Genomic DNA, 461,373 nt, shown 5'->3' on the forward strand with positions numbered 1-461,373 from the left:
CACATCAATTTTTTTATTTCCGAGACTCGTCAGCAAATTTGAGAAATCCATCGTTTTAAATTCAAATGTATATTGAGGCAACTCCTTATCGATGGCTTTCATCACTTCAATGTCATACCCGGTCAAATCGCCTTTTTCATTTAAAAACGCAATATTCGGAAAATCTGTTCCAGTGCCGACTATGACCGTTTGAGCTTGAGGATCTGTTTTGTTATTTGTTTGCGAACATCCCCCGCCAAGTAATGCAAACACTGACAGCAGCAAAACCAATCCTTTACGCTTATTCATAGGCTGCCTCACATCATGCCCAGCTGGGCGCACCTAAAAGCGTTGGGTTAAATCGTTCCGGAATCAGAATCTTGTGCATCATCACACCTATGTCCCCGTCCTTTTCCTGCTCAAAATACACTTCATACCCTCTCCTTCTGTACATGTCAGCAAGCCAAGGATGCTTGCGCGCCGATGTGCCGAGTGTCAGCGCAGGAGCCTTCAGCATATCCCGAAGCACTTTTTCTTCAACATACGTAAGCAGCTTACTTCCGGCGCCTTGCCCTTTATATTCCGGCAGTGTCGCAAACCACCATACAAACGGATATTTTGAAGGAGGCGTCTCACTCTCCCACGGGAACCTGATTGTAATCGTTGAAATCAGCTTCCCATCCCGCTCCAGCACAATCGCTGAATGATGTTCAATATTTTCTGATACCATTTGGATATCAGCTCTCGTGGATGGCCAATCAATATCCAGCTGCCGAATGGGCTGAAATGCGCTGTTAACCAGTTTCAACAGCTCCGGTGCATCTTCAACAGTTGCCAGTCGAAAAATATCCTCACTCATTTTTGTCACTCCTCTTCTCAAAATATATAATTCCTATTTGTTTACTAAGCTTTTATTGTTTATACTATAAAGCATACTCTGATCTTTGACTAATCAAAAAAAGTAAACCTTCACTTCAGTATTTTTAATGATGAAAAACAGGAGGGAGCACATTGGAGTTACGCTCAATCAAAACGTTTCATACGATTGTAAAATTTGGAAGCTTCTATAAAGCTGCAGAAATACTCAACTACTCGCAGCCGACGATATCGATGCGTATGAAGCAATTGGAGCAGGATTTAGGCGTACTGCTGTTTGAAAGAGGAAAAAGCCTGCAGTTGACAAAAGCAGGGAAACTTTTTTATGAACGAACAGGAGATCTTTTGATGCAATACGAGGCGCTTAAACACAACCTCTCCGACTTAAAGGAAGAAGAGGCAGGCATTATCAACATAGGGGTTTCAGAGCCAACCGCCAGTCTGATATTCCCCGAGATTTTAAAGGATTTCTTAAAGGATTACCCAAAGATAACAGTTAATATCAAGGTTGATGACGCCAATACCTGCAGTCAAAAGCTCTTAGACGGGACGATTGATTTTGCAGTCTGCGGCGAGCCGGAGCTGATTCTTGAAAATTACTACCATCCATTTTTTTATGACACATTAAATGTGATTGTATCTGATCAACATCCGCTCGCTGAGAAGAAGGCTGTCCATTTGTCTGATTTAGCAGAAGAGCGCTTCATATTTACGCCCGCCAATTGCCCCATTCGCTTACAAATTGAACAGCACTTACATAGAGAACTCGGGAATCGCTACAAAAAAATGGAGCTCACAAGCAGCATGTCACATGAATATTACGTACGTGAAAACATCGGAATTTCAATCTTTACCGGCACCGCACATTCTAAACCGTTCAACGGCACTAAAGTTATTCCAATTCTGAACCTGGATATCACCCCGCCCATAGGGCTGTTGACAAATCAAAAAGAAGTTCATTTTGACCGCGCCACGAAGGACTTGATCGCCCGGATAACCAAACGTTTTCAGCAGCACAGCAAAGAATTGGAAGGAACCTCTGATAAGACCATTACAGGATAACTGAAAAAATAAAAACCACCTCCTGATTCATCAGGAGATGGTTTCACGGTTTAAAGCTCGATCGTCTCACCGACCGACATGACTTTGCCGACTCCGCCCGGCAGGCTGTCAGCGAATGCTTCTGGGTCTTGTTCGATGACCGGGAATGTATTGTAATGCACCGGCACGACCTGTTTTGCGCGCAGCCATTCTGCGGCAAGCTTGGCGTCTTCAGGCCCCATCGTAAAGTTATCGCCAATCGGCAGGAAAGCAAGGTCGATATGATTCAATTCGCCAATGAGTTTCATATCAGAGAAAAGAGCCGTATCGCCCGCGTGGAAAATCGTTTTATCTTCTACAGTCAGCAAAATACCGGCAGGCATGCCTGTGTAAGTGATTGTTTTGTTTTCTTCATCTGTGATGGCTGATCCATGAAAGGCCTGTGTGAGCTTCACTTTTCCAAAATCGAACTGGCGGGAGCCGCCAATATGCATTGGATGAACATTCAAGCCTTTCCAGCCTAAGTACACAGCGAGCTCGTTCGGGGCTATAACTAACGCGTTATTTTGCTTGGCGATTTGTTCAGTATCACCGACATGGTCATTGTGGCCGTGCGTTAGTAAGATGACATCCGCTTTTACATCCTCCGGCTTTATATCCGTTAATGAATTCCCTGTTAAAAACGGATCAAAAATAATATGATGGTCCTTCGTTTCCACTGTAATTACAGAATGTCCGTGATATGTCACTTTCATTTCTTTCACCTCGTCACATGATTTTGATTTTTTTATTTTCCCTTTTTAAAAAGCTGAAAAACTTATGTTGTTTGATTCTTGTTAATGACATTGAGGCCTCCGGTGGCTTCAATGACAGTCCCTGTCACAAGGTCTGAGTTCTCCTCACACAAGAAAGCGATAATCCGGGCGATATCCTCGCCTGTACCGGATCTTCCTATCGGCGTTTTTTCTTTGCCGATTCGCATTCTGGCTTCCTCTATCGATGCTTCTTTCATGTCGCCGACAATGTCTCCCGGGCAAACCATGTTGGCGGTTATGCCGAATTCGGCTTCTTCAATGGCAATTGTCTTCGTCAAAGAAGCCAAGCCCACTTTCGCAGCGCCAAATGCCGATCGGTGAAGCCAGCCGGGCGCGTGAGCCGCACCTTGGAATCCGTACGTAATGATGCGTCCAAATTGCTGTTTTCTCATAATAGGAATAACCGCTTTGAATAAATGAAAGACGGCGCTTAAATTTCCTTCCAGCATGCCATACCATTCATCATCAGTATAATCGGCTAACTTTTTACGTTCAAATATGTATGGTCCCGCGTTGTTAATCAAAAAGTCGATCCTTCCGAAGCGGTTTAAGGCAGCCTCTGCAATACGCAGCAGATCTTCTTTTTTGGTGACATCACCTTTTACAAATTGCAGCCGGTCAAGACAATCGGGACAGGCTTCCTTCAGGCGGCTGACTGCCTCCTCATCCTGTCTGTAATTGACTGTTACTGAATACCCCTTTGCAAGCAACGTTTCAGTCACTTTGCGGCCTAAACCCTTCGAACCGGCAGTAATTAAAGCATGTCGCACATGAATACCTCCCAAAGCAACGTCGCCGCTTTCAATAAAGTGTTTCTTCTTCTACTTTACTATAAAAGGCTTGCAATATCACTTTTTACACTTCGGCATACAAAAAAAGCTGCCTGTACAGACAGCTTATTCTGCAGGAGATGAAGACTCCTGATCAGGCATATCGACATAACCGCTTTGATATGCTTCTGAAATGAGCCTTGTTGTCTCCTGGCTTTCTTGTTCATCATAAATATAGCGTTCCGGTTCTTTTTTCATCATTCTGCCTCCCATCATTATAGAGGTAGGTTGGCTATAATGACGGGATTTTATGAAGGAAATTTTAACAAACTCCAGCTGCCACGCAAGCTTTCGCTTTTTCAAGCGCCTGCTTTACCTGTTTGAATCCGGTGCCCCCGGCGCTCATTCTTTTTTCAACTGCGTAGTAAGGGTCTAACACAGTGTAAATATCTTCTTCGAATAGTGTGCTCGCCTGCTGAAACTCGCCAAACGGCATATCGCTTAAATAGATCCCTCTTTCGATGCATGTGTACACAAGTTTCCCGACCACTTCATGCGCTTCTCTGAACGGCATTCCTTTTTTAGCTAAATAATCGGCCAGTTCCGTCGCATTTGAAAAGTCTTGTTTTGTCGCTTGCTTCATGACGTCTTTGTTTACAGTCATTGTTTGGATCATGCCTGTGAAGATTTGCAGGCTGCCCTCCACCGTTTTCACCGTGTCAAACATGCCCTCTTTGTCTTCCTGCAGATCTTTGTTGTAAGCGAGCGGAAGTCCTTTCATGATCGTAAACAGACCCATCATATCGCCGTATACGCGCCCTGTTTTGCCGCGGATCAGCTCCGCCATATCAGGGTTTTTCTTTTGCGGCATCATGCTGCTTCCTGTTGCGTACGTATCGTCAAGCTCGATGAATTTAAACTCCTGCGAGCACCATAAAATGATTTCTTCAGAGAAACGGGAGAGGTGCATCATCAGCATACTGCTGTTGCTTAAAAACTCCAAAATGAAGTCTCTGTCGCTGACGCCGTCCAAGCTGTTTTCATAAATGGCATCAAAGCCGAGCAGTTCTGCTGAATAATCACGGTCAATTGGGAAGGTTGTTCCCGCGAGCGCGCCGCAGCCGAGCGGAGATTTGTTAATCCGCTTCATCGAATCCTGAAAACGCTCCTTGTCGCGCTCAAGCATCCAGAAATACGCAAGCAGATGGTGAGCGAATGAAATCGGCTGGGCGCGCTGCAGATGTGTGTAGCCCGGCAGAATCGTTTCAACGTTCGCTTCCGCCTTTTCAATCAGCGCACTTTGGAATGCCTCAATCAGCTCGATGATGTGGCCGACATGATTCTTCAAGTATAAATGCATGTCAGTCGCCACCTGGTCATTCCGGCTTCTGCCGGTATGCAGCTTGCCGCCAAGAGGACCGATTTCGTCAATGAGCATTTTCTCAATGTTCAAATGAATATCCTCATAATCGACTGAGAATTCCAATGCTCCCTCCTCTGCTTTTTGCAAAAGGGTATTCAGGCCCTCTCGGATTTTCAGCTCTTCTTCAGCTGTCAGAATACCGCATTTTTTCAGCATGGCAGCATGTGCGAGAGACCCTGTAATGTCTTCAGCAACTAAATTTTGGTCAAATGATATGGACGCGCCGAACTCGTCGACCCATTTTTCCGGTGTTTTTTGAAATCGGCCTCCCCAAAGCTTCTTCATGCTTTAATCTGCTCCTTCTTTTTCACGATGCTATTCACTTTTGTCGGAAGTCCCCAAAGCTCGATAAATCCGATTGCTGCATGGTGATCAAATGCATCGTCTTTTGTATATGTTGCAAGTTTTTCATCATATAGAGAGTATTCCGATTTACGTCCTTCTACAATTGCATGGCCTTTAAACAGCTTCACGCGGACAATGCCTGTGACATGCTTTTGCGTTTCTTTTAAGAAAGCGTGCAGCGCATCTTTTAACGGCGAGAACCATAAGCCGTTGTAAATGATCTCTGACATTTTTTGCTCGATGATCGGTTTAAAGTGGGCTACCTCTTTCACCAGTGTCAAATCTTCTAATTCTTTATGCGCTTTGATCAGTGTCATCGCACCAGGGCATTCGTATACTTCCCGGGATTTAATGCCGACGAGGCGGTTTTCCACGTGGTCGATACGTCCGACACCGTGCGCCCCCGCCATTTCATTCAGCTTCAAGATCAGCTCAGAAAGCGAGTAGGAAACACCATCAATGGAGACAGGCACGCCTTGTTCAAATGCAATTTCAATCACTTCCGGCGTGTCCGGCGTTTTTTCCAGCGGAGCTGTTAAATCGTATGCACCTTCTGGCGGCGCCGCCCATGGATCTTCTAAAATGCCGCACTCATTGGCGCGTCCCCAGAGGTTTTGGTCGATAGAATACGGGCTGTCAAGATTGATCGGAATCGGAATGCCGCGGCTAGCCGCATATTCAATTTCTTCTTCCCGTGACCACTGCCATTCGCGAACCGGCGCGATGACTTCTAGGTCAGGGTTTAATGATTTAATAGAGACTTCGAAACGAACCTGGTCATTTCCTTTCCCTGTGCATCCGTGGGCAATCGCCTGTGCATCTTCTTTTTCCGCAATTTCAACCAGTTTTTTCGCGATCAGCGGTCGAGATAATGCCGAAACAAGCGGGTATTTTCCTTCATACATCGTGTGGGCCTGCAAAGAGATAAGCGCGTAATCCTGTGCAAATTCTTCTTTTGCATCGATCACGTAGGAGTTTGTCGCGCCGACTTCAAGCGCTTTCTGCTGAACAAATGCCAAATCTTTGCCCTCACCGACATCCAGGCAGCAGGCGATCACATTATATCCTTGCTCCTGAAGCCATTTTATTGCGACGGAAGTATCAAGACCTCCTGAGTATGCTAATACGACTTTTTTCTGTTCTGACATGATAATAATCCCCTCTCAACCGTGTTTCTATTTTGTATAAAAATAAATTATATTTAATAAAAATACATTTTGTATGTATACACTTTAACAAGTACGTTTCGTTTTTTCAAGCCTTTTATAAAAAAAACTTCACCTAAATTTCAGGTGAAGTTTCGTAGTATTTATTCATTTACTTGTCTTTTCTGATTTCTCTGACCACATGCGCAAGTTCGGGAATAATCAGCTTATTCATTGCCAGCTTTACCGCGCCGCTTGAGCCTGGCGTTGAGAAAACAGCGGTATGCTGAATGACGCCGGCAGTTGCTCTCGACATGATTGCGGCAGAGCCGATATCCTCTGTATAACTCAGCATCCTGAATATTTCTCCAAAGCCGGGCAGTTCTTTCGAAAACAGCGGCGTTATGGCTTCAATTGTGACATCCCGATCTGCTATGCCTGTCCCTCCGTTTAAGAGTACCGCGTCTGTCTGTTCATCCATGCAGCCCGCAAGCACTGACCGCTGCAAAGCATCCTTTTCGTCTTTTACAATTTCATATGCAGCAATGTGATGACCGGCTTCTTCTAAAAACGAGATCATCAGCTTGCCGCTTTTATCGGTTTCCTCTGTCCTCGTGTCACTGACAGTAATCACTTTGCACCGAACGATATCGGGAGCTTCTTGTTTATGCTCTTGAACGCTCATTGGCCCACCTCTTTTATGTTTTCTGTCTGTCACTATCATGCATCAACAAAAAAGCACATTCAAGAGAATGTGCTTTCATGCGATTTATTTTGCTAAACGAACAACGTCGCGCGCAATCATGACTTCTTCATCAGTTGGAATGATCATGACTTTTACCGGAGAATGCGGATAGCTGATGAAAGCTTCCTCGCCGCGCACGTTATTAAGCGCAGGATCCCAGTATACGCCCATGAATTCTAAACCGCGAAGAACGCGTTCTCTGACTTCCACACTGTTTTCACCGATACCGGCAGTAAAGATGATCGCATCGACACCGCTCATTCTTGCAGCGTAAGAACCGATGTATTTGTGGATTCTGCTTGCGAATACTTCAAGAGCTGTTTCCGCGCGCTCATTTCCTTCTTTCGTTGCTTCAACGATGTCACGAAGATCGCTTGAGAAACCGGAAATGCCGAGCAGTCCGCTTTTTTTGTTTAATGTATTCAGTACTTCGTCAGCCGTTTGGCCTGTTTTCTCCATGATGTATGGGATCAGGGCAGGGTCAATGTTTCCAGAGCGTGTACCCATTGCTACACCGGCAAGCGGCGTAAAGCCCATGGATGTGTCAATTGATTTTCCGCCTTCAACAGCCGCAATACTTGCTCCGTTTCCAAGGTGGCAGGAAATCAGGCGCAAGTCTTTTAACGGACGGCCGAGAAGCTCTGCCGCACGCTCAGTTACATATTTATGTGAAGTGCCGTGGAAGCCGTATTTACGGATGCCGAATTTTTCATAGTATTCATACGGCAAGCTGTACAGGTAAGACTGCTCAGGCATTGTTTGGTGGAATGCCGTATCAAATACAGCTACCGCAGGAACATTTGGAAGCACTTCTTTGAACGCTTTAATTCCAACGATATTTGCAGGATTGTGAAGCGGTGCCAATTCAGAAATATCTTCGATTTCCTTAATGGTTTCATCCGTTAATAAAACAGAATCGCTGAATTTTTCTCCGCCGTGAACGACACGATGGCCAATTCCGTCAATTTCATTCAAGTCTTTAATAATGCCGAATTCCGTTAACTTATTCAGCAGCATTTTAACAGCTACCGCATGATCCGGAATATCAGTTACTTCTGTATTTTTTTCGCCGTTCACAGAAATTGTGAATACGCTGTCGGCGATACCGATTCGTTCAACTAACCCCTTCGTTAAAACGGTTTCTGAAGGCATTTCGAAAAGCTGAAATTTCAAAGACGAGCTTCCTGCGTTAATTGCAATAATTTTGGACATGATTGACGCTCCTTTATACTCTGTATCAACAACTTCGTTTTTCGTACTTTTTTCCCGGTGAATATCAACATCTTCTCCGAAAAATATCTGACTTTTCCATTTAAACATTGTCATGTCGGCTTTTCAAGTCAACTTGCGTATTGATAACGCTTACAATAAGAAGTCGTTATTTTCAGACACATTCCCTATAGGTTTTGTATTGATGAACGCTTACAATTTGCGGTTTTTCCCTCTGTATTTTGTGTTTCAAAGCTGGATTCAATTCGTCAAGTCCGGTCTTCAAAAGCATAAATAAAAGCAGCTTAGGCATCGACCTCATACGGCTGCCTAAGCTGCTTTTAAAACATTTACTTTTCTTTTTTAAACCATTCATCAAATTGAGCCATCATATCAAGCATCGCCTTTTGATTGGAGAAAGACGGAAGATTCGCAAGCAGAATTTGCCCCGGCGCTTTCGTATTCTCTCCTTGTTTCTGAAGCACAAGGATGCTTTTGGCATGAGCTTCGTCTTTAAAAATTGATTTTGGCAGCTGCAACAGTGCGTTGATATGAACCTTATCTTTGAAAAACTGTTTCAGCTTGCCGCTTTGGGAGCTCTCAAACAAATGATTCGGAATCATAAAAAATAAGTAGCCGCCCGGTTTGGTATGCTTGACGCTCTGTTCAATAAACAGATGATGAGCGAAGGAATGGCCTTCGTCAGCTTTGAGCTCAAACGCTTCTGCTCCTTCGTCATTCGGATAATAGCCGACTGGCAGATCACAAATGACCGTGTCAACTGGATCGATAAACAACGGCTCAAGGCTGTCCTGGTGGAAAAGCTCAAGCTCTTTTTTCAGAAGGTTCGCTTGGGCATAGGCGATCTTCAAGAGCACATCATCAATTTCAATGCCAAAGCTATTTGCCGTTTTTTCAGACAGCTGGTTCAGCACGGTAAACAGAAGGTTCCCAGTTCCCAAGGCTGGATCAAGAATGGTCAGTTCCTTTTTGTCCGCCATAAACTTATTCACCAAATAGCTGATGAAAAGCCCGATCGTATCCGGCGTCATTTGTCTGTTTGGATGGGAGATATCTTTCATTCCTTTAAGGACGGCAAGCTGAAAAGCCTTGCGTACCCACTCATGCTCATACGTGCCGAATTCCGCTTTTTCAAGCAGAGCCTGAAGTTGTTTGGTTTTCTGATCAGCAGGCAGTTTCAGCTGATCCGTTTTTTCAAGAAAATACATTTCTCCTGCTTCGGCCAGCGCCTCTATATATGAAATCTGCAATTCATTCTTTATAATAATCGCGGCTTCGTTTAACAGCTCATACACCGCACCTACATGGTCTTTTTGCATATTGTGTTCCTCCTTGCCATGAAAAAAGCTCCGGCGGCAGCCTGGAGCTTTTTTCCCTGCTTACTTCACTAATGCCTTAGCAGCCTCAATTGGCTTTTCATAGTTCGGGTGGTTTGTTGCTTCGCTTACATATTCAGCGTAAACGACTTTTCCGTTCTCATCAAGGACAAATACGGAACGCGCAAGCAGACGAAGTTCTTTAATATACACACCGAACGCTTCGCCAAATGACATATCTCTGTGGTCAGACAGTGTTTCCACTTTGTCAATTCCGTTAGCGCCGCACCAGCGCGCTTGCGCGAATGGAAGGTCTGCACTGATTGTGTAGACGTTGACATCTCCAAGCTTTGCAGCTTCTTCGTTAAAACGGCGTGTTTGTGCATCACAAACACCTGTATCAATTGAAGGGATAACAGAAATAATCGTTACCTTTCCTTTCATGTCAGCTAACGATTTTTCTTCAAGGCTGTTAGTCAGCACTGTGAAATCAGGAGCTTGATCTCCTACCTTCACTTCTTGTCCGACAAGTGTAACCGGACCGCCTTTGAATGTAATTTCAGCCATTATAATTCCTCCCTTTTGTATGTATGTCTCTATCATAGTAAAGTTTCCTGCAAACTGCAAAGTTTATGCCAAAAAAAAGTTAACTGCGGCCAGCGCAGTTAACCTTTTTTAATAATTCATATTGTTCATTTGGTTTTGATTTTGGCCCTGGCCTTGGTTTTTGTTATTTTTCTTGAACATTTGCTGGATGCGTTCGAGTGTTTGAGGGGCTGCGTCTAAAATTTTCTCTATTAAATGGGTATTTTCATCTAAATGAAGCATTCTGATGCCTGTCGATCCGACAATTAAAAACGCGATCGGCGTAATGGACACACCGCCCCCGCTTCCGCCTCCGAAAGGAAGTTTCTGTTCTCTTGTCTCATCGTCTTCCGATTTCTTTTCGGCCGGCTTTCCGCCAAACTCGCTTCCGCCTGCGGCGAATCCGAATCCAACTTTAGAAACAGTTAAAATCACACTTCCATCAGGCGTTTCTACTGGATCTCCGATGATGGTGTTAACATCAATCATTTCCTTCAAGTTTTCCATTGCGGTTTTCATTAACCCTTGGATGGGATGGTCTGCCATATACGCTTCCTCCTTAAACTGATGAATCATTCTTTGAAGTCATTCTAGCCGACGGATTCTTCTTTAATACGGATAGCTCCCGTCCGTATTTGACGAATTTGAAAGCTGCAAGCATAGCATGTCCAAAGCGAAAAAAGAATATACACTGAAAATGGGTCTTGGAAACAGGGACTTGAAACGACGGGATTACTTCATAGACAGGTTTATTCACAAAGTCCAGGTGGTCGTAGAGCATTGCTGCGATACCGCCCTTCACACCCCAAACAGCACCTGTTAACACACCTGTCACTGCCGCGTCCTGAATTCCGATTACTGTAACCCATTCTAGTTTTGTGATATGTAAATGCGCGAGAAAAGACGCGCTGATTTTCCGTAGTCTGGTGACCTGATGCAAAAGCATTTCGATTTTATTAATGCTTTGCTGCACATCGTTTTGTGTAATTTTTTTCTTTCCGCTGCTTTTTTTCATTTTAGATTCAGTTTTTTGTTTGATATCCACTGTTCCGTCTTCTTTGTTCACCTTAATCGCCGGGATTGTTTTTTTGATCCTTATAAGGCCAAACAGCGCCGTAATCTTCAAAGTCAATTTGTCATTATCAGCGGCATGAAGATACTCCAGCGCGACATGGATTTTCATTCTGAGAAGCAGTACGATCCCTATGAGAATAAGAATGGCTGTCAGTACATACACCATATTCTTCACTTCCTCTAGGAGCATTATCGCCAATTCCTAAAAAAATAAACCCGGACAGAGGTCCGGGTTATCGGTTATTTGCGGTATAATTTTTCATGCACCACGGTGGTATCCGCGATGTAATCATGGATCCCCTGTTTTGTAGGTGAAAAAGCAACAACGATATATAAAATCCAAATCTTATCAATATACCGTCCAACCACTTCACGAAAAATCACTGTACTCCATGTCAGCTTGCTATCTTGCTTCACAGAAACCACTTTGAGGCCGAACACCATTTTACCAAGCGTCTGCCTGAAGTATTTAGTCATTAGTGCGAAGTAGGCAAGATACACAATAAGCGTTGTCACACTGTAAGCCGAGAAGGTAAACATGCCGGATGTTTTCGGCAGATCCAATACGGTAAAGAGGGGAGAAACGAGCAAATGGTTTAATCCCCATATCACGAGCCAATCAAGCAGGAAAGCCCAGAAACGAACCCAAAAGCCAGCATAGGCATGTGTCAGCTGCTCCGCTTCTTGCGGGCCTTTGATGTCATTGCGCTCTAACTCTTCATATGTCGCGTCCATTATTTGTTCCCTCCTACTTCGCATAGAGATACATCATTCTCGGCGAACCGGATTGCGATAGAATTTCTCTCATATTCAAAAAATCAATTTCACTTTTAAACATTTTGTTCGCGCCCATGGAAAACAGTGAGCCTAATCCGAAGCTTTCCTCATAAGAAATGACAGAGGCGTTTTTCAAATCCTTGTGATCCTTTTTCATCGCCGTAATGGTATCGTCATAAAAACCAAGCTCATCAACGAGGTTCAGTTTTTTTGCCTGCCGTCCGTCATACACGCGGCCGTCCGCAATTTTCTTTACCTCTGCTTTCGGCATGCTGCGCCCTTTTGAAATGACATCAACAAAGCCTTCATACGAATTATCAACCATCGATTGCATGATGTTTTTTTCTTCTTTCGTCATCTCACGGGAAGGAGACATAATGTCCTTATGAGCCCCGCTCTTAATCGTTTCAAAAGAAATGCCAAGCTTATCGGCAAGCTTTGAATAATTGACGCTTTCCATAATGACGCCGAGTGACCCGGTCAGGGTTTCCGGTGTCGCAAAAATCTTATCAGCCGCTGTTGAGATGTAATAGCCTCCTGATGCTGCCATCGAACCCATTGACACGTAAATCGGTTTTTTAGTTTCTTTCTTGATTTCTTCCAGTTTCTTATGTATTTCAGCACTTTCATACACTCCGCCACCCGGAGAATTCACCTTCAGAACGATACCTTTGACCGTCTTGTCATCTTTTGCGCGCTCAAGGTTTTTTAAGAACGTTCTGTGGTTATATCCGTCTGCACCAAGCAGACTGCTTGAGTCCCCATTATCCTGAATGGTGCCGCTGACCTCTAATACGGCAATTTTACTTGAGAGACTGCCGTTTTCCAGCGTCTTTTCCTGCGATTCATCTGTCAGTGATGTGAGATCCGTTTGAGCGCCTTTGACGCTTTCAAAGAAACTCATAGAGATGCTGACGATAATAGACACGCCGAAAATCCCCAGAGCAATCACTAATGCAATCCATCTTTTTGCATTCATTTTTTCTCCTCCTTTTTCCTAAACTCTCTCATTATACGATTTAATATGAAAAATGTTTCACTTCATGAGAAAGCTCCGGCTTAACGGGCTGCCGGCAAACGTGGTACACTTATGGCCAAAGGTATTTTATCACAAATACTGGATGGCAGAAAAACTTAAATATGACAGCAAAGGGGAAATGGGATATGACCGATCAACGCCGTAATGTTTATTTTTTTCACAAACAGGATCAGGAAACGAACGAACAAGCCCACTCGTTAACACAATTGGCGGAAGAGCATGGATTTACCGTTGTGAACCAGCACTCATACGCCAATATTATCGCTAGCATTGGCGGGGACGGCACATTTTTGCAGGCAGTCAGAAAGACGAATTTTCGTGACGACTGCTTGTACGTCGGCATTACCAAAAAGGGGAAAGCTCATTTATATTGCGACTTTCATAGTGATGAGCGAGAAAAAATGGTCGATGCAATGACGTTTGAACAAATTGAAGTGAGAAAATACCCGCTGATTGAAGTGACAGTGGATCAAGCCAGTCCTTTTCACTGCTTAAACGAGGTATCCATCCGCTCAAGCATCATCAAAACCTTTGTGATGGACGTGCTGATTGACGATCTGCACTTTGAAACGTTTAGAGGTGACGGAATGATTATCTCAACGCCTACAGGGAGCACCGCCTATAACAAGTCTGTTGCAGGAGCGGTTGTTGATCCATTGCTTCCATGCATGCAGGTATCTGAGCTTGCATCCCTTAACAATAACACCTACCGGACACTCGGCTCGCCATTTGTCCTCAGCTCTGACCGAAAGCTGACCCTTCGTGTGGTGCAGGACGGCAACGAACACCCAATCATCGGCTTGGACAATGAAGCACTCAGCACGAGAAATGTGAAAACGATCGAAATCAAACTGTCTAATAAGCAAATCAAAACAGTCAAACTAAAGGACAATTCATTTTGGGAAAAAGTGAAGCGTACTTTTTTATAGAAACTAAAAGGACAGGCAGCTGCCTGTCCTTTTATGATTTCTCATATACAATCTGGCCGTTAATCACGGTTTTTTTAATATCTAAAAGATGAAGCTGTGCGGGGTCAATGGCAAACGGATCACCACTGAGAACTGTAAAATCCGCGTCATAGCCTTCCGCAATTTTTCCGCGTGACTTCTCTTTATAAATGATACCGGCGCTACCTTCTGTATAAAGCTTTATCGCTTCATATACAGGTAAACATTCACTTTCATTATAGCTTGGCCCGTTTTGCTCATGACTGCTTTTCCTGAGAACCGCGGACTGTATCCCTAGAAGCGGGTCAACAGGCTCAATCGGGGCATCTGAACCACCAGCGCATAAAATGCCTTTAGATATAAGAGTTTTCCAGGCAAATGCAGTCTTCATCCGGTCTTTTCCGAGACGGTCAATGACCCACGGAAAGTCGCTTGCAACGAAGTGCGGCTGAAGGTCAAGTGCGATCGGCATGCGTGCTGCTCTCTCGATTAATTCGTTATCAAGCACTTGGGCATGAATAAGCCGATCATGCCGGCCGTTTTTGGGTGGATGCTTTTCAATTGCGTTCAGCACTTTTTCAAAAGCAAGATCGCCGATTGCATGAACAGCAACCTCCATCCCTTTTTCTCTCGCTTTGCGAATGAGCCGGCCAAGGGTTTCGTCATCATGAACCTGAACACCATTTGTTGATGGATCATCCTGATATGGTTCCCTCAATAAAGCCGTTCTCCCGCCAAGCGCCCCGTCCGCAAAGATTTTCATCGCACCAAACTCCACATACGGGCCGGACGGTTTCTCCAGCTGCTCCCATCGATCGACCGCTTCATGATGAACGAGCAAATGGCAGCGGAACGGATACTTTCCGCCAGCGGCAGCTTTCTCATAAGCTTTCAACGGCACCGAAACATCACCATAATAGGACAAGTCTTCCGAATGGCCGCCCGTCAGGCCTTTTGTCCAGCAATCCTTTATTGCAGCCGTTAATGCCTCATCAACATAGTGCTGGGAGACTGGCGGGACAGCCTTCAGAATCAAATCCTGCGCCTTATCAAACAGGAGTCCGGTCGGCTCTCCATTTGCATCTTTTACAATGACTCCGCCGTCAGGGTCAGGGGTATTTCTTGAAATTCCCGCTGCTTGAAGAGCCGCAGAATTGACAGCTATTGCATGCCGGCATATACGCTTGAGCAAGACGGGCCTGTCAGGAAACAGGCGATCAAGATCATGCTTAGTCAAGTAGTCAGGTGTCTCAAACTGATTTTCATTCCAGCCCTCTCCAATGAGCCAATCGTTTTTAGGAAGCTGCCGCTCTCTTTCCTTCGCAGCCTGTAAAATTGCATCTTTCGACGTCAGTGCGGACAGATCGAGCTGAAGCTGTTTCTCACCGTGGCCGATCAAATGTAGATGGCTGTCAACAAAACCGGGGAACATCACTGCTCCGTTCAGGCTGATTTCTTCTGTTTCCGGCGACCCGTACTTTTCCTTCAAACGTCCATAGCTGCCGGTGCCTTTTATGACACCATCCTCAACATAAACTGCCTCAGTCCGATCACCTTCTTTGAGCATCGTATAAATGAAACCGCCGTGCCATATCGCCTTCATTCACGTTCACTCTCTTTCTTTACGCCTTTTTATTGGCATTGAGCTGTTCTTCACGTTTTCTTAATTCCACTCGTCTGATTTTTGCAGAAGCCGTTTTCGGCAGGCTTTCCACAAATTCAATTTCTCTAGGATATTTGTATGGAGCGGTAATCGTCTTCACATGGTTTTGCAGCATTTTGACAAGCTCATCACTGCGTTTTTCATGATTTTGCAGGACAACATACGCCTTTACGATGGAGCCTCTGATTTCATCAGGGCTTGCGACAACAGCACATTCTTTTACTTCCGGGTGCTTAACAAGCGCGTCTTCCACCTCGAAAGGCCCGATCGTATAGCCGGAGCTGATAATAATATCGTCATTTCGGCTTTCAAACCAGAAGTAACCTTCCTCATCTTTTCTTGCCCTGTCTCCCGTTAGGAAATAATCGCCGCGAATTTGTGTTTTCATTCTTTCCGGATCTTTAAAATACTCTTTAAAGAGCGCAGGCGTACTGAGGTGAACAGCGATATCGCCAACCTCACCAGGTTTGCAGATTTCACCGTCTTCATTTATGATCTCCACCTGATTTCCCGGTGTCGGTTTTCCCATGCTTCCCGGTTTAATAGGCGTATCTTTCAACACACCAACCAAAAGCGTGCTTTCTGTTTGGCCATATCCGTCCCGTACCTTAATGCCAAAGTGCTTTTGGAAAACATCAATGACTTCACGGTTGAGCGGCTCACCTGCGGAAACAGCGCTGTGCAGGGCAGAAAGATCAAAGCGGTCCAAGCCCTCGACCTTCGCCATTAAGCGGTATTCTGTCGGCGTACAGCAGAAAACATTGATTTTGTAGCGATTTAAAAGCTCTAGATATTTTTCTGCTTTGAATCTGCCGTGGTACACAAAACCGGTTGCTCCGCTGCCAAGCACCGCTAAAAATGGACTCCATACCCACTTTTGCCAGCCAGGGGCAGCAGTTGCCCAGACGATATCCTTTTCAGAAATATCAAGCCAAGCGCCGGCAGAAGTTTTTAAATGAGCAAATGCCCATCCATGTGTATGTACAACACCTTTCGGCTGACCTGTTGTCCCGGATGTATAAGATAAGAAAGCCATATCATCTCTTGTTGTGTCAGCTGTTTTAAATTGGCTTCCGTCCGCTTCAATTGATAAGAGGTTTTTCCAGCCGGCATCATTTTCACCAATAGACAGTGTAATCAGTTTATCAGCCGTACTGACATCCCGGAAAGCGCCAATAAATTCTGAGTAGACGATGGCGCCTTTTACCTCTGCATGTTCAATCCGGTATTCAAGATCTTTCGCGCGAAGCATTTCGGAGCACGGAATGACAACCATTCCTGATTTCAGGATAGCCAAATAAACAGCATAGGCTTCAAGCACCCGCGGAACCATTACAATCAGCTTGTCTCCCTTTTTAAATCCAAGATCAGCTAAGGCCGCTCCGATTTTATTTGTTTCTTCCATCAGCTTTTCATACGACCAAGATTCTTGCTTGCCCGACTCGTCCTCCCACAGAAGAGCGGTTTTTTGTCCAGCGGCACTGAACTTTTCCATTTCATTCACTAAATTATATTGCATAGGGGCAATTAAATCTTCACGTTTTAACACGAACAACTCCTCACTTTCTCCACCCATTATACATAAATACAGGCTCTTTCCGTAAGGATATGCCTAAAAGCAACCTCTGTAAACATAGATTTTATAGGCCGCTGGTCCTTTTTTATATATAAAAAATGAAAAGGAGTGGGGATACCCCCACTCCTAAGCCATTATGTGAAATTGTAAATTAGAATTGTCCTCCGCCCATGTTTTGTTGAGCAAAAGATACAAGACGTTTTGTGATCTCTCCTCCAACAGAACCGTTAGCGCGAGAAGTTGTGTCTGCTCCAAGGTTTACACCGAATTCAGAAGCGATTTCTAATTTCATTTGGTCGATCGCTTGAGCAGCTCCTGGTACTAAAAGGTTGTTGCTGTTACCTGAGTTATTGTTAGCCATGTGTCTCACCTCCTTGTGAGTATAGAATGTGTCAAAACACATGGCTTCATTCAGAAAAACTTTGGTAATTGTATACAGGAGCTGAAAATTGATTTAAAAGAGTTCAGCGAATTTATCGTTAGCTTCTTGTTCGCTATACAGGGTCATTGTCTCAATGTTATCTACCGCTTCTTGAATATACGGCTCGAAATCAACAAAGCTTTCAAAGTGTTCAATTTTCTCTTTTTTAGGGCGTGTTTTCGGGCTTGGCGGTGTAAAGATCGTGCAGCAGTCTTCAAACGGCTGAATGCTTGTTTCATATGTGCCAATTTCCCGTGATTTTTCGATGATTTCTGTTTTGTCCATGGCGATTAACGGACGCAAAATCGGTGTTGACGTCACCGCATTAATTGCATACATGCTTTCAAGCGTTTGGCTCGCTACCTGACCGAGGCTTTCTCCCGTAATAATGGCAAGCCCGTTTCTCTTTTCTCTGATTCTGTCGGCGATCTGAAGCATGAGGCGGCGGGTTGCCGTCATTGTGTAATTTTCAGGAATTTGTTTTTGGATGAGCTCTTGCGTTTTTGTAAATGGAACAATATGAAGTGTCATGCTTCCCCCAAAACGGGACAGACATTTCGCCAGATCCATTACCTTTTGCTTTGCGCGCTCACTCGTGTATGGCGGGCTGAAGAAATGAACAGCTTCTACCGACAATCCCCGTTTCATCGCATAAAAACCGGCCACAGGGCTGTCAAAACCGCCAGAAAGCATCAGCATCGCTTTTCCTGCTGAACCAACTGGCAGCCCGCCTGCACCTTTTTCATCACGAATTGTCAAAAATGTTGCTTCTTCCCTGATTTCGATTCTGAGCGGGATGTCTGGGTTGCGAACATCGACCGTCAATCCTTCTGTATTTCGCAAAATATGGCCGCCGATTTCAGCGTTCATCTGGTTTGTATCTAATTCAAATTGCTTATACGCTCTCTTTGTCGCGACTTTAAACGTATCACCTGGTTTATATTGATCTTTGATGGCCTTTAGTGCGGTTGCCTTAATATCATCAAGGCGGCTGTCACATTTAATTGCCAGGCTGAAGCTTTGAATCCCAAACACTTGCTTTAAATGAGGAAAAAGAGCCTCAGGATCCTCTCCATTTAATGTAATCGTCATACGATCCCTGTTGGAAAAGTATTTTAAATTCGGATAGTCTTTCAAAACGAGTCTGATGTTTTGTTTTAAGCGCTCAATAAAGCTTTTTCTGTTTTTACCTTTGGTCGAAATTTCCCCAAAACGAATTAATATATGATCGTAATTCATTTTTCTACCTCATCATTTTCCTTAATTTTTTGATGCCAGGTCGAAGCGCGTTCATAAACGGATCTGCCACATCGCTTGTCTGGCTGTAATTTAAACTGATTCTGATGCTGCTTCCGGCAATCTGCTCTCCTTTGCCCATCTCTAAGAGAACTTTACTGGGCTTATGTTCTTTTGCCGAGCAAGCCGATGTTGTGGAGACGAATATATCCTGTTCCTCAAGCATGTGTAAAAGCACTTCCGCTTTAATCCCCGGTACAGAGAAATTAATAATGTGCGGCGCGCTATTCATTTGAGGCGTGTTGATAACGACGCCCTCAATTTCACTCAGCCTTTTCATAAACAATTCCTTTGTGGCAGTCATCGTATCAAGCCGTGTGTCAAAATCAGCAGAGGCAAGATTAATGGCCTTGGCAAGCGAAACCGCACCAGCAGTATGTTCTGTTCCGGCCCGTATGCCTTTTTGCTGAGAGCCTCCCGTTATGAGCGGAATAAGGCGTGTTCCTTCTTTTACAATAAGTGCGCCTGTCCCCTTTAGGCCGTGAAATTTATGCCCCGAAATTGAACATAGATCAATGCCGGCCTTTTCAATTGCCAAGGGCACTTTATAGATGCCCTGCACATAATCGACGTGAAACAAAATGTTCGAGTGCTCTTTCAGCACTTCTCCTGCCGCTTCAATCGGCTGCACGGAACCGACTTCATTGTTCACATGCATCATGCTGACAAGCACGGTATCGGGACGGATGGCTGCTTTTAGTTCTTCAATAGAAACAAATCCGTCTTCATTCACAGAAAGATAAGTGATATCAAACCCGAACAACTCTTTCAGCTGTTCTAACGATTCCGTAACAGATGGATGTTCAATAGAAGTGGCAATGATATGTTTGCCTGTTTTTATCTTTGACAAAGCCGCTCCTTTTAAAGCCGCATTATTGGCTTCTGTGGCGCCTGACGTAAATACAATATCATATTTTTTTAGGCCTAAGGACCTTTTGATTTGATTTTTGGCTGCTTGAAGCAGCTGTTCCGTTTCGGCTCCATATCGGTGCAAAGATGAAGGATTGCCAAAGTATCGGCTGCTTGTCTGTTCATATACGTTCAAGACTTCATCGTAAGGCTTCGTCGTTGAACTATTATCTAAATATATCATCTTTTTTACTCCTTTATGAAAGCGGTACAAGGTATGATATTTATGTTACCATAACAAAATTTAATAGAAAATTACGAAAAACTAGTATTGACTTCTAATTTTTTTACCATATAATAAGATTTGTTCGTTTCGTCATATTATCTGACAATTAATTGACAGAATATTTTAACATAATTATTAGGAGGATTTTTTTCATGAAACACTCACTGCCTGTCAAAGATACCATTATTATTGGTTTCATGCTATTTGCGCTATTCTTTGGAGCAGGAAATATGATTTATCCGCCGGAACTTGGACAAGCAGCCGGACACAACGTCTGGAAGGCCATCGGCGGATTTTTACTGACAGGGGTAGGCCTGCCGCTTCTCGGCATTATCGCCATCGCATTAACCGGTAAGGACGCTAAAGGCCTTGCTGACAAAGCGCACCCTGTTTTCGGAACAATCTTTACTGTCGTGCTTTATTTATCAATCGGACCATTATTCGCCATCCCGAGAACAGGAACTGTTTCATATGAAATTGGCGCTGTTCCATTTTTGACTGGCATACCAGAAAGACTTTCTTTATTAATATTTACACTTATCTTTTTCGGCGTTACGTACTATTTAGCGTTAAACCCATCCAAGGTTGTCGATCGAGTCGGAAAAATTCTGACTCCCATCAAATTCACAATTATTTTAATCATTGTTCTCAAAGCCATCTTCACGCCGATGGGCGGATTGGGCGCCGTGACAGAAGCATATAAAGGAACACCGGTTTTTAAAGGATTTTTAGAAGGCTATAAAACAATGGACGCACTTGCTTCAATTGTATTTGGAGTTGTCGTTGTAAATGCTGTAAAAAGCAAAGGCGTTACACAGTCTAAAGCTCTTGCTGCAGCCTGCATTAAAGCAGGTGTGATTGCCGCTTTAGGGCTGACTTTCATTTATGTATCCCTTGCTTATTTAGGTGCAACAAGCACAAATGCCATCGGTCCTGTTGGTGAAGGAGCTAAAATTTTGTCTGCGTCTTCCCATTATTTATTCGGTTCATTAGGCAACATCGTACTCGGAGCAGCTATTACAGTCGCATGTTTAACAACAAGCATCGGCCTTGTCACATCTTGCGGCCAATATTTTTCAAAACTTATTCCGGCATTATCATATAAAATTGTCGTTACGATTGTCACGTTATTCAGCTTGATCATTGCGAATTTCGGACTCGCGCAAATTATCGCGTTTTCTGTTCCTATTTTATCAGCTATCTATCCGCTTGCCATTGTCATTATCGTTCTTTCCTTCATCGATAAGATCTTTAAAGAAAGACGCGAAGTGTACATCGCATGCTTGATCGGTACAGGACTTTTCAGTATTTTAGACGGCATTAAAGCAGCCGGTTTTTCACTTGGATCTTTAGATGCGTTTCTAAATGCGAATCTTCCTCTTTACAGCCTCGGCATCGGCTGGGTGCTTCCAGGAATCGTCGGAGCGGTTATCGGCTATGTGCTTACCTTATTCATCGGACCATCCAAACAGCTTAATGAAATAAGTTAATGTCACAGAACGCCTGCGTTATTGCGCAGGCGTTTTGTAATGAAAAAAAAAGAGCCTGCTCATTACACTGCGGGCTCTTTTTCATGGTCGTGATTATCTAAGCGGATATATCAGCTTTGATTTTTTCTACTGCACCTGGCGCAGCCTTTTCTACAGCGGCAGCTGCAATTTCATAAGAGTCGTCATAATCAAAAGCATAAAAACGTCTTTCCGCTTCTTTCAGCTGTTCAGATAAAATATGATTCTGGCTTCTGAACCGGTTTCCGAACTGAATGATTTTTTCAATGAGGATGACCTGCTCGACAAGTTCCTCTGATTCCCGGCTTGCCCTGTTGACGATATCTTCTGCTTGCTTCAAATGGGCTCCGGCTTCTTCCATATTTAATGGAAGTTCGTTTAGTTGATTGACCGTTTCTTGAATATGATGATGCGCGTTCTCCAGCATCTCTTGAATATGGCTCGGAATGCCTGGAATGTTGCTAGTCTTCAACAGTCTTGCTGTCTCAGAAATTGTTTTTTTCAAATTGCTGAGCGTCTCCCTCGCCTGAAGCTCTTCTTTTCTCAGCGCTTGCAGATTTTCACGATACTCGGCATGCTCTTTTTTCACTTCTTCAATTTGCTTCTCTATTGAAGCAACTTCTTCTACTAAAAGTGAGTAAGCGACATGCTCTGCATCAAGCTTATCTTTAACGGATGATAGCAGCTTCCCAATTTCATCAAGGCGCTTTTCAAAAGCCTGCTGTTTGCCGAGCTCACCGGCTGTCAGCCTGTAGCTTTCCTTCACCAGCTCAGTTTCCGCCTTCGTATGCTCTTTCTCTTCTTTAAGCTTGTCGTAAGCAATAATCAATTCAGGCATTTTGCTTAGTACGGATTGACCAGCTTCAACTTCGCCCTCCAGCTGCTGATAAACAGATTGAATATTTTCGTCAATGAGCTGCAGGATTGCGGACGCTTCATCAATATCCAGCTCAGTCATCAGGACATGTTCCGCTCGTTTCAGCTGGTTTGACAGATTTTCTAATTCCTTATCAAGCTGGATATGCTCAAGCTTGTACCCTTTTTCTTTCATCTCGGCATAGCCGTCCTTGAGCTTAGCAATCTGGCCAGGCACCGTTTGCTTACAATCAGCTAACAGCTTCGGCACGTCATCGATGTATGACTGAAGCCGCTCAAGATTGCGGTCCTGCTCAAGCAGTACTTTTCTTGCAGTAATATAGTTTCCGCCTTCTGTTTCTTCTTCAAATTGTTTGATGCCGCTCCAAATTTCGTCCAGATCCTTTTCAAGGCTGTCATAAAGCTCCCCGTAAAGGTGGCTGTAAGCCAGCAGGTTTTTTCGAGATTTCGAATAGCGCTCCCTCACCTGTTCAATCTCTTCACGGCTCTTTTCCTCACTTGTGACAAGATCGCTGATTTCCCGAAGAATCTTTTCAATGCTTGATTCAGCCGCTGTCAGCAGGTCGTCGATATGAACGAGCACTTGATTGGCCTTTTTAAACCGGTATTTGTCTGCATTTTCCTCGGCATCATAAAGGAGCTCTTCAACTTTCGGCATGTGGGCTGTGACAATCTCATCCCATTCTTCACGCCACTTCTCAAAGAACTCTTCTGTCTGACCCGTCATTTTTAAATGTTTTATTTTAGACATTTCTTCCACGATCGACCGATTCAGAATTTCAATCTTCCACGATTCCAGCCGGTCGATTTCGGCGTAGATTTTTTTCCTGAAAAAGTAGCCTGCCGCAAACAGCGCAAGCAGTACAATTAATAATCCAATGACAAACTCCATAATGAGCCCCCCTTGCTGTTTACCTTAATCTGTCAGGGTGTTTTATTTATTCAGAAAGATTTCAGGATATGTATTGAGAAAAACTGTCGTTTTCATTGTTATTATGATACCATGTAACAAACATTTTTTGACCAGAAATCAAAAACTTTTTGTGCAAAATCGGCAGGATTTGACTATTTTTTCATGGGGTGACATCAATGCAAAAGCGAGACGGACATATTCACACACCATTTTGCCCTCACGGCTCCAATGACACACTCAGACAATATGCAGAAGAAGCCTTAAAAAAAGGGTTTGAATCGATTACTTTTACCGAACACGCCCCATTGCCGCCCTCTTTTACCGATCCCACGCCGCTGAAAGACAGCGCGATGGCGCAAGCTTCTTTGGAACGCTATATCAATGAAATTTCCGGATTAAAAAAAGAATATCGCGGACAGCTTAGCATACGGACAGGGCTTGAAGTCGATTATATCGCTGAATTTGAAGACGAAATTACATTATTCCTGGACACATACGGGCCATATTTAGATGACAGCATCTTATCCGTTCATTTTTTGCGCACAGACTCTTCCTATCTATGCCTTGATTATGACGAGCATACCTTCAAAGAGCTGATTTCAGCCTGCGGAAGCATTGAAGCTGTATACGAACAATATTACCGGAGTATCTATTCTTCCATTGTAGCATCTCTCGGCGTTTATAAGCCAAAAAGAGTCGGTCACATCACACTCGTCCAAAAATTCATCAAGCTGTTTCCATACAGCATGTCCGAGCATATTCGCGGCCTCGTTTCCCTGTGCCTGAATGCCATTGAAGAAAACGGAATGGAGCTCGACTTCAATACTTCCGGCTTAAGAAAAACTTACGCTGGCGGTATTTATATCGAGGATTGGATGCTGAATAAAGCGAAGCAAAAGAAGATCCCGCTTGTGTTTGGGTCAGATGCCCATCAAGCGGGAGATGTCGGATATGCGTATAAGGCGTTTTTGGAACGGTGCTAATTGGTGAGCGCCACGTCTCCTGTCCGGAAGACGCTTCTGATCCAAATCTTGATTTCTTCAAAATACATTTTATAAAAATACGGCTCGTGCGGCTGCATGTAGAGTACTTCTGAAATATATTGAGGCTGGAGATAGGGCATCATCAAGAGAGATTTTAATTGGAGAATAAAATGAGGCAGCGGCAGCGTTAAATATTCACGCTGTTTTTCTCCTTCCTCAATGATCAGCTGAAAGATATACTTTTCCTTCATTAGATATGTCGACATAATTTCCCTGATTAATGTGGAGTCAATTGTAACTTCCCGGTAGACAAAACGAGTTAATTGACGATGATTATGCTGATAGGATAAAATATCGAAAACCAATTGAAGAAGATGTTCCTGCGTGCTTTGAGAAGAGATATTGCTTGCCGCTGTTTCAAGCGTTTTGCTGTAGCCTTCGTAAAACTCTGAAACTAAGTGTTCCATCAAGCCTCCTTTGCCTTTAAAATAGTAGGAGATGTGCGCAACATTTACATCAGCTGACTTTGCGATTTCACGGACAGACGTGCCAGAAAATCCTTTTTGGTTAAAAAGCATGACAGCAGATTCAATAATTTTGTCTTTGGTGCTTACTTTCATACGGCTCACTCCTTCCTCTTGATACTATTCAAGCAGAAAGCCGCTGTTCCTGTAAGAACTTATCGACAAATGCCGGCAGAAAAGCCGGAACTTTGTTTTATATTATAGAAAAAGTGAGGGTTTTCCATGTTCCATGTCGAAAAACAATCTGGAGATAAAGAAAAAGACTATCAGCTTCTGCTAAAACAGCTCGAAGCCATGACCGAAGACGAAACAGACCAAATAGCTAACTATGCAAATGCCTCAGCGCTGCTGTATCATTCGCTGCCTGAAGTCAACTGGGCGGGTTTCTATTTTGCCAAAGAAGAGGATGGACAGCTTGTGTTAGGTCCGTTCCAAGGCCTGCCGGCATGTGTTCGGATTCCTTTCGGCAGAGGGGTTTGCGGCACAGCGTACGCAAACGGAAAAGTGGAACGTGTTGAGGATGTAAATGCGTTTCCGGGACATATCGCCTGCGATGCAGCGTCTCAATCAGAAATTGTGCTTCCGATTCGTGTAGACGGAAAAATTGTCGGCGTCTTGGACATCGACAGCCCAGTGAAAAACCGTTTCGACGAAATTGATGAAAAATACTTAACTCAATTTGCCGAAACGCTAGAAAAAGCGTTAGCTCAGTAATATAAAAGCCCAAAACTGATATCGTTTTGGGCTTTTTTTATTTTATTGAGTCATGAATCATCAAACGGTTTTTCCCGCTCCGTTTCGCGCTGTAGAGCGCTTCATCTGCCTCATGCACAAGCTCTTTCAGCGACTTTTTTGTTTCTGTCGTCCAGCAGGATATACCGCAGGAAATGGTTACCTCGGGTTTCGTATTTTTTCTGACCGCATAAACCAGTCGCTCGGTAATCCGTTTCCCCACTGCAACCGGCACATTTGGCAAATAAATCGCCAGCTCCTCGCCTCCCCAGCGGGCACCGACATCATGCTTTCGGATGTTGCTTTTAATCACTGAAGCGACTTGAATTAAAATCTCGTCCCCAGTCTGATGGCCGTACGTATCATTTACATTCTTAAAATTATCAATATCAACAAGAATAAAAACACCCTTTTGGTGGATTTTCATGCTGTATTGAATTTTTTCATCTAAATACGCTCGTGAATACAGTTCAGTCAGCTGATCTGTTTTCACGAGATGCTCAAGGCGGTCGCGGAGCATTGAATTGGTTACAGCCAGTGTCGCGTGATGAATCAGCGCCTGAAACAGCTTGTACATTTCAAATGTAAAAGCGTACAGCTCCTGTTTCAATAAAACCGCAAAACCTAGAAGCCGGTCGTTTTGAATCATCGGAGCAGCCATCAGCGAGCCGTACCCCGCCTTCCCAAAAACAGACTGGCCATTCCCGATGAAAACCCCTTTTTCACCTTCATACAGCTTTTCTTTCAGCTCATTATAAAAATCTGACGGCTTCGCTTCTTTAAAAAATGCTGTGCTGCCTGGGAGCAATGTTAGGTTTTCAAAATGGTCTATATGAAAAAATCCCACTTCTTCTGCCTGAAACGATTCTGCCATTCTCACAGCCAGATCATTCATTGTATCAGTCAATGTCAGCCGCTGATTCAGGCGTCGTGATGTTTCATTAATCAATTCCAAATTTGCGATGCTTGCTTTGGATTGTTCGTAGAGCTGGGCATTTTCAAACGCTTTTCCCGCGGCGTTTGCTAACAGCGACATTTCATCAAGGCAGGCATCAGTAAGAAAGCTGTCACCCGTTCCTTCAGCCTTCAACACCCCGTATGTGCCCTGCTGTCCTTTGATCGGAATATAGGCGGCAGATTCATTTTTCCGCAAAATGTCTCCGGACAAATACACTTTGAGTGCAAAGGAATCGGATTTTTCCCCTTCCATATAAAGCTCTTTTGCAGGAATCCCTAAACATTGGTCTTGATCGTGCGATATAAATAAAGAAAACTCAAAAAGAGAAAATGTGCTGGTCAAGCTCTCTAAAAGCTGCTTCAGCACATCTGTCTGATCAAGCAGTGAATGGAACAGCTCCGTCATTTTGTATATCTTTTTTTGGTAGATCGTTTTGTTATAGAGTCTTTCCTGTTTCATCGACTGGTTTAAAAATGAAGCAACCACGTCCGGAAGCCCTTCAGGAATCTCTTCATCCTGCCTGCACGCAAGATGGAAACGCCTGCCGGAGCCGTCCTCAATCAGATAACATGAAGCGTTTATTTTTGAAGCGGAAAAACGCGCTTCACCATCTGCCAGTTTTGTCACAAAGTCTGATGATGACGGTCTAAGCGAAACACAAAGGGTTGAAAAATAGGTTTGAATAGCCGAAGTCAGCCATATTAAAGAGTCGGTGAATGTGACTTTTTCAGATTTGGTTAATAAAAAATCGAGCATATGATAATGAAAGGCGGATAATTGATCTTTAGTTTGTTCTACCATGTTTTTATCACCTAAAAGTTTACCACTAATTTTTGTTTATTATATCATAAACGGTGAAGCAATAATGGAGGAATGGTTGACTTCAAAACAAATAAATTATATAATGACCTTTGTGTGAAATATTGCAGCCTTTTTGTTCAGCTTCTATGTTTTCATTTTGTTCCTTATCAATAAGGTGTATCGTGTAACTCTCTGCTGCTGGAGCGAGGATACATGAAAACAAAATGTGCATGGTCGAATAGAGCAGACGGTTTTTATTTTCCACAAAAATAAAACCAAAGGAGGAGTCACATTATGGCTCGCTATACAGGTCCATCTTGGAAACTGTCTCGCCGTCTAGGAATCTCTCTTAGCGGTACAGGAAAAGAATTAGAAAAACGCCCTTACGCTCCAGGTCCACACGGCCCAGGACAACGTAAAAAATTATCAGAATACGGTTTGCAATTGCAAGAAAAGCAAAAGCTTCGTCACATGTACGGTGTAAACGAACGTCAATTCCGCACTTTGTTTGACAAAGCTGGCAAACTAGCTGGTAAACACGGTGAAAACTTCATGATTCTTTTAGATTCTCGTCTTGATAACGTTGTGTACAAGCTAGGTTTAGCACGTACTCGCCGTCAAGCTCGCCAATTGGTTAACCACGGTCACATTCTTGTAGACGGAAGCCGCGTTGATATCCCGTCTTACCTAGTGAAACCTGGTCAAACAATCGGTGTTCGCGAAAAATCAAGAAACCTTTCTATCATCAAAGAATCTGTTGAAGTGAACAACTTCGTTCCTGAATACCTTACTTTCGACGCTGAAAAGCTTGAAGGTACTTTCACTCGTCTTCCTGAGCGTTCTGAACTTGCTCCGGAAATTAACGAAGCGCTTATCGTTGAGTTCTACTCTCGTTAATCGTTTTAAAAACCCCTGCCGCTATGCGGTCGGGGTTTTTTTATCGTCTATTTTGTCTTTTGCCTCTTGCTGGCCAACACTATCCTGCGCCTGCTGCTCCCAATAATCCCGCTGCAGCCGTTCTTTTGCAATCGTACACATGAGATTCACGCTTTAGCGCTCCTTTCATTTAAAAGGTGGTGATTGGTCGTGTTTGCCCTATCTAATATACTCTTTTCCTTTCATTCCTATGCGGTAAACAAAAAGATCCTTTGCCTTCAGTGGCAAAGGATCTTTTTCTTATTTATACGTCACAAGGAAGTATTTTTTCTTCCCGCGGCGCAGAACAGTAAATTGATTTTCGATACGGTCTTCAGCTGATAGGGTATAATTTATTTCCGTCTGGCGTTCACCGTTAATGTAAACAGCTCCGTTTTGAATGTCTTCACGCGCTTGGCGTTTAGAAGGAGATAATTTAGATTGCACCAACACATCTACAAGTGAAAGCTCTTGGGTGCTGTCAGCTTCCATAGAAGGAACATCTTTAAAGCCTACTTTTACGTCTTGAGCAGAAAGCTCTTTAATATTGCCGCTGAACAGCGCTTGGGAGATGTTGATGGCTTGCTCCAGCGCCTCGCGTCCGTGAACAAGTGATGTCACTTCTTCTGCCAGGCGTTTTTGTGCTTCACGTTTTTCTGGCGCCGTTTCTGTTTTTTCAGCGTATGCTTCAATTTCTTCTTTTGAAAGGAACGTAAAGTATTTCAAGTATTTGACAACGTCACGGTCGTCTGTGTTGATCCAGAATTGATAGAATTCATATGGCGATGTTTTTTCTTTATCAAGCCAGATCGCACCGCCTTCCGTTTTTCCGAACTTCGTGCCGTCTGCTTTTGTGACAAGCGGAATCGTTAGGCCGAACGCTTTTGCTCCTTCTTCTTCTGATTTTCTGATCAGTTCAAGACCCGCTGTGATGTTGCCCCACTGATCGCTTCCGCCGATTTGCAGTTTACAGTTTTTGTCTCTGTAAAGATTTAAGAAATCATAAGATTGAAGAATCATGTAGCTGAATTCTGTGTACGAGATGCCGGATTCAATTCTTGAGCTGACCGTATCTTTTGCCAGCATGTAATTGATGCCGAAATTTTTACCAACGTCACGAAGGAAATCGATCACATTCATTTTGCCGATCCAGTCAAAGTTGTTCGCGATGACAGCTGGGTTTTCTGCTGCTTCAAAATCTAGAAATCTGGACAGCTGATTTTTGATTTTTTGGGACCATTCGGATACGATGTCAGCAGTGTTTAATGTACGCTCTGCTTTTTTTCCGCTTGGATCACCGATGAGGCCCGTCGCGCCGCCCACAAGCGCAATCGGATGATGCCCTGCAAGCTGAAAACGGCGAAGTGTTAAAATAGGCAGCAGGTGTCCGATATGCAAGCTGTCTGCTGTCGGGTCAAAGCCTGAGTACAAGCGGATTTTTTCTTCATTCAGCTGTTTATTTAACCCTTCTTCATCTGTCATTTGCTGAATCAATCCGCGGAAGGATAAGTCTTCAAGTAAGTTAGTCATAAGATAAAGCTCCTTTTTTGATTAAAATAAAAAACGCCCCTTCGTTTACACGAAGGGACGATTGATTATCGCGGTACCACCCTACTAATAAGAGAATGCAAACATTCGTCTTATCACTTTGCCTGATAACGGATCAGGTCCGTTCTTTCACTACTGAAAGCCTGGCCGGCTTTGTTTGCAAAAGCGGTTCATGAGTGTATTCGATATACCCATCTGTGCTGATTTTCACCGGCCATCAGCTCTCTGGAACGTAAGGATATTCTACTTGTCTCAATCTTTACCTTTTCATATGAAGCTATATCATTTTTAACATAAATAAAATCCTGTGTCAACGCCGCCTTTTAATCCTCCATTGTTGACAGATCTCCAGCAGGCAGATTAAGCTCCCATGCCTTCAGCACGCGCCTCATGATCTTTCCGCTTCGGGTTTTCGGAAGCTTATCTTTAAATTCGATCTCACGCGGAGCCGCATGGGCTGCAAGACCCTGCTTTACAAATAGGCGGATCTCTTCTTTCAGTTTATCAGACGGCTCAAATCCTTCCCTGAGTGCAATAAAGGCTTTAATGATTTCTCCACGCACCGGGTCAGGCTTTCCGATTACGCCTGCTTCTGCAATAGCCGGATGTTCGACAAGCTTGCTTTCCACTTCAAATGGGCCGACGCGCTCACCGGAGGTCATGATGACGTCATCAACTCTGCCTTGGAACCAAAAGTATCCCTCTTCATCCATGTAAGCAGAATCCCCAGACACATACCAGCCGCCCGGCATGAAATACGATTCATACTTTTCAGCGTTATTCCAAATGGTATGCATCATGGAAGGCCAGCCCTTTTTGATGGCGAGATTGCCCATTCGGTATGGCGGTAGCTCGTTGCCTTGATTGTCAACGATCGCTGCCTCCACTCCTGGAATCGGCTTACCCATTGAACCCGGTTTAATATCCATGCAAGGATAGTTGCAGATGAGCTGACTGCCCGTTTCGGTCATCCACCATGTATCATGAATTCGTTTGTTAAAAACTTTATGTCCCCATCTGATGACTTCCGGATTTAGCGGCTCACCGACACTGAGCACATGCCGTAGTGAAGTTAGGTCATATTTCGCAGCCATTTCATCTCCCGCTCCCATCAGCATCCGAAAAGCGGTCGGCGCGCTGTACCAGACATTGACGCCAAGCTGTTCAATCGTTCCATACCAGCTTTCCGGGCTGAAACGCCCGCCGACGATGACATTTGTCGCTCCGTTCAGCCACGGTGCAAAAATGCCGTATACCGTACCTGTCACCCAGCCTGGATCAGCCGTGCACCAATAAATGTCTTCTTCCTTTAAATCAAGGACCCACTTTCCTGTTTGATATTGCTGAATCATCGCTTCATGGACATGCAGCACGCCCTTTGGCGTACCAGTGGAACCTGATGTATAGTGAAGCAGAAAGCCGTCTTTTTTATCCATCCATTCGATATCCAGTCTTGTGCTTTCCTGTTTCGCTGCTTCATCATAATTGATGATATTCGTGCCGCTCTCAGCCTCTCCCCCGACTACGAAGACATGCTGCAAGTGAGGCAGTTTGTCTACCGGTATTCTCTCCAGCAGCTCAGGTGTTGTGACAACAACCTTTGCCTCACTGTTTTCAAGCCGGTCTTTCACCGCTCCCTCCATAAATGCTTCGAACAGCGGCCCGGCGATGGCGCCAATTTTGATTGCGCCAAGCATAATAAAATAAAGCTCGGGTGATCTCGGCATAAAAATAAAAACGCGGTCCCCTTTTTCCACATTTCCATACCGTCTCAGCACATTCCCGGCTCTGTTTGATTCTTCCTTCATTTCTTTAAATGTGTATTTTTCATCCCTTTTTGCGTCTTTATAATAAAGCGCTACTTTGTTTTTTCGAAACGATTCGGCATGGCGGTCAATCGCTTCATACGCCGCATTCAGTTTCCCTGTCTCATGCCAAGAGAAATGTTTCTCTGCCTCGGCCCAATCAAAATGCCGGTACGTTTCTTCATAGTTTTTTAAGTTATGATCCCCCTCTATTGCTGGTAACGCTTTCAAATTCATGCCCAAACATCCCCCTTTGCTGAAGTTGTCACAATTATTATAGTATATATTCATATTCTTCTCAATTTTTAAAATATAAACCATGTTGAAAACGCTTTATAATTTGGTATTCTTAAAGAAGGCATGTATTTTTATAAGAATTGATGGGACGGTGAATTAGTGGAACATCATAAAACATACCATTCAGCAAACATCAAAACAGCAACCGGCTCTTTACTGATAGAAGGGCCTGTCTCTCCAGAGGATTTGGCAGGTTATGAGTTTCATAAAGATTTAACCGCATTTCGCCCGCCTCGCGAGCAGCATGAAGCGCTAGTCGACATTGCAGGCCTTCCCGAAGGGCGCATTATTATTGCCAGAGACGGCCGAACCATTGTCGGCTATGTCACGTATTTATATCCTGACCCGCTCGAAAGATGGTCTGAAGGAAATATGGAGGATTTGATTGAGCTCGGAGCCATCGAAGTAGCGCCGGACTATCGGGGATGCGCTGTTGGAAAGACGCTCCTGACCGTCAGCATGATGGATGAACAAATGGAAAACTACATTGTGATGACGACAGAATATTACTGGCATTGGGATTTAAAAGGGATGAAAAAAGATGTGTGGGAATACAGAAAGATGATGGAAAAGATGATGAATGCAGGCGGATTGGTCTGGTTTGCAACGGATGAGCCGGAGATCAGCTCCCACCCTGCAAACTGTCTGATGGCCCGCATCGGAAAAAACGTCAGCCAAGAATCAATTGAGCAATTTGACAGGCTCCGTTTTTATCATCGTTATATGTATTAACTGACACTGGCAAAGGGGAAAAAATAATGATTGTTGAGCAAATCATGAAAAGAGATGTCATTACATTAACGAAGACGGATACGCTTGAAACAGCAATATGCAAACTGAAGGAATTCCATATCAGGCATCTGCCTGTTGTAGATGAAGAACGACACGTGATCGGCATGATTACAGACAGAGACATGAAACAGGCCAGCCCGAGTATTTTTGAAGAAAACAAACGAAGCCTATTTCTCACACGAAGCGTAGATTCAATTATGAAAAAAGATGTTGTCTGCGCCCACCCGTTAGATTTTGTCGAAGAAATATCAGCCGTGTTCTACGAGCATGGCATCGGCTGCCTTCCAGTGGTACACCATCAAAAATTAATAGGCATTTTAACAAAAACCGATTTGCTGCGGACGTTTGTCAAATTGACAGGCGCTGACCAGCCGGGATCGCAAATTGAGATAAAAGTAAACGACATCACCAAAAGCCTCGCTGAGATCAGCAGTCTTTGCCAAGACCTTCAAGTGAAAATATTAAGCGTGCTTGTTTATCCGCATGACGATCCCGGTGTAAAAGTGCTTGTCTTCCGTGTAAAAACGATGAATCCGCTGCCGTTTTTGCAGGCATTACAAAGAAATGGACACCACGTCGTATGGCCGTCAGAGCAAAGGGATCTGCTATGAGAGACAGTGTATTTATCTATTCTCCATCCTACCAAACCTATATGTTTCATCAGGAGCATCCCTTTAATCAGCAGCGGGTTCTGTTAACATATGATTTGCTTAAGACGATCAATGCCTTTGATGATGGAGACATTGTCACCCCCAGACTCGCTTCAGAAGAGGAGCTTTCCCTTGTCCACACGGACGATTACATTCAGGCCGTAAAGCTTGCGGGCGCCGGAAAGCTTCCCGCTGAAGAAGGAGAAAGCTACGGGCTCGGCACTGAAGACACACCCGTCTTTGCCGGCATGCACGAAGCGGCATCCCTCTTGGTCGGCGGCACTTTAACGGCCGCAGACTGGGTCATGTCAGGACAAGCCCTGCATGCGGCAAACCTTGGTGGAGGGCTTCATCATGGCTTTCGCGGGAGAGCATCAGGATTCTGCATATACAACGACAGCGCTGTGGCGATTCAATATATCCAGAAAAAATATAGCGCCAGAGTGCTTTATATTGATACGGACGCCCACCACGGGGACGGTGTGCAATTTACATTTTACGATAATCCTGACGTATGCACGCTGTCCATTCATGAAACAGGAAGGTATTTATTCCCTGGAACCGGTCAGATCCAAGAAAAAGGCAGCGGAAAAGGATATGGCTATTCCTTTAATATCCCGCTTGACGCTTTTACAGAGGATGATTCTTTTCTTGAGGCTTACCGGACAGCAGCTTCAGAAGTCGCCGCGTATTTCGAGCCTGATGTCATTATCAGTCAAAACGGCGCCGATGCCCATTACTACGATCCGCTGACGCATTTATCAGCAACAATCAATATATACGAAGAAATCCCCCGTCTTGCACACACTTTGGCTCATCAATATTGCGGAGGGAAATGGATTGCAGTCGGAGGCGGCGGATATGATATTTGGCGTGTCGTGCCCCGCGCCTGGGCCAGAATATGGCTTGAAATGAAGGGAATTGATCCGGGACACGAGATCCCGCCGGAATGGATTGCTAAATGGCAAAAACAATGCCCCGTGGCCCTTCCGTCGAGCTGGAGCGATCCGGCTGATTTATATCCTCCGATTCCCCGCAAGCCTGAAATTACAGAAAAAAATGCCCAAACTGTCAGCAAAGCATTATATGCGATACGTTCTGAACAGCAAAGAACAAAGTAAAAAACGACCTTTACGAAGAGGTCGTTTTTGATTTTTTGATCACTATTTCCACACGCCGATTTTCCTTCATGTGTTCATTTGTCTTGTTATCCTTCACCGGCTTTGTATCCGCATAACCGACAGCAATAAAGCGCTTGGAGGGAAGCTTCTCTTTTGACGTGAAGTATTGAATCACTCCACTTGCCCGTGCTGCTGATAGCTCCCAGTTCGACGGGTATCGGTATGTCGAAATGTTTCGGCTGTCTGTATGCCCCTCCACCTGAATGTCATTTGGAATTGTTTGAAGAAGAACGGCAATTTGGTGAAGAAGTGTTTCGGCATTTTTCAGCACCTTTGCCTCACCTGTATCAAACAGCACAGCCTCCTGAAGAACGAGCACGACACCGCGTTCATCCCGTTTGGCTGTCATTTGGGCCTTCAAATGATTGTCTTTTATATATGTATTTACTTTCTTGAGAAGCTGATCCTGCTGATCCTCTTGCTTCTTCGTATCAGGTGGGGATATATTCTTTTTTTCTATGGATGTTTGGTCCGGCTGAAGCCCGTTGCCTTCCTTCTGGATTGAGTCCACTGCCGCTTTGAATTTTTGCAGATCAATTTGGGACATCGAAAAGAGTAAAATAAAGAACACAAGGATCAAGGTGATCAAATCTGTAAAGGTTACCATCCAGCTGGATGAAGATTGACTGTTTTTTCCGCTTCCATTCCTTCTTTCAAAACGTTCTCTTCTAAGCTTCATGTACAGATCCCTTTTTTGTTTTTACTTGTTTTGGCTGCTTCTGCCATTCTTCCCGTGAGCTGAAAACGACCAGCTGGCTTTCAAGGTTGCGCGGGTTTTTTCCGGATTGAACACCGATAATCCCTTCCACCATTACCTGCTTGATGAAAATTTCACTTTCTGTTTTCTCTTCAAGCTTAGCCGCGATCGGGTTGAAGACCATATTTGCCAGTAATGAACCATATAAAGTCGTCAGAAGCGCAATGGCCATGTTTGGTCCGAGCATATGCGGGTCGTTTAAGTTTTTGAGCATCAGCACAAGCCCGACGAGTGTTCCGATCATTCCCCACGCCGGAGCGAATTCTCCCGCTTTTTCAAAAACTCGCCGCCCTTTTCGGTGCCGTTCCTCCATTGCTGCGATTTCTGAATCCATGACGAGCCGAATCGTTTCTTCATCCCAGCCGTCAATCGCTAAAAGCAGCCCTTTTTTCAAGAATGGATCTTTGATTTCCCGAGCCTGATCATCCAATGATAAAAGCCCGTGTTTTCGCGCGTGATCGGAAAGGGAGACAAAGGTTTTCACAAGATCTTTCACATTGTCTTCCTGGCGGATGAATGCCTGCTTTAACACAGAGGGCGCTTTTTTCAGCTCTCTTGGTGGAAAACTGATAAAAACAGCCGCGCAAAGTCCCCCTGTTACGATGAAGAAAGAGGTCAGATCAAGAAAAGAGCGGAAACCGCTTACTCCCGATCCCGAAATAATCCCAATAACAATAATAATCGTTCCTAACACAAATCCAACAGGTGTAAGATAATCAAAACGTTTCATCATTTCTCCCCATGAAAAAAGCAAGAATTCACCATAAAGGTGAAGCTTGCTCTTTGTTTTTCTTATGACTTGGTTGACTTTCTTAGCTCTATACGGTGCGGCAGTTCGACGATATGCTCTTCAACCGGCTCTTTATTCATGAGCTTCGTCAGCAGTCTCATCGCAACGGCGCCAATATCATATGTCGGCTGAACAACTGTTGAAAGCTGCGGGCGAACCATAAGGCTTAATCTTGTATTATCAAAACCGATAATGTCGAGATCCTCCGGAATGGATAAGCCCTGATCCTGAGCAGCATGGATAATGCCCAGTGCCATTTCATCAGTTGCAGAAAGAATGGCTGTCGGTTTTTTATCCAGGCTCATCAGATGCTGCAGTGCTTCGAGTCCGGAATCATATGTGTAATCCCCTTCAGCTACAAATTGTTCATTAAACGGAAGGTTCGCTTCTTCAAGCGCACGTTTGTAGCCTTGGAGTTTTTTCGAACGGTTGATCGGTTCTGCCATTGGTCCGGAAACGAACGCGATGTCTGTATGTCCTTTATCAACCAAAAGCTTCACGGCATCATAAATCGCCTGTTCGTAATCGATAGCGACTGACGGTGTTTCCTCCTGCTCTTCTACAGAAGCAGCAAGTACGATCGGCACTGGGGAACGCTTAAATTCCGCCACATGCTCGTCCGTAATGTTTCCGCCCATAAACACGATGCCGTCCACTTGTTTGCCGAGCATTGTGTTTAACAAGTGCAGCTCTTTCTCCATGTTTTGGTCAGAGTTGCTCAAAATAATATTGTATTTATACATTGTCGCGATATCTTCAATTCCGCGTGCAAGCTCTGAATAGAAAATGCTTGAGATATCGGGAATGATGACACCTACAGTTGTTGTTTTTTTACTTGCCAGCCCTCTTGCCACCGCGTTTGGACGGTAACCGAGACGTTCAATGGCTTCCAAGACTTTTTTCCGCGTTGTCGGTTTTACATTCGGGTTGCCGTTCACGACACGGGAAACGGTTGCCATGCTTACATTAGCTTCTCTCGCTACATCGTAGATCGTAATATTGCTCATCCTAAAACCACTCCTTTTACTGGATACACTTATCCTTATCTATAGCATAAACACTTTATGTAGAGAAATGTCATAATGTCCGAATTTATGTCGTTTATGATTTGTAAGCGTAAGTCAGTAGTGTACATTATTTTTCATTATTCATCAAATTTAATTACTTCTCATGAAATTATACACGTTTTTATAGATGATGAAAACGTATACTTGGTTTTTATAACTAAATAAACGAGAAAGCATAAAAAAAGGCCGCAGGCGCGGCCTTTTGGATTGTTCAATTAAGCGTTGACTTTCACCATTGGCTTCAGTTCATTCAGCCATTTTTCGAATTCAGGAATCGCCATTTGCTGAGCAGAGTCAGAAAGTGCGACTGACGGATCAGGGTGAACCTCAGCCATTACGCCATCTGCACCGATCGCTAAAGCGGCTTTAGCTGTCGGAAGCAAGAGGTCACGGCGGCCTGTTGAATGCGTAACATCAACAAAGACTGGCAAATGCGTTTCTTGTTTCAAAATCGGCACAGCTGAAATATCCAGCGTGTTTCTCGTTGCTGTTTCATATGTTCTGATTCCGCGCTCACAAAGGATAATTTGGTCATTTCCTTGTGACATGATGTATTCAGCAGCATTGATGAATTCAGAGATCGTTGCAGCAAGACCACGTTTCAGAAGCACTGGCTTTTTCACTGCGCCGGCCGCCTTCAGCAATTCGAAGTTTTGCATGTTGCGCGCTCCGATTTGAATGACATCAATGTAGTCCAGCGCTTCTTCGATATGAGCCGGAGTTACGATTTCACTGATAACCGCCAGATCAAATTCATCCGCTACACGTTTTAAAATTTGAAGGCCTTCAACACCAAGCCCTTGGAAATCGTATGGGCTCGTACGAGGCTTAAAGGCTCCACCGCGCAAAATTTTAATCCCTTGTTTTTTCGCAGCTGCAGCGACTTCAGCTACCTGCTCATAGCTCTCTACCGCACATGGGCCGACAATGAATCTTTGCTGGCCGTCTCCGATTTTTTCGCCTTTGATATCAACAATTGTATCTTCAGGTTTTTTCTTGCGGGAGACAAGCAGCGCTTTGCTGTGATCTTCTTCCTGAAGCTCTAAACCGGCTTTGAATATCTCTTTAAAAATGTGCTGGATGGTTGAATTTTCGAACGGCCCGTCATTGTTTTCAATGATATTGTTCAGCATTGTGCGTTCTCTGACAGGGTCAAATCGGTTGACACCCTGTGCTTCCTTCGCTTTACCGATCTCTTTTACAACATTTCCGCGTTCGTTGATTAGTTTTAAAATTTGTAGGTTTAATTCGTCTGCTTTCTGCCTTAAAAGCTCTAACTCTGTGTTGCTCATTTTTTTCATCCTTTCCCTGCACATTCATTTTTTATTTTGTAGTTATCATGCATCTTACTATAAGTAATTCCAAATGGAAATACTGAAATACAAAAAATTTTATAAAAACTCTACTTTATTACCCAAACGCTTTTAAGTGATAAAGTAATCTATGAAGCTATCCTACATGATGTGAGGGCAATGTTCAAGGGTTTTTTACAAAAAAAAAGCGCCAGATGATATCTGGACGCTTTTTTCTATGACAAATGCTGCTCAATAGCGGCTTCTGTAATTTGTGAATGTGAGGTATGCCATTTCACTTCACCGTTCTGGATGATGAATATCTGAGGGCTTTCATGCTTGACCCCATATGTTTCTGCAATGAAATTGGACAGCGGCCGGGCTTCTTGTACTTGAAGATAGTAAGCCGGCACATCCTCATGCTGATTTGCAAAGGCATCAAACTCATGAAATGCTGCCTGGCTGATCGGGCATGTGGTGCTGTGTTTAAAGAAGACGAAAACGCCTTCCTGTTCTGCAATCCGTTTAAATTCTTCCTCAGATTGAATAAGCTGTTTAGCCATGACTCAAGCTCTTCCTTCCCTGCTCAGCGATTCAACTGCTCAGCCTGTTTTTGTGCATCTTTCAGTTCGTCTTTTACATCTTCTTTCGTCTGGAGGACTTGATCTTTTGTTTCATCAGCCGCCTGCATCGCTTCTTCCCTCATATCTTGCATTGCAGTCGATGAATCCGTTTTGTCAGATTTGGAACGGTCTCTTAAATCCTTTACCTTGTTCATGATCTGCCCAGACTGATCCGCTACAAGCTGTGTGATGTTGGAAGTTTTGTCTTTTGCGATGCTGACATATTGCGTGCCTTTTTCCTTCGCATCTGCCGTCATTTTATCAGTTTTGTCCCGTAAAGCAACAGCTTGGCTGCCGAGATCGTCGCGAAGTTCTTTGCCTGATTTAGGCGCTAGAAAAAGAGCTGTAGTGGCACCGATGATTCCCCCGATTAAAGTTCCGATTAAAAAATCTTTACTATTAATTCCATCTTTGCTCATCATTATTCCTCCTCTTAGTATTTTTTTCTCTTACAGGGCTGATTTTTTCTTTTGCTTCCATTTCTCCCAAATTTCCATTGCTGCTTGACTCCATGTGACAACTTGATTGATCTTATCTTGATTTTCTCTAACTGATGCCGATACAGACCCTGCCGCTTGTTTCATGGATGTATTGAACTGCTGTACAGAAGCTCCCACTCCTTGAACAGCATGAACGACCGTATTCAGCTTTTCTGATTTTTCCTGAATATCTTCAGCCAGGCGGTTGGTCTTATGTAAAAGCTCGGCTGTTTCAGTTGTGATGCCCTTCATTTGTCCCTCCAGCCCTTCAAGAGTGGATGCGACGTTTTTTAGTGTCAGCTGCAGTGACTTCAATGTTTTAGACAAGTAGATCACTAATACGAGAAATGCAACTGCGATGAGTGCAACGCTCAAATAAAGAATAATAATCATCTCAAACCTCCTTGCTGCAGGATATACTGCTGTTTACCCGTTTTCTTCAATCATAAACATGTGTACTGGGCTGTATACATACTATTCTCCGTTATGTAAGAAAATCCTTTAATAAGCTTTCCCATCAGATAAATAAAAAGCAGTGAGATCACTGCTTTTTATTATGCCATGACGTTTTCGTAGGCTCTCATATATTTTTGGATATCTCCTGCTCCCATAAAGATGAGAACGGCTTTATCATGAGCTTTTAAAACAGATGTGTCATCTTCTTCAATCAGCTTGGCATTATGAATTTTTCCCTGGAGATCACCGATCGTCAGCTTTCCGGCATTCTCACGGGCTGAGCCGAAAATATCGCATAAATACACACAGTCAGCGCCGCTCAGGCTTTCTGCAAATTCGTCAAGAAACTGCTGCGTCCGTGTAAATGTATGAGGCTGAAATACCGCGACAATTTCCCGATCAGGATATTTCTGTCTTGCCGCCTCAATTGTCACTTTTATTTCTGTCGGATGATGAGCATAGTCATCGATCAGCACTTGATCCCCAAGCTGCTTCTCATTGAATCTGCGTTTGACGCCCCCAAAGGATTTGAGAGCATGCTTAATGATGCTGGAATCAATTTCTTCATAATGGCATAACGCAATGACCGCCAATGAGTTTAATACATTGTGGTGGCCGTACGCAGGAATATAAAACGTATCATAGAACGTATTGCGGACAAAGACATCAAAAGTTGTCCCTTCCGTGCTTTTTACGATGTTTCTGGCTTGAAAATCATTTTCTTCCCCCGTGCCGTAATACACAACCGGGACGTTCGCATGGATTTTCGGCAGATGCTCATCGTCTCCGCAGGCAATAATGCCTTTGTTGACTTGAAGAGCCATCTCTTGGAAAGCGTCAAATACATCGTCAATGCTTGAGAAGTAATCAGGGTGATCAAAATCAATATTCGTCATAATCGCGTAATCCGGCTGATAGCTTAAGAAATGGCGGCGGTATTCGCACGCTTCAAACACAAAATATTCGCTGTTTTCATTTCCCTGGCCTGTTCCGTCTCCGATTAAGAAAGACGTCGGTTTTGCGTTTTGGATCACGTGAGCCAGCAGACCCGTAGTCGACGTTTTGCCGTGTGCGCCCGTAACGGCAACACTCGTGAATTTTTTCATGTAGTCGCCTAAAAACTTATGATAACGTATCACCGGAATTCCCTCAGACATCGCTTTTTCTATTTCAGGATGCGTGTCTGGGAATGCGTTTCCGGCGATGACTGTCATGCCGGGTTTAATATTTTCCGCGCTAAAAGGAAGAATCGTAATATTTCTTTTTTCAAGCGCTGTTTGCGTAAAAATAAATTTTTCGATATCCGATCCTTGGACAGTATATCCATTATCATGAAGTATTTGGGCAAGCGGACTCATACCGGTCCCTTTTATTCCAACAAAATGATAAACAGTCATAATTGTACCTCCAACAAACGTCTATCTGTTCCCCAGTATATGACGCTCATTTCAATTTGCGACCGCGGCGGCTGAAAAGCCCCCTTAGCGGCGTATTTTATATGTTTTGTTATGTTTAGTATCAGGTTATTTCTTTCCGATTAAACCCAGATATCAAGATTTGTCTATGCACAGCTGCTGTAAAGCGGCATAGCTGTTAAATGCTCTAAACACTATCATACCATGTTTGGTGTGAAAATGAACCCATATTATTCGTTTATTAAATCACTTGCTGTGATCAGCACCTCTCGAGGCTTGCTTCCTTTTGCCTCAGAGATCATGCCTTCCGCTTCCATCATGTCGATCAGCCTTGCCGCACGATTGTAACCGATTCTGAATCTTCTTTGCAGGCTTGAAGTGCTCGCACTGTTTTGCTCTACAACAAACTCACACGCTTCGTAAAACAGTTCGTCCTCTTCTTTCAGGGCTGATCCTTGTCTTACGAGCTCTTCTTGTTCAAATAAATAGGTCGGCGGCATTTGGCTTCTGACGTGGGAAACAACGCGGTCGATTTCCCGGTCTGACACAAAGTTACCTTGCAGACGGACCGGTTTTCCCGAGCCGTTTTCCAAAAAGAGCATATCTCCTTTTCCGAGAAGCTTTTCTGCACCGGCTATGTCAATAATTGTTCGGGAATCAACCTGGCTTGAGACAGAAAAGGCGATTCTCGTTGGGATATTCGCCTTAATCAGACCTGTAATGACATCGACTGACGGACGCTGAGTTGCGACGAGAAGATGGATACCGCACGCTCTGGCTTTTTGGGCGATCCGCGCAATGCTTTCTTCCACATCGTTTGGAGCCACCATCATCAAATCTGCAAGCTCATCAATAATGACAACTAAATATGGCAGCTTTTCACCCATTTGGTGTTCAGCAGTTAATTGATTAAAGCGGTCAATGTCGCGGACACCTGAATGGGCAAAAAGCTCATAGCGGCGCTCCATTTCCTCAACGACCCATTTTAAAGCAGCGGTAGCCGCTTTGGCGTCAGTAATGACCGGGCTGACGAGGTGAGGAATTTTATTGTAAGGGGCCAGCTCTACCATTTTCGGATCAATCAGCAGCACCTTTACCTCACTCGGGTCAGCTTTATAAAGCAGGCTGACTAATATTGTATTGATGCATACGCTTTTTCCGGAGCCTGTAGCGCCGGCAATCAAGCCATGCGGCATTTTCTTCAAGTCGATAACGACAGGATTTCCCGAAATATCTAATCCCAGCGCAGCTGTGAGCGGTGACTTGCTTGTCCTAAAAGCGGAGCTGCGAATCATCTGGCGCAAATCAACCACCTTGCTCGTGCGGTTCGGCACTTCTATTCCGATCGTGTTTTTCCCCGGAATCGGCGCTTCAATCCGAATATCTCTCGCTGAGAGACTGAGTTTAATATCATCGGACAAGTTGGTGATTTTATTCACCTTTACACCTGGTTCAGGATGCACTTCAAATCTCGTGACAGACGGACCCTGGGTTACATGGACCACATTGGCGCGGACATTGAAATTTTTCAAGGTCAAATCAAGAAGCTGACGCTGTTCTTCGATCCACGCAGTATCATCTTGAACCTGCGCTGGCGGGACATCAAGCAGTGCAACATTCGGAAATACATAGCTGCCGCGGCGCTCCTCTGCTTTTTGCTGTTTATGCGTATCTCTTTTCAGCATCATCACATTAAAAGGAACGGATGGCCCTTTTTGAGAAGATGCGCTTTGTTCGGTCCTTTTCTCCTGTACACCAGGCCTTTTTTTCGGCTCTTCTGAAGCTTCGCGAGGTTTGTCTGCGCGAATTTCCTGCCGGTTTTCAAGGGTTGCAGAAAACGATTTGGAACCCTGCTCCAAGCGTTCAGTTTTCTCAGGCTCTGCATGGCTGTATGGCTGAACATCTATCTTCGTTTCCTGAGCCTCTCCCAGGATGTCATAATGATTATTTATTATGCTGTCTGACGGCTCTTCTGATTCTTTTGCCACAGTTTCTGCTTGAGCCAGAGCCTCTGATGAATACTCATGATCAGTCAATAAAGGCTCTTCCTGACGAATGTCCATTTGTTCTTCTTGAACGAACGGGGACTCAGCACCTTCTGCCGCGTTTTCATGATGATTGTATACTGGGCTGTCTGACGGCTCTTTTGCTTTTGCATCCTCAGATACTGACTCAGTCCGAGATTCAGGAGCTGTTTGCTCTTCATCAAGTTCAGCGGAGAAAACAGGCTCTTCAAGTTTCTCTGGCTGCTGCTCCCTTTGTTCTTCCTCAGCCGCTGCAGGCTCTTCGCGGCCTACTTCACTGTCTGAAAGCCCTTCAGCCACCGTATCTGTGAGCATCTCCGGCGGTGTTTGCTCTTCGGCATGTTCAGCTGGGAAGAAAGGCTCCTCTTCCGGCTGTTGAACGCCTGACTCAAATGGCACTCTGTTACCTGACGGCTCGGCTGGCCGTTTCGCCAGCGCCTCATCATGCTCCGTATCCTTTCTGTTTAAAATGCCAGAAGGCTGTTTTTCAAATTGGGTATCCGGGAAGAAAGGACTTTCTTTTTTGGAATGCGCCTGTGTGTCTGAAGCAGGATAGCCGCGTTCACGTTCGATCTCTTCTGACAGCAGTGTTACCTTCTCTTTTACCGATTTATCCGGTTCGTTCAATGTTTCAGAAGGCTTTTTCGGCACATCCCTTTTAACAGATGGTTTTTGATTGAATCCATAGACAGGCGAAGGGATATTTGTCGGTTTAAACGGTTTCTTCGCCGGCTCTGATGCTTGATATGTATGCTGCTCTTCTTCATTTCTGGGACGCTCTCTGTAAGGTGCAGCACTTGGATGAGGCGCGGATTTCGGTTCGTCCGATGGTGTGCGGCGCCTTCTCAGGTCATGATTTTTGTATCCGTCAGGCACGACTGGAAAACGGAATTTGCCTTTTGGATATTCATAATATATTTTAGGATCTTCCAATCTTTTTAATTGTCCTTCAGGATGATGTACTTCTTGTTGCTGCGGAATTTGAGCGGGTTTTGTCTCCCGTTCAGCATCCTCTTCGCTTTCGCCTAAAAACAAATCAAAAAATTTATGAAGCCAACTCATAATTTATCTCTAACTCCCTTATAGTTTTCTGGGACGGTTTTTAGTATACCACTGCTGGTCGGCCCAGAAAAGATTAAGCTATCAGCAGAAACAAAGCCGCTAAACAAGGGCTTAGCGGCTTTTCACATGATTCGTTTTTTTTGGCGGATTTATGGGAGTCTAAAACTGAAATGCGTCTCCCGCCTCATAGTCTCCTTCTAACACAAGGATGCCTTTTTCAGCAGGGGCATCCGGCAAATCAAGCTCTTTCGCTGAGCAGATCATTCCGCTTGACGGAACGCCGCGAAGCTCTGCATCCTTAATGACAAGTCCGCTAGGCATCACAGCACCGACTTTGGCAACGACAACTTTTTGGCCTTGGTCAACGTTAGGCGCGCCGCAGACGATCTGAAGCGTTTCTTCTCCTACGTTGACTTTACATACGCTTAATTTATCCGCATTCGGATGTTTTTCTTTTGATTCTACATACCCCACAACAAACTTCGGAGATAAATCAACGACTAATGTTTCTTCAACGCCGTTTCTGTTTAAAATTTCATTCACATCTTGCACGAATGTTTCTGAGAGCGCAACAGGGCCGTTTTCATCAATGGTCAAGTAAGAAGACGCGTTGAAAATGTTGAAGCCCGTTGTTTCTTTTGTTTCGTTATTGAAAATTTTGACGACGTCGCCGTGTTTTTCATAGCCTAATTGTTCGCGTGTCACATCTTGAAGAGAGATCAGGAGCGTGTCTCCCACACCTTCTTTATTAAAAAAAGCGTTCATAAGTAAAAATCCTTTCTAATCCTTTTTCGGACGGCTTTTCGCCAGGATAAACACCGGTTCCAGCTTTCCTTCATTGTACAAAAATGAAAGGGCGGTAATCGGGACGGTGCCGCCTGCAAAGAAGCTCATCGACATTTGTCCTAGAATATCATACCCCGATTCATTCCGGATGTCAGCAAGAATCAAAACGTCCTGATGAGGAACAGAGATCGCCAGCTCACCTTCTGCATGCTGCTTATACTCATTTAAGATCGCTTCGTTCAAAATCCGGCTTGCGTCGTATCCGTCGTTTGCCCTGAAGAAATAAAAGTAATTGCCGGCAACCGTATCCTCTTTGACAACCGTCGGCAGGGAACGGAGATTAAATGCGGCCGTCTCTCTGATCCGCTCTTTTGTCCAGTTTTCTTTCTCAAGCATGCGCTGGTCAATTAAACGGTAGGTTTTCCCGAGATCTAGCGCGTAATAAATTCTTGTCTCTGCGGTATGATCGTCATAAATGAGCGGAATATCTTCGCTGGACTTGTCCGGGAAGGAAGTCGAGCGGATGACCGGATAAATGCGAGTTTCTTTCCCGGTCATTTCCTGAGCCTTCCCTTCCATTGCCGTCATCGCTTCGGAGACATAGTACACGATCTCATCAATGGCTTCGTCTTTTTTCAGTTCCCATTTTGCAATAATCGGCGGCAAATCGAGCGTAATCCCTTTTTTAGTCGTTTGATCCTCAACACGGAGGGTGTCTTTTTCTCTGTCAAACAGAAAGGAGCGATTCTCGTGCTGAAGGCGCTGTTTCAGTATATCTGACAGCTTCCTTGAGGTCATTTTCAAACCGATGTCCTCCTTTACGCTTTAGCGAGAGAGTCTGTTAAAAACTGTTCAATTTCTTCTTTTGTTTTGCGGTCTTTGCTCACAAAACGATTTACTTCTTTTCCTTCATTAAACACCACAAAGCTTGGGATTCCGTAAATTTCCCACTCTGCACATGTATCAATGAATTTGTCACGGTCTACGTAGTAGTAGGTGAATTCAGGGAAATCCGCTTCCAGTTCAGGCAGGAAAGGCTCTACAAAACGGCAATCCGGGCACCAATCGGCTGAAAACATAAATACAGACCAATCATCCTTTACCGCTTTTTCCAGCTCTTGAGTTGATTCAATTTTTTTCATTTCATATCCCTCCAGTTGTTTATGTTCTTACATGTTTTTTATCGATACTCGTCCATTTGGATCATACCAAACTGCTTGAGGCAAAACCACTTATATGCAACGAATGAATATGTAAGATTGGCTTTCCCATTATCATTATCATATTTTATTTGCATTATCAAGCTCGTTTCGTTTAACATCGTGTACATGAGGGTAAAATTTACAGATGGACATACATAAGGAGGGATTTTTATATGGAGTTTATCGTCTATTTAGCAGGAGAAATCCACAGCAATTGGCGCGAGGAAATTAAAGAGAAAACAAAATCACTGAAGCTCCCGATTACGTTTGTTGGCCCGATGGAGAATCATGACCGCTCAGACAATATTGGTGAAGAAATTATGGGCGTACAGCCAAATGCCGTTTTAAAAGATGACAAAGCCTCTGACATCAACAACTTCAGAACCGCCGTCCTGATGAATAAAGCAGACTTTGTGATCGCCCTGTTTGGCGAAAAGTACAAACAGTGGAACACGGCAATGGATGCATCATATGCGATCGCAAAAGGAAAACCCCTGATTATCATCCGGCCAGAATCGCTCCACCATCCTTTAAAAGAGCTTTCCAATAAAGCGAATATTACGGTTGAAACCGTTAACCAAGCCATTAAGGCCCTTTCCTATCTATTTGAAACAGAATAAGAAAAAAGCTTGTCGATCCGGGCTTACTGCTCGTTCAACAAGCTTTTATGAAACCTACATATTTTCTTTAATCGCATCCACCGTCTGCTTATCGCAGGCTGTTACAAGTTTAATGAGCATTTCTTTAGCAGCAGCATAATCATCAATATGAATGATAGAAGCGTTTGTATGAATATAGCGGGAACATATTCCGATAACCGCTGACGGCACACCGCTGTTCGAAATATGAACCTTGCCTGCGTCTGTTCCCCCGCCGGATACAAAATATTGATATGGAATATCATGCGTTTCAGCCATATCAAGAACGAATTCCCTCATTCCGCGATGCATGACTGTCGTTCTGTCAAGAATGCGAAGCAAAAAGCCTTTTCCAAGCTGGCCGAATTCATTTTTGTCTCCGCTCATATCGTTTGCCGGGCTGGCGTCAAGGGCGAAAAACAAGTCCGGTTTAATCATATGAGAAGCTGTCTGCGCGCCCCTTAGCCCTACTTCTTCCTGAACCGTTGCACCCGCATAGAGTGTATTCGGAAGCTCTTTACCGTGTAATTCCTTCAGAAGTTCAATGCTTAAGCCGCATCCATATCTGTTATCCCATGCTTTTGATAAAATTTTCTTTTCATTCGCCATCGTCGTAAACGGACAAACAGGCACGATCTGCTGTCCCGGTTTAATGCCGATTTTGATGGCGTCTTCCTTATCATCCGCTCCAATATCGATCATCATGTTTTTGATATCCATCGGACGGTTTCGCTGTGCATCTGTCAATAAATGCGGCGGTATGCTTGAAATCACACCCGGAACCGGCCCGTTATCTGTTTGAATTTCAACCCGCTGCGCAAGCAAAACTTGGCTCCACCAGCCTCCGAGCGTCTGGAATCTGAGCAGCCCGTTGTCTGTAATGGATGTCACCATGAAGCCGACTTCGTCCATGTGCCCGGCTACCATAATTCTCGGTGCGTCCTCTGCGCCTCGTCTGACTCCGAAAACACTTCCCAGTCTGTCCTGAACGATGTCATCGGCATATTTGGCTAGCTCCTGCTTCATAAAAGCACGAACCTGATGCTCATTGCCCGGCGCGCCGGGAAGCTGCGTCAGTGTTTGGAAAAGCGCTTTCGTTTCTTGATTCATGTTTTCCCCTCATTTCTATGTAGTCCTTTTATTTTATTAGAAACAATGAAGTTTTCCAAGCACCCTGACCCAATCTGCTCGATCAGCCGCGTATTGCTTAACAGGATTTGGCTGTTTCTGTATAATGAAAAGTACGATCAACCAGGAGGTGCTTTATTTTGAAATTGCGTCATCTTCTTTTAGGAGCAGGACTTGGAATTTGTACGGCTGTCGTTGTGAAACAATATGTGATGAAGCCTTATATTTCTTCAGAAAAAGCGCTTCGAATTGTAAAATCTGCTTTTAAGCAGCGGGGCCCGATTGACGGATCATGGATTTACACCCAGCCGGAGCCTTACAATATTAACGGAGAAACGGTACAGGTATACAAAACCGGCATTACACGATCAGCTTTCGGAGAATTAGAACAGTATGAAGTCATGGTGGATGCGAAAACGGGAGAAATTGTTGATGTCATTGATACAATCGCCTCTTAACACCGGACAAGCAAAAAATAGAAGCCGCTGCCTACGCAGCGGCTCTTTTTTATTATATCGCGCGAATCGGTTTGTATACCGGATACCACATCGCATCCTGCACTGCCTGTATAATGTCTTCAGGCTCTTCCGTAGCGACGCCTTCCTTCATTGCGGTTTTTGCAACTTCAACAGCAACGGTTGCCGAAACAGTGCGCAAATCTTCAACTTTTGGAAGCATCGGCGCGCCAGGCACCCCGACATTGACCATACCTGCGATTGCCCGGGCACATGCTTCAAACATGCCGTCGGTAATTAATTTTGATTTGGTAACAATCGTTCCAAGACCGAGACCAGGGAAGACAAGCGCGTTGTTCGCCTGCCCGATATGATACGTAACTCCGTTATATTCAACTGGCGGGAACGGGCTTCCTGTCGTGATCAGCGCACGGCCTTCTGTCCATTCGATTAAATCCTCCGGCTTTGCTTCAGAAAGAGTTGTCGGATTTGACATTGGCAAAATCGCCGGCCGTTTCACATGTGACGCCATTTCTTTTACAATTTCTTCAGTGAAAGCGCCGGAAACCGTAGATGTGCCGATCAGGATCGTCGGTTTCGCCTGCCGGACCACTTCAAGAAGATCAATGCCTCCGCCGTCTCCGTTCCGCTGATAATCCTTCACTTCATCAGCCGAACGAGCATACGGCTTTTGGAAATCAAGAAGCTGATCCATATCATCTGTTAACAGCCCGTTTCTGTCTATGCACCAGAAGCGCTTGTATGATTCTTCTTCACTCAGTCCCTCGCGCACCAATGCTTCCCGCAGCTGTTCGGCTATTCCGATTCCTGCCGTTCCCGCTCCGAATATAACAACTCTGTGATCCCTCAGCGGAACTTTAGACGCTTTTGCACAGGATAAGACTGCGGCCAAAGAAACAGCGCCAGTTCCTTGGATATCATCATTGAAGGTACACACTTTATCTTTATAGCGTTTCAAAATGCTTCGCGCGTTTTTCGCCCCGAAATCCTCCCAATGCAGTAATGCATTCGGAAATGTTTCTCTCGCCAGCGCAACGTAGTCGTCAATAAATTGGTCATAGCGTTCCCCGCGCACTCTGGAATGCTGGTTGCCGACATAAAGCGGATCGTTCAAGAGGCTCTCCTGATTTGTCCCCGCATCTAAAACAACAGCCAGCACTCTGCTCGGATCAATGCCCGCAGCCGCTGTATAAACCGCCAGCTTGCCAATAGAAATCGCGATTCCTCCGACGCCCCAGTCACCGATTCCTAAAATTCCTTCTGCATCAGTTGCAACAATTAAATCGATCGTATCGCTTTGATCTTTATACTGTTTAAATGCTTCTTTCATACCGTCCGGGTCATCGATTGACAGATAGAGCCCTCGTGGTTTTCTGTATTCATGGCTGTATCTCTGAATTGCCGTTCCGACTGTCGGTGTGTAGACAATCGGGAGCATTTCTCCTAAATGGTCATTTAACAGGCGGTAAAACAGCGTTTCATTCCGATCGTGCAGCGCCGTTAAATAGACATTTTTACTCAAATCGTCAGGCTGTGCGGAATATTGTTCATACGCTCTTTTCGCCTGATCATCAATTGTTAATACCTTGGGCGGCAGAAAGCCTTTTAAACCAAGTTCTTTTCTTTCTTCCTCAGTAAAAGCAACACCTTTGTTCAAAAAAGGAACAGAGAGCACTTCAAGGCCTCTTAATGTTGTTTGAATGTCTCCTTCGTTTGTTACTCTGAATTGTTTCACCCTGCCTCTTCCTTTCTGAGCATAATTAGTACTAGGTTTGCATTATTAGCCGGAAAACATGCAGGGTAAACATAAAAATATGCTATTGCTTCATTCGCTTAACTGACTTTTTGATGCTTCCGTCCTCCTCCCATTGAAGGGCGCGATACTCGGCATCATGATAAAAAATAAACCAAGCGTCTTTTTCTGCTGCGAACGCCTGCCATTTCTGCTTTTGCGGGATAGAGGTCATCGGATAATCATCGTAAGCCAGCACCCATAGCGGATTGCGGTGGGCATGTGTCGGCATCAGATCTGCCATATGTACGGCAGTTTCACCCGCATCCTCGCATATCAGGACACTGTGTCCGTCGCTATGGCCTCCGGTGTGATGCATTGTAATACCCTCTGTGATCGTTAAGGTGTCTTCAAAGGTTTTGACTTGGCCAGCTACAGCCTCCCAATTTTCTTTCCAATACGTATTTTTCGACCTGATATTCGGATGGCGCATTTCGTCCCATTCAACAGCTGATGTATAAATCACTGCATTCGGAAAGACAGAGACGAGCCGTTCACCTTCATATTCCGTTAGACCGCATGCATGATCAAAATGAAGGTGTGTCATTGCGATCACATCTATATCGGCAACCGTTAATCCGAGTGCAGCTAATGAGGGTTTCACATTCGACTCTTGTGTCACGCCATAGTTTCGTTTTTGTTTATCAGTCAGCTTGCCGGACCCAATTCCGGCGTCAACGATGATATTGAGCCCATCCTTTTGAATCAAAATAGGGTCTGTCCTTAGTTCAATCTGGTTTTTTTCATTGACTGGATATTTTTTAGACCAAAGCGGCTTTGGAACGACGCCGAACATGGCACCTCCGTCCATATGCGTCACGCCCCCGTCAAGCCAGGTCAACGTGATATTACCAATTTTCATTGTTTCCATTTTCATCCCCCCTGTCATCATGGTAGCAAACGGTCCATAAAAAAAACAGACTCCTGTCAGAGTCTGTCTTTACGTTCTCCATTCAACCTCAGCCCGATAGATCGGCTGGCCGAGAGCAGAGAATTTTTCTTCATATTCTGTCATAATATTGCCTTCCAGATTGCTGTTATGCAAATCGAGACTGACGTATGTCAGCAGCAGGCCGTACTCAGAGAAGCTCTTCAAAGAGTACTCAAACAAACCTCGGTTGTCCGTTTTAAAATGAATCGCTCCGCCTTTGCCCATTACATCTTCATATTTTTTGAGGAAGTGGGAATATGTCAGGCGGCGTTTTTCATGCCGTTTCTTCGGCCAAGGATCAGAAAAGTTCAAGTAGACCCGTTTCACTTCCCCCGGCTCAAACACATCCGTCAGCGTGTCCGCATCTATATTCAGAAGCTTTACATTCTGCGCTTCGCTGTCTTTTACTTTTTGGACGGCTGTCACGATGACGCTTTTAAATAACTCAATACCAATATAATTGATGTCGGGATTTTGTTTGGCCATGCCAGAAATAAATTGGCCTTTTCCTGTACCAACCTCGATATGGATCGGATTGTCGTTGCCAAACACTGTGTTCCATTTCCCTTTATAATCAGCAGGATTGCTGATGGCAATATCTGCGTTTTCAGCCAAAAAGTCATCAGCCCAAGGCTTGTGGCGCATTCTCATATGATTGACACCTCTATCTATTATTTCGACTAACAACATACCATGAATTAAAAAGACCCGCAAGCTCGTTTTTCCAGTGTATCTCTCTTAAGACCGAGCGCATAAAAAAAGAGGGTCCCGTCTGCTGGAACACTCCTTTCACATGTATAAAAACGCTCTGTTTTGAACAATTTAACCCGTATGATACTGAAGGGATGTGTACCGTTATGGGTTTACATTATGAGCATCAAGTTCATTTATTGAAGGATATATTGACTGACCATCAATTGGACTGCTGCGGAACAGTCGCAGAGTACGAGCAGCTTGAGCGTGTGATTAAATCACTGATGGCAAACACCGAGCTTGATTCAAATTTCAAAAACGTGCTTGAAGATGTTTACCGCTACAGCCAATCAGGAATATCGTCCAAATCCATCGACTCACACATACAAGAGCATCAGAACAGCCTGTCTCAATGGGTAGAGCAAATGGATTCGTATTCCTGATTAATCAACAATTCGTTTCATGAGGATATGCAGCTCTTCCATTGCATCATGAAATTCCTTATCATTTCCTTTTGCTTTATGCCAGGCAATGAAAGTAATTGTTTCAGATAACACATACCAAGCCATTCGCAACCGAAGGCTTTCTGTCAGCTCTATGCCGTACATGCTCAGCCAGCTCTCCCAAGCTGGCTTTTCGACGTAGTGGTACAGCAAAGGCCCGAGGTCCATCGCCGGATCAGCGATCATGGCGCCGTCCCAGTCAATTAAATACAGCTGGTTGTCTTCAGACAATAGCCAGTTATTATGATTGACATCACAATGGCAAACGACTTTCTCACCGAAATGCACTTCATGCAGGTGTTCTTCCAAATACTTGATCCCTTCTTGAATCAGCGGCGAAGATTGCTGCACAGCAAATACAGCCTGCTTCAGCTGAGACAAAAGAGCCCCCGGGTTCAGCGGTTCTTTTCCAAGTCTCTTCAGCATGTCCAGCAAGGCTTTTGATGTGTGTATTTTACGAAGCAATTCAGCAACGGGCCGTCCGCTCATGTCTTTAGGCTTCAGCTCTCTGCCGGTCATCCAGTGCTGGGCCGTAATGACGTCCCCATTTTCCATCCGTTTTGTCCAAACCAGCTTCGGAACAATGCCTTCGGCGGATAAAACAGCTAAAAAAGGTGAGCTATTACGTTTTAAAAAAAGCTGCTGCCCGTTATGTTTCGCATAATATGCATCTCCTGTAGCTCCTCCGGCGGGGAAGATCTCCCAATCGCTACCTAGTAATTGTCCCAACCAGTTCATATCAATGTTCAACCCATCATTTCTTAAAATATTTTAGAATTAAGGCTAATCGTTTCTAGTCTATCCAGCGAATGCCTTTTTCGTACGAATCGTATAAAAATAAAAAAGACAGCTATTGAGAGTCTCATATGCTAATCAATAGCCGTCCTTTAAATTTTAGCGCTATAGCACAAACTTCGTCAAGCAAAACTCTTAAGATCTGATGCTAAATATAAGATAACCGTTCCGATGCCGTTTACTGCAACCGTTTTCTTGATTTCTGCCGGGTCTTCCTGAAATCCTGATGGATCACATAAAAGCCGATAAGGTATGTCGTTTGGCAGCCTCCACTCGACGGAGGCTGGACTCGCGTGATGGATAACAATGATATCTTTCCATTCGTCAACCTCGTCAAGATCATAAAGCCTGTATGCGATAAGGTGTTCTTTTAGCGTCAAGCATTCAAGATGGCGCTGGATGTCTGCAGCGGACCTAAGACGGAATGCAGGATGCGCTTTTCTTAGCGTGATCAGCCTGCGGATATAGTGAACATCTTCTTTGAACGTTTCACGGCGATCCCAGTCGAGCTGGTTGATGCTGTCACTGGACTGATAGCTGTTCTCCACTCCCTGCTTCGTCCGGAAAAATTCCTGGCCGCTGTGAATAAACGGCACCCCTTGGGCAAGCAAAATAATCGCAGCTGCAAGCCTTTGCCTGCTTCGCTTTCGGCTGTCATTTTCTTGAGGAAGCGCGAAGCTCATTTTATCCCAAAAGGTGTGATTGTCGTGTGATTCGATATAATTGATGGACTGGCTTGGTTCCGGAACAATCGGTGCTAATGCCTTCCATCCGGAAGACCCGGCAATTCCATGCATCACAGCTTGTGCTGATTCACCGCTGCCGAGCGCAAACCCTGCTGCCATAAGGTGAAAGGTGTTCCCTTTTACAGCGTCACGAAACATATCATTAAAAAAACCGATGCCCGGCATTCTTGGCGCGTTCGCCAAAGCAGCTTTCTGTTCATGCGGCAGCGGTGTAGCCAGATCCCACCCTTCTCCAAAAAGCAGGATTCCGGGCTTTGCCTTAGTTGCTTTCTCTTTCATATAAAGCACGGTGTCAATATCTAAAATGCCGAGGAGATCAAATCGGAAGCCGTCGACATTGTATTCTTCAAGCCAATAGACCACGCAATCTGCAATAAACTTTCTCGCCATTCTTCTTTCTGATGCAATATCATTGCCAACGCCGGTGCCGTTTGACGGCATCCCACATTCGTCGTGCCGGAAAAAGTAACCGGGCACTGTCTTTTCAAAGGGTGAATTCTCGCGATTATACACATGGTTAAAAACAACATCCAGAATGACTCGCAGACCGTGCTGATGCAGGGTATTGATCATGTGTTTCAGCTCTATTTTTCTCGTTTGAGGATCATGAGGGTTTGAGGCATAGCTTCCCTCCGGGGCAAAGAAATGAAGCGGGTTATATCCCCAATTGTATGCATCAAGCGGCTTCTCTTCATCAACTCCGGCAAAATCATTCACCGGCAGAAGCTCCACATGTGTAACACCAAGCTCTTTTACATACGCCAGTCCCGAAGAACTGCCATTTGCGGTTTGTGTTTCAGTTTCCGTCAGCGCTAAATATTTTCCCTTGTTTATCATGCCGCTGTTTTCATGGATGGAGAAGTCGCGAAGATGCGTCTCATAGATGACGGCATCCACAGGGTGTGAGAATGGTTTAAGAGGAGCAGTCCATTTCATTTGATCCTGGCGCAAGACGACGCCCTTCTCTCCATTTACTGTCACAGCCTTTGCATACGGGTCAACGGTTTCCATCCATTCTGAATTGTTGCAGATGGAAAACAAATACTCATATCCGTGAAGGTCACCTGTGACCGTAACGGCATAGACGCCTTTTTCCAACCGAGTCATTTGGAATGTGCGCCCGCTTTTATTGGGGTGTGAAAGCTTGACAGCAGCTGAGGTTGCAGCAGGCGCCCATACTTTAAATACGGTATGATCCGCGGTATAAACGGCGCCCAGCTCTCCGTCATAATAAAATTCGTCATCAAACGCAGCCGTCCGGATGACCGCGCCAATTTGGAGATCCGTTTTGTGGCCGCTGGATGCTCTGACGCAATGGATTTTTCCAAACGTCACAGGATGGTCGGATACGCAGATGTACTTGTATTTTGCTTCAAGGGAGTATTCCTCCCTGACAGTCAGAGGAAAAACTGTTGTTTCTGTCTCAAGCCGAAACGGCGGTGTCATGATTTCCTTTTGTTCAACAGGAATCAGAACAGTAATGATATTCATGTCATCGACATACGCTTCGAAGCTGCGGCGGATGCTGACCATCGGAAGCTCTCTCCTTCAAACACGTTTATGTTTTGATCCTTAGGGGTGAAGGACTAGATGCCAGACGAAACGGGGTAGTGCCCATGATTTCTCCGTCAGCATGGAACGGGATTTTGTCCTTCGTGTAAAATGTAATGTCCTTCGCTTTAAACATCGTAACGCCATCCATCTTTGTATGTTTTCCAAATGCCATGAGACATAAAAGCCAATATTTTTTCAAAAACGGCTGGTTTTCAACGATTACGATATCAAATGTCTTCTCGCGCGGGTTTGCTAGGGGCGCCGCCTTCATGCCTCCCCCGTAAAACGGATGGTTCGATACAACGGCAAACCAGACATCATGAAATTCGCGCGTCTCGTCTTCCGTCGTACAAGCTAACGTAAACGGCTTAAAGGTTGCCGAAGCGTGCAAATGAGAAAGCGGATACACAAGAAATCGAAGGCGGAGAAAAAGAAAAATCCGTCTCAACGGAAATTCCATCGCCTTTTTATTGACATATGCGTCAAACCCGATCCCGATATGATTCATAAAATAAAGAATCTGTGATTTATCCTGAAGGAAATTGACGCTCCCTAAATGAAAGGTTCTTGTTAACGGGCGCTTTACCTTCTTGATTTCCTGTATCAGATCGATTTTTTTAATAGAAAACCCTCTCGAAAAATCATTATACGCGCCCGCCGGCACAAAGCTCAGCTCAATATCGTCAACATCCTTCAGCCCGTTGACAACTTCATGCATGGTTCCGTCTCCGCCAATGACGATCAGGCGCTTCAGCTTATATTCTTGTATCGTTGAAATCTGTCTGGCGAGCACCTCGGCGTGTCCCGGATGTTCAGTTAAAAATGAACGGTGCTCAACCTTTCGTTTGATCAATTCTTTTTGAATGGACTTCCAAACACGCAGGCCGTTCCGATGTCCTGCTGTCGGATTAATAATAAAAAACCAATGGCTCATCTTTCTCACCTGCTTATGTTATGAGAAAACCGCTCAAATCGTTCTCTTTTACTCCAGCCACTCCTGTCTGCGATAGGAGTCAGACATGCAGTAAGACAATAGAGCCTTTGCAGCCTTTACCTGATGATGTTTGATCGGCGCAGTGTTTTTCTTCTGCCGCTCAATCCATTCTTCCGCGCTCCGCTTATCCGCTATTTCTAAGCCGTATGGCGGCTCTGGGTAATCGATGTACGACGTTCTGCTCAGAAGCAATTTTCGAACTGGAATCTCAGCCTGTTTTTCCTTTACGATCTTTGACACAACCGAGTCCGTACGAAACAGGCTAAGCCCTGGATTTAACACTGATGCAGTCTGAGAGGCTGTTTTCTTGTCCCAAAAACGATTTTTAGACCCTATGTAGACACTGTCTTCCTCAGCCTCTAAAAAAGAAACGCAATAAATTTCCAGAGGAGAAATAATCACAATGCTTAATTCAACCGCCGCCTGCTGAATTTTCAGCACAGGCTTATACATAATAAAATAAGAATCAGGCAGCTGCTGGGTCAGATAACGCAAAATGCGGTCCTGCTTCACCTGGTTTGAGAGTTGAGATATTTCTGAAAGAGTAGAGCTGGCCCATTTGAGCTGAAAATCATATAAATGTCTTTTATAAAAAGAAGCAAGCGCCACCCTGCTCTTCGGGAGCCTTACATGAATATCTTCTTCGTCCTCAAACCATTGGTGTCTCTCTTCTTGTATATCGGCTTTTATCTCTTCTTTTCTTCTTTTCAATGAAAATTTTTTTCGTTTCTGCACCGGTTCCGGTTCTTCAGCACTGGCTTGCCTTTCTTCATGCTGGCGCTCCGCTGCTTCTACTAGTGAAAGCCAGCGCTCTTTTTTCAGACGTACAAACTGGTTGATATAATGGTACGGATCAAGCTCATATCTCGATATATAATCATGAATTTTGATGATTTGTGCCATGTTTGTTTCTCCACTCCGCAATGAATTAAGATAATTGAAATTTGAATATTTCCTCGTATTTTGGTGATTGGTTCAAGTGTATTTGAAAGAGCGAAAATCGTTCAGCCACCATCGAAACCTCGCCGCTTTCAAACGGAACATGAGCTGGAAATCCATCTTCGCCTGTCCATTTTCTTGCCAGCGTCATATGAGGATGATACGGTCTTTTTTCCACTTGAAAGCCGGCCTGAAGTACAGCCTGCTTCGTATGTTCCCGCAGTCTATCAAGCGTTTTGTTTTTCTTTGGCTCCAGATGTAAAACGCGCGGCCTTCTGCGGTCGCCAAATACATCTATCTTGCCAAACTCAATTGAAAATGGGTCAATTTCTGAAGCAATCTCTGTTAGCGAACCTTCTAGCTTCTTTATTTGAGTCTCATCCGCCGCTCCGAGAAAAATTAACGTGATATGATAGTCAAGCGGGTGCACCCATTTTTGAAACGTCAATATCGGTTCGTTTTTCGCAGCCTGGTAGATCGGATTTGCAATTCCCTCAGGTATGGGAACGCCGATGAAATAATGAGGCCGTATATCTGGCATCCGTCTGACACTCCCTTCTTTGACAGCTATTATTTTATCAATAAAGAGGCTATGCGGATAGAGGAACAGTGTATGAAAACACTCTCGCACAAACGTTTATTATGTTAGGATATTATATGACACTTGTTTTATTCAGAAAGGAATGACAATGTTGAAAATCGTTACAAACACAGCTGATCTGATAGGAGATACACCGCTAGTGAGATTGAATCGGCTTCAGCCGGAAAATGCGGCACAAGTCTATTTAAAGCTTGAATTTTTCAATCCGAGCGGCAGTGTGAAAGACAGAGCCGCTTATCAAATGATCATAGAAGCTGAACAAAACGGTTTACTCAAGCCGGGATCAGTTATTATAGAGCCGACAAGCGGAAATACCGGAATCGGGCTCGCCATGAATGCGGCAGCACGCGGATATAAAGCAATCTTAGTTATGCCTGATACGATGACGAAGGAACGGATCAACCTACTTAAAGCTTACGGTGCAGAGGTTGTATTAACTCCCGGAGAGGAAAGAATGCCGGGCAGCATCAAAAAAGCGAAGGAGCTTGCCGAACAAATTCCGAACAGCTATATTCCAATGCAGTTCGATAACACTGCCAATCCTGATGCGCACCGGAAAACAACAGCGCCTGAAATCGCCCGGGCAATAGAGGAAATCGGAAAACCGCTCGGCGCTTTTGTCGCCTCCTCTGGAACGGGCGGAACCATTACCGGAACAGGTGAGGCGCTCAAAGAGCTTTTTCCGGATATCACGGTTCATGTTGTTGAGCCAGCGGGTTCGCCTGTATTATCCGGCGGAAAACCTGGCGCGCATAAACTTGTAGGAACGAGCCCAGGCTTTATACCGCCGATTTTAAATGAAGACGTTTATGATGAAATTATCAAAATCTCTGATGAAGACGCGTATACGACGACAAGACGGCTTGCTGCTGAAGAAGGAATTCTTGTCGGTCCTTCATCAGGCGCTGCCTGCTTCGCGGCAATCGAAACAGCGAAACGCCTCTCTCCTGACAAAGTTGTGGTCTGCATGACAGCTGATACAGGAGAACGGTACTTATCAACTGATTTATGGTCATTTATTTAAAAAAAGGACTGGCTTCAGCAGAAGCCGGCCCTTTTATTTTGCAAGCTCGTAAATTGCCTGAGCATATAACGCTGTCGATCTCAGCAGGTCATCAATTTCGATATATTCATCCTTTTGGTGTGCGCTGTCGGGGCGTCCGGGGAACAGCGGGCCGAACGCGACACCGGCTTTTAAGGATCTCGCATAAGTCCCCCCGCCAATTGAGATTAAGTCAGCTTTTTTACCCAGCTGGCCTTCATAAACCTTTTGCAGGGTTTTGACTAACGGATGATCTGCGGACACGTGATGCGGCTTGCTGTCTTTGAATTCTCCCAGCTCAAATTCAGATGCGCTTTCGAATGCATCGCGGATCGCTTTGCTTTCTGCTGTCACAGGATAGCGGATATTGATCCCGAGCTCGCCTCCTTGCCCTTCTTTATAGCGCAGTGTTCCGACATTTAATGTCAGCTCACCGCTGATTTCATCCTCACAGTCGATGTCCAGTTTTTTTCCTCTTGTATCACCTGAGAACTTATCTGTCACAACTTGCACAAACCGCTTTCCTGCATCGTCAAGCTCAGTCTGCTGGAGAAATTCGCACAATAAAATGCCGGCATTGATCCCATTGTTCGGTTCCATCGCATGGCAGGAAAGACCGTACATACGCAAAATGAGCTGTCCGTTCTCTATTGCAGCTTTCCCTTTTTGGTCCGTCGTGCGGAGCATGTCTTTAAATGAAGACAGAATCTCTTCTTTTTTCGGCCCTTCAATGACAGCTTCCGCAGCGTCAGGCACCATGTTTAAACGAAGGCCTGATTGAAACGAGACAAGCACTGCCTTTGCTTCTGCTTGATTTGGGCGGTGCGGAATAAGTAAAGAAGCATCAATGATCCCTTTTTCTGCATTAATGATCGGAAAATCGGCGTCAGGCGCAAAGCCCATTGTTGGCATTTCTTCATGCTTGAAATAATGCTCTACGCATCTCCAATCACTTTCTTCATCTGTTCCGATAATCATTCTGACTCGCTTGGACAGGGGCAAATTCATGTCTTTCACGATTTTCAGCGCGTAGAATGCCGCCATTGTCGGGCCTTTGTCATCAATGGCGCCCCTTGCATAAATCCGTCCGTTGCGGATTTCAGCTGAAAATGGATCACTCGTCCACCCATCTCCCGGCGGCACGACGTCAACATGGCAAAGTACGCCGATAATGTCATCGCCCTCCCCCCATTCAATATGACCTGCGAAGCCGTCAAGATTTTTTGTTGTAAAGCCTTCTTTTTCTCCAAGCTCCAGCAATGAAGTCAGGCTGGCATTTACCCCTTCTCCAAACGGTTTACCGGGTCCGGCGGTTGTTTCGTCCATGACACTGTTGATTCTCAAAAATTCCTGCGTATCACGAATTAAATCCTCTTTTTTTCTGATCACTTCAACTTCCCAGTTCATAATGATCCCCTTTCCGCAAGAAATGACTTGCAAAAACCAAATAAAACGAATAATATTAATGGTGTTTTGTTAAAACGTTCGTAATTGGAGGATACTATGTTTCATCTAAAAGAGCAGCAAACATCCATAAAGCAAGAAATCATAGCAGGGCTGACGACCTTTTTCACAATGGTCTATATCGTCGTGGTCAATCCGGTCATTCTGGCTAACGCCGGGGTTCCTTTCGACCAGGTGTTCACCGCAACGATTATTGCCTCCATTGTCGGAACGCTGTGGATGGCCCTGGCAGCAAATTATCCGATTGCTATTGCGCCCGGCATGGGCTTGAACGCTTATTTAGCCTTTCATGTCGTAAGCGCAAGCGATGGCGGCATCACGTACGCAACAGCTTTCAGCGCAGTATTTACAGCAGGGGTTCTCTTCATTATTCTATCGTTAACGCCTTTAAGAAAACAACTTATAGAAGCGATTCCAAACAATTTAAAATACGGGATCACAACAGGGATCGGGCTGTTTATTGCTTTTATCGGTTTGCGTCAAGCGGGAATTGTGGCAGCTGATGAGTCAAACCTGGTCACTCTCGGCAATCTGCATTCACCTGGTGTTATCTTAACGCTGGTTGGCCTTTTGATCAGCGTGGTCCTGATGGTGCTGAATGTAAGCGGCGCTTTATTTATCGGAATGGCAGCTACCGCTTTGATCGCCTTTTTCACCGGTCAGCTCCATTTTTCAAAGGGATTTATGTCGCTTCCTCATTTGCCGGAAGGATTGATGATCTCAAATCCATTTACCGCTTTTGGCGATGTCATTCATCACGGCCTGTACGCTGTCGTCTTTTCTTTTCTATTAGTCACAATTTTTGATACGACAGGCACGATGATCGGAGTTGCCGAGCAAGCCGGGCTGATGAAGAACAACAAGCTGCCGAACGTGCGAAAAGCGCTGCTTGCTGATTCAACCGCGACGACAGTAGGAGCTGTTTTCGGCACAAGTCCGACGACTGCATTTATCGAATCTTCGGCGGGTGTCGCAGCCGGGGGAAGAACGGGGCTTACGGCTTTGACTGTCGCGGTGATGTTTGCGGCTTCAATGTTTTTCAGTCCGCTTGTCAGCGCCTTGTCAGGTATAGCCGCCATCACCTCGCCTGCTTTGATTATCGTCGGCAGCCTGATGATGGGCTCAGTTTCCAATATGAACTGGAAAGAGATGGACGAGGCATTTCCTGCGTTTCTCGTCATTCTGGCCATGCCTTTGACCTCTAGCATTTCTACAGGAATCGCGCTTGGCTTTATTTCGTACCCAATAGTAAAAGCGGCGCGGGGAAAATGGAGAGAGATTCATCCGCTCGTCATCGTTTTCGCCATTCTGTTTTTCATCCAGCTGTTTATTTTATAACATAGACCAAAAAACCCAGACGGCAGCCGTTTGGGTTTTTTATGTAAACAATAAAGAGACAGCGGCCGCTAAAAAACAACAGGCGGCAAACGCATAGTGCAGGATGCTGATACAGCTTTTTCTGGCCCGATAATAATCATCACTTTCCTTGTCGGTGCCAATTAAAAAAGGGGCATCCATGACCTTGTCAAAAATAAGCGTCAGCATATAACGGCAAACACCTGTATATACCAGCAGCGCAATCACCTTCAGCCAAATCGGGGAAACAAATATGAGAACGGTGAAAGCTGACAATAGCATGTACATCTGCCTCGCATACTCGCCATTCCTCAGCATGACTTTAAAAAACAATTCCTTATAGCCTGTGCAGATCGTTCGTCTTTTAAATATCCTTTTTGAATTTCGGTATAATAACGGTTTTCTTCTCATCCTGTCTTTTACTTTTGGCATTCCCGCCTCCTGACTCATCATCATCACAAGTCCTGCAAGGGCAAGCCTGCTTTTTTTCTCTTCAGTCACCTCAGCTTCAAAAGCCGTGAACGAAGCTGTCTTTTTCAAACTGCGGATAACTGAGAAAAGCAAAAATAAAATGCCAAAAAGCGCAAGCAAGTGCCGCTCAGTAAAAACAATCAGGATCGCAGAACCAGCAAAAAGAATAGCTCTGACAAGGATATCGCCAATCCATCTCGAAATAGAGCGCGGCTTTCTGATCCTGTCTTGCTTTAAGGATAAAAAGACTATATGAAGGCCAAACAAATAACACAATAGAGCAGCGCTTTCTGCGAATGTGATGTGAACAAAATGACTGATAAGGGGAAGGACAATAAAAAAGAGAAGCAGCCATTTAGCCATCGTGACCAGAAAAGAATACAAAAGCGCGTACCGTTTGAGCTGATAGATGATTTCTTTCTTTTGCAGCAAAAACACTTTGTCCGCTTCCATTAAAAATGTACGAATCGATCCTGTAAACATGATCAGCCCACACACAGCGTACAGCCATCTCCACTCCGCCACTTCAGACCACTCATAAAGAAGGCCTCTTCCATTCATCAAATCAATATACTGATAGATGACAAAAGCAATCGCCGGCAAAACGATATAGAGAGCGACTGTCCAGTCAATGACCGCATGCAACACTTTAAACTGATACTTGTAATAGTCAAACAGCCTTCGAAAAAAGAGCGTACGCCCGTTCATGGCCGATCACCTTGAACTGCCTTATAAAAACAGTCAAGCAATGACTGCCCCTCTAATCCGGTCTTGTCCTGAATATCTTTTAACGTGCCTTGGAGAAATAATGAACCTTTCTCAATCATATAAAACCGGTCACAGATTTTTTCCGCGGTATCGAGTACATGCGTGCACATAAGAATTCCGGCTCCACGTTCTTTTTCAGCCTTAAGCATGTCCACAAAGCGTTTCGTCGATATCGGATCAAGGCCGATAAACGGTTCATCAATCACATACATATCCGGCTTAGAGAGAAAGGCCTGGATAAGCATTAGTTTTTGCTGCATGCCCTTCGAAAAGGTGACAGGCAGCTCATGTTTGACATGATCAAGCGAAAACGTCTGCAGCAGGCTTTGGGCCCGATGCGCAAATTCCCTCTCTTCGATGCCGTGGAGTGTGCTGATCAGAACCAAATGCTCCCACAGCGTCAGTTCTTCGTAGAAGGACGGATGCTCCGGAATATATGCAAATGAACAGTCGTTCCAGGCAATATGCCCTTTAAAATCTTCTGAAAGGCCGAGTATCGCCTTGATTGCGGTGCTTTTTCCGGCGCCGTTAGCTCCGATCAGTCCAACTAGTTCCCCTTTTCTGACTTCCAAAAAAACATCGGTGAGCACTTTTTTTCGGCTTGTATACCCGGCCTGTTCTATTGAAGCTTCAAGCAAACTTGTCAAAACTCACCCACCTCCAAAATTTACTACGAAACAGAATAAAAAAAGTTTCTTTAACCATAATAATATTGAGCCGAAATACATAGTAATCCAACAAGGATGGCTGCCCAACGCGAATTGGAAAAAATTAATAGGAGTTATCCCTAGATTCATCACTGCAATATCGTGTATAATGAGGGCGAATTATTATAACAATTACAGATGTCTGCCTTTGTTGCTATTTCGTACGCAGTTGATAGTCGTGAGTTGTGGTTAGTCAAGTCCATCCGATCTTATGATAGGGAGTGGTTTTTTGAAACCTTCAACAAACCGTATGCTAACTCGAATCAAATCAGTTTACATGTTTATCCAAGAAAAAGGTCTTGTGACAACACAGGAACTGGTTGACGAATTCGGCATTACACCTAGAACGATTCAAAGAGACTTAAATGTGTTGGCATATAATGATCTTGTTCATAGTCCAAGCCGTGGCAAGTGGGAGACAACGAGAAAGAAAGTAAAGATTACCTCATAAATTGAAAAATTACATAGGGCCGCCTGAGAGCGGCCCGATAGATAACAGGGCGAAGAAACTACTGAGCCTTGTTTTTGTGTGCTTATAAATAAAACCCCGCATTCGGTATGCGGGGTTTTTGTCATGCTTGCGGCTCATTGAGCAAATGAAGCTCTTCCTCTGTCAGCTCACGGTATTCTCCGGGTGCCAGAGCGGGATCTAGGGAAACGCGTCCCATCGAAAGCCGCTTCAGATAAACCACTTCATTGCCGACAGCCTTTGCCATTTGCTTGACCTGATGGTATTTTCCTTCTGTAATTGTCAGGTATATCACGCTATTGCCACTGTCGTTTGTTTTAATTTCCGCTTTCGCCGGCTTTGTTTTATAGCCGCCCTCTATGTAGACACCCGTTTCCAAATCGGAGATGTCTTCCCGAGAAATCTGTGATTTTAAATGGACTTCATACGTTTTTGGAACATGCTTTTTAGGAGAAAGGAGCCGATGTGCGAGCTGCCCGTCATTTGTGAGCAGCAAAAAGCCCTCTGTATCTTTATCAAGCCTGCCGGCTGGAAATGGCTCAAATCTCATCTCCTCCGGCGTCAGCAGATCGACCACTGTTTGCTGCCGGCTGTCCTCAGTCGCCGACAGCACACCCTGCGGTTTATTCATCATAAGATAAATGAACTCTCGATAATCAACCGGTTCCCCGTATACGGTCACCTCCTGCGTATCAGGATCAACGTGCGCCTTTACATCTTTGGCAGGTTTGCCGTCGATCATCACGGCTCCAGCCTTCACAACGGCTTTGACTTCTTTTCTCGAACCATACCCGCTGTTGGCAAGCAGCTTATCAAGTCTCATTCCCAATCTCTCCTTTATAAAAGAAAGCCCGCAGCATGCGAGCCCTCAGTTTCATCATATCTAGTTCATCAGCCTGCATGTCTGCCTTTCCTTAAGAAACCTGGCAAACGGCGGCCTAAAATTTTCTGCAAAAATCCTAATCGGTAGCCGCAATACAGGTAGACAGCTCCGCCAACAGCGGCCGCGATCACTACAACAATCGCAGCTTGCAGCTGGCCATCCTGATAGGAAATAAAGAAGCCTAATACCCACTGCACGATTTTCACGGCAATACCCATAATGGCTGATAAGACCAGCATCAAAACAGTTCGTTTAACTAGTATCTTATACGAATAGCCTGCATGGCGCTTAATCATGATAAACCCATATAAAAGGGAAGCGATATATCCAAGCGCCGTCGCTAAAATCGCTCCGTCAGCCTGCATCAGCTTGATCAGCGGAACATTCAGCACAAGCTTGATCACGACACCGATCACAAGGCTGACAACCGCAAATTTTTGCTTATTGATGCCCTGCAAAATGGCTGCGTTGACTGTAAACAAAGAGAACAGAATTGCGACTGGCGAATACCATAGCAAAATGTTTGCCCCCAGTTCAGGGTGAAGGCTCTCTGACCCGTAAAAGAACGTATACGTCGGTCCTGACAATAGAGAGATCCCGACAACAGCCGGAATAATTAAAAACAGGATCGTCTGCATCGTTTGATTAATCTGCTGATTTAACAGCTTATAGTTTCCGCTTGTAAACGATTCAGTAATCGTTGGAATTAATGTCAGTCCGAAAGCAGTTGCTAGGGAAACCGGGATCATCACGAGCTTCTGAACATACAGGGTTAGAATCGCAAGCATGTCCTGGCTGATGGCTTGATGACCGGCTTCAATCATCGCTTTGTTAAACGTATTTGTATCAATATAGTTATACAAAGGGATGGCTAGTCCGACAAAAACGTACGGAGCAGCATAGCTGAACAGCTCGAAAAACATTTTCTTGTAGCTTAGGTTTGCTGTCGGACCCGTATTCGGCATCATCGCCAGCAGGCTGCCCTTCCGTTTGTTCCAATAAATATAAAGCACGACCAGCCCTCCGAAGGCACCGATCAGCGCTGCGAAGGTTGCATAGCCCACAGCGATGACAAGGCCGCCGTTGAAAACCTTCAAAATCAAGAATGTCGCACTCAATAGAAAGATGATGCGGACAATCTGTTCAACGACTTGGGAAACAGCTGTCGGACCCATCATTTGGTGCCCTTGAAAGAATCCGCGGACAAGGCTCATAATCGGTACGACCAAAAGCGCTAAGCTGACCATGCGGATGACATAAACGACATGATCAATTGTCAGGCCGTTATTATCCTTGCCTCCCAGCGATATTTCCGCAAACATCGGAGCCGATAGATACAGAATGAAAAAGGCTATCATTCCTGTGACGAGCATAACCGACATGCCCGCCTTGAGCATTTTCCTGCTTGTCTCATAATCCCCTTTTGAATTATATTTGGAAACAAATTTAGAAACAGCGGCCGGAAAGCCCATCGTAGCAATATTCAAAAATAAAGTGTATTGGTTGTATCCGTATTGAAATAATGCACCGCCTGTCGCCCCGACCATAATGCTGAAGGGAATTAAATAGACCATCCCCAGAATCCGCGATATATATGTACCGAGCGTTAATACAAACGTGCCTCTTAACAGTTTGCTTGACATGTTTCTTCATCACCATTTTCTACGAAGATTCAACTTTTCTATTTTACCACAACTGGGCATTTAGACGGTAATAAATACAAAAGCAATCCTGTGAACATTCATGTCCGCGGCAAAAGACGTTTAAGGAGCGGCTTTCTTTCGCTATAATAGTACTGCGGACGGGGTGTCCGCACACGAAATGAAAAGAAAGTTGATGATAAAGATGAAACAATATGACGTAATCGTAATCGGCGGAGGCCCTTCAGGCTTGATGGCTGCGATTGCAGCAGGAGAACAGGGCGCTGGCGTGTTGCTGATAGATAAAGGAAATAAATTAGGACGGAAACTCGCGATTTCCGGGGGCGGCCGCTGTAATGTGACGAACCGCCTTCCTGTGGAAGAAATTATCAAGCACATCCCCGGCAACGGGCGTTTTTTATACAGCGCGTTTTCTGAATTTAATAATGAGGACATTATCAAGTTTTTTGAAAACCTCGGCATTCAATTGAAGGAAGAGGATCACGGCCGGATGTTTCCTGTTACCGACAAAGCCCAAAGTGTCGTTGACGCGCTGTTAAACAGGCTGAAGCAGCTCCGCGTAACAATCAGAACGAACGAGAAAATTAAATCTGTTTTATATGAAGATGGACAGGCAGCAGGGATTGTGACGAATAATGGCGAAATGATCCATAGCCAGGCAGTCATTATCGCTGTAGGCGGTAAAAGCGTGCCTCATACCGGAAGCACGGGAGACGGCTATGAATGGGCTGAAGCCGCGGGCCATACCATAACAGAGCTGTTTCCGACAGAGGTTCCCGTCACTTCTGGCGAACCGTTCATTAAGCAAAAAACACTTCAGGGCTTATCACTAAGAGATGTAGCCGTCAGTGTGTTAAATAAAAAAGGCAAACCGATTATCACACATAAAATGGACATGCTGTTTACCCATTTCGGCCTCTCAGGACCTGCCATTCTCAGATGCAGCCAATTTGTCGTAAAAGAGCTGAAAAAACAGCCTCAAGTGCCGATCAGAATCGACTTGTATCCGGATATCAATAAAGAAACGCTTTTCCAAAAGATGTATAAAGAACTGAAGGAAGCACCGAAAAAAACCATTAAAAACGTGCTGAAGCCTTGGATGCAGGAGCGCTATCTCCTATTCCTGCTCGAAAAAAACGGCATCTCTCCGAACGTATCGTTTTCTGAGCTGCCGAAGGATCCTTTCAGACAATTTGTAAGGGACTGCAAGCAGTTTACTGTCCTCGCAAATGGCACACTGTCGCTTGATAAGGCATTTGTCACGGGAGGCGGGGTATCTGTAAAAGAAATTGACCCGAAAAAAATGGCTTCTAAAAAAATGGAGGGGCTTTATTTTTGCGGTGAAATTCTGGATATCCACGGCTACACAGGCGGATACAATATTACCTCCGCCCTTGTCACAGGCAGGCTTGCAGGGCTAAATGCCGGGCAATACGCCCGTTCTTAATCATTACTCTTTAAATCTCTTGCCGCCAAACTCACATTTGAACATTCCCCGCATTCATGTTAGGGTGAGACTTGTTTTGTTTCACCTGATTGCGGGGTAATTTTAAGAGAGGAATGAGCTGCCATCGTACGACCATACTAAGCCTGCGAGCAAGATATAGGCGTACACAAAAAATTAGAGGGTGAGAAATGTTGAAACATATATCTAGTGTATTTTGGATTGTGATTGCAATCACAGCTGCAGCTGTATTATGGGGTGTTTTTTCTCCTGACAGCCTGCAAAATGTGTCTCAATCGGCACAAGCATTTATTACCGATTCATTTGGTTGGTATTATCTTTTAGTTGTCTCTTTGTTTGTCGGGTTTTGTCTCTTTTTGATTTTCAGCCCGATCGGAAAAATCAAACTCGGAAAGCCTGATGAAAAACCGGAATTCGGGTTACTATCATGGTTTGCCATGCTGTTCAGCGCAGGCATGGGAATCGGCTTAGTATTCTACGGTGCGGCTGAACCGATCAGCCATTACGCAATTAGCTCTCCATCAGGTGAAACAGAAACCCCCCAAGCCTTCAGAGACGCACTCCGCTATACGTTTTTCCACTGGGGTTTGCACGCTTGGGCCATTTATGCCATTGTGGCATTATGCATTGCCTATTTCCAATTCCGCAAAGGCGCGCCCGGGTTAATCAGCAGCACACTGTCACCGATTCTCGGCGATAAAGTAAACGGACCGATCGGAAAGGCCATTGACTGTATTGCAGTTTTCGCCACTGTTGTCGGGGTGTCAACAAGTCTTGGTCTTGGCGCAACCCAAATTAACGGCGGTTTGAATTATCTGTTCGGCATTCCGAATGCGTTTATCGTCCAATTGGTTTTAATCATTATTGTGACAGTGCTCTTTTTACTTTCTGCGTGGAGCGGACTCGGAAAAGGAATTAAGTATTTAAGCAACACAAACATGGTATTGGCCGGATTGTTAATGTTGTTTATGCTCGTTGTCGGGCCTACAGTGCTGATCATGAACTCATTTACAGATTCTATCGGACAATACATTCAAAATATCGTTCAAATGAGCTTCAGACTGACACCGAACGATCCTGAAAAACGCGAATGGATTAACAGCTGGACGATTTTCTATTGGGCATGGTGGATTTCCTGGTCTCCATTTGTCGGCATTTTCATCGCCCGTGTATCCAGAGGCCGGACGATCCGCGAATTTTTAATCGGTGTCTTGGTGACACCTTGTATTTTGACATTTCTATGGTTCTCCATTTTCGGCGTATCAGCCATGGATCTCCAGCAAAAAGGCACGTTCAATGTAGCCAAGCTGTCCACTGAAACGATGCTGTTCGGAACACTTGATCACTATCCGCTGACAATGGTAACATCGATCCTTGCATTGATTCTGATCGCAGTATTCTTTATCACGTCTGCAGATTCAGCTACATTCGTGCTGGGCATGCAGACGTCGTACGGTTCTTTAAATCCGGCGAATTCTGTGAAACTCAGCTGGGGTATCATTCAGTCCGCCATGGCGGCTGTGCTCCTATATTCCGGAGGGCTTGCCGCTTTGCAGAACACAGCGATTCTGGCAGCGCTGCCGTTTTCTATCGTTATCCTGCTGATGATTGCCTCTCTCTATCAATCGCTCTCAAAAGAAAGAAGAGAGATCAAAAAAGCGGAGAAACTCGATAAACCGAGAAGTCCAAGAGTGAAAAAAGCATATTAACAAAAAAGATCTTTCCGCGTCTGCGGAAAGATCTTTTTATTTGCGATATAAAATAAGGGCGGAAAAACAGTAAAGCTGCTCGCCGTCTGGGTCACACGCCGCCGAAACCGTATATTTGATATCAATCAGCTGCTCCTCCGATATCCCTTTTAAAAATGAATTGATTTCCGTCTGTAAGTCTTTTTCATGCTCTTCATCAAATACCGCTACCTTCAGCATTTTATCCGCTCTCCTTTCTCTATCAATCTATTCCGTTTGGAACAGTGTTATGATAGAGAAATGATGATTATCTCGTTTCCGGATAAAAAGCTTTCCGTATATGGGATTCCCTCTGTGGCTCGCCGCCGTGCTGCTCCACTTTCAGCAGCACGGCATAAACAATTCGCATATGACAGTAGCTGATCAGGCTGACGCTGAAAAAAGGGACAATGCCGGGCAGGTACGCAAGCAAGAAAAAGAGAGCAACAGTCAGCGCAAGCATAGTAAGCGTATATTGCAAATACGCCACACTGAGCAAGAGCGAAAATTTCACATACAGACGTTTTTTCCAGTCAAAATGGACAAGCAGCGGAAACACATAAAAAAGCATGGATACGAACAAAAAGCCAAATATCATAATGGCGAAGCGCAGGATGTGCAGAAGGAAATGACTTGGATAAATGAAGGCCAAATCAATATAAATGATCACTCCGATGAGCGCCAGTACAGCGCCGAGCAGATTTGAACGAAAAAATTCACCCTTGTATTCCTGCCAAAACGTTTTGAGCACCGGAACGTTGTCCTGCCCCTGGATCCACTTCCGCATGACAGCGAATAAAGCCGCGGTCGCGGGCATGATGCCAAACACACCGAGACCGAGCAACGTAAAAAACAGCCACAGCAAGTTTGTATACGCAAATCTCATGATCCATTCGCAAAAGCGCAGCATCCGCCCCAGTGAACCATCATGTTCCATGGCGCCCCCTCCTTTTTTGCATTATACATTCTGCATCTGAAAAAGCTCTTTCATGCCGATCGGCTTCTTTTCGGCAACCGAGCGCCACATTCCCTCACCAACCGCGATGGAGTAGGCTCCAGCTTCAGCCCCGGCTAAAATATCATAGCGGCGCAGCGGGTCTTTTCCTAAAAAAAGATCCTCAAGCAAAAGCGGATCACCTCCGCCATGCCCCCCTTCATTTTTGACTACTTGTATCGTCTGCTTTGATTCAAAAAGCGGATAGTATTCGATTGTCTGCTCAGGAAAAGCAAACGGAATTCTGGAAGGTTCGTGAAATTCATTTGATTCAATACGCCCTTTTGTGCCGTTGATCGTCAGCCGGTAGCCTTCATACGGGGCCGAAAAAATAATTGAGTAGCTTAACAGTGCGCCGCCATCATATTTGACTGCCGCCACGTACGTATCCTCGATGTCAATTTCCTCGTCAAAAATACACGCGTCAGGCCTGTATGCAGTATATAAGCTGGACTGGTCTCCTGCTTCGAGATGATCATCCTTTATAGAAGCTTTAGAGGAACGGGGATGCCACCTTGAATAGTAGTGGCATTTTTCTTTGACCCGGCACGTCCCGCAAAAACGCCCGTCTTCTTCCGGCAAGGGGTTCCACTCACTGTCCGGCCCATAGTAATTCAAGGCGCCATAAGCAAATACCTCTTCCGGATTTTGCCCGAGCCACCAATTGACGAGATCAAAGTGATGTGTTGATTTATGGACAGAAAGGCCCCCGGAAAACTGTCTAGACCTGTTCCAGCGTTTAAAATAGCTGGCGCCATGATACGTATCAATATACCAATTTAAATCAACGGAGGTGACCCTGCCTATTTTTCCGTCCAGAATCATTTCTTTTATTTTCCGATGAAACGGGCTGTAGCGATAGTTAAACGCGACGGTGACTTTTCCTTCGCTTTTGGCCTCCGCTTCAAGCACCCGATTCGCATCCTGCACTGTTGTCACCATTGGTTTTTCAGTAATTACATCTGTATCCCACTGAAGGCTTTTTACAATATATGTGACATGCGTATCGTCCCTGCCTGCCACAATGACGATATCAGGCTTTGACACGCGCATCATCTCGTCAAAAGCATCTTCGCTAAACTCGGGCACGTGGGCCAGCTCGGGAAATTTCTTCTTGCAAACGGCAAAACGTTTCGGATCGGCATCCAGCAATCCCGTAATCTCATAATGAGTTGAAAACCGCTCCAACAGCGGTTTGATAAACATACTGAATGCTCTGCTGCTCAATCCGCAAAAGACGATGTTCTTCAATATCCTCACCTCTATCGGGCTTCAGTTAGTTGAGAAATCAGCTGCAGCGCTTCCTCTGTTTTTTCAGCATACACAGGGATAAACGCCGCCATATCGCGATTCAATCGAAAAGAATAGCCGTTCAGCTGTTTTTTCCCTTTTTCGATCTGAACGGCATAGATCGTTTTTTCTCCTGTTTTTTTATTAACAGTTGTATAAGGAGATGTTTTTTTAGGAGGCAATCCGTTTAACGGCTGAAAATTTTCCGGATCATCGTAAGCTTGAAACATGTCTTCAGGCACGATGAAAACATCTCCCTCATGGGCGGTAATTTCAGTCAGCAGTTTTTCCTGAAAAGCTGGAAAGATATCGACCTTCCCGGCATTCTGCTCGGCGGCCTTTTTTATTTTTTCCTGTACGCCAGCCTGCATATCAGAAAAGAGAATGACATGCATTCCGTCCGGCCTGCTTGAGCATGATGCCAAAAAGAGCACTGAGACGATCACACACAAAGCCGTCCGTATCCTTTTTGTCATTTCCCCGCTGACCTAAAAAGAGGCTCCAGCTCTGTCATAGCCAAAATAAACGCGCCGGCTCCGTGCAGATCGTTTGTGCTTCTTTCGCGGCTGACATAATAGTCATAGAAACCGGCTGACGTTCCGACACATATGTCTTTGACGAGAAACGCGCCGTCTTCTGATGTTTCGGTTTTATGCTGAATCAAGCCTTGATACGCTTTTAGTAGTGTTGTTTCGTAAGCTCTGTCTAGATAGCCTGTATTGATTCCTTTTGCGATTGCGTACATGTACAGACAGGATCCTGAGCTTTCCAGCCAGTTATCAGACCTGTCTCCCTTATCAACGATCTGATACCATAACCCCGTCTCCTTGTCTTGATAGCGGCAGATGCTTTTAATCATGTCCTGCAGCGTGTTTTTCCACACGTGACGGTTTGGATGCTTCTTCGGCAGCTCTTCAATCATGTCAGCAAGAGACATGACGTACCAGCCGATGGAACGTGCCCAAAATTCCGGTGAACAGCCTGTCTCTTCATTGGCCCAAGGCATTTTTTTCGCTTCATCCCAGGCGTGATAAAAAAGTCCGGTTTTTGCATCCTTCGTATGCTTTCTCATTAATGACTCCTGCAGCACAACCTGATCAAACAGCTCCGGCTCCTGCTTCAGATTGGCATATTTCAGTGCGAACGGCCCCCCCATGTATAAGCCGTCGAGCCACATTTGGTAAGGATAACCGTCTTTGTGCCAAAAACCGCCCTCAGACGTCCGGTTCAGTGTTCCATATAAGCCGCGCAGCCTTTTTGCCGCTTTGACATACCGCTCATCCTTCGTCTGCTCGTATAATGGAAAAAGAATGAGACCCGCTTGAATGGCGTCCAGTTCATCTCTTCTAAATAATAGATTGCCATAATCATCGATTAAGAGATCTGCATAAGCCTTCGCATACTCAAAATACCGCTTTTCCCCGGTTGCTTCCCACAGCCGCAATACACCGCATAAGAAAACACCTTGATGGTAGTGCCAGCGGTTTGCAGGAGGCAGCTCCTCGACTGTGTACGTGTTCATAATGGTTTTTGCCAATGCCTCCGCGTACGTAAGAGGCGATTTTACAGCGATTGATTGATCCATTGATCCCATCCCTTTCTTAATAAATTCCTTCCTCGCCAAATTTCTTCGCCAAACGATTCGCAAGCATGACCAAAATCAGCCCGACCGCCGCTTTAAATACGCCGACTGCTGTACTGTAGCTGAATTGGCCCTGTTTCAGCCCTGCAGTATAAACATACGTATCAAAAATTTCCGCCACTTCCCTGTTAGTCGCATTTAACAGCAAATACACATGCTCGAAGCCAAGCTCCAGCGTGTCTCCGATTTTCAAAATCAGCAAAACGACGATAACGCTTTTAATGGCGGGCAGCGTAATATGCCACATTTGCCGCAGCCGTCCCGCTCCGTCCATTTTCGCCGCTTCATACAACTGGGGGTCAACCGCTGTAATGGCCGCCAGATAAATGATCGTCGACCATCCCGCTTCCCTCCAGATAACCTGCAGAATATACAGGGGCCGGAACCATTCTTCGTTCAGCAGAAAATTGATTTTTTCACCGCCAAAAAACACAATCAGTTCATTAATCAAGCCTCCGTCTACCGTTAAAAGCACAAACGAAAGCGATACAACAATGACCCAAGACATAAAATGCGGGATATAAATCAGCGTCTGAACAAATTTTTTAAAGAGAGCAATCCGCACTTCGTTCAATAGAAGCGCCAGCAGTATCGGCACCGGGAAAAATATGGCCAGGTTCAACGCAAATAACACGAGCGTGTTTTTTAACAAGAGAAAAAATGTAGGCTCAGTAAACAGCCTGATAAAATGCTTCAGCCCCACCCACTCACTGCCCAAAATGCCGAGGAACGGCTGATAATCCTGAAACGCAATCACAATTCCCCACATCGGGATATACTTAAAAAGCAAAAAATAAATACACCCCGGCAAAATCATCAAGTACAAATATTTTTGCTGAATCAGCTTACTTAGTAAGCGCTTTCTTTTTTCTTTTTTAAAAATGACTGCATCAACAGCCGGCGCTTGCGCTTCTGCTGTTTTCATTTTTTCCTAGCCTCCTTTCACGGGTTCTTGCATTCACTGTAGCCCAGCAGGCAAAAGTCCGTCTACAATCATATGATCACATCCTGTTTTATCCCTTTACAATCAAGGGTTCAGACGGTCCACCTGAAAAAAAGACACCGATATTAGAAAATGATTATTGACAATATCTATCAATCTTTGGATTAATTGTATTAAGGTGAAGTGGATGTTATGAAATGGGGGGTTTTATGAAAAGAAGCCAATACAAGTTTTACTACAAACTGATCACGTTTTTCTGCCTGCTCAGCACCATTCCGGTTATTTTGGTCGGATTGTTTTCGTACGAGCACTCCCAGAAAACGGCTATTTCCAACGTTTCGGAGGAAAAATTCGACACACTCCAGCAGACCCAGCAAAGCATCGAACATATATTGAAAACCGTCGATCACTCTTTAACCCACTATGTGAGTTCGCCGCCTCTCCTTCGCACATTGTCCGAGCCTTTGCACTCAGACCAATTTCAAATCTATAACCAAGTGAACCAAGAGCTCAATTATCTGCAAAGCTTTGATACCGACCTGTCCAACATGACATTAGTCAGTTATACGAAAAAATGGTACATGAACAATTCCGGTTTGTACCGTTTGAATACAGACACTCTTCATGAAGCAGCTTCAGCGTACACGAAACACAAAGCGAGCCGCTCATATTGGACGCTTGAGGAAAACAATCATTTGATTTCAACCAAAGAAGGCACAGCAGAAAACTGCCGCTACAATATCAATTTAATTAAGCAGCTTCCTTTGAACAGCACAAATACAAAGGGATTGGCCGCCGCAAGCATCCCGAGCTGTTCGCTTGTCAAAAATATGCCTGGCTACTCAAACGCCAACAACCTGTTTATCATCGATGAAAAAAGCCGCATCATCCTTCATAACAACATGTCTGACGTCGGTGAATCTCTTCATAACGATGGCTTTGTCCAAAAAGTGCTGGCGCAAACCGCCAATAGCGGACAGTTTGAAACAGTGATTGACCGGATTCATTATAAAGTTACCTATCAAAAATCTGACTATAATACATGGACTTATTTTTCTCTCGTTTCCCTGCCTGAGTTAAAAAAAGAAGCCAAATCAATCGGCTGGATCACTTTTACAGTATGCATTATTTTGTTAACGCTTTCATTATTGTTCTCTTGGCTGGGCTCCCGCCATTTTTACAAGCCGATCAGGGTGCTTTACGAATCATTCGCAAGACATGGAGCCATACAAGAGAAACAACAGCCTCCTCAAAATGAATTTGAGTTAATTGAACAGAGCTTTAAGCAGCTGAAGGACAGAAATGACGACCTTGAGGAAACGATGAAGCAGCAGGCCACTCATCTGCAGCAATATTTTATGGTCAGGCTTATGCTCGGAAAACTGACGGATGAGGAGGTTGATAACCGCTTTGAAAGCCTCGGTTTAAAGCAAAATTGGCGGCACCTTGCCCTGCTTGTGCTCCAAATTGACACACTGAATCATACGCCTTATGAGAAAAAAGATATGGATCTGCTTTTGTTTGCCGTCAACAGCCTGATTGAGCGCACCATCCCGACGGACAAACATCTTGCCCCCGCTGTAGTTGACAAACAGCAGGCGACGATTTTGATCAATCAAAGCGGGACAAAGGAAGAATTTATGGCTGAGCTGAATAAGACTGCAAGGATGATTCAGGAAAAAGCGGAAGCTGAGCTGCAGCTGTCTGTCAGCATCGGCATCAGCCAGCCGTTTGATGTGCTGACAAAAGCGAAAACAGCCTATGCGGAAGGCTCAGAAGCGTTGAAATACCGGCTTAAAGCGGAAAACAAGTCGATCATCTTTTACGAAGACCTTGACCAGAAAAAAACCTTCAAAACCCATTTTCCAAAGCAGCTTCAGCATGAGCTGTTCGATGCCGTTAAAGCAGGAGACAAGGAGAAAGCGGATAAATGCCTGCACGCGATTTTGCAAGCCATTTTCACCCAGAATACCAACCCGTATCAATTTCAAATCGCCATCGCCCGTTTTTTGAACCATGTGATTGAGCTGATGCATGTGCTCGGAATCGAATTGTTTGAGCTTGAAGAAAACAAAATGCTGTATGACCAAATTTTTGAGCTGAAAACGTTCGAGGATACCGAAAACTGGCTAAAGAATGAGTTTATTGATCCGATGACAGACAAAGTGAACGCCCGCGCGGATGCCCAGTACAAAAATATTTCCGACAACATCATTCATATCATCCATCATGAGTTTGAATCCGAATTGACACTGGACGAAATCGCGCGCAGGCTCCATTACAATCCAAATTATTTAAGCAGCATTTTCAAAAAAGAAATGGGTATTTCATTCAGCGAGTATGTCTCAAGCTACCGACACCATATGGCAAAAAGCTGGCTTGCCGAAACAGACATGGCGGTCAAGGACATTGCCGAAAAGCTGAAATATAAAAACTCGCAAAATTTCATCAGATCATTTAAGAAGCTGGAAGGGATTACACCGGGAAACTACCGCCAGCAAAAAAGAAGCATGTAAAAAACCCAAAACCGCTTGCGCGTTTTGGGTTTTTCCAATGTTATTTTGCTTGTTTAAACGCTTCTTCGTATTCCTGAATAATTTGTTTTCCTCCGCTTGACTCCCATTTTTCCACTTCTTTATCGAACTGGCTTTCTGTGATGTCTCCAATCATATATTTGTAGGTCGCGTCATCAATGATTTTCTTCAGTTCATCACCCCGTTCCGACTCCGATGCGGAATACAGGCTTTCAGCCGGGTTTGAGACGATAATCTTTTCATTGTCCTCGGTCAGCTCCTCGTACGCCGTCCGAAGCGGATCTCCAGTGTTTTTTAAGTAGGCTTTATCAATGGCAATTAAAGCGGACAGCGGCTGAATATCAGTCTGCCAGTCTTTTACCTGGCTTTCTTTGCGTGTAAACGTTTTGTCCTCACCTTTGTTGTAATGAACGCCGTCAATGCCATAAGTCATCAAGCTATAGACATCTTCTTCGGCCATTCGGTCAAAAAACGCCAAGATCCGCTTAAGCTCAGCTTCCGTTTTCACACTCGTTTTTGGGAAAGCAAACACGCCGTTATGGCCTCCTGATGCCCATACCCGCTCTTTCCCATCTGGGCCTTTTATGCGGTTGATGATCTCGAGCTTCATCGATTTATCAGAGGCATGGTCGCGCAGATTGACCGCATCTACCATATTGCCAATATAAATTCCGGCTTTTCCTTGAGAAAACAGCTCCTGCTGCTGGGTTTTGCTTGTGACGGGAAAATCCTTATTCATATACCCGTTATCACGCAGCTTCTTCATATAGTTCATCGTGTCTTTGTATTCCTGTGTCATGAAATCAGGCGTGAATTTGCCGCCTGATTCCTTCCAATCTGTAGGCATGCCTTCATATGAGCCAATCGTTTTAAACGCGCCGTAAATCAAGTCATTACGGTCTGCCAGCCCGAATGTATCATCTTTCCCATCCTTGTCCGGGTCGTCCTCCGTAAATGCTTTAGCCACTTCATAAAGCTCATCCAACGTTTTCGGGGTTTTCAGATTTAAATTGTCCAGCCAGTCCTTCCGAATGACAATCCCCTGTCTGGAAAGCGGGCGCTCTCTGTATATCCCGTAGAGCTTGCCGTCAATTGTCACATTTTTATTAATGAGTTTGTTCATTTTGTTTAAGTTGGGATAATCCTTGATATAATCGCCGATTTCCCAAAACATTCCTGACCGAAAGGCATTCATGACTGACGAATTTTTAATATCCTGGATGGTCACGATTTGCGGAAGATTGCCGGCTGCAAGCGCTGCATTCAGCCTGTCTTCTTTCACCGCGTCTGGAACCCAGGTGATGTCGAGTTCTGTATTTGTCAGCTTTTCGATTTCTTTAATCGCCCTATCTTTCGGCGGCTGCTGGTGATACAAAATCGCCATCCAAGACAGCTTTACCTTTGAATCCGGGCCAGCTTTGCCTTCAGCCGAAGACTGATCAGCCCCTTTACAGCCCGCCAGCACTCCGCCGAGTGCCAGTACAAGCACAATCAAATGCACCCTCCATTTGTTTCCCATCGTACCCCTCCATTTCATATTTCTTTTATCCTTTGACAGATCCCAGCAAAGCTCCTTTTGCAAAATGCTTTTGTATAAACGGATAGACAAGCAGAACCGGGATGGTCGCTACCACTATGACCGCCATTTTAATGGTTTGCTCAGGCGGCGGGCTGCCCGACCCCATTTCAGACATATCCCCCTGCATACCGCTTGATACAATGACGATTTGGCGCAGAAGCACCTGAATCGGCCATTTTGCTGAATCATTTAAGTACAAGATCGCTGTCATATACGTGTTCCAATACGTGACCGCATAAAATAGTGAGATCGTTGCGATCGCAGGAAGAGACAGCGGCAGCACAATTTTAAAGAATATGCCCAGATCATTGCACCCGTCAATTTTCGCGGACTCTTCCAGGCTTGACGGGATATTTTGAAAGAAGTTTTTCAGAATGATCAGGTTAAAGGCATTAATGGCTGTCGGCAAAATAAGCGCCCAGTAAGAATCGAGCAATCCAAGCGATTTGACCACAAGGAAAGTCGGAATCATGCCGCCGCTAAACAGCATCGTAAATACGACGAGAAACATGAGCGGCTGCCGGCCGATTAAATCACGGCGGGATAACCCGTAAGCCATCAGTGAAGAAAGAAACATGCTGACCGCAGTGCCTATCACTGTCACAAACACAGAAACAAGCAAACTCTTATAAATAATATCTGTTGAAAAAATGTAGCGATAAGCATCTAGCGAAAAAGTGGTCGGTATTAAAATAAATTTTTTCGACACGACTTCTTCTACTGTGGCGAAAGATGCTGCGATGACATGAATGAACGGAAGTACGCATATTAAAGCGAACATCAGCAAGAAACCATAAATCAACATATCAAACAGACGGTTTTTCAGTGAATGTGCGATAGCTCCCACCTCTCTTTGTAAGCGTTATCATATTTTTGAAAACCAAGCTCAGCATGTGACGATATCGTGTCTAAAATGTAGCAAATCTGTGATTGCCATGTCTATAATCATTTGAACAGAGTCCCCGGCCGGGCGGGGGCTGCCGCGAATTGAGACCGATAACAAAAGAAAAAGAGCATAATCTTAGAAAATGATTATGCTCCGTTCTCCTCCTCGTTCAGAAGTTCGGCCGTATTGATTTGTGGCGAAAACCCAAGTTCATTCACGGCAGATTCAATGGACCATGGCCGGCCCGGATTATCAGAGACGGCGTAATAAGTGCCGTACCGGATATTGGTTTCAATGGCGGCTTTGAAAATCGACAGCAGATCGGGGTGAGAAAGCAGTGTCTTTTTCGTCCGTTCTTTTTCATGCAGCGTATCCATTTCATCTGTGACGACTGTTCCGATTCGAAGGTTGATTACTGATAGCTTATTTTCCAAATAAAACAAATGGCCGATCTGTTCAGAGGTCAGCTTTAATACACCGTACAAGTTTTTTGACAGCGGATAATCGCTTGTTGTGATTTCCCGTCCTAAGAGCGAGCGCCCGTCTTTTTCGTATACATCTGTGACATGATTGCTGCTGGCGAACACGAGCTTTTGAATGCCGAGCTCCGCTGCCGCACGGCACAGATAATAGCTTGCCCTATAGAAAACATCCGTCATCTTTTCAAACTCAGCGATGTCCATAATATCGTATTTGATTTTAACAGCGAGTAAATTCAAGATGGCATCGGTATCTTTTGGAATCTTCTTCAACAGCTCCTCATAATTTGCCGCGTCAGCCTGAATGGAAGAGGCTTTGCCATCGAAATGATCTTTATCAAGCACTGTCACTTCATAGTCTGAAATAAGCCCTTCAGCAAGCAGTCTCCCAATCACACCATTTCCGCCGGCGATCAGCACTTTTTTCACGATGTTCACTCCCCTTTTTTATAGATTGCCCATTTTCGGCGGGGCTGACACTTTTTTGGCACTCACATTCTTAGGCTTATTCAAAAGTCACCGGCAGCTCCTCAAGCGCCCGAAATCCAAAAAGCGGCCGATACCGCCATTCAAAATCCGCGAGCGTAAGGCTGGGCATCCGCTGCAGAAGTGTGTTAATCGCAATTTGCGCTTCTAATCGTGCCAGCGAGGACCCTAAACAAACATGATGGCCATGACCAAATGAAAGGTGCGGATTAGGACTTCTCGTAATATCGAAGACATCGGGGTTCGTGAAAATGCTTGGGTCTCGATTAGCCGCCCCTAACAAAAGATAGACTTGCTCTCCTTGACGGATCGTCACCCCGCTGATGTCAATATCCTCTGACGCAACTCTGGCTGTCATTTGCGTGGGGCTTTCATAGCGTAAACATTCCTCGACTGCGGTGCCAATAAGATCTGGATTTTCTCTCAGTTTCAAAATCTGTTCTGGATGCTGCAGCAAACAAAGGACTGAATTGCTGATGAGATTAACCGTTGTCTCATGTCCGGCGATCGCCAGCAAAATGCATGTAGATGCCGCTTCCTCTTCCGTCAGCTTATCCTTTTCTTTCCCCTTCAAGAGCATGCTGATCATGTCCTGCTGCGGATGCCGTTTTCGCTTTTGAATCAGATCTTTAAAATATGCCATAGCCTGTACAGCGATATGATTGCCTTCTGTTAACGCCTTTCTTGACCGGGTAAAATCAATGGTTTGAATGAGACTTGCAGCCCATTCTTTTAATTGCTCCCTATCTTCCGCCGGTACACCTATAATGCTGGCTATGACGTAGCTCGCTAAAGGAAAAGCAAAGTCCGAAATCACCTCCATCTTTTTTTCACCTTGCACTTGATCAAGCAAGTGATGGACAGTTTCATTGATATACGGACGATAGCTCTCTGCCATTCTCGGCGTAAACGCTCCGCTGGCCAGCGTGCGTAATCGTCTATGATCAGGCTGATTCTGAAACAGCATCATCTGACTTTGCACATGTGTAAGATCCTGATATTTGATTGACGTCTCAGGAAGCGGAGGACGGACTTTGAATCTGGCATCTTTCAGGATAGCTGCCGTTTCTTCATATCCTGTGACATACCAGCCCGGGTATTTCAAGAAACTCCCTTTATAGATAGGATGAACAGCTCGCAATGTGTCGTAAAAAGAATATGGGTTTTTCAAAAACTCAGAAGATGCAGTTGACGATGCAATTGTCACGTGATTTTCTCCTTTCTGTTCAAAAATAAAAGCAATCGACATCATACCGATTGCTTTTATTGATGCTTTCAGCTTTTCGCACTTAAACTGGCCTTCATTTCTTCGACTGATTCAACTTCAAAGCCTAAATCACTCAGCATTTTATGATCCTCCGTCTCCTCTTGCCCGGCAGTTGTTAAGTAGTCTCCGACAAAAATGGAGTTTGCGGCGTAAAGCCCTAATGGCTGCAATGAGCGGAGATTGACCTCTCTTCCTCCGGATATGCGAATTTCTTTTGATGGATTGATAAAACGGAACAGCGCCAGCACTTTTAAACAATACAGCGGGTTTAATTCGTTGACGCCTTCTAACGGCGTACCATCAATTGCATGCAAAAAATTCACAGGAATGGAATCCGCGTCAAGAGCCTTCAAGCTTTTGGCGATGTCAATGACATCTTGTTTCGTCTCCTTCATCCCGATAATGGCGCCTGAACACGGAGACAGCCCCGATTCTTTTGCGATTTCAACCGTATTGACTCTGTCATCGTATGTATGTGAGGTCGTGATGTTTGAATGGTTTCTCTGTGACGTATTCAAATTATGATTATAGCGGTCTACTCCGGCATCTTTGAGCCGCTTCGCCTGCTCTGGCTTCAACAGTCCGAGACACGCACAAATCTTCAGTCCATACGTCTCTTTAATTTCCTGAACCGCATCTACGACCTGATCCACTTCTCTGTTAGACGGCCCTCTGCCGCTTGCCACGATACAATATGTGCCGATATTCAGATCGTGCGCCCGCTTCGCGCCTTCAAGCAGCGTTTCCTTATTCACCATCCGGTAAGACTCAATCGGCGCTTTCGAAATCGCAGACTGTGAACAATAGCCGCAGTTTTCCGGGCAGAGCCCGGATTTCGCATTCATAATCATATTGAGCTTTACTTTTTTTCCATAAAAGTGTTTTCTGATATGAAAAGCTCCATGCATTAATAGCAAAATATCTTCATCAGGACAATGTAATATTGAAAGCGCCTCTTCGTCAGTCACTTCTGCTCCAGCCAGCACCCGGTCTGCGAGTTCCATCCATTGATTCATTCTCATACCCCCACTTGATTCATCAGTAATGATAGATTGATATGGTCTTTTACCATATGTAGAACCGTTTCTTTCGTCACGTTGGCAAGCTTTGGCGTAATCCCTAAAATCGGTACACCGCATAAGCGCTCAATCATCTCAGGATTGGTTTTTTCATCTTCATCAGGAGAGTCACTGATTCCATTGATGATAATTCCGGCGATTGGAAGCCCCATGCTTTCTGCATATTTGACAGTTAAAAAGGTATGATTAATGGTTCCAAGGTGAGGACGTGCCACAATAATCATGGGAAGCTGCAACGCTTTTATGACATGACTGACAAAATAGTCCTCTCCCAATGGCACAGAAATACCGCCCGCACCTTCTACGATGAAGCATTCATGTTTTTCTCTAATCCGCCCCCAATGGCTTAAAACCTCTTCCATGGTGACAGTCTTTCCCTCAAGTTTCCCTGCAACGTATGGTGCAAGCGGCGCTTTGAAGGCAAAAGGCGTAATGTCTTCATGAGAAAGACCGGTCTGCGACATGTCTTTCAGCAGACTAGTATCACTATCTGGATGATGACGCGATATCCCGCTTAAAAATGGTTTATACACACCGACATCTCTATTATGTTCTTTCAATAAGGCAGCAAGACCGCTGGATATAACCGTTTTCCCCACTTCTGTATCAGTTCCCGTCACAAAAAAACCCCTCAAATGATATACAGCTCCTTTCCGATTGAATGAAATGTTTTCAGCAAATCATCAATATCACCCATACTGTGGTCAGACGTGATTGTAATTCGAATACGGCTTTCACCCGGCGCAACGGTCGGCGGCCGAATGGCAGGAGCATAAATTCCCTTGCCCTGCAGTTTTTCAGCAAATATGACCGTTTTATGGGCATCGCCAATGACTACAGGAATAATCGGTGTGTGATCTCCTTTTACCACATAACCCATATTCTTCAGACTGGTTCTGATCATGCTGATATAAGAAAATAAAAGCTGTCGTTTTTCCCTGCTGGCTTCAATGATGTTGAAAGCCTCATGAGCAGCCGCACAGCTGGCTGGCGGAATAGCGGTTTGATAGATAAATGTTCTGGCATGGTTCAGCAAAAAGTCGATGAAGACCGCTGATCCTGCCGCAAAACCTCCTTCCGCGCCAACAGCTTTGCTTAAGGTGCCAATCACAATGTCGGGACAAACACCAAAGTATTCACTCGTTCCTCGTCCCGAATCGCCCAAAACTCCTGTTGCGTGGGCATCATCAACGACCACGAAGGCATGATAGCGTTTCGCAAGTGAGATGATCTGATCAAGAGGGGCGATTGTGCCATCCATGCTGAATACCCCGTCTGTTACGATAAAACGGCGCTGATAACGCTGTGTTTCATTCAGCTTGTTTTCAAGATCATTCATATCAATATGCCGATAAACAACTGTATCAGCCTTAGAAAGTCGGCAGCCGTCGATAATACTTGCATGATTGAGCTCGTCACTTAAAATGACATCTTCCTTTTCTGGCAAGGATGAAAGGACACCGACATTGGCCAAGTAACCGCTCGAAAACAGCAGGGCCGCTTCTGACCGTTTAAAGCTGGCAATCTTCTTTTCTAGCTTTTCATGCCAGACCGAATTGCCTGTCGTTAAACGTGAACCGCTGCTTCCTGTCCCAAATTGCTGCAATGCTGTTTGGGCTGCATCGATCAAACGTCTATCGCTTGCGAGCCCTAAATAATTGTTTGAGGACCAGACCGTTTGATTTTCGCCATCAATGTTCCTCTCTGGAACCGGTGCCCCATTCATTGTCCGCAGGTTACGGTGTACGCCGTCTTCTTTCATTCTGTCTAACCGCTTGTTCAACCAGGAATCAATCTTCAAGGCTCGTAACCTCATGGATCGCTTGTTTCATAATGGCAACCATTTCCCCGAGCTCCTCAGCTGTGCTGGCAAGAGGAGGAAGAAATGCAACCACGTCCCCAAGCGGTCTTGTCAGCATTCCTAACTCTCTCATTTTTAAGGAAACTTTGTATCCGATCCGCCGATCAGCCGGGTAAGGTTCTTTGGTTTCCTTTGACCGGACAAGCTCTGCACCGCACATAAAGCCAAGCTGCCGAATATCCCCAACATGAGGAAGAGCGTGCAGATCTTGAAGAAGAAAATGGAGCTTTTTACTTTTTTCCGCTACTTGTTCCACAATGTTTTCAGATTCAAATAATGCCAGATTTTCAAGCGCAACCGCACAGCCAAGCTGATTGCCTGTATAGGAATGGCCATGGAAAAAGGTTTTTAGGTTTTCATAATCATCATAGAATGCCTTATAGATGTCTTCAGTGGCAAACGTAACGGCAATTGGCAAATAACCTCCTGTAATGCCTTTACCGGCAGCCATCAGATCAGGCTGGACATTCTCGTGCTCGCACGCAAACATTTTTCCTGTACGGCCAAAGCCTGTAGCGACTTCATCAACGATCATTAAGACATCGTATGTTGTACATAGCTCGCGCACCCCTGCCAAATATCCTTCCGGCATCACGATCATACCGGACGCGCCTTGTACCATTGATTCAATGGAAAGCGCGGCAATTTCCTCGTGATGTTCCTTAAGCAGCTGTTCAAGCTCTCGGAGGCACTCATCACGGCACTCATCAGGATCACCGCTTTCAGAGCGATACACATAAGGAATAGGAGCCTTGTAACTCTCGAACATCAACGGGCCGTATACGTGGTGAAAAAGTTCAATTGAACCGACACTGACGGCGCCAATCGTATCACCGTGATACCCGTTTTTCATTGCGATAAATTTTTGTTTCTCGGGCTTCCCGATGTTCTTCCAATACTGAAACGCCATTTTTAGGGCTATTTCCATCGCTTCTGCACCGCTGTCTGAATAAAAGACCCGCGTGAGTTTTTTTGGGCTGATATCGATTAATGTTTTGGCAAGCTGGGTTGCTGGAACGTTGGTCATGCCCAATAACGTGGAGTGCGCAATTTTTCCGAGCTGTTTTTTTATGGCATTATCTAGTTCTTTTTTGCGGTGTCCGTGGACATTAAGCCAAACTGATGAAAAACCGTCATAGTATTCCTTGCCATTTATGTCTTTGACTTTGATTCCAGTCCCGCTTTCGATGATTAAGGGGTTTTCATCATAATCTTTCATTTGGGTAAATGGCAGCCAAAGGTGCTTTTTACTTTTTTCTATCAAATCATGAGTCATGATCTTCCTCCCACTCTATTAAAATAGGCTGCTTCTCCAGATCATGTATGTACGTGTTTACATCATTGGATCCATCAATAAAAAAAACTCGGCAGCCCTCTTCAGACCCGTATTCTTTCATTGCTGTAATACGCTGATAGCCCATTTTCTTACCCGCAACATAGCCTGTTATGTAATCCGGATCGTCCGACCAGCATAATTCTGCAATGGCTGCCGGGTGCCGGCTTACCTTTGAAGCGAGCGCAAGGGCCTCTTTTATTCTTGAATGAGCTGGCACGTGACTGTGAAGCGCCCATTTTTCAAAATTAGCGTCCGGCCAATCCATTCTGGAGACCCGCACCCCTTTTTCTTTTGTTTGATCCATTCGCTTTCCTGTATGAATATCAAACAACACCGCACCCCTGACATCTGACCATTCAGGGATTTGTTCATATGCTTTTTCAATCACGTCTCGTGAAACGCCTTCTTTTTCCAATAACAATCGGGCCAGCTTTTGTCCTTCTTCCGGGCAGCTCACTTCATTCGTATGCACAGGCAATGGCTGAATGGTTTTTATCGATTCATATACCTCTTCAAATTGAATTTGCATAAAATCAGGTTTTCCTCTTGAATGGGATAACCCTTTTTCTAATAAAGCATTGACTGTATGCTTCATCTCATGGAAAGGAATAAGCCGTTCTCCGCCGGATATATGCTTTCCGCCGTCTTCATGAGATCCATTCATAGAAGCCCTCATTCTGACACTATAAAAAGTTTCTTCTTGCATCATTTCTCGCCCTTTCACTGATAACTGAAGAACGTGCAGTGCTTCTCATTTTAATTGTTAACCTATTATATTTAAAGGTTAACAATTAGAATATATTATTCTCTCCTGTTTCTGTCAATAGAAGAAAGCATCGATTTATGGCAGTTGGTTAAAAGGAAACAAAAAGACCGTTTTCACACAAACGGTCTTTTTCGATTTCTTATAACAGTCACAGCCACTTTTGCAAAAACTGGACAGCTTCATGCCTCATGACTGCTGTTTCGAAATGTCCCGAAGCAGAACGGACCACTCGGTAGCAATCAGCAGCTCCCTGTCCAGCATAGACAGCTGTCAATTCTTTTTCGATTTTGTCCACGCCCTCGGCCGGCGTTAACCGATCGTGTACACCAACAAGACTAAGGTGCGGGCGCGGTGCGATCAGGCTTTGGATCTCCGATGCGGAAAAATGCTTTGCAAGCGATGGGACGTAATAATAAAAGCCGTGCCTGTCAAGATTCTGTGTTTTGATCAGCACGTGATGATCCACCTGGCTGCACAAATCCACACACACCTTAATCCGGTCATCGAGCGCCGCTGTCCACCACGCCAGCAAACCTCCCATAGACATGCCGATGGTTCCGATCCTGTCAGGCTGAACATCAGAGCGTGACTGCATATAGTCTAACGCACTTAAACTGTCATAAATCATCATTCCCCACATCACTTTTCCGGTGAGAAGCATTTCTTTAAATATCTCGCTTTCCGCTTTTCCCCGCCGATCTCCAAATCCCCAATGATCAATCGCAAGAACGCCGTATCCGAGTGAAGTAAGCTCATCAGAAAAAGAAGGCGTTTTCAAATAATCCGCTCCCTCAATCAGCTCACTTTTCCCCCTATCATACTGGCCCCCATGCGAATGCTGAAACAATACGGCTGGGCACGGTCCTTCTGTTTTCTTCGGCTTCACAAAATAAGCGGGCACCTTTTCATGTCCATTTAAATCGAGCAGGAGCGTTTCAACAATATTTTCTTCTCTTTCTTCAATACGTAATGTCTCAACACTGATTGGCCTCCGATCAGGCAAATCACCAAGCAATCGAAACAGTTGCTTTCTTCTTTCGGCTCTCATCCCATCACCCTTCCTTATTCGCTTACTTCACATTTACGAGACAGATCTGGGTTCCCCTTTATTTTTCCAACATAAATCACATCATTTACTAAATATTTAGTAAATATAACGAAATATTCCGAAAATAATTATTGTAACCGCTTACTTTTATATGATAGTATCAATTTATCAAAAACAGGGGAGTTAATATTTTACTAAATATAGATGAGAGGGAGACCCATGGTTCGTATTAAAGATATCGCATTGAAAGCTAATGTTTCCAGCGCAACTGTGTCCAGAATTTTAAATGAAGATGAGTCGCTTTCTGTTGCGGGCGAAACGAGACAAAGAGTCGTCAACATCGCTGAAGAGCTTGGTTATCAAACCGTTGCCAAACGCCGAAAATCCCGCGGGCAAAAACAGCGGGCCCAGCCGCTGATCGGTGTGCTGAGCTGTCTGTCCCCTGATCAGGAAAGGCAGGACCCTTATTTTTCTTCCATTCGGAAAGGCATTGAAAAGGAATGCTTTGAACAGGAAATTTTTATTACAAATTCGATTCATCTCGGCTCCTTTCAGGAACATATTCTTCGGGAATTGGATGGTGTCATTGTCATCGGCCGTGTTCATGATGAAGCGGTTAAGCATATCAGCGGAAGGCTGGAGCATGCGGTATTTATCAATCATTCACCAGATCCGCAAGCATACGATTCGATTGGAATCGATTTTGAATCGGCTTCACGCCAGGCGATTGATCACCTTTTCGACTTAGGCTACAAACGGTTAGGCTACATTGGCGGACAAGAAAAAGAGCATACGCTGAAGGACGGCCAAAGCATTCGCAGAACGATTGAAGACAAACGCCTGACCGCTTTTTTGGAGTCAGCCGCCCCCCAGCCTGAGCATGTGCTGATCGGAGAATACAGCATGCGTGAGGGCTATCGCCTGATGAAGAAAGCAATCGATCAAAGCCATCTGCCGGAAGCATTCTTTATTGCCAGCGATTCTATGGCGATCGGCGCATTAAAAGCGCTGCAGGAAGCCGGACTGCAAGTGCCGCGGGATACTGCAATTGTCAGCTTTAACGGCATTGAGGAAGCTGAATTTGCCAGCACGCCTTTAACGACGGTGAAGGTATACACAGAAGAAATGGGCCGGACAGGCGTAAAACTGCTGCTTGACCGTCTCAATGGACGAACGCTTCCTCACCATGTCACCCTGCCCACAACATTAATCGTAAGACAAAGCTGCGGATGTACAACAAAGGAGGTGACATAAGCAAAGATTCATCACGATGATAAGGAGGAAAAGATGAAACACACTTTTGTTTTATTTCTCTCTCTTATTCTGCTTGTTCTGTCCGGGTGTTCAGCAGAGAAAAGCTCAGCAGATACCGCAAAAAAGACGTTAACCATTTATTCTACAATGTCAACCGACAGTGAAAGAGATACGTTCAGAAAACTGGCAGCAGCATTCGAAAAGGAACACAGTGACATTCATGTCAGCCTTCATTTCCCAGGCAATGACTATGAAAATATGATGCGTGTCAGAATGGCGGCCAATGATTTGCCTGATCTATTCGATACACATGGCTGGGGGAAAATCAGGTACGGAGAATATACAGCGGATCTCCGGGAGATGGAATGGACTCAAGATCTCGATCCTAATTTAAACAGCATCCTCAAAAATAAAAGCGGAAAGGTGTATGCCTATCCGATCAATCAGGCAAAAGACGGTCTGGCGTATAACCGCAATATTTTAGACCGTTACGGCATTGCTCCGCCGGAAACCATGGATGACTTTATCAAAGCACTGAGAACGATTAAAGAAAAGAGCAAGGGAAGCATTGTTCCCTTCTGGTTTGCCGGCTATGACAAAAGCTCATTCGCTCAATATTACGACCAATTCGCTACACCTCTTCTCATCACAGACCCTGCCCATAATGAAAAAAAACAGCTCATCAACGGTTCTTTTAAATGGAATAAATTCACTTACTTATCAAAAATCCTCAAACAAATGCAGAAAGAAAAATTGATTAACATCGACGCCGTCACGGCAAAAAAATCACAGCTCATTGAATTAATGGCCCAAAACAAAATCGCCTTTACAATGCAAGGCGGCACACTCGGCCAAGACGTTGCCCAGATCAATCCGAACGTCAAGGTCGGCATTATCCCGACACCCGCCATACATCCCGGTGATAACCCGATATGGATCGGCGGTGAACGCTACACCCTTGCAGCATGGAAAGATTCGCCTCAATTAAAAGAGGCAAAAGAATTTATCGCATTTATGGCCCGCCCGGCCAATGCCAAACAAATGGCTGAAGCCACATCGCTTCCTTCAGGGCTGACCAATGTGAAAGCTGATATTTTCTACGCAAACGATTATGAGCATTATCAAGATGTCAAAGTCGAGCCTTACTTCGACCGTTTATACTTGCCAAACGGAATGTGGGATGTCCTGGGCACGGTCGGACAGGAGCTGGCGGCTGACATTTTGGCGCCTCAAGACATTTCGCAGAAGCTGGGAAGAGAATATAAACGACTCAGGGAGCAATCGGAAACACAGGGAGCTGAAAACAATGAGTGAGATCGCAAGGGACGTTCATGTGAAACAGGTTAAGCCAAAAAAACAGTCCTCACTTTGGTGGATGTACATTCCTGCTTTGCTCTCCGTTCTGGTCTTTATGATTTATCCGTTTGTGAAAGGCACATTGATTACCTTTACAAACTGGAACGGCTTTTCACAAGTTTACCAATGGGTTGGATTCGCGCAATATGAAAGGCTGTTTTCTGATCCTGATACTTGGCATATCTTAAAAAACACTCTGCTTTACGGGCTTGGCAGCACCTTTTTTCAAAATGTGGTCGGGCTTCTGTACGCTCTGCTCTTAAATCAAAGCATTAAAACGAAAGCGGTAACAAGAACAATTGTGTATTTGCCGGTGATGATCAGCCCGCTCATTATGGGCTACATTTGGTACTTTTTCTTCTCCTATGACGGAGGCGCGCTCAACGATTTGCTCGGGGTCTTCGGCATCAGCCCTATTAATGCGCTCGCCAGTCCCTCGCTCAATCCATGGATCATTGTCATGATTAACACCTATCAATATGTCGGGATCGCTATGGTTGTCTACTTAGCCGGTCTGCAAAGCATTCCGAAAGACTACTATGAAGCGGCGCAAATGGATGGCGCGAAACAAGGCCAGCAGTTTTTTACCATCACGCTGCCGCTGTTAATGCCCTCCATTACCATTAATATGGTCATCAACATTATCGGAGGCTTAAAGCTGTTTGACGTCATCATTGCACTCACCGCAGGCGGCCCCGGAAATGCGTCACAATCCATGTCCACGTTTATGTATGATTTGTATTTCAAACGGCAGGATGCCGGCTATGCCGCAACGCAAGGCATATTTATGGCATTTGTCATTTTGATCATCAGCTTTTGCGCGCTTGCGTACTTTAAAAGAAAGGAGACGGAAATGTCATGAGAGCCGCCCGTACAAAAAGCATGCGGATCATTACGCTTCTTGCAGCCATTGTGGCCTGTGCGCATTTTATTCCTTTTTATATCCTGCTGACCACTTCATTGAAAGCAAAAGGAGACTACAGTTCGAAATGGATATTTCCAGCCGACATCTCCTTTCAAATTTTTCAGAGGCGTGGGAGCGCGCTTCGCTAGGAAACTCTTTTATAAACACCATGATCATCACAGGTTCTTCTGCCTTGTTATTAATTATATTCGGCTCACTTGCCGCCTACCCGCTTGCCCGGCGGGAAACGAAACTGAATAAAGCCGTTTTTGCCTTGCTGATCTCCATTATGATCATCCCTCCGTTAACGTCCATGGTTCCTTTGTATCGAATGGTTGTGGACGCCGGAATGGTCAATACACACGCAATCGCCATTTTCATTAATACAGCGGCTTACATGCCGTTAACCGTATTCTTGTATTCAGGCTTTATCCGATCGACCATTCCAAAAGAGCTTGAAGAAGCCGCAAGAATTGACGGCGCAGGCATGCTGAAAATCTTTTTTACGATTGTGTTTCCTCTGCTGAAGCCGATCACTGCGACCATCTGTATTATTTCTTGTGTCTTTATTTGGAACGACTATCAATTTGCCATTTTCTTTTTACAAGATCAAAAGGTTCAGACATTAACAGTAGCCATGGCAGGTTTTTTCGGAGAAAACGCAAACAACCTTCATTTAGTTGCCGCAGCGGCACTGATGGCAATGCTGCCGATGGTTGTTCTGTTTTTGGCGCTGCAAAAATACTTTATTGCCGGCCTGTCTTCCGGAGCGGTAAAGGGTTAACATTAAAGGAGGAAGCAATATGAAAAAGATTACATTTATCGGTGCAGGGAGCACGATTTTCGCCAAAAATGTTTTGGGAGACTGCCTGTTAACCGAGGCACTGAATGGATTTGAGTTCGCTCTTTACGACATTGATCCCAAACGCCTGCAGGAATCCCAGCTCATGCTCGAAAATCTAAGAGACCGTTATAACCCAAGTGTGGCCATCAACAGCTATGATGACAGAAAACTCGCCTTGCAAAACGCAGGCTATGTCATCAATGCGATTCAGGTTGGAGGATACAAACCGAGCACAGTCATCGATTTCGAGATTCCTAAACGGTATGGGCTGCGCCAGACGATCGCCGATACAGTCGGCATTGGCGGGATATTCAGATCTCTCAGAACAATCCCGGTCTTATTTGATATCGCAAAAGATATGGAGGAAATGTGCCCTGACGCATGGTTCTTAAACTATACAAATCCAATGGCCACTCTTACAGGCGCCATGCTCCGCTATACCAATATCAAAACAATCGGGCTCTGCCACAGTGTTCAAGTGTGCACTAAGGATTTATTTAAAGCTCTCGGAATGGAGCATGACGGAATTGAGGAACGCATCGCAGGCATCAATCATATGGCTTGGCTTTTGGAAGTCAAAAAAGACGGCACAGATTTATATCCAGAAATCAAAAGGAGAGCGAAAGAAAAACAAAAAACAAAGCATCATGATATGGTGCGGTTTGAATTAATGGATAAGTTCGGCTATTATGTCACGGAATCGTCCGAACATAACGCAGAGTATCACCCATACTTTATTAAACGGAATTACCCTGAACTGATCAGCGAGCTGCAAATCCCGCTCGACGAATATCCGAGAAGGTGCGTCAAGCAAATTGAAAATTGGGAGAAAATGCGGGATGATATCGTCAATAATAAAAACCTTACGCACGAACGTTCAAAGGAATATGGTTCAAGAATTATAGAGGCAATGGAAACAAACGAACCATTCACCTTCGGAGGAAACGTCTTGAATACAGGGCTGATCACCAACCTTCCTTCAAAAGCGGTTGTGGAAGTGACATGCGTCGCCGACAGAAAAAAAATTACACCGTGCTTCGCCGGAGAACTGCCTGAGCAGCTTGCAGCCTTAAACCGGACGAATATTAATACACAGCTGATGACAATCGAAGCGGCTGTCACACAAAAAAAAGAAGCGGTTTACCAAGCTGCAATGCTTGATCCGCATACAAGCGCGGAGCTTTCCATGAAAGACATCATCTCCATGTGTGACGATTTATTTGCAGCACACGGCGATTGGCTTCCGGAATACAAATAAAAACTAGGGGACTGCTCTCCCCTAGTTTTTTGGTTTTGTTTCGCCTTCCCAGGCCATCATGCCGCCTTCAACATTGACTGTTTTAAAGCCTTGCTCATCCAGGTACTTGCAGACGTTCATGCTGCGCATTCCTGAGCGGCAGATAAATACGTACTCTTTGTCTTTATCAAGGGTTTCCATTTTTTCAGGAATATCCCCCATGCGAATATGAACGGCTTGCGGGATCATGCCTTCCGCTACCTCTTCATCTTCTCTGACATCAATTAAATATAATTCTTCGTCCGCCTCAATTTTTTCTTTCAAAGCGGCTGTGCTGATTTCTTTTATTTCCAAAGAAAACACTCCTATTCACAGTGATCATGTTCAGTATATCAAAGTCAGCTGAACGATTGCTATTCTGAGACTGATGAAAAAAATCCCCTTTTGGCAAAGGGGATTTTTTCTAGGCTTAGTTTGCCACAATATTGACAAGCTTCCCAGGCACCGCGATGATTTTCCGAATCGTTTTGCCTTCAAGCTGCTCTTTGACCTTTTCATCTGCTTGAGCAAGCTGTTCCAGCTGTTCTTTCGTTGCATCGGCAGGAACCTGTAATTTCGCTTTTACTTTTCCGTTCAGCTGAACAACGATTTCAACTTCATCATCCACAAGTTTTGTTTCATCATATACAGGCCAAGCTTCGTAGGCAATTGTGCCGGAATGGCCAAGCTTCTCCCAAAGCTCTTCCGCTAAGTGTGGCGCGATAGGAGAAAGAAGCTTCACGAAGCCTTCCATATATTCTTTCGGCAGTTCTGATGCTTTATAAGCTTCATTAATAAAGACCATCAGCTGGGAAATACCCGTGTTGAAACGAAGGCCTTCATAATGGTCTGTGACTTTCATAACCGTTTCATGATAGACGCGCTCCAATGTTTCACCCGCGCCTTCAACGATTTTGCCATTAAGCTCACCGCTGTCTTCAATAAATAGGCGCCATACACGGTCAAGGAAACGGCGCGCACCGTCTAATCCTGATTCAGACCAGGCGATTGAAGCATCAAGAGGTCCCATGAACATTTCGTACAATCTCAGCGTATCAGCACCGTGAGAGGACACGATTTCGTCAGGGTTGACAACGTTCCCTTTAGATTTACTCATTTTTTCGTTATTTTCGCCGAGAATCATTCCTTGGTTGTACAGCTTTTGGAACGGTTCTTTCGTCGGCACTACGCCGATATCATAAAGGAACTTATGCCAGAAGCGGGCATACAGAAGGTGAAGCACGGCATGCTCTGCACCGCCGATATACATATCGACCGGAAGCCATTTTTCCAATTTTTCTGGTGATGCCAGCTGATCCGGATTGTGCGGATCAATATAGCGCAAGAAATACCAGCAGCTTCCCGCCCATTGCGGCATTGTATTCGTTTCTCTTCTTCCTTTTTTCCCTGTCTCAGGGTCTGTAACTTCCACCCACTCTTTAATGTTCGCAAGCGGTGATTCGCCCGTTCCGCTCGGTTTGATTTCATCCGTTTTCGGCAAAATCAGCGGCAGCTCCTCTTCAGGGACAGCTGTTGACGTTCCGTCTTCCCAATGAATGACCGGAATCGGCTCGCCCCAATAACGCTGGCGGCTGAAGAGCCAGTCACGAAGACGGTACGTCACTTTCTTCTCACCGTTTTTCGTTTCTTCCAGCCAAGCGATCACTTTCTCAATCGCTTTCTGTTTGTGAAGGCCGTTCAGGAAATCAGAGTTCACGTGCTCGCCGTCGCCAGTATAAGCTGCTTCCTCAACGTTCCCGCCTTTTACGACTTCCTTCACCGGAAGGCCAAATGTTTTGGCGAATTCAAAATCACGCTCATCGTGTCCAGGAACTGCCATGACAGCGCCTGTTCCGTATGATGCAAGAACATAATCCGCAATCCAAATCGGCAGTTTTTCTCCGTTTACAGGATTGATCGCATACGCTCCTGTGAATACGCCTGTCTTTGTTTTCGCAAGATCTGTGCGTTCTAGGTCACTCTTTGATTGAATTTCTTTGATATAAGCTTCAACAGCTTCTTTTTGCTCAGCCGTTGTGATGTTTTCCACCAATGCGTGTTCCGGGGCAAGGACAGTGTATGTAGCGCCAAACAGCGTATCTGGTCTTGTTGTAAACACCGTAAAGGAATCATCATGTCCATCTATAGCAAAATGAACGTGAGCGCCTTCCGAACGGCCGATCCAGTTGCGCTGCATATCTTTAATGCTTTCCGGCCAATCAAGCTCTTCCAAGTCCTCAAGGAGCCTGTCCGCATAAGCGGTGATTTTCAGCATCCACTGCTTCATTGGGCGTCTCTCTACCGGATGGCCGCCGCGTTCACTCTTGCCGTCAATGACTTCTTCGTTGGCAAGAACAGTACCGAGCGCAGGGCACCAGTTTACAGGCACTTCGTCAACGTAAGCAAGGCCTTTTTCGTATAGCTTTAAGAAAATCCATTGCGTCCATTTATAGTATTCAGGGTCAGTCGTATTGATTTCGCGATCCCAGTCATATGAGAAGCCAAGCGCTTGAATTTGGCGGCGGAAGTTATCAATATTCTGCTTCGTAAACACAGCGGGGTCGTTCCCTGTGTCAAGCGCGTATTGTTCAGCTGGCAGGCCGAATGCGTCCCAGCCCATTGGATGAAGGACATCATAGCCCTGCATGCGCTTCATGCGGGACAGAATATCCGTAGCTGTGTATCCTTCAGGATGGCCGACGTGCAACCCAGCTCCAGACGGATAAGGAAACATGTCCAGCGCGTAAAATTTTTGTTTTTCATTATTATCAAGAGTGGCAAATGTCTTGTTTTCAAGCCAATATGTTTGCCATTTCTTTTCTATCTCTTTGTGCTGAAAACTCAAAGTAAAAACCTCCTTCTGATTGAATACGGCGTGTATGGTTCAAGTATTGACGGGAAGGAGAGGATTATTCAGAATATTCCCAAACTAAAAAAAACTCCCTCATCCCTAAAAGGGACGAGAGACTTTCGTTTTCCCGCGGTACCACCCTCGTTAGCGCGGCATACGCCGCACTCACTTGATACTTTTAACGCAGTTATGCGTCAGCGGCTTTTCACCGCTGCAACTCTGAGGTGAGTTCGGAAACAAACTTGATTGACTTTCACCAGCCGTCAACTCTCTGCAACAATATCTGTTTCTTACTGCTCCTCTTCATTGTTCTTATCGCAACCGTAATCTAACTGTATTTTATAGAATTCTGTTCATAAGTGCAAGCAGGTTTGTATACAATGGGAATGTACCCTGAACGGGCGAAGATTGAGGACAATTATTCGGGTGGAGTTTTAGTTTGACGTTTGGACTCGGCCGGTTCGCCGCCGCTGTTCAGTTCTCTCACGAAGTCAAAACTTCTGAGAACAGCTTCACCGCCGTAGCCTGAGATAATGGATAAGATGACAAGTTGAATTCCTGAATCGGGGTCAGCGGATAATACAAGTAAAATGGAAGCTGTCATTCCGATAAACCAATCTTCCAAAAATCCAAGGTAGATAAACCGCTTCGTCATTCTGGGCTTCTCCAGTCTGCCTCTCTTTTTCACATGACCGAGAATCCCCATGATTCCTCCAATTACACAAGCAATAAGTACCTGATGCAGCATCTTCATCATCACCTTCCTAAAGCCCTTATTTCGTAAAGCGACTTCAGGCCATCCAGCCCCCTTAAACGATTCCGATGATTTTCGATATCTACATACCGGCAAATCTGTAAAAAGCTTGTTTCTTCCATTATATGTGAACACATGATCGGTAAGCTTGATGCATTGGATTCATTTTTCACCCAGTGACATTGACCTAGTCACCTATTTAGCATGTAGAAAACCTTTCCGTTCATATGTTCAAATTCTGTTCTTATTTTTAGTGTATACGAGGACAAGCCCTAATGACAAACAACAAACTGCACTTGCTTGAATCAGAACATGTGTTGTGCTACGGTTACTGTAGAATTCATTTTTAAAAAGGGGAATATCAGGCTTTCGCATAGCAAGCTGACGGCCTAAGGGGGATTTATATGGCTAGTTTTCAATCATTTGGGATACCAGGACAGCTGGAAGTCATCAAAAAAGCGCTTGATCACGTGCGAGTCGGTGTGGTAATTACAGATCCCGCACTCGAAGATAATCCTATTGTCTACGTAAATCAAGGCTTTGTTCAAATGACCGGCTACGAGACCGAGGAAATTTTAGGAAAGAACTGCCGCTTCTTACAGGGGAAACACACAGATCCTGCAGAAGTGGAGAACATCAGAACCGCTTTACAAAATAAAGAACCGGTCACCGTTCAGATCCAAAACTACAAAAAAGACGGAACGATGTTCTGGAATGAATTAAATATTGATCCAATGGAAATAGAGGATAAAACGTATTTTGTCGGAATTCAGAATGATATCACCAAGCAAAAAGAATATGAAAAGCTTCTCGAGGATTCCCTCACGGAAATTACTGCACTTTCAACTCCTATTGTCCCGATTCGCAATGGCATTTCGGCTCTTCCGCTAGTCGGAAACCTGACAGAGGAGCGATTTAATTCCATCGTTTGCACATTGACGAATATCTTATCAACATCCAAAGATGATTATTTGATCATTGATTTATCCGGATTGGCCCAAGTGAACGAACAAACGGCCGACCAAATTTTCAAGCTGAGCCATTTGCTGAAATTGACCGGAACTGAGTTAATCATTACCGGCATTAAGCCTGAATTGGCTATGAAAATGAATAAACTGGATGCCAATTTTTCGTCGCTGAAAACATATTCAAATGTAAAGGATGCCGTTAAAGTGCTTCCGATTATGTAAAAAGATCCCGCTCATCCGGCGGGATCTTTCAGATTGTTGACAAAATCCTAAAATGGTTTTCATTTTAGGATTTTGTCATCTTTTCAGCGTGATTGAAAACCCTTGAAGTCTAGGAAGGACGAGCATAGGAGCGGAGCGAATGTTCTAATTCGTGAGCACCGAAGCGCAGGCCTGACAACGAATGCGAGGGTTTGTCGACACGCTGAAAGATCCCGCTCATTCGGCGGGATCTTTTATTATGAAGAAATTGATGCCTGCTTATTTGTTTCTTTAGCTGATTTTAGCCGTTTGTCATATAGAAGCGTTGTGGCAATACTGATCAGCAGCAATACCAACAGAGATAAAACAAGGGCCTTAATGCCGTAATGATCGACAAGCACTCCTCCGAACAGGGGACCAATCATTCTGCCGCCTGTCGCCGCACTGTTGACAAAGCCTTGATAAAAGCCTTCTTTCCCTTTAGGGGCAAGCTGATTGGCAATTGTCGGCACAGCAGGCCAAACAAGCATTTCTCCGATCGTCAGGATCACCATCGCAGCGAGAAACATCGGAAATTGCTTTGCAGTCAGCAGCATGCTGAAAGACACAATAAAAATGATAAAGCCGATGACCATTTGCGCTTTTAGCGACTCGGCCCATTTTTTCACCACAAAACTGACGAGCGGCTGGCCGAGCACAATGAGAATTCCGTTAACCGTCCATAGCACGCTGTATAAGGAAAGAGATATTCCAATGCTTTGTGTGTACGAAGCAATTGTGGTTGACCATTGAGAATAAGCCAGCCATCCGAGTACATAGCCTCCGCTTAAAATGATCAGTGCGGCAAATTTTGCTTTGCTGTTCACAGCATCGTAATCAAGCACAGACGTTTGGGACGCATCTCCCGTCTGAATATTTCGAAATCCGAAATATACAATAAAGAAAAAGACCAGATACAGCGCGGCATTCGCCAAAAATACATATGAAAACGAGAAAGATGCCACGACACCGCCAAGCGCTGAACCGACGGCCACACCCGCGTTTTGCGCGACATATATCGCATTAAATGCCTTCCTTCCCCCTTCAGGCCATACCGATCCCGCCATTGCGTAGCTGGCCGGAAAAACAACACCGGAGCCAAAGCCCACAATCGTCAGCAGCACAATATAGGCTGGCCAATCATGAAAAAAGACAAGACCCATCAGGCTTGCTAACGTAATGGCTATCCCAAGCATAATCGATTTAAAACCACCGATTTTATCAAACAAAAAACCTCCGCATAAATTACCAGCCACACTTGCGCCGGAATTCAGCATCAGGACAAGTCCGGCTACTGTTAACGACTTTCCTAAATGATTATGGATATAAATCGTATTCAGCGGCCATAAAAAAGAAGCACCCGTCACATTGATAAACATTCCAATGACTAAAATTTTAAGAGCACGCGGCATACTCATCCCCCTTTCTTACCTAAAAAAGCTCATGAAAAAAACGAAACCTAAAACGGCTCCGTACGAATCCAGTTATCATAGCACATTCATTCTATCTGTCTCTCTCACATTTTTCAACTGATGAGCGTGAAAAAATCTAACAAATATTGTTTGAAAAATGTAAAATAAATAGAAAAAGGGGTCATATTATGGAAATGGTATTAGCATTCTTAGGTTTTCTGGCATGTCTCATTTCACTGGGCTATGGATTATATCACCTTGTCAGATGTACTGAAAAAGGAAAAACGTTTCTCCAAGAGACTTTTTTGGCCGCTTTTCATTGGAGGCCTTGTGCTGCTCTTTACCGGGGCAGCATTGGCAGAACCTGACACTGCCGCAGCAAATGCCGAGAAAAAATATTCAGCGCTAAACGCCGAATATAAAAACCTCACAAAAGAGCACGAAGAACTTGAGAAAGAATATAAATCTGTCAGCTCTGAAGCAAAGAAATTAAAAGACAACAAAGAAGATCACGACAAGCTTGAGAAGCTTAAAAACGAAAATAGCGATCTAAAAAAGACTCAGAAATCATTAAAAGCTGAAATTAAAGAGCTTCAAGAAAATCAAAAGCAGCTCAAAGAAGATGCAAAAACGGCAAAGGCTGAAAACGAAACACTCCGACAAGATAAAACAAAACTTGAAAATCAATTAAAAGAGACGGAAAGCCAAACCGCCAGTTCTCATGAAGACACTGGAAGTTCTTCAAACAATACGAGTAAAAGTGATGAAACCAAAACAGCTGACAAAGCAGAAGGCTGTAATATCAAAGGAAGCAAAAACGGCATCTACCACACGCCAGGCAGTACATACTATGACAGGACAACCGATCCGGCTGAAATGTTTTGCTCAGTTGAAGAAGCTGAAGCCGCCGGTTATCGGGCGCCTAAACGATAAACAAAAAGCTCCAGAATGTCTGGAGCTTTTTCTGTTTCACAACGACGATTTAATGACCTTCTTATAATAAAGAACTGACAGAAAACCAAAAATGGAGTAGAGCGCAGTATATAACACCATCACCATAATCATAGGCGCCCATACCTCTGATCCGAATAAGAACCAGCCGGATTGGACGGCAAAGTAACTGTGGAAGAGGCCGACAACAAGCGGAATGCCGAAGTTGTACATTTGTTTGATGCGTATCCCCTTTATCAGGTCGCCCTGCGTAAAACCGAGTTTTCTTAAAATCGTATAGCTCGGTTTTTCATCTTCACTTTCACCCATTTGTTTAAAATAAAGGATACAACCTGATGTAATCAGGAACGTTAACCCTAAGAAGCCGACGATGAACATCACAATACCAAACAGTGATTTTTGCGCAGCGCTTGTATCCAGTCTTGATAAATGCTCGTTTTTCTTGTTCACCTGTTGAAAAAGCTCATTTGCTTTTTCCATTTGATCGTCATGTTTCACATTGACGCCGATAAATGTAGATTGCGCCAGCTGAATGCGGGGGTCCTTATCCTTGTTCAGCTGTTTAAACAGGCTGTCATCCACAATGACAGCGGGCATGCCCCCGCTTGTAAACGTGTAGGATACAAGAAACTCTTCTCTTAATCCTTTATATTTTAATGGCTGCGTCTCATGTTTGCTTTTTACTTTAATAACACCAGAGTCCTTGAAAACCATTATTTTTTGCAGCAAGTCGGTGTATCCTGAGAAAACGGCTTCTCCAGCCGCCACATCGACTCCTTTTACATCTTTGTCGCTAACAACAGCAAGCTGCATATTGCTGGGGTCGCCCTGCATCTCTTTCGGAGTTCCATCCATAATATTTGCAATGTCAACATTTGCTTGCAGGACAGGTGTTGCCTTTTTTACAAACGAGATGTTGCTTTCCCTCAATCTGTTTTCAAATAACTTGGCATCTTTCTCATTCATGAATGAAAAATCAGCCGCTACATTTTGTTCAGCGGTCTTTTCCGATGAGTAATACGAGATGTAAGCAAGAGATAACAGCCCGATGGCGAGCGCTGAAACGGTTGTAATAATCGTCAGCAGCAGCGCATTCGATTTCATTCTGAACATGATCGATGACAGTGACAGGACCTCAGAAATATTTAAGTAGCCGCCCTTGCTTTTTCGAATGATATTCGAGATAAACGTAACTGATCCTTTATAAAACAAAAACGTCCCGATAATGACGCTCCCCAGAATGAAGCTCATCGCAACAAACAGTTCATTAATGGTCTTAAATTTTCCGCCAAACAGCTCAGAAGACACATAGTATCCTGTCAAAATCAACACGATGCCTAAAGCGCCGATCAGCATTTGGAAAAATGATATTTTCTTCACTTTGTCTTCAGTGGAGGACGTTACTTTAAACAAAGATAAAATACTCTGTTTTTTGATAAACGTATAATTCATGATCATGATCAAAAGGTAAATGCCGCAGAACACAATGACCGTTTGGACCAAGGCCTGCTCAGAAAAATGCAGTTTCGCATCCGCTTTGACATCGACAATTTTGAACAGAATCATCAAGACCAGCTTCGATATCGAAAACCCGGCCGCTACCCCGATCGCTAATGAACCGAAATACAGCATGACATTTTCTGCACTTAAGATGCGAAAAATTTTATGCTTCGTCATTCCAATTAATTGAAACAACCCGATTTCTTTACTCCGTCTCTTAATAAAAATCGTATTGGCATATAAAATGAAGATCGCCACAACAGCCACAAGCAAAATCGAAGCGGTTTTAATAGCCGCTGCTCCCTTGATCGAAGCCTTCACTTCGTTAATTGCTGGATCATACTGCAGCGTGACAAAGGCGAAATAAAGCGCCACGCTAAAGATGAGCGCAAACACATACAGATAGTAATTCCGAAGATTCCTTTTCAAATTTCGCAGGATGAGCTGATTAATGTTCATGCTGCACCCCGCCTAACACGCCTTGCGTTTTCATAATATCCTGGAAAAACGTCTGCCTGTCCTGGCCCCCTTTATTCAGCTGTGTATACATTTGCCCGTCCTTAATAAAAATGACTCTGCCGCAGTAGCTGGCAGCGACGGGATCATGGGTAACCATAATAATCGTGGCGTTTCGTTTTTGATTGAGCTGGCTCAGCTTATTTAATAGATCAGAGGCCGATTTCGAATCAAGCGCGCCGGTCGGTTCATCAGCGAAAATAATGCTCGGGTCATGAATAAACGCTCTTCCGGCGGATGTTCTCTGCTTCTGGCCGCCGGAAATTTCATTCGGGTACTTATCCCGCAATTCATATATTCCCAGTTCCTTTGCAACTTCCTCAAACTTGCGATTGGCTTCCTTTTTTGATAGTTTCGTGATCGATAAAGGCAGAAGGATATTCTCTTTCACTGTCAATGTGTCTAACAAATTGTAATCTTGAAAGATAAAGCCTAAATGCTGTTTTCTAAATTCAGCCAGCTGCTTTTCCTTCATAGCCGTCATGTCATTTCCATTAATATGAATGGTTCCGTGACTGACCTGATCGATTGAGGAAAGAACGTTGAGCAAAGTGGTTTTTCCCGACCCGGAAGCACCCATAATACTGACGAATTCGCCCTTTTCAATGTGAATATCGATGCCCTTCAGCACTTCCTGTTTATTCAGCTTGTTTCCATAACTTTTTCGAATTTTATTCGCTTCTAAAATCACCATTTATGCAGTCTCCTTTATATTGGATAATCTCATTATAAAAAGGAATGCCGGGCTTTTCCTTCGATACGGCGAACAAAAAAGAAAAGCATGTGACATTTTCGTCACACGCTTATGACATGTTCAAATTGATTCCGTATTGGAAAGGTTAATGTAAAAACTGTCCCCGCACCAAACTCCGACTCAACATCAATAAGGATCAATAACGGCGCCGCTGCTTTTTTTGCCAAGTACAGCCCCATGCCAGTTGACGCTTGATCATGGTGATCCGTTGTGGATGTAAACCCTTTATCAAAAATACGCGGTACATCTTTTGGATCAATGCCCCTGCCACAGTCTTTCACTTGGAGCTGCGTCTGTTCCCCTTTTTGAAAGCTTTTGATCTCGATTTCAGAGGCTTCGCTGTATTTCACCGCGTTTGTCAGCAGCTGCCTGATGATAAACGCCAGCCATTTTGCATCGCTCAGCACTTCTTTGGCATCGAGCTGTATGTCAAAACCGATCCCTTTTTGGATACACCACGATTGTAAATCTTTGATTTCTTTAAAGATCAAAGGCTGAAGCTGAATGAATTCTACTGACAGATCGTTTTCAATAAATGAAATGCGTTTTTGATGAAGCTGCTGATCAAGAAGCAGGTGAATACGCAGCCATTCATATGACAGCTGGGATTTCAGTGCTTTTTCTTCCATTCTATCAATGATTAAATGCATCGCTGTTAATGGGGTTTTGACCTCATGGATCCATGCCATCAGCTCATCTTTTTCATTTTCCAATGCTAAGCGATGCCGTGCTGCGGTCTGCTTCAAGTGTTCTGTTTGCCCGGCAATGCTTCTTTCAACCATTGCTTCAAACGGCGTTTCCGGTTCATTTATGGCTGTCACATCGAGATTGTTCTCCCATGTTTTCAAGCTTTTATAAAACGCTGTTTCTTTCCGATAGCGGAACCAAAGGAATATGATAAAAAACAAGATGCACAAATACACCATATAAAGTACATTCCCGAATGATATGGAAGGATCGACAAAAGCAATGAACAGCATCAAAGCCTGCTGAAACAAAAACGCGGCAATCCAGCTCCGCCTTTCGATAAGGAATGCTTTAATCATAGAACTTGTCCTCTTCCTTCGCGATGTAGCCCTGGCCCACCTTTGTCTCGATATATGCACCAAGCTGCAGGACGTCCAGTTTTTTTCGCAGGCGATTGACATTGACGGTCAGCGTATTATCACTAACAAAACGCTCATCGTTCCACAAGCTTCTGATCAGCTCTTCCCGGCTGACGATCTTGTTTTTTTGCTCTATTAATTGTTTTAGAATGAACATTTCATTTTTGGTCAGTTCAACAGATCCTTTGTCATTGCTGACGAGGTTCTGCTCCGCGTCTACAGCAGCGCCGCACCAGGTTTTAATCGTATTCGGCTCCGTATTATAATGGTGCACACGCCGGAACATCGCTTGGATTTTCGCGATCAGCACATCAAAATGAAATGGCTTTTGAATAAAGTCATCTGCCCCGAGCTGCATGGACATCACCATATCAGCAGGATGATCCCGGGAGGATAAAAAGAGAATCGGAACATTTGACCGGGAGCGGATCAGCCGGCACCAATGAAAGCCGTCAAATTTAGGCAGCTGTACATCAATAATGACACAATCAGGATTAACCGCCGCAAATTCCTGCAGCACCTGACTGAAATCCTGAATGCCGTATACATCATAGGACCATCCCGTTAAACGATCCTTGATTTCATGAAACAGCGATTCATCATCTTCAATAAGCAAAAGTTTAAACAATCGACTCACCGCACTTTTTCCTTTTTTATCAAGTGTATAGCAAAACGCCAGCATGCGCTATAGAAAAAGCCGGCTGTCTCAGCCGGCTCGTTCGCATTATAGTTCTCTTCTCAACGCTGTCAGCACGTTGGTTTTTGTTGCTTTTCTCGCCGGGTTCATTCCGGAAATGACTGCGACCCCTCCGCAAATCACAACGGCAATGATCACAAGACTCGCCGGGATGTAGGAGAATGTGTAATTCAAGTCGCCCGCATCGCTTCCGCTTGTGGCCGCAAGAATCATCGGAACGGCCAGGTTGACAAGGTAGCTCACGCCGTAAGAAATGATAATCCCAATCACACAGCCTAAAATTCCGATATACGCGCTTTCCATCAAGAACATTCGGCGAATGATTGACGGGCTCGCCCCAATCGCTTTCATAATGCCGATCTCTTGCGTTCTCTCTGTCACCGCCATCGTCATCGTGTTAAAAATGCCGATCGCTGAAATGATAACTGCGATACATCCGACAAAGATCAGTCCGATTTTGAAGACCATGAAGAAGGTATTGGCTCCCTCAAGTTCGGTAGTCACTGATGTGACATAGTACCCGTCATCTGTTAGATCATTTGTCAGCTGTTCCACATTCTCAAACTTATCAGCAAAAACACCAATGTTCGTTTCAACATTTCCGCCTTTGAAATCTAAGAATTCCGAAAAATCTTTTTTGAATTGATCACTGATAAAAATGTTTGAGTCCTCCATCCAGTCTTGAGATGGTTTTTTTGTAATACCGACAATTTTAAAGTCATATGTTTTTGTTTTTGTAACATCCCCTGTTTTAGGATCTGTCTTCGATACACTTAGTTCTATTGTTTTGTTCAGAATATCTTTCGTATAGCCCTTTGGTTCTTTTATATCTTCTGGATTTCCTTTTGCTTCTTCGATTTTTTTGTTATATTCTTCCGATTCTTTTTTCGTCAATAATCTCTTTGCGAAGTCGTATCCTACTACGATTTCATTTTCCGACTTTGCGACTCTTCCCTTTTCCAATTCCATATTGGCCTTTAATTCATCATTCATATTAGTAAAAATGAGATTTGAGCTTTCATTTGTACGATTGCCTAAAGTAGCTTTGTTTGGTTCATACACTTGCGTTCTTTCTACAACTGACCTTACGTGATCATACTTCTCTAAATCAGCTTTTTTAATAGGCTTGTCTCCTTCCTTGCCCATTACACTGACTTTCGTTACAATCTGCTGGCTCATTGTCATATCTGTAATTGTCTTTTGAATCCCAAATCCAACGGACGACAGCACAACCAAAAACGCACACGCCATTGTTGTCGCAAGAATCGTCATAAAGACGCGAAGTCTGTTTTTCTTCATATTTCTTCTGATAAAATGAACCTGATCCTTAAACCTCAACGGTAATTCCTCCTTTTAGCACACCATCATGAAGCTGAAATTTTGAATGTCCGATAGAAGCGACTTCATCATCGTGAGTAATGATCACAAATGTAATGCCACGCTCACGATTCAGCTGCTGGATCAATTCCAGCACTTCATGTTCCGTTTCTGAATCAAGGCTTCCCGTCGGCTCATCCGCTAAGATAATCGAAGGATTTAAAATCAACGCTCGAGCAATACTGACACGCTGCTGCTGGCCGCCTGACAGTTCATTCGGATAATGAGCGGCATGGTTTTCCAGACCGACGCGTTTCAGCATGTCCTGCACCTTTTGCTTCCGCTCAGAGGGCTTGATCCCTTTTAACGCCAGCGGCATTTCCACATTCTCATACGTTGTTAAGCCCGGAATGAGCTGAAAGCTTTGAAAAATAAACCCGAAATGGTCAAGCCGAAATTGCGCCCATTCCTTTTCATTAAACCCCGTAACATCAGTGCCATTAATGACAATCCGCCCTTTTGTCGGCGATATGTAGCCGGAAATCAAATTCAAAAGCGTTGATTTCCCTGAGCCGCTTCGCCCGACAATACAGGCGATCTCACCTTTCGCCACACGTAATGAAACATCCTTCAATACTGGAACTTCATTCTCACGGCCCTTTTTTCCGATCGTGAAAGAATGGTCGATATGCTGAACATCAATCATATGTTCTCTCTCCCTTACAAAAGTTTCATTTTTTTATAAATCGCAAAATAACTGATCAAGAACCCGATTACCGCACCTGTACCCATGCCAATGAGATAACCTGCAAAGCTCTCGCTTGCCGTAAATCCAAAATAGCCGAAGCCCATGATTCCTATGATAATAACGATGATCTGCACCGGGCGGTTAAGCGGCTTCCATAAGAAGAAATATCCGTTTCTTTCATTAGACAGTTTGACAAAGCTAATATAGCCGATAATGTAAAAAATGATAGTCATGATAGCCGGAATGACTAAATAATATGGTGAATTCTCAGCCCATTTCGAGTCTACATAAATTATCGGAATGAAATACTGCACCCATTTAGGTACTGGACCATGGATAAAATCTATTGATCCGCCAAAAAGGATCTCCAGGTTGATCGCAGGCAGGCTGATGAGCAAAAATGGCGAAATGGCTACGGTAAATGAGACTAGAAGCTGTGCGAAACTATTGCCTGTCAAAGCTCCTCCGGCCATAACCAAAGAATAAGCCAGCATGCTAACAATAATCATTCCCAAGCTGTAATTGTGAAAATAAACGGCCTGATCAGGCTTCAAAAACAAAATCAGTAAAACAGATAAAACATAACCTATGAGCTGCGGGATCACAATCACCATTCCGCCAGTAAAGAACTTCGCGTTAAATATCTGCCCTCGTGTATAAGGAAGGCTTAATGTAAAGTCAAAGTAGCCCTTGCTTCGTTCAATCCCTAGCTGGCTGACCGCCAAAACGACTCCCCAAATCCAAAACAATGAGATAAATGAGCTGTTTAAATAATCAACGCTGAATACGCAGGGGCCGACCCAATTTTCTTTTCCAGTGACACAGCCTTGATAGATGAGATACATATTTAAAATTGATAATGGATTACCTAATATAAAAACCAAAATGGTGATAACTAAGGCGACTTTATTCTGCCGCCACTCTTTGTAAAGCAGTCCGGAATCCGGCAACTCACTTCCCTCCAAACCTAAGGCATTTCTTACACTTTTGTTTTCTTATAAATAGAGAAGTAGCTCACAAAGAATCCAGCCACTGCCCCAATGATCATACCCAAAATATAACCAATAATGGAATGTCCGGTATAGTATCCAAATAAACCAAATCCAAGGATGCCGAAAGCCATAACCAGAATTTGCACCGGACGGTCTAATCTGTTCCATAAGAAAAAGTGTCCGTTTCGTTCACTTGGATGCTTTTTGAAGCTTATCAAACCAATCAAGTAAAATAGAATGCTCATTACGGCTGGAATCAATAAAAGATATTTACTGTTAGTCATCCATTCATTTACAACGTAACTAATCGGTACTAGGTTCGATAAATTGCTTGCCAGAGAGAAATAACTCTCAGGGGAAGGGAACATTTCCCATATACTCACACCAAAAACAACTTCAAGGTTTCCAACCGGCAATGCAATAATTAAATACGGCAATATAGCTGCAGAAAACGCCGTTAACAGCTGGGCAAAAGCATTTCCAGTTAAAGCTCCGGCGGCCATCACCAGTGAAAAAGCCATAAAACTAATCACAATTACTCCAACGCTGCTGTGCTCAAAAAAGTAGACGTGTTCAGGGTTATAGACAACAATCAGCAGCCATGCGAGTAAAAAGCCAATCAATTGCGACAGCACAATCACAAAACCGCCTAACCAAAATTTCGTCTGGAAAATTTGGCTTCTGTTATATGGAAGGCTTAGTATAAAATCCATCGTGCCTTTCGAACGTTCCATTCCTAGGAAGCAGACCGCCAAAATGACACCCGGCACCCAGTTGAGATCTATCAGATTGCTTATGGAATAATTCACAATAAAATCACAATATTGCGGGTCTTGGCGATCAAGACATCCTTGATAAGACAAATACGTATTAACGATAGAAAGCGGATTTGCCAGCACTAAAAACGCAATACTTAGCAAAATCACCACTTGATTCTGCTTCCACTCTCGATAGAGGAGACCTCGGTCTACCATCTCCGCTTCCCTCCAAACTTCGCAATGAACACTTCTTCCAAGTTGACAGGAAGCTCATTCCATACTTTTGGCTTCAGCTCTCTCAAAAAGCTCTTTTTCTCCTCATCGCTTTTCGGAATCAGCACTGTGTAAAACACGCCGGCCTGATCGAGCATCGGAATGTTTTGCTCTCTGATCGCCAGATTGACATCTGTATCGAAAGCCATTTGAATTTTAATGTATTCTTCTTTTAACTCATCAAGATCCATGACGTTGGTCAGGCTGTTATCTTCAAGAAAACCAATTCGGTTGCACATCCGCTCTATGTCTTCAAGCCGGTGGGACGTAATCAGGATGCTCGTATCACGCTCTGCCACTTCATCGACCATCAGCTGCAGCACATCATGTCTAGTTACCGCATCAATACCGTCCGTCGGTTCATCCAGGAGGATCAGCGCCGGTCTCGCCGCAAACGACAGAACGAGCGACAGCTGTTTTTTCAAGCCTGTCGACAGCTCACGGTATTTTTTCGTTTCTGGAATTTCGTATCTGTTCATCAGTTCATTCGCGTACGTGACATCAAATTTCGGATATATTCTTCTCAGGATATCGACAAGCTGCTTGTATGTATACTTGTCGTAAAAAGGATTTTGAACAGGCATGTAGATGATATTTTGTTTGACCTTCGGGTGCTTTTTGATTTCTACGCCGTCAAATAAAATCGTTCCGCTGTCAGCGAAAATGATTTGCTGGATTAAGCGAAGCATCGTTGTTTTCCCTGATCCATTGCGTCCAAGCAATCCAAAGATTTCTCCTTTTTCGATTGTTAATGAAACATCTTTTAATACTTGATTGCCGTCAATCGCTTTTGACAGCTGCCGTAGTTCAATCATTTTTTTTGCCTCCCTTCACATCAGCGCTGATTTCCTTTATCCATTCGTGCAGTTTTTCCAGCTCAACCCCTGCATAGTGTGCATCGATGATGAGCTGTTTGAGTTGCTCTTTAATCATCGTCATCTTCCCTTCAACCAGTGTCGTTTTTGCATTCTCCGATATATAGGTCCCTCTGCCCCGCAGCGTCTCAATAATCCCTTCTCGCTCAAGCTCTTTATACGCTTTGCTGACAGTGTTCGGATTCGCAATAATGATCGTTGCCAATTCTCTGACAGAAGGAAGCTTATCACCAGGCTTCATGATCCCTTTCAAACAAAGCTCTTTCATTTGCTGAATAATTTGTTCGTAAATGGGTGTTGAGCTTCTTGGATCGATTTGAATCATTTACTTCCCTACTTTCTATACGATCTGAACCTTTTATAGATAAAAATGATCAATTAGACTTTTTTGCCATTCAAAACCGATCATCACAAGAACAAGAAAAAAAGAACAAGCGATCACAGATGCCGCTATCAGCATTGGCACGTTACGTTTGTTTCGTTTTTTATGTTTCATAACTGCCTCCCTTAATGTCAATATATAAATGATTTTATATTAGTGTCTACAGTGTATTACTTCAATTAGTACACTTAATACAATAAATACTTTGACTCACAAAGTCAATCCTTTTTTTACAAAAAAACGGACCCTTTTAAAAGGGTCCGTTTCCTACACATCAAGAGGGTGCTGCAGGATCATATTATTTTGCAAAGATTGAAGCTGAAGTCTCATTCTGTACAGCTGTTCTCTCTGCTGATCATTTGACGACAGCCATAGTTTATTCAAGGCATTTACCGCATCTTCTAGCTGCATTTGTGCATCACTATATTCTTGATCGTTATAATGCTCTTGTTTAGAAGCGATTTTCAGCTGTTCTTCAGCATAATCATAGGCCTGCATACATTGCTGGAGATGTTCATCTACTGATTGTCTTGTTGCCACAGTAACCCCTCCTCTTGGTAATGGAATTCATCCATCATTCATATTGTAGCCTCATCTGACTTTGTTCAATAAAGTAATTTATGGTCGATATTCATTTGTTCTCTTGTGAAATGCGTGCTACAATTTTAGGATGCAATCGTACGCAAGGAGGCACATGAATTGTAATGCAGAACAATCCTTTTCCTTATTCAAATACGGAAAAACGCTATCATACATTGAATTATCATCTCAGAGAACATTTCGGCCATAAGGTGTTTAAAGTAGCGCTTGACGGCGGTTTTGACTGTCCAAATCGGGATGGCACCGTAGCCCACGGAGGCTGTACGTTTTGCAGCGCAGCAGGCTCCGGCGATTTTGCCGGAAACCGGGCCGATGATTTAATTACGCAATTCCACGACATCAAAAACCGCATGCACGAAAAATGGAAGGACGGCAAATACATCGCTTATTTTCAGGCTTTCACCAACACGCATGCGCCGGTTGAAGTGCTTCGCGAAAAATTCGAATCAGTGCTAGCGCTTGATGATGTGGTCGGCATTTCGATCGCCACACGCCCTGACTGTCTGCCTGATGATGTCGTTGATTACCTGGCAGAGCTGAATGAACGCACCTATTTGTGGGTGGAGCTTGGGCTTCAAACAGTTCATGAACGGACTGCACTTCTGATCAACCGCGCACATGATTTTAACTGCTATGTGGAAGGCGTCAATAAATTAAGAAAACACGGCATACGTGTCTGCTCGCATATTATCAACGGGCTGCCTTTGGAAGACCGGGACATGATGATGGAAACGGCAAAGGCCGTCGCAGATTTGGACGTCCAGGGCATTAAAATCCATCTGCTTCACCTACTGAAAGGCACGCCGATGGTCAAGCAATATGAAAAGGGAAAGCTGGAATTTCTTTCTCAAGATGATTATGTGCAGCTCGTCTGCGATCAGCTTGAGATCATTCCGCCGGAAATGATCGTCCACCGCATTACAGGTGACGGACCGATTGAGTTGATGATCGGGCCAATGTGGAGCGTCAACAAATGGGAAGTGCTTGGCGCTATTAATAAAGAGCTAGAAAATCGAGGCAGCTATCAAGGAAAGTTCTTTCAGCGGCTTGAGGAGGAATCAGCGCTATGATTTTGAAGAAAATTCTTCCTTACAGCAAAGCACTGCTGAAAATGGCCGCGGGAGAAGGAGATATTGTCGTAGATGCGACAATGGGCAACGGACACGATACGCAGTTTTTAGCGGAGCTTGTCGGTAAAAACGGCCATGTATACGCATTCGACATCCAAGAATCAGCCGTGGCCAATACAAAGGAACGGCTCGGTGACATGTATCAAGCGCGAACAACGTTATTTCACAAAAGCCATGATAAAGTTGCTGAATCCCTTCCGCCTGAAACACATGGCAAAGTGGCGGCCGCGGTATTTAACCTCGGCTATTTGCCGGGCGGGGACAAATCAATTACGACAAACGGCAGTTCTACGATCAAAGCAATTGAACAGCTTCTCAGCATCATGAAAGACGAAGGTCTGATTGTTCTCGTCGTCTATCATGGCCACCCGGAAGGCAAAGCTGAAAAAAACGACGTGCTCGAGTTTTGCCGGGACTTGGACCAACAAACAGCCCGTGTATTATCATACGGATTTATCAATCAGCAAAATGACCCGCCATTTATTGTCGCCATCGAAAAAAAAGCTCAGATCAGCAAATGATTTGAGCTTTTTTCTTTGAGTTTTTCATCCAGGACATTTTTTGAAATTTCCGGTAGGCTCTGCCGTTGATATAAAAGAAAAGGGAGGTTTTTCCGCTGGCTTTGATCAGCTTCTTTGCGAGCTGGCCCATTTCCTTTTGGCCTGCCACTTTATCATCTGACAAATAAACACCAAGCAAGCCGCGATTGATTAAACGATGGAAGTTTTCATGCGGAATGCCTTGTAAATGCTCGTCGGCTTTATGGATAAAGTGTTCAAGCCGATTCATCATCTCTTCATGAGACTGATAATACGAGCAGAAATTCAAGTCTCCTTCCAGCAAGTCCTCCTCTTGATCAATCAAATAATCAAGAAGAATATGAAGACCCTGTATGTAAGGAAAATAACTGTCGCGGATTTTTTTAGCGGTGCTTTCTGTGAAATCAGGCTGGAACGAATACGCAACCAGACAGAAAATGCCTAACGTTGAGCCTGCACAGGCTGAAAATTCATACCATTCCATCTCAGGCAGCTCTGATTCATATTGAGTAAACCACTTTTCAAGCCGCGGAACACGCTCATGCTCAATAACGTGCTTATGCACCTGCAAATCGCAATAATAGCCGCACAGTTCAAGCAGATAAGGTTTAATCATGTCATAGTGCTCAATGGAACCAAGGACACGCTGGCACGTTTTGACCAGTTCGTGCAGATATCCGCTGTCATCCTGTTCTTCCCTGAATTGATAATAATTTTGCAGTTCCGCCCCCACTGTCAGTGCGTCCTGCATTGAGGCATGGAGCATCCGAAAATCCTGCGGGTCCAGCGAGGTGCTGCGGTCACACAGATTGTCCAAATAATCACTAATCGTTTGATACGCGATGATAAACTCGACACATTTCTGCTTTTGGCTGCCTGACAATAAGGCCAGTATGCCGCCGCCTTCACAGTGAAACGTTTTGTCCCGAATACTTGCGGTTGCCTGTGCTTTCAATTCACTGTTATGAATCGATTCTGATTTTTGTTTCCATATGTCCAGCTCTTGATGAACGAGCGGAAAAATATCTCGATATACCTTTGCCATCAATCCAAAAGGATGTTCCGGTACTGTCAACACATGCACCCCCTACTAGTTCAAATATATTGATCAGTAAACGCTCTTGCTGCTTTAAAGACATCTTCTCTCTCGGGTTCATTGAAGATCTCATGGTAAAGCCCTTCCCACTCTCTGTATGCTTTATTATGAGAAGCAACACCATTAAACCACTTGATGACCATCGTTTTGTCAACAAGCTTGTCATCACCGGCTTGCATCACAAGAAGCGGAACTTTCAAAAATGCCTCTGTCGGCACCATTGCCGATTCAATTGTCTTTAAAAGCTCTCTGTACCATCTGACAGAAACTTTCCTGACGTATAACGAATCATTTTGGTCAGCCTCGATGACGTCCTCATTGCGCGTCGCCATATCAATTGATAATCCCGAATCAACCTTAAGTGACGGAGCGATGACATTCAGGCCTTTTGATGCAAGATCAAGCGCTTTATTGACTTTAATTTGCAGTCCGAGACACGGTGATGATAAAATAATTCCCGTAATCCGGGGATTTCTTTGCTGTTTAACCCATTCAATCGCGACCAGACCGCCCATGCTGTGACCTAGAAGAAAAACCGGCAGATCAAAGGTTCGCGCTTTATCTATCCAAGCATCTACTTCATCAATGTATTCTTGAAACGAGCGAATATGCCCTCTCGCTCTTGTCGTTGTTCCCTGTCCAGGCAAATCGCCCATGACTACGTGATAACCCGAAGACCGCCACATTTCAATCAGCCATTTATATCGTCCGTGATATTCACTTGCCCCGTGAATGATGACAATCACTGCAACAGGTCTGTCTGCTTTCCAGGTCCACATGCTCTTCACCTCATACGAAATTTAAATAGAGAAAGAAGGATGAAACTTATGATCTACCCTTATAAGGAACACAAGCCAGATATTCACCCAACAGCCTTTATAGCTGATAATGCAACAATTACCGGTGATGTCGTTATCGGAGAACAGTCCAGCATTTGGTTTTCTGTTGTCATAAGGGGAGATGTTGCGCCGACCAGAATCGGAAACAGAGTCAATATCCAAGATTTAAGCTGCCTCCATCAAAGCCCGAACAAGACGCTACTCATTGAAGATGACGCCACGATAGGCCATCAGGTTACACTTCATAGCGCTGTTATCCGCAAGAACGCCTTAATCGGCATGGGCTCAATCATTTTAGACGGAGCCGAAATTGGCGAAGGCGCTTTTATTGGTGCCGGCAGTCTTGTCCCGCCCGGAAAAATCATTCCGCCTGGCCATCTCGCCTTTGGCCGCCCTGCAAAAGTTATCCGCCCTTTGACGGAAGAAGACCGAAAAGATATGCAAAGAATACGGTCAGAATATGTAGAAAAGGGCCAATATTATAAATTTCTTCAACAAACATAAGACCTGCTTCGTCTTACTTTAACATTTTTCAAATTATATTTGAAAGCAATAACCATCGTTAACCCGGACGTCATAACAGTTCGGGTTTCGATTTTTCCATAAAACGTTCACATATAGCATGAAACGTATGACTTTTATCTTATCACAAAACTGTAAACAGCCTCTGCAAAAACACATACCTATTCTTTCCTGTTCTCTATTTTCTATGAGCACACAAAAAAAGAGCCCACTGGGAGCTCTTTTTGTCAGCTGATATTTCGTTCGCTGGCAGAAGCTGCATTTTTTTTATGAAACCCTTTTCCATAGTACACAGCCAGCAAGATGAGAAACCATATCGGCCCGATAATCACGGCTACTCTTGTATCAGGGCTGTAAGCCATAAGAATGACGACGAATGCTAGAAATGCCAATGACACATAAGACGTAAACGGAAATAAAGGCATTTTATACTTTAATTGTTTCTTTTCTTCCGGCTTCAAACTTTTCCTGTATTTTATTTGAGAAAGCAAAATGATTGCCCACGTCCAAATCGCTCCGAACGTCGCAATACTTGTAACCCAAGTAAATACCTTCGCAGGGACAACATAGTTTAACAGCACTCCAACTAATAAAGCCCCCGCTGAAGCCAGAACAGCTTTACCCGGGATGCCGCCTTTCGTCAGCTGACCATATGCTTGTGGCGCCTCTTTCTGTTCCGCCAAGTTAAACAGCATCCGTCCTGTGCTGAAAATACCGCTGTTGCATGAAGACAGCGCGGCAGTCAACACGACAAAGTTAATGATACCTGCTGCCGATGGAATGCCCACTTTTTGAAATGTGAGAACAAATGGACTTCCTTGAGAGCCAATTTCCTGCCACGGGTAAATAGACATAATGACAAATAAAGCGCCTACATAAAAAATCAAAATCCGCCAAAATACTGTATCGATTGCTTTGGCTAACGATTTTTGCGGGTTTTTCACTTCGCCAGCCGTCACCCCGATCATTTCAATCCCTAAATAGGCGAACATGACCATTTGAAGAGACAATAGAACCCCTTTTAATCCATGAGGGAAAAATCCTCCGTTGTTCCACAAATTGCTGATTCCGGTTGCAATGCCTCCATTGCCGACTCCTGCAATAATCATCAATAAACCGACAGCAATCATGGATAAGATCGCAACAATTTTAATCAATGCGAACCAAAATTCCAGCTCGCCGTAAGCTTTGACAGCCAGGAAATTAACACCCGTCATAATGACCAGCGCCGATAATGCCCAAATCCAGTTTGGTACGTCCGGAAACCAGAACCCCATATAGATGCCGACAGCAGTAATTTCGGCCATACAGGTGACAACCCATAAAAACCAGTAGTTCCACCCTGTTAAATAGCCTGCAAGCGGTCCCAAATAATCACGCGCATACCTGCTGAAGGAGCCTGCGACCGGTTTTTGAATGGCCATTTCCCCAAGCGCTCTCATAATAAAAAACATGACCAGGCCGCTTGCGGCATACGCTACCAAAATACCAGGCCCTGCTAATTGAATAGCTGATGCGGAGCCGAGGAACAACCCTACTCCTATAGCAGCTCCTAAAGACATTAAAGAAATATGCCTTTCTTCGAGTCCGCGGTGCAGCTCTTGTTTTTGTTTTTGCATGCTTTCTTCTCCCCTAGAAAAAAATATCATTAAATCATTTTTCTGAATATTCCGTATAGATCGGGTAAATCAATGATGATGGAGAAATAAAAGGATAACAACAAGGCTTTCGACTACTCGAAAGCCTTGTTGTCTGTTACACAAAGATGACTTCTTTAGGCTGATGGCTCAGCTCTTCAGGCATATACCGTTTTTCAATATTGATGCTGTGCCAGATCATAAAGATCAGTACAGTCCAGATTTTACGGCTGTTATCAGCCTTGTCCGCACAATGGTCTTCAAGAAGCTGAAGGACATAATCCTTATGGATATAAGCATCCGTTTGGCTTTCATGAATAATATTCCGCACCCATTCGTTCATTTCGTTTTTCAGCCAATGACGGATCGGTACAGGGAAACCAAGCTTTTTGCGGTTTAATACGTGCTCAGGCACAATTCCTTCAGCGGCTTTGCGAAGAAGATACTTCGTCGTGCCGTTCTTCGTTTTCAGCTCATCAGGAATTTTTGAAGCGACGTCGAATACGACTTTATCCAAGAACGGCACACGCAGTTCCAAAGAATTCGCCATCGTCATTTTATCCGCCTTTAACAAAATGTCGCCGCGCATCCAAGTGTGGATATCGACATACTGCATTTTGTTGATATCGCTGTACGAGCTGCTTTCTGTAAAGTAAGTCTTCGTCACATCGCGATATGAAAGGTTCGGATTATAATGCTTCAACAGCTGCTTTTTGACAGACTCTTCAAAGATTTTCGCGTTACCGATATAACGATCTTGAAGCGGAGTACAGCCGCGCTCAAGCAGGCTCTTTCCTCTCATACCTTCAGGCATAACGGCAGCAACGTGCAGAAGCATCTTTTTCAGGCCGGACGGAATCCGTTCAAACGGTTTAAGCGAAAGCGGCTCACGGTAAATGTTATATCCGCCGAAGAGCTCATCCGCTCCTTCACCTGATAAAGCAACCGTAACATGTTTTTTCGCTTCTTTTGCAACAAAGTACAACGGAATCGCTGCCGGATCAGCAAGCGGGTCATCAAAATGCCAAACGATCTTCGGAAGCTCATTCATGTATTCCTCAGGCGAAATGACTTTGCTGATATTTTCAATGCCCAGCGCCGCTGCCGTTTCTTTCGCTACATCAACCTCACTGAAGCCCTGCTGTTCAAAGCCGACAGAGAATGTTTTTAAGCTTGGATGAAATTCCTTCGCAACAGACACAATAAAGGAAGAATCAATCCCGCCAGACAGGAATGAACCGACAGGAACGTCACTTCTCATATGAACGTTTACAGAGTCATAGATCGCGTCTCGGACTTCTTTCACAAGCTTGTCTTCTTCAGTCTGAACCGGCTTGAAGTTCGCTTTGAAATACGTTTTGAATGTGATATCGCCGTCCGGGCGGATTGTGAATTGTGAACCCGGCTCTACTTTTTTCACATGGGCATCAAGCGTGCTTGGTTCAGGAACAAATTGGAAAGACATGTACTGCTGCAATGCCTCTTTATCTATTTCAATATCATTCTGAGCAACCATTAAACTTTTTCTCTCTGAGGCAAAATAAACCTGATCATTGATCGTTGTGTAGTACAACGGTTTAATGCCGAATGGATCTCTTGCCCCATAAAGCACATGATCGTTTTTATTCCAAATCAGAAAGGCAAACATACCGCGCAGTTTGGACGCCGCTTCTTCTTTATAGTGACGGTAAGTCGCAAGAAGAACCTCTGTGTCCGAATCCGTGTTGAATGTGTACCCCTTTGCTTCAAGCTCTTCTCTCAGTTCAATATAGTTATAGATTTCTCCGTTAAAGATAATCCAATATGTTTCATCTTCATATGATAAAGGCTGTCCGCCATTTTCTACATCAATAATGCTGAGCCGTCTGAATCCGAAGCCGACGTGCTCATCATGGAAATATCCATCACTGTCAGGACCGCGGTGAACGATCATTTGGTTCATTTGTTTGATTAGTTCTTCTTGATCAGCGGTTTGAGCTAACGGATGCTTGTTAAAAACCCCGACAAATCCACACATAGTATTGCCTCCATAATTAAAATTGTCATCATTGAACCCCTATTTATAGACGCTGTGAATAGTATTTGGTTTCACAGTTATGTAAAAAAATAAACATGAATACAACGATAAAAAAGGGAAAGCCGCTTAACCAGTAAGCGGCTATAAAATTATTCTCCTAACGCTTCTTTACGCAGCTGCTCCGCTTTGTCTGTGCGTTCCCAAGGAAGGTCAACATCGTGACGTCCAAAGTGGCCGTACGCAGCAGTTTGTTTGTAGATCGGACGGCGCAAATCAAGCATTTTGATAATGCCGGCAGGTCGTAAATCAAAGTTATTGCGAACAACTTCAATCAATTTTTCCTCAGAAGCTTTTCCGGAACCGAATGTGTTGATTGAGATTGACACAGGCTGTGCAACACCGATCGCGTAAGCAAGCTGTACTTCGCAAGAATCAGCAAGCTCAGCCGCAACGATGTTTTTCGCAACGTATCTTGCCGCATAAGCTGCAGAACGGTCTACCTTCGTCGCGTCCTTACCTGAGAACGCGCCTCCGCCGTGGCGTGCATAGCCGCCGTACGTATCAACGATGATTTTGCGTCCTGTAAGTCCCGCATCCCCTTGAGGCCCTCCGATTACGAAACGTCCTGTAGGGTTGATGAAATATTTTGTTTCTTCATCAATCAGCTCTTCAGGAACAACCGGATTGATTACATGTTCTTTAATGTTGCGCTGAATTTGCTCAAGTGTAATTTCAGGATGATGCTGAGTTGAAATCACAATCGCGTCAATGCGGACTGGTTTGTTATTTTCATCGTACTCAACCGTTACCTGTGTTTTGCCGTCAGGGCGAAGGTACGGAAGAATATCTTCTTTACGGACTTCACTTAGGCGGCGGGCTAATTTATGGGCAAGTGAAATTGGAAGAGGCATAAGCTCTTTCGTTTCGTTGCACGCATAACCGAACATTAATCCTTGGTCACCCGCACCAATCGCTTCAATTTCTTCGTCGCTCATTGTGCCTTCACGGGCTTCAAGCGCTTGGTCTACGCCCATCGCGATATCAGCAGACTGCTCATCAATTGATGTTAAAACCGCACAAGTTTCCGCATCAAATCCGTATTTTGCACGTGTGTATCCGATTTCTTTAATGGTTTGGCGAACCGTTTTCGGAATGTCAACATACGTAGAAGTTGTGATCTCTCCGCTTACAAGAACCAAACCTGTTGTCACAGATGTTTCACAAGCAACACGCGCGTTAGGGTCTTTCTTTAAAATTTCATCTAAAATGCTGTCAGAAATCTGGTCACAGATTTTATCCGGATGCCCCTCCGTAACAGATTCTGATGTAAATAAACGACGATTTTTACTCATGATTTGCTTCCTCCTGCACAAGGCCTCCCGAAAGACCTTGTATATATGATACGGAACTCGCTCCCTCTTATACAATGTACAGTTATATTAGAGAATGTTAATTGGCATATTTATGAAATAAAAAAACCTTTTCCATCGAGGAAAGGGTTTGGTCTTTGTGCCTTTCACTCTTATCGCTCAAGGAATCATACAACCTTGCAACAGGTTAGCACCTTGGTTGTCTCACTCAGTTGAACATAATAAATAACAGAGAAACCGGTTGCTGGGCTTCATAGGGCCTGTCCCTCCGCCAGCTCGGGATAAGAGTATCCGCTCAATGAAATATCTTATCGTAAAAGGGTTTGCAATGTCAATATGATTCAGAAGAAATAGGCACCTATATTGAGGGAAAACAATGGAAATGCACACACAAAAAATAATAAATAGTATAGACTATTTGAAAATATATGTTATACTAATTCACAATTAGCAAAACACAAAAAACGATAAAGGAAGGTTTCATATGAACTCAGTTGATTTGACCGCTGATTTACAAGCCTTATTAACATGTCCAAATGTGCGTCATAATTTATCAACAGCACAGCTAACAGAAAAAGTCCTCTCCCGAAACGAAGGCATTTTAACATCCACAGGTGCTGTTCGCGCGACAACAGGCGCTTACACAGGACGCTCACCTAAAGATAAATTCATCGTGGAGGAAGAAAGCACGAAAAATAAGATCGATTGGGGCCCGGTGAATCAGCCGATTTCAGAAGAAGCGTTTGAGCGGCTGTATACGAAAGTTGTCAGCTATTTAAAGGAGCGAGATGAACTGTTTGTTTTCGAAGGATTTGCCGGAGCAGACGAGAAATACAGGCTGCCGATCACTGTCGTAAATGAGTTCGCATGGCACAATTTATTTGCGCGGCAGCTGTTTATCCGTCCGGAAGGAAATGATAAGAAAACAGTTGAGCAGCCGTTCACCATTCTTTCTGCTCCGCATTTCAAAGCGGATCCAAAAACAGACGGCACTCATTCCGAAACGTTTATTATTGTCTCTTTCGAAAAGCGGACAATTTTAATCGGCGGAACTGAGTATGCCGGTGAAATGAAGAAGTCCATTTTCTCCATTATGAATTTCCTGCTGCCTGAAAGAGATATTTTATCTATGCACTGCTCCGCCAATGTCGGTGAAAAAGGCGATGTCGCCCTTTTCTTCGGACTGTCAGGAACAGGCAAGACCACCCTGTCAGCAGATGCTGACCGCAAGCTGATCGGTGACGATGAACATGGCTGGTCTGATACAGGCGTCTTTAATATTGAAGGCGGATGCTACGCTAAGTGCATTCATTTAAGCGAGGAAAAGGAGCCGCAAATCTTTAACGCGATCCGTTTCGGGTCTGTTCTCGAAAATGTCGTTGTTGATGAAGATACACGCGAAGCCAATTATGATGATTCCTTCTATACTGAAAACACGCGGGCAGCTTACCCGATTCATATGATTGATAACATCGTGACTCCAAGCATGGCCGGCCATCCGTCAGCCATTGTATTTTTGACGGCTGATGCCTTCGGAGTCCTGCCGCCGATCAGCAAACTGACGAAGGAGCAGGCGATGTACCATTTCTTGAGCGGTTACACGAGTAAGCTTGCCGGAACCGAACGTGGTGTAACGTCTCCTGAAACGACGTTCTCTACATGCTTCGGCTCACCGTTCCTGCCGCTTCCTGCTCACGTCTATGCTGAAATGCTCGGCAAAAAGATCGATGAACACGGGGCAGACGTTTTCTTAGTCAATACCGGCTGGACCGGGGGCGGTTACGGCACAGGCGAACGAATGAAGCTTTCTTACACTAGAGCAATGGTCAAAGCAGCGATTGAAGGTAAATTAGAGGATGCTGAAATGATAACTGACGATATTTTCGGCCTGCACATTCCGGCACATGTTCCTGGCGTTCCTGATCATATCCTTCAGCCTGAAAACACGTGGACCAACAAGGAAGAATACAAAGAAAAAGCAGTCTACCTTGCAAATGAATTCAAAGAGAACTTTAAAAAGTTCACACATACCGATGCCATCGCCCAGGCAGGCGGCCCTCTCGTATAAAAAACAAAAGCCAAGAGCAATTATGCTCTTGGCTTGTTTTAATTGACGGAATGCAAAGAAGTCAGCTTGTATGTAATGATGGTACGGCCTTCTTCCCATTGAAGCTTCTGCACTTCAGCGGTGCCTGACTTTTCGCCAAACTTTGTTTTGCGTACATCCATTGGAATCTCCATCGGATATACTCGGTATCCGTCCTTCTCTAACGTGAATATATTCTCATCTATGCGAACTTCTTTTCCTTTTGTCACAATCAGTGTATTAAATTCAACAGGCATTCCCAAAGTGAAATCCCCTTTCGTTCTCTTTTTTCTTTATCATAACATATTTCACTGTCAGCGGTTTTTCATCCATTGTGTGAGCTGCCGCACGATACGCCGGTTTTCTTTTGGCGGGAAATAATGTGTGAATGTACTGTAGTACCACGTCTCCACCGGCTTATGCAGTTGTTTTAGCTTCTCTTCTAATAAATAGGAATGCTGAATCGAAACATTTTGGTCTTTTTCTCCATGGATTAACAGCACGGGAGCCTGAATTTTGTTTACTTGGTCAAACGGTGTCCTCCATTGATATTCCTCAGGCACCTTTTTCGGTGTTCCGCCGATGACTCTTTTCATCATCCGCCGCAAATCCTGCCGCTCCTCGTATGTAAGAATCATATCACTGACGCCTCCCCAGGAAACAAATGAAGCTGCCTGCCCGCCCATTTCGATTGCAGTGAGCATTCCCATAATTCCGCCGCGGGAAAAACCGAAGATGTGGATTCTATCCTTCTTGACATTTGGGTGCTGCTGAAGCAGGCGAAAAGCAGAAAATGCATCCTCCCTGTCTTCTCCGGCAAAATCCTCATTGCCTTCTCCGCCTTGATTTCCTCTGTAAAAAGGAGCAAACACCACAAATCCTTGGGATGCAAACTGGATAATCCGGCCCGGCCGAACCATGCCTACGCTTTTAATCCCGCCGCGCAAATATAAAAATCCGTCATATTGTCCCGGTTCCGCCGGCTCAGCCAGAAGCCCCTTAACCCGTAATCCATTTGACAGATAGCAGATCGTATACAAACGCACATGCTGGCTTGGCGACGGAAATCTTCTTTTCTCTACAATCAAAACAGCCGCCTCCTTTTTTTCTATATGCTTTCCTTACCCCAAAATTACATCCGGAGAACCTGATTAGGCATTCACACATTTTTATACCCATCATACGATATGTAAAGCAAAAAAGGATATTAACTTGATGCGAAATAAGGAGGTTGTCTATGTGAACAGATGGTTAAGGCTGGGCTTCGCCTGTGTCGGCAGTATCTTTCTGATGTTCGCCCTGGCGGCTTGCAAGCAGGAAGAAACGCTCACCAAAGTCAAAGTAGCTGAAGTGACCCATTCAATTTTTTACGCACCTTTATATGTTGCTGAGTCTAAAGGTTTTTTTAAGGAAGAAGGGCTTGATGTCGATGTGAATACGACCTGGGGCGGAGACAAAACGATGACATCGCTTCTTTCCAACGGCTCCGACATCGCGCTTGTCGGGTCAGAAACATCTATTTATGTCGAAGCGCAAGGGGCTAAAGATCCCGTCATTAATTTCGCCCAGCTGACTCAGACAGACGGAACGTTTCTTGTCGCGAGAGAAGATGTTGAACACTTCAACTGGGATCAGCTGAAAGGAAAAACGTTTCTCGGCCAGCGAAAAGGCGGCATGCCGCAAATGGTCGGCGAGTATGTGCTGAACAAACATAAGATTGACCCGCATAAGGATATAGACCTCATCCAGAACATAGACTTCGCCAATATTGCCAATGCGTTTGCTTCTGGAACCGGTGAGTATGTACAGCTCTTTGAACCGCAGGCTTCTCTCTTTGAGAAAAAAGGCATCGGCCATATCGTGGCTTCATTCGGAGAAGAATCAGGAGAGGTTCCTTATACGACTTTTATGGCGAAACAAAGCTATTTGAAGAAAAATGAAGACACAGCCGTCAAGTTTACAAAAGCCATTTATAAGGCGCAGCAGTGGGTTGAAAATCATTCTGCGAAGGACATCACAGATGCCATTAAAGATGAATTTGATGATACCGACCCAGACGTCATCGAAACCTCCATTGAACGCTATAAAAAACAGCATTCATATTCGCCAGACCCTCTGCTTAACGAAAAAGAATGGGAGCTTCTCCAAACCATTATGGATCAATCGGGAGAACTGCCGAAGCACATTCCATACAATCAGCTTGTAAATAAAGAAATTGCTGAAAAAGTCACCTCGGAGAAATAGGAGGCGCCATCTATGTCTTTCTTACATGTCGACCATGTAACCCATACTTATTTTTCTATTAAAGAAAAAACAACGGCTGTGCGGGATATTCATTTCGATGCCGAAAAAGGTGATTTCATCTCATTTCTCGGCCCAAGCGGCTGCGGAAAAACAACACTGCTTTCCATTATTGCCGGTTTGATTGAGCCATCAGAAGGCAGAGTTCTGATTGAAGGCCGTGAGCCGAATCAAAAAGAACATAATATTGGCTATATGCTTCAGCAGGATTACTTATTTCCCTGGAAATCTATCGAGGAAAATGTGCTTCTCGGTTTAAAAATCGCCGACACGCTGACAGAAGAAAGCAAAGCCGCTGCACTCGGTCTATTGCCGGAGTTCGGCCTCATAGATGTGGAGAAAAAATATCCGAAAGAGCTGTCAGGCGGGATGCGCCAGCGGGCTGCGCTTGCAAGAACACTTGCGCCTAACCCTAGTCTGCTTTTGCTGGATGAGCCATTTTCCGCGCTTGATTTTCAGACAAAGCTGTCTTTGGAAAACCTGGTATTCCGCACATTAAAGGAATACCAAAAAACAGCAGTGCTTGTCACTCATGATATAGGGGAAGCGATAGCGATGAGCGATACGATCTTTTTATTTTCAAATCAGCCGGGCACCATCCATCAGATTTTTACCATTCCTAAGGAATTGGCCGCGATGTTGCCTTTTGACGCCCGTCAGGAACCTTCCTTCCAGACACTGTTTCAAACGATATGGAAGGAGCTGAATTCTCTTGAGAAACAGCAAAGAAACCATTGATCTGCTTCACGAGCAGTATCAATTCAAACAGAAAAAGGAAAAGTGGAAGGTCCATTCCTTTCAGCTTGCCATATTTATTCTCTTTTTCTCGGGCTGGGAAACCTCCAGCAGGCAGGGCTGGATCGATCCGCTGATCTTCAGCTCTCCCTCAGCTGTGTGGCGATTATTGCTGGAGAAACTTGGTGACGGTTCTTTACTGTCACACATCGGCGTCACTTTATTTGAAACGGTGCTTGGCTTTTTGCTTGGGACGTTTATGGGCACGTGTCTCGCCGCTTTGTTATGGTGGTCTAACCGACTTGCCAGAATTTTAGATCCGTATCTTGTGATTTTGAACGCAATGCCGAAAGTGGCCCTGGGCCCGATCCTGATTGTCGCGCTCGGTCCCAGTTTTATCAGCATCATTGCGATGGGAGCCATCATCAGCGTCATTATCACAACCATCGTTGTCTACACCGCCTTCCAAGAGGTCGACGAAAACTATACGAAAGTCATGAAAACATTCGGCGCAAAAAAGTGGGTTATTTTTAAAGAAGTCATACTGCCTGCATCCTCCCCCGCAATTATTTCAACACTAAAAGTGAACGTCGGTTTATCATGGGTTGGCGTCATTGTAGGGGAATTCCTCGTTTCGAAGGTCGGATTAGGATATATGATTATTTACGGATTCCAAGTCTTCAATTTTACACTCGTCTTCTTAAGCCTGCTGATCATCGCCATCTTCGCCACTCTGATGTATCAGGGCGTCGAGCTGCTGGAAAAGAAATGGACGAAGGGGAGGACATAAAAAACCCGGCATATATGCCGGGTTTTTTATTCAATCCATCCAGATTCTTTCAGTTTTTTCAAGCTGATCGGAAGTACGGAATCCTTCATAATAAAGCTGAATTTTTTATTGCGGGAAAGGTTCTCCGGAAGCTCGTGAAACAAAACCGGGCCTTTCGTTTCAAAGTAATCAGCCTGCTTTTCAAGCTTTTCTATATCTGCAAAATATATATTTTTTACAATCACTTTTTCTTTTCCGAGAACTTTATACTGTCCGAGATACTTGAGGCTTTTGACTCTCGCGCCCGTCTCTTCCTTTACTTCCCGGAGCGCAGCCTCTTCTGCGCACTCCATCGGCTCTACTTTCCCGCCTGGAAACTCATAGCCTCTGTCCTCATGTTCTGTTAAAAGCCATTTGCCGCCAAAACGGCAAATCACCCAGACATGCTTCGGGCTGTCCGAGAAAGGCTGATCGTCAAAGGAAAGCTGAACAGTATTCTGATAATAATCTTTAAACTCGTACATGTTTATCCCTCAAATCCGTTCCTAGCTATCTTCCATACATCATACCACAGTTACGTTTCTTCGGAAGCCTTTTATCAAAAAATAAGGGAAACCCAGCACGCCGTCAGGTTCTGCATGCAGACTAGCTCGTACAGTTTTTTTGCAATAGCTTTTGCCGAAAAGTGCGACCGACGCTCTGGGCTTTATTATGACCCGCGAACAGGGAAAAGTTACGGTTTGCGCTTAAATTTATTTTTTAACGTTTCTAAAAGATCGACAAGCATCTGAGGAACCGGTATGCCAAGAGAGCTGGCTGTCACAACAATTTGCACAGATTCATAAAGAATATAAAACATAATAGCCAAGTCACGAATTGATCCCTCTGTATTCAGCAGCTGATCAAAAAAGTGGCATACAGAGATCAGAGCCAGCGTGACTAATTTTTTGACAAGCCGGGCAAATACCTTTATAAATGACAGTTTATGAATAATGGTTTCCTTCAAAGTCGTACTGATAAATTCAATTGCCATAAGAGAGAGCAAAATCAGAAATGAATACTGAAAACCTCCAAAGAAAAAACCCGCTGCTGAAACGCTGACTGCTAAAAACGAAAAGATGCCAAAGTCTCTATCCATTTATCCCAACATCCTTTCACAGAAACGGCCTTACGATATTCTATGGAAAACAAGCCGAACGGATTGGATTTTTCAGAAAAATGGACTGGTTGTCGCCTATTTTTCAGATACAAAAAGAAAAGCCGGACGTCTTTTTTAAGACATCCGGCCGTTCTATTTTTGGACTTAACCTAGGTAAGCTTTTAGCATCCAGTTATGTTTTTCAATATTTTGATGGATCGCAAGAAGCATGTCCCCTGTTGTTTCGTCACCGACTTCATCAGCTAAATCCATGCCGTTTTTCAGCTCTTCCGCGATGACTGTGAAATCATCATATACGCTTTGAACCATTTGTTCAGCTGTTTCATTTCCAGCCGCTTCTTTGACAGAAGCCGTTTCTAAGGATTCCTTCATTGTTGCAATCGGTTTTCCGTTCAGCGCCAAAAGACGTTCTGCTAAGTCATCAATATAAGTTGCCGTTTCGTTGTACAGCTCCTCAAACTTTTCATGAAGCGTGAAGAAATCTTTTCCTTTCACATACCAGTGATAATTATGTAGTTTCACATACATGACCGTCCAGTTGGCTACTTGTTTGTTCACTGCTTGAATCAATTGTTCTGACATGGTATCTCCTCCTTGTTATATGACTATGTATACCCTTAATATCGTACGCTAAAACCTCTTTTTTACCCTTATCTGTCACGATTTCTACTATTATGCTACAATTGTTAAAAAACGGGAGGTGGAATGTCATGACGCTTCTCATTACGATAAGTATTTTGATTGTGCTGGCTGTTTTGCTTGTAACCATTTGGACGACTGTAAAAGCCTATAATGTAAAGCATACCATTGATCCGCCACAAGAAAATCACTCTGATTCACACAATCAATGATGATGTGAATGCTCCTCTTCTGACTGATTGCTGGCAGCATCGGCGTCTCCGACTTGGACTTTTAAGGTCGGCATGCTATGCTGTTTTTTTGCTGTGACATGGGATTGGACAGTGTATACACCATCTTCCTTAAACGTCGTTTCCAATCGGTATACGCCTTTTTCTTGTTTCGCCTTAAACATTTGGCTTGCGTCTTTTTCCCCTTCTTTCCATACTTCAAACTCTACTTCATCGGCATCCGTCACAGCTTCATCACCATATGATACGGCTGCTTCATAAGCAGCGCTTTCTCCGGGATTTACTTTTTCAGGCCCGGTCAGCTTGACATCCAAAACCTCGGGCGTCTCAGCTGTATTTGCTTTGCTTTCACCAGATCCGCATCCGTTAAGCAAAAAAGCAGAAAAAAGCAGAACAACCAACATCTTTTTCATGCCATCACCCTTTCATCGTTTACCTAAATAGTAGCAAACGCTTACAGCAAATGGTACACAAAATATGAGACGTCACAAAAAAGACCTTTTTGCTTATGCGCAAAAAGGTCCTTTTTATTTTAGCCAAATACTTTTAGCAATTCTTCTTTATCCTGTGAAAGCCAGAAACGCATTAAACGTTTAGCGCCTTCCAGATCATGAAGCTTCGCTTGGCCGCACTGCTTTTCATTCGCAGCTGGTATTTCTGTAATCTCTACCGCTTCCTTCATTGTGTCTTCAAGCAGATCAACGATTTCCGCTGATGTCGGCTCTCCGCTCACAACTAGATAATAGCCTGTCTGGCAGCCCATTGGAGAAATATCAATGATATCAAAATGATCGTATTTCTCAGCGTGAGAACGAATCGTAAACGCGAGCAAATGCTCGAGTGTGTGAATGGTGTCAGGCTTCATCGCCTGTTTATTTGGCTGGCAAAAACGAATGTCAAATTTATTTACAACGCCGTCTGTTCCTACTTTATGCACGCCGCAATGTCTTACATATGGAGCAACAACCGCATTATGATCAAGCTCAAAACTTTCTACTGAAGGCATAATGGCACTCTCCCCTTTTTTTAAAATGTAATTTCATTATAACATACTTTTCCGATAAGAATTATTGATTAACTTTTCAATCTGTGTTTTTTTTCTTATACTTGCATCAGAAAGGTTGCTGAAGAAACATGAAAACCCTATTCATCGCTCTGATCAGAGGATATCAAAAATTCATCTCGCCCCTGACACCGCCAACATGCCGCTTTTATCCGACCTGTTCCCAATATGGAATCGAAGCGATTAAAACGCATGGCGCTTTAAAAGGCGGATGGCTGACAATCAAACGGATTTTGAAATGCCACCCGTTCCATCCGGGAGGAGTCGATCCCGTTCCTGAAAAGAAACAAAAACATTAATTGTTATAACCGTTTACGATAAGATCCAGTTTTCCGGTTTTAGGATCAATGACTAAGCCATGGACCGGAACGTTTTCAGGGAACAGCGGGTGATGTTTAATAACGTCTACGCTGTCTTTCACACTCGCTTCCACTGAATCAAAACTTTTAAACCATTGATCAAAGTCTACACCGGAGTACTTTATTGTTTCGATGCGTTCTTCCGGAATCCCTCTTGCTTTGATTTTTTCAAGCATGCTTTTGCTGCTGATTTTGCTCATGCCGCAATCGTGATGCCCGATCACACACACCTCATCTGCATTCAGCTCGTACACTGCGACGAGTAAACTTCTCATGATGCTTCCGAATGGGTGTGTCACAAGCGCACCGGCACTTTTAATGATTTTCACATCACCGTTTCGCAAATTCATCGCATGCGGCAGCAGTTCAACCAGACGAGTGTCCATGCAAGAAAGAATCGCCATTTTTTTATCTGGAAATTTTGATGTTTGATACTTTTCATACTCTCTTTGTTCAGTAAATGTCTTGTTAAATTCAAGAATATCATTTAGAAGACTCATGTTCGTTGTCCCTTTCTATTCTTTTTACTCTTCAATATATCACAACCCTTGTTTATTCGTCATAATAAAAAAAGACAAACCCTCTGGTCTGCCTTATTTCCCCATGTTATAGCGTTTTTTGAACTGCTCAACTCGTCCGCCTTTTTCATTGAATTTCTGGCGGCCTGTATAAAACGGATGCGTGTCAGAACTTACCTCTACTTTAATGACAGGATATGTGTTGCCGTCTTCCCACTCTGCTGTTTCATTAGATGTTTTAGTAGAGGTGCTGAGAAAACGGTAGCCGCTGTTGACATCCTGAAATATCACTTTGTGGTTCTTCGGATGAATTCCTTCTTTCATGTGAATCTCCTTTCAATAAATCGTAATAATTACGTTTTATTTTATAACCTTACAAACGTTTTGTCAATCTTCTTATATCCTTCCCTCTGTTTTCGCATCGTAAACCTCATGGCATTTAAGAATAGGAAGAATAATCTAACCGAGGAAGCAAATAATAAACCCAAAATACATACAGAACGTCTTTTTAGAAAGGTGGTTTACGATTGTGGATGATTTAGTTTTGGCCAGAAGCCTCTTTGGCACGACAATGGGCTTTCATATCATTTTCGCAACGCTTGGAGTCGGTCTCCCGCTCATGATTTTAGTGGCGGAATTGATCTATCAAAAAACGAAAGATGACCATTATGCGATCATGGCGAAAAGATGGACGAAAGCACAAGCCGTTTTGCTGGGGGTCGCCATACCGACCGGAACGATCGCGGGCACTCAGCTCGCGCTTTTATGGCCGGGATTTATGGAAGTCATCGGCCGGGTGATGTCCCTGCCATTTCAAATTGAAATCTATGCTTTTTTTGTTGAAGCCCTTTTCATGTCGATTTATGTATACGCTGCAGACCGTTTGTCACCTGCAATGAGGATTGTTGCTGTTTTCTTTGTGTTAGTCGGGGCAGCAGCATCCGCTGTTCTGATTACGAATGTTCACGCTTTTGAAGGAACGCCCGCCGGTTTTAAAATTTTAAACGGAAAAATTACAGATGTTGACCCGTGGGCTGCGTTTTTTAATCCTAGCTTTTTTATCACTGCCGGCCATGTCGTACTGTCCGCGTTTATGACCGGTGCGTTTATCGTGGCTTCTGTTGCGGCGTATAAAATGATCCGGACGAGGAAAAAGGAAAAGGTCTATCGCTTTCACCGGAAAGCCCTTTTGCTCGCACTGACGATCGGCGGTATTTTTTCATTGCTGACCGCTTTGAACGGACACGAATCTGCACAGATGCTGTACGAATACCAGCCCGAAAAATTAGCCGGTGCGGAAGGCCTGTTTGAAACAAGATCCCATGCCCCGCTCGCTATCGGCGGTTTTACCGACCCGAATGAAGAAAAAGTAAAATGGGCAATCGAGATTCCATGGGCTTTAAGCTTTTTGGCAGCGAACCGTTTTGACACTGTTGTAAAAGGATTAAATGCATTTCCGAGAGATGAATGGCCGCCGCTTTTCATTCACACGCTGTTTAATGCGATGGTCGGTGTAGGCATGCTGCTTATTCTTTATTCCATTATCGGTGTGGTCTGGAGAAAGGTGCTCAAGAAAGACCGTTTCCCAACGTGGCTTTTGGTCATTTTCATGACAGCAGGCCCTTTTAGTCTCATCGGCATTGAATTCGGCTGGATTTTCGCATGTACGGGGAGGCAGCCTTGGGTCATCTATCATCTGCTGAAAACGTCAGATGTCGTAACAACGACTGGCTCGATCGGGGTGCTGTTCTTATTTTTCACATTTGTTTATGCCGTGTTAGGCGCAGCTGTCGTCTACGTGCTGCTGTATTATTTCCGCAAGCACCCGGTTGACGAAGATTTAAATACAGCGGAGTCGTAATGGCTCCGCAAACAGGAAACCAAATGGAAGGAAGATCGTACAAATGGAGATTTCAACTGACGCTCTGATCGCCATCTCAATTATCTGGGGCTTTGTGTTTATTTACGCCGTCATGGCGACAATGGATTTTGGAGCGGGATTTTGGTCTATGATCTATTTAAACAAGGAGCATATGAAGGCCACCGATATTGCAAATCGCTTTTTGTCCCCGACTTGGGAGGTCACAAACGTCTTTATTGTGGCCATCGTCGTGGCGCTTTTCAGTTTTTTCCCTGGCGCGACATTTGTGCTCGGCACCGTTTTATTAATTCCCGGAAGCATGATTTTGCTGCTTTTAGCGATTCGAAGCGGATTTCTCGTTTTTTCAAATACAGCAAAGGAGCGGAAAACGCTAAGATATATTTCCGGCATCTCCGGCTTTATCATTCCTGCTATTTTAATTTTGGTGCTTCCTGTGACACACGGAGGGTTTATAGAAAAAACGGATGGAATCTATAACTTAAATATGTCTAAAATCTTTTCAAGCCCAAACGCCTATTCATTTATCGGGTTTGCGATTTTAAGCACCTTATTTTTGTCCTCCCTGCTGCTTGCAGACTTTTCAAATGTGGCAGAGGAACAGGATGCGTACCGAGCCTACAGAAAAAGCGCCCTGATTACCGGCCCGATTTCACTGTTGTTTGCTGTATGCATTATGGTGACGATGCGGAATGAAGCAAACTGGCTGTACAGCGGAATGCTGAATGATTTTACTTGGATTATTGCATCGTTCATTACATTTGTCATTGCTGGAATCGCTCTTTTTCTGCCTAATAAGAGCTTTGGGCAAAACATCGGAAAACCGCGGCTTGCACTTGTTGCGATTGGGATACAGTATTTTCTCGCAAGCTACGCGTACGGGCGGGCGCATCTTCCGTATATGATTTATCCCGATGTGACAGTCATGTCAGGCTTCACAGAGCCAGCAACGTTCAGAGCGCTGTTTGCAACGTATATCGTTGCATTTATCATTCTATTTCCGGGCTTCTTTTTCTTCTGGAAAATGTTTATGCGAGATAAACGCTATATCCGCCAGGAGGAATAGAGGACAAGCCAGCCGGCTATACTAATCCAGAACCTTTATAAGGAGGGGATGGCATGGAGCAGAAAATTCTATGTGAGGTCAACAACTGTTCTTATTGGGGCAAAGGTAACAAATGCACCGCTGATGCCATTTATGTTGTCAGCCATACTGGTGAAACGGCTGAAAACAGCCGGGAAACAGACTGCAAAACGTTTAAGCCGCATGATTTATAATTAAAAGAAAGAGCTGCATCAGCCAGCTCTTTCTTTTTGCATGTTGAGTGTTCTCAGCTTTTTAGTTATGACCCCGTTTGCAGGTGAAAACAAAAAGGCGCTTGCATAACATACACCTGTCATGGCCGCCATCGCTCCTGAAATCGAAACATTAAGCCACGTTGCGAAGAAATAGCCCATGACGGCCGACAGCCCGCCAATCAACGCGCTGAGAATCAGCATATAAAGAAGCCGGTCTGTCAGCAAATGTGCCGCAGCAGGCGGAACAATCAGCATGGCCACAACCAATACGGCACCCACCGAATCAAAGGAAGCAACAGTCGTCAGGGACAGCATGCCCATTTGCACGTAATGAATGAGCAAAACCGGTATTCCCAAGGCTAAAGCCATTTGAGGATCAAACGAAGCGATTTTAAACTCCTTATAGCACACACTGATCAACACTACGTTTAAAACCAGAACAGATGCCAGCATCCAAAACGCTTTCGGCCCAATATCAACCCCGAATACCGTCACCGTATTCCACGGCACAAAAGCGATTTCTCCCATTAGCGAGTGCTCAATATCGAGATGGACATTCGCTCCATACACAGAAAGCAAAATAACCCCGATTGCAAATAAAGATGTAAACACAACGCCTATGGCAGCATCTGATTGAACCCCCTTGCTATGAAGAAGCTGAACCAAGAAAGCCGTTAATAGACCGGTTGCGGCTGCGCCGATAAACATAGAAATCCCGTCGAGACTTCCCGTCACTAGAAAAGCGCCCACAATGCCAAGCAACACTGTATGACTGATTGCGTCGGCCAGCATCGCCATGCTTCTCAGCACAAGAAATGTGCCGATCAATCCGCAGCTTACACCGACTAATACACCGGTAGCTATAATCCATGCTTCAAAACTCATTTGCGATCTGTCCCTTCTCGGCATCATGAGACGCTTTTCGACGCTCAGGCATCCGTCCATACAGCTTTAAGAGTGAATAAAGCCGCTCTCTCGTTTCTCTCGGTAAACGGTCCGGGTCAAAGTAGTCCTGATCGGATTCTATATTGGCAAGTTCCATTTCATGCATGAGATACACTTCATACATCCGCTGCTTCAAAGCTGTGTGATAGCCTTTTTCTACCCCTTTGCTTGTGATTTGCCAAATCCCATTTTCGATACGCTCAATGCACCTCTCTTGTTCCAAGTCATTTAATGCCTTAAGGCATAATGAAGGGGATAGGCGTCTTTTCTTTCTTACACTTTCAACATTTACACAAAGATTATTCTTTTCATACTGTTCATAAATTGCCAAAAGCACTTGCTCCCTGCTTGTTCTGCGACGCAGCCTCATCAGCCTTATGGCTTTAGCAGCCAATCCCCGCTTAGGCGCGCAAATCATTGAAAAAAGAAAGAGCAGCGTTGCAGATAAGATCATTAATGGCCCTGTCGCCATTCCCTTCATCGTGGTGCTAAGCAGGGTTCCGGCCACTCCGCTGACCCCGCCTGTAATCCCGGCAATGACGATCATCCCGGTTAATCGTTCGGTCCAATATCTCGCAGCTATGGCAGGTGTAATCAGCATAGCCGCCATTAATATCACACCAACAGTCTGAAGCCCAATGACGACACAACAGACAATCAGACAAGCCAAAAGCCCGTTTAAAAAACGCACCGGGATTCCTAATCCCTTTGCAAACGCCAGATCAAAAGTAATCAATGTAAATTCCTTAAAGAAAACAATACAAAGGAGCAGTAGAACAGCGGATATTCCTGCTATAAGGATGATATCCTGCCTGACCAATGAAGCAGCCTGGCCGAATAAAAAAGAATCAAGCCCGCTTTGGCTTCCCGCCCCCTGTTGCTGAATATATGTCAGCAGAATGATCCCGACGCCAAAAAACACAGAAAGAACAATCCCGATCGCCGAGTCCTCCTTTGTTTTTGAAAGCCGCGGAATCAGCTGAATACAAAACGTTCCGAGCAGTCCGGCGAGCGCCGCACCCAGTAAAAAGAAAGGCAGTGATTTTTGCCCGGTGAACAGAAAAGCGAGACACACTCCCGGCAGAGCTGAATGGGCCATCGCATCGCCGATTAAACTTTGCTTTCTCAGCAGCACAAAGCTGCCCAAAACACCGCTTGCCGTCCCGAGCAAAAGCGTACCGGCCAGCACCCACTGTGTATTCGGATGCTGGAGCTGCAGCCACAAACTTTCAAACATTGCGCTCACTCCTTATGTCCTTCTGCCAGCACTTTATCTTTTAAAAACGTAAGCCTTCCTCCATATGTTTTTTGCAGGTTTTCGATCGTAAAAACGTTTTCCGCCGGTCCGAAAGCGATTTTTCTTAAATGAAGCAGTAAGATCCAATCGAAATAATCCTCGGCGGTCTGCAGATCATGATGGACGACAAGCACGGTTTTTCCTTTTTCTTTGAGTTCTGCCAACAGCGTCATAATCGCGCGCTCCGTCGCTGCATCGACACCTGCAAACGGTTCATCCATAAAATAAATGTCAGCGTTCTGGCAGAGTGCCCGGGCAAGAAACACTCGCTGCTGCTGGCCGCCTGACAGCTGGCTGATCTGCCTCTTCGCATAATCAAGCATCCCGACTTTTGCTAATGCGGCCTTCGCCATCTCCACATCCGCTTTCTTTGGCCTCTTTAATAAACCGATTCTCCCGTATCTTCCCATTAGGACGACATCGAGCGCACTTGTGGGGAAATCCCAGTCAACCGAGCCGCGCTGCGGAACATATCCGATTCTGGTCCGCTGATCCTTATAGTCTTTGCCGTAAATAGAGATGTCTCCGGAAGCTCGGGGCACAAGACCGAGAATCGTTTTGATCAAGGTTGATTTTCCTGCGCCGTTTGGGCCGATAATGCCAATAAGTTTTCCTTCCGGCACCTGCAGCGAAATGTCCTGCAGTACAGGCTTTTTATGATAAGCAACCGTCACATTATCAAGCTCAACAGGGAACATATCCTTCACCTCTTTTCTTTATTTAAGCGCTTTACTAATCGTGTTGATATTGTGGCGGAACATTCCTTCGTATGTGCCTTCTTTTGTGCCCTTTTCACCCATGGCATCCGAATAAAGCTGACCGCCGATTGTGACTGTATGGCCTTTTTCTTTAGCGCCTTCCACCACTGCATTGATTGATTTTTCAGATACACTGCTTTCTACGAACACAGCTTTTATTTGTTTGTCTGTCAGAAGATCAACCAGCTCCTGAACATCCCTTAATCCATAGTCCGAATCTGTGCTGAGTCCCTGCAGGCCTTTTACCTTAAATCCATACTCATTCCCAAAGTACGCAAACGCATCATGAGCAGTCACAAGCACACGGCTTTTCTCCGGAATATGTGCGATCTCCTTACGCGACCACTTATCTAAATATTGCAAATCTTCTTTGTACTCTTTGGCATTTTTCCGAAAGGCATCTGCGTGCTGAGGCATTGCTTTGCTGAATTGCGCTTCAATTTCATCCACCGCATAGATCCATAACGGAATGCTGAACCAAACGTGGGGATCAAACGTCTTGCCTTCCCCCGCGGGAATAAGCTTATTTTTCGGAATGGCCTCAGCTACTGCCGCCGATTGTTTTTGTTCGCCGATTTTTTGAAGGACATCCTCCATTTTCCCTTCCAAATGCAACCCGCTGTACAGAACAACATCGGCAGACATTAATTTTTTCGTGTCACCTTGGGAAGCTTTGTAAAGGTGCGGATCAACCCCCGGTCCCATTAAAGAGGTGACTTTTACATGCTTACCTCCGATGTTTTCTGCTGCATCGGCAATTTGAGATGTTGTCGCTGTCACTTGTAATTGCTGATCAGCGCTTTTTCCGGCTGAATCCGTTCCGCATCCCGTTAAAGCAAAGGTCGCAAAAAGTACTGCTGCCATCAGCCCTCGTCTCATATTTCTCCTCCTCTTTGCCATCAATGTCCGATTGTTTTATCTTATGTTGTCAGTTCTTAGACATGTGACATTAAATTAGCCAAAAGCATGTTTTATTTACACGGGACAAAAAGTTTCCTTTGTGCAAAATTATCGCGTTTGGCCATTTTTGTCAAGCTAATTTACATAAAAAAACCGGCTGGGTCAGCAGCCGGTCCAAACGAGAAGGGATGTATTCAACGAACACTTTTACTGTAACAGCACAGTGTCATTTATTCAAAATAGCAAAATGCTTTTTTCTTAACCATGCTGTGTGAAAACATCCATTTTGGTCACATATTTTCGCATAATGTCTTGGTTTACCTCAACCCCTAAACCAGGCTGTTTTGACACAGAAATAAATCCATTATCAATACGAATATCAGGAGTTACAATATCTTCATCCCAATAGCGTGAGGATGAAGATATATCGCCAGGTATTGTGAATTGAGGCAGTGAAGCAAGCGCCACGTTCTGCGCTCTTGATATACCTGTTTCCAGCATTCCGCCGCACCAAACCTGCATATGATGCTCTTTGCATAAATCATGAATTTTTAAGGCTTCTGTTAAGCCGCCGACACGAGAAGGTTTTATATTAATAATTTTGCAGCTTCCTAGCTCAATCGCCCGTCTCGCATCATCAACTGAACAAATGCTCTCATCAAGGCAAATAGCCGTTTTCAAATGTTTCTGCAGGTGGCGGTGGTCAACGATATCGTCGGATTGAAGGGGCTGCTCAATCATCATTAAATGGTAGTCATCAAGCTCCTTTAAACGGCTGATATCCTTCAATTCGTAGGAGGAATTGGCATCGGCCATAAGCGGAATATTTGGGAATCGGCTGCGGATGGCCTTGACCAATTCCACATCCTGCCCAGGCTGAATTTTAATTTTTATTCTTTGATAACCTTCTTTTTGATAGCTCTCAATTTCCTTCAGCATATCGTCAAGAGGCGCCAGGCCGACTACCACCCCGGCAGGGATTTTATCTCTTGTTCCGCCCAATGCCTCAGCAAGGGATACGCCCTTCTTTTTGGCATAGATATCCCATACAGCCGATTCAAGTCCCGCTTTTGCCATACGGTTTCCTTTATAACGCGCCAGGCTGTCCGGCACTTCTGAAGGGTGATTGAATTCACGGCCGACGACATTTGGGATAAAAAAATCTTTTAGCATATGCAAACATGTTCCAATGGTTTCCTCGGTGTACCAAGGCGAAGAGAAAGCAGAAACCTCTCCCCAGCCTGTGACACCTGATGTATCAATGGCTTCCACGATCAGAAATTTACGCTCTTGAAGCGTTTCGATACTGTTTTTAAACGGTTTCTTTAAATTCATGCTCAAATGGTAAAGCGTGATTTTTTCTATTTCGATCATAGCAGTTCTCCTTTACGCGCATCCTTCAGCTGATTTCGCAAGAGCTTATTAGACGCATTGCGCGGCAGGCGGTCAAGCACAAAGAATTTTGCCGGAATTTTATACTTCGCCAAGCGTTCTTTGCAGTAGGCAGTCAATTCTTCTGCGCTCACAGGCTTGTGAAGGACAAGATAGGCGTGAGGCACTTTCCCCCATTTTTTGTCCTCAGCCCCTGAAACCCCGGCTTCGGCCACAGCGGGGTGTGAAAGCAGCACTGACTCCACTTCGGCCGGATAAATGTTTTCTCCGCCGGATATGATCAGATCTGAACGTCTGTCTAATACATATAAAAAGCCTTCGCTGTCCAAATAACCAAGATCACCTGTTTTCAGCCAGCCATTTTGAAAGGAGGCTTCGTTTGCGCTTTCCCGGTTAAAATAGCTTTTCATGACATTCGGGCCTTTGACCATGATTTCACCGTGTACAAACGGTTCACATACCTGTCCGTCCCGCTCTATTTTGATTTCACATGAAAACAGCGGTTTCCCCGCAGATCCGAGCTTTTCCATACTGAATTCCGGTGACAGGGTAACAATTTGTGAGCATGTTTCTGTCATTCCATATGACTGAAAGACAGGGAATCCTTTCTCACGGCATTCCTCAAGCAATGGCAGCGGTGCAGGGCCGCCGCCGAGAAGAATGCATCTGATGGATTCAGGGCAGCGGCTTGTTTCTTCCAAAAGACTGGCTAGCATTGTCTGCACCGCAGAGATCATTGTCACTTCATGCCTGTTGATAGAATCCAGCACATCACTTACGGAAAAACGCTGGTGAAGCACGACAGTCATTCCATAGATCACAGATTTGAATAATGCGGACAAGCCGCTGATATGAAAGAGCGGCAATGCGATAAGCCAGCGGTCTTGTTCTGTTATACCCAAATTAAGCGCGGACGACACCGCACTGAAATAGTGGTTTCCGAACGTTTGCTGAACTCCCTTGGGCTTTCCTGTCGTACCCGACGTATACATCAGCGTTGCCGTTGCATCCATTTGCATATAATCCTGGATCTCAATTTCCTCTGCTGCTTCTTTCATCAGTTCATCCACATCAATCGTTTGAACGATGTGTTCATACTCTTTCTTGTCAAAGCTTGAATCTGTCAGTAAAAAGCCGGATCCGGAATCCTCCAGCTGAAACAGCCTTTCATGTGTTGACAGCTTCGTATTCAAAAGCACCGCCTTAACACCAAGCAAAAAACAAGCGTGAACGGCGTATACCATTTCTGCACGGTTTTGGAGCAAAATAGCCGCAGTATCGCCTTTCCGAACCGAATGAGCGGCAAGCTGTGCCGCCATTCGGTTAGACGCGGCAAATAATTCTGCAAATGTCACGGTTTGGTCTCTATAGATGAGAGCGATTCTCTCAGGTGTCAGCTGTGCCCGCTGCATGAGCCAGTTGGGCTGTTCTGTCAGCATGTCATCATCTCCGAGGTAAAATGTCTGTATTGAAAAGAAAACAGCTTGGACCGCAAAGTCTCAAGCTGTTGGTTTACTAAGTATTGCTGATCACGGGAAACGAGGGAACTGTCCGAAATCAGGTTTGCGTTTTTCCTTAAAGGAATCACGGCCTTCTTTTGCTTCATCTGTTGTGTAGTAAAGAAGGGTAGCATCCCCTGCAAACTGCTGAATTCCAGCAAGTCCGTCTGTGTCCGCGTTAAACGCAGCTTTAAGAAAGCGCAGTGCGGTCGGGCTTTTTTCAAGCATTTCTTCACACCATTTAATCGTTTCTTCTTCAAGCTGTTCCAAAGGAACGACTGTGTTGACAAGACCCATGTCCAGTGCTTCCTGTGCGTTGTACTGTCGGCATAGGTACCAGATTTCACGTGCTTTTTTATGTCCTACAATTCGAGCCAGGTAGCCAGAACCGTAACCTGCATCGAAGCTTCCCACTTTAGGGCCTGTTTGTCCGAAAATTGCGTTGTCCGCAGCAATTGTCAAGTCACATACGATGTGAAGCACATGGCCTCCGCCGATCGCATATCCGGACACCATCGCGACAACCGGTTTCGGGATGACGCGGATTAAACGCTGAAGATCCAATACGTTAAGACGCGGGATCTGGTCGTCTCCTACATATCCACCGTGGCCCCGCACTTTTTGGTCTCCGCCAGAACAAAATGCTTTGTCCCCTGCACCGGCAAGCACGATAACCCCAACGTTTTGGTCGTCTCTTGCGTCAGCAAACGCATCAATCATTTCAGCAACCGTTTTAGGGGTAAACGCATTATGTACCTCAGGTCGGTTGATTGTTATTTTTGCAATGCCATTATACGTTTCATACAATATCTCATCGTATGTCCGTTTTGTTTTCCATTCAGCCATATGATGACCTCCTTTTATTCTCTATGTGAATGAGTCAGATGCTTGTCAAAAACTCACTCACTATTTTACCAAACAATCGCGGCTGTTCCACATGGACCGTATGTCCTGCTTTTGGAACAATCTCTATTCTACTAGAAGGAAGCATCTTATGCACCTCTTGATTGATGGTGCAAAATTTTTCGTCCCACTCCCCGCAGATAAGAAGCACAGGAACATCTATTTCCTCTACACGGCTCCACAAGGAAGGCTGTGAACCGGTGCCCATGCCGGTTAAACTGTTCGCAAGCCCAATCTTATTGTTCCGCAGACGGCCCGATCGTATCCTGTGCCGAATATCTTCAGCCAGCCTCTGCTGAGATGAAAACAAAGGGATATTCTCCCAATACGCAACAAATGCTTTGAGCCCGTCTCGTAAAATAAAATCAGCAAGCTTCCGGTCCCGCATAATTCGTTCCCGCCGTTCCCCAAGTGTTTTGAGCCCCGGCGTCGTGCTTTCAAGCACAAGTGCCGATACCCGCTCGGGATATGTCATCGCAAAAGAGTAAGCAAGCCTTCCTCCCATAGAATACCCAATCAATTTCACTTTGTGAAGTTTTAATTGATCAAAAATCTCGGCAAGGTCAGAAACTTGCCGGCTTGTGCTATATCTTTTCCCATTCAGCGGGGCATCGGTTTCCCCATGCCCTAAACAATCAATTTTGATCAAGCGGGAATCAGGCAGCATCTCATCAAGAAAAGTCCATGATTGTTTGCTGCCGGTAAACCCATGCAGGCAGACGACGGCTTCGGAAGCATTCGGTCCCTCGTCTGCCACTGCATATCGGACACCATCTGATACCGTTATGTTTACAGTTCCCATTGTTTTTTCACTTCCCGCACAGCCTCATTCAGCATATCGCGATGAAGCTGGACTCTTGATTGGCGATCCGTTTTGATTTCAATCAAATGGAGTCCGGGCTTGTCTGCCTGCGGCGCGTAAGCTGTTTTGAATTCATCCCAAGAAGCCGGGCATGAATACGTTCCGCCGTAAAGTGCAGCCGCATGCTTGAAATCGAGCCCTGTCGGTGTGCCGAACAAATCTTCAAAGTGTGTCTTCTCAGAAGCCTGCGGCAAAAAGGAGAAAATCCCTCCTCCGTCATTATTGACAAGAATCACAGTAAGAGGAATACCCAGCTTTTTGGCCGCCAGCAAGCCGTTTAAATCGTGATAAAAAGATAAATCTCCAATCACAAGGGTAACAGGCGCTTTTGTTCCTTCACATACCCCCATGGCAGAGGAGACGACACCGTCTATCCCGTTTGCTCCCCGGTTTGAATAAATCCGAAAAGGGCGGTCCTGCTTTTCAAAAAACGTATCAACATCCCTGATCGGCATGCTGTTGCCTACAAACAGCGAGCTGTTTTCAGGCACAAGATGCTGAAGGATTCGATAGAGATTGCCTTCAAACGAAACATCTTCACTGCTGATTGTTTGCAGATGCTCGCGGAACCGCCCATTGACAAACTGCCACTTTTCCAGCCACTCTGAGGATCTGGTGGCAGCAGTAAGGCCTGCCATGATCTCCTCAGCAAAAACAGACGCATTACAATGAATCATATGCGCGCTTGCCTGTGTCGGGTCTCTCCAGCCTCCATCCTCGTCAACCACGATTTGCTGAATCGCCGGATCATCTTTAAGCCATAAGAAAACCGGTTTTGAAACAGGCATCGGTCCAAACCGAATGACAACATCAGGACGAAGTTTCCGCTTCAGCTCATCATCTTTTAAAAACGAATCATACGCATCAATAACAGTGCTTTTATCATGAACACCATTCCGCAGATTAGACAGCGGATCCGCTAAAATTGGATACTGAAGCGCTTTTGACAGCGCAATAATGTTTTCCTTATCCGCATCACTATGGAGCTCTCCGCAGACAATCATTCCTTTTTCAGCCTCCGCGAGCATCTCAGCCACATCAGACAGGGACTCGCGTTCAACAGACTGCGTACCTGTTTTCACAGACACATGACGGCCTGTTCTCATTCTTCCAAACGGCTCATCTGAAAGATCCGGCATCAGCGGTTCGCGCAGCGGCACATTCACATGGACAGGCCCCATTGGGCGCTTTTGTGCTTCTCCGGCAGCGCGGCTTGCCAGCGTTCGGATGTATCTCAGCATTTGCGGAGACTCTTCAGGAAGAGCAGAGTCTGTGAAAAACTTAACAAAGTTACCGAATAAGAAGTGCTGATTAATAGCCTGCGGTGCGCCTACTTCGCGCAGCTCATGAGGCCGATCAGCAGTTAACACAATAATAGGCACCCTTGAATAATGGGCTTCAACCACAGCCGGATAAAAGTTGGCCGCGGCTGTTCCAGATGTACAGATCAATAGTACGGGACGCTGCTTCGCTTTTGCCAAACCTAAGGCAAAAAATCCGGCAGATCTTTCATCAATTTGGACATGGACGCTGATATCGGGATGCGCAGCACAAAGAACAGCCAGCGGCGTGGATCTTGAGCCCGGACAAACGACAGCGTCCGTAATTCCGGAAAGGGCGAATTCATCAATAAAACTTCCGATGTAATGAGTAATCGGGTTGACTGTCAACGCCTCTCACCTCCTAATGCAGAGATCATCGGCTTCAATTTAATCTGTGTTTCTTCATATTCCGAGATTGGTTCCGAGTCTTCCACAATACCGCACCCGGCAAACAGCCTTGCTGTGCTTCCTTCGATGAGCCCTGAACGAATGGCTACCGCGAATTCCCCGTTATCCTGGCTGTCAATCCAGCCGATAGGGGCCGCATACCAGCCGCGAGACATCGGTTCAATCTCCCTGATCACGTCAACAGCTTTTTCCTGAGGTGCTCCCCCAAGCGCCGGAGTGGGATGCAGCTTCTCAATTAAGTCAAAAATTGAAGCAGACTCGCGCAGCTGTCCGACAATCGGCGTAAACAGGTGCTGAACGCTTTTTGTTTTGTACAAAACAGGTCCATCAGGTTTTTCAACCTCTGAACAGCTTGATACAAAAGCGTTATGAATCATACCTACCACAATATCATGCTCAAGCAGGTTTTTCTCATCGTTTAATAATTCAAGGCCTATCCGGCGGTCGTCTTCTTCATTCACGCCTCGTTTAATGGAGCCTGCCAGACAGGAAGACATGACAGTGCCGCCGTCTCTTTTGATCAGTCTTTCCGGAGACGCGCCGACAAAGGTTTTGCCATCTTGTTCAATTGCAAAAACATAGCTTGTCTGCTGATCGTCCAGAAGCGTTTTAAGCACCGGTTCAATTTGGATTGGACCGTCAAACGTGAGCAGCAGCTCTCGGGCAAGAACAACCTTATCATATTGTTTCTCTTTAATTTGGCTTGTGGCCGTTTCGATTGCTTTCAGCCAATCATCCTTATCCAGCTCTTCGGCTGCTGCAATCACAGCCTGATCTTCTTGCTTGAAATCGGGAACCATAAATTCCGTTGCAAAAGCTTTTAAGCCTTCTAAAACAGCTTCTGCGTCTTCTCCTCCGCTTACCCATCTGTTAACTGTTAAGAACGGGCCTTCAGCAGTCATCGTCAGCATAAGCGCAGGCACAAAGAAATCCCCTTCCGAGAAATGGTCCCATTGTGAACCTCTTTCTTCGCAAGGGTCAAAAGAAAATCCTCCGAATAACACAGGTCCCACTGCAGAATGCTGCAGCTTTTCTTCTTCATAAATATGAAAAGCCGTCTTTTTAAAGCGCTCCCATTGTTCAAAAACCTCACGATACCGCTCGCTGTTTTTTTGATTTGTCTGGAAAACCGCTTCTTTGCCAAGACCGACTATTGTCAATTCACTTTCAGGATCTGACCAAAAAAATCGATTGCCTGTATATTTTTTTGCTCCGTAATTGAAAAATGATAGAGGGTCAAGAGACTCGATTTGTCTCGAATAGCTTATTAAGACAGCATGGTTGACTTCTTTGGCTTTATGTAATGCATGTAGAACTTCCTTTCGGAACGTACGCTGCACCGTTGTCACCATGAGACATTCCTCCATAATCCTTAAAATGCTTTTAATACCATACACCTGTGTCTCCTTTGTGTCAAACACAGATCATGCAGTCCAAATGGCCTGCCTTACCTATTATAAACCTAATTTCAGAAATGAAAAAGAAACAAAGCTTAAATTTCTTTCTCCACTGATAGCAAAGGTTGTATCCGCTTACCATAAAAGGAAAACCTCCTATATTCCTCCACCCGGCATTTATGAAAGTTCTCAGGCGATCTGTTCATACTAAAGGTATGCATCACAGAGAAACGAGGCGATCACATTGCTTACGAAAGAACAGCTTCAGCATTTAAAAAATGAACTGGAACAAACGAAAAAAGATATCTTAAACCGTTTCAAAGACAATGACCATTTTCAGCTTAACTCAGCCTTTCCTTATGATTCGTGGGGTGAGCTTTCGGCATACGACAACCATCCCGGCGATCAGGCGACAGAACTTTACGAGCGTGAGAAAGACATCGCTCTCGATTTACATGAGCGAGAGCACCTTCGGGACATTGAGCATTCATTGAAGGCGATAGAAAACGGTACGTATGGCATTTGTGAAGTCAGCGGAAAGGAAATCCCTTTCGAACGACTTGAAGCGCTTCCGACTGCCACAACCCTCGCGGAGTATTCGTCACAGGACGTGGTTTCCAAAGACCGTCCGATTGAAGAAGAAACACCGTTCGGGCAATTTGAATTTGATGATGATGAAGAAATCAGAGCGCCATATGACAGTGAGGATTCCTATCAGGATGTCGAAAAATATGGTAACTCACAAACGCCGCAGGATATGGAAAACCCTCCGCTCAGCTATGATGATATGACGATGAATGCCGAAGAGAATATCGGCAATACGGAGTCTTACGAAAATTTCATCGCTACAGATATCACTGGAAAAGAAATTACCGTTTATCAAAGCAGAGCCCATGAGCGCTATGAAGAAGAACTTGACGAAGAGGGAATCATGACCACATTCGGCGATCTCCATGCTGATTGAACCCCCGATTATTGGGGGTTCTTTTCCGTTTTCAGCATATCGTAAATCAGCTTCAGATAATCCTTTTGCAGGCCGATGTCATACCGCTCGCCCTCTAGCAATTTCCCGTATACAGTACATGCCCCGAGCGAAGCTTTTATCGCATCCGTTACCTGCACTTCTCCTCCGCTATCAGCTTCTAATGCCTCCAGCTCATTAAAAATATCAGGTGTGAAAATATAACGCCCTGCTGCGGCAAAATGAGACGGAGGGTTTTGTTTAGGCTTTTCCACAATATCCTGTATGCGATAAAGCCCTTTTTCAACAGGCTCCCCTTTTATCACGCCGTAATGATGTAAATCCTCCGTTTTTGTTTCTTTTAAGCCGATCACACTGGACTGATATTTCGTATACGCTTCAATCAGCTGCCCTAAAGCCGGCTGATTGGCGGAAAAAATCAGATCATCTGGCAAAACGACGGCAAAAGGCTCTTTGCCTGCAAATTGCTTTCCGAAAGAAATGGCGTCGCCAAGACCCTTTGCATAAGGCTGGCGCACATAGTGAATCCGTATATCCGGAATGGGATGCTCACTAAGCAAATGCAGTTTATTCTTAGAGGCCAAAAAAGCCTCAAGTGCCAAAGAGGAATCAAAATAGTCGACAATCAGATTTTTATGGCTCGATACAACCATCAAAATGTCCTCAATGCCTGACTCCTTTAATTCTTCAACAAGATAATGAATCACAGGCTTAGATCCTACCGGAAACATTTCTTTCGGAATCACCTTCGTCACCGGCAGATTTCTCGTGCCGAATCCGCCTGCAGGAATGATCGCTTTTTTTATCATGTTATTTTCCCCTCAGCTCATGTTTATTACATGATATTCCAAGAGCGCATCCCGATGTTTGTACATCTGAAATTAGGCGGGAGCAACTGGGCAGAAAGCGGAATCACGAACCAGCCCTTTTTTAATAGGATATTGATATATGACCAGTAATCTTGTAAAGGAGCTCAGGTGATGAAAATTTGTGTGGTTGGCGCCGGGTATGTCGGTTTAACCCTATCAGCGGCACTGGCATCCATCGGACATGACATGATATGCACAGACAAAGACGTCAAAAAAATCGGGCAGCTGAAAAAAGGAGTCATTCCCTTTTACGAGCCTGGGCTTTCAGATGTAATACTTCGTTGCGGCAATCTCTCGTTTTCTTCTGAAGTGAAATCGAGCATGGAGGAATGTCCCGTTATTTTTATCGCAGTCGGAACTCCGCCGCGTTCGGACGGATCAGCTGATACGAAAGCCCTGCAGTCCGTCATCGGTGATTTAAGCGAGGCGATCCGATCGTATAAAACCATTATTACGAAAAGCACTGTTCCGCCCGGGACTAATGAAAACATAGCAAAACTTCTGATTGCCTCCGGAGTGTCTAAAAACCTCTTTAATATCGTATCCAATCCGGAGTTTCTGCGGGAAGGCAATGCCTTATATGACATGCTGCATCCTGACAAAACAGTCATCGGTGTTCAGGAAGAAGATCACGTATCGGCAGCCATCGTCAAATCCATTTACAAACACATTGATACCCCTTTTATCGTTACAAGCTTAGCGGGAGCAGAGCTGATCAAATATGCCAACAATTTCTTTTTAGCGGCCAAAATTTCGTTCATTAACGAAATGGCCCGCATATGTGAAGCCTATCAATCAGATATCTCAGATATTTCCCGCGCTATCGGTCTTGACCCAAGGATCGGGGAGCACTTTTTGCAGGCAGGCATCGGATACGGAGGCTCTTGTTTTCCAAAGGATCTGCAGGCGCTGCAATTTGCTGCCCAGGAAAAAAACACGGAGACCTTCCTGCTCCGGGCTGTGCAGCACATTAATGACACCCAGCTCGGCCTGTATATCAAAAAAATACAGTCATTCTTCGAAACACTTCAAGGCAAGAAAGCGGCTGTACTCGGCATTTCCTTCAAACCGAATACCGATGACATCAGGAATTCTCAGGCTGTCAGACTGATGGAAAGGCTGGCGGAGCTGGGATGTGATGTTCATGCATATGATCCTGAAGCTGTACTTCCAGAACATTTGCGGCAACATGTAACTCAGCATTCTCAAGCTTTTGATGCGATCGAAGAGAGTGACTTTTTATTTTTGGCGACAGAATGGCCTGAGTTTTTAGCGTTTGATTGGAAAAAGGCTGCAGATATCATGAAAGGGCGTCTTGTGATTGACGGGCGCAACGTACTGAAAAAAGAACTGATCGAGGCTTGCGGCCTGATCTGTACGGGAGTTGGCCGTCCATGAAAATACTCGTCACAGGAGCAGCGGGCTTTATCGGCTCCCACCTCTGCGAAGAATTACTAAAAGATAAGAAACATAACATTATCGGAATCGATGACTTTATCGGTCCTACTCCATTTTCCTTGAAATTAAAAAACCTTAAAAACCTGCTGCCGGAAAAGCGATTTACGTTCATAAAAGAAAATCTGCTGACAGCGGATCTTGCTCCCTTACTGGAAGGAGTGGACGTCATCTTTCATTTGGCGGCCATACCGGGTGTCCGCTCAAGCTGGGGCAATCATTTTCACCCATATGCCGCACATAATATCCAAGCGCTCCAAAGGCTCCTCGAGGCGTGCCGGGAACATTCTATTCAAACGTTCGTCTTTGCATCCACCTCTTCCGTCTATGGCGAAAAACAAGGAAAAGTCAGCGAAAACACGTCGCTTTCTCCTTTATCTCCGTACGGGGTAACAAAGCTTACGGGAGAAAAGCTTTGCCATGTGTATCAACAGAGCTTTGGCATTCCAATTGTGATTCTCCGTTTTTTTACCGTATACGGGCCAAGACAGCGGCCGGATATGGCTTTTCACCGACTCATTAAACAGCACCTTCAGCAAAAGCCGCTTACCATCTTCGGTGATGGGCAGCAGTCAAGAGATTTCACTTATATCAGCGACTGTGTCAAAGGCATCACCGCTGTTCTTGGGAAACCCCACCTTATTGGTGAAACAGTAAATATCGGCGGCGCAGAGCGTGCCTCAGTCTTAAAGGTTGTCTCCCTTATTGAGGATATTTCCGGTAGAAAAGCAACACTGCACTTTTCGGACAAAATAGCAGGGGAACCGAGCAACACGTGGGCGGATATTTCAAAAGCAAAACAGCTCTTGCATTATAATCCCGCCACATCCTTAAAGGATGGCTTGACCAACGAAATCGCCTATTTATCGTCGCTGTATCAGGGGGAATAAAAATGAAGCTTGCCTTTATCTGTACAGAAAAGCTGCCGGCGCCCGCAGTACGCGGCGGCGCTATTCAAATGATGATTGACGGTGTCACGCCCTATTTCAGCAGCAGGTACGACCTGACCATTTTTTCAATAGAAGATCCATCGCTCCCAAAAAGAGAAACAAAAGACGGCGTACATTATATCCATCTGCCAAAAGAACATTACCGCGAGGCGGTAGCCGAAGAGCTGCGAGCCTCTTCCTTTGACCTCATTCATGTGTTCAATAGGCCTTTAAATGTCTCTTTATATAAAAAAGCCTCACCAAACAGCAAGATCGTTCTGAGCCTGCATAACGAAATGTTTTCTGAAAAAAAGATGACCTTTGCGCAAGGAAAAGAAGTACTCGACAATGTCTCCATGATCACAACTGTGAGCGAATTTATTAAACAAACCGTCATTGAACGTTTCCCTGAAGCCGAGGACATCACAAAAGTTGTGTATTCCGGCGTTGATTTAAACTCTTATCCGCCCGTCTGGACGATGAAAGGCTCGGCTGTCAGAAAAACATACCGGAAAAAATACGGTATTGAAGATAAAAAAGTTATTTTATTCGCCGGCCGCTTAAGCCCGACAAAAGGACCTCACCTTCTCATTCACAGCATGAGAAGGATTTTGCAGCAGCACCCTGATGCTGTACTGGTCATAGCGGGCGGGAAGTGGTTCAGCGATGACAGTGAAAACCATTATGTAACCTATCTGCGCACGCTGGCCCTGCCATACAGAGACCACATAATCTTTACAAAATTCATTCCCGCAGACGACATCCCAAACCTATTTCTGATGGCAGATGTATTTGTGTGCAGCTCTCAGTGGAACGAACCCCTCGCCCGTGTGAATTATGAAGCAATGGCGGCCGGCACGCCCTTAATTACCACAAACCGGGGCGGAAACGGAGAAGTCGTAAAAGACGAAGTCACCGGTCTTGTCATCGACAGATACAACAAACCTTCTTCATTTGCAAAAGCAATTGACAGAGCCTTTACAGATCAAGAATTAATGAACAAAATGACAAAAAACGCCCGAAAGCATGTAGAAGCTTTATTTACCTTTACCCATGCGGCCAAAAGGCTCAATACTGTTTACCAATCCGTTCTGACCCCGAAAAACAAACAATTTCCGCCGCCTTTTCTGACGCAAAATTTTGATTTATCATCTATCAATCAGCTTTTTGTGAAAGCAAAAACATAAAACCTACAGCTCGTGTTGCAAAACGGGCTGTTTTTTTGCTGCAGAAAACATAAAAAAAGGCATAAATGTGACTTTATGCCTTGCGCTTTACGGTTTGAGAAAACCATGGAGCTGGTTTAGATTCACTTGGAAGAATGATGATTTCCACTTTAGCTTCTTCCGCTAAGTCTGGTTCTTCATCTTCATCCTCTTCTTCATATGGGGGCACTGAGCGTTTCGAATCATGCTCCTCCTCAGGCTCTAGAGTGGTTTCGAATTTTGTTTCTTCTTCATCATAGACGATTTTGTGATCTGTTTCCTTTTCCTTCGTTTCTTCTTGATATTCTTTCGGTGCATTGATGTGAGGGAGCTCTCGAATGCTGCCCACATCTAAATGCTTCTCCTCTTCTTCCTTCTCAGCTGAGATTGAGTCATGAGCCTGCCATCCCATTGGTCCAGGCGGTGTAAATACGAATTGGTCGAGATCCAGTTTAGAAATAGAGGCTTTTTGTCTCGATGACCTCATGTCAATTCGCCTCCCGATACGCTTTTATCTTTTTATACAGTTCCGGCAGTTTATCCAAAAACGAATCTTTAGATTCTTCAACAGAAATCATGTTTTGCAGCGCCCAGTTATACTTCTCATCTGACCACGTTTTCTTTTGCTTCAAATAATATTTGTGCCCGATTGCACAAAACAAATGCGGAAACGCGAGATCAATCCAAAGTACCTCGTACTGTTTTTCTGTGAGCGGATACACTGCGTCGTAGGACGCGAGCAGTGCAACCATGAAATCAGTATCCCATACAGAAAGCTTAACCATCACTTTATTCAGCAGAATACGAAGGTCTCTTGACGGCAAATCGTAGGTAATCGAGTGAAGCTCCTTTAAAAAAGGCTCCCCTTCGATCTCTGTCAAACGTGCCAATGTAAAATCCTGAAAACAGAATCCGCCATGCTCGAGCGTTTCTTTTGTCCAGGTTTCGTATTCTGAGTCATCAAGCGCTCTGAGAGCTTCTTTTCCTCTTGCCAGCATTTTATCAGCATGTTTTAAGAAAGTTTGCGAAAATACGTCATCAGGATAGGATGCTGCGATCTGCATATTCCCCTCCAGTTCCTGCAGCTTCCAACGGTACAATTTATGCCATTTTCCCAACCGGCTTCTCTTCTTGCTTTCATCTGTGCAAACATATCCTTTTGAGGCATGATGAAAATGGCCGGCAAATGACATGACTTTTTTCATTTGCTCTGCATCATAGTAAATCATTTCTTTTCCTGTCACTTTGTCATATAAGCTGTAAGAAACCTGATCCGTGCCCAAGCAGCTACCGCCATTTTTTGTTTGATGAATCGGCGCTATCGGCAGCCCTTTCTCTTGTAAATGGGCGTGTGCCTGAGTGATAAAAAGCATCCGCTCCGGTTTCATTTGCGCTTCTTTTAGCAGCTTTGGGCCATGATCAGTTTGTATTTCCCAGATTTTGCGCCCGCTTTTGTTCGATTTCAGCGCCACATTGTCAATATGAAAAGGATAATAGCTGAGAATTTCGGACACAATCTGTTCTTCATGCTCTTTTTGGTACACTCTGTTCACCCCTTCTATCTGTTCTTTTCATAGACGCTGAGCAGATTTTCAGCCACCCTCTGCCAGCCAAAATTGCTTTCTGCCTCACGGCGGCTGTATTTCCCAAGCCGTTCCCGCTTTTCCGAGCTGCTCAGCAAATCATTGATATGTTCGGCATATTGTTTAGGATTTTCAAAGTCATGAATGATGTAGCCGTTTTTCCCTTCCTCTATGACCTCTGGATTGCCTCCCCGATTGCTTGTAATAATAGGAAGTCCCGCAGCCATCGCTTCATAATGCACCCTTGCTAAAGGCTCCTGCCATTGCGAAGAGCATACAAATACATCTGACATGGTATAAAGGCGCGGAATGTCCTTTGGCTTCACAAATTGAATAAATGTGACATGATCCTTTTGCATCGCACCAAGGGTATGAAGATGTTTGACATAGTTATTTAATTCATTATCTCCGAACCATTTTGACCCGATAAACACCATCATGACATCGGGGTGCTCCTCAATGATGTCCGGCAAAGCCTGCAATAATATGTGCGGGCCTTTGACTTTGCTAAGCCGGCCAACAAACAAGACGATTTTTTTGCCGTGAAGCCCCAGCTCGCTTCGCATCTCTTCGCGAGCCCGCTGCCCTTCATTCGTCCAGCGGGGGTGGTACGCTTTTAAATCCACACCGGAATACACCGTTTTTGTTTTTGATCGTGCTGATGGAAAACGGCTTGTGATCGTCTGTCCGATATAATCGCTGACCGTAACAATCTGCGCTACGGAGTCGATGCAAATCTCGCCTTCCGCCTGGCTGATTTTATCGTAAGCGAACATTTCATTGTGAACGCTTAAAATAAAAACAGCATCCGGCGCCTGTTTCTTCAATTTCGGAACCCAGCTTGGGCGATTACAAACATGCACAAGATCAAAACGGCTCTTTTTCAGCTCTGCTCCAACGGCTTCTTCATAACGGTCTTCATCCAAATGCACATAATGGACACCGTCTACCTTCTCTCTATCAGCGAGATTCGGATCTTTAATAGAAAACACAGTCACCTCATGTTTTTTGGCAATTAAAGGGGCAACCGCTTCGAGGTAGATTTGAATGGCGCCTCCTCGAACCGATGGGACAGGAAGCTTCTCTGTGGCGATCAGTGCTATTTTCATACATAGCCTCCATTCCTGCATGATTTTTAACTAGTTAGAATCATGATACGGCTGAACAACCAACTTGTGCGGAATGGGACTGCCCTAAAAACAAAACGGGTAAACAACCAGATTCATCTATTAAATATAGTCAAATAACTCAATCATTTTTTCCTTTTGATTCATAAGGTAGGAGTAAAACAGGTAAGGATGTGTCCTTTAATGGCAGAAAACCATGAAGTCATTGAGGAGGGGAATTCATCAGAGCTTCCTTTATCAGCAGAAGATGCAAAAAAATTAACGGAGCTGGCTGAAAATGTGCTTCAAGGATGGGATGTGCAGACTGAAAAAATAGACGTCATTCAGGGAAACCAGATGGCGCTTGTCTGGAAGGTCCACACAGACTCCGGCGCAGTTTGTCTAAAACGAATACACAGGCCAGAAAAGAAAGCGTTGTTTTCCATTTTCGCGCAGGACTATTTGGCGAAAAAAGGCATGAATGTTCCTGGCATACTCCCAAACAAAAAAGGCAGCCTATATTCCAAGCACGGCTCATTTCTATTTGTCGTATATGACTGGATCGAAGGAAGACCGTTTGAGCTGACTGTAAAGCAGGACTTGGAGTTTATCATGAAAGGCCTTGCTGATTTTCATACAGCGTCCGTCGGATATCAGCCGCCAAATGGCGTTCCCGTATTTACCAAATTAGGTCGCTGGCCGAACCACTATACGAAACGGTGCAAACAGATGGAAACGTGGAAGCTGATGGCGGAGGCGGAAAAAGAAGATCCTTTCTCACAGCTTTATCTTCAGGAGATAGATGGCTTTATTGAAGACGGGCTGCGCATCAAAGACCGGCTTTTGCAGTCGACCTATGTTCCATGGACTGAACAGCTGAAAAAAAGCCCTAACCTTTGCCACCAGGATTACGGAACCGGAAATACACTCTTAGGGGAAAATGAACAGATTTGGGTCATTGACTTAGATACCGTTTCATTTGATCTGCCTATTCGCGATTTGCGCAAAATGATTATTCCGCTTTTGGATACGACGGGCGTATGGGATGAAGAAACATTTCATGTCATGCTGAACGCATACGAATCCAGAGCCCCATTAACTGAAGAACAAAAACAAGTCATGTTTATTGATATGCTGTTTCCTTACGAGCTTTACGATGTCATTCGCGAAAAATACGTCCGCAAGTCTGCTTTACCGAAGGAAGAATTAGAATCAGCTTTTGAATATGAACGCATTAAAGCAAACGCATTGCAGCAGCTTATTTAAGACCATCATTTCCCCCGCATATCGGGGGTTTGATCTTTATAAGATAAAGGGTAAATAAATACATGCGGAGGTTGCAAATATGAAAAAGATTGTCGGCGCTTTAGCCGTTTTTGTGATTACATATGCGCTGTTTTCAGCCGCAGGCTACCTGTTTCCTGTGGACCAAGAATGGTACAATTCATTGAAAAAACCGGACTGGACACCAAGCGGAACTGCGATCGGCATCATTTGGGCCATCCTGTTTGCCCTGATCTCCCTTTCAGCAGCCATTGTATATGCTGCGTTTTCATTTAAAGGTGCGAAAAGCTTTTGGTTTACACTTTTGATAAATTACGTGCTCAATCAAGCATTCAGCTATTTCCAGTTTACGCAAAAAAATCTGCTGGCTGCATCGCTTGACTGCCTGCTTGTCGCCATCACAGCAATCGTATTACTGATCATTGCCAAAAAATACAGCAGAGCCGCAAGCTATCTTCTTTTGCCTTATTTTTTATGGAGTGCATTTGCGACGTTCTTATCCTTTACAATCAATTCAATGAATCTGTGAACAAAAAAAGCCGCTTATACAGCGGCTTTTTCACATCATCGGCTTGATGCCCCAAATGTCCTTCGCATATTCCCGGATCGTGCGGTCGCTGGAGAAATATCCAGAATGAGCAATGTTTACAATCGAACGCTCAGACCATTTCCTTCGCTCTCGATAATCAGCTTGAATTCGCTCCTGCGCATCTGCATATGAGCTGAAATCCTTCAGCACAAAATACTCATCATTATGCGGAAGCAGCGAGTCAAAGATCGATTCAAATTCATCTGCTTCTCCTTCAAAAAAACCATTGATCAGCTGATCCGCTACCTGCCTGATTCTCCTGTCATGCTGATAATATTCCCTCGATCTATAGCCGCCGTTTTCCTGATACGATAGAACCTCATCCGCCTTTAAGCCGAACGTGTAAATACAGTCAGGGCCCACCCGCTCAAGGATCTCGATATTTGCGCCGTCATGCGTGCCGATCGTCAAAGCCCCGTTCATCATAAACTTCATATTCCCTGTACCAGACGCTTCCTTGCTTGCGGTTGAAATTTGCTCACTTACGTCTGATGCCGGAAAAATTCGCTCAGCCATAGAAACTCTATAATTTTCTAAAAAAACAACTTTGATCAGCTGTTTGACCGCCGGATCATAATTGACTTTTTCTGCGACAGAATGGATCAGCTTAATGATTTTCTTGGCATAATAATAGCTTGGTGAAGCCTTTGCCCCGAAAATAAAGGTTTGCGGGTAGATTGAAAACCCAGCGTCCTCCTTGAGGCGGTTATACAAATACATAATGTGAAGAACATTCAGCAGCTGCCGTTTATATGCATGAAGCCGTTTCACCTGTACGTCGAATATGCTGTCAGGGTTCACAACCACCCCGGCCGTGCAAAAAATCAAATCGGCAAGCTCTTGTTTTTTCTTGCTTTTGTTGTTTTGAAACTGTTCAATAAATGCAGGATCAGAGGCGTACGGTTCTAAACGGATCAGTGATTCCGGCTGTTTGACCCATTCATCGCCGATCGCCTCTGTAATGATGGCAGACAAGCCTGGATTCGCTTTTAACAGCCAGCGCCTGTGGGCAATTCCATTCGTCTTATTGTTAAAACGATTCGGGAACAGCAAGTGAAAGTCGCGCATCTCCCTTTCCTTTAATATATCGGAATGAATTTTTGCAACGCCATTTACACTGTAGCTGCCTACTATGGCCAGATGAGCCATTTTGACAACACCATGCGCTGTAATCGCCATGTCCTCTATCCTTTTCCAGTCTCCCGGATACTTTTCCCAAACTGCACGGCAAAACCTCTCATTGATCTCTTCAATAATCATGTACATTCGCGGGAGCAGCGGCTTAAACAAATGAATCGGCCATTTCTCGAGCGCTTCTGACAATGTTGTATGATTTGTATAAGAAATCGTATGTACAGTGATATGCCAAGCTTCTTCCCAGCTCATGTTCTCTTCATCGAGCAAAATCCGCATCAGCTCGGGCACCGCAAGCGCAGGGTGAGTGTCATTAATATGAATGCTCACTTTTTTATGCAGGCCGGATAAAGATTTATGTGTTTTACGGTAATTGTTCACAATGCTTTTTAAGCTTGCGCATACTAAAAAATACTGCTGCTTCAACCGTAAAATTTTCCCCTCATCATGGGTGTCGTCGGGATATAAGAATTCAGAAACCGCTTCTGTTTCCCGCTTATAAGACAAAATATTACCGCCGTGATAATGCGCATAGGGCTCGGCGTTCCAAAGCCTTAACGTATTGACAGTGCCCGTTTCATAGCCGATGATCGGGATATCATAAGGAACAGCGGTAACGATTGTGGCTTGTTCGTGGCGAAAATGCAGGCGCCCGCTTTTTTCTGTCATATGGACTTCGCCCCAAAACGGCACGTCCACTGCTTGATCCGCATTCCTTACTTCCCATACGTTCCCGTTTTTCAGCCATTGCTCAGGCAGCTCCACCTGATGCCCGTCTACAATTTTTTGCTCAAACAAACCATGCTTATAGCGTATGCCCATCCCATGCCCAGGCAGGTTCAACGAAGCAAGAGAATCTAAAAAGCAAGCGGCCAAGCGGCCAAGCCCGCCGTTGCCGAGACCTGCATCGTTCTCTATCTGAAGGATTTCCTCTAAATTGATGCCGATTTCCTTTAAACCAGCTTCTACAACATCACGAACACCAAGATTCATTAAGTTTTGCTCAAGGAGCTGACCGAGCAGAAATTCGATTGATAAATAATATGTCTGCTTCCCGGAATTTGATCTGCTTTTTTCATTCGTCTCGATCCAATCAGCGCTGATATACTCTCTGACCATATTGCCCAACGTTTTATATTGATCCAGCTTGGCAGAATCTTTAAAGCTTTTTCCGCACGTCATTTCCAGACGCTTTAAAAATAAGTCTGCAAAGCGTTCTTTACTCGAGAACATCCCGTCCACTCCTTGTCACCTGCTCGAAAATACGCTGATACTCTTTAGCCGACTTCCCCCAGCTGTAATCTGCATTCATTGCGGTCTTCACGATGCTCTTCCATACATCCTGTTGGCGATAAAACGACAGCGCTCGTTCAATCGTAAATTTCAGATCATGCGCATTAAAGGCGGAAAACGTAAAGCCATTGCCCGTTCCCTCTTCCTCCTGATAGGCACGAACAGTGTCGTAAAGACCGCCCGTTTCCCTGACAATCGGAATGGCGCCATATTGAAGAGCAATGAGCTGCCCCAAACCGCACGGCTCAAATTTCGACGGCATTAAAAACATATCAGAGCCCGCATAAATTTGATGAGCTAGCGGCTCATCAAACCCGATATAAGCCCGGCACTTCTCATGAAAAGCAAATTCTGCATACCGGAAATAATCTTCAAATTCACGTTCTCCTGTGCCCAGCACAACCAGCTGTATGTCTTGCTCCTCAAGAAGTTCGTGCATAATTCTGCGGACAAGATCAAGCCCCTTTTGTTTAGTGAGCCTTGTCACCATACTGATCAGCGGAATATCGTTTTTCTCTGGAAGCCCCATCCGCCGCTGAAGCTTCGTTTTGTTTTCCAACTTGCATGCAAGATCCCCTGAATCGTATTGCGCCTCTATATAAGGATCACTTTTCGGCTGATAGAACGTATCATCAATGCCATTTAATATGCCGGTTACATCATTTTCCCTATATTGCAAAACCTGTTCCAACTGCTCACCATAATACGGAGTCAATATTTCATTTCTGTAAGTGGGGCTCACAGTTGTCACATGATCAGCCGCAATGATGCCCGCCTTCATAAAATTAACAAATCCGTTGCATTCTAACCTTTCATAATGAAAATGATCCATCTCAAGACCCAGCAAGTCATGTGTGACATCAGGAGGGAATATGCCTTGAAACTGCAGGTTGTGGATCGTGAACACGCTTTTCATCCGTTCATAAAAAGGATGTTTTCTGTACTCCTCTTTCAGCAAATAATTGACCATCGCTGTATGCCAATCGTGAGTATGAACAATATCGGCTGGAACATTCACAACTTTGGCAGCCTCCAGCACAGCTCTTGAAAAAAAGGCAAACCGCTCACCGTCATCATAATGCCCGTACAACGAATCCCTGTTGAAATAGTACTCATTGTCGATGAAGTAATAATTCACATCATCTTTGGCCATATGTTCAATTCCGCAATATTGCTGACGCCAGCCGACAGCTACCGTACACTCAGCCTTTTTTTTCATACGCTTTTTCCACGGTTCAGGTATTTGGCTGTACTTCGGCAGCATCACAGCTACTTCATTGCCTAATCGTGCAAGTGCCTTTGGCAGAGCACCTGCTACATCGGCAAGACCTCCTGATTTAACAAATGGGGTGCATTCTGACACAGCAAATAATATCTTCAAGAATTCATCAGCTCTCCTTGCACCAAACCTTTTCTTAATACAAGCGGCTGCTCAGCTGTTCCTGCAGCTTCCGTCGCCTTGCCGATTTTAACGTCCTTATCCGAAATGACCTGCTCAAGAAGACAATCCTCGCCAATCTGCGTTTTTTGCATAATAATACAGTTTTTCAGCTTCGTACCCTTTCCGACATGGACCGCCCTAAACAAAATGCAGTTTTCAACCTCTCCTTCAAGCACACAGCCGTTTGCCACCAAAGAGTTTTTGACAGTGCTGTGCTTTCCGTATTTCGTAGGCGGCTCATCCTTCACTTTTGTATAGATCGGCTGCTGCGGCAAAAACACCTGCTGCCAAAAACGAGGCTGAATGAGCTCCATACTGTGGGTATAATATTTTTCCACCGAATCAATGACAGCGGCATAACCTGAATATTCATATGGGCAAATGGTCAGGGCGGAAGATTCCTTTTCAACAGCCTCCTGAATGGTTTTATAGCCTTTTTCGCTATGTCCGTAGATCAGATCCTTTAAAAGCGTTGTTGACATGATATAGATTTGCAGCGACTGGCCGTCCTGAAATACCTCGGTGACGTCGCAGCCAACCTCCTGATGGCGTTTCAGCACATATTGAAATTGAATGTTGCATACGGTATGGCTGTTGGAGATAACAGCATATTGCTGCGTGCTTCTGTGGAAGTAATCTAGATGGTCCGAAAACTGGCGAAAGGACCCGAATTCATCGTATTCGTGATGAAGATGGGGAGACGGGAAAAAAAAGAGGCCGTCCTTTTTCCGGTGCAAATCCCATTCCTTACCCGCTCCAAGGTGATCCATGAGCGAACGGTAACGATACTTCGGAAAAATTGCAACACTCCTAATATCCGCATTCACCATGTTGGAAAGCATAAAATCAATCAGACGGTACCTGCCGGCAAAAGGGATCGCCCCGAGCGACCGCTGTGCTGTTAAATCCTGAAGAGAATGCTTATATGTGGTTTCATCTATAACACCTAACATTTGATTATTGAACACTGACTCTGCCCCCTCTTCAGTAATTAAATCAATTCTTTTTCTACAAATTCCTCTGAAACGAGCAGCACCTCTTCAATGTCTTTTTCGGAGCGAATCACTGCGCCATCCGGCAGCACCATCCCATTAGGAACGATGGCATTTTCAATGACTACATGCTCCCCAATCGTCACATCCGGCATTATGACGGATGATGTAACAGTCGTATGCTTACCGACAGTCACACCTTGAAAAAGAACGGAGTGAGACACATTTCCATATACAACACAACCTTCGTTCACAAGCGAATCTTGAACCTGCGCATCAGATGAAATAAATTGCGGAGGCTGATTTGGATTGACGGAGTAAATTTTCCATTTGCGTTCAAACAGCTTCAGCTCCGAGTCCTCTTTTAACAAATCCATATTGGCTTCCCACAAGCTCTGCACTGTTCCAACATCCTTCCAATATCCCTTGAACGGATAAGCAGAAAGCTTCTTTTTCTCCTCCAAAAGCAGAGGAATAATGTCTTTGCCGAAGTCGTGGCTAGAATAAGGGTTTTGATCGTCCATCTCAAGATACTGTTTCAAAAGCGGCCAATTGAATATATAAATCCCCATTGAGGCAAGATTGCTCTTAGGGAATTTGGGCTTTTCATCAAAATGTGTGATCGTCCCATCTGGATTGGCCTTCATGATGCCGAACCGGCTTGCTTCCTCCCAGCCCACTTCGATGACAGAGATGGTCACATCTGCTTTCTTTTCAATGTGATAATCAAGCATTTTGCCGTAGTCCATTTTGTATATGTGATCTCCTGATAAAATCAGTACATACTCAGGATCATACTGATTCAAATAATTGAGATTTTCATAAATGGCGCTTGCCGTCCCTTTATACCATTTGACTTCTGATGACTCGGCATAAGGGGGTAAAACCGTCACGCCGCCATTATATCTATCCAGGTCCCATGCACTGCCGATCCCAATATAGGAATTCAGCTCAAGCGGCTGATATTGCGTTAAAATCCCGACTGTGTCTATGCCTGAATTAGAACAGTTGCTTAGGGTAAAATCAATAATCCTGTATTTTCCCCCGAAAGATACAGCCGGTTTGGCCATATTTTTTGTTAATCCGCTGAGACGGCTGCCCTTCCCGCCGGCAAGGAGCATGGCTACACATTGTTTTTTCATCTTTTTATCTCTCCTCTTTTTTTAACCGCCCGTAAAATCGAGATGCCGTAAGGGGGGATGGTCATCGTGATATAACACGGTTTATGATGAAGTGCTCCCTTTTTAGCCGATAACGGCTTTTTGTTGATTTGCCCTGAGCCTCCATATGTTTCACTGTCACTGTTAAGCACTTCAATGTATTGAGTAAAAAAAGGAACTCCAACATCATATTGATGATAGACCACGGGTGTAAAATTACAAATGATGACAAGCGCCTCACCGTGCTTTTTGCCATAACGAATAAAAGAAAAGATTGATTGTTCGTCATTATGGACATCAATCCATTCAAACGATTGTGCACGATGGTCATGCTCATAAAGGATTTTGCTTTTTTGGTAAAAGCGGAGAAGATCTTGCGTAAAAACGCTGGCTTTCTGATGCATGGGGAAGGAGTCCAAAAACCAATCAAGCTGTTCTGTATCTTTCCATTCATCAAATTGGGCAAACTCTGATCCCATAAAGATCAATTTCTTTCCGGGATGCACTGTCATATAGCCCAGCAAAAGCCGATACTGGGCAAATTTCTGCCAGTAGTCGCCAGGCATTTTATTAAGAAGTGATTTTTTTCCGTATACGACTTCATCATGAGAAAACGGCAATACAAAATGCTCACTAAACGCATATAGTAATGAAAAAGAGATAAGCTGATGACAATGCCGCCTTTCTTCGGGCGGCGTCTCCATGTATTTCAGTACGTCATTCATCCATCCCATATTCCATTTATAATGAAAACCAAGCCCCCCTTCCTCAACGGCACCTGTCACTTGAGGCCATTCTGTAGAATCTTCCGCAATCATCATCACATGGGGATATGCCTCTCTCATGGTTTGATTGAGTTTTTTTAAAAAATCAACAGCATATGGATTCGTGTGGCGTTCATCCTGATTTGGCCAATACAGGATATTAGCCACTGCATCAACCCTAAATCCATCTATATGATAGAATTCCGCCCAGTACAACGCATTCGAAATTAAAAAACTATGAACTTCCGGTTTTCCGAGGTCAAAGTTTGCCGTGCCCCATAACCAGTTCTCCCGATCATGTTCTTCTTTGTATTCATAAAGCGGTTCTCCATCAAACATATAAAGGCCATGTACATCTTTACAAAAATGTCCGGGGACCCAATCCAAAATGACTCCGATATTTTGTTGATGACATTCATCAACAAACTTCATCAGATCATGCGGCGTGCCAAACCTGCTTGTCGGGCTGTAATACCCCGTTCCTTGGTACCCCCATGAACGATCATATGGATGCTCATACACCGGTAGCAGTTCAATATGGGTAAACCCATGCTCCTTGATATAAGGGATAAGCGTCTGACTTAATTCTTTATAGGAATAATGCCTGCCATCAGAATGCTTCTTCCAAGATCCAAGATGCAGTTCATAAATGAAAACAGGTTTTTCATACAGCGTCTTAGCCTTCTGTTTCTTTTGCCATTTTTGATCTTGCCAGCTGTACCCTTCCAAATCGTAAGTAAGTGACGCTGTGTTTGGTCTGACTTCTGAATAAATAGCGTATGGATCTGCCTTCAGCCTGATCTCACCGTTATTCGTCACGATTTCATATTTATATCGTTCCTTTTCTCCTATACCTGGAATAAATAACGTCCAAATGCCATTATCATTCACTCTGTGCATCACATGCTCTTCTCCAGACCAGCTGTTAAAATCTCCAGCCACTCGTACTTCCGACGCATGAGGCGCCCACACACAGAATTCATATCCGCTTTTGCCATTCAGCTCGCGGTAATGCGAGCCAAACAGCTGATAGCTTTTAAACAGACTGCCTTCGTGAAAAAGATAAACATCATGTGCTGTCGGGCTGGCAGCGGCCATGTAATCATCCTTTCTGACATCATAGTTTTCATTTATAGTATTTATTCGAAGAAATAAAAAAAAGCCCTTTCCTGAAAGCGCTTATACTTATAGACAATTAACTTCATTTTCTGAAGAAAAACGAAATATATGGAGATTTTTGTAGTCTGTTTTTAAAATAAAGAACAAAATCTAAGACATATCATGATTTATAAAACAAAAAAACCTTGCAGGATATGCAAGGCTTCTGGATGACCCGTACGGGATTCGAACCCGTGTTACCGCCGTGAAAGGGCGGTGTCTTAACCGCTTGACCAACGGGCCGATAATTATTATATCTGTAATCATATGGCGGAGAAGGAGGGATTTGAACCCTCGCGCCGCTTACACGACCTACACCCTTAGCAGGGGCGCCTCTTCAGCCACTTGAGTACTTCTCCATTTGGCTCCACAGGCAGGATTCGAACCTGCGACCGATCGGTTAACAGCCGATAGCTCTACCACTGAGCTACTGTGGAATACAAAAGTCATGGTGGGCCTGAATGGACTCGAACCATCGACCTCACGCTTATCAGGCGTGCGCTCTAACCAGCTGAGCTACAGGCCCATGACGATATAGAAATGGAGCGGGTGATGGGAATCGAACCCACGACATCAGCTTGGAAGGCTGAGGTTTTACCACTAAACTACACCCGCAATTTTTATTTGGGGCGATTGATGGGAATCGAACCCACGAATGCCAGAGCCACAATCTGGTGCGTTAACCACTTCGCCACAACCGCCAAAATATAATGATAAATGGTGGCTCGGGACGGAATCGAACCGCCGACACACGGATTTTCAGTCCGTTGCTCTACCAACTGAGCTACCGAGCCTAAGTATTTAAATGGCGGTCCGGACGGGACTCGAACCCGCGACCTCCTGCGTGACAGGCAGGCATTCTAACCAACTGAACTACCGGACCATTTTAAAATTTGGTTGCGGGGGCAGGATTTGAACCTGCGACCTTCGGGTTATGAGCCCGACGAGCTACCGAACTGCTCCACCCCGCGATGATTAGGAATATGTATGGCGGAGGAAGAGGGATTCGAACCCCCGCGGGCTTTGACACCCCTGTCGGTTTTCAAGACCGATCCCTTCAGCCAGACTTGGGTATTCCTCCGTATAGTGGTGGACCTTGTAGGACTCGAACCTACGACCGGACGGTTATGAGCCGTCTGCTCTAACCAACTGAGCTAAAGGTCCATTGGTAGCGGCGGAGGGGATCGAACCCCCGACCTCACGGGTATGAACCGTACGCTCTAGCCAGCTGAGCTACACCGCCAAATATTTTTTGAAATCAAGTGGAGCCTAGCGGGATCGAACCGCTGACCTCCTGCGTGCAAAGCAGGCGCTCTCCCAGCTGAGCTAAGGCCCCAAGAATGGTCGGGAAGACAGGATTCGAACCTGCGACCCCATGGTCCCAAACCATGTGCTCTACCAAGCTGAGCTACTTCCCGATTTCATATAGATCATGGCGCGCCCGAGAGGAGTCGAACCCCTAACCTTTTGATCCGTAGTCAAACGCTCTATCCAATTGAGCTACGGGCGCAAAACTTAATGCCGAGGGCCGGACTTGAACCGGCACGGTAGTCACCTACCGCAGGATTTTAAGTCCTGTGTGTCTGCCAATTCCACCACCCCGGCGTGGATGGTATAGTTGGAGCGGAAGACGGGATTCGAACCCGCGACCCCCACCTTGGCAAGGTGGTGTTCTACCACTGAACTACTTCCGCAGAAATGGTGCGGATGAAGGGACTTGAACCCCCACGTCTGTAAAGACACTAGAGCCTGATTCTAGCGCGTCTGCCAATTCCGCCACATCCGCAACATGTAAATGGTGAGCCATGAAGGACTCGAACCTTCGACCCTCTGATTAAAAGTCAGATGCTCTACCAACTGAGCTAATGGCTCTTCTTACAAGAGACTTGAATATTATATCATATAAAAGTGGTGCCGGCAAGAGGACTTGAACCCCCAACCTACTGATTACAAGTCAGTTGCTCTACCAATTGAGCTACACCGGCATATATGTATAACCGATATGTATAATGAAAAATGGTGGAGGATGACGGGCTCGAACCGCCGACCCTCTGCTTGTAAGGCAGATGCTCTCCCAGCTGAGCTAATCCTCCATACTTGCACTAACGTGCAATTGCTTGGCGGCGTCCTACTCTCACAGGGGGAAACCCCCGACTACCATCGGCGCTGAAGAGCTTAACTTCCGTGTTCGGTATGGGAACGGGTGTGACCTCTTCGCTATCGCCACCAAACAAATGCCTTCAGGATGAAGGTACTGGGCGTTTCTCACAGGATGTGAGAGCCCTTAGCGGAGTTTCCTTACCTTTTCCGCCTTTAGAGAGGTGTTCTCTCAAAACTAGATAACAGGTGTGACATCATTCAAAAATATGGTTAAGTCCTCGATCGATTAGTATCTGTCAGCTCCATGTGTCGCCACACTTCCACCTCAGACCTATCAACCTGATCATCTTTCAGGGATCTTACTTCCTTGCGGAATGGGAAATCTCATCTTGAGGGGGGCTTCATGCTTAGATGCTTTCAGCACTTATCCCGTCCGCACATAGCTACCCAGCGATGCCCTTGGCAGAACAACTGGTACACCAGCGGTGCGTCCATCCCGGTCCTCTCGTACTAAGGACAGCTCCTCTCAAATTTCCTGCGCCCGCGACGGATAGGGACCGAACTGTCTCACGACGTTCTGAACCCAGCTCGCGTACCGCTTTAATGGGCGAACAGCCCAACCCTTGGGACCGACTACAGCCCCAGGATGCGATGAGCCGACATCGAGGTGCCAAACCTCCCCGTCGATGTGGACTCTTGGGGGAGATAAGCCTGTTATCCCCGGGGTAGCTTTTATCCGTTGAGCGATGGCCCTTCCATGCGGAACCACCGGATCACTAAGCCCGACTTTCGTCCCTGCTCGACTTGTAGGTCTCGCAGTCAAGCTCCCTTGTGCCTTTACACTCTGCGAATGATTTCCAACCATTCTGAGGGAACCTTTGGGCGCCTCCGTTACCTTTTAGGAGGCGACCGCCCCAGTCAAACTGCCCACCTGACACTGTCTCCCCGCCCGATAAGGGCGGCGGGTTAGAAGGTCAATACAGCCAGGGTAGTATCCCACCGATGCCTCCACCGAAGCTGGCGCTCCGGTTTCCAAGGCTCCTACCTATCCTGTACAAGCTGTACCAACATTCAATATCAGGCTGCAGTAAAGCTCCACGGGGTCTTTCCGTCCTGTCGCGGGTAACCTGCATCTTCACAGGTACTATAATTTCACCGAGTCTCTCGTTGAGACAGTGCCCAGATCGTTGCGCCTTTCGTGCGGGTCGGAACTTACCCGACAAGGAATTTCGCTACCTTAGGACCGTTATAGTTACGGCCGCCGTTTACTGGGGCTTCAATTCGCACCTTCGCTTACGCTAAGCGCTCCTCTTAACCTTCCAGCACCGGGCAGGCGTCAGCCCCTATACTTCGCCTTACGGCTTCGCAGAGACCTGTGTTTTTGCTAAACAGTCGCCTGGGCCTATTCACTGCGGCTCTCTCGGGCTTGCACCCTAACAGAGCACCCCTTCTCCCGAAGTTACGGGGTCATTTTGCCGAGTTCCTTAACGAGAGTTCTCTCGATCACCTTAGGATTCTCTCCTCGCCTACCTGTGTCGGTTTGCGGTACGGGCACCTCTCACCTCGCTAGAGGCTTTTCTTGGCAGTGTGGAATCAGGAACTTCGCTACTATATTTCGCTCGCCATCACAGCTCAGCCTTATGGGAAACGGATTTGCCTATTTCCCAGCCTAACTGCTTGGACGCGGATATCCAATACCGCGCTTACCCTATCCTCCTGCGTCCCCCCATTGCTCAAATGGTGAGGAGGTGGTACAGGAATATCAACCTGTTGTCCATCGCCTACGCCTTTCGGCCTCGGCTTAGGTCCCGACTAACCCTGAGCGGACGAGCCTTCCTCAGGAAACCTTAGGCATTCGGTGGAGGGGATTCTCACCCCTCTTTCGCTACTCATACCGGCATTCTCACTTCTAAGCGCTCCACCAGTCCTTCCGGTCTGGCTTCACAGCCCTTAGAACGCTCTCCTACCACTGTTCGAAGAACAGTCCGCAGCTTCGGTGATACGTTTAGCCCCGGTACATTTTCGGCGCAGAGTCACTCGACCAGTGAGCTATTACGCACTCTTTAAATGGTGGCTGCTTCTAAGCCAACATCCTGGTTGTCTAAGCAACTCCACATCCTTTTCCACTTAACGTATACTTTGGGACCTTAGCTGGCGGTCTGGGCTGTTTCCCTTTCGACTACGGATCTTATCACTCGCAGTCTGACTCCCAAGGATAAGTCATTGGCATTCGGAGTTTGACTGAATTCGGTAACCCGGTAGGGGCCCCTAGTCCAATCAGTGCTCTACCTCCAAGACTCTTACCTTGAGGCTAGCCCTAAAGCTATTTCGGAGAGAACCAGCTATCTCCAGGTTCGATTGGCATTTCACCCCTACCCACACCTCATCCCCGCACTTTTCAACGTGCGTGGGTTCGGGCCTCCATTCAGTGTTACCTGAACTTCACCCTGGACATGGGTAGATCACCTGGTTTCGGGTCTACGACCACGTACTCATGCGCCCTATTCAGACTCGCTTTCGCTGCGGCTCCGCATCTTCTGCTTAACCTTGCACGGGATCGTAACTCGCCGGTTCATTCTACAAAAGGCACGCCATCACCCGTTAACGGGCTCTGACTACTTGTAGGCACACGGTTTCAGGATCTCTTTCACTCCCCTTCCGGGGTGCTTTTCACCTTTCCCTCACGGTACTGGTTCACTATCGGTCACTAGGGAGTATTTAGCCTTGGGAGATGGTCCTCCCGGATTCCGACGGAATTTCACGTGTTCCGCCGTACTCAGGATCCACTCAGGAGAGAACGAAGTTTTGACTACAGGGCTGTTACCTCCTATGGCGGGCCTTTCCAGACCTCTTCATCTACCTCGTTCTTTTGTAACTCCGTACAGAGTGTCCTACAACCCCAAGAGGCAAGCCTCTTGGTTTGGGCTGATCCCGTTTCGCTCGCCGCTACTCAGGGAATCGCATTTGCTTTCTCTTCCTCCGGGTACTTAGATGTTTCAGTTCCCCGGGTCTGCCTTCTCATATCCTATGAATTCAGATATGGATACCACTCCATTACGAGTGGTGGGTTTCCCCATTCGGAAATCTCCGGATCAAAGCTTGCTTACAGCTCCCCGAAGCATATCGGTGTTCGTCCCGTCCTTCATCGGCTCCTAGTGCCAAGGCATCCACCGTGCGCCCTTTCTAACTTAACCGTTAAAAAGAATCACTATGTGATATCTTGTGTTACTAATTGAATGTGATGTCTACTGTTATCTAGTTTTCAAAGAACACGTTTCGAAGGAATGATCCTTCAAAACTAAACAAGACAGGGAACGTTCTGTTTATAAGACCCAAGGTCTTATATTCCGTATAATATCCTTAGAAAGGAGGTGATCCAGCCGCACCTTCCGATACGGCTACCTTGTTACGACTTCACCCCAATCATCTGTCCCACCTTCGGCGGCTGGCTCCTAAAAGGTTACCTCACCGACTTCGGGTGTTACAAACTCTCGTGGTGTGACGGGCGGTGTGTACAAGGCCCGGGAACGTATTCACCGCGGCATGCTGATCCGCGATTACTAGCGATTCCAGCTTCACGCAGTCGAGTTGCAGACTGCGATCCGAACTGAGAACAGATTTGTGGGATTGGCTTAACCTCGCGGTTTCGCTGCCCTTTGTTCTGTCCATTGTAGCACGTGTGTAGCCCAGGTCATAAGGGGCATGATGATTTGACGTCATCCCCACCTTCCTCCGGTTTGTCACCGGCAGTCACCTTAGAGTGCCCAACTGAATGCTGGCAACTAAGATCAAGGGTTGCGCTCGTTGCGGGACTTAACCCAACATCTCACGACACGAGCTGACGACAACCATGCACCACCTGTCACTCTGCCCCCGAAGGGGACGTCCTATCTCTAGGATTGTCAGAGGATGTCAAGACCTGGTAAGGTTCTTCGCGTTGCTTCGAATTAAACCACATGCTCCACCGCTTGTGCGGGCCCCCGTCAATTCCTTTGAGTTTCAGTCTTGCGACCGTACTCCCCAGGCGGAGTGCTTAATGCGTTAGCTGCAGCACTAAGGGGCGGAAACCCCCTAACACTTAGCACTCATCGTTTACGGCGTGGACTACCAGGGTATCTAATCCTGTTCGCTCCCCACGCTTTCGCTCCTCAGCGTCAGTTACAGACCAGAGAGTCGCCTTCGCCACTGGTGTTCCTCCACATCTCTACGCATTTCACCGCTACACGTGGAATTCCACTCTCCTCTTCTGCACTCAAGTTCCCCAGTTTCCAATGACCCTCCCCGGTTGAGCCGGGGGCTTTCACATCAGACTTAAGAAACCGCCTGCGAGCCCTTTACGCCCAATAATTCCGGACAACGCTTGCCACCTACGTATTACCGCGGCTGCTGGCACGTAGTTAGCCGTGGCTTTCTGGTTAGGTACCGTCAAGGTACCGCCCTATTCGAACGGTACTTGTTCTTCCCTAACAACAGAGCTTTACGATCCGAAAACCTTCATCACTCACGCGGCGTTGCTCCGTCAGACTTTCGTCCATTGCGGAAGATTCCCTACTGCTGCCTCCCGTAGGAGTCTGGGCCGTGTCTCAGTCCCAGTGTGGCCGATCACCCTCTCAGGTCGGCTACGCATCGTTGCCTTGGTGAGCCATTACCTCACCAACTAGCTAATGCGCCGCGGGTCCATCTGTAAGTGGTAGCCGAAGCCACCTTTTATGTTTGAACCATGCGGTTCAAACAACCATCCGGTATTAGCCCCGGTTTCCCGGAGTTATCCCAGTCTTACAGGCAGGTTACCCACGTGTTACTCACCCGTCCGCCGCTAACATCAGGGAGCAAGCTCCCATCTGTCCGCTCGACTTGCATGTATTAGGCACGCCGCCAGCGTTCGTCCTGAGCCAGGATCAAACTCTCCGATAAATGGATCACAGGTTAAGTTCACCGCATCCTGCGGCGACACCTGTGTGACCTGCGTCGTGCAGGCCCTAGTTTGACTGACTACGCACATCGCTGTGCGATTTATAAAAATGAATTAACAGGTACGTTTTGTCTTGTTTAGTTTTCAAAGATCATCTTGTTACTTCTCAATGAAGCAGCTTTACTAATATAACATTCAGCTTCTTTTTTGTCAATAACTTTTTTCAAGTTGTTTTGAAGCATCTAGTTTGTGTCCGCTGTGCATCAGCGACGTTTAATAATATAACACCTGTATTTATTTATTGCAATAGTTTTTTTAAAAAAATCTATAAAACAAATAAACTATAATCCTCGCCATGATTTCTAAAGCGTGTGTATCATATAACTTTCTTAAAAGAACATATACATCAGTCATGTGATCTTGTTGTTTTTTTTGTTTTCTTGTATAGTAGAAACGAACTAAATACTGATGACCACAAGGGGAGCATTAAAGCTGAGAGTGAGCGGTTTCGTTCTGACCCTTTGAACCTGTTAGTTAACGCTGGCGTAGGGATGTGGCAAAGTCAAATGAATTGCGATCGTAAAGCAGTGCGTGGAACTTTTCTCATCCTTCCGCGTGCTGCTTTTTTGTTGTCCTTTTGGTTGTCTGTCAATGGAAGGAGATAGATATGAATCAATCTAAGCAACTGGTTCGCCTTATTGAAATTGCCATTATGACAGCGGCAGCCGTTATTTTAGACATTGTCTCAGGAATGTTTCTTAGCATGCCTCAAGGAGGCTCGGTCTCCATCATGATGATTCCGATCTTTTTAATTTCGTTTCGCTGGGGTGTCAAAGCAGGTCTTACTACAGGTTTGTTGGCAGGTCTAGTACAAATAGCAATCGGAAACTTGTTTGCTCAACATCCTGTACAGCTATTGTTAGATTACATTGTCGCTTTCGCAGTAATCGGCATAAGCGGCTGTTTCGCTTCTTCTGTCCGTAAAGCCGCTGTATCAAAAACAAAAGGGAAATTGATTGTTTCAGTGGTCAGCGCAGTTTTCGTCGGCAGTTTGCTGCGCTATGCCGCGCATGTCATTTCAGGAGCTGTGTTTTTCGGCAGCTTTGCTCCAAAAGGAACGCCGGTATGGATTTATTCTTTAACTTATAATGCGACTTACATGGTTCCTTCATTCATTATTTGTGCAATTGTCCTATGTTTATTATTTATGACAGCACCCCGTTTGCTTAAAAGTGACAAAGCGTAAAAGTGACAATCCCCCAGCGAATTCCGCTGGGGGATTGTTTGTTATCTGTTAAGAAGTGTTTTTAAAGCAGATAGATCCGGCCAGCCAAGACCTACTTCTTTCAGCCTTACTCCGGCAATTTCAAAATTGTCCTCCGCTACTCTTTCAGGTGAATAGGCCTGATAAAATATAATCGAGGGATTCTGCTCAATAACCCAAACAAACATACTTGAAAAGCCATGTTGAAGCAAAAACTCCGCTCCTTTTGCTAAGAGCGCCCTGCCTGCACCTTGCCGCTAGCGCTCTTCCACAAGATAAATAGCGTATAACTCGCCGTCATAGCCTTCTTGTTCAGATCGAATAGGTCCAAATGAAGCAAAGCCGAATACTGAACCCATTTCGTCCTGAGCAACAAATACTCCCTTTAACGAGCGACTTTTCCATTTGTCTTCAAATTCCTTATAGTTCAGGCTGTTTAAATAATCAATCGGGATAATTTCGTGGTATGTTGTCCTCCAGCTGTCTACATGCACTTTTGCAATGTCCTTTATATCCTCTAACTTCGCTTCACGTACAGTTACCATACGGTTCTGCCCTTTCCTTACTCTGATTTTTGGATCGTTTTGGCTTCTTTGATTTCATTTGTTAATTCATTAATGCTTTGTTTTACGTTTCCTTTTCCTGAAAAGTTCTCAAGCATTTCTTTTACATCAATTCCTGAGGATGCTTTTAAACTTTCTTGCAGACTTGACATTAAGTTCGTCGCATAGCTGGTTACTTTGTTTGCTCCGCTTGATTCACCGCTTCCTCCTGTATCGACAACGGTGATTTTATCAATATTTGAAAGAGGTGCCGCTGCTTGTTTCGCGTATTCCGGAAGCATTTTGACAATCATATCGAAAATCGCCGCCTGCCCGTACTGTTCAAAGGCAGCCGCAATTTTCTCTTTTGCTTCCGCTTCTGCAAGACCTTTCAGGCGGATAACCTCTGCCTCTGTCTCTCCTTTCGCTTTTTCCGCTTCTGCTTTTGCTAGCCCGTCAATTCTTACTTTTTCCGCCTCAGCCTTTGCCATTGCTTCAATACTGTACTTCTTGGCATCGGCTTCCGCGAGCTGTTTGGCTTTCTCTGCTGCTGCGGACTGCTCAACAGAATAACGGTCTGCATCGGCTTTTTTCTTTACCTCTGAGTCGTATTGACGTTCACGGCGAAGAATTTCTTTTTCTTCTAGTTCTATTTGTTTTTGGCGTTCGATAATTTTAACCTGCATTTCCTGCTCTGTGACTTGCTGGCGCGCTCTGGCAGTCTCTAAATCATATGCTTGGTCGGCATTCGCTTTTGCCGTATCTTGTTCTCTGCGGAATTCAGCCATTTTGAGCTGATTGAGTTTTTCAGCTTCAGCGATTTCCGTCGCCCGTTCAAGTTCTGATTTTTTTGCGTCTTTATCGGCTTCTGCCCGCTTAATTCGTGTTTCTTTATCAGCCTCTGCTGTTGCGATATCAGCATCGCGTTTTACTTGGGCAATTCTCGGTTTCCCTAATGATTCAAGATAACCGTTTTTATCACGAACATCTTTAATGGTAAACGAGACGATTACAAGCCCCATTTTCGCGAGATCCTGTGAAGCGACACGCTGCACCTCTTGAGAGAATTTTTCTCTGTTTTTATAGATTTCTTCTACTGTCATTGAGCCGAGAATGGAACGAAGGTGGCCTTCTAAAACCTCCCGCGCTTCCTGCTCACGGTCGTCTTTTGATTTCCCTAAAAATTGTTCGGCCGCTGTAGCGATTTCTCCTATAGAACCGCCGATTTTAATAATCGCAGTTCCATCGGCCATTACTGGCACTCCTTGTTCTGTATAGACTTCAGGTGTCGAAACATCGAGTTTGCTTGATAATAAGCTTAGCGGCTCTGCCTGCTGGAAGACGGGAAGGACAAAGGTTCCTCCGCCGCGGACGATTTTAATACGGTTGCCGCCTTCATCGACATGAACATTTTTATTCCCCAGATAGCTCCCTGTTACAATTAACGCTTCATCAGGCCCTGCTGTACGATACTTCGTAATAAACACAGCTATTAGTGCAATTAATAAAAAGAATACAACTCCGATGATCATTATAATCGGCATTGTCATATCAAATTCCTCCTTTTATGTTAAATGGGTTCATGCGGAGTAACCGAAAGAACTCCGTTGTTAATATCTACGACTAACACCGTTGTCCCGTAACTGATCTGCTGATTATCAAAACTGACCGCTGACTTTGAAATGGTGCCTCCTATCCCTTCTATGACCACTTCACCAAACCCGTCAACCGGAACAGCTGTAATCACTTTACCGAGTCTTCCTCTGAGATCATCTTCTCTATATGCCAATGATTCTTCTGCAGATGATAATGGTACCAGTACAAAGATGTGAAGCAATACCACCAGCATGATTGAAAGGATGCAAGATAAAAGCGCAATCAGCAAGCTTGACAGAGGCAATACGAGTTCACCTATATATCCGCCCGCTGAAAAACATGTGAAAAATGAGAGCACTAATGTCGGATTAAGAAACGGAATGCCTTCCGGCAGCCCTGCAAATACATCTCCGAAAAACAGAAATAACAGCGTAAGGCTGCCCGCAATAATAAGCGTATAAAGATAAATTGTTTGTATAGGTACTCCAAATAACTCCAATTTCCTCATCCTTTCTTCATCAATGCATTGATGAACGGCTGCCGTTACCATTTATACGAGACACCACGGGAAAAGTTTCAAAATTTTAAGACAAATAACCCATTTGAAGTGCTTTATAAATGATAATTGCTTATATATATGGTAATGTCATTTTAGGAGGAGATATGATGAGTATCTTTAATGAAGCCAGATTAGAAACGTGGAACGAATTGAAAGGACTTTCTGACGAAAAGCTGAACCAAAAGCCTTCTGCTGAAGAATGGAGCATACGGGAAGTTCTTGACCATTTGAAAAAAATCGATATGACCGCACAAAAAATGTTGAAGGAACGTGTAAAGGACGCTCCGATTAAAGAAATTGAAGAAAAACCGCTTGAGGTAGCACAGGACAGAAATAATAAACGGAAAGCCCCGAGTCATCTTGAGCCTGCGCATGATTTTATTTCAGGCAGCCAAATGAAACGTGAGCTTGATGTGGTAAGAGAGCAGCTGACTGCTGCGATTGCCTCTCTGACAGAAGAAGATTTTGAAAGAGTGCTTCCGCATCCTGTGTTTCAAGAGCTGACTGTCAGACAGTGGATCGATTTTATCGGCCATCATGAAAAACGGCATCTCAGCCAAATAAAAGAAATTAAAGAAAAGATAGAAAGGGCCTGATTTCATCAGACCCTTTCTGCTTTTCGTTTGACTTTTCGCTGATAGGAATGAACTTCTATTTCATCACCTGTGTAAACAGCACCAGGTCTCTCCACAATACAGACAATCCCTCTAATGCCCAGTGCGTGGCGGACGAAAGCCGGCGCCAGCTTCGGTTGGTCCGGATAATAAGACTGAATCACTTCTCCCGGCTGGATACACGGATCATTTTCGCCCTCACACAGCAGAGCCGCTCCACTCGGAAAAATAATCCGGCTTCCTTCTTTTAATGAAGTAAGATCTGGCATACCGCTGACTGCCACATTCGCCCCGAGCCATTCCGGCAAAATCCTCGGCACTCCCATTTTTAAAGCGATTTCGTTGCATTCCTCTATTGAAACAATTGAAATTTGTCTGCGGTTGAAAATTTCAGTCCCTCTTGAAAACATTGGTTCTCTGGCTCCCGCTTTTTTGGTCAGGCCAAAATGCAAGTCGCCGGGGATGCCGCCATAATCAAAATCAAGCTTGTCCATTTGCTTTGTTACGAAGCTTTCTGTATCTGCGATATATAAGCCTTCCGCTTTTGCAGTCATACGCTTCCACATCAGCTGGCACCTTCCTTCTTATCTAAAATTTCCACCTATGCTTCATTATCCCAAAAAATCCCGCTCTGTAAAGGAGCGGGATTTTGATTATACCGTTTTAGGCGTAAGGTTAAAGCAGCGCTTGTAGATCCAGTTGTATGCTTTTTCATTTAAATCTCTAGGGTTTCCGAAGGTTTGCGGATCTTTCATTGCTTCTTTAGACAAGCGTTCGATCATATTAGGTGATACTCCCTGCTCTTCTAAAGTCGGCACTTCTAAATCTTTGACCAGATCATACATCCAATTGACAGATGCTTTCGCAGCTTCTTCTGTTGTCATCTTGCTTGTACCAATACCGAACGCTTTCGCAATACGCGCAAACTTCTCAGGATAGCCCTTCCAGTTGTATTCCATGACAGGGCCCATCATCGCCGCTACACATTGGCCGTGAGCGACTGGGATAATACCGCCAAGCGTTTGGCTCATCGCATGAGCAGCGCCCGCTGATTCACTTCCGTAAGAAAGACCGGCAAGCATCGCAGCCTGCGCCATTCCGTACCTTGCTTCCAGATCCTCTCCGTCAGCAAATGCCCTCTTAATGTAATGAGCGGCATACTCAATCGCCATTAAGGCAACTGCATCCGTGATTGGCTGTGCAAATTTCATTGTATAGCATTCAATAGCATGGGCGAGCGCATCAATTCCCGTCATAGCTGTTACATGAGGAGGCATTGAAACATGAAGCTCAGGATCAATGATGGTCAAGTGCGCTGCAATCAGAGGACCGCCCGTGTTGAATTTGAATTCTCTTTCTTCATCTGTGATAACCGCCCATTGGGTTACTTCTGATCCTGTTCCAGCTGTAGTGGGAATTGTCGTCAGCGGAGGAATGCGGTTTTCCAGCGGTTTTTTCCCATCTGCCGCTTCATAATCAAGCACGCTTCCTTCGTGAGTCGCTTCTACTCCGATTGCTTTTGCTGTATCCATGGAGCTTCCGCCTCCGACTGCCACCAAACCATTACAGTTCTCTTTTTTGTAAAGCTCAGATCCTTCATTCACCAGACGGACAGGCGGGTTTGGCTCAACTTTATTAAAGAGCACCACTTCAATGCCTGCTTCTTTAAGTGATTCGATTACAGGATCAGCAACACCGGCTTTATAAATTCCTGGGTCTGTGACAAGGAGCGCTTTTGAAACGCCCAGTGCAGCTACTTCCTCACCCGTATGCTTGATGGCTCCGATTCCATGCTTAATCACAGTCGGAATTTCAAATGTGTGGAATTTCTGCATGCTTTCTACCTTCATATTTAATGTCATCATCAATCTTCCCCTCTTATGAATTGAACCAGTTAACCGCTGCCGGTTTTGTATTGCGGTATACATGTTTGACTTCTGTGTATTCTTCAAGGCCTATTTTTCCAAGCTCGCGTCCGAACCCGGATTGCTTATATCCGCCCCATGGCGCTTGTGCAAAGTACGGATGAAAATCGTTGATCCAAACGGTTCCCATTCTCAAGCGGGCTGCTACCCGTTCGCACTTTTCAATATCTTTTGACCATACCGCTCCAGCCAAGCCATAGATGGTATCATTCGCAAGCTCGATTACCTCTTCTTCAGAGCTGAAGGTTTCGACTGTCAATACAGGACCGAAAACCTCTTCCTGAACGATTCTCATGTCAGAATTACAGTTTGAGAAAATAGTAGGTTCATAGAAAAAGCCGTTTTGAAGCGCAGGATCTTCCGGGCGTTTGCCTCCTGTCTCCAGCTTCGCGCCTTCCTCTATTCCGATCTCTACATATTTTTCTACCTTTGCCCTGTGCTCCGCCGAAATAAGCGGACCGCTTTCTGTCTCAGCATGAAAACCGTTTCCGAGTTTTATGCGTTTTGCCCGTTTGACCAGCTCCGCCAAAAATTGATCATGAATGGCGTCCTCAACAAGCAAGCGGGAACCTGCAGAGCATACTTGGCCGGCGTGGAAAAATACAGCGTTTAAGGCTTGATCAACCGCAACTTCTAAATCCGCGTCCTTGAAAACAATATTTGGGTTTTTCCCGCCAAGTTCAAGGGCGATTTTTTTGACGTTTCCGCTTGCCGCCCGCATGATTTTTTTGCCTGTTTCAATTCCGCCCGTAAACGAAATCAAATCGACGTCTTTGTTTACGGCAAGCTCGTCGCCCACTGTGGCTCCCGGTCCAAGAACAAGATTTGCGACACCTTTTGGAACACAGGCTTCTTCCATCAGCTTAAAGACTTTGATTGTCGTCAGCGGCGTAATCTCACTCGGCTTCATGACGATTGTGTTTCCTGCAGCCAGTGCAGGGGCGATTTTCCAGCTTGCTTGAAGGAGCGGATAATTCCATGGAGTGATCTGGCCGCAAACCCCGATTGGCTCCCTAATAATTTTGCTTTCTGAATCAGGAATCGGAGATGAAATGATCTCTCCGCCATCTTTGTCTGCCAAGCCGGCGTAATATTGAAAAACATTGGCGATATCGTCCATATCGGCCTTGCTTTCTTCGAGTGTTTTTCCTGTATCAAGAGATTCAAGCTCAGCCAGCTCCTCAAGATCGCGTCTGATTAATTCCGCAATTTTCAGAACAATTTTCCCGCGTTCAAGCCCGGATAGCGATGACCATTCTCCTTTGTCAAATGCTCTGCGTGCGGCTGCGATTGCTTTGATGGCGTCCTCTCGCCCTCCCTCGCTTACAGTTGCAATTTCTTCTTGATTAAATGGGTTGATAATACTGCGGATCTGTTCTTTTTCGGCACTGATCCATTCTCCGTCAATGAATAATGTTTGACTCATATAAGCCTCCTTGACGTAAATAAAGTTTGTTAAATAAAAATTTAATGTTTTTAACAACCTTAATCTAACATATGGTTTTTAAACTGTCAAAGTCCCATTTCGATTTTTCTTTTTGACTTTTCCTCATGTTTCGTTAAGATAAAGAACATAAAGAAATAACTTAACGAATTTAATTTTCTAAAGGAAAAGAGGGTCAGTATGGATGAAAATCCAGAATTTGCAGCTATAGAACAGGCTCGGGATCTTGTTATTGACTCCATTGCTGAAACGATGGATCTTTACGGAATTACCCGCAGTGTCGGGATTTTATATGGGACGATGTATATGAGGGATGAGATGACGCTTGACGAAATGCGTGAGGAGTTGCAAATGAGCAAACCAAGCATGAGCACAGGCGTCAAAAAGCTTCAAGACTTAAATGTAGTGAAAAAAACATTTCACCGGGGAATCCGCAAGCATACATTTGTGGCTGAAAAGGATTTCTTTAAATTTTTCACAAATTTCTTTCCACCTAAATGGGAGCGGGAGGTTCAAGTGAATGTAGCAGCGATCGAGGAAGCTCAAGCTGATTTACAAAAGGTTTTAAGCAAGGAAGATCTCGATGAGGATATCAAAAATGAGGCACTGCAGTTATACGATCAGCTGGAAAGCTCTAAAGCTTACTATGACTGGCTGAAACGGCTTGCTGAATCGGTGCAGACCGGAGAAATTTTTAAATTTATACCGATCGAAACAAAGTAAAGCAGAAAACGTCTGGGAAACCAGGCGTTTTTTTGATGTAACTACTACAAATTTGAAAAATACGGGAAAAACACCCCATTTACTTCCAAAATATTTGATGGTAATTTTATGTAGGTAAAATTTGTATTTGGCCTTCAGAGGAGGTGAAAAGCGGGCAGGCCTGTTTAATTTATAATTTTTTTAGGGGGAATTTTGTTATGAAACGCAAATTATTATCTTCTTTGGCAATTAGTGCATTAAGTCTCGGGTTACTCGTTTCTGCACCTACAGCTTCTTTCGCGGCTGAATCTACATCAACTAAAGCTCATACTGAATCTACTATGAGAACACAGTCTACAGCTTCATTGTTCGCAACAATCACTGGCGCCAGCAAAACGGAATGGTCTTTCTCAGATATCGAATTGACTTACCGTCCAAACACGCTTCTCAGCCTTGGCGTTATGGAGTTTACATTGCCAAGCGGATTTACTGCAAACACGAAAGACACATTGAACGGAAATGCCTTGCGTACAACACAGATCCTCAATAACGGGAAAACAGTAAGAGTTCCTTTGGCACTTGATTTGTTAGGAGCTGGCGAATTCAAATTAAAACTGAATAACAAAACACTTCCTGCCGCTGGTACATATACTTTCCGTGCGGAGAATAAATCATTAAGCATCGGAAATAAATTTTACGCAGAAGCCAGCATTGACGTGGCTAAGCGCAGCACTCCTCCGACTCAGCCTTGCGGTTGCAACTAATGTAAAAGACCGGTTAACGCCGGTCTTTTTTGCGTTTTACCCTCCCCTTTTTCTCTAATCCCCGTTATCTTTTTTCTGGTTTAAAATTTAAATTGACAAACACTAGAAACAGGAGTAAATTCTTGAGTGTTCAATTTCATACAGTCTCTTTTACCGCTTAATCAAACACGAACGGGGGAACCAACGATTGGCTGTTTTATTAACAGCCTTGGGGTGAATCTTACTAAGTAAGAGGGGGTACTCTGAATCCCTAATCCGACAGCTAACCTCGTAGGCGTATACAGAGAGGAGGTCTATTATCGGCCATTCTTTGCAATGGTCTTTTTTGCTTCAAAAACGTTAATTCACTAAGGGAGATATGAACATTGGGAAGAATTAAAAATAAGCAATTTGCCGTGATCGGGCTGGGCCGGTTTGGCGGCAGCATTTGTAAAGAACTTCATAGAATGGGGCATGAGGTTCTTGCGGTTGATATCAACGAAGAAAAGGTCAATGCATATGCTTCTTACGCCACTCATGCGGTAATTGCCAACGCCACCGAAGAAAACGAATTGCTTTCATTAGGAATACGCAATTTTGAATATGTGATTGTTGCCATCGGAGCAAATATTCAAGCGAGTACGCTGACCACCCTATTATTAAAGGAGCTTGATATTCCAAATATTTGGGTAAAGGCTCAAAACTATTATCATCACAAGGTGCTTGAAAAAATCGGCGCTGACCGCATTATTCATCCTGAAAAAGATATGGGGGTTAAAATCGCACAAAGCCTTTCAGATGAAAATGTTTTGAATTTCATTGATCTATCTGATGAATACAGTATTGTCGAGCTGCTGGCTACGCGCAAGCTTGATTCAAAATCGATTATTGACCTGAATGTAAGAGCAAAGTACGGCTGCACGATCCTGGCCATTAAACATCATGGAGATATCTGTCTTACCCCCGCGCCTGAAGACATCATTCACGAGCAAGATTGCCTGGTGATCATGGGCCACAAAAAGGATATTAAACGTTTTGAAAACGAAGGGATGTAGACAAAGGTGACACTTCAAAAGGATAAAGTGATCAAATGGGTTCGGTTTACACCGCCTCAAGTGCTTGCCATTGGTTTTTTCCTTACCATTATCATCGGGGCTGTCCTATTAATGCTTCCGATTTCCACTACGAAGCCATTGTCATGGATAGATGCCCTTTTTACTGCGGCTTCCGCTACAACTGTTACAGGGCTTGCTGTTGTCGATACCGGTACTCAATTTACGGTATTCGGGCAAACAGTAATTATGGGGCTGATTCAGATTGGCGGGCTTGGATTTATGACATTTGCGGTCTTGATCGTCATGATATTAGGAAAAAAAATCGGCTTAAAAGAACGAATGCTCGTCCAGGAAGCCTTAAACCAGCCGACAATCGGCGGTGTCATTGGCCTTGTCAAAGTCCTGTTTCTGTTTTCGATCAGTATTGAATTGATAGCAGCACTCATTTTATCCATCCGGCTTGTACCTCAGTACGGCTGGTCATCCGGCTTGTTTGCCAGTTTGTTTCACGCAATATCTGCTTTTAACAATGCCGGGTTTTCGTTGTGGCCTGATAATTTGATGAGCTACGTTGGCGATCCTACAGTAAACCTCGTGATTACTTTCTTATTTATTACAGGAGGGATCGGATTTACGGTTCTGTTTGATATTATGAAAAATCGGCGTTTTAAAGCTTTTTCTTTACATACAAAGCTCATGCTTACAGGAACGCTGATGTTGAATGCGATTGCTATGCTTGCGATCTTTATTTTAGAATACAGCAACCCTGGCACGCTCGGCCACCTGCATATAGTGGATAAACTGTGGGCTTCCTATTTTCAGGCAGTGACGCCGAGAACCGCAGGCTTCAATTCTCTAGATTTTGGAAGCGTGAGAGAAGGAACAATTGTATTTACTTTATTATTGATGTTTATCGGAGCAGGAAGCGCATCAACAGCGAGTGGCATTAAGCTTACTACGTTCATCGTGATTTTAACATCTGTTATTGCTTACTTGAGAGGTAAAAAAGAAACGGTTATTTTCCGCCGTTCCATCAAATATCCGATTATCATTAAAGCTTTAGCTGTGAGCGTCACCAGTTTGTTCATCGTGTTTTTAGGGATTTTCGCCCTGACGATCACAGAACAAGCGCCATTTCTTCAAATTGTGTTTGAAACCTTTTCCGCATTCGGAACTGTCGGCCTTACGATGGGGCTTACTCCTGAACTGACAACAGCTGGCAAGTGTATCATTATTGTCATCATGTTTATCGGAAGAATTGGTCCTTTAACGTTCGTGTTTTCATTCGCAAAAACAGAGCAATCAAATATCCGTTATCCTGATGGCGAAGTGTTTACAGGGTGATATCAAAAAAATCCGGCGTGCAGTCGCCGGATTTTTTTATGATTCGATATGAGATTGATTTTGTCTTTTTTCCTGTTCCGCGATGATTTCATTATCCTCCGCGTTATCACGGGTTACTTTTTGTGTAAGAATCGCACCAACTGCTACAAGTATCATAACAGCGATGTAATAACCTTTTTCATTGAGTTCCAGGTTATCAGCATTATAGAGTCCGATACTAAACAAAAATACTCCCGCAAAAAAAGTGAAATAAGCTAATACTGTAAAGGCAACCGTGTTTCTGCGTCTATATTTCTGCATCTTTGTTCCCTCCCGAAAGCATAGTTAAAAAGTGATAACTTCCGTGGAATATTATACCTCAAATTCCCCAGAATGGAACAAAGAATTAAAAATACCAGTAAAAAGGGCTTAGGTTGCCTCCTTTATTTCAACAGCTGAATCATCAATCCAGCCGATAAGTTTATCATTGATTTGGAATTGGTACCATACAGACTGGCCTTTCTGTTTTTTAGACACAACCTTTATGTCTTTGCCGACGTAAGATTGGGCAGAGGTAAGCCTTATGGACCGATCATCAGTAGAAGGCTTGGACCATACATCTTGAACGGCACTGTCTTTAATAGAGGCGTTTAAATCCACAGATTTGAGGGATGGATTTACCTCATCGTACTCATCTAAATCGTATTTTTCCACAATAGCGCTGATTTTGTCAGCGTAGTCAGGGTCTGTAGCATATCCTGATGTTTGCAGGGCGGTTGCCGCTTCCTTATAATTCCCTGCCTCAAGCACCGGTTTATACTTCTTTTTATTCCACGATGTGCCACGGACGAACAATTGGGCGTGATCATCCATAGATTCAAAAAACGTGCTGTATTTTCGAAACTTCGCGCGAATGGTTTTTCTTTTCCCTTTTTCAACTTCGTCCGTTTCCATCGTGACATGATGGCCTTTATAATTCCCTTTTACGCCAAAAAGGTTGTTGGCCTTAGCAGCCAGTTCACTGTTCCCCCAGTCCGATTCGAGAATGGCCTGAGCAATTGTGATGCTGGGGAGAACATGGTATTTTTCATACAAAATTTGGGCATGTCCGGACAGACTGTCTATAAATACCTGCTGTTCATCGATTTCTTCAGTTTCTTTGGATATTTCAATCGGTTTTGATAAAGTTGTCGCTAAAACAAACAGAGCTAGCGGAATCGATACAAGGAAAAATAGTGAAATCAAGAGTTTACGTTTTTTAAGTTTTTTACGGGCCATGAAAACCTTCCTTCGAATTAAAAGATTACGAATGTAAAAGAATCTACCTTTTAGAATTTTACTTGCACTTCTAATATTTTTCAATTCTTTAGGGATAAAGTTGGGAAAAGATTGCAAAATAAAAACCTTTTCGCTCAATGAAAAGGTTTTTACCATGTTTCTATTTTTGTAAATTTCTGAGTGCATTCCGATATTCCGTATCATTTATTACTTTATATGAATTGACGGTTGCCTTCGACAAACCTTGTGCTGAGACGGCCGGTTTTTCCGGAGCTGTTTTCGCTTTATCATGTGGTTTATGTGCCAGCTTGTGCCCCATTCCAGTGGCATTCATACAAAATGACAGGCAGACGAGCAGCACGCTAAGGATAAAAGAAATGAAGAAGAGATCATGATAAGCAGTCATCATAGAATCCTGTACCGAACCGCTTTGTCTGGCAGCATCTTTTTTCGTGAAAAAGCCGATGAGAATGGGAACTCCCATATAGACAAACAATCTTATAAACTGAACAGCTGTCATTCTCTTGACCAAATCAGGCAGCGGGCCTCCCATGGCAGCTCCCATCAGCCCTGCGGCGACTGTCAGGCCTGTTCCCGCTGCAAGCATGATAAACAGTGCTGCGAACATATAAAGAGATGATCGATCCTGTATATGCAGCCATTGAAAATTCACAAAAACGAGAATAAGTCCGCCAATAATACCGAGCATCCCTGGTCCGACTTTATCATATAACAGAGCGCTCAAAATGGCCGCGATCGCCACTCCGATTAAAAGAGTCAAGTTTAAAAAAATGAGATGCTCCTGAGAAATATCATACATTTGACGGAGCAAGCCTTGAAAAGCAGACAGGCTGACAGCTACCGTTATCGTCCCTGCAGCTATGATCAATAAGCCAAGCACCGGTTTTGGCAGCAGCATCAGTTTAATAGATATGAAGGGGTTTTTCACTTTATATTCCACAATCAATAGACCAATGAGCAAACATAACGTCACCCCGAAACCAATCCATACATAACCCGATGACAGCCCCCATTTTTGCAGAAAAATGAATGAAACCGCTGAGGCTGCGGCAAGGAAAACAGATAAAAGAATTCCCGCACGATCAAGCGGCTGTTCTTGATCCGCCGCTCCGTGATGCTCGTCATGAAGAAAGAAATAGCTCACCGCGACACCGATCAGGGACAAGGTGCCAAAGATGAAAAACAGCCATCTCCAATGCCCGCAGCTTGTTGCAATGGTTCCCAGGATGGTGCCGATGATAACAGAACCATAGAATCCCCCGATCAGCACAAGCAGTGCATAGTTCCTGCGTTCAATCGGGAATGACAGTACAAGCATTGGAATCATAATCATCAGCATGACGCCTGTTGCCGCCCCCTGTAAAAAGCGTCCTGCCGCCATCCATGCAATATCGCCTGAACATGCGATGAGCAGTGAGCCTAGTATAAAGACAGGTAATGAAGCCAGATAGACGGGACGAGCACCGAATTTTTTCCTCAGCAGCGGTCCTGCCGGAACTAACAAGGCAAAGGCCATATTGCCGATCAATATTGGATTTACTGATGTGAAGCCACTTGTTCCAACCGCTTTCTGAACAAGGCCTTGAACTGACGACAATGCCGTGTTAGACATCAATCCCGGCCCGACCGCTAAGACGGCGAGCAAAGAAATCACCCAATAGTGTTTTGTCTTCATGTTGTCATTCCTTCCTATATGAATACATGCGAAACACATCATTTTTTGAAAACAAAAGAAGCTAATAGATTTTGCATACCATTAGCTTTCATTCTAATATTCTCCCTTTCAGGGGAAATGATATTATTTTATTATAATTATGTGAATGAATGAGCATATAATCAAATATTATTCCAAATCGATTGTGTTTTGTCAATGGAGTAAATTTCAAGCACAACCTAGAAAGTCTGAAAGCTTTTCCCCGATATTGTGTTTTGGAGCCAATGGGCCTAGAACTGCACTTATGAGTCCCTGCTCGTTTCCTCAAGCGAATTAAAGCAGGCCGTTTTAATCCTTTCAATCCACTATTCCAACTAATAAACTCGAATAAGTTGGTGATAAGACAACATTTTGGCCGCACATTTTTTTGTGTTCACTGGGCGTTTGCCGCCTCTAAATTGTATATGGGTAAATACCATGAATTAACCTATGAAATACCAATGTAAGGAAATTTTAAATATTCTGGGAGGCAAAAACGAATGGAACTGTATGAGTGTATCCAAGACATTTTTAGCGGCTTAAAAAATCCATCGGTTAAAGATTTAGCAACATCTTTAAAACAAATTCCAAACGCAGCAAAATTGAGTCAACCGTATATTAAGGAACCAGACCAGTACGCTTACGGCCGAAATGCCATCTATCGAAATAATGAATTGGAAATTATCGTGATTAACATTCCGCCAAACAAGGAGACAACAGTACACGATCATGGTCAATCCATTGGTTGTGCAATGGTGTTAGAAGGAAAGCTTCTTAATTCTATTTATCGCTCAGCCGGCGAACACGCAGAACTCTCCAATTCATACTTTGTCCACGAAGGCGAATGCCTTATTTCAACCAAAGGTTTAATTCACAAAATGTCCAATCCAACATCCGAACGAATGGTGTCTCTTCATGTCTACTCCCCTCCTTTGGAAGACATGACGGTCTTTGAGGAACAAAAGGAGGTATTGGAAAATTCATGATTGACAGATAAACTGCTTACTTTGACTTCGCTCAACTGGAGGATTCAGAGAATGAAACCTTTTCCTCAAAACAAAAAACCCTTATAGAATAAGGGTTTAAAGGTATGGAGCCAAGGGGGCTCGAACCCCTGACCTCTACGCTGCCAGCGTAGCGCTCTCCCAGCTGAGCTATGGCCCCGTATGTAACGTCATGTTTATTATAGATGATTTTTTTTTGAAAAACAAGCTGTTTCCTCTTGAATTGACAGAAAAAATAAGGCTCGGAAAAGAGCCTTATTTTTCGACTTACATCATGATCAAAAGTAAAATCACACCGAGGATAATTCGATAGATTGCAAATGGGACAAGTTTGATTTTGTTAATCAGCCTTAAGAAGAAACGGACGACAAACAGTGCGACCACAAAGGCACAGATAAAGCCGACGATGAAAAATGGCATCAGATCCGAGCTTAAGCTGTCCCAATGCTTCACGAGGCTTAGAAAGCTGGCTCCCATCATGATCGGCATCGCCATAATAAACGTAAAGTCGGCTGCCGCTCGGTGGTTTAATCCGAGAATAACACCGCCGGAAATGGTTGAACCCGAGCGCGAGAAACCCGGCCAAAGGGCAAGACATTGGAATAAGCCGACTGCTATCGCCTGTTTATAGGAAATGCGGTCGAGAGTGTCTGTCGCTGTTTTCCGCTTATTGACCCAGTCAGCAAAAAGCATCAGGATTGCCCCGGCAATTAAACCGATGGCCACAGTTTTAACGGAAAATAAATATTCATCAATGTAATCCTCAAACAAAAAGCCGAGAACAGCTGCAGGCACGAGTCCGACGGCAATTTGGGCAATGCTTAATTTATGTCCCTGCTCCTGGTCGCTTGTGATATTTTTTTTCAAGCCGAGTAAGTTTAAAATTCGGTCTTTAAACACGATAGCTACTGCTAAAATGGAGCCTAGCTGAATAACCACCTTGAATGAGTTAGCGGCTTCTTCTGACATCAGATTACTTGATTTAAGCCAGATGTCGTCTACTATAATCATATGTCCTGTCGAAGAAACCGGCGCGTACTCTGTTAATCCTTCTACGATTCCTAAAATGGCGGCTACAAACAATTCCCATAGAGTCATGATTTTGATTCTCCCCATTAGACATTTATTTTTTTACATAACGGGAGCTTTCCATAAATGGAAAGCCCGTCTTATATAACTATAAACGAAAATCACACTTTATGACCCGGCGTATTTTCATTTTTTTCTTCGTCGTATAAATGTGACCGCATTTTAAACCAGTCAAATAAATGTGTCGTAATGACTTTAGCAACTGCATAGCCCGGAATGGCAAGAATGATTCCAACAACGCCAAACAGTTTGCCAGCTGTTAACAGCAGAAAAATAATTGTGATAGGGTGGATGTGAAGATTTTTTCCCATAATTTGCGGAGAGATCAGCTTCCCTTCAATCAGCTGAACAATGGTCCAAACGATCACCAATTTAAGCAGCATGAGCGGCGATGTCACTATGGCAATGATAATCGCAGGCGTAATGGCAATCGTTGGCCCTAAATATGGAACGATGCTAGTACAAGCCGCAATGACGGCTAGCAATGAAGCATAATCCAGCCCGATAATCAAATAACCGATAAACAGCAAAAACCCGATACAGAAGCTGACAATGATCTGGCCTCTGATATAAGAGCTTAACCGATGATTCATTTCGCTTAAGACTGTGTATGTCTGTTCTTTCAATTGCGTCGGAACAAACTTCAGTATGTAGACCGGCAATTTTTTTCCGTCCTTTAACAAATAGAAAAGGATAAACGGAACCGTAACGATTGAAATGATAATCTCAGTCAGGGCGCCGATAAAATTCCCAACGCCGGTAAAGGTACTGTTCACAATTGTCGCTGCCTGATCTGAAACCTTTGTTGCGAGATCAGATATATTGATGTTCGTCGTTTGCTGGGCCTGATTGACGAAGTTGCTGCCGATCAGCTGTTTCGTCTGATTTTCAACGATATCCACATATCTTGGGATGTTGTCGATTAAACTCATAATTTGTTCTTTTAAAAAGGGAATGATGGACACGATTGTGATCGTGATCAGCCCGATAATCAATAGATACAACAGTAAAATAGAATAGATTCTTCTTATTCTTCTTCTCTCAAGGAAATCGACGACCGGGTTTAACAGATAAAAAACAATGCCTGTCAAAATAATCGGAAGTGATATCGTTTTGAGCAAAACAATAATCGGGGTGAAAATAAATGATGTTTTTGTAAATACTAGAATATTTAAACCAATCAGCAGCAGCACAAGCAAAAATAAAACAAACTTATTGTCCAAGAAGAATCGCTTGAATCTGCCGCTCCATGTTTGCAACGTCTCCACTATCGTTCCTCCGTCATACATAGTTTAATTAAATTGTACACTATCGTCCCTATAATGAAAAATAAAAACCGTTAATTGCTGGAAAAGCTTTCACGGTTTTAACATTCTATTTATATCTATCATGTGATTTTGTTCTTTTTAAGCTATAATTTAGCTATATCATACAAAAGGAGCGATACGAGTGATACGTTTTGCAATAATAGGAACCAACTGGATTACAGACCGCTTTCTTGAGTCAGCAGCAGATATCGAAGATTTTCAGCTGACTGCTGTTTATTCAAGATCGGCTGAACGCGCTGGCGAGTTTGCTGCTAAACACAACGCTGCGCATGCCTTCTCAGACCTTCAGGAAATGGCGGCGAACGATTGCTTTGATGCCGTATACATAGCGAGCCCGAACGCTCTTCACAAGGAACAAGCCGTTCTCTTTATGAACCATGGCAAGCATGTGCTTTGTGAGAAGCCGTTTGCTTCGAATACAAAAGAAACAGAAGAGATGATCTCAGCGGCTAAGGCAAACGGCGTTGTTCTCATGGAAGCAATGAAGACCACTTTCCTGCCGAATTTCAAAGAGCTGAAAAAACACCTGCATAAAATCGGCACTGTCCGCAGATTTACCGCAAGCTACTGCCAGTATTCCTCACGGTATGACGCGTTCAGAAACGGAACTGTTTTGAATGCGTTTCAGCCTGAGCTTTCCAATGGGTCATTAATGGATATTGGCGTCTATTGTATTTATCCGGCTGTTGTGTTGTTTGGCGAGCCAAAGGATGTAAAAGCAAACGGATATGCTTTATCTTCAGGAGTGGATGGAGAAGGAACTGTCATTCTGTCTTACGACGGGTTCGAAGCTGTTCTGATGCATTCTAAAATCTCTACTTCCTATGCCCCGGCGGAAATCCAGGGTGAAGACGGGACGATTGTAATCGATACGATTCATCGGCCTGAACGTGTTGAAATCCGCTACCGGGACGGCCGCCTAGAAAACATCTCGATTCCTGATCCTAAACCGGCGATGTTCTATGAAGCAGAAGAATTTGTCACGCTCATAAAAGAGAATAAGCAAGAATCTGAAGAGAATACATTTGAACGGTCTTTGACCACCGCAAAAATTATGGAAGAAGCAAGAAAGCAAATGGGGATTATATACCCTGCTGATCAAGCTTAAAAAAATCCGCACGCGCGCAAATGCGCGGCGGATTTTTTATTAGACAATCGGAGAAGATGCCTTCCTTTTTAAAAGCACCTGTTGCTCATATTCTTTGATGTCATGAAGCCATGCCTCTTTTACCGGAACGCCCATTTGCTCACAGTAGGAATCCCAGATGGCTCCGAAAGGATATGTTTTGAATTCCTCCATCAGGGCCAGCCTTTCTGTATAGCGGCCCTCTTCCTGCAATTGTTTTAAATAGCCGTTCGGGAGAAGCAAGGCATACAATAAAGCTTTGATCATATTTCTCGTTCCGATGGTCCAGGCGGCTACACGGTTAATGCTGGCATCGAAAAAATCCAGACCGATGGCGACCTTCTCAAGAGCCTGATTTCGTACAATTTCAAGAGCGATTTCTCTCAATTCATCATCCAAAACCACTACATGGTCGCTATCCCAACGAACAGGCCGAGATACGTGCAAGGCAAGCTTGTCTGTGTACAGCAGCATGGACGAGATCTTGTTTGATACCGTCTCAGTCGGATGGAAATGGCCTGTATCAAGTAAACAAAGCTTATGATTCGTCAAAGCATAAGCTAAATAAAATTCATGAGATCCGACAACATATGATTCGGAGCCAAGCCCGAACAGCTTGCTCTCGATTGAATCAAGATTGTGTTGTTCACTGATCTCCTCTGCGAAGATCCGATCCAGTGATTCTTTTAGTCTTTTACGCGGTGTCAGCCTATCACTCGGGATATCCTTATAGCCGTCGGGAATCCAAATATTCGTCAAGCAAGGTGTTCCTAATTCTTTCCCGAAGTATTCCCCGATACGGCGGCACGCGATGCAATGCCTGATCCAAAATTCTCTGATGTCCGGATCAGGGTGTGAAAGGGTGAGTCCGTCAGCCGCTTTCTCATGCGAAAACAAGGTTGGATTAAAATCTAAACCGAGACCAAGTTTTTTTGCCCATTTCACCCAGTTTTCAAAATGCTGCGGCTTCAATTCGTTACGTTCTACCGCTTCCCTGTTTGTTTCTGCGTATATCGCATGCAGGTTCACACGGTGTTTTCCAGGAATGAGAGAAAGAGCCTTCTCCAAATCTCTTCTTAATTCTTCAGGAGTTTGCGCTTTTCCGGGATAATTGCCGGTCACGTCAATTCCGCCTGAAAGCTCGCCCTTATTTACTTCAAAGCCTTCAATATCGTCACCCTGCCAGCAGTGGATCGAAATGGGCACTTGCTCTAATTGCCGAAGCGCCTCTTCAACATCAATTCCCCATTTTTCATATGCCTGTTTTGCACTGTCATAATTGGTTTTTATGGTCATACGGCTCTCTCCCTTTATCAGTTTTTTAATCCAAATAAAAAACTTCCTTTAGATCTACCGAAACAGGACTGAAATCCGAATTTGTTTTCATTAATGGCGACATCGATTTCCACCATCTTTGGCAAACTTCTGTGTCCGCCATCTTTCTCCATTTCTCTTCATCCTCTATTTCTAAATATGCAAAAAGCCTGCCTGTTTCCTCGTCTAGAAAAATGGAATAATGGTGTGCTCCATGAGCTTTGAGTGCTTCGGCCATCTCAGGCCAAATGTCATCATGCCGCTGTTTGTATTCTTCGTACTTGTCTTGATGGACAAACATGATACTGGCTTTTCTTTTCAAACCTTTTCACCTCTTCATCATTGAGATAGCGCTTTCAAAACAGTTTGCTGAAAGGACTGAATGATCGTGCTTCTGTCAATGTCTTTAGGTGTAAACACTTTGATCGGAAAGGAATTTCTGACGACTTGCCGGGCTTCTTTTATGTCTTTGACTTCTTTGGCAGCAATCATTTGCATCAAAAGATTTCCGGTGGCAGTTGCCTCTATCGGCCCTGCATATACCGCTTTTCCACTCATGTCTGCCGTTAATTGATTTAAGAAGTCATTTCGGGCTCCGCCGCCGATGATATGAAGCTGCTGAATCTGTTTTTCTGTGATCGTTTCCAGCTCTTTGATGGCAATCGCATAGATGATGGCTAAATTGCTGTAGATGCAGCAGGCAAGTTCGCCTGCAGTGCGAGGAGTCTTTTGGCGGGTTTGTCTGCAATAATGTTGTATTTCCTTTATCATGTTTTCTGGATTCAGGAATCGTTTATCATTTAAGTTTATAAATTGCTGGAATGGTTCTGTTTTTTCGGCTTCTTCTGCAAGCTGCTGAAAAGAATAATCTGCTTGTAACTGCTGTCTGACTTCTTGTATCACCCACATGCCGATAATGTTTTTGAGAAAGCGAATGGTGTTGTTTGCGCCGCGTTCATTTGTATAGTTGTTTTCTAAAGCAAGATCAGTTATTATTGGTGTTTTGTTTTCAATCCCGATTAACGACCATGTTCCGCTGCTGATATACGCCCAGCCATCATGTACGCCTGGCGCCGCAATGACGGCCGAGGCCGTATCATGTGTTGCGACTGTCATCACCTTGCACGCCGGGAGATCATAATCCGGGAACCACTCATTTCTTAGCTTCCCGAGCTCACACCCCGGTTCAGTCAGCGGCGCAAATTGCTGTTCCTGAACGGACACGGCTTCAAGCAATTCAGGATCAAGATTTCCCGTTGAGGCGTTTAAAAGCTGTGTTGTGGACGCGTTTGTGATTTCCGTTACAGCTTTTCCGGTTAAACAATAGCCTAAATAATCAGGAACCATCATAATTTTGTCTGTCTTTTTCAGCAGCTCACGGTCTTCTTCATACAATTGATAGATCGTGTTGAAAGGCTGAAATTGTATTCCTGTTTTTTGATAAATTGCGGCTTTTGAGAGGGTATGTTCCAGTTTGTCTATTGTGTGATCTGTTCTTCTATCACGGTAGGAGATTGCTTCCCGCAACCGATCGCCTTTTTCGTCCAGTAAGACATAATCAACTGCCCATGTATCAATGCCTACGGTGCAGTGTTCATACCCAAGCGTCTTTACTTTTTGCAGTCCTTGCAGGATTTGTTTTAGCAAATGATCAATATCCCAAAAACAATGCCCGTCTCTTTGACTGAAACCGTTAGCGAACCTGTGAATCTCTTGTATGTCAAGCTTCCCTTCATTCAGTTCACCTACCATGATTCTCCCGCTTGATGCGCCTATATCAATGGCAGTATAAATCATTCTTTCACCCTCTCTTCGAAAGAGGAACAGCTGTCACCTTCACCTTTTTGTCCTCAAGAGCTTTTACCGATGCCGGATCAAGTCCAGAATCCGTAATTAGGCGGCTGACATCTTGCAGCGAGGCTATATGTGAAAACTCGCGGTTCCCCCATTTGCTTGAATCGGCCATCAAAATGGTCTGGTCCGACCTTTCGATCATCCGTTTTTTGAGCAGCGCCTGCCACTCATTTGAATCACTCATCCCGTTGTGTACGTCAAATCCCTTACATGACAGAAAGGTTTTATTGACATGATAGGTCTCAAGTGAACGCTCTGCTAACGGGCCGGCAAACGATAATGATTTTTCCAGCAAAATGCCGCCTGTTGAAATGACTGATATGTTTTCTTTATTGCTGAGTTCAATAGCTGCTTTCATTGAGTTTGTAATCACGGTGAGCTCAATGTCAGGGAGTATTTTCGCCATGTACCAGGCAGTTGTGCTTGCATCGAGAATAATTCGGTCTCCGCTTTTTACATATTTGGCCGCTTCGTGAGCGATGGCTTTTTTTTCGATGACATTCGTGATTTCCCTTTCAGAAAAATGAATTTCTGATTCCTTCTGCTGAATACTGACCGCTCCTCCGTGGCTCCGGCTCAGTTTATGTTCTTTTTCAAGCTTTTCAAGATCACGCCGAATGGTTTCCTCTGTGACTGAAAATATGTCACTTAATTCAGAAACGCGGATGCTTGAACGCGTATTCACTATTTCCAGTATTTTTTGCTGCCGTTCTGCTACTAGCATCAGTAACGCCCTTCCTCGTATCGTAGTCCATCTTATATTTTTTATCATAGCATATTTCTAACGCGTAAAAGCAGCAGGGACGCCGCCGTCTACCGTGATCATGCAGCCCGTTGTTTTTTCGGCTTTGGAAGAAGCGAAGAATGCAATGGCTTCAGCAATATCCTCCGGGTAAATATTGACGAGCAATGCTGTCCGTTTCCGGTAATGTTCCTCCAGCTGATCTGGTTCAATCCCGTACGCCGCGGCTCGTTCCTCCCGCCAGCTTGAACCCCAGATTGCCGATCCTTGAAGAACTGCATCAGGCAAAATGGAGTTGACCCTAATGCCGAATTCTCCGCCTTCTGCTGCGATGCATCTTGCTAAATGGGTTTCAAGCGCCTTAACCGAGCTGTAGGCAGAGGCGTTTTTGCCCGCATAAACCGAATTTTTCGATCCGACAAATACCATGCTTCCGCCTCTATTTTGGTGTTTCATCTGTTTAAATGCTTCACGGGCTACAAGGAAATAGCCTGTTCCTAAAACATTCATATTAAGATTCCATTCTTTTAAACTTGTTTCGTCAAATGGGCTTGATGTGGCCAGCCCGGCATTATTGACGACGATATCAATGCCGCCATAAGCAAGCGCCGCTCGTTCAAAAGCTGACTGTACGTCTTCCTCCTTTGTCACATCCATTTTGACAGCCATTGACCGTCCTTCTCCGTATGCATCGTTTATTTCCCCGGCAATTTTCTGTGCACCTTCTATATTCAGATCAGCTACGATCACGTGCCCTCCCTCAGCTGCAAATCGGCGGCATGCTGCACTGCCGATTCCGCCGGCTCCTCCAGTTATAAACGCGACTTTTCGGGAAAATTCTGCTTCCGGCGGGGCCAGCGTGAGTTTATATAGTTCGAGCGGCCAATATTCGACATGGTAGGATTCATTTTCATTTAAAGAAACAAATTGCCCCAGAGCGGTTGCTCCTTTCATCACGGCGATGGCCCTCCGATATAAAGCCCCGCTTACTTTAGACATGGCATAACTTTTTCCTGTATTCACCATTCCAATTCCAGGAATCAATATCACCCGCGGGGCGGATTCAAAGATTTGATCCCCATCCTGCTGATTGCGTGTAAAGTAAGCCTGATACTCTGATGTAAAGCGCTCGACTCCTGACTTGATCAGATCCGCAAGCTTGTGCACATCTTGAGTTTCCGGATTCCAATCAATGTACAGCGGAACCCGTTTTGTGTGAACAAGGTGATCCGGGCATGCCGCACCGATTTGCGAAAGTGCTGGCGCTTGGACACTGTTTACAAATTCCAAGACGTCGTCATGATCATCATAGGAAAGGATCATTTTCTTTTCTTCACTTACTGCTCCTCTGATCACAGGCATGATGCCTGCCAAGATTTGTTTTCTTTTATCCTCCGGCAGCGGCTGATACCTTTTGCCTCCGAATACCTCATGCTGATTGATACGATCGTTAATATACTGCTCGGCTTCTTGAATGATAGATATCGTTTTTTGATAACATGTTTCAGACGTCTCTCCCCAAGTGACTAAGCCGTGTTTCTCCATTAATACAAGCTCGGCGTGGGGATTGTTTGCTACGCCTTCAGCGATCATTTTAGACAAAGTAAATCCAGGACGGACGTATGGCACCCATACAAACCGGTTTCCATAAATGTCTTCAGCGATTTGTTTTCCATTATCTGCACAGCATATGCTGATAATCACATCTGGATGGGTATGATCAACATGTTTGTATGGCAGAAAAGCGTGTAATAGCGTTTCAATTGAAGGGCGGGGATGTTTGCTGTCTATCATACAATGAGACAGGTAATCTACCATTTCTTCATCTGGCATTTGGTCCCTTTTAATCAGCGGGCGGATATCATCTAATTTCAAACCGGTAAAGTTATGCGCTTTCATTGTTGCCAAATCCGAACCGCTTCCTTTTACCCACATGACTTCTATTTCACGGCCTCTAAAATCCTTTTCCGTTGTTTTCATAGATGTATTCCCCCCGCCCCAGTTGCAAACAGTGCGGTCTGACCCGATCAGATTGGACCTGTACACCAATTCCTCTACACCTTTAGGCAGCTTTGCAGCTCGGTCTGAATCCCATATATGCTTCACCATATTTGATATTCCTCCATACCCTTTTATTTGTATCCGTTTTCATTATATATGATTTCCGTTTGTTTTTGAATTGTTTTTGTTTATTTTTGTTTTCAACAAAAAAGAAAGCAGCAGATATGCCGCTTTCTTGTTTTATTAAGATTCAATTTTAAATTTCTTCGTAATGTCCTGAAGTTCTTCCGCCATGTTTGCCAACGTTTCCGCTGAAGAGCTGATTTCTTCCATAGACGCAAGCTGTTCTTCAGCCGAAGCTGCGATATCCTGAATGCCTGCTGAGCTTTCTTTCGCCACTGCAGAAATATCTTCAACGGCACTTGACACTTCCTGTGATCCGGCTGACAGTTGTTCAACCGTCGCGTTCAAGTTTTGCAATTCGCCGGAAATTTGGGTTGTCATCTCATAGATTTGTTTAAAGCTTTCCGCTGTTTGATCCGTAATCTGCAAGCCTTCTTTCACTTCATGATTCACGGATTGGAACATTGAAAGTGAGGTGCTGATTTCCCTGACAATCTCTTGAATTAATCCTTCAATTTCCTTGGCGGAGTCTGCTGATTGTACAGCAAGTTTTCTAACCTCTTCCGCAACTACTGAGAAACCTCTTCCGTATTCTCCCGCTCTTGCCGCCTCAATCGCAGCATTTAATGCAAGCAGGTTGGTTTGATCAGCAATGCCATTAATCACATTCAAGATGCTTGTGATGTCTTGTGATTTTGTTTCAAGGCCCTTTACAACCGCTTCCGCTTTTTGAACGGATTGGTCAATTGTTTTCATCTGGCCGACTGTATGCTCCACCAGCTTTTCTCCGCTGCCCGCTGCCTCAGAGGACTGAATCGATGATTTCGTAATGGTTGAAGAGGCCTGAGCCACTTTTGAAATCCCCTCGTTCATTTGAGAAAGATGATTTGAGCTTGTTTCCAGTTTCTCGCTTTGTGCCTCGTTGCCATCTGAGAACTGTTCGATGGCAAGTGTAATATGTTCAGTTGCCTTGCTTGTTTGGGCTGCGCTTGCCGTCAGCTCCTCAGAAGATGAAGCAACGTTTTCTACAGACGTTTGAATAACGCCGATTACAGAACGCAATGATGCAGACATTTCATTAAAGCTTTCACCAAGCTGGCCAAACTCGTTTTTCGAGTGAATGTCAATGACTTCTGTGAGATCTCCGCTGCTGATTTTTGCAGACGTTGAGACAAGTTTTCTTAACGGCTTGGTGATGGCACGGATAATATAGAGTATGAGTATGCCGCCGATTACAATTGACACGCATAGAATGATAACCGCAGTGTTCAGCACCGGGCTTGAAGCATCTTGCAATTCACTGACAAAATATGTGCCCGCGATTTTCCAGCCAGTCAGTTTATTTGTCGTAAAGGCCATTTTCTTTTCTTTGCCTTCGAATGTATATTCAAATGAGCCTTCTTTTTTGGAATATACTTGGTTTGTCCAATCGCCGGAACCGGTTGTCCCCGGCTTAATGGTCGGATGGGCGATATATTTTTTGTTGCCTGTCGTAATAAATGCAAAGCCTTCTTTACCGATTTTGATTCTTTTTGATGCAGTAAGCACTTCATCCAGGTTTAAATCCAGCGCTATAACCCCTGAACCGTCTTTTAATTGTTTTGAAATTGTGACAACGATATCTCCTGTCGCTTCATCGGTATACGGTTCTGAGAAAACAGCTTGTCCTTTTTCCGCAACCGCCTGTTTGTACCAATCACGTCCTGTCGGATCGAAGCCTTTCGGAACACCGCTATCCGGATATTTATAAAGCTTCTTATCTTCTGAAGCAGCATAGATTGCGCCTACATCGTCGTTAAGTATCGTGTACTGCTTAAATTTCTCTTTCAGTAATGTTTTGTTTTTGCCTAGCAATATGTCTTTATCGACAGTCTCACTATAATAATCTATTGCTTTTACTTTATCTTCTAATTTATTTTGCAGCGTACTGTTTAGTTCTTCAACATTTCCCTTCGCACTGCTTATGAGCTCTCTGTCTAACGCATTCCAAGCTGATTGATAACTGAAATATGCTAAAACCCCAACCGGCAAAATAAGCACTGCCAGAAACGCAGCGATTAGCGGTTTGCTGATCGATGGCTGTTTGATCCATTGTATGAATTTTCCCATTCTCGTTGACTCCTCCTTTAAGATAAATCTAATATCGTCAAACTAGGATAAAAGGTTTAATAAAAAAACTAAAAAAACACCCAAGCGCAACAAGCTTGGGTGTTAAGGCTTATTATTCGATTTTGAATCGTTTGGTCATATCGCGAAGCTCTTCCGCCATAGAGGAAAGGGTTTCTGCTGACGAGCTGATTTCTTCCATGGAAGCAAGCTGCTCTTCGGCTGACGCCGCGATATCTTGTATATGCGCTGAGCTTTCTTTTGAAATCGATGCAATGTGCTCGGATGCTCCCGAAACTTCCTCAGAGCTCGCAGAAAGCTGCTGAACCGTCGCACTCATATTTTGCAGTTCGCCGGCGATTTGGTTCGTCATTTCAGAAATGCGTTTGAAGCTCATTTCTGTTTTATCTGTGATGTCAAGACCTGTCTGCACCTCTTGATTGACAGATTGGAACATGCCGAGAGATGTATTGATTTCCTTCACAATTTCGATGATTAATCCTTCAATCTCTTTTGCTGAATCTGCTGACTGTACTGCCAGTTTTCTTACTTCTTCCGCTACAACGGAGAAGCCGCGGCCGTACTCGCCTGCGCGCGCTGCTTCAATTGCTGCGTTTAAGGCAAGCAGGTTCGTCTGGTCTGCGATGCCGTTGATCACACGCAAAATGTTTGTAATATCTTTCGATTTCGTTTCCAATCCGCGTACGACTTGCTCCGCTTCTTTAACGGACTTGTCAATGACATTCATTTGGCCGACGGTTTGATGAACAAGCTTACCGCCTTCACTTGCAATTTCTGTCGATTGAACAGATGAATCAGTGATCACTTCAGAAGCTTGAGCCATATTCGTCAATCCGTCATTCATTTGATAAATGTGCTCTGCTGCCGTTTCAATGTTTTCGTTTTGTTTTTCATTGCCGTTAGAAAATTGTTCAATCGCCAATGTAATGTGCTCTGTTGCCTTGCTCGTTTGCGCAGCTGATGCAGTGAGCTCCTCAGAGGAAGCGGCAACATTATCTACCGAATCCTGGATGGCGTGTATGAGAGAACGAAGTGACGACGCCATATTGTTAAAGCTTTTGCCGAGCTCGCCTAATTCATCTTTTGAACGGATATCAATGGTTTCCGTCAAATCTCCCTCGCTGATCCGCTTAGAGGAACCGACAAGCTGTTTCAGCGGTGTTGTAATCGACCGAATGATCAAAGTCATGACGATAATCCCTATGATAATAGCTGCGGCCAAGACAATTAAAGCAAGGTGAAGGACAGGCTGGGCTGCTTCATGGATTTCATCCAAATACATGGTGCCGCCGATCTTCCATCCCGTCAACTTGTTTGTGTCAAAGGCCATTTTTTTCTTATCGCCATCCATGGTGTATTGAAAATCGCCTTTATCAGCACTCAGCATCTTATCTAGCCAGTCGCCTTTTAATTCTGTTCCTGATTTTTCATTCGGGTGAGCGACAACTTTTTTGTCCTTCGTCATGATAAATGCGTAGCCTTGTGTGCCGATGTTGACTTTTTTGGTTATTTTCAGCAGATTTTCAATCGTCATGTTGATTGCGATAACGCCTGAACCATCTTTTGTCTGCTGGGCGATTGTCACAACCATCGTATTTGTCGACGCGGTTTTATAAGGGTCTGTGATCACGACTTTCCCTTTATTTGCAACCGCTTTTTTGTACCAGTCGCGTTCAACCGGATTATAGCCGCTTGGCATCGGAAGATCCGGATAGCGGGTAAAGTGTCCTTTTGTGTCGCTTGTATAAATGGATTCTACATCCTTGTTAAGGCTGATATATTGTGAGAATTTCTCTGCAATGCTTGCATTGCTTTTTGCATTGTATTTCTCTTTTGTCAGCCATTCGCTGAAATAATCAGCACTGTTTTCTTTTTCGCCGATGCTGGTGTTAATGATTTCGTTTAATTGCTGTACATTTTCCAATGCGCTCCCCATCATCTGTCTGTCGAGTGAGCTGCTAGCCGATTGATACGCAAAGATCGCCAATATGACAACCGGTATGATGAGGATCGACAGAAAGGAAACGAGAAGCTTCCGTGTAATTGATCTTTGTTTTATGAGTTGGAGTATTTTTTTCATCATTCATTTCTCCTTTTTTATGCTACCCTTCATATCGGCTGGAAATGGGTAAATATATACAGCAAAAAAGAAGAAATTTAACAAAAGTAACTAATTTCCCATAAATAAATAGTATTTTAGACCTATTATTTATCTACTTTAAATTGTTTTGTCAGATCACGGAGTTCTTCAGACATTCTTTCAAGCGTCAGTGCAGATGAACTAATCTCCTCCATGGATGCCAGCTGTTCCTCAGCTGAAGCGGCGATATCTTGGATGCCATCCGAGCTTTCCTTAGAAATGGCTGTGATATCATTTGAAGCTGCGGAAATTTCTTGAGCTCCCGCTGACAGCTCCTCAACCGTCGCATTCATGTTTTGCAGCTCGGAAGCAATTTGATTGGTCATTTGCGATATATGTTTGAAGCTCTGTTTAGTTTCATCCGTCATGACAAGCCCTGTTTCAACTTCTTTGTTTACGGACTGAAGCACGTTCAGTGATGTGTGAATTTCTTTTACTATTTCACTGATCAGCGATTCAATTTCTTTTGCCGAGTCAGCCGACTGTACCGCGAGCTTTCTCACTTCCTCAGCGACGACTGAAAAGCCCCGTCCGTATTCACCCGCTCGGGCCGCTTCAATGGCGGCATTTAAAGCCAATAGATTGGTTTGATCCGCAATGCCGTTGATGACACGCAAAATATTTGTGATATCCTTTGATTTGATCTCCAGCCCTTTCACCACATGTTCCGCTGCTTTAACGGAATGGTCAATTGTGTTCATTTGGCCTGCTGTTTTCTGGACGAGTGTCTCCCCTTTACTTGACACTTCTGTTGAATCTGCGGATGTTTCTGTAATCACTGCTGCAGCCCGCGCCAGCTCTGCTAATCCGTCATTCATTTCATTAATTTGTTCGGTTGTCGTTTCTATTTTCTCGCTTTGGCTTTCACTGCCGTTTGAAAATTGCTCGATAGCCATCGTAATGTGCTCAGTGGCTCTGCTTGTCTGGTCTGCCGATGCAGTCAGCTCTTCAGACGATGAGGCAACGTGTTCTACTGAGTCTTTGATCCCGTGAATGAGCGAGCGAAGCGAGTGTGCCATATGATTGAAGCTCTCGCTCAGAACACCGAGTTCATCTTTTGAATTGATTTCAATCGTTTCGGTTAGATCGCCTTCACTAATTTTTTCAGCGGATGCGACAATGCGTCTCAATGGCTTTGTGATGGACCGAATCACAAAATAAATCGCCGTCATTCCAGCTGCGATGGCAATCGCCAGAACGATTGAAGCCATGATCAGAACCTTGCTTGCAGCATCGTGAATCTCGTTTGCATACATCGTGCCGCTGATTTTCCAGCCTGTTGTTTCGCTTGTTGCAAATGCCATTTTTTTCTTTTTGCCTTTGTACGTATATTCAAAGTCTCCGCTTTTATCCTTGTAGAGCTTATCAACCCAGTCCCCTTTTAGCTCTGTTCCTGCTTTTTCTCCGGAGTAGGCGATGACTTTCTTGTTTTGGCTCAAGATAAAAGCATAGCCTTCTTTTCCGATATGGATTCCTTTCGCGGTAGTGACTAAGTCATCAATTTTCATATCAATGGCGACAACGCCTGATCCATCCACCGTTTGACGGGCGATGGTGACGACCATTTTTCCTGATGAAATCGATTCATAAGGCTCAGTGACAATTGTTTTGCCTTTATTGGCCATTGCTTCTTTGTACCAATCTCGATCCAAAGCATTAAAGTCACTTGGCATGTCAGCGTACGGATAACGGGTGAATTCCCCGTCTTTACCGCTTGAAAATACCGCAGCGACATTATCATTCATTTGGATAAATTGTTTAAATTCCTGTTTCAGCTCTGTTTTCTTTTTATCCTGAAATTTTTCTTCTGTAGCCCAATCGCTGAAATATGCGAGGCTTTTTTCAGTCGTGCTGATTTTATCATCAATGATGTGATCTAATATCTGGACATTTTCCTTTGCGCTTTGCGTCATCTGTACATCAAGTGAGGCAACTGCTGATTGATAAGCGCTAACCGAAAGGGCGGTTATCGGAACAATTAAGATCAACAGGAAAGAAATAATAAGTCTCCTTGCAATTGATGATCTGCGAATAGTGGTGAGTGTTTTTTTCATTTCCTTTTGAACCTTCTTTCAATAATTTACAAATTATATCGGCGGATCTTCCTTTAAATTACATTGAAAATGGAGGAAAAAATGAAAAATAGTTCTAAATTCACCTGTTAAACTAGGACTTTATTATCGTTTACCATATAAAAAAAACAGCGCTTTGATGCGCTGTTTTTCGGCTTTTACTCGATTTTAAATTGTTTCGTCAGATCACGAAGCTCTTCTGCCATCTGCGCAAGAGTGGTCGCTGAGGAACTGATTTCTTCCATGGAAGCAAGCTGTTCTTCAGCTGATGCGGCAATGTCCTGGATGCTTGCCGAGCTTTCTTTCGACACGTCTGCAATGCCGCTGACTGCTGCTGAAACATGCTGTGAACGGTCTGACAGCTTCTCGACGGTGGAATTCATCGTCTGCAGCTTGCCCGCGATTTCGTTTGTCATGCTGAAAATGCTCTGGAAGCTTTCTTTTGTATTGTCTGTGACAACAAGTCCGGACTGTACTTCCTGATTGACCTCTTTAAACATGTGAAGAGAGGTTTCGATTTCTGCGACGATTTCTTGGATCAGCTTTTCGATTTCTTTTGCTGAATCGGCTGATTGGACAGCCAGCTTGCGCACTTCCTCCGCTACAACAGAGAAGCCGCGTCCTGACTCTCCGGCACGCGCCGCTTCAATGGCTGCGTTTAGTGCAAGCAGATTTGTTTGGTCAGCGATTCCGTTGATGACTCTCAAAATGCTTGTGATGTCTTTTGATTTTCCTTCTAAGCCTTTGACAACAGCTTCAGCCTGCTGAACAGATTGATTAATCGAGTTCATTTGTCCGACTGTCTGCTGCACAAACTTCTCACCCGTTCCGGCAATTTCCGTTGATTGGATAGATGCCTTTGTAATATCTGACGATGTTTGTGAGACTTGCTGAAGTCCTTCATTCATTAAGTTCAGCTGATGAGAGCTGGATTCAACCTTTTCGCTTTGCTCCTCGTTTCCGTTTGAAAACTGCTCAATCGCCATCGTAATATGCTCGGTGGCTTTACTCGTCTGCCCGGCAGATGCGGTAAGCTGTTCGGAAGATGCGGCCACATTGTTCACCGAGTCCTGAATAGCGCTGATCAGAGAGCGGAGAGATTGTCCCATTTCATTGAAGCTTTCCCCAAGCTCCCCAAGCTCATCCTTTGAATGGATTTCGATCGTTTCGGTCAGATCCCCCCTGCTGATCGTTTTCGATGATTGGACAAGACGTTTTAACGGTTTTGTAATCGAACGAACGATAAACAGAATTAAAATTCCGCCTGCCACAATCGAAGCAATCAGCACGATCATTCCTGTTGTCAGCACAGACTTTGAGGCATCCTTAATTTCATCCATATACATTGTGCCGGCTATTTTCCAACCAGTCAGTTCGTTTGTAGTATAGGTCATCTTTTTATCTTCGTTATTAAGAGTATACTGGAGTTCACCGCTGTCATTCGCATACATTTTGGCTACCCAGTCGCCTGAAAGCTTTTCTCCAGCCTTATGGTTCTTGTGGGCGACATAGGTTTTGTTTTTTGTTGCAATGAAAGCATAACCTTCTTTTCCGACCTTGATTTGTTTCATTTGTTCTAACAATTTATCAATGGTAATATCCATGGCGACAACGCCAGATCCGTCCTTCAGCTCCTGTGCAATGGTAATGACCATGCTTCCGTCACTCGCAGCCACGTAAGGATCTGTCACGACAATTTCACCGCCGGCCTTCATCGCATCCTGGTACCAAGGACGTTGTCTCGGGTCGTATCCTTCCGGCAATTTTTCTTTTGGCGCTTGTACGTAAGTGCCGTTATCTGCGCCCCCATAAATTCTGGCTACTCCTTGATTAATAGATACATATTGTGAAAATTTAGCTTTGATCTCTTCTTGATTTGATTTCCCTTTGAATGCGGATCTTTTAAGAGATTCACTGAAAAAGGTGACTGCTTTCGCTTTTTCTCCCAGATTATTTGTAACAGTTGTATTAAATGTATCGACACTGTTTTTCGCATTTCCCATAATTTCCTGATCCAGCTTTCCGCTGGCGCTTCGGTAAGAGCTAAATTCTAATATAAGAATAGGGATAATGAGAATCGCAATAAATGAGACGATTAATTTCTTTGAAATAGACGGTTTCTTCAGCCAATTGATAAAAGTCTTCATGTCACTTGCTCCTTCAGGTTTGATACAGTATATATCGGCTGCTTAAAAAAGTTTTAAAATAAAAAATGGAAGAAGTTCTTTTTGGCTGTCTTCTGCCTTTTTAACTTTCATTGCCCAAGCCCTTTGCATATCTTATAAAAAACAAGGGGGGCTAAACATGATTATTGTATCAGGACAATTGCTCCGTCCCCAGGATATTGAAAATTGGCAGATTGATCAAAATCTGAATCCGCTGTTAAAAGAGATGATTGAGACGCCTGTTCAGTTTGATTATCATTCAATTGCTGAACTGATGTTTGAGCTTAAACTGCGGATGAATATTGTAGCAGCGGCAAAGACGCTGCACAAAAGCGGGGCGAAGTTTGCCACTTTTTTAAAAACATACGGGAATACAACGTATTGGAGGGTTTCACCGGAGGGCGCCTTGGAGCTGAAATACAGAATGCCGCCTTCAAAAGCGATTCGGGACATTGCAGAGAACGGCCCGTTTTATGCGTTTGAATGCGCAACCGCAATCGTTATCATTTATTACTTGGCCTTAATCGATACAATCGGAGAAGATAAATTCAATGCCAGCTTTGACAGAATTATTTTATATGACTGGCATTATGAGAAATTGCCGATATATACGGAAACAGGACACCACTTTTTCCTTGGAGATTGTTTGTATTTTAAGAATCCTGAATTTGATCCGCAAAAGGCGCAATGGAGAGGCGAAAATGTGATTTTACTGGGGGAAGATAAATATTTTGCCCATGGTCTTGGAATCTTAAACGGACAGCAAATTATTGATAAGCTGAATTCTTTTAGGAAAAAAGGAGCCTTACAGTCAGCCTACCTTCTGTCTCAGGCGACCAGACTGGATGTTCCGTCTCTTTTCCGCATCGTCCGCTAAAAAGCCCCATCGCCTATTTTCCGGACGATGGGGTTTCAAATGCCTTTCGTTTTCGATAGAAGGGGGCTGTGCCGAAATATTGGTTCGCAGCCCACTCCATTTTTTCAAGGTCATTTCTTGTCACGATTGGATCCTGGCTGCTCCATTTGATAAAGCGGACAAAATAGTAGCCTTTGATAGGAACCATTGTAACTTTTGAGTGAGGCCAGCCTTCAAATACAAACTCAATTTTCCCTCTTTTTTTATAAGAATATTGAAGAATGTTCATATCTGTCACCTCAGTTTATCAAGTTACGTTCGGCAAAGCTCGGTACGTTTACATCCATTGATTGACTATCCCTCATGCAGGCTTTCCTGAAAACAAAGGATGAGGCGCGTGTCTCTTTCCCGCGCTTTTTATTTTGCATATGGATTAGCTTTTCGAGCATGTCGTGACTGAGATAGCCGAATGCCAAGCGCGCCTTCATTCGATAAAGCGGCAGCCGAGGCGGGTGTGACAAGCCCTCCGGCTATCGGCGCTTGTTCAGCGATCATGCTTTTGTCACTATTATCCCATCATTTTGATATAGCATGTCCGGGTGCGAGGGCCGTCAAATTCGCAGAAATAAATGCCCTGCCACGTTCCAAGAATGAGCCGGCCGTTTTCCACAATGACATGCTGTGAAGCTCCGACCGTACTCGACTTCATGTGTGCAGCTGTATTGCCCTCCATATGGCGGTCCAGCTCATGTTCCCACGGATATACCTCATCAAACCTTCTGAGCATATCTTTTTTGACGTCCGGATCGGCATTTTCATTAATTGTAATACCCGCAGTCGTATGCGGACAGTAAATCAGCGCTGCGCCGCTCGTTATACCTGTTTCTTGAAGAAACGCTTCCACCTCCCGGGTGATATCAATCATTTCATCTCGTTTTGTCGTTTTGATTTGCAGTGTTTTCAGCATTTGTTTCTCCTTTCTTTTGTCCGCTCTATTAATTCGTCCTGTGTTCTTTTTTTCCTGTTAAACCGCTCTCATAAACCTGATACAACAAAAAAACTCCAGTCTAAGGCTGGAGATTAGCGCCATAGATATATTCTTGCTTCATACGGCTTTAAGAGTACTGATGTCATATGCTTGTGCGGCTCTGTTTCAATATTTGACAAGACGAGTGCATCTGATGACAATGGCAATCCAGAGTGCTTGAACAACGCCGGTGTTCCTGTCAGATTGGCCGCAATCAGTGCAGTATGGCTCTCGTTTTTCCGAAGATATGCAAAGATTTGCTGATCTTCCGGTAAAATGAGCTCGTATGTCCCGTTAATAAAAACATCATATGTTTGGCGCAGCTTGATCAAGCTTTTGTAAAAATGGTAAACGGATGATTTATCGTTTTTTTGCGCCTCGGCATTCAGCCATTTGTAATTCTCATTGATTCGGATCCACGGTTTGGCCTCAGAAAATCCGGCGTATGGACCAGCATTCCATTGCATCGGCGTTCGTGAATTGTCTCTTCCCTTTTTCCAGACAATCTTCATCACATCCTCGTGTGATGTGCCTTTCGCTGTTTTTGTTTCATACAGGCGTTTCATTGCGACATCATCATAGTCCTCAATAGATGGAAAAGCCACGTTCGTCATCCCGAGTTCCTGTCCCTGATAAATAAACGGTGTGCCTTTCATGAGAAAATAAACAGCGGAAAGCGCTTTTGCACTTTCTTTCAGGTACACTCCGTCGTCTCCCCACACAGAAACTGAACGGGGCTGGTCGTGATTCTCCATAAACAAAGCATTCCAGCCGATCCCTTCCAGACTGTCCTGCCAGTCAGTTAAAATTCGTTTAAAAGAGGCGATATCAATACTTTCATTAATCTCTACATCCCACAGGCCGAGATGCTCAAATTGAAAAATCATGCTGAATATGCCGTTTTTTTCTCCAGCCCAATCAGCTGCTTCCTTTGCAGCGACGCCGTTTGCTTCACCAACTGTCATAATCGGATAGCGGGAAAATGTGTTTTCCTTCAGTTCTGTTAACAAATCCATAATGCCGTCAGCATTCATATGATAAGGAAAGGAAGGGACATAGTCCAGCCCCTTTGGATTCGGCATGTCGGGAAACCCTTCTTTTTTCTTAATATGCGTAATGGCATCCACCCGAAATCCGTCAATTCCTTTATCAAGCCACCAATTGATCATGTCATAAACGGCATTCCTCACCTTTTCATTTTCCCAATTCAAATCAGGCTGTTTTTTATCAAAAAGGTGAAGATAATACTGGCTTGTCTTTTGATCATACTCCCAAGCCGCCCCGCCGAAAATGCTTTCCCAATTGTTAGGCGCTTTTCCGTTTTTGCCGTCTTTCCAAATATACCAGTCGCGCTTTTCCGAGTGTATAGATGAACGGGATTCTATGAACCATGGATGTTCGTCGCTTGTGTGGTTCACAACGAGATCCATAATCAGCTTCATATCCAGATCATGAATGTCACCAAGCAGCTCGTCAAAATCTTCCATGGTGCCAAACTCGCTTAATATGTTTTGATAATCCCTGATATCATAGCCATTATCGGCATTCGGTGAATCATACAGCGGGCAAATCCATATGACGTCAGCGCCCAGCTCTTTTATGTAAGAAAGCTTGGATCTGATTCCTTGAATATCCCCGATTCCGTCGCCATTTAAATCTTTAAAACTGCGGGGGTAAATTTGGTAAACAACGGCTTCCTTCCACCAAGCCTTTTTCATACAGCCACTCCTTCCCAGTGTACCGGTCTTATATATCCTATGTAGAAAAAAGGCTTCACAGCATTGCTTTTTAAGAAATGACTTGATGACACAAAAAACAGCCGTTCGTTCCCCGGCTGTTTTTTATCAAAAATCGGTTTTTTTTATTTCTACAAAACGGATGTGATGATCTTCGGCGTCGAGGATTTTAAATTCACAGCCCTCCGCGTGTATCACATCTCCTGCTTTCAGCTCCATTTTTTGCGTTAGAAGCCAGCCTGCAATCGTATCAATTTCTTCATTTTCAATCGCAATGTCGAGCAGGTCATTCACTTCGTCTATTAGCGCTTTTCCATCCATCACATAATGGTGCTCGCCCTTTTTCAGGATGTGCGGTGTTTCATCCTGATCATACTCATCGCGGATTTCCCCGACGATTTCCTCGATAATATCCTCTACAGTAACAAGCCCCGCCGTTCCCCCGTATTCATCTACGAGAATCGCCATGTGAATCCGCTCCTTCTGCATGCGGATTAAAAGCTGCTGAACAGGAATGCTTTCAATGACTCTGATAACAGGCCTCATGATTTGATTCAGCTTTATCGGCTGGCCGAGAAAATAAGCTTTAAACATGTCTTTGCTGTTGATGATCCCTAAAATATGATCCTTGTCATCTTTGATGACAGGGTAGCGTGTATACCGTTCATTAATGATAAGATGAATTGCCTCTTCAAGCGACTGCTCCAGAGAGATAACCGCAATTTCTGTCCGCGGAATCATAATCTCTCTCGCTACCCGGTTGTCAAATTCAAAAATCTTATTTACATAGCGGAATTCAGACTGATTGATTTCTCCCTTTTCATAGCTTTCTGAAAGGATCAGCCTCAGTTCCTCCTCGCTGATGACAACCTCATGCTCCTTCACTGAATGAAAGCCAAACAATTTCACAAGAAAACTTGCAGAGCCGTTTAATGCTTTAATAAACGGGTACGTGATTTTATAAAACCAGATCAGCGGCTTTGCAATCCATAAGCTTACAGCTTCAGCTTTTTGAATAGAAACCGTTTTCGGGGCAAGCTCCCCCATCACCACATGCAAAAAAGTGACGATGATAAATGCAACTACAAATGTGACAATGTGGTTAAACGGTTCCGGCATGCCTGTCATTGTAAATAAGGGATGAAGAAAACGTTCAAATGTAGGTTCACCAAGCCATCCAAGGCCGAGGGCAGTAATCGTAATCCCGAGCTGGCAGGCTGATAAATACTCGTCAAGATTGGAGATGATTTTATGTGCGGCTAGCGCTCGGCTGTCACCGCTTTCGATGAGCTGATTGATTTTTGAACCTCTGATTTTGACGATCGCAAATTCCGCTGCAACGAAAACAGCCGTAATGCCAATCAAAACAAAAATGGCGATCAGTTGTAAAATAAGCAAAAAAAGCCCTTACCATAAATGGTAAGGGGCCACCTCCTTAACGTTAATTCTCATCACGACCGTTTAAGAAAATCATCACAAAACGAAGTAGTTCAAACAGGGAAACCAGGGCGGCGGCCACATACGTTAAGGCAGCAGCGCTCAGCACTTTATTTACCCCATTTTCTTCATTGTTTCGGATGAATCCTTCTGACACAATAATCTGCTTCGCACGTGAACTTGCATTGAATTCGACAGGCAATGTAATCAGCTGGAAAAAGACAGCCGCTGAAAACAGTATGATGCCAAGCCCGATCAGATTCAGGCTGCCGAGAAGCATGCCTCCTAAGAAAAGCAAAGGAGCTACACCGGATGCAAAATTTACGACTGGGAAGATTTTATGTCTCAGCACAAGCGCACCATATGACTCCTGATGCTGCAAGGCATGTCCGACTTCATGGGAAGCTACGGATATGGCGGAAATTGAGCGGCCGTAATAGACCGGCTCAGATAAACGCACCACCCGTCTTGTCGGGTCGTAATGGTCTGTTAAAGTGCCTCTTACCGGTTCGACCGGCACGTCGTAAAGACCGTTTATATCTAAAATCCGTCTTGCGGTTTCTGCCCCTGTACGTCCGCTTGAGGCTTCCACTTTTGAATATTTTTCAAAGTTGCTCTTTACTTTAAATTGTGCCCAAAACGACAATCCCAATGCGGCTATTGTTAAAAATATAAACAGCATTTTTTCATCATCCTTTTTCCATGATCATTTCTCTATTACGATTATTTTAATGAGTTTTCTTTCCCGTGTACAGAAATGCGCTTTTTCTTCCGGCTTGGAGCACACAATCCAATCAGCAAAAAGAACAGGCCTGCTGAAAACAAATAAAAGGCGAAACTGCCGGCCAGTTCTTTCAGAAAATGAAGCCAGGAGAAGCTGCCGGAAAAGTGATTATATGAATTCAAATCGAAAATAAACAAAATCACCGCGGATGCCGCCAGCTGCGTACCGATCAAAACCACGATCGTTCTTTGAAAGATCGTCATCTTTTTCATCCTTTTTGTTTTAGTTTATGGAGAAATCCGGTTTTATATGTTTTGTACATTTTTTGAAAAACATCACCGGAAGTGGGACATACTGTTAGAAAAAAGCACGGGTGTGATGGAAGCTATGAAAGTGACGAGTGAGGAAAGGGAACAGCTGAGCACAGCAATCGACCGAATGAATGAAGGACTGGACGCGTTTATCCAGCTTTATAATGAATCGGAAATTGATGAACCGCTTATTCAGCTTGATGATGATACAGCCGAGTTAATGAAGCAGGCCCGAGATAAGTACGGCCAGGAAAAGCTAAATGAGAAATTAAATACAATTATTAAACAGATTTTATCCATCTCAGTATCTGAAGAAGGAGAAAAAGAATGAAATCAAATCGGATATTTATTTCATGGCTCAGGTGGCCGTTATTTATCCGAATCGGGGTTATTATTTTATGTCTGATTCTTTTGTTCGGCCAAATCATTTATATACTTGAGCCTAAGCAGTTCACTTCGGTATTCGAAGGCATTTGGTGGGCTGTCGTAACGGTTTCGACAGTCGGTTATGGAGACTATGTGCCGCACACGCCGCTGGGACAGGCAGCCGGAATACTGCTGATTTTGAGCGGAGCCAGCTTTGTCACAGCATATTTCGCTACGTTATCAGCGGCCGCATTCAGCAGACAGCATCGCTACATCGAAGGAAAAGTTGCTTACAAAGGCCGGGACCACATCATTCTGATCGGGTGGAATGAAAAAACAAACCGGCTTTTGAAGGACCTTCAGCTTGCCGCCCCTTCCAAAACAGTCGTACTAATCGATGAATCCTTAACAGAAGGCCCGCTTATTGAAAACGTTCATTTCATACGCGGGCACGCTGCCGATGATGGGACACTGAAACGGGCCAATATTACTGAAGCGGAATCAGTGATGATTACTGCCGATCAGTATAAAAGTGAAACTGATGCTGATATGCTGTCAGTGCTGACTCTTTTATCTGTTAAAGGGCTTAATCCCCTTGCTTACTGTATCGTCGAGATTTTGACTGACCGTTTTGTCACCAATGCGGAGCGGGCAGGTGCAAACCAAATCATCGGAACTTCAGAATTTATCAGCCGGGCGATGCTGCAGCATTACCAAGTCAAGTTACGGCCGTCTAAACAGCAGAACGGAATCAAGCTGACACTTGATCATCAGCATGTGGAGCTTCTTGCTGTTCCTGACGAACTAAAGGGAGCGGCTTACAAAACCTGTGTTCTCTATTTCCTTGATCACAACACAACAATTATAGGCGTACAAAAAGAGGAGGGGCCGATGATTTCCCCTCCTCTTACATACAAGGTGCTCGAAACAGACCAATTCCTTGCCATCTAGTGTAACAGAACATCCTCCAATTCTTTCACGAGAGAGGCGCCGATATCCAAAAATGCCGGATCAATTTCCGCGTCCCGCCTTTCCGGTTCGGAAAATTGATTAAACAGTGATTGGAAAGGCCCTCCCTCGGCGTGATCGTCAACATCCGCCTGAAACACCTGTCTCAGCATAAATGGCGTTCCGATCCGGACGGCCGCCCCTCGTTCATCGAGACTGCCCTGTACCGCATTGACGGGAACTCTTAAAAATAAATAGCCGTCTCTATCATCAATTTTATAATCAAAGTAGCCATGATCGTATTCCCAGCCGCCGTTTATCACATAACCGAGCGGCTTCATCACTTGTTCCAGTTCTTGAAGCAGAAAAGACTGCCCATCTATCGCGGAAGGTATTGGTATCATCAGAATGCCCCTTTTTTCACTTATCCTGTCCCGCCGAACAAGACTTCATTCAGAGGCGCACTACATGGAAATCGTTGTTTCTTTCGCGCGTCCAACAGAAAAGAAAGCGCATTCAATTAAGAAGTAAACAGCCATTGCTGCTGCAAGCCATGCAGCTGAATCCCAAGACACATAAACAACCGTTGCATAGAGTCCTAATTTAGTGAAAAGAGTATGGGTTCGTTTTAAATGCAAAATCCGATGTACCGCATCGGTAAAAAGGGCAAGCGGCAAACCAATGAGAAGAAAGGCGTCGATGAAAACATGTGACAGCGTGCCGCCAAAGCTTGAAGAAAACTCTGTATACACGGCATCAAAGGAGATAAGGAAACTTAAAATAGCTGCAGAAAAACCGGCAATGATGAGATGTTTAACCAATTGTTTCATGAACATCAGCACCTTTCGGATTTTATAAAAAGCCGACCGGCAAATGCCAGTCAGCTTTCTCACATTAATCTTCCAGACGTTTTTCAAGCTCTGCTTTTTTCTCTTCAAAGCCAGGTTTGCCGAGTAACGCAAACATATTGACTTTATACGCTTCTACACCAGGCTGGTCAAACGGATTGACGCCAAGGAGGTAACCGCTCATCGCGCAGGCTTTTTCGAAGAAATATACAAGGTATCCAAAAGTATATGCATTCAGCTCAGGAATGTTAACGATTAAGTTCGGAACATTTCCGTCTGTATGGGCAAGCATTGTACCTTGGAATGCTTTTTTGTTAACGAAATCAACAGTTTTACCGGCTAAATAGTTCAAGCCGTCAAGATCGTTATCCGCTTCCTCAATTGTCAGTTCATGTTTAGGTTTCTCTACGTTCAGGACCGTTTCGAATAAATCTCTGCGGCCTTCTTGTACATACTGGCCTAAAGAATGAAGGTCTGTAGAATAGTTCGCTGAAGAAGGATAAATGCCCTTCTCATCTTTCCCTTCGCTTTCTCCGAACAGCTGCTTCCACCATTCCGCAAAGTATTGAAGCGCCGGTTCGTAGTTGATGAGCATTTCAATTGTCTTGCCCTTATTATAAAGGACATTGCGAACAACCGCATATTGGTATGCTGGGTTATCTTCCAGTTCAGATGTTGCAAAATCTTTGCTCGCATCCAGGGCGCCTTTCATCATGTCATCAATGTTGACGCCGCTGACAGCAATCGGCAAGAGACCTACAGCTGTTAAAACTGAATAACGGCCGCCGACATCGTCAGGAATAACGAATGATTCGAAGCCTTCTTCGTTAGAAAGCGTTTTTAATGCGCCGCGCTCTTTATCAGTTGTTGCATAAATCCGCGCTTTCGCTTCTTCTTTACCGTATTTCTCTTCAAGAAGCTTGCGGAAAATACGGAAAGCGATTGCAGGTTCAGTTGTCGTACCTGATTTAGAAATCACATTAATAGAGAAGTCAACATCTTCAAGAAGATCCATGACGTCTCTCATATAAGATGAACTGATGTTGTTCCCGATAAAAATGACTTGCGGATTGCCGCGTTTTGCTTTTGGCAAAGTGTTATAAAACGCGTGATTCAGCGCTTCAATCGCTGCCCGCGCTCCAAGATAAGAACCGCCAATGCCGACAACAAGCAAGACATCAGAGTCAGATTTGATTTTTTCCGCGCTTTTTTTGATGCGCGCGAATTCTTCTTTATCATAATGTTCAGGGAGGTCCACCCAGCCTAGAAAATCGCTGCCCGCGCCTGTTTTTTCATGGATATTATGGTGTGCTGTTTTTACAAAGTCCCGCAGATATGTAAGTTCATGTTCGTTGAAGAAAGTCAACGCTTTTGAGTAGTCAAAGCGTACATGCGTCATTGCTTGTCCCTCCATAACGGTATAATGTTTTCATCTTTCACTTTATATGAACTTATCTGTGAAATCAAGTCAAGAAGAAAGGGCGGAATGACTGGATTCCGCCCTTTGAGTTTATAGAGACGCGCGAAGGATGGCAAGCACGTCATCTTTGTTCAGTTTTTGGAAGTTGCCGAAGCCGCCGTGTTCCATTTCCTTGGCTGCGATATCAGCAATCAGCTCAAGCTTTTCTTCTCCAATATTGTAATCAGCAAGACGGGAAGGCGCACCGAGGCTTGTCCAGAACGCAGACAGTTTATCGATTCCTTCAAGCGCAATTTCTTTATCTGTTTTGCCTTCAGTATCAATGTCAAACATGTTGAGCATAAGGTTTTTAAAACGGCCTACATTTGTATCAAGCGTGTATCTCATCCAGTTTGGGAACAGTATTGCCAAACCGCCCGCGTGCGGAATATCATATACAGCTGAAACAGCATGTTCCATTGTATGAGAAGCCCAGTCACCGAAGTATCCCATTTGGAGCGTGCCGTTTAAAGCAATAGTACCAGCATACAAAATCGTTTCACGAAGTTCGTAGTTTTCCAGATCTTCAAGAAGCTTAGGAGCTGTTTCGATGACCGTCTGCAAAACAGCAAAGCACATTCTATCCTGAAGCGGCGTGTTTTCAACATTATGGAAGTATTGTTCGAATACGTGGCTCATCATGTCAACCATCCCGTATACTGTTTGATTTTCTGGAACGGTGAACGTATTTTCAGGGTCTAAAATAGAGAAACGCGGATGAGTGACATTGCTGCCCCATACAAATTTCTCGTTTGTTTCCCAGTTTGTAATCACGGAATCAGGGTTCATTTCAGACCCTGTTGCAGCAAGCGTTAAAACAGTGCCAAACGGCAGCGCATCCTCCGCTGTTACTTTTTTGCTGAAAATATCCCAAGCGTCGCCATCGTATTTGACGCCAGCTGCGATTGCCTTTGTACAGTCAATCACACTGCCTCCGCCGACAGCAAGCAGAAAATCAATGTCATGCTCTCTGCAAAGTCCTATGCCTTTTTCCACTGTTGCAAGACGCGGGTTCGGCTCTACACCTGACAGCTCATGAACAACAGCGCCCTCTTCTTTTAAAATGCCTGTGACTTGATCATAAAGGCCGTTGCGTTTAATGCTGCCGCCCCCGTAAACAAGCAGTACATTCTTGCCGTATCGTTTGAATTCTTTTCTTAATTGTTCAAGCTGACCTTTTCCAAAAATCAGCTTTGTCGGATTATAATAAGTGAAATTTTCCATAGTAAAACCTCCAAATGATGCTGGTAAAAAACAGATTTTCCATTGTAACATACGTTGACAAAAAGAAAAAGGGAAGCAGCCAAACGGCTATTTCCCCTTTTTTTATAGAGATGCTTTCAAAATTGACAGCACATCTTCTTTGTTGAGTGCTTTAAATTGGCCGAATGTACCGTTAGCCATTGCCTTGTCAGCAATTGTGTCAAGCTGCTCATCATTAATATCATAATCAGCAAGACGGTTCGGAGCGCCAAGGCTTGTCCAGAATGCGGACAGCTTATCGATACCTTCAAGTGCGATTTCTTCATCTGTTTTACCTGCTTCTTCAACATCAAACACGCGAACTGCAAGCTGTTTCATGCGGGCAGGGTTTTCAGACAATGTGTGTCTCATCCAGTTCGGGAACAAAATTGCCAGTCCGCCGGCATGCGGAATATCATAAACGGCTGATACTGCATGTTCAATATTATGAGTAGCCCAATCCCCTCTTGCCCCCATAGAAAGCATGCCGTTTAATGCGATTGTTCCTGTGTACAGGATTGTCTCACGCAATTCGTAATTTTCGAGATCATTAATCAGCTTAGGCGCTGTTTCAATGACTGTACGCAGAAGTGATTCACACATGCGGTCCTGATACGGCGTGTTTGATACATGATGGAAGTATTGTTCGAATACGTGGCTCATCATGTCAACCATCCCGTAGATCGTGTGGTTTTTAGGTACGGTGAATGTATTCACCGGATCAAGAATCGAGAATTTAGGGAATACGAGCGGGCTGCCCCAGCCGTATTTTTCTTTTGTTTCCCAGTTTGTAATAACTGATCCTGAGTTCATTTCTGAACCAGTCGCAGCGAGAGTCAATACTGTTCCGAATGGTAAAGCATCTTTTGGCTGATGTTTTTTCGTAACGATATCCCACGCATCACCATCATACTTTGCTCCTGCGGCAATCGCTTTTGTACAGTCGATTACGCTTCCGCCTCCGACAGCCAGCAAGAAATCAATGTTTTGTTCTTTACAGATGGCAACACCTTTATTAACAGTCGACACACGCGGATTCGGTTCCACACCTGCTAATTCATGCACGGTCGCTCCGGCTTTATTCAGCTGTTCAATCACTTGATCATATAGGCCGCTGCGTTTAATGCTGCCGCCTCCGTACACAAGCAATACGTTTTTTCCGTAAGGTTTGAGTTCCTCCGGAAGTCTTTCCACTTCGCCGCGCCCGAAAATTAATTTGGTCGGATTCCAGTATGTAAAGTTTTGCATGACATCTCCTCCTTAGATTTTTTATTATGCAGAATGTCCTCACCACATGTAAAGCAATCAGCTCTCACCAGTCAGCATACCAGATGGTTTTATTTTGCAGGATGCTGGGAAAGAAGCTGATATAAGCGAGGGCAGGCCAGCTTCCCTCATATGGAGAATGCATGTATAGATTCTCCAATATGTCACAATCTATAACTGTTTTAATAATTCATGGAGGAGGTTGCAAAACATGAGTACCATTCAAAGAATTTGTCTTGTATTAACCATCATTGGCGCCATTAACTGGGGACTGATCGGATTTTTCCAATTTGACTTAGTAGCGGCTATCTTCGGCGGCCAAGGGTCAGCTCTTTCCCGAATCATTTACGGACTTGTCGGAATCGCCGGCTTAATCAACCTCGGTCTGCTATTTAAGCCAAACGAGGAAAGATCACGTGAAGAAGCAGCAAATCCTGAAATGCGATAGGATATCTATCACGCTGAAATAGGATTTTGCATGAAATCAAAAGCACCGAACATTCCTGTCCGGTGCTTTTTTCATGCTTATTTTTTGATAAGGTCTTTGCGGTTGGACATTTCGATCCACTCTTCAAGCTTATCTTTTAATGTGTTGAAACCTTGTGGTGTAGAAGCTTCTTCGCTTACGTGAGCAGCTTTAGGTTTTCTTGATTTGCTTTCTTTTTTCTCAGGCGCAGCTTGTGTCGCACGAATTGAAAGGCTGATTTTGCCTTTTTCTTCATCAACAGCAAGTACCTTTACTTGTACTTCGTCGCCAACTGAAAGGTGCTCGTTGATATCTTTTACGAAACCGTGAGTCACTTCAGAAATGTGTACTAAACCTTGAGTTTCTTCATCTAATGCAACAAACGCACCATACGCTTGTAATCCTGTAACTTTACCAGTGTAAACACTGCCCACTTCAAATTTTGCTGCCATTCATAACAACTCCTAAGTTAAATTATATATCTGTTTATACGCAATTTAAAATTATATCATACATGTCTTATTTCCGCAAAGAAAACTTTTTTATAAAAAATCAGGTTTATGCACAGCAAAAAGGGGGTAAACTGAAAATACCAAAGGCTTTCTAGTATTCCCCCCTTTTATTGGATGCGAACAAAAGGTTCGTATCTTTTTTTATGTTGTTTTGTGCAGGAAGCGTTTCATTCTGACTAACGCTTCTTGAAGCTGTTCAATCGAGGTTGCGTATGAACAACGGATATATCCCTCACCGCTCGGACCAAACACACTTCCAGGAACAACTGCCACTTTTTCCTGCGTAAGTAGCTCCTCAGCAAACTGTTCTGAACTCATTCCCGTGCTTTTAATAGATGGAAAAGCATAGAAAGCGCCGCCCGGATGATGACAGCTGAGACCGATTTCATTGAGCGATTCTACAAACAGATTCCGTCTTCTTCGATAGCTTTTTTTCATTTTTTCTACGTCTTCCATGCCGTTCTTCAGGCCTTCAAGGGCGGCAAACTGCGCCATTGCGGGCGCGCACATCATCGCATACTGATGAATTTTAAGCATTGCATCCCGAAGCAAGGATGGTGCCGCAGCAAAACCGAGCCTCCAGCCCGTCATTGCAAATGCTTTTGAAAAGCCTGAGATGACTACCGTCCGTTCCTTCATTCCCGGTAATGCCGCTATACTTGTAAATTCCTCATCATATGTCAGCTCTGCGTAGATCTCGTCGGCTAAAACGATGACATCATGTTTTTTGGCAAACTCAGCAATCTCATTCAGCTCTTCCTTCGAATAAACCGAACCTGTCGGATTCGATGGTGAGCAGATGAGAATGGCCTTTGTTTTTTCAGTGACTGCCGCTTCAAAATCAGCAGCCGTTGCTTTAAATCCTTTGTCTGCCGTTGTATGAACGTGAACCGGGATACCGCCTGCCAAAGAAACAAGCGCATCGTACGCCACAAAACACGGCTCAGGAATGATGACCTCCTCACCTGGATTCACAATGGCGCGGATCGCAATATCCAAAGCCTGACTTGCCCCCACTGTCACAATCAGCTCATTATCTGGCGAGTAGCTAAGGTCAAACCTGTTGCTCAAATAACGGCTGATTTCCTCCCGCAATGAGTATAAACCCGCATTGGCCGTGTATGACGTATATCCTTGTTCAAGAGAGAGAATGCTTGCTTCGCGGACATTCCACGCGGTAACAAAATCAGGCTCGCCGACGCCTAAAGAAATGACGCCTTCCATCGTTGCCGCCAAATCAAAGAATTTGCGGATGCCGGACGGCTTTATTTGTTGTACATAGTCAGATAAATACGAAGTCATTTACGGGGACACCACGATTCTTTTGTCGTCGTCTCCTGTTTCAAACACTTTGCCGTCATGCTTGTATTTTTTCAGGATAAAATGAGTTGTCGTAGATACAACTGAATCAAGTGTGGACAGTTTATCCGAAACAAAACGCGCTACGTCAGACATCGAATTGCCGCGAATCACGACAGACAAATCGTATACGCCTGACATCAGGTAAACTGATTCAACCTCTTGGAATCGGTAAATCCGTTCCGCCACTTCATCAAAACCGACGCCCCGCTTCGGTGTTACTTTGACGTCGATCATGGCCGTAACGCCCTCATGTCCGTCTACTTTTCGCCAATCAATCATAGCGGAATAATCGATAATAACCTTTTCTTTCTCCAGTTTGTCAATAATTGTTTTTACTTCATTTACAGGGATGCCCGCCATCTTTGCGATTGTTTCTAAATCGGCGCGGCTGTTTTCGTCTAAAATTTCTAATATTTCTGTTTCTTTTTCTGTCAATTTCATTTGATTCACACCTTTGCAATGTCAAGAAATCTCATGACATTATATCACGTTTTTTGACGAATGCTAAGAAAAAACGAGGAGAAACTTCCGCTAGAATTGACAATTTCAGGGCATAATACAACCATCAAAAAAAGGGAGTGACACAGAATGGAGGCGGTTTCACCAATAAGGCGGTTTACGGTCGATGGAGTCAACGTATACTACGAACATTATCAAAATCCCGGCAGACAAACGCTGGTCTGCGTACACGGTTTTTTATCATCTGCATTCAGCTTCAGAAAAGTAATTCCTCTCCTTCGGGACAAGTACGACATCATCGCGCTTGATTTGCCTCCTTTCGGCCAATCTGAAAAATCAAGAACGTTTATCTATACCTATCAAAACCTTGCTAAGCTTGTCATTGGGATTTTGGAGCACTTGCAAGTGAAACAGGCTGTGCTTGTCGGGCATTCTATGGGCGGGCAGATATCGCTGTCTGCTGCTCTCCAAAAGCCTGAGCTTTTTTCAAAGATTGTGCTGCTTTGCAGTTCAGGGTATTTAAAACGTTCACACCCGACGATCATTTTCGGGACCCATATCCCGTATTTTCATCTTTACATCAAACGCTGGCTCTCGAAAGAAGGCGTGATGAAAAATTTATTAAATGTGGTGCATGACAAATCGCTGATTGATGAGGAGATGATTGACGGCTATGGCAGACCGTTTCAGGACGAGCAGATTTTCAAAGCCATGACAAGGTTTATCCGCCACAGAGAAGGAGATTTAGAACCCGAGCAATTGAAGAAAATGAACAAGCCTGCTCTATTGATTTGGGGCGAGGAGGATCGAATTGTCCCAATGGAGATCGGTAAACGGCTGCACGCAGATTTGCCTAATTCCGTGCTGTACTCACTTGGCCAGACCGGACATCTGGTGCCTGAAGAACGGCCTGAACTTATTTCTGAACACATTGCTGATTTTATCAAATAACAAAAAAACCGGTGCTGAACCGGTTTTTTTAAGGCGTGCAGGAGCTGCTGTTTTTAATGAATAAAAGCTGGCCAGCCACTTCCCGGCAGCTGTCGATCGGCAGCGTTTGTTCAAAAGAAGTTTCAAATATTTGCTGAATGCTTTTCGCCAGCACGTCAGGATCGTCTTCATCATAGACTGCCTGCACGACATCAACAGCCTCCGTTTCGTAAAACTCTTCTCCATATTTAAACGGGTCCCATTTGGCAATGATCTTAATCATTTCCCTGACCGCTTGACTTTCTTCCATATTCATCACCGCTTATAATAAAATTTGCAGTTCTATCTTATCATAGTGAAGCTTAGAAGAATAAACATACATGAGGGGGTAACAGAATGAACTTTGATAAACGAGAAGAACGCCTTGGCACCCAATCTGTCAAATGGGACAAAACAGGCGAATTATTTGGCGTGACAGACGCACTCCCGATGTGGGTGGCGGATATGGATTTTCGCGCCCCGGAAGCGATAACTGAAGCGTTAAAAGAGCGTCTTGACCACGGTATTTTTGGTTATACAACTCCAGATCAAAAAACGAGGGATGCTGTGTGCGGATGGATGCAAAACAGGCACGGCTGGAAGGTGAATCCGGAAAGCATCACATTCAGCCCCGGCGTTGTAACGGCTTTGAGCATGGCGGTACAAGCTTTTACGGAGCCTGGCGATCAAGTAGTTGTTCAGCCTCCAGTTTATACGCCTTTTTACCATATGGTGGAGAAAAACGGCCGGCACATTTTACATAATCCGCTGCTAGAAAAAGACGGCGCATATGCAATGGATTTTGAAGATTTGGAGACGAAGCTTAGTGACCCAAGCGTTACATTGTTTATTTTATGCAATCCTCATAACCCTTCTGGGCGTTCATGGAGCCGGGAAGATTTATGGAAGCTAGGTGAATTGTGCCTTGAGCATGGCGTCACAGTTGTATCGGATGAAATCCATTCCGATTTAATGCTGTACGGACACAAACACACGCCGTTCGCTTCGCTCTCTGACGATTTCGCTGATATTTCCGTGACATGTGCTGCTCCAAGCAAAACATTTAATATCGCCGGATTGCAGGCTTCAGCAATCATCATTCCAGATCGCCTGAAGCGCGCCAAGTTTTCCGCAAGCCTTCAGCGAAATGGTTTAGGCGGACTGAACGCATTTGCCGTCACTGCAATCGAAGCCGCGTATTCAAAAGGCGGACCGTGGCTTGATGAATTGATCTCTTACATTGAGAAAAACATGAACGAAGCGGAAGCTTTTTTGAGCACCGAGCTGCCAAAGGTCAAAATGATGAAGCCGGATGCATCATACTTGATTTGGCTCGACTTCAGCGCTTACGGCTTGTCCGATACAGAGCTTCAGCAAAGAATACTGAAAAAAGGAAAAGTTATTTTAGAGCCCGGGACGAAATACGGGCCTGGCGGAGAAGGATTTATGCGCCTGAACGCGGGATGCTCTCTTGCAACCCTGCAGGACGGCCTGCGCCGCATCAAAGCCGCATTATCGTAAATATAGCTGTTAAACGCCTTTACGTCTTCATTTGTAAAGGCGTTCTTAATAAAGGAATTTTATATTTTACTTCTAATATTTAGTGTTATAATAGATTCATATTTTATACGAAAGGATTTCACACGAATGGAAATTCTAAAAGACTATCTTCTGCACATCTGCTTTATTTTGTTTCCTATTCTTCTTTACCAAGTGTTTTGGCTTGGAAAACCTGCGATTCTTGTGCCAAAAATAAACAGCGGTTTGGTCACGCTCTTCGCCTGCGGCGCCTCCGTTTTATGCATTATTTTCCCGATTCATGAAATGGACTACATACAATACGGCCTTCAGATGATTCCCGTTATCATTTGTTTATTTTACATTAGTACCGCTTCCGGACTTACGGTCGCCGCATCTGTCCTATGTTTTGAACTGCTTTTTTACGAACCTTCCGCAATGTTTGTTTTCACTTTGCTGCCTTTTCTTATCATTATCCCAATCTTATTTCAGAAAAAATGGCCATTCATGTCCAAAGCGAAAAAATTGCTGCTGTCTTTATTGATCAGCTGCGTGGAGATTTTCCTATTTTTCGCCTCAAGCTGGATTCTTTCTGCCTTGAATATTTTAAATTTTCAAAAATCAGGAAATTTCATTTGCGAGGCGGCAGTCTCAGGGCTTTTCCGCTCCAGTGTTCTTCTATTAAGCATCTATATTATCGAAAGCATCGCCGAAAATATCGCCCTGCGTTCACAGCTTATCCACTCTGAAAAAATGACGATTGTGAGTGAACTGGCAGCGAGCGTCGCTCATGAAGTCAGGAATCCGCTGACAGTTGTCCGCGGGTTTGTCCAGCTGCTTTTTAATGACGAAACCCTACAAAACAAGTCGAGTGCGGATTACAAAAAGCTTGTACTGTCAGAGCTTGACCGGGCGCAAGGCATTATTACAAACTATCTCGATATGGCCAAACAGCAATTATACGAAAAAGAAGTTTTTGACCTATCTGGCCTTATTAAAGAGACAAGCTCCCTTATGGTGTCGTACGCCAATTACAAGTCAGTAACCGTCGAGGCTGAAACAGAACCGGACCTTTTGATATACGGAGACGCAACAAAGCTGAAGCAGGCTGTCATCAACCTGATGAAAAACAGTATTGAAGCGGTTCCTCACGGGAAGGGAATGATCCACATATCAGCCAAAAGAAACGGCCATACAATCATGATTAACATCACAGACAATGGGGTCGGGATGACAGACCATCAAATGCAAAAACTCGGCGAACCTTATTATTCCTTAAAAACGAACGGAACGGGACTCGGCCTCACCGTAACCTTTTCCATTATTGAACATCATCACGGGACCATTTCATTTAACAGCAGCTTCCAAAAAGGCACTACGGTGACCATTAAGCTTCCCGCTGATCTTCCTCACTAGCAAATCGATTGGAACTTTAATAGAATAAATGCGAGGTGATGACAGATGAGCACGTTTGAGACAGGCTCTATCGTTAAAGGATTTTACAAAACAGGTGTATACATAGGAGAAATCACGGCTTGCAGGCCGCAGCACTATTTAGTGAAAGTGAAAGCGGTTCTTACCCATCCCGCTCAAGGAGACCTTCATCATCCAAAACAGGCGGATGTGCCATTTTTTCATGAGAGAAAAGCGCTCGCATATGGTGAACAGACCAACATCCCCCACCATATGGTGAAGCCTTATGACGGTGAAGTGCCGGATTATACCGAATCTCTGCGGGAGGCGACAGCACAGCTGAGAGCCAAATTGAATGAGGATGGTTCGGAGTGGGCAAAACGCTCCCTTCATAATCTGGACATCTTAGAAAAAGAATATTTTAACCGGCCATAACCCAGTCTGACAAAAGATTGGGTTTTTTACGTCGCGCGCTTCAACAGTTCGGTTAAATCGATTCTTTCGCCGATTGTGGGCGGTTTTGGCTTTTCGAGATACTGCTTATCCTGCTCAACAAGCTTAAAAAGTTTATGTGCTGTGAGGGCATCATCAAGCGCTTTATGATGGGTGCCGGTTCCGGAATCTCCATACTCTTCGGCAGCTTTCCATAAACCCGTCAATGTCCGGTCTCCAAAAAAGTTTTTGTATTCAAGCGATAAATCTCTCATTTCTCCCTTAAACGGGAAAGGGATATGGTTAAACATACAGTTTTGCTTCAGCACTTTCATATCCATGTTTCCCCACGTAATAATTGTGCTGTTTTTCTCAGGATCCAGCTCGTTTAGTTTACGGATGAGATCCTCGAATCTCATTCCTTCGTCTACCTGTTTTTGGGTTATTTTTAAAAATGATTTGCAGCGTTTCGTAAGCTTCGGGAACTTTTTCGGTCTAACATAGCTAGAAAACGTCTCAACCACTTCATCATCAATCGACTTTACAATTCCGGCTTCAATGATTTCCGGGAAGAAGTTTTGAGGACTGTACTTTCCATCGGGCATTGTAAATTCGAAATCAATAATGAGTAAGCTGTTTGTCGTCACCTTTTTACACCTGCCTTTCCTCCGATCAGAAAATGCTATCTTTATAGTATATCAATTCCCCTTCTCGACATTTCTTCATTTTCTAAAAATAATGAATTTTCCCAGCCGCTTCGTTTCTTTTAAATTGTGAATCGTTTCTTTATAATTAGTAAGGAACCCGAAATAATAAGAAGGTGATGTTATTTCTATCCGTAAGAAAAACTTTGTCATTGTGTGGCTGGCGAACTTTTTTGTCTCCGCTAGCACAACGATGATCGTTCCTTTTCTCTCCTTATACATTGAGACGCTCAGCTCTTTTTCAAACGGCTTTGTGCAAAGGTGGAGCGGCTATGTGTTCGGCATTACATTTCTCATGGCGTTTTTGGTATCCCCGTTTTGGGGACGGTTCGGAGACAAACGCGGGTATAAGAAAATCCTTATGGCAACCGGAACGGGCATTGCCCTCAGCATTTTCTTAATGGGCTTTGTTACATCGGTGTACCAATTGTTTTTTCTGCGTATGGCAATGGGCCTTGTAACCGGATTCATCCCGACATCTCTTGCGATGATTTCGGCACAGACTCCGAAGAGCTCAGCCGGCAAAACACTTGGCACGCTGCAAATGGGGCAAGTGTCCGGAAGCTTGTTCGGCCCGCTTTTGGGAGGCATGCTTGCTGATCGTTTCGGCTTTACGTATACCTTTTTTATCACATCCTTTGTGATTTTCTCGTCTGTTCTTCTCGTGTTATTTGGTGTCAAAGAAAAGCCTCTTGCAGAGAAAACAGCCAAACGTACGTCATACTCGAGAAAAGAAGTGCTCTCCTATATTTTTCACCATCCGGCGCTGTGGGTCATGATGCTGTTAACCATGCTGATTCAAACAGGCAATTTCAGTATTCAGCCCCTGCTCGCTTTATATGTAAATGAGCTGCACGGACCTGTCAATCTTGCCTTTTTCTCCGGCATGGCATTTTCAGCAACGGGGCTCGGAAGTTTGCTGCTGGCTAGAAAATGGGGTGATCTGGGCGACCGCTACGGCCACCGCCGCATTTTAATCGGACTTTTGCTCGCCGCCTCTTTCTTTTTTATTCCGCAGGCGCTCGCGTCCTCACTCAGCGTGCTCCTTGTTTTCAGATTTTTATTCGGAATGGCGATGGGCGGTTTGCTGCCATGCATTACGGCAGCGATCCGCGTTCAGGCTCCAGGCAGCATTCAAGGTGAAGTTCTCGGCTACAATGTCAGCTTTCGCTTTTTAGGAAACGTGCTCGGGCCTCTGCTCGGCGGAATCATATCGAGCCATTTTGCCATTTCAGCCACCTTTTACGTCACGGCGTTTCTCTTTTTCGCCGGCGCCTGCATGCTTTGGATCATGCAGAAACTTCGGAAAGATTCTTATGCCAAAGCAAGCTGATTCCGAGAAAAAACTGAGGAATCTTCTAAATTTAACCTTCTCGTAATCTCAAAAGAATGGTACGATATGGCTAGAATTTAGGAGAAAAGAGAGTGACCATGTTACGAAAAATAATCGGATGGATTTTGCTCCTTTGCATAATCCCATTGTTTGCATTTACAGTTATCGCTTCCGGAAAAGAAGTAAAACAAATGAAGTCCCTGGATCAGGTGCTTGATAAAAATATTGATCTGAAAGATATCAGCCTTGTTCAGAACAGCTACATGTATGACAGGGACGGCTCCCTTGTCTCGGAAATCGTCAGCGACCACGAAAACCGTGTGCTCGTTCCATTTAACAAGATTCCCGAGGAAGTCAAACAGATTTTCTTAACATCTGAGGACCGTCATTTTTACGAGCATAAAGGCTTTGACTTTATGGGAATGGTGCGGGCTACTGCTTCTAACGTAAAAGACAAGAAAATTGACCAGGGCGCCAGCACCATCACACAGCAGCTTTCAAGAAACTTGTATTTGAGCCACGAACGCTCCTTCAGCCGCAAGCTGACAGAGCTCGCGTATTCCTATCAGCTGGAGAAAAAATATACGAAAAATGAAATTCTTGAAGCTTACTTAAATACCATTTATTTTAACAATGGTGTTTATGGCGTCGGTTCAGCGGCTGAATTCTATTTCAGCAAACCGCTGAAATCTCTCACAGTGGGAGAAATGGCTTTTATCTGTGCTATACCTAATAACCCTACATTATATGATCCTCTCAAGCATTTTGACTACACGAAAAGCCGTCAAGAACGTTTGCTTAAAGGGCTAAAAGATGCCGGGGTCATTACGGACAAAGAGCTGAAAAAAGCCGTAAAACAAAAAATCAAACTGGATGTTGAAAAAAGAGAAGACAAATATCCTGACTACGTTTCCTACGTCAATGATGAATTCACTCAGCTGGTGTCTGAATCAGAAGGCTTTGATAAACGCCTTCAAAAAGCATCAGGAAAACAAAAAGAAAAGATCGAGAACGAGCTGTCCGCAAGAGTCAGCACGCTGATGAAAGACGGCGTGAAAATTTATACTGCACTTGATCCGTACATGCAAAATCAAGTTGTGGCACAAATGAATTCCAAGCTCCCGTATGCGGACGTACAGGGCGGAGCGGCTGTGATTAATCACCAGACGCATCAAATCATCGCTCTATCCGGCGGGAAAAACTATCAAAAATATGACTTTAACCGCGCCTACCAGGCGTACAGGCAGCCGGGGTCATCCATTAAGCCGCTTCTTGATTACGGCCCTTATATTGAACAGACCGGCGCGACAACAAGCAGCACCATTGATGCCAGCAAGTTTTGCAGCAAAGACTACTGTCCGCAAAACTACAATAACCGCACTTACGGCACAGTGACGCTTGATACGGCATTTAAAAATTCATATAATACCCCGGCTATTAGAATGCTCGATCGCGTCGGCATCCAAAAGGCATTCAGTTATATTGAGCCGTATCATTTTGCCAAACTTGTCGACAGTGACTATCTTCTTCCGGCAGCGCTTGGCGGATTTACAAACGGCATGACGCCTCTTGAGATGACAAAGGCTTATACGACATTCGGAAACAGCGGAAGCTATACGCCGAGCCATGCGATTACAAAGGTGACAGACCTTAAAGGAAAAACGCTTTATAAATGGAATGATAAAGCGACTCAAATATTCAGCGTCCGCACGAACATGCAGCTGAAAAAACTGATGTCTTCCGTTGTGAAAAGCGGAACAGGGAAAAAAGCATATTTCCATGCGCCTTACATTGGCGGTAAAACCGGAACATCAAATGATTATCACGATATGTGGTTTGTCGGCCTGACTGATACGTATACAATGGGTGTCTGGGTCGGAAAGGATACACCGACCAGCGTTGAATATCTTCACAGCATCAGCCCTCAGCTTTCCATCTGGAAAGGAACGCTGCAAGCGGCTTATTAAAGGATCGGAGGGGATATGGGGTGACTTCAGAACAAATACCAAATCGCGTTTTGCTGTTTGATGGTGTCTGCAATTTATGCAATGGCGCCGTGCAGTTTATCATTAAACGTGATCCGGACGGATTGATTTCTTTCACATCGCTGCAGTCGGAAACAGGACAGAGCCTGCTGAAAAAAAGCGGGCTTCCGACTGATCGGTTTGACAGCTTTGTCTTTATTGAAGACGGCCAAGTGTACACAAAGTCAACTGCAGCCATTAAGGTTTTCAGGCATCTGCGAGGCCCATGGCGGCTCTTCGTCCTGTTTTTCGCAGTGCCGAAGCCTGTCAGAGATATGGTCTATTCTTTCATTGCCAACAACCGCTATAAGTGGTTTGGCAAAAAAAATGAATGTATGCTCCCCTCCCCTTCTATTAAAAAAAGATTTTTACCGTAAATAAAAAATGGCTAGGAAGCTAGCCATCACAGATTGTTGACAAAATCCTAAAACGGCTTCGTTTTAGGATTTTGTCATCTTTTCAGCGTGATTGAAAACTTTTGAAGTCGATGAAGAGCGAGCATTGGATGTGAAACGGCGGAAACCTGAGAATCTAGCCGCCGTTTCATTGCGTATAGAGCACGAAGCGCAAATCTGACCACCAAACGCTGAAATGGCTAGCTTACACAGGTAAGCTAGCCATTATGCTATTATAAAGCTTGATAAATATGAACAGAATACCGATAACAAAGGTAAACCAAAACAGCAGTTCCAATAGAATGAATCCAACTAATGACATGAGAGAAAGCGTCGAATAAATCCGGTATACGGTAAACACAAAGTAAGCGAGCGTGACGACCGCAAACCAGATCACAATCCAAATGACATTTTGCAAGAGCACAAATGATAAAATCCCGCCGCCCAAATAAATCATGGAACCCATTCTGAGTTTTTTCAGGTTGTTCCCTTCCGGATCATTAGCAAAAAACAGCAATGACAGCTCGGTCACGGTATTTGCAATTAATTTCAGAGCGGACAGAACCATAAAATATAAAAGTGCAAAGGCAGCAAATAACGCAAGCCTGATTCCTTTCTCTGAAAAATAATCGAGCATTCCATCATACATTCCAAATGAAGACAGCATCTTCAACGCATAAAGTGAAGTTGAGATGGATAAGGACGAACTAAAAAGCAGGATCGCAATCAGCGGAAAATATCCTGTCAAATAAGTATTTTTCATATAAAAAAGTCCCTTTCTATAATCTACCTCATTTATTATGGAGGACTTAAAACACATTGACAAGATAAATTATTCCATTTTTTCTCCTTTTTACGAATTACGGTCCCAAATCTTCACAAAGCAGCATTTTGAGAGTAAAGTAGTACGCAGGAATCATAAAACGTAAGGAAGTTTTATATGAAAAAAACATTAAAACTGCAAACCAGACTCACCATATTTGTTTGTATCGTTGTATTAATCGCATTGCTCATTACGTTTTTTACAGTCGGTGCCCAAACCACCAAACGAATTAGAGATCAGGAAAAGGCCACTGCGCTGCAGACTGCTGAAATGGTAGCTGAGGCGCCGATGACAGCCGCTGCTTTAGAAAGCGGAAAAAAACAAAAGGAACTGCAGAGCTACACAAAGCGGGTTCAGAAAATTACCGGCACGGAATTTGTTGTCGTCATGGATATGAACGGTATCCGCAAAACTCATCCTGACCCGAGCAAAATCGGAAAAAAATTCAGAGGCGGTGATGAGTCCGAGGTATTAAAAGGGCATGTCCATATCAGCACAGCCTCTGGCACGCTCGGGAAATCGCAGAGAGCGTTCGTCCCTGTCTACGCGGAGAATGGAAAACAAGTCGGTGCAGTCGCGGTCGGCATCACCGTAAATGAAATTGATGAAGTGATCAGCCATAGCTTACGGCCGCTTTACTTTATTATTTGCGTCAGCATCTTCGTCGGTGTGATCGGAGCCGTTATCGTCGCCCGTACAGTGAAAAATATCATGTACGGACTTGAACCTTATGAAATTGCGACTCTGCTTGAAGAACGGAGCGCGATGCTGGAATCGACGAAGGAAGGAATACTCGCTGTCGATGAACATGGCAAAATTAAACTTGCCAACGCGGAAGCAAAACGCCTATTCGTCAAAATGGGCATCAACACAAATCCCATTGATCAGGATGTAGATGACATCTTGCCGAAAAGCCGCTTGAAAAAGGTCATTGAGACCAAAAAACCTCTTCAAGACAGAGACGTCCGCATTAACGGGCTGGAGCTTGTGTTTAATGAAGTTCCTATCCAGCTGAAAGGACAAACTGTCGGAGCGATTGCAACATTCCGCGACAAGACCGAGGTAAAACATTTAGCTGAACAGCTTTCCGGTGTTAAAATGTATGCAAACGCACTGAGAGCGCAGTCTCATGAATTTATGAACAAACTGCATGTGATATTAGGTCTCGTCCAGCTGAAAGAGTATGATGATCTTGGAGATTATATTAAAGATATAGCCATACAGCAAAAATCAGAAACAAGTGAAATTATAAATGATGTCAAAAGCTCCGTATTGGCCGGTTTTCTGCTCGGAAAGCAAAGCTTTATACGTGAGCAGGGCGCAAATCTTGATATTGAATGCAACGGTGTCATCCCGAACGCGGCAGACCCTTCTGTCATCCATGAGCTCATTACAATCATCGGAAATCTCATCAACAATGGCTTAGACGCCGTTGCCGATATGCCGAAAAAACAAATCACCATGTCCATGCGCTTCCATGACAGCATACTGGATATTGAAATTACCGATACTGGAGCAGGCATGTCTGAAGAAGACCAAGCCAAAGTATTTGAACAAGGCTATTCAACAAAGGGCAAAAACCGGGGATTCGGCCTTTATTTCACACAGCAAAGCATCGAAAATTTAAAAGGCCAAATGATCCTCACAAGCGAAAAGAATGAAGGAACGACATTCAGTATTCGCATCCCGTACGAACCGAAGGAGGAAAATCATGATTAATGTACTAATAGTTGAAGATGACCCCATGGTGGGTGAATTAAATAAACGATACTTAAGCCAAATAGATGGCTTTCAGCTGAAAGGCATCGCTTCTTCCTTTCAAAGCGCTCTGCATATTTTAGGCGAGCATCATATCGACCTCATTTTGCTTGATATTTATATGCCGGGAAAAAACGGGCTGGAACTGCTGACGGAATTGAGAGCCCAAAATGAAGCGGTTGACGTGATTGTTATCTCAGCGGCCAGCGAGCTTGACGTGATCAAGAAAACACTTCGGTACGGAGCTGTTGATTATTTAATCAAACCATTTGAATTTGAACGATTCCAAACGGCTCTGTCTGATTACAGACGAAAACAAAAGGTGTATTCAACCCATCGCAACATGAGCCAAAAAGAACTGGACGCCGAGCTTTTTCAAAAGAAAGAAGCAACAGAAAAAGTGCAGCTTCCTAAAGGCCTGACAAAAAGCACGCTGAAGCTGATCTGGTCCAGTATCCAGTCATTTGAAAATGAATCTTTTACGACAGAAGACTTGGCAAAGCACACAGAAATCTCTCAAGTATCCATACGAAAATACTTAAAGTTTCTTGAAGATATACAGGTTCTGAATGTAGAAATGGCGTACGGAACGATCGGTAGACCTGTGTTTCAGTACAACGTCAACAACAGTAACCTTAACGGAATAAAGCAATATCTATAAGAAAACGCACTGCTTGTTTTGAGCAGTGCGTTTTTCCTGTCATATCTCTTGCCAAGATGCTTGATTCTATTGTTGTTAAGTTATACAAGAATAACAAAGGGTCTTTCAACATTTTTAAGCAAACAATTCTAAAAATAGATACTTTTTAAAAAATTATGCGAAATTCTATTTATTTCTTATTAGTTAAATGATAAATTATGATTGGTAAGTTGATCCCGAAAAACTAAGTCATAAGTCTTACTTCAGAAAACGATGTCACGGTTTTCCGCCCGGAACGCCTTCCGCATCCTTCTCTTCCCCGCCTTTCGAAGGAAATACTCACACCACGCTTATTCAGGGAAGAATAGAACTGTCTCAGCACATTCCATTTGTTATTATCAGAAAATTTTATCGATTATAAGAAATTGTTCAGGACAGCCCATCACATGACTGGCCGGATCAGCTTTGAACCAAATTTTTCTGGGGGGTTATATCTTGAATAAACGAAAAATCGGATTGGCGATGTCACTTGTGATCGCAGCAGGCACCATATTAGGAGCATGCGGAAACAGCGAAAAAAGCAGCGGCTCAGGCGAAGGCAAAAACAAATTCAGTGTGGCGATGGTTACTGACGTAGGCGGAGTGGATGACAAATCCTTCAACCAATCAGCCTGGGAAGGCATCCAAGCCTTCGGGAAAGAGAATGGGCTGAAAAAAGGCAAAAACGGTTACGACTATCTTCAATCCAAATCAGATGCAGACTATACAACGAACTTAAATAAATTGGCGCGTGAGAATTTTGACTTAATTTACGGCGTCGGCTACTTAATGGAGGATTCAATCAGCGAAATTGCTGACCAGCGCAAAAATACAAACTTTGCGATTATAGATGCTGTTGTCGATAAAGACAACGTCGCAAGTATTACGTTTAAAGAGCAGGAAGGCTCATTTCTCGTCGGAGTGGCCGCAGCCCTATCAAGCAAATCAGGAAAAATCGGCTTTGTAGGCGGCATGGAATCAGAGTTAATCAAAAAATTCGAGGTCGGCTTCCGTGCCGGCGTGCAAGCAGTTAACCCTAAAGCCGTTGTAGAAGTGAAATACGCAGGGGGGTTCGATAAAGCCGATGTCGGTAAAGCAACCGCCGAAAGCATGTATAAATCAGGCGTAGATGTTATTTATCACTCTGCGGGCGCCACCGGCACAGGTGTCTTTACAGAAGCCAAGAACCTGAAAAAAGAAGATCCAAAACGCGATGTCTGGGTCATCGGTGTCGATAAAGACCAATACGCAGAAGGCCAGGTAGAAGGAACAGATGATAACGTCACCCTCACTTCCATGGTGAAAAAAGTAGATACAGTCGTTGAAGATGTAACGAAAAAAGCGAGCGACGGAAAGTTCCCGGGCGGCGAAACACTTACCTACGGGCTTGATCAAGACGGAGTCGGCATTTCTCCATCTAAACAAAATCTATCGGATGATGTGATCAAAGCGGTCGATAAATGGAAGAAAAAAATCATCGACGGATTGGAAGTCCCGGCAACCGAGAAAGAGCTGAAAACCTTCAAAGCTGAATAAGAATCGCAGGGATAAGGAGGTCGAGCCCTTATCCCTTGTTTTTCTTTTATTTTGAAAAAAGGAGCGGTCAATCAATGGAATATGTCATTGAAATGCTCAATATCCGTAAAGAGTTTCCTGGTATCGTCGCCAATGATAATATCAATCTTCAAGTCAAAAAAGGCGAAATACACGCGTTGCTCGGTGAAAACGGGGCGGGGAAATCAACGTTGATGAATGTCCTTTTCGGACTGTATCAGCCGGAGCGGGGTGAAATTCGGGTGCGCGGCGAGAAGGTGCACATCAACAGCCCGAACAAAGCGAATGACCTTGGAATTGGAATGGTACACCAGCACTTTATGCTTGTTGACACCTTTACAGTTGCTGAAAATATTATTCTCGGGAAAGAGCCAAAGAAGTTTGGCAGAATTGACCGGAAGCGTGCTGGCCAAGAGGTGCAGGACATTTCCGATCGATACGGCCTGCAGATCCATCCTGAAGCAAAAGCAGCTGACATATCAGTCGGAATGCAGCAGCGCGCAGAAATATTAAAAACCCTCTACCGCGGTGCCGACATTCTGATTTTTGATGAACCGACGGCTGTTTTGACGCCTCATGAAATTAATGAACTGATGCAAATTATGAAGAACCTGGTCAAAGAAGGGAAGTCCATCATCTTAATCACCCATAAGCTGAAAGAGATTATGGAGATTTGTGACCGCGTTACGGTTATCCGTAAAGGAAAAGGCATCAAAACCCTTGATGTCCGTGATACAAACCAAGACGAACTCGCCAGTCTAATGGTCGGCCGTGAGGTATCGTTCAAAACCGAAAAGAGAGCTGCTCAGCCGGGAGCGGAAGTGCTTGCGATTGACGGCATAACTGTAAAGGATACCCGCGGAATAGAGACAGTCAGAGATTTGTCTCTTTCTGTCAAAGCGGGAGAAATAGTCGGCATAGCAGGCGTCGACGGAAACGGGCAATCAGAGCTGATCGAAGCGGTGACAGGACTCCGCAAAACAGATTCAGGAACAATCACCTTAAACGGAAAACAGATCCAAAACCTGACGCCAAGAAAAATCACTGAATCCGGGATCGGGCATATTCCTCAGGATCGCCATAAACACGGTCTCGTCCTTGATTTTCCAATCGGAGAGAATATCCTGCTGCAAAGCTATTACAAAAAGCCGTATTCAGCATTGGGCGTTTTACATAAAGGCGAAATGTACAAAAAAGCATGCAGGCTGATCACTGAGTACGACGTCAGAACGCCGGATGAATATACACACGCGCGGGCATTGTCAGGCGGAAACCAGCAAAAAGCGATTATCGGGCGGGAAGTAGACCGAAATCCTGATTTATTAATCGCCGCCCAACCGACTCGCGGCCTTGATGTCGGAGCCATTGAATTTGTCCATAAAAAGCTCATTGAGCAGCGTGATGCCGGGAAGGCCGTTCTTCTCCTCTCGTTTGAGCTTGAAGAAATTATGAATCTCAGTGACAGAATCGCCGTTATTTTTGAAGGACGCATTATCGCCATTTTTAATCCGCAGGACACCACTGAACAGGAGCTTGGTCTCTTGATGGCCGGAAGCACACAAAAGGAAGCGGGGAAAGCAAATGGTTAAACGACTCTCTCATTTACTCGTGCCGCTCATCGCAATCATACTTGGTCTTGCGGCCGGCGCGTTGATTATGCTTGTGAGCGGCTACAGTGTGGCCAGCGGATATTCGGCTTTGTGGAATGGGATATTCGGAGAAATCTATTATGTCGGAGAAACAATCCGGCAAATTACGCCTTATATTTTATCCGGATTGGCTGTCGCCTTTGCATTCCGAACCGGACTCTTTAATATCGGCGTCGAGGGCCAGCTGCTCGTCGGCTGGACAGCAGCGGTTTGGGTCGGTACGGCGTTTGACGGACCGGCATATATTCACTTGCCGCTCGCATTGATTACAGCGGCAGCTGCAGGAGGATTATGGGGGTTAATTCCCGGCATTTTGAAAGCGCGATTTTACGTTCATGAAGTCATTGTCACCATTATGATGAATTATATCGCGCTGCACATGACCAATTACATCATTTCAAACGTTTTGACAGATCATCAGGACAAGACGGGGAAAATTCACGAATCCGCCTCCCTCCGCTCTCCTTTTCTTGAACAGATCACCGATTACTCACGGCTGCATTTGGGAATCATCGTTGCCCTTCTCGGAGCAGTTATCATGTGGTTTATCATCAACAAAACTACAAAAGGATTTGAGCTCCGGGCGGTCGGATTTAACCAGTACGCTTCCCAGTATGCCGGCATGAGCGTGCGGAAGAATATCATGACCTCCATGCTTATCTCCGGCGCTTTTGCAGGCCTTGCAGGAGCCATGGAGGGCCTAGGAACATTTGAATACGCAGCAGTGAAAGGCGCATTTACCGGCGTAGGCTTTGACGGTATCGCTGTCGCTCTTCTCGGGGGAAACACAGCCGTCGGCATTGTACTGGCAGCATGCCTGCTTGGCGGGCTGAAAATCGGCGCATTAAATATGCCGATTGAATCAGGCGTTCCATCAGAGGTCGTTGATATTGTGATTGCCATTATTATTCTGTTTGTGGCTTCAAGCTATGCGATTCGTTTCGTCATGGGCAAATTGAAGAAAAAGGGGGCGAACTAAGTGGACATTGTGCAGATTTTATCTATCATTGTCCCTGCCACACTCGTCTATGCGGCCCCGCTTATTTTAACTGCTCTCGGCGGCGTGTTTTCCGAGAGATCAGGTGTGGTAAATATCGGTCTAGAAGGCCTCATGATTATCGGGGCGTTCACCAGCGTGTTATTTAATTTATTTTTTGGTCCGGAATTAGGTGCCGCCGCACCTTGGCTTTCGCTCCTTGCCGCCATGGCAGCAGGCGCCCTGTTTTCACTGATTCACGCGGCAGCGGCGATTTCGTTTCGCGCCGACCAGACAGTCAGCGGTGTCGCCATTAACATGCTGGCGCTTGGGGCAACTTTATTTATCGTCAAACTGATCTACGGCAAAGCGCAGACAGACAAAATTCCAGAGCCTTTTTATAAGACGAAAATCCCCGGTTTGGGCGATATTCCCGTCTTGGGAAAGATCTTCTTTTCGGATGTCTATTATACGTCTATTCTTGCAATAGCACTTGCCTTTATTTCCTGGTTTATCTTGTTCAAAACGCCGTTCGGCCTTCGTATCCGTTCTGTCGGAGAGCATCCGATGGCGGCCGATACGATGGGAATCAACGTATATAAAATGCGCTACATCGGCGTGATGATCAGCGGATTGTTCGGCGGTCTCGGCGGCGGCGTATATGCCTCCACAATTGCGCTTGATTTCACGCACTCTACCATCTCCGGGCAAGGCTTTATCGCCCTGGCAGCGCTTGTATTCGGAAAATGGCATCCGATCGGAGCACTGGGGGCCGCCCTGTTTTTCGGATTCGCCCAAAGCTTAAGCATCATTGGATCGCTGCTCCCTCTTTTTAAAGACATACCAAATGTGTATATGCTGATGGCTCCTTATGTCTTAACGATTCTCGCTTTAACGGGCTTTATCGGGCGGGCAGATGCGCCAAAAGCCAATGGCGTGCCTTATATTAAAGGAAAAAGATAAAACATTCTCCCCTGGGAAGACGATTCTCAGGGATTTTTTTCTAATCCAAAAGACCCCCTTATTTTAATTGTTTATTAGTTTTTTAACTTAAAAAAATATGAAGTGTTAACGCTTTCTTGTAGACTGTAACAAACAATACATGGGGGTGTATGACATGGGAGCAATTCCAAAAACGGGGACAATTTCACCTGAGCAAAAAGACTCACAGGGGAAAAACCTGTTTCAAAAAATCTGGTCTTGGGAAATCGGTGTGATTCCTCTGCCATTATACACAGTATTAGCTGTTATTATTATTCTTGCAGCCTATTACAATGAGCTGCCGGCAAATATGCTTGGCGGGTTTGCCATCATTATGATTCTTGGTGTGTTTCTCGGAGACATAGGCCAACGCATACCGATATTGAAGGATATTGGCGGCCCTGCTATTTTATCTTTGTTTGTTCCTTCATTTTTAGTCTTTTACAATGTACTGAATTCAACATCTTTAGACGCTGTAACCAACTTGATGAAAACGTCTAACTTCCTTTATTTCTATATCGCTTGCCTTGTTGTGGGAAGTATCCTCGGTATGAACAGAATTGTTTTAATACAGGGGTTTATCAGAATGTTCGTTCCACTGGTTGCAGGAACGATCGCGGCCGTTACAGCCGGCATCCTTGTCGGATTTATTTTTGGCTATAGTGCCTATGATTCCTTTTTCTTTGTTGTTGTCCCAATTATTGCCGGGGGAATAGGTGAAGGAATTTTGCCGCTTTCAATCGCCTATTCACAAATACTGGGCTCATCCGCTGATGTATTTGTGTCTCAGCTGGTTCCAGCCGCAATTATAGGAAACGTTTTTGCTATCATATGTGCAGCCTTAATGAAAAAGCTTGGCGATAAGCGTCCAGATCTAAATGGGAACGGACGTCTCGTAAAATCTAAAAAAGCAAATGAGATTTTCAATCAAAAAGAAGCCGAAGCAAAAATTGATTTTAAACTAATGGGAGCAGGAGTTTTGCTCGCGTGTACATTTTTTATTTTTGGCGGGTTATTAGAGAAATTCATCTTCATCCCGGGCGCGATCTTAATGATTATTTCAGCTGCGGCTGTCAAGTATGCAAATATTCTTCCGAAAAAAATGGAAGAAGGCGCTTACCAGCTTTATAAGTTTATTTCTTCAAGCTTTACATGGCCGCTGATGGTCGGTCTCGGCATCCTCTTTATTCCGTTGGATGACGTAGCGTCTGTGATTTCTATTCCGTTTGTTATCATCTGTATTTCAGTTGTTATCGCGATGATTGGTTCTGGATATTTTGTAGGCAAGCTGATGAACATGTATCCGGTTGAATCCGCAATCGTTACCTGCTGCCACAGCGGCCTCGGCGGAACGGGTGATGTTGCCATTTTATCGGCATCAGGAAGAATGGGCCTTATGCCGTTTGCCCAAATTTCAACCCGTCTCGGCGGTGCAGGCACAGTTATTTGCGCGACAGTGCTGCTTCGTTTTTTCACTTCATAAACAGAAAGAGTTCCGTTTTATGCGGAACTCTTTTTTTATTTATTCACAATCCGAATATACTCTCGGGGACCAAACGGCAGATCCTTTGATTCCGTCTCACTCATTCTGGCTGACAGGTGGTGCTCCAGTAAATACAGCTCCCACTCATCACTAGCCGCCACACCGCTGCGGCCGTCATATTGATTCAACATGAATGCCCCTGCAAATACTGAGCAGAATAAACCTGAGCACATCACGACTTTTCTTTTCACATGACCAGCTCCTTACCTTCAGCTTGATCAGGATTGATTTTAAATATACAAATAACCTCTTTTTTGTTAGACTTATTTTGAGGTCAAAAGAACTCATAAAAACCCATTACAGCAGTTCGAAGCGTGGCAGCTTGCAGAAAAGTGCGATATAATTTGGACTAGGTCGTTTGACCGTATATTTCATACATAGCGCATTTTTCAATTGAGAACGAGAAAAGGAGGTCTTATCTTTGCAGCTCTTACATCTTGCTATTTTATCGCCTTTTTTATTTGCTTTTATCATTCCCTTCTTGGCAAAATACGCAAAAAGAGTGCATACGGGCTGGTTTGTGTTGATCCTGCCCGTCTTGCTGTTTATATACTTTCTCCCAATGATCAGGATGACACAATCTGGAGAAACACTTCGATCGGTATTAGAGTGGATTCCGTCACTCGGCATTAACTTTACCGTTTATGTAGACGGCCTCGGGTTATTATTCGCCTTACTGATCACAGGCATTGGCTCTTTAGTCACTCTTTACAGCATTTTTTATTTATCGAAAGAAAAAGAACAGCTTGGGCCCTTTTATGTCTACTTATTGATGTTCATGGGCGCCATGCTCGGCGTCGTTCTAGTAGACAATGTCATGGTTCTCTACATGTTCTGGGAGCTTACAAGCCTTTCATCCTTTTTGCTGATCGGCTATTGGTATAAGCGGGAAAAGTCGCGCTATGGCGCAGCCAAATCACTTTTGATTACGGTCAGCGGCGGGCTGTGCATGCTCGGCGGATTTATTCTCCTTTATTTGATAACGGATTCCTTCAGTATTAGAGAGATGGTTCATCAGGTTCAATTAATTGCCGGCCACGAATTGTTTATCCCGGCTATGATTCTCATTTTATTAGGGGCTTTTACGAAATCAGCGCAATTTCCTTTTTACATCTGGCTCCCTGACGCGATGGAAGCTCCGACGCCTGTCAGCGCTTATCTCCATTCAGCCACTATGGTAAAAGCCGGCATTTATGTGATTGCGAGATTCAGTCCTATTTTCGCCTTTTCAGCCCAATGGTTTTGGATCGTATCCCTCGTCGGGCTCTTTACGATGGTTTGGGGCTCATTCCATGCCGTGAGACAAACTGATTTAAAATCGATTTTGGCGTTTTCAACCGTCAGCCAGCTCGGCATGATTATCTCCATGCTCGGAGTCAGTGCTGCAGCCCTTCATTACGGCCATACAGAATATTATACAGTTGCCGCTATGGCTGCCATTTTCCATTTAATCAACCACGCAACCTTTAAAGGAAGCTTGTTTATGGCAGTCGGGATTATCGATCACGAAACAGGCACACGGGATATCCGGAAGCTAGGCGGCCTGATGGCGATTATGCCGATTACATTTACCATTTCCTTAATCGGGACATTTTCAATGGCCGGCCTACCGCCGTTTAACGGATTTTTGAGTAAAGAAATGTTTTTCACAAGCATGCTTCGCGTGACACATTTCGACCTGTTCAACGTGCAGACATGGGGCGTTCTGTTCCCTGTTCTCGCCTGGATCGGAAGTGTATTTACGTTTATCTACAGCATGAAATTGCTGTTTAAAACATTCAGAGGAAGTTACCAGCCTGAACAGCTTGAAAAACAGGCTCACGAAGCGCCTGTCGGCATGCTCGTACCACCGGTCATTCTTGTCGCTTTGGCTGTCAGTCTCTTCTTTTTCCCGAATATATTGTCGTACAGCCTGATAGAGCCTGCGATGAACTCAATCTATCCGACACTGCTGGACGGCCATGAGAAATTCCACGTTCACATTTCACAGTGGCATGGGGTTACAACGGAATTGCTCATGACTGCGGGTATTGTTGTGATCGGAACAATTGGTTATTTGTCGCTGAATAAGTGGAAGGGAATCTATAAACTGTTTCCTTCGAAACTCACACTCAACCGGTTATACGATAAGCTTTTGACTCTGATGGAGAAAGGCTCTTACCGGGTCACAAAACAATATATGACCGGGTTTTTAAGAGATTATTTGCTGTATATCTTCGCTGGTTTCATCATTCTGATAGGCGGAGCTTTTGCCATTAAAGGCGGATTTTCATTTAAAACGGAAGGCATGGCTAAAATCGGCGTATACGAAATCATTTTGACGCTTGTCATGATCAGCGCCACAGTGGCGACTGTTTTTGCTAGGTCAAGACTAACGGCGATCATTGCACTCGGTGTTGTCGGTTATACACTTGCATTGTTTTTTGTCATTTTCAGAGCGCCGGACTTGGCATTGACTCAGCTCGTCATTGAAACGATTTCTGTGGCACTGTTTCTGCTTTGCTTCTACCATTTGCCGAAACTGAGGCTGAAAACAAAAACGAGAACGTTCCGGATGACGAATTTTATCATTTCTTTAGGCGTCGGTATTATCGTTACTCTGCTCGGTATCGCATCCTCAAGCCAGCGGACAAAAGACAGCATTGCGTCCTTCTTTGTCAAACACAGCCACGATCTCGGCGGAGGAGATAATGTCGTCAATGTCATTCTTGTTGATTTCAGGGGATTTGATACAATGTTTGAAATTACGGTATTAACGATAGCCGCTCTCGGCATTTACAGCATGATTAAAACAAAAGTAAAAGAGGAGGGGAAAAGCGGTGAATGAACAAAAAACAAATGACTTGATTCTTCAAACCGCGACAAAGCTTGTATCCTTTATCATTTTGCTTTTCTCTTTCTATTTATTTTTATCAGGGCATAACGCGCCCGGAGGAGGCTTTGTCGGCGGACTGATCACGTCCTCTTCCATCGTTCTCTTGCTTCTGGCATATGATTTAAAAACCGTGCGTTCCCTTTTGCCGGTCAATTTCATTTATGTCGCGGGAGCCGGCCTTCTGCTCGCTGTATTAACAGGCGTTGGCTCCTTTGTCTTCGGAGCTCCTTTTTTAACCCACACATTCGGATACTTTCAGCTGCCGATCCTTGGGAAAACGGAGCTCGCCACAGCGACGATATTTGATTTAGGCGTTTATCTTGTTGTCGTAGGCATAACGATGACCATTATTCAAACGATTGGAGAGGAAGAATAATGGAAATCTTAATGGCTGTATTAGCCGGTATTATTTTTATGGCTGCTACGTATTTGCTGCTGTCTAAAAGCCTGCTTCGCGTCATTATCGGAACAGCACTGTTAAGCCATGGCGTTCATTTAATGCTTTTGACTATGGGAGGATTAAAGAAAGGCGCCGCTCCGATTTTGAGCGAGCATGCCAAATCATTTGTCGATCCGCTTCCGCAAGCCCTGATTTTGACCGCAATTGTCATTTCTTTTGGCGTTACATCATTCATCCTCGTCATGGCCTTTCGCGCTTATCAGGAATTGAAATCGGATGATATGGATCAAATGAGGGGAAATGATCAACATGAATAATTTTGTTATTTTGCCAATCCTGATCCCGCTTTTGTCGGCTATTCTTCTGATTTTCATGACGAAGAATCTTATGCTCATGAGAATCTTCAGCACGGCGGCATCGGCCATCGGGATTGTGATTAGCGGCATACTTGTACAGACTGTCTTCACAAAAGGTATCCAGACACTCAGCTTAGGCGGATGGAAAGCGCCGTACGGCATTGTGCTTGCCGCAGACCAATTCGCCAGCCTTCTTGTTCTCACAACAGCGGTCATCGGTTTATTGGTTGGGCTTTATTCTTTCCGTTCTATCGGTGAAAAACGGGAGCGCTCCTTTTACTACTCCGGCGTTCAGTTCTTGCTTGCCGGCGTCAGCGGAGCGTTTTTAACAGGCGATTTATTTAATATGTACGTATTTTTTGAGCTTCTGCTTATTGCTTCCTATATGCTGATTGTATTAGGCGGCACAAAAATTCAGCTGCGGGAATCCCTTAAATATATTGTGTTTAATATCGTATCGTCTGCCCTGTTTGTCATAGGGGTCGGCTTTTTATACGCTGTAACCGGTACGTTAAATATGGCGGATCTTAGCGTGAAAATCAGCGAATCAGGACAAACCGGGCTGATCACTGTGATTGGTGTCCTGCTGCTTTTGGTATTTGGCATGAAGGGCGGAATCTTCCCCCTCTACTTTTGGCTTCCAGGCTCTTATTACGCGCCACCGGCAGCAATCTCCGCGTTGTTCGGCGCTTTGCTGACAAAAGTCGGGTTATATGCGATTGCGAGGGTTTTCACATTGATTTTTATTCACGATACAGCCTTTACCCATCAGCTGATGATTTGGCTGGCGGCGCTGACTGTGATTTTTGGTGTGATCGGTTCACTCGCTTATTCGAATGTCATGAAAATTGTGATCTATAACATTATTACCGCTGTCGGCGTGATTTTGTTCGGTGTGGCAGTACACACACCCGCATCCATTCAGGGCGCGATCTACTATCTGATTCACGATATGCTGATTAAAGGCGCTTTGTTTATGCTGGCGGGTACGCTGATCGCATTGACTGGAACTGCGAACCTGCATAAAATGGGCGGGCTGATCAAACGCTATCCTGTTCTTGGATGGATGTTTTTCATTTCTGCTATTTCTCTTGCAGGCATTCCGCCACTGAGCGGATTTGTCGGCAAATTTAAAATTGCAGAGGGCGGCTTCGCAGAAGGTGAATTTACGATATCCATGCTGATTCTGCTTTCGAGTCTGCTCGTACTGTACTCTGTGCTGAGGATCTTTATACATGCGTTTTGGGGCGAAGAAAAAGAAACGCCAAAACCAAATCATCGAACAGCTAAAGGACTTCTTTATCCGGCAGCTATTTTTCTCTTGCTGTCTCTTCTCTTCGGGTTGGGTACAGAATGGGTGTCGCCTTACGTTGATCAAGCGGCCGAGACGCTGCTGAATCCGGAAAAATATATCGAAGCTGTTCTGAAGGAGTAGATCGCATGGCATTTCAAATTTTATTAAATGTGTTTCTCGCTTTTTGCTGGATGTTCTTAAGCAACAGTCCAAGCGCCGCAGGATTCATTACAGGCTATATTCTGGGAATGCTCTCTCTCTTTTTCTTCCGGCGCTTTTTCACTCGCCAGTTTTATCTATGGAAATTGATTTCTATTATCAAGCTCTGTTTCATTTTTATAAAGGAACTGTACCTTGCCAATGTCAGTGTGATGAAATCAGTCTTATCTCCAAAACTGAATATCAGACCAGGTATTTTTGCTTTTAAAACTGAACTGACGAAGGACTGGGAAATCACCCTGCTTTCTCTGCTCATTACATTAACGCCGGGAACCTTGGTGATGGATATTTCAGATGACAGAACAATACTTTATATTCATGCAATGGATATCGAGGATGCGGAAAAAGCGATTTTTGATATTCGGGAGTCATTTGAAAAAGCCATACAGGAGGTGAGCCGGTGATGTTTACGCTGATCCTGCAAATCGCGCTCGGCATTATGGCAGTGTCTACCTTTTTGTATGTCATTCGTGTCATTAAAGGGCCGACTGTGCCTGACCGGGTCGTGGCTCTGGATGCAATCGGCATCAATCTAATCGCAATCACGGCGCTTGTCTCCATTTTGCTGAAAACAAGTGCGTTTTTGGATATTATTTTGCTGCTGGGGATTTTATCGTTTATCGGAACGATCGCATTTTCTAAGTTCCTGGAGAAAGGAGAGATTATCGAAAATGATCGAAACCGCTAAAGTCGTTGTGGCTGTATTCATATTGCTGGGCGCTCTTGTATGCCTCATTGCTTCATTTGGCGTACTTCGCCTTCCCGATGTGTTTACACGCGCTCATGCTGCTTCTAAAGGCTCAACATTAGGTGTCAATATGATTCTGCTCGGTGTCTTCTTCTATTTGTGGTTTGTGACGGGGGAGCTCTCCGCTAAAATCCTGCTTGGGATTCTCTTTATCTTTATTACGTCGCCTATCGGCGGGCACTTGATCTGCCGTGCTGCGTATAACTCCGGCGTCAAGCTTGATGAGAGAAGCGTACAGGATGACTATAACGGAATCAGAAACTTTGTGATTAAACGAAAAGAGGATTCTTATTTATAAAAATAAGCAGCCGGACAGGCAGAGTTCCGGCTGTTTTTTTATTTCTTGATGACAGCCAGTGTGCATCTGGATATACAGATCAGCCTCTCTTGCTCGTCATATATGTGAATGTGATAGACAATCGTCGTTCTGCCGATATGAACGGGCTCGGCTACCGCCTTTACCGTTCCTTCCTTTACAGATTTTAAATGGTTGGCGTTAATCTCCAAACCGACACAAGCTTGTGTTGAATGATCAATCAGGTTCTGTGCACCTGCGCTCGCCGCGGTTTCTGCTAGGGCCACTGAAGCGCCCCCATGCAAATATCCGAACGGCTGCACCGTCCGATGATCCACCGGCATAACCGCAATGCATCGTTCCGCTGTGTTTTCAACAATCTCAATACCAAGCGCTTCAAGCAATGTGTGTTTCGTATCCATCATTACACCCCCCTAATTTAAAGTACACCGTCTGATTTCGCAATCAAAACCGCTTCCGTCCGGGAACCGACATTCAGCTTATTGAAAATCGATGTCAAGCTGTATTCAATGGACCGCTTGCTTAAATGAAGGGCATCTGCGATTTCTTGGTTTGTAAATCCCTTTTCAACTTCTTGAAGAATCAGGCATTCTCTAGGTGTGAGCACATCTTGTTCTTTTTGAGAGGAAGGAGCCGGCTTTGTTTTTTGCTGAGTCATCAGCTGTTTAAAGTAAGCAAAATCGACTAAAATTTCTCCGTTGAGTACGTGGTATATGTATTGGGTGATCTTTTCTTTAGATTCCGTTTTGCTGATGGCACCGTGCAGACCCGCACGAATCGCTTCCTCGAAATAATCCTCGACTTCATAACCGGTATACACGATAATTTTACAATGAGGATTCTCTTGTAAAATCTGTTTAGAAAGCTCCATCCCATTGACCTCGCCGCCTAAATTCAGATCCATTAAAATGAGATCATATGACGAGAAATCATGCTGCTTGATAAACTGTTCGCTCGGTTCAGGACTGAGACAATCAACAGACAGATTCGAATCCGTTTCCAAAATTGTCTTGGTGCCTTCCATGACAGCCGGATGGTCATCAATCACTAGTATCTTTTTCATGTTTTCCTCCCTTTTACTCACTCTTTTCCATTTTATAAAAAAGACTTGGCCTGTGCCAAGTCGTTTCCGTTATAAATCCATTACAATTCGATTTCAATATCAGCCTTAAAGCCCTTTCCTTCACTTGTTTCAATCCGAAGGCGCCCATCTAAAGCCCTGACTCTCTCCTTAATGCCAGAAAGCCCCATGCTCATAGAATGCTCAGTATTTTTATCTTGATCAAACCCTACGCCATCGTCCTCATAATGAAGAACGATTTTGTTTTGAATACTGATGAGCATAATCAGCACATCCGTCGCCTGAGAGTGCTTAACCGCATTAGACAGAAACTCTTGAATGATCCGGTACAAATTCAGCTGCGAATCCAGATCAAGGGAAGCCGTAAATCTCCCAGTATTTAAACGGATATGAAACGGAACCCGCTCCTGCTGCTGCGCCACCAGCTTCGACAGCGCCTTCACCAATCCAAGATCATACAGAAGCTGCGGCCGCAGCTCATGACACGTCTCCCTCGTCATCGAAATCACATCAGACATCTGCTCATTCATCTGTACAAGCTTGTCCTGCACCTCTTCACGGCACGGATTATCACCCTTCTTAAAATCACCCAAAAACAGCTCACACTGGCGTTTTAAGGAGATCAAATCCTGAAGAACCGAATCGTGGAGATCGCGGGCGAGTCCTGAACGCTGTTTTTCTTCGATTGCAAACATTAGCTTTTTCAGCCAGATGGGGTTGGTTCCCTCTTGTTTTAAGTCCTTCAAATGTTCCATGAGCTCCTCAATATGCATGACATTTTCCATGGACACACTTGTATAGAAAGACAGTGTTTTCAACCATGATATCTCATCCCGTGTTAGCCGAGGAGTGTTAATATTAGATAAACAAAGCAGAACATAAGAACTTCCGCCTCGTTCACCAACTTTCATAAGAAAACCCTGATTGACTTCAATAATTTTCCCGATTTCTGAAGTTACGTTTCCAAATTCCTCTTGATAAAAATTCCAGTCCGGTCCAATTTCATGTTTATCTAAAAATATCACTTTGTGATCAGGAGTAACCTCAAAGGTATAAGCTTTGCTTACAAGCAAAACATCCAGTATAGTATTTTTCAGTTCTTTAAAAACTTGTTGAAGAGAAGTTACCCCCCTCATTAGCTGAGTATATTTAAAAATACTGTCCTGATAGTTGAATTTTTCGGAGAAACGTTTTAAACGAAATTTAAAATCCATGACCTCTTTAAAATAAAAGACAGCGAACATGACAACGAAAAAAAATACAGTTTGACGCACAGGGTTCATCTGAATTTTCATTACATCTAACCAAACTAATGCTCCAACTATAAATAGAGTTGGTATCATAGCAAGGAGAGCGTAATATCTCATTCTTCCTAAAATAAACTCTATATCAAACATTTTATTCGCTACAAATTGATACACTAAACCAAACGGAATAAGTACCAGTAATGATGCAGAGACTAATGCAGGGAAAACATAATTACCAGTAAATATTATTGGAAGAACATAAAATATCAAAAATGGAGCAAATGATAGAGTGTTTGTTAAAATTAATAATTTAAGAATAAACGAATGCTCAGCATATTTATATTTATTAAGATGAAAGTATATCGACGAAAAAGCAAATAGAGTCAATATTGCAAAAGAAACCAAGTTAACAGTCGCTAAAAAATCAATATCAACTTGTAAATAGGCTCGGAAAAACTCAATTCCAACATTAAATATTGGTATGATATAAAGAAAATAGATTCTATTCAAAAAAGCTTTTCCTATTTCTTTAAGATATCCTTGGATAAATTGAAGATAAAGAATAGGAGAAGATATAAAAGTAAACAAGTTAATATACCGATTGATTCTATGTCCTCTAAATGGTCCGCCTGCACTTATATAAGCAATAGAAATGTCTAATAACAATAGAATAAGAATATAACCAGCAAATGATCTTCTTATTTTATTTACCTTAAGTATATAAAAAATACATATTATGCTTAAAAAATAAAAAACCAAAGGAAGTACGAACAGAAAAAAACTATAAGGTCTATTTAGAGTAACTAAATCAAAATCTTTGAGATGAATCTTTTTTCCACTTCTCAAAATATCCAGACTGTTAATATGACTCAAATATCCCCATTTCAAATGTTTGTCTGAAGGTTTTTCTTCATTAATTTTTAATATGATATCTCCCTGTCTCAAACCAACAAATTGTCCATATGAAGACTCTGATATTTCTTCTATCACAAATTGACTTTTATCATTTTTAAGAACCTTAGTCCCAATAATAATTCCATTCATAGTTATATAAGTTATATAGAATATATAGAGGATGCTCAACACAATTACAGCTAATGTGAATTTTTTTATTAAGTTCTTCAATGTAAATCCACCTATTAACCATCCCATTCACGGGTTATTGGGCCAGACAAATAATAATCATTATAAGCTTTAATTATTGTTTCAGTTTCTTGCACATCAAAACCTATAAGGCAGGCTTCTTTATTTTTCAATTTTTTTAAAACCTCAGGATAATTTAAAAAGTAGTTAATTAGGTCTTGCATCTTTATCCCCCTTTTTATAACTCAATAAGCCTTCCTTTATTAACTCTTTTTTTTCTTTTTCTAAATTTAATTGTTCTATAGCAGAAAAACATTTCTGTATGTATATCTGCAATAATACCGAAATGTATTGAGTAACTCCTGCCTTAATTAATTTTTCTTCGAATTTATCTTTTTCTAATAATGCTTTATAATATAAATCTTTATGTGAAAATAAGTATAATAATTCTTCCGAAGCATTATTAAATAATCGCTTAAGATATAAGTAAATCAGTGTTTGTTTCTTTTTTTCAATATCACTGCGTTTTCCGGATAAAAGAACATGATAATCTCCAGAAATTTGAGCTATAATCCCTTTATAGTAGGAATATCTTTCAACTGTTTCATTATATTCTCCTGTAGCCAATAAAACACCTGCTACATTTGCTAGTGCAATCAGACTTCCACATTTTAATCTAATTACTTCTAAACTTTCATCTTCAGTTTTAGATTTATTAGTGATATCGTCATGTTGACCTTGCATGGCCTCGTTTACGTATTTTAAAACATATTTAAAAATTAGAGGATTGTTATTTAATGAATAAATACTTCTTAATCCTACTGTATACAAGGAAAGTGCTGCATTTAACGACTCTGAACGATTAATTTTCATCCATAATGCATGGTGATTATCTTCATCTTCAAGATCATCCATAATATCTGATGAAAGAATGAGAATTTCTATTCCCGCGCCAAGCCTTGTTGCAACATCTAAATTCTCCCCTCCAAAAACAACATAATGTAAGATTGCGGATTCAGCAAAGGAGAATGTTTCTTTAGCATCAATAAATGAGTAAAGAAGTTGTGACAAATCTTCGTTAAATATGTTTTGCTTAACAATCTCCTTCATTTTCTCCTTGATCCGGACAGAATCTAAACATATCTGCTCAATAACGACTTCCCCCCTCCCATTCCATTTTACTAAATGGGACATTTAAAGGACAGCAGGTTTTTCGTTTTTTAACAATCATATAATACTTTATCCATTTATTGTATCGGTAGAACGAAAAAAAAGACTTGTTTCCAAGTCTTTTTCACGAAATTTTCATTGCATAATTGTATTTATCGAGTTGATCAATGCTTTTGTTAATGTTTCGTAATGAATCTGTCGTTTCTTTAATATCAAGTTCGAGTCGGAATAACAATTGTTTTACTTCTTCAAGTTTCTTTTCCATCGTTTCCACACTCCTTTTTTTGAAAGATCAATGAATTGTGTATGGTGAACGAGTCCTAGGTATTTGATCTGTTACTAATAGTGTATCTGCTTTCGGCTCATTTTTCACCGAAAAGTATACAAAAAAGTCCTGCGTGACACCGCAAATCTCAATAGGTCCTTATACTCAAAGGAATCACAACAAGAACGGGACTATCTCTCTATGCGAAAGAGCGTTTATTTCTGCTCAAATTGAGAAAGATTCTTAATTCCCTTGATTTTAACGTGTTTCGCATTTTCACTAAGCAAGACTATAGTCCTTCATACCGTATTTTCAAAATTGAATATGCGATTCTTGGCGTTTCCTGACCGACAAACACCGAAAAAGACCGCAACGCTAAAGTTGTGGCCTTTTCGCTTTGTCATATTCGGCAATTAGGGATCTATACATATAGAAACATCCCTTTTGTGTGAGGTGCTCCCATGAGATATCGTTATCCCTGGTTTTACGTGTATCCGTATGAGGTACGCCGTCCGCCCGCTCCTGCCAACAATATTGATACCTTTATCCGTTCAGCGAAGCAGGCCGCGGGGATATTTGCGGATGCCCAGCTCGTTCTCGGCCGCATTGCGGGCTCGCGGGAGCTCTCGCGCCGCATTCTGACCGCAGCCGAGCAGTCCGATAAACAAACCATAAGGCGCCTGATCAAACAAATGGGCGTCCGGCATGAAGTGGATACGGTCTTTAATCCCGACGGCATCTACATCAGCCTTATCGGAACGCAAAGCCGAATGATTCTTGCTTTGCGGTGGTCAGAGGACCGCAATCATTTTGCGTCCATAAGATTATGACACCATTCCAGAGCCTCAAGATAACATTCATACGCTTCTTCTTTGTCGAGTTGATTGCCTAATTCCGAGCAAGTGTCCCAGTTGTTGCTTTCAATTAATTTCACAAGCTCAAGCATTTGGTAGTAGTCGTTTTGATGGCCTAATAATGCTTGCCCGACTTCATCTTTTAAAGGCAACTCTTGAACAATTTCCTCTATTTCTCTATGCAGGAGGGTGTCTATGAGAGAAAACATTCCGATCAGCATATAAGAAGCAGGCTGCGGCCGGGATGTCTTTCTCGCCAGCAGTTCGCAAAGCTTTGCTCTTATCAAAGAAATCTTAATGATTTCGTGCTTGCTGGAATGCCCTTTCCTGCTTAAATCCTTAAAGGAAAGAATATATATCCACCGTTTGATTTCATTAAATCCCAGCAGCATAATGGCCTGTTGAATGCTTTCAATTTTCTGGCTCAAACGGCTGTGGGATGAGTTTAAAAATTTTAAAATTTGATAGGACAGTGATAAATCCCGCTCTATGTACTCTGTCACACGCTTTATGTTAGGCTGCTCTTTGCTCAGTTCGTTAAGCAGTTCATAGTAAGAATAGAAATGAGTCGATAGGTCATGCCCGCTGATGATGCGCGGCTCGCTGAAAAAGTAGCCTTGGAATAATTGAAAGCCGTCTTGGACCGCCTGTTTATATTCTTTTCGGGTCTCTACTTTTTCCGCTAAAAAAATCAGGCCGCGGCAGCCGTAGGTTTGCAAAATTGTTCTGCGTTCCATTCGTGTTGTTTTGAGAAAATCAATTTTCAATATATCAATATAGCTCATGAGTTTTTCCAGTAAGTCCTCATCTTGCGGGTTTATTGCATAAAAATCATCAAGCGCCAGCATATACCCCATTTTTTTCAATTCTTTGCATCTAGAAATGAGGGCCGGCGTGATCGGTATATCTTCAAGGATTTCAATGACAAGCTGTTTCGGATTGAAGGAGGTGGGAAGATTCGAAAACATCAGGCTTTCCGTAAAATTAACAAAACAGCGTTTCCCTTCCGTCAGCTTCTCAATTCCGATGTTTAAAAAGCTGTTGATCACCAAATCTGTTGTTGCCTGATCGCCGTCTTTAGCGCTATACACGTTCTCTTCGCTTTCTCTATACAGCAGTTCATAAGCAACAACCTGTTCTTTTCTATTAAAAATAGGCTGTCTTGCAACAAACACCCTCATTGATTTATCCCCCTTACAATACGCGCGGCTTTCACCCCTAAGTATATCAAATAATTTGACGAAAATTGTCTAAACATGAAAAATAATATATACATAAAGAAAACTGGCCCTTCGCGAACGAAAGGCCAGTTTTTCTTTATTCTTCCTCAAGCTCTTCTTCAATTCTGCTTTTCACTTCGTGGATCCGCTGCATTTTATTGCTCCAGCAGTCCTCGCTTAAATCAACCGGGTATTCCTCCGGCTTGCTGATTCTCTTATATTCCTCCCAAAGCAGGCTGAGGTTATCCTGCACATACTGCTGTATGTCTGAAATCTCAGGGTTTTGGTAGCAAAGAATACCCTTCTCAAAAATCAGCTCATGAAGATCCTTCGCATAAAAATTCGTGACAAATTTGCTGATGAATGTATGAACCGGGTGAAACATTCTGAGCCGCTTCTGATCATTCACCTGCTCATCATAAAGCGCAATATAGTCGCCTTCAGAATGATGGTTGGACTGATTAATAATGCGGTAGACTTTCTTTCTGCCCGGCGTCGTCACTTTTTCAGGATTGGACGAAATTTTGATCGTGTCGACCATTTTCCCGTCTTCTTCAATGGCAACGAGTTTATAAACTGCGCCGAGAGCCGGCTGGTCATAGGCTGTGATCAGCTTCGTACCGACACCCCAGACATCAATGCGCGCTCCCTGAGCCTTTAAATTCATAATAGTGTGCTCATCCAAATCGCTTGAAGCAATCACCTTCGCATCTGTAAATCCGGCTTCATCAAGCATTTTCCGGGCTTTTTTTGACAGGTACGCCAAATCGCCGCTGTCCAGACGGATGCCAATGAAATTAATGCGGTCGCCGAATTCCTTGGCAACCCTAATCGCGTTAGGCATGCCTGAACGAAGCGTGTCATACGTGTCAACTAAGAAAACGCAATCCTTATGTGTTTCCGCGTATTTTTTGAAAGCTGTATATTCATCGCGGTAAGCCTGCACAAGCGCATGCGCATGTGTGCCGGAAACCGGGATATTAAAGCGCTTTCCGGCTCTTACATTGCTTGTCGCGCTAAAGCCGCCGATTAAGGCTGCTCTCGCTCCCCACATGGCCGCATCCATTTCGTGCGCCCGTCTTGTTCCGAATTCAAGCGCAACTTCATCACCGATGACGCCTTTAATCCGGGCAGCCTTTGTTGCGATTAATGTTTGATAGTTCACAATGTTGAGCAAAGCCGTTTCAATCAGCTGAGCTTCTACCAGGGGTGCCTCCACCCTCATAATCGGCTCATTGTTAAAAACGAGTTCTCCTTCTTTCATGGAGTAAAGTGAACCTGTAAAAGATAAGCCGCGCAAATATTCAATAAAATCTTCATGATACCCGAGTTCATCCTGTAAATAACTCAAATCGCTATCCGTAAACTTGAAATTTTCCAAGTATTCAATGGCTTTTTCCAAGCCCGCAAATACGGCATAGCCATTTTCAAACGGAAGCCTTCTGAAAAACAGCTCAAAAATCGCTTTCTTTTCATGAATGCCGTCTCTCCAGTACGTTTCCGCCATATTGATCTGATAAAGGTCTGTATGTAATGACAGGCTGTCATCTTTAAATCCGTACTCTAACACTGTTTTTCCCCTTCCTTACTCTGCCACTTGCGCTCCGATGCTGTTTGCAAAATGGGAAAGAGCCCATGCGTGCCCCTCCTGATTAAAGCTGGCAACAGCTTGTTTATGCACAACAATCCGAAAACCTTTGTTGTATGCGTCAACAGCTGTATGCAACACACAAATATCTGTGCAGACACCGGCAAGGTGCAGTTCGCCAATCTGCCGCTCTCTGAGTTTGAGCTCTAAATCAGTTCCCGCAAAAGCAGAATATCTCGTTTTTTCCATGTAGTAAACATTAGGTTCATGTTCATGTTTCTGATATAGAGGCAAAAGCTTTCCGTACAGATCTTTTCCTTCCGTGCCTTTTATATTATGCGGAGGAAAAAGACGCTTTTCAGGGTGATATTGATCCCCTTCATCATGAGAATCTACTGCTAATACGACGTAATCACCGTTTGTGATGAATTCTTCAGTTAAATTGACGATCGCCTCTTCAATCATTCTGCCGGGCTCCCCGCAGGTCAATTTTCCGTCACTCGCCACAAAATCATTCGTATAATCAATACAAATAAGTGCTTTTTTCATAGCCGGCCTCCCCGCCATCAGTATGAGAACATTATATCTTATCTCCAGTTGTAAGTGAATTGCCATGAACAAAAAGACAAACGGTCCGTTTGTCTCTTAAGATTTCAGCACTGACCGATTATAAATGTCGTCCTGAATATATATCAATTCACGATTCACAGCGATGTCAGCCGCAATGACGATGCCTAAAGGCGTATGAAACTGAAGATCAGATACAATCTTGAAGGGCACTCCGTACCTGTTCGCCATTTGGATATAAGGAGAGTAAGACTGATACTGAAGCTCTCCATTAATCAAAAGGGTGACGTTATGGCTGTTTTTCAGCTCGTGCTCTGCCTCTTTATACGGTTTGCTTCTAAGCACCTGTCCTTTCGTCAGTGCCAAAACGACTCTTTCTCTTAAAGAGCCTAAAAACAAATGGCGCTCGTCAGGCTTTGTCTCCAAAGGCCCATACATTCCTTGCTGCAAATAGAGATCCATTTTATCTTCACTCAAAAGCCTGTCCTCCCGTCTTGTTTGTCTTCATTATCACCTGATCAGGCAGGAGCTAAACTTTCAAGCGCCGTTTACATTTCTGTTACCCAATGAATGATTTTTTTGGCCAGCTCACCAGCAGGGGTTTCCTCTGTATGCCGGCGCAACGACGCTTCCAGCCGTTCAGGCAGAGTTGCTTTATCTTCTTCATAGGAAATGATCGTGCTCCACTCCAGCTGCGGTACCGCTACAAGCGTGCGCAGTTCTTTTCTGTTTTCATGCAGATACACGTCCGTGATCATTCCGGTTTGCGTATTGATATTTGCTTTTCTGATTTTCATAACATGACCTCTCTATTCAAAGACTACCCATATTATACAATAAAAAAGCAACAGCCTCTTGTGAAAAGGCTGTTACCCGTTAAACGAAACTGTTTCATCAGTGATATCGGCATCTTTGAAGAGAGTTTTACTCGTTTGGTTGTTAATCTTCACAAAATCACCAAGCTGAAATGCGCCTGACCCCGCCCCTGAATGAGCGACGCTTTTGGGCGAAATCGCAAATACGTCTCCAAAGCTTGCCGCGGCATTACCCGTAACTGACATGATATAAATCGGCCCCACAATTGCAGGCATTTCCCCACCTCCGCATTGATTTACAGCATCATATGCAAAGAGCCGATAATGGTGCCCGCCTATTCAGCTGGCTTTGCGTTTTCCTCGAGTCGAGACCGCTGGCGCAGCTTGATCAAGCGGACAATATTCAGGAAGAATGCCTTCACTACCGCATAAACCGGCACCGCTAAAATCATGCCGAGAATTCCGCCGAAGCTTCCCGCACCGATTAACAGCAAAATAATCGTAAGCGGATGGGTATTCAGCCGCTTTCCGATCACAAGAGGAGACAGCAAGTTTCCGTCCAGCTGCTGAACGATGACGACCACAATAATCGCAAACAGCGCTTTGGCCGGCGAGTCCATAAAACCGACAATGACAGCCGGCGCAGCACCGAGAAAAGGCCCGACATAGGGAATGATATTGGTAATCGCCATGACAATCCCGAGAATCAGGGCATACGGCAGTCCGGCAATTAAATAGCCGATAAAACACGCTGTCCCGACAAAAAGACAGATTAACAGCTGACCCTGGAAGTATGCCGCAAGCGTATCGGATAAATCCTTAAAAATCTTTAAGCCTTCTGTCCGATAAGAAGCCGGAAGAATTTTTACTGCCAAATGCGGAAAGCGGTGTCCGTCTTTCAGCATGTAAAAAAGGATAAATGGAACAGTAATAATAACAAGCGTGATGTTTGTCACGACGCCAAACACCGCAGATAAACTGGACGTGATATTTTGCGGCAGGTTTTGGAGAAAACTTGTCAATGACTGTTCAATTTTTGATATCGATACATAATCCTGGTTCATCATCCAGGTAAACCATTGAGAATGGGACAAATCCTTTGTCAGCGCCTGAATCTGTTTTACATAATCAGGAAGGTTGTTAAACAGCCCTGTCACCTGTGAGGTGATGATAGGTCCGACTGACGCTGAAATAAAGGCAAGCAAACCGATAAACAGTAAATAGATCAATAGAATGGATAATGTCCGCGGAATTTTTTTCTCAAGCAGGCGGACAACCGGATTAAATATGAAATACAAAATTCCCGCAATCAGCATCGGGAAAAACAATGTCGAGATAAAAACAATAAACGGCTGAAATACAAATGAAACTTTTGTTGCTACATAAATAATCAGCAAAACAAATAAAATCTGCAATGTCCAAAAATGGACTTTTGATTTCAACAAGCTTTGTTCCTCCTAGTTTTTCTTTGTCTGTCAGATAAAAGAACTTATACCCCATCATTGTAACAAAAATGAACTCATATCAGAACTCTTAATATAATGAAAGGAGTGTTGGTGATGAAGGCCGTGACATACGATACAGATTCAGAACTGGCTTATATCTATGTTCATCCTCCGGAAAAGAACAGGAATATGCGGTCTGAGGAGCTTAAGGTCAATGATTGTATCCTGCTGGATATCGACCAAGACGGCAAAATTGCCGGATTCGAATGTTTTGGTAAGGCAGCACACCTCTGTGCCCCATTTACCGGGAAATCCCGGCTTTATGTAAAAGATTCAGACGGTTATCATTTTCGTGTCCGACAGCATGCTTCAATCCGTTCCTGCTATACAGTGTACGGCGTCACTTTCTGTTTTTCAGATGGTAACTATCAGGAATTTGCCGGTTTTGACCTTGACGGAACAATGTATCATAGTACATTTTTACAGCGCTTAACTGAAAAATAGGACGTCCTGTTGTACGCCTATTTTTCATGCGCAAGCACTGTTAGACCCGCTCACTGTAATCTGGGGTGACGGAAATCATGTGCTGGATTCTGATCAAACAAACAGAATTTCGGGCTCCTTCAATTGTGATATGGTCAGGTTTTACATCGATCAGTCTGCCTCTGACCGTATCTCGTACTGTCTGTATAACGAACCTTGAGCCGATGAGCTTTTTAATGGTCTGATAGACATAAGGATCGACTAAAGAGACCAGTTGCGGACTACCTTGGTTGACCATACTTTTATCCCCTTTGTGTGTTTTATCTCAGCTTATGCCGCGCTTATGGATAATGACACAGGCTTACCTGATAAAACAAAGGGGTGCGGAGATTTTAGGAGAATACGTTTGGAAGCGGGTGTAAAGGAAGTATCGATGAAGCGGAGACAGCGAAGAAAGCTGGCGCTGTTCCGTACTTATACAGGCTTTATCACGGATGCCTGGGCTTGGTCGATTAATTGGTCCAGCTTTTCTATTTTTTTTCGTGCGGTTGAAGGATCAATTTGGCGGTAATGATGGTGGCCGCCCGGCTCTTCATCCAGTTCGTCCGCTTTTTTGACAATCTGCTGCAGCGTGTTTTTATCTAATTCGCCTTCAGGCAAATAGGAATCTGTATGAAGCAAAATAGCTAGTGCAATCTCTTTTGCCGCTTTCGGTTCCTCGCCAAGCCGAATCAGAAGCTTATGCGCCCGTTCCGCCCCTTTAATGGCATGAATGTCATTTCTTTTATATTTCTCATAATCCCACTTTCCGTCTGTATACCATTCATAATGGCCGATGTCATGAAGCAGTGCCGCTTTTGCTGCTAAATCAGGATTAATGTCAGCCTTCACAGACAGCCTGTATGCATGATAAGCGCAGGCAATCGCATGTGCCACGCCGGAACGCTGAAGATATTTTTGTGCAATTGGATGGGTGAAAACATCCATTAATGTAACCTTTCTCATGGAAACCCCTCCTTTAGATATTTTTAGAATCCTAACATAATTTGCAGAGAAACTCAATTCTTATGTCACATCATTTTGATCTTCTTATCATCATTGTTATACCCTAAAAGCAGCGTTTCAGTCAGTATATGCGGCTGTTCAATAAAATGCGCTGGCTGTAGCCTTTTGTATAAAAAAAGAGCAGAAAATATCTGCTCTACAAAAACTCTTTAATATCATAAATGCGGCCGTTTTCCGTCCCTTTTTCTAGTAAAGAAAGCAGCGTGCCGGCAATAAAGTCCGGACTGCGAAGGCTTCCTGTTTCATTTAATTTCCGGAATCGTTCAATGTGGTGGAAATCCTTTTTCGATGAAGAACGGATGACGGCCTGCATCTCAGTGTCCATCACTCCAGGTGAGAACGAAATCATGTTCACCGGCAGCTCTTCATCCTCCTGTTCAAATCCGAATGTCCTCGTAAACATGTCGAGCCCGGCTTTTGAACTGCAATACGCGCTCCATCCCTTATATGGATTTTTGGCGGCTCCTGAAGTAATGTTGACAACCGTCTTTTTGCCGCTGTATGAAGCAAACCGTTTTGTAAACAGCTGACTCAAAAGCACGGGCGAAGTCAGGTTCAGCTGATAATGGCGCTGAAGCTCGTCAAGAGACGCTTCGCCGGCACGTTTGATCGGCGTTACCATTCCGGCGTTATTAATAAGGGTAATACCAGAATAACGATCTGGATCGATGGATGAGAGCAATGTTTCAAATTGCTGTTCAGCTTCTTCAAGATTGATGAGGTCTATTTGATGCTGCGTTAGTTTTTTGTGAGAGACATCCGTTTTCGTTCTGGATAAGGCGTGGACTTCATGCCCCTTTTCTAAAGCCTGTAATGCAATGGCTTGACCCAGCCCTTTTGACGCTCCGGTGATGATATAAAGTTCCATTGGAAACCTCCTTTTCCGTTATTATTGTACGGCACCGCTTTTACACAACACAAGCACGCGGCCTACGCCTTCTTGTTTTCCTGCGCTGTGACTTTTGGGATGAGGAACACGATGCCTGCAATTCCGAGCAGGATCAGTACGACATAGATCATCGGCAGCAGCAATGATGATGTTTCTTGTTCATCTTCTGTTTCCGTTGATGATGTCTTTGTCATTGGTTTTTCAGCAAAAGTAATTCCAAGCTGTTTCGACTGGGCCGCAATCGTGTTGGAATCCTCGGCATTTGTTGATGTAAACAAATCTTTTATCAGCTCGGCGTCCTTGTCCTTCGGTTTATCAAAAGTGATATCCTTCTGTTCCTCAGGCAGTTCTGTTTTTTCTTCATAGTAGGTATCTTCATGTAAATAATTCGTATCGATTTCGATGTCTTTTTTCTCATACTGGTTTGGCGCGACATCTGTATTTTCTTCAGTTTGGGCAGCAGCTGCAGAGGGTATGAAAAGGGAAAAGGAGAGCATACAAATCATGATCCCCTTTTCCATGCTGCGATTACGCTTCATACGTTTCATCGCTTTCTGCTGTGTGTTCAGCCATCAGCCGGATAATCAGCGGCAGAGCCGCGGCAATCACCGTAATGATCAGCAGAACTGTTATTCCCATTGTAAACAAGTGCCCAGTACCGTACTGGATGTCGATATATACTTTCGAAACCGGATCTTCAAATGTAAAGTTCGGCATGATCAAATCAATAAGCGGTGCGACATAGAATAGAATCATTGCCGCTGAAGCAACCCAGCCAGGGATTGATCCGAATCTGAATGCCGTCCGGATGAAGGCAGAGCTTGCGACCAGCAATAGAATCGTAAACACCGACCACTTAATCGTCTGATCGTCCGGCAGTGAATAAATATTCAAACCGAACAAGCTGATCATAAGTCCGACAAGGATATTCAGAATTCCGAATAAAGCTCCTTTGACGAGAAGCGGTGCATTTTGGTAATACGAGCTGAAATAGCCGATTAACAGACTGCTGATCAACACAATGACAAGGATGACAACCGGAGGTACCGTCTGAGTTTTTTCTTCCGGAACCTCTCCGCTGATTTTAAGCGGATTCGCCAAGTAATCATATACATAGCCATTGTTTTGCCCATCTACTAATGTGTTTCCGAGTATGCCGTATACGTCATTGCGCACGAGTTTCGTGGAAGCGACATTTTTCCCCCAGTTGTTGTTTAAGGTGTCGGCTTTCGCTTGAACATCATTGACGCTTTGCTGCATGTTGGTTGTGTAATCAATGATGCCTGACTGGCGATCAGACAATGAACCCATCATGTCTGACATTTGCAGCACTTCCTGGCCGACTGTATCTTGGACACTCAGTGCCATGGTGCCAGACAGCCCATCGTTGCTGAACGTCGCAGATTCCTGTGTTGCGCCCGTTACAAGCTGTTCTGACGCTTTTGCGGCACTTTCAGAAATTTTCGTCAGTTCGTCGAGAACACCTGCTTGAGAGTCACGGATATAGCCGCTGTAGTCGTCCGCAAATTTGGTCATGCCGTCGATGAAGCTGTTAATATCTTCATCAGTTTGCATCGTGTTGTTTTTGAGAGCTTCCCAGCTGGCTGATTCTTCAGGTGAGAGAGCCAGGACTGATTTGACGTTTCCTTGCTGGCCGTCAATAGCGCCGGCTTTTGCAGCACTGTCAATCGTACCGGATAATACAGAGTCATAAACTGATAGAAATTTATAGTATCTCATTGCTTTATCTATATTTTCTTTACTTATATAGATTGCTGTGGTAAATGTGAGCTGATCTTTATTTTCAAGCTCTTGAATGGCATTATACATATCACTATAAATGCCTTCAAGATCCCGCTTCCGCTTCGCTTCGAGCTTTTTCACTTTGTCCTTCAGGTCCTCAATTTCATCATCTAGACCGTCCATTTGCTCTTTTAGTTCCTCTAACTTCTTTTTCAACTCTTTATTATGGGCAGTTTCTTTTTCTTTGAGTTCTTCTTCAATTTGCTTGATTCGCTCAGACGCTTTGCTGAGCTGTTCTTTTGCTTTGGCGATATCAGAAATGTCATCGTTTCCTGGTTGATCTTGGTCCCCAGGCTCCGTCGTATCTCCGCCGCTCCCGGTATCTCCTGAATCTCCGGTTCCGCCTTCATTTGCCAGCTTGATAAATTGAAGGGCTGAATCAGAAGATGCAGTCTGTTCGGCAGATGTGCCCGTTTCGATTTGTCCGCTGTCTGACGCACCATTAGAGGCATCGCCGTTCTGCTCCTGACCGTCTGTTCCCTTCTGCTGGTCTTGATCCTGAGTACTGCCTTCCGTTTGTCCGTCATTACGTGTATCACTGCTGTTATTGTCGTTCCCTGTGTCGCCCTGTGTATCATCAGGATTTGTACTGCCCCCGTCATCAGGTTTTTCTGGATTATCAGTGGACGGATCGTCTGGTTCAGTACCCGGGCCCTCCGGTGTTGGGTCCTCTTTTTCAGGCTCCTTCAGATTGTCTGAAATGTCTTGAATGTCAGCGGCGATATTTTTCAATTCTTCACGCTGTTTTTCCAGATCGATTTTCAGTTCTTCAGGATTTTCTTTCGGGTCTTTATCTTGATCATTGTCAGAGCCATTATCTTCCCCTGGGGTTGGATTCCCTATGAGTTCCTTACGAGCTTCGACAAGCTCAACATACAATTGTTTTAATGTTGTCTGTCTTGATGTGGCTTGATATTGATTGATCAGATCACTTTGAATCTTCGCCATCCCCATTTCTTGCAATGGCACTTGATCTTGCCTTGACTTTTCAGCGTTATCAAGAGCAAGGCTTGTCAAACCTATTTGTGTCTTCGCTTGGCTGATCCCAGTTGCCAATCCGCTCATGCGTTCGCTGAACTGATTCGCCTTTTGCTGTGCTTGGATGGCATCCAGACCTGTCCGGATTTGCTGCTGTGTTGAATCCTGGGCTGCCAAAAGCAGCTTTTTCTGATTTTCTTGATATTCCTTGTATCTTTCAACTGTATCAATGAATTCTTTCAGCGTGTTTTTAGCTTCCTCCGCTGTAGAAGCTTTTTCTTTTGTCGTGCCTTGCGCTTCATTCATTGATTTCTTCAGCTCATCGATTAAGTCTTTTTGCTGTTTGATTTCACCTGCTAAATCATTAGAGCTTGGTTTGTAAAAGTTGTACATGACATTCTGGAATTCAGATTCTTTATTGACGATCTTGTCAAATTCTCCTCTGATGTTGTCCACTTTTTGCGAAACAAAGTTCCAGTATAAGGCCGACATTTTTTTGTTCATTGTCTTTTGGGCATCCTCAAGCTCACGCTGAACTTTTTCTTTGTTAACCGCATTCAGGTTATCTTGAATGCTGAATTCGAGCGTTGCTTTTTGAGGATGGTCTTTGTCATAGCTCAAAATGTTTTTTGAGAAGTCTGAGGGAATGTAGACGATCGCATCGTATTTCTTTGAAGCGAGACCGGTCTCGGCCGCGCTTCGGTTTACGACCGTCCACGAATAATCAGGACGTTCACCCAGAACGGCCGCTACTTCCTTGCCGAACTGGGCGGATTTGTCCTCTTCATCAGACTTTACCTCATCACTCAATACGCCTGTGTCTTCATTCACCACCGCGATTTGCCGGGTGGAATTGACTGCTTTTTTCGTTGGGTCGTCTCCGATAAATCGGAAAAACAACACCGGCAGCAGCAAAATGATGATGACGGCGGATATTAACTTGATCAAGCTTTTTCGTTGTTCTGTCATCTAGCACTCTCCCTTTCAGCAGAACATAAAGGAATTTGAACTTTTTGCTCCTTCCCGTTTTCCACAACATATCCGAAGCCCGGCTGAATCTCAGGCTCCTGTCTTTGGTACGGGAGAGGAATGACATTTTGCTCAGATTTTTTCATCAGCAGAATCGCGTGGCGGATTTGCTTCATCTCAGTCGTCAAGGAGTCATAGCCTTTTGAGAATTCGCTGTGATTTCCGCCCGGGATAAAGCTGAACCCAAGATGAGCGTATGATTTCATGAAGTTAGCGAGACGGTCTTGTATTCTCGTATCAATCGTCTGCTGGAATCTCGTTATCCCGTCAATCATCAGCACCACTTGTGAGAATCGCAGATTTTGCGCGTCTCCTTGGCGGACGGCTTCTACATACATGGCCTCTCTTGTTTTGAAAATGTCTTCTGCTGTTTCAATCCACTGCTCAATATCTTCTTTCGTTTCCAAATATGAAACATCTGATTCCTTCGCATAATGAGATAAGCCGCGGTCAATCGAGTCAAACAGGCCGATCATTTCAGTTTCATCATCAATCAGATGTTCGAGCATTACTTTTAAGACGTTTGTTTTCCCGCGCTGAGTCTGGCCTAAAATCAGGCAGTGCTTATGCTTGCCTAAATCAAAATAGACTGGGCTGACTGTTTCTTCATGAAGCCCGATCGGTACAGATAAAGGCTTGCGTTCCAGCTTGAAGCGGATAGACAATTCTCTCGTAGACAAGCTCTCAGGCAGCATCGGAATCGGTGCCGGCTGCTCCATTGAAGCAAATCGCCCTTGAAGTTTCTGTACGTCTGATTTCAGCTCGTTGAACATGCCGATATCATCATCGGCATCAACAGGCAGGAACATTTGCGCGAAATAAAGCTCTTCCTTTTGAATGATGACGCGTCCCGGAATCGGCTCAAGATTGAATTTCGGACGGCCGTAAATGGAATATCCTTCTGATTGATCCATGAGATAATGGACAACCTTTGTTTTCAAGTTATTTAACAATGACTGGCGGACAGCATTCACCCTCGTTGCTGTCAGCATAAAGTAGATACCCAAGCTTTGTCCGTCTCTGGAAAGCTGGACAAATTCCGATTCAAGCTCATGCATCTCATCCTTGACAATGTCAAAGTTGTCAATGGTGATAAAAATGAACGGAAGCTCTTCTTCGCTCAGCGCATTGTACATTTTGATGTGGCTGATTTCTTTTTCCCGGAACAAACGTTTACGGCGGTCAATTTCTTCTTTGATGCGAATCATGAACTTTTCAATTTTTCTTGACTGGTCCATCAGGAAGTAATCCGCGGTATGCGGGAGCTTCGCTAATGGCAGCAGCGTTCCGTTTCCGAAATCAAAGATATAGACATGAAGCTCTTCAGGTGTGTATACGTCCGCAAAGCTCATCAGGAACGTTGCGGCTGTAATCGATTTTCCGTAGCCCGAAGAGCCGAAGATGCCGATATTTCCATCTTCCATCATCTTATAAGCAATTGGCGCCTGTCTTTGCAGATCAGGTTCATCGACATACGCAAAGTGGAAATGGTCTTTTTCGTCTGAAGGGAAAAGAGTGCGCGGAATACGTTCCGCAAGCGGCGGCAGCCAAGGGCTTGGCAGCTTCTCGATTCCCATTTCATCTTGGATGCGTTCAATTTCGTCAACTACAGCTTCGATTTCGGTTTGAACGTCTTTTTTCGCGTTATCTTCGGTATCAACCTCAGAAAGCGGGATCAGACCCGTATCTGTAACAATCGCGATTTCATCCTCGGTACCGTAGACTTCCTCTAAGTAAGGCGCCCCGCTCCATGCAGATTGGAACAGCTCATACACTTCATTGTTTCCGACCTGCAAATAGCCGCGGCCTGTTACGGTAATGTTTGCGGCATCGCTGTTTTTCAAAATTTCTTTACTGTCGGTGGCATCCTGGACCTTGAGCGCTACTTTAAAGCGCGAGTTACTCCAGATCTGGTCGTCGATGATGCCGCCTGGCTTCTGTGTCGCCAAAATCAAATGAACGCCGAGGCTTCGTCCGATACGCGCGGCACTGACAAGCTCCCTGATAAAATCAGGCTCCTCGCTTTTCAGCTCGGCAAACTCATCAGAAATTAAGAACAAGTGAGGCATCGCCACTTCTGCTTTCCCCTGCTTGTACAGCTTTGTATAGTCATTGATGTGATTGACTTGATACTGGTCAAACAGGCGCTGCCTTTTTTTCAGCTCGCTTTTAATGGAAGCAAGCGCACGCATACTGAAGTTTTTGCTTCCTTCAATATTTGTGATCGTGCCGAGGAGGTGGGGAATGTTGCGGAACGGCTGCGCCATTCCTCCGCCTTTATAGTCAATTAATAAGAAAGCCGCTTCGTGCGGATGAAAATGCACGGCAAGTGACAAGATGTAAGTCTGGAGAAATTCACTTTTCCCTGATCCCGTTGTCCCCGCAAGCAAGCCGTGCGGACCGTGTGCTTTTTCGTGAAGGTTCAGATACACAATGTCATCTTTCCCTTTATAGCCGATCGGCACTGACAGCGACTTCGACGATTCACTTGTCAGCCACCTTTGCTGAATGTCGATTTCTTTTACTTCCTTTGCATGAAAAAGCTCCAGGAACGATACCGTTTCCGGAATGGAATTCGTAATGCCGACCTGGTGGTTCAGCGTCCGCAGCGTGCGTGAGAACCGTTCGTTGTCCTCACGCTGATGATGATCGAGACGGAACGGAATTCTTACCGCTTTTTTCTTTTGTATTAAAATGTCGCCTTCATGCTCATTGATGTAGCGGACAAGAGTTGTAATGTTTTCCGACAAGCTTTCCTTTGTTTCCGCTGCGACAATTGTCGAGATGCCCAGATGCTCATGCTGTCCTTCTAAATATTCGAGAATGACATGCTCAGAGATCAGCTGCTGATTCGTGATGACAAATACAAAATGCGGTTTGAACTGCAGTTTTTCTTTGTCATCTTCGAGATCACGCTCTCTGATCAATTCGTAAAGTGAAGACAGGAGCTGATCTCGCGTTTGCTCATTATAAATAAATCCTTTTGCATAAATATGGGGCATTTGAAATTGCGGAAGCCACTTCATCCACTCCCAGTCTTTATACTCTTCTTCATGAAAAATAAATACAAAACGCAAATCGTGATAGCTGTTAAAGAACGAAAGCTGTCCGATCAACTGGTGAATCTCATTTTTCACAATTTGCGATTTACCGACAAGCCCCATCGGACCTTCTGCCAAATCGACCGTCACCGGCGCATTGCGGATATCTTTATAGACGCGCTGCATGTGCTGCGATTTCTCCATGAGGTCATCGATATCACGATTCGCCAAGTCTCCGCCGCTCATATTGATTTCATAGCTTGAAGGGACTGTTCCCGTCCCAAGCCGCAGCTGGAGATAATCCTTGCTTTCAAGTGATTTTTCCCAGATCCGGTCACTGATTTCACTTGTTAAGTATTTCATTTGTTCAAATGAAGGAAAGTGAAATTCAAGAACCTGCTTTTGCTTTTCAGCAAGTGCCTGAAGCTCTTTCCGCTTATTGTCTAAGTAAAGCTTATATACACGCTCCCGTTTTTCCTCGCGTTTTTTCCGCTGGTTTTTATCCCGGAAATATTGCACTGTCGAGGTAATGAGAGTCATCATAAACATCGCCAAAGAAACGAGTATAAATATACCGCGCGGCTGGATGATGGCAACTACGCCCATCACGATCAGCATCACAAGCGGAGGCAGGATGACGAGCCACAGCCCTCTGTTGGTTTGATCGCTCTCCTGAGAGGGGAAACTGAAAGAAACGCGGTCATCCGGCAGATCGTATACCATCCGCGGCGTTCTTCTGTACTGCGGATATTTTTTCTGCATCTCTGTACTCGGTTTGACCGTTTCTGTTAACGCTGTTTCAAAATGGGCATAATGAACAATTTCTAAAAGGTCTTGTTCCGTCACCCTCATTTGCGTGAAGTTCCAGAATATTTCATCCCCCGGCTTGAGCGGCGTATTGGCGTTGATTTTCTCTCCGTTCAAGAAGATCGTTCCGCTTTCAGGGCGGACCGACCAGCTGCCGCCTGCACGAAGCAAAGAAAACGTGCTTTGTTCTGCAAATGCAAAATCTTGCGGATTCAGATAAATATCTGCATTCGTTTTTTCTGAGGAACATACAATTTCATCCCGATTTCCCGTAAAATAAACGGATTTCTCAGGTTCACTGCCTGTCAATATCAAGCGTATATCCTGCTGATCCGTTTGGAGAGTAAATGATATATCCGTTTCAATCGTGCCGAGACAATCATTTCCCAGGAAAACTTCGTATTGGCCGCCGGATTCCTTTCTTTTAAGAGAAATCACTCCGCTATTAAATGGAATGGAGCTGATCGTAACAGAATCCTTCACATCAGGCCCTATGGTCACCGGATGAGACGACGGGAGGTTAGACAGATTTAATTTTTGAACGTTATTTTGGTAAAAAACCCATAATAGACTCAAATGGCGAACCCCCTTACGGCCGAATGGCAGCATGCGATGACCTGTGCTTCATGTCTCACGTTATTTGTCATCTTTTTTCTCATCTTTCTTTTCTGTTTCTTTTTTCTCGTCTTCTTTTTTCTTCTGTTCTTCTTTTTTCGCTTTTTCCTCGGCTGCGGCTTTTTCTTCTGCCGCTTTCTCTTCTGCTTGTTTTTCTTCGTCTGTTTGTGTCTGTTCTTCGCTTGTATCGACTAACGATGTTTCAGAATTAGACTGTTTATTTTCTTGACGTTCTTTTTGGGCTTTTTCAAGCTCACTATTTACTGAGTCAAGTTCTTTTTGTATGTCTTCATCATTTGTATCCTCAGATAAAAGCTGCTGTTTATATTTAGCTAGGGCAAAGTAAATATAATCATTGTATTCAAGCTTACGGCCGATACTGATCGCTTCTTTGTATTCTCCTCGACCATAATCAATCCAATACAAGAAATGCTGAGGGTCTGATTGAAGGGTGACTAAGTTATTTTCTATATTTTTGGTTTTTGCACTCCCCAGGTTTTCGACCTCAACATAGGACGTCGCCAGCTGATACTGCACCGATTCAGGCAGGCTTTCCGCATCATACTTGGACAGTGTGCTGATGACTTCACTGTACTGCTTGTTTAAGAACGCACGGTTGCTGTCCACTATCGCCTGGTGCTTTGGCTGCGCGAAAAATAAGGCGTACATCGAATAAATAAGTGCCGGTACAAGCAAAACAATGAGCCCCAGGCCGATATATCGCTGGATGTTCCACTTCTTTCTCGGGATATGTATGTATGTTTTTGCTTTGGCTTCAAGCTCATCAATATGGGTTTGAATCAGCTCGAGTAAATCATCATAGGATTCCGCATCTAATATCGCCTTTGCCTCTGCGGAGAACGTCAGCGTTTCATTGAATTTCAGGTAGTCTTCAAACGCAAAAGCGCCGTCAACTGCCAAAGCCGCTGCCGCTTTCAGCTCCTGCCATACTCTTTCCTCATCACGCTCGTAAGGAGGAATGCTTTCTTTTACTCCATAATGGAGAAAATAAGGCGTAAGCCCTTTATCGAATACAATGTTTTCAGGAGCGACAATCAAATTCAGCCTCGACAGATTGTGCTGCTGTACGGCTTGAACAAGCTGATAGGCAAACTGCCATTTACTTTTTTTATCCTTAGCTTTCATGAAGCGGAATGCTTTATAGGAGGAGGGAGGTTGGATTGTGATGATTACTTCATCATCCGTCACATCGATTTCTTTATAAAAAAATGGATTTATATCTTTGATCACGTTAGCTTCAAGACCGTCGAGAAGCTTTATTTTTTCCCGTTGAAAGGTAAATGTATAGCCGGCATCTGTTTTCTCGGCAACAGCTTCTAATTGGTTTTCTAAATATGATTTTTGTTTACCTGACATTCAACCAGATCCTTTCATAATATTTCAAGCCGGTCTCCGTTTGTAATGCCGCAATCAGACAGCTTGCATTCTCCGGAAAACACCTTATCCTTGTTCACCACTCTGATCCAGTGCCCTTCGCGCGGAGGCATAGATACGCTTTGGGCCTGCCAAGCAATATCAATTACTTTTTTCACCGGGTGGTAATCTGACAATCTGAGATCAAAGACACTGCCGTTATAATGTTTCAAATCTATTGTAATATCAATATACATTTAGGATCACCCTTACATAGAAAGAGCGCCGTCTTCTTTTGAATCAGGCGCTCCTTCCCTTTCATACTGTTATCCGCGGATTTGATTTGCGATGTCTTGGTCAGTAGACTCAAGTGTATTTGCTGTTTGATCAAGCTGCTGATTCACATCTTGAAGCAAATCTGACATTTTGATAAATGAAGGTTTGAGCTGCTCGTATTGATCTGCGAACGCTTCGCTTGAAGCACCTTCCCACATGCTTTTCAAATCAGAGATCATTCGGTTTAAACGATCAACCTGATTTAATACTTCTTGGCTTTCAACGCCATATTGCTTCGCCATCGCTCTTAGCTCTTCGGGTGTGACACGAATTAATCCTGCCATATTCCTCATTACCTCCTGTGCCATCAGCCTAAATATGGGCTAATTCACTTATTTTTAGAACGTCATTATTATAAAAACAGTTTTTCGGCATAGTCAAACAAATATGTTTTAATTTTACAAAATGAGTCCAATGGTTTACCCCGAATCACTTAAAAATGACATATAATGTAAAGTAAATAGGTTTATTTTCTTAATCTTCTCTTCATTCTCCGAATAATCCAAAAGACCCAAATAACTCCCCAACTCCCAAAAAAAACCTTTCAGAAAATTTGATGCTACAGCACCATTTCTGAAAGGTTCAATTTTTTCTTTCCTTAATTAGTCTCGCCTCCGATGACTTTCTTAGAAGATTAATAGGATAAGCTGTCGTAATATATGAGGCATACAACTGTCATGCAAAGAGGCGATTACACCGCCAAATGTATAGAACGTTTCTCTCATGAAATTGTTTTTTTGCTTCTGTTCTTTGTTGTTGATTTTCACAAACAATAACAATCATAATAAAAGGAAGGGGATGAGATGTCAAAGAGAAATCAAGCACGAAAAGTAGGGAGATTTATGACCATGCCGAATGATCCGTTTAAATATAGTTTTGACAGACTTGAAGATGTGGCTGATCATATCAGCGACGTTCTGCGGTGCCCGATCACCATAGAGGATGTTAACCACAAGCTGCTTGCCTACAGTACACACAGCGACTGCACAGACCCTGCCCGGACGTCTACCATTATTGGCAGAAGGGTACCGGAGAAGGTGATTAACAAGTTGTGGAAAGACGGGACAATTCCAGCTCTCTTAAAAACGGACCAGCCGATCAGAGTCAAGCAAATTGATGAAGTCGGGCTGAGCAATCGCGTCGCTATTTCGATTTGGAAAAACAAGCAAGTGCTTGGCTTCATATGGGCGCTTGAGATCCAAAAAACATTGTCCGATGAAGATCTGCTGACATTGCAAATGGCAGCAAAAGCAGTGAGAAATAAGCTTCTCAAACTTCAAATCAGAAAAACGAAAAATGAAGAACGCAGCCAAGAATTTTTCTGGAAAATGCTGACCGGACACATCCATCAGGAGGATGATATGGCGGATGGGTTCCATAAGCTTGGAATGGCCGCTCCTTCAGAGTTTTCCGTTATAATCATCCGCATAAATGGCGAGCTGACTGAAAAAATCGAACAGCAGCTGCAATATTTACAGGAAACGACCCAGCAGGTTTACGTGCTGCTGGCGACCGTAGATTCCAATGAACTTATTATATTAACCTCACCCAAAACAGATCATCCTTTTCAAGATTTAAAACAGTTTGCTTTCAGTACGCAAAAACAGCTGAAGGAGCGGTATAAAATAGAAGACGTTTCTATCGCTTTTGGCGGAATATACAACTCTATTTCTTTTGTCTCCCGCTCCTATCAGGAAGCATTGTCCGTCTTAAAAACGAAGGAACGTTTCGCTGAAGAGACCAAACATCTTTTCAGCTTTTCCGAGTTAGGCATTTATCAATACTTAGATGTCTTAAATGAAAAACGGAAACAGGCGGGCCATTATAATTACTCGCTTTCCAAGCTGGAACAATATGACCGGGATCACCAGTCAAATATGGTAGAAACACTAGAGCGCTTTATTGAAGCAGACAGCAACGTGAATACCGCTTCTAAGCTGTTAAATATACACGTTAATACGTTGAATTACCGCCTTAAGCGGATCAGCCAGATCGCTGAAATTGATTTGAAAAATGTGAATCAAAAATTCACCATCTATTTAGATATCAAACTTCGGCACATGGATTTGTGAAATTTCACAAATCCATGTTTTTTTATTTTCTTAATCAAACAAAGAATTTTCCAAAATATCAAGCTACACTAAAAATATCACAGATACAGGAGGAGACAGATATGATCATAGGGGTTCCTAAAGAGATAAAAAACAATGAAAACCGTGTCGCATTAACACCCGGGGGCGTTTCTCAGCTCATTTCAAACGGCCACCGGGTGCTGGTTGAGACAGGCGCGGGCCTTGGAAGCGGATTTGAAAATGAAGCCTATGAGTCAGCAGGAGCGGAAATCATTGCTGATCCGAAACAGGTCTGGGACGCCGAAATGGTCATGAAGGTAAAAGAACCGCTGCCGGAAGAATATGTTTATTTCCGCAAAGGACTTGTGCTGTTTACGTACCTTCATTTAGCAGCTGAGCCTGAGCTTGCACAGGCCTTGAAGGATAAAGGAGTAACTGCCATCGCATATGAAACGGTCAGTGAAGGCCGGACATTGCCTCTTCTGACGCCAATGTCAGAGGTTGCGGGCAGAATGGCAGCGCAAATCGGCGCTCAATTCTTAGAAAAGCCTAAAGGCGGAAAAGGCATTCTGCTTGCCGGAGTGCCGGGCGTTTCTCGCGGAAAAGTAACGATTATCGGCGGCGGCGTTGTCGGGACAAACGCGGCGAAAATGGCTGTCGGCCTCGGTGCAGATGTGACGATCATTGACTTAAACGCAGACCGCTTGCGCCAGCTTGATGACATCTTCGGCCATCAGATTAAAACGTTAATTTCTAATCCGGTCAATATTGCTGATGCTGTGGCTGAAGCGGATCTCCTCATTTGCGCGGTATTAATTCCGGGTGCTAAAGCTCCGACTCTTGTCACTGAGGAAATGGTAAAACAAATGAAACCTGGTTCAGTTATTGTTGATGTAGCGATCGACCAAGGCGGCATCGTCGAAACTGTCGACCATATCACAACACATGATCAGCCAACATATGAAAAACACGGGGTTGTGCATTATGCTGTAGCGAACATGCCGGGCGCAGTCCCTCGTACGTCAACAATCGCCCTGACTAATGTTACTGTTCCATACGCGCTGCAAATCGCGAACAAAGGGGCAGTAAAAGCGCTCGCAGACAATGCGGCACTGAGAGCGGGTTTAAACACCGCAAACGGACACGTGACCTATGAAGCTGTAGCAAGAGATCTAGGCTATGAGTATGTTCCTGCCGAGAAAGCTTTACAGGATGAATCATCTGTGGCGGGTGCTTAATTCACAATGAGCTTGCAGAAAGATTTCTGCAGGCTTTTTTATTTTTTAAAAGGAAAAAAGAGACCATTTCACGAATTATGACTATGAAGTTGATCATAAAGGAGGATTCATATGGCTGTTCAGCAATATGGCGTGTTAAAAGGCATAGTCTTAGACATGAAGCGGGAAACAGATGATGACAGTCCTCATTTCCAAGTCAAAATGCTCGGTGAAGAGAATACGTATTACAGGTGCGCCATCAATGTGATGTCCAGTTCTGAGGAATCTGAAGTTTTGTATTTGGCTGACGATCAGTTTGATTCGGGCTCAATTGCCATCCTTCCGAACATGCCGTATGGATATACAAGGATCAATGAAGCAAACCGTGAAGTGGCACTGGATTATGTGCGGGGCAATTTGTTTGACCCGCGGGAAATGAAGCCTTTGCCTCATGAAATCACGGGACCTGATAATGATTTAAATGATTTTATTGAAACCTATATGAAGAAAGCACAAGATGAGAAAGCGCCGGTTTATATATTCGGTTCAAAATTCGGACCTGAACAGGCTGCAGATAAAATATTCGGCTTTACCCCGACCAACGGAATGCACAATATCCATATGAATCAAGGGAATGCAATGGATACCCGCTGGAAAAAAGACAACGGCTCTTGGCATGACGGGGGTATTCTGATTCAGTTTGCAGATCAGTGGGCCGCTGTGTTTTTAGCGTTTTTATCCCAATCTTGGTGTACCGATGAAAACGGAAACCCGGTCAGGGATTGTGATCATACCCAAACGTCTGCGTAAGATAGAAAAAGAGACTGCAGCGAGCAGTCTCTTCGGAAGATTGTTGACAAAATCCTAAAGCGTTTTTAGGATTTTGTCATGTTTTCAGCGTGATTGAAAACCCTTGAACTCTAGGAAAGATGAGCATTGGAGCGGAGCGAATGTTCTAATTCGTGAGCACCAACGCGCAGACTTGACAACGAATGCGAGGTTTTATCGACACGCTGAAGAGACTGCGGCTAGCAGTCTCTTTTTGATACGATTACACATTTTCAACAGTCTTTAGGCTGTTTGGCCTCATATCACTCCAATGCGATTGGATATAGTCCAAACAAGCTTCACGCCCTTTTTCCTCATGAACGACTGTCCAGCCGCTCGGCACATCTATAAAACCGGGCCATAGGGAATATTGGCCTTCTTCATTGACCAGCACCAAATATGTGCCATCCGCATTTTCAAAAGGATTTGCCATTCTATTTCTCCTCCCTTATTTATTCAACTCTTCCAATTTGACAGCGAGAACCTTGCCGATTTGAGCCAGAGGTTCCGGCTGACATAAATCTTTATGACGGCAGTCGATGTCGATTTGTTCAATCTGTCCGTTAATATAAGGCTTCCACGAGTCAGGTTCAATCGGATCAAACCATTCAGGAATGATTGTTGATCTGAAAAACAAAACATTTCCACGGAAGGTTTTCGGCTTATAGGAGCCTAAAATGCCGACAGAATTGACATACGTATTCTTCAAATTTAAAATGACCGTTTCATCCAAGCTCGCAAGCGCACTGCCGTCTCGGCGAAGAATCTCAATCGCCGCTTCAAAATCTAGCGGTTTGTCCCCTAAGCTGTCTGGATCGTACCCGCCTAACGCCAGAAGGGCAATAAGCGCTTCCTCATCATCCGGTGCCTCTTTTATAGGAAGGAAGTGGTTCGGATAGGCATCCAGCATCACCAATAGGGAAACTTCTTCTCCTTGATTTTGCAGCTGGGTGGCCATCGCTTGAACGACATTCCCGCCCAGGGACCAGCCCAGCAGATGGTACGGGCCTTTTGGCTGGACCGTTCGGATTTGTTTAATGTAATCGGCAGCCATGTCATCAAGTGTTTTCGGAAGCTCCTCACGCTGCCCGATTCCCCGTGCCTGCAAGCCATAGATCGGATAATCCGTTCCTATATTCGTCATCAAACCGGCATAACACCAGCTGAGACCCCCTGCCGGATGAACACAGAATAAAGGAGGCTTGTCTCCGCTTGTTCGGAGCGGCAGCAGAACGTCAAGAGCGCTTTGGCTTGATCCCATTTCAAGTCTTTCAGCGAGCCCGGCTACAGTAGGTGCTTCGAACAAGTTGCCGATGCTGAGTTCAACGCCGAGCGCTTCACGAATGCGGCTCATGAGCTGTACAGCAAGCAAGGAATGTCCGCCTAAATCAAAGAAACGGTCATCAATGCCGACACGCGGCAAGTGAAGCACCTCCATAAAGAGGTCACAGAGAATTTCTTCCTGCGGCGTTCTCGGTCCTCGTCCTGTCACTGCCGCTGCGAAATCCGGAGCGGGCAGTGCTTTACGATCAAGCTTTCCATTCGGTGTCAGCGGCAATTCTTTCATCGTCACAAAGGCAGCAGGCACCATGTAATCCGGCAGTCTCTCCGCAGCATATTTGCGCAGTTCCGCCGTATCAAATGTTTCTTCCGAAGGGATGACATAAGCTGCCAACCGTTTATCTCCCGGCTGATCCTCACGAACCATCACTGCCGCATCTTCAAGCTGCGGATGCTGAACGAGTGCGGCTTCAATTTCTCCTAATTCAATCCGGAATCCCCGAATTTTCACTTGATGGTCTGCACGGCCGACATAGTCGAGAGAACCGTCAGCGCGGAGGCGGGCCACATCCCCAGTGCGGTACATCCGGGTGCCTGGAGGACCGAACGGATCAGCTATGAAGCGTTCAGATGTTAAACCAGGCCGGCCTAGATAACCTCGTGCTAACCCCGCTCCTGATACATACAGCTCTCCGGCAACACCCGGTGGGACCGGCTGCAGGCGTTCATCCAGCACGTATACACCAAGATCGGGAATGCCGCAGCCGATCAAGCTGTTTGCCCGTAAAGCTGCCATGCTTCGGTCTAATTCGATATAGCTCACATGCACCGTCGTTTCTGTAATACCATACATATTGATAAGCTGCGGTCTATTTTCAGGGTGGCGGTTGTACCAATCCTCTAAACGGCTGAGTTCAAGCGCTTCTCCGCCAAAAATGACATAGCGCAGACTGAGTGCCTGTCCGAGATCCGGCTGTTCCCGTTCCGCCTGCATAAACTGATAGAAAGCAGATGGTGTCTGGTTCAGAACGGTCACACCCTCTTTGACAAGCATGCGCAGAAACGCTTCTGGCGATCTGCTGACGTGGTGAGGCACGATTACAAGACGTCCGCCATGCAGCAGAGGACCCCAGATCTCCCACACCGAAAAATCAAACGCATAGGAATGGAACATGGTCCAGATATCGTCTGAGCTGAAACGGAACCAGTGCTCGGTCGCTGCAAATAAACGTGTTACATTTTGGTGAGGAATCATCACACCTTTTGGAACACCAGTTGAGCCGGATGTATAAATGACATATGCCGTATTCAAAGGCGAAAGCGGCTGAGTCCTATCCTTATTTTTTGGATTCTCTGCAGGGTACGTGTTTAGTTTCTCTGCCAGCTCGGGATCATCCAGCACGATTTTCGGCACGTTTTCAACTGGCGGAATGTGATTTGCAGCTTTAGTGTTCGTCATGATAAACGCAGGCTGTGCATCTTTTAGCATAAAAGCAATTCGATCAGCCGGATAATCCGGATCAAGAGGGAGATAAGCTGCCCCGGCTTTTAGCACCGCCAATAGGCCGACAGCCATTTCCAACGATCGGGGCAGTGCCAATGCCACAAATTGCTCCGGCCCGACACCTTCACTAATCAGCATTCGGGCAAGCCGGTTTGCTCTTTCATTCAGCTCTGCATAGCTCAGTGCCTGATCTTCATATACAACGGCAATAGCATCAGGACGTAAAGCAGCCTGCTTCTCAAACTGCTCTGGCAAACTTGCGTGCGGAATCTTTTCAGATACACTTTGCCAATCTGTCACCATGCTGCTGCGTTCCTCTGGCGCAAGAATATCCAGATTTCCGATTTGCTCGTTAGGATCAGACTCGGCAGCCTCCAACAGGCGCATCAATCGGTCAGCAAGAGCCTGAGCAGTTTCCCGCTTGAAAAGATCAGTGCTGTATTCAAGCAGTCCTTCCATTCCGTTTGGTGTCCCGTCAGCAAGGCGATCTTCACTGATTTCCAGCGTCAAATCAAACTTGGCAGAACCGACACTGTTGATTCGCAGGCTGCTCTCCATATCAGGAAGATGCAGTTCAGCGTCCGGTGTGTTTTGGAACGCAAGCATGATTTGGAATAAAGGATGCGTCGCACGCGAACGAGCCGGATTGAGTACCTCTACTAGTCTCTCAAACGGCAGATCCTGATTGTCATAGGCGGCCAGATTCACTTCCCGTACTCTGTCTAGAAGCTCGCGAAAGCTTGGGTCACCGGACGTATCAGTTCTGAGCACCAATGTATTAATGAACAGCCCTACAAGATCGCCCAGCGCATCATCATTCCGTCCCGCGATCGGACTGCCGATCGGAATGTCGGTGCCCGCCCCGAGCCTTGTCAATAAAGCGGCGAGACCGGATTGAAGCACCATAAACAGGCTCACCCTATTTGCGCGAGCTAGCTCCTGCAATCGCTTGTGAAGCTCGGGCTCAATACGAAAATGAATCGTATCTCCATCATGACTCGGCTCAGCCGGACGTGAATAATCGGTTGGCAGTTCAAGCTGATCAGGCAGGTTTTTCAAGGTTTCTTTCCAGAAAGCAAGCTGTCCGGCAATCAAGCTATTTGGATCATCCTCGTTTCCAAGCAGTTCTTGCTGCCAAAGCGCATAGTCTGCATACTGCACAGCAAGAGGCGCCCATTCGGGAGATCGTCCGTGGCAGCGAGCTGCATAAGCCGTCCCAAGGTCTCGGGTCAGCGGTGTTAAGGACCAGCCGTCCCCGACAATATGATGGACGAGAAGAAGCAGCACATACTCGTCAGGACCGATCACAAAAAGCTCGGCACGAAAAGCAGGTTCAGCTGCAAGATCAAAGCTGTAGCGTACAGCTTCGGCAAGCCGATCAGAAAGCTCCTTCTCAGCAATTTCAGTAACATGTAACTCAGGATGGGCTTGATCGACATCTAAAATATGCTGATAGGATGTCCCCTGTGATTCAGGGAAGATCGTCCGAAGGCTTTCATGACGGCAGACGAGGTCATAAAGTGCCGCTTTCAGCAATCCTTGATCCAACTCACCCGACAAACGGACAGCAACCGGAATATTATAAGTAGGACTCGGTCCTTCCAGACAATGCAGGAACCATAGCCGGCGCTGGGCAAATGATAGCGGGATCTTTTCAGGCCGCTCAGCTCTCTGCAAAGCGGGACGTGCACTCTGCGCCAGATCAAGATGGGCAGCGAGTCCGGCTACTGTCGGTTCGTCAAAGAGCTTGGCGATACCAAGTTCGGCTCCCATTACCTCGCGAACGCGGCTCATCAGACGGGCTGCAAGAAGAGAATGGCCCCCAAGCTCGAAGAAACTGTCATCGATACCGACGCGTGCCAAACCGAGAACCTCTGCAAACAAGTCACACAATATCTCTTCCTGAGGAGTCCGCGGGGCCCGATCACTGACAGATGTGCTGAAGTCTGGTGCCGGCAGTGCTTTCCGGTCAAGCTTGCCATTAGGTGTTAACGGCAGCTCGTCCATCTCCACAAACGCCGCCGGTACCATATAATCAGGAAGACCAGCCCCCATATAACGACGAAGCTCTGCAGTATCAATAGCAGCATCAGCGACTACATAAGCCGCCAATCGTTTGTCTCCCGGCTGATCTTCCCGTACAACAACCGCGGCCTGTTCAATGTGCGGATGATTGGCAAGCACGGCATCAATTTCTCCAAGTTCAATTCGGAATCCGCGAATTTTGATTTGATGATCCGCCCGCCCGATATAATCCAAAGACCCATCGGCGCGCCAGCGGGCCTGGTCTCCGGTCCGATACATCCGAGTTCCCGGCGGTCCGTATGGATCTGCAACGAAGCGCTCCGCCGTTAAATCAGGGCGATGGAAATAACCTCTGGCCAAGCCGGTGCCTGCAATATAAAGCTCTCCGACAACTCCCGGCGGCACCGGCTGCAATCCATTATCAAGCACATACACCTGCGTGTTCCAAATCGGTTTCCCAATCGGAGGAACGCCCTTCAGCCCTTCTTCAAGAAAAGCTGCTGCAGACCAAATCGTTGTTTCAGTGGGACCGTATAAGTTCGTGACTGAACAATGAAGGTCTTGAAGCGCCTGCAAAAGACCGCTCGGCAGCGCCTCGCCTCCTACAAGCACTCTAAGCCCCCGAAGTTTCTCAGGTTCACTCGTTACCAAAGCGTGCCACAGTGTCGGTGTCGCCTGCATGATGTTAATATCGAAATTTTCAATCATTTGACCTAATACCTGCGGCTCACGGATCGTTTCTTTCTTTGCGATCACGATTTGCGCTCCGCTAATCAGCGGAAGATATAACTCCAATGCTGAAATATCAAAAGCGACAGTCGTCACAGCCAACAGCCTGTCTTCTTCTCCTAGAGAAAATGCCTCCTGCATGGACAGCAGAAAATTGCTTAAGCTTTTCTGTGTCACAACGACTCCCTTCGGTCTTCCTGTTGATCCTGAGGTATAGATGATATACGCAGGATGGTCAAGAGAAACCGATACATCCGGATTTTCCGGCGAATAGCGTTTTATAATCTCCTGTGTAACAGCCTGATCAAGCACAAGCTCCGGTACAGCCAGGTTATCAGGCAGACTGGCTGCTATTTCCTCAGTCGTTATGATGCATGAAGGTTTCGCATCCTCCAGCATGTAAGAAATACGGTCGGCTGGAAACTCCGGATCAAGGGGGAGATACGCCGCACCAGCCTTGAGCACACCAAGCATTGAGGCCACCATCTCAGGGGAACGCGGCAGCGCCAAAGCGACAAATTGCTCCGGACCAATCCCTTTTTCGATCAACAGACGCGCGAGGCGGTTTGCCTCTTCATTGAGCTTATGATAGTTGACTTGAATGTCATCACACATGAGAGCGATACGTTCTGGCGTAAGAACTGCCTGCTTTTCGAACATGTCCTGAAGGCTGACCAGCTTCTCGGATTTTGCCGTCTCATTCCATTTAGAAATGACTTTTTCTTTCTCCTCTGGCAACAGAAGCTCCATGTGCCCAATCAGCATGTCCTCTCCGGCAGAAGCCGTTTGCAGCAGCTGCAGGATACGCCGCTGATGAAGCTTAATATCAGACTCACTGTATACCTCGGGATTCGCATCAACATCAATTCGCAGCCCGCTGCCGTCTGTTCTGTCATATACATTGATTGATAGATCATCAACAGGACCGGCTGAAAGATTATGCGTTGTGCCCCGGGCGCCGGCAAAGTCGAGACCGTAATCAAACGGCATAAGATTGATTTGAGGGCCAAATAATCGATGATTTTCTCCTATCAATTTCAGATCGCGCCGAAGCTCTTCATGGCGATACTTATGATGTCGCCGAATACTGCGGATTTCCCGGGAAATTTGCTGAATCAGTTCAGAAAAGCTCATCGAAGAGCTTACCGTCAGCCGGAGCGGGAGAAGGTTCATCACCATAGCCGGTACATTCAGTGATGCAGACCCTATCCGACCCATCATGGGCAGGCCGAGCACAACATCCTCAGAGCCGGTCATACGGTGCACATAAACAGCTGACACCGCAATCATGACTTCATGCCAGCTTCCTGAGAAATAGCGCGCCGCTTCTTTTAACGCGTTTACATCAGACGGAGGCAGATATGCCGTATGACGAAGAAAACTGTTAGATGTTCTTGGCGCCCGATCAGCCAAGCTCACAACTTCAGGTGCATCTGCAAAACGGTCCAGCCAGAATTGACGATCCTTCTCATACTGCTCTGATCCGCGATAATCTGTATCCTCCTCCAAAATGGCCTGGAGAGACCTAAAGGAACGGCCTTTAGCTGTTTGTCCTTTTATAAGCGCAGTATATGTACTTGCCACACGCTGGGCTATCAGGGAAAAACCGAAGCCGTCGATCGCTATATGGTGAATGCGCTGATACCAAAAGAAACGATCAGGCCCGGCAATAAACAGAGCTTCATTAAACAAAGGGTCATGCCCTAAATCAACCGGCTTTGCTAAATCAGCTTTCATCCAGTTTAATGCTGTTTTTTCCGGATCAGGCACAGAGCTGACGTCAATGACGTGCAGCTGTACATCCGGAGACGGGTTTATCATCTGCCAAGGCCCGTCCATATTTTCACCGAAGCGGACATGCAGCGATTCCGCTTCCTTGATCACGTGCCGCAAAGCTTCTTCAAAAAGAGCAATATTGATTGGGCCATTGATTTCTATATATTCCGCAGTATTGTAAATTGGATTGTCCGGATCAAGCTGCTGAGCAAACCATATGCCAGTTTGCGCCCCGGTCAAAGAATATTGAAGATCTTTTGTATCAGGCATCCGTTTGTTTACCCTCCTTTTATAAATAATCCGCGTTTGGCAGCACTTGCTGGCTCCGGGTTGTGAGCAATTTCTGCCATTCTTCGATCGTTGGGCGTTCAGCCAATTCTACGAAAGTCACCTCTGCCCCTTCACGGCGCCATTGTTCCACCAATGTCATGATCCTTACCGAATCAAGACCGCGATCGAGCAAATCCTCTTGATCTGTGATGTCTTCCGGTGTTTCTTGTAGAAGCTCAGCAATTTGTTTACGGATATTCTCACATGTAAACACGTTCTTTTTGCCAGTGTTTGCTGACGTTTTTTGAACGTCTGCCGGCGCATTCTGCAGCTGATCAAGAAGACTGTCAGTCATCACGGTAAACGCACAGCGTCCAGCCGCATAGTCCAGCGCCATTTGATGTTTTTCTAATGAAAAATCAGCAACTGCATCTCCCACAAAAAAGGCTTTAATATCCTCCATAAATGCTTCACATGCTGTAACTAGACAGCCGATATGGGCGTAAATTCCTGTAATGATCAGCTGATCGCGTCCCTCTTTGCGCATCATTTCAAGCAGATTCGTTCTCTTAAACGCGCTGTATCTCCATTTTGTCAGCACAAGATCATCATCCTCTGGTGCCAGCTCGGTTATAATTTTCTCCTCATAAGGACCGCTGTTTAATCCCGGGCCCCAAAAGTCTGTCAGCAGCGCACGGTCAGCCGGATTTTGGCTTCCCGGCTGTGCGGTATAGACAACAGGAATCCCAAGCTGAACACATTGATTCTTCAGCTTTTGTATATTCGTTGAAAGCTCTATTACCGGAGACGCTCCCGCTGTGAAAGCATCGACAAAATAGTTTTGCATATCGTGTATTAACAAGACAGCCCGATTCGGATCAGGCACCCATGATACTTTGTTTTGCGGCATATCAGATGCTGTCGGCATTTGATACGGCTGAATGGCAGGTATAGCCATTTGAACACTTCCTCTCAAATTGTTGTTTTATTTTTTTGACCCTGCAAGAAGTTTCTCGGAAATGGCTTCACGAAGAGCCTTTTTGCTTACCTTTCCTACCCCTGTCTGCGGAAAGGATTCGACAAATTCAACTCGGTCAGGGATTTTATATGCCGCCAGTCCGCGCTCTCTCAAAAATGCTTTGAGCTCTGCGGCTTTTGGGGCTTCATCCCTGGGAATAATGAACACACAAGATCTCTCACCAAGAAACTGGTCAGGCATGGAGACCATTGCCGCATCATGGACAGCCGGATGCGCCAGCAGATGATTTTCTACCTCTTCAGCCGCAACCTTTTCTCCTCCACGGTTAATTTGATCCTTCGCCCGGCCTTCAACGACAATATAGCCGTCTCGTGTCAGCCTGACGATATCACCCGTACGGTAAAAACCGTCCTCAGTAAATGAAGCGGCGTTATGCTCTTCTGCCTTATAGTAACCTCGAATTGTATACGGTCCCCGCGTCAGCAGATGGCCTGTTTCACCAGGTTTTACGTCGCGATCATGATCATCCCAAACACGCACTTCATCATATGGGGACATCGGTCTTCCTTGAGTGTTGACAATGATCTCCTCAGGATCATCCAATCTCGTATAATTGACGAGACCCTCTGCCATTCCGAACACCTGCTGCAGCGTGCAGCCGAAAACAGCTTTTACCCTGCGCGCGGCTTCAGCACTAAACTTGGCACCGCCGACCTGCAGCACTTGAAGGCTGGACAAATCATCACGGCGTGAGGATGCCGCATCCATCCATACCATGGCAAGAGGCGGAACAAGAGCGGTTATCGTGACCTTTTCGCGTGCAATCAAAGGAAATGCGTCATCTGGACTTGGAGAAGGAGATAATACCACTCTTCCTCCAGCGTATAATACGCCGAGAACGCCAGGTGAGCTCAGCGGATAATTGTGTGCCATCGGCAGCGCGGCCAAGTACACCGTGCTGTGGTCGAGCCAGCAGACCTCCACACTCCGCTTCAGGCTGTATATGTAGTCATCGTGGGTCCTCGGAATCAGTTTCGATAGCCCGGTGCTCCCGCCGGAAAGCTGGAGGAACGCCACATCCGAAGATTTGACTTCAGGCAGTTTTACAGGTTCTGTATGCAAATCCTCGAGCGGCAAAAATTCCTCTGCCTCACCTGCGACAATGATGTTTTTCAAAGTCGGCAGCTTGCTTTGAACCTGTCTGGCAAGCGAACGGTAGTCAAAACCGGAATATGCGTCGGGAATGATATATGCAGCAGCTTCAGCAAACTCGCAAAAATATGTAATTTCACTGCTTCGATGAGAAGGCAGTGCGAAGACTGGAAGCGCCCCCAGACGGAAAAGCGCGAAAATGACTTCAAAAAACTCTTTGATATTTGGCAGCTGCACCACAACACGATCCATCTGTTGAATGCCGAGCTTCTGAAATCCGGCAGCCAGGCGATCAGCCCTTGTGTCAAGCTCTCGATAGCTCCAATGGGTGTTTCCGCATGTAATGGCAATGCGATCACCATATTTGGCTGCCCGGTCCCTTAACAAATCTCCAAACGTTTCACCGGCCCAGCAGCCGTTCTTTCGATAGGTCTCAGCTAACTCATCAGGCCAAGGCGTAAATCCTTTCAGCATGTTGTATCCCTCCAGCAATTCATTCTGTTCATATGTGATCCACGCCCATTGCCCGCAGCATTGTCTGAAACTTTGCGGACGTCTCCTGAAGCTCGTCCTCGGGCTTTGAACCGGCCACAACACCAGCTCCAGCATACAGGCGGAGTGAGCATTCTTCTGCCTCTGCACAACGGATGGTCACGATCCATTCTCCGTCACCGGCATCGTCACACCAGCCGACCATGCCGGTAAAGAAACCGCGGTCAAATGGTTCAATGCTGAGAATCGCTTCTCTTGCAAGATCAGTCGGTGTTCCGCAGACTGCTGGCGTCGGGTGGAGCGCCGCCGCCAATTCAAGTGCAGTTACAGACGGATCGGAAAGCTCTCCCTTAATCACGCTGGACAGGTGCCACATCGTTTCCGTTTTGATCAGTGAAGGCTTCTCCGGAACCTCCAGCGTCCGGCAGAAAGGTCTCAGCGCTGCCGCAACCGCGTCAGCGACAACCGCGTGCTCATGAAGATCCTTTGCGGAAGAAAGCAATTCAGCTGCCCGGCGCTGGTCTTCAACAGGATCATTACTGCGCGGCCTTGAGCCGGCTAATGGATTGGAAACGACCTGTGTTCCCATCCTTGAAACGAGAAGCTCCGGACTTGCTCCGAGCAATGTTCGGCGGGGAGACGTTTCCTCCTGGCTGGACACGTCTGCGGCAAACGTGTAGCCATGCGTGTTATGCTGAGCCAGATGGCGAAGCAATTCATCCGTCTGAATCGGTTCAGGCGATGTCAAATGCAGCGATCTGGATAGGACGATTTTGCTGAGTGTTCCATCGGCAATGCGTGTCAGCCCTTGTTCAACACCATTTTTATAATCCTCAGGTTCAGGAACAGGCTTTATGTGGTATGTATGCCCAGCCTGCTGTTCCTTTTCCTCATGATCAAATTGAAGCGGTCCTGACCAGCGCACTTCCTCAGGTACAACGAGCCGCGCTGCTTTTACTTGATCAAAAGGAACGGCCCCGACAACAAGCGGCCGGCTTTGCCCTGATTGTTTTGCCTGACGCAACGTCTCTGCAATTCGGCCAGAAAGGGTTTCTATTTGGTTTTGCCCGTCTGCCTCCGGTACGATTTCACATATGCCTTTCGCTAACAGTACACGATGAGGAGACGCTAAGAAAAAGGCGCCCGGCTGATATTCATGAAGCAAATGCTCCGCTTTTGTTTCTGTTATAACGTTTTGATCCAACATTCTCATGAACCTCCTTTAAATTCAGTTACACGCCTAAGGTCGCGCCGCCATCTACGACTAAATTATGCATCGTAATATGCCCTGCCTGGCCAGAAACCAAAAAGAGCACCGCATCCGCAATATCCGAAGGCTTGGCTAGTTTTTTGAGCGGGATCCCTGTTTTAAATGTCTCAAGTGATCCTTTTATGACTTGCTCCGCTCCATTCTCGTCGGCCCATAATGACCACTGCATGTCTGTTTCCGTTGATCCGGGAGATACAATGTTGCAGCGAATATTGTATTCTGCAAGCTCAAGGCCAAGGCATTTCGTAAACATCACAGCCGCAGCCTTTGAAGACGCATATGCCGCCATAGATGTTCTTGGTACACCGGCAGCATTCGATCCAACTGTTACAATCGAACCTGATCTTCGGTCCATCATATATTTGCTGACTGAACGCGAGGCGTTAAATACGCCAGTCGAATTCACTGAGAACGTCGCCTCCCATTCCTCATCGCTAAGTGAATGGATCAGTCCCGGGCGAAGGACACCCGCTACATTCACTAAAATATCAATCGGCCCCATTTCACGTTCAATGCGCGCCGTGATCTCGTCAATCGCCGCGCTGTCTCTCACATCCGCAGGAAAAGCTTCTGCATGGCGGCCTTCTGCTTTGAGGCTGTTCACAACCTTATCCAGCTTTTCAGGATTATAATCAACTGCCGCAATATGTGCGCCTTGACTGGCAAGCGTCCGCGCAACAGCTTCGCCTATTCCTTGGGCAGCCCCTGTTATAAAAGCAATTTTTCCCTCTATACCCTTTGCATTCATATCATCAATTCCTTTCTTCGCTCTAAATGCCGAACAGACATCCAGCGAAAAAGACTGCTGCGCCTTGAAAAACGCAATCTATTGATAATGATTATCATTATCAATTATAAAAATAATCATATCCAAATGTCATGTGACAGTCAAATATAATTTCAGTGACAAATATTTTTTAAAGGCAAGGCTGAGTATGTCTCAGCCCATTGATAGATGCGGTCCGTCAGGGTGAAGCGCAAAACGCAGCGCCCGGCTGACCAAAACTGGAAGAACTGAAATATGTCCTTCTCCTGAAAACTCGCAAAATTCTGCCCGTATGCCTTGTTCAGATAAAACGGCCAGCCGCTCATAAAGCTCCCTTGCATTATCATTCATCCGGCTTTTATGATGCTGCTCCAATTCTCCTGCGGCAAGAAGGATATTGATAGGCTGATTGTTTTTCTTGGTGAGAGAGACGAAATCGTCCGTTTTCTCGAGAATAAACGGTTTATTCCAATGAATGGACGGACTTCCCGCGATATACGTTTGAAACGCATCGGGCTTTGTTAGCAGCACCTGCAGCACGAAAAGCCCTCCGAGCGAATGGCCAAAGATTGTTTGTCTTTTTTTATCAATCTGGTAATCTCGTTCTATCTCCGGTTTTAAATCCTCTTCAATAAATCTGAAAAAGCCCTCCGCTCCGCCATGCTCCGGCCATTCTCTGCCGTCGGGCCTTTCCGGCAGCTTCGATTGGGCTGTTGGCATTGTAAAATCCCGGTGGCGCGCTGAGGAGAACGGCTCCGCTGTCTCATAGCCAATGCCGACGATCACTGCAGGGATCACCCCGGTTTTTTCGGGTCGGCGTCCCTGTATTCGAACGGCTTCCGTTATCGTTCCGAAGACAGAATTGGCATCCAGCAGATAAATCACAGGATAACCAGCGGGTGGCGGCGGCGTACTAGGTTTCGAGATAAAAATGTGATAGGTACGGTTTTCATTGCGTGACGACATCATACGCACTTCCGTACCAGGAATCGTAAATGCGTTTGGTGTCCCGCCATTTGTCCGGTCTGTTGTTTGCTCTTTCATGCAGTACGACATTCCTCTCCTTAAACTAAACCGCAATGTATGATAATGATTTTCACTATCAACTAGACACCTCAAATAATAGGTTTTCTTCCAAAGAAAGTCAACTTTTTCCCGAATAAAAAAGGCACCTTGATCAAATAAGGTACCTGCAGACTATCAATATGGAAGTAAAAATCCAATAAAGATGTGGATTGTCCTATTTGAAATAGAACCTTAATCCCATGTAAACCTTTGATTTTGCCAAGGATCGCCTCTCATGTGATAGCCATTCCGCTCCCAAAAGCCAGGGTGATTTTCTTTCGTAAATTGGATGCCGCGCAGCCACTTGGCGCTTTTCCAAAAATACAGATGCGGAAATACACCCCGCAGCGGAAAGCCGTGTTCAGGGGTTAAAGGTTCGCCATTATGCGCATAAGCCAGAAGGGAAGTTTCCGCTAAGAAATCATCAAGCGGCAGATTGGTCGTCCAGCCCTCTTCAGCATGTAAAATGACGTAGCCCGCTTCTTCTTTTACACCCGCTTTTTCCGCTATATCACAAGCCCGCACGCCTTGCCACACATTATCAAGCCTTGACCATCCCGTGACGCAATGAATGTCATTTTTCGATTCATACCGTGGAAAGGCTTTGACATCTTCAAAGCTTAGCAGCATCGGATGGTCAACCAAACCGTATACTTGAAGATTCCATTTCGTCATATCTTCGTAATATGGGACATCTCCGGTATGAAGCACAGGAAATGAAGTGGTGACGTTTTGATTTGGCGGCACTCTTCCAGATTGATCGGACTGTCTTGTTTTTCCGAAATACATATGGAGCCCTCCTTTTTGTTAACCTAATTCAAAGTAATGTTGACAATCTTTTTGTTCTTTATTACTCTATGATTGTGTATGTCAACCTAAGGGGGAACAACGATGAAACAACGTAAACTTCGTGCGGGAGATATGGCGCTAATTGGCATGTTCGCCGCACTTATGGCTGTCGGGGCCAACATTACATCAGTAGCACCCTTTTTACAAGTAGCCGGCATTCCGCTTTCGATGCAGCCGTTTTTCTGTCTCTTGGCAGCTTTGCTTCTTGGCAGCAAACGAGCAGCGATTGCCATGATTGTATATGCACTTGTGGGATTGGCCGGAGCGCCTGTGTTTGCTCAATTTTCAGCAGGCTTCGCACCGTTTGCAGGGAAAAGCGGCGGGTTTATTATCTCATACATCCCGGCAGCATTTGCAGCGGGATGGTTTTTAGAACGAAACATTCAGCCAAGTAAAATTCGATTTCTCATTGCTTCACTTATCGGAACGGCGATCATGTATCTCATCGGCACTACCTATATGTATCTTGCACTGAAGCTGTGGATTCATACGCCAGTGAGCTACGGCACGGCTTGGGGCTTTATGATTTGGTTTATGGTAAAAGATACAGCGCTGGCTGTGATACTGTCGTTTATCGCACCAGCAATCTACCGCTCTATTCATAAAGCAACCGGCTTTAACAGAAATCACATATCGTCCATGTAAAACCGTTCTATTGGACGGTTTTTTTATCATAACGAGAAAAGGCTCCCCAGTAAAGGGGAGCCTTTTTCCTATAAAACAAGCGCTGCAATCCAGCCAAAGATGACAAGCGGAATATTATAAAATATAAATGTCGGCACACAAGTATCCCAAATGTGGTGATGCTGGCCGTCCGCACTCAAACCTGAAGTCGGCCCAAGCGTACTGTCACTGGCAGGTGAACCGGCATCGCCGAGGGCAGCAGCAGCTCCGATAATCGCAATCGTTGCCATCGGGCTGAATCCAAGCTGCATGCATAGAGGCACGAAAATGGTTGTGATAACAGGAATCGTCGCAAAAGAAGATCCGATCCCCATTGTAATTAATAAGCCGACAATGAGCATCAGCAATGCACCTAATGACTGACTGTGTCCGATAAAACCAGCTGACGTTTTGACCAGTGACTCGACATCTCCGGTTTTCGTCAACACGTTTGAAAACCCGGCTGCAACAAGCATGACAAAGCCGATAAAGGCCATTAAAACCATTCCATCAGTAATCAGTGAGTCCGCTTCATCACGCTTCATCACACCGCTGACAAACAGAACAATCAGACCAGCGAGCGCCCCCATAATCATTCCTTCTACTCCCAAAGTCTGAGATAAGTAAAGCTGGACGCCGAGTGACACGACAATGGCTAGAACCGCGATACCAATGCTTTTTCTCGTATATGGCGATGCTTCTGCACCTGAAATGTCTTTTGTTTCATATTGTTTCGGTTTACGGTATACGATCACTGATAAAATAAGGCCGACAACCATACCTGCAACTGGAATAATCAGTGCGTACGGAATATCAGCAAGCGGAACGTTTAACCCCGCATCCGCCATATTGTCCTTCAGCATTCCCTGGAAGATTTGGCCGAAACCGACCGGAAGCAAAATATAAGGAGCCGTTAAGCCAAATGTAATTACACACGCGATCAGACGGCGGTCCATTTCAAGTTCATTAAAGATTTTCAAAAGCGGCGGAATCAGCACCGGGATAAACGCGATGTGAACCGGAACGACGTTTTGCGAAAAACAAGATACAATTAAAATAATCAGCACAATCAGCACCTTAGAAAGTGCTTTTTTTCGAGAATCTTCTTTATTTCCGATTAATTTAACGGAGGCTTCCACCATTGCGTCCGGAAGACCCGTTTTCGTCAAAGCGGCGGCAAACGCGCCAAGCATAGCGTAGCTGACTGCAACGGTGGCATTTCCGCCGAGACCGTCTGTGAAAGCTTTAACCGTTTCGCCAAGACCGAGCCCGCCTGTTAACCCGCCGGCCAAGGCGCCTATAATTAATGCGATAACAATATTGACACGCAGCAGGCTTAATACAAGCATAAGCAGGACTGCGATGACGACTGCATTCATGATGATACCCCTCCAAAAATCCTTTAGTTTGCTAATGTAGTAGATAAATAAAGTACGAACGTATCGTATCATAACCGATCCACTTTAGTCAACTAAAGATTCCGGAAGAAAAAAATCCCTGCCGCATCGTACAGCAGGGATTTTTGATTACTCGTTTTTATCTTCTTCCAATGTAAATCGCTCCGCAAGTGTAGCCAGTGTTCTTGCCATAACGCCAGTAGCCCCGGCCGGCCCGAAGCAGGTTGCTTTATTGGCAGTCGCTGTGCCTGCAATATCAAGGTGAACCCAAGGTGTTGACTCAGCGAATTCACCAAGAAACGTTCCTGCCATAATCGCATGTCCCTCGCGTCCCGGTGAATTGTTGAGATCCGCCATTTGGCTGCTTTTCACGCGTTTTTTATCCTTCTCTGTTATCGGCAGCTGCCAGATCGCCTCTCCGCACTCTTGTGCAGCATCAGCTACCTGCTGGTAAAAGCTTTGATCATTTGTCATTGCACCGGTTGTTTCTGTTCCTAATGCCACAACGACGCCGCCGGTAAGCGTAGCTACATCGACAAGAACTGACGCGCCATGCTGTTTCGCGTATGTAATGCCATCTGCAAGCACTAGCCTTCCTTCAGCATCCGTATTAAGGATTTCTATTGTTTTTCCGCTTAAAGATACGATCACGTCATCCGGCTTCATGGCCCCGCCGGAGATCATATTATCGGTTGATGGAATAACGCACAGCACGTTTTGCTCAGGACGAAGCTCTCCGATCGTTTCCATAGCCCCGAGAACCGCAGCTGCTCCTCCCATATCTGATTTCATGCCGACAATTCCAGATTTCGTTTTAATGGAGTAGCCGCCTGTGTCAAAGGTAATTCCTTTCCCGACTAGTCCGACGACGTCTTCCCATTCCTTTTTGCCCTGATATTTCAACACAATCATTTTCGGCGGTTCGGTGGATCCTTGGTTTACCGCAAGTATTCCGCCCATACCGAGCTCTTCCATCTCTGATTTCTCCAGTATCTCACACTCAAAATCATATTTCGCCGCAAGCTCCTCAGCATACGAAGCGAGGTCAGTCGCTGTCAGCATGTTTCCCGGCATATTCACAAGCGTTCTAGCCGAATTTGTCCCTTGTCCGTATGCCTGGCCGACGCGAAGCCCCGCCTGCACTTCCTGTGTATCTTCATCTGTTACAACATACACGGCTTCAATTTGTTTGTCAGGCTCATTTGATTTGTGCTTATAATCCTGCACCTCATAGGAAGCAAGCAGGCAGCTCTCTGCTAAAGCATGAGCGGCATCGGCTGGAGGCACGTCTTCCGAAATAAACGTATCAAGCAGAACAGCAGTTTCTTGTTTTCGATCTTTATGAATGGCTTGAAAAACATGAGCAAAACGTTCCTTCGCCTGTTCAAACGAATAATTTGCTTCTCTCCCCAGACCAACGAAATAAATCCGTTTCATACCCGCAGAAGATGGAGGGAATACTTTTGATACTTGATTCGGTTTCGCAGAGACATCACCCTCTTTTAAAAGCTGTGTCAGATGGCCTTCGAGCATTTCATCAATTTCCAACGCTTTTCCTGTCAGCTGGCTTTTTTGAAAAAGCCCGACCACAAGGGTTTCTGTATGCTCTGATTGTTGAACCGCATAAAACATGAGGCTTACACTCCTAACGTAATGGGTATTTGTAATGAACAATGGTATAATAGGAAAAACATTCTTTCCACTATACTTATTTTAACAAACAACAGTCTAAGACTTGCTTTTTTCTTTTGAAACACGAAGGATTTTTCAAATAGAAAGGATGTCGCCGATGGAACTTTTAACGAATTTTCCTTTATTATCAAGCCTGGCCGCAATTATTTTTGCTCAGGTCATCAAAGTGCCCATACAGTTTATCGTGTCCAGAAAACTGGACTGGTCGCTGGTCACAAGCACAGGCGGCATGCCGAGCTCTCACTCCGCAGCGGTCACTGCGCTTTCAACAGGCATAGCCTTGGAGCATGGATTAGACTCCTCACTCTTTGCGGTTTCCGCCATTTTCGCCGTCATCACCATGTTTGACGCAACTGGCGTCAGACGTCACGCCGGTGAGCAGGCAACAGTCATTAATAAGCTTGTCATTGATTTTAACCGTTTCGTAAATGAAGCGAAGGACTTCCCTAAGGCTGCAGAGAAAGAAAAGCAAAAAAAGCTGAAAGAGCTTCTCGGACATCAGCCGATCGAAGTCTTTTTCGGAGGCCTCACAGGTATTTTACTGACATTGGCACTCGCTTACTTTTTCATGTAAAAAAACGCTCCTGCTTTCGCTGGAGCGTTTTATTCTTTCACAGTTTTATATTGATTTCTGAACACTTGCAAAGATTTTGTTTCATTGAGCTTCTCAAGCTCATCCTCGGTAATCTTTCCCGTTCCCTTTTTAATCACATATACATCAAGGGTTTTTTTGCCCCATTCATTGTATACATCTTTGACTGTCTCATAGTACAGATCAAGGCGGTTTCCCTTAATAGCTGATCCTGTGTCGGCCACAACTCCGAGACCGTAGTTCGGAATGAATAAAATTGTTCCGATCGGGAAAACGGACGGGTCAGCAGCAACCGTGGAATATAAATCCCGTTTCACTTTCACACCTGAATATGTAAGCCCGTATAATGGATCACCGGGATTTTTGCCCGTCGACTCAGCTCCTGCTGTGTAGCCTGTTGCTGTTACTCTTTGGACTGGATATTCATCCCAATCAAATGCCTCTTCTAACGGTTTTGTTTTATCCTCAGCCGCGGACGTGGTTTGTGTTTGTTTCTGCTGCAATGCTTTTAATGTCAGTCCTGCATGCTTCAAGTGCTTTTCCTGATGTTCCTGCACCCATTTTGACAAGTCCTTCGCTTCAATTCCTGACACTGATAAAAATGTCGTGCCAAATGCAAGCAGAAATAAACAGGTCATCAGCAAACGTCTGATCATATTCAACATCATTCACCTCTCCTCCGAATCATTGTTCCCAAGTGGAGAGAGCATTATTCAAAATGATGAATGAGTTGAACACATAAAAAAAGCTTTCTTTAGAAGAAAGCGGCATTTAAAACATTTGATATCCTCTTTTTCTGAGCATGTTGATCGCTATACCGGACACGATGGCGCCGGCCAAACCGCTGGCTAAAATCAGCACATCGGCAGCCGCTAATGATAAGACACGATGAAACAGGCTGGCAAAGGATTCTCCCGGCGACTGGACATAGCTGATCAGCTTTTCTTTGCTGATAATGAAAAGGCATACAATCGGATAAATCACAGCCATAATCCAAGACATTCTCAGCAGCATGTTTAATAAGAAACCGATTCCAAAAAACAAGACAAAAAACAAAACAATTGAGATGATTACGACTGGCAGACTAATCAACCTATTCCACCCCCCTGCGTTGTTTTTAGTGTAACGCGGGGGCTGAAATAAAGTCAACGGCTGGAAAAAGAATGACTGTCTTTTCCTGTCCCCTGGCAAGACGGACAAGTCTCTGAACCGCCGAGAATCAATTGAAAATATCCTTTCCCTGAACAAAATGGGCATGCATGTGAAGCGGTTGTCGTTGCAGTTTTCATCTAATCATCACCCTTTTTCTTAATTTTCTGATAATATACCATATCAAGCTGTCAACAATAAAGTCAGATCATGTGACAAATCTTTTGATGTAAGCGGAAACATACTTATTTTCCTCTCATTCTCTTTTTATTTTGGCGTTTTTTAATAAAGAAAACCCGCTTCCGCGGGTTTTTAGAAAAACTTGAACTTGCCTTTTTTCAGTGTCAGTCCGAGTCCGCCAATCATAAACAGCGAGCGGTTATCAATGACTTTTTTCATAAACGAAGCCGGCGTGCCTTTCAGCTTTCTGCCATAAACAACCCCAACCGCGTTATGCTCGCCAAGAGAAGCCACTGTTCCCTTAATGTCCGGCTTGAATTCCTCAAGCTCTCCGCCTTTAATTAGCCTGCCAAGGTTTTTAGCAACCGTTATGCCCTGCTGCATTGCAATTTGCGCAGTCGGCGGATACGGACGCTCTGTATCTTCATTCATAAACAGCGAGCTGTCGCCGAGAATAAAGACATTGTCATGTCCTGGGGCGCGAAGATCAGGGTTGACTTTCACCCGGCCGCGCATATTTTCAAAACCGGCTTCCTCTACAATCGGATGGCCGCGGACACCTGCTGCCCATACAACGGTTTGCGATTTGATCTGCTCTGGTTCCTCATCTTTTTTGCCGACTCTGACTCCTTCCGGGGTACATTCTTGTACAGCTGTGCCGATCTTGAACTCAACTCCGTTTTCCTCAAGGAAATGTACGGCGTAATCAACAAGTTCCGGATCAAAGCCCGGCAAAACGGTCGGCGCTGCTTCCACACAAATGATGCGGACAAGACTTCTGTCAACGTCATACTCCTTACAGAGCTCCGGCACGCGAGCCGCCAGTTCGCCAAGGAATTCAATGCCCGTAAATCCGGCGCCGCCAACAACGATCGTTAACCTGTCCGGCCGTTTTTCCGCTTCCGTATTGTAAGTCGCAAACTGCAGCTCAATATGTTCCCGCAGCAGGCGCGACGTGTTGATGTTGGCAATCGGAAACGCATATTCTTTTAAGCCTTTAATGCCGAACGTTTCAGGCACGGCGCCGAGCCCGATGACTAAATAATCGTACTGCAATTCTCCATTCGCAAGCACAACTTTTTTCTCTTCAATTTTGATTGCCTTTACGGTATCCTGTACAAAATTCACCCGTGACTGGTTGATTACATCTTTTATCTGATAACGGCAGCGGTCATGATGGAGCGTACCCGCGCTCGCTTCATGCATCCATGTCGTTTCATAATGATAATTGTGTTTATTTACAAGCGTAATTTCAGCATCATTCGGACCGACATATTTCGTCAGCCTCGTCACCGTCATCAATCCGCCATATCCTGCACCTAAAATCACGATTTTGGGCTTATTCAATGCCATCACATCCACCTTCTCTTTTTTTGCTTTTGTTAGACCCATAATAAAATCATCATTTGTGTTAGCTTCAGCTTATTGGCGGGATTTTATGAAATATATTGAAAAGTTTTTTGTGAAGTCCTTACCCATAGCACTATTATCATGTTTATCCGGCTGGCCCAAGAAACATTCAGAAAAAGATCATTTCATTTGGTTATTATCGTAGCGGCCTGCGGAAATATTTTCAAGAACGGATGGGCACGTTAGATCCTTACGATTTTTTCTGCTGACTCGTCAATTTGAACGGCAATATGGTATAATTAATAACAATTTTCATTTAGGAGGCAATTTTCGTATGCGAGAGGATACAAAGGTTTATGATATTACAATTATAGGCGGGGGACCGGTCGGCTTATTCACCGCTTTTTACGGCGGAATGAGACAGGCAAGCGTCAAAATTATCGAAAGCCTGCCTCAGCTCGGCGGACAGCTTAGCGCCCTATACCCTGAGAAGTATATATATGATGTAGCGGGATTCCCGAAAATCCGCGCGCAAGAGCTTATCAATAACCTAAAAGAGCAAATGGCGAAATTCGACCAAACCATTTGTCTGGAGCAAGCGGTTGAATCTGTTGAGAAACAAGCGGATGGCGTGTTTAAGCTTGTAACAAATGAAGAAACCCACTACTCTAAAACGGTCATCATCACTGCAGGAAACGGCGCATTCAAACCGAGAAAGCTGGAACTTGAAAATGCCGAGCAGTATGAAGGCAAAAACCTCCATTACTTCGTTGATGATCTGCAAAAATTCGCCGGCAGACGCGTTGCGATCCTAGGCGGTGGAGATTCCGCGGTTGACTGGGCGCTTATGCTTGAGCCGATCGCAAAAGAAGTATCGATCATTCACCGCCGTGACAAGTTCCGTGCGCACGAGCACAGTGTGGAAAACCTTCATGCGTCGAAGGTTAATGTCCTGACACCATTCGTCCCTGCGGAGCTGATCGGCGAAGACAAAATCGAACAGCTTGTGCTTGAAGAAGTGAAAGGCGACCGCAAAGAGATTTTAGAAATTGATGACTTAATCGTCAACTACGGTTTCGTTTCATCTCTTGGACCGATCAAAAACTGGGGCCTGGACATCGAGAAAAATTCCATTGTCGTGAAATCAACAATGGAAACAAATATCGAAGGCTTCTTTGCAGCAGGTGACATTTGTACATACGAAGGAAAAGTCAACCTGATTGCCAGCGGCTTCGGTGAGGCACCTACAGCAGTGAACAACGCCAAGGCTTACATGGACCCGAAAGCCCGCGTACAGCCTCTTCACTCAACAAGCCTTTTTGAAAATAAATAATAAAAAAGGGAGCTTGTGTCTGCGACACAGCTCCTTTTTTATTTGAAGATATTGATATAATTCAATGCAGTTCCTACAACCAGCGCAATCACAAGGGCTGCGACTACCCAGATCATTGCCATAATAATGCGGTCCTGAATCTTTTGGGACTTCGGTGTTTTTTCTTCGTTTTGGGCCATTTTATTCGCTCCTTTCCCATGTCCATGCCATAAAGAAAGCCTGGTGCTGAACGACCAAGCTTTGCTGAACGTATATCATTCGCGTTTTGATCCGCTCTCTAAGACCATTCGTTAAAACTATGATACCTAAACTCACCCTGCATGACAAGCTTCGGCACTTGCACCATACCTGCCAGGAAATCATAATGTTTGACATCCTAAATAAAACAGAGTACATTATAGAAGGCGAACATTTCATATAATATCATTTTAAATATTCGTTTTTAGGAGTGAAAAACATGGAAAACGTATTTGATTACGAAGATATTCAGCTAATTCCTGCAAAATGCATTGTAAATAGCCGTTCAGAATGTGATACATCCGTACGTTTAGGCGGACGTACATTTAAATTACCCGTCGTCCCTGCCAATATGCAGACGATTATAGATGAAAAACTAGCGATTTCATTAGCCGAAAATGGCTACTTTTATGTGATGCACAGATTTGAGCCTGAGACACGAATTAATTTTATTAAAGATATGAACGCACGCGGCTTATTCTCTTCTATCAGCGTGGGCGTCAAAGAGGAGGAATATGAATTTGTCCGCCAGCTGGCAGAAGAAAATCTGACTCCTGAATACGTGACAATTGACATTGCTCACGGGCACTCAAATGCTGTCATTGAAATGATCCAGCACCTTAAAAAACATTTGCCGGACAGCTTTGTTATTGCTGGCAATGTCGGAACGCCGGAAGCGGTCAGAGAACTTGAAAATGCGGGAGCGGATGCCACTAAAGTCGGCATCGGACCGGGAAAAGTATGTATTACGAAAATCAAAACCGGCTTCGGCACAGGCGGCTGGCAATTAGCGGCGCTGCGCTGGTGTGCCAAAGCAGCCAGCAAACCGATTATCGCCGATGGCGGCATCCGCACCCATGGCGACATCGCAAAATCAATCCGATTCGGCGCAACGATGGTCATGATCGGTTCACTATTTGCCGGACACGAAGAATCGCCAGGCCAAACGATCGAAAAAGACGGAAAGCTTTACAAAGAGTACTTCGGCTCAGCCTCTGAATTCCAAAAAGGCGAAAAGAAAAATGTCGAAGGCAAAAAAATGCACGTGGCGCATAAAGGCTCAATCAAGGATACACTGATTGAAATGGAGCAGGATCTTCAATCTTCTATTTCTTATGCAGGCGGAACAAAGCTTGACGCCATCCGCAATGTGGATTATGTGATTGTGAAGAATTCCATTTTTAATGGGGATAAATATTAATCATAAAAAAACGCCAAGTCAGCGGTTCTCCGCTTGAGTTGGCGTTTTCTGCTACTTCTTCAGCAAAGTAAGCTTATATTTGCTTTTTGAATTTATTTTCCATCAGTTCTGCCATTTGTTTTGCATTTGGATTTTCTTCATTTTGCAACTGTTCAATGATGTTCATATAATCCGTTTCATTTCGGTTCTGGCTTAATTTATATGCCGCTTGAATGTCTTCCACCTTAATCTTAAATCCAACGATACCTTTCAATTCACTTTCTAAGAGTTTTGGAGAAAGCTTATCCCATAAAACAGGATTGTCACGATGTTTTTCGTATTTCTCCAGCATGATTGTTAATTCTTCTGCTAATTCATCTTTCTCTAACATACTTGCTTTTCCATACATGTGGACAGCCTGATAATTCCACGTCGGAACATTTTCGCGTGAATACCAGGAAGAAGAAATATAAGCGTGCGGTCCCTGAAACATCACAAGCACATCTTCACAGGCTTCAAACGTTCTCCACTGAGGATTTCCATAAGCGAAATGCCCCGTAATATAGTAATGATCGTCTTTTTTATTGAATCCTAACGGCAAATGTGTGGCAATTGGTTTTCCTTGTTCTGTTGTGACAATCGTACCAAAGGAGTTTTCTTGAACAAAATTCCAAATTTCTTCAGCATTTGTGACTTTAAAATATTTTGGAATATACATCATCATCCACCCTTCGAAAAATATTATATGAGTGTTTTAGCCATGATTAAATCCGTTTGTTCTTCATCACCCATATAAAAAGAGTGGGCGCCGGTCTGAACAAACCCCATTTTCTTATAAAAGGCAATGGCATTTTCATTTTTTTCCCACACACCTAGCCAAATGTTCTTTTTATTACGTTCCAGCGCAATTTCTATAGCTTTATTCAACAGATGTTTGCCAAGCCCATGTTTTTGAAAGCTGTTCTTTATATAAATTCTCTCGATTTCAAGTGATTCAGCACCCAATTCTTCAGACTGAGCATCATCGATATTGACCTTTACATATCCAGCGATTTCATGATCAAAGTAAACAAAAAAGAATTGCGAAGACATATTGGATAACTCTTTTTCCAGTTGCTCAGTGTTAAATGCGCTTTCTAAATAGGATTTCATATTTTCAGGTGAGTTCTGTTCTTTAAAAGTGTCATTGAATGTTTCAATACTCAATTGTTGGAGTGTTTGTAAATCTTCCCGGCTGCATTTTTTCATTTTTACACTCATTGTTCGGATTCAGCCCCTTTATTAAAAATTCAATTGTCTTGCGTCCCTTTTTAATATATTTAAACACGGAAAAGTTACTGACCTTGTTACCATTCCAAAAATCTTCTTCATCATCAACTCCCTAACGTTTTTTGTTGTAAATGCAATAAAATATACTCCACATTAAATATAGCGTAATTTTGCTGTATTTACAACAAAAATCAAACAGCAATGCGGATTTTCTCTTGCCGAAGTTCCCGGAACTCTCTGCATCATTTCCCCATAATAAAAACGCCTCCCTTAACGATGATTTATCGCTAAGAAAAGCGTCAGTAATAGTTGCTATCCGTTTTTAGTGCTTAGCACTCTTCAGGCTTGCCTGCATTCGTTGCTGTTCTGAACGAAGAACCGCAGCCGCATGAAGCGATGGCGTTTGGATTGTCGATGGTGAAGCCGCCGCCGAGCATGGATTGTTTATAATCAATCACGGTGCCGTTCATGATGTCAAGGCTTTCTTTGTCAACTAGAACAGTGATGCCGTGCTGATCAAACACACTGTCTGATTCACTCTTTTCATGCTCAAAGCCCATGCCGTAAGAAAGTCCGCTGCAGCCGCCGCCTTTGACGCCTACACGCAGAAATGCGTTTTCTTCTTCATGCTCTTTCATCATATCTTTTATATGCAAAGCTGCTGCTTCTGTAATTGTTACCGGGTTGCTCATCATTGTGAACCTCCTTTTAAAAACCGGTTGCTGTCTTTTATTATAAACATGATCGTCCCAATTCTCAAACAAGGTGTTTTACAAGAAATAGACACCCTCACAAACGGTTTCAGCCGGCCCTGTCATCATTACATGGCCGTTATCTTTCCAGTTTATCACCAAATCCCCGCCTGCTAAATGTACCGTGATGTCTTGATTTCGCTTTGATACACCGTTTAATACAGATGCGACGGCCGCTGCACATGCTCCTGTCCCGCATGCCTGAGTAATTCCTGATCCCCGTTCCCAGACGCGGAAATGCAATTCTTGTTCATTCACGATTTCAACGAATTCCACATTGATGCCTTCCGGAAATCTCGGATCTTTCTCAATCACCGGCCCCAGTGTCGTTAAGGGTGCCTGTTCAATGTCTGCGATCGGAAAAACGATATGCGGATTTCCCATTGAAACGGCAGTGCCTGTTAGTTCTACTTCACCAAATGCCATCGTTTCATTGATTGTGCGCTCTTCCCCGCCGTCAAGCATCGGGAGCTCGGATTTTGTCAAGCGCGGTTCGCCCATATCGACAGTGACCACATTCACTTTTCCGTTTTCGACTTGAACCTCCGCTTTCACAAGCCCGGAGAGAGTTTCAATCAGAAAAGATGTTTCCTCAACCAGCTTATGCTCATATGCGTATTTTGCGACGCAGCGCAGGCCGTTGCCGCAGTTTTTCCCTTCAGACCCGTCATTATTAAAAATCCGCATTTTAACAGGCGCTTGGTCTGATGGGCATATCAGGATCATTCCGTCGGATCCGATCCCTGTATAAACAGAAGAAACCTGAATTGCAATCTCTGACAGTTTTTCTTCTGGAAGCTGTTCTTCAAATTGATTCACATAAATATAGCTGTTTCCCAGGCCGTGCATTTTGGTAAATCGAAATGAGTTCATAGGTGCCTCCAACTTTTTTTCTTTTTCTTAGTATAAAAGCTATTATAAGCGGACACAATACAATTATCCCCCGTTTTTCATACATAAAAGCTCCTTGCACTGACGCAAGGAGCTTTTATCGTTTATATAAACATGCCGGCAATGGCTGCGCTGAGCAGATTGGCTAATGTTCCTGCAAGAACAGCCTTCAGGCCGAGACGTGCGATATCTGAACGGCGGCTGGGTGCTAAACCGCCAAGCGTACCAAGCATAATCGCAATTGATGAAAAATTGGCGAATCCGCATAACGCGAAACTGATAATGGTAGCAGTTTTCTTAGAAAACTCGCCGATGTGCGGACCGAAGTTAGAATAAGCGACAAACTCATTCAGCACCAATTTCTGGCCGATATAGCTTCCCGCCTGCAATGCTTCATGCCAGGGCACGCCAATCAAAAAGGCGATAGGAGAAAACACATAGCCGAGAATGGATTCTAATGTTACGCCTTTTAAACCGAACAAGCCGAAAGCCCCGCCGAGAATACCGTTTACTACAGCGATTAACGCAACAAACGCAAGCAGCATCGCCCCAACGTTTAACGCAATTTGCAGTCCTGTTGACGCTCCCTTTGCAGCTGCGTCAATGACATTGGCTGCGCCTTCACCTTCATCCATTTTGAAATCGCTTTTTACGGTTTGCGTTTTTTCCGTTTCGGGTATAATCAATTTACCAAAGACTAGTCCAGCTGGAGCAGCCATAAAGCTGGCCGCCAGCAAGTATTCAATCGGAATACCGAGTAGCGCGTACCCAAACAAGGTAGATCCCGCAACTGCCGATAGACCGCTCGTCATAATCGTAAACAACTCAGAGCGCGTCAGCCCAGCAATCAGAGGTTTGATCACTAACGGAGATTCTGATTGTCCTACAAAAATATTGGCAGCAGCCGCCAGAGATTCCGTTTTGCTTGTTCCAAGGAGCTTCGACAATCCGCCGCCAATGACACGGAAAACGAGCTGCATGATTTTCAAATGATATAAAACTGCAATCAGTGCTGAGAAGAAAATGATAACGGGCAGTACACTTAATGCAAATGCCGGACTGTCTCCGACCTTTAGAAGCGGTCCAAAAATAAAACTGATGCCTTCATTCGCATAGTCAATCAGAAGCTGTACACGGCTTGAAAACCATAAAAAAACAGCGCGTCCCGCTTCCCATTTCAACACGATGTATCCAAACGCCACCTGTGTGCATAAACCAACGATGACGGTTCTTATCTTAATATTGCTTTTCTTTTCTGAAAATAAAAACGCGATAGCAATGATCGCAACTGCGCCCAGCAGCCCCCACAGAACATTCATGAATACTCGTACACCTCTTAAATTTTATTTAAAAAAATATCTTTTATACGATAACAATAATATTTTTTGATGTCTACACATTTTTTTAGTTCTTTTGTACGGCAAAATAAAAAAAGGGCCTGTCCAGGCCCTTTTCTTTAAAACATTGGATTTTCTTCAATAAAGGTATATATATTCTCAACAAGCTCGGCAGGCGTTTCACCCATGACGACTTCTCCGTTTACCAGAGCGAAAAGCGATTCCATGCATGTCCCGCAGTAGCTTAAGCAGCCATATTCAAGGACATCAAGGTTGGGATCCTTCTCCAAAATCGCCCGGGCTTCCTGAGAGCCGTGAGCCAGATTGCTGACACAAAATTCAATCATTGGATTCATGCGGTTTCACCTCACATATGTCCATTATCGCGAATTTTTTACTATTCGTCAAAGACAACGGATGATTCAAAATTTATTATCGTAACATATTATTTCTCAAATAACGTTTTACTAATTTGTGTTTTCAGGCTAAATTGTAGGTTATTTTGAAACTATTATTGTGATTTTAGATCAAATTCGATATAATTCTAGATGTTATTTTACATAGTTCGTATTTTCTTCAATGTGTCTATCATACTCTTCGGATTAAAGGGGAATTCAAATGAAAAAATTGGTCTTGATCGGCGGAGGTTACGGGAACATGCGTGTTCTTCATCGCTTATTGCCAAACCAGCTGCCTGATGATGTTTCAATCACGTTAATTGACAGAAATCCTTATCACTGCTTGAAAACAGAATATTATGCCCTTGCCGCAGGCACAATTTCTGACCATCATATCAGAGTGTCATTCCCAGAGCACCCTCGCCTGGATGTCCAATACGGTGATATCACATCAATTGATATTGTACAAAAACAAGTGCTGTTCCAAGATCGTGAACCGATTTCTTACGATGACGCCGTAATCGGGCTCGGCTGTGAGGATAAATATCACAACGTGCCGGGAGCGCCTGAATTCACCTACAGTATTCAAACCATCGATCAGTCCCGCGAAACCTACCAAAAGCTGAATAATCTGAGCGCTAATGCCACCGTCGCCATTGTCGGAGCGGGCTTAAGCGGCGTTGAGCTTGCAAGTGAATTGAGAGAAAGCCGTGATGACCTGAACATTATTTTGTTCGACCGCGGTAATCTCATTTTATCAAGCTTTCCCGAGCGTTTAAGCAAATATGTGCAAAAATGGTTCGAAGAGCACGGTGTCCGCATTATTAACAGGGCAAATATCACAAAAGTAGAAGAAGGCGTTGTGTATAACCACGATGATCCGATTTCTGCAGACGCCATCGTGTGGACAGCCGGCATCCAGCCAAACAAAGTCGTCAGAGACTTAGATGTGGAGAAGGACGCACAAGGGCGTATTGTATTAACGCCTCATCACAATCTTCCAGGTGATGAACATCTGTACGTTGTCGGCGATTGCGCCAGCCTTCCTCATGCACCGAGCGCCCAACTGGCAGAGGCTCAAGCAGAGCAGATTGTCCAAATCTTGCAAAAACGCTGGAATGGAGAAGCCCTGCCTGAATCAATGCCTCAGTTTAAGCTGAAAGGCGTCCTCGGTTCACTCGGAAAAAAAGCCGGCTTCGGGCTTGTTGCTGACCGTCCGCTGATCGGCCGTGTTCCGCGTATGCTGAAATCCGGCTTGCTGTGGATGTATAAACACCATAACGGTTAATGATAGAGAAGAACCGCTGATCAAGTCAGCGGTTTTCTGTATACCCATGCTTCTCCATTTCCTCATAAACGTCTTTTAATTTTGGATTGCCTTCACCGACAATTTTGTCTTCTACGAGCACAAGCGGATAAAAATACTCGTCATTTCTGATTTTTTCCGCAAGCTCTTTCGCATGTTCATTGTCAGGCGGCTCATGAATATCGATGTACTGCATCTCAAAAGGCTGATTTGGATATTTTCTTTTCAGCGCAGCCTCAAGCCACTCGTATGTATCCTTGGCTGTCGGCATATTTACACAGCTCGCACAAACGGTTTCTGCCCCGTATACGCTGAGCATGACTGGTTTCATCACTTGTAAACGCCCCCTTCTCCTATGTAAGTCTTTTCTTTTAAGTATACAGAGCCAAAGGACGTTTTTATAGAAAAAAACCGTTTTTGTGTTGAAGTCTGAATGTGCTATAATAGGGAGAGCAACTTTGCAAACCAAACAATAGATTTTTATTGTTACACTGAATATAATGGTTTTATGACGACGAAAGGAGCGAATGTCATGACTGAAGTTGAAATGAAAGAACAGGTGCAGGAAGTACTGGACAAACTTCGTCCGTTTTTACTTCGTGACGGCGGTGACTGTGAGCTTGTAGACGTAGATGAAGGTATCGTTAAGCTTCGTCTTCTAGGCGCATGCGGCAGCTGCCCAAGTTCAACAATTACGCTGAAAGCCGGAATTGAGCGCGCTCTTCTAGAAGAAGTGCCGGGTGTCGTTGAAGTAGAACAAGTTTTTTAATAAAGCAGCCAGGCTGATATTTGATCAGCCTGGCTTTTTTATTAGAGATGTTGATCAAACCATGAGCTGATATAATTCAGGCGCTTGATCCGCTGTCTTGGGTGTCCGGTGCGTGATAAATTGTGCGATGCATTCGGAAAACGGACAAGCATGGTTTCCTTGCCCATTTTTTTCAGAGCGATAAACAGCTGCTCCGCCTGCTCGATCGGGCAGCGGTCATCCCGCTCGCCATGCAGAATCAAAAGCGGTGTCTCCACGTTTGCTGCGTATTTTAAAGGAGACCGGTCCCAGAGCTTTTCTGTGTCCTCAAACATGTCATGCCCAAGCTGCCAGTCTGTAAAGAAAAAGCCGATATCACTGACGCCGTGAAAGCTGATCCAATTTGATATCGAGCGCTGGGTGACGGCAGCTTTAAAGCGGTTCGTCTGCCCGACGATCCAGTTGGTCATAAAACCTCCGTAGCTTCCGCCTGTGACACCGAGCCGCTTAGGATCAATATGCGGATCTCGTTTGATAGCCTCATCCACAGCTTGCATCACATCGTCATAATCCTTTCCTCCATAATCTCCTCTGACCGCATTCACAAATTCCTGTCCGTAGCCGTGGCTTCCTCTCGGATTGATATAAACGACCGCGTATCCTTTCGCCGCCAGCACCTGAAACTCATGAAAATATGTATGCCCGTACATCATATGCGGACCGCCGTGTATGTTGAGAATAAGTGGATATGTTGTCTGACCTTCCATTTGTGCAGGCTTCATCAGCCAGCCGTTCACCGTCACGCCGTCTTCTGTAGCATATTGGATCTCTTCAGGTATTGATATCGTATGCTCACTGACAAACTTGTCATTCGCGCCAGTCAGCTGTTTCTCTTCCTGTCCAAGCGGGATACTGTAGAGCTCACTCGGTCTGTCCGGCTTTGTCACACTGGCAATAAAGTGCTGTTCATCAGGTGAAAGAGAAAAGCTATTGATGTACTCTTTTTCCAGACGAATCGGATACACAAGGCCTTCAATCGAAATATAATAGATGCCCGTACTGCCTTGATCTGTGCCGATGACATAAAACCCTTGGCTGTCCTTTGTCCAAACCGGGCGCTGTTCGGCACCACCGATCAATGAATCACCAATCAGTGCATCCGCTAAGTGTACGTCTAGCATTTCAGTCAGACATGTGAGGCGGTCATGTTCAATATCATAAAGCCATGCCTTTTCGAGCGTTGCATTCTGATATTCCTTTTCATTTCCAAGCAAAGCAAGATACCTTCCGTCTGGTGAAAATGAGCTTGATCCGAATGAGCCGCGATGAGGTGTAACCTGCTTAAGATCTCCAGACTCCAGTGACATCATGTAAACATCATGCGGCTTGCTGGCATCATCTGTTTCAGTTAAATTAGCTGAGAAAACAAGCCATTTGCCGTCAGGAGAAAAAGCAGGATCACCATGATCAGCTTTGTGACTTGTCAGCTCCTTCATCTCACCCGACTTTACGCTGACAAGCACAAGCTGGGCATACGCACCTCTCGTCAGCCCTTTGCCGTCCCGTTTGTAGGAGAGGCTTTGCACTTCAACAGGTTCATAGCTGTCCTGCTCCGTTTTTTCTCGGTCATCAATGCTTTCTCCCTCTCCCAAACTGACAGTGACCAGAATCGATTCGCCATCCGGGGACCATATTGGCTTTGACACGCCATACGGGATATCAGTCAGTTTTCTCGCTTCTCCGCCTTCAGCGCTCATCATATACAGCTGTGCCGCATCGCCTTCTCGATCAGAAATAAAGGCAAGCGTGCGCCCGTCTGGAGACCATCTTGGGTCGGTGCTTCGCTTTTCTCCATGTGTCCAAGGAACAGACCCGCCCGTTTTCGTTTCATAGATCCATATATTTGATGTATACGAATCTTTCTCTTGATTCACTTGTGATTTTACATATGCGACACGGGTGCCGTCTGGGGCGTATTGAGGATCGGTCACAGAGACAATCGCAGTGATGTCGTCTGCGGTTATCAGCTTTTTCATATTCATCTCCTCCTTTTTACATGTATTTCGTTTTTCTAAATAAAAACTCCTTTATCTTCAGCAAAAAAAAGCGCCCTCGGCTGACGCTGAGGAACGCTTGGCATGATTTATACACTTTTTACTTGATATAAAGGATTTCGCTCTATTATACTTCCCTCTTTCGGAACGGTCAAAGCGTCTACTTCACAATGAGGGAAATGAAGCGCGAGCTGTTCTTTTAGCTCTTCTCCCTTTCCTTTTTCGGTCATGACGAGAATCGTCGGGCCTGCTCCGCTGAGAGCCGTTCCATATGCGCCCTTCATCTCGGCGACGTGCTCTACTTTTGACAGCTCAGGCACAAGCATCGCCCGGTACGGCTGATGGAACATATCCTTCTTCATGATTTTCCCGACAAGCGGCCAGTCCTTGGACATGATCGCAGCAATGAGGATATTGCTGACAGCACTTGCTTTTACGGCATCGGCATATGGAAACTCCTTCGGAAGCACGTCTCTCGCGTCTCTTGTCAGCACTTCGTAAAAAGGAATGACAACGACTACGTCAATGTCAGCATTCGGGACGCGGATCATTTGGGTCTCGTCATCCTCATGCAGGCCGATCACAAGTCCGCCGACGAGAGAAGCGCCAGCATTGTCCGGGTGTCCTTCTTCTAGACTGGCTAAATGCAGCTTGTCCGCTTCAGACAGCTTTAAGCCGCATAATTCATCAGCCAGTTCAATGGCCGCTACAATCGCCGCGGCGCTGCTGCCAAGGCCGCGTGCAAGCGGGATGTCGCTCCACACCTTCACATGGACAGGAGGCATTTCTTTTCCGTACAAATCTGCGGTCCGTTTAGCCACTTGATAGATCAGATTATCTGTACCCGCCGGAATTCCGGCGACTGTTTCTGTTTCAGCCTCAAAAGACCATTTGTCGCTTTCAAAGACGGTCAGCTTCAAATATCTGCTGAGCGCCATTCCGACTGAATCAAAGCCGGGGCCTAGGTTAGCTGTGCTTCCGGGAACAGTGACAGAGAACAGCATGTCGGCTTCGTTCATACACGGGCCGCTCCTTTTACATATTCAAGGATGCTGTCTTCATCAGTCGGCAAAGTGACAGGCTTGATTTCTGAAATGTCGACCGCTGTGTTCGGATCTTTCAGTCCGTTTCCTGTTAACACAGCTACGACCTTGCTGCCTTTCGGAATTTCTCCGGATTTCACCTGTTTCAGCACTCCTGCGATAGACGCGCAAGAACCTGGTTCTGCAAACACGCCTTCTACACGGGCGATCAGCTGATATGCGTGAAGGATTTCATCATCAGTGACTTCGTCAATTTTCCCATTGGATTCCTCGGCTGCTTTTACAGCTTTGTCCCAGCTTGCCGGGTTTCCGATACGAATGGCTGTCGCTATTGTTTCAGGATTTTCAATCACTTCATTGCGCACGATTGCCGCCGCACCCTCAGCTTCAAAGCCGCGCATTTTCGGAAGGCCTGTGCCGTTTTTCTCATGATATTCCTTGAAGCCCTTCCAGTACGCAGTGATGTTTCCCGCGTTTCCGACCGGGATCGCTAAAACATCAGGCGCTTCCCCCAGCTGTTCGCACACTTCGAAGGCAGCAGTTTTTTGGCCTTCAATGCGGTAAGGGTTGACTGAGTTGACAAGGGCAATCGGTGATTTCTCACAGATGGAACGGACAATTTTAAGCGCATCGTCAAAGTTTCCGTCAATTGCGATAATCTCGGCTCCGTACATGACAGCTTGAGCGAGTTTTCCAAATGCAATTTTTCCGTTCGGGATGATGACAATGCATTTCATGTTAGCACGGGCTGCATATGCTGCCGCAGCAGCGGAAGTGTTACCTGTTGACGCGCACATAATCGTGTCATTGCCTTCTTCTTTTGCCTTTGCCACAGCCATAACCATTCCGCGATCTTTAAATGATCCCGTAGGATTGACGCCTTCCGTTTTGACATGAAGCTCAATTCCGAGCTGCTCAGACAGCTTCGGCAGGTGAATAAGTGGTGTGTTTCCTTCATGTAAAGTCAGCGCCGGTGTTTGATCTGTTACAGGTAAAAATTCTTTATATTGATGGATAAGTCCTTTCCACATTAGCTCCAACCGTTCCCTTCTACACGATATGTGCTTTTGACTTCTTGAACGACTTCCAAATCATTTAGGTTTTGCAGAATATCACTGAAATCAGCTTCTGATGTATGATGTGTGACAATTACGATTTCAGCTAACTCATCATGGCCTTTAATTGGCAGCTGAAGGATTTTTTCAAAGCTCACGCCCCGCTCTGAGAACACAGATGTAATTTTCGAGAATGAACCAACCTCATCTTTTACATGAATTCTTAAAAACTGCTGTGCATAAATGTCAGACGGCGATTTCATGTTTTTCTCATATTGCGGTCCGACAAAGCTGTTGCCTGTTACACCAAGGCGCATATTTTTCATGACAGCGACGAGGTCAGAAACAACGGATGTCGCTGTCGGCATGCTTCCGGCTCCCGGCCCGTAGAACATCGTCTCACCGACAGCCTCGCCGTATACATAAACGGCGTTAAACTCATTATGAACAGCAGAAAGCGGATGGTGGTCAGGAAGCAGTGTCGGCTGTACGCTGACCTCGATTTTGCTGCCGTCACGCTGAGCAATCCCGATCAGCTTCATTGTATAGCCGAGGCGTTTGCTGAAGCTGATGTCCTCGTCTGTAATTTGGGAGATCCCCTTTACTTTGACGTCTTCCAGATCCACGTTCATCGAGAAGCCGAGGCGCGCCAATATCGCCATTTTCCGTGCGGCGTCAAGCCCTTCCACGTCAGAAGTCGGATCAGCTTCGGCAAAACCGAGATCCTGCGCTTCCTTGAGCACTTCCTCGTATGGGCTTTTCTCTTTGATCATTTTTGTTAAGATAAAGTTTGTTGTGCCGTTCACAATTCCCATCATTTTTGTAATTCGATCTGATGAGAGGCCTTCCTCTAACGTGCGCAGAATCGGAATCCCGCCGGCAACACTGGCTTCAAAGTAGATATCGCATCCATTTTCCTTCGCTTCGGCAAGCAGTTCGGAGCCGTACACAGCCATTAAGTCCTTGTTTGCTGTGACAACATGCTTTTTCGATCTCAGCGCGTCGACCAAATATTGTTTTGTCTGTTCAACGCCGCCGATCACCTCGATGACGACATCAACATCTGGATCATCAATGACATCATACACTTCTGTCGTGAGCACTTCCTTCGGCAAATCTACTTCTCTCTTTTTCTCTATATCTTTTACAAGCACTTTTTTTATCGTAACCGGACAGCCGACCTGATGCATAAGCTTATCCTGATGGTCTTGAATAATTTTAACGACACCGCTTCCGACGGTACCTAAACCTAAAAGCCCTACACGAATCGCTTTCAAAAAAACTCCACCTTTCTTTTGATTGTCCTCTCGAAAAAGACAATTGTTAACTCAACACAGACATATAAGTTACAAACATTATATAAGCCCGCTCCTGTTTTGACAAGACAGCGTTAGGCTGAATTTTGTGAATGTAAACGCTTAACACATTGATATGACAAGATTCTTTATTTTCTAATTATTTTTGTCAGATTTTCTCCTCACCCTGAGCTGCCTTTGCCAAGCCAGCTGACGCGTGGAACAAACAGCTTCTGCGCCCGCATATTCATGAATTCCTGCGCTGTATTGAGAAATTGTTCATAACGCCCACAGTCATTAAGAATGAAGTCAAGCTGTTCTTCAAAATAATGCTTTTCTGATTCTGATGACATGTAATAGCTTTCTACGATTTCAAAATAATGAAGCGGGAAAAGCAGACGGCTGTATAAAAGGCGTTTCGAAAACGAAGACAGCGGTGTGACTTGCTCGTATTCCTGTAAAAAGAGAAAGCCCTGCTGATTAAAATCTTGTCTGTGATGCAAAAACGTATGCCTCATATATTCAGCCAAATCACGGGAAGCGTGGTCAAACACCCAATCCGCCGGAATCCTGATCAATGATTCCGGTGACCATGTATGCCTTTCCATCCGCTGATGGCATATCGTTCCTGAATCAGCGGCTTGGGGCTTGTCATCCAGCTCAGTGTCCACTAAATATTGTATCGCGTTTTCTGACAGTCCTAAATAATATGGAAATGATTCGATCATTTTTTTATCGAATGGCTCATGCGGAGGGGTCTGAACCTTTCTCTGCCAAAATGCTTCCAACTGATCAATTCGTTTTCCCCACAGATCCTTCCACTGGCCGATTCTTCCGGCTGCCTTCACCTCATACGGATATCCTCGGCCTTTTCGGTGAAATTCCGCCAGCTCCGCTCCAATGGAGAACGCCCTGTTTGAATAAGGGGGGGCCGCCTTCAGCAGAGCGTACGTTTTTCCCTCATGTTCAAATGTCAGCTCACCTTCTTTTGTAAAGATAAAAACCGAGACGTATGGGTCACTTTGTTCTTGTAAATACTGACTCATGTAATAAAGCTCCGCCAGCTCTGTTTCTGAGAATTGGGAAACGGGAACAATCAGAAAGTATGAATTAGGCGTCTGAAAGCATTGATATGTGTGCTGGTACATGGAAAGCTGCCTGATGTGAATGCCGTATTTTTCTTTTATTGTACCTTTCACCATGATCACCTGCCTGTTGAATTAGGGCTCATCACATCGTAGTCATACACAGCCGGAATTATGAATACATATTTTAATCCGAAGAAGGCGCAAGAAAAAGTCGTAAACTTCTCAAGCATTTTGTATAAACTAGTAAAAAAGATTGGGTGAAGCTGATGTCAGAAAACGAACAATTCAGTCAGATGGAAGCTAAAGCAAGAGCACGGATGAAGGAGCGCGGCGTTGAGGTATCAGACATTGCCGAGCTTGTCTTTTTTCTGCAGAAAAAATATCATCCGGATTTAACCATTGATGAATGCACGCTGAACGTCAATCGTGTTCTCGCAAAACGCGAGGTGCAAAACGCGATTTTAACGGGCATTGAATTGGATGTTCTTGCTGAGCAGAAAAAACTGTCTGAACCGCTGCAAACGATGCTGGAAATAGATGAAAGCCTATATGGAGTAGATGAAGTTCTGGCATTTTCCATTGTGAACATTTACGGATCGATCGGGTTTACGAACTACGGTTACATCGACAAAGAAAAACCCGGAATCCTTAAACGATTGAATGATAAATCAACCGGTGAATGCCATACCTTTTTAGATGACATCGTCGGAGCGATTTCCGCCGCGGCTTCAAGCAGACTTGCACACCGCGCGCGGCATACAGAATAAGGGCACCCTTTTAGGGTGCCCTTTCAGCGTGTCGACAAACCCTCGCATTCGTTGTCAGGCCTGCGCTTCGGTGCTCACGAATTTCAACATTCGCTGTGCTCCGGTGCTCGGCCTTCCTAGACTTCAAAGGTTTTCAATCACGCTGAAAAGATGACAAAATCCTAAAACGAAAACGTTTTAGGATTTTGTCATCAATCTGTAAGGGTACCTTTTTTGGGTGCCCTTTTTTCAAATGTATGGAATCCATTCAGTCAGAGAGTCAATGGCGTGAGTCGGTTTTTCCATATCGTCTGTCATATGTTCTCTTTTCGTTACGCCTGTGTGAACGAGCAGCGTATCCATACCCGCGTTAATGCCGGCCATAATATCAGTGGCGTAGTTGTCGCCAACCATGAGTGTTTCAGACACATCTGTGCCGAGAACGCGCATCGCCTGCTCCATAATAATTGATTCCGGCTTGCCGATAAATACAGGCTGTACACCTGTAGATACGGTTAACACCGATGTCAGTGAGCCGTTTCCCGGCAGAAGCCCTCTTTCAGTCGGAATCGCAATATCTCCATTAGTGGAAATAAAGCGGGCACCATTTCTGATTGCCAGGCAGCCGACAGCAAATTTTTCGTATGTAATGGAACGGTCGATGCCAACAACGACAAAGTCCGCGTTTTCTCCGCCAAATGTCAGGCCGTTTTCTTCAATCGCCTGGCGGATTCCTTCCTCCCCAATCACATACACAGACGCGTCTTTTTTCTGCTGTGCAATGTGCTGGGCAGTTGCCATGCTGGTCGTGAAGACCTGCTCTTCTGTTGCCGGAATATCAAAAGACACGAGCTTGTCCGCTACCTGCTTCGGTGTGCGCGAAGAGTTGTTTGTCACGAAAAGATAAGGAACGCCGCGATCTTTCAGCGTTCTGACAAATCCACACGCTTCCTCGATTTTTTCCGTGCCATTGTACATCGTTCCGTCTAAATCAATTAAATACCCTTTATATGTTTTCATATCCAACACTCCTGTGGCTTTCCAGTTGTTATTTAAACGCGGAAACAGGTCCTAGCTCTGTTTCCAAATAGCTTCTGATCCGTTTCGGGAAGTCCTGAAGAGCTGTTTGATGCGCCTTGATCAGCCTGTAAAGCTCGCCGCTGTCAGCGAGCAGATACTGTTGAACCAACGTTTTGCGGTAGGCGATCAATTTTTTGAGCTCAGCACCCTCTTTTTCCGTGACAACTTTCTCATCAACAAGTATATCCATAATGTCGTCATAGCTGCCCGGGTCCCGCATAATAAAGCCGTCAATCATGTCATTGCCTGTATCCAAAATGCATTCGATTAACAGATGGCCTATACGCTGAAGTGCCAATCCCCCGATTTCAGACTGCCAGTCTGTTTGTGAGTCAAATAGCGCCAGCTGGTGCTCGAAGAATCCTAGTGTTTTCTCGATTTTGCTTCTGTCAACAAAATACATGACAGCATCCCCTTTGTGTATATTTATTTTCTGATCCGTTTCAAGACAAAATACGCACAGCCGAAATTGCAGTATTCGTAAATATATTCATCTAATGTGCTGATTTTCGTTTCGAAGGTTGCCTTTTGATTCTGGTCGTCAAAGAAGCCCTTGAGCCTTAACTGACCGTATCCCCAGTCTCCCACAATATAATCGTATTTATTTAATATATCGGAGTAGCGGGCTTTAAAAGCCTCTTCGTTGAAGCCGTCTTTGAAATTGTGCACCAATTCAAATTCGGCATTTTGAATAAGAATCATGAATCTCACCTCTTTTTCACTCATTCCTATCATAATTCATTGCCCCGTCCCCATCAATTGCTAAAGAATAAATCATGCGATTTGGCTACCCTACACATGAGGAGGGATTTATAAATGAAACGAACCGCTGTCAGCCTCTGCCTGCTGACCGGACTTTTATCCGGGTGCGGAGGCGCAGGATTGGATAATGCCCAAAATGTCCGGAATCAGACGCAGAATCAAACCAAACCCATTCATGTGTCGGACCGCAACGAGGCTTTTAACAGGCATAATGAGAACGAACAATTTGGCTATGTCCGCTATCAAAAAGAACAATTTGACGGAGACCAGCAGAAAACGCCGGTGATGAACCGGGAAGAAACCGCTCACATGATATCAAGTTTAACGGTTCAGCTCCCTCATATTCAAGATGCTGCGACATTGGTGACTGACCGAGAAGCGCTTGTCGTATACAAAACCGATTCTAAAAACCGGGAGCTGACCGCCGATCAGGTGAAAAAAACAGCGGCTTCCGTGATACCGCGATACTATCATGTGTATATTTCCGATAATCCAAACCATATGCAGTCCGTCGAAAATTACAGCAATCTCGGCTCTGGTTCAAGAGATATCAGAGAGATCATGTCAGGGACGATTCAAGAAATGAAAACCTCCCCGCAAGGAAGCCCTGTCTCAGAGAATGAAAATGCCAATGGAGAAACGCGTCAGGACATGAAAATCGATAGGAATGACAAAAACGCCAGATGATCTGGCGTTTTGGCATTATGCTTGTGCTTGACGCTTTTTAGATGCTTCGTTTACTTGTTCATCCGCATGGTAAGAGGAACGGACAAGCGGACCGGCTTCACAATGGCTGAAGCCTTTTTGCATCGCGATTTCTTTTAATTCTGCAAATTCATCAGGATGGTAGTATTTTTGGACTTTCAAGTGTTTCTTCGTCGGCTGCAGATATTGGCCGATTGCCATAATATCCACGTTGTTCGCCAAGAGGTCGTCCATTACTTCAATAATCTCTTCTTTTGTTTCGCCGAGTCCGATCATGATACTTGATTTTGTCGGAATGTCAGGCTGCATTTCCTTCGCACGGCGCAAAAATTCCAATGAACGGTCGTACGTCGCACGCGCGCGGACTCTTGGCGTCAGGCGGCGAACCGTTTCGATATTGTGATTCAGGATGTCTGGGCGTGTATCCATTAAGGTTTTTAGGTTATCGTAGTTTCCGCCCATATCAGACGGCAGCACCTCAATTGTTGTGAAAGGGCTTTTTCTGCGGATCGCACGGACCGTTTCCGCGAAAATGCCTGCCCCGCCATCTTTCTGATCGTCACGCGCAACAGCCGTAATAACCGCGTGCTTCAGATTCATAAGCGCGACTGAATCCGCTACGCGTTCCGGCTCTTGCAGGTCAAGCTCAGTTGGAAGGCCTGTTTTGACAGCACAGAAACGGCATGCTCTTGTACAAACAGAACCTAAAATCATAAATGTCGCTGTACGTCTGACCGCCCAGCATTCATGAATATTCGGACATTTTGCTTCTTCGCATACGGTATGAAGGTTGTTTTCCCGCATGAGCTTTTTGAGCCCTGTATAGTTTTCATTTGTATTTAATTTAATTTTAAGCCATTCGGGCTTTCTGAGGTGTTCGTCTTTCTTTGCCAATTCCCATCATCTCCAATATCCAATATACTCAATTTCTGACACGAAACATTCTGAAAACGAGAAAGGTGCAGGTTTTAGTTCTGCAACAAAAATAATGTTTTTCTAACTAAAGAAAGTCTTTTCTTTAGACACTTTAACATAGGAAAAATTTCTCGACAAGGGAAGATGATTACTGACATTTTTAAGCCGGGTTGCCGCAAACTATGTGTATTCAATATGAAAGGAGATTATTTTGTGAAAGTTTTGTTATCCGCTCTTCTTCTCCTTTTGTTTGCATTTGAGCCTTCTGCGTCTGGAACAAAGCTTTCAGATCCAGTGCTGTCGAAACGGATGGAATTATATCATAAAATCGAAGCTGTGACGCAGATCCCTTGGTATGCGCTCGCCGCTGTTGATCAGTACGAAGAAAACGTGCGGAGCAACCGGAAAGATCTGCCTGACAAGGCGGGAATCATCAGCATCTATATACCCGATGACATCTGGAGCGGGCCTGAAAACCCGAATCCGAAAGATGATGCGCCGTTAAGCATTAAAGTGTTTGACGGAATCGGAATGGATGGCGATGGAGACGGGAAAGCCGAGGTCAGCAACGATGAAGATATTTTGTATACGTTCAGCCAATACTTACTGTCGTATGGCACAGATGAAGACAACATCCGGATCGGGCTTTGGAATTATTACCGGCGTGATCAGACAGTGGGGATCATATCTGAATTCATGAAGCTGTTTAAAGCCTACGGCCATATTGATCTGGGCGAGCATGCATTCCCGCTTCCGATCAGAACCGATTACAGCTATCGAAGCACGTGGGGAGATGCCCGCGGCTTCGGAGGAAGGCGGATTCATGAAGGTACGGATATCTTTGCCCATTACGGCCTTCCTGTCAAATCCACATGTTACGGTGTAGTTGAAATGAAGGGCTGGAACCGCTTCGGAGGATGGAGAATCGGCATCAGGGACATTAACAATACGTATCATTATTTTGCCCATCTCAATGGGTTTGCCAAAGGGATTAAAACAGGACAAATCGTTGAGCCTGGCCAAGTGATCGGATCAGTCGGCAGCTCCGGATACGGCCCGCCGGGAACCGCCGGGAAGTTCCCGCCGCATCTGCACTATGGCATGTACAAAGATAACGGAAGAACCGAATGGTCATTTGATCCATACCCGCATTTGAGGGCGTGGGAGCGATATGAATACCAAAAAAAGAAGTAACAAAAAGCCGCCTCTTCGACAGGCGGCTTATTTGCTGCTTTTTTCTTTTTTTGAATCAGCACCGTCTTCTTCTTTGCTGCTCGGGAGCTGGACAGAAGGCGTGACACCCGAGCCGCCGCTTCCATTATAAAACTGCGGCACTTCGCCCTGCACTGCTTTAATCGATACAGGAACATTATTTGTGACGACAGCGGTTTTGCTGGCAAATGGAATGATGACCTTCACTTTAATTTCGACAAAGATGCTGATATCAATAAGTGCGTTATTTATGCCATACGGCTTGATCTTAGTTTTGACATCTGTAAAAGCGTCACCGATTAAATTGAACCGGACCGGGATTTTCGGCCCGAGGTTTCCAAGAAGGCTGTTGCCGGTTACCTGTCCCAGCGGAATGTTGATCATAATGTTTTCACTGGCGCCGCTGTGTCCGGTATGGGTTTCCATCTCTTTCAAATGAGCCTGAAGCTGCTTTGTCACTTTTGTTTTCACACTGTTTACAACCTGTGTATTAAAATCGATTGTCGTTAAGTTTCCGTTTTCATCAGAATTCATTTGAAACATATCTTTCATATTTTCACTGTCAGACATATAGTCCTCAATCGAATCCTGGATCACCTCTGTCGCTATACGCTTCGTTTCCATCTCGCCGATGTCCATTAAAACAGGTTTGATCGAGCCATTGATCATCCAAAGGCTGACCGTTGTTGACAGGATAAAAAAGACAACTGACAGGAGCATCACGTAACGGAAAGGCAAAGGTCCTCTCTTGCGAAAAGGGCCGCGATATCTTGGCAAGAAAATCCCCCCTTACATATCACAATGTATGCTTGTAAGAGGGGACATAGTAATAGCCGGGGCCAATTTATTTTATTTCACCATTTTTAAAAGCGCTTCTCTGCCGCTCATGCCGACTTTGATGCCAAGATCTTCTGCGGCGTACGTGATGGATTCTAAAGGTGCGTCTAACAGCTGGTCAATGGTGCGGACACCAACTGCGCGACCCGCCACAATGCCGCGCTCCTTTAATTTTTCATTCAGCAGCGCCACATCTAGCGCGCCGCACATAATGTATCCGTGATCATTGGTGACGGCCATAAAATTCGTTTTTGGAAGTTTCACTGTCACAGCTGTAAAAGGCTGTCCTTCTATCATGATCGGTGTCAGATTTACCACGTCAACCACTCCCTTCATTCATCACTTTATGATGAAGGGCACAGCTTGTTGTGGGCTGACTGCCTTATTGCGCAAGCTTCCAAGCAAGCAGATCCCGCAAAAATTCCGGCATAAAATATTCTTTTTCTGCAGCGTCGCGAATCAACGGAAACAGTTTGCCGAGCGTAAACATATCAAGCACCGCAACGGAGTATTGTTTATGTTTTTCAATATCTTCCCCGTTCAGTGTGATCCGGGTGACGTGGGTGATCCCGTCATCGAGCCGTTTCGTTTCTACCTCAACGCCGGCATACACCATTTTCCCCATCACTTCTCCGCGGAAGCCGAGTCCTTTGATCCGGAGCTGCTCCACTTGTTCGGAAGCGGCATGGACAATGGTTTCCTTCAATTCTTCTCCCGTCAGGCGGACAGCCACCGGGTTGATCGGATGCGGACAGATGCGGTGCAGATCCAGCTTTGTCACAGGACCTGCTTTTAGCGGACCGAGAATGACACCTGAATTGACCATACTGATGTCCGTCTCGCACCATTCCTTTAAGGCGTACGCCAAAAGCAAAGGCAGCTCTGATTCTTCAAACCACTTCACCTCAGCATCTTGTGCAAGCTCTGCAACGGCATCGGACAGCTTCGCCTCGGCTTCACGTTCTTTTTCATTGAGAAACGCTTTTGTTTCTGCGGATTCTCCTGTCCATTCCGCCATGTTCTGCACAGAAGCCGTTTTGCTGATGATGCTTCGCTGTACGCTGTCCACCGTGATTTCTACACAGCCGACATAATGCCCGTATTTCTCGGCGCTGGCCAGCAGTACCCCATTCACCACTTGTCCATCTTCAAGCAAATGATGGGTATGTGATTCGAGGATTACATCAATCTCAGGCACCACTTCAGCCACTGCTTGATCATCAAGAATGCCTAAATGTGACAGCAGAACGATAATATCAGCCTGCCCTTTCACTTCCTGAATGGTTTCCTTTATGCTTTCAAGAGCATCCGTTACTGTCCATCCCAGCTTGTCATATACAGGATAATACGGCACAGTTACACCTAAGAAAGCAATGGACATACCGTTTTTCAATGATTTGATATGGTAAGGCACCGCCCAGGACGGACGGTTTCCATTTTTATCAAACAGGTTAGAGACGATGACAGGAAATTCAGCATGATCATATAAGGCAGCAAGCTCTTCATGCGGAAGCGTAATCCCTTCGTTATTTCCGATCGCCGCTCCATCAATGTGAAGGCGGTTTAAGAGATCGACATTCGCTTTTCCGAATGTCGCCTCTGTCACGAATTGAAAACGATCAAGATGATCGCCAATATCAAAAACGAGCGTCTCTTCGCCATCTGACTGATGCTCTTTTCTTTTCTGCTCTATATAATCTACAATTTTCGGCCAGTTTTCAAAATGGCTGTGCAAATCATTTGTATGATATAAGCGGAGCTTCTCCTTCATAATATCTCTCCCTAATCGTTCAGCTGAAAATGCCTTCAAAAATGAGCTGGCAGCCGATCAAAATCAATACGATCCGCATGATCATAACGATCGTTTTCGTCTGCATTTTTCTGTTGATGGCGGCGCCAAGCTTTCCGCCGAACCAAGCGCCGGGCACAAGCGCGAGGGCGTACAGCCAATTGACGTGCCCGGAAATCATATGTGAAACAGACCCTGTCATAGAAGACAGGAAAATAATAAACATGGACGTTGCCACCGCAACCTTCGGCGGAAACAGAAATAACAGCATCATCGCCGGAACCATCAGTGATCCGCCGCCTATACCGAAAAGTCCGCCTAAAAAACCGACAACAAAGGCAATGGCAATACCGACAGAGGCCTGATATGAGTACGTATAAGGCTCACCGGCATCATCCTGAAATGTCCGGATAATTCCTTTGTGCGCTTTATTGACCGGCCGGGCTTTCGCTTTCAGCATTAAGGATAATGAAATCAGAATCATAAAAATGCCAAACCAAACGGAAAACGAGTTTGAATTGAACAGCTTTGACACGTAAGCCCCGATCATGCTGCCGGGACCCGAACCGATAAAGAAAATGAGCCCGCTCTTATAATCAACGGTTTTATATTTAATATAAGCCAAAGTTGAAGAAAGGCCCGTAAAAATAATGACCAAAAGCGAAGTTCCAATCGCAACCTGCGGCGTCACATCCTGAAACAGCTGCGTCACTGTGCTTAAAAACATCAGAGACGGCACAATGACAATTCCGCCGCCAAGCCCGATCAGACTTCCTACCGTACCTGCGATTAATCCCAGTACGACCAAAATCACAAACGACATCAATAAAAACCTCTTTTCTAAAATAAATCGAGCTGTCTCGGAGCAAGTCCGCTGTACTCGATATCAAGCAGTTCAAGCATTTGCTTGCCATTATCCGCGGCGTCACCGCCGGAATTGTTGTTGAACAGGACAAAAACATCCTTACATTGCTGCTGCAATTCATTCAGGTGCTTTTTCCAATCCTCCAGCTCCTGTTGGTTGTAGCGGTATAAGTACCTGACCTCACGCCAGTTTTTCCCGCCATCAGGCTTCATCCAGCCCTGCTTGTTGCGTCCGTGAAACCTGACGAGCGTTTTGTTTTCATCGGTCGCGCGCAACACAGTCGGAACGCTGCCTTCTCCGATTTGCGGTTCATCACAGACACTGTGAATCCAGCCTTCCGCTTTCATAAATGAAAGCGTCTGCTCATAAAATGGCGGCGAGAACCAGGAACGGTTTCTGAATTCAAGCGCACAAGGAATATCTCCCATTTGGTGCTTGCACCATCTCAAATAGGCGACATTCTCCTTCTTGCAGTCAAACCACGGCGGAAATTGAAACAGCACCATGGCGAGCTTATTGCTATGTAAATATGGCGTTAAAGACACCTTAAACGCATCAAACATCTCCTCTTTTGAGTGAAAGGGAATTTCGCCGCGCTGATGCCCTGTCATGCCTTGATATGCTTTCACGATAAATTGGAAGGTTTCGGGCGTTTCCTTCACCCACTTTTCATTATTGCGCGCCGGCTGAATCGCGTAAAAGCTCGCGTCTAATTCCACGATCGGAAAATGGGAGGAATAGGCCTGCAATTTTTTCTGGCTGGCCGTTTTCGGCGGATAGATGCTGTCATGATCCCCCCACCCCGTCAGTCCGATATAAATCACACTCATTCACCTCTCTTCCAGTTTATCACACGTGTTTTCAGGTTTCCTCGGAAATGCTGTACATATGGCGGGAAAATGCAGAACGAAGATGCTGATATTGTTCCTCATTCGTATCTAAAAACGCCTCTTCTCTTGAGGAAGGAATATGCTGATATTCAATAGGCGCCTGAAACTGCTCACTCGTAAAATCGTACATCACACCCATGATGCTGTTATAAAAATGCCAGCTCTCACCGACTTTTGTTTTGAAAATCGTGCCGCCGAAATGGTCTTGAATCACCAATGCCGTCACGCCGCATTGGCCGCATGCCGGGCATTCTTTCGTCCATTTAGAGCTCGTATGGCGCGACCAAGATTGCTTAAGTATGTATTTAACATGTTCCATTGCCTCCGCCTCCTTTTAAAAAAGATACCACGTTGATGAGATTTTAAAAACTAGAACGGCGGAAATCAAAAAACCCGGCGGTAAAATCCGCCGGGCTTACGAAGGAACGACCAGAGCTCCGTCAATTTCAGTGACTTTTTCCCCGTCATTGTACACGCACCGGCCTTTGCTGTAAGTGGCCGAAATGCTGCAGGGAAATGTATGTCCTTCGTAAATGCTTTTTTTATGCTTTGCAAACATCGATTCTCTTGTAACAGTGTACGGCTCCATGCTGACGAGCACGAAATCTGCATCACACCCCGCCTCAAGCCGCCCTTTTTTCTGAAGGCCGAATCGTTTTGCAGGGGCCGCCGCTGTCCATTCTGCGATGGTTTCAAACGGAATATGATGCTCAAGCGCCAGTTCCAGCATTCCTAATAAAGTGAACTGCCCGCCGCTGATTCCGCCCCATGATAAAAACATGTTATCCTCCCGCTTCAAGGATGGACGGCAGGGGGAATGGTCTGAGGAAACCATGTCAATGTCCCCGGCAATGAGCGTCTCGATCAGCGTCTCTTTTGATTGCCGTGACCGGAGCGGAGGCGCGCATTTTGCGACAGAGCCCCTTTGCCGTAAATCGTCATGGCTGAACAAGACATAATGCGGACATGTTTCAACCGAAACATCAAGACCTTCCTGTTTCGCCTCTCTGATCAGCCGGACCGCTTTCGCCGTGCTGATATGGACAAAATGAACCGGACAGCCTGTCACCTTCGCATACTGAATCGTGCGATACACCGCTTCAACTTCTGCTTCCTCCGGGCGGGAGGCGGCGTACGCATCCGCGTCCACCTTTCCTTTATTGGCCAAAACCATCTGCAAGTAGCTTGTGATCGCGTCACTTTCCGCGTGGAGAGCGAGGATTTTTCCTGCAGCCGCGATTTCTGCCATGCCTTTGAGCAATGTCCGTTCATCAACAGAGCGGAACTCATCAGTGCCTGACTTTGATAAAAACGCTTTAAACCCGATCGCTCCCGCTTCAGCCATCGGACGGATGTCCTCGATATGGCCTGGCACAAGGCCGCCCCATAGCGCAAAATCCACGGCAGATTTTTGCCTGCCTAGCTCAGCTTTTGCGAGAAGATGCTCTGCCGTCACGGTTGATGGAATACAGTTGAGCGGCATATCAAAATAGGTGGTGCAACCGCCTGCGGCCATCATTTGAGAACCTGTTTCAAACCCCTCCCAATCCTCCCTGCCCGGTTCATTAAAATGAACATGGCAGTCTATCACACCAGGAAACACGTATTTCCCGTCTGCCTGGATGATTTCCGTCCCGCTTGCTTCAATGTCAGAACCTATCTCGGCAATGACACCGTTTTGAACTGCAATCTCAGCTTCTATAACGCCATCTGGCGTAACTGCCTTCGCACCTTTTATCACCATATCGTAAGCCATATTGATCCCCCCATATAAGGATAATGATTTTTCATGTCAGTTTATGTCACACAATCAGTTCTATTTTCCACAGTTTACTGCTACTATGATCGTATTACATCAGCAAAACCGCTAGAATTCCTATTGAAAATTATTCACCTTAACCAATGTTTTTATAGAAAAGGAGAATGCGCTATGAATATTTTTGATGTGATGAAAATACCGGCTTTTGAAAACGCCAATTTAATCGCTGGAAAAGCAGGAGGGGATAGAGAGGTTCAGCATGTCAATATGATGGACGCTCCGGATATCGCAGACTTTTTGCATAAGAATGAATTGCTCGTCACCACCGCCTATCACCTGAAGGATCACCCGCATCAATTATCTGAACTGATTCGGCAAATGGCAAAACGCGGCTGCGCGGGCCTCGGCATTAAAACAAAGCGCTATCTGGAAGATATCCCGAAGGAAATCATCGAACTGGCCGATTCATATGCGTTTCCAATCATTGAGCTTCCGGAACACATCCGACTCGGCGATATTGTGAATGCCACACTCAGCCATATTCTCGATATGCGTTCTAACGAGCTGCAGCAAGCCATTTACGCGCACAAAAAATTCACAAACCACATTATGAGCGGCAAGGGGCTGCAATCCCTCCTCAAAAAGGTGTCAGACCTCCTTCAGCTTCCCGTGCTGCTGCTTGACCAGCATGCCAAAATGCTGTCTGCGTCTCATCAGATTTCAGTTGAGACCGAAAAGCTGAAAGGCACTCTGAATACCGTATCCGGGCCATTTTTCACTTGTTTCTCTACAATCTCAGATCAGAAAACATATTCTGTCCTGCCTATTTATAATCACGAAAAAAACTGCGGCTACCTGCTGATACCGGACATGGTGCAGGCCGGCGATAAAGGATTGATCCTCACTATTGAACAAGCGGCCAACGTCATTTCCTTTGAATTGCTGAAGGAAAATGCGCTGAAACAGTTCAGCCGGCGGGCCCGAAATGAGTTTTTCAACAATTTTATTGAGCGGTCCTTTTCTTCAGATGACGAAATCAAAAACCGGGCGAAAGAATTCAAGCTGCGCTGGGATCAAAAATACATGTGCATTGCCGGCAAACTCGATCGGAATGATGAATCAATCAGCTTTACAGAAAATCAGCTCGCTTCCGACAGCGTATTCGAATTTCTTGAAGGTGAACTATCAGCCTTCCCGTTTCCGCCTCACTTCTTTATGAAAGGAAATGTCGGCATTATTCTAATCGAGGCGACAGACAGCTGGAGTGAAATGCATGCCTCGGTGATCAGCTTTTTAGAACAGTTCCAAACACAGGTCAGCGCTCAATTTAAACGAACCGTGTCGTTTGGCATCAGCAATATCTGCCAAAAGCTCATTGATGTTCCCGACGCTTTCACAGAAGCTTCTGATGCTCTGCAATCTGGGCATTTGTCAAGAAGCACCGCATTTATCCAGGTGTATCACGCCAAAGATGTGCCTGAGCTTCTGCGCTTGCTCCCAGTTGAGGATTTGAAGAAATTTTACAACTCCACGCTTCAGAGCCTCGCTGAAAAACAGCAGGAGGATCAAAGCCTGCTTCATACGCTTTCCGTCTATTTAGAGACACACTGCCAAATTTCAGAGACGGCAAAGCGTCTGTACGTTCATCGCAATACGGTCATCTACCGTCTTGAAAAATGCGAAGAGCTGCTGGGGAAAAGCTTAAAAGATCCTGAAACAACGATGCGTTTGCGGCTTGCCTTACGTATGCAGCGGCTGATCAGCTAACGTTTGTCACATTTTCCTACAAAATGAATCATTTTTCGTCACTTTCAGCAATCACATCTGTCTTTTTCGGCTACTGTATCCAATGACACCCCTCTTTCGGCACGATATCATGTTACTAAAGTTCACATACAAGGAGGGACTATAGTGAAAAAAAGATCGTTTGCGGTGTTTACGCTTGGCCTGCAGCATGTGCTCGCCATGTATGCAGGTGCGATTTTGGTGCCCCTGCTTGTCGGCAGGGCCCTGAATGTAACAACTGAACAGCTGTCCTACCTATTGGCGATTGACCTGTTAACGTGCGGCGTCGCGACGCTTTTGCAAACCTTGCGCGGAGCATACATCGGCATCGGGCTTCCCGTCATGCTTGGCAGTTCATTTGTGGCCGTCACCCCGATGATTGCAATCGGCAGCAATTACGGCATTCACGCGATTTACGGTTCCATCATCGCGGCCGGTGTATTCATCTTTTTGTTTGCGCGTTTTTTCGGCAAGCTGACTGTGTTATTTCCTCCTGTCGTAACAGGTACCGTTGTGACCTTGATCGGCCTTTCACTTGTTCCGACAGGTGTGAAAAATATGGCTGGCGGCGAAAAAATAAACGGCAGCCCCAACCCCGAATACGGTTCACTCGAAAACCTTCTTCTTTCTGTCGGTGTTCTTGTTCTGATTTTAGTCCTCAACCGCTTTCTCAAAGGATTTGCCCGAACACTGTCCGTTCTGATCGGCATCGCCGCCGGAACAGCGGCAGCAGCGATCATGGGCAAAGTCAGCTTTTCTTCTGTTACAGAAGCACCGTTCTTCCAAATCCCGAAGCCTTTTTACTTCGGAGCCCCTACGTTTGAAATCGGTCCGATCTTAACGATGCTGATCGTCGGAATCGTCATAATTGTGGAATCAACCGGCGTTTTTTACGCAATCGGAAAGATATGCGGCAGATCTTTAACTGAAAAAGACCTCGTCAAAGGCTATCGAGCGGAGGGAATCGCCATTCTCATCGGCGGGCTGTTCAATGCCTTTCCTTATAATACCTTTGCGCAAAACGCCGGCTTATTGCAGCTGACCAAAGTGAAAACAAGAAACATCGTCGTTACCGCAGGCTGTATCCTTGTCTGTCTCGGACTGATTCCGAAGATTGCCGCCCTTGCTTCTGCCGTTCCTGCTGCTGTACTTGGCGGCGCGACCGTCGTCATGTTCGGCATGGTGATTGCCTCCGGCGTCAAAATGCTCAGCACAGCGGATCTCAAAAATCAATACCACCTCCTGACCATCGCATGCTCAATTGCACTCGGCATCGGCGCCAGCACGGTCCCCGGGATTTTTGCTGAATTCCCCGCTCCGATCCGGATTCTGGTCAGTGACGGCACCATCACCGGAAGCCTAACCGCCATCTTTTTGAATCTATTTTTCAGCTTGCGCGACAAAAAAGAATTAACAGCACAGCAAACAGAACTTCCGGTATTAGAACATACACTCGCATTAGAAAAAGAGGTGTAAAAAAGATGAAGGAACAGCACAATGCCTTACAGCTGATGATGCTGGGGCTTCAGCACATGCTTGCCATGTATGCGGGAGCCATTCTCGTTCCGCTGATCGTCGGAGCGGCGATCGGGCTGAATGCGGGACAGCTGACGTATTTAATCGCGATTGATTTGTTTATGTGCGGGGCGGCAACTCTTTTGCAGCTCTGGAGAAACCGATATTTCGGCATCGGCCTTCCCGTTGTGCTCGGATGCACGTTTACCGCAGTCGGCCCGATGATTTCCATCGGCAGCACTTACGGTGTCCCAGCGATATACGGTGCCATTATCGCCGCAGGACTGATTGTCGCCTTAGCCGCGGGCTTCTTCGGGAAGCTTGTCCGTTTTTTTCCGCCTGTTGTAACCGGATCAGTCGTCATGATCATCGGCATCAGCCTGATTCCAACGGCAATGAATAACCTGGCCGGAGGTGAAGGAAGCAAAGAATTCGGCTCACTGGACAACGTGCTCCTCGGGTTTGGCGTCACAGCTTTTATCTTATTGCTGTTTTATTTCTTTAAAGGCTTTATCCGCTCCATAGCGATTTTACTCGGTCTTATCGCAGGAACAGCGGCTGCATATTTCATGGGAAAGGTCGATTTTTCTGAGGTCTTGGAGGCGTCTTGGCTTCATGTTCCGTCTCTGTTTTATTTCGGACCGCCAACCTTTGAGCTGCCGGCTGTTGTCACGATGCTTCTCGTTGCGATTGTCAGCCTCGTTGAATCGACAGGCGTTTATTTTGCGCTTGCCGATATCACAAACCGCAGGCTGTCGGAGAAAGATCTGGAAAAGGGCTACCGGGCAGAAGGCCTTGCGATTTTGCTGGGCGGCTTATTTAACGCGTTTCCCTATACAGCTTTCTCGCAGAATGTCGGCATCGTTCAGCTCTCAAAGATGAAAAGTGTCAACGTCATCGCCATCACAGGAATCATACTGGTCGCGATCGGCCTGGTTCCAAAAGCAGCGGCCCTGACAACAGTGATCCCCACCCCAGTTCTCGGCGGCGCAATGATCGTCATGTTCGGTATGGTCATTTCTTACGGGATCAAAATGCTATCCAGCGTTGACCTTGATTCGCAAGGCAACCTGCTGATTATCGCCTCTTCCGTCAGCTTGGGGCTTGGCGCTACAACAGTTCCCGCGTTGTTTTCATCTCTTCCGGGCGCGGCCTCTGTCTTGGCAGGAAGCGGAATTGTGATCGGCAGTTTGACGGCCATTGCACTGCACGCTTTTTTTCAAATCAAACAGCCGAATGGCGCAGACATAAAAACGTAAAGGAAGATGCCAATGTTCACAATGGATGACCTGAACCAAATGGACACACAAACACTGACAGGCACACTTGGTTCTATTTTTGAACACTCTTCATGGATTGCGGAGAGATCCGCAGCACTACGGCCGTTTTCGTCCCTTTCTGATCTTCACCGCAAAATGACTGGCATTGTAAAAGCCGCGGATCGCGAGACACAGCTTGATTTAATCAAAAAGCATCCCCGGCTCGGAACAAAGAAAACAATGAGCGATGACTCGGTACGAGAGCAGCAGAACGCGGGGCTCAGCAAATTAGAACAGCAGGAATACGAGGAGTTTCTCATGCTGAATGAACACTATTATGATCGCTTCGGCTTTCCTTTTATTTTAGCGGTGAAGGGAAAGACGAAACAGGACATTCACCAAGCCCTGCTGGCAAGGCTTGAGAGCGAACGAGAAACGGAGTTCCAGCAGGCCCTTATAGAAATTTACCGAATCGCCCGCTTTCGTCTGGCTGACATCATCACTGAAAAAGGAGAGACGCAAATGAAAAGAACTATGTCTTATGGCAAAGGAAATGTATTTGCATACCGAACGTTTTTAAAACCGCTCACTGGAGTGAAGCAAATCCCAGAATCATCTTTTGCCGGGAGAAGCAATACCGTTGTCGGTGTTGATGTGACATGCGAAATTGGCGGAGAAGCCTTCCTGCCATCATTTACAGACGGAGACAATACTCTCGTCGTGGCGACGGATTCAATGAAAAACTTTATCCAGCGCCATCTCGCATCCTATGAAGGAACGACAACCGAGGGGTTCCTACACTATGTAGCTCACCGATTTTTAGATACCTATTCTCATATGGACAAGATCACTCTGACTGGCGAAGACATTCCGTTTGAAGCAATGCCTGCATACGAGGAGAAAGAGCTCAGCACAAGCCGCCTCGTCTTCAGAAGATCGCGTAATGAACGAAGCCGCTCTGTGCTGAAAGCAGAACGAAGCGGGAATACCATAACGATTACAGAGCAATACAGCGAAGTCATGGATCTTCAGCTCGTCAAGGTGAGCGGCAACTCCTTCGTCGGCTTCATCCGGGACGAATATACGACTCTTCCCGAAGACGGCAACCGCCCGCTGTTTGTCTATTTAAACATCAGCTGGCAATATGAAAATACAAATGACGCATACGCTTCTGATCCAGCCCGCTACGTCGCGGCTGAACAAGTCCGCGACTTGGCAAGCACCGTTTTTCACGAGCTCGAAACCCCTTCAATCCAAAACTTAATCTATCATATCGGCTGCAGAATATTAGCAAGGTTCCCGCAGCTCACTGATGTCAGCTTCCAATCTCAAAATCACACGTGGGATACGGTTGTCGAAGAAATCTCGGGCTCACAAGGAAAAGTCTACACCGAACCGCGCCCGCCATACGGTTTCCAACATTTTAACGTGACAAGAGAAGACGCCGAGAAAGAAAAACAGAAAGCCGCTGAAAAATGTCGGAGCCTGAAAGCCTGATGGGAAAACTGACAACCCATATTTTAGATTTAACCTGCGGCAAACCAGCGGCGAACGTAAAAATTGAATTGAAGCGGCTGGGCGAAAGTATTATGAAAGAGGTATACACTAACAATGACGGCAGAGTCAATGTCCCTCTGCTGGCTGGTGAAGAGCTGGTTTCCGGAGAGTATGTGATGGAATTTCATGCAGGAGACTATTTTGCGAATAAAAACGTGAATACGGTCGACCAGCCGTTTTTAACCATAGTCACCGTCCGTTTTCAGCTTGCAGATCCAGATGCACATTATCATATCCCGCTCTTGCTGTCGCCGTTTGGTTATCAGGTGTATAGGGGGAGTTAAGAATTCCGCCGGTGAGGCGGGCTTCTATTTGCACTTCAATAAACTTTTGATCCTAGGACAGTACTTGATCCCACACTTAGTGAAACAACAGCTTGAATAAAAATTCACCTATATTTTTCAGGATAATTGCCTACGAGAAAAATATCCTGTAGTCCTTTCATTTATAAATATTGAGGTTTCAAACTAATAAGTCAGCTCTTAGCAGCCGAGCTCCCTTTTCTAAACCTATAACGAAAAAATACTTTGAAGACAATTGATGCTGTTTTAATAGTTTTGATAATGGGTTCTCTCTTACACTTTTAGACAAAATATTCATTTTTTCTTTTTTAGACTTAAATCTATGTCGAAAATAATCGTTTGGCATATCTTATACTATCTCCACTAAAGGAGGTGACATTATGGGATTCTACAATTCTGGTGGATACAGTGGCAACTCTGGCTACTCAAACGGTTTAGGGAGCTCCTTCGCTTTGATCGTGGTGCTATTCATTTTGTTGATCATTGTTGGAGCAGCTATCTTTAATTACTAAGTTTAACTTTCCTTGCCTCCGCCGTATCCAACACCTCCCTGTCCGACAGACGCCATAAGAAGTTTTTATGGCGTCTTTGCTATGGATTCACTAATCATTTTCTAATCCAGAAGCTGTCAAGTTCTACGAGATTTATCGTGATGTTTTCCCACAACGCTTCTGCGTCTTGATCGCGCTGTCTGACTGAGGCTAAAAAAGTCCGGCTCTTAAAAGCCGGACTCCCGTCTACCCCCGTTCAACTCTCTTCTAATCCTGCAAGCTGACCGCATAATCCCGCCATACCCGGTACACCGGCACAAATTCCCCGCCAGCCCTTCTTCTATATCTTCGTCAGAAGGTTGAGGGGTTTCCCGAAACAGTGCTTTAAGCGCAATTATCATTCCTGGGGTACAGTATCCGCATTGAAAGCCGCCTTCTTCCAGAAAAGCGGTTTGGCAGATATCCAGTTCCTCTTTTTGTACGCCCTCGATTGTTGTAATGGAGTGGCCGTCCACTTGGTAAGCCATGGTCATACACGCATTGGCCAGTTTTCCGTCGATTAAAATAGAGCAGGCTCCGCAGCGGCCGATTCCGCAGGACACCTTTGTCCCGGTCAGCTGAAATTCCTTTCTAAGCAGGTCACTCAGATGTGTCGTAGGAACGGCAGCAACCTCCCGCTCCTGTCCATTCACGGTCATTCGGAACTGTTCCTTTTTTACAGGAAATGGCCCGGCCTCTTTTACGTCCATTGCTTCAGCCCCTTTCTGTCTATCGCTTCAAGCAGCTCTTCTCTTGAAATCGGCAGCTTATTAATCCAACATCCGACTGCATCATGTACTGCCTTTACAATCGCCGGAGTGATGGCGATCGTTCCGATTTCGCCAACACCGCGCGGTCCATATGCATCACCCTTCATTAGTTCTTCTATTGCGATCACCTTCATGTTAGGAACGTCTTTGACTCCGGGGGTCAAATAGTGATCTAGATTTTCCGCAGCATAACGGCCGTCCGTCATTTTGGCTTCCTCCATCAGCGTATAGCCGAGCGCCATGGCAGCGCCGCCTTCAATTTGACCTCGATAACCCTGGGGACTGACAACCGGACCTGCCGCAATAGCATGCTCACAATCTATCACTTTGACATCGCCTGTTAACAGATCTACCTCCACCTCAACGGCTGCTGCACCGAAAGAATACAAGAAATGACTGCCTGGTGCTACTACAGGATCAGGCGTTGTTGGAAAGTCAAAGGCCGTTTCCTCTGCCAAAGGGCCTTTTTCAGCCAGCTCCTTATACGTCACCACGAGCGACTTTGTGTTTTTGTCACGCAAGCCTGCAGCGCCGGGAATAAGGTTTTCCGCTGAACAGCCGTTCCATTCTGCCGCCCGTTTTTTCAACTGAGCTAGAAACGGCTTCTTCAAACGCTGGATCGCGTGCCACACCATGCTTGTGCCGCGGGATGCTGTGGAGGAGCCTGACTTCGGCACTTTTGCGGTATCCCCAATAACAATGGAAATATCCTCTGCGGCACAACCCAGCTCCTCCATGACAATATGTTCAATCGCTGCTAGAATCCCCTGTCCGCATTCTTCAAATCCGAACGATGCTGTGATTTTGCCTTCACTCGAAAGGGACAAACGGCCTCCTGCCGCATCCATTCGGCCATACCCCAGCCCGCCGCCGTGCATTGTAATTGCCGCTCCCGTGCCTCTTTGCAGATACCCGCAGTTCCGGCTTGTTCTTGTAAGAATGGGAGATTTAGATATGGCATTCAACACCTGCGCCGCTCCGTCAGTTGGTGCAATTCGATGCTCAAGCGGTCCCAAGTCATGCGGTTTTCTGATATTTTTTCTTCTCAGCTCCAGCGGGTCGATGCCGAGCATGCCGCTGAGACGATCGAGATGGGTTTCGAGTGCAAATGTGATTTGATTGCCGCCAAAGCCTCGGAATTCCCCCGCCACCCCGTTGTTCGTAAATACTGATATTCCTTCAGTCCGGATATTCGGAATACGGTACGGCCCCGCGGCATGCTCGACAGAAAAATCAAGAACAGCCGGTCCGAGCGTAGCATATGCGCCTGTGTCCGCCACAATTTTCACGTCATGCGCCAATAGATTTCCCGAATGATCCGCACCCGTTTTTATCGTAATCTTCATCGGATGGCGCTTAATGCCAGAACGTACAGATTCCTTTCGTGTCTGATGGATTTTGACAGGACGTCCGCTTTTCAGTGACAAAAGCGCGGCATACGGCTGAATATTCAGCTCATCCTTCCCTCCGAACGAGCCGCCCATCGGACTTGACACAATCCTTATCTTCTCTTCAGGAATGTCAAAAATACGGGCAAGCTGGAAACGGTCTTTATAGCCGTGCTGGGTTCCTGCATACATCGTAAAACCCCCGTCGTCTTCCGGAACTGCTACGCCTCCCTCCGTTTCCATATACGTATGCATCTGCCGCGGCAGCTCATAGGTTTCTTCAAGGACTGTGTCAGATGCTTGAAACCCTTCTTCCACATCGCCGTTCGAAAAAAATGCGTGGTGCAGGATATTCCCGTCCTCATGCAGTCTTTGCGCATTCGGCCGAAGCGCTTTTTCTGGTGAATCCATGACTTCCAGCTCTTTATATTCAACGTGAATCAGCTCCAGCGCCGCTTCCGCGATTTCCTCCGATTCTGCAGCAACTGCGGCGATCGCATCCCCGACATATCGCACCCTGTCCTCACATAAAACCGGCTGATCAGGAATGACAATGCCAAATCGGTTTAACCCGGGAACGTCTTTATGTGTGACAACGGCCTGCACGCCTTCCATTTTCTCAGCTTTTATGGTGCAAACCGACACAATCTCTGCATGAGGATAAGCACTTCTCAGCACCTTGCCATATAGCATACCTGGAAAGCTGAGATCGGTCATATATTTCAATTCCCCTGTGACCTTACCCCTTCCATCCGGCCTGACTTTTGACGGTTTGTTGATGATCATTTATTCCCCTCCCTCAGCCATCAGCTCTGCCATGATGACGTTGGCAGCGGCTTTTTTTCTGTATGCCGCTGACATAAAAGCATCTGAGGAAAACGGCAGCTCATGGATAAGTATTTTGTACAGCTCATGCGAGTCCCCCCCTGGTGCCATCCATTTCGCTTCACTGTCCAATAATCTCCTAGGAGTGATATCGGCATGGCCAGCGGCGAGGCGAATGCCGCCGTCTTTCAAAAAACGTCCAGCTGCAACAGCAGCCGCTCCTGTAAAAGCCTGGCGCCTTCCAAGCTTGTGATAAAATACACGCTCTCCCTCCGCCCGCGGGATGATGACACGCGTGACGATAGCCGTTCTAAAGTCTTCCTCACTGAGCCAAGCGCCAAGCGGCATCCTGATTAGCTCCTTTTGATATACGATAAGCTCAGCACCAAGCACAAGCAGAAGCGGAATGAAATCACCTATTTTACTCGCTATGTTGCCGCCAATCGTGGCACGGCTGCGAATCCCCGGTGCAGCGACAGCGGAAGCAGCGTCACTGAAACAGCCAAGCGCGCTCTTGATCAAAGGGTTCTTTCTGCATTCATTCAGTGATGTGAGCGCCCCGATAGACACGTGGGTGTCACTGGCGCTGATCCCTCGCATCTCGTCAATCCCTTCAAGGCTGACAAGGTGCTGTTTCGGTAGAGTTCCTTTGTCCCACTGAAGCTGAAGCAGCGTGCTTCCCGATGCGGCACACACATCCGGAGCAAGCTTCTCTAAAAGCGAATAGGCCTCATCAAGCGCTGTCGGCCTCCATAATTGAATATTCATCCTTGCTTTTGTCACTTGGCCGTTCAAACCATCGCCCTCCTTACCATGTCATATTCCTCGGGTGTATCAATATCGTCCAACTCGCCGCTATCCTTTGCCTCCAAAACCGCTCCTGCTCCAAGCTGTCCGCTTTTCAGGAGCCTGCGAGCCCCTTCATCTCCCGTTAACCCCTTTACATAAGGAAAACAAGCCGACGAGAAGTAGATTGGCGGGGTGAACGCCCCTAAAAACGATGACACGGCAAATGACTCAGGAGCCAGTGCCATAAGGGCATTGAGATGATCGACGGAAAGCTGAGGCTGGTCGGCTAACAAAATGACAACGCCGTCCGCCCCCATGCTTTCTGCTTTTCTCACCCCGCTGCTGACTGAATGCCCCTGACCCTTTTCTGCGTCTTGGCAAACGTGCAGGCTCCAGCGTTTTTGAAAAGGCGGAGCGTGATACGGCGCTCCTATCCACTCAAGGGAAGCATGTTCTGTCCGCTCGACGACCAGCACGTGATCAAGGCGGGACGACAGAGCAGTTTTCAAAGAAAGTGAGCCGATGTTTTCTCCTTTTAGCGGCAAAGCTAGCTTGTTTTGACCCATTCTTCTGCTTTTGCCGGCAGCGAGAAACACGCCGATCAGATAGGGGTTTCTCATACAACCGCCAGCCGTTTTCTTGTTTGAATAATTTCTGCAACTACACTTACCGCAATTTCCTCGGGACCTTCCGCACCGATTTTCAGCCCGACCGGACTGTAAAAGTGAGACGGAGGATGTTTTCCGTTCAGTAGCCGTTTCGTGCGGTTTGCCGAACCCAAGAGTCCAATATAATGGAGGTTTTGAGAAAATAAGAAGTTGATGATCGTTTGATCGTGCTCATAATGATGGGTTGCCACAACAGCTGCATCATGCGGAAAAAATTGAAATTCGCTAAGCATTTGTTCCGGAAAAGCGATGATCAGCTGATCCGCTTTTGGAAAAAGAGAGGATGTACAATAAGCGGGCCGCCAATCCGTCACGATAACAGAAAACCCTGTGTCAGCCGCCAAATTGGCCAGCGGTACAGTATCCGGTCCCGCTCCAAACAGAATGAGACGCGGCTTCGGTTCAATTCGCTGAATAAACATGTTAGTGGGTGGATCGAAATGCGGTAAATGAAGCGTTGAAACAGCACGTTGAATATCTTGCAGAGGCGCGTCCGGCCAGTTCCCAAAATGCCCGTTCTCCGTCAGAAATAAATAATGGGAGGATCCAATCTTTATAACGGAAGTGACAGCTTTGCCTGAATGAAGGCAGTCCCTCACTTTCTCATAGTGCCGCCTTTTTTCCAGAGTGATTCGCTCTTCATGAACATGAATAATGCCATTGCACCCGGCTCCCATGCCCCAAGAAAGATCGTCCTCCGACCGCATGTCGTAGGGAATCAGCGCTGATGTGAGCTGTTCGCCCAGCGCACTGATTCTTTGGAATACATCTTCTTCCACACACCCGCCGCTCAGCAAGCCAATCCGCTTGCCATTTTTCCTAAAGAGCATAGAAGCACCTGCTTTTCGATATGCGGAGCCTTCAACCTGAACAATGGTCGCCAGCACAGCCCCCTCCTGGTCTTCCAGAAGCGCGTCTAACACCGTGTGAAAATTTCCCAATGCTGCATCCTCCTCTCGAAAAAAACAACTAATTCAGCGTTTTATGGGTAACTTGTATAAAGAATAGACGATGGAAGAAAAAATGCCTCATGATTTGTCAGAAAATAAAACACATAGAAAGAGGATTTGTAAAAAGAGTCAAACGAAGAAAATCAGATTGGAGAAAACACGAAATCATATCTAAAAAGCTTGCGGAGTTCCGCAAGCTTTTCTTTACACCGCCGCCTGGCGGCCAGCGTTTTCATACACATCCAGCGCTGCTTGGAGCGCTTTTCCTGCTTCGATTCCTGCGTTATGTCTGAGAAGCACAGCCTCTAACCCGGCAAGCACGAATAGCACGTTTTCTTTTCTGCAGCTGTACCCCATCGTGCCGATTCTCCAGATCTTCCCTGCAAGCGGGCCGAATGAGCTGGCGATTTCAATGCCGAATTGTGCCAGCAGCATGCCACGGACAGACTCGCCGTCAATGCCGCCGGGAATTTCGACACAGGTGACAACAGGCATTTTGCAGCTGTCATCTCCAAACAAGCTTAGCCCCATTGCCTTTATCCCTGCTGCTAATGCAGCTTCATGGTGCCGATGCCGCTCGAAACGCGTCTCAAGACCTTCTTCAAGCACCAGTCTGACTCCCTCACGTAAGGCGTACAGCATCGTCGTCGCTTCTGTATGATGATTGAGCCGTCTTTCGCTCCAATAATCCTCAAGCTGGCTCAAATCAAAGTAGTTGCTTGTGATCGGCCGATTTCCCAAAAGCGCTTCCCTGTCAGCTTGTGTCGCAATCCCCCGCTCCACCTTTTTGCGGGCTGCAATCACGTCCGCCACCCGCTCATTATATGTAATCGGCGCCATTCCTGAAGGCACAGATAAACATTTTTGCGTTCCGCCGATGGCAGCGTCAATCTTCCATTCATCGACTTTAACCTCGCAGCCCCCAATCGTTGCGACTGCATCGACGATAAACAATGCATCCTCGGTGCGGCAGGCTTCGCCGATGGCTTTCAGCGGGTGAATCCGTCCTGTCGATGTTTCTCCATGCACCATTGCCACAATTTTCGGCTTCACTTTTTTTATCTCCCGTATGATGTCCTCCGGGTCAAAAACCGTTCCCCATTCGCACTCAAGCATATGAACATTTGCCCCATATCGTTCGGCGATTTCAGTCAGCAAATAACCGAAACGGCCGTAAATGGGAATGAGCACATCATCTTCCGGCTCTATCACGCTAGCCAGCACTGCTTCAATTCCCGCCCGTGAAGTGCCGTCAATCGGGTATGCCCAGCGGTTTTTTGTTTGGAACAGCTCCCGAAGCATCTCCATCGTTTCATTCATAATACCTGTAAACGCCGGATCAAATTGGCCGACAACCGGGGTGCTCATTACTCTTAATACACGCGGATCAACCTCAACAGGCCCCGGCGTCATAATCGTTCTTAACGGGGTGCATAATTCTCTTCTGCCTGACACAGCCATTCCTCCTTCAGTAAGCCAGTTTGTATAATAAATCAGTCAGTGCGCGGACGCCGATCTCAAGCTGTCTGGCTGACGTATATTCCTTCGGTGAGTGGCTGACGCCGCCTCGGCTTGGCACAAACAGCATACAAGCAGGATAGCGCCTTCCGATCATTTGCGCGTCATGCCCTGCTCCGCTCACCATTTCCTCACAGCTGAAGCTGTTTTCTAATGCTGTTTCAAAAGCCGCAGCCTTCAGCCTTTCGTCCATCGGCACAGGCTCTATCCGCATATATTCATCAATCACGGCGTGAATTCCTTTTTGAAGGCAAATGCCGTTGATCAAAACAACCATGTCTTGATGAAACTGCTCCAGCACATGCTGATGCTGATGGCGAATATCGATTGAAAACTGGACGCGGCCCGGTATGACATTGGCTACATTGGGCTCTGCCGTTATTTTTCCGCATGTCAGACGGAGCTCCTCCGGCAGCTCCTCCGACCGCAGCAGCAGCTCATGAATGATACGGCTGCTGGCTGCGAGCGGGTCCTTGCGCCATTTCATGGAGGTGGTTCCCGCATGATTGCATTCCCCCTCCAGCGTGACGAGATATCGCCTCTGCCCCGCAATGCTTGTCACAATCCCGAGATCCCGTCCTGACATTTCCAATGTCTGTCCCTGTTCAATATGGAGCTCAACAAAAGCGCTGATATCTGTCCGATATGCTGCCTGAAACACACCTTTGCCAAAACCGTTCTCATGCATCGCATGTTGCAGCGAGACTCCTGATTCGTCTCTTGGCTCTGCTCCATCCTGTAATGAAAAAACACCCGTCATATTCCCTGATCCCCAGTAGGTCATTGGAAAACGGCTGCCCTCCTCCTCACATAAGGATACCGCTTCGAGTGTTTTTTTCGGCGATCCATATGTCTCTTTGAGCCGCTTTATCGCAAGCATTGCCGCCAGAACACCATAGGCGCCGTCGTATTTTCCCCCATTGATGACAGTATCGATATGTGAACCGGTTACAATGACTTCATCCGGAGACTGGGTGCCCGAAAGCCTTCCAAACACATTGCCGACATCGTCGAATCTTGTGTCAAGCCCGAAAGAAGACATTTCCGTTTTCACAGCAAGCTGTGCGTCCATCCACTCTTTTGTGTATAAAAGCCTCGTTACGCCGCCATCCGCAGACGCACCGTATTGGGCGAGCCATTCAATATAATCTGTGATGCTGTTTTTTACTGAAAGCTTCTGCTTTTCCATGTACTCCCCCCTCTGGCCGCTATGGTGACTTCATTATAGAAGGAGGAACATGATAGTTCATTGACAGATTAACCAAAAAAACGTTTATTTTTTAGTCACAGTATCTATCCAGCAACCAGATTCACCCTACATGTCACAACTATTTTGATGTAAAGGTCAAAAGAAAACACGGTTAGGAAGAGAGCCAGCAAGAGCGAAAGAGAGGGTCAAAATGCCTTTCATATGAACAAGCTCAGCTTGCCGGAGAGGCGATGTTTGCGGTACGGATGAAAACGGAAATGCCGGCAGCTCGCAAAAACAGGACCTAAAGATATGGGAACAGGAGATTTCCGCCTCCTCCAAAGGGACTAATTTACAATTTTAATGAAAAATATACAAAATGACACTTCTATCCTTTATTTCAATTTTAGATAATAGACATGATCTGATAAAAGGAGGGCAAGTGATGACAAAAAAAGCATGGTTTCTGCCGCTCGTCTGTGTATTACTGATTTCCGGATGGCTTGCGCCGGCAGCTTCAGCAAGCGCGCAAACCGCATTAAGCCTTAATGACCGATTGGCGTCTTCCCCTTCAGGAACAGGAAGCCTTCTCTCATTAGCCGCCCCCGCTGCACCCTATGCTGACACAGATACCTATTATGAAGGGGCTGAAGGTAAAACAGGAGACTCGCTAAAAAGCACCCTGCACCGTATTATCAGCGGACACACGATGCTGTCCTACAGCGAAGTGTGGAACGCGCTGAAAGAAACGGATGAAGACCCGAGAAATCCGAATAACGTCATCCTGCTCTATACGAATGAATCGCGGTCCAAAAACCTGAACGGCGGCAATGTCGGCGATTGGAACCGCGAGCACGTCTGGGCGAAATCCCATGGCGATTTTGGTACGAGCAAGGGACCTGGTACTGATATTCATCATTTGCGCCCGGCTGATGTTCAAGTGAACAGCGCCAGAGGAAATATGGATTTTGACAATGGCGGCACTGAATATGCGAAGGCACCCGGAAATTATTATGACGGCGATTCATGGGAGCCCCGCGATGATGTGAAAGGCGATGTTGCCCGCATGCTGTTTTACATGGCTGTCCGTTACGAGGGTGATGACGGCTATCCTGATCTTGAGCTTAATGATAAGACAGGCAACGGCTCAGCTCCTTATCATGGCAAACAATCTGTCCTGCTCGAATGGAATAAGCAGGATCCGGTTGACGACCGCGAGCGGAAAAGAAATGAAATCATTTATGAAAAATATCAGCACAACCGCAATCCATTTATCGACCACCCTGAATGGGCGGATGAAATTTGGCCGTAAGAAAAAGGTGCTCCTTTTAAGGAGCACCTTTTTCTAATACACAGCCTCTTCCGTTTCCGCATCGAAAAAGACGACGTGGTCCATTTTCACTGAGAGCTGGATTGAATCGCCTGCATCGATTCGCGTGTTTCCGTCCAGGCGGACCTTGAGCCGCTCGTCCCCAGCCATGACATGCACTATGAGTTCCGAGCCCAGATTTTCATTCACCTCCACCTTCGCTTGAAACACTGAATCAAACAACTGGTCATTTCCTGTCATTTGTGTGATGTGCTCCGGCCGTACACCGGCAATCATCTGTTCTCCGGCATATCCCTTTTCCTTCAGCCGCTTTGCTTTTTCTTCAGGAATATGAAGCCGGATCGAAGAATTTGTGAAAAACAGCTCGCCATGCTGCTGTTCTATGATGCCTTTCAAAAAGTTCATTCCGGGAGAGCCAATGAAGCTTGCGACAAACAAATTGGCCGGGTAATGATAAATGTCATGAGGTTTCGCCACTTGCTGAATTTCCCCTTCATTCATGACGACAATCCGATCTCCCATTGTCATTGCTTCGGTCTGGTCATGCGTGACATAAATGATCGTTGCCTCTAATCGCTGGTGCAGCTTGCTGATTTCTGTCCGCATCGTCACTCTTAGTTTTGCATCCAGATTAGAAAGCGGCTCGTCCATTAAAAAGACCTTCGGCTCCCTCACAATCGATCTGCCAAGCGCCACCCTTTGCCGCTGCCCGCCGGAGAGCGCCTTTGGTTTTCTCTTCAGCAAATGTTCAATTTCTAAAATTCTGGCTGCCGCATGAACCCGCTCGGCAATTTCCTGTTTCGCCATCTTTCTGAGCTTTAATCCAAACGCCATATTATCAAAAACCGTCATATGCGGATAAAGCGCATAGTTCTGGAATACCATCGCAATATCACGTTCTTTCGGCGGAAGATCATTGACCCGCTCCCCATCAATAAGAAGATTTCCTTCAGAAATGCTTTCTAATCCAGCCACCATCCGCAGCGTTGTTGATTTTCCGCATCCTGACGGCCCCACCAGCACCAAAAGCTCCTTATCCTTTACATCTAAATCAAAGTCCTTCACGGTTAATTGTGAGTGATATGATTTTTTGACGTGTTCAAATGTTAATGAAGCCATCAGAAAAGTCCCCCTATCTTTTGACCCGTTATTTCGTCACTGGAAACAACTTGGTCTTTCTGTTATTTTTAGAGTAATCGATTCCCATTTTTGCTATATCTCTAAAATAAAAAATGTAAATTTGTATTATAACGTCATAATACATTATAATATAAATAATAGGTTAAAAGGAGGCTACCCTTTGTTAAACAACGGAAGTTCTACACCTTTATACATTCAGCTAAAACAAATCATCACTGATGACATCAAAAAGGGCGTGTATTCCCCAACCGCCAAGCTGCCTACCGAAAACGAGCTTTGCACCAAGTATAACGTCAGCCGCATCACCGTCAGGAAAGCCATTCTCGATTTAGTCGAAGAAGGCTATCTGATCAGGCAGCAGGGAAAGGGAACGTTCGTTAAAAGCCCTAAATTAAAACGAGAGCTGATCGCTGTAAACGGCTACTCGGAATTTATGGAATCAACCGGCAAAAAACCGAAGCATCATGTGCTGTCCCATGACATCATTCCAGCGTCAAAACCCATCGCTGAAAAGCTTCAAATCCATCCCGAGAGCCCTGTCGTTGAATTAAAACGGATTTTATATAATGATGATCAGCCTCTCACCTTTGAAGTGACGCATTATCCGCTTGATTTGTTTCCCGGCATTGATACCTTTATTGCTGACGGCGTCTCCATGCATGATATTTTGAAACAGCAGTACAAAGTTGTACCCACGCACAATACGAAGCTATTAAACGTTGTATATGCCCAACAGGAGGAAAGCAAATACCTGGATTGTGATATCGGGGATGCGCTGTTTGAAATTGATAAAACGGCTTTTACATCAAACGACCAGCCAATCTATTGCTCATTGTTTTTGATGCACACAAACCGTGTCACTTTTACCATCAACAGCCCCTACACATAACAGGCATAAAAAACGAGACACTGCTTATAGTATTCTCGTTTTTTCACTGCTTCCCCCGTCCTCCAAGCGATAAGGATAGCCATAGCCGAAAGCACCGTACACACCGCATGTTTTCGCAGCCGTTTCGGCGGCTTGGCGCAAAGCGTACGTTATATCCTGCTTCACGCAAAAGGCAGTCAAAAAGCCTGCTATAAAAGAATCTCCCGCTCCAAGTGTATCTATTATATCAGTTTCCACAATCGGCTGATGATAGACTCGCTCACCCGCAGACAGGATTGCTCCTTGGCCCCCCCGGGTCATACAAACCATTTTGGCTCCGTACCCATGAGCTGTTTTGGCAAGCTCACCGCATTCCGACTCACTCAAATCGCTTCCTGAAAAAAACGCATACGTCACATAAGGACAGACCCTCCTCAAATAATCATCCTCCCGATTGGTTGAAAAATCAAATGAGACAGGGACAAGCCCGCACAGCTGCGGAAGATCGTTCTCAAGCCTGCTGTACACGCTCGTATGCAGCAGATCATGCCCGCTGATAAAAGATACATCTTTCTCCTGAAACGCGAGGCGAAGCCGAGACTGAATGCCGCCTTTATTTGATCTGACAAAAATGCGGTCCCCCTGTTCATCAAGGGTGACAATCGCCATCCCGTTTTCTCCGTGCGCCTGGCGAATATAATCTGCATTAACCTGCTCCAGCTTGAGAACGTTCAACAGATGCGCCGCGGCTTCGTCATTGCCGACGATTCCGATATAGGAAGACTCATGCCCGAGCCGCTTGGCAAGCACAGCAACGTTTAAGGCATTTCCTCCCGGGTAAAATGTTTCTTGATCCTGGTAGTAATCTACAACATTATCTCCAACCGCAATCAATTTCATAGCGCTTCCTCCTTTATCCTTTTACACTGCCGCTTGCAATCCCGCGGACAAAATATTTCTGCATCAATAAAAATAGAATAATAATCGGCGCGGCTGAAATCGTTAACCCCGCCAGCAGGACGCCCCAGTCTGTCTGCAGCGCGTCTCTGAACTGCATCAGCCCGGCTGGAATGGTCCGCAAATTCTCATCATCTATGAAAATAATCGCAAACATAAACTCATTCCATGTATGGTAAGCCGTCAAAATGCCCGATGTCACCAAAATCGGCACGCTCATTGGTAAGAAAATTCTGAAAAATACTCCAAAACTTGTACACCCATCCAAATAGGCCGCCTCCTCCAATTCTTTGGAAATAGAAAGAAAATAAGAGCGGATCAAAATGATGGTGAATGGGATCCGATAAGCCGCATACGGCAGGATTAACGCCCAATACGTATTGTACAGGCCAAGCGACTGAATAATAGAATAAAGCGGCACAAGACTGACCTGCGGCGTCAGCATCAATCCGCCAAGACATAGCACCAAGAAGAATCCTTTTCCTTTAAACTCAAACCGGGAAAGGCCATACGCTGCCCATGCACTGATAAAGACAGTGATCACACACGTCAGCGCCGTAACGATGACACTGTTCATAAAATAAGAAGAAATCCCCTGGTTCCAGGCGGAAACAAAATTTTCCGGATGCCACGAAGACGGCAGCGACCAGCTGTGCTCAAAAATATCGTCAGAGTTTTTAAAGGCGCTCAACACCATCCAGAGAAGCGGATAGGCAATCGCAATCAGATAAAGAAACAGAAAAACCCACACAGACGTTTCTCCGATATACCATTTTCGTCTAGGCTTTCTTTTCACCTCAATGTGCTGGTCAGGCACAGGCTCCAACCTGAACGAATCTGTCTTCTTCTGAGGCAGCATCAGTTACTCCTCCTTTCCGGTTTTAAAGAACTTCATTTGCATGAGCGATAATGCAAGCGTAATGATTAACACGACAGTGGCAATCGCTGAGGCGTAGCCCATCATGTCCTTTGTAAAGGCGCTTTTATATAAAAACGTGCTCAAGACTTCTGACGCGTTTCCCGGCCCGCCGCCTGTCAAAATGTACGGCTCATTAAAGACCGTAAAGGCCCCGGTCAGCGTCATGACCACCGCAACAAAAGACATCTCTTTCGTCTGGGGAACAGTAATATGAAAAAACTGCTGAATTTTACCCGCGCCGTCAAGCCGGGCCGCTTCATACAGTTCATCCGGTATTTTTTGAATCGACACGATGTACAGCATCGCAATATAACCGACAGATTGCCACTGGGACACAAAAATGACAGAAAGCATAGCTGTGCTGTCATCCCCGAGCCAGGCCCTCGTCAGCTGATCAAGACCGATGGCCTGAAGCAGCTGATTCAAAAGCCCTGTCTCCGGATTGTAAATAAAATCAAACAAAAGCGCGATCACAGTCATTGAGATGACAACCGGCAAAAAGAAAACGGTACGAAAAAACGGCGACCATTTTCTGACCAGCTTATCCTCAAGCACCGCCGCCAAAATCAAACCGCCAAATACCTGGCATACAATTGAGATCACTGCATAAAGCACATTATTGGTAAGTGCCTGATAAAAGACAGGATCATGAAATAATTCAACATAGTTTTTTAAGCCGATAAATGTTTTTTCCGGAGAAAATGAGCTCCACTGAAACAGGCTGAGGAATACATTCTCAAAAATCGGGATATAAACGAAAAGTAAAAAAACGAGAGCGGGCACCAAAAACAAATAGGGGATTATTTTATTCTGATTGACCAAGGGTATCTCATCTCCTTTATAAAAAGAAAAGGTGCGAAGCTTCACCTTTTCTTTGATTTATTCAGCTGACGCCCTCACCTGCTTTGCTGCCTTTTGAACGGCTTTCATCACCTGCTGCGGTGTCATGTCGCCGCCAAGCATTTGCTGGACGCCCGTTAGGTACGCATCTGCGACTTCAACATCGACATCCATATCAAACCATGGAACCATTGATTTGGCATCAACAATATGCTGAACGGCTTCACGCTGTATGGCTGTTGCATTTTCTTCAGTAGCAGTACCTTGCACTGCACTGTATTTCCCGACATCTTTCACGAGCTTTTCGCCCATTTTTTTCGACGTCAAGAACTGCAAAAATTCCATCGCTTCCTTCGGATGTTTTGTTCTTGAGGAAATCATGAATCCTTCCGGCGCTCCCGTTAACGCTTCTGAAGATCCTTTCTGCCCGCTGATTTCAGGAAATGGGAACATCCCGAGATTAACCGGTTCAACCAGCTTGATTTCCGCTGTTTCCGCATATATCATCGCCGACTTTCCGCTTTTAAATTGCTGTCTCACATATTCGTGATCGACGGAGTTTACATGTTTATTAAAGTAAGGCATCAGCTCTTGAAGCTTTTCAAGTGCTTTTACGTAGCCTTCATCAGTAAATTCACCCGTTTTGGCGTTATAGTCCTTTTCCCGTGTTTTTTCATCGACCATCCGCTGATTAAGCGTGCCGATATAGTGCGAGATTGTCCAAGTCGCCTTTGTTCCGAAGCTGATCGGTGTGTAGCCATGTTCTTTCAGCTTTTTTGACACATCGATTAATTCATCCCACGTCTTCGGTGAATCAAGATTCAGCTTTTGGAAAATGTCTTTATTATAGAAGAATGATTTAGCGTCCATTTGCCACGGCACGCCATATTGCTTGTTTTCATAAGTAAATGGTGTAATTTGCGATTGAACGAGCTGTGATGACCAATCGGTGTCATTTTTGTAGTAGGACGAGAGATCAAGTGCTTTATTGCCTCTGATAAATTTAAAAGCAAACTCATCGCTCCAAGAGAAGTAAATGTCAGGAGGGCTGGCGGTTCCCAGCATGACCTTAATTTTATCTTTATAGGAGTCATTTAAAACGGCTTCAATTTGAATATCGATATCTGGGTGTTCTTTTTCAAATTCCTTAACAGCCTCTTCAAAATAACTTTTTTCCGGCTCCTTTGGCCATCTGTGGAAAAATTTCAATGTCACCTTTCCGTCCGCTGAACTGCTTTGGCTCGAACAGCCTGCAATGGTGAACATACTGACAGCTGCAATGATCAAGAACAACAACATTTTCTTCAAAGGGTTGGCCTCCTCTGGACATTAGACTATAATGTTATATAACATTATAGTCTAATGCATAATGGTTCCTCATTTTCAGATCAATACTCAACTTTCCACATGTATCTTCTATGAGATAAAGGATGATTTCTCGCCTCTGCCAGCTCGTCTGCATAGCTTCTCAGCACACGATTGAGAACGAGCGGAGCAAGATAGCCTTTAACTGAATCGTCAATTGCAGTGAAGTCGTAAGATGCAGCATCAAGCACAGTGAGCTTTTTGCCATACTTTTTCGAGAAGGTAAGCGCCCGCTCTTCAAGAGGTCTTGTTTCATCTAAACCGAGCAGGATGATAAACGGCACGGATTCATCAATAATTTCAAACGGTCCGTGAAAATATTCTCCGGCATGAATGGCGTGGGAATGAATCCATTGCATTTCCATGAGAATGCAGATGCTGTAGGAGTAAGCGACACCGTAGTTTGCACCGCTTGCCATGGTATAAATAATGCTTTCTTTTTCATGGGCTTTTGCAAATTGCTTGGCGTTGTCAGCTTCCTGCTTAAGGGCTTTTTCATATACAGCCTGCAATTGATCTAAGCCTTCAATTGCTTGTTGGAATTTCGTATTGTTTTCTAATACTTGCAGGGTGCCAAAAACGATTTGATACAAAACGCCATAGTTTGTATTGATCGCAAGCGCCTCATCACCCCAATCGTACTGGGCAACATATTGCGCTTCCTGCGCTAAAGGAGACTCCGGTTTAAACGTCATCGCAATCGTAAGTGCGCCCTTGCCCCTTGCAAACGCAGCAGCTTTGACTGTCTCCGGGGTATTTCCCGAATGCGAGCACAAAATAACAAGAGACTTTTCACCAAGCTGAACAGGGTTGCGCTGAATAAATTCGTTGGCGCTGTAGAGGTCGGAGTTTATTGATTTTGACTCTCTGTCAAACACATACTTACTCGGATACATAATGGCAGAAGACCCTCCGCATGCGACAAAGAATACATGATCAATGGTTTTCCCTTTCAAATCCTGCAAGAAAGCTTGAACCTCACGATTTACTTTTGCTGTGGCCTGACTCAAATCCTTCACTCCCCGTTTTTATTATATAACGTTATATAACATTATATATTGTTATATTAAAGTCCGCGGGTAGGATTGTCAACATTATTTTCTGAAATTTCTCAATAATTTATTCGAATGATAGACAAAGGGTCTATAAGCGAAAAAATGCCCAAATCAAAAGCCAGAACTTGACTTAAGCTCTGGCTTCGCTGTTCAATCCGCAGACTGACGTCTTATTTAAAAAATACCTTGTCTATATTGTACTTCGATTGCTGTGTATTGATGATATATGTTTCGTAAATCTCTCTTTCCATTGGATCATCAACTACACATACCTCAATTTTATATACTTCATCTCTGTGATGTTTGATCGGTGAAACAGTGTCTTCGAAATGCTTCTTAATTCTCTGTCTTAACTTTCTAGCTTTACCGACAAACAGCAGCTCGTCATGAATGTTGTAAAACATAAAAATGCCGCCTTTGTCCCTTGGGATCTGGTGAAAGTCAATGAAGCCGTAAATCGCCTTTATTTTCGGCTCGTTATCATTAGCTGACTGCTGTCGTTCAGTGATGGTGACATTCGGTGCGGGTATATCAATTTTTATCAAAATCAGTTCACGTCCTCTTTTTCATTAAAGATAAATGCTAACACATACAGAAAAGAAAAGCTAGAACAGCTTTATTATATTTGTTTGTTATGCTCTTACTTATTATGCAAGTGCTCCGGCTGGATTATAAGGACTAAGGTCTAATTCTGTCTGCTTTCCGAGAACTAGCTTTGCGAGCTCTGCACCCAAGAACGGCCCCATCGTCAGTCCAGAAGCACCCAAACCGTTTGCAGCGTACAGGCCTTGAACATTCGGCACGGCCCCTACGACCGGCAGAAATCCCGGTGTAAACGGCCTGAAGCCCACTCTTGTTTCAACAGCAGCCGCATCAGCAAGACCCGGTGCAACGGCTAACGCTTTACTCAATACTTCGTGCTGGCCTCCGGCTGTCACACGAAGATCATCAAGACCGGCATCGTTTTCGTGTGTGGCGCCAGCTACAATTCTGCCGTTATCAAACGAAAGAATGTACTGATCACTCGGCGGCATTACAACCGGCCACGATCCTGTATCTGCATCTGTCATTTCAAAATGCATAATCTGCGCTTTTTGAAATGACACTTGAAAATGAATGCCAAGAGACTTCAATATCTCATTGGCCCATGCTCCCGCCGTCACAATGACCGCGTCAGCCGCAAACTGCTTTGCATCAGTTTGCACGCCGGTGACTGTTCCGTTTTCAAAAAGCAAAGACGCATTTCCTTTGATGACTGTTGCGCCGCGTTTCTCTGCAGCGCTTAAAAGCGACCGGCACAGCGCTCTTCCGTTCACACGGGCGGCACCGCTGATGTGAACCGATTCATAGCCGTCAGCTAAAATCGGAAACAGCTTTTTCGTTTCACTTGCAGACAAGCGGGTAATGTCGCCGATTTCCGGCGCATCCTCCCGTCTCTTATATGCCCTTTCCTCCATTTTATCGAGTTTAGACGCATCAGTATGAATGCTGATGGCACCGACACGTTTGTATCCTGTATCCGTTTCACCGTCTTTTTCCAATTGATGGATTAAATCCTTATAGTACCGTGCTCCCCCCTTAGCAAGCTGGTACCAATCCTGATTACGGCGTTGCGAGAGCCAAGGACAGACGATCCCCGCCGCCGCATCAGTGGCTTGTCCCGGCTCTTTCCGATTAATGACAGTAACGCGAGCGCCTGATTTTGCGAGATGATAAGCCGTCGACGCGCCCAGAATCCCTGCGCCGACGATGATATACGATTTCATATGCAAACACCTTTTCTATTATAATGTCTATTCATTTTACCAAATCAAATGCTTTCCTTCGACCTTTTGCCCTAATGTGGAAAAACCGCGAAGTTCGTCCAATCTCTTTACTCTCCTATCGAATATCCTGTCACTATCAATAGAGAAAGGATGATACCATGAGCGAAAATCGTCATGAAAATGAAGAAAACAGACGCGATGCGGCAGTCGCAAAAGTCCAAAACAGCGGTAATGCAAAAGTCGTGGTCAGCGTGAACACAGATCAGGATCAGGCACAGGCGCAGTCACAAGACGGAGAAGACTAATGAACGAAAACATCATTCCTCTTAACAGACATACTCAAGAGATACCCACTACTGAATCTGTTATCAAAAACAGCGGCAACTCAGAGGTCCATATCGACATTCACATTGATACAATGCCAATTGCTTTTGCTATATTATGCTCCGCATTAGCCGCAAAGCAGATGACAAAAGAGGAATTCGATATGGCTTATACTCAATTGCGAGAGATGAACAGAGAAAATAACAGCAGATCATCTGTAAAGCAAATTATCAATCAGGAGACAGAAGAAGAGTAAAAAACCGCGGGCCTTGTGGCCAGCGGTTTTTCTTCTCAATACAAAAAGGACGCGACTGAATCGGTTACTTCTGTACAATTTGAATAAGGTTACCACATGTATCGTCGAAGACAGCTATTGTGACTTCGCCCATTTTTGTCGGTTCCATCGTAAACGTCACGCCTTTTTCCTTTAATCGGTTGTACTCTTTTTGAATATCTGCAACGCCAAACATTGTGGCCGGGAAGCCTTCGGAGAATATCTTCTTTTGATACTCCTTAGCGGCAGGATGTTCATTCGGTTCGAGTAAAAGCTCGGTTCCGTCTTGATCATCTGGAGAAACAAGCGTTATCCACCTGAATTTCCCCATGGGAACATCCTCCTTTTTTACAAACCCCAGTTTTTCTGTATAGAACTTCAGTGCCTTGTCTTGATCTTGCACGAATATACTAGTCACAATGATTTTCATATTGTTGTTGCCTCCTTTGATATTTATGGTGCATGGTACTGTGCAAACAATCGGCTTCAAACAAAACAAACCAACATTTGTCAGAAACTCAGTACTGGTTTTATAAAATTACTCTATCCATCCTTTCAGCAAATTTTTAAGCGGTTCGTTGTTGAATATAAGTACTCGATATTTTCCCTTTCGTTTTGATGTTACGAGTCCTGCATCCTCCAGTACAGAAAGGTGTTTAGCTATCGCCTGTCGCGTAATAGAAAGGTCGTACTTTGTAATAAGACGTATCGTAAGTTCATACAACGTCAGCTCGTTGCGTTCAGATAATTCGTCTAATATAAGCCGCCGAGTCGAATCGCCGAGTGCTTTGAATATAGCGTCTTTGTTCCAATTCATAAATTGAGTATAAGCAACTCATTAGTTGCATGTCAAGTATAAGCAACTGTATGGTTGCGTGATATAGGAACTGAACCTATCCGGCGCAGGTCTGAAATATTCTAATCGATAAGGAATTAAAACCATTAAAATAACAGTGGATATGTCTCTGAAAAATAAAAGAAGACGAACTTCAAAAGTTCGTCTTCTACAATCAAATTCGGCACGCCGGCCATTTTAAAATTGATAACTATCTCTAAACTCCTTGATAAACAAAGGGGTTTTCATCATTAACCGATAGAACCTTCCATTTCGAACTTAATCAAACGGTTCATTTCAACTGCGTATTCCATTGGAAGCTCTTTTGTGAATGGCTCGATGAAGCCCATTACGATCATTTCAGTTGCTTCTTCTTCAGAAATACCGCGGCTCATCAAGTAGAAGAGCTGCTCTTCAGATACTTTAGACACTTTCGCTTCGTGCTCCAATGAAATGTTATCATTTAAGATTTCATTGTAAGGAATTGTGTCTGAAGTTGATTTGTTATCCATAATGAGCGTATCGCACTCGATGTTAGAGCGGGCGCCTTCCGCTTTGCGTCCGAAGTGGACGATTCCGCGGTACGTTACTTTTCCGCCCTGTTTTGAAATCGATTTTGATACGATTGTAGATGATGTGTTTGGTGCAAGGTGAATCATTTTCGCACCTGCATCCTGATGCTGGCCTTTACCCGCAAGAGCGATAGAAAGCGTCATACCGCGCGCGCCTTCGCCTTTTAGGATACAAGCCGGATATTTCATTGTCAGCTTAGAACCGATGTTGCCGTCGATCCATTCCATTGTTGCGTTTTCTTCACAGACTGTACGCTTTGTTACAAGGTTGTAAACGTTGTTCGCCCAGTTTTGGATCGTTGTATAACGGCAGTAGCCGCCTTTTTTCACGATGATCTCAACGACCGCACTGTGAAGTGAGTTTGTTGTGTAAACAGGCGCAGTACAGCCTTCAACATAATGAACACTTGCTTCTTCGTCAACAATGATCAGTGTACGTTCGAACTGACCCATGTTCTCAGAGTTGATACGGAAGTAAGCTTGAAGCGGTGTTTCAACCTTCACGCCTTTAGGCACGTAGATGAAAGATCCGCCGGACCAAACAGCTGAGTTAAGCGCCGCAAACTTGTTATCAGTCGGCGGGATTACTTTTGCCCAGTGCTCACGGAAAATATCTTCATTCTCTTTCAGCGCGCTGTCAGTGTCTTTAAAGACGATGCCTTGCGCTTCAAGATCTTCTTTCATGTTGTGGTATACAACCTCAGATTCGTACTGAGCAGAAACACCCGCAAGGTATTTTTGTTCAGCTTCAGGAATACCGAGCTTGTCGAATGTTTGTTTAATTTCTTCAGGAACTTCATCCCAAGAACGCTCTGAACGCTCAGACGGTTTTACGTAGTACGTAATTTCGTCAAAATTCAGTGAGTTTAAATCTCCGCCCCATTGAGGCATCGGCATGTTGTAGAAATGCTCAAGTGATTTCAAGCGGAAGTCAAGCATCCATTGAGGCTCTTCTTTCATGCGAGAAATTTCTTCTACGATTTCTTTTGTCAATCCGCGCTCTGAACGGAAAATGGAAACGTCCTTGTCGTGAAAACCATACTTGTATTCACCAATATCAGGCATTTTTTTAGCCATCCATTTTCACTCCAATCCTTTTAATTGCCGCCTTCTTCTTTCGCGACTCCTTTTTCAAGTGCTTTCCATGACAGGGTTGCACATTTGATACGGGCCGGGAATTTTGAAACACCTTGAAGGGCTTCAATATCCCCGAGATCTATAGAATCATCATACTCTTTCCCTTGCATCATATCCGAGAAAATCTTAGACATGGAAAGGGCAGTTTCAATATCTTTCCCTTTAATCGCCTGAGTCATCATCGAAGCGGATGCCATTGAAATGGAACAGCCTTCCCCTTCAAACTTCGCATCTTCCACGATGTCTCCGTCAAGCTTCATTGTCAGTCTGATGCGGTCGCCGCATGTCGGATTGTTCATATCCACGACAATGCTGTCATTCAAAACCCCTTTATTTCGCGGGTTTTTGTAATGATCCATAATCACCTGTCTGTACAATGTATCTAAGTTTGCATTAAAAGACATTTGTAAAATACTCCTTTGTCTTTTGAAGAGCTTCCACAAGCTTATCAATCTCTTCCTCTGTATTATACAGATAAAAGCTTGCTCTTGCAGTAGCAGTTACATCCAGCCATTTCATCAGCGGCTGCGCACAATGGTGGCCGGCTCTGACTGCGATTCCCTCCGCATCAAGCACAGTCGCCACATCGTGCGGATGAACATCATCAAGGTTAAATGTGACAAGCCCGGCACGCTCTTCCGGCCCGTAAACCGTTACGCCGTCAAGCTGGCGGAAGCGTTCAAGCGCATAAGCTGCAAGCTTGTGCTCATGGCGGGAAATCTCATCAAGACCGATTTCTTCGAGAAAATCAATGGCGGCACCAAGGCCGATTGCTCCTGCAATAATCGGCGTACCCGCTTCGAATTTCCACGGAAGCTCTTTCCAAGTTGATTCATAAAGCCCGACAAAGTCGATCATTTCACCGCCGAATTCGGCAGGCTCCATGTTTTCCAGCAGGGCTTTCTTTCCGTACAGCACACCAACACCGGTAGGTCCGCACATTTTATGGGAAGAAAGCGCAAAGAAGTCGCAATCGAGATCCTGCACGTCAATTTTCATGTGAGGCGTGCTTTGTGCTCCGTCCACCACAATGACAGCCCCATTGTCATGAGCGATTTTCGCCATTTCTTTAATCGGGTTGACCGTGCCGAGGACATTAGATACATGAGACACCGCAACAATTTTTGTGTTGCTTGTGACCGTTTCTCTGACGTCTTCTAAAGAAATCGTTCCGTCTTCCTGCAGCGGAATATATTTTAATGTGGCGCCAGTTGCTTTTACAGCCTGCTGCCACGGAATGATATTCGCATGATGCTCCATGTAGGTGATGACCACTTCATCACCAGGTTTCAGGTTGGCGCGCGCATAGCTTAACGCCACCATATTCAGTGATGTGGTCGTGCCTTTTGTGAAAATAATCTCAGCCATTGACTTCGCGTTAATAAACTTGCGGACTTTTTCACGCGCTCCTTCATAACCATCTGTCGCTCTGGTTCCAAGTGTATGGACGCCCCGGTGAACATTGGAATTGTATTGGTTATAATACTTATCCAGTGTTTCAATGACAGCACGCGGCTTCTGGGAAGTCGCCGCGCTGTCGAGATAAACGAGATCATGTCCGTTCACTTGCTGATGAAGGATCGGGAACTGTTCACGAATATCTGTGATATTCATTACTTCACTTTCCTTTCGATAACAGAAACTAATTGTTTCTTAACGCCTTCAATCGGAAGTTCATTTACTACCGGTGCAAGGAATCCGTAAATGACTAAGCGTTCTGCTTCTTCTTTCGGAATTCCGCGGCTCATCAGGTAGTAAAGCTGAATAGGGTCCACACGGCCGACAGATGCCGCATGTCCTGCAGTTACATCGTCTTCGTCAATTAAAAGAATAGGGTTTGCGTCTCCGCGTGCTTTTTCGCTGAGCATCAGCACGCGTGATTCTTGCTCCGCATTCGCTTTAGAAGCGCCATGTTCGATTTTGCCGATTCCGTTAAAGATAGAAGAAGCGGAATCCTTCATCACACCGTGCTTCAAGATATAGCCTTCAGAAGCTTTACCGAAATGGATGATTTGTGTTGTGAAGTTTTCTGTTTGCTCTCCTCTTCCGACAACAACCGTTTTCGTATCGCCGTATGTGCCGTCACCGTAAAGATTTGTTGTGTTTTCGGAAATCGTGTCGCCGTCGTTCATCAGGCCAAGAGCCCACTCGATTTTGCTGTCGCGTCCGCGCGCAGCACCGCGGCGGTTCACATAAGTTGTCACACCGCTTGACAGATTATCCACCGCACCGTATGTCACGCTGGCATTATCACCTGTGATGACCTCACTGATAATATTGAAGACAGCGTCTTTCGGGTTTACAGTGCTGATGTAGTTTTCTACATATGTTACAGAGCTGTGGTCTTCAGCCACAATCAGCACGTGGTTGAATAGAGCTGTATCATTGCTTTCGTGGACATAAACAGCCTGAACCGGCGTCTCCACCTGAACATTTTTCGGAACATAAAGGAATGCTCCTCCGTTAACAAGAGCCGCGTGAAGTGCAGTTAACTTATGTTCGTCAACCTTCACGCCGTCCTTCATAAAGTATTTCTCCACCAAGTCGCTGTGCTCACGTGCAGCAGTCAGAATATCAGTGAAGATGACGCCTTTGTCTTTCAATTCTTGAGAAAGAGAAAGATATGCCGGCGTCTGGTCACGCTGTACGTATAATGTTTTATCTTCGTTTTCAACGTCGATCAGCGCTTTCACTTCATCAGTCAAATCTTCTAATGAAGAAAGCGGTTCGTTATCAACTGTATGCTTCGCGAAATTCGTGAAGTTCCAGTTTGTGATTTTTGTTTTGTCAGGTTTCGGCATCGGCAGATCCTCAGCTTGTTCAAGAGCCTGTAAGCGCAGGTTCTTCAGCCAGGCAGGTTCTTGGTGCTTTTCGGAAAAGCTTTTGAGATACTCCTGATCTACGGATAGTTTTGTACCTAGTGTCATATTAATCCCCCTAACGCTTACGCTTCTTGGCCAACAGTTTCGTCTTCAATGCCAAGTTCTTGTTTGATCCAGTCATAACCTTCTGCTTCAAGACGCTGTGCAAGCTCTGCACCGCCGGATTTTACAACGCGGCCTTGCATCATAACGTGAACAACATCCGGAGTGATGTAGTTTAACAGGCGCTGATAGTGAGTGATCATCAGGCAGCCGAAGTTTTCGCTGCGCATTTTGTTGATTCCTTTAGATACAACTTTCAAAGCGTCAATATCAAGACCTGAGTCGATTTCATCAAGGATGGCGATTTTCGGTTCAATCATCATTAATTGAAGGATTTCGTTGCGTTTTTTCTCCCCGCCTGAGAAGCCTTCGTTAAGATAGCGCTGAGCCATTTCAGGGTCCATTTCAAGGAACTCCATGTTTTCGTCCATTTTGCGGATGAATTTCATAAGAGAAATTTCATCGCCTTCTTCTCTGCGCGCGTTGATTGCTGAGCGAAGGAAGTCGGCATTTGTCACACCGCTGATTTCACTTGGGTACTGCATCGCAAGGAATAAGCCTGCCTGCGCACGCTCGTCCACTTCCATCTCCAGTACATCTTTGCCGTCAAGCGTGATGCTGCCTTTTGTTACTTCATATTTAGGATGCCCCATAATAGCAGCTGATAAAGTGGATTTACCAGTTCCGTTCGGGCCCATTACTGCGTGGAATTCTCCACCTTTTATTTCAAGGTTTACACCCTTTAAGATCTCTTTTCCTTCGATTTCAACGTGAAGATCTTTGATCGTTAATGTTGAAGCAGCCATATCTATACCTCCAAAAATATATAATCATTATTCTCATTTTATTCTCATTCTAATTTTATAACAAATGAAAAGTAAATACAACTTTTTATCGTGCCTCGCACATTCCTCAAGTTTAACAAAGATCGGCACTTTATTAAAGCCATTGAAAAAGAAAAAGAGTGGATTCCCACCCTTTTTTAAAAGATTGATTTTCTCAATAAGCGCCCGCAGAAATCCGCTTACTTTTTTGATAATCAAGCTCTCTCTGCCGCTCTACTTTCATTCTTGTTTCCAGCCGGCGTCCGTATTCCTCGTATCCAATTCCGTGTGACAGCTGCATCGCTTTTTCCATTTCTGACGTATAATCGAGGTTCAGTCTGTCCTGGCTGCTGCAAATAATGAATCAATCCCTTCATATATTTGCTTTCTATTGTATCAGTGCTTCGTTGGATGCCGCAAAAAGGATATGGCTTGAAATAGCGGCAGATGAGACGAAAGCATCCACTCAGTTCAAATGAGAATGGTTTTTCGGAATATTCCTTCTCTTAATGCGTGGTGTTTCCGAATTCCTCAATGCACTGTTGAACGACTGTCACGCCTTGGCTGAAAGCTGCGCCGCCTCCAAATGCCGCTGCCACACTGACGGCTTCGAGAATGTTTTCTTCTGTCGCTCCCTGATCGAGACAGCCTTTTGTATGATAGATCATGCAATATTCGTCCTGAGCATTGATGGCAATTCCGAGGGCGATCAGCTGTTTTTCTCTTTCAGTCAGAGAATTCCCGGCAAAGCACTGTTCAGTAAATTCGTTAAATTTTCGTCCCATCAGCGGCATCTTTTGTTCAAATGTGCCTAAACCATGTTTATATTGTTTTAACTCGTCCTGCATGCTTCCTCTGTCTTGATTCAAAGAAAATCCCTCCATCTGTTTAACATTCCTTTTTATTATGAACAGCTTTTAGGAAAATACGCGAAAAAAACCCCGGAATTCTCATCCGGGGTTTCACCGTGTCAGCAAACCCTCGCATTCGTTGTCAGACCTGCGCGTTGGTGCTCACGAATTACAACATTCGCTCTGCTCCAATGCTCGGCCTTCCTAGACTTCAAGGGTTTTCAATCACGCTGAAAAGATGACAAAGCCCTAAAACGAATATCGTTTTAGGGCTTTGTCAATAATTGAACCCCGGATTTCTCATCCGGGGTTTCTGTCTTATTCAGATACAGGAAGCACAGCTCCGTCGTATTTTTTCTCGATGAAGTCTTTGATCTTTTTAGAGTGAAGAACTTCCATCAGCGCTTTGATTTTTGCAGAATCTTCTTCGCCTTTTCTTACTGCGATGATGTTAGCGTATGGGTTGTTTTTCGTTGATTCTACTTCAATTGCATCTTTTTTAGGATTTAATTTATTTTGGATCGCATAGTTTACATTGATGAAGGCCGCGTCTCCTTCTTTGTTTTCATATGCTTTTGCCGTTAATTCAGGCGCTACTTTTTTGAATTCAAGGTTTTTCGGGTTTTTCTTAATGTCTTTCAATGTTGCGTCAACTGTTTCTACCTTAGAATCAAGAGTGATTAATCCAGCGTTTTCTAGCATTGCAAGCATACGTCCTTGTTCAGCAACGTTGTTTGTCAGAATGATTGTCGCACCGTCTGGAAGGTCTTTCAGCGATTTGTATGTTTTAGAGTAAATACCGAATGGCTCTAAGTGAACAGCGCCGGCATTCACAAGTTTGTAATCTGTGTTTTCTTTCATTTCTTGCTCAAGGTAAGGAATGTGCTGGAAGTAGTTCGCGTCCACTTCTTTATCAGCTAAAGCTTTGTTGTACATTTTATAATCACTAAGCACTTTCACTTTCAGCGTATAGCCTTTTTCTTTCAGCAATGGTTCAGCTTCTTTTAAAATTTCCGCATGCGGTGTTTTCGTTGCCGCAACGACAATTTCTTTCTTGCCGGATTCAGCGCCGTTATTCGAACCGCAGGCAGCCATAACTCCTGCAAATACAAGCAGTAATGCACCCAAAAATAGCTTTTTCAATGTAAATCCTCCCTTATCGTTTGTCTATAATATTTGTTATTAGATCACCGATGATTTGAATAATAAACACGATGATTAAAATAAACACAGTAGCAACGAAGGTAACATCAGCGTTATTAGACTGATATCCTTCTACGTACGCAAGGTTTCCAAGGCCTCCTGAACCAATGGCTCCGGCAATTGCCGTTGAGCCGATCAAAGCGATGGCAGTAACCGTAATGCCAGAAATAAGAGCAGGCATTGATTCCGGAATCAGCACTTTGAAAATAATCGTAGACGTTTTCGCGCCCATTGATTTAGCGGCTTCAATCACACCTTTATCCACCTCACGCAGCGCGATTTCAACAAGGCGCGCGTAAAATGGTGCCGAGCCGATTACCAGCGCCGGCAATGCGGCGTTTGGCCCTAAGATCGTGCCGACTAAAAATTTCGTAAAACCTAATAGTAAAATAATTAAAATAAGGAACGGAATCGATCTGAATATGTTAACAACGGCCGAAATCACAGAGTTGACCGCTTTATTCTGCCAGAGGCTTCCTTTGCTCGTCAGAAAGAGCAGCAAGCCGAGGATGACCCCGATGACAAAAGCAAACAGTAAAGAAATCAGCGTCATATAAAGTGTTTCATATGTCGCGTTCCATAATTCAGTTAAATCAACGTTCGGGAAGTATTTTTCAAACATTCGTGATCACCTCTGCTTTCACCTGTTTGTCATTAATGAATCGGATCACGTTTTGCACTTCTTCCTCGTCTCCGTCAATGTGGATGAACAGTGAACCGTAAGCCCCATCCTTCGTCTGCGAAATTTTCCCTTGCAGAATATTGACGCTGACATTGAAGTTTCTGATCATCTCTGTAATCAGAGGCTGTTCAGCTGACTCACCGACAAATGTGAGCTGAACCATTTTTCCTGATGCTGTATCATCAAGAAGATGCTGAAGCGTCTCTTTCGTTTCATCCGGCTCTGTCACCTGTTGAACAAATCGTTTTGTCATTTGTTCCTTTGGATTTTTAAAGACATCGAGAACCTCGCCTTCTTCGACCACCTTGCCGTTTTCCATGACGGCGACTCTGTTGCAGATTTTACGGATGACATGCATTTCGTGCGTAATCAGCACAATCGTCAAACCGAGTCTTTCATTAATATCGGACAATAGATCCAGAATTGAATCTGTCGTTTGCGGATCTAATGCTGATGTCGCTTCGTCACAAAGGAGAACCTTCGGATTGTTTGCAAGCGCTCTGGCAATTCCGACACGCTGCTTCTGACCGCCGCTCAGCTGGGACGGATATGATTTTTCTTTTCCTTCTAAACCTACCAGTTTAATCAGTTCATTGGCGCGCTTGATCCGCTCGCTCTTTTTCACCCCGGCAATTTCTAAAGGAAACATGATATTATCTCTGACAGTCCGCGACCAAAGCAAATTGAAATGCTGGAAAATCATACTGATCTCATGGCGTGCTTTTCTTAAACCGCGTCCATTTACTTCATTAATCTTGGTTCCCGCCACTTCCACGGTTCCTGAGGTTGGTTTCTCAAGGCCGTTCAGCAGACGGATTAAGGAACTCTTACCAGCTCCGCTATATCCTATAATTCCAAAAATCTCACCTTTTTTAATGGAAAGCGAGACATTTTGGACAGCATTGACATCTCCATGTTTCGATTTGTAAACTTTTGAAACATCCTGAAGATTGATCAAAGCAATCACCTGCCTTAACACTATTCTAAGAAATCTTCCGGTTTTTTCTGCAAAAGAAAAGCCTTTCTGCACACTTGAGCAGAAAGGCTTATATAAAATGCCTTTCTCTCATCTTTCAAAGCTGAACGCTTCGTGTGAATTGGCACCATTTCAACAGCGTTGATGGTTGCCGGGCTTCATAGGGCACTTCCCTCCACCTCTCTTGATAAGAGAAATATATAGTCTTTTTCGTCCGGAAATTCTTAATGTAGAATAGCACGGCGAATGATTAAATGTCAATAAAATAAATGATGTCAACTTTTACTATTATAATAATTTATTATTTTTTAATTTTTTAAAATCCTCTGAAAAAATCCATTTGTCAGCCAGAGAATGGCTTCCAGTTTTAACAGGGCCCTGAATGACCCCTTTACTTTGAGGCTTCCGCTCTGAATCAGGTGCTGAAGGGAAATGTCTCCGTGCAATAAATCAATAATTTCCGTTTGGTTTCCGTAAAAGGTCAGGTTGGACGTTTGGGGCGGGGAAACTTTTTTCATTTCTCCCTGTTCGTTTATTGAGACGGTTAAGGCTTCTGCTTCTCCTTGGAAGGTAATGAGCAATGTTGAGGCATTCAAAAGGGGTTTTAAAAACAGATGCTGATACTCATCTTCTAAAACTTCCGCTTTCTCCATATGTACAACCTCCTATTTGTTGGTCATACATACACATTTCTCTCTTTGTCGCAAGAACCCCTTTATAAAACGAACGACAATTTCATTGGATATGCTGAGAAATATGTCATAAATGGGATGCGGAAGATGATTTTTGTTTGATCAGCTCATATAAATAAGAAACGGAATGAAATGCATATCCTCTTTCGACCATCTTTCCGCCTTTAAACAGCAGAAAACAAGGGACGCTTTCAATTTGATACGCTTTTGCGAATGTCGGAGAGTAATTGACATTGTTTTGATAGAAGGCGACATCAGGCAGCATTTCTTTCACCACTGTCAGCATTTTGCTTGCAAGCTGGCAGGTGCCGCAAAACGGAGTATATAAATATAGAAGGTACACATCATCTTCAATGTGGTCAAGTTCATGTTCTTGGAGTTCTTTCATGCTATACACCTCGGGACTTTCTTTCAAGAAAAATAGTATGGACATTCAGATTCGCACGCAGCAATACAGAGGCGACATGGTGCCTGGGCGCAGCCGCTACTTCCTTATAGGCTCTGTCGATATGGAGATGGCAGGCTTCATTAAATTCACGCTTCAGCTGTTTTCTCAATTTCTCACCTGATTCATCAGCATCAACTAATATATAGACGTCTTTATCATAAAGCTCGTCAGCCAATTCCTCAAGCCTCAGCTGGCTGATTGTTCCGTTTGTGCAGATAATGCGCACCGGCTCATTCAGGACGCTTTCGATTTTCTCTTTATCTGATTTCCCCTCGACAATCATAACCTTTTCCAGCTCATCCATCTTCATCTTGTTCACCTGCCGCGTCAAATTTGAAACGTTCAGATTGTAAAAGAAGGCAGTGAAATTCACCGCCAACATTAACACCAGCCGTTTTCGTAGTCACAATCTACATATTTTGCGTCGTCTCCAGAGACCACATCGGCTGTCTTATAAAATTTCTCATTTTCAAAGGAATAACCGGACTTAAGCTCATATTCATTCATGCTTGTCATTTGGCCGATCATCTCATTATCATGATATAACGAGAGCCGGCCATTTTGAAAGCGGCCTGTCACGTCATTGGTGACATCGAGCTTTTGTTTGTCGAAAGCCATATTGGACACCTCCCATAACGTTAGCGTGTCCAATTGCTTTTACGGCTATCCTGTTTTAGTCTTCTTGTGTCATCTCTTCGTATTGCTCTGCTGTCATCAGTTTTTCAATTTCAGAAGCGTCAGATGGCTCAACGACGATCATCCATGCTTTTTCGTACGGAGATTCGTTGACGAATTCCGGACTGTCATCAAGATCTTCGTTTACTTCCACAACCGTTCCGTTAATCGGTGCATAAAGCTCAGATACCGTTTTAACGGATTCAACACTGCCGAATGGCTCGTCCGCTTTGATTTCAGCGCCCACTTCAGGAAGTTCGACAAACACGATGTCGCCTAGTTCGGACTGGGCAAAATGCGTAATTCCGATTCTGGCTTTTTCTCCTTCAACTTTTACCCACTCGTGTTCTCCTGAGTAACGCAAATCTTTTGGTATGCTCAATTGAATCCCTCCATTTTTTACAGCACTACAATAAGAAGATACCACACTTTTCAAAAAAAATTTACATTAAGCCCAGTTTTCTTCAAATTGGTCTTCTTTAAATCCGACAGTCACTTTTTCGCCGTCTGTTGTAAGCGGGCGTTTGATCAGCATACCATCTGAAGCCAGCAGCTCGAGCTGTTCGTCCTCTGACATGTGATACAGCTTTTCCTTGAGATTGAGTTCGCGGTATTTCATGCCGCTCGTGTTGAAAAATTTCTTGAGATCCAGCCCGCTTTTTTCATAAAGCGCTTTTAATTCTTCTTTGCTTGGCGGCTGCTCAGCAATATGTATTTCGTTTATTTCTTTCCCATGCTCTTCAAGCCACTTCTTTGCTTTGCGGCACGTTCCGCATTTAGGGTACCAGTAAAAAGTTAACGACATCTTCTTCCCCCTCAATAAAATAATCGAGGTTATTTTAACACAGTTTGTTTTAAAAACCTAAAACAGTGCTTCTTAAAAAAGAGCTCCGCGCATGCGGAGCTCATGGCCAATCAGACAATATATTTCTCAGCCTCAAAAATGCCTGCCGCCGCCTCGCGTTTTTTCTGAATCACGTTTTTAGGCGTTACGCGTGTCAGCTTGCGCAGAGCGGAAAGCATCATGCGGAGTGAATCTCCTTCTTCCATTGCGATAAGGGATTCCTTCGCATGCGCTTCAATTTCGTTAAAGGCCTCTTGAACGAAAATTTCTGTGTACAGCATCTTTTGCGCTGCTTTTTCAGCGCCTTGTGCGGCAATGGCCTTTTCCGTTCTGAGCAAGGCTGATTCCATTCCGTATACATTGCTGACGATATCCGCTACGTTCACGAGAATTTCTTGCTCACGATCGATCGCTTTTCCGTATTTTTGCGCGGCTAAGCCGGCAGCAAACAACGCAATTTTTTTGGCTTGCTTGACGATATATTTCTCCTGCTCTAAGACGCCGCTTCCAGGCTCTTCAGGCATAAGCATCATGAGTTCTTCCTGCAGCGACTGCGCTTTTTCGAATAAAGGCAGCTCGCCTTTAAGCGCTTTTTTCAGGAAGGTGCTTGGCACGATTAACCGGTTGATTTCGTTTGTGCCTTCAAAAATTCGATTGATCCTTGAATCTCTATAGGCCCTTTCTACTTCGTATTCCTGCATAAAGCCGTAGCCTCCATGAATCTGCACGCCTTCATCAACGATATAATCAAGCGTTTCAGAGCCGAATACCTTATTCAGAGAGCATTCGATGGCGTATTCCGCAATCGATTTGGCAATTTGCCGGCCGTCCTTGAGATCTTCAGCCGTGAACTGGCTCATATTATCTTCAAACAGCCCGACGGTTCTGTATACAGAGCTTTCCATCGCATACAGCCTTGAGGCCATTGTCCCGATTTTTTCCTGTGTCAATGAAAAACCAGCAATCGGCGTTTTAAATTGGCGGCGCTGATTTGCGTATGCCGCAGACAGCTCGATGACGCGTTTAGATGCGCCGATTGTGCCAACCGCCAGTTTGTAACGGCCGATGTTTAAAATATTAAAGGCGATGACATGCCCTTTGCCGATTTCTCCGAGCAGGTTTTCCTTTGGCACTTCAGCTTGATCCAGAATGAGGGTTCTTGTCGATGATCCCTTGATTCCCATTTTCTTTTCTTCCGGTCCCGTCGAGACACCCGGGAACTCTTTTTCTACAATAAAGGCTGAAAACTTGTCGCCGTCTACCTTGGCGTAAACCACAAATACATCGGCAAAGGCAGAGTTGGTAATCCACTGTTTTTCCCCTGTTAATACATAATGGGTTCCTGCTTCATTCAGCACAGCTGTTGTTTTTGCTCCAAGTGCATCAGACCCAGAGCCAGGCTCAGTCAGAGCATAAGCGGCGATCTTTTCGCCTGAAGCGAGTCCAGGCAAATATTTTTTCTTTTGTTCTTCTGATCCGAAAAAGACGATCGGCAAGGAACCGATACCGACATGCGCGCCATAAGAAAGAGAAAAGCTTCCCGCACGCGAAAATTTCTCAGTGATGAGTGCCGAGCTGATTTTATCAAGGCCGAGCCCTCCGTATTCTTCCGGCACATCGGCGCCAAGCAGCCCTAGTTCGCCCGCTTTCTTCAACAGTCTGACAGAATGCTCGAATTGATGGTTTTCGATATCATCTATATGAGGAAGAACATCTTGCTCGATGTAATCCTCTGTTGTTTTCGCAATCATTTTATGCTCGTCAGTGAAATCCTCCGGTGTATACATTTGATCGTATGTGACATCCTCGATTAAAAATCCGCCGCCTTTTTGTACTTCAGCCGCTTTTTTTGCCATTTGTTTTTCCCCCTTTAGCATAATTCAAATACACCGGCCGCTCCCATCCCGCCGCCGATACACATGGTCACGACTCCAAATTGCTCGTTTCTCCGTTTCATTTCATGGATGAGTGAGAGTGTAAGCTTTGTGCCCGTACAGCCAAGCGGGTGTCCAAGCGCGATTGCGCCCCCGTTGACATTCACTTTTTCTTCATCAATTCCCAATTCTCTGATTACTTGAATGGCCTGTGAGGCAAAAGCTTCATTCAATTCAAACAAACCGATGTCCTGCAGCTGAAGTCCGGCAAGCTTCAAAGCGCGCGGAATCGCTTCCACCGGTCCGATTCCCATCACTTCCGGCGGCACGCCGCCTACCGCAAAGGAGCGGAATTTCACAAGCGGCGCCAGGCCAAGAGCATCGGCTTTTTCCCGGTCCATCAGCATGACAGCCGCCGCTCCGTCACTCGTCTGCGAGGAATTGCCCGCAGTCACCGTCCCGTCAACGGAAAAGGCCGGGCGCAATGTCGATAAGATGTCTGCAGTCGTTTGCGGGCGAACACCTTCATCCTGAGAAAACACAAACTGTTTTTCCATAGGCTTATGGTTTTCTCCGATTTCTGTCACCGTCACTTCGACAGGTACAATCTCATCTTTAAATTTCCCTTCTGCAAGGGCTTTAGCGGCGTTTTGGTGGCTGCGAACGGCAAACGCGTCTTGATCCTCACGGGAGACGCCGTATTTTTTCGCGACTTGCTCGGCTGTGTGTCCCATGCTCATATAATATTCCGGTGCCTTTTCTGCCAAAGCAAGGTTCGGACGGGTAACATGCCCCATCATCGGAACTTGCGACATGGATTCTGCTCCGCCGGCGATCGCTGTATCGTAGGCGCCAAGCATAATTTTTTCTGCTGCATATGCAATAGACTGAAGGCCTGAAGAGCAATAACGGTTAACTGTAATCGCTGGAACCGTGTACGGCAGGCCCGCGAGCGCACCGATATTTCTCGCCATATTAAGCCCCTGCTCCGCTTCAGGCGTTGCACAGCCAATAATCAAATCGTCAATATTGCCTTCGTAGCCGCCTGCCCGTTTCAGTGTCTCTTTTACACAAATCGCTCCCAAATCATCCGGGCGAACGGTGGCCAACGATCCTTTTTTTGCTTTTCCAACCGGTGTTCTTGCACCTGACACAATGACTGCCTCTTTCATAAGCTCCCTCCTAATTCCGTAAAGGTTTACCTTTCACAAGCATATGCTGCATTCTCGCTTGAGATTTTGCCTCTCCTGCCAAACTCAAAAACGCTTCTCTTTCGATCTCCAATAAATACTCTTCATCAACCTCTGTACCGAACGGCACTTTTCCGCCCGCAATGACATAAGCGAGTTTTTTCGCGATCTTGAAATCATGCTCAGATATATAGCCGGACAGCTTCATCTGCTCAGCGCCAAGCAAGAGTGCCGCATAACCGGTTTCTCCCGGCACCTTGACCTTTTCTTTTACAGGCGGCCGCCAGCCGGTATCGTATAAAGATGCGGCCAGCTGCTTCGCATCGTATAACAGGTGGTCTTGATTCACGCTGATCTGATCCGTTTCTTTTAAGATGTTCATCTCACGAGCCTCTTGAGCGGAAGCGGACACTTTCGCCATCGCAATCGTTTCAAATGTTTTCATTGCCGCATTCATCGGATCAAGGTCGCGGCGAAGATGGTTGATGTACAGCTCTTTGTTACCCCCTCCGCCAGGGATGAGGCCGACACCGGATTCCACAAGTCCCATATAGGCTTCGCTTGCCGCTTGAATGCGCGCCGCCGGCAGGCATACTTCCGTTCCTCCGCCGAGCGTCATGCCAAATGGCGCGGCGATAACCGGTTTCGCACTGTATTTGATCTTCATCATCGTCTCCTGAAAACGGCGTATCACGAAATCAACTTCCAAAAAGTTGTCGTCTTGGACTTCCATTAAGATCATGGCAAGATTCGCGCCGACGCAGAAATTTTTCCCTTGATTGCCGATGACAAGCCCCTTATAATTCCGCTCTGTTTCCTCTAATCCTTTGTGGATCATTTGAATGATATCGAGGCCGATCGCATTGCTTTTCGAATGAAATTCAAGAAGGGCCACATCATCTCCAAGGTCAATTAAGCTTGCTCCGCTGTTTTTCGCAATCACGCCTTTTGTTTCTTTAAGTGCTTGTAAATGAATTCGTTTTTTGTTTTCTTTCACGGCTCTGTATTCGCCGCGGTCATAATAAAATACCGTTCCGTTCTCTTTGATGTAGAAGGTTTCATTTCCTTTATCCAGCATCTCTTTTATCCAGCCAGGCATATCTGCTCCAAGCTGCTCAAGCTTTTCCGCTGACTGCTTGAGGCCGATGGCGTCCCACATTTCAAAAGGGCCCAGTTCCCAGCCGAATCCCCACTTCATGGCTTGGTCAATCGCATGAATATCATCGGCAATCTCGCCAAGCAGCTCGGCTGAGTAAAGCAGGGTTTGAGAAGTGATATTCCACAGCAATCTGCCCGCTCTGTCATCCGTATAAATAAGCGCTTTCATTTTGGCTTTTGTCCCTTTTGCCTGTTTTGCCGCTTCAAGTGCCGGTGATTTCATTTTTGTCCGCTCGCCGTAAGTAAGCGTCACTGGGTCAAGCTCATAAATCGTTTTTCCTTCTTTTTTATAAAAGCCTTGGCCGGCCTTACTTCCGATCCACCCTTTTTCCAGCATATCGTTCATGAAGCTTGGAAGGCGAAACACTTCTTTTTCATCGCCATCAGCTTTGTCATACACATTTCGGGCCACATGGGCGAATGTATCGAGGCCGACCACATCAAGCGTTCTAAAGGTGGCGCTTTTCGGCCTGCCGATCAGCGGTCCTGTGATCGAATCAACCTCCCCGACCTGATAGCCGCCTTTCAGCATTTCTTGGACTGTCACGAGAAGCCCGTACGTCCCGATGCGGTTTGCGATAAAGTTCGGTGTGTCCTTTGCTGTAACAACGCCTTTCCCGAGGACATTTTCTCCGAAAGCTGTCATAAACTTTAAAATATCAGGATCGGTTTCCTTAATTGGGATGATCTCCAGCAGCTTTAAATAGCGTGCGGGATTAAAAAAATGCGTTCCGAGAAAATGGGCTTTAAAATCATCCGACCGGCCTTCAGCCATTTCCTGCACTGATATGCCGGATGTGTTGCTTGAAACGATGCTTCCAGTCTTTCGATGTTCATCCACAAGAGCGAAAATTTTCTTTTTGACTTCAAGGTTTTCGACAACGACCTCAATAATCCAATCTGCTTCTTTCAGTTTTTCTGCATCATCCTCCAGATTGCCCGGTGTAATATAGGAGGTATTTTTCGCTGATGTGAGGGGAGCGGGCTTTTGTTTCAGCAGTTTTTTCACCGCCTGCCGGCTCAGCCTGCTGCGCACCTCCGGACTGTCCTTCGTCAGCCCCTTTTTTTCCTCTTCCTTTGTCAAATCGTTCGGCACAATATCTAGCAGCAGGACAGGAATTCCGATGTTAGCCAAATGCGCCGCAATCCCGGAACCCATTACTCCCGATCCTAAAACGGCTGCCTTCCGAATGTGTTTGTGCATGAGATATCCCCCTTGAACATTGAATGAATAGTCATTCATTTTTTGACCAAAAAAAATGAAACCCGTTTCTTCTTTCATCTTAAAAGATTTCCGGTTCGACTTCAATAGCTAATTTGTTATTTTTTTGTATGAAGCCTATAAAAGTCGGGCAACTTAAGCCCGGAGGTGAAGGGAATGGTACGAGAGAAAAAAAATCCGTCTTCAGCGGCAGTCAGCGCGGCGAGCGTAAAAGGAGATGCCGGTCCGACTCAGCATTACGGCGGCGGAAAACGGACAAGTCAAAATCAGCAGTATAAAAAACATAACATGGAACAATCATAATGCAGCTGCTTCCCGCGGCTGCTTTCACTTTTTCAAAATTCCTTTTAACACAAACGCTGCATTGGCAGGCCGTTCGGCAATTCTTCTCATAAAGTAGCTGAACCAGTCCGTTCCATATGGGACATACACACGCATTCTGTAGCCTTCCTTGGCGAGTTCCTTCTGACGCTCCGGCCTGATGCCGTATAGCATTTGAAACTCAAATTGCGACGCGGGGATTTGATGTTCGGCGACGAGCTGTTTCGTAAATACAATGATGTCATCGTCATGTGTGGCGACTGCCGTGTAGTTCCCGCTTAACAACTGCAGCTTTATTAAGCTCTGAAAATGAAGGTCCGTTCCTCTTTTGTCAGGAAACGCTACAGCCGCAGATTCTTTATAAGCGCCTTTTACAAGTCTGAGATTCGGCTTTAAGTCCCGCATCTTTCTGATATCTTCTGCCGCCCGGTACAGATACGCCTGAATGACCGTGCCGAGCTTCTCAAATTCCTGTTTGCATTGCCTGTAAATAAAAAGTGTCTGTTCATAATGCGAATAGTCTTCCATATCAATGGTCACAGCAACATCATATTGCTTCGCAACGGAAAGAATGGCGCGCAAATGAGTAAGAGCAAGTTCTTCTGAAAGATCGAGCCCGATTGAGGTCAGCTTAAGTGAAAGCTCTGAATCCAATTGATGTTCGGCAATGGCTTGAATGGCTTTCTTGCATTCCTCTGCGACTTGGTTCGCTTCTTTTTCCGAAGCTGCATACTCGCCTAAATAATCAATTGTTGCACACAAACCGGATCTGTTTAGCCTTTTGACGGTCTTAACCGCCGATTCAATCGTATCCCCTGCGACAAACCTTCGTGCTCCAAGCCGCGTTCCGTATGCTTTTGCGAACTTGGTAAGTGTTTTATTTTGAGATAAGAATAAAAACACATGTCTCAACATCCGACTCCCTCCCGCCGTCATCTTCAAAACACCTGTATATAACTCCCAGTCTGAAGGAAACTATAAAATGAACAGAAACCAAAGGAGGATCACAATGGATAATCAGCAGCAATCTCAAATGCCGCCTTCCGTTATTTCGACAAAGGATCATTTGTATCTCAATGACATGCTGAACTGGAATTTGCTCGCGATGAAAAAAGCGCATTTCATGGCGCAGCAGTGCCAGGATCAAACGTTAAAGCAAGAACTCGACCGCGTCGGACACATGCATCATGATCACTATCAAAGAATATTAAAGCACCTGCAGCCAGGCCAGCAGCAGTCCGGCTACATCCAATAAGGAGGCGCCAGAATGAATCAGCAAAATCAAAAAATCAGCAACCCGCAGACACCTGTACCGACAACATCGGAAATGAATGACAGAGATTTCGTCAACGAACTGCTGACAACCGAAAAATACATGACAACAGCTTATTGCACTGCCTTGCACGAATTCAGCCACGAGTCTCTTTATCAGGATATTCAATCCATTTTTGATGAGTCACAAAAAGCGCAAAGAAAACTGTATGACCTCATGTTCCAATATGGATGGTATTCTGTTGAAGCGGAGGATGCACAAAAGCTGCAGCAGTCCTATCAAAAATTCCAGCAGACCATTCAGCAGCAGTCTCCTTATCAGCAATAACAATATCAGTAAAAGGATACGATGTTCTTTCGGGCATCTATCCTTTTTTTTTGTGTAAAACCAGTTGACTTTTCATTTACGCTTATTTATATTTAATAAGCATTAACTATTTTGTCATCAAAATATATATACAGTGTATGTAACAGAGGGGAATTGAATATGAAGAGTGCGGATCAGTTAATGTCCGATATCCAATTATCGCTTCAGGCGCTCTTTCAAAAGATACAGCCTGAAATGCTGGAAAGCATGGAGAAACAAGGTGTCACCCCAGCGCAGCTGTTTGTGCTGGCCAGCCTAAAGAAACACGGCAGCCTCAAAATTTCTGAAATTGCCGAGCGTATGGAGGTGAAGCCAAGCGCGGTGACGCTGATGGCAGATCGCCTTGAACAAAAAAATCTTATCGCCAGAACACACAACACAAAAGACAGGCGAGTGATTGATCTCAGTCTTACTGACGAAGGAGACAGAAAGTTCGAGGAGATTTTGGCAGGCAGAAATGCCATTATGGCGCGCTATCTTTCCTTTTTGACGGAGGAGGAGATGCTGCAGGCGGCGCATATTACAGCAAAGCTCGCACAAGCAGCAGAAACGGATGAAAAGCAAAACATGAAAAGAGGAAATGGATGAAAATGAGTAAAGAAGGCAAACAATCAAAACGAACGTTATTAATAACAGGCTTAATTATTGCCATGTTTTTTTCAGCCCTTGACGGTACCATTGTCGGAACGGCCATGCCGAAAATTGTCGGTGATCTGGGCGGTTTAAGCATGATGACCTGGCTGACAACTGCATATTTGTTAACATCAACAACCATTGTTCCAATTGCCGGTAAACTGGCTGATTTATTGGGACGCCGCATTGTCTATGTATCAGGTTTAATTATTTTCATGGCCGCTTCTGCTTTGTGCGGAATGGCCAACAACATGACAGAATTGATAATCTTCCGTGGACTGCAGGGAATCGGCGGAGGCATCATGATGCCGATGGCGATGATTGTCATCGGTGACTTGTTCACAGGAAAACAGCGTGCTAAATTCCAAGGTGTCTTTGGCGCAATTTACGGGCTGGCTTCAGTGATTGGGCCGCAAATCGGCGGCTGGATTGTAGACTCGTTAAACTGGAAATGGGTTTTCTATATTAACCTGCCAGTCGGAATTATTGCGGTTATTTTTATTGCCAGAGGATTACAGGGACGCCAGCAGACTGGTCCGATCAACTTCGACATCGCTGGTATTTTCACAATGATTGTCGGTGTGGTCAGCCTCCTGCTCGCCTTAAGCTTTGGCGGAAAAGATTATGCATGGGATTCATGGCAGATTCTTGGGTTGTTCGCTCTCGCACTGATCGGCATTGTCAGCTTTATCATCGTAGAATCAAAAGCAAAAGAGCCAATCCTGCCAATGTATTTATTTAAAAACAGAACATTTACATTTCTAAACTTGATCGGCTTCTTTATGAGTATCGGTATGTTTGGCGCCATTACGTTCGTTCCTTTCTTTATGCAGGGAATTGTCGGTGTAAGTGCGTCTGAATCGGGTACAATTATGACACCGATGATGATTTCTATGATTATCACAAGTATCATCGGCGGACAGCTTGTTTATAAAATTGGGATTAAACCGCAAATCATTACAGGCATGCTGGTTATGGCCGGCGGATTCCTGCTGTTAACGACATTGGATCTCGATACAAGCAAGCTTGTCGCTACATCTTTTATGGCGATTATTGGTCTGGGAATGGGTCTTGTTATGCCGATTCTGACATTGGCTTTACAGGAAAGCTTTTCGAAGGAGGAGCTTGGAGTTGTCACTTCATCCAGCCAATTCTTCCGTTCTATCGGCGGAACATTCGGCATTACCATGCTGGGAGCCGTAATGAATGCGAGATCAGGAAATCTATTAACAGATAAATTGGTGCCATATTTAGACTCTCTTCCGGCACAGGCAAGCTCGTTTGCCGCCCAGCTAAAGGGTATGATTGATACAAATCCGCAAGGACTGCTGCAATCACTGTTCAGTCCGGACGCAGTCAAACAAATCCCTGCGGCTTTCTCATCCCATATTGTGCCGATTTTAAAAACATCGTTGATGGATTCGCTCCACAGCGTGTTTTATACGGGCCTGATCTTTATCGCAGTCGGAGCCGTATTCACCTTGTTCTTAAAACCTATCAAGCTATCAAATAAGAAAACGGAAGACCAACAAGAAAAAGAGAAAGCGGCAAAAGCCGTTGAATCACCTTCCCATTAATAGAGCACCCCGCGGGTATCAATCCGCGGGGGTTTTTATTCAATCATCTGGGCTCTTCCATTTCCGAAAGACCAATCCTCAGCCTGATTTCCGGCCAGCATGATAAACACATCTTCTTTTCTGACACCAAGCTCGGAATGAATCCGACTCGCGATTGAGCGGTAAAGTGCTTTTTTCTGTTCAGTTGTTCTTGACTGTTTCAGTGTAAAATGAATGTATATCAGTTCATCAGTACGCTCGACTTGGAGATAAAATGGATCATAAAAAAATTCGCTTTTTTCATATTGTCTGATGACTTGGAAATAGTCATCTTCCGGCACATTGATTTCTTCAATCATCGATTGGTGGATAGTCCTGCTCAGTTTTTGAAGCCACGCTTCGCTTCTTCCCGACCGTAAATGAATCTGTACAAATGGCATCTCCCTGCATCCCTTTCTTTACAGCGTCTGTCCGCTGTCAATTGTGATAATTTGGCCTGTGAGTGATTCCTGTTCAATTAGTGAACAAATCAATTTGGCAACATCATCTGGTTCAGCAATACACTGCAGCGGCAAAGAGCCAATCATGCTTTTCATTTTTTCTTCCCGGCCGGCCCACCATCTCGTTGCCACAGCTCCTGGTGCTACACCGCTTACTCTGATTTCAGGCGCTAAGGCGTGGGCCAATGATTTCGTTAAACCGTGCACCGCTGATTTTGATACTGCGTAAGGCATAGATGAGCCGGCACCAGTTACCCCTGCGATGCTGCCGACGTTTACAATCGCCCCGGCCTTGCTTTTCTTCATGAACGGAACCACTGACCGCGCGCAGAAAAACATCCCTTTCACATTGACGGCATACAGCTCATCCCATATGTCTTCTGTCGCAGCCTCAAGATCATCCATTGGAATATGCCATGTAATGCTGGCATTGTTGACTAAAATATCAACCGTGCCGTGTGTGTTCACGATTGCTTGAATCATTTCCTGCACGCCGCTGTTTTTGGATACATCTGCTTGGATGGCGAAGGCTTGCCCGCCAGCTTTTTGAATCATTTCCACTGTTTCCTCCGCTTCTGATTGCGAGCGTGAATAATTCACCGCCACAATCGCCCCGCGCTTTGCCAATTCCATACTGGCTGCTTTTCCGATTCCTGTGCCACCCCCCGTTACGAGAGCTATTTTGTTCAAGACATTCATTGCCGCCACTCCTTGCTGTTGACTAAAGTATATTTCTGATTCCATTGTAATCCAGCTTTGATGTTACGTATAATGATTGTTAAAGATACTAGATATCACTCAGATTGATAGCAAACGAACGGGGGAGTTCAAAATGGAAAGCGGAGATTTACGTGTGTTTCAAATGGTAGCCCTTGAAGGGACCATTACGAAAGCAGCCCTGCAGCTTGGCTATGTGCAATCGAATGTCACGGCCAGAATTCAGCAATTGGAAGCTGAGCTGGGTACCACACTGTTTTTGCGTCATAATCGGGGCATGACACTTTCTGCAAGCGGAAAATTGCTGCTGGACTACGCAAATAAAATTATTGGCCTTCTTGATGAAGCGTCTAAAGCGCTCTCATCCTCCGCAGAACCAAGCGGGCCGCTTATGATCGGCTCCACTCAGACAACAGCCGCGGTAAGGCTACCAAAGCTACTGGCATCTTATTATGAAGAACATCCAAACGTCCAGTTGTCTTTAACAACAGGACATACGCAATTTCTCCTTGATAAAGTTCTTCGTTATGAATTGGACGGCGCGTTTATCGGATGCGAATGCCATCATCCTGAGCTCGAATCCTATCCTGCATTTGAGGAAGAACCAGTAGTTGTTTCGGCTGCCTCCGTGCCCGATGTTGAGGAAGCCATCACAAAGCCGATTCTCGTATACAGCACAGGCTGCTCGTATCGAGAAACACTTGAAAAATGGCTGCGTTCCGTCGGTGTCACACAGCCGGTCATTATGGAATTTGGGACGCTTGAAGCAATTATCGGCGGGGTTACAGCAGGTCTTGGCATCTCGTTGCTGCCAAGAACGGTTGTGCAGAAACATGAAGCAGAAGGATCAATTCGATTGTACCCGCTGCCTGAAGCTCTCAGCCAGATGAAAACAGAATTTATTGTTCGAAAAGATTCGTTTATCAGCAGCGCGCTGAGAACCTTTATGGATTCCTTTACGCCAGATAAAACGGCTGAATCACAAAAAAGCAGTCTGCTATAATGAACAGACTGCTTTTTGGCTATTGTTTGTTTCGATGCGCTTCATTTAATTCCTTAATATGCTGAATGATCTCTTTAATGCCCTGCTTTGCATCAGGGTATGTCGCATTCCAATGCTTAGCGAGCGGAGGCATGCTTTTGGCTATATGGGTGTACAAAATCCATTGCTTCACTTCTTCTTTTAGCTCATCGTTTGTTTCACCAAGCAGAAGCTCAGTATACTTCTCCAGCAATCCATCCAGCTGCTCCTGAAGTTTTTGTTCCATTTTCCATCTTCCTTTCGAAAAAACAGCAAGGAGCTTTCTCAATTGAAAGCTCCTTCGCAGCGTTATTTATCCATGTGATGTGAAAGCCGCTTCCTGGACAATGCATCTGCCCCTGCCATGAGGAATGCAAAGAGGCGTTCCGAAGAGCGGGTCCTGTGTAACCTGACAGTTCATAGAAAACACATTTTGCACAAGATCACAAGTGATGACCTCTTCCGGACGGCCTTCTGCATAAATCCGTTTATCTTTTATGGCCACAAGATGATGCGCATAGCGGCACGCCAAGTTTAAGTCATGGAGAACCATAACAATCGTCCGGTCTTCCTTTTCATTCAGCTCAAACAGCAAATCAAGAATTTCAATTTGATGCGTCATGTCTAAATACGTCGTCGGCTCGTCAAGAAGGATGATATCCGTTTCCTGGGCAAGCGTCATCGCAATCCAAGCCCGCTGGCGCTGTCCGCCTGACAAAGAATCAACGGCACGATCAGCCATGTCCTCAAGCTTTGTTGCTTTAAGCGCTCTTTCAACTGCTTCCTCATCCTCTTTTGACCACTGCTTCAGCCAGTTTTGGTAAGGATATCTTCCTTGCTTCACCAGCTGATGCACCGTCAGCCCCTCTGGAGCCGAAGGCCCTTGGGGCAGGATTGCGAGCTCTTTTGCGACTTCCTTCGTCGGAAGCTTGGCAATCGCTCTTCCTTCCAGCAGCACTGAACCGCCTCTCGGCTTCATCAGGCGCGCTAATGAACGTAAAAGTGTCGATTTTCCGCAGCCATTGCTGCCAATAAATACGGTAATTTCACCTTTGGGAATTGTTAAATTCAACTCATCAATAATAACGGCATCCCCGTATCCTAAGCTCAGCGTTTCTGTAGAAATTGCACTCATACCCATAACCGCTCCTTTTTGCTGGCTTTTTAGCAGCACTATGTATTGCACGTTTTCTATATACATGCTTTTAAGTCAATTGTCATCAATGCAAGTGATTCCGATATTCAGCCATTTGATATGGTCATATATCCCTCATTGTAGCAGAAAACACTGACTTTGAAAATCATTTTCAATTAGTTTTATGGACATAATTGACGTTTATGGGTTTTTTATCACAAGATTACTTCTTGATTTCTCTGATGGAGCCGTCCTTCAGCTTCAATTTTAAATCGATATGATCATAATGACTGTCCAGATTAAATGCTGCCAGCACACTTTGTATCACTTCTGTTTCAGCCATTTGGTCTGTCACGGAAAGCTCGCTCAAAATCATTTTCATCTCATCCAATGCTTCTTCTCCCTCCTGATTGACACCAGAGAGCTTATCCTGTATTTCCGCTTTTTCCTGAGTCCCGTTCTTTGTATAGATTCCTTCATAACGGTTATGCTCACCATCCCCGTAGCTCACACGAAGCGAAAAATTGCTGTAGGGAACGGATTTCAGCTGGGTGACGGCTGTATTTTCTCCTTCTGCCTGCTGCTGGTCTTCATTGAGACGGCAGCCCGCAATCAGAACCACTGCGAGACATACAGCCCCGGCTGCTCTGACCAAATGCATATGTTTCCCCCCTGTAGGATTCCATTTATTTTAGGTATATCCAGAGAATGAAATCCTCATTCAGAGAAGAATTGAAAAAGCCGGGGCATATAACGCCACGGCTTTTCTTTAAGATTCGGTCATTTGCAAAAAGGTTTCGGCGTCACGCACAGCCAGCTTGATGGCATTCTCCCAGAAATCGCGCTTCGTGATGTCAGCCCCCAAATGCTTCATGGCCAAATCCTCCACTGTCATAGAAGCCGTATCTCGCAATAGCGCCATATACTTCTCTTCGAATGCGTTTTTTTCTTCAAGCGCCAGCGCGTAAATGCCAAGAGAAAACAGGTAGCCGAATGTATAAGGGAAATTGTAAAACGGCACCCTCGTGATGTGAAAGTGAAGTTTTGATGCCCAAAAAAGCGGATGATATTCTTCTAACGCATTGCAGTATGCCTCTCTTTGCGCCTCTTCCATCAGCTCATTCAAGCGGCTGGCCGGTACCACTCCCCGCTTTCGTTCCTCGTAGAATCTCGTTTCGAATAGAAATCTTGCGTGAATGTTCATGAAGAACGCAACACTTCTTTGCACTTTATCCTCCAGAAGAACAATCTTTTCTTCCCTGGTCTCGGCTTGCTGGACAGTCGCGTCCGCCACTATCATCTCTGCAAACGTTGAAGCTGTTTCTGCAACGTTCATGGCGTAGGAACGGTTTAACGGCCTGACGTCGAGCATTGCTTCCTGATGGAACGCGTGCCCGAGTTCATGCGCAAGAGTAGAGACATTTGAGGCGCTGCCCGAAAATGTCATAAAAATCCGGGATTCCCCACTGTCTGGAAAGCTCGTGCAAAAGCCGCCGACTCTTTTTCCACTCCTGTCTTCCGCCTCAATCCAGCCGTCCCGAAACGCTTTTTCAGTGAATGAGGACAGCTTTTTGCCAAACGTTGAAAACTGGCTGGTAATGATATTTGCGGCTTCATCATATGAATAGACCTTTCCGTCAGAACCGATCGGTGCCTCGACATCGTACCAACTGAGTTTTTCAAGGCCGAGCATGGATGCTTTCCGGTTCAAAAACTGAACGAACGGCTTCTTGTTTTCAGTGATGACCTGCCACATCGTATCAAGTGTTTCTTTTTTCATCCTGTTAATTTGCAGCGGTTCCTTCAGGACATTCTCCCAGCCGCGCGCTTTATAGGTTTCAAGCCGGAATCCCGCCAAATGATTCAGCGTGCTGCTGAAAAGATCCTGCTTGCTCTCCCAAGCTTGGCGGAAACGTTCATATACTGTTTTTCTGACAGCACGGTCTTGATGGTCCATCATATTCTCCGCCTGACCGACAGACAATTGCTTGTTTTCACCGTTTTCCTCATACGGGATCGTCATTTTCCCGACAACCATATTGTATAAGTCACTCCAAGCGTGATATCCGTCCACCGCAAGGTTTCCGATCAGTTTTTCTTTACCGGGGCTAAGCTTTTCGGCAACCCTCTGTCTTCTTTCATTTAATATGTAAGATACATCGCGCAATCCCGGTTTTGTTAACAATTCATTCCACACGTCTTGATTAATGTCCACAAGTTTATGATCTAATGTAACGAGCGACGATTGAAAATCTGCGGAAAGCCGGTTCATGAGTGCCTGATGCTCTATAGCCTTTTGATCATTGATATTCTGGGCCTGGAGGCAAGCAACAAAAGCGCCGGCCTGCTGAAGCTTGACGGATGTCTGTTCGAATAAATCAAGCAACGCGGTCAGCCCTTCAGCCTCTTCAGGCGATTCAGGCACCTGAAACGCATCAGTCCTGTCTTGAAATGCACTCAGACTTTGTGACAGCTTCTCAATATATCCTTTGAATTCTTCTGATTGGCTCCCGCCCTTAAAAAATGAATCAAGATCCCATCTTTGGCCTACCCCTTGCAGCGCCATATCACAAAACCCCTTTCCTTCTTTCGTTCTATTATAGAACAATTCTGAATTGTTGTATAAAAATTTCTTTTACAGACGTCATTTCCTGTTCAGGATTGTACAATAGCTGTAGCAGTTTAATAGGAGGGTTAGGATGAATAAAAAAATAGCAATCGTAACGGGAGCGTCCAGCGGCTTCGGTCTGCTGGCAGCTGTAAAGCTTGCCCGATCATTTTTCGTGATAGCCACATCAAGACAGCCTGAAAAAGCGGAACAGCTTCGGGAATTGGCTGCAGCACACAATGTGTCTGATTCTATTCACATTACAGCTCTCGATGTCACCGATGAACAATCTATAGTCTCATTCGGAAAAGCCGTTAGTGCTTACGCCCCGATCGACTTACTCGTTAACAATGCCGGAACGGCTTATGGAGGATTTATCGAGGATGTGCCGATGGAACATTTCAGACAACAATTTGAAACGAATGTCTTCGGTGTGATCCATGTGACAAAAACCGTTCTGCCTTACATAAGAAAGCATGGCGGCGCAAAGATTATAAACGTGAGCAGCATCAGCGGACTGACCGGATTCCCAGCGCTGTCACCATATGTTTCTTCCAAGCATGCATTGGAAGGTTTTTCTGAAAGCCTTCGTATCGAGCTGCTTCCGTTCGGTATCGAAACCGCTTTGATCGAGCCGGGCTCATACAAGACATCGATCTGGACAACGTCATTATCAAATTTTATGTCGGTGCCTGCTGACGATTCAGCCTATCATCAATACTATAAAAAGATCCTTTCCTACGTTCAAAAAAACGGAGAAGAAAGCGGAGATCCCCAAGAGGTTGCCGACCTCATTTACCAATTGGCAACAAAACAGCACATAAAGAAATTGCGATACCCGATCGGAAAGGGCATCAGGCTCACCCTGCTATTCCGATCGCTTTTTCCTTGGTCTGCGTGGGAGTCTATCCTGAAGAAAAAGCTATTCAGATGACCTAAATTATAATAATTATAATTTAGTATTGATTTTTATTTAGTATATGATATAATTAAAACATCAGATCACAAGGAGGACGTTATCTTATGAAAACTGAAAACGCAAAAACAAATCAAACATTAGTTGAGAATTCAATGAACACACAATTATCAAACTGGTTTCTTTTATACTCTAAGCTCCACCGTTTCCATTGGTATGTGAAAGGGCCTCATTTCTTTACATTGCACGAGAAATTTGAAGAACTTTATGACCATGCGGCTGAAACAGTCGATACCATCGCTGAGCGCCTGCTGGCGATTGGCGGACAGCCTGTTGCCACAGTGAAAGAATACACTGAGCATGCATCTATCACAGACGGCGGAAACGAAACATCAGCTTCAGAAATGGTACAAGCATTGGTAAACGACTACAAACAAATCAGCAGCGAATCTAAATTCGTGATCGGCCTGGCTGAAGAAAATCAAGACAATGCGACAGCGGACTTGTTTGTCGGATTAATTGAAGAAGTTGAAAAACAAGTGTGGATGCTTTCCTCTTACTTAGGATAAAAAAAGCTGAACCCTATTTGGGTTCAGCTTTTTGTTTTTTTCTTAGCTTGAACGGCTTTCTGTCTGCTTGGTCAGTGCCGCGTTCAACGTTTTCGTTTTTCCCTTTCGCAGCACTTGGATTGTTGTTTTATCTCCGACTTTTAAGTCTTTGTAAAGGATCTGACGGATATCCGCACTGCTTTCCACGTCTTTACCGTTTAGTTTGACAATGACATCCTCAGATTTAATACCTGCTTTTTCTGCCGGTGAATTTGCTTGAACTTCTTTTACATAAACACCTTTGCCCAATTGATCTCCAAACAGGCCGAGCGTATTTTCCTGATAAGTTTCAGGAACTTGTGACATGTCAATCATCTGCACGCCTAAAAACGGACGGTCCACCTTCCCGTTTTGCAGCAGCTGGTCAACAATCGGCTCGACATCATTGCTTGGGATCGCAAATCCAAGTGATTCCACGCCGCTTTCGCTCACCTTCAAGCTGTTGATGCCGATGACCTGGCCGCTTGCATTGATTAATGGGCCTCCGCTGTTCCCCGGGTTGATCGCTGCATCAGTTTGCAGCACGTTCATTTCCACCGTCCCTTGTGTTGTATCCACATCAATTGTCCGGTTCAATCCGCTAATGATGCCTTGTGTCACCGTACCGGAAAACTGCTGTCCGAGCGGGTTACCGATAGCGATTACCTTTTCGCCCGTGCGCAGCTGTGAAGAATCACCAAAGCTCGCCACTTTTTTGACGTTCTTGCTGCTGATTTCCAAAACTGCCAAATCAGTAATGGTATCGCTGCCGACAAGCTTGGCAGTTTCCGTTTCTCCGTTGTATAGCGTAACAGTCAGCTTGTTCGCGCCTTCAACGACATGGTTGTTTGTAATGATATACGCTTTATTGCTGTCTTTTTTGAAAATAACACCTGACCCGGTTCCGCTTTCACTTTCTGAGCTAGAGCCTCCTCCCGTGCCGAATGTGTTATTTTGAGAGGTTTGGATATTTGAGATTCCGACAATCGTAGGCTCTAAATCCTCTACCATATCAGCGATGTTTGATGCGTTCGTTATCGGCGCCGTTGTAAAATTATCAGACTGCACCTGTTTATTTGCGGAAGCGGTCTCGGTCGCCTGATTTTGGTCTGACGGCAGATAAGGCGCGATGCCAAGCATGAGGCCCCCGCCGATAATACCGCCTAAAATCGGGCTCAGCCATGCGGCTCTCCGTTTCTTTTCTTTTTTCACAGCCGTTTCTTGCTTTTCCATTTCTAAAGCAGAAGCCGTTTCCTGCCGTCCCGCTTCATACGACACAGGCGCGTCAAGCAATTCTTGTTCAGAATGTCCTATCAGTTTCTGGTTTTCTGTATTCTGCTGTTCTGTATGTGAAGGTTCAGTTTGATGTTGATCGTTTTGGCCATCACGTCGATAATCCATGTTCTTCCACTCCTTTAACGGTTATTCATTTATCGTTACATATTCATCGCATGTACAAGTTCAATTGTCCCAATAATGAGGAGAAAAGCAAAGCACCAAAATAGAATATGTTTGATCATCCTACATCTTCCTCGCTCTTTTTCTCTTCCTTTCTTCCCTTATACATATCATAAACAAACATTGTGGGATAAAAATGAAAAGAATATGTGAAATTATGAAAATTGCCTGCCGTATGTTAAAACTAGTTTATAATGACGTTGAAAGGATGTGAAGAGCCTTGTCATACACCATTTATCTAGTTGAAGATGAGGATAACCTGAATGAACTGCTGACGAAGTATTTAGAGAATGAGGGCTGGAACATTACATCTTTTACGAAAGGTGAAGACGCCAGAAAGAACATGACACCGTCTCCCCACCTATGGATTCTCGATATCATGCTGCCGGATACCGACGGCTATACATTAATAAAAGAAATCAAGGCGAAAGATCCTGACGTGCCGGTCATTTTTATTTCCGCCCGAGATGCGGATATTGACAGAGTGCTTGGCTTAGAGCTTGGCAGCAATGACTACATTTCAAAGCCGTTTCTGCCGCGGGAGCTGATTATCCGTGTGCAAAAGCTGCTGCAGCTCGTATATAAGGAAGCTCCTCCTGTACAAAAAAATGAAATTGCCGTCTCCTCGTATCGGGTCGCTGAAGACGCCCGCGAGGTCTATGACGAAAACGGGAATATCATCAATTTGACGTCAAAGGAATTTGATCTGCTGCTATTATTTATCCATCATAAAGGGCATCCGTACTCTCGTGAGGATATCCTCCTAAAAGTGTGGGGGCATGACTACTTCGGAACAGACCGGGTCGTTGATGATCTCGTCCGGAGACTGCGCAGAAAGATGCCTGAATTGAAGGTGGAGACGATTTACGGTTTCGGCTACAGGATGATGTCATCATGAAAAACAAGCCGCTCGCGTTTCAGATATGGGTTGTCATATCCGGCATCCTGTTAGCGATATCGATTTTACTGCTTGTGTTATTTTCAAACACGCTGCGAGATTTTTTCACTAATGAAACGTATACGACGATCGAAAATGAGCAGCATGTTCTGACAGAGTACCGCCTGCCAGGTTCGATTGAAAGACGCTATTACAGTGAGGAAGCGACGGCGCCGACAACTGTCCGCTCCGTACAGCACGTGCTCCTTCCTGAAAATGAAGAGGCTTCTTCAGACAAGGATTTAAGCATTCTGTCATCTTCGTTTATCCACAAGGTGTACAAGCTGGCTGATAAGCAGGAAGCTAAAAAGAAACGTTACAGTGCCGACGTTAATGGAGAGAAAGTGTTTTTTGTCATTAAAAAGGGACTTTCCGTCAATGGGCAATCAGCGATGATGCTCTCTTACGCGCTTGATTCTTATCGGGACGATTTGGCCTATACCTTGTTCAAACAGCTTCTGTTTATTATAGCTGTCGTCATTTTATTAAGCTGGATTCCGGCTATTTGGCTTGCAAAGTATTTATCAAGGCCTCTTGTATCATTTGAAAAACACGTCAAACGGATTTCTGAACAGGATTGGGATGACCCAGTAAAAGTGGATCGGAAAGATGAAATCGGCAAATTGGGCCATACGATCGAAGAGATGCGCCAAAAGCTTGTGCAAAAGGATGAAACAGAAAGAACTCTATTGCAAAATATCTCTCATGATTTAAAAACGCCGGTCATGGTCATCAGAGGCTATACACAATCAATTAAAGACGGGATTTTTCCTAAAGGAGACCTTGAAAACACTGTAGATGTTATTGAATGCGAAGCTCTTAAGCTGGAGAAAAAAATAAAGGATTTATTATATTTAACGAAGCTGGATTATTTAGCGAAGCAAAAAGTGCAGCACGACATGTTCAGTATTGTGGAAGTGACAGAAGAAGTCATCGAACGATTGAAGTGGGCGCGGAAAGAACTATCGTGGGAAATTGATGTTGAAGAGGATATTTTGATGCCGGGCGATCCGGAGCAATGGAACAAACTCCTCGAAAACATTCTGGAAAATCAAATCCGCTATGCTGAGACAAAAATAGAAATCAGCATGAAACAAGATGATCGAAATATCGTGATCACCATTAAAAATGACGGTCCGCATATTGAAGATGAGATGCTCTCCAGCCTCTATGAGCCTTTTAATAAAGGGAAGAAAGGCGAATTCGGCATTGGTCTAAGCATCGTAAAACGAATTTTAACTCTTCATAAGGCATCTATCTCAATTGAAAATGACAAAACGGGTGTAACATACCGCATAGCAGTGCCAAAATAGACTGTAGATGTTTTGCAGTCTATTTTTTTATGTGAAAGAATAGCCGTTAAAATCTCTGTAATTTGTTTTGAGCGGCTGTTTGCATTGATGAACCCATTTTTTCTCTGACAAGGTCTGCTTCGGATATTTGACTTTCTCCACTTTGATTCCTCTGTTTCGCAAGCGGCTGATCATTTCGTCCAATTCTCTCATTCTAGATTCACCCTTTCGCTTGAGCTTTGACCATTCGGTCATCTCAATTTATAATATAAATAATACATGATAAAAAAACAAGTTACAATAAGGTTAATTTTATAACAGACGGTGTGACTATATGGTCATATCCTAGCAGGCCTCCGGGCTCCGAAAGGGTGGAACCATTGAAGGAAAAAGAAAAACTGATTATTGAAACAGCCTTAAAACTATTTGCCCAAAAAGGATACAACTCAACATCAGTTCAGGAAATCGCAAAAGAATGCAAAATATCTAAAGGCGCTTTTTATATTTATTTTCCTTCGAAAGAAGCGCTTCTTCTCTCTATGCTGAACTACTATTATGATAAAACGTTTACCCGAATTTTAAATATTAAAACGAAGGGCGACAGCCCCAGAACGGCTTACCGTAAACAGCTGACCGTCCTCTATGAAAACATTCTTGAACACAAAGATTTTATCAGCATGCAGTTGAAGGAGGGTTCTCTGCCTTACACAGAAGAAGTGGAGCAATGCGCAAAAAAAATCCGCCAGTCCTCACTTCAATTTCATATCGACAGCCTGCTGAACATCTATGGAAAAAAAGCGGAACCGTACACTGCAGAGCTTTGTTTTTTAATAGAGGGCATCAGCCAGATTTACCTGGAATGCATGATTTTGCTAGGGTACACTGTGAAGCCGTCTCAATTAGCTGATATCATTATGAATCGAATTGATGATATGGTAAAAGGCATGTCTGAACGAAACGATAAGCCTTTCATCACATTGGAAGAGGCGAGCTCTTTATTCGGGCCTCTTACGCACGGACGGCCTGACCCGCTGACTGAATCGATTGTGAAAAGCCTACGTGACAAAATTAACAGCTTAAACACAAACTCCTCTCTTGAATTATCGGAGAGCTTGGACATACTTGAAGCAGAAATGAAGAAAAAAACACCGAAGCTGGCGATCATAAAAGGAATGATTCATAATCTGACGGAGTCTGAAGCTCTCGCCAAAGATGCGGAGCAGCTTAAATATTTATTAAAAAAGCAACATATTTAGAAGAACGGCTGCTTAAAAAGCAGCCGTTTTTTCTTTCTATTACGCCTTTGGTTTTACCATGTCTTCCGGCTTAACCATTTCGTTAAATTGCTCCTCTGTCAGCAATTCAAGCTTCAAAGCTGCTTCTTTGAGCGTCAATCCCTCTTTATGGGCAAGCTTGGCGATTTTCGCCGCGTTTTCATAACCGATATGCGGGTTCAGCGCCGTAACAAGCATTAATGAATTTGACAGGTTTTCCTGAATGGTTTCTTTATTAGGCTCAATACCGACAGCACATTTATCATGGAATGAATTCATGCCGTCACTGAGCAGCTGCACAGATTGCAGGAAGTTGTAAATAATAACAGGCTTAAACACGTTCAGTTCAAAGTTCCCCTGACTCGCCGCAAAGCCGATTGTCGCATCGTTACCCATGATTTGCGCTGCGATCATTGTTAACGCTTCGCTTTGTGTCGGGTTGACTTTACCAGGCATAATGGAGCTTCCCGGCTCATTTTCAGGAATGACGATCTCCCCGATGCCGCAGCGAGGTCCGCTGGCGAGCCATCTGACATCGTTCGCGATTTTCATCAAGTCAGCCGCAAGCGCTTTTAATGCGCCATGCGCATAAGTGATTTCGTCATGGCTTGTCAGCGCGTGGAATTTATTCGGCGAACTGCTGAACGTTTGGCCGGTCAGCTTAGTGATCTCTTCTGAGACAAGCTCTCCAAACTCTGGGTGGGCGTTGATACCCGTTCCGACAGCCGTTCCACCAATTGCAAGCGCACGCATTTTATCTGTCGCTTCCAAAATCATTTCCTTCGAACGGTCCAGCATGTGAACCCATCCGCTGATTTCCTGTCCGAGGGTCAGTGGCGTAGCATCCTGAAGATGCGTGCGTCCGATTTTGACAATATCATTGTATGCTTTTGCTTTTTCATCCAGTGTATTGCGAAGCTGATCAAGCGCAGGCACAAGCTGCTCGTAAACAGCCAAAACAGCGGCAACATGCATCGCAGTCGGGAATGTGTCGTTTGAGCTTTGGCTTCGGTTCACGTCATCATTTGGATGAATCGTTTGATCAGAGTTCTTCTCTTTTAATAAAGCAGTCGCACGGTTGGCTACCACTTCGTTCATGTTCATATTGCTTTGTGTGCCGCTTCCGGTCTGCCATACGACAAGCGGGAAGTTATCATCATACTTGCCTTTGAGCACATCATCACAAACCGCTGCAATCGCTTCTGCTTTTTCAGCATCCAGATTGCCGAGGCGTTTATTAGCTAGAGCAGTGCTTCGTTTCAAGATTGCAAACGCCTTCACAACACGCATCGGCATTTTTTCAGAACCGATCTTAAAGTTCTCCTTGCTTCGCTGTGTTTGGGCGCCCCAAAATTTATCAGCAGGAACTTTTACTTCTCCCATGGTGTCTCGTTCAATTCTGTATTCCATTTATGTATCCCTCCATAACGGTTGCTTCAATAGATCATAATTCGCCAATGACACAAAAAATCCTTTTTATTTTTCGATCTTGGCAGATTTTAATTTTAATTCAAGATATACGCGGGAATCCTTTGAATATTTGTATTTTGGATTCGTCCTTCCGTACTCCTTTGATGTATAAGAGACATCATAATGCTTTTCAAATGATCTAATGAGCTGTTCAATTTCTTCTTGTTTTCCAGCTAGCCTTACCTGTGCCACTTCGTATCCTCCGCTTTCATAAAAAAACTTACTCCATGAAATACTCTAACACAGTATATCATTTTTTTAACAGGAAAAGATAACCTCTACTAAGGTTTTGGATAAGAGGTGACCTCATTGGAACAAACAGAGTTTAAGGAATATATACACGATAATTTAGCATTGGTGCTGCCAAAATTAAAAGAAAACGATGATCTGGTGAAAAACAAAAAAATGCTTGCGAACGGACTGGTTTTTTACTATCTCTATTTCAGTGAACTGACTGATGAGAATAAGGTGTCAGAAGCCATTAAAACTTTGATTAAAGATGAGGAGACCTTAACGCTTGACCAGGTCAAAAAACGCCTTGACCAGCTTGACGCAAGACCTATTGAAACCGCAAAAAAAACGATTGAATCGATTCTCAACGGCAATTGTGCTGTGTTTATCAACGGATTGGATAAAGCCTATATTCTGACCACAGGAAAGAAAAAAACAAGAAGCCTGACAGAGCCGACAACTGAAAAAGTGGTACGCGGCCCAAAAGTTGCGTTTGTAGAGGATATTGATACAAATCTCGCTCTGATCAGACAAAGAACCTCTCATCCCAAATTGATCACCAAAAAAATCATGATCGGCGAAAACAAGTTGAAGCCTGCAGCCATTATGTACATTGAAGGCAAAGCAAAAAAGTCCGTCATAAAAGAAGTGAAGGCGCGGCTTAAAAATATCCAGCTGGAAGATATCCAGGACAGCGGAACGCTCGAGGAGCTCATTGAAGATAATAAATATTCACCATTTCCGCAGATTCAAAATACGGAAAGACCTGACAAAGTATCTTCAGCCCTGTTTAACGGCCGTGTGGCAATTTTAGTCGACAGTTCACCATTTGTGCTGCTGGTGCCGGTTTCTCTCGGCATCCTGATGCAGTCCCCGGATGACTACTATGAACGCTGGATTTCAGCATCTCTTATCCGGTCGCTGCGCTTTGCTTCTATCTTTATCACCTTGTTTTTGTCATCGATTTATATTGCACTTGTTTCCTTCCATCAAGGGCTGCTGCCAACCGCGCTCGCCGTCACGATTTCGGCAAACAGGGAAAACGTGCCGTTCCCTCCGATATTTGAAGCCCTGCTGATGGAAGTAACCATCGAGCTGCTGAGGGAAGCCGGGCTGCGTCTCCCCAATCCGCTCGGACAGACGATCGGTCTCGTCGGGGGCGTAGTCATCGGACAGGCGGCTGTAGAAGCGAATCTCGTCAGTTCGATTATGGTCATTGTCGTCAGTGTCATTGCCCTGGCATCCTTTACCGTTCCTCAATACGGAATGGGTCTATCTTTCCGGGTGCTGCGTTTTATTTCGATGTTTTCCGCCGCTATTTTAGGGCTGTACGGCATTATTTTATTTATGCTTGTCGTTTATACGCACTTAACGAGACAAACGAGCTTTGGGTCTCCGTATTTTTCGCCGAATGGATTCTTCAGCCTGAAAAATACGAGTGACTCCATTATCCGTCTCCCCATTAAAAACAAACCAAAAGAGGCGAATAATCCAAATGAGCCAAAAACAGACTCCACTGAAACTTAATACCTTTCAAGGTATTTCTATTGTTGCAAATACAATGCTTGGGGCCGGACTTTTAACATTGCCGCGAGCGCTGACCACTAAGGCTAATACGCCTGACGGCTGGATCACGCTGATATTAGAAGGTTTCATTTTTATTTTCTTCATTTATTTAAACACGCTCATTCAGAAAAAACATCAATACCCTTCACTCTTTGAGTATTTGCAGGAAGGGCTTGGGAAATGGATCGGCAGCATCATTGGCCTTTTGATCTGCGGCTATTTCCTCGGCGTAGCCAGCTTCGAGACCCGGGCAATGGCTGAAATGGTGAAGTTTTTCCTGCTGGAGAGAACCCCAATTCAAGTCATTATTTTAACGTTTATTTGCTGCGGTATTTATTTAATAATTGGAGGTTTAAGTGATGTGTCGCGGCTGTTTCCCTTTTATTTAACGGTAACCATTATTATTTTGCTGGTTGTATTCGGAATCAGTTTTAAAATTTTTGATATCAATAATTTGCGTCCTGTTTTAGGCCAAGGCCTTGGCCCCATTGCAAACTCCCTTACTGTCGTTTCCATCTCTTTTTTAGGAATGGAAGTGATGCTGTTTCTCCCTGAACATATGAAGAAAAAGAAATACACGTTCAGATATGCGTCTCTAGGATTTTTGATTCCGATTATCTTATATATCCTGACGTATATTATCGTTGTCGGAGCTTTGACCGCTCCCGAGGTGAAAACGCTGATTTGGCCGACTATTTCTCTCTTTCAGTCCTTTGAGCTTAAAGGCATATTCATTGAACGGTTTGAATCGTTTTTACTGGTGGTCTGGATCATCCAGTTTTTCACCACATTTGTCATTTACGGATACTTTGCCGCTAACGGGCTAAAGAAGACATTCGGATTATCGACTAAAACAAGCATGGTGATTATCGGCATAACGGTCTTTTATTTTTCTCTCTGGCCGGATGACGCCAATCAAGTCATGATGTATAGCGATTATCTTGGCTATATTTTTGTCTCCCTGTTTCTGCTTCCCTTCATTCTCTTTTTCATTGTAGCTCTCAAGAGGAGGATTACAGCAAAATGAAAATCCGGATTTTATGTATGTTTATATGCACCCTATTGCTGTCCGGATGCTGGGACAGTGAGAATATCGAGGAATTAAGCTTAGTGATCGGAGTAGGGCTAGACAAGCCTGACGATGACAATTTAGAGCTGACACAGCAAATTCTCGTGCCGAAAAAAATCAGCTCCAAGGAGGGCACTTCTTCTGACCCGACACAGCTTTCTATCACAAAGGGTGAAACTGTCCATCAAATGATGAGAACATCTGCATTAAAGCATAACCCTACGTTTTCACAGCATTTGCGTCTCATTCTGCTTTCCAAGAGCGTGATTGCGGATGAGATTGGAATGGATGCGATCATTAACCAGTTTGTCAGAGACAACGGAACAAGGAGGAGTTCGTACGTCTTTATCACCGACGGCCGAACTAAGGATATATTTAAAAAGAATGATGAAGGCGAGCCCGCATCCAATGTGATTTATGATCTGACAGAGAATAATAAGGTTACGATCAGAATGATGGAGCCTGTTACATTGGGGGAGATTTCAGAACACTTAACCTCTGACGATTCATTCCTCATCCCTCATGTCGGTGAGGAAAACGGTAAGCTCGCAATAAACGGAGCCACTATTATAAAAAATAAATTATGGCACCGGGATCTCACCCCGATTGAGGTTCAAAATATCAACTTATTTTCAGGCACTGTCGAGGGAGGCGTCATTGACTTGAAGCGCGATGGCCATCTCTTTTCTTATGAAGTATATTCGAGCAATCGGAAGATCAAGACGGCCTATAAGGACGGAAAGTTCAAATTCACTGTCACTCGCAATATTGAAGGGCGTCTATCTGAAGACTGGAATCCCAATGAAGATTCGTTTAAGGATTCATATATCAAAAATATTGAAAAGACAGTTGAAAAACGGGTACACGATACAGTAACAGCATTTATTACAGGGAAACTCCAGAAAGAGATCAAAGCGGACGTCACCGGGCTGGGAAACGAGGTCAGAATTCATTATCCTCAAAAGTGGAAAAAGATTTCAAGAAAATGGGATGATGATTATTTCAGCAATGCGGAAATAGACTACCGGGTCAATGTGATTGTCAGAGACTTCGGAACGAAAGGCGCAAACAAATAGCAACCGCCTAATTTACGAGATGATTTCGGTGTGCGTACACCGCCGCCTGCGTCCGGTCACTGACATCCAGCTTTGATAAAATATTGGTAATATGTGTTTTGACTGTTTTAATCGTAATAAACAGTTCCTCGCCTATTTCTTTGTTTGTCTTTCCTTCTGCGATCAGGCAGAGTATTTCGAGCTCCCGTTTCGTAAGTGATTCATGCGGGAGCGCGTTTTCACCTGAGTGGCGCAGCCTGGATAATACTTTTCCCGCCACTTTTGACTCCAGCTTCGGCTCTCCTTTGCTTGCGGCGCGGATGGCATCGGCGATTTCTGCCGCTTTTGAGGTTTTCAACAGATAGCTGAGCGCGCCAGCTTCAATAACCGGGTACACTTTGTCATCATCAATGAAGCTAGTGAGCACAATAATTTTCGGATCGGAAAGCTCCCGGCAAATTTGCTTTGTAGCTTCAATGCCATCCATGCCCTCCATGACAAGATCCATTAAAATGACATCAGGCGACAGTTCCGCAGCAAGCCGAACACCTTCGCTGCCGTCCGATGCTTCGCCGATGACTTCAATATCGGGCTGCGCCTCCAAAAAAGCCGCGAGCCCCATTCTGACCATTTCATGATCATCAATCAATAATACTCGAATCACGTTCGTTCTCTCCTTTTTCTTCCGGGAAAATCGGGACCTTCACTTCGATTTGGGTGCCTTTTCCTTCTACTGAAATCACTTCGGCGACCCCGCCGATTTCACTTGCACGTTCCTTCATAGAATTCAAGCCGTATGAGGATGCTTTCACCTGGTCCATTTTAAAGCCTTTTCCATTATCAATCACCTTCAGACGGAGCTGGCTGTTCTTTATGCCCAGAATCACGGTTACTTTTGACGCTTTTGAATGTCTAAATACGTTTGAAAGAGCCTCCTGCACGATTCTGAACAAATGGTCTTCAACACCCTTGGATATCGCTGTGTCCTGTATATCCCACTCGATATCAATCGGCTGCTTTTTTCGGAACTCGTCCAAAAGCTCCGTAAGACCCTCCTTCAGCCCTTTTCCTTCAAGAGTAACAGGCCGTAAATGGAGCAGCAGCGCCCTCATCTCATTTTGGGCTTCGCCTGCCATATGCTCGACCATCCTGATCCGCTTGACTGTTTTATCATCAGCACCCTTGACATGTTCCAGCACGGCTGATGTCATCATCGATATTGCAAAGAGCTGCTGGCTGACCGCATCGTGAAGATCTCTGGCCAATCGCTGGCGTTCTTCTGAGATAACCGACTTCTTCATTTGCGCCTGCCATTCCGCACGTTCATTGGAAAGTTTCTGCAGGGATGCGACTTGAAGCTCCACGCGCTTCGCCATTTCATTCAGCTGATCGGCGGCCAGGCCGATTTCATCATCACCGAGCGGCGGTATCCGATAAGCGAAATTGCCGTTTTCAAAGGTTAAAATGGATTCAATTAATGTATCAATCCTTGTCTTCAACCGATTGCCGTACATATACCCTGAGGCGAAACCGACCGTCACGCTGATCAGCAGCAAAATCAGGATAAATGGAATTCCGAACCAGCTCGATGACAGCAAAACAAGCGGATCGAGCCGATAGTAAAACATCATAAAGGAAATCAGGCAGGCAAAAAGGAGCAGGCTGATTCCCGTTGTCATGCGGATGGCGCGCCATTGGAGGCTGGCAAGCATTTTTTTTCTCATACGTACTTCACATCCACATCACCGATAAATAAGGAAACGGACACTTTGACCCGGCGCTTTGACTCGCTGAAATCGGTTGACGCGGCATATACCTTCGTGCTTAATCCGCTTTTCTTCGAGCCGATCAGATTGATGTCTCCTATAAAAACAGCCGAGCTGACAGCCACTTCAAGGTCCGATGGTACATAAATATCAACGTTTCCAATGACTCCGCTAATGACGATTGTACTTTCTCCCTCAGGAATCATCGCTTTAGACAAATCGATTTTGATATCACCGATAAAACCAGAGACATTTAAATCATTCAGGTCAAACGGCTGCTTCATCATTTGCAGCTCTCCGATAAAAAAGCTGCGCATGTCGGGATGTTTTACATCTTTTGGCGTCTCATGATGTTCTTTTTTATTGAGATTGACCTGTTTCTCATTCGGTTCAAATATCGGCTTCCCTTTGATAAGCCTGTAGCCGGCGTAAATCAGAAATGCGGCAAACGCATAGCCGAATAAATTAAAGGTGATGCTGAAGAGGTTTTTCAAAAATAGAAACGCGGCAAAGATATACATGACGGAGCCAAGCCAATCACGGGAATATTTTTTAAGGAAATAGCCGGCAATCAGAAAAAAGAGCGGCCAAAACAGCAGATCGCCTATTCCGATAATTTGCAAAAACATACTGATGCCGAATAAAGCAATGATCAATCCGAGAAGCTGTTTTTTTGTCATTCCTGGTGTCCGCCTCCTTTCTTCTGCCTGGTGCTACCGTATCGCTAGATCCCCGCTGTCCGTTTTGATGTCGATTGGATGCCGGCCGCTTCCTTGCGTGCCTGTGATGTGATGCTGTTCTTTATGTGCTTTATCAGCAAATGAATACGGCGAACTGACGTCACCGCTTGCTGATAAAGCATTGACTGCAAAGCTGCCGTTTTGGGGAAGGCTTAAATTAGCATCACCGCTTGTCAGCGTGACAGATACGGGACCGGTTACCTTTTTCAATACAGCATTAAAATCTCCTGAAGTCATTTTCACATCAAGAGAGCCTGATACATGAACCAGATTTGCGTCCCCTGAAGCTAAATCAATGCCGGTTGTTTTGGAGACGGTATTTGAAATGGAAACATCCCCCGATGATGCCTTCACTTTCAGGTCTTGAAGGCGGACGTCCGTCACGCTCGTATTTCCGCTCGCGGATACTGCGTTCAGCCCGGAAAGCGCAAGATGGTCATTCCCGGCCACAGACACGTCGCCGCTTGAGGTTCGTACTGCCAGATCACCTTTATAATCATACGGAAGCCTGACGATAAGAGTTGAACGGTTAAACCCATTCAAAAATTGAAATTCTTTTTCCTTTACGGTCAGCTCCAGTTTTCTTTTGTTTTCAGTAACAAATAACTTTCCTGAGTCTCCTGAAATGCCTGCCGATATGTCACTTCGTTCTTCCGCTATAATCCGGACATCCTTGCTATCCGACTCAATGACCATGCTGTCAATGTCCCGCGGCGATGCGCTGGCTGAATCGGCTTCTGTGCCATTTATGAAACCTAGGCCTGCAGCAAACACATCTTTTACGACAACGGCGAAAAAAACCAGAATACCGGCAGTGATCAACAGTTTGCCAAGCATTTTTTTCATTCGGTTTCATCCTTCTCATTCATTCTATTATAAAGGAAAAGCTTGCGAATTGATACGTGCGGAAGGGAAGGACTTGACCGCAAATCCTTCCCCGTTCCGCTTATTCATTTGCCGCTTGTGTCTGGTCTGATTTTTGCAGTGAAAGTGTCCGCATTTTTTCAATCTCCGCTTCCACATCGTCTGCGAATTCTTTACGTGTAAGTTCTGTGCCGGCTTCCGCTGACTTTGAATAATTCGCGCGGATTTCCATTTCTTCAATACGATTTTCAATACGTAAAAATTCACGATACGCGCTTTCACTGTCAATTTTGTCAAATGTCGTATTCATATGCTCTTTAGCTTTCGCCGCATTTGCCCGCGCAATCAGCGCCTGTTTTTTATCCTTTACGTCCTGAAGCTTTGTTTCAAGTGCAGCCAGCTGCTCTTTCAGATCAGCCAGCTGACTGTTTGCCTGTTCATAGGAAGCTTTATGCTCAGCCGCCTTCCCTTCTAAATACTTCATTTCAGTCAGCGCCTTTTTCGCCAGTTCTTCTTCACCCGCGTCAAATGCGAGCTGTGCCTGATTTTTCCGTTTGCCAGCCACTTCAGCGGCTTCTTCATATTTTTTCTTAAATTGATAGGCAATCGTGTGCTGTTTCACAATTGTTTGCTTTGCTTTTGCGATGTCGCTTTCCATATCGCGTACATATTGATTCAGCATCACCTTTGGATTCTCCATTTTATCAAGTCCTTCATGAACTGACGCAACAAACATGTCTCTGATTCTTTTTAATACCATACCTAATTCCTCCTAATATATTGATATTATTTTTTCTTCAAAAATTCTTCCCATTCGTCATCAAAGTGAGATTGGTAGGCAGCAGAAGCCGGTTCAGGATCAAAAGATGATACACCGTTATCAGCTGATCCGTTTTTCATCAGCTTCCAGCCGTAATACACCATAGCGGCTGCCAATGCGATTCCGACGACAAACGGAAGTGAGCAGATGAGCATAATGGCTCCGATACCGCCCACGATGATTCCCGTGATGGTTTTTCCCGCGGCAAACCTTTTGATTCCTGCGTATGTCATTAAGCTCCCGATGGCGAGCGGGATGATAAAGCCGAAGCTTCCTCCTCCAAAAAAGACAGAGATCCCAAATACAATTAATAAGAATCCGCCTATTGTTTTCTTGTTTATCTTCATGCAGATCCTCCTTTCGTTTTCCTTGTCTTCATCTTATACAAGTTGGAAGATATGCAAAACGAATCAGAGATTGATTTTTATATAAGACCGGAGTCGTATCTGGCACCGGACCCATCGGCACAAAAAAACGCCATGCACGAGGCATGGCGTTTCAAAACCCTTTATAGATGAACACTTGCTTCCCTTTCTTTAATCAGGTCGGACCTTTCTGCTTTGGCCAGTTTTGTAAACAGCAAGATTCCGATACCCGCAATAATTTCTACAATCCCGCCGACAGCGATCACTTTACCTGAGCCGAAAGCATTAGCGGCATACCCGCAAATGACAGCTCCGGCAGGAATCGAAATATTTGAGATCATATGTATAACGGCGTAAACCTGCGGCTGATCCTCACTATCCACAGACGTCTGGATAATCGTGTACTCAGGAACATTAACAGCACTGACTGCGGCGCCAAAGGTAAAAGCAGCGAAAAAGACGAGCGGCAAAAAGGTATTCATCCCGGTAATAAAGAAAGCAAATCCTTCAATAATGCCGGCAGTGACGAATAACAAGCCGTACCTGTTTACCTTGACTTTCGCCAGCACAAACCCTAATAAAAACGCGCCCGCGGCGGTGGTGGCCTTTAAAAGCGAGTATACGATCGGCTGGCCGTTTAAATCTTCCGCAACGTATACGGCAGAGAGCGCTTCCCATGGGGCAGCCGCGAAATTCATAAAGATACAGTAAATGGCGAGCGGATATAAAATCTGGTGTTTTCTGACGAGCCTAAAGCCGCGTTTCAGTCTTCCGATATATGTGCCTCTCTGTGTAACAACCGCAGACTCTGATTGAGATTCAACCGCAGTGTACTTAATAAAAAGAACGAGAAAACCTGACACCAAATAGAGCACAAGTGCGATAAGCATGGTATAAGAAGGACTGATAAATGTAAGAAAAGCGCCGCATAATGTGACAGCCCCAAGCCGGACAATTTGAGCGGAGGATTGCAGCACAGCGTTTGCTTTTTGAATGCCCTGTTCATTGACGATTTGAGGAATCAAAGCGATAGAGGCGGGATTGTAGGCAGCTCCAGTGGCTGAATGCACAATCATAAGCGTCATGACAAACCACAGCGGAGAGAAGCCCGCAAAATGACATAGAGGGATAATCAAAACAATCGCCGCCCTTGTCAGATCTGAAAAGTACATCCAAAATTTCAGCGTGGTCTGTTTCATAAAAGGCCCCGTCACAGGCGCCAGAACGGCTTCCGGCAAAAAAGTGACCGCAATCAATAAAGCAGTGCCGATCGCACCTTTGCCGTCATAAATTAAAAACCATAATATTGAATTAAATGCGAACATATCGCCGGATATCTTGACTATTCTTGAGAAAAACAGATAATTGAAATTTCTCTTCCAGATGCTATCACTTTCAATTAAATTCACCATCCATCAGAGCCCCCCACTGCCTATTTTTTACATCTATTTATTACAATATCTCATTTTTCCATTTTTCAGTCAATAATTCATAAGGTTCATTTTTTGTCGTATAATGGGAAATTGACAGAGTGAAAAACAAAAAAGCCGGCATGTATTTGAACACGCCGGCTTTCGTTTTCACTTTTTATGATTCACTGCTGTCTCGGTCCCGAAACACAATGGCACTTCTTTCATATTCTACATCGCCAATACCGCTTCTTGCATTCACAACCCGGGCGGCGGCAAAGAAATAATCGGACAGACGATTGAGATAACGCAGCACTGTTTCATGAATCTCCTCCGATTTCATCAGCGCCACCACTCTTCGCTCTGCCCGCCTTGTAATGGTGCGGGCGATATGGAGAAGCGAAGCACCCTTTGATCCGCCTGGAAGAATAAATTTCTTCAGTTCCGGCGCTTCTGCTGTATAGGCATCAATGCGCGTTTCTAAAAAAGAAACAGATTCTTCCGTTAGTTTATAGTCTTTTCTTTCTGTGACGATTGCCAGATCGCCTCCGCAGTCAAACAGCTCATGCTGGATGGTCAGCAGCTCGGCTGTCAGATCTTCAAAGCCGGGCTGCCCGGAAAGCTCTGCCAAAGCAAGCCCGATAAAGCTGTTAAGCTCGTCAATCGTGCCGTAGCTTTCGACGCGTAGGCTGTCCTTGTCCGTTCTGCCCCCGACTAAGCCCGTTTGTCCCTTATCGCCTGTTTTTGTATATAGTTTCATACCCTGAATCTCCTTTACAGACTTATTCAAACAACTCAGCAGCCTCTTTTACACATTCAGCTGTCCCTTTCTTTATCAATTGATTCAGTCGCTGTTCTATGTTTTCGGATTGCTGAGTTTGAGTCGCGGCGATGAGAATATCACCTGTGCCTCTTCCGTCTCCCAGCACTTTCGTCCGTTCTGCTTCGGCAGCCATAAGAGCCTTGATGAAGAATTGATCTGCCGCATAGCCGTTAATCAAAATCCAAATCGAAAAGCCGGTCTGAACGCATATGAAAACGGATAACTCTCCGTCTTCATATGTTCGATACACGAAACGGTCAAGTCTTTCTGGAGAAGCCATCGCACACGTCTCCTGCAGTTGAAAACCGCTTTCTGAAAGACAGGCCGTAAGTCCTTCTATCGGATCTGGCTGATCTGGCAGCCGTTTATGGATCAGCGTCCTGCTCCACGAAAACCCTGCACCGATAGGCGTCGAGGACAATGTTCGAAGCGGGATTTCCGTTTGCAGAAGAATGTCATCACGCCCCGCTTGGAGCAATGCTTCAAATGGGATAGACTGCCGCTTCACGCTATCTTTTTCAGGCTGAATCACAATCATCGGTTTAGGTGAGCTTTGATGAACCAAGGCGGTGACATCTGTATCGTACACCGCCTTTATGCTTTGTTCTGTGACAGCATATTCCGGTTTTTGCTTAGGCCCGGCGGTACCGTTTTTCATAAACATGAGCTCATCACAGTACAGGCTTGCGGTGTTCAGATCATGAAAAACGCTGACAGCTGCCAATCCGCTTTCTCTCGTCAGGCGTTTGATCAGATCCAGCAGGTCTTTTTGAAAAGCCAGATCGAGAAAATTAGTCGGCTCGTCCAAAAATAAAATACGCGGCTGCTGCGCCAAAGCTTGTGCCAAATACACCCGCTGCTGTTCCCCTCCGCTTAGTTCGCGAATCGGCCTTTGCGCAAAATTGGCCACTCCTGTTTGCTCCATTGCTTCCTGTACAATGGCTTCATCCTTTTCAGTCTGCTGTCTGAACAGCCCCGTTTGGAATGGATATCTGCCAAAGGCTACAGTTTCTTCGACGGTAAAGGTGAAGGCTTGATCCGTTTTTTGCGGCAGGACGGCCATGATTTGCGCCAGTTCCTTCGGTTTATAGTCCGCCAGCAGTTTTCCGGCCAGATAAACGCTGCCTTCCTTGGCCGGCAGCGTACCTGTCAGCAAGTGCAAAAGCGTGGTTTTTCCGCTTCCATTAGGGCCGAGAATTCCGAGAAATTCTCCCTTCTCCACTGTTAAGCTGACATTGTTAATTAGGCGGCTGTCGCCGTATCCTCCCGACAGCCCTTCTGCCTTCATCATAAGTTTCTCCCCCCGCGGTGCTGCCGAATTAAAATAAGAGCGAACACAGGCGCTCCCGCCAAGGACGTAATGATCCCGATCGGCAGTTCAATCGGCTCAATGATGGTTCTGGAAAGCAGATCGGCTAAAACGAGAAACCCTGCCCCAAGCAAGGCGGACAGCGGCAGTAAATGCCGATGGTCCGTTCCCCACAAAAGCCTTGTGATATGCGGAATCACAAGGCCGACAAAGCCAATCGTACCCGATACTGCCACAGCGCTCCCCGTCAAAAGAGATCCGGCTATTAGAATCATCATCTTCCTCTGCTGAACGCTGACTCCAAGAAGCTTTGCTTTATCTTCTCCATATGTCATCACGTTCAGTTCCCTTCCATTTATAATCAATAAAATGATTCCCAAAAGAAAAAACGGGAGAAACAAAATAACATAGCTCCAGCCCCTCATTGAGACGCTGCCAAGCAGCCAATGCACAATCGGAAGCAGGTTGTCTCCTGTCAAGGCGATGATAAGAGAAATAAATGCGCCCAAAAAAGAGTTAGTGATGACACCGGTCAAAATGAGGGTGGAAACAGACATTGAAGCATGAACGAGGCGGCTGAAGAAAAGGACTGCCGCCATCGTGGCAAGTGCCGCGGCTACACTCACAACCGGGAGTGTAAACCCTCCGATGACAGGAAGGTGCAGACCTAAGAACAGAGTTACAACAGCTCCGACTGAAGCACCGGATGACACACCTAGCGTATAGGGATCAGCAAGTGGATTTTTCAATAATCCTTGAAAAGCGGCCCCTGCAATAGAAAGAGCCGCCCCCACAAGGGCGGCCAGCACAACTCTCGGCAGTCTAATATTCATCATAATATTAGTGTACATCGGATCATCAGAACCGATAGAGCCGCCGAAACCTTGATGCCAAAAGACACGAAAAACAGTGGGAATAGGAATATGCAGGCTGCCGCAAGAAATTCCTAAGATGATGCTCACGGCTAAAAATGAGAAACCAATGATATATGCGGCATAACGATTATTCCTTAAACGTATCCGGGTAAATGCTTTCCGCAAGTTCTTCGACCCCTTCGATCAGACGGGGACCGGAACGTGTCACAAGATCAGGGTCCACATCATATACATGATGATGTTTCACAGCATTGATTTCGCTCCAGCCATCGCGTTTTTCCACAGCTTTCGCTTTCACACCGTCCGTTGTAACAATTGCATCAGGATTGAGTTTTACGATCGCCTCATCTGTCATTTGCACCCATCCTGTCTGATCCGCAGCTGCGTTTTTAGCATGGATGACATTCAGCATTTCATTCATAAACGTATCTTTTCCGGTTGTATAAATGTCAGGATCAGGAGAAACCTCGATAAATACGCTTTTCTCCTCGTCTTTTGAAATGGTTTTCGCTTTTTCTTGAATATCCTTTATATCTGATTTCATGCTTTTCACGAGCTGATCGGCTTTTTTCTCCGCCCCGGCAGCTTCTCCGATCATTTCGATTGATTTGTACACCTCGGAGAATGATTGTGCATCATTGACAGTCAGCACTGTAATGCCCGCGTCCTTCAGCTGTTTGATGGCATCCGCTGATGCTGACATGGAAGACTCATGGGCCAGAACGAGATCTGGTTTTAAAGAAATGACTTTTTCAACGTTTACATTCATATCTCCGACTTTCTCAACCTTTTTGACTTCCTTTGGATAGGTATCGTTTGTGGTGACACCGACCACTTTGTCACCAAGGCCGAGTGCGTATGTAATTTCTGTGTTGCTCGGCATTAATGAAACAATCTTTTTTGGCTCTTTTTTGATGGTTACATCTTGGTTTGACGCGTCATCAATGGTGACAGGGAACGCTTCTGTTTTTTGTTTTGCCTTTGAATCCTTCTGATCCGCAGGATTGCCGCAGCCTGCCAGCATAACAGCAGCCAACAGGAGCGCAGTCCATATCCCGGCTCGTTTTTTCATAAACCTTTCCTCCTAAACGAATTAAAAAAAGCATCTCTACGACGGTAAAGATGCTGTAAACAACACAAAAAAGCCTATTGTTTACACATCATCTGTCCTCGCAGACTTCGTGCTGATCAAACAGGCAGGTATCCTGGCTCTTGGCGCTTGGCCAATTACAGTGGCGGGACCGCACCGGCTTTTACCGGTTTCCCTATTAAGCCGGCTGTTGTTCACGTACCGGCACCTATTTGACATTCGTATCCTTTTTTCGGAGTAATTATACTATATGACTGACAGGCTTGTATATGCGTCCTGAATGACTTTTCCCCGTATTATGTATGGGAGCAAAATCCTCGTAAACACTAAATTTGATCTTGTATACTTAATACCATCATCTATCAAAAGGAATGATTCTTATGGATTTACAGCTAAAAGACAAACTCGTCTTAATCACCGGCTCGACGTCCGGCATCGGGAAAGCCGCCGCAAAAAGCTTTCTGCAAGAGGGTGCGGCAGTCATTGTCAACGGACGCAAACAGGAGACTGTCGATCGTACGATTGAAGAGCTTTCTGGCTATGGAACAGTGCACGGTGCTGCTGCCGATTTGTCAAAAACAGATGAAGCAGCGGCTTTTATCGAAAAAGTAAATGAAATCGGTGATATCGATATCCTTGTCAACAACCTTGGTTTCTTCGAGGTAAAAGACTTTGCAGATGTGACAGATGAAGAGTGGAATCAATATTTCGAAGTGAACGTGATGAGCGCTGTTCGGACAAGCCGTCACTTCCTTCCAAAAATGCTTGCCAAAAACAGCGGCCGTATTTTAAATATTGCAAGTGAAGCAGGCGTCAAACCGCTGCCAACGATGATTCCATACTCAATGACAAAAACGGCACTGATCAGCCTTTCAAGAGGAATGGCTGAAATGACAAAAGGCACTAATGTGACGGTCAACTCAGTGCTCCCGGGACCTACTTGGACAGAGGGCGTGGCATCCTATATGGAAGGTGCCGCACAAGCAGCCGGGCAGGATACAGATACATTTATCAAAGACTATTTCAAGGTCAATGAGCCAACCTCTCTTATTCAGAGATACGCGACAGCAGAAGAAGTCGCCAACACAATCGTATTCCTCGCGTCTGACGCCGCATCCGCCATTAATGGCACTGCACAGCGTGTGGAAGGCGGCATTATCCGTTCTCTATAACATGCAAAAACGCATCCGTCTATCGGATGCGTTTTTTTATACGTCTCCAGCAAATGGTACCGTCTGATATCCGCCTGTTTCCAGTTGTGCTGAAAACAACCCTCCAGCGTGAGGCTGCTCGTATCTCTCTTTTTCTGTCATTTGTTCTGTTGCCGTTGTAATGTAAAGAGTTTTTAAGTCTCTGCCGCCGAACGCGCAGCACGTGACATATTTAGCCGGCACGCTGATTGAATTGATTTCTTTTTTCTGAAACGGGTCAATGTGAACAACGCGGCTGCCGCCAAACAGCGCCACCCACAGCATGCCATTTTGGTCAATTGTCATGCCGTCCGGCAATCCGTCTGACTGATCAAAACGATAGACAGGTTCTGGATTCGAAACATCTCCGCTTTGAGGATCATAGCTGTAACGCACAATCTCCTGCGTCGGCGTGTCGATGTAATACATCAAATTCCGCTCGCGGTCCCAATCCAAACCGTTTGAGGTGGAGACTTGATCCTTGATTTTGACAAGACTGCCGTCTAGATTCAAACGGTACAGCGACGCCTGTTTTTGCTCGCCTTCCATGCTCGTCGTCCCCGCCCAAAGCCTTCCGTACGGGTCACATTTAGCATCATTAAATCTCAGGCTCTCATGCATGTCCTTCGGCTGTTTAATTTTTTCCAAGCTGTCATCCCGAAGATGATACAGGTAAAACCCGTCCTTCATCGTCATAATCAGTTCATCCTTTGAATATTTCGCAAGCGCCGTCACAAAGGATTTGAATTTGATCGATCGGTTGATTTTTTCTTCAGGGTCAAAGATGTGGAGCTCGCTCCCCAGGATATCAACCCAATATAAGCGGCCGTTTTCTTCATCCCATAACGGGCCTTCTCCAATCACTGCCCGAGTGTCTGCTTCCAATACTGCATCCATGTGTTACACCTCTTTAGCTTCAGTCTATATATTGTTATTCCCGGCAAAGAGGTGTCCAAACCACTTGATGTTTATTGTTTTTTAAAAAGGATGGTAATGACTGTTCCAATGTTCATTCTGCTGTTCACATGTATCGTTCCGTTATGCAGATGAACAAGCTCCTTGGCAATCGCGAGCCCGAGACCCGTTCCGGCAGTTGAATCTTTTGTGTTCGTCCCTCTGTAGTAACGGTTAAACAAATGGGTGATCGTTTCTTCATCCATTCCTTTCCCATTGTCCTTCACCTTTAAAGAAATATGATTTTTTGTTTGCTCCAGAATGACTTGAATCTCTGTTCCTTTGCCGTTGTGCTTCACGGCATTCCCAAGGAGGTTTTCTAATATGCGCCTGAACCACGCTTCATCAAGGGCAAATTCAATATGCTCTTCTTTGGATACAAACGAGATATCATAGCCTTCAGAAAACGGATTTTTCTTAAAGTCCTCAATGACATTTTTAAAAAACGGGATAAGGCTAGTGAGCTTTCTCTCAATAGGAAGAGCATCATTTTTCAGCCGATACGTTAAATTTAAATCTTCAATCAGCTTGGACATGTATTCAGATTTTTCTCTGACAACCTGCCCCATTTCTTTCACTTCTTCCGGCGACCAGTCATACTGCTTCGACTCGAGCATCATGCTGTAGCCGTAAATGCTGCTGAGCGGTGTTTTTAAGTCATGTGACAAACCGGCAATCCATTCTTCCCTTGTCGCCTGGATTTTTTCTCTGTTTCTTTTATCCCTTCTCAGCGTTTCAGTCAGCTGATCCATTGATTCAAATATCTCACCGAAGAAGCGGTACGGCTGTTTGATTTTTCCCTTTTTATTTTTGCTGACAGGACGGCCTTCCCGGTTTCTGGGCTCCTCAAGCTTCCCTTTTGACAGATTGACCAGCCATCTAATCGTGTGAAAAATCGGCAGCCCGAATCGGAACATATACCAAACGGTCATCCAAATGATATACATGAACAAAACGGCCATCACGAGAAACATCGCTTTTAATACAACCTTCAGGAATGATTTGTTAAACTCCTGATCGGTTACATAGACTGGGTTCGGCACCGTAGCGACCATCCATCTGTCTTTATTGAGGATCTTAACGGAAATTTCCCGCTTATAATTCCAAGGCTTAGAGCTGTATTTAAGCAGCTCCAGCTGGTTCATCGTTTTTCTTTCGCTTTTTGTGCTGTTGATGCTGTCGAGAATGTTTCCATTGCTGTCTAACAGGTAAATGGCGCCTTTTTTCCGTTTAATATAGTCGATGGTACTGGACTTATAGTGCGCTAGTGAGTCTATCTTTTGTTCGCGCTTTTCAACGGAAGTCAGGAGCTGTTCACTTTTTGATTTCCAGCCGGACAATAGAAGATACGACTTATCTTCAATATTGATGGCCCAATAATTCAGTTTATAGTTATGAAGCTTTTTGGTTTTATAAATAGACAAAAGCTCTTTCTTGGTATAGGTGCCCGGCACGTCTTTTGGCACGCCGTAGGAATAATCAGTGTTTCCTTCCGAATCAATGATTTGCATCCAGCCGTGCTGTTTATCAACAGATTTCTTCAGGAAATTATCCACTTCCCATGTCCCGTCTTCGTTTACATCGAGATACGCCTCAAGTGTGTCGGTCGTTGCCTTCGTCAGCCCTGAATTGGATTCCGCATCGCTAAAACGAGCGTCTAAATAGAAAAACGACGCAACAAGCATAACCGTAAGCAGCAGGATCACAATCAGCATCTGGCCGAAAAAGTGAAACAAAAACTTCCATCTTAACCTCATGACCGCTTGCCTTCAGGATTTGGGATAAAACGATAGCCGAGACCTCGAACGGTTACAATATACTCCGGATTGCTCGGATCGCGCTCAATCTTCTCCCTAAGCTTGCGAATATGAACCATGACGGTGTTGTTGTCACCGTAGGAAGGATAGCCCCATACTTTTTCATATATTTGATCTTTGGAAAGCACCACGTTAGGGTGTTCACAAAAATACTGCAAAAGCTGCAGAAGCTGGGCTGAACAGGCAACGGCTTCCCCGCCTACGATCAGCTCGGCATTTTGCGGAGAAAAAGTAAAATAATCATATGTGTAGGTTTGATTTGAACTCGTTTCTTTCGATTGATATGTACGCTTGAGATGCGCTCTGATCCGCGCCGCTAATTCCAGCGGATTAAATGGTTTTGTGATATAGTCATCAGCTCCAACCGCAAAGCCCGATAATTTGTCCGCGTCGGATGATCTTGCCGTCAGGAAAAAAATCGGAGCGTCTGAATACTCTCTGATCAATGTGCAGGCTTCAAAACCGGACATTCCGCCCATCATGACATCCAGCACAATCAAGTCAACCTTATTGGCCTTCACAACGGGAATCGCTTCTTCTGCGCTTGCCGCATCCAGTATATTTCGATAACCTTCTTTTTCGAGAACGCGTTTGATCATGTCCACAATCGCTTTCTCATCGTCTACGATTAAAATTGACGCATTTTCCACTTTTATGTTCCTTTCTGTCACTGTTTTTTTCATCTTATCATTATATCGTTTATTTATGGTACATTTTTGAATACATTGGAGCTTGGCAAATCAAAACAGCAAAAAAGGAGCAAACACGCGCTCCCTTTCATATGAAAAATATTATGAGTTCTCATCTACCATGTACAAAATAAACTCCCAAAACCCCGGTACATCCTGACACAAAAGCATATCAGCCTTTTCAAACATTTTGATCTTCAGCTCTTGCTCTAAATCTTCTCTATCTTGATAGGACGTATTGCTGAGTTTTTTTCTGATCATCGGTGAAAAGCATGCAATCAGGTGCTCAATGTCATAAGTCTCGTCTTTTTGTCTCTTTTTTTGTTCAAACTGGCCGTCCACAGCTTACTTTTCCCCCTTTGTTTGCGCCGCTAGCTGCTTTCTGATATTCTCTAGCCCCTTTTTATGAATGTTGGAGATGTTTTGTCGGGACTCCCCTAATGAATCTGCAATCTCCTGCATCGTGGCACCGTGAAGATACACTTTCGTCAGCACACTTTTTTGTTTGTCAGTCAGATTCTGAATCGCTTGGTAGAGCTGATAATCCTGAACATGCTGACTCAAATCATCCTGCCTTTCTAAAAATTCTTTAAATGCATCGCTTCCTGTTTCGGAAGGAAGCCGATCTACTGCCTCCGGATGATCAACCGTCAGCGGATACCGTTTTTGATTTTTGCGAACCCGCTTATCAAAATCAATAGAAAAGATGCGAATCATTGAATTCATATACTTGACGATGCGGATTTCTTTATAAAACTGCTTAAATAGCTCGTCCAATGATTTTGCATCTTTTTCGTTAGGGCTTTCCATTACGTTTTTGAACAAGCGGTAATGCTGAGGATTGCTCAAAAAATGCTTCACGATGGGATGCTTCATTATCTCCTTACATTTTGACCGTAAAAGACTTTGATAGTCCATCAAACCGCCTCCCTACTAAATTAAATGAAGGAAAGCAAAAAAAAGTAAACTACTACTTTCCGACTAGTGTCTTCCAAAATACTTTGCAGCAGTTTACGTTTTATCGGATTTCCTTCACTTACATACATGACTGCAGAAAAAGAAGGGAGGTATTTTCCTATGGATCAGGTTTTTATAGAGGAAGTCGTAAAACAGATCGGCAATTTGGGGTTTCCCGCGCTGATTGCAATGTATCTGCTGACCCGATTCGAAAAGAAGTTTGATCAACTAATAGAACTAATGACAGAACTGAAAGATCATGCAAAAAAATAATTTTTCAATCGAGTTGACTTTTCACTGGTTTTTTTCACTTAACAAAACAGAAGGGAAAACGAAAGGCCTTTCACCTTCTCTTTCTGCTATCACATTTACATTTAAGGAGGAAACATTTCATGAAAAAACAAAATGACATTCCGCAGCCAATTAGAGGAGACAAGGGAGCAACGGTAAAAATCCCGCGCAATATTGAAAGAGACCGGCAAAACCCTGATATGCTCGTTCCTCCTGAAACCGATCATGGCACCGTCAGCAATATGAAGTTTTCGTTCTCTGATACTCATAACCGATTAGAAAAAGGCGGATATGCCCGTGAAGTGACAGTACGTGAATTGCCGATTTCAGAAAACCTTGCATCCGTAAATATGCGGCTGAAGCCAGGCGCGATTCGCGAGCTTCACTGGCATAAAGAAGCAGAATGGGCTTACATGATTTACGGAAGTGCAAGAGTCACAATTGTAGATGAAAAAGGGCGCAGCTTTATTGACGATGTAGGTGAAGGAGATCTTTGGTACTTCCCGTCAGGCCTTCCGCACTCCATCCAAGCGCTGGATGAGGGAGCTGAGTTCCTGCTCGTGTTTGACGATGGATCATTCTCTGAAAACAGCACGTTCCAGCTGACAGATTGGCTTGCCCACACTCCAAAAGAAGTCATTGCTGCGAACTTTGGCGTGACAAAAGAAGAGATTGCGAATTTGCCAGGCAAAGAAAAATATATATTTGAAAACCAACTTCCTGGCAGTTTAAAAGATGATATTGTGGAAGGGCCGAACGGCGAAGTGCCTTATCCATTTACTTACCGCCTTCTTGAACAAGAGCCGATCGAATCTGAGGGAGGAAAAGTATACATTGCAGATTCGACAAACTTCAAAGTGTCTAAAACCATCGCATCAGCGCTCGTAACAGTAGAACCCGGCGCCATGAGAGAACTGCACTGGCATCCGAATACCCACGAATGGCAATACTACATCTCCGGTAAAGCTAGAATGACCGTTTTTGCATCTGACGGCCATGCCAGAACATTTAATTACCAAGCCGGTGATGTCGGGTATGTACCATTTGCAATGGGTCATTACGTTGAAAATATTGGGGATGAACCGCTTGTCTTTTTAGAAATCTTCAAAGACGACCATTATGCTGATGTATCTTTAAACCAATGGCTTGCCATGCTTCCTGAAAAATTTGTTCAAGCGCACCTTGACTTGGGCAAAGACTTTACTGATGTGCTTTCAAAAGAAAAGCACCCAGTAGTGAAAAAGAAATGCAATAAATAAAAGACTTGCGGCTTGCAGAGAGCACTCGTTCTCTGCAAGCCTTCATAAGGAGCTGAACCAGTGAAACATCAAAACCCTTCAAAACGCTTATTGCGGCTCTCCATAAAGTACTTGCTGGCCGCAGCAGCAGTGGTGTTGACCTATTTTGCTGTCATCTATATATTGTTTTCTTTAGCGGGAACGAGCTACCGCTCAGCAGCTCATGTCCTGCTTTTTGCCGTGGTATTCCTTGTTCTCGGATTATGCTTTGAACCATTTGAACGGCTGATGATACATAGCTTTACATTTTTCAAGACAGGAAAACGTCTATTCATTCTCCTTGCCGGCATTGTACAGCTGCTGTTTTTGTGGATGACTGCTCATACAACAGACCAATTGATCAGCAACATCTGGCTGTCCACCACAGAAGAAATGATTGTTGCAGCCGCTTTTTTGATTTTAGACAAATGCAACTCAGCTCTTCCCAGCTAAAAAAAGAACGCATTCCAATTGGATGCGTTCTTTTTATTCATAGCGAAGCGCGTCTACAGGCTGAAGCTTCGATGCCTTGATGGACGGAAGCAAGCCGAAGATAATGCCGACTGCCATTGAAAAGATGAGTGCTCCGACAACAGCTGGAATAGAGACGATAAAAGGCATCGGAAAAATGACCGTCAGCAGCTTGGCGATGCCGAAGCCCGCCAGCACACCGAGTATTCCGCCAATGCTTGTCAGCACGACAGCCTCGGTTAAAAATTGAAATAAAATCACACGCCGCTTAGCACCGAGCGCTTTCTTAATCCCGATTTCTCTCGTGCGCTCCGTTACGGAAACGAGCATAATGTTCATGACGCCGATACCGCCCACCAAAAGTGAAATACTGGCGATTCCGCCAAGCAGCAATGCAAATGACTGATTAAAGGACTCTACTTCCTGCGCGATCTCCTGAAGATCCATTACACTGTACTCTGCTTTTTCCAGCTCAGCTTCTGACAGCCCTTGGTTTAAAAGATCCGCAGCCATTACACCGGCTTCTTGGATATGCTCAGAAGAATCAGCCTGCACGGCAATCTGCGTTGGTGCGTCAAACCCTTCAATAAGCGGCCACACTTTTTTTGGCACGTACAAAACAGGGTTCGCATAGTCGCCTTCAAACATGCTTTCCTGTTGATTTTTTTCTTTAAAAACACCGACGACCTTAAACGGCACACCATTCATCTCAATGTTTTTATGCAGAGCTTCTCCGTCTGGAAACAGTTCATCTCTGACAGCTTCATTGATCATCACTACTTGGTGTGTGCTGTTTAAATCGTTTTCCGTCAGCTTTCTCCCTTCGGTTATTCGGATTGGAAACATGTCGAAGTAATCATCGTCCACTCCATACACTTGGGGATACGAAACGTTTGTTAAATGAAAAACGCTCGCGCCTTCTGACAAGTAATATAAGGATAATCCTTTGACCATCGGATCTGATTTGATCGCCTTTACTGTTTCTTCCGCTACAGGCGGCGCGGACGCATACGACACCTGAGGGCCGCCGCTCTCCTCTTCTCCGCCAGACGGCTGGTAGACAACGTTGATGGCGTTGTTTCCCATGCCGATCATACTTTGCTTTAATTGCTCACTTTGGCCCTTCAGCATTGAAACAATCGCGATGATTGCCGCTATGCCGATAATCACGCCAAGCATTGTCAGAATCGATCTTAATTTATGAGAAAAAATGGATTGAAAGGAGATTCGAATATGTTCAAGCATGGCTGATATCCCCTCTCTCATCTAATACCAGCTCTCCGTCTCTGATAAAAACGGTTCTGTCAGCTTTTTTGGCGACGTCCGGGTCGTGGGTTATCATAATAATGGTCTTGCCTTCCCGATGCAATTCAGAAAACAGTGACAAAATTTGTTCACTTGATTTGGTATCAAGCGCCCCGGTCGGTTCATCAGCTAAAATAAACCTCGGCTGATTGACAAGGGCCCTCGCTATCGCCACCCGCTGCTTTTGGCCGCCGGACAGCTTAGGCGGTTTGTAGGAGACCCTGTCTTTTAATCCGACCTTTTCCAGCGCTTCATATGCCCGTTGCCTTCTCTCTTTTTTCTTCACTTTATTGTAGATCATCGGCAGCTCGACATTTTGCAGCGCGGTGAGACGCGGCAGCAAATGGAAAGTTTGAAACACAAACCCGATTGATTCATTGCGAATTTCGGCTAAAGCTCCGTCTTTCCCTTTCAATATATCGATCTGGTCAAGCGTATAGGTTCCTGAGGTTGGCCTGTCCAAACAGCCGATAATATTCATTAACGTTGACTTTCCAGAACCGGAAGGCCCCATAATAGCTAAAAACTCCCCCGCCTGAACAGTCAGATTGATATGTTTCAAGATTGGAACTTCTTCTTTTCCCAGCTTGTACGACTTCGAAATATTATTCAGTGTCAGCATTGACTGTAACCTGCTTTCCTTCCTTGACCGCGGGATCAGGATAGATCACATAATCTTCCAGCGTCAGGCCGCTCCTAATTTCCACCATGTCATTTTCATCAGTCTCTCCGATTTCAACAGGCTGCTTAACCGCTTTCTGATTCTCATCAGCTTTCCACACGTACGGTTCGCCGTCATCCTGAATGACCATGTCGGACGGCAGCTTGATCGTATCCGCATCAGCATTATCACTCATCACTTCGATGTTGACATGATAGCCGACTTCAAGACCTTTATGGCTGTCTAATAAAATGGTGAAAGGATAGTTAGAGGATTGGGGATTCATTTCTTCATCAGCAAAGCTTTCTGATTCTTCACCCTCGCCTGCTCCCGCTGGAAGCTTGCCGATCGAGGTGACCTTTCCTTTCCACTCGCCCTCACCGCCTGTTTTCAGCGTGACCCTGACTTTGCTGCCTTTTTTGATCGTGTCCATTAACAGCTCATTGATTTGGCTTTTGACCAGATATTTGCCCGTCGAAACAATCTGGATATACGGGCCCGTTGCCTGGTCACCTGTTGCACCGTCAGCGATATCCTGATTGACGCTTTGAACGATTCCGTCATGCTTGCTTGTAATGACATTGGAACCTTTGTTTTTCGTCAGGCCAGCCAGTTCTTTTTGATGCTGCTTCAGTTCAAGCTGGCTTGTTTTCAAATCGAAATGGGCCTGATCAAGTTCATCTTGAAGCTGGGTTTTCTCTTCTTTTCCTGCCGCTTTCAGCTTCTTTTCCGTTTCCGTTATTGATTTTTGCAAACGGTTGATTTGCAGATTTGTCATTTCAATTTGCAAATTGGCTTGCTCCACTTCATCAGAATGATCCTCGCCCTCATACTCAAAAAGCTTATCGCCCTTTTTAACCTGATCGCCTTCTTTGACGTATGTTTTTTTAATGCTGCCTTTTTCTGAATCTATGTATACTTTCTGCTGTTTCTCAGGTTCAACCTTTCCAGAAAACGTTTGGCCTGATTCTGAATCTCCTCCCATGTATACCGCTACCGATTCAGCATAGGGCTCCGATGATACGGCAACTTGGTTCATGTGAGTAAAAAAGTAAAAACCGCCAGCGCCGATCCCAGCCAATATAAGCACACCGGCACATATCGCACCGCCAATAAGCCATTTTTTCTTCTTGGACACAACGATCTCCTCTTTCTGTAAACTATGTAATATTTTCGAAACATTCTAACCAATATTATCTATTAATTCAAAAAGACTTGCAATCTTTTTATTGAAATGACGGAATCAAATAGAAAAATTGTATTTTCAAAACCAAATAAAAAAATCCCGGCTTCAAACCGGGATTTTTTCATACAGTAACTAGCTCTTTTTCATTTTTAATCAAGTCATATGTCAAGCATACAGGTTTATTTGTACGGGGATCAGTCACAATTTCGGCATCAATCTGAAATACCTGCTTCAAAATGTCCGGTGTCATGACCTCCAGTGCAGTTCCTTCCTTGATGACCGTGCCTTTTTTGAGCGCGATCATATAATGAGAAAAACGAGCTGCATGGTTAAGATCATGAATGACCATTAAAATCGTCCGTCCTTGCTCTTTGTTGAGTCTGTCAAGCAGCTGCAGAATTTCAAGCTGATGTGCAAGATCAAGATACGTTGTAGGTTCATCCAGCAGAAGCAGTTCCGTCCCTTGCGCAAGCGCCATGGCAATCCACACGCGTTGACGCTGTCCGCCTGACAATGCCTCAATCGGCCGTTCAGCATATTCAGCCATGCCTGTTTCTTCAAGCGCCCATTTGATAATCCGGCGGTCTTCGTCATTTAATCTGCCGAATCCTGATTGATGCGGAAACCTGCCGTACGACACCAATTCGTGCACTGTTAGGCCGCTCGGCGCTTCAGGTGTCTGTGGAAGAATTGCCATATCTTTTGCAATGTCCTTTGTAGACATTTTATGAATCGCTTTGCCGTTTAAATAGACGGCACCTGCATGTGAACGCATAATTCTGGACATTGTTTTTAAAATCGTTGATTTCCCGCAGCCGTTCGGGCCAATTAAGGTGGTAATTTTCCCTTTAGGAATCGATATATTTAAATCCTCTACAATCACCCTGTCGCCATAACCGATTCCAAGCTGTTCCGTTGATAATGAATTCATATTCGGCCCCCTCCTCTAATTCGCTTTCATCAATAAATAAATAAAGTAAGGCGCACCTAGCACGGAAATGACAAGTCCAACCGGAATTTCTGATGGTGCCAATACATTTCTCGCCAGCGTATCAGCAAGCAAAAACAGGAATGAGCCGATGAAGGCGGAGACCGGTATCAGCGTCTGGTGACGTGGACCGGTCAGCCTTCTAGCCACATGCGGCGCGATCAATCCGAGAAACGCAATGCCCCCCGCAGCTGCCACGCATGAAGCGGCAAGAGTGACCGCTGCCAGAAGAAGAATCCGTCTTTCCCTTTCAACAGCGGTGCCCAGCCCGGTCGCCAATTGGTCTCCGAGCTGCATAATGTTCAAATAGCGCGCCTTATATAAAGTAAACAGAAGCAAGATCACAATCCAAGGGAGAATCGCCCAGATCATATTCCAATTCGCCCCCCATATTGAGCCGGATATCCAAACCGCGGCTTGCATAAAATCATGAGGGTCCATCTTGAGCTGAAAAATCAGCAACAGGGCGTTGAATCCGGCATTCACCCCTATGCCGACTAAAATCAGCCGAATCGGTGTCACGCCTTTTTTCCATGCCAGAATATAAATGAGAAACGCAGCGAGGATTGCTCCTGCCAAAGCACTGAACGGCAGCATAAATGTTCCGAAAAAGCTGAGATCTGAAGCTGACCCTTGAAAAAAGTATATAAAAAGCACTACAGCAAGTGAACCGCCGGCGTTAATTCCGAGAATACCAGGCTCGGCAAGTTCATTTTGAGACACGCTTTGCAAAATGGCTCCAGCTACGGAGATCCCTGCTCCAACAAGCAAAGAAAGGATGATCCTGGGCAGCCTGAACTCAAATAAGACAAGTTCATCACGCGCCGTTCCTTGGCCGAAAAAGACCTGAAGCGTTTTAAGCGGTGCAATTTTGATAACGCCCAAATTGAGACTGACAAAAAAGACCACCACGATAAGCAAAAAGGTCACAGCCATTACAACGAGCGGTTTGTTTGTTTTTGTTTTCATTACAGCCCTCTCCTTTCACGACGTGCCAAATAAAAGAAAAAGGGAACGCCGATAAGAGAAGTCAGCGCGCCGACAGGCGTTTCAAAGGGCGCATTTACGAGTCTGGCCGCTATGTCAGCAAAAACAAGCAAAACAGCACCGAGCACCGCCGAGCAAGGAATGATCCACCGATAATCCACACCGACCAAAAATCGGGTAATATGCGGAATGATCAGCCCGATAAATGCGATGGTGCCGGCTATGGAAACCGCAGCTCCTGTCAAAATCACTACAATAAGCATGCCAATCAGTTTCACCGCTGATGTATATTGTCCAAGCCCTTTTGCCAGATCGTCACCGAGACTTAACACTGTCACAGACCGGGCGATGAAAAACGCGAGCGTTAAACCGACAGCCCCTGCAATAAGCAAAAGCTGGACCCCTGACCATTTCACACCCGCTACCCCGCCTGCGTACCAAAAGCTGATATCCTGAGCGACATCAAAGCGGATTGCAATGGCAGTTGAAATGCCGGTAAAGAAATAAGTAACTGCCGTACCCGCCAGAGCAAGCTTTACAGGCGTAAGTCCGCCCCTTGAAAACATGCCGATGCCCATTACCGTCGATGCACCCAGCCCCGCTCCCGCAAAGGACCATAGCACAAGCCCCATTGCAGAAAGTCCGGGAAAAAAGGCAAACGCAATCGAAACAGCAAACGCAGAGCCTGATGTCACACCCATAATCGAAGGCTCTGCCAATGGGTTTCTCGTCATCCCCTGCATGATTGCTCCCGACACTGCCAACAATGCGCCTACAAGCGCGGCAGCCGCCGTTCTCGGCAGCCGAAGATCATGTATAATTTGGTGAGATGTCTTTGTCGGCTGATAATGAAAAATGGCGTCCCATACAGTGCGCAAATGAATATCCGCTGCACCGAGGGATATGGATAAAAATGCGCCAAGGCAAAGCAGGCATAGACCTGCAATAAGGACGATGACCGCGCCATATGTCCTTGACGTCCATTGGATTTCTTCTGATGCAGTCTGTATATTTTTATGTTGACTCAACTGCCGTACTTCCTTTCTGTTACTGATAATGATTATCAATTGCTGTTTCAGTATATCACTTTTTTCAGCTGATTTAATAGAGTGTTTTGAACAAAAATGAAAATGCATTTGCAAAAATATCGTGTCAACCGGCACTTGCAGTGGTATAATCACAGATGATAATGATTCTCTTTTTCATTTATTTTTTAGAAAGAAGGTATGAGATATGACACATATATACAAGAAACTCGGAGCCGCGTTTTTTGCCCTGTTATTGATTGCAGCGCTGGCAGCCTGCGGGAATAACTCAGAAAGCAAAGGTTCTGCCTCTGATTCAAAAGGCGCAGAAACCTTTACATACAAGGCTGAAAACGGAAATGTAAAAATCCCAAAGCATCCTAAACGGGTGGTTGTCATGGCAGACGGCTATTACGGCTACTTCAAAACACTCGGCATCAACGTTGTCGGTGCGCCTGAGAATGTATTTAAAAACCCTTACTACAAAGGAAAAACCGACGGCGTCGAAAACATCGGAGACGGCACTTCGGTTGAAAAGGTCATTGATTTGAACCCTGACCTGATTATCGTCTGGACAACACAGGGCGCTGATATTAAAAAGCTTGAAAAAATTGCGCCGACTGTCGCAGTAAAATACGATAAGCTCGACAACATCGAACAGCTGAAAGAATTTGCAAAAATGACAGGAACTGAAGATAAAGCTGAAAAATGGCTGGCTGAGTGGGATAAAAAAGTTGCGGCAGCTAAAACAAAAATCAAAAAAGCGGTCGGTGACAAAACCATTTCCATTATGCAAACGAACGGAAAAGACATTTACGTATTCGGTAAAGACTTTGGAAGAGGCGGAAGCATTATTTACAAAGACCTCGGCCTGCAGGCTACAAAGCTGACAAAAGAAAAAGCCATTGACCAGGGGCCAGGTTATACAAGTATTTCACTAGAGAAGCTCCCTGACTTCGCCGGGGATTACATTTTCGCGGGTCCATGGCAATCAGGCGGTGATGATGGCGGCGTATTTGACAGCTCCATTTGGAAGAACCTGAACGCCGTTAAAAATGGCCATGTCTACAAGATGGATCCGATTGGCTTCTACTTCACAGACCCGATTTCATTAGAAGGCCAACTGAAGTTTATTACGGAAAGCTTGACTAAATAAACAAAAGAGCCGCCTGCCCGCGGCTCTTTTACTGATTTATAAGGAACAGCTCAATTTGAATCATATCAGATATTTTCTTTGAGCCATTCATATTAAGCTGCATCCTCACCGCGATCAGTTTTTTTATCGGGCTTTATGCTGGACAGGCTGAAAAAACGTTTTTCGCATATTCGATTGCCCTTAAGATTTTTCTTTCGATTTCAGCTTTCCTGTCAGCTAGGTTAACGAACGGATTCCTAACAGGAGAAATTGTGATTTTATAAAAAAGACACCTGAGCAAATCAGGTGTCTTTTCATTATGCTTGTTTTTCTTTCTGGAACTTTTTACTCACAAATGGATAAACGATCAAGCCGACAAAGAATAAACCGATGCCGAGGATAAATGTCGTTAAATCTGCTGTGCCTGTTACGATAACAAACACGGAGTATGCACACGCCAGTATCGCGATCAATCCGTCTCTTACACGGGAGCCTTTCAGCTGGTCATACGTTTCACCTTTGATGACTACCTTCAAGCTGTAGATTGCAGATACCAGATACGGAATTAAATATGCAAGTGTAGCCGCTGTCGTTAAAAATGTAAATGCGTCACTTATTGTCCGGGAAATAACCGAGAAAATGAAGACCTGTGACATGACGTTTGTAATAATGAGTGCAATGACCGGACTTCCCTTTTTATTCGTTTTTGCAAAAAATGCCGGGAAATCTCCTGCTTTAGCGGCTTGGTATGGCACCTCAGAGCCGAGCAAAATCCAGCCAAGCATCGTTCCGAATAAACAAAGGATAGCCAAAAGCGCCATAATCACGCTTCCCGCGTTTCCAACAATCGCATAGAGTACATCAACAAATGGTTTTTCAGAGCCGACAAGCTTATCATGCGGCAGAACACCCATCGTAATTAAAGTCACAATAATATATATGCTCAAGGCAATCAGCAAGCCGGTAATTGTCGCACGTTTCACATCACGCTGAGAGCGCGCACGGCCGGACAGGATCACCGCGGATTCAATTCCGACAAACGCCCACAGTGTAGAAATCGCGGCGTTATGAACCTGGCCGCCAATTCCAATGCTTGTGCCGTTTTCTCCTTGAACCGGGAAATAAAAATGACCGAATAATGTCGTTTGAAACACAAACAAACCGGCAACGATAAAGAAGACAAAACCTAATACTTTAGAAAGCGTTGTGACAAAGTTTAATTTACTTGCGCCGTTAATGCTGGCAACAAGAATCGCGTGCGTTCCCCATAACAAGATCGTACATACGGCAAACGTCAGTAATTGGCCGAGTGTCACCTCTTGCCCGCCGATCGAAAACATCTCACGTTTATCAACCAAGATCGGGAAGAACGAAGTCAAGTAACCGGCGAGACTTGTGATGATTGCCACGTTACTGATCCAGCTCGCCACCCAGTAGCCCCACACCATTGTGAAACCTGCAGCGTTGCCTTTTTTCGGGTCAGAAAACAGCGCTCTTGCATAACTTTGCGGTCCCGCTGTCAGTTCAGGCTTGCGAATGGACAAGTGTCCGAACACAAGTGCAATCATCAGCACGCCGGCACCTGTCAAAAGCCAGGCGGACGTAGCTCCAAACGGACTCGCAATTGAAGCAAGCGAGCTCGGCAAGGAGAAAATTCCTGATCCAACCATATTTCCAACGACAAACGCCGTTAATAACCAAAAACCCCATTTTTTTGTCTGTTCCATTCCAGTACCTCCATGATTCTTTGTACGGACCAGACCCCGAGATCATATAAACGCAAAAAAAGCCTGAACAAAAGTCCATGCTTAAAGAAACACACACCCTTGATCTCCGGATAGCCCTCCGCGAAAAAGCACGCGGCAGTCCTGCACTTATTCAGATACAGTCCCAGCATAGAGAAGGATCGGCTTTCTCCACACTTCGGCGCTGATGCCTTTTACACATGTTTAACAGCCCCTGTCAGCCTGGCATGTGTGACTCATCATCCGCGCAACCTCTACCTCACTGAGAAAGAGTGAGGATTTAATTATTCAGTTACTCCCAGAAGGTTATCAAAGAAAGGATGATCTGTCAAAGGGAACAGATGGAAAATACGGATAGAGCCAAGCCCTATCCGCATGTGGTTATCGATTATTTTTCTTTTTTTGCACAGCTTCTTGAAGCGGATCATCTTTTAGAGCTGAACCAGCATCTTCAAGAGCTCCTTGGATTACGTTTTTTTCTTTTTCGGAACGTTTTCCTTTATCTTTATTAAAGAAACCCATTCGTATCACCTCTTTTAAAAAATAGGTACATGTTTAAGATGCCTCTTTCCTGAAAAATTATGCGGGATATTTTTTATCGTCCAAAGTCCTGTTGATCAAACATACATTCTCTTGATATATTTGTAATTCAGAGATTTTTTGCAAAAGATAAAAGGAGAAGCGGCAAATGACAGGAAAAACACACATCATGGGAGGCATCGCTTCTTGTACGGCAGCGGCTTATTATTATGGATTTGATCCAGTGCTTATGGCTGCGTCAGGCGCGGTTGGAGCATTAATACCCGATATCTGCCACACACAAAGCAAAATCGGGAGAAAATTTCCTATTTTATCGAAAGTGGTCAGCTCCGTTTTTGGCCATCGTACCTTTACACACAGCTTACTGTTTATGCTCATCATGTTTTTTATCACTTCTACATACATTCCAGATAAAAACATATCAGCCGGCCTGATGATCGGAATGGCGAGCCACTTGATTCTTGACGCTTGGACGGTGAACGGAATCAAATTATTATTCCCTTCAACGATCCGCGTTCGGCTTCCATTATATATGAAGACAGGCAGTTTTTCTGAGCAGCTCGTGCTAGCCGGCCTGACCCTTGCTTCATGTTACTACTTTTATATGCTGTTTCATGGGCGCATGTTTTAAACATGAGTGCTGAGACTTGTCTGAACCGGCTGTTTTTAGTAGGTTTTACTTAAGAAGCATTTCATGCAGATGATCAAGAAAACGTGAGGAGTCATATTGATGAAAGGAACCTTTTTTCACAATCAGCGGTTTTTATGTTTTTCGATCTTATTTATGTGGATCAAAACGTATGTGATATATAAACTCGGCTTTGATTTGCAAATCGATACTCTGTTGGAGGAGCTAATGCTGCTGGTCAACCCGCTCAGCTTTATTCTTCCTTTATTCGGGATCGGCCTGCTTCTGAAAGGAAACAAGCAGCGGGCCTTTTTGCTGATTGCCAATCTGGTTCTGACTGTCATCTTGATCTCCAATACGATTTTTTACGGCTTTTATATCGATTTTATTACCATTCCGGTTTTATTTCAGGCCAGCAACATGAGCGATATGGGCAGCAGTGTAAAAGAACTGTTCCATCCTCTGTTTATCGCCCTGTTTGTGGACTTGGTTTTTCTGCTGCTGTTCGCCAGAAAAACCAAACACCCACAGACAAAAGCCGCTCCCCGCACGATCAAACGGTACTATGCAGCTTCCTGCGGCATGCTTTTATGCACACTGGCACTTGCAGAAGTACAGCAGCCGAAGCTTTTGGCACATTCTTTTGACCGGGAAATGCTAGTCAAAAGCATCGGTCTGTTTCAGTTCCATATTTACGATACAATTTCTCAGACTGTTAATATCAGCGCGAAAGCTTTTGCCGATGAAGACAGTATAACTGCCATTAAAAACTACACAGAGGCTGATTACAGCAAGCCTGATCAAAGCAAATTCGGTCTTGCAAAGGGGCGTAATGTCATCTTTGTAACACTTGAGTCGACCCAAAGCTTTGTTCTGAATGAAAAAGTAAATGGAAAAGAAATTACCCCATTTATGAATGATCTCATTAAAAAAAGCTATTCCTTTGATCATTTCTATCAGCAAACAGAACAAGGCAAAACATCAGATTCAGAATTTATCGTTGCTAACTCACTGTATCCTTCCCTTAGCGGCGCCGTCTTTTTCACGAAAAGCGACCATCAATTTCATACGATGTATAAATCGCTGAAACAGCACGATTATTATTCAGCCGTCTTTCATGCTAACCATAAAACATTTTGGAACAGAGATGTCATGTACGATACGTTTGGCATTGACCGCTTTTTTGATGTTGATGATTTTCATGTCACTCCCGGGACATCGACAAGCTGGGGCTTAAAAGACAAAGAATTTTTAGAGCAGTCCGCCGAAAAGCTGAAAAGCCTGCCGCAGCCGTTCTACAGCAGTTTTATCACGTTAACGAATCATTTTCCGTTTGAGATTGATGAAAAGGATCAGCTGATAGATGAATTCGATTCAAGCAGTGATCTGTTAAACCGCTATGTGACCACGGTTCGCTATGAGGATGAAGCATTGAAGCATTTTATCCAAAAACTGAAAGACGAAGGCTTATACGAAAATTCGATGATCGTATTTATGGGAGATCATTACGGCATTTCTGAAGCCCATAACGAGGCAATGGCTGAGTTTTTAGGGAAAGACGAAATCACACCGTATGACAACGTTCAGCTCCAGCGGGTGCCGTTTATCATACATATCCCGGGAATCACCGATCAAAAGCCGGAAACCATCCCTGATGCCGGGGGACAGGTCGACGTCAGGCCGACGTTGATGCATTTGCTCGGCGTTGAGACAAAAGGCGATATCCAATTCGGCAATGATTTGCTGTCCAGCGACCGCACCCCATTCGCCGTTCTGCGAAACGGCAGCTTTATTACGAACGATTATATATACACAAAGAACACGTGCTATAGCCAAAAAACAGGTGAAGTGCTGGAAGATCAGGATGCGTGTCTCCCTTATAAGGAGAAAGCAAACGAAGAACTTTCTCTCTCTGATAAAATTATAAATGGTGACCTGCTCAGGTTTTCCGAATGAAAAAATCCCTCTATCAAGAGGGATTTTTTACGTTTCCAACATCACCTTGCCAGTCAGCTTCGTTTCATAGCCGTTTAATTGAGACAAATTCGCCTTGTAGTCCTCAGAATTCAAAATCTCCTTCACGGCCTTCAGCAGCTGCTCATGTTTTTTCAAAACGACGATATCATATTGTTCGTCGATGAGCGGGATAAAATCAACACTGCCCATATGTGCCGCGTGCTGTGCCCCGATTCCCGCGTCAGCCTGTCCGCTTGAAACTTGTGAAGCGGCAGCGTAATGATCAGTCACGATATCGCCATATCCCCCTACATCAGCCGGATTCACACCAAGCAAGCCAAGCTGTTCATCAAGGAGCACCCTTGCGCCAGAACCCTTTTCCCTGTTGATGATCCGGATATCGGCTCTTTTCAAGTCTTTCCAGCCTTGAATGTTTTTCGGATTCCCTTTTTGCACATACAGTCCTGCTTTGCGGAGAACGACATTGATGAGACAAAACGGTTCACCTGTCAAAATCCGCTTCACATAAGGCGCGTTATACTGACCCGTTTCTGCATCGTACAAATGGAGGCTGACAATGTCACACTTGCCTTGATACATATCAATCAGGCTGTTTAAGCTTCCTTTGTATTTACGGAGCGGCGTCTCCTGAATGGCACTCTCCAAATGCTTGCTGAGGAGATCCATCGAAATGTCCTGTCCGCTGATCATGACATTCGGTCTGCCGTCCGGCTCAGCCTCCTGCACCTGTTTCGGCGCTTCTGTTGCAGCGATGGGCTGAGACATTCTCATATTCGTTTTATATTGCTTTAAATCTTCTTCATCCACACGCATCTGCCTTCCGACACGGTAAGCAGGCAGCACGCCTTTTTTAATCAAATCATAAACGGTCAGCTTTGATACCTTCAGCAGACCTGCAACTTCTTCTATCGTATAGGAAGAGGTTTCATTCATCATCATCACTCTCCTATTTTATTATACCTTTTCGTCGAATGTAAAAAAACCCACATAAACCAAACATAATCAGTTATAATTAGTTATATCTAATGATAAGAGGTGCAATCATGTTTAAGAAGTATTCTATTTTCATCGCAGCCTTAACCGCTTTTCTGCTTGCAGCAGGCTGTTCTTCAAACCAGTCTTCAACTGACAGCGAGAAAAAAGTAACGTTAACCATCTCAGCTGCGGCCAGCGCGCAGGATGCACTTGAGGAAATCCAAAAAAATTATGAAAAAGATCATCAAAATATTACCATCCAAGATAACTATGGCTCATCCGGCGCCTTGCAAAAACAGATTTCTCAAGGAGCAGGAGCAGATCTGTTCTTCTCAGCTGCTGAGGATAAATTTAAAAAGCTGATAGATGATGGAGATATCGCAAAAAAAGACAGCACTGAATTAGTCGGTAATGAAATTGTGCTGGTCGTACCGAAAAACGGAGATTCACCTGTGACAAGCTTCAGCAATCTGGCTGGATCAGAAAAAATTGCCCTTGGCACTCCGGAATCCGTACCGGCAGGAGCTTATGGGAAAGAATCACTGACAAAGCTGTCTTTATGGGACAAAGTGAAGGATAAAATTGTGTATGGAAAAGACGTTCGCCAAGTTCTTTCTTATGTTGAAACCGGCAATGTAGACGCAGGTATTGTTTATAAAACAGATGCCCTGGTCTCGAAAAAGGTCAACATTATTGACGAGGCAAAAGCAGATACTCACAGCCCAATTGTCTATCCGTTAGGAATCGTAAAAGATACAAAACACCGTAAGGAAGCGAAGGAATTTTACGAATACCTGCAATCTGATGAAGCAATGAAAGTATTTGAGAAATATGGCTTTACTGCCGAGTAGCATAAGCGCTTCAGAATTTTTCACACCCGTTGTGCTTTCCTTTCAGGTGGCGGCAGTTGCCGGAATTGTTGTCATTATTCTCGGAACACTTGCTGGAGCATGGATGTCACGGGCATCATTTTTCGGAAAAACGGCACTCGAAACATGTTTTATGCTTCCGCTTGTTCTTCCGCCTACTGTTGTCGGTTTTATTTTGATCGTCATTTTCGGAAAGCACAGCTTCATCGGACAAGCCATCGAGTGGATCTTCCGGCAGCCTGTCATTTTCACCTGGTGGGCCGCTGTGATCGCCTCGGCTGTTGTAGCCTTTCCGCTCATGTATCAATCAGCCAAAACCGGATTTGCTGACATTGACCCCGATATACAAGGTGCGGCAATGGTAGACGGCGCAAGCAGATGGAAAGTGTTTATCCATATCTCCGTCCCGCTTGCCTATCCTTCATTGCTGACCGGAAGCATCCTCAGCCTTGCGCGGGCGCTCGGAGAATTTGGCGCAACACTCATGTTTGCAGGGAACATCCCCGGTGTTACGCAAACACTGCCGACGGCGATATATGTCGCATTGGATTCCGGCAACAATACCCTTGCCTGGGCGTGGGTCGTCTGTATTGTTGTCATTTCCTTTTTGATGCTATTTTTCATTCAACAGAAAAAAACGCACTAAAAAAACTCCCCGCAACGGGGAGTTTTTTGATTAAAACAGAAGCTCATCAGGATTTGGACCGACACGCTCATCTTTATTTAATGCGTCAATTTTGTCCATGTCTTCTTGAGACAATTCGAAATCAAAAATATCAGCGTTTTCGATGATACGGTGTTCTTTAATGGATTTTGGAATGGTTACAACTTCATGCTGCAGATCCCAGCGCAAAATCACTTGAGCCACAGATTTATTGTGTTTTTCAGCAATCTGTGTCAGTACTTCGTTATCCAAAAGCTGTCCCTGCATGAGCGGAGACCACGCTTCCAGCTGAATGCCTTGCGCTTTGCAGTAATCTCTTAATTCTTTTTGCGTCAAGCGAGGGTGAAATTCAACTTGGTTCACCATCGGTTTGATTTCAGCATCTTTCAACAGCTCTTCTAAATGATGTACTTGGAAGTTGCTGACGCCGATCGCGCGGATTTTGCCGTCCTTGTACAGCTTTTCAAGCGCACGCCATGTATCTTTATATTTATCTTTGCCAGGCCAATGGATCAAATATAAATCTAAGTAATCAAGCTGCAATCTTTCCAGGCTTTTTTCAAAGGCAGCAAGCGTTGTTTCGTAGCCTTGATCTTCATTCCACACTTTTGATGTGATGAAGAGCTCTTCTCTTGCCACACCGGATTCTTTAATCCCGATGCCAACGCCTTCTTCATTTTTGTAGATCGCTGCTGTATCAATACTGCGATAGCCATTTTTAATTGCCGCTTTCACTGATTCAGTCGCTTCATTACCATTTTCTACTTTAAAAACACCCAGACCGAACCAAGGCATTTCAACTCCGTTATGTAACTTTACAGTATCTTTTAAACTTGTTGGCACTTGAACATCCACCCTTTCACTGAAATGTAAGCGTCTATATTATCTCACATTCCTCTCAGCCGATACCAATAATACGCTTAAGACCCTCTTTTTGCTTCTTTTTTCACAGCACAGGCAAATTCAAACACTATTTTTTTCCTATTTTAACAATATTGAGATTACAAATACATTGAGCAGGGTATGCGTGTAGTGTAACCAAATGAAAACAAAGGAGGAAACAACTTGAAACGTATTCGTATCCCAATGACACTTGCTCTTGGTGCCGCTTTGACAATTGCCCCTTTGTCCTTTGCTTCCGCTGAAGAAAATCCTGCTCCGAAGATGTCGCAGACAACTACTGCTGGAACAACTGCCGCTGATGTAGGTTTAAACGTCAACCTGGATGTACTTGGAATTGCCAACCAAATCGCTGATGCTATCAAATCCGCACAGAACAGGGATGGGTTTGTGAAAAACCTCATGGAGTCTTCCTTCTACGCATCCGGCCAAAAATATAATGTCATGGTTTTTAATTTAAGCCAGGAATATGAAGATCATTTGAACGGTGTGCAATTTTACGGCTCAGCCGTTTACGACGGCATTACGTATGGCATTTGGGTATTTGAAGACGGAACCTTTACAAACAAAGGCGATGGCGGCTGGATCAACTGGGCCTTCAGAGGCTGGTTCGACCGGGATGGCAGCACTGTCGCATTTCATCGCCCTTAATATAAAAAAAGCTGGCGCTCTAACGCACCAGCTTTTTTGCTGCATTTATTCGCCGCCTTCAAGCATGGCGGCTTCGACATCATTAATGTATTGGCGAAGCTCATGGGAAATGTCCCGGGAAATTTCCCTCTCCTCAAAGAGCGTTTGAATTTCATTTCTGATCGCCTGCACAGCCTTCAGCTTCACTTCCAGCTTCTGATTTTCAAAATGGGCACTTGATTTTAACTCATGATGGCTGTGCTCCAGCCTGAAAATTAACTGCTTATAGAATGTAATGACAGATAAAAACACTTCTTTATGCTCTTCCGTCTTATGTTTTTCCAGATATTCTATCGCTGCTTTTGCCGTTTTCACTCTTGTTGCCCGTATCAATCCCGCTTCATTTAAAATCGACATCTCCGGCTTTTTATGTTCACCGAAGAAAATCCAATACATCAGCCTTTTGAGCCTTGTTTTTGATAATCCGACTTTAAACGGGTTGGCATACAAAATTTCCAACTCGTTAAATCGTTCTTGCAGCACATTTGCTGTTTCTTCCGGGATGTCTCCCCGCTCCAGCATTTTCATCAGCGCCTCTTGCTCAGCCTTAACCCCCTGCGCACGGACTTTTCGCTCGTGCTTCTTAATGCGATTAGATGATGTATACTGCTGAAAACGAAGATTTTTCATTTTCTCATTGTATTCAGCTATCACCGCAAGAGAGGCCGTTTTGTTTGTCTCATTCATGTCCTCTTTAATCGTTTGAAGGGCTGTTTTGATCAATTTGCGTCTCGCCGTCAGCAGCTTCTTGTTTCGTTCCTCGTCCTCTTCTTCTTTTTCAGTCAGAATCGGCAGCACAACGGTAGCAATGACAAGCGTGCATAAAATGACGCCGGCTGCTAAAAAGAGAATCAGATTTCTTTCCGGAAACGGCGTACCGTCCTCCAGGAAATACGGAATGGAAAAAGAACCTGCAAGCGTTACTGCTCCACGCACACCGGAAATCGAAATTAACAGCGTCGAACGAAGACCCGGTTTATAGATGTTCTGATCTTTATTAAAGAACCATTTGCCGTTCCAGAAGAACAGCACCCACAGGAATCTCAGGAGCATTAACGTAAATGTGATGACTAGGATATAGCCGATCACCTTCATGTTGCTGATGGCAGTGTCGTTAAAGATAACAGAAATAACATCAGGGATTTGCGTGCCGAGAATAACGAAGACCAGGCCGTTCAAAATAAATAAAATAATGTTCCACGTACTTGAGGAGACGATTTGCAGCTTGATCATCGTAGATTCCAGACGATCCTGTTCAACCGCATGGGTAATACCGCCAGCCACAACAGCTAAAATGCCGGAAACGCCGATTTCTTCAGCTGCCAAATAAATCACAAACGGCGTCAGAATTTGAATCAGCATATGCATCGTGACATCCTGCATGCCAAGGCGGCGCAGAAATAGGCGAAAACGAATAATCAAAAATGAAATGACAACCCCGCACAGCAAGCCTCCGAGAGAAATAAAGACAAAGCTGACAGCCGCTTGTGCTAATGAAAATGCACCAGTCACTGCCGCTGCAATCGCAAACTTAAAGGCCACCAGACCTGATGCATCATTCATCAGCCCCTCACCTTCCAGCAGGCGAAGAATCCCTTTTGGCATTTTCACTCTTCCTGATAATGCGCTGACAGCGACGACATCAGTCGGTGAAAGAATGGCCGCAAGTCCAAAGGCCGCTGCCAGCGGAATAGCAGGAATCATCCAGTGAATCGTGTAGCCGCCTACAATCACAGTCGCAAATACAAGGCCGAGTGCAAGCAATAAAATCGGAGCCCTTAAATTCCAAAGCTCTGCCCGCGGTGTCCTCTTTCCATCATTAAATAGCAGAGGCGCGATAAACAGAACAAAAAACAATTCGGTATTTAATTCAAAATGAAGACCCTGTGGAAATGAGGCGGCAAGAATCCCAAGAGCCACTTGAATCAGTGGCACCGGAATAAACGGAATAAACCGGTTCACGATATTAGAAATCGCAATAATCGTTAATAATACGAGCACAACTAAAAATATGTCCAAATGCATGACCTCCTTCGTCTGTTGTGTGTCGGCATGATGAGCCAAAAAATCTGTTTGTCTAAAAGCCCTTGAGCTAGTCTGGCCTTGCATCCGCTATGTGGTTTCGCAGGAGTTCCCTCCACACTTGTCTTCTTTTATAGTACCCTTTTTAGGGTATTTTTTCTCATGATATGCTCACAGTGAACTTTTTTGCAGCAGAGCAAATTACAGAAAAAAGAGACAGGAAGCTATTCCCTGTCTCTCTTCTTAGTTTTCTCAATCATGAAAATTCGTACCGTCAGTTGTTGCTTTAATAATGCCCGCACGGATGACAAAGTCACCGAAATGCTCGCCTTCCTCGCGTTCTTTCGCATAGCGGGAAAGAAGGACGCGCAGCTCGCTTAAAATGTCTGCTTCACCGATGTTTTCACGATACATTTTGCTTAAACGGCTTCCGTCAAACGCAGCGCCAAGATACATATTATATTTGCCCGGCGCCTTTCCGATAAATCCGATCTCACCGAGCGCATGACGTGCGCAGCCGTTCGGGCATCCTGTCATGCGAATGGTGATTTCCTGATCACGAAGGCCATTTTCGTCAATAATCTCTTCAACCTTATCTAACAGGGTCGGCAAATAACGTTCTGCTTCAGCCATTGCCAATCCGCAGGTCGGAAGAGCGACGCATGCCATCGAGCTGCGGCGAAGCGCTGAATAATGCTTGCCGTCAGTTAGTCCGTACTGTTCAATTAAAGCACTGATTTCTTCTTTTTTATCGCTTGAAACGTTCGCAATCATTAAGTTCTGATTGGCCGTCAGCCGGAACTCGCCTGTATGAACTTTGGCGATTTCCCGCAAGCCCGTCATCAGTTTATAGTCATCGTAATCTGTTACACGGCCGCCTTCGACAAACAGCGTAAAATGCCATTTATCCTCAATGCCTTCCACCCAGCCATAGCGGTCGCCGTTATGATCGAAATGATACGGCTTCGCTTCTTCCAGGCTCCAGCCGAGACGGTTTTCCAATTCTTCTTTTACGTTTTCTAAACCGAGGCGGTCAACTGTGTATTTGAACCGCGCATTTTTACGGACAGAACGGTTGCCGTAATCACGCTGAATCGTAATCGTTTTTTCAGCAACGTCATACATTTGCTCAGGCCGGCAGAATCCGATCACCTTGGCTAATTGCGGATATGTCGCAGTATCGCCATGCGTCATTCCCATACCGCCGCCGATTGCCACGTTAAAACCGATCAGCTTGCCATCCTCGACAATCGCAATGAATCCCAGATCTTGAGAAAAGACGTCAATATCATTAGACGGCGGAACGGCAATACCGATTTTAAACTTCCGCGGCAGATAGAGCGGTCCGTACATTGGCTCGACTTCTTCCTCCGGCGTGCCGGCAACTCTTTCCTCATCAAGCCAAATTTCATGATAGGCTCTCGTCCGCGGCAACAGATCATCACTTAACTTTTTAGACCACTCGTATACCTCTGAGTGGATTTCAGATTGATAAGGGTTTGATGCACACATGACGTTACGGTTTACGTCTCCGCAGGCTGCGATCGTATCCAAAAGTGCTGAGTGGATCGTCTGAATGGTTTTCTTCATGTTCCATTTCAGAATTCCGTGCATTTGGAATGTTTCACGTGTCGTCAATTTTAATGTGCCGTTCCCGTATTTCTGGGACAGGTCATCCATGACAAGCCATTGTTCAGGCGTCGAGACGCCCCCTGGCATACGCACGCGCAGCATGAACTGATATGCGGGCTCAAGCTTCTGCTTTTGGCGTTCATTTCGAAGGTCGCGGTCATCCTGCAAATAACTGCCGTGGTGTTTCATCAGGCGGTTGTCATCATCCGGAATTCCGGCACTGATTCGATCGAGCATCACTTCTTTCAGCGTGCCGCGCAAATAATCACTTTCTTTTTTAATGCGTTCAACATCACTTGGAGAGCCGTCCGGTGCTTTTAGAATTTTGGTCACCATGTTGAAAAACTCCTTTCAAGTCAAATCAATATACATCACGCTGATAGCGTTTTTGCTGCTGCATATCGGCAAGATAAGCCTCCGCTTCTTCGCGGCTCATATTGCCTTCTTTTTCGATAATTTCAAGTAATGTGTGATGGACGTCATGCGCCATATGCTTTTCATCTCCGCAAATGTAAACAGCCGCTCCTTCTTGAAGCCAATCAAACAATTCTGCGCTATGTTCAAGCATGCGGTGCTGCACATATACTTTTTCTTCTGTATCACGTGAGAACGCCACATCCATTTTTGTCAGCACACCGTCTTTGAGCCAATTCTGCCACTCTGTCTGGTAAAGGAAATCCGTGACAAAGTGCTGATCGCCAAAGAACATCCATGCCTTTCCTTCCGCTCCCGTCTCCTCACGCTCCTGCATAAAGGAACGGAAAGGTGCGACGCCTGTCCCAGGGCCCACCATGATAATCGGTGTTTCAGGGTCTTTCGGAAGCTTAAAGTTTTGATTGTGCTGTACATAAACCGGCAGTGTGTCACCCGGCTGCAGACGTTCCGCGCACAAAATCGAGCAGACGCCTTTTCGTTCACGGCCGTGCGCATCGTAGCGGACTGCGCCGATTGTTAAATGCACTTCATCCGGATTTGCGGATAAACTGCTTGCAATCGAATAAAGGCGGGCAGGCATTTTTCGCAAAATCGAGACAAACTCCTGCGCAGATACACTAAATGGGCCATAGTCACGGACGAGATCAAGCAAATCGCGCCCTTCAATATAGGCTTTTACATTCTCCTCATTTCCCGGGGCTAAAAGCTCTCTAAGCTCATCGTTCCCTGTCAGCTGGGCTGCCTGTTCAAGAAGCGGTTTTGTGAGAACGGTAATCTCATAGTGAGAAATCAGCGCTTCTTTCAGCGGACGGACATCACCTTGCTTATTAAGCGTCACAATTTCTTCCGGGTCCCAATTCATTTCCTTAAGGAGCAGCTCGACAAGTTCCGGATCGTTTTCCGGATAGACGCCGAGGCTGTCACCAGGCTCGTAAGTCAGGCCAGATCCTTCAAGAGACAGCTCCACATGGCGTGTTTCTTTATTTGATCCTCTGCCGTTTAAATTTAAATTTTCTAACACTTCAGCCCGAAACGGGTTTGTTCTGGAATACGAAGACTCACCGGTTTGAGACACAGCCGCCGGCGCAGGCGCGGCGCTTCCGCCCCCAGCTTCATTTAATCCCTTCAATACACCCTCAAGCCATTCGGCTGCCGGTTCATCATAGTCAAGATCGCAATCAACGCGCGGAGAAATCCGTTTTCCGCCGAGTTCTTCTAAGCGCTGATCAAATTCTTTTCCTGTCTGGCAGAAAAATTCGTACGAACTGTCACCAAGCGCCAAAACGGAAAAGTGCAGATCTTCAAGCTTAGGCGCCCGTCTTCCGTGCAGAAATTCGTGAAACGACAGCGCGTTATCAGGCGGCTCACCTTCTCCATGCGTACTGACGACGATTAAAAGATTGTTTACCTTCTTCAGCTGATTCGGCTTAAAATCGCTCATGGATGAGACGGTCACTTGAAAACCGCTCTGTTCAAGCTGCTTGCCGGCATTTTCTGCAAGCCCCTGTGCGTTTCCCGTCTGTGAACCATAAAGAACGGTCACTTCTTTTGAAACAGCCGGTGCCGCCGCTTCCGCAGACACAGCTGCCGCCGGCGCACCCGCAGTTTCTTGGGCGGAAACAGATTGAGCGGATAAATATCCGCTCAGCCAGATTTTCTGGGATTCGGTCAAGGTCGGCAGAAGGCGGTTAAGGAGCTCTGCCTGCTCCTGATTAAACGGACTGTTCATTACCTGAAGTTGCAACATATCCACCTCACAAAGTTATAAACTGATCGAAAATTGCATCTAATTGAACTTTACCGGAATACTAGGCTTAAGTAAAATATATTTACATGATGATAACTATTAAGAATCCTAATGATAAAACGGCTATGCTTCATATAAATAAAAAAAAGAGAAGGACTCCCTTCTCTTCATTCAGCCATCTGATATAAGTGAGGCGGCACAGCGGTTACAAACGGACTGGCTTCACCTGTATAAAATACCGCCAGCATGTGCATCGCACGGGTGCACGCAGTATATAAAAGCCTGCGGTCGTGCTCTGTATGATAGTGTTCTTCAGATGCATCATAGACAAGCACTGCGTCAAATTCAATTCCCTTCGCTAAATACACCGGAATCACGCAAACACCCTTTTGAAATGGTTGATTTTCTTTATGAATCAGGCGAACATCTGTATATTCACTCATGTGGGCGTGCGCCTGTATGCATTGCTGCGCAGTCTTGCAGATGACGGCTATTGTTTCGTGCCCTTTTTTCTTGAGCCGGCCAATTTCTTGCGCGAGCTTTTGGCAAAGGCTCTCATGTCCTTCAGTTTTGACAACGAGCGGCATTTCCCCGCTTCTATTAAACGGCTCAATATCCACTCCATCTTGAAGCATCGCTTTGGTAAACTCGACAATCTGCCTTGTTGATCTGTATGTTCTCTTTAAACGAACATACTCAGCAGGCTCATCCTCAAAGCACGCATCCATACGCTGATCCCCGTTTATGGTATGCGCGTAGATGGACTGATTGATATCACCGAGCACTGTCATGCTGGCAGCCGGAAAAATGCTTCTCATGTAAGCCATCTGAAACGGTGAATAGTCCTGGGCTTCGTCAATAAATAGATGTTTGATCTTCGTATTTTTCTTTCTGCCCTCAATCAGATCCTGCATATAAAGAAACGGTGCCGAGTCCTCATAGAGCAATTTATTATCCGTAAATGCCGAACGGGTCAGCTCACCTATCGCGGCCATCTTTTCATGCTGAAATTTCCCTCCCAAGCCAGAAAACAATTGCAAATACAGCTGTGAAACATCAAGAAATGCAAGGAGCCTGACTGCCTGCTTGAGCGGTTTGAAAGCTTTTTTCACAATGATGGCGGCAAGCAGCTGCTGCTCTCTTTGATAATCGTTAAACGTACTCTCGCTGAACCGTTTCCTTTCCTGCAGTTTTTTGTACACGTCCAAGTAGTCCTCTTTGTCAAGCAGCTCAGCTTCATGAACAACCCAATCCTTTCGCCGTTCCTTTTTCTCAAGCTTGTTAAGCTCACTGAGCAGCCACTTCGCGGTTTGCTCCATCCGATTCGGAATGGAGTGATTTTGATCCAATGAGTAAAAATAGGATTGAATTTGCTCCTTTGTGATCAGCTTGTGTCCGCGGAAGATGATATTTTTAAAAATCATCCCTTCAGAGGAAAGCCGTGTGACGTATTCATCAATGAATTGCTGAAAGGATAAACCCGCCTTCCATGTGATTCCCGCAAGCCTTGTTGGAAAATCGCCTCCCTTTGTTTCGGTCAGGCAATATTCGAGCTGATCAAAGGGGCTTTCACATTTGAACTTGCGGCCAAGACGATGCTCGATATATTCCTGAAACGTCGCCTGCTCCATATTCTCTTCTCCTAGCTCAGGCAAAACCGAGGAGACATAGCTGTTAAATAAGAAGTTGGGAGAAAACAAAACGATTTGTCCGGCATCAATGACGCCGCGGTGCCTGTATAACAAATAAGCGACACGCTGAAGCGCAGCCGATGTTTTCCCGCTGCCAGCCGCTCCCTGCACGATCAGGACCTTGCTTTTTTCATTACGGATAATCTGATTTTGTTCTTTCTGAATCGTAGACACGATGTTTTTCATTTGGGTATCGGAGTGATGACTTAATACCTCTTGCAGCATTTCATCACCAATCGTCATATCGGTATTAAACATCGCCTTGAGATCGCCGTTTTTGATTATAAACTGGCGTTTCAGCACCATTTCCCCTTCTATCGTTTCACCGGGCACCTCGTACTCCGCTTTTCCTGGGGAATAATTGTAGTACAAACTTGATATCGGCGCCCTCCAGTCATAAATCAGAAAGTGTTCCTCCTTCTCATCCAAACAGGAAGCTAAACCGATATAAATTCGCTCTGCCTGCTCCTCGCCGTTTTCAATAAAATCAATCCGGCCGAAATAAGGCGATTTTTTTAATTGATGAATTCGTTTGAGCTGCTGATCCATGCGCCGATGATTGTGTTCCCGATCAGACAGCAGCTCTGCCTGCTGCTTAATGCTTGCCATCGTTTCAATCGCTTCATGGGCATCATCAAAATTAACCTTAACATCCTCCCAAAAGCTTTTTCTTAATCCGATGATATCATGCTTCAACCCGCCCGCAGACGTTTCCAGAAACCGCTCTTTTTTTTCGAGCTCCTGCAGCACCTCATCTATTCTCGACTGCTCTTCCTTCCATTCCTTATCCTGCTGATTCATGAACGGCACCTCCAGAAAATAGTTGACAAACATAGATGAAATACTGTAAAATATAATTGGATACATATATTAAACATATAATGAAAACTGGCAAATACAATTTATAATAGCACATTCACCCAACATCGTTCAAGGTTTGGGTTATTTATATGCAGAAAAAACCGATTTCACATCGAAATCGGTTTTTTTGCTATTAATTATCTAAGCGAAAAGAACGGTTTGGCAGCTTCCAATTAAACATATAGGAACAAACCCGGCAAACGACGAGCACGAAAAACAGAACGTACAAGCCGAACGAGTTCCCCAGCCAGCCCAAGCCGACGATTAAACCGCCGAGAGCCGCCCAGACTGCATAAATTTCTGCCTTCAGCACAAGCGGTTTGCGCCCGGCAAGAAGGTCACGGATGATTCCGCCCCCGCTTCCCGTCAGCACAGCAGCCACGATCACGGCACTAAGCGGATGGCCCATTTTGACGGCATACAGTGCGCCTTGGATAGCAAAGGCAGCGAGGCCGATCGCATCTGATAAATTGCCCCACTTATTCCAATGCTTCAGCAGCAGCTTCGGAAACAGAAACACAATTGTAATAGATAAAAGCGCGATTTGAAAGTACGCTCCCTGCTCCCATAGCGCTGACACCGGAACGCCGATCAGCAAGTTGCGGATCGCTCCTCCTCCAAAAGCGGTGACAATCCCTAATATATAAACTCCTAAAATATCATATTCCTCTTCCATCGCAACAATTGCGCCGCTGACTGCAAACGCAATGATGCCAATCACACTGAGCAGCTCCCAAGCCATTCTGATGACTCCCTTTTATGTTTGTTAAATTTTCTGATGACCTCTAGATTTTATAATCGCTCAAGGGTAAAATCAATAACATTTTTATGAGAAAAAAAGATAAATTTAGAGGGAATACGGCTATTGCTGATGGACATGAGTTTGCGAAATTAAAAAAGCGCCCGGCATACGCGGGCGCTTTTTTTGTTATTCAGATTTTTCGCCTTTCAGCAGGCACATAAAAATGATAATCAGGATAAAAGCAATCAGGGCCAGGAATGGAATCGTAATAAAACCAAACCAGTTAATATATTGGCCCGAGCACGGCACGCCGCTTACACACGGCTTAATGCCGCTAAAGCCGGGCACTTTTTGCTCTAAGTAATGCATGGTCGAAATGAATGCCCCTATAATCGCCATCGGGAGCACATATTTTTTCACTCGTGTGTCCCCTTGAAAGGTGGCGATGCCTAAAATCAGGACGAGCGGATACATGAGAATACGCTGGTACCAGCACAGTTCACATGGAATAAACTTTCTGATTTCACTGAAATACAGGCTGCCCAGCATAGCGATAAGAGCTACAACCCAGGAAGCATATAAAAATACGATTCTATTTTTCATATCGTTACTTCCCTTTCAGCTCTTTTTCTATTGTCTCTTTAATTTCATCATAATCCGCAAAATTTTTGATCACTTTATCATTGACGTAAATCGTCGGTGTTGCCTGTATGTTCATTTTTTGATTAAGGTCAGAATCCTTTTCCACTTGAGAAGCGAATGTTTCCTTATCAAGATTTTCCTTGAGTGTCTCAGGTTTTATCTTTGTGGTGCTTTTTGCAAGATCACCGAGGAGGCCTGGGGTTACCCATTCCTGTTCCGTATCCGGCTGTTTTTCGAACAGCTTTTCATGGAAATCCCAGAAAGAGTCAGGGTCTTCCTTCCATACTTCTTCAGATGCAAGAGCCGCTAATCTTGAACCTTTTCCATGGAACATGACGTTCACGAAAGAAAATTTCACATCGCCCTTATCAATAAAGTCTTTTTGTATTTTTGGAAAGATGTCACTGTTAAACACCTTGCAAGACGGACATTTGTAATCTCCGAATTCTACTACAGTTACCGGTGCATCGTCCTTGCCAAGCACAGGCTGCCCTTTGATAGACGGCTGTCCGGAAACCGCATCATTGCCTTGTTCCGTTTTGTTATTAATGATGACAATGGCTGCTAGCAATACAACAACCACAACCGTAAGGATGACCGCGAATTTCGCAGAAGACTGCTGTTTCTTTTTCACTCCGACACCTCATCGTTTTAAAATTAAAAAAGAAGCGGATCGCAATTGACCCACTTCTTTATTTTAACAAGACAAGCGCCTATAAGAAAACCCCGAAAAAATGAATTCTCTCCGACAATTTATCTGTTTTCGAGACGCATGACGCGCATCGCGTTTGCCACAGCGAGCAGTGTAACACCGACATCTGAGAAAACCGCTTCCCACATGGTTGCAATTCCAAATGCTCCAAGAATGAGAAAGATCGCTTTCACACCTAAAGCAAAGCCGATGTTTTGCCACACGATTCGCCGTGTCCGTTTCGCAATCCGAATCGCTTCTGCTATTTTTGACGGCTGATCTGTCATCAGCACGATGTCTGCGGCTTCTACCGCGGCGTCTGAGCCAAGGCCTCCCATCGCAACCCCTATATCTGCGCGTGCAAGCACCGGCGTATCATTGATGCCGTCACCGACAAAAATGAGTTTTTCACTAGGCAAAAGCTTAGATTCTAATGCTTCGACCTGCGCGACTTTATCTTGCGGCAGCAGCTCTGCATATACCTCACCAATCCCAAGCTGTTTTCCGACGGCTTCTCCCGTTTGTTTCGAATCACCCGTCAGCATAGCTGTCTGTTTGATCCCAAGCGACTTCAGATCAGCAACCGCCTGTGCTGCGTCTTCCTTTACTTCATCCGCTATGATGATTGCTCCGGCATAGCGTTGATCAACAGCAACGTGTACGATTGTTCCAGCATTTTCATCCGGGACATCCTCAATTTGTTCTCTTTCCATGAGCTTTTTATTCCCAGCAAGGATCTCAGTTCCATTTACCTTTGCAAAAATGCCGTGGCCGGAGATTTCTTCGTATGACTCTATCTCATCGGAGGAAAGCATTTTCCCGTAAGCTTTACGCACAGATTCAGCAATCGGATGCTGTGAATGAAGCTCAGCGTATGCCGCCGCTTCAAGTAATCTATCCTTTGTAAAACCTTCCGCGGGTTTGATTTCCGTCACTTCAAAGCTGCCTTTTGTTAGTGTTCCCGTTTTATCAAACACCGCAAATTTGACTTGATTCAAGGCTTCTAAATAATTGCTTCCCTTTACAAGCACTCCGGCCTTTGAGGCCGCTCCGATTCCGCCGAAGAAACCGAGCGGAATAGAGACAACAAGCGCACAAGGACAAGAAATCACTAAAAAGATAAGCGCGCGGTACACCCAATCAGAAAGCGCGGCGCCAGAAAGAACAAGCGGCGGAACAAAGGCCAGCAATACCGCAATGATCACCACAGCAGGTGTATAATACTTGGCAAACTTCGTGATAAAGTTTTCTGTCCGGGCTTTACGGCTGCTCGCATTCTGAACCAAGTCTAATATTTTTGATACTGCTGATTCCTGATAGCCCTTTGTGACTTCAATATGCAGAACGCCGTTTTGATTGATAAAGCCTGACATTACATCTTGTCCTTCCGCAGCTTTTCTCGGAACGGACTCACCTGTTAAAGCAGATGTATCAACCATCGCTGACCCTTGCACGACTTTACCGTCCAGGGGTATGCTTTCTCCCGGATTAACCACAATGATGTCTCCTGTCTGAACGTCCTCCGGGGAAACCTGTTCGATGCCGTTCTTTGTTTTGAGATTGGCGTAATCAGGCCGTATGTCCATTAACGCACTAATTGATTTTCTGGAACGGCTGACCGCGGCTCCTTGAAAAAGCTCACCGATTTGATAAAACAGCATAACGGCGACCCCCTCAGGGTATTGCTGAATCAGAAAGGCGCCGATTGTGGCAAGAGCCATTAAGAAATGCTCATCAAACACCTGACCGCGGATGATGTTTTTGACTGCGCGGATCATAATATCACCGCCGATAATCAAATAAGCACCGAGGAAAAGGAAAAATTCAATGGTTCCCGAATGAACCAAATATGCCGCTGCGCCGAGAATGACAGCCGCCGCCATTCTGATCAGCATATTGACCATTCGATTACGATAGCCATCACCAGCTGATTTCTTTATATGCTTTTGGCGAACCGTTACATGCGGATCAATTGATTTCACTTTTTTCTCTACTTTGTTCGTAACCCATTGCTCTTCTTTCCCATCGGCTGAGACAGTTAAGGTGCTTGCCGCAAAATTTACCGCGCATCCGTCAATGCCTTTTATGCCTTTGACTCCATTTTCGATTTTTTGGGCACAATTGCTGCAATCCAAACCGTCCAGAACGTATTCCTGTTTCACTAGTCTCACCTTACCTTCCGATTTAGGGTTCCCTCTTCAAAGCGTATCAATGAGTATTGCATTCATTTTAATATATATGAGCATATACTCATATATAAGTTATACCTATTATATGTTGTTTTCCAAGAAAGTGTCAATAAAAAACAAAAACCGGCATATGGCCGGTTTTTTATTTTACTTTCTGAAGACGAAGAGCATTCAGAACAACGGAGACGGAGCTGAATGCCATTGCTGCTCCTGCTATCCACGGTGCTAAAAATCCAAGTGCTGCGACTGGGATGCCGAGGCTGTTATAGCCAAGCGCCCAGAATAAATTTTGTTTAATGTTTTTCATTGTCAATCTGCTCATGCGGATTGCGTCGGCAATGCTGTTTAGATCGCCGCGAATAAGTGTAATGTCTGCTGTTTCCATGGCAATGTCCGTGCCAGTTCCAATCGCCATGCCGATGTCAGCTGTGGCAAGCGCCGGCGCATCGTTAATTCCGTCGCCTACCATTGCCGTCTGGCGGCCTTCCTTTTGCAAGCGGGCGATTTCCGCCGCCTTTTGTTCAGGAAGAACTTCCGCAATGATATTCGCAATTCCCGCTTCCTTCGCGATGGCTTCTGCGGTTCTGCGATTGTCTCCTGTCATCATGATGACATCAAGGCCCAACTCTTTCAGACGGGCAACAGCCTTCCGCGACGTGTCCTTAATCGTATCTGCAACCGCTACTAGCCCAGCTGCTTCTCCATCAATGGATACAAGCATAACTGTTTTCCCTTCTGCCTCTAGCCCTTCCATTTTGGCGAGAAGAGCCCCATGCTCGACCTGTTCGCTCTCCATTAATTTTCTTGTGCCGACGAGAATGCTTTTTCCTCCGGCTTCAGCCAAAATGCCTGCGCCGACTTTTGCTTCAAAGCGGGTAAGCTTCGGTATCTCAAGCCCTTTATCTTTCACGCCAGCAATAATCGCTTCGCCAAGCGGATGCTCTGATCCCGTTTCGGCTGCCGCTGCAAATTGAAGCAAATCTGTTTCTTCAAAACGGCCGAATGGAATGGCATCCGTCAGACGCGGCTTCCCGTTTGTCACGGTTCCGGTTTTATCAAGAACAATGGTATCGAGACGATGTGTTTTTTCTAAATGCTCGCCGCCTTTAAATAAAATCCCGAATTCAGCAGCGCGTCCAGATCCAGCCATTATGCTCGTCGGAGTGGCAAGACCGAGGGCGCAAGGACAGGCAATGACAAGAACCGCAATGAACTTGCTGATCGCATCAGCAAAATCGCCAGGAGCCGCCCAAAGGTACCAAATGAGAAAAGTGAGAACGGCAATCCCCAATACAATTGGCACAAAAATGCCTGAAATCTGGTCAGCGAGACGCTGGATCGGCGCTTTTGACCCTTGTGCTTCCTCAACAATTTTGATGATATGAGAAAGCGCAGTATCCTTTCCGACGTTGACAGCTTTAATTTTCAGGAAACCGTTTGCGTTAACGGTTGAACCTGTCACGCTGTCACCAGGATTTTTGTCAACAGGAAGACTTTCTCCTGTAATCATCGATTCGTCAACCGCTGAGCGGCCTTCAACCACTTCTCCGTCGACAGGAATTCGTTCGCCTGGTTTGACGTAAACAATGTCATTAACAAGCACTTCGTCGATCGGGATGATTTGCTCCTGTCCGTCTCTTACAACAGTCGCTGTTTTCGCTTGAAGCTTCATCAGCTTTTTAATCGCATCCGAGGAACGGCCTTTTGCTTTTGTTTCAAACAACTTGCCTAATAAAATCAGCGTCAGCAAAATCGCGCTTGTTTCATAGTAAAGGCCGTCTGTATGCCCGTGAGAGCCAAGGCTTTGAAAAGTAAGATAAAGACTATAAGCGTAAGCAGCCGTCGTACCGAGGGCGACCAATACATCCATATTGGCGCTTTTATTTCTGAGCGCCTTATACGCACCCACATAAAACGGCCAGCCGATCAGAAACTGGACTGGTGTCGCCAGCGCAAATTGCATCCACGGATTGAGAAATATATCCGGTACCCAAATGAATGATGTAAATGTAAAATGGCTCACCATCGCCCAAAGCAATGGAAATGACAGGACAGCTGAAAAAATCAGTCTCGCCGTTTGCTTCCGTTCTTCTTTCTTTTTAGTAGCAGCAGCCTCACTGTCCTGTTCACCCTTCAACTTTAGCTTATATCCAAGCTTATCTACCGCTTCTTTCAAATCGCCGACAGACGCTTCTTTTGGATTGTATTCGACCGTAACTGTTTCTAAAGCGAAGTTTACTGGAGCGTTTGCGACGCCTTCTATTTTGTTAAGCCGCTTTTCAATCCGATTGGCGCAAGCTGCACAGGTCATGCCTTCAATATCGAATTCAGCTTTTTCTGTAACGACGTGATAGCCCAGCTTCTCTATTTTTTCTTGAATCGCTGCAGTCCCTGTTTCAGCAGGATCGTAGATTACATTTGATGTTTCCGTTGCCAGATTAACATTTGCATCCGTGACACCGGGCATCCGCTTCAGGCCTTTTTCAATTCTGGCAGCACATGCCGCACAGGTCATACCAGAGACCTGCATCGCGATTTCCTTTTGTTCACTCAACATACTCACTCCTTTATATACACCTGGGGGGTATATAAAAATGAAAGAAATATCGCGCCTCCCTAAAGGCGCGATACCTTGAATCACTTGGCTACATCATAGCCCTGATCTTCTATCGCATCCGCAATATCTTTGACTGATACTTTGTCAGCATCAAACGAAACATCGACTTTACCCGCTTCCAGATTGACATGAACGGCACTGACGCCGTCCAGTTCTCCTACGCTTGTTTCTACTGCTTTGACGCAGTGCTGACAAGACATTCCTTCAACTTGCAATGTTTTTTGTTCCATATCAATTCCTCCTGTTTATTCTTTCTATTTTCATCCTACCATACCCCCGTAGGGTATTACAATAAAAAAACGCTTTATGATTTTGTGAACTTTTTAAATACGTCCAAAAGCTCAGAAATGGCCTGTTCCCCGTCTCCGCTTTTGATGGCATCTGTTACACAATGATGGGCATGATCCTCAAGCAAATGAAGCGCCACATTTTTCATTGCCGCCTGAACAGCTGAAATTTGCACAAGAATATCTACACAATATCTGTCGTTTTCCACCATGTTTTGAATGCCTCTGACCTGGCCCTCAATCCGCTTAAGCCGGTTTGTAATCTGATCTTTTTCTTTCGAGCTTTTATGGTTTAATGTTTTATGTTCGTTATGCTTTTCCATGCGTACACCTCTGTTTAATGATATTAATTCCCATTATACTGATTGTCCAAACGGTTGTCTAAGCATGCCGACGCAAAAAATGAATCAGTTTGGTTTTACCATTTGATCAGGAGGGTATATACTTCTGATGAAAACGCTTTTAAAGGGGAGAAGAAAAGTGGATACAATAAAGGTTGGGATATTAGGATACGGATTGTCCGGTTCTGTTTTTCACGGGCCGCTGCTGGATGTTCTGGATGAATATCAAATCAGCAAAATCATGACATCACGGACAGAAGAAGTGAAACGGGACTTTCCAGATGCTGAGGTTGTACATGAGCTTGAGGAAATCACAAATGACCCTGCCATTGAGCTTGTCATTGTCACCACCCCGAGCGGCCTTCATTATGAGCATGCTATGGCATGCATACAGGCCGGAAAACATGTTGTGATGGAAAAACCAATGACAGCAACGGCCGAAGAGGGGGAAACATTAAAAAGGGCTGCCGATGAAAAAGGCGTATTATTAAGCGTATATCATAACCGACGCTGGGATAACGATTTTTTAACGATTAAAAAGCTGATCTCTGAGGGATCCCTTGAAGATATCAATACATATCAAGTATCCTATGACCGCTACAGACCTGAAATTCAAGCGCGGTGGCGGGAAAAAGAAGGCACTGCCACTGGTACGCTATATGATCTCGGCTCCCACATCATAGACCAAACCCTGCATTTATTTGGGATGCCTAAAGCCGTGACTGCAAACGTGATGGCTCAGCGGGAAAATGCCGAAACGGTTGACTATTTTCATTTAACCCTGGATTATGGCAAGCTTCAAGCCATTCTATACGGAGGATCAATCGTTCCGGCAAACGGACCTCGTTATCAAATCCATGGAAAAGATTCCAGCTTTATTAAATACGGAATTGATGGACAGGAAGACGCACTCAGAGCGGGAAGAAAACCAGAGGATGACAGCTGGGGTGCGGATGATCCGAAGTTTTACGGACAGCTTACAACCATTCATGGCTCCGACAAAAAAACAGAAACGATCCCATCAGTAAATGGCTCCTACCTTACCTATTACCGTAAAATAGCGGAAAGCATACGAGAAGGTGCTGCGCTGCCAGTCACTGCTGAGGAAGGTATTGATGTCATCCGCATCATTGAAGCCGCAATGAAAAGCAGTAAAGAGAAACGAACCATTATGCTGGAGCAATAAACTAAAGCCTCCCCAAATAAGGGAGGCTTTTTCATTAGAATGTTTTTCCTGCTTCTTTCGCACGCGCAATCGCGTCTTCTTTGATTTGCTGTGCTTTATCGGGCTCCGCATTATGTCCCTCTACGAAAATGCCATCGAATGATGGTACGCCGAAGAAGTTCATCATGATGCCGATGTAGCGGTGCCCCATTTCCATCTCAGCCGCAGGGCCTTCTGAATAGTAGCCGCCGCGCGCTTGGATATGAATTGCTTTTTTATCAGTTAACAAGCCGACAGGACCTTGTTCTGTGTATTTGAATGATTTTCCTGCAACAGCAACAGAATCGAGATACGCTTTCATCACTGGCGGGAATGAGAAGTTCCATAAAGGAGTAACAAATACGTACTTATCAGCTGATGCAAATTGATCGCTAAGCTCTCCCAAACGGCCTACTTTCGCTTTTTCGCTTTCAGAAAGCTCTTCAAAGCCTGTACCTGACTGAAGCTTTCCCCATCCGCTAAATACATCTGCGTCAATGTGCGGGATGTTTTCTTTGTACAAATCGATATGTACAACTTCATCATTTGGATTCGCTTCTTTGTAAGATTCGATAAATGCTTTACCTGTTGCCATACTGTACGAAGTTGCTTCGTCATGCGGATGAGCAGTGATATATAATACTTTTGCCATTTTTACCAGCCCTTTCGTTTTTAAAAATCACACATCAATTATTATCATACAGATGCATAATGATTATTCTGTCTCTCTTAGACTTTATTATAGAGACAAAGAAATTTACTTTCAAGTAAAACATCTCGAATTAGAGATTATTTAACTTTCCAAACAGCTTACTTTTCAAAAGCTGTTCTCAAGCCGGAATACAGCGCGGACAGTTCTTTACTGATTCGAGGATAATGAGGGACATGCGGCACTTGAATATCCGCAGGCAGCCTTTTCATGATAAAGGATTGCTCAGCCAGTTCAAAAAACGCCCGCAGCTGGTTGATCTCTTCATCAGAAAACGGAGCAGGCGGACGGCGGTGAGCTTGCGCCGAGAGCAAATAGTACCCTAAGTGCTGAGCACCCGAAATGGCAGGCCAGAGCGCATCCGCATTCGCATGAGGAAACTCTCCAAGCGCCTTGTCATACGCATCCCGAAGCCTGACAAGACTCACCCTTAACTTGTGTTCGTCGGCATTCTGCCCGGTTAACAGTTTCTCCATAAACTGCCCTTCCAACCGGATGACATTCCGCACAAGTTCAGGCAGCCGCTTGGTTGAAAACCGCCGCCACAAAAGCATTGTTCCCAACAACCCGATCACGCTGCCGACAGCTACATCAGTCAGCCTCGCTATCATAAAATAACCGGCACCCGCGCCGCCATGCATACTTTCTGTGATAACAAGCGCATTTGCGGTTAAAAAGGGAACAGCCAGCGCATAATTGCGGACGATCAGCATCTCAAGAAGACATTGCAGCGCTGCAATACATAACGCAATATAAACACCGCCCGGCTTAAAAAACAAGATTGCGCCTGCCAGCATAACACCTATCACCGTTCCGGCCGAACGCTGAATAGCCCTGTGAAGCGTAAAAACCACAGTAGTGCCAAGCATGACCGCTGCTGCCGAAAGCGGAATCCAATAGGAACGTGCAAAGCCGAATGCGAGGGCAAACATATCGGCGGCAAACAGAACAATTCCGTACTTTAACGCTCTAATCAAAACTGGAGACTTCCAGTCAAAAGCATTTCTCAAAAAGTAAAAAGAGGATGGCAGGCGGCTCGGCTCCCCGTCAAGCTGCTTATCAAAACGTCCTGAAGCGATATGCAAAACCTCATTGATTTCTTCAAACAGCTTCCGCCTAGGCTCAGATTCGTTCTCATTAATCTGAAACGTACCGGAAACCCGTGCATGCGCAAGCATATCTCCGGTTTGGCGAAGTGCCTTTTCAATCTGCACAGTCTCTCTGTCCGGCGTTTCAGCTGAAAAATGAATAATGGCAATGAATATGTCGTCAGCTTTTTCAAGGAGGCGGAAAAACCGTTCATCATGCCGCGATTTTTTCCGTCTGTTCCCTTTCCCAAGAACCGTTTGGCGGGCTGTTCTAAGCATGAGCACGGTCTGATGCTGTGCGTTATGAAAACCTGGCGTTCCGACGGCTGAAAGACATGCAGCCAGCTGATGATATGTTTTTTGCAGCACCGCTCCCTCCGGTCCATGTTTGTTCCATAACCAGCCGATTAAAGCGATACCCATGGCGAAAATGCCGCCGAGAAACGTCAGTCCCGCTCTGAACAGCGCTTGTGAAGGATCGGCCGGCAGCCCGGAACTGACTAAAAAGGCAAGGACAAAAAACATCGGCGCAGGGCCTTGAATGCCGAGAGCGCTAAAAATAAACATCGCCGCTGCACCGATCAGCCCCAAAACAGCCGCCATCATCCAAAGCATCCCGGACAAAAGCGTCCCTAAACCAAATGAGAGGGCGATCCCAATAGAAACCAAGAGCAGCTTCAAGGCGCGCTTTTTGTACGATTCACCGCCCGCATATAAATAAACAAAGCCTCCGATACTTGCAATTAATCCGTAATCCGTGTGACCTGCCAATGCACCGACCAGCACAGGAACCCCTGAAGCGAAACCTGATCCGATAGCCTTTTTCCAAGGAAATGGATTTGCATGAATGCGAAAGGCATCCTTCACAATAGGCATGATTCTTTGATTGTTCGCAGCAGTTTTGTTCATTTGACAAAATCCTTTTCAATGAATGTGTAGAACTTTTCCCGTTTCTTCGCTTTAGTATGCCCAAAAACGCGGTTAGCTTCTCAATTGGTGCGCCCGATAAAAAAACAGAGACTTATACCGTCTCTGCTTCATTACATCAGTTTATTATCATAAAAGCGGCACCTGTCAGGACTGTTTTGTCCTTCTGCCTTCCTTCAAGAGCAGGTGAATAAAAAATAAAGGATAAATCAATAGATACCCATTAAACAGCCACCACACAAGATCAAAGTCCCTGCTGAATGTCCAGAATGATAGCGCCTGCAGACCTGAACAACAGGTCAGCACAAGAGAAATCAGCGCCATCAGCTTCCAATCAGCACGATTCACCCGCTGTAAGTACAAGCTGTACAAACCTGTGACAGAAATCAGGATATCCAGCGGAAAAAAAGACCAGTTCCAAGCGATCATAAACGGATGGTCATGATGTTTAAAAGCCCAGTTTTCCGGTATGAGCGAAAACCCGGCTGACAGCCAGTACAAGATAAAACCGATATCAGTCACGAGAAAAAACAGCTTCATATATCTCATTTGTACGGCCCGCTTTTATGTACCGGCTCAGACACCCTAGCATGCTCGATCAGGTTTAAAGACACAACACCGGCAATAATCAATCCAATTGAAATGACTTTCATGACACTAACATGTTCTTGAAAAAACAAAAAACCAACGACTGTAATCAGGACAATTCCCATCCCTGACCATACAGCATAAGCAACTGATACATCAATGGATTTAAGCGTAAGCGTCAGAAAGAAAAGACTCCCTCCATAAAAGAAAATCAACAGCAAACTGGGAATAAGCTTTGTAAAACCGGACGATAGCTTCATGCTGACCGTTCCCGCAACTTCAAACAAAATCGCCAAGCATAGAAACACCCAATTCACGTCGCATCAGCCTCCTCATCAGCTGTTATACCGTTAAACAAAACATCTACAATTGATTCAAGAACCTCTCCTGTCGTGAACTGATGTTTCAGCGGATATTCAGGGTCATACACTTGGTTGATGCTCCCTATATACATGTGAACAAACAGGTCCGGATTGATGTTTCTGATTCTCTTTTGCTGTTTGCACTCGTTTAATAATGCCAGGACAATCGCCCATTCTTCCTTAATAAACGCGTCTAATGTAAGCCACGCATCGTAATGGTATTTCTTTAGTTCATTTAATAATCCCATGTTCAGCAGTTCCATCCCCTGCGGAAGGCTGATCAGCATTTTTTTCACCTTTTGGAGCACATTTAAACTTTCATTTTCATAGATGTCTCTTTCTATTTGCTTCATTTCAGCTATAAATTGTTCGACAACCGCCTCAACAAGCTGATCTTTAGATGAATAATATGCATAGAGCGTCCGCTTGCTCGTTCCCAGCGCTGCCGCCAAATCATTCATCGTTAATGAAAATCCTTTCTGCTTGATCAGCCGGATGGTTTCCGCCATAATTCTTTTTTCCACATTAATCCCCCGCTTTCGGTACCAATAAAACTATTTCAGTACCAATATTATACGGAAGAAATTTATGGAAATCAACAATATATAAAAAACCTCTCCTATTGGGAGAGGTTTAAAAGACACTGCGGACCAAACCGCCGTCCGCCCGAAGTGCCGCGCCATTGATCGCAGAGGAAAGCGGGCTGCTTAAAAATGTAACGAAGTGGGCGATTTCTTCCGGACGGATCAGTCTTTGAATAATAGATGTCGGCCGGTTTTCTTTCATAAAACGTGCCTCAGCTTCTTGAACAGTCAGGCCTTCACCAGGATACAGCGAGTTCAGCATGGTTTCCACACCCTCTGTTAAGGTAGAGCCCGGCATGACGGTGTTGACTGTGACATTCGTGCCGGTTGCCAGCTCCGCCAAACTGCGGGAAATGGACAACTGCATCGTTTTTGTCGCACTGTAATGCGCCATTTCCTGTGACGGCATAATCGCCGCTTCACTGGCAATGAAAATCACACGCCCTTCTTTTTTCTCTATCATGTTATGCAAATACCTGCGTGTCAGCCTTACACCGCTCATAATATTCACTTCAAAAAAACGAAACCATTCATCATCGGGAATATCAAAGTACTCCGCCGGTTCAAAAATCCCTAAATTGTTGACCAAAATATCAACGTGCGGAAATGCCTGAAACAGCTCATTACAGCCTTCTTCTGTTCCCAAATCAAATGCAGCTGGATAAAGAACCGCTTCAGCATGCTGTGTTTTCAGTTCATCTATCGTCTGATTCACTTTCTCTTCCCGCCGTCCATTAATGATCACTGCCGCACCTTCTTCAGCTAACGAAGAGGCAATAGCTTTTCCGATCCCTGATGTCGAACCGGTCACCAGTGCGGTTTTTCCTTGTAAATTCAGCTTCATTATTCATCCCTCCGTTTTTGATTCCTCTTATTTATTGACAGAAATCTGAAACATCTGCTCTGCAATCAGTATGAAACAGCTGGGATTGAAATGGAAGTACGCACTTTTTGGTACCTGTGGTTTGGAGAAAAAATAAAGCAGAACCTCTTAAGAGGTTCTGCTTTATTGTCAGTATGTATGGAGACGGTGGGAGTCGAACCCACGTCCAGAAACATCGATTACTTAAGCGTCTACGAGCGTAGCCTGCATATTTATGGTTTCACTCATCTTCTTGCCTGCGGGCGGGCCTTCCGAGAGCTAGTCTGTTCATCTCTTCTTACGTTCTCAGACGGGAACGCAAGCGTAGCCTACTTGGATGTGCTCTTCACAGACACATAGGCAATGTCAGGAAGAGCTCGCTGCGCTTATTAGGCAGCTAATGCTACGTTTTGGTTAAAACTGTTAGTTTTGCCAGTTATATTTAAGTGCGTGTTTACGAGATCGCCTCTCGGCTCGCAGCTCAAGCTCGATCCATCCCTGTCGAATCCGTAACGTCCCCTTGGTATAAGGGAAATACGGGAGAAAATATCAAGCTCTCACTCAAACTGGCTATAGTCTTATTATAACATGATCACGGCTCTTTTCAATTGTCAAATCCTTCAAATGAATGGCGTCGTGATCTGATCGTGAACACAGTATAGCACAGGCCTGATTTTCGAATCAAGCACTATGCCTTTAGAAGCCTTTTTGACTGTCTCTGAACGCTCTTTCGATTTCCCGCTTCGCGTCCTTGCGCTTCAGGTCTTCCCGTTTGTCATAGTTTTTCTTCCCTTTTCCAAGGCCGAGAAGCACTTTGGCAAAGCCATTTTTTAAATACAGCTTCAGCGGAACGAGAGAATAGCCTTTTTCCTTTGTTAACCCGATCAGCTTATTAATCTCCTTGCGGTGCATTAACAGCTTTCTTGTCCGTAGCGGATCGTGGTTATAGCGGTTTCCCTGCTCATATGGGCTGACGTGCATATTGTGGAGAAACACTTCTCCCCGTTCGATTTTGGCGAAGGAATCCTTAAGGTTTACGCGGCCGGCGCGAATCGATTTGATTTCTGTTCCTTGCAGAACGATGCCTGTTTCATAGGTTTCTTCTATAAAATAATCGTGGTTGGCTTTCTTATTTTGAGATAATACTTTTCCTGACCCTTTTGGCATGCCAGAACCTCCTCTCTCTAAGGAAAAACTGTCCACCTTTTGCGATACGCTCTATTTTACCAAATGTCACGTACTGCTACAATGAAAAGCTGTTTCCGAAAGAAAGCAAATAGAGCGCTGCGGCCCTATTTGCTGGTTGAGCTGCTATTTCTTCTTTTTCCGTTTCTGTTTCGGAGCATTCTGGAAGCCGCGTTTTTTCTTTTTCTTCTTCGGCTTAGTGAACCACTCCCCTTTTTCCTCAGACGGAGCTGGAGAAACAGGTGTATTGGTGCTTTGAACACGTTTTCTGGCAGGCTTTCCGCGTTTTCTGCTCCGGCTGCTGTCCAATTCTCTCGGACGCCGCGGAGTGCCCTTCATGCCGACAATTTCAAAGTCGATATTGCGCTCATCTTTATTGACATCGACAACCTTGACTGTGATTTCATCCCCGATGCGGAAGACGTTGCCTGTCCGCTCGCCAATCATTGCGAAATGCTGTTCGTCAAAGCGGTAGTAGTCATCTGTCATAAAGCTGACATGGACGAGTCCTTCAATTGTATTCGGCAGCTCGACGAACATTCCGAAGTTTGTCACAGAGCTGATCATGCCGTCAAACTCTTCACCGATTTTATCAAGCATGTATTCCGCTTTTTTCAGATCATCCGTCTCACGCTCGGCGTCAACTGCACGGCGCTCCATAGATGATGTATGTTCGGCGATATCCGGCAGGCGTTCAGCCCACTTTTCCTGTGTCGCTTCATCGACTTTGCCGTTGATCAAATACGTTCTGATCAGACGGTGAACGATTAAGTCCGGGTAACGGCGGATCGGCGATGTGAAATGCGTATAGAATTCCGTTGACAGACCGAAGTGCCCCAAGCTTTGCGGGTCGTATTTCGCCTGTTTCATCGAACGGAGCATAACAGTAGATATAACCGTTTCCTCTGGTCTGTCACGCACAGCGTCCAGAATGCTTTGCAGCGCGCGCGGATGAATATTCCCCGCCGTTCCTTTCACCACATAGCCAAAAGTCGTCACAAATTCTAAAAACTTTTGCAGCTTTTCAGCATTCGGCTCTTCGTGAATCCGGTATATAAACGGGACATTCATCCAATGGAAATGCTCCGCCACTGTTTCGTTTGCCACAAGCATAAATTCTTCAATCAGCTTCTCGGCGACAGAGCGTTCTCTGATCACAACGTCTTTAACCGCTCCTTCGTCATCAACAAGCACCTTTGCTTCTTTAAAATCAAAGTCAACGGCGCCGCGGTCCATCCGCTTATCGCGAAGAATTTGAGCCAGGCGCTCCATGTCTTTGAACATCGGAACAAGAGGCTCGTATTTTTGCTTCAGCTCTTCATCATCGTCAACAAGAATTTTATTCACATCTGAATATGTCATTCTTTCCGTTGTTTTGATGACACTTTGGAAGATCTCGTGCTCTGTCACCTGTCCCTGACTGTTAATTGTCATTTCACAAGAAAGCGTCAGGCGGTCAACCTTTGGATTTAAGGAGCAGATGCCGTTTGACAATCTGTGCGGAATCATCGGGATGACACGGTCAACCAGATACACACTTGTCCCTCTTTCAAGCGCTTCTTTGTCAATCGGCGAGTTTTCGGTTACGTAATGGCTGACATCAGCTATGTGAACGCCAAGCTTGTAGCTTCCATCATCAAGCTTCGTCACGGTAACTGCATCATCCAAATCCTTCGCATCCGCACCATCAATGGTGACAATCACCTGGTCACGGAGATCACGGCGGTCTTTCAGATCTTTTTCATCGATAGTGTCAGGCGTACTTGATGCCTGTTCCATCGCGTCAGCTGGAAATTCTCCCGGCAGGCCGTGCTTATGAATGACCGATAAAATATCAATGCCCGGGTCGTTTTTGTGGCCGAGAATGGTTTCAACCTCACCCTCTGCGTTCATGCGGCCTTCAGGATAGCTCGTCAGCTTGACAACAACCTTATGCCCTTCCGCAGCTCCATTTTTCCCATTTTTCGGAATGAAGATGTCACTCGTGATTTTTTTGTCGTCCGGAATGACAAAGCCGAAGTTTCTCGTTTCTGTATACGTGCCGACAACCCGCTGAATCGCTCTTTCTAAAATCCGTATGACGGTTCCTTCCTGCCTGGAGCCGCTTGACTGTGAGTTCAGACGCACCATGACGATATCGCCGTTCATTGCCGTATTCAGCTCATTAGGCGGAATAAACACATCACTTAACGACGTATCCTCAGGCAGCAAAAAGGCGAATCCTTTCGCATGGGCTGAAATCTTTCCTTTTATTAAATTCATCTTCTCCGGAATGCCGTAGCGGTCGCTTCTCGTCCGTACGATAAGCCCTTTTTCTTCCAAGGCGACTAACGCTTTGACGAGCTCTTTAAACTCCTCGGCTTCCGTAATATTTAACATCTCCTCAAGTTCCTGAACGGTCAGAGGTTTGTACGCCTCTTCCTTCATAAACGAGAGAAGCTTTTCCATAAATGCTTCTTTTTCCATTATCCGACCTCCTGTAGATTACCAATCGAGCTTCTCTAAAAATTCATACACATCCTGATGGACGAGGTCACGTTCTTTGTCGAGTGTAATGACATGCCCTGATTCCTCGTACCATTTCAGCTGTTTATCATCAGTTTCCACTTCGTTGTAAATAATATTGGCGCTTTCGGTATTAATCATGTGGTCATGACGGGCCTGCACCACAAATGTCGGTGAATAAATCATATCGACATTATTCCGCACATCAGCAATTAAGTCTTGCAGCGCCTTGAGGGTATTCATCGGCGTTTTTTCGAATTCTTTCATTTCCTCTTCAATTTGCTCAGGGCTTTTCCCCTCAAACTTTTTGTAATTGCGAGCGTATGAAAGAACGCCTTGATACATGACCTCTTCACTCTTAATATGCATCGGTGCGCACATTGGGACAATTCCCTTTATGGGTACAGTGTAACCCAATTTCAGCGAAAAAACCCCGCCAAGCGACAGTCCGCAGGCAGCAATGCTCTCATAGCCTTCAGATTTTAAGTATTCATAGCCATCCATTACGTTTTTCCACCAGTCTTCGGGCCCCGTATGTACAAGTTCTTCAGGCGGGACGCCATGTCCTTCATATTGAGGCGCGTGGCACGTATAGCCGCGTTCATTCAAATATCGTCCCAGCATCCTTACATCCGCTGTATTTCCTGTAAAGCCATGCAGCAAAAGCACCGCTTTGTCTCCGCCTTTAAATGTAAATGGTTTTGGTGTCACAACTTTCATGCTCATGTCTCCCTTTCTATCTGCACGATCATTTTAGTTTTCCACAGTTTAATCAGAAAAAAACGTTTTGAATATCATCAAGAAACGTGAAAAAGGCCTGACTTCACATCAGACCTTATACAAACATTGCCCTATAGGATATAAGCAAGCGCAATCGTTAACACGAAAAACAAGACTGCCAGCACTACCGTAATGCGGTGCAAAATTAAATCAAGACCTCTTGCTTTTTGTTTCCCGAAGAGCTGCTCCGCTCCGCCTGAAATCGCACCAGATAATCCGGCGCTTTTACTGGATTGAAGCAAAACGACAATAATAAGTGCAATGCTGACGATAACCAATAAGGTAATCAAAACTGCGTGCATCCCATACACCTCCAGACTCACTGGCTACATTACTTCTATTTTACATGAAAAGGGTTGGCATGTCACGCTGTATCAGACGCCAAAAGGCCGGATAAGACGTTTTATCTTGGTTACCCTATTTATATGAAAAGGTCAAAGGAGAAAAGCGATGCCGCTTATCAGCATAGACAGCAGGAAACATCTTTTTTATGAAGAATATGGACAGGGAATCCCTATCATTTTTATCCACCCGCCGGGCATGGGACGCAAGGTTTTTTATTATCAGCGCCTTCTATCCAAGCATTTCAGGGTGATTTTTCCCGATTTAAGCGGCCACGGTGATAGTGATCACATCGATCAGCCAGCGTCTATTTCCTATTACGCAAACGAGATCGTGCAATTCATGGACGCTTTGCACATTGATAAAGCTGTGTTATTCGGGTATTCTGCCGGAGGCTTAATCGCGCAGCATATCGGCTTCACCCGCCCGGACAAAGTGTCACACCTTATTCTGTCCGGCGCCTACCCCGCTGTTCATAACGTAATCGGCCAGAAGCTGCACAAACTGGGAATATATCTGCTTGAAAAAAACCCCGGTTTGCTCATGAAAATCCTCGCTGGCAGCCACACAAAAGACAGACAGCTTCGCAGCATATTAACAGACCATATGAAAAAAGCAGATCAGGCACATTGGCATCAGTATTATCTGGATTCACTTGGCTACAACTGCATTGAACAGCTGCCCCGCCTAAACATGCCAATGCTGTTTATGTATGGCGGCCTGCGGGACTGGACCTTTACAAACGCAGGCTATTACCGAAGAGCGTGCAGACATGCCGAATTTTTCAGATTGGAATATCAGGGACATCAATTGCCGACAAAACAATGGAAAACGTGCAATGAGCTGGTGACAGGGTTTGTGCTGACACATCATTCAAGATAGAAAACGCTTGGATCTCCTTGCGTTTTCTCTATCTCATTGACTTTTGTCAACAAAATCATAGTAAAAAAGATCCTCAAATTTCAAATTAAAATAGTGAAGCATTTTACCAATCACAAGCTGCCCCGGCCTTCTTTCTCCATTCAGCACGCGGCTCAGTGTGGCGGGTGAGACTCCGATTTCCAGCGCAAGCTGATTAAGGGAATAATCGTTATTAACCATATACTGCAAGACATAATCACGTCTAATCTGTATCTTTTCTACTGGCACTTTCCTCACCTTCCATTCCTGAATAACTTTTTTCTATACTTTTACATTACGGCTTATGTTAACTTTTGTCAATACATTTCCAGTCTTCCTATTCCCTTTAGTCAATAAACATACTAAAATATGAGTAACAGTGAGGGACGGGGTGAGATATATGGAAAGCTTTGGCGAACAATTACGGGCATTGCGTGAAGAGAGAAAGTTAACAGTCAACCAGCTGGCGACTTATTCAGGCGTAAGCGCAGCCGGCATCTCCAGAATCGAAAACGGAAAACGGGGCGTTCCCAAACCTGCTACCATCAAAAAACTGGCAGAGGCCTTAAAAATTCCTTATGAGGGGCTTATGTACAAGGCTGGTTACATCGAAGAAGTGCATGAAGCCAGGGCCCCTTATGAAACGAAGTGCAAGCTGCTTGAAAAAGCGGAGGCCTATGACCTGAAAAACCTTGCGCTTCTTGAGAACGAAAAGTGGCAATATCTCAATAAAGAAGATTTGCTCATGCTGGATCATTATTTTTCGTTTATTTCAGACGAAGCCAAAAAACGGTCTGCTGATGACTGACTCTTGATAGAAATGTGAGGCGATAGACCATGTCACCGTTCGGACAGCAATTACGGGAGCTGCGCCGCGCCCGCAAACTGACAGTGAATCAGCTTGCGGTGTACTCAGGCATCAGCTCGGCCACCATTTCAAAAATTGAAAACGGCAAACGAGGGACGCCAAAACCCGCCACGATTAAAAAACTGGCAGCCGTCCTGAAAGTGCCGTACGAAAACCTCATGGCCGCCGCAGGTCATATTCAGGCCTTTCCTGAAGAAATCCGCGAAGCATCTGAAAGCTATCAATCCGTTTATGACATTTACCAGACGGCTGTCACTCGCGGAGCGGAGCACCTCTCGATTTTCAATAGTCAAAAATGGGAACATCTCTCAAAGCAGGATATTGAAAATCTCAGCAAATACTTCGATTTTTTGTCTTCAGAAGCAAAAAAACGCGACTCTTCCTCATAATCCCATGTTTCTCTTTCTATATTTTATCAATCACGCTTGCATACCCTCCCTCGTTATTTGCGTTATAATAGTGACAGACGAGGTGAAAAGTATGAACCAATCAGAAATGTGTCCTAGATTTGAAAAAGCAGTCGACATCTTAAGTAAACGCTGGGTCGCTTTAATCGTATTTCAGCTCTTGAACGGGTCTCAGCGATTTAGCGAAATTGAAGCAGCACTTCCAAATCTAAGCGGCAGAGTTCTGTCAGAACGGCTGAAAGAACTTGAGCTTGAAGGAGTAGTGAAGCGGGATGTCATCCCTGAAACTCCGGTACGCATCGAATATTCATTGACTGATAAAGGAAAGGCGCTAGCACCCATTTTAGGTGAGATTTCTAAATGGGCGACTGAATGGATTGACCCTTCCTTTCTTGACTAATTGCTAAAACGGTTCTGATCTCAAAGACGAGAAAAGAGCCGTTTTTTATTTTTTTCCCAGGTGAAAAAACGATTTCTCAGCCGATATATAGTACATCCACACATTACGTTTTTAAAGGAGACCACTTATATGCGACTGACGATTTCCCGCAAATTCAGCCTGGTATTTTTGACACTGATCCTGATCAATTTACTTGTAGGCGGAATAGGCGCTTTTAATATGCAGCATATCATTCAAAAAACAGATGAAATCAACACGAAATGGATTGACGGCATCAAAGAAATCACATCGATTAATTATGTAACCGAGCACCTGTCTTCAAAAGAAAAGGACTTTCTGATTTACACAGACAAAAGCAAAATGGATACACTTGATCAAGAAATGAATCAGATCATTGAAGACATTAACCAAAAGCTCGATAACTACGAAAAAACGATCTCCAATGATAAAGAGCAGAAACTGTTCGAGCAGCTTCAAACTGAAGTGAACACCTATATGGATATTCATGCGCAAATTATCGAAAGCGGCCGCACAAATGACATGGACAAAGCAAGAGGTTTATTGGTTCAGACTGAGGCCAGCTTTGAGGATATGAAAAAAACAATCACTCAGCTTGTTGACTTAAATCAAGAAGGCAGCAACACAGCGGTAAAAGAAACGAAGGCCGTCTATCATAAAGGGCTCATTTACACTGCTTTGCTTGTGGCAGCATCGATCCTCATCAGCATTTTCATCTGGCTTTATATCACGCGAAACATTGTAAAGCCTATCATTCGCATGAAGGAATCTGCCAATCATATTGCCGAAGGCGATCTGTCGAACGATATGGAGCCGCTCAACTCAAAAGACGAGCTGGGTGATCTGAATGAAGCGCTGCAAAAAATGGTAGGGAATCTGAGAGATATTGTCGCATATTCTAAAGAAATATCAAGCCGGGTTCTTTCTTCTTCACAGGTGCTTGCAACCGCAACGAATGAAACAAGATCCGGCAGCAAACATATTACCGAGACGATGAACGAAATGGCTGAGGGCTCTGAACAGCAGGCCCAAGACGCCGTGACGATTGCCGAATCGATGAATGAGTTTACCGAAAGCATTGATAAAGCCTATAATCACGGCATCACCATCAGCGATACGTCTCAAAACGTTCTCGAGCTCGCGGTAAGCGGAAACAAAAATATGGATACGTCAGTACAGCAAATGAAAACCATCCATCATATTGTTCAAGAAGCCGTGCATAAAGTGAGATCACTGGAACAGCATTCTCAGGATATCAACAAGCTCGTTCAGGTCATCAACGGAATTGCCGAGCAAACGAATTTGCTGTCCCTTAACGCCGCGATTGAAGCTGCCCGCGCAGGAGAAAGCGGTAAAGGCTTCGCCGTTGTGGCAGATGAGGTCAGAAAGCTGGCTGACGGCGTTTCTGATTCCGTTCAGGATATTACCCGGATTGTAGGCGGCACACAGCAGGATATCCACACTGTCATTACGTACTTGGAAAGCAGCTTTACCGAAGTCGAAAAAGGAACGGAAAACCTGACAGACACCGGGCAGGCTATGCAGCATATCAAACAATCCGTCACTCACGTTGCAGACAGCATTAAGGAAGTAACGGATGGCCTGAAGCAGTTAACAAACCAATCGATTACCATCAATCAATCGATTGAAAATATCGCTTCTGTATCCGAAGAGTCGGCTGCCGGCATTGAAGAAACATTTTCAATAACCGAGCAATCCGCCCATTCGATGGATCAAGTGCTTCAAAATGCTGAAGAGCTTGAGCAGCTGGCGAAGGAGCTTAATGAGAAGATGGGTCAGTTTACGATTTAAATAGAAAAAAGAGGCTGGAGTCCAGCCTCTTTTTCTATTCTATGCAGCTGATTGAACGTGTTTCGCCCCGGTTCTTTTTTTCTTCACCGGACTTAATGCCCGCTCCAGCCAGGCCATGAGCAAATCCGCCCCTACCGCCATTACCGCAGTTGGTATCGCTCCGGCTAGAATAATCGCAGTTCCGTTTGTTGCGTTTGAGCCGCGGACAATCATGTCCCCAAGGCCTCCGGCACCAACAAATGTGCCAATCGCTGTAATTCCGATGGCAATGACGAGAGCCGTGCGAAGGCCCGCCATAATGACAGAAAGTGCGAGCGGGAGCTCAACCATTCTGAGCACTTGGAATTTCGTCATACCCATTGCTTTTCCCGATTCTAAGTAGGCATGCTCAATACTGATAATGCCTGTGTACGTGTTTCGAATAATCGGCAGCAGGGAATACAGAAATAATGATAGAATCACGGTATTTGCGCCGAGCCCCATAACAAGCATTAAGACGGCCAGCATAGCGAGTGCCGGGATTGTTTGAATAACGTTTGTTACTGCAAACACCCAGGCTGACAAACGGCGAAAATGCGCGATGAGGATTCCGACCGGAACCCCGACGACAGCGGCAAACAATACGCCGTAAGCCGACATGAGAAAGTGGCGGCCGAATTCATCCATGACGTAACTGCCATTCTGCGTGTAATACATCATTAACTGTTCAAACACGTTCATTGACCTCTTCCCCCTTTCACGATTCGAAGTAGTGATGTTTTTCTAAATATTCCTTGGCAACGACAGACGGTTCTTTGAGATTGCCGTCGACTTCATAGTTAAGCTCCTGCATCGTGGCTGTGTCGATTTTTCCGAGCATTTTCTTGATGATGCCTTCAAGCTCAGGATGTTCTTTGAGCACCTTTTCCGGAACAACAGGAGAGCAGTCGTACGGCGGGAAAAATTGTTTATCATCCTTTAGCATTTTGAGACCATAGGACTTGATTCTTCCATCGGTTGAATACGCAAGCACAATGTCCATTTTTCCGCTTTTCACCGCGTCGTACACAAGGCCGATCTGCATTGGATACGTGCCGCCGAATGTCATGCCGTAGGTTTTCGTAAAATCCTGATAGCCGTTTCCTTTGAGCTTCATCCAATAGTTATCAACGCCCAGCTTTAATTGCGGCGCCCATTTTTTAACGTCTGATACGGTCTCTAAATGGTATTGGTCGGCCAGCTCCTTGCTGACTGTAAAGGCATATGTATTATCAAACCCGTAGGAGTCATACCACTTTAAATCATATCTTTTTTTAAACTCCCGCTGAGTAAGCGCCAGCGCTTTGTCCGGATCTTTTTCAGGTTGCATTCTCAGCGTGCCTGTCAGCGCGTCTCCCGTATATCTTGTGGCCGCAATGTCGATTTCACCATTCATTAAAGCCTGCTGCTGCACCGCGTTGGAGCCAAGATTTTTAATCGTTGTTGTTTTGAGATCAGTATGGTGTTCGATCAACTGGCCAAGCATGCTGGCGATGATTTCTGATTCGCTCATGCTTTGCGCGCCGATTTTAATGGTCTGGTCTGCAGCAGCGCTGAGACCAGGAAGCGAACAGCCGCTCAGCGTCAGCGTTGCCGCAAGTGCTAAACCTATCATTAATTTGAGATATTTTCTTTTCATGAGCCGCCTCCTTATGACAATTCCTTCAATCTCTGCATGCCGGCAGGTGTCAGTTTTCGTTCAGCAACTGCCAGCACATAATCAATCACAATTGCCAATAACGTGACAGGTACCGCGCCCCCGATGATATATTCTGGCTGATATAAATTCAGTCCGATAAAAATGTAATCCCCCAATCCGCCGCCTCCGATAAAGGAAGCAAGCGTGGCCCAGCCGATTAAGTAAATCGTCGATGTCCTGATTCCCGCCATGATCACTGGCGCGGCAAGCGGCAGCTCCACCAAGCGGACTTGTTCAGCCGGCGTCATTCCGATTCCTTTACCAGACTCGAGCAGATTTTTGTTGACGCCGCGAATGCCGGTATACGTGTTGCGAAGAATCGGCAATACGGAATAGAAAAACAAAGCCACAATGGCCGGAACCTTTCCTACACCAAGGAGCGGGATAAAAAAAGCGAGGATGGCCAGACTCGGCAGCGTCTGAATGATATTGACAATGCCGATAATGGTGCCGGCTCCTTTTTTCATTCTGGTAAGCACAACCCCGAGGGGGACGGCAACCAGCACGCCTAAGATCACAGCAATGAGCGATATCGTAATATGCTCGTATGTTTTATAAAGAAGCTCGCCCCCATTGGTTTGCAAAAATTGAACAATATGATGCATGACTTATCGCCCCTCCCTATGACAATGCTGCGAGCTGCTTTTCTTCTCCCCAGAGGGAGTCATACACGATGTCGACCAGACTTGCCCTCGTCACAATTCCGATCAGGCGTCGGTCTTCATCCACAACGGGAACATATTTGACACCCCGTTTTAAAATTTTGCGGACCGTGTCGCGCAGCAGTGTGCCGCCCAGTACTGTGTATATATCTTCATGTAAAACCTCACCTATGAGATTGGCCTTTTTCCGGCATTGATCAATGATTTCAACATCGACATAGCCTTGCAGAACGTGCTCGTCATCGACGACCAGCAATGAATCGACCCGTTCCTGCCTCATCAGCTGAATGGCCTCAGAAAGCGTTTTATCCGCGGTGATCGTTACAGGCTGTGTGTTCATAATCTGGTCAACCCGTTCAACATCCGGGCTGGATGATTGAATCAGCCGCTCCTTGCCGATAAATTCCTCAACAAATTCGTCTGCCGGATTTCTTAAAATGTCATCGGGCGTTCCAACTTGAACGATTTCTCCCGCTTTTAAAATCACAATCCGGTCTGCCAGCTTAATCGCTTCATCCATATCGTGGGTAACAAATACGATGGTTTTATGTAAGGTTTTTTGCAGTTTTTTAAATTCTTCCTGGAGGGAATCCCTCGTAATCGGGTCGAGTGCCCCAAACGGTTCATCCATTAAGATAAGCGGCGGCTCCGCGGCAAGTGCCCGTAATACACCAATTCGCTGCTGCTGTCCCCCGCTTAATTCATGAGGGTAACGGTCTACATATTCTGGCCCCATATCGACCAATTTTAAAAGCTCACGCGCCCGCTCTTTCCGCTGCTGCTCCGGCCATTTCAGCAGTTTTGGGACGAGTGAGATATTCTGCTGAATGGTCATATGGGGAAACAGGCCGATCTGCTGAATCACATAGCCAATTTTGCGCCTGAGCTCTACAGGATCCTGGTCCATGATGTTTTCGCCGTCAATGAAAATCTTCCCGGCGGAAGGCTCAATTAATCGGTTAATCATTTTCATTGTTGTCGTTTTTCCGCAGCCGCTCGGCCCGATAAAGCAGATAAATTCGCCTTTTGCAATCTTAAGATTTACGTTGTTCACGGCTTTTTTGCCGCCCTTGTATGTTTTCGAGACATTTTCTAATGTCAGCAAACATCGCACCTCCAAAATTAAGTTTATTCAATTTGTTCAGTTTAAATTTAATTTTTCAGACAATTGAATGCTTCCCATTATAGAATAAAGTTTATAAAATAAAAAGTTTACAATTTGTTCATATTATTTATAAAGTATGTGTAAACGCTGATTTACCCGCATTGACGTGTGTTGATCTCCTTATTGCTCCAATTTCCTGCCAAATTCTCTTTTGACAGCATTTTCGCCGTATCAAAAATGTGGTATATTGACATCGGAATTGTTAGCTGAAAGGATGAAACCGTTGGAGAAAGATCCGTTAACGATCATTGAACAAGCCGAGGACCATTTTATAGAAAGAATCGCGGAAAACATGCATGCATTTGGAATGCCCTCTACCGTCGGACGAGTGCTGGGCATTATTTATATGAATCGAAAACCGATGACGCTTACGGAATTATCTGAGGCCACCGGCATGAGCAAAACACGCATGAGCCAGGTAGTGCGGGAAATGCTTGATGCCAACATTGCCGAGAAGGTGTTCGAAAAAGGCGTGCGAAAAGATTTATATGAGGTTGAGCAGGACTACTATCAAACATTTATCACGCTGTTTTCAGCCACCTGGAGCAAAGTCGTCAGCAAAAACAAAATGATGCATAAAAAACTCAATCGGGAGCTGCTCAGCGTCCTGGATGAGGAGCTTTCCCCCGAAGCGGAAGAAAAAGTGAATGAACTGCTGAAGGAATTAAAGGAATGGCTCGATTATTATAATTGGCTCGCGCGATTGATTGAGTTTTTTGAGAGTGAAGAGATTTTTAAATATGTGCCGAAGCCATAAAAAACGCCCTGTCATTACAAGGCGTTTTTTCTTATGCGGCACCTGCCAGGTTTTTCTTCTTTCTCTTTTTAATCGGGCTTAACGCTCGTTCAAGCCAACCCATGACCAAATCGGCAATCACCGCCATCAGAGCTGTGGGGATCGCTCCCGCTAATATAATTGCGGTTCCGTTTGTGGCGTTTGATCCCCTGACGATGATATCCCCGAGACCGCCAGCACCGACAAATGTCCCGATGGCCGTAATGCCGATGGCAATGACAAGCGCGGTGCGCAGGCCGGCCATTATGACCGAAAGCGCAAGCGGAAGCTCGACCATCCGCAGCACTTGAAATTTTGTCATCCCCATTGCTTTTCCGGATTCAAGATAGGCGTGCTCAATACTGATAATCCCAGTATACGTATTTCTGATAATCGGCAGAAGAGAATACAGAAATAATGACAATATCACCGTATTAGCGCCCAGCCCCATGACAAGCATCAGCACGGCGAGCATGGCGAGAGCCGGGATGGTCTGAATGACGTTCGTGACCGCAAAAACCCATCCGCTTAATCTTCTGTATCTGGCTATCAGGATGCCGAGCGGAATTCCAACAATGGCGGCAAATAAAACGCCGTACACCGACATCAGAAAATGGCGGCAAAACTCCTGCAGCACATAACCGCCGTTTTGCGAATAGTATGTGCCAAGCTGCTGTAGTACTTCCATATGATCCACCTCTTTTCTTAGTCAAAATAATGATGTTTCTCTAAAAATTCCTTTGCTACGACAGACGGCTCCTTCAGCTTGCCATCCACTTCATAATTAAGTTCCTGCATCGTTTCCGTGTCGATTTGCCCAATCAGCTTATTGATCACACCCTCAAGCTCCGGATGCGCCTTAAGCACCTTTTCCGGAATCACCGGTGAACAGTCATACGGCGGAAAGAAACGCTTATCATCTTTTAAGATTTTCAAGTCATAGGCTTTAATCCGTCCATCCGTTGAATAAGCCAGAACAGCGTCCATTTTCCCGTTTTTGACTGCGTCATAGACAAGCCCGATCTGCATTGGATAAGTTGTGCCGAATTCAAAGCCATATGTGCTGACAAAGCCTTTGTACCCGTCGCCTTTTCGTTTCAGCCAAGCATTGTCGACGCCTAATTTATATTGGGAGGCATTTTTTTTCAGGTCGGACACGGTGTTAATATGCTCCTTTTCCGCAAATTTTTTTGTTACGGTGAAGGCATATGTGTTATCAAAGCCGTAGGAATCAAACCATTTATAGGAAAAACGCTTTTGAAACTCATTCTGCACAATGTTCAGCGCTTTTTTCGGATCTTTCTCCGCTTCCTTGCCGAGGGTGCTCGTTAAATCCGTTCCGGAATAGCGCGTGGCAGAAATATCAATGTCACCGCCCAGCATCGCTTGGTGCTGAACATAGTTTGAGCCGAGGTTTTTCACTAAAGCGGTATTCAAATCTGTATCGTGTTCAATAAGCTGCGCGATCATATTCGCTACAATTTCTGATTCTGTCATGCTCTGCGCCCCGATTTTGATCGTATCGTCAGAAGCGCCGCCTAGACCCGGCAGAGAGCAGCCGCCTAGCAGCATGACAAAGACGAGAGCAAACGCGCCAAGCCATTTGATTTTTGTCATTTTCAACAGAGCCAACTCCTTACGAAACTTCCTTCATCCCTTGTAAGCCTTTCGGCGTCACCTTTCGTTCTGTCACGGCCAGGACATAATCAATAATAATTGCCAGAATTGTGACAGGCACGGCACCGCCAATGATATATTCAGGCTGGTATAGGTTCAGGCCGATAAAAATATAGTCCCCGAGGCCGCCTCCCCCGATAAACGACGCAAGTGTCGCCCAGCCAATTAGGTAGATCGTTGATGTGCGGATCCCCGCCATGATGATGGGAATCGCCAGCGGGATTTCAACGAGCCGAATCTGCTCCCAGCCGGTCATGCCAATCCCTTTCCCCGATTCCAGCAGGTTTTTATTTACACCTTTAATGCCGGTATACGTATTGCGCAGGATCGGCAGCACCGAATAGAAAAATAAAGCGACAATCGCAGGCACTTTTCCTACACCGAGAAGCGGAATAAAAAAGGCTAAAATCGCCAGACTCGGGAGGGTTTGCACAATGTTTACGAAACCGATTACCGCACCTGCGCCTTTTTTCATTCTGGTAAGAGCAACGCCGAGCGGCACTGCAACGATAATGCCCAATACAACGGCTATGAGTGAAATATATAAATGCTCTCCTGTTTTATACAACAGCTCTCCGCCGTTCGTTTGCAAAAAAGTCATCATTTGATTCATCTTAAAAGAGCTCCTCCCCTGGTCAGATCGTCATGAGCTGGTTTTCCTCGTCGCCCCAAATGGAATCGTATACGATATCAACGAGGCTCGCTCTTGTCACAATCCCTGCTAAATGGTTCTGTTCATCGACCACCGGAACATACTTGATCCCCTGCTTCAAAATTTTTCGGACTGTATCGCGAAGAAGCGCCCCTTTTTGAACGGTATATATATCTGAACGGTATACATCGCCAACGATGCTCGCTTTTTTGCGGTTTTGATCAATCATTTCCACATCAACATAGCCCTTCAGCACGTTTTGCCGGTCCACAACGAGCAGCGAGTCAACACGTTTTTCTCTCATCAGCTGAATCGCCTGAGAAAGCGTTTTGTCCGCAGATACCGTCACCGGCGTTCTGTTCATCATTTGCTCTACCCGCTCGATATCCGGTCTTGACTGAATCAGGCGCTCTTTCCCGATAAATTCTTCAACAAACTCATTTGCCGGGTTTCGAAGAATCTCATCAGGTGTGCCGACTTGAACGATTTCTCCCGCTTTTAATATCACAATCCTGTCAGCAAGCTTAATCGCTTCATCCATATCGTGGGTTACAAACACAATCGTTTTGTTTAAGGTTCTCTGCAGTTTTTTGAATTCTTCCTGAAGGGAATCACGCGTAATCGGATCAAGCGCTCCGAACGGTTCATCCATTAAAATGAGAGGGGGTTCCGCTGCCAGGGCGCGCAGCACGCCGATTCTCTGCTGCTGTCCGCCGCTGAGCTCATGCGGATAACGGTCTAAATACTCTGGGCCCATATCCACAAGCTTTAACAGCTCGCGCGCCCGTTCTTTCCGTTTTTCCTCAGGCCATTTCAGCAGCTTTGGTACGAGTGAGATGTTCTGCTGGATGGTCATATGGGGGAACAAACCAATCTGCTGAATCACATAGCCGATTTTTCTTCTCAGCTCAACCGGGTCCTGTTCCATAATATTTTCTCCGTCGATAAAAATCCTTCCAGACGATGGTTCTATCAGTCTGTTGATCATCTTCATCGTCGTCGTTTTTCCACAGCCGCTCGGGCCGATAAAACAGATAAATTCACCTTTGGCAATATCTAAATCAATGCTGTTCACAGCTTTTTTGCCGCCTTTATATACTTTTGACACTTGTTCCAATTTCAGCAATCCGTGCACCTCCGCAGGTTTCCTTTAAATTTTCTGAAAAGTATAATCCTTATTATAGTTTGAATTTTGTAAAATAAAAAGTTTACAATGTGTTGAAATTATATGTTATTTATAGATTATTTATTGTTATGACCGAGACGGAAAGGGTGTTCTTACAATTACGCCGGATACCTCCCACTCCCTCAGCATTCAGCTATTTTCAACACCAGGAAGAAATATGATATATTGACACCATCAATTTCCATTTGAAGGGATGATCAGCTGTGAAAAAAACCGCTCTCGACATCATTGAACATGCTGAAGAGCATCTCATTGAGAAGATTGCCGAAAATATGCATACGTTTGGAATGCCTTCAACTGTCGGACGTGTGCTCGGAATTATTTATATGAATCGAAAACCAATGACCTTAAGCGAGCTCTCTGAGGCAACGGGCATGAGCAAAACACGGATGAGCCAGGTTGTCCGGGAAATGATCGATGCCAATATCGCCGAAAAGGTGTTTGAAAAAGGCGTACGAAAAGACCTTTATGACGTCGAGCAGGATTATTATCAAACCTTCATTTCTTTATTCGCGGCGAATTGGACAAAGGTCGTGAGCAAAAACAAAGTGCTGTATAAAAAATTAAACCGGGAGCTGAGTGATCTTTTACAAAGGGACGGGCTTACCCCGGAAGCGGAAGAGAAAGTCAATCAGCTGCTGAATGAATTAAAAGAATGGCTTCATTACTATGATTGGCTGAGCAGGTTGATTGAATTTTTTGAGAGTGAGGAAGTCTTTCGGTATGTGCCGAAAACAAAAGAAAGCAGCTCTCTAAAATAAGAGAGCTGCTTTTTGCATCATGAGGTTAAGAGCGGAAACATGCCTTTCAGCCCGGCACCAATCATCCCGACCGCAACCACGGCTAAAATTAATCCCATCAGTCTGGTAATCACATTCATCTCGGTTTTTCCGAGTTTGCTGCTGATAAAAGCAGAATAGTGGAAAAAGAGAAAGGTCAGGG

At 44.9% G+C, this 461,373-nt stretch carries 452 protein-coding genes, 22 tRNA genes, 3 rRNA genes, 1 other RNA gene, 5 pseudogenes, 6 riboswitches and 2 other annotated features (2 of these 491 cut by a window edge); of the genes and pseudogenes, 134 read left to right on the forward strand and 349 right to left on the reverse strand.

The genetic code is table 11. The features are described 5' to 3' along the window. A protein-coding gene (gene tcyJ / locus MHH79_RS14970) for a sulfur-containing amino acid ABC transporter substrate-binding protein TcyJ (protein WP_123372914.1) crosses the window boundary here: on the reverse strand, positions 1–288 show its 5' portion. 522 nt of this gene lie to the left of the window's left edge; the window shows 288 of its 810 coding nt (coding positions 1–288); the start codon lies at positions 286–288; its stop codon lies off the left edge, out of view. Between the two features lie 13 nt (positions 289–301). Continuing rightward, entirely contained in the window at positions 302–838 is a 537-nt protein-coding gene (snaA, locus tag MHH79_RS14975) for an N-acetyltransferase SnaA (protein ID WP_123372913.1), read from the reverse strand. Positions 839–990: 152 nt separating this feature from the next. Here snaA and ytlI point away from each other — a divergent pair, with 152 nt between their 5' ends. After that, entirely contained in the window at positions 991–1,917 is a 927-nt protein-coding gene (gene ytlI, locus MHH79_RS14980; protein ID WP_340034694.1) for a LysR family transcriptional regulator YtlI, read from the forward strand. Positions 1,918–1,967: 50 nt separating this feature from the next. Here ytlI and MHH79_RS14985 read toward each other — a convergent pair whose 3' ends face one another. From MHH79_RS14985 to sppA, 14 genes are all read right to left on the reverse strand, one after another. After that, the gene (locus tag MHH79_RS14985) at positions 1,968–2,651 is read right to left on the reverse strand and encodes a metal-dependent hydrolase (RefSeq protein ID WP_003245964.1); all 684 of its coding nucleotides are present in this window, start codon (positions 2,649–2,651) and stop codon (positions 1,968–1,970) included. A 62-nt stretch (positions 2,652–2,713) separates the two neighbouring features. Continuing rightward, a complete protein-coding gene (locus MHH79_RS14990; RefSeq protein WP_004398521.1) occupies positions 2,714–3,481 on the reverse strand; it encodes an SDR family oxidoreductase in 768 nt (255 codons plus the stop codon). Between the two features lie 126 nt (positions 3,482–3,607). Continuing rightward, positions 3,608–3,742, reverse strand: coding sequence for a hypothetical protein (locus MHH79_RS14995; protein WP_004399018.1), 135 nt, complete (start codon positions 3,740–3,742; stop codon positions 3,608–3,610). A gap of 61 nt (positions 3,743–3,803) precedes the next feature. Then, positions 3,804–5,189 carry an argininosuccinate lyase gene (gene argH, locus MHH79_RS15000; RefSeq protein WP_017695740.1) on the reverse strand — a complete coding sequence of 462 codons (1,386 nt, stop codon included), beginning with the start codon at positions 5,187–5,189 and terminating at the stop codon, positions 3,804–3,806. Further along, positions 5,186–6,397, reverse strand: a complete 1,212-nt coding sequence (locus MHH79_RS15005; RefSeq protein WP_003229357.1) for an argininosuccinate synthase — start codon at positions 6,395–6,397, stop codon at positions 5,186–5,188. The genes argH and MHH79_RS15005 overlap by 4 nt, the downstream gene beginning before the upstream one ends. Positions 6,398–6,566: 169 nt before the next feature. Then, on the reverse strand, positions 6,567–7,079 hold the full coding sequence (locus tag MHH79_RS15010) for a molybdenum cofactor biosynthesis protein B (RefSeq protein WP_003229354.1): 513 nt from the start codon (positions 7,077–7,079) through the stop codon (positions 6,567–6,569). Between the two features lie 84 nt (positions 7,080–7,163). Continuing rightward, positions 7,164–8,351 carry an acetate kinase gene (locus tag MHH79_RS15015; protein WP_003223511.1) on the reverse strand — a complete coding sequence of 396 codons (1,188 nt, stop codon included), beginning with the start codon at positions 8,349–8,351 and terminating at the stop codon, positions 7,164–7,166. Positions 8,352–8,523: 172 nt separating this feature from the next. Next, positions 8,524–8,727, reverse strand: coding sequence for a hypothetical protein (locus tag MHH79_RS15020; protein WP_123372909.1), 204 nt, complete (start codon positions 8,725–8,727; stop codon positions 8,524–8,526). After that, a complete protein-coding gene (locus MHH79_RS15025; RefSeq protein ID WP_216999927.1) occupies positions 8,699–9,688 on the reverse strand; it encodes a class I SAM-dependent methyltransferase in 990 nt (329 codons plus the stop codon). Before MHH79_RS15025 ends, MHH79_RS15020 begins: the two co-directional genes overlap by 29 nt. 60 nt (positions 9,689–9,748) lie before the next feature. Beyond that, positions 9,749–10,252 carry a thiol peroxidase gene (gene tpx, locus MHH79_RS15030; protein WP_003223506.1) on the reverse strand — a complete coding sequence of 168 codons (504 nt, stop codon included), beginning with the start codon at positions 10,250–10,252 and terminating at the stop codon, positions 9,749–9,751. Between the two features lie 108 nt (positions 10,253–10,360). Then, complete coding sequence (gene ytfJ / locus MHH79_RS15035; protein ID WP_003223504.1) at positions 10,361–10,816, reverse strand: GerW family sporulation protein; 456 nt, start codon at positions 10,814–10,816, stop codon at positions 10,361–10,363. A gap of 13 nt (positions 10,817–10,829) precedes the next feature. After that, the gene (locus MHH79_RS15040; protein WP_015483561.1) at positions 10,830–11,510 is read right to left on the reverse strand and encodes a DUF2953 domain-containing protein; all 681 of its coding nucleotides are present in this window, start codon (positions 11,508–11,510) and stop codon (positions 10,830–10,832) included. A 74-nt stretch (positions 11,511–11,584) separates the two neighbouring features. Then, the gene (locus MHH79_RS15045; protein ID WP_014477652.1) at positions 11,585–12,079 is read right to left on the reverse strand and encodes an RDD family protein; all 495 of its coding nucleotides are present in this window, start codon (positions 12,077–12,079) and stop codon (positions 11,585–11,587) included. A 13-nt stretch (positions 12,080–12,092) separates the two neighbouring features. After that, on the reverse strand, positions 12,093–13,100 hold the full coding sequence (sppA, locus tag MHH79_RS15050) for a signal peptide peptidase SppA (RefSeq protein ID WP_021480310.1): 1,008 nt from the start codon (positions 13,098–13,100) through the stop codon (positions 12,093–12,095). A 185-nt stretch (positions 13,101–13,285) separates the two neighbouring features. Here sppA and MHH79_RS15055 point away from each other — a divergent pair, with 185 nt between their 5' ends. After that, a complete protein-coding gene (locus tag MHH79_RS15055; protein WP_340034695.1) occupies positions 13,286–14,089 on the forward strand; it encodes an NAD kinase in 804 nt (267 codons plus the stop codon). 31 nt (positions 14,090–14,120) lie between these two features. On the opposite strand, the gene MHH79_RS15060 is transcribed toward MHH79_RS15055, so the two are convergent. The 5 genes from MHH79_RS15060 to MHH79_RS15080 form a co-directional block, all read right to left on the reverse strand. After that, positions 14,121–15,710: an amidohydrolase gene (locus tag MHH79_RS15060; protein WP_340034696.1), complete on the reverse strand. Its 1,590-nt coding sequence runs from the start codon at positions 15,708–15,710 to the stop codon at positions 14,121–14,123. A 19-nt stretch (positions 15,711–15,729) separates the two neighbouring features. After that, positions 15,730–17,319 carry an acyl--CoA ligase gene (locus tag MHH79_RS15065; RefSeq protein WP_063335798.1) on the reverse strand — a complete coding sequence of 530 codons (1,590 nt, stop codon included), beginning with the start codon at positions 17,317–17,319 and terminating at the stop codon, positions 15,730–15,732. Between the two features lie 178 nt (positions 17,320–17,497). Beyond that, a complete protein-coding gene (gene sspA / locus MHH79_RS15070; RefSeq protein ID WP_003223491.1) occupies positions 17,498–17,707 on the reverse strand; it encodes an alpha type acid-soluble spore protein SspA in 210 nt (69 codons plus the stop codon). Between the two features lie 93 nt (positions 17,708–17,800). After that, a complete protein-coding gene (gene thiI, locus MHH79_RS15075) occupies positions 17,801–19,006 on the reverse strand; it encodes a tRNA uracil 4-sulfurtransferase ThiI (protein ID WP_003229326.1) in 1,206 nt (401 codons plus the stop codon). A 4-nt stretch (positions 19,007–19,010) separates the two neighbouring features. Then, positions 19,011–20,156, reverse strand: a complete 1,146-nt coding sequence (locus MHH79_RS15080; RefSeq protein ID WP_015483565.1) for a cysteine desulfurase family protein — start codon at positions 20,154–20,156, stop codon at positions 19,011–19,013. A 194-nt stretch (positions 20,157–20,350) separates the two neighbouring features. On the opposite strand from MHH79_RS15080, the gene brnQ reads away from it, so the two are divergent. Further along, entirely contained in the window at positions 20,351–21,688 is a 1,338-nt protein-coding gene (brnQ, locus tag MHH79_RS15085; RefSeq protein ID WP_063335797.1) for a branched-chain amino acid transport system II carrier protein, read from the forward strand. 97 nt (positions 21,689–21,785) lie between these two features. On the opposite strand, the gene ezrA is transcribed toward brnQ, so the two are convergent. After that, a complete protein-coding gene (ezrA, locus tag MHH79_RS15090) occupies positions 21,786–23,474 on the reverse strand; it encodes a septation ring formation regulator EzrA (protein ID WP_063335796.1) in 1,689 nt (562 codons plus the stop codon). 197 nt (positions 23,475–23,671) lie between these two features. On the opposite strand from ezrA, the gene hisJ reads away from it, so the two are divergent. Beyond that, positions 23,672–24,478, forward strand: coding sequence for a histidinol-phosphatase HisJ (hisJ, locus tag MHH79_RS15095; protein WP_063335795.1), 807 nt, complete (start codon positions 23,672–23,674; stop codon positions 24,476–24,478). Here the strand turns inward: hisJ and refZ are convergent. Then, positions 24,475–25,098, reverse strand: a complete 624-nt coding sequence (refZ, locus tag MHH79_RS15100; protein WP_015384381.1) for a transcriptional regulator RefZ — start codon at positions 25,096–25,098, stop codon at positions 24,475–24,477. The genes hisJ and refZ overlap by 4 nt on opposite strands. A 126-nt stretch (positions 25,099–25,224) precedes the next feature. Between refZ and MHH79_RS15105 the strand changes: the two genes are divergently transcribed. Continuing rightward, positions 25,225–25,716: a GAF domain-containing protein gene (locus MHH79_RS15105; RefSeq protein WP_014477664.1), complete on the forward strand. Its 492-nt coding sequence runs from the start codon at positions 25,225–25,227 to the stop codon at positions 25,714–25,716. A gap of 37 nt (positions 25,717–25,753) precedes the next feature. Here the strand turns inward: MHH79_RS15105 and MHH79_RS15110 are convergent, their stop codons facing one another. Next, positions 25,754–27,493: a diguanylate cyclase gene (locus MHH79_RS15110; protein WP_340034697.1), complete on the reverse strand. Its 1,740-nt coding sequence runs from the start codon at positions 27,491–27,493 to the stop codon at positions 25,754–25,756. 294 nt (positions 27,494–27,787) lie between these two features. Here MHH79_RS15110 and rpsD point away from each other — a divergent pair, with 294 nt between their 5' ends. After that, positions 27,788–28,390, forward strand: a complete 603-nt coding sequence (gene rpsD, locus MHH79_RS15115; protein WP_003229304.1) for a 30S ribosomal protein S4 — start codon at positions 27,788–27,790, stop codon at positions 28,388–28,390. A gap of 21 nt (positions 28,391–28,411) precedes the next feature. On the opposite strand, the gene MHH79_RS15120 is transcribed toward rpsD, so the two are convergent. From MHH79_RS15120 to acsA, 3 genes are all read right to left on the reverse strand, one after another. Then, a complete protein-coding gene (locus MHH79_RS15120; protein WP_015483566.1) occupies positions 28,412–28,540 on the reverse strand; it encodes a hypothetical protein in 129 nt (42 codons plus the stop codon). A 129-nt stretch (positions 28,541–28,669) separates the two neighbouring features. Further along, on the reverse strand, positions 28,670–29,938 hold the full coding sequence (gene tyrS, locus MHH79_RS15125; RefSeq protein ID WP_015384385.1) for a tyrosine--tRNA ligase: 1,269 nt from the start codon (positions 29,936–29,938) through the stop codon (positions 28,670–28,672). Positions 29,939–29,988: 50 nt separating this feature from the next. Beyond that, positions 29,989–30,225: a binding site (T-box leader), on the reverse strand. Between the two features lie 54 nt (positions 30,226–30,279). Continuing rightward, positions 30,280–31,998: an acetate--CoA ligase gene (acsA, locus tag MHH79_RS15130; RefSeq protein WP_047183033.1), complete on the reverse strand. Its 1,719-nt coding sequence runs from the start codon at positions 31,996–31,998 to the stop codon at positions 30,280–30,282. A 159-nt stretch (positions 31,999–32,157) separates the two neighbouring features. Here acsA and acuA point away from each other — a divergent pair, with 159 nt between their 5' ends. From acuA to MHH79_RS15145, 3 genes are read left to right on the forward strand one after another with little or no spacing between them, the layout of a single operon-like run. Then, a complete protein-coding gene (gene acuA, locus MHH79_RS15135; RefSeq protein WP_063335792.1) occupies positions 32,158–32,790 on the forward strand; it encodes an acetoin utilization protein acetyltransferase AcuA in 633 nt (210 codons plus the stop codon). Between the two features lie 26 nt (positions 32,791–32,816). Further along, the gene (locus MHH79_RS15140) at positions 32,817–33,461 is read left to right on the forward strand and encodes an acetoin utilization AcuB family protein (protein ID WP_003229294.1); all 645 of its coding nucleotides are present in this window, start codon (positions 32,817–32,819) and stop codon (positions 33,459–33,461) included. After that, positions 33,458–34,621: an acetoin utilization protein AcuC gene (locus MHH79_RS15145; protein WP_015251447.1), complete on the forward strand. Its 1,164-nt coding sequence runs from the start codon at positions 33,458–33,460 to the stop codon at positions 34,619–34,621. Before MHH79_RS15140 ends, MHH79_RS15145 begins: the two co-directional genes overlap by 4 nt. A gap of 10 nt (positions 34,622–34,631) precedes the next feature. On the opposite strand, the gene motS is transcribed toward MHH79_RS15145, so the two are convergent. The 13 genes from motS to MHH79_RS15210 all read right to left on the reverse strand — a co-directional run bounded on the left by motS (position 34,632) and on the right by MHH79_RS15210 (position 46,729). Beyond that, positions 34,632–35,360: a flagellar motor protein MotS gene (motS, locus tag MHH79_RS15150; RefSeq protein WP_063335791.1), complete on the reverse strand. Its 729-nt coding sequence runs from the start codon at positions 35,358–35,360 to the stop codon at positions 34,632–34,634. Continuing rightward, complete coding sequence (gene motP / locus MHH79_RS15155; protein WP_014477672.1) at positions 35,350–36,168, reverse strand: flagellar motor protein MotP; 819 nt, start codon at positions 36,166–36,168, stop codon at positions 35,350–35,352. Before motP ends, motS begins: the two co-directional genes overlap by 11 nt. A gap of 62 nt (positions 36,169–36,230) precedes the next feature. Continuing rightward, a complete protein-coding gene (gene ccpA, locus MHH79_RS15160; RefSeq protein ID WP_003229285.1) occupies positions 36,231–37,235 on the reverse strand; it encodes a catabolite control protein A in 1,005 nt (334 codons plus the stop codon). Between the two features lie 275 nt (positions 37,236–37,510). Continuing rightward, positions 37,511–38,587 carry a bifunctional 3-deoxy-7-phosphoheptulonate synthase/chorismate mutase gene (locus MHH79_RS15165; RefSeq protein ID WP_003223454.1) on the reverse strand — a complete coding sequence of 359 codons (1,077 nt, stop codon included), beginning with the start codon at positions 38,585–38,587 and terminating at the stop codon, positions 37,511–37,513. Between the two features lie 236 nt (positions 38,588–38,823). Beyond that, positions 38,824–39,150, reverse strand: a complete 327-nt coding sequence (gene ytxJ / locus MHH79_RS15170; protein ID WP_015251445.1) for a bacillithiol system redox-active protein YtxJ — start codon at positions 39,148–39,150, stop codon at positions 38,824–38,826. Positions 39,151–39,173: 23 nt separating this feature from the next. Then, positions 39,174–39,629, reverse strand: a complete 456-nt coding sequence (locus tag MHH79_RS15175; protein WP_004398549.1) for a YtxH domain-containing protein — start codon at positions 39,627–39,629, stop codon at positions 39,174–39,176. Positions 39,630–39,659: 30 nt separating this feature from the next. Beyond that, positions 39,660–40,082, reverse strand: coding sequence for a DUF948 domain-containing protein (locus tag MHH79_RS15180; RefSeq protein ID WP_003229276.1), 423 nt, complete (start codon positions 40,080–40,082; stop codon positions 39,660–39,662). A gap of 161 nt (positions 40,083–40,243) precedes the next feature. Continuing rightward, on the reverse strand, positions 40,244–41,542 hold the full coding sequence (gene murC, locus MHH79_RS15185; protein ID WP_003229274.1) for a UDP-N-acetylmuramate--L-alanine ligase: 1,299 nt from the start codon (positions 41,540–41,542) through the stop codon (positions 40,244–40,246). A gap of 248 nt (positions 41,543–41,790) precedes the next feature. After that, a complete protein-coding gene (sftA, locus tag MHH79_RS15190) occupies positions 41,791–44,646 on the reverse strand; it encodes a DNA translocase SftA (protein WP_340034699.1) in 2,856 nt (951 codons plus the stop codon). Between the two features lie 159 nt (positions 44,647–44,805). Beyond that, positions 44,806–45,411, reverse strand: coding sequence for a YtpR family tRNA-binding protein (ytpR, locus tag MHH79_RS15195; RefSeq protein ID WP_309530162.1), 606 nt, complete (start codon positions 45,409–45,411; stop codon positions 44,806–44,808). Positions 45,412–45,426: 15 nt separating this feature from the next. Next, complete coding sequence (locus MHH79_RS15200; RefSeq protein ID WP_009967991.1) at positions 45,427–46,236, reverse strand: DUF1444 domain-containing protein; 810 nt, start codon at positions 46,234–46,236, stop codon at positions 45,427–45,429. A gap of 14 nt (positions 46,237–46,250) precedes the next feature. Beyond that, positions 46,251–46,574 carry a thioredoxin family protein gene (locus MHH79_RS15205; RefSeq protein WP_063335789.1) on the reverse strand — a complete coding sequence of 108 codons (324 nt, stop codon included), beginning with the start codon at positions 46,572–46,574 and terminating at the stop codon, positions 46,251–46,253. 38 nt (positions 46,575–46,612) lie between these two features. Beyond that, positions 46,613–46,729 (reverse strand): hypothetical protein, encoded by a 117-nt coding sequence (locus MHH79_RS15210; RefSeq protein WP_004399150.1) that lies wholly within the window; start codon positions 46,727–46,729, stop codon positions 46,613–46,615. A gap of 78 nt (positions 46,730–46,807) precedes the next feature. Between MHH79_RS15210 and MHH79_RS15215 the strand changes: the two genes are divergently transcribed. Further along, positions 46,808–47,254 carry a YtoQ family protein gene (locus tag MHH79_RS15215; RefSeq protein ID WP_003229263.1) on the forward strand — a complete coding sequence of 149 codons (447 nt, stop codon included), beginning with the start codon at positions 46,808–46,810 and terminating at the stop codon, positions 47,252–47,254. A 54-nt stretch (positions 47,255–47,308) separates the two neighbouring features. Here the strand turns inward: MHH79_RS15215 and MHH79_RS15220 are convergent, their stop codons facing one another. Continuing rightward, a complete protein-coding gene (locus tag MHH79_RS15220; protein ID WP_014480574.1) occupies positions 47,309–48,382 on the reverse strand; it encodes a M42 family metallopeptidase in 1,074 nt (357 codons plus the stop codon). A 158-nt stretch (positions 48,383–48,540) separates the two neighbouring features. Here MHH79_RS15220 and MHH79_RS15225 point away from each other — a divergent pair, with 158 nt between their 5' ends. After that, on the forward strand, positions 48,541–48,858 hold the full coding sequence (locus MHH79_RS15225; protein ID WP_014477682.1) for a PepSY domain-containing protein: 318 nt from the start codon (positions 48,541–48,543) through the stop codon (positions 48,856–48,858). Positions 48,859–48,910: 52 nt separating this feature from the next. Here MHH79_RS15225 and MHH79_RS15230 read toward each other — a convergent pair whose 3' ends face one another. The 3 genes from MHH79_RS15230 to trmB form a co-directional block, all read right to left on the reverse strand. Further along, positions 48,911–50,611 carry an NAD-dependent malic enzyme gene (locus MHH79_RS15230; RefSeq protein ID WP_003229258.1) on the reverse strand — a complete coding sequence of 567 codons (1,701 nt, stop codon included), beginning with the start codon at positions 50,609–50,611 and terminating at the stop codon, positions 48,911–48,913. 82 nt (positions 50,612–50,693) lie between these two features. Continuing rightward, positions 50,694–51,539, reverse strand: coding sequence for an MBL fold metallo-hydrolase (locus tag MHH79_RS15235; RefSeq protein WP_014477683.1), 846 nt, complete (start codon positions 51,537–51,539; stop codon positions 50,694–50,696). A 69-nt stretch (positions 51,540–51,608) separates the two neighbouring features. Beyond that, the gene (trmB, locus tag MHH79_RS15240; RefSeq protein ID WP_014477684.1) at positions 51,609–52,250 is read right to left on the reverse strand and encodes a tRNA (guanosine(46)-N7)-methyltransferase TrmB; all 642 of its coding nucleotides are present in this window, start codon (positions 52,248–52,250) and stop codon (positions 51,609–51,611) included. A gap of 206 nt (positions 52,251–52,456) precedes the next feature. Here trmB and MHH79_RS15245 point away from each other — a divergent pair, with 206 nt between their 5' ends. Then, positions 52,457–52,735 (forward strand): YtzH-like family protein, encoded by a 279-nt coding sequence (locus tag MHH79_RS15245; protein WP_003237926.1) that lies wholly within the window; start codon positions 52,457–52,459, stop codon positions 52,733–52,735. Here MHH79_RS15245 and MHH79_RS15250 read toward each other — a convergent pair whose 3' ends face one another. The 5 genes from MHH79_RS15250 to thpR all read right to left on the reverse strand — a co-directional run bounded on the left by MHH79_RS15250 (position 52,736) and on the right by thpR (position 58,364). Further along, positions 52,736–53,533, reverse strand: a complete 798-nt coding sequence (locus MHH79_RS15250; RefSeq protein ID WP_009967993.1) for a phosphotransferase family protein — start codon at positions 53,531–53,533, stop codon at positions 52,736–52,738. A gap of 179 nt (positions 53,534–53,712) precedes the next feature. After that, the gene (gene pulA / locus MHH79_RS15255) at positions 53,713–55,869 is read right to left on the reverse strand and encodes a type I pullulanase (RefSeq protein WP_340034701.1); all 2,157 of its coding nucleotides are present in this window, start codon (positions 55,867–55,869) and stop codon (positions 53,713–53,715) included. A gap of 25 nt (positions 55,870–55,894) precedes the next feature. Next, a complete protein-coding gene (locus tag MHH79_RS15260; protein ID WP_063335786.1) occupies positions 55,895–56,824 on the reverse strand; it encodes a YegS/Rv2252/BmrU family lipid kinase in 930 nt (309 codons plus the stop codon). Positions 56,825–56,872: 48 nt separating this feature from the next. After that, positions 56,873–57,787, reverse strand: coding sequence for a hypothetical protein (locus MHH79_RS15265; protein ID WP_003229241.1), 915 nt, complete (start codon positions 57,785–57,787; stop codon positions 56,873–56,875). Positions 57,788–57,812: 25 nt separating this feature from the next. Continuing rightward, positions 57,813–58,364: an RNA 2',3'-cyclic phosphodiesterase gene (gene thpR, locus MHH79_RS15270; protein WP_063335785.1), complete on the reverse strand. Its 552-nt coding sequence runs from the start codon at positions 58,362–58,364 to the stop codon at positions 57,813–57,815. A gap of 148 nt (positions 58,365–58,512) precedes the next feature. On the opposite strand from thpR, the gene cysK reads away from it, so the two are divergent. After that, positions 58,513–59,448, forward strand: a complete 936-nt coding sequence (gene cysK / locus MHH79_RS15275; RefSeq protein ID WP_015384397.1) for a cysteine synthase A — start codon at positions 58,513–58,515, stop codon at positions 59,446–59,448. 33 nt (positions 59,449–59,481) lie between these two features. Here the strand turns inward: cysK and pepV are convergent, their stop codons facing one another. Beyond that, entirely contained in the window at positions 59,482–60,873 is a 1,392-nt protein-coding gene (gene pepV, locus MHH79_RS15280; protein ID WP_063335784.1) for a dipeptidase PepV, read from the reverse strand. Between the two features lie 96 nt (positions 60,874–60,969). Between pepV and pbuO the strand changes: the two genes are divergently transcribed. Beyond that, positions 60,970–62,268 carry a hypoxanthine/guanine permease PbuO gene (gene pbuO, locus MHH79_RS15285; RefSeq protein ID WP_003229234.1) on the forward strand — a complete coding sequence of 433 codons (1,299 nt, stop codon included), beginning with the start codon at positions 60,970–60,972 and terminating at the stop codon, positions 62,266–62,268. A gap of 39 nt (positions 62,269–62,307) precedes the next feature. On the opposite strand, the gene MHH79_RS15290 is transcribed toward pbuO, so the two are convergent. Together MHH79_RS15290 and MHH79_RS15295 are read right to left on the reverse strand one after the other, a co-directional pair. After that, positions 62,308–63,465 (reverse strand): ABC transporter permease, encoded by a 1,158-nt coding sequence (locus MHH79_RS15290; RefSeq protein WP_063335783.1) that lies wholly within the window; start codon positions 63,463–63,465, stop codon positions 62,308–62,310. Next, entirely contained in the window at positions 63,462–64,172 is a 711-nt protein-coding gene (locus MHH79_RS15295; protein WP_340034703.1) for an ABC transporter ATP-binding protein, read from the reverse strand. Before MHH79_RS15295 ends, MHH79_RS15290 begins: the two co-directional genes overlap by 4 nt. Positions 64,173–64,461: 289 nt before the next feature. Here MHH79_RS15295 and MHH79_RS15300 point away from each other — a divergent pair, with 289 nt between their 5' ends. After that, positions 64,462–64,683, forward strand: a complete 222-nt coding sequence (locus tag MHH79_RS15300; RefSeq protein ID WP_003152337.1) for a DeoR family transcriptional regulator — start codon at positions 64,462–64,464, stop codon at positions 64,681–64,683. A gap of 121 nt (positions 64,684–64,804) precedes the next feature. Here the strand turns inward: MHH79_RS15300 and MHH79_RS15305 are convergent, their stop codons facing one another. Next, on the reverse strand, positions 64,805–65,524 hold the full coding sequence (locus tag MHH79_RS15305; RefSeq protein WP_063335782.1) for a pseudouridine synthase: 720 nt from the start codon (positions 65,522–65,524) through the stop codon (positions 64,805–64,807). 68 nt (positions 65,525–65,592) lie between these two features. Further along, positions 65,593–67,227 (reverse strand): lipid II flippase MurJ, encoded by a 1,635-nt coding sequence (murJ, locus tag MHH79_RS15310; RefSeq protein WP_014480588.1) that lies wholly within the window; start codon positions 67,225–67,227, stop codon positions 65,593–65,595. Between the two features lie 202 nt (positions 67,228–67,429). On the opposite strand from murJ, the gene MHH79_RS15315 reads away from it, so the two are divergent. Both MHH79_RS15315 and opuD read left to right on the forward strand, forming a co-directional pair. After that, complete coding sequence (locus tag MHH79_RS15315; RefSeq protein WP_309530311.1) at positions 67,430–68,692, forward strand: NAD(P)/FAD-dependent oxidoreductase; 1,263 nt, start codon at positions 67,430–67,432, stop codon at positions 68,690–68,692. A 188-nt stretch (positions 68,693–68,880) separates the two neighbouring features. Beyond that, complete coding sequence (opuD, locus tag MHH79_RS15320; RefSeq protein ID WP_063335779.1) at positions 68,881–70,419, forward strand: glycine betaine transporter OpuD; 1,539 nt, start codon at positions 68,881–68,883, stop codon at positions 70,417–70,419. 36 nt (positions 70,420–70,455) lie between these two features. Here opuD and MHH79_RS15325 read toward each other — a convergent pair whose 3' ends face one another. The 6 genes from MHH79_RS15325 to rmgP all read right to left on the reverse strand — a co-directional run bounded on the left by MHH79_RS15325 (position 70,456) and on the right by rmgP (position 75,288). Beyond that, entirely contained in the window at positions 70,456–70,638 is a 183-nt protein-coding gene (locus MHH79_RS15325; RefSeq protein WP_003223398.1) for a sporulation protein Cse60, read from the reverse strand. A 67-nt stretch (positions 70,639–70,705) separates the two neighbouring features. Then, a complete protein-coding gene (locus MHH79_RS15330; protein WP_063335778.1) occupies positions 70,706–71,374 on the reverse strand; it encodes a YesL family protein in 669 nt (222 codons plus the stop codon). Between the two features lie 21 nt (positions 71,375–71,395). Continuing rightward, a complete protein-coding gene (locus tag MHH79_RS15335; RefSeq protein WP_015483575.1) occupies positions 71,396–72,682 on the reverse strand; it encodes a Gfo/Idh/MocA family oxidoreductase in 1,287 nt (428 codons plus the stop codon). Positions 72,683–72,693: 11 nt separating this feature from the next. Then, positions 72,694–73,197, reverse strand: coding sequence for a rhamnogalaturonan transport/degradation protein RmgS (gene rmgS, locus MHH79_RS15340; RefSeq protein WP_251218106.1), 504 nt, complete (start codon positions 73,195–73,197; stop codon positions 72,694–72,696). Then, on the reverse strand, positions 73,194–74,315 hold the full coding sequence (rmgQ, locus tag MHH79_RS15345; protein ID WP_157799634.1) for an unsaturated rhamnogalacturonyl hydrolase: 1,122 nt from the start codon (positions 74,313–74,315) through the stop codon (positions 73,194–73,196). Before rmgQ ends, rmgS begins: the two co-directional genes overlap by 4 nt. A gap of 7 nt (positions 74,316–74,322) precedes the next feature. Further along, positions 74,323–75,288: a polygalacturonan/rhamnogalacturonan ABC transporter permease gene (gene rmgP, locus MHH79_RS15350; protein WP_015384408.1), complete on the reverse strand. Its 966-nt coding sequence runs from the start codon at positions 75,286–75,288 to the stop codon at positions 74,323–74,325. A gap of 215 nt (positions 75,289–75,503) precedes the next feature. Between rmgP and MHH79_RS15355 the strand changes: the two genes are divergently transcribed. Next, positions 75,504–77,822: a helix-turn-helix domain-containing protein gene (locus MHH79_RS15355; protein WP_309530160.1), complete on the forward strand. Its 2,319-nt coding sequence runs from the start codon at positions 75,504–75,506 to the stop codon at positions 77,820–77,822. 40 nt (positions 77,823–77,862) lie between these two features. On the opposite strand, the gene MHH79_RS15360 is transcribed toward MHH79_RS15355, so the two are convergent. The 10 genes from MHH79_RS15360 to MHH79_RS15405 all read right to left on the reverse strand — a co-directional run bounded on the left by MHH79_RS15360 (position 77,863) and on the right by MHH79_RS15405 (position 88,627). After that, positions 77,863–79,359, reverse strand: coding sequence for an extracellular solute-binding protein (locus MHH79_RS15360; protein ID WP_309530159.1), 1,497 nt, complete (start codon positions 79,357–79,359; stop codon positions 77,863–77,865). A gap of 25 nt (positions 79,360–79,384) precedes the next feature. After that, complete coding sequence (locus tag MHH79_RS15365; RefSeq protein WP_010886597.1) at positions 79,385–80,245, reverse strand: carbohydrate ABC transporter permease; 861 nt, start codon at positions 80,243–80,245, stop codon at positions 79,385–79,387. A 206-nt stretch (positions 80,246–80,451) separates the two neighbouring features. Beyond that, positions 80,452–81,213, reverse strand: coding sequence for an NAD(P)-dependent oxidoreductase (locus tag MHH79_RS15370; protein ID WP_003245974.1), 762 nt, complete (start codon positions 81,211–81,213; stop codon positions 80,452–80,454). 76 nt (positions 81,214–81,289) lie between these two features. Next, positions 81,290–82,477: a biotin biosynthesis cytochrome P450 gene (gene bioI / locus MHH79_RS15375; protein WP_100506539.1), complete on the reverse strand. Its 1,188-nt coding sequence runs from the start codon at positions 82,475–82,477 to the stop codon at positions 81,290–81,292. Between the two features lie 68 nt (positions 82,478–82,545). Next, positions 82,546–83,553, reverse strand: a complete 1,008-nt coding sequence (gene bioB / locus MHH79_RS15380; protein WP_017695470.1) for a biotin synthase BioB — start codon at positions 83,551–83,553, stop codon at positions 82,546–82,548. A gap of 2 nt (positions 83,554–83,555) precedes the next feature. Continuing rightward, positions 83,556–84,251, reverse strand: coding sequence for a dethiobiotin synthase (gene bioD / locus MHH79_RS15385; RefSeq protein ID WP_340034704.1), 696 nt, complete (start codon positions 84,249–84,251; stop codon positions 83,556–83,558). Then, entirely contained in the window at positions 84,248–85,417 is a 1,170-nt protein-coding gene (gene bioF, locus MHH79_RS15390) for an 8-amino-7-oxononanoate synthase (protein WP_047183052.1), read from the reverse strand. The genes bioD and bioF overlap by 4 nt, the downstream gene beginning before the upstream one ends. Then, on the reverse strand, positions 85,407–86,753 hold the full coding sequence (gene bioA / locus MHH79_RS15395) for an adenosylmethionine--8-amino-7-oxononanoate transaminase (protein ID WP_063335767.1): 1,347 nt from the start codon (positions 86,751–86,753) through the stop codon (positions 85,407–85,409). Before bioA ends, bioF begins: the two co-directional genes overlap by 11 nt. Next, entirely contained in the window at positions 86,743–87,519 is a 777-nt protein-coding gene (bioW, locus tag MHH79_RS15400; protein ID WP_047183054.1) for a 6-carboxyhexanoate--CoA ligase, read from the reverse strand. The genes bioA and bioW overlap by 11 nt, the downstream gene beginning before the upstream one ends. 208 nt (positions 87,520–87,727) lie before the next feature. Beyond that, positions 87,728–88,627 (reverse strand): alpha/beta hydrolase, encoded by a 900-nt coding sequence (locus tag MHH79_RS15405; RefSeq protein WP_015483583.1) that lies wholly within the window; start codon positions 88,625–88,627, stop codon positions 87,728–87,730. A gap of 219 nt (positions 88,628–88,846) precedes the next feature. On the opposite strand from MHH79_RS15405, the gene MHH79_RS15410 reads away from it, so the two are divergent. From MHH79_RS15410 to melA, 5 genes and pseudogenes are all read left to right on the forward strand, one after another. Continuing rightward, positions 88,847–89,881 (forward strand): LacI family DNA-binding transcriptional regulator, encoded by a 1,035-nt coding sequence (locus MHH79_RS15410; RefSeq protein ID WP_309530155.1) that lies wholly within the window; start codon positions 88,847–88,849, stop codon positions 89,879–89,881. Positions 89,882–89,914: 33 nt separating this feature from the next. Next, positions 89,915–91,195 carry an ABC transporter substrate-binding protein gene (locus MHH79_RS15415; protein ID WP_100506428.1) on the forward strand — a complete coding sequence of 427 codons (1,281 nt, stop codon included), beginning with the start codon at positions 89,915–89,917 and terminating at the stop codon, positions 91,193–91,195. Continuing rightward, positions 91,188–92,099, forward strand: a complete 912-nt coding sequence (locus MHH79_RS15420; protein ID WP_015251409.1) for a sugar ABC transporter permease — start codon at positions 91,188–91,190, stop codon at positions 92,097–92,099. The genes MHH79_RS15415 and MHH79_RS15420 overlap by 8 nt, the downstream gene beginning before the upstream one ends. Beyond that, a pseudogene (locus MHH79_RS15425) lies at positions 92,096–92,925 on the forward strand (carbohydrate ABC transporter permease). The gene MHH79_RS15420 and the pseudogene MHH79_RS15425 overlap by 4 nt, the downstream one beginning before the upstream one ends. Before the next feature lie 19 nt (positions 92,926–92,944). After that, positions 92,945–94,243: an alpha-galactosidase MelA gene (gene melA, locus MHH79_RS15430; RefSeq protein ID WP_015384421.1), complete on the forward strand. Its 1,299-nt coding sequence runs from the start codon at positions 92,945–92,947 to the stop codon at positions 94,241–94,243. 21 nt (positions 94,244–94,264) lie between these two features. Here the strand turns inward: melA and MHH79_RS15435 are convergent, their stop codons facing one another. The 3 genes from MHH79_RS15435 to MHH79_RS15445 all read right to left on the reverse strand — a co-directional run bounded on the left by MHH79_RS15435 (position 94,265) and on the right by MHH79_RS15445 (position 97,866). After that, on the reverse strand, positions 94,265–94,576 hold the full coding sequence (locus MHH79_RS15435) for a rhodanese-like domain-containing protein (RefSeq protein WP_004398993.1): 312 nt from the start codon (positions 94,574–94,576) through the stop codon (positions 94,265–94,267). 115 nt (positions 94,577–94,691) lie between these two features. Beyond that, a complete protein-coding gene (gene leuS, locus MHH79_RS15440) occupies positions 94,692–97,106 on the reverse strand; it encodes a leucine--tRNA ligase (RefSeq protein WP_340034705.1) in 2,415 nt (804 codons plus the stop codon). A 107-nt stretch (positions 97,107–97,213) separates the two neighbouring features. After that, positions 97,214–97,428, reverse strand: a binding site (T-box leader). 102 nt (positions 97,429–97,530) lie between these two features. Continuing rightward, positions 97,531–97,866 (reverse strand): DUF4257 domain-containing protein, encoded by a 336-nt coding sequence (locus tag MHH79_RS15445; protein ID WP_003246114.1) that lies wholly within the window; start codon positions 97,864–97,866, stop codon positions 97,531–97,533. Between the two features lie 404 nt (positions 97,867–98,270). Between MHH79_RS15445 and MHH79_RS15450 the strand changes: the two genes are divergently transcribed. Next, entirely contained in the window at positions 98,271–99,056 is a 786-nt protein-coding gene (locus tag MHH79_RS15450; RefSeq protein ID WP_340034706.1) for a blue-light photoreceptor, read from the forward strand. Positions 99,057–99,292: 236 nt separating this feature from the next. Here the strand turns inward: MHH79_RS15450 and MHH79_RS15455 are convergent, their stop codons facing one another. Further along, positions 99,293–100,486 (reverse strand): MFS transporter, encoded by a 1,194-nt coding sequence (locus tag MHH79_RS15455; protein ID WP_042977570.1) that lies wholly within the window; start codon positions 100,484–100,486, stop codon positions 99,293–99,295. A gap of 188 nt (positions 100,487–100,674) precedes the next feature. On the opposite strand from MHH79_RS15455, the pseudogene MHH79_RS15460 reads away from it, so the two are divergent. Further along, positions 100,675–101,419, forward strand: a pseudogene (locus MHH79_RS15460) (LMBR1 domain-containing protein). Between the two features lie 36 nt (positions 101,420–101,455). Here MHH79_RS15460 and bceB read toward each other — a convergent pair. From bceB to MHH79_RS15520, 12 genes are all read right to left on the reverse strand, one after another. Then, positions 101,456–103,396 (reverse strand): bacitracin ABC transporter permease BceB, encoded by a 1,941-nt coding sequence (gene bceB, locus MHH79_RS15465; RefSeq protein ID WP_340034707.1) that lies wholly within the window; start codon positions 103,394–103,396, stop codon positions 101,456–101,458. Continuing rightward, the gene (gene bceA / locus MHH79_RS15470; protein ID WP_003229137.1) at positions 103,386–104,147 is read right to left on the reverse strand and encodes a bacitracin ABC transporter ATP-binding protein BceA; all 762 of its coding nucleotides are present in this window, start codon (positions 104,145–104,147) and stop codon (positions 103,386–103,388) included. Before bceA ends, bceB begins: the two co-directional genes overlap by 11 nt. Before the next feature lie 101 nt (positions 104,148–104,248). Continuing rightward, the gene (bceS, locus tag MHH79_RS15475; RefSeq protein ID WP_015384427.1) at positions 104,249–105,253 is read right to left on the reverse strand and encodes a two-component sensor histidine kinase BceS; all 1,005 of its coding nucleotides are present in this window, start codon (positions 105,251–105,253) and stop codon (positions 104,249–104,251) included. Continuing rightward, positions 105,246–105,941: a two-component response regulator BceR gene (gene bceR, locus MHH79_RS15480; RefSeq protein WP_015483587.1), complete on the reverse strand. Its 696-nt coding sequence runs from the start codon at positions 105,939–105,941 to the stop codon at positions 105,246–105,248. Before bceR ends, bceS begins: the two co-directional genes overlap by 8 nt. Before the next feature lie 96 nt (positions 105,942–106,037). Beyond that, positions 106,038–107,348: an ABC transporter permease YtrF gene (gene ytrF / locus MHH79_RS15485; RefSeq protein WP_015251399.1), complete on the reverse strand. Its 1,311-nt coding sequence runs from the start codon at positions 107,346–107,348 to the stop codon at positions 106,038–106,040. Then, a complete protein-coding gene (gene ytrE / locus MHH79_RS15490; RefSeq protein ID WP_014477726.1) occupies positions 107,338–108,033 on the reverse strand; it encodes an ABC transporter ATP-binding protein YtrE in 696 nt (231 codons plus the stop codon). Before ytrE ends, ytrF begins: the two co-directional genes overlap by 11 nt. Before the next feature lie 14 nt (positions 108,034–108,047). Next, on the reverse strand, positions 108,048–109,025 hold the full coding sequence (gene ytrD / locus MHH79_RS15495; protein ID WP_063335759.1) for an ABC transporter permease YtrD: 978 nt from the start codon (positions 109,023–109,025) through the stop codon (positions 108,048–108,050). Positions 109,026–109,054: 29 nt separating this feature from the next. Beyond that, positions 109,055–110,041 (reverse strand): ABC transporter permease YtrC, encoded by a 987-nt coding sequence (ytrC, locus tag MHH79_RS15500; RefSeq protein ID WP_015483589.1) that lies wholly within the window; start codon positions 110,039–110,041, stop codon positions 109,055–109,057. Then, on the reverse strand, positions 110,035–110,913 hold the full coding sequence (gene ytrB / locus MHH79_RS15505; protein ID WP_004398506.1) for an ABC transporter ATP-binding protein YtrB: 879 nt from the start codon (positions 110,911–110,913) through the stop codon (positions 110,035–110,037). The genes ytrC and ytrB overlap by 7 nt, the downstream gene beginning before the upstream one ends. Continuing rightward, positions 110,906–111,298 (reverse strand): GntR family transcriptional regulator YtrA, encoded by a 393-nt coding sequence (gene ytrA, locus MHH79_RS15510; RefSeq protein WP_003229121.1) that lies wholly within the window; start codon positions 111,296–111,298, stop codon positions 110,906–110,908. Before ytrA ends, ytrB begins: the two co-directional genes overlap by 8 nt. A gap of 33 nt (positions 111,299–111,331) precedes the next feature. Next, on the reverse strand, positions 111,332–111,469 hold the full coding sequence (locus MHH79_RS15515; RefSeq protein WP_047183067.1) for a hypothetical protein: 138 nt from the start codon (positions 111,467–111,469) through the stop codon (positions 111,332–111,334). 153 nt (positions 111,470–111,622) lie between these two features. After that, positions 111,623–111,895 (reverse strand): YtzC family protein, encoded by a 273-nt coding sequence (locus MHH79_RS15520; protein ID WP_003229117.1) that lies wholly within the window; start codon positions 111,893–111,895, stop codon positions 111,623–111,625. 164 nt (positions 111,896–112,059) lie between these two features. Between MHH79_RS15520 and MHH79_RS15525 the strand changes: the two genes are divergently transcribed. Further along, entirely contained in the window at positions 112,060–113,025 is a 966-nt protein-coding gene (locus MHH79_RS15525; RefSeq protein ID WP_015251396.1) for a TIGR01212 family radical SAM protein, read from the forward strand. Then, on the forward strand, positions 113,022–113,606 hold the full coding sequence (locus MHH79_RS15530; protein WP_063335758.1) for a class I SAM-dependent methyltransferase: 585 nt from the start codon (positions 113,022–113,024) through the stop codon (positions 113,604–113,606). The genes MHH79_RS15525 and MHH79_RS15530 overlap by 4 nt, the downstream gene beginning before the upstream one ends. Here the strand turns inward: MHH79_RS15530 and tbcS are convergent. Together tbcS and ytpA are read right to left on the reverse strand one after the other, a co-directional pair. Then, on the reverse strand, positions 113,596–114,699 hold the full coding sequence (gene tbcS / locus MHH79_RS15535) for a tetraprenyl-beta-curcumene synthase (RefSeq protein WP_100506419.1): 1,104 nt from the start codon (positions 114,697–114,699) through the stop codon (positions 113,596–113,598). The two genes, MHH79_RS15530 and tbcS, sit on opposite strands and share 11 nt — an antisense overlap. A gap of 20 nt (positions 114,700–114,719) precedes the next feature. Further along, positions 114,720–115,499: a phospholipase YtpA gene (ytpA, locus tag MHH79_RS15540; protein WP_004398545.1), complete on the reverse strand. Its 780-nt coding sequence runs from the start codon at positions 115,497–115,499 to the stop codon at positions 114,720–114,722. A gap of 48 nt (positions 115,500–115,547) precedes the next feature. Here ytpA and MHH79_RS15545 point away from each other — a divergent pair, with 48 nt between their 5' ends. Further along, complete coding sequence (locus tag MHH79_RS15545; RefSeq protein WP_004399093.1) at positions 115,548–116,063, forward strand: gamma carbonic anhydrase family protein; 516 nt, start codon at positions 115,548–115,550, stop codon at positions 116,061–116,063. Positions 116,064–116,308: 245 nt separating this feature from the next. On the opposite strand, the gene alaP is transcribed toward MHH79_RS15545, so the two are convergent. The 3 genes from alaP to metK form a co-directional block, all read right to left on the reverse strand. Continuing rightward, entirely contained in the window at positions 116,309–117,700 is a 1,392-nt protein-coding gene (gene alaP / locus MHH79_RS15550; RefSeq protein WP_063335756.1) for an alanine permease AlaP, read from the reverse strand. 136 nt (positions 117,701–117,836) lie between these two features. After that, positions 117,837–119,735: an asparagine synthase (glutamine-hydrolyzing) gene (gene asnB / locus MHH79_RS15555; RefSeq protein WP_063335755.1), complete on the reverse strand. Its 1,899-nt coding sequence runs from the start codon at positions 119,733–119,735 to the stop codon at positions 117,837–117,839. Between the two features lie 149 nt (positions 119,736–119,884). After that, positions 119,885–121,087: a methionine adenosyltransferase gene (gene metK, locus MHH79_RS15560; protein ID WP_003229102.1), complete on the reverse strand. Its 1,203-nt coding sequence runs from the start codon at positions 121,085–121,087 to the stop codon at positions 119,885–119,887. A gap of 167 nt (positions 121,088–121,254) precedes the next feature. Further along, positions 121,255–121,393, reverse strand: a riboswitch (SAM riboswitch). Between the two features lie 196 nt (positions 121,394–121,589). On the opposite strand from metK, the gene pckA reads away from it, so the two are divergent. Then, positions 121,590–123,173 (forward strand): phosphoenolpyruvate carboxykinase (ATP), encoded by a 1,584-nt coding sequence (pckA, locus tag MHH79_RS15565; RefSeq protein ID WP_063335754.1) that lies wholly within the window; start codon positions 121,590–121,592, stop codon positions 123,171–123,173. A gap of 38 nt (positions 123,174–123,211) precedes the next feature. Here the strand turns inward: pckA and MHH79_RS15570 are convergent, their stop codons facing one another. Continuing rightward, positions 123,212–123,454 (reverse strand): DUF2584 domain-containing protein, encoded by a 243-nt coding sequence (locus MHH79_RS15570; protein WP_004398611.1) that lies wholly within the window; start codon positions 123,452–123,454, stop codon positions 123,212–123,214. Between the two features lie 51 nt (positions 123,455–123,505). Beyond that, positions 123,506–124,279, reverse strand: coding sequence for a prolyl oligopeptidase family serine peptidase (locus MHH79_RS15575; protein ID WP_003246204.1), 774 nt, complete (start codon positions 124,277–124,279; stop codon positions 123,506–123,508). 151 nt (positions 124,280–124,430) lie between these two features. On the opposite strand from MHH79_RS15575, the gene MHH79_RS15580 reads away from it, so the two are divergent. From MHH79_RS15580 to MHH79_RS15590, 3 genes are read left to right on the forward strand one after another with little or no spacing between them, the layout of a single operon-like run. Beyond that, positions 124,431–125,435 carry an ABC transporter substrate-binding protein gene (locus MHH79_RS15580; RefSeq protein ID WP_100506417.1) on the forward strand — a complete coding sequence of 335 codons (1,005 nt, stop codon included), beginning with the start codon at positions 124,431–124,433 and terminating at the stop codon, positions 125,433–125,435. A 12-nt stretch (positions 125,436–125,447) separates the two neighbouring features. Beyond that, a complete protein-coding gene (locus tag MHH79_RS15585) occupies positions 125,448–126,230 on the forward strand; it encodes an ABC transporter ATP-binding protein (protein ID WP_003229092.1) in 783 nt (260 codons plus the stop codon). Beyond that, complete coding sequence (locus MHH79_RS15590) at positions 126,205–127,017, forward strand: ABC transporter permease (RefSeq protein ID WP_014477740.1); 813 nt, start codon at positions 126,205–126,207, stop codon at positions 127,015–127,017. The genes MHH79_RS15585 and MHH79_RS15590 overlap by 26 nt, the downstream gene beginning before the upstream one ends. Positions 127,018–127,043: 26 nt before the next feature. On the opposite strand, the gene ytkD is transcribed toward MHH79_RS15590, so the two are convergent. The 3 genes from ytkD to MHH79_RS15605 all read right to left on the reverse strand — a co-directional run bounded on the left by ytkD (position 127,044) and on the right by MHH79_RS15605 (position 128,737). After that, positions 127,044–127,520, reverse strand: coding sequence for an RNA deprotection pyrophosphohydrolase (gene ytkD / locus MHH79_RS15595; RefSeq protein ID WP_003229087.1), 477 nt, complete (start codon positions 127,518–127,520; stop codon positions 127,044–127,046). A 209-nt stretch (positions 127,521–127,729) separates the two neighbouring features. Then, the gene (locus tag MHH79_RS15600; protein WP_014477741.1) at positions 127,730–128,134 is read right to left on the reverse strand and encodes a holin family protein; all 405 of its coding nucleotides are present in this window, start codon (positions 128,132–128,134) and stop codon (positions 127,730–127,732) included. 165 nt (positions 128,135–128,299) lie between these two features. Further along, complete coding sequence (locus MHH79_RS15605) at positions 128,300–128,737, reverse strand: Dps family protein (RefSeq protein ID WP_003229083.1); 438 nt, start codon at positions 128,735–128,737, stop codon at positions 128,300–128,302. Positions 128,738–128,865: 128 nt separating this feature from the next. Here MHH79_RS15605 and ytzI point away from each other — a divergent pair, with 128 nt between their 5' ends. After that, the gene (gene ytzI / locus MHH79_RS15610; RefSeq protein ID WP_003229081.1) at positions 128,866–129,006 is read left to right on the forward strand and encodes a YtzI protein; all 141 of its coding nucleotides are present in this window, start codon (positions 128,866–128,868) and stop codon (positions 129,004–129,006) included. Here ytzI and MHH79_RS15615 read toward each other — a convergent pair. Both MHH79_RS15615 and MHH79_RS15620 read right to left on the reverse strand, forming a co-directional pair. Further along, positions 129,000–129,437, reverse strand: a complete 438-nt coding sequence (locus MHH79_RS15615; RefSeq protein WP_014480629.1) for a FixH family protein — start codon at positions 129,435–129,437, stop codon at positions 129,000–129,002. The two genes, ytzI and MHH79_RS15615, sit on opposite strands and share 7 nt — an antisense overlap. A gap of 119 nt (positions 129,438–129,556) precedes the next feature. Then, positions 129,557–130,030 (reverse strand): S-ribosylhomocysteine lyase, encoded by a 474-nt coding sequence (locus tag MHH79_RS15620; protein ID WP_003219361.1) that lies wholly within the window; start codon positions 130,028–130,030, stop codon positions 129,557–129,559. A 128-nt stretch (positions 130,031–130,158) separates the two neighbouring features. Here MHH79_RS15620 and yidD point away from each other — a divergent pair, with 128 nt between their 5' ends. Next, a complete protein-coding gene (gene yidD / locus MHH79_RS15625; RefSeq protein WP_003229076.1) occupies positions 130,159–130,386 on the forward strand; it encodes a membrane protein insertion efficiency factor YidD in 228 nt (75 codons plus the stop codon). Here yidD and MHH79_RS15630 read toward each other — a convergent pair. Both MHH79_RS15630 and MHH79_RS15635 read right to left on the reverse strand, forming a co-directional pair. Continuing rightward, the gene (locus MHH79_RS15630) at positions 130,383–130,946 is read right to left on the reverse strand and encodes a carbonic anhydrase (RefSeq protein WP_014477744.1); all 564 of its coding nucleotides are present in this window, start codon (positions 130,944–130,946) and stop codon (positions 130,383–130,385) included. The two genes, yidD and MHH79_RS15630, sit on opposite strands and share 4 nt — an antisense overlap. 93 nt (positions 130,947–131,039) lie before the next feature. Beyond that, on the reverse strand, positions 131,040–131,288 hold the full coding sequence (locus MHH79_RS15635; RefSeq protein WP_003219346.1) for a type B 50S ribosomal protein L31: 249 nt from the start codon (positions 131,286–131,288) through the stop codon (positions 131,040–131,042). Positions 131,289–131,493: 205 nt separating this feature from the next. Here MHH79_RS15635 and MHH79_RS15640 point away from each other — a divergent pair, with 205 nt between their 5' ends. Genes MHH79_RS15640 through MHH79_RS15650 form a run of 3 tightly spaced genes read left to right on the forward strand, consistent with a single transcriptional unit; the run spans position 131,494 to position 134,121 of the window. After that, positions 131,494–132,825: a cytochrome ubiquinol oxidase subunit I gene (locus MHH79_RS15640; RefSeq protein ID WP_003229073.1), complete on the forward strand. Its 1,332-nt coding sequence runs from the start codon at positions 131,494–131,496 to the stop codon at positions 132,823–132,825. 43 nt (positions 132,826–132,868) lie between these two features. After that, on the forward strand, positions 132,869–133,909 hold the full coding sequence (locus MHH79_RS15645; protein WP_038427858.1) for a cytochrome d ubiquinol oxidase subunit II: 1,041 nt from the start codon (positions 132,869–132,871) through the stop codon (positions 133,907–133,909). 53 nt (positions 133,910–133,962) lie between these two features. Next, positions 133,963–134,121 (forward strand): DUF1540 domain-containing protein, encoded by a 159-nt coding sequence (locus tag MHH79_RS15650; RefSeq protein ID WP_003229069.1) that lies wholly within the window; start codon positions 133,963–133,965, stop codon positions 134,119–134,121. Between the two features lie 18 nt (positions 134,122–134,139). Here the strand turns inward: MHH79_RS15650 and mntD are convergent, their stop codons facing one another. The 10 genes from mntD to MHH79_RS15700 form a co-directional block, all read right to left on the reverse strand. Continuing rightward, the gene (gene mntD, locus MHH79_RS15655) at positions 134,140–135,027 is read right to left on the reverse strand and encodes a manganese ABC transporter permease MntD (RefSeq protein ID WP_033884531.1); all 888 of its coding nucleotides are present in this window, start codon (positions 135,025–135,027) and stop codon (positions 134,140–134,142) included. Beyond that, complete coding sequence (gene mntC, locus MHH79_RS15660) at positions 135,017–136,324, reverse strand: manganese ABC transporter permease MntC (RefSeq protein ID WP_015384446.1); 1,308 nt, start codon at positions 136,322–136,324, stop codon at positions 135,017–135,019. Before mntC ends, mntD begins: the two co-directional genes overlap by 11 nt. A 5-nt stretch (positions 136,325–136,329) precedes the next feature. Continuing rightward, complete coding sequence (mntB, locus tag MHH79_RS15665; RefSeq protein WP_014480635.1) at positions 136,330–137,082, reverse strand: manganese ABC transporter ATP-binding protein MntB; 753 nt, start codon at positions 137,080–137,082, stop codon at positions 136,330–136,332. Positions 137,083–137,100: 18 nt separating this feature from the next. Next, positions 137,101–138,021, reverse strand: coding sequence for a manganese ABC transporter substrate-binding protein/adhesin MntA (mntA, locus tag MHH79_RS15670; RefSeq protein ID WP_087614674.1), 921 nt, complete (start codon positions 138,019–138,021; stop codon positions 137,101–137,103). Between the two features lie 279 nt (positions 138,022–138,300). Beyond that, on the reverse strand, positions 138,301–139,416 hold the full coding sequence (gene menC / locus MHH79_RS15675; protein WP_063335749.1) for an o-succinylbenzoate synthase: 1,116 nt from the start codon (positions 139,414–139,416) through the stop codon (positions 138,301–138,303). Continuing rightward, entirely contained in the window at positions 139,413–140,873 is a 1,461-nt protein-coding gene (locus tag MHH79_RS15680; protein ID WP_309530146.1) for an o-succinylbenzoate--CoA ligase, read from the reverse strand. Before MHH79_RS15680 ends, menC begins: the two co-directional genes overlap by 4 nt. Before the next feature lie 90 nt (positions 140,874–140,963). After that, a complete protein-coding gene (gene menB, locus MHH79_RS15685; RefSeq protein WP_003229054.1) occupies positions 140,964–141,779 on the reverse strand; it encodes a 1,4-dihydroxy-2-naphthoyl-CoA synthase in 816 nt (271 codons plus the stop codon). Between the two features lie 34 nt (positions 141,780–141,813). Then, positions 141,814–142,638, reverse strand: coding sequence for a 2-succinyl-6-hydroxy-2,4-cyclohexadiene-1-carboxylate synthase (gene menH, locus MHH79_RS15690; RefSeq protein WP_100506413.1), 825 nt, complete (start codon positions 142,636–142,638; stop codon positions 141,814–141,816). Further along, complete coding sequence (gene menD / locus MHH79_RS15695) at positions 142,626–144,368, reverse strand: 2-succinyl-5-enolpyruvyl-6-hydroxy-3-cyclohexene-1-carboxylic-acid synthase (protein WP_063335746.1); 1,743 nt, start codon at positions 144,366–144,368, stop codon at positions 142,626–142,628. Before menD ends, menH begins: the two co-directional genes overlap by 13 nt. Beyond that, the gene (locus MHH79_RS15700; protein ID WP_100506412.1) at positions 144,365–145,780 is read right to left on the reverse strand and encodes an isochorismate synthase MenF; all 1,416 of its coding nucleotides are present in this window, start codon (positions 145,778–145,780) and stop codon (positions 144,365–144,367) included. Before MHH79_RS15700 ends, menD begins: the two co-directional genes overlap by 4 nt. 289 nt (positions 145,781–146,069) lie before the next feature. Between MHH79_RS15700 and MHH79_RS15705 the strand changes: the two genes are divergently transcribed. Then, positions 146,070–146,789, forward strand: a complete 720-nt coding sequence (locus MHH79_RS15705) for a yteA family sporulation protein (RefSeq protein ID WP_003229046.1) — start codon at positions 146,070–146,072, stop codon at positions 146,787–146,789. 8 nt (positions 146,790–146,797) lie between these two features. Here MHH79_RS15705 and MHH79_RS15710 read toward each other — a convergent pair whose 3' ends face one another. Beyond that, positions 146,798–147,616 (reverse strand): UTP--glucose-1-phosphate uridylyltransferase, encoded by an 819-nt coding sequence (locus MHH79_RS15710; RefSeq protein ID WP_015714578.1) that lies wholly within the window; start codon positions 147,614–147,616, stop codon positions 146,798–146,800. Positions 147,617–147,787: 171 nt separating this feature from the next. On the opposite strand from MHH79_RS15710, the gene MHH79_RS15715 reads away from it, so the two are divergent. From MHH79_RS15715 to MHH79_RS15725, 3 genes are read left to right on the forward strand one after another with little or no spacing between them, the layout of a single operon-like run. Beyond that, entirely contained in the window at positions 147,788–149,074 is a 1,287-nt protein-coding gene (locus MHH79_RS15715) for a UDP-glucose/GDP-mannose dehydrogenase family protein (RefSeq protein WP_100506411.1), read from the forward strand. After that, a complete protein-coding gene (locus MHH79_RS15720; RefSeq protein WP_063335742.1) occupies positions 149,071–150,021 on the forward strand; it encodes an NAD-dependent epimerase/dehydratase family protein in 951 nt (316 codons plus the stop codon). Before MHH79_RS15715 ends, MHH79_RS15720 begins: the two co-directional genes overlap by 4 nt. 2 nt (positions 150,022–150,023) lie before the next feature. Next, entirely contained in the window at positions 150,024–151,247 is a 1,224-nt protein-coding gene (locus MHH79_RS15725; RefSeq protein WP_015384456.1) for a glycosyltransferase family 4 protein, read from the forward strand. Between the two features lie 73 nt (positions 151,248–151,320). On the opposite strand, the gene MHH79_RS15730 is transcribed toward MHH79_RS15725, so the two are convergent. From MHH79_RS15730 to cotSA, 3 genes are read right to left on the reverse strand one after another with little or no spacing between them, the layout of a single operon-like run. Next, complete coding sequence (locus MHH79_RS15730; protein WP_309530142.1) at positions 151,321–151,752, reverse strand: hypothetical protein; 432 nt, start codon at positions 151,750–151,752, stop codon at positions 151,321–151,323. A gap of 1 nt (position 151,753) precedes the next feature. Then, complete coding sequence (gene cotS, locus MHH79_RS15735) at positions 151,754–152,809, reverse strand: spore coat putative kinase CotS (RefSeq protein ID WP_309530141.1); 1,056 nt, start codon at positions 152,807–152,809, stop codon at positions 151,754–151,756. A 14-nt stretch (positions 152,810–152,823) separates the two neighbouring features. Further along, complete coding sequence (cotSA, locus tag MHH79_RS15740) at positions 152,824–153,957, reverse strand: spore coat protein CotSA (protein ID WP_181217370.1); 1,134 nt, start codon at positions 153,955–153,957, stop codon at positions 152,824–152,826. Positions 153,958–154,146: 189 nt separating this feature from the next. Here cotSA and cotI point away from each other — a divergent pair, with 189 nt between their 5' ends. Then, complete coding sequence (gene cotI, locus MHH79_RS15745; protein ID WP_080030688.1) at positions 154,147–155,220, forward strand: spore coat kinase CotI; 1,074 nt, start codon at positions 154,147–154,149, stop codon at positions 155,218–155,220. Between the two features lie 79 nt (positions 155,221–155,299). Continuing rightward, positions 155,300–155,767 carry a TspO/MBR family protein gene (locus tag MHH79_RS15750; RefSeq protein WP_003229024.1) on the forward strand — a complete coding sequence of 156 codons (468 nt, stop codon included), beginning with the start codon at positions 155,300–155,302 and terminating at the stop codon, positions 155,765–155,767. Between the two features lie 30 nt (positions 155,768–155,797). Here MHH79_RS15750 and glgP read toward each other — a convergent pair whose 3' ends face one another. The 29 genes from glgP to MHH79_RS15895 all read right to left on the reverse strand — a co-directional run bounded on the left by glgP (position 155,798) and on the right by MHH79_RS15895 (position 170,783). Beyond that, positions 155,798–158,194 (reverse strand): glycogen phosphorylase GlgP, encoded by a 2,397-nt coding sequence (gene glgP / locus MHH79_RS15755; RefSeq protein WP_251218085.1) that lies wholly within the window; start codon positions 158,192–158,194, stop codon positions 155,798–155,800. Continuing rightward, entirely contained in the window at positions 158,181–159,635 is a 1,455-nt protein-coding gene (gene glgA, locus MHH79_RS15760; RefSeq protein ID WP_063335737.1) for a glycogen synthase GlgA, read from the reverse strand. The genes glgP and glgA overlap by 14 nt, the downstream gene beginning before the upstream one ends. Continuing rightward, positions 159,632–160,663 (reverse strand): glucose-1-phosphate adenylyltransferase subunit GlgD, encoded by a 1,032-nt coding sequence (gene glgD, locus MHH79_RS15765; protein ID WP_004398841.1) that lies wholly within the window; start codon positions 160,661–160,663, stop codon positions 159,632–159,634. Before glgD ends, glgA begins: the two co-directional genes overlap by 4 nt. Before the next feature lie 23 nt (positions 160,664–160,686). Then, entirely contained in the window at positions 160,687–161,829 is a 1,143-nt protein-coding gene (locus tag MHH79_RS15770) for a glucose-1-phosphate adenylyltransferase (RefSeq protein WP_003229018.1), read from the reverse strand. Next, on the reverse strand, positions 161,826–163,709 hold the full coding sequence (glgB, locus tag MHH79_RS15775; RefSeq protein WP_100506407.1) for a 1,4-alpha-glucan branching enzyme: 1,884 nt from the start codon (positions 163,707–163,709) through the stop codon (positions 161,826–161,828). Before glgB ends, MHH79_RS15770 begins: the two co-directional genes overlap by 4 nt. A 231-nt stretch (positions 163,710–163,940) precedes the next feature. Beyond that, a tRNA-Glu gene (locus MHH79_RS15780) sits at positions 163,941–164,012 on the reverse strand. A gap of 25 nt (positions 164,013–164,037) precedes the next feature. Then, positions 164,038–164,128 (reverse strand) — tRNA-Ser (locus MHH79_RS15785). Positions 164,129–164,131: 3 nt separating this feature from the next. After that, positions 164,132–164,206 (reverse strand) — tRNA-Asn (locus tag MHH79_RS15790). Positions 164,207–164,218: 12 nt separating this feature from the next. Further along, positions 164,219–164,295, reverse strand: a tRNA-Ile gene (locus MHH79_RS15795). Between the two features lie 15 nt (positions 164,296–164,310). Next, positions 164,311–164,384: transfer RNA gene (locus MHH79_RS15800), tRNA-Gly, on the reverse strand. Positions 164,385–164,394: 10 nt separating this feature from the next. Continuing rightward, positions 164,395–164,470: transfer RNA gene (locus MHH79_RS15805), tRNA-His, on the reverse strand. A gap of 17 nt (positions 164,471–164,487) precedes the next feature. After that, a tRNA-Phe gene (locus MHH79_RS15810) sits at positions 164,488–164,563 on the reverse strand. 12 nt (positions 164,564–164,575) lie between these two features. Next, positions 164,576–164,652: transfer RNA gene (locus tag MHH79_RS15815), tRNA-Asp, on the reverse strand. Between the two features lie 11 nt (positions 164,653–164,663). Beyond that, positions 164,664–164,740, reverse strand: a tRNA-Met gene (locus tag MHH79_RS15820). Positions 164,741–164,757: 17 nt separating this feature from the next. Further along, positions 164,758–164,850, reverse strand: a tRNA-Ser gene (locus MHH79_RS15825). Positions 164,851–164,856: 6 nt separating this feature from the next. After that, a tRNA-Ile gene (locus MHH79_RS15830) sits at positions 164,857–164,933 on the reverse strand. Between the two features lie 2 nt (positions 164,934–164,935). Further along, a tRNA-Met gene (locus MHH79_RS15835) sits at positions 164,936–165,012 on the reverse strand. Positions 165,013–165,032: 20 nt separating this feature from the next. Next, positions 165,033–165,105: transfer RNA gene (locus MHH79_RS15840), tRNA-Ala, on the reverse strand. Positions 165,106–165,110: 5 nt separating this feature from the next. Further along, positions 165,111–165,187: transfer RNA gene (locus tag MHH79_RS15845), tRNA-Pro, on the reverse strand. Positions 165,188–165,202: 15 nt separating this feature from the next. Further along, positions 165,203–165,279: transfer RNA gene (locus MHH79_RS15850), tRNA-Arg, on the reverse strand. 9 nt (positions 165,280–165,288) lie between these two features. Next, positions 165,289–165,374, reverse strand: a tRNA-Leu gene (locus tag MHH79_RS15855). Positions 165,375–165,388: 14 nt separating this feature from the next. Further along, a tRNA-Gly gene (locus MHH79_RS15860) sits at positions 165,389–165,463 on the reverse strand. Positions 165,464–165,468: 5 nt separating this feature from the next. Then, positions 165,469–165,555, reverse strand: a tRNA-Leu gene (locus tag MHH79_RS15865). Between the two features lie 10 nt (positions 165,556–165,565). Further along, positions 165,566–165,641 (reverse strand) — tRNA-Lys (locus tag MHH79_RS15870). Positions 165,642–165,678: 37 nt separating this feature from the next. Beyond that, a tRNA-Thr gene (locus MHH79_RS15875) sits at positions 165,679–165,754 on the reverse strand. A gap of 32 nt (positions 165,755–165,786) precedes the next feature. Further along, positions 165,787–165,862: transfer RNA gene (locus MHH79_RS15880), tRNA-Val, on the reverse strand. A gap of 22 nt (positions 165,863–165,884) precedes the next feature. Continuing rightward, positions 165,885–166,000, reverse strand: a 5S ribosomal RNA gene (rrf, locus tag MHH79_RS15885). Between the two features lie 135 nt (positions 166,001–166,135). Then, positions 166,136–169,063, reverse strand: a 23S ribosomal RNA gene (locus MHH79_RS15890). A gap of 170 nt (positions 169,064–169,233) precedes the next feature. Then, positions 169,234–170,783 (reverse strand): 16S ribosomal RNA (locus MHH79_RS15895). Together the 16S, 23S and 5S rRNA genes with 21 tRNA genes alongside form the textbook arrangement of a ribosomal RNA operon. A gap of 465 nt (positions 170,784–171,248) precedes the next feature. Beyond that, positions 171,249–171,350, forward strand: a riboswitch (TPP riboswitch). A 98-nt stretch (positions 171,351–171,448) separates the two neighbouring features. Between MHH79_RS15895 and thiT the strand changes: the two genes are divergently transcribed. Then, positions 171,449–172,027 (forward strand): energy-coupled thiamine transporter ThiT, encoded by a 579-nt coding sequence (thiT, locus tag MHH79_RS15900; RefSeq protein WP_251217633.1) that lies wholly within the window; start codon positions 171,449–171,451, stop codon positions 172,025–172,027. Positions 172,028–172,068: 41 nt separating this feature from the next. Here the strand turns inward: thiT and MHH79_RS15905 are convergent. The 3 genes and pseudogenes from MHH79_RS15905 to MHH79_RS15915 all read right to left on the reverse strand — a co-directional run bounded on the left by MHH79_RS15905 (position 172,069) and on the right by MHH79_RS15915 (position 174,682). Next, a pseudogene (locus MHH79_RS15905) lies at positions 172,069–172,590 on the reverse strand (GNAT family N-acetyltransferase). A 17-nt stretch (positions 172,591–172,607) separates the two neighbouring features. Further along, the gene (floT, locus tag MHH79_RS15910) at positions 172,608–174,137 is read right to left on the reverse strand and encodes a flotillin lipid rafts scaffold protein FloT (protein ID WP_015384468.1); all 1,530 of its coding nucleotides are present in this window, start codon (positions 174,135–174,137) and stop codon (positions 172,608–172,610) included. Between the two features lie 20 nt (positions 174,138–174,157). Continuing rightward, entirely contained in the window at positions 174,158–174,682 is a 525-nt protein-coding gene (locus MHH79_RS15915) for an NfeD family protein (protein WP_015251368.1), read from the reverse strand. Between the two features lie 167 nt (positions 174,683–174,849). On the opposite strand from MHH79_RS15915, the gene MHH79_RS15920 reads away from it, so the two are divergent. Then, positions 174,850–175,338: a DinB family protein gene (locus tag MHH79_RS15920; RefSeq protein ID WP_100505743.1), complete on the forward strand. Its 489-nt coding sequence runs from the start codon at positions 174,850–174,852 to the stop codon at positions 175,336–175,338. A gap of 5 nt (positions 175,339–175,343) precedes the next feature. Here MHH79_RS15920 and MHH79_RS15925 read toward each other — a convergent pair whose 3' ends face one another. The 3 genes from MHH79_RS15925 to betB all read right to left on the reverse strand — a co-directional run bounded on the left by MHH79_RS15925 (position 175,344) and on the right by betB (position 178,707). After that, positions 175,344–175,922, reverse strand: a complete 579-nt coding sequence (locus MHH79_RS15925) for an MOSC domain-containing protein (protein ID WP_014477775.1) — start codon at positions 175,920–175,922, stop codon at positions 175,344–175,346. 87 nt (positions 175,923–176,009) lie between these two features. Continuing rightward, positions 176,010–177,218, reverse strand: a complete 1,209-nt coding sequence (gene gbsB / locus MHH79_RS15930) for a choline dehydrogenase (RefSeq protein ID WP_340035167.1) — start codon at positions 177,216–177,218, stop codon at positions 176,010–176,012. Positions 177,219–177,234: 16 nt separating this feature from the next. Beyond that, positions 177,235–178,707 (reverse strand): betaine-aldehyde dehydrogenase, encoded by a 1,473-nt coding sequence (gene betB / locus MHH79_RS15935; protein ID WP_100505745.1) that lies wholly within the window; start codon positions 178,705–178,707, stop codon positions 177,235–177,237. 198 nt (positions 178,708–178,905) lie between these two features. On the opposite strand from betB, the gene gbsR reads away from it, so the two are divergent. The 4 genes from gbsR to ktrB all read left to right on the forward strand — a co-directional run bounded on the left by gbsR (position 178,906) and on the right by ktrB (position 182,569). Beyond that, complete coding sequence (gene gbsR, locus MHH79_RS15940) at positions 178,906–179,448, forward strand: transcriptional regulator GbsR (RefSeq protein ID WP_014477778.1); 543 nt, start codon at positions 178,906–178,908, stop codon at positions 179,446–179,448. A 197-nt stretch (positions 179,449–179,645) separates the two neighbouring features. Beyond that, complete coding sequence (gene bslA / locus MHH79_RS15945) at positions 179,646–180,191, forward strand: biofilm surface layer hydrophobin BslA (RefSeq protein ID WP_003243556.1); 546 nt, start codon at positions 179,646–179,648, stop codon at positions 180,189–180,191. 144 nt (positions 180,192–180,335) lie between these two features. Next, a riboswitch (cyclic di-AMP (ydaO/yuaA leader) is annotated at positions 180,336–180,484 on the forward strand. 72 nt (positions 180,485–180,556) lie between these two features. Continuing rightward, positions 180,557–181,225: a potassium uptake protein KtrA gene (ktrA, locus tag MHH79_RS15950; protein WP_251217630.1), complete on the forward strand. Its 669-nt coding sequence runs from the start codon at positions 180,557–180,559 to the stop codon at positions 181,223–181,225. A 6-nt stretch (positions 181,226–181,231) separates the two neighbouring features. Further along, on the forward strand, positions 181,232–182,569 hold the full coding sequence (gene ktrB, locus MHH79_RS15955) for a Ktr system potassium transporter KtrB (RefSeq protein WP_340034709.1): 1,338 nt from the start codon (positions 181,232–181,234) through the stop codon (positions 182,567–182,569). Positions 182,570–182,605: 36 nt separating this feature from the next. Here ktrB and MHH79_RS15960 read toward each other — a convergent pair whose 3' ends face one another. The 3 genes from MHH79_RS15960 to MHH79_RS15970 all read right to left on the reverse strand — a co-directional run bounded on the left by MHH79_RS15960 (position 182,606) and on the right by MHH79_RS15970 (position 185,522). Next, the gene (locus MHH79_RS15960) at positions 182,606–182,869 is read right to left on the reverse strand and encodes a YiaA/YiaB family protein (protein WP_003222348.1); all 264 of its coding nucleotides are present in this window, start codon (positions 182,867–182,869) and stop codon (positions 182,606–182,608) included. A gap of 108 nt (positions 182,870–182,977) precedes the next feature. Continuing rightward, positions 182,978–183,826 carry an exo-glucosaminidase LytG gene (lytG, locus tag MHH79_RS15965; protein WP_003228938.1) on the reverse strand — a complete coding sequence of 283 codons (849 nt, stop codon included), beginning with the start codon at positions 183,824–183,826 and terminating at the stop codon, positions 182,978–182,980. A gap of 160 nt (positions 183,827–183,986) precedes the next feature. Next, positions 183,987–185,522 carry an MFS transporter gene (locus MHH79_RS15970; RefSeq protein WP_340034710.1) on the reverse strand — a complete coding sequence of 512 codons (1,536 nt, stop codon included), beginning with the start codon at positions 185,520–185,522 and terminating at the stop codon, positions 183,987–183,989. 518 nt (positions 185,523–186,040) lie between these two features. Between MHH79_RS15970 and cdoA the strand changes: the two genes are divergently transcribed. After that, a complete protein-coding gene (cdoA, locus tag MHH79_RS15975) occupies positions 186,041–186,526 on the forward strand; it encodes a cysteine dioxygenase (RefSeq protein ID WP_021480465.1) in 486 nt (161 codons plus the stop codon). A 105-nt stretch (positions 186,527–186,631) separates the two neighbouring features. On the opposite strand, the gene MHH79_RS15980 is transcribed toward cdoA, so the two are convergent. The 3 genes from MHH79_RS15980 to MHH79_RS15990 form a co-directional block, all read right to left on the reverse strand. Next, positions 186,632–186,704 (reverse strand) — tRNA-Ala (locus MHH79_RS15980). Positions 186,705–186,811: 107 nt separating this feature from the next. Next, the gene (locus tag MHH79_RS15985) at positions 186,812–187,642 is read right to left on the reverse strand and encodes an undecaprenyl-diphosphate phosphatase (RefSeq protein ID WP_014477785.1); all 831 of its coding nucleotides are present in this window, start codon (positions 187,640–187,642) and stop codon (positions 186,812–186,814) included. A gap of 92 nt (positions 187,643–187,734) precedes the next feature. Further along, positions 187,735–188,901, reverse strand: a complete 1,167-nt coding sequence (locus MHH79_RS15990) for an AI-2E family transporter (RefSeq protein WP_024571881.1) — start codon at positions 188,899–188,901, stop codon at positions 187,735–187,737. 181 nt (positions 188,902–189,082) lie between these two features. Here MHH79_RS15990 and iolU point away from each other — a divergent pair, with 181 nt between their 5' ends. Next, the gene (iolU, locus tag MHH79_RS15995; RefSeq protein ID WP_251217627.1) at positions 189,083–190,069 is read left to right on the forward strand and encodes a scyllo-inositol 2-dehydrogenase; all 987 of its coding nucleotides are present in this window, start codon (positions 189,083–189,085) and stop codon (positions 190,067–190,069) included. A gap of 39 nt (positions 190,070–190,108) precedes the next feature. On the opposite strand, the gene rhaA is transcribed toward iolU, so the two are convergent. The 9 genes from rhaA to mcpB form a co-directional block, all read right to left on the reverse strand. Next, a complete protein-coding gene (gene rhaA / locus MHH79_RS16000) occupies positions 190,109–191,383 on the reverse strand; it encodes an L-rhamnose isomerase (RefSeq protein ID WP_251217626.1) in 1,275 nt (424 codons plus the stop codon). A 25-nt stretch (positions 191,384–191,408) separates the two neighbouring features. Continuing rightward, entirely contained in the window at positions 191,409–191,723 is a 315-nt protein-coding gene (gene rhaM / locus MHH79_RS16005) for an L-rhamnose mutarotase (RefSeq protein ID WP_015384478.1), read from the reverse strand. Positions 191,724–191,740: 17 nt separating this feature from the next. Next, positions 191,741–193,198, reverse strand: coding sequence for a rhamnulokinase (rhaB, locus tag MHH79_RS16010; protein WP_100505748.1), 1,458 nt, complete (start codon positions 193,196–193,198; stop codon positions 191,741–191,743). Positions 193,199–193,202: 4 nt separating this feature from the next. Beyond that, on the reverse strand, positions 193,203–193,979 hold the full coding sequence (gene rhaR, locus MHH79_RS16015; protein ID WP_063334569.1) for a rhamnose catabolism operon transcriptional regulator RhaR: 777 nt from the start codon (positions 193,977–193,979) through the stop codon (positions 193,203–193,205). A 57-nt stretch (positions 193,980–194,036) separates the two neighbouring features. Beyond that, positions 194,037–196,106 (reverse strand): bifunctional aldolase/short-chain dehydrogenase, encoded by a 2,070-nt coding sequence (locus MHH79_RS16020; RefSeq protein ID WP_340034711.1) that lies wholly within the window; start codon positions 196,104–196,106, stop codon positions 194,037–194,039. 135 nt (positions 196,107–196,241) lie between these two features. Beyond that, entirely contained in the window at positions 196,242–198,230 is a 1,989-nt protein-coding gene (gene tlpB / locus MHH79_RS16025; RefSeq protein ID WP_340034712.1) for a methyl-accepting chemotaxis protein TlpB, read from the reverse strand. Between the two features lie 112 nt (positions 198,231–198,342). Beyond that, positions 198,343–200,328: a methyl-accepting chemotaxis protein gene (gene mcpA, locus MHH79_RS16030; protein ID WP_340035168.1), complete on the reverse strand. Its 1,986-nt coding sequence runs from the start codon at positions 200,326–200,328 to the stop codon at positions 198,343–198,345. Positions 200,329–200,453: 125 nt separating this feature from the next. Next, positions 200,454–202,442 (reverse strand): methyl-accepting chemotaxis protein TlpA, encoded by a 1,989-nt coding sequence (tlpA, locus tag MHH79_RS16035; RefSeq protein ID WP_251217623.1) that lies wholly within the window; start codon positions 202,440–202,442, stop codon positions 200,454–200,456. A 176-nt stretch (positions 202,443–202,618) separates the two neighbouring features. After that, positions 202,619–204,607, reverse strand: a complete 1,989-nt coding sequence (gene mcpB / locus MHH79_RS16040; RefSeq protein ID WP_251217622.1) for a methyl-accepting chemotaxis protein McpB — start codon at positions 204,605–204,607, stop codon at positions 202,619–202,621. Positions 204,608–204,764: 157 nt separating this feature from the next. On the opposite strand from mcpB, the gene MHH79_RS16045 reads away from it, so the two are divergent. Next, the gene (locus tag MHH79_RS16045; protein ID WP_015384485.1) at positions 204,765–205,502 is read left to right on the forward strand and encodes a protein-glutamine gamma-glutamyltransferase; all 738 of its coding nucleotides are present in this window, start codon (positions 204,765–204,767) and stop codon (positions 205,500–205,502) included. Between the two features lie 13 nt (positions 205,503–205,515). On the opposite strand, the gene MHH79_RS16050 is transcribed toward MHH79_RS16045, so the two are convergent. From MHH79_RS16050 to MHH79_RS16080, 7 genes and pseudogenes are all read right to left on the reverse strand, one after another. Further along, on the reverse strand, positions 205,516–205,770 hold the full coding sequence (locus tag MHH79_RS16050; protein ID WP_003244393.1) for a hypothetical protein: 255 nt from the start codon (positions 205,768–205,770) through the stop codon (positions 205,516–205,518). 142 nt (positions 205,771–205,912) lie between these two features. Beyond that, positions 205,913–206,036: pseudogene (locus MHH79_RS16055) on the reverse strand (nitronate monooxygenase); the annotation flags it as partial. A 13-nt stretch (positions 206,037–206,049) separates the two neighbouring features. Beyond that, a complete protein-coding gene (locus MHH79_RS16060; protein ID WP_003243483.1) occupies positions 206,050–206,448 on the reverse strand; it encodes a secondary thiamine-phosphate synthase enzyme YjbQ in 399 nt (132 codons plus the stop codon). Positions 206,449–206,561: 113 nt separating this feature from the next. Next, positions 206,562–208,226: an alpha-glucosidase gene (locus MHH79_RS16065; protein ID WP_340034713.1), complete on the reverse strand. Its 1,665-nt coding sequence runs from the start codon at positions 208,224–208,226 to the stop codon at positions 206,562–206,564. A gap of 126 nt (positions 208,227–208,352) precedes the next feature. Next, on the reverse strand, positions 208,353–209,642 hold the full coding sequence (locus MHH79_RS16070) for a hemolysin family protein (RefSeq protein ID WP_063334575.1): 1,290 nt from the start codon (positions 209,640–209,642) through the stop codon (positions 208,353–208,355). A 43-nt stretch (positions 209,643–209,685) separates the two neighbouring features. Beyond that, entirely contained in the window at positions 209,686–210,363 is a 678-nt protein-coding gene (locus MHH79_RS16075; protein ID WP_003228889.1) for a zinc metallopeptidase, read from the reverse strand. Between the two features lie 41 nt (positions 210,364–210,404). Further along, complete coding sequence (locus MHH79_RS16080; protein WP_015483620.1) at positions 210,405–210,668, reverse strand: membrane protein; 264 nt, start codon at positions 210,666–210,668, stop codon at positions 210,405–210,407. 46 nt (positions 210,669–210,714) lie between these two features. Between MHH79_RS16080 and mstX the strand changes: the two genes are divergently transcribed. Together mstX and kbfO are read left to right on the forward strand one after the other, a co-directional pair. Next, complete coding sequence (gene mstX, locus MHH79_RS16085; RefSeq protein WP_015384492.1) at positions 210,715–211,047, forward strand: biofilm formation protein MstX; 333 nt, start codon at positions 210,715–210,717, stop codon at positions 211,045–211,047. Beyond that, positions 211,044–212,033: a potassium channel protein KbfO gene (gene kbfO / locus MHH79_RS16090; protein WP_063334578.1), complete on the forward strand. Its 990-nt coding sequence runs from the start codon at positions 211,044–211,046 to the stop codon at positions 212,031–212,033. Before mstX ends, kbfO begins: the two co-directional genes overlap by 4 nt. Here kbfO and MHH79_RS16095 read toward each other — a convergent pair. From MHH79_RS16095 to MHH79_RS16115, 5 genes are all read right to left on the reverse strand, one after another. Continuing rightward, positions 212,030–212,434 (reverse strand): YugN-like family protein, encoded by a 405-nt coding sequence (locus MHH79_RS16095; RefSeq protein WP_063334579.1) that lies wholly within the window; start codon positions 212,432–212,434, stop codon positions 212,030–212,032. The two genes, kbfO and MHH79_RS16095, sit on opposite strands and share 4 nt — an antisense overlap. 60 nt (positions 212,435–212,494) lie before the next feature. Beyond that, entirely contained in the window at positions 212,495–212,866 is a 372-nt protein-coding gene (locus tag MHH79_RS16100; protein ID WP_080030745.1) for a hypothetical protein, read from the reverse strand. Between the two features lie 58 nt (positions 212,867–212,924). Beyond that, the gene (locus MHH79_RS16105; RefSeq protein ID WP_003243401.1) at positions 212,925–214,277 is read right to left on the reverse strand and encodes a glucose-6-phosphate isomerase; all 1,353 of its coding nucleotides are present in this window, start codon (positions 214,275–214,277) and stop codon (positions 212,925–212,927) included. Between the two features lie 111 nt (positions 214,278–214,388). Next, positions 214,389–215,561 carry an iron-containing alcohol dehydrogenase gene (locus MHH79_RS16110; RefSeq protein ID WP_003228872.1) on the reverse strand — a complete coding sequence of 391 codons (1,173 nt, stop codon included), beginning with the start codon at positions 215,559–215,561 and terminating at the stop codon, positions 214,389–214,391. 102 nt (positions 215,562–215,663) lie between these two features. After that, on the reverse strand, positions 215,664–216,827 hold the full coding sequence (locus MHH79_RS16115) for an iron-containing alcohol dehydrogenase (RefSeq protein ID WP_063334581.1): 1,164 nt from the start codon (positions 216,825–216,827) through the stop codon (positions 215,664–215,666). Between the two features lie 229 nt (positions 216,828–217,056). On the opposite strand from MHH79_RS16115, the gene MHH79_RS16120 reads away from it, so the two are divergent. After that, positions 217,057–217,293 (forward strand): DUF378 domain-containing protein, encoded by a 237-nt coding sequence (locus MHH79_RS16120; RefSeq protein ID WP_003220771.1) that lies wholly within the window; start codon positions 217,057–217,059, stop codon positions 217,291–217,293. Positions 217,294–217,370: 77 nt separating this feature from the next. Here MHH79_RS16120 and yugI read toward each other — a convergent pair whose 3' ends face one another. The 3 genes from yugI to MHH79_RS16135 all read right to left on the reverse strand — a co-directional run bounded on the left by yugI (position 217,371) and on the right by MHH79_RS16135 (position 219,626). Beyond that, positions 217,371–217,763: a S1 domain-containing post-transcriptional regulator GSP13 gene (gene yugI / locus MHH79_RS16125; protein WP_340034714.1), complete on the reverse strand. Its 393-nt coding sequence runs from the start codon at positions 217,761–217,763 to the stop codon at positions 217,371–217,373. Positions 217,764–217,964: 201 nt separating this feature from the next. Continuing rightward, complete coding sequence (locus MHH79_RS16130) at positions 217,965–219,125, reverse strand: aminotransferase (RefSeq protein ID WP_003228862.1); 1,161 nt, start codon at positions 219,123–219,125, stop codon at positions 217,965–217,967. Next, a complete protein-coding gene (locus MHH79_RS16135) occupies positions 219,126–219,626 on the reverse strand; it encodes an Lrp/AsnC family transcriptional regulator (protein WP_009968070.1) in 501 nt (166 codons plus the stop codon). It lies immediately after the preceding gene. Between the two features lie 147 nt (positions 219,627–219,773). On the opposite strand from MHH79_RS16135, the gene MHH79_RS16140 reads away from it, so the two are divergent. Next, positions 219,774–220,595, forward strand: coding sequence for an alpha/beta hydrolase (locus tag MHH79_RS16140; RefSeq protein WP_015384498.1), 822 nt, complete (start codon positions 219,774–219,776; stop codon positions 220,593–220,595). Between the two features lie 28 nt (positions 220,596–220,623). Here MHH79_RS16140 and MHH79_RS16145 read toward each other — a convergent pair whose 3' ends face one another. Then, positions 220,624–220,884 carry a YugE family protein gene (locus MHH79_RS16145; protein ID WP_014480684.1) on the reverse strand — a complete coding sequence of 87 codons (261 nt, stop codon included), beginning with the start codon at positions 220,882–220,884 and terminating at the stop codon, positions 220,624–220,626. Positions 220,885–220,970: 86 nt separating this feature from the next. Here MHH79_RS16145 and patB point away from each other — a divergent pair, with 86 nt between their 5' ends. From patB to kapB, 3 genes are all read left to right on the forward strand, one after another. After that, positions 220,971–222,134: a cystathionine beta-lyase PatB gene (gene patB / locus MHH79_RS16150; RefSeq protein ID WP_340034716.1), complete on the forward strand. Its 1,164-nt coding sequence runs from the start codon at positions 220,971–220,973 to the stop codon at positions 222,132–222,134. A gap of 126 nt (positions 222,135–222,260) precedes the next feature. Next, entirely contained in the window at positions 222,261–223,547 is a 1,287-nt protein-coding gene (gene kinB, locus MHH79_RS16155; RefSeq protein ID WP_340034717.1) for a sporulation sensor histidine kinase KinB, read from the forward strand. A 45-nt stretch (positions 223,548–223,592) separates the two neighbouring features. Beyond that, positions 223,593–223,979, forward strand: coding sequence for a kinase-associated lipoprotein KapB (kapB, locus tag MHH79_RS16160; protein WP_015384502.1), 387 nt, complete (start codon positions 223,593–223,595; stop codon positions 223,977–223,979). A 26-nt stretch (positions 223,980–224,005) separates the two neighbouring features. On the opposite strand, the gene kapD is transcribed toward kapB, so the two are convergent. Both kapD and MHH79_RS16170 read right to left on the reverse strand, forming a co-directional pair. Beyond that, positions 224,006–224,623, reverse strand: coding sequence for a 3'-5' exonuclease KapD (kapD, locus tag MHH79_RS16165; protein WP_100505756.1), 618 nt, complete (start codon positions 224,621–224,623; stop codon positions 224,006–224,008). Between the two features lie 75 nt (positions 224,624–224,698). After that, on the reverse strand, positions 224,699–224,902 hold the full coding sequence (locus MHH79_RS16170; RefSeq protein ID WP_003243502.1) for a hypothetical protein: 204 nt from the start codon (positions 224,900–224,902) through the stop codon (positions 224,699–224,701). Here MHH79_RS16170 and MHH79_RS16175 point away from each other — a divergent pair. From MHH79_RS16175 to MHH79_RS16185, 3 genes are all read left to right on the forward strand, one after another. Beyond that, positions 224,835–226,013 carry a multidrug efflux MFS transporter gene (locus MHH79_RS16175; protein WP_309530132.1) on the forward strand — a complete coding sequence of 393 codons (1,179 nt, stop codon included), beginning with the start codon at positions 224,835–224,837 and terminating at the stop codon, positions 226,011–226,013. The two genes, MHH79_RS16170 and MHH79_RS16175, sit on opposite strands and share 68 nt — an antisense overlap. Before the next feature lie 92 nt (positions 226,014–226,105). Further along, positions 226,106–227,980 (forward strand): transglycosylase domain-containing protein, encoded by a 1,875-nt coding sequence (locus MHH79_RS16180; protein ID WP_100505758.1) that lies wholly within the window; start codon positions 226,106–226,108, stop codon positions 227,978–227,980. 20 nt (positions 227,981–228,000) lie between these two features. Next, complete coding sequence (locus MHH79_RS16185; protein ID WP_015384506.1) at positions 228,001–228,414, forward strand: thiol-disulfide oxidoreductase DCC family protein; 414 nt, start codon at positions 228,001–228,003, stop codon at positions 228,412–228,414. Between the two features lie 223 nt (positions 228,415–228,637). On the opposite strand, the gene MHH79_RS16190 is transcribed toward MHH79_RS16185, so the two are convergent. Next, complete coding sequence (locus tag MHH79_RS16190) at positions 228,638–229,195, reverse strand: YufK family protein (RefSeq protein ID WP_003228837.1); 558 nt, start codon at positions 229,193–229,195, stop codon at positions 228,638–228,640. 177 nt (positions 229,196–229,372) lie between these two features. On the opposite strand from MHH79_RS16190, the gene maeL reads away from it, so the two are divergent. The 7 genes from maeL (at position 229,373) to maeN (ending at position 238,335) form a co-directional block, all read left to right on the forward strand. Next, the gene (gene maeL, locus MHH79_RS16195; protein ID WP_015384507.1) at positions 229,373–230,974 is read left to right on the forward strand and encodes a two-component system sensor histidine kinase MaeL; all 1,602 of its coding nucleotides are present in this window, start codon (positions 229,373–229,375) and stop codon (positions 230,972–230,974) included. Then, on the forward strand, positions 230,967–231,674 hold the full coding sequence (gene maeM, locus MHH79_RS16200; protein ID WP_014477821.1) for a two-component system response regulator MaeM: 708 nt from the start codon (positions 230,967–230,969) through the stop codon (positions 231,672–231,674). Before maeL ends, maeM begins: the two co-directional genes overlap by 8 nt. Before the next feature lie 474 nt (positions 231,675–232,148). Further along, positions 232,149–233,228 carry a guanosine ABC transporter substrate-binding protein NupN gene (gene nupN, locus MHH79_RS16205; protein WP_015384509.1) on the forward strand — a complete coding sequence of 360 codons (1,080 nt, stop codon included), beginning with the start codon at positions 232,149–232,151 and terminating at the stop codon, positions 233,226–233,228. 74 nt (positions 233,229–233,302) lie between these two features. Next, on the forward strand, positions 233,303–234,835 hold the full coding sequence (gene nupO / locus MHH79_RS16210) for a guanosine ABC transporter ATP-binding protein NupO (protein ID WP_340034718.1): 1,533 nt from the start codon (positions 233,303–233,305) through the stop codon (positions 234,833–234,835). Next, positions 234,828–235,874, forward strand: coding sequence for a guanosine ABC transporter permease NupP (gene nupP, locus MHH79_RS16215; RefSeq protein ID WP_340034719.1), 1,047 nt, complete (start codon positions 234,828–234,830; stop codon positions 235,872–235,874). Before nupO ends, nupP begins: the two co-directional genes overlap by 8 nt. After that, a complete protein-coding gene (gene nupQ / locus MHH79_RS16220; protein WP_014480697.1) occupies positions 235,875–236,834 on the forward strand; it encodes a guanosine ABC transporter permease NupQ in 960 nt (319 codons plus the stop codon). Positions 236,835–236,988: 154 nt separating this feature from the next. Then, entirely contained in the window at positions 236,989–238,335 is a 1,347-nt protein-coding gene (gene maeN / locus MHH79_RS16225; protein ID WP_015483629.1) for a sodium/malate symporter MaeN, read from the forward strand. 35 nt (positions 238,336–238,370) lie between these two features. Here maeN and MHH79_RS16230 read toward each other — a convergent pair whose 3' ends face one another. After that, positions 238,371–238,586, reverse strand: a complete 216-nt coding sequence (locus tag MHH79_RS16230; RefSeq protein WP_015483630.1) for a hypothetical protein — start codon at positions 238,584–238,586, stop codon at positions 238,371–238,373. 230 nt (positions 238,587–238,816) lie between these two features. Between MHH79_RS16230 and MHH79_RS16235 the strand changes: the two genes are divergently transcribed. Genes MHH79_RS16235 through mnhG form a run of 7 tightly spaced genes read left to right on the forward strand, consistent with a single transcriptional unit; the run spans position 238,817 to position 244,585 of the window. Continuing rightward, entirely contained in the window at positions 238,817–241,222 is a 2,406-nt protein-coding gene (locus MHH79_RS16235; RefSeq protein ID WP_340034720.1) for a Na+/H+ antiporter subunit A, read from the forward strand. Continuing rightward, positions 241,215–241,646, forward strand: coding sequence for a Na(+)/H(+) antiporter subunit B (locus tag MHH79_RS16240; RefSeq protein WP_003228819.1), 432 nt, complete (start codon positions 241,215–241,217; stop codon positions 241,644–241,646). The genes MHH79_RS16235 and MHH79_RS16240 overlap by 8 nt, the downstream gene beginning before the upstream one ends. Further along, positions 241,646–241,987 (forward strand): Na(+)/H(+) antiporter subunit C, encoded by a 342-nt coding sequence (locus tag MHH79_RS16245; protein WP_003220730.1) that lies wholly within the window; start codon positions 241,646–241,648, stop codon positions 241,985–241,987. Before MHH79_RS16240 ends, MHH79_RS16245 begins: the two co-directional genes overlap by 1 nt. Continuing rightward, entirely contained in the window at positions 241,980–243,461 is a 1,482-nt protein-coding gene (locus MHH79_RS16250; protein WP_100505760.1) for a Na+/H+ antiporter subunit D, read from the forward strand. Before MHH79_RS16245 ends, MHH79_RS16250 begins: the two co-directional genes overlap by 8 nt. Before the next feature lie 5 nt (positions 243,462–243,466). Beyond that, positions 243,467–243,943: a Na+/H+ antiporter subunit E gene (locus tag MHH79_RS16255; RefSeq protein ID WP_003228815.1), complete on the forward strand. Its 477-nt coding sequence runs from the start codon at positions 243,467–243,469 to the stop codon at positions 243,941–243,943. Then, positions 243,943–244,227: a Na(+)/H(+) antiporter subunit F1 gene (locus MHH79_RS16260; protein ID WP_003228814.1), complete on the forward strand. Its 285-nt coding sequence runs from the start codon at positions 243,943–243,945 to the stop codon at positions 244,225–244,227. The genes MHH79_RS16255 and MHH79_RS16260 overlap by 1 nt, the downstream gene beginning before the upstream one ends. Continuing rightward, positions 244,211–244,585, forward strand: a complete 375-nt coding sequence (gene mnhG, locus MHH79_RS16265; RefSeq protein ID WP_014477830.1) for a monovalent cation/H(+) antiporter subunit G — start codon at positions 244,211–244,213, stop codon at positions 244,583–244,585. Before MHH79_RS16260 ends, mnhG begins: the two co-directional genes overlap by 17 nt. A 38-nt stretch (positions 244,586–244,623) precedes the next feature. On the opposite strand, the gene MHH79_RS16270 is transcribed toward mnhG, so the two are convergent. The 6 genes from MHH79_RS16270 to degQ all read right to left on the reverse strand — a co-directional run bounded on the left by MHH79_RS16270 (position 244,624) and on the right by degQ (position 249,449). Continuing rightward, complete coding sequence (locus MHH79_RS16270) at positions 244,624–245,004, reverse strand: hotdog fold thioesterase (RefSeq protein WP_015483631.1); 381 nt, start codon at positions 245,002–245,004, stop codon at positions 244,624–244,626. A gap of 17 nt (positions 245,005–245,021) precedes the next feature. Beyond that, entirely contained in the window at positions 245,022–245,666 is a 645-nt protein-coding gene (comA, locus tag MHH79_RS16275; RefSeq protein ID WP_003220716.1) for a two-component system response regulator ComA, read from the reverse strand. A gap of 80 nt (positions 245,667–245,746) precedes the next feature. Further along, positions 245,747–248,056, reverse strand: coding sequence for a two-component system sensor histidine kinase ComP (gene comP, locus MHH79_RS16280; RefSeq protein ID WP_340034721.1), 2,310 nt, complete (start codon positions 248,054–248,056; stop codon positions 245,747–245,749). A gap of 14 nt (positions 248,057–248,070) precedes the next feature. Further along, positions 248,071–248,238 (reverse strand): competence pheromone ComX, encoded by a 168-nt coding sequence (gene comX, locus MHH79_RS16285; RefSeq protein ID WP_100505762.1) that lies wholly within the window; start codon positions 248,236–248,238, stop codon positions 248,071–248,073. Next, positions 248,222–249,124: a polyprenyl synthetase family protein gene (locus MHH79_RS16290; protein WP_100505763.1), complete on the reverse strand. Its 903-nt coding sequence runs from the start codon at positions 249,122–249,124 to the stop codon at positions 248,222–248,224. Before MHH79_RS16290 ends, comX begins: the two co-directional genes overlap by 17 nt. A 184-nt stretch (positions 249,125–249,308) precedes the next feature. Beyond that, positions 249,309–249,449 (reverse strand): degradation enzyme regulation protein DegQ, encoded by a 141-nt coding sequence (gene degQ / locus MHH79_RS16295; RefSeq protein WP_003220708.1) that lies wholly within the window; start codon positions 249,447–249,449, stop codon positions 249,309–249,311. Positions 249,450–249,670: 221 nt separating this feature from the next. Between degQ and MHH79_RS16300 the strand changes: the two genes are divergently transcribed. Next, positions 249,671–249,796: a hypothetical protein gene (locus MHH79_RS16300; protein WP_154796978.1), complete on the forward strand. Its 126-nt coding sequence runs from the start codon at positions 249,671–249,673 to the stop codon at positions 249,794–249,796. Between the two features lie 114 nt (positions 249,797–249,910). Further along, complete coding sequence (locus MHH79_RS16305; protein ID WP_015483634.1) at positions 249,911–250,279, forward strand: hypothetical protein; 369 nt, start codon at positions 249,911–249,913, stop codon at positions 250,277–250,279. On the opposite strand, the gene pdeH is transcribed toward MHH79_RS16305, so the two are convergent. From pdeH to MHH79_RS16340, 7 genes are all read right to left on the reverse strand, one after another. After that, positions 250,255–251,484 carry a cyclic di-GMP phosphodiesterase gene (pdeH, locus tag MHH79_RS16310; protein ID WP_003243525.1) on the reverse strand — a complete coding sequence of 410 codons (1,230 nt, stop codon included), beginning with the start codon at positions 251,482–251,484 and terminating at the stop codon, positions 250,255–250,257. The two genes, MHH79_RS16305 and pdeH, sit on opposite strands and share 25 nt — an antisense overlap. A gap of 136 nt (positions 251,485–251,620) precedes the next feature. After that, a complete protein-coding gene (locus tag MHH79_RS16315) occupies positions 251,621–253,093 on the reverse strand; it encodes a nicotinate phosphoribosyltransferase (RefSeq protein WP_003228788.1) in 1,473 nt (490 codons plus the stop codon). Between the two features lie 15 nt (positions 253,094–253,108). Beyond that, a complete protein-coding gene (locus MHH79_RS16320) occupies positions 253,109–253,660 on the reverse strand; it encodes an isochorismatase family cysteine hydrolase (protein WP_251217615.1) in 552 nt (183 codons plus the stop codon). Between the two features lie 96 nt (positions 253,661–253,756). Continuing rightward, the gene (locus MHH79_RS16325; protein WP_015251331.1) at positions 253,757–254,155 is read right to left on the reverse strand and encodes a YueI family protein; all 399 of its coding nucleotides are present in this window, start codon (positions 254,153–254,155) and stop codon (positions 253,757–253,759) included. A gap of 71 nt (positions 254,156–254,226) precedes the next feature. After that, positions 254,227–254,475: a YueH family protein gene (locus MHH79_RS16330; RefSeq protein ID WP_003228783.1), complete on the reverse strand. Its 249-nt coding sequence runs from the start codon at positions 254,473–254,475 to the stop codon at positions 254,227–254,229. A gap of 72 nt (positions 254,476–254,547) precedes the next feature. Further along, complete coding sequence (locus MHH79_RS16335; RefSeq protein WP_015384524.1) at positions 254,548–254,769, reverse strand: spore germination protein; 222 nt, start codon at positions 254,767–254,769, stop codon at positions 254,548–254,550. A 59-nt stretch (positions 254,770–254,828) separates the two neighbouring features. Beyond that, complete coding sequence (locus tag MHH79_RS16340) at positions 254,829–255,938, reverse strand: AI-2E family transporter (protein WP_174616588.1); 1,110 nt, start codon at positions 255,936–255,938, stop codon at positions 254,829–254,831. A gap of 114 nt (positions 255,939–256,052) precedes the next feature. On the opposite strand from MHH79_RS16340, the gene MHH79_RS16345 reads away from it, so the two are divergent. Further along, positions 256,053–256,442, forward strand: coding sequence for a DUF2283 domain-containing protein (locus MHH79_RS16345; RefSeq protein ID WP_015483637.1), 390 nt, complete (start codon positions 256,053–256,055; stop codon positions 256,440–256,442). A 40-nt stretch (positions 256,443–256,482) separates the two neighbouring features. Here MHH79_RS16345 and MHH79_RS16350 read toward each other — a convergent pair whose 3' ends face one another. The 9 genes from MHH79_RS16350 to MHH79_RS16390 all read right to left on the reverse strand — a co-directional run bounded on the left by MHH79_RS16350 (position 256,483) and on the right by MHH79_RS16390 (position 268,642). Continuing rightward, on the reverse strand, positions 256,483–256,719 hold the full coding sequence (locus MHH79_RS16350) for a YuzF family protein (RefSeq protein ID WP_003220677.1): 237 nt from the start codon (positions 256,717–256,719) through the stop codon (positions 256,483–256,485). Between the two features lie 176 nt (positions 256,720–256,895). After that, positions 256,896–257,426, reverse strand: coding sequence for an HD domain-containing protein (locus MHH79_RS16355; RefSeq protein ID WP_003244444.1), 531 nt, complete (start codon positions 257,424–257,426; stop codon positions 256,896–256,898). Between the two features lie 196 nt (positions 257,427–257,622). Further along, a complete protein-coding gene (locus MHH79_RS16360; RefSeq protein WP_340034723.1) occupies positions 257,623–258,354 on the reverse strand; it encodes a (S)-benzoin forming benzil reductase in 732 nt (243 codons plus the stop codon). A gap of 62 nt (positions 258,355–258,416) precedes the next feature. Then, positions 258,417–258,872 carry a type VII secretion protein EssA gene (gene essA / locus MHH79_RS16365; protein ID WP_010886603.1) on the reverse strand — a complete coding sequence of 152 codons (456 nt, stop codon included), beginning with the start codon at positions 258,870–258,872 and terminating at the stop codon, positions 258,417–258,419. A 31-nt stretch (positions 258,873–258,903) separates the two neighbouring features. Then, on the reverse strand, positions 258,904–262,125 hold the full coding sequence (gene esaA, locus MHH79_RS16370; protein WP_063334595.1) for a type VII secretion protein EsaA: 3,222 nt from the start codon (positions 262,123–262,125) through the stop codon (positions 258,904–258,906). Beyond that, positions 262,122–266,609 (reverse strand): type VII secretion protein EssC, encoded by a 4,488-nt coding sequence (essC, locus tag MHH79_RS16375; protein WP_340034724.1) that lies wholly within the window; start codon positions 266,607–266,609, stop codon positions 262,122–262,124. Before essC ends, esaA begins: the two co-directional genes overlap by 4 nt. A gap of 60 nt (positions 266,610–266,669) precedes the next feature. Beyond that, positions 266,670–268,025 (reverse strand): type VII secretion protein EssB, encoded by a 1,356-nt coding sequence (gene essB / locus MHH79_RS16380; protein ID WP_100505769.1) that lies wholly within the window; start codon positions 268,023–268,025, stop codon positions 266,670–266,672. 14 nt (positions 268,026–268,039) lie between these two features. Beyond that, complete coding sequence (gene yukD, locus MHH79_RS16385; protein ID WP_003228763.1) at positions 268,040–268,279, reverse strand: ESX secretion system protein YukD; 240 nt, start codon at positions 268,277–268,279, stop codon at positions 268,040–268,042. 69 nt (positions 268,280–268,348) lie between these two features. After that, positions 268,349–268,642: a WXG100 family type VII secretion target gene (locus tag MHH79_RS16390; RefSeq protein ID WP_003220661.1), complete on the reverse strand. Its 294-nt coding sequence runs from the start codon at positions 268,640–268,642 to the stop codon at positions 268,349–268,351. 519 nt (positions 268,643–269,161) lie between these two features. Between MHH79_RS16390 and adeR the strand changes: the two genes are divergently transcribed. The 3 genes from adeR (at position 269,162) to MHH79_RS16405 (ending at position 272,457) form a co-directional block, all read left to right on the forward strand. Continuing rightward, positions 269,162–270,430, forward strand: a complete 1,269-nt coding sequence (gene adeR / locus MHH79_RS16395; RefSeq protein WP_100505770.1) for a sporulation transcriptional activator AdeR — start codon at positions 269,162–269,164, stop codon at positions 270,428–270,430. 101 nt (positions 270,431–270,531) lie between these two features. Then, positions 270,532–271,668 (forward strand): alanine dehydrogenase, encoded by a 1,137-nt coding sequence (gene ald, locus MHH79_RS16400; RefSeq protein ID WP_014480718.1) that lies wholly within the window; start codon positions 270,532–270,534, stop codon positions 271,666–271,668. A 111-nt stretch (positions 271,669–271,779) separates the two neighbouring features. Then, positions 271,780–272,457: a YukJ family protein gene (locus MHH79_RS16405; RefSeq protein ID WP_251217611.1), complete on the forward strand. Its 678-nt coding sequence runs from the start codon at positions 271,780–271,782 to the stop codon at positions 272,455–272,457. Between the two features lie 241 nt (positions 272,458–272,698). On the opposite strand, the gene MHH79_RS16410 is transcribed toward MHH79_RS16405, so the two are convergent. The 8 genes from MHH79_RS16410 to MHH79_RS16445 form a co-directional block, all read right to left on the reverse strand. Next, on the reverse strand, positions 272,699–272,908 hold the full coding sequence (locus MHH79_RS16410; protein ID WP_029725880.1) for an MbtH family protein: 210 nt from the start codon (positions 272,906–272,908) through the stop codon (positions 272,699–272,701). Between the two features lie 15 nt (positions 272,909–272,923). Then, positions 272,924–280,060: a non-ribosomal peptide synthetase DhbF gene (dhbF, locus tag MHH79_RS16415; protein ID WP_340034725.1), complete on the reverse strand. Its 7,137-nt coding sequence runs from the start codon at positions 280,058–280,060 to the stop codon at positions 272,924–272,926. 19 nt (positions 280,061–280,079) lie between these two features. After that, positions 280,080–281,018, reverse strand: a complete 939-nt coding sequence (locus MHH79_RS16420) for an isochorismatase (RefSeq protein ID WP_063334600.1) — start codon at positions 281,016–281,018, stop codon at positions 280,080–280,082. A 27-nt stretch (positions 281,019–281,045) separates the two neighbouring features. After that, entirely contained in the window at positions 281,046–282,665 is a 1,620-nt protein-coding gene (locus tag MHH79_RS16425; RefSeq protein WP_181220090.1) for a (2,3-dihydroxybenzoyl)adenylate synthase, read from the reverse strand. 28 nt (positions 282,666–282,693) lie between these two features. Further along, positions 282,694–283,890 (reverse strand): isochorismate synthase DhbC, encoded by a 1,197-nt coding sequence (gene dhbC / locus MHH79_RS16430; protein ID WP_251217609.1) that lies wholly within the window; start codon positions 283,888–283,890, stop codon positions 282,694–282,696. A 25-nt stretch (positions 283,891–283,915) separates the two neighbouring features. After that, the gene (locus MHH79_RS16435) at positions 283,916–284,701 is read right to left on the reverse strand and encodes a 2,3-dihydro-2,3-dihydroxybenzoate dehydrogenase (protein ID WP_047183123.1); all 786 of its coding nucleotides are present in this window, start codon (positions 284,699–284,701) and stop codon (positions 283,916–283,918) included. A 192-nt stretch (positions 284,702–284,893) separates the two neighbouring features. Continuing rightward, the gene (gene besA / locus MHH79_RS16440; protein WP_309530118.1) at positions 284,894–285,763 is read right to left on the reverse strand and encodes a ferri-bacillibactin esterase BesA; all 870 of its coding nucleotides are present in this window, start codon (positions 285,761–285,763) and stop codon (positions 284,894–284,896) included. 213 nt (positions 285,764–285,976) lie between these two features. Next, positions 285,977–286,573: a sulfite oxidase-like oxidoreductase gene (locus tag MHH79_RS16445; protein WP_003228739.1), complete on the reverse strand. Its 597-nt coding sequence runs from the start codon at positions 286,571–286,573 to the stop codon at positions 285,977–285,979. Positions 286,574–286,675: 102 nt separating this feature from the next. On the opposite strand from MHH79_RS16445, the gene MHH79_RS16450 reads away from it, so the two are divergent. Continuing rightward, positions 286,676–287,278, forward strand: coding sequence for a biotin transporter BioY (locus tag MHH79_RS16450; RefSeq protein WP_029318475.1), 603 nt, complete (start codon positions 286,676–286,678; stop codon positions 287,276–287,278). 68 nt (positions 287,279–287,346) lie between these two features. Here MHH79_RS16450 and MHH79_RS16455 read toward each other — a convergent pair whose 3' ends face one another. Beyond that, positions 287,347–288,675 (reverse strand): Na+/H+ antiporter family protein, encoded by a 1,329-nt coding sequence (locus tag MHH79_RS16455; protein WP_003228736.1) that lies wholly within the window; start codon positions 288,673–288,675, stop codon positions 287,347–287,349. 147 nt (positions 288,676–288,822) lie between these two features. Further along, on the reverse strand, positions 288,823–290,325 hold the full coding sequence (locus tag MHH79_RS16460; protein WP_015251314.1) for a leucyl aminopeptidase: 1,503 nt from the start codon (positions 290,323–290,325) through the stop codon (positions 288,823–288,825). 157 nt (positions 290,326–290,482) lie between these two features. Between MHH79_RS16460 and MHH79_RS16465 the strand changes: the two genes are divergently transcribed. Continuing rightward, on the forward strand, positions 290,483–290,959 hold the full coding sequence (locus MHH79_RS16465; protein ID WP_100505776.1) for a divergent PAP2 family protein: 477 nt from the start codon (positions 290,483–290,485) through the stop codon (positions 290,957–290,959). A 29-nt stretch (positions 290,960–290,988) separates the two neighbouring features. Here MHH79_RS16465 and spsC read toward each other — a convergent pair whose 3' ends face one another. The 4 genes from spsC to MHH79_RS16485 form a co-directional block, all read right to left on the reverse strand. Continuing rightward, positions 290,989–291,645 carry a stationary phase survival protein SpsC gene (gene spsC, locus MHH79_RS16470; RefSeq protein ID WP_080286255.1) on the reverse strand — a complete coding sequence of 219 codons (657 nt, stop codon included), beginning with the start codon at positions 291,643–291,645 and terminating at the stop codon, positions 290,989–290,991. Between the two features lie 103 nt (positions 291,646–291,748). After that, entirely contained in the window at positions 291,749–292,069 is a 321-nt protein-coding gene (locus MHH79_RS16475; RefSeq protein ID WP_003228728.1) for a YuiB family protein, read from the reverse strand. 53 nt (positions 292,070–292,122) lie between these two features. Continuing rightward, positions 292,123–292,266: a YuiA family protein gene (locus MHH79_RS16480; protein ID WP_003243733.1), complete on the reverse strand. Its 144-nt coding sequence runs from the start codon at positions 292,264–292,266 to the stop codon at positions 292,123–292,125. Between the two features lie 172 nt (positions 292,267–292,438). Further along, positions 292,439–293,659: an NAD(P)/FAD-dependent oxidoreductase gene (locus MHH79_RS16485; protein ID WP_340034727.1), complete on the reverse strand. Its 1,221-nt coding sequence runs from the start codon at positions 293,657–293,659 to the stop codon at positions 292,439–292,441. 331 nt (positions 293,660–293,990) lie between these two features. Here MHH79_RS16485 and yumC point away from each other — a divergent pair, with 331 nt between their 5' ends. Further along, a complete protein-coding gene (gene yumC / locus MHH79_RS16490; protein WP_003220618.1) occupies positions 293,991–294,989 on the forward strand; it encodes a ferredoxin--NADP reductase 2 in 999 nt (332 codons plus the stop codon). 38 nt (positions 294,990–295,027) lie between these two features. Here the strand turns inward: yumC and MHH79_RS16495 are convergent, their stop codons facing one another. Further along, the gene (locus MHH79_RS16495; RefSeq protein WP_003228723.1) at positions 295,028–295,168 is read right to left on the reverse strand and encodes a hypothetical protein; all 141 of its coding nucleotides are present in this window, start codon (positions 295,166–295,168) and stop codon (positions 295,028–295,030) included. A 278-nt stretch (positions 295,169–295,446) separates the two neighbouring features. Here MHH79_RS16495 and guaC point away from each other — a divergent pair, with 278 nt between their 5' ends. Continuing rightward, the gene (guaC, locus tag MHH79_RS16500) at positions 295,447–296,427 is read left to right on the forward strand and encodes a GMP reductase (RefSeq protein ID WP_015483645.1); all 981 of its coding nucleotides are present in this window, start codon (positions 295,447–295,449) and stop codon (positions 296,425–296,427) included. Between the two features lie 73 nt (positions 296,428–296,500). Here the strand turns inward: guaC and paiB are convergent, their stop codons facing one another. The 6 genes from paiB to MHH79_RS16530 all read right to left on the reverse strand — a co-directional run bounded on the left by paiB (position 296,501) and on the right by MHH79_RS16530 (position 301,011). Continuing rightward, positions 296,501–297,124: a protease synthase/sporulation negative transcriptional regulator PaiB gene (gene paiB / locus MHH79_RS16505; RefSeq protein ID WP_063334604.1), complete on the reverse strand. Its 624-nt coding sequence runs from the start codon at positions 297,122–297,124 to the stop codon at positions 296,501–296,503. A 23-nt stretch (positions 297,125–297,147) separates the two neighbouring features. Further along, positions 297,148–297,666: a spermidine/spermine N(1)-acetyltransferase gene (gene paiA, locus MHH79_RS16510; protein ID WP_063334605.1), complete on the reverse strand. Its 519-nt coding sequence runs from the start codon at positions 297,664–297,666 to the stop codon at positions 297,148–297,150. Between the two features lie 338 nt (positions 297,667–298,004). After that, the gene (locus MHH79_RS16515) at positions 298,005–298,367 is read right to left on the reverse strand and encodes an iron-sulfur cluster assembly accessory protein (protein ID WP_003244166.1); all 363 of its coding nucleotides are present in this window, start codon (positions 298,365–298,367) and stop codon (positions 298,005–298,007) included. Positions 298,368–298,445: 78 nt separating this feature from the next. After that, positions 298,446–299,300 (reverse strand): diaminopimelate epimerase, encoded by an 855-nt coding sequence (dapF, locus tag MHH79_RS16520; RefSeq protein WP_063334606.1) that lies wholly within the window; start codon positions 299,298–299,300, stop codon positions 298,446–298,448. A 122-nt stretch (positions 299,301–299,422) separates the two neighbouring features. Beyond that, positions 299,423–300,637 carry a NupC/NupG family nucleoside CNT transporter gene (locus tag MHH79_RS16525; protein WP_003228710.1) on the reverse strand — a complete coding sequence of 405 codons (1,215 nt, stop codon included), beginning with the start codon at positions 300,635–300,637 and terminating at the stop codon, positions 299,423–299,425. A 137-nt stretch (positions 300,638–300,774) separates the two neighbouring features. Continuing rightward, complete coding sequence (locus MHH79_RS16530; RefSeq protein ID WP_003222913.1) at positions 300,775–301,011, reverse strand: YuzB family protein; 237 nt, start codon at positions 301,009–301,011, stop codon at positions 300,775–300,777. A gap of 262 nt (positions 301,012–301,273) precedes the next feature. Between MHH79_RS16530 and MHH79_RS16535 the strand changes: the two genes are divergently transcribed. Continuing rightward, positions 301,274–302,341 (forward strand): NAD(P)/FAD-dependent oxidoreductase, encoded by a 1,068-nt coding sequence (locus tag MHH79_RS16535; RefSeq protein ID WP_003228707.1) that lies wholly within the window; start codon positions 301,274–301,276, stop codon positions 302,339–302,341. A 25-nt stretch (positions 302,342–302,366) separates the two neighbouring features. Here MHH79_RS16535 and MHH79_RS16540 read toward each other — a convergent pair whose 3' ends face one another. After that, the gene (locus MHH79_RS16540) at positions 302,367–302,693 is read right to left on the reverse strand and encodes a YuzD family protein (protein ID WP_021480530.1); all 327 of its coding nucleotides are present in this window, start codon (positions 302,691–302,693) and stop codon (positions 302,367–302,369) included. 99 nt (positions 302,694–302,792) lie between these two features. Here MHH79_RS16540 and MHH79_RS16545 point away from each other — a divergent pair, with 99 nt between their 5' ends. Beyond that, the gene (locus tag MHH79_RS16545) at positions 302,793–303,128 is read left to right on the forward strand and encodes a NifU family protein (protein WP_010886606.1); all 336 of its coding nucleotides are present in this window, start codon (positions 302,793–302,795) and stop codon (positions 303,126–303,128) included. A 41-nt stretch (positions 303,129–303,169) separates the two neighbouring features. Here the strand turns inward: MHH79_RS16545 and MHH79_RS16550 are convergent, their stop codons facing one another. The 5 genes from MHH79_RS16550 to cotNH form a co-directional block, all read right to left on the reverse strand. Further along, a complete protein-coding gene (locus tag MHH79_RS16550) occupies positions 303,170–305,143 on the reverse strand; it encodes a S9 family peptidase (protein WP_340034730.1) in 1,974 nt (657 codons plus the stop codon). Positions 305,144–305,250: 107 nt separating this feature from the next. After that, positions 305,251–306,180 (reverse strand): homoserine kinase, encoded by a 930-nt coding sequence (gene thrB / locus MHH79_RS16555; RefSeq protein ID WP_003228699.1) that lies wholly within the window; start codon positions 306,178–306,180, stop codon positions 305,251–305,253. Then, positions 306,177–307,235 (reverse strand): threonine synthase, encoded by a 1,059-nt coding sequence (gene thrC / locus MHH79_RS16560; protein ID WP_003228697.1) that lies wholly within the window; start codon positions 307,233–307,235, stop codon positions 306,177–306,179. Before thrC ends, thrB begins: the two co-directional genes overlap by 4 nt. Then, positions 307,235–308,536 carry a homoserine dehydrogenase gene (locus MHH79_RS16565; RefSeq protein ID WP_014477878.1) on the reverse strand — a complete coding sequence of 434 codons (1,302 nt, stop codon included), beginning with the start codon at positions 308,534–308,536 and terminating at the stop codon, positions 307,235–307,237. Before MHH79_RS16565 ends, thrC begins: the two co-directional genes overlap by 1 nt. Before the next feature lie 200 nt (positions 308,537–308,736). Further along, entirely contained in the window at positions 308,737–309,756 is a 1,020-nt protein-coding gene (gene cotNH / locus MHH79_RS16570; RefSeq protein WP_029318468.1) for a spore coat-associated protein CotNH, read from the reverse strand. Between the two features lie 152 nt (positions 309,757–309,908). Here cotNH and MHH79_RS16575 point away from each other — a divergent pair, with 152 nt between their 5' ends. After that, on the forward strand, positions 309,909–310,409 hold the full coding sequence (locus MHH79_RS16575; protein ID WP_003243814.1) for a phosphatidylglycerophosphatase A: 501 nt from the start codon (positions 309,909–309,911) through the stop codon (positions 310,407–310,409). A 228-nt stretch (positions 310,410–310,637) separates the two neighbouring features. Here the strand turns inward: MHH79_RS16575 and nucF are convergent, their stop codons facing one another. Genes nucF through MHH79_RS16590 form a run of 3 tightly spaced genes read right to left on the reverse strand, consistent with a single transcriptional unit; the run spans position 310,638 to position 312,170 of the window. After that, positions 310,638–311,408: a 5' nucleotidase NucF gene (gene nucF / locus MHH79_RS16580; RefSeq protein WP_100505778.1), complete on the reverse strand. Its 771-nt coding sequence runs from the start codon at positions 311,406–311,408 to the stop codon at positions 310,638–310,640. A 28-nt stretch (positions 311,409–311,436) separates the two neighbouring features. Beyond that, positions 311,437–311,871, reverse strand: coding sequence for a DUF86 domain-containing protein (locus MHH79_RS16585; protein WP_015384552.1), 435 nt, complete (start codon positions 311,869–311,871; stop codon positions 311,437–311,439). A gap of 23 nt (positions 311,872–311,894) precedes the next feature. Next, positions 311,895–312,170 (reverse strand): YutD family protein, encoded by a 276-nt coding sequence (locus MHH79_RS16590; RefSeq protein WP_003228682.1) that lies wholly within the window; start codon positions 312,168–312,170, stop codon positions 311,895–311,897. Positions 312,171–312,284: 114 nt separating this feature from the next. Here MHH79_RS16590 and MHH79_RS16595 point away from each other — a divergent pair, with 114 nt between their 5' ends. Further along, positions 312,285–312,917: a YhcN/YlaJ family sporulation lipoprotein gene (locus MHH79_RS16595; protein WP_021480537.1), complete on the forward strand. Its 633-nt coding sequence runs from the start codon at positions 312,285–312,287 to the stop codon at positions 312,915–312,917. A gap of 15 nt (positions 312,918–312,932) precedes the next feature. On the opposite strand, the gene lipA is transcribed toward MHH79_RS16595, so the two are convergent. After that, positions 312,933–313,829, reverse strand: coding sequence for a lipoyl synthase (gene lipA / locus MHH79_RS16600; protein WP_003222888.1), 897 nt, complete (start codon positions 313,827–313,829; stop codon positions 312,933–312,935). A gap of 234 nt (positions 313,830–314,063) precedes the next feature. Between lipA and lytH the strand changes: the two genes are divergently transcribed. Continuing rightward, positions 314,064–315,044 carry an L-Ala--D-Glu endopeptidase gene (lytH, locus tag MHH79_RS16605; RefSeq protein WP_015483651.1) on the forward strand — a complete coding sequence of 327 codons (981 nt, stop codon included), beginning with the start codon at positions 314,064–314,066 and terminating at the stop codon, positions 315,042–315,044. 27 nt (positions 315,045–315,071) lie between these two features. On the opposite strand, the gene yunB is transcribed toward lytH, so the two are convergent. The 7 genes from yunB to MHH79_RS16640 all read right to left on the reverse strand — a co-directional run bounded on the left by yunB (position 315,072) and on the right by MHH79_RS16640 (position 321,199). Continuing rightward, the gene (yunB, locus tag MHH79_RS16610; protein ID WP_015483652.1) at positions 315,072–315,839 is read right to left on the reverse strand and encodes a sporulation protein YunB; all 768 of its coding nucleotides are present in this window, start codon (positions 315,837–315,839) and stop codon (positions 315,072–315,074) included. Positions 315,840–315,911: 72 nt separating this feature from the next. Continuing rightward, positions 315,912–316,217, reverse strand: coding sequence for a YunC family protein (locus tag MHH79_RS16615; RefSeq protein WP_014477885.1), 306 nt, complete (start codon positions 316,215–316,217; stop codon positions 315,912–315,914). A 64-nt stretch (positions 316,218–316,281) separates the two neighbouring features. Next, entirely contained in the window at positions 316,282–317,670 is a 1,389-nt protein-coding gene (locus tag MHH79_RS16620) for a bifunctional UDP-sugar hydrolase/5'-nucleotidase (protein ID WP_100505779.1), read from the reverse strand. Positions 317,671–317,689: 19 nt separating this feature from the next. Then, positions 317,690–318,511 (reverse strand): sulfite exporter TauE/SafE family protein, encoded by an 822-nt coding sequence (locus tag MHH79_RS16625; RefSeq protein WP_100505780.1) that lies wholly within the window; start codon positions 318,509–318,511, stop codon positions 317,690–317,692. A gap of 17 nt (positions 318,512–318,528) precedes the next feature. After that, on the reverse strand, positions 318,529–319,377 hold the full coding sequence (locus tag MHH79_RS16630; RefSeq protein ID WP_100506064.1) for a DUF72 domain-containing protein: 849 nt from the start codon (positions 319,375–319,377) through the stop codon (positions 318,529–318,531). 37 nt (positions 319,378–319,414) lie between these two features. Then, entirely contained in the window at positions 319,415–319,762 is a 348-nt protein-coding gene (locus MHH79_RS16635) for a hypothetical protein (RefSeq protein ID WP_100505781.1), read from the reverse strand. Between the two features lie 96 nt (positions 319,763–319,858). Beyond that, positions 319,859–321,199 (reverse strand): allantoinase, encoded by a 1,341-nt coding sequence (locus MHH79_RS16640; RefSeq protein ID WP_251217601.1) that lies wholly within the window; start codon positions 321,197–321,199, stop codon positions 319,859–319,861. A 174-nt stretch (positions 321,200–321,373) separates the two neighbouring features. Between MHH79_RS16640 and pucR the strand changes: the two genes are divergently transcribed. The 6 genes from pucR (at position 321,374) to yuzJ (ending at position 328,132) form a co-directional block, all read left to right on the forward strand. Continuing rightward, entirely contained in the window at positions 321,374–322,969 is a 1,596-nt protein-coding gene (gene pucR, locus MHH79_RS16645) for a purine catabolism transcriptional regulator PucR (RefSeq protein ID WP_100505783.1), read from the forward strand. Positions 322,970–323,113: 144 nt separating this feature from the next. Continuing rightward, positions 323,114–324,463 carry a uric acid permease PucJ gene (gene pucJ, locus MHH79_RS16650; RefSeq protein WP_340034732.1) on the forward strand — a complete coding sequence of 450 codons (1,350 nt, stop codon included), beginning with the start codon at positions 323,114–323,116 and terminating at the stop codon, positions 324,461–324,463. 5 nt (positions 324,464–324,468) lie between these two features. Next, positions 324,469–325,761, forward strand: a complete 1,293-nt coding sequence (pucK, locus tag MHH79_RS16655; protein ID WP_340034733.1) for a uric acid permease PucK — start codon at positions 324,469–324,471, stop codon at positions 325,759–325,761. A gap of 12 nt (positions 325,762–325,773) precedes the next feature. Continuing rightward, entirely contained in the window at positions 325,774–327,258 is a 1,485-nt protein-coding gene (pucL, locus tag MHH79_RS16660; RefSeq protein ID WP_340034735.1) for a factor-independent urate hydroxylase, read from the forward strand. Beyond that, positions 327,258–327,602, forward strand: a complete 345-nt coding sequence (gene uraH, locus MHH79_RS16665) for a hydroxyisourate hydrolase (protein WP_063334617.1) — start codon at positions 327,258–327,260, stop codon at positions 327,600–327,602. Before pucL ends, uraH begins: the two co-directional genes overlap by 1 nt. Before the next feature lie 398 nt (positions 327,603–328,000). After that, entirely contained in the window at positions 328,001–328,132 is a 132-nt protein-coding gene (gene yuzJ, locus MHH79_RS16670; protein WP_063334618.1) for a YhzE/YjcZ family sporulation protein YuzJ, read from the forward strand. 206 nt (positions 328,133–328,338) lie between these two features. On the opposite strand, the gene pucE is transcribed toward yuzJ, so the two are convergent. The 7 genes from pucE to allC form a co-directional block, all read right to left on the reverse strand. Further along, on the reverse strand, positions 328,339–328,860 hold the full coding sequence (gene pucE / locus MHH79_RS16675) for a xanthine dehydrogenase subunit E (RefSeq protein WP_015483659.1): 522 nt from the start codon (positions 328,858–328,860) through the stop codon (positions 328,339–328,341). Next, positions 328,851–331,094: a xanthine dehydrogenase subunit D gene (pucD, locus tag MHH79_RS16680; RefSeq protein ID WP_100505785.1), complete on the reverse strand. Its 2,244-nt coding sequence runs from the start codon at positions 331,092–331,094 to the stop codon at positions 328,851–328,853. Before pucD ends, pucE begins: the two co-directional genes overlap by 10 nt. Then, on the reverse strand, positions 331,095–331,928 hold the full coding sequence (gene pucC, locus MHH79_RS16685) for a xanthine dehydrogenase subunit C (protein ID WP_063334620.1): 834 nt from the start codon (positions 331,926–331,928) through the stop codon (positions 331,095–331,097). Continuing rightward, positions 331,925–332,542: a xanthine dehydrogenase accessory protein PucB gene (gene pucB / locus MHH79_RS16690; RefSeq protein ID WP_251217596.1), complete on the reverse strand. Its 618-nt coding sequence runs from the start codon at positions 332,540–332,542 to the stop codon at positions 331,925–331,927. Before pucB ends, pucC begins: the two co-directional genes overlap by 4 nt. Next, positions 332,539–333,531 (reverse strand): XdhC family protein, encoded by a 993-nt coding sequence (locus tag MHH79_RS16695; RefSeq protein ID WP_340034736.1) that lies wholly within the window; start codon positions 333,529–333,531, stop codon positions 332,539–332,541. The genes pucB and MHH79_RS16695 overlap by 4 nt, the downstream gene beginning before the upstream one ends. Positions 333,532–333,744: 213 nt before the next feature. Then, complete coding sequence (pucG, locus tag MHH79_RS16700) at positions 333,745–334,995, reverse strand: (S)-ureidoglycine--glyoxylate transaminase (protein ID WP_251217595.1); 1,251 nt, start codon at positions 334,993–334,995, stop codon at positions 333,745–333,747. A gap of 13 nt (positions 334,996–335,008) precedes the next feature. Then, positions 335,009–336,247, reverse strand: coding sequence for an allantoate deiminase (gene allC / locus MHH79_RS16705; protein WP_063334624.1), 1,239 nt, complete (start codon positions 336,245–336,247; stop codon positions 335,009–335,011). 244 nt (positions 336,248–336,491) lie between these two features. On the opposite strand from allC, the pseudogene MHH79_RS16710 reads away from it, so the two are divergent. Further along, a pseudogene (locus MHH79_RS16710) lies at positions 336,492–336,611 on the forward strand (hypothetical protein); the annotation flags it as partial. An 81-nt stretch (positions 336,612–336,692) separates the two neighbouring features. Next, the gene (locus MHH79_RS16715; protein WP_014480775.1) at positions 336,693–337,559 is read left to right on the forward strand and encodes an endonuclease I family protein; all 867 of its coding nucleotides are present in this window, start codon (positions 336,693–336,695) and stop codon (positions 337,557–337,559) included. Positions 337,560–337,592: 33 nt separating this feature from the next. On the opposite strand, the gene ugpC is transcribed toward MHH79_RS16715, so the two are convergent. Beyond that, on the reverse strand, positions 337,593–338,696 hold the full coding sequence (gene ugpC / locus MHH79_RS16720; RefSeq protein ID WP_144453018.1) for a sn-glycerol-3-phosphate ABC transporter ATP-binding protein UgpC: 1,104 nt from the start codon (positions 338,694–338,696) through the stop codon (positions 337,593–337,595). Between the two features lie 181 nt (positions 338,697–338,877). On the opposite strand from ugpC, the gene frlR reads away from it, so the two are divergent. Continuing rightward, positions 338,878–339,606: a transcriptional regulator FrlR gene (gene frlR / locus MHH79_RS16725; RefSeq protein WP_014480777.1), complete on the forward strand. Its 729-nt coding sequence runs from the start codon at positions 338,878–338,880 to the stop codon at positions 339,604–339,606. A 24-nt stretch (positions 339,607–339,630) separates the two neighbouring features. Here the strand turns inward: frlR and frlD are convergent, their stop codons facing one another. The 7 genes from frlD to MHH79_RS16760 form a co-directional block, all read right to left on the reverse strand. Beyond that, complete coding sequence (frlD, locus tag MHH79_RS16730) at positions 339,631–340,485, reverse strand: fructosamine kinase FrlD (RefSeq protein ID WP_015384577.1); 855 nt, start codon at positions 340,483–340,485, stop codon at positions 339,631–339,633. 13 nt (positions 340,486–340,498) lie between these two features. After that, positions 340,499–341,401 carry a carbohydrate ABC transporter permease gene (locus MHH79_RS16735; protein WP_015384578.1) on the reverse strand — a complete coding sequence of 301 codons (903 nt, stop codon included), beginning with the start codon at positions 341,399–341,401 and terminating at the stop codon, positions 340,499–340,501. A gap of 3 nt (positions 341,402–341,404) precedes the next feature. Next, a complete protein-coding gene (locus tag MHH79_RS16740) occupies positions 341,405–342,283 on the reverse strand; it encodes a sugar ABC transporter permease (RefSeq protein WP_014477910.1) in 879 nt (292 codons plus the stop codon). A gap of 57 nt (positions 342,284–342,340) precedes the next feature. Beyond that, on the reverse strand, positions 342,341–343,609 hold the full coding sequence (locus MHH79_RS16745; RefSeq protein WP_340034738.1) for an ABC transporter substrate-binding protein: 1,269 nt from the start codon (positions 343,607–343,609) through the stop codon (positions 342,341–342,343). Between the two features lie 80 nt (positions 343,610–343,689). Continuing rightward, the gene (gene frlB / locus MHH79_RS16750; RefSeq protein WP_015251278.1) at positions 343,690–344,676 is read right to left on the reverse strand and encodes a fructosamine deglycase FrlB; all 987 of its coding nucleotides are present in this window, start codon (positions 344,674–344,676) and stop codon (positions 343,690–343,692) included. Positions 344,677–344,891: 215 nt separating this feature from the next. Further along, on the reverse strand, positions 344,892–345,266 hold the full coding sequence (locus MHH79_RS16755) for a nucleotide excision repair endonuclease (protein ID WP_015384582.1): 375 nt from the start codon (positions 345,264–345,266) through the stop codon (positions 344,892–344,894). 102 nt (positions 345,267–345,368) lie between these two features. Then, the gene (locus MHH79_RS16760) at positions 345,369–346,487 is read right to left on the reverse strand and encodes an FAD-binding oxidoreductase (RefSeq protein ID WP_340034739.1); all 1,119 of its coding nucleotides are present in this window, start codon (positions 346,485–346,487) and stop codon (positions 345,369–345,371) included. A gap of 158 nt (positions 346,488–346,645) precedes the next feature. Here MHH79_RS16760 and sspG point away from each other — a divergent pair, with 158 nt between their 5' ends. Together sspG and MHH79_RS16770 are read left to right on the forward strand one after the other, a co-directional pair. After that, a complete protein-coding gene (sspG, locus tag MHH79_RS16765) occupies positions 346,646–346,792 on the forward strand; it encodes an acid-soluble spore protein SspG (RefSeq protein WP_003228613.1) in 147 nt (48 codons plus the stop codon). Further along, a complete protein-coding gene (locus MHH79_RS16770) occupies positions 346,792–347,067 on the forward strand; it encodes a hypothetical protein (protein ID WP_003243521.1) in 276 nt (91 codons plus the stop codon). The genes sspG and MHH79_RS16770 overlap by 1 nt, the downstream gene beginning before the upstream one ends. Positions 347,068–347,131: 64 nt before the next feature. On the opposite strand, the gene glxB is transcribed toward MHH79_RS16770, so the two are convergent. The 21 genes from glxB to MHH79_RS16875 form a co-directional block, all read right to left on the reverse strand. Beyond that, positions 347,132–347,515, reverse strand: coding sequence for a methylglyoxalase (gene glxB / locus MHH79_RS16775; RefSeq protein WP_003240869.1), 384 nt, complete (start codon positions 347,513–347,515; stop codon positions 347,132–347,134). A 108-nt stretch (positions 347,516–347,623) separates the two neighbouring features. Beyond that, positions 347,624–347,902 (reverse strand): metalloregulator ArsR/SmtB family transcription factor, encoded by a 279-nt coding sequence (locus tag MHH79_RS16780; RefSeq protein WP_015251274.1) that lies wholly within the window; start codon positions 347,900–347,902, stop codon positions 347,624–347,626. A 269-nt stretch (positions 347,903–348,171) separates the two neighbouring features. Further along, on the reverse strand, positions 348,172–349,569 hold the full coding sequence (sufB, locus tag MHH79_RS16785; protein WP_003228608.1) for a Fe-S cluster assembly protein SufB: 1,398 nt from the start codon (positions 349,567–349,569) through the stop codon (positions 348,172–348,174). Between the two features lie 20 nt (positions 349,570–349,589). Continuing rightward, entirely contained in the window at positions 349,590–350,033 is a 444-nt protein-coding gene (sufU, locus tag MHH79_RS16790) for a Fe-S cluster assembly sulfur transfer protein SufU (RefSeq protein WP_003222809.1), read from the reverse strand. Further along, complete coding sequence (gene sufS / locus MHH79_RS16795; RefSeq protein WP_003228604.1) at positions 350,023–351,243, reverse strand: cysteine desulfurase SufS; 1,221 nt, start codon at positions 351,241–351,243, stop codon at positions 350,023–350,025. Before sufS ends, sufU begins: the two co-directional genes overlap by 11 nt. Further along, entirely contained in the window at positions 351,243–352,556 is a 1,314-nt protein-coding gene (gene sufD, locus MHH79_RS16800; protein ID WP_014480787.1) for a Fe-S cluster assembly protein SufD, read from the reverse strand. The genes sufS and sufD overlap by 1 nt, the downstream gene beginning before the upstream one ends. A 17-nt stretch (positions 352,557–352,573) precedes the next feature. Continuing rightward, positions 352,574–353,359, reverse strand: a complete 786-nt coding sequence (gene sufC / locus MHH79_RS16805; protein ID WP_003151872.1) for a Fe-S cluster assembly ATPase SufC — start codon at positions 353,357–353,359, stop codon at positions 352,574–352,576. A gap of 193 nt (positions 353,360–353,552) precedes the next feature. Further along, positions 353,553–353,690: a hypothetical protein gene (locus tag MHH79_RS16810; protein ID WP_014665305.1), complete on the reverse strand. Its 138-nt coding sequence runs from the start codon at positions 353,688–353,690 to the stop codon at positions 353,553–353,555. Between the two features lie 193 nt (positions 353,691–353,883). Further along, the gene (locus MHH79_RS16815; RefSeq protein ID WP_340034740.1) at positions 353,884–354,261 is read right to left on the reverse strand and encodes a carboxymuconolactone decarboxylase family protein; all 378 of its coding nucleotides are present in this window, start codon (positions 354,259–354,261) and stop codon (positions 353,884–353,886) included. 285 nt (positions 354,262–354,546) lie between these two features. Next, entirely contained in the window at positions 354,547–355,371 is an 825-nt protein-coding gene (gene metQ, locus MHH79_RS16820) for a methionine ABC transporter substrate-binding lipoprotein MetQ (RefSeq protein WP_032722486.1), read from the reverse strand. 13 nt (positions 355,372–355,384) lie between these two features. Further along, positions 355,385–356,053, reverse strand: a complete 669-nt coding sequence (gene metP / locus MHH79_RS16825; protein ID WP_047183148.1) for a methionine ABC transporter permease MetP — start codon at positions 356,051–356,053, stop codon at positions 355,385–355,387. Further along, positions 356,046–357,071, reverse strand: a complete 1,026-nt coding sequence (metN, locus tag MHH79_RS16830) for a methionine ABC transporter ATP-binding protein MetN (RefSeq protein ID WP_309530103.1) — start codon at positions 357,069–357,071, stop codon at positions 356,046–356,048. Before metN ends, metP begins: the two co-directional genes overlap by 8 nt. Positions 357,072–357,176: 105 nt before the next feature. Continuing rightward, positions 357,177–357,283: riboswitch (SAM riboswitch) on the reverse strand. A 114-nt stretch (positions 357,284–357,397) separates the two neighbouring features. Further along, complete coding sequence (locus MHH79_RS16835; protein WP_003228587.1) at positions 357,398–357,742, reverse strand: SCP2 sterol-binding domain-containing protein; 345 nt, start codon at positions 357,740–357,742, stop codon at positions 357,398–357,400. A gap of 106 nt (positions 357,743–357,848) precedes the next feature. Further along, positions 357,849–358,169 carry a thioredoxin family protein gene (locus tag MHH79_RS16840; RefSeq protein ID WP_003228585.1) on the reverse strand — a complete coding sequence of 107 codons (321 nt, stop codon included), beginning with the start codon at positions 358,167–358,169 and terminating at the stop codon, positions 357,849–357,851. Position 358,170: 1 nt separating this feature from the next. After that, on the reverse strand, positions 358,171–358,533 hold the full coding sequence (locus tag MHH79_RS16845; protein WP_015483668.1) for a toprim domain-containing protein: 363 nt from the start codon (positions 358,531–358,533) through the stop codon (positions 358,171–358,173). 77 nt (positions 358,534–358,610) lie between these two features. Further along, a complete protein-coding gene (locus tag MHH79_RS16850; RefSeq protein WP_003228581.1) occupies positions 358,611–358,847 on the reverse strand; it encodes a YusG family protein in 237 nt (78 codons plus the stop codon). 55 nt (positions 358,848–358,902) lie between these two features. Continuing rightward, positions 358,903–359,286, reverse strand: a complete 384-nt coding sequence (gene gcvH, locus MHH79_RS16855; protein ID WP_003222781.1) for a glycine cleavage system protein GcvH — start codon at positions 359,284–359,286, stop codon at positions 358,903–358,905. A gap of 66 nt (positions 359,287–359,352) precedes the next feature. Beyond that, positions 359,353–359,709: an arsenate reductase family protein gene (locus MHH79_RS16860; RefSeq protein WP_003222779.1), complete on the reverse strand. Its 357-nt coding sequence runs from the start codon at positions 359,707–359,709 to the stop codon at positions 359,353–359,355. Between the two features lie 110 nt (positions 359,710–359,819). Continuing rightward, on the reverse strand, positions 359,820–361,604 hold the full coding sequence (gene fadE / locus MHH79_RS16865; protein WP_309530102.1) for an acyl-CoA dehydrogenase FadE: 1,785 nt from the start codon (positions 361,602–361,604) through the stop codon (positions 359,820–359,822). Between the two features lie 14 nt (positions 361,605–361,618). Then, a complete protein-coding gene (locus tag MHH79_RS16870) occupies positions 361,619–362,794 on the reverse strand; it encodes an acetyl-CoA C-acetyltransferase (protein WP_063334634.1) in 1,176 nt (391 codons plus the stop codon). A 10-nt stretch (positions 362,795–362,804) separates the two neighbouring features. Further along, on the reverse strand, positions 362,805–365,174 hold the full coding sequence (locus MHH79_RS16875) for a 3-hydroxyacyl-CoA dehydrogenase NAD-binding domain-containing protein (RefSeq protein ID WP_309530101.1): 2,370 nt from the start codon (positions 365,172–365,174) through the stop codon (positions 362,805–362,807). A gap of 174 nt (positions 365,175–365,348) precedes the next feature. On the opposite strand from MHH79_RS16875, the gene MHH79_RS16880 reads away from it, so the two are divergent. Beyond that, positions 365,349–365,495, forward strand: a complete 147-nt coding sequence (locus MHH79_RS16880) for a YuzL family protein (RefSeq protein WP_003240817.1) — start codon at positions 365,349–365,351, stop codon at positions 365,493–365,495. 24 nt (positions 365,496–365,519) lie between these two features. Here MHH79_RS16880 and MHH79_RS16885 read toward each other — a convergent pair whose 3' ends face one another. After that, entirely contained in the window at positions 365,520–366,428 is a 909-nt protein-coding gene (locus MHH79_RS16885) for a proline dehydrogenase (RefSeq protein WP_047183150.1), read from the reverse strand. 94 nt (positions 366,429–366,522) lie between these two features. Here MHH79_RS16885 and MHH79_RS16890 point away from each other — a divergent pair, with 94 nt between their 5' ends. The 4 genes from MHH79_RS16890 (at position 366,523) to mdtP (ending at position 369,362) form a co-directional block, all read left to right on the forward strand. Further along, positions 366,523–366,768, forward strand: coding sequence for a hypothetical protein (locus MHH79_RS16890; protein WP_003228567.1), 246 nt, complete (start codon positions 366,523–366,525; stop codon positions 366,766–366,768). A 12-nt stretch (positions 366,769–366,780) separates the two neighbouring features. Then, on the forward strand, positions 366,781–367,113 hold the full coding sequence (locus tag MHH79_RS16895) for a spore coat protein (protein ID WP_003222766.1): 333 nt from the start codon (positions 366,781–366,783) through the stop codon (positions 367,111–367,113). 159 nt (positions 367,114–367,272) lie between these two features. Then, complete coding sequence (gene mdtR, locus MHH79_RS16900; RefSeq protein ID WP_340034745.1) at positions 367,273–367,740, forward strand: MarR family transcriptional regulator MdtR; 468 nt, start codon at positions 367,273–367,275, stop codon at positions 367,738–367,740. Next, a complete protein-coding gene (gene mdtP, locus MHH79_RS16905; RefSeq protein WP_015384597.1) occupies positions 367,737–369,362 on the forward strand; it encodes a multidrug efflux MFS transporter MdtP in 1,626 nt (541 codons plus the stop codon). The genes mdtR and mdtP overlap by 4 nt, the downstream gene beginning before the upstream one ends. A gap of 35 nt (positions 369,363–369,397) precedes the next feature. On the opposite strand, the gene MHH79_RS16910 is transcribed toward mdtP, so the two are convergent. Together MHH79_RS16910 and MHH79_RS16915 are read right to left on the reverse strand one after the other, a co-directional pair. Continuing rightward, positions 369,398–369,781 (reverse strand): tautomerase family protein, encoded by a 384-nt coding sequence (locus MHH79_RS16910; RefSeq protein ID WP_015483672.1) that lies wholly within the window; start codon positions 369,779–369,781, stop codon positions 369,398–369,400. Positions 369,782–369,799: 18 nt separating this feature from the next. Beyond that, entirely contained in the window at positions 369,800–370,540 is a 741-nt protein-coding gene (locus MHH79_RS16915; RefSeq protein ID WP_309530100.1) for an SDR family NAD(P)-dependent oxidoreductase, read from the reverse strand. Positions 370,541–370,673: 133 nt separating this feature from the next. On the opposite strand from MHH79_RS16915, the gene MHH79_RS16920 reads away from it, so the two are divergent. Beyond that, positions 370,674–371,561 (forward strand): LysR family transcriptional regulator, encoded by an 888-nt coding sequence (locus MHH79_RS16920; protein ID WP_047183152.1) that lies wholly within the window; start codon positions 370,674–370,676, stop codon positions 371,559–371,561. Positions 371,562–371,580: 19 nt separating this feature from the next. Here MHH79_RS16920 and MHH79_RS16925 read toward each other — a convergent pair whose 3' ends face one another. The 4 genes from MHH79_RS16925 to MHH79_RS16940 form a co-directional block, all read right to left on the reverse strand. Then, on the reverse strand, positions 371,581–371,868 hold the full coding sequence (locus tag MHH79_RS16925) for a YusU family protein (protein ID WP_003228549.1): 288 nt from the start codon (positions 371,866–371,868) through the stop codon (positions 371,581–371,583). Positions 371,869–371,892: 24 nt separating this feature from the next. Beyond that, positions 371,893–372,720: an ABC transporter ATP-binding protein gene (locus MHH79_RS16930; RefSeq protein WP_010886609.1), complete on the reverse strand. Its 828-nt coding sequence runs from the start codon at positions 372,718–372,720 to the stop codon at positions 371,893–371,895. Between the two features lie 217 nt (positions 372,721–372,937). Further along, a complete protein-coding gene (locus tag MHH79_RS16935; RefSeq protein ID WP_015384600.1) occupies positions 372,938–373,375 on the reverse strand; it encodes a YusW family protein in 438 nt (145 codons plus the stop codon). Between the two features lie 108 nt (positions 373,376–373,483). Then, positions 373,484–375,280 (reverse strand): M3 family oligoendopeptidase, encoded by a 1,797-nt coding sequence (locus tag MHH79_RS16940; protein ID WP_309530098.1) that lies wholly within the window; start codon positions 375,278–375,280, stop codon positions 373,484–373,486. Positions 375,281–375,413: 133 nt separating this feature from the next. On the opposite strand from MHH79_RS16940, the gene MHH79_RS16945 reads away from it, so the two are divergent. Together MHH79_RS16945 and mrgA are read left to right on the forward strand one after the other, a co-directional pair. Then, positions 375,414–376,256, forward strand: coding sequence for an oxidoreductase (locus MHH79_RS16945; RefSeq protein WP_015384602.1), 843 nt, complete (start codon positions 375,414–375,416; stop codon positions 376,254–376,256). 89 nt (positions 376,257–376,345) lie between these two features. Then, on the forward strand, positions 376,346–376,807 hold the full coding sequence (mrgA, locus tag MHH79_RS16950; protein ID WP_014477938.1) for a metalloregulation DNA-binding stress protein MgrA: 462 nt from the start codon (positions 376,346–376,348) through the stop codon (positions 376,805–376,807). 42 nt (positions 376,808–376,849) lie between these two features. On the opposite strand, the gene htrB is transcribed toward mrgA, so the two are convergent. Continuing rightward, positions 376,850–378,226 carry a serine protease Do-like protein HtrB gene (gene htrB / locus MHH79_RS16955; protein ID WP_063334637.1) on the reverse strand — a complete coding sequence of 459 codons (1,377 nt, stop codon included), beginning with the start codon at positions 378,224–378,226 and terminating at the stop codon, positions 376,850–376,852. A gap of 277 nt (positions 378,227–378,503) precedes the next feature. Between htrB and cssR the strand changes: the two genes are divergently transcribed. Further along, a complete protein-coding gene (gene cssR / locus MHH79_RS16960; protein WP_015384604.1) occupies positions 378,504–379,181 on the forward strand; it encodes a secretion stress-responsive two-component system response regulator CssR in 678 nt (225 codons plus the stop codon). Continuing rightward, positions 379,178–380,533, forward strand: a complete 1,356-nt coding sequence (gene cssS, locus MHH79_RS16965; protein ID WP_003228527.1) for a secretion stress-responsive two-component system sensor histidine kinase CssS — start codon at positions 379,178–379,180, stop codon at positions 380,531–380,533. Before cssR ends, cssS begins: the two co-directional genes overlap by 4 nt. A gap of 27 nt (positions 380,534–380,560) precedes the next feature. On the opposite strand, the gene spxO is transcribed toward cssS, so the two are convergent. After that, positions 380,561–380,725, reverse strand: a complete 165-nt coding sequence (gene spxO, locus MHH79_RS16970) for an anti-adapter protein SpxO (protein ID WP_003221681.1) — start codon at positions 380,723–380,725, stop codon at positions 380,561–380,563. Between the two features lie 167 nt (positions 380,726–380,892). Here spxO and MHH79_RS16975 point away from each other — a divergent pair, with 167 nt between their 5' ends. Continuing rightward, complete coding sequence (locus MHH79_RS16975) at positions 380,893–381,768, forward strand: TetR/AcrR family transcriptional regulator (RefSeq protein WP_340034747.1); 876 nt, start codon at positions 380,893–380,895, stop codon at positions 381,766–381,768. Between the two features lie 39 nt (positions 381,769–381,807). Here MHH79_RS16975 and fumC read toward each other — a convergent pair whose 3' ends face one another. Together fumC and MHH79_RS16985 are read right to left on the reverse strand one after the other, a co-directional pair. After that, the gene (gene fumC / locus MHH79_RS16980; protein ID WP_003228523.1) at positions 381,808–383,196 is read right to left on the reverse strand and encodes a class II fumarate hydratase; all 1,389 of its coding nucleotides are present in this window, start codon (positions 383,194–383,196) and stop codon (positions 381,808–381,810) included. A gap of 66 nt (positions 383,197–383,262) precedes the next feature. Continuing rightward, complete coding sequence (locus MHH79_RS16985) at positions 383,263–383,448, reverse strand: YvzF family protein (protein WP_003221676.1); 186 nt, start codon at positions 383,446–383,448, stop codon at positions 383,263–383,265. 117 nt (positions 383,449–383,565) lie between these two features. Between MHH79_RS16985 and gerAA the strand changes: the two genes are divergently transcribed. From gerAA to gerAC, 3 genes are read left to right on the forward strand one after another with little or no spacing between them, the layout of a single operon-like run. Beyond that, on the forward strand, positions 383,566–385,014 hold the full coding sequence (gene gerAA / locus MHH79_RS16990; RefSeq protein ID WP_015483677.1) for a spore germination receptor protein GerAA: 1,449 nt from the start codon (positions 383,566–383,568) through the stop codon (positions 385,012–385,014). Beyond that, positions 384,983–386,080 carry a spore germination receptor protein GerAB gene (gene gerAB, locus MHH79_RS16995; protein ID WP_047183155.1) on the forward strand — a complete coding sequence of 366 codons (1,098 nt, stop codon included), beginning with the start codon at positions 384,983–384,985 and terminating at the stop codon, positions 386,078–386,080. The genes gerAA and gerAB overlap by 32 nt, the downstream gene beginning before the upstream one ends. Beyond that, the gene (gene gerAC, locus MHH79_RS17000) at positions 386,077–387,198 is read left to right on the forward strand and encodes a spore germination receptor protein GerAC (RefSeq protein WP_015384607.1); all 1,122 of its coding nucleotides are present in this window, start codon (positions 386,077–386,079) and stop codon (positions 387,196–387,198) included. The genes gerAB and gerAC overlap by 4 nt, the downstream gene beginning before the upstream one ends. A 7-nt stretch (positions 387,199–387,205) precedes the next feature. Here the strand turns inward: gerAC and liaR are convergent, their stop codons facing one another. From liaR to MHH79_RS17055, 11 genes are all read right to left on the reverse strand, one after another. Then, positions 387,206–387,841 (reverse strand): two-component system response regulator LiaR, encoded by a 636-nt coding sequence (gene liaR, locus MHH79_RS17005; RefSeq protein WP_015384608.1) that lies wholly within the window; start codon positions 387,839–387,841, stop codon positions 387,206–387,208. Next, complete coding sequence (gene liaS / locus MHH79_RS17010) at positions 387,819–388,901, reverse strand: two-component system sensor histidine kinase LiaS (protein WP_063334640.1); 1,083 nt, start codon at positions 388,899–388,901, stop codon at positions 387,819–387,821. The genes liaR and liaS overlap by 23 nt, the downstream gene beginning before the upstream one ends. Further along, on the reverse strand, positions 388,898–389,623 hold the full coding sequence (gene liaF / locus MHH79_RS17015) for a LiaRS two-component regulatory system accessory protein LiaF (RefSeq protein WP_100505807.1): 726 nt from the start codon (positions 389,621–389,623) through the stop codon (positions 388,898–388,900). Before liaF ends, liaS begins: the two co-directional genes overlap by 4 nt. Positions 389,624–389,656: 33 nt before the next feature. Continuing rightward, entirely contained in the window at positions 389,657–390,529 is an 873-nt protein-coding gene (locus MHH79_RS17020; protein ID WP_063334641.1) for a DUF4097 domain-containing protein, read from the reverse strand. Positions 390,530–390,629: 100 nt separating this feature from the next. Then, complete coding sequence (locus MHH79_RS17025; RefSeq protein WP_003228506.1) at positions 390,630–391,307, reverse strand: PspA/IM30 family protein; 678 nt, start codon at positions 391,305–391,307, stop codon at positions 390,630–390,632. A gap of 26 nt (positions 391,308–391,333) precedes the next feature. Then, on the reverse strand, positions 391,334–391,714 hold the full coding sequence (gene liaI / locus MHH79_RS17030; protein WP_003243447.1) for a cell envelope stress-induced membrane anchor protein LiaI: 381 nt from the start codon (positions 391,712–391,714) through the stop codon (positions 391,334–391,336). A gap of 161 nt (positions 391,715–391,875) precedes the next feature. After that, positions 391,876–393,144 carry an MFS transporter gene (locus MHH79_RS17035; RefSeq protein WP_003244338.1) on the reverse strand — a complete coding sequence of 423 codons (1,269 nt, stop codon included), beginning with the start codon at positions 393,142–393,144 and terminating at the stop codon, positions 391,876–391,878. A gap of 175 nt (positions 393,145–393,319) precedes the next feature. Beyond that, the gene (locus MHH79_RS17040) at positions 393,320–393,901 is read right to left on the reverse strand and encodes a cob(I)yrinic acid a,c-diamide adenosyltransferase (RefSeq protein WP_024573172.1); all 582 of its coding nucleotides are present in this window, start codon (positions 393,899–393,901) and stop codon (positions 393,320–393,322) included. Positions 393,902–393,923: 22 nt separating this feature from the next. After that, on the reverse strand, positions 393,924–395,252 hold the full coding sequence (locus tag MHH79_RS17045) for an ATP-binding cassette domain-containing protein (protein ID WP_080467268.1): 1,329 nt from the start codon (positions 395,250–395,252) through the stop codon (positions 393,924–393,926). Further along, complete coding sequence (locus MHH79_RS17050) at positions 395,252–396,313, reverse strand: iron ABC transporter permease (RefSeq protein ID WP_309530096.1); 1,062 nt, start codon at positions 396,311–396,313, stop codon at positions 395,252–395,254. Before MHH79_RS17050 ends, MHH79_RS17045 begins: the two co-directional genes overlap by 1 nt. Next, on the reverse strand, positions 396,276–397,220 hold the full coding sequence (locus tag MHH79_RS17055; RefSeq protein ID WP_309530095.1) for an ABC transporter substrate-binding protein: 945 nt from the start codon (positions 397,218–397,220) through the stop codon (positions 396,276–396,278). Before MHH79_RS17055 ends, MHH79_RS17050 begins: the two co-directional genes overlap by 38 nt. 105 nt (positions 397,221–397,325) lie before the next feature. Next, a riboswitch (cobalamin riboswitch) is annotated at positions 397,326–397,465 on the reverse strand. 153 nt (positions 397,466–397,618) lie between these two features. On the opposite strand from MHH79_RS17055, the gene MHH79_RS17060 reads away from it, so the two are divergent. Then, positions 397,619–398,410 (forward strand): SDR family oxidoreductase, encoded by a 792-nt coding sequence (locus tag MHH79_RS17060; RefSeq protein WP_015384617.1) that lies wholly within the window; start codon positions 397,619–397,621, stop codon positions 398,408–398,410. A gap of 36 nt (positions 398,411–398,446) precedes the next feature. Here MHH79_RS17060 and MHH79_RS17065 read toward each other — a convergent pair whose 3' ends face one another. From MHH79_RS17065 to sigO, 5 genes are all read right to left on the reverse strand, one after another. Further along, on the reverse strand, positions 398,447–399,325 hold the full coding sequence (locus MHH79_RS17065; RefSeq protein WP_014477954.1) for an SMP-30/gluconolactonase/LRE family protein: 879 nt from the start codon (positions 399,323–399,325) through the stop codon (positions 398,447–398,449). A 71-nt stretch (positions 399,326–399,396) separates the two neighbouring features. Next, the gene (gene yvrG, locus MHH79_RS17070) at positions 399,397–401,139 is read right to left on the reverse strand and encodes a two-component system sensor histidine kinase YvrG (protein ID WP_181220121.1); all 1,743 of its coding nucleotides are present in this window, start codon (positions 401,137–401,139) and stop codon (positions 399,397–399,399) included. Beyond that, positions 401,136–401,849, reverse strand: coding sequence for a two-component system response regulator YvrH (gene yvrH, locus MHH79_RS17075; protein ID WP_003243545.1), 714 nt, complete (start codon positions 401,847–401,849; stop codon positions 401,136–401,138). The genes yvrG and yvrH overlap by 4 nt, the downstream gene beginning before the upstream one ends. Positions 401,850–401,990: 141 nt before the next feature. Further along, complete coding sequence (gene rsoA / locus MHH79_RS17080) at positions 401,991–402,230, reverse strand: sigma-O factor regulator RsoA (RefSeq protein ID WP_309530094.1); 240 nt, start codon at positions 402,228–402,230, stop codon at positions 401,991–401,993. Positions 402,231–402,233: 3 nt separating this feature from the next. Further along, complete coding sequence (gene sigO, locus MHH79_RS17085; protein ID WP_309530093.1) at positions 402,234–402,764, reverse strand: RNA polymerase sigma factor SigO; 531 nt, start codon at positions 402,762–402,764, stop codon at positions 402,234–402,236. 201 nt (positions 402,765–402,965) lie between these two features. Here sigO and MHH79_RS17090 point away from each other — a divergent pair, with 201 nt between their 5' ends. From MHH79_RS17090 to rsiO, 3 genes are all read left to right on the forward strand, one after another. Next, the gene (locus MHH79_RS17090) at positions 402,966–403,118 is read left to right on the forward strand and encodes a YvrJ family protein (RefSeq protein ID WP_003244090.1); all 153 of its coding nucleotides are present in this window, start codon (positions 402,966–402,968) and stop codon (positions 403,116–403,118) included. Between the two features lie 119 nt (positions 403,119–403,237). Continuing rightward, a complete protein-coding gene (gene oxdC, locus MHH79_RS17095; protein ID WP_309530092.1) occupies positions 403,238–404,395 on the forward strand; it encodes an oxalate decarboxylase in 1,158 nt (385 codons plus the stop codon). A 60-nt stretch (positions 404,396–404,455) separates the two neighbouring features. Beyond that, positions 404,456–404,866: an acid stress-sensitive anti sigma factor RsiO gene (gene rsiO / locus MHH79_RS17100; protein ID WP_309530091.1), complete on the forward strand. Its 411-nt coding sequence runs from the start codon at positions 404,456–404,458 to the stop codon at positions 404,864–404,866. A gap of 33 nt (positions 404,867–404,899) precedes the next feature. On the opposite strand, the gene MHH79_RS17105 is transcribed toward rsiO, so the two are convergent. The 6 genes from MHH79_RS17105 to MHH79_RS17130 all read right to left on the reverse strand — a co-directional run bounded on the left by MHH79_RS17105 (position 404,900) and on the right by MHH79_RS17130 (position 411,039). Beyond that, positions 404,900–406,129: an ABC transporter permease gene (locus MHH79_RS17105; protein ID WP_014480847.1), complete on the reverse strand. Its 1,230-nt coding sequence runs from the start codon at positions 406,127–406,129 to the stop codon at positions 404,900–404,902. Beyond that, positions 406,122–406,811 carry an ABC transporter ATP-binding protein gene (locus MHH79_RS17110; RefSeq protein ID WP_014480848.1) on the reverse strand — a complete coding sequence of 230 codons (690 nt, stop codon included), beginning with the start codon at positions 406,809–406,811 and terminating at the stop codon, positions 406,122–406,124. The genes MHH79_RS17105 and MHH79_RS17110 overlap by 8 nt, the downstream gene beginning before the upstream one ends. Next, positions 406,795–407,988, reverse strand: coding sequence for an efflux RND transporter periplasmic adaptor subunit (locus MHH79_RS17115; protein ID WP_063334647.1), 1,194 nt, complete (start codon positions 407,986–407,988; stop codon positions 406,795–406,797). Before MHH79_RS17115 ends, MHH79_RS17110 begins: the two co-directional genes overlap by 17 nt. Positions 407,989–408,157: 169 nt before the next feature. Next, positions 408,158–408,967: an ABC transporter ATP-binding protein gene (locus tag MHH79_RS17120; RefSeq protein WP_003243882.1), complete on the reverse strand. Its 810-nt coding sequence runs from the start codon at positions 408,965–408,967 to the stop codon at positions 408,158–408,160. Positions 408,968–408,982: 15 nt separating this feature from the next. Continuing rightward, positions 408,983–409,993 carry an iron ABC transporter permease gene (locus MHH79_RS17125; protein ID WP_063334648.1) on the reverse strand — a complete coding sequence of 337 codons (1,011 nt, stop codon included), beginning with the start codon at positions 409,991–409,993 and terminating at the stop codon, positions 408,983–408,985. After that, on the reverse strand, positions 409,993–411,039 hold the full coding sequence (locus MHH79_RS17130) for an iron ABC transporter permease (RefSeq protein ID WP_041520063.1): 1,047 nt from the start codon (positions 411,037–411,039) through the stop codon (positions 409,993–409,995). Before MHH79_RS17130 ends, MHH79_RS17125 begins: the two co-directional genes overlap by 1 nt. Before the next feature lie 205 nt (positions 411,040–411,244). On the opposite strand from MHH79_RS17130, the gene MHH79_RS17135 reads away from it, so the two are divergent. After that, positions 411,245–412,192, forward strand: coding sequence for an iron-hydroxamate ABC transporter substrate-binding protein (locus MHH79_RS17135; protein ID WP_063334649.1), 948 nt, complete (start codon positions 411,245–411,247; stop codon positions 412,190–412,192). A 296-nt stretch (positions 412,193–412,488) separates the two neighbouring features. Here the strand turns inward: MHH79_RS17135 and MHH79_RS17140 are convergent, their stop codons facing one another. Together MHH79_RS17140 and sspJ are read right to left on the reverse strand one after the other, a co-directional pair. Then, positions 412,489–413,898, reverse strand: a complete 1,410-nt coding sequence (locus MHH79_RS17140; RefSeq protein ID WP_021480593.1) for an amino acid permease — start codon at positions 413,896–413,898, stop codon at positions 412,489–412,491. 103 nt (positions 413,899–414,001) lie between these two features. After that, positions 414,002–414,181: riboswitch (Lysine riboswitch) on the reverse strand. A gap of 116 nt (positions 414,182–414,297) precedes the next feature. Next, positions 414,298–414,438 (reverse strand): small acid-soluble spore protein SspJ, encoded by a 141-nt coding sequence (gene sspJ, locus MHH79_RS17145; RefSeq protein WP_003221612.1) that lies wholly within the window; start codon positions 414,436–414,438, stop codon positions 414,298–414,300. Positions 414,439–414,604: 166 nt separating this feature from the next. Between sspJ and MHH79_RS17150 the strand changes: the two genes are divergently transcribed. Further along, the gene (locus MHH79_RS17150; RefSeq protein ID WP_003228444.1) at positions 414,605–415,087 is read left to right on the forward strand and encodes a metal-dependent hydrolase; all 483 of its coding nucleotides are present in this window, start codon (positions 414,605–414,607) and stop codon (positions 415,085–415,087) included. A gap of 99 nt (positions 415,088–415,186) precedes the next feature. Continuing rightward, positions 415,187–417,040, forward strand: a complete 1,854-nt coding sequence (locus tag MHH79_RS17155) for an LTA synthase family protein (RefSeq protein WP_063334650.1) — start codon at positions 415,187–415,189, stop codon at positions 417,038–417,040. 27 nt (positions 417,041–417,067) lie between these two features. On the opposite strand, the gene MHH79_RS17160 is transcribed toward MHH79_RS17155, so the two are convergent. Continuing rightward, complete coding sequence (locus MHH79_RS17160) at positions 417,068–417,994, reverse strand: substrate-binding domain-containing protein (RefSeq protein ID WP_309530308.1); 927 nt, start codon at positions 417,992–417,994, stop codon at positions 417,068–417,070. Between the two features lie 110 nt (positions 417,995–418,104). Here MHH79_RS17160 and modA point away from each other — a divergent pair, with 110 nt between their 5' ends. Next, positions 418,105–418,887 carry a molybdate ABC transporter substrate-binding protein gene (modA, locus tag MHH79_RS17165; RefSeq protein WP_047183173.1) on the forward strand — a complete coding sequence of 261 codons (783 nt, stop codon included), beginning with the start codon at positions 418,105–418,107 and terminating at the stop codon, positions 418,885–418,887. After that, positions 418,859–419,551 carry a molybdate ABC transporter permease subunit gene (gene modB / locus MHH79_RS17170; protein ID WP_129134058.1) on the forward strand — a complete coding sequence of 231 codons (693 nt, stop codon included), beginning with the start codon at positions 418,859–418,861 and terminating at the stop codon, positions 419,549–419,551. Before modA ends, modB begins: the two co-directional genes overlap by 29 nt. 30 nt (positions 419,552–419,581) lie before the next feature. On the opposite strand, the gene pgoN is transcribed toward modB, so the two are convergent. After that, positions 419,582–420,412, reverse strand: a complete 831-nt coding sequence (gene pgoN / locus MHH79_RS17175) for a glyoxal/methylglyoxal reductase (protein ID WP_015483687.1) — start codon at positions 420,410–420,412, stop codon at positions 419,582–419,584. Between the two features lie 222 nt (positions 420,413–420,634). On the opposite strand from pgoN, the gene yvgO reads away from it, so the two are divergent. Continuing rightward, on the forward strand, positions 420,635–421,120 hold the full coding sequence (gene yvgO / locus MHH79_RS17180; protein WP_003243913.1) for a stress response protein YvgO: 486 nt from the start codon (positions 420,635–420,637) through the stop codon (positions 421,118–421,120). Positions 421,121–421,165: 45 nt separating this feature from the next. Here the strand turns inward: yvgO and MHH79_RS17185 are convergent, their stop codons facing one another. From MHH79_RS17185 to csoR, 11 genes are all read right to left on the reverse strand, one after another. Further along, positions 421,166–423,178, reverse strand: a complete 2,013-nt coding sequence (locus MHH79_RS17185) for a Na+/H+ antiporter (protein WP_015714699.1) — start codon at positions 423,176–423,178, stop codon at positions 421,166–421,168. Positions 423,179–423,433: 255 nt separating this feature from the next. After that, positions 423,434–425,149 (reverse strand): assimilatory sulfite reductase (NADPH) hemoprotein subunit, encoded by a 1,716-nt coding sequence (gene cysI / locus MHH79_RS17190; RefSeq protein WP_038829347.1) that lies wholly within the window; start codon positions 425,147–425,149, stop codon positions 423,434–423,436. A 25-nt stretch (positions 425,150–425,174) separates the two neighbouring features. Next, the gene (locus MHH79_RS17195) at positions 425,175–426,992 is read right to left on the reverse strand and encodes an assimilatory sulfite reductase (NADPH) flavoprotein subunit (protein ID WP_340035171.1); all 1,818 of its coding nucleotides are present in this window, start codon (positions 426,990–426,992) and stop codon (positions 425,175–425,177) included. A 170-nt stretch (positions 426,993–427,162) separates the two neighbouring features. After that, positions 427,163–429,487: a DNA helicase IV gene (helD, locus tag MHH79_RS17200; RefSeq protein ID WP_309530089.1), complete on the reverse strand. Its 2,325-nt coding sequence runs from the start codon at positions 429,485–429,487 to the stop codon at positions 427,163–427,165. Positions 429,488–429,680: 193 nt separating this feature from the next. Beyond that, positions 429,681–430,289 (reverse strand): trimeric intracellular cation channel family protein, encoded by a 609-nt coding sequence (locus MHH79_RS17205; protein WP_003219999.1) that lies wholly within the window; start codon positions 430,287–430,289, stop codon positions 429,681–429,683. Positions 430,290–430,475: 186 nt separating this feature from the next. Continuing rightward, a complete protein-coding gene (locus MHH79_RS17210) occupies positions 430,476–430,892 on the reverse strand; it encodes a disulfide oxidoreductase (RefSeq protein ID WP_015384637.1) in 417 nt (138 codons plus the stop codon). A gap of 4 nt (positions 430,893–430,896) precedes the next feature. Then, positions 430,897–431,565, reverse strand: coding sequence for a disulfide bond formation protein BdbD (gene bdbD / locus MHH79_RS17215; RefSeq protein WP_003228414.1), 669 nt, complete (start codon positions 431,563–431,565; stop codon positions 430,897–430,899). 119 nt (positions 431,566–431,684) lie between these two features. Then, positions 431,685–433,793 (reverse strand): heavy metal translocating P-type ATPase, encoded by a 2,109-nt coding sequence (locus MHH79_RS17220; protein ID WP_340034754.1) that lies wholly within the window; start codon positions 433,791–433,793, stop codon positions 431,685–431,687. Between the two features lie 160 nt (positions 433,794–433,953). After that, the gene (copA, locus tag MHH79_RS17225) at positions 433,954–436,365 is read right to left on the reverse strand and encodes a copper-exporting P-type ATPase CopA (protein WP_340035172.1); all 2,412 of its coding nucleotides are present in this window, start codon (positions 436,363–436,365) and stop codon (positions 433,954–433,956) included. 83 nt (positions 436,366–436,448) lie between these two features. Further along, positions 436,449–436,658 (reverse strand): copper chaperone CopZ, encoded by a 210-nt coding sequence (gene copZ / locus MHH79_RS17230; protein ID WP_003244260.1) that lies wholly within the window; start codon positions 436,656–436,658, stop codon positions 436,449–436,451. Between the two features lie 74 nt (positions 436,659–436,732). Next, positions 436,733–437,038, reverse strand: a complete 306-nt coding sequence (csoR, locus tag MHH79_RS17235; RefSeq protein ID WP_340034755.1) for a copper-sensing transcriptional repressor CsoR — start codon at positions 437,036–437,038, stop codon at positions 436,733–436,735. Between the two features lie 127 nt (positions 437,039–437,165). On the opposite strand from csoR, the gene iolW reads away from it, so the two are divergent. Next, on the forward strand, positions 437,166–438,242 hold the full coding sequence (gene iolW, locus MHH79_RS17240) for a scyllo-inositol 2-dehydrogenase (protein WP_340034756.1): 1,077 nt from the start codon (positions 437,166–437,168) through the stop codon (positions 438,240–438,242). A 34-nt stretch (positions 438,243–438,276) separates the two neighbouring features. Here the strand turns inward: iolW and azoRB are convergent, their stop codons facing one another. The 11 genes from azoRB to secG all read right to left on the reverse strand — a co-directional run bounded on the left by azoRB (position 438,277) and on the right by secG (position 448,152). Continuing rightward, positions 438,277–438,912, reverse strand: a complete 636-nt coding sequence (azoRB, locus tag MHH79_RS17245; RefSeq protein ID WP_003243587.1) for an FMN-dependent NADH-azoreductase AzoRB — start codon at positions 438,910–438,912, stop codon at positions 438,277–438,279. A 158-nt stretch (positions 438,913–439,070) separates the two neighbouring features. Continuing rightward, complete coding sequence (locus MHH79_RS17250) at positions 439,071–440,966, reverse strand: FUSC family protein (protein ID WP_340034757.1); 1,896 nt, start codon at positions 440,964–440,966, stop codon at positions 439,071–439,073. A 165-nt stretch (positions 440,967–441,131) separates the two neighbouring features. Then, complete coding sequence (locus MHH79_RS17255) at positions 441,132–441,533, reverse strand: YvaD family protein (protein WP_047183182.1); 402 nt, start codon at positions 441,531–441,533, stop codon at positions 441,132–441,134. Next, on the reverse strand, positions 441,530–441,889 hold the full coding sequence (locus MHH79_RS17260; RefSeq protein WP_322839852.1) for a multidrug efflux SMR transporter: 360 nt from the start codon (positions 441,887–441,889) through the stop codon (positions 441,530–441,532). Before MHH79_RS17260 ends, MHH79_RS17255 begins: the two co-directional genes overlap by 4 nt. After that, positions 441,886–442,458, reverse strand: coding sequence for a TetR/AcrR family transcriptional regulator (locus MHH79_RS17265; protein WP_015384644.1), 573 nt, complete (start codon positions 442,456–442,458; stop codon positions 441,886–441,888). Before MHH79_RS17265 ends, MHH79_RS17260 begins: the two co-directional genes overlap by 4 nt. A gap of 109 nt (positions 442,459–442,567) precedes the next feature. Further along, positions 442,568–443,362 carry an SDR family oxidoreductase gene (locus MHH79_RS17270; RefSeq protein WP_063334660.1) on the reverse strand — a complete coding sequence of 265 codons (795 nt, stop codon included), beginning with the start codon at positions 443,360–443,362 and terminating at the stop codon, positions 442,568–442,570. 175 nt (positions 443,363–443,537) lie between these two features. After that, positions 443,538–443,900, reverse strand: a transfer-messenger RNA (tmRNA) gene (gene ssrA / locus MHH79_RS17275). Positions 443,901–444,076: 176 nt separating this feature from the next. After that, complete coding sequence (smpB, locus tag MHH79_RS17280; RefSeq protein WP_003220025.1) at positions 444,077–444,547, reverse strand: SsrA-binding protein; 471 nt, start codon at positions 444,545–444,547, stop codon at positions 444,077–444,079. A 144-nt stretch (positions 444,548–444,691) separates the two neighbouring features. Next, on the reverse strand, positions 444,692–447,031 hold the full coding sequence (gene rnr, locus MHH79_RS17285; protein ID WP_003228386.1) for a ribonuclease R: 2,340 nt from the start codon (positions 447,029–447,031) through the stop codon (positions 444,692–444,694). Between the two features lie 18 nt (positions 447,032–447,049). Further along, on the reverse strand, positions 447,050–447,790 hold the full coding sequence (locus tag MHH79_RS17290) for a carboxylesterase (RefSeq protein WP_003242610.1): 741 nt from the start codon (positions 447,788–447,790) through the stop codon (positions 447,050–447,052). 131 nt (positions 447,791–447,921) lie between these two features. Then, a complete protein-coding gene (gene secG, locus MHH79_RS17295; protein WP_003220028.1) occupies positions 447,922–448,152 on the reverse strand; it encodes a preprotein translocase subunit SecG in 231 nt (76 codons plus the stop codon). 148 nt (positions 448,153–448,300) lie between these two features. Between secG and MHH79_RS17300 the strand changes: the two genes are divergently transcribed. Beyond that, entirely contained in the window at positions 448,301–449,074 is a 774-nt protein-coding gene (locus MHH79_RS17300; protein ID WP_015384645.1) for an alpha/beta hydrolase, read from the forward strand. 33 nt (positions 449,075–449,107) lie between these two features. Here MHH79_RS17300 and MHH79_RS17305 read toward each other — a convergent pair whose 3' ends face one another. Then, positions 449,108–449,341, reverse strand: coding sequence for a helix-turn-helix transcriptional regulator (locus MHH79_RS17305; protein ID WP_009968172.1), 234 nt, complete (start codon positions 449,339–449,341; stop codon positions 449,108–449,110). A 151-nt stretch (positions 449,342–449,492) separates the two neighbouring features. On the opposite strand from MHH79_RS17305, the gene rghR reads away from it, so the two are divergent. The 4 genes from rghR to MHH79_RS17325 all read left to right on the forward strand — a co-directional run bounded on the left by rghR (position 449,493) and on the right by MHH79_RS17325 (position 452,597). After that, positions 449,493–449,900 (forward strand): transcriptional repressor RghR, encoded by a 408-nt coding sequence (gene rghR, locus MHH79_RS17310; RefSeq protein ID WP_003220034.1) that lies wholly within the window; start codon positions 449,493–449,495, stop codon positions 449,898–449,900. Positions 449,901–449,929: 29 nt separating this feature from the next. Continuing rightward, positions 449,930–450,349 (forward strand): helix-turn-helix transcriptional regulator, encoded by a 420-nt coding sequence (locus MHH79_RS17315; RefSeq protein WP_046340265.1) that lies wholly within the window; start codon positions 449,930–449,932, stop codon positions 450,347–450,349. A 91-nt stretch (positions 450,350–450,440) separates the two neighbouring features. Beyond that, positions 450,441–450,767, forward strand: coding sequence for a catDE operon transcriptional regulator CatR (gene catR / locus MHH79_RS17320; RefSeq protein ID WP_003242888.1), 327 nt, complete (start codon positions 450,441–450,443; stop codon positions 450,765–450,767). Between the two features lie 129 nt (positions 450,768–450,896). Continuing rightward, positions 450,897–452,597: a methyl-accepting chemotaxis protein gene (locus MHH79_RS17325; protein ID WP_063334662.1), complete on the forward strand. Its 1,701-nt coding sequence runs from the start codon at positions 450,897–450,899 to the stop codon at positions 452,595–452,597. A gap of 39 nt (positions 452,598–452,636) precedes the next feature. Here the strand turns inward: MHH79_RS17325 and opuBD are convergent, their stop codons facing one another. Genes opuBD through opuBA form a run of 4 tightly spaced genes read right to left on the reverse strand, consistent with a single transcriptional unit; the run spans position 452,637 to position 456,081 of the window. Beyond that, positions 452,637–453,317: a choline ABC transporter permease OpuBD gene (gene opuBD, locus MHH79_RS17330; RefSeq protein WP_047183186.1), complete on the reverse strand. Its 681-nt coding sequence runs from the start codon at positions 453,315–453,317 to the stop codon at positions 452,637–452,639. 16 nt (positions 453,318–453,333) lie between these two features. Beyond that, positions 453,334–454,254 carry a choline ABC transporter substrate-binding lipoprotein OpuBC gene (gene opuBC / locus MHH79_RS17335; protein WP_100505825.1) on the reverse strand — a complete coding sequence of 307 codons (921 nt, stop codon included), beginning with the start codon at positions 454,252–454,254 and terminating at the stop codon, positions 453,334–453,336. A gap of 11 nt (positions 454,255–454,265) precedes the next feature. Continuing rightward, positions 454,266–454,919, reverse strand: a complete 654-nt coding sequence (gene opuBB, locus MHH79_RS17340; RefSeq protein ID WP_063334664.1) for a choline ABC transporter permease OpuBB — start codon at positions 454,917–454,919, stop codon at positions 454,266–454,268. Between the two features lie 16 nt (positions 454,920–454,935). After that, complete coding sequence (gene opuBA, locus MHH79_RS17345) at positions 454,936–456,081, reverse strand: choline ABC transporter ATP-binding protein OpuBA (protein ID WP_014480909.1); 1,146 nt, start codon at positions 456,079–456,081, stop codon at positions 454,936–454,938. Between the two features lie 283 nt (positions 456,082–456,364). On the opposite strand from opuBA, the gene MHH79_RS17350 reads away from it, so the two are divergent. Beyond that, a complete protein-coding gene (locus MHH79_RS17350; protein WP_063334666.1) occupies positions 456,365–456,898 on the forward strand; it encodes a GbsR/MarR family transcriptional regulator in 534 nt (177 codons plus the stop codon). Between the two features lie 31 nt (positions 456,899–456,929). On the opposite strand, the gene opuCD is transcribed toward MHH79_RS17350, so the two are convergent. From opuCD to opuCA, 4 genes are read right to left on the reverse strand one after another with little or no spacing between them, the layout of a single operon-like run. Beyond that, positions 456,930–457,604: a glycine betaine/carnitine/choline/choline sulfate ABC transporter permease OpuCD gene (opuCD, locus tag MHH79_RS17355; protein ID WP_015483698.1), complete on the reverse strand. Its 675-nt coding sequence runs from the start codon at positions 457,602–457,604 to the stop codon at positions 456,930–456,932. A gap of 17 nt (positions 457,605–457,621) precedes the next feature. Next, on the reverse strand, positions 457,622–458,533 hold the full coding sequence (gene opuCC, locus MHH79_RS17360; protein ID WP_015384655.1) for an osmoprotectant ABC transporter substrate-binding lipoprotein OpuCC: 912 nt from the start codon (positions 458,531–458,533) through the stop codon (positions 457,622–457,624). 19 nt (positions 458,534–458,552) lie between these two features. Next, positions 458,553–459,206 carry a glycine betaine/carnitine/choline/choline sulfate ABC transporter permease OpuCB gene (gene opuCB / locus MHH79_RS17365; protein ID WP_003228349.1) on the reverse strand — a complete coding sequence of 218 codons (654 nt, stop codon included), beginning with the start codon at positions 459,204–459,206 and terminating at the stop codon, positions 458,553–458,555. 22 nt (positions 459,207–459,228) lie between these two features. Next, a complete protein-coding gene (gene opuCA, locus MHH79_RS17370) occupies positions 459,229–460,371 on the reverse strand; it encodes an osmoprotectant ABC transporter ATP-binding protein OpuCA (RefSeq protein ID WP_003243370.1) in 1,143 nt (380 codons plus the stop codon). Positions 460,372–460,634: 263 nt separating this feature from the next. Between opuCA and opcR the strand changes: the two genes are divergently transcribed. After that, positions 460,635–461,192, forward strand: a complete 558-nt coding sequence (gene opcR / locus MHH79_RS17375; RefSeq protein ID WP_003228345.1) for an opuC operon transcriptional regulator OpcR — start codon at positions 460,635–460,637, stop codon at positions 461,190–461,192. Positions 461,193–461,209: 17 nt separating this feature from the next. On the opposite strand, the gene MHH79_RS17380 is transcribed toward opcR, so the two are convergent. Then, positions 461,210–461,373 carry the 3' portion of an NAAT family transporter gene (locus MHH79_RS17380; protein WP_340034759.1) on the reverse strand. It continues 472 nt past the right edge of the window, so 164 of the gene's 636 nt are visible here — the last part of the coding sequence; the start codon falls outside the window, past its right edge; the stop codon is at positions 461,210–461,212.

The organism is Bacillus sp. FSL K6-0993 (genome assembly GCF_037977205.1).
Taxonomy (GTDB): domain Bacteria; phylum Bacillota; class Bacilli; order Bacillales; family Bacillaceae; genus Bacillus; species Bacillus subtilis.

Coding starts and splice junctions, on each gene's coding strand:
- snaA (WP_123372913.1), bottom strand. CDS start 838: ATGAGTGAGGATATTTTTCGACTGGCAACTGTTGAAGATGCACCGGAG.
- MHH79_RS14985 (WP_003245964.1), bottom strand. CDS start 2,651: ATGAAAGTGACATATCACGGACATTCTGTAATTACAGTGGAAACGAAG.
- MHH79_RS14995 (WP_004399018.1), bottom strand. CDS start 3,742: ATGATGAAAAAAGAACCGGAACGCTATATTTATGATGAACAAGAAAGC.
- argH (WP_017695740.1), bottom strand. CDS start 5,189: ATGAAGAAGCTTTGGGGAGGCCGATTTCAAAAAACACCGGAAAAATGG.
- MHH79_RS15005 (WP_003229357.1), bottom strand. CDS start 6,397: ATGTCAGAACAGAAAAAAGTCGTATTAGCATACTCAGGAGGTCTTGAT.
- MHH79_RS15010 (WP_003229354.1), bottom strand. CDS start 7,079: ATGAGCGTTCAAGAGCATAAACAAGAAGCTCCCGATATCGTTCGGTGC.
- MHH79_RS15015 (WP_003223511.1), bottom strand. CDS start 8,351: ATGTCCAAAATTATTGCAATTAACGCAGGAAGCTCGTCTTTGAAATTT.
- MHH79_RS15025 (WP_216999927.1), bottom strand. CDS start 9,688: ATGCAAAAAGACCATGTAGGTGCGGTGTATGAGCTGTTAAACGAAGCC.
- tpx (WP_003223506.1), bottom strand. CDS start 10,252: ATGGCTGAAATTACATTCAAAGGCGGTCCGGTTACACTTGTCGGACAA.
- ytfJ (WP_003223504.1), bottom strand. CDS start 10,816: ATGGCAGACCATCCCATCCAAGGGTTAATGAAAACCGCAATGGAAAAC.
- MHH79_RS15040 (WP_015483561.1), bottom strand. CDS start 11,510: ATGGTGTATGTACTGACAGCCATTCTTATTCTCATAGGGATCGTACTG.
- MHH79_RS15045 (WP_014477652.1), bottom strand. CDS start 12,079: ATGGACGCGACATATGAAGAGTTAGAGCGCAATGACATCAAAGGCCCG.
- sppA (WP_021480310.1), bottom strand. CDS start 13,100: ATGAATGCAAAAAGATGGATTGCATTAGTGATTGCTCTGGGGATTTTC.
- MHH79_RS15055 (WP_340034695.1), top strand. CDS start 13,286: ATGACCGATCAACGCCGTAATGTTTATTTTTTTCACAAACAGGATCAG.
- MHH79_RS15060 (WP_340034696.1), bottom strand. CDS start 15,710: ATGAAGGCGATATGGCACGGCGGTTTCATTTATACGATGCTCAAAGAA.
- sspA (WP_003223491.1), bottom strand. CDS start 17,707: ATGGCTAACAATAACTCAGGTAACAGCAACAACCTTTTAGTACCAGGA.
- thiI (WP_003229326.1), bottom strand. CDS start 19,006: ATGAATTACGATCATATATTAATTCGTTTTGGGGAAATTTCGACCAAA.
- MHH79_RS15080 (WP_015483565.1), bottom strand. CDS start 20,156: ATGATATATTTAGATAATAGTTCAACGACGAAGCCTTACGATGAAGTC.
- brnQ (WP_063335797.1), top strand. CDS start 20,351: ATGAAACACTCACTGCCTGTCAAAGATACCATTATTATTGGTTTCATG.
- ezrA (WP_063335796.1), bottom strand. CDS start 23,474: ATGGAGTTTGTCATTGGATTATTAATTGTACTGCTTGCGCTGTTTGCG.
- hisJ (WP_063335795.1), top strand. CDS start 23,672: ATGCAAAAGCGAGACGGACATATTCACACACCATTTTGCCCTCACGGC.
- refZ (WP_015384381.1), bottom strand. CDS start 25,098: ATGAAAGTAAGCACCAAAGACAAAATTATTGAATCTGCTGTCATGCTT.
- MHH79_RS15105 (WP_014477664.1), top strand. CDS start 25,225: ATGTTCCATGTCGAAAAACAATCTGGAGATAAAGAAAAAGACTATCAG.
- MHH79_RS15110 (WP_340034697.1), bottom strand. CDS start 27,493: ATGGTAGAACAAACTAAAGATCAATTATCCGCCTTTCATTATCATATG.
- rpsD (WP_003229304.1), top strand. CDS start 27,788: ATGGCTCGCTATACAGGTCCATCTTGGAAACTGTCTCGCCGTCTAGGA.
- tyrS (WP_015384385.1), bottom strand. CDS start 29,938: ATGACTAACTTACTTGAAGACTTATCCTTCCGCGGATTGATTCAGCAA.
- acsA (WP_047183033.1), bottom strand. CDS start 31,998: ATGAATTTGAAAGCGTTACCAGCAATAGAGGGGGATCATAACTTAAAA.
- MHH79_RS15140 (WP_003229294.1), top strand. CDS start 32,817: ATGATTGTTGAGCAAATCATGAAAAGAGATGTCATTACATTAACGAAG.
- MHH79_RS15145 (WP_015251447.1), top strand. CDS start 33,458: ATGAGAGACAGTGTATTTATCTATTCTCCATCCTACCAAACCTATATG.
- motS (WP_063335791.1), bottom strand. CDS start 35,360: ATGAAGCTTAGAAGAGAACGTTTTGAAAGAAGGAATGGAAGCGGAAAA.
- motP (WP_014477672.1), bottom strand. CDS start 36,168: ATGAAACGTTTTGATTATCTTACACCTGTTGGATTTGTGTTAGGAACG.
- ccpA (WP_003229285.1), bottom strand. CDS start 37,235: ATGAGCAATATTACGATCTACGATGTAGCGAGAGAAGCTAATGTAAGC.
- MHH79_RS15165 (WP_003223454.1), bottom strand. CDS start 38,587: ATGAGCAACACAGAGTTAGAGCTTTTAAGGCAGAAAGCAGACGAATTA.
- ytxJ (WP_015251445.1), bottom strand. CDS start 39,150: ATGGCTAAACAGCTTATTCAATCTGAGGAAGAATTTAAACGGATTGCA.
- MHH79_RS15175 (WP_004398549.1), bottom strand. CDS start 39,629: ATGAGCAAAGATGGAATTAATAGTAAAGATTTTTTAATCGGAACTTTA.
- MHH79_RS15180 (WP_003229276.1), bottom strand. CDS start 40,082: ATGATTATTATTCTTTATTTGAGCGTTGCACTCATCGCAGTTGCATTT.
- murC (WP_003229274.1), bottom strand. CDS start 41,542: ATGACTGTTTATCATTTTGTTGGAATAAAAGGGACCGGTATGAGTCCG.
- sftA (WP_340034699.1), bottom strand. CDS start 44,646: ATGAGTTGGCTTCATAAATTTTTTGATTTGTTTTTAGGCGAAAGCGAA.
- ytpR (WP_309530162.1), bottom strand. CDS start 45,411: ATGAACGCTTTTTTTAATAAAGAAGGTGTGGGAGACACGCTCCTGATC.
- MHH79_RS15205 (WP_063335789.1), bottom strand. CDS start 46,574: ATGAAAAAAATTGAATCAACTCAAGAGCTGGAAAAAGCGGTAAAGGAT.
- MHH79_RS15210 (WP_004399150.1), bottom strand. CDS start 46,729: ATGCAAATAAAATATGATAATGATAATGGGAAAGCCAATCTTACATAT.
- MHH79_RS15215 (WP_003229263.1), top strand. CDS start 46,808: ATGGAGTTTATCGTCTATTTAGCAGGAGAAATCCACAGCAATTGGCGC.
- MHH79_RS15220 (WP_014480574.1), bottom strand. CDS start 48,382: ATGAATCAAGAAACGAAAGCGCTTTTCCAAACACTGACGCAGCTTCCC.
- MHH79_RS15235 (WP_014477683.1), bottom strand. CDS start 51,539: ATGGAAACAATGAAAATTGGTAATATCACGTTGACCTGGCTTGACGGG.
- trmB (WP_014477684.1), bottom strand. CDS start 52,250: ATGAGAATGCGCCACAAGCCTTGGGCTGATGACTTTTTGGCTGAAAAC.
- MHH79_RS15245 (WP_003237926.1), top strand. CDS start 52,457: ATGGGTTTACATTATGAGCATCAAGTTCATTTATTGAAGGATATATTG.
- MHH79_RS15250 (WP_009967993.1), bottom strand. CDS start 53,533: ATGAACTGGTTGGGACAATTACTAGGTAGCGATTGGGAGATCTTCCCC.
- pulA (WP_340034701.1), bottom strand. CDS start 55,869: ATGGTCAGCATCCGCCGCAGCTTCGAAGCGTATGTCGATGACATGAAT.
- MHH79_RS15260 (WP_063335786.1), bottom strand. CDS start 56,824: ATGAGCCATTGGTTTTTTATTATTAATCCGACAGCAGGACATCGGAAC.
- MHH79_RS15265 (WP_003229241.1), bottom strand. CDS start 57,787: ATGGCACAAATCATCAAAATTCATGATTATATATCGAGATATGAGCTT.
- thpR (WP_063335785.1), bottom strand. CDS start 58,364: ATGCCAGATATACGGCCTCATTATTTCATCGGCGTTCCCATACCTGAG.
- cysK (WP_015384397.1), top strand. CDS start 58,513: ATGTTGAAAATCGTTACAAACACAGCTGATCTGATAGGAGATACACCG.
- pepV (WP_063335784.1), bottom strand. CDS start 60,873: ATGAACTGGGAAGTTGAAGTGATCAGAAAAAAAGAGGATTTAATTCGT.
- pbuO (WP_003229234.1), top strand. CDS start 60,970: ATGTTTCATCTAAAAGAGCAGCAAACATCCATAAAGCAAGAAATCATA.
- MHH79_RS15290 (WP_063335783.1), bottom strand. CDS start 63,465: ATGAACGGGCGTACGCTCTTTTTTCGAAGGCTGTTTGACTATTACAAG.
- MHH79_RS15305 (WP_063335782.1), bottom strand. CDS start 65,524: ATGAGACTTGATAAGCTGCTTGCCAACAGCGGGTATGGTTCGAGAAAA.
- murJ (WP_014480588.1), bottom strand. CDS start 67,227: ATGTCAAGCAAACTGTTAAGAGGCACGTTTGTATTAACGCTCGGTACA.
- MHH79_RS15315 (WP_309530311.1), top strand. CDS start 67,430: ATGAAACAATATGACGTAATCGTAATCGGCGGAGGCCCTTCAGGCTTG.
- opuD (WP_063335779.1), top strand. CDS start 68,881: ATGTTGAAACATATATCTAGTGTATTTTGGATTGTGATTGCAATCACA.
- MHH79_RS15325 (WP_003223398.1), bottom strand. CDS start 70,638: ATGCTGAAGGTAGCGGTATTTGATGAAGAGCATGAAAAAGACTTACAG.
- MHH79_RS15330 (WP_063335778.1), bottom strand. CDS start 71,374: ATGGAACATGATGGTTCACTGGGGCGGATGCTGCGCTTTTGCGAATGG.
- rmgS (WP_251218106.1), bottom strand. CDS start 73,197: ATGACAAAAAGGATACGGACGGCTTTGTGTGTGATCGTCTCAGTGCTC.
- rmgQ (WP_157799634.1), bottom strand. CDS start 74,315: ATGGGATCAATGGATCAATCAATCGCTGTAAAATCGCCTCTTACGTAC.
- rmgP (WP_015384408.1), bottom strand. CDS start 75,288: ATGAAAACAGCAGAAGCGCAAGCGCCGGCTGTTGATGCAGTCATTTTT.
- MHH79_RS15355 (WP_309530160.1), top strand. CDS start 75,504: ATGGGGGGTTTTATGAAAAGAAGCCAATACAAGTTTTACTACAAACTG.
- MHH79_RS15360 (WP_309530159.1), bottom strand. CDS start 79,359: ATGGGAAACAAATGGAGGGTGCATTTGATTGTGCTTGTACTGGCACTC.
- bioB (WP_017695470.1), bottom strand. CDS start 83,553: ATGAATCAATGGATGGAACTCGCAGACCGGGTGCTGGCTGGAGCAGAA.
- bioA (WP_063335767.1), bottom strand. CDS start 86,753: ATGACTCATGATTTGATAGAAAAAAGTAAAAAGCACCTTTGGCTGCCA.
- bioW (WP_047183054.1), bottom strand. CDS start 87,519: ATGCAAGAAGAAACTTTTTATAGTGTCAGAATGAGGGCTTCTATGAAT.
- MHH79_RS15405 (WP_015483583.1), bottom strand. CDS start 88,627: ATGAGAGCCGAAAGAAGAAAGCAACTGTTTCGATTGCTTGGTGATTTG.
- MHH79_RS15410 (WP_309530155.1), top strand. CDS start 88,847: ATGGTTCGTATTAAAGATATCGCATTGAAAGCTAATGTTTCCAGCGCA.
- MHH79_RS15415 (WP_100506428.1), top strand. CDS start 89,915: ATGAAACACACTTTTGTTTTATTTCTCTCTCTTATTCTGCTTGTTCTG.
- MHH79_RS15420 (WP_015251409.1), top strand. CDS start 91,188: ATGAGTGAGATCGCAAGGGACGTTCATGTGAAACAGGTTAAGCCAAAA.
- melA (WP_015384421.1), top strand. CDS start 92,945: ATGAAAAAGATTACATTTATCGGTGCAGGGAGCACGATTTTCGCCAAA.
- MHH79_RS15445 (WP_003246114.1), bottom strand. CDS start 97,866: ATGAAGATGCTGCATCAGGTACTTATTGCTTGTGTAATTGGAGGAATC.
- MHH79_RS15450 (WP_340034706.1), top strand. CDS start 98,271: ATGGCTAGTTTTCAATCATTTGGGATACCAGGACAGCTGGAAGTCATC.
- MHH79_RS15455 (WP_042977570.1), bottom strand. CDS start 100,486: ATGCCGCGTGCTCTTAAAATTTTAGTCATTGGAATGTTTATCAATGTG.
- bceB (WP_340034707.1), bottom strand. CDS start 103,396: ATGAACATTAATCAGCTCATCCTGCGAAATTTGAAAAGGAATCTTCGG.
- bceA (WP_003229137.1), bottom strand. CDS start 104,147: ATGGTGATTTTAGAAGCGAATAAAATTCGAAAAAGTTATGGAAACAAG.
- bceS (WP_015384427.1), bottom strand. CDS start 105,253: ATGATTAAAGCATTCCTTATCGAAAGGCGGAGCTGGATTGCCGCGTTT.
- ytrE (WP_014477726.1), bottom strand. CDS start 108,033: ATGATTGATGTTCAGCATATCGACCATTCTTTCACGATCGGAAAAAAG.
- ytrC (WP_015483589.1), bottom strand. CDS start 110,041: ATGGTAGACCGAGGTCTCCTCTATCGAGAGTGGAAGCAGAATCAAGTG.
- ytrB (WP_004398506.1), bottom strand. CDS start 110,913: ATGATTGAACTACGGCAGCTGTCAAAAGCGATTGACGGCAATCAAGTA.
- ytrA (WP_003229121.1), bottom strand. CDS start 111,298: ATGATTCAAATCGATCCAAGAAGCTCAACACCCATTTACGAACAAATT.
- MHH79_RS15515 (WP_047183067.1), bottom strand. CDS start 111,469: ATGAAACATAAAAAACGAAACAAACGTAACGTGCCAATGCTGATAGCG.
- MHH79_RS15525 (WP_015251396.1), top strand. CDS start 112,060: ATGCAGAACAATCCTTTTCCTTATTCAAATACGGAAAAACGCTATCAT.
- MHH79_RS15530 (WP_063335758.1), top strand. CDS start 113,022: ATGATTTTGAAGAAAATTCTTCCTTACAGCAAAGCACTGCTGAAAATG.
- ytpA (WP_004398545.1), bottom strand. CDS start 115,499: ATGTGGACCTGGAAAGCAGACAGACCTGTTGCAGTGATTGTCATCATT.
- MHH79_RS15545 (WP_004399093.1), top strand. CDS start 115,548: ATGATCTACCCTTATAAGGAACACAAGCCAGATATTCACCCAACAGCC.
- alaP (WP_063335756.1), bottom strand. CDS start 117,700: ATGCAAAAACAAAAACAAGAGCTGCACCGCGGACTCGAAGAAAGGCAT.
- asnB (WP_063335755.1), bottom strand. CDS start 119,735: ATGTGTGGATTTGTCGGGGTTTTTAACAAGCATCCGTTAGCTCAAACC.
- metK (WP_003229102.1), bottom strand. CDS start 121,087: ATGAGTAAAAATCGTCGTTTATTTACATCAGAATCTGTTACGGAGGGG.
- pckA (WP_063335754.1), top strand. CDS start 121,590: ATGAACTCAGTTGATTTGACCGCTGATTTACAAGCCTTATTAACATGT.
- MHH79_RS15585 (WP_003229092.1), top strand. CDS start 125,448: ATGTCTTTCTTACATGTCGACCATGTAACCCATACTTATTTTTCTATT.
- ytkD (WP_003229087.1), bottom strand. CDS start 127,520: ATGTACGAGTTTAAAGATTATTATCAGAATACTGTTCAGCTTTCCTTT.
- MHH79_RS15600 (WP_014477741.1), bottom strand. CDS start 128,134: ATGGATAGAGACTTTGGCATCTTTTCGTTTTTAGCAGTCAGCGTTTCA.
- MHH79_RS15605 (WP_003229083.1), bottom strand. CDS start 128,737: ATGTCAGAACAATTGATTCAAGCAGTGAACAAACAAGTAGCCAACTGG.
- ytzI (WP_003229081.1), top strand. CDS start 128,866: ATGACGCTTCTCATTACGATAAGTATTTTGATTGTGCTGGCTGTTTTG.
- MHH79_RS15615 (WP_014480629.1), bottom strand. CDS start 129,437: ATGAAAAAGATGTTGGTTGTTCTGCTTTTTTCTGCTTTTTTGCTTAAC.
- MHH79_RS15620 (WP_003219361.1), bottom strand. CDS start 130,030: ATGCCTTCAGTAGAAAGTTTTGAGCTTGATCATAATGCGGTTGTTGCT.
- yidD (WP_003229076.1), top strand. CDS start 130,159: ATGAAAACCCTATTCATCGCTCTGATCAGAGGATATCAAAAATTCATC.
- MHH79_RS15630 (WP_014477744.1), bottom strand. CDS start 130,946: ATGAGTCTTCTAAATGATATTCTTGAATTTAACAAGACATTTACTGAA.
- MHH79_RS15635 (WP_003219346.1), bottom strand. CDS start 131,288: ATGAAAGAAGGAATTCATCCGAAGAACCACAAAGTGATATTTCAGGAT.
- MHH79_RS15645 (WP_038427858.1), top strand. CDS start 132,869: ATGGAGATTTCAACTGACGCTCTGATCGCCATCTCAATTATCTGGGGC.
- MHH79_RS15650 (WP_003229069.1), top strand. CDS start 133,963: ATGGAGCAGAAAATTCTATGTGAGGTCAACAACTGTTCTTATTGGGGC.
- mntD (WP_033884531.1), bottom strand. CDS start 135,027: ATGAGTTTTGAAGCATGGATTATAGCTACCGGTGTATTAGTCGGTGTA.
- mntC (WP_015384446.1), bottom strand. CDS start 136,324: ATGTTTGAAAGTTTGTGGCTGCAGCTCCAGCATCCGAATACACAGTGG.
- mntB (WP_014480635.1), bottom strand. CDS start 137,082: ATGTTCCCTGTTGAGCTTGATAATGTGACGGTTGCTTATCATAAAAAG.
- mntA (WP_087614674.1), bottom strand. CDS start 138,021: ATGAGACGAGGGCTGATGGCAGCAGTACTTTTTGCGACCTTTGCTTTA.
- menC (WP_063335749.1), bottom strand. CDS start 139,416: ATGATCGAAATAGAAAAAATCACGCTTTACCATTTGAGCATGAATTTA.
- MHH79_RS15680 (WP_309530146.1), bottom strand. CDS start 140,873: ATGCTGACAGAACAGCCCAACTGGCTCATGCAGCGGGCACAGCTGACA.
- menB (WP_003229054.1), bottom strand. CDS start 141,779: ATGGCTGAATGGAAAACAAAACGGACATACGATGAGATATTGTATGAA.
- menH (WP_100506413.1), bottom strand. CDS start 142,638: ATGGGAACTGTAAACATAACGGTATCAGATGGTGTCCGATATGCAGTG.
- MHH79_RS15700 (WP_100506412.1), bottom strand. CDS start 145,780: ATGGTGACAACGGTGCAGCGTACGTTCCGAAAGGAAGTTCTACATGCA.
- MHH79_RS15710 (WP_015714578.1), bottom strand. CDS start 147,616: ATGATAAAAAAAGCGATCATTCCTGCAGGCGGATTCGGCACGAGAAAT.
- MHH79_RS15715 (WP_100506411.1), top strand. CDS start 147,788: ATGAAAATTTGTGTGGTTGGCGCCGGGTATGTCGGTTTAACCCTATCA.
- MHH79_RS15720 (WP_063335742.1), top strand. CDS start 149,071: ATGAAAATACTCGTCACAGGAGCAGCGGGCTTTATCGGCTCCCACCTC.
- MHH79_RS15725 (WP_015384456.1), top strand. CDS start 150,024: ATGAAGCTTGCCTTTATCTGTACAGAAAAGCTGCCGGCGCCCGCAGTA.
- MHH79_RS15730 (WP_309530142.1), bottom strand. CDS start 151,752: ATGAGGTCATCGAGACAAAAAGCCTCTATTTCTAAACTGGATCTCGAC.
- cotSA (WP_181217370.1), bottom strand. CDS start 153,957: ATGAAAATAGCACTGATCGCCACAGAGAAGCTTCCTGTCCCATCGGTT.
- cotI (WP_080030688.1), top strand. CDS start 154,147: ATGTGTCCTTTAATGGCAGAAAACCATGAAGTCATTGAGGAGGGGAAT.
- MHH79_RS15750 (WP_003229024.1), top strand. CDS start 155,300: ATGAAAAAGATTGTCGGCGCTTTAGCCGTTTTTGTGATTACATATGCG.
- glgP (WP_251218085.1), bottom strand. CDS start 158,194: ATGTTCTCGAGTAAAGAACGCTTTGCAGACTTATTTTTAAAGCGTCTG.
- MHH79_RS15770 (WP_003229018.1), bottom strand. CDS start 161,829: ATGAAAAAACAATGTGTAGCCATGCTCCTTGCCGGCGGGAAGGGCAGC.
- glgB (WP_100506407.1), bottom strand. CDS start 163,709: ATGGCCGCTGCCAGCCCGACAGCACATGATGTTTATCTTTTTCACGAA.
- thiT (WP_251217633.1), top strand. CDS start 171,449: ATGAATCAATCTAAGCAACTGGTTCGCCTTATTGAAATTGCCATTATG.
- floT (WP_015384468.1), bottom strand. CDS start 174,137: ATGACAATGCCGATTATAATGATCATCGGAGTTGTATTCTTTTTATTA.
- MHH79_RS15920 (WP_100505743.1), top strand. CDS start 174,850: ATGAGTATCTTTAATGAAGCCAGATTAGAAACGTGGAACGAATTGAAA.
- MHH79_RS15925 (WP_014477775.1), bottom strand. CDS start 175,922: ATGTGGAAGCGTATGACTGCAAAAGCGGAAGGCTTATATATCGCAGAT.
- gbsB (WP_340035167.1), bottom strand. CDS start 177,218: ATGACATTAAATATGAAGGTAGAAAGCATGCAGAAATTCCACACATTT.
- betB (WP_100505745.1), bottom strand. CDS start 178,707: ATGAGTCAAACATTATTCATTGACGGAGAATGGATCAGTGCCGAAAAA.
- gbsR (WP_014477778.1), top strand. CDS start 178,906: ATGGATGAAAATCCAGAATTTGCAGCTATAGAACAGGCTCGGGATCTT.
- bslA (WP_003243556.1), top strand. CDS start 179,646: ATGAAACGCAAATTATTATCTTCTTTGGCAATTAGTGCATTAAGTCTC.
- MHH79_RS15960 (WP_003222348.1), bottom strand. CDS start 182,869: ATGCAGAAATATAGACGCAGAAACACGGTTGCCTTTACAGTATTAGCT.
- lytG (WP_003228938.1), bottom strand. CDS start 183,826: ATGGCCCGTAAAAAACTTAAAAAACGTAAACTCTTGATTTCACTATTT.
- MHH79_RS15970 (WP_340034710.1), bottom strand. CDS start 185,522: ATGAAGACAAAACACTATTGGGTGATTTCTTTGCTCGCCGTCTTAGCG.
- cdoA (WP_021480465.1), top strand. CDS start 186,041: ATGGAACTGTATGAGTGTATCCAAGACATTTTTAGCGGCTTAAAAAAT.
- MHH79_RS15985 (WP_014477785.1), bottom strand. CDS start 187,642: ATGACTCTATGGGAATTGTTTGTAGCCGCCATTTTAGGAATCGTAGAA.
- rhaA (WP_251217626.1), bottom strand. CDS start 191,383: ATGACCATAAAAACCAATTATGACAGTGCAAAACAGGCATATGAAAAA.
- rhaB (WP_100505748.1), bottom strand. CDS start 193,198: ATGATTTATACTGCCATTGATATAGGCGCATCAAGCGGGAGAATCATG.
- rhaR (WP_063334569.1), bottom strand. CDS start 193,979: ATGCTAGTAGCAGAACGGCAGCAAAAAATACTGGAAATAGTGAATACG.
- MHH79_RS16020 (WP_340034711.1), bottom strand. CDS start 196,106: ATGGTGAAGCATATATGGGATTCAGACCGAGCTGCAAAGCTGCCTAAA.
- tlpB (WP_340034712.1), bottom strand. CDS start 198,230: ATGGGAAAATTCATACAATGGATCAAACAGCCATCGATCAGCAAACCG.
- mcpA (WP_340035168.1), bottom strand. CDS start 200,328: ATGAAAAAAATACTCCAACTCATAAAACAAAGATCAATTACACGGAAG.
- tlpA (WP_251217623.1), bottom strand. CDS start 202,442: ATGAAAAAAACACTCACCACTATTCGCAGATCATCAATTGCAAGGAGA.
- mcpB (WP_251217622.1), bottom strand. CDS start 204,607: ATGAAGACTTTTATCAATTGGCTGAAGAAACCGTCTATTTCAAAGAAA.
- MHH79_RS16045 (WP_015384485.1), top strand. CDS start 204,765: ATGATTATTGTATCAGGACAATTGCTCCGTCCCCAGGATATTGAAAAT.
- MHH79_RS16050 (WP_003244393.1), bottom strand. CDS start 205,770: ATGAACATTCTTCAATATTCTTATAAAAAAAGAGGGAAAATTGAGTTT.
- MHH79_RS16060 (WP_003243483.1), bottom strand. CDS start 206,448: ATGCTGAAAACACTGCAAATCAAAACGACAAAACGAGATGAAATGATT.
- MHH79_RS16065 (WP_340034713.1), bottom strand. CDS start 208,226: ATGAAAAAGGCTTGGTGGAAGGAAGCCGTTGTTTACCAAATTTACCCC.
- MHH79_RS16075 (WP_003228889.1), bottom strand. CDS start 210,363: ATGCTGTTTATATTTTTAACAATAGCCGCATTGGGATTGTCGTTTTGG.
- MHH79_RS16080 (WP_015483620.1), bottom strand. CDS start 210,668: ATGACGATCTTTCAAAGAACGATCGTGGTTTTGATCGGTACGCAGCTG.
- mstX (WP_015384492.1), top strand. CDS start 210,715: ATGTTTTGTACATTTTTTGAAAAACATCACCGGAAGTGGGACATACTG.
- kbfO (WP_063334578.1), top strand. CDS start 211,044: ATGAAATCAAATCGGATATTTATTTCATGGCTCAGGTGGCCGTTATTT.
- MHH79_RS16095 (WP_063334579.1), bottom strand. CDS start 212,434: ATGATACCAATACCTTCCGCGATAGATGGGCAGTCTTTTCTGCTTCAA.
- MHH79_RS16100 (WP_080030745.1), bottom strand. CDS start 212,866: ATGTTCATGAAACAATTGGTTAAACATCTCATCATTGCCGGTTTTTCT.
- MHH79_RS16105 (WP_003243401.1), bottom strand. CDS start 214,277: ATGACGCATGTACGCTTTGACTACTCAAAAGCGTTGACTTTCTTCAAC.
- MHH79_RS16110 (WP_003228872.1), bottom strand. CDS start 215,561: ATGGAAAATTTCACTTATTATAATCCGACAAAGCTGATTTTTGGAAAA.
- MHH79_RS16115 (WP_063334581.1), bottom strand. CDS start 216,827: ATGCAAAACTTTACATACTGGAATCCGACCAAATTAATTTTCGGGCGC.
- MHH79_RS16120 (WP_003220771.1), top strand. CDS start 217,057: ATGAGTACCATTCAAAGAATTTGTCTTGTATTAACCATCATTGGCGCC.
- yugI (WP_340034714.1), bottom strand. CDS start 217,763: ATGGCAGCAAAATTTGAAGTGGGCAGTGTTTACACTGGTAAAGTTACA.
- MHH79_RS16130 (WP_003228862.1), bottom strand. CDS start 219,125: ATGACTTCGTATTTATCTGACTATGTACAACAAATAAAGCCGTCCGGC.
- MHH79_RS16135 (WP_009968070.1), bottom strand. CDS start 219,626: ATGAAATTGACAGAAAAAGAAACAGAAATATTAGAAATTTTAGACGAA.
- MHH79_RS16140 (WP_015384498.1), top strand. CDS start 219,774: ATGGAGGCGGTTTCACCAATAAGGCGGTTTACGGTCGATGGAGTCAAC.
- MHH79_RS16145 (WP_014480684.1), bottom strand. CDS start 220,884: ATGGAAGAAAGTCAAGCGGTCAGGGAAATGATTAAGATCATTGCCAAA.
- patB (WP_340034716.1), top strand. CDS start 220,971: ATGAACTTTGATAAACGAGAAGAACGCCTTGGCACCCAATCTGTCAAA.
- kinB (WP_340034717.1), top strand. CDS start 222,261: ATGGAAATTCTAAAAGACTATCTTCTGCACATCTGCTTTATTTTGTTT.
- kapB (WP_015384502.1), top strand. CDS start 223,593: ATGAGCACGTTTGAGACAGGCTCTATCGTTAAAGGATTTTACAAAACA.
- MHH79_RS16170 (WP_003243502.1), bottom strand. CDS start 224,902: ATGTATAAGGAGAGAAAAGGAACGATCATCGTTGTGCTAGCGGAGACA.
- MHH79_RS16190 (WP_003228837.1), bottom strand. CDS start 229,195: ATGAAAAATACTTATTTGACAGGATATTTTCCGCTGATTGCGATCCTG.
- maeL (WP_015384507.1), top strand. CDS start 229,373: ATGAAAAAAACATTAAAACTGCAAACCAGACTCACCATATTTGTTTGT.
- maeM (WP_014477821.1), top strand. CDS start 230,967: ATGATTAATGTACTAATAGTTGAAGATGACCCCATGGTGGGTGAATTA.
- nupO (WP_340034718.1), top strand. CDS start 233,303: ATGGAATATGTCATTGAAATGCTCAATATCCGTAAAGAGTTTCCTGGT.
- nupP (WP_340034719.1), top strand. CDS start 234,828: ATGGTTAAACGACTCTCTCATTTACTCGTGCCGCTCATCGCAATCATA.
- maeN (WP_015483629.1), top strand. CDS start 236,989: ATGGGAGCAATTCCAAAAACGGGGACAATTTCACCTGAGCAAAAAGAC.
- MHH79_RS16245 (WP_003220730.1), top strand. CDS start 241,646: ATGGAAATCTTAATGGCTGTATTAGCCGGTATTATTTTTATGGCTGCT.
- MHH79_RS16250 (WP_100505760.1), top strand. CDS start 241,980: ATGAATAATTTTGTTATTTTGCCAATCCTGATCCCGCTTTTGTCGGCT.
- MHH79_RS16255 (WP_003228815.1), top strand. CDS start 243,467: ATGGCATTTCAAATTTTATTAAATGTGTTTCTCGCTTTTTGCTGGATG.
- MHH79_RS16260 (WP_003228814.1), top strand. CDS start 243,943: ATGTTTACGCTGATCCTGCAAATCGCGCTCGGCATTATGGCAGTGTCT.
- mnhG (WP_014477830.1), top strand. CDS start 244,211: ATGATCGAAACCGCTAAAGTCGTTGTGGCTGTATTCATATTGCTGGGC.
- MHH79_RS16270 (WP_015483631.1), bottom strand. CDS start 245,004: ATGGATACGAAACACACATTGCTTGAAGCGCTTGGTATTGAGATTGTT.
- comA (WP_003220716.1), bottom strand. CDS start 245,666: ATGAAAAAGATACTAGTGATTGATGACCATCCGGCTGTCATGGAAGGC.
- comX (WP_100505762.1), bottom strand. CDS start 248,238: ATGCAAGACCTAATTAACTACTTTTTAAATTATCCTGAGGTTTTAAAA.
- MHH79_RS16290 (WP_100505763.1), bottom strand. CDS start 249,124: ATGAAGGAGATTGTTAAGCAAAACATATTTAACGAAGATTTGTCACAA.
- degQ (WP_003220708.1), bottom strand. CDS start 249,449: ATGGAAAAGAAACTTGAAGAAGTAAAACAATTGTTATTCCGACTCGAA.
- MHH79_RS16305 (WP_015483634.1), top strand. CDS start 249,911: ATGAGATATCGTTATCCCTGGTTTTACGTGTATCCGTATGAGGTACGC.
- pdeH (WP_003243525.1), bottom strand. CDS start 251,484: ATGAGGGTGTTTGTTGCAAGACAGCCTATTTTTAATAGAAAAGAACAG.
- MHH79_RS16320 (WP_251217615.1), bottom strand. CDS start 253,660: ATGAAAAAAGCACTTATTTGTATTGATTATACGAATGATTTTGTGGCG.
- MHH79_RS16330 (WP_003228783.1), bottom strand. CDS start 254,475: ATGAAAATCAGAAAAGCAAATATCAATACGCAAACCGGAATGATCACG.
- MHH79_RS16335 (WP_015384524.1), bottom strand. CDS start 254,769: ATGCCTGCAATTGTGGGGCCGATTTATATCATGTCAGTTACGGGTAAT.
- MHH79_RS16345 (WP_015483637.1), top strand. CDS start 256,053: ATGAAGGCCGTGACATACGATACAGATTCAGAACTGGCTTATATCTAT.
- MHH79_RS16350 (WP_003220677.1), bottom strand. CDS start 256,719: ATGGTCAACCAAGGTAGTCCGCAACTGGTCTCTTTAGTCGATCCTTAT.
- MHH79_RS16355 (WP_003244444.1), bottom strand. CDS start 257,426: ATGAGAAAGGTTACATTAATGGATGTTTTCACCCATCCAATTGCACAA.
- MHH79_RS16360 (WP_340034723.1), bottom strand. CDS start 258,354: ATGGAACTTTATATCATCACCGGAGCGTCAAAAGGGCTGGGTCAAGCC.
- essA (WP_010886603.1), bottom strand. CDS start 258,872: ATGCTCTCCTTTTCCCTTTTCATACCCTCTGCAGCTGCTGCCCAAACT.
- esaA (WP_063334595.1), bottom strand. CDS start 262,125: ATGACAGAACAACGAAAAAGCTTGATCAAGTTAATATCCGCCGTCATC.
- essB (WP_100505769.1), bottom strand. CDS start 268,025: ATGTCAGGTAAACAAAAATCATATTTAGAAAACCAATTAGAAGCTGTT.
- yukD (WP_003228763.1), bottom strand. CDS start 268,279: ATGTATATTGATATTACAATAGATTTGAAACATTATAACGGCAGTGTC.
- MHH79_RS16390 (WP_003220661.1), bottom strand. CDS start 268,642: ATGGCAGGATTAATTCGTGTCACACCCGAAGAGCTAAGAGCGATGGCG.
- adeR (WP_100505770.1), top strand. CDS start 269,162: ATGTCAAAGAGAAATCAAGCACGAAAAGTAGGGAGATTTATGACCATG.
- ald (WP_014480718.1), top strand. CDS start 270,532: ATGATCATAGGGGTTCCTAAAGAGATAAAAAACAATGAAAACCGTGTC.
- MHH79_RS16405 (WP_251217611.1), top strand. CDS start 271,780: ATGGCTGTTCAGCAATATGGCGTGTTAAAAGGCATAGTCTTAGACATG.
- MHH79_RS16410 (WP_029725880.1), bottom strand. CDS start 272,908: ATGGCAAATCCTTTTGAAAATGCGGATGGCACATATTTGGTGCTGGTC.
- dhbF (WP_340034725.1), bottom strand. CDS start 280,060: ATGCCTGATACAAAAGATCTTCAATATTCTTTGACCGGGGCGCAAACT.
- MHH79_RS16420 (WP_063334600.1), bottom strand. CDS start 281,018: ATGGCTATACCTGCCATTCAGCCGTATCAAATGCCGACAGCATCTGAT.
- MHH79_RS16425 (WP_181220090.1), bottom strand. CDS start 282,665: ATGCTGAAAGGATTTACGCCTTGGCCTGATGAGTTAGCTGAGACCTAT.
- dhbC (WP_251217609.1), bottom strand. CDS start 283,890: ATGTTGGATCAAAACGTTATAACAGAAACAAAAGCGGAGCATTTGCTT.
- MHH79_RS16435 (WP_047183123.1), bottom strand. CDS start 284,701: ATGAATGCAAAGGGTATAGAGGGAAAAATTGCTTTTATAACAGGGGCT.
- besA (WP_309530118.1), bottom strand. CDS start 285,763: ATGAAAGAGCAAACAACAGACCGGACAAATGGCGGGACACCAAACGCA.
- MHH79_RS16445 (WP_003228739.1), bottom strand. CDS start 286,573: ATGTATTTCGGAAAAACAAGACAGTCCGATCAATCTGGAAGAGTGCCG.
- MHH79_RS16450 (WP_029318475.1), top strand. CDS start 286,676: ATGAAACAACGTAAACTTCGTGCGGGAGATATGGCGCTAATTGGCATG.
- MHH79_RS16455 (WP_003228736.1), bottom strand. CDS start 288,675: ATGAATGCAGTCGTCATCGCAGTCCTGCTTATGCTTGTATTAAGCCTG.
- MHH79_RS16460 (WP_015251314.1), bottom strand. CDS start 290,325: ATGTTTTATGCGGTTCAACAATCAGAGCATACAGAAACCCTTGTGGTC.
- MHH79_RS16465 (WP_100505776.1), top strand. CDS start 290,483: ATGGAACTTTTAACGAATTTTCCTTTATTATCAAGCCTGGCCGCAATT.
- spsC (WP_080286255.1), bottom strand. CDS start 291,645: ATGATGTTGAATATGATCAGACGTTTGCTGATGACCTGTTTATTTCTG.
- MHH79_RS16480 (WP_003243733.1), bottom strand. CDS start 292,266: ATGAAAACTGCAACGACAACCGCTTCACATGCATGCCCATTTTGTTCA.
- MHH79_RS16485 (WP_340034727.1), bottom strand. CDS start 293,659: ATGGCATTGAATAAGCCCAAAATCGTGATTTTAGGTGCAGGATATGGC.
- yumC (WP_003220618.1), top strand. CDS start 293,991: ATGCGAGAGGATACAAAGGTTTATGATATTACAATTATAGGCGGGGGA.
- MHH79_RS16495 (WP_003228723.1), bottom strand. CDS start 295,168: ATGGCCCAAAACGAAGAAAAAACACCGAAGTCCCAAAAGATTCAGGAC.
- guaC (WP_015483645.1), top strand. CDS start 295,447: ATGGAAAACGTATTTGATTACGAAGATATTCAGCTAATTCCTGCAAAA.
- paiB (WP_063334604.1), bottom strand. CDS start 297,124: ATGTATATTCCAAAATATTTTAAAGTCACAAATGCTGAAGAAATTTGG.
- paiA (WP_063334605.1), bottom strand. CDS start 297,666: ATGAGTGTAAAAATGAAAAAATGCAGCCGGGAAGATTTACAAACACTC.
- MHH79_RS16515 (WP_003244166.1), bottom strand. CDS start 298,367: ATGAGCAACCCGGTAACAATTACAGAAGCAGCAGCTTTGCATATAAAA.
- dapF (WP_063334606.1), bottom strand. CDS start 299,300: ATGAACTCATTTCGATTTACCAAAATGCACGGCCTGGGAAACAGCTAT.
- MHH79_RS16525 (WP_003228710.1), bottom strand. CDS start 300,637: ATGAATGTTCTGTGGGGGCTGCTGGGCGCAGTTGCGATCATTGCTATC.
- MHH79_RS16530 (WP_003222913.1), bottom strand. CDS start 301,011: ATGAATCCAATGATTGAATTTTGTGTCAGCAATCTGGCTCACGGCTCT.
- MHH79_RS16535 (WP_003228707.1), top strand. CDS start 301,274: ATGAAAAAATTGGTCTTGATCGGCGGAGGTTACGGGAACATGCGTGTT.
- MHH79_RS16545 (WP_010886606.1), top strand. CDS start 302,793: ATGTGCTATAATAGGGAGAGCAACTTTGCAAACCAAACAATAGATTTT.
- MHH79_RS16550 (WP_340034730.1), bottom strand. CDS start 305,143: ATGAAAAAGCTGATAACCGCAGACGACATCACTGCGATTGTCTCTGTG.
- thrB (WP_003228699.1), bottom strand. CDS start 306,180: ATGAACGAAGCCGACATGCTGTTCTCTGTCACTGTTCCCGGAAGCACA.
- thrC (WP_003228697.1), bottom strand. CDS start 307,235: ATGTGGAAAGGACTTATCCATCAATATAAAGAATTTTTACCTGTAACA.
- cotNH (WP_029318468.1), bottom strand. CDS start 309,756: ATGGTGAAAGGTACAATAAAAGAAAAATACGGCATTCACATCAGGCAG.
- MHH79_RS16575 (WP_003243814.1), top strand. CDS start 309,909: ATGTCAGAAAACGAACAATTCAGTCAGATGGAAGCTAAAGCAAGAGCA.
- nucF (WP_100505778.1), bottom strand. CDS start 311,408: ATGAAAACATATAAAGGGTATTTAATTGATTTAGACGGAACGATGTAC.
- MHH79_RS16585 (WP_015384552.1), bottom strand. CDS start 311,871: ATGTATTTTGTTGACAGAAGCAAAATCGAGAAAACACTAGGATTCTTC.
- MHH79_RS16590 (WP_003228682.1), bottom strand. CDS start 312,170: ATGATTCTTATTCAAAATGCCGAATTTGAATTGGTGCACAATTTCAAA.
- MHH79_RS16595 (WP_021480537.1), top strand. CDS start 312,285: ATGAAACGAACCGCTGTCAGCCTCTGCCTGCTGACCGGACTTTTATCC.
- MHH79_RS16620 (WP_100505779.1), bottom strand. CDS start 317,670: ATGAAGGAGAAGCTCCGCTTATATCATACAAATGATTTGCACAGCCAT.
- MHH79_RS16625 (WP_100505780.1), bottom strand. CDS start 318,511: ATGTCGTTTGTGATTTTGGTCGTACTGGGATTAATCGCAGGTACGGTA.
- MHH79_RS16635 (WP_100505781.1), bottom strand. CDS start 319,762: ATGGAACATGTTAAATACATACTTAAGCAATCTTGGTCGCGCCATACG.
- MHH79_RS16640 (WP_251217601.1), bottom strand. CDS start 321,199: ATGGCTTACGATATGGTGATAAAAGGTGCGAAGGCAGTTACGCCAGAT.
- pucR (WP_100505783.1), top strand. CDS start 321,374: ATGAATATTTTTGATGTGATGAAAATACCGGCTTTTGAAAACGCCAAT.
- pucK (WP_340034733.1), top strand. CDS start 324,469: ATGAAGGAACAGCACAATGCCTTACAGCTGATGATGCTGGGGCTTCAG.
- pucL (WP_340034735.1), top strand. CDS start 325,774: ATGTTCACAATGGATGACCTGAACCAAATGGACACACAAACACTGACA.
- uraH (WP_063334617.1), top strand. CDS start 327,258: ATGGGAAAACTGACAACCCATATTTTAGATTTAACCTGCGGCAAACCA.
- yuzJ (WP_063334618.1), top strand. CDS start 328,001: ATGGGATTCTACAATTCTGGTGGATACAGTGGCAACTCTGGCTACTCA.
- pucE (WP_015483659.1), bottom strand. CDS start 328,860: ATGGACGTAAAAGAGGCCGGGCCATTTCCTGTAAAAAAGGAACAGTTC.
- pucD (WP_100505785.1), bottom strand. CDS start 331,094: ATGATCATCAACAAACCGTCAAAAGTCAGGCCGGATGGAAGGGGTAAG.
- pucB (WP_251217596.1), bottom strand. CDS start 332,542: ATGAGAAACCCCTATCTGATCGGCGTGTTTCTCGCTGCCGGCAAAAGC.
- allC (WP_063334624.1), bottom strand. CDS start 336,247: ATGGAAAAGCAGAAGCTTTCAGTAAAAAACAGCATCACAGATTATATT.
- MHH79_RS16715 (WP_014480775.1), top strand. CDS start 336,693: ATGACAAAAAAAGCATGGTTTCTGCCGCTCGTCTGTGTATTACTGATT.
- ugpC (WP_144453018.1), bottom strand. CDS start 338,696: ATGGCTTCATTAACATTTGAACACGTCAAAAAATCATATCACTCACAA.
- frlD (WP_015384577.1), bottom strand. CDS start 340,485: ATGAAATTGATTGCGGTTGGAGATAATGTTGTAGATTACTACCAGGAT.
- MHH79_RS16735 (WP_015384578.1), bottom strand. CDS start 341,401: ATGCTGCCTCAGAAGAAGACAGATTCGTTCAGGTTGGAGCCTGTGCCT.
- MHH79_RS16760 (WP_340034739.1), bottom strand. CDS start 346,487: ATGAAATCGTATATCATCGTCGGCGCAGGGATTCTGGGCGCGTCGACG.
- sspG (WP_003228613.1), top strand. CDS start 346,646: ATGAGCGAAAATCGTCATGAAAATGAAGAAAACAGACGCGATGCGGCA.
- MHH79_RS16770 (WP_003243521.1), top strand. CDS start 346,792: ATGAACGAAAACATCATTCCTCTTAACAGACATACTCAAGAGATACCC.
- glxB (WP_003240869.1), bottom strand. CDS start 347,515: ATGAAAATCATTGTGACTAGTATATTCGTGCAAGATCAAGACAAGGCA.
- MHH79_RS16780 (WP_015251274.1), bottom strand. CDS start 347,902: ATGAATTGGAACAAAGACGCTATATTCAAAGCACTCGGCGATTCGACT.
- sufB (WP_003228608.1), bottom strand. CDS start 349,569: ATGGCTAAAAAAATGCCTGATATTGGTGAATACAAGTATGGTTTTCAC.
- sufU (WP_003222809.1), bottom strand. CDS start 350,033: ATGTCTTTTAATGCAAACTTAGATACATTGTACAGACAGGTGATTATG.
- sufS (WP_003228604.1), bottom strand. CDS start 351,243: ATGAATATCACAGATATTCGTGAACAGTTCCCGATCCTTCATCAGCAA.
- sufD (WP_014480787.1), bottom strand. CDS start 352,556: ATGACACTAGGTACAAAACTATCCGTAGATCAGGAGTATCTCAAAAGC.
- sufC (WP_003151872.1), bottom strand. CDS start 353,359: ATGGCTGCTTCAACATTAACGATCAAAGATCTTCACGTTGAAATCGAA.
- MHH79_RS16810 (WP_014665305.1), bottom strand. CDS start 353,690: ATGGAAAAAGCGATGCAGCTGTCACACGGAATTGGATACGAGGAATAC.
- MHH79_RS16815 (WP_340034740.1), bottom strand. CDS start 354,261: ATGGAGGGATTTTCTTTGAATCAAGACAGAGGAAGCATGCAGGACGAG.
- metP (WP_047183148.1), bottom strand. CDS start 356,053: ATGTTTGAAAAATACTTCCCGAACGTTGATTTAACTGAATTATGGAAC.
- MHH79_RS16835 (WP_003228587.1), bottom strand. CDS start 357,742: ATGGAGAAAGCGGAAGTTTTAGAAGATGAGTATCAGCATCTGTTTTTA.
- MHH79_RS16840 (WP_003228585.1), bottom strand. CDS start 358,169: ATGAAAGAACTCCAAGAACATGAACTTGACCACATTGAAGATGATGTG.
- MHH79_RS16845 (WP_015483668.1), bottom strand. CDS start 358,533: ATGGATGAGCTGGAAAAGGTTATGATTGTCGAGGGGAAATCAGATAAA.
- MHH79_RS16850 (WP_003228581.1), bottom strand. CDS start 358,847: ATGGCTTTCGACAAACAAAAGCTCGATGTCACCAATGACGTGACAGGC.
- MHH79_RS16860 (WP_003222779.1), bottom strand. CDS start 359,709: ATGTCGTTAACTTTTTACTGGTACCCTAAATGCGGAACGTGCCGCAAA.
- fadE (WP_309530102.1), bottom strand. CDS start 361,604: ATGGCAAAAAAAGCGGCTGAAGTACAAAAAGGCGGCGGATTTTTAATC.
- MHH79_RS16870 (WP_063334634.1), bottom strand. CDS start 362,794: ATGAAAGAGGCAGTCATTGTGTCAGGTGCAAGAACACCGGTTGGAAAA.
- MHH79_RS16875 (WP_309530101.1), bottom strand. CDS start 365,174: ATGCACAAACACATTCGGAAGGCAGCCGTTTTAGGATCGGGAGTAATG.
- MHH79_RS16880 (WP_003240817.1), top strand. CDS start 365,349: ATGGTACGAGAGAAAAAAAATCCGTCTTCAGCGGCAGTCAGCGCGGCG.
- MHH79_RS16885 (WP_047183150.1), bottom strand. CDS start 366,428: ATGTTGAGACATGTGTTTTTATTCTTATCTCAAAATAAAACACTTACC.
- MHH79_RS16890 (WP_003228567.1), top strand. CDS start 366,523: ATGGATAATCAGCAGCAATCTCAAATGCCGCCTTCCGTTATTTCGACA.
- MHH79_RS16895 (WP_003222766.1), top strand. CDS start 366,781: ATGAATCAGCAAAATCAAAAAATCAGCAACCCGCAGACACCTGTACCG.
- mdtR (WP_340034745.1), top strand. CDS start 367,273: ATGAAGAGTGCGGATCAGTTAATGTCCGATATCCAATTATCGCTTCAG.
- mdtP (WP_015384597.1), top strand. CDS start 367,737: ATGAAAATGAGTAAAGAAGGCAAACAATCAAAACGAACGTTATTAATA.
- MHH79_RS16910 (WP_015483672.1), bottom strand. CDS start 369,781: ATGCCATTTGTACAGATTCATTTACGGTCGGGAAGAAGCGAAGCGTGG.
- MHH79_RS16915 (WP_309530100.1), bottom strand. CDS start 370,540: ATGAATGTCTTGAACAAAATAGCTCTCGTAACGGGGGGTGGCACAGGA.
- MHH79_RS16920 (WP_047183152.1), top strand. CDS start 370,674: ATGGAAAGCGGAGATTTACGTGTGTTTCAAATGGTAGCCCTTGAAGGG.
- MHH79_RS16930 (WP_010886609.1), bottom strand. CDS start 372,720: ATGGGTATGAGTGCAATTTCTACAGAAACGCTGAGCTTAGGATACGGG.
- MHH79_RS16935 (WP_015384600.1), bottom strand. CDS start 373,375: ATGCATTTGGTCAGAGCAGCCGGGGCTGTATGTCTCGCAGTGGTTCTG.
- MHH79_RS16940 (WP_309530098.1), bottom strand. CDS start 375,280: ATGGCGCTGCAAGGGGTAGGCCAAAGATGGGATCTTGATTCATTTTTT.
- MHH79_RS16945 (WP_015384602.1), top strand. CDS start 375,414: ATGAATAAAAAAATAGCAATCGTAACGGGAGCGTCCAGCGGCTTCGGT.
- mrgA (WP_014477938.1), top strand. CDS start 376,346: ATGAAAACTGAAAACGCAAAAACAAATCAAACATTAGTTGAGAATTCA.
- htrB (WP_063334637.1), bottom strand. CDS start 378,226: ATGGATTATCGACGTGATGGCCAAAACGATCAACATCAAACTGAACCT.
- cssS (WP_003228527.1), top strand. CDS start 379,178: ATGAAAAACAAGCCGCTCGCGTTTCAGATATGGGTTGTCATATCCGGC.
- spxO (WP_003221681.1), bottom strand. CDS start 380,725: ATGAGAGAATTGGACGAAATGATCAGCCGCTTGCGAAACAGAGGAATC.
- fumC (WP_003228523.1), bottom strand. CDS start 383,196: ATGGAATACAGAATTGAACGAGACACCATGGGAGAAGTAAAAGTTCCT.
- gerAB (WP_047183155.1), top strand. CDS start 384,983: ATGAGCCAAAAACAGACTCCACTGAAACTTAATACCTTTCAAGGTATT.
- gerAC (WP_015384607.1), top strand. CDS start 386,077: ATGAAAATCCGGATTTTATGTATGTTTATATGCACCCTATTGCTGTCC.
- liaS (WP_063334640.1), bottom strand. CDS start 388,901: ATGAGAAAAAAAATGCTTGCCAGCCTCCAATGGCGCGCCATCCGCATG.
- liaF (WP_100505807.1), bottom strand. CDS start 389,623: ATGACAAAAAAACAGCTTCTCGGATTGATCATTGCTTTATTCGGCATC.
- MHH79_RS17020 (WP_063334641.1), bottom strand. CDS start 390,529: ATGAAAAAAATGCTTGGCAAACTGTTGATCACTGCCGGTATTCTGGTT.
- MHH79_RS17025 (WP_003228506.1), bottom strand. CDS start 391,307: ATGGTATTAAAAAGAATCAGAGACATGTTTGTTGCGTCAGTTCATGAA.
- liaI (WP_003243447.1), bottom strand. CDS start 391,714: ATGAAGATAAACAAGAAAACAATAGGCGGATTCTTATTAATTGTATTT.
- MHH79_RS17035 (WP_003244338.1), bottom strand. CDS start 393,144: ATGGTGAATTTAATTGAAAGTGATAGCATCTGGAAGAGAAATTTCAAT.
- MHH79_RS17040 (WP_024573172.1), bottom strand. CDS start 393,901: ATGAAACTATATACAAAAACAGGCGATAAGGGACAAACGGGCTTAGTC.
- MHH79_RS17045 (WP_080467268.1), bottom strand. CDS start 395,252: ATGAAGGCAGAAGGGCTGTCGGGAGGATACGGCGACAGCCGCCTAATT.
- MHH79_RS17055 (WP_309530095.1), bottom strand. CDS start 397,220: ATGAAAAAACGAGCCGGGATATGGACTGCGCTCCTGTTGGCTGCTGTT.
- MHH79_RS17060 (WP_015384617.1), top strand. CDS start 397,619: ATGGATTTACAGCTAAAAGACAAACTCGTCTTAATCACCGGCTCGACG.
- MHH79_RS17065 (WP_014477954.1), bottom strand. CDS start 399,325: ATGGATGCAGTATTGGAAGCAGACACTCGGGCAGTGATTGGAGAAGGC.
- yvrG (WP_181220121.1), bottom strand. CDS start 401,139: ATGAGGTTAAGATGGAAGTTTTTGTTTCACTTTTTCGGCCAGATGCTG.
- sigO (WP_309530093.1), bottom strand. CDS start 402,764: ATGAAGCATCCCATCGTGAAGCATTTTTTGAGCAATCCTCAGCATTAC.
- MHH79_RS17090 (WP_003244090.1), top strand. CDS start 402,966: ATGGATCAGGTTTTTATAGAGGAAGTCGTAAAACAGATCGGCAATTTG.
- oxdC (WP_309530092.1), top strand. CDS start 403,238: ATGAAAAAACAAAATGACATTCCGCAGCCAATTAGAGGAGACAAGGGA.
- MHH79_RS17105 (WP_014480847.1), bottom strand. CDS start 406,129: ATGCTTGAACATATTCGAATCTCCTTTCAATCCATTTTTTCTCATAAA.
- MHH79_RS17110 (WP_014480848.1), bottom strand. CDS start 406,811: ATGCTGACACTGAATAATATTTCGAAGTCGTACAAGCTGGGAAAAGAA.
- MHH79_RS17120 (WP_003243882.1), bottom strand. CDS start 408,967: ATGAATTCATTATCAACGGAACAGCTTGGAATCGGTTATGGCGACAGG.
- MHH79_RS17125 (WP_063334648.1), bottom strand. CDS start 409,993: ATGAAAACAAAAACAAACAAACCGCTCGTTGTAATGGCTGTGACCTTT.
- MHH79_RS17135 (WP_063334649.1), top strand. CDS start 411,245: ATGACACATATATACAAGAAACTCGGAGCCGCGTTTTTTGCCCTGTTA.
- MHH79_RS17140 (WP_021480593.1), bottom strand. CDS start 413,898: ATGGAACAGACAAAAAAATGGGGTTTTTGGTTATTAACGGCGTTTGTC.
- sspJ (WP_003221612.1), bottom strand. CDS start 414,438: ATGGGTTTCTTTAATAAAGATAAAGGAAAACGTTCCGAAAAAGAAAAA.
- MHH79_RS17150 (WP_003228444.1), top strand. CDS start 414,605: ATGACAGGAAAAACACACATCATGGGAGGCATCGCTTCTTGTACGGCA.
- MHH79_RS17155 (WP_063334650.1), top strand. CDS start 415,187: ATGAAAGGAACCTTTTTTCACAATCAGCGGTTTTTATGTTTTTCGATC.
- MHH79_RS17160 (WP_309530308.1), bottom strand. CDS start 417,994: ATGAATGAAACCTCTTCCTATACGATAGAAGAAGTTGCAGGTCTGCTG.
- modA (WP_047183173.1), top strand. CDS start 418,105: ATGTTTAAGAAGTATTCTATTTTCATCGCAGCCTTAACCGCTTTTCTG.
- cysI (WP_038829347.1), bottom strand. CDS start 425,149: ATGGTGACCAAAATTCTAAAAGCACCGGACGGCTCTCCAAGTGATGTT.
- helD (WP_309530089.1), bottom strand. CDS start 429,487: ATGAATCAGCAGGATAAGGAATGGAAGGAAGAGCAGTCGAGAATAGAT.
- MHH79_RS17205 (WP_003219999.1), bottom strand. CDS start 430,289: ATGGCTTGGGAGCTGCTCAGTGTGATTGGCATCATTGCGTTTGCAGTC.
- MHH79_RS17210 (WP_015384637.1), bottom strand. CDS start 430,892: ATGAAAAATAGAATCGTATTTTTATATGCTTCCTGGGTTGTAGCTCTT.
- copZ (WP_003244260.1), bottom strand. CDS start 436,658: ATGGAACAAAAAACATTGCAAGTTGAAGGAATGTCTTGTCAGCACTGC.
- csoR (WP_340034755.1), bottom strand. CDS start 437,038: ATGGAAAAGCATAACGAACATAAAACATTAAACCATAAAAGCTCGAAA.
- iolW (WP_340034756.1), top strand. CDS start 437,166: ATGAAAACGCTTTTAAAGGGGAGAAGAAAAGTGGATACAATAAAGGTT.
- azoRB (WP_003243587.1), bottom strand. CDS start 438,912: ATGGCAAAAGTATTATATATCACTGCTCATCCGCATGACGAAGCAACT.
- MHH79_RS17250 (WP_340034757.1), bottom strand. CDS start 440,966: ATGAACAAAACTGCTGCGAACAATCAAAGAATCATGCCTATTGTGAAG.
- MHH79_RS17255 (WP_047183182.1), bottom strand. CDS start 441,533: ATGAGATATATGAAGCTGTTTTTTCTCGTGACTGATATCGGTTTTATC.
- MHH79_RS17270 (WP_063334660.1), bottom strand. CDS start 443,362: ATGAAGCTGAATTTACAAGGAAAAACCGCACTGGTGACCGGTTCGACA.
- smpB (WP_003220025.1), bottom strand. CDS start 444,547: ATGCCAAAAGGGTCAGGAAAAGTATTATCTCAAAATAAGAAAGCCAAC.
- rnr (WP_003228386.1), bottom strand. CDS start 447,031: ATGGAAAAAGAAGCATTTATGGAAAAGCTTCTCTCGTTTATGAAGGAA.
- MHH79_RS17290 (WP_003242610.1), bottom strand. CDS start 447,790: ATGAAAGTTGTGACACCAAAACCATTTACATTTAAAGGCGGAGACAAA.
- secG (WP_003220028.1), bottom strand. CDS start 448,152: ATGCACGCAGTTTTGATTACCTTATTGGTTATCGTCAGCATTGCACTT.
- MHH79_RS17300 (WP_015384645.1), top strand. CDS start 448,301: ATGCCGCTTATCAGCATAGACAGCAGGAAACATCTTTTTTATGAAGAA.
- rghR (WP_003220034.1), top strand. CDS start 449,493: ATGGAAAGCTTTGGCGAACAATTACGGGCATTGCGTGAAGAGAGAAAG.
- MHH79_RS17315 (WP_046340265.1), top strand. CDS start 449,930: ATGTCACCGTTCGGACAGCAATTACGGGAGCTGCGCCGCGCCCGCAAA.
- catR (WP_003242888.1), top strand. CDS start 450,441: ATGAACCAATCAGAAATGTGTCCTAGATTTGAAAAAGCAGTCGACATC.
- MHH79_RS17325 (WP_063334662.1), top strand. CDS start 450,897: ATGCGACTGACGATTTCCCGCAAATTCAGCCTGGTATTTTTGACACTG.
- opuBD (WP_047183186.1), bottom strand. CDS start 453,317: ATGAACGTGTTTGAACAGTTAATGATGTATTACACGCAGAATGGCAGT.
- opuBC (WP_100505825.1), bottom strand. CDS start 454,254: ATGAAAAGAAAATATCTCAAATTAATGATAGGTTTAGCACTTGCGGCA.
- opuBB (WP_063334664.1), bottom strand. CDS start 454,919: ATGCATCATATTGTTCAATTTTTGCAAACCAATGGGGGCGAGCTTCTT.
- opuCD (WP_015483698.1), bottom strand. CDS start 457,604: ATGGAAGTACTACAGCAGCTTGGCACATACTATTCGCAAAACGGCGGT.
- opuCC (WP_015384655.1), bottom strand. CDS start 458,533: ATGACAAAAATCAAATGGCTTGGCGCGTTTGCTCTCGTCTTTGTCATG.
- opuCB (WP_003228349.1), bottom strand. CDS start 459,206: ATGAATCAAATGATGACTTTTTTGCAAACGAACGGCGGAGAGCTGTTG.